Annotated in this window: 368 protein-coding genes and 2 pseudogenes (2 of these 370 running past the window's edge); 178 read left to right on the top strand and 192 right to left on the bottom strand. The window is 70.3% G+C overall.

Annotated features, from left to right (window positions below):
- Positions 1-1,218, top strand: partial view of a M4 family metallopeptidase gene (locus JYJ93_RS10215; protein WP_206788783.1) — the 3' portion only. 1,041 nt of this gene lie to the left of the window's left edge; only the last 1,218 of its 2,259 coding nucleotides appear in the window; its start codon lies beyond the left edge, outside the window; it ends in the stop codon at positions 1,216-1,218.
- Positions 1,219-1,325: 107 nt separating this feature from the next.
- On the opposite strand, the gene JYJ93_RS10220 is transcribed toward JYJ93_RS10215, so the two are convergent.
- The 4 genes from JYJ93_RS10220 to JYJ93_RS10235 all read right to left on the bottom strand — a co-directional run bounded on the left by JYJ93_RS10220 (position 1,326) and on the right by JYJ93_RS10235 (position 5,327).
- A complete protein-coding gene (locus tag JYJ93_RS10220; RefSeq protein WP_206788785.1) occupies positions 1,326-2,603 on the bottom strand; it encodes a DUF418 domain-containing protein in 1,278 nt (425 codons plus the stop codon).
- Between the two features lie 70 nt (positions 2,604-2,673).
- On the bottom strand, positions 2,674-3,966 hold the full coding sequence (locus tag JYJ93_RS10225) for a DUF418 domain-containing protein (protein WP_206788787.1): 1,293 nt from the start codon (positions 3,964-3,966) through the stop codon (positions 2,674-2,676).
- 85 nt (positions 3,967-4,051) lie between these two features.
- A complete protein-coding gene (locus tag JYJ93_RS10230) occupies positions 4,052-4,888 on the bottom strand; it encodes a metallophosphoesterase (RefSeq protein WP_206788789.1) in 837 nt (278 codons plus the stop codon).
- 76 nt (positions 4,889-4,964) lie between these two features.
- Positions 4,965-5,327, bottom strand: coding sequence for a response regulator (locus JYJ93_RS10235; RefSeq protein WP_206788792.1), 363 nt, complete (start codon positions 5,325-5,327; stop codon positions 4,965-4,967).
- Between the two features lie 129 nt (positions 5,328-5,456).
- Between JYJ93_RS10235 and JYJ93_RS10240 the strand changes: the two genes are divergently transcribed.
- A complete protein-coding gene (locus JYJ93_RS10240; protein WP_014399416.1) occupies positions 5,457-5,822 on the top strand; it encodes a helix-turn-helix transcriptional regulator in 366 nt (121 codons plus the stop codon).
- Here the strand turns inward: JYJ93_RS10240 and JYJ93_RS10245 are convergent.
- Positions 5,806-7,011 (bottom strand): DUF790 family protein, encoded by a 1,206-nt coding sequence (locus JYJ93_RS10245; protein ID WP_206788794.1) that lies wholly within the window; start codon positions 7,009-7,011, stop codon positions 5,806-5,808. The two genes, JYJ93_RS10240 and JYJ93_RS10245, sit on opposite strands and share 17 nt — an antisense overlap.
- The gene (locus JYJ93_RS10250) at positions 6,998-8,356 is read right to left on the bottom strand and encodes a DEAD/DEAH box helicase family protein (RefSeq protein WP_269012807.1); all 1,359 of its coding nucleotides are present in this window, start codon (positions 8,354-8,356) and stop codon (positions 6,998-7,000) included. The genes JYJ93_RS10245 and JYJ93_RS10250 overlap by 14 nt, the downstream gene beginning before the upstream one ends.
- 219 nt (positions 8,357-8,575) lie before the next feature.
- On the opposite strand from JYJ93_RS10250, the gene JYJ93_RS10255 reads away from it, so the two are divergent.
- Positions 8,576-9,106 carry a response regulator gene (locus tag JYJ93_RS10255; RefSeq protein ID WP_242543751.1) on the top strand — a complete coding sequence of 177 codons (531 nt, stop codon included), beginning with the start codon at positions 8,576-8,578 and terminating at the stop codon, positions 9,104-9,106.
- A 15-nt stretch (positions 9,107-9,121) separates the two neighbouring features.
- Here the strand turns inward: JYJ93_RS10255 and JYJ93_RS10260 are convergent, their stop codons facing one another.
- Both JYJ93_RS10260 and JYJ93_RS10265 read right to left on the bottom strand, forming a co-directional pair.
- A complete protein-coding gene (locus tag JYJ93_RS10260; protein ID WP_206788796.1) occupies positions 9,122-9,727 on the bottom strand; it encodes an outer membrane beta-barrel protein in 606 nt (201 codons plus the stop codon).
- Positions 9,724-10,812, bottom strand: coding sequence for a hypothetical protein (locus JYJ93_RS10265; protein ID WP_206788798.1), 1,089 nt, complete (start codon positions 10,810-10,812; stop codon positions 9,724-9,726). Before JYJ93_RS10265 ends, JYJ93_RS10260 begins: the two co-directional genes overlap by 4 nt.
- A gap of 1,343 nt (positions 10,813-12,155) precedes the next feature.
- On the opposite strand from JYJ93_RS10265, the gene JYJ93_RS10270 reads away from it, so the two are divergent.
- The gene (locus JYJ93_RS10270) at positions 12,156-12,803 is read left to right on the top strand and encodes a hypothetical protein (RefSeq protein ID WP_206788800.1); all 648 of its coding nucleotides are present in this window, start codon (positions 12,156-12,158) and stop codon (positions 12,801-12,803) included.
- Here JYJ93_RS10270 and JYJ93_RS10275 read toward each other — a convergent pair whose 3' ends face one another.
- The 5 genes from JYJ93_RS10275 to JYJ93_RS10295 form a co-directional block, all read right to left on the bottom strand.
- Complete coding sequence (locus JYJ93_RS10275) at positions 12,804-13,778, bottom strand: hydrolase (RefSeq protein ID WP_206788809.1); 975 nt, start codon at positions 13,776-13,778, stop codon at positions 12,804-12,806.
- Positions 13,775-14,077: a zinc/iron-chelating domain-containing protein gene (locus JYJ93_RS10280; protein ID WP_014399408.1), complete on the bottom strand. Its 303-nt coding sequence runs from the start codon at positions 14,075-14,077 to the stop codon at positions 13,775-13,777. Before JYJ93_RS10280 ends, JYJ93_RS10275 begins: the two co-directional genes overlap by 4 nt.
- A gap of 24 nt (positions 14,078-14,101) precedes the next feature.
- On the bottom strand, positions 14,102-15,238 hold the full coding sequence (locus JYJ93_RS10285; protein ID WP_206788811.1) for a hypothetical protein: 1,137 nt from the start codon (positions 15,236-15,238) through the stop codon (positions 14,102-14,104).
- A gap of 112 nt (positions 15,239-15,350) precedes the next feature.
- Positions 15,351-16,307 (bottom strand): GNAT family N-acetyltransferase, encoded by a 957-nt coding sequence (locus JYJ93_RS10290; protein WP_206788813.1) that lies wholly within the window; start codon positions 16,305-16,307, stop codon positions 15,351-15,353.
- 43 nt (positions 16,308-16,350) lie between these two features.
- Positions 16,351-17,025, bottom strand: coding sequence for a hypothetical protein (locus JYJ93_RS10295; RefSeq protein ID WP_206788815.1), 675 nt, complete (start codon positions 17,023-17,025; stop codon positions 16,351-16,353).
- Positions 17,026-17,193: 168 nt separating this feature from the next.
- On the opposite strand from JYJ93_RS10295, the gene JYJ93_RS10300 reads away from it, so the two are divergent.
- Positions 17,194-18,243 carry a DUF481 domain-containing protein gene (locus JYJ93_RS10300; protein WP_206788817.1) on the top strand — a complete coding sequence of 350 codons (1,050 nt, stop codon included), beginning with the start codon at positions 17,194-17,196 and terminating at the stop codon, positions 18,241-18,243.
- 91 nt (positions 18,244-18,334) lie between these two features.
- On the opposite strand, the gene JYJ93_RS10305 is transcribed toward JYJ93_RS10300, so the two are convergent.
- The 16 genes from JYJ93_RS10305 to JYJ93_RS10380 all read right to left on the bottom strand — a co-directional run bounded on the left by JYJ93_RS10305 (position 18,335) and on the right by JYJ93_RS10380 (position 37,451).
- Positions 18,335-18,775, bottom strand: coding sequence for a cytochrome C oxidase subunit IV family protein (locus JYJ93_RS10305; RefSeq protein WP_206788819.1), 441 nt, complete (start codon positions 18,773-18,775; stop codon positions 18,335-18,337).
- A gap of 10 nt (positions 18,776-18,785) precedes the next feature.
- Positions 18,786-19,448: a cytochrome c oxidase subunit 3 family protein gene (locus JYJ93_RS10310; RefSeq protein ID WP_120622940.1), complete on the bottom strand. Its 663-nt coding sequence runs from the start codon at positions 19,446-19,448 to the stop codon at positions 18,786-18,788.
- Positions 19,441-21,117: a cytochrome c oxidase subunit I gene (locus JYJ93_RS10315; protein WP_206788821.1), complete on the bottom strand. Its 1,677-nt coding sequence runs from the start codon at positions 21,115-21,117 to the stop codon at positions 19,441-19,443. The genes JYJ93_RS10310 and JYJ93_RS10315 overlap by 8 nt, the downstream gene beginning before the upstream one ends.
- Entirely contained in the window at positions 21,101-22,147 is a 1,047-nt protein-coding gene (gene coxB / locus JYJ93_RS10320; protein WP_206788823.1) for a cytochrome c oxidase subunit II, read from the bottom strand. The genes JYJ93_RS10315 and coxB overlap by 17 nt, the downstream gene beginning before the upstream one ends.
- Positions 22,144-23,019 carry an SCO family protein gene (locus JYJ93_RS10325; protein WP_206788825.1) on the bottom strand — a complete coding sequence of 292 codons (876 nt, stop codon included), beginning with the start codon at positions 23,017-23,019 and terminating at the stop codon, positions 22,144-22,146. The genes coxB and JYJ93_RS10325 overlap by 4 nt, the downstream gene beginning before the upstream one ends.
- A 40-nt stretch (positions 23,020-23,059) precedes the next feature.
- Positions 23,060-23,551 carry a hypothetical protein gene (locus JYJ93_RS10330; RefSeq protein ID WP_206788827.1) on the bottom strand — a complete coding sequence of 164 codons (492 nt, stop codon included), beginning with the start codon at positions 23,549-23,551 and terminating at the stop codon, positions 23,060-23,062.
- Positions 23,548-24,747: a hypothetical protein gene (locus tag JYJ93_RS10335; RefSeq protein WP_206788829.1), complete on the bottom strand. Its 1,200-nt coding sequence runs from the start codon at positions 24,745-24,747 to the stop codon at positions 23,548-23,550. The genes JYJ93_RS10330 and JYJ93_RS10335 overlap by 4 nt, the downstream gene beginning before the upstream one ends.
- Positions 24,744-25,304 carry a cytochrome c gene (locus tag JYJ93_RS10340; RefSeq protein ID WP_014399396.1) on the bottom strand — a complete coding sequence of 187 codons (561 nt, stop codon included), beginning with the start codon at positions 25,302-25,304 and terminating at the stop codon, positions 24,744-24,746. The genes JYJ93_RS10335 and JYJ93_RS10340 overlap by 4 nt, the downstream gene beginning before the upstream one ends.
- Complete coding sequence (locus JYJ93_RS10345; RefSeq protein ID WP_206788838.1) at positions 25,301-25,846, bottom strand: DUF3341 domain-containing protein; 546 nt, start codon at positions 25,844-25,846, stop codon at positions 25,301-25,303. The genes JYJ93_RS10340 and JYJ93_RS10345 overlap by 4 nt, the downstream gene beginning before the upstream one ends.
- A gap of 4 nt (positions 25,847-25,850) precedes the next feature.
- On the bottom strand, positions 25,851-27,293 hold the full coding sequence (nrfD, locus tag JYJ93_RS10350) for an NrfD/PsrC family molybdoenzyme membrane anchor subunit (RefSeq protein ID WP_206788846.1): 1,443 nt from the start codon (positions 27,291-27,293) through the stop codon (positions 25,851-25,853).
- Positions 27,294-27,298: 5 nt separating this feature from the next.
- Positions 27,299-30,517 (bottom strand): TAT-variant-translocated molybdopterin oxidoreductase, encoded by a 3,219-nt coding sequence (locus tag JYJ93_RS10355; protein WP_206800219.1) that lies wholly within the window; start codon positions 30,515-30,517, stop codon positions 27,299-27,301.
- Positions 30,514-31,176 carry a cytochrome c3 family protein gene (locus tag JYJ93_RS10360; protein ID WP_206788849.1) on the bottom strand — a complete coding sequence of 221 codons (663 nt, stop codon included), beginning with the start codon at positions 31,174-31,176 and terminating at the stop codon, positions 30,514-30,516. The genes JYJ93_RS10355 and JYJ93_RS10360 overlap by 4 nt, the downstream gene beginning before the upstream one ends.
- A 482-nt stretch (positions 31,177-31,658) precedes the next feature.
- Positions 31,659-32,312 (bottom strand): ligase-associated DNA damage response endonuclease PdeM, encoded by a 654-nt coding sequence (gene pdeM, locus JYJ93_RS10365; RefSeq protein WP_206788851.1) that lies wholly within the window; start codon positions 32,310-32,312, stop codon positions 31,659-31,661.
- The gene (locus tag JYJ93_RS10370) at positions 32,282-34,705 is read right to left on the bottom strand and encodes a ligase-associated DNA damage response DEXH box helicase (protein ID WP_330166785.1); all 2,424 of its coding nucleotides are present in this window, start codon (positions 34,703-34,705) and stop codon (positions 32,282-32,284) included. The genes pdeM and JYJ93_RS10370 overlap by 31 nt, the downstream gene beginning before the upstream one ends.
- 121 nt (positions 34,706-34,826) lie before the next feature.
- Positions 34,827-36,425 carry an ATP-dependent DNA ligase gene (locus tag JYJ93_RS10375; protein ID WP_206788855.1) on the bottom strand — a complete coding sequence of 533 codons (1,599 nt, stop codon included), beginning with the start codon at positions 36,423-36,425 and terminating at the stop codon, positions 34,827-34,829.
- Positions 36,426-36,428: 3 nt separating this feature from the next.
- Positions 36,429-37,451 (bottom strand): ligase-associated DNA damage response exonuclease, encoded by a 1,023-nt coding sequence (locus JYJ93_RS10380; protein ID WP_206788858.1) that lies wholly within the window; start codon positions 37,449-37,451, stop codon positions 36,429-36,431.
- Between the two features lie 201 nt (positions 37,452-37,652).
- On the opposite strand from JYJ93_RS10380, the gene JYJ93_RS10385 reads away from it, so the two are divergent.
- From JYJ93_RS10385 to JYJ93_RS10395, 3 genes are all read left to right on the top strand, one after another.
- On the top strand, positions 37,653-38,567 hold the full coding sequence (locus JYJ93_RS10385) for an SH3 domain-containing protein (RefSeq protein WP_242543752.1): 915 nt from the start codon (positions 37,653-37,655) through the stop codon (positions 38,565-38,567).
- 71 nt (positions 38,568-38,638) lie between these two features.
- Positions 38,639-40,135, top strand: coding sequence for an anthranilate synthase component I family protein (locus tag JYJ93_RS10390; RefSeq protein WP_206788860.1), 1,497 nt, complete (start codon positions 38,639-38,641; stop codon positions 40,133-40,135).
- Positions 40,132-40,695 (top strand): aminodeoxychorismate/anthranilate synthase component II, encoded by a 564-nt coding sequence (locus tag JYJ93_RS10395; RefSeq protein WP_206788862.1) that lies wholly within the window; start codon positions 40,132-40,134, stop codon positions 40,693-40,695. Before JYJ93_RS10390 ends, JYJ93_RS10395 begins: the two co-directional genes overlap by 4 nt.
- A 7-nt stretch (positions 40,696-40,702) precedes the next feature.
- On the opposite strand, the gene JYJ93_RS10400 is transcribed toward JYJ93_RS10395, so the two are convergent.
- The 8 genes from JYJ93_RS10400 to aroF are packed head-to-tail and all read right to left on the bottom strand — an operon-like array spanning position 40,703 to position 47,408.
- Positions 40,703-41,299: a histidine phosphatase family protein gene (locus JYJ93_RS10400; RefSeq protein WP_206788864.1), complete on the bottom strand. Its 597-nt coding sequence runs from the start codon at positions 41,297-41,299 to the stop codon at positions 40,703-40,705.
- 14 nt (positions 41,300-41,313) lie between these two features.
- Complete coding sequence (locus tag JYJ93_RS10405; RefSeq protein ID WP_206788866.1) at positions 41,314-41,865, bottom strand: GNAT family N-acetyltransferase; 552 nt, start codon at positions 41,863-41,865, stop codon at positions 41,314-41,316.
- Positions 41,866-41,913: 48 nt separating this feature from the next.
- A complete protein-coding gene (gene trpA, locus JYJ93_RS10410) occupies positions 41,914-42,705 on the bottom strand; it encodes a tryptophan synthase subunit alpha (RefSeq protein WP_206788869.1) in 792 nt (263 codons plus the stop codon).
- Positions 42,702-43,907, bottom strand: a complete 1,206-nt coding sequence (gene trpB / locus JYJ93_RS10415) for a tryptophan synthase subunit beta (RefSeq protein ID WP_206788870.1) — start codon at positions 43,905-43,907, stop codon at positions 42,702-42,704. The genes trpA and trpB overlap by 4 nt, the downstream gene beginning before the upstream one ends.
- 11 nt (positions 43,908-43,918) lie before the next feature.
- Positions 43,919-44,551: a phosphoribosylanthranilate isomerase gene (locus JYJ93_RS10420; RefSeq protein WP_206788873.1), complete on the bottom strand. Its 633-nt coding sequence runs from the start codon at positions 44,549-44,551 to the stop codon at positions 43,919-43,921.
- Complete coding sequence (locus tag JYJ93_RS10425; protein WP_206788875.1) at positions 44,548-45,366, bottom strand: indole-3-glycerol phosphate synthase TrpC; 819 nt, start codon at positions 45,364-45,366, stop codon at positions 44,548-44,550. Before JYJ93_RS10425 ends, JYJ93_RS10420 begins: the two co-directional genes overlap by 4 nt.
- Complete coding sequence (trpD, locus tag JYJ93_RS10430) at positions 45,363-46,379, bottom strand: anthranilate phosphoribosyltransferase (RefSeq protein WP_206788877.1); 1,017 nt, start codon at positions 46,377-46,379, stop codon at positions 45,363-45,365. The genes JYJ93_RS10425 and trpD overlap by 4 nt, the downstream gene beginning before the upstream one ends.
- A gap of 3 nt (positions 46,380-46,382) precedes the next feature.
- Positions 46,383-47,408, bottom strand: coding sequence for a 3-deoxy-7-phosphoheptulonate synthase (gene aroF / locus JYJ93_RS10435; protein ID WP_206788879.1), 1,026 nt, complete (start codon positions 47,406-47,408; stop codon positions 46,383-46,385).
- A 184-nt stretch (positions 47,409-47,592) separates the two neighbouring features.
- On the opposite strand from aroF, the gene JYJ93_RS10440 reads away from it, so the two are divergent.
- The 5 genes from JYJ93_RS10440 to JYJ93_RS10460 all read left to right on the top strand — a co-directional run bounded on the left by JYJ93_RS10440 (position 47,593) and on the right by JYJ93_RS10460 (position 53,560).
- Positions 47,593-48,843 (top strand): NAD(P)/FAD-dependent oxidoreductase, encoded by a 1,251-nt coding sequence (locus JYJ93_RS10440; protein ID WP_206788887.1) that lies wholly within the window; start codon positions 47,593-47,595, stop codon positions 48,841-48,843.
- A gap of 114 nt (positions 48,844-48,957) precedes the next feature.
- Positions 48,958-49,197: an acyl carrier protein gene (locus JYJ93_RS10445; RefSeq protein ID WP_206788888.1), complete on the top strand. Its 240-nt coding sequence runs from the start codon at positions 48,958-48,960 to the stop codon at positions 49,195-49,197.
- A 97-nt stretch (positions 49,198-49,294) separates the two neighbouring features.
- Positions 49,295-51,769: a S8 family peptidase gene (locus JYJ93_RS10450; RefSeq protein WP_206788890.1), complete on the top strand. Its 2,475-nt coding sequence runs from the start codon at positions 49,295-49,297 to the stop codon at positions 51,767-51,769.
- A gap of 78 nt (positions 51,770-51,847) precedes the next feature.
- Complete coding sequence (locus JYJ93_RS10455; protein WP_242543753.1) at positions 51,848-52,501, top strand: type II CAAX endopeptidase family protein; 654 nt, start codon at positions 51,848-51,850, stop codon at positions 52,499-52,501.
- Between the two features lie 24 nt (positions 52,502-52,525).
- Positions 52,526-53,560 carry a 2-dehydropantoate 2-reductase gene (locus JYJ93_RS10460; protein WP_206788892.1) on the top strand — a complete coding sequence of 345 codons (1,035 nt, stop codon included), beginning with the start codon at positions 52,526-52,528 and terminating at the stop codon, positions 53,558-53,560.
- Positions 53,561-53,578: 18 nt separating this feature from the next.
- Here JYJ93_RS10460 and htpG read toward each other — a convergent pair whose 3' ends face one another.
- On the bottom strand, positions 53,579-55,531 hold the full coding sequence (gene htpG, locus JYJ93_RS10465; RefSeq protein ID WP_206788894.1) for a molecular chaperone HtpG: 1,953 nt from the start codon (positions 55,529-55,531) through the stop codon (positions 53,579-53,581).
- A gap of 132 nt (positions 55,532-55,663) precedes the next feature.
- On the opposite strand from htpG, the gene JYJ93_RS10470 reads away from it, so the two are divergent.
- From JYJ93_RS10470 to JYJ93_RS10485, 4 genes are read left to right on the top strand one after another with little or no spacing between them, the layout of a single operon-like run.
- Positions 55,664-57,370: a hypothetical protein gene (locus JYJ93_RS10470; protein ID WP_206788896.1), complete on the top strand. Its 1,707-nt coding sequence runs from the start codon at positions 55,664-55,666 to the stop codon at positions 57,368-57,370.
- A gap of 59 nt (positions 57,371-57,429) precedes the next feature.
- Positions 57,430-58,173 (top strand): fatty acid desaturase, encoded by a 744-nt coding sequence (locus tag JYJ93_RS10475; RefSeq protein WP_242543754.1) that lies wholly within the window; start codon positions 57,430-57,432, stop codon positions 58,171-58,173.
- Positions 58,174-58,207: 34 nt separating this feature from the next.
- The gene (gene msrP, locus JYJ93_RS10480; protein ID WP_206788907.1) at positions 58,208-59,197 is read left to right on the top strand and encodes a protein-methionine-sulfoxide reductase catalytic subunit MsrP; all 990 of its coding nucleotides are present in this window, start codon (positions 58,208-58,210) and stop codon (positions 59,195-59,197) included.
- Between the two features lie 3 nt (positions 59,198-59,200).
- Positions 59,201-59,818, top strand: a complete 618-nt coding sequence (locus JYJ93_RS10485; protein ID WP_206788908.1) for a protein-methionine-sulfoxide reductase heme-binding subunit MsrQ — start codon at positions 59,201-59,203, stop codon at positions 59,816-59,818.
- 6 nt (positions 59,819-59,824) lie between these two features.
- On the opposite strand, the gene JYJ93_RS10490 is transcribed toward JYJ93_RS10485, so the two are convergent.
- The 4 genes from JYJ93_RS10490 to JYJ93_RS10505 all read right to left on the bottom strand — a co-directional run bounded on the left by JYJ93_RS10490 (position 59,825) and on the right by JYJ93_RS10505 (position 65,763).
- A complete protein-coding gene (locus tag JYJ93_RS10490) occupies positions 59,825-60,307 on the bottom strand; it encodes a response regulator (RefSeq protein ID WP_206788910.1) in 483 nt (160 codons plus the stop codon).
- A 121-nt stretch (positions 60,308-60,428) separates the two neighbouring features.
- Positions 60,429-61,601, bottom strand: coding sequence for a hypothetical protein (locus tag JYJ93_RS10495; RefSeq protein ID WP_206788912.1), 1,173 nt, complete (start codon positions 61,599-61,601; stop codon positions 60,429-60,431).
- Positions 61,598-64,156, bottom strand: a complete 2,559-nt coding sequence (locus tag JYJ93_RS10500) for a TonB-dependent receptor (RefSeq protein ID WP_206788914.1) — start codon at positions 64,154-64,156, stop codon at positions 61,598-61,600. The genes JYJ93_RS10495 and JYJ93_RS10500 overlap by 4 nt, the downstream gene beginning before the upstream one ends.
- Positions 64,153-65,763 carry a serine/threonine-protein kinase gene (locus JYJ93_RS10505; RefSeq protein ID WP_206788916.1) on the bottom strand — a complete coding sequence of 537 codons (1,611 nt, stop codon included), beginning with the start codon at positions 65,761-65,763 and terminating at the stop codon, positions 64,153-64,155. Before JYJ93_RS10505 ends, JYJ93_RS10500 begins: the two co-directional genes overlap by 4 nt.
- 289 nt (positions 65,764-66,052) lie before the next feature.
- Here JYJ93_RS10505 and JYJ93_RS10510 point away from each other — a divergent pair, with 289 nt between their 5' ends.
- Both JYJ93_RS10510 and JYJ93_RS10515 read left to right on the top strand, forming a co-directional pair.
- A complete protein-coding gene (locus JYJ93_RS10510; RefSeq protein ID WP_206788918.1) occupies positions 66,053-66,922 on the top strand; it encodes an ABC transporter substrate-binding protein in 870 nt (289 codons plus the stop codon).
- Positions 66,923-66,964: 42 nt separating this feature from the next.
- The gene (locus JYJ93_RS10515) at positions 66,965-68,920 is read left to right on the top strand and encodes a BamA/TamA family outer membrane protein (RefSeq protein ID WP_206788927.1); all 1,956 of its coding nucleotides are present in this window, start codon (positions 66,965-66,967) and stop codon (positions 68,918-68,920) included.
- A gap of 6 nt (positions 68,921-68,926) precedes the next feature.
- Here JYJ93_RS10515 and JYJ93_RS10520 read toward each other — a convergent pair whose 3' ends face one another.
- Positions 68,927-69,706, bottom strand: a complete 780-nt coding sequence (locus tag JYJ93_RS10520) for a UPF0489 family protein (RefSeq protein WP_206788929.1) — start codon at positions 69,704-69,706, stop codon at positions 68,927-68,929.
- A 119-nt stretch (positions 69,707-69,825) separates the two neighbouring features.
- Here JYJ93_RS10520 and JYJ93_RS10525 point away from each other — a divergent pair, with 119 nt between their 5' ends.
- A complete protein-coding gene (locus JYJ93_RS10525) occupies positions 69,826-72,051 on the top strand; it encodes a S9 family peptidase (RefSeq protein ID WP_206788942.1) in 2,226 nt (741 codons plus the stop codon).
- A 104-nt stretch (positions 72,052-72,155) separates the two neighbouring features.
- Here JYJ93_RS10525 and JYJ93_RS10530 read toward each other — a convergent pair whose 3' ends face one another.
- The 3 genes from JYJ93_RS10530 to JYJ93_RS10540 form a co-directional block, all read right to left on the bottom strand.
- On the bottom strand, positions 72,156-72,359 hold the full coding sequence (locus tag JYJ93_RS10530) for a cold-shock protein (protein WP_014397260.1): 204 nt from the start codon (positions 72,357-72,359) through the stop codon (positions 72,156-72,158).
- Between the two features lie 163 nt (positions 72,360-72,522).
- A complete protein-coding gene (gene odhB / locus JYJ93_RS10535) occupies positions 72,523-73,737 on the bottom strand; it encodes a 2-oxoglutarate dehydrogenase complex dihydrolipoyllysine-residue succinyltransferase (RefSeq protein WP_206788944.1) in 1,215 nt (404 codons plus the stop codon).
- Positions 73,727-76,606, bottom strand: a complete 2,880-nt coding sequence (locus JYJ93_RS10540) for a 2-oxoglutarate dehydrogenase E1 component (protein ID WP_206788946.1) — start codon at positions 76,604-76,606, stop codon at positions 73,727-73,729. Before JYJ93_RS10540 ends, odhB begins: the two co-directional genes overlap by 11 nt.
- Before the next feature lie 314 nt (positions 76,607-76,920).
- Between JYJ93_RS10540 and fabI the strand changes: the two genes are divergently transcribed.
- The 8 genes from fabI to JYJ93_RS10580 all read left to right on the top strand — a co-directional run bounded on the left by fabI (position 76,921) and on the right by JYJ93_RS10580 (position 85,812).
- The gene (fabI, locus tag JYJ93_RS10545; RefSeq protein WP_206788949.1) at positions 76,921-77,754 is read left to right on the top strand and encodes an enoyl-ACP reductase FabI; all 834 of its coding nucleotides are present in this window, start codon (positions 76,921-76,923) and stop codon (positions 77,752-77,754) included.
- A 161-nt stretch (positions 77,755-77,915) separates the two neighbouring features.
- Positions 77,916-78,293 carry a response regulator gene (locus tag JYJ93_RS10550; protein ID WP_014399355.1) on the top strand — a complete coding sequence of 126 codons (378 nt, stop codon included), beginning with the start codon at positions 77,916-77,918 and terminating at the stop codon, positions 78,291-78,293.
- Between the two features lie 5 nt (positions 78,294-78,298).
- On the top strand, positions 78,299-79,165 hold the full coding sequence (locus tag JYJ93_RS10555; RefSeq protein ID WP_206788958.1) for a response regulator: 867 nt from the start codon (positions 78,299-78,301) through the stop codon (positions 79,163-79,165).
- The gene (locus tag JYJ93_RS10560; protein ID WP_206788960.1) at positions 79,162-80,394 is read left to right on the top strand and encodes a CheR family methyltransferase; all 1,233 of its coding nucleotides are present in this window, start codon (positions 79,162-79,164) and stop codon (positions 80,392-80,394) included. The genes JYJ93_RS10555 and JYJ93_RS10560 overlap by 4 nt, the downstream gene beginning before the upstream one ends.
- The gene (locus JYJ93_RS10565; RefSeq protein WP_206788969.1) at positions 80,391-80,936 is read left to right on the top strand and encodes a chemotaxis protein CheW; all 546 of its coding nucleotides are present in this window, start codon (positions 80,391-80,393) and stop codon (positions 80,934-80,936) included. Before JYJ93_RS10560 ends, JYJ93_RS10565 begins: the two co-directional genes overlap by 4 nt.
- Positions 80,926-83,085, top strand: a complete 2,160-nt coding sequence (locus JYJ93_RS10570; protein WP_206788972.1) for a response regulator — start codon at positions 80,926-80,928, stop codon at positions 83,083-83,085. The genes JYJ93_RS10565 and JYJ93_RS10570 overlap by 11 nt, the downstream gene beginning before the upstream one ends.
- Complete coding sequence (locus JYJ93_RS10575) at positions 83,082-84,149, top strand: chemotaxis protein CheB (protein WP_206788974.1); 1,068 nt, start codon at positions 83,082-83,084, stop codon at positions 84,147-84,149. The genes JYJ93_RS10570 and JYJ93_RS10575 overlap by 4 nt, the downstream gene beginning before the upstream one ends.
- Positions 84,150-84,192: 43 nt before the next feature.
- Entirely contained in the window at positions 84,193-85,812 is a 1,620-nt protein-coding gene (locus JYJ93_RS10580) for a methyl-accepting chemotaxis protein (protein ID WP_206788976.1), read from the top strand.
- 72 nt (positions 85,813-85,884) lie between these two features.
- On the opposite strand, the gene clpA is transcribed toward JYJ93_RS10580, so the two are convergent.
- The 4 genes from clpA to JYJ93_RS10600 form a co-directional block, all read right to left on the bottom strand.
- Positions 85,885-88,167: an ATP-dependent Clp protease ATP-binding subunit ClpA gene (clpA, locus tag JYJ93_RS10585; protein ID WP_206788979.1), complete on the bottom strand. Its 2,283-nt coding sequence runs from the start codon at positions 88,165-88,167 to the stop codon at positions 85,885-85,887.
- A 3-nt stretch (positions 88,168-88,170) separates the two neighbouring features.
- The gene (locus JYJ93_RS10590) at positions 88,171-88,497 is read right to left on the bottom strand and encodes an ATP-dependent Clp protease adaptor ClpS (RefSeq protein ID WP_171413745.1); all 327 of its coding nucleotides are present in this window, start codon (positions 88,495-88,497) and stop codon (positions 88,171-88,173) included.
- 61 nt (positions 88,498-88,558) lie between these two features.
- Positions 88,559-89,719, bottom strand: a complete 1,161-nt coding sequence (locus JYJ93_RS10595; protein WP_206788981.1) for a GNAT family N-acetyltransferase — start codon at positions 89,717-89,719, stop codon at positions 88,559-88,561.
- A 63-nt stretch (positions 89,720-89,782) separates the two neighbouring features.
- Positions 89,783-90,223, bottom strand: a complete 441-nt coding sequence (locus JYJ93_RS10600; RefSeq protein ID WP_206788983.1) for a hypothetical protein — start codon at positions 90,221-90,223, stop codon at positions 89,783-89,785.
- A 140-nt stretch (positions 90,224-90,363) separates the two neighbouring features.
- On the opposite strand from JYJ93_RS10600, the gene JYJ93_RS10605 reads away from it, so the two are divergent.
- The 3 genes from JYJ93_RS10605 to JYJ93_RS10615 all read left to right on the top strand — a co-directional run bounded on the left by JYJ93_RS10605 (position 90,364) and on the right by JYJ93_RS10615 (position 93,138).
- The gene (locus JYJ93_RS10605; RefSeq protein WP_120525032.1) at positions 90,364-90,924 is read left to right on the top strand and encodes a NifU family protein; all 561 of its coding nucleotides are present in this window, start codon (positions 90,364-90,366) and stop codon (positions 90,922-90,924) included.
- Positions 90,925-91,037: 113 nt separating this feature from the next.
- On the top strand, positions 91,038-91,859 hold the full coding sequence (locus tag JYJ93_RS10610) for an SAM-dependent methyltransferase (RefSeq protein WP_206800227.1): 822 nt from the start codon (positions 91,038-91,040) through the stop codon (positions 91,857-91,859).
- Positions 91,860-92,286: 427 nt separating this feature from the next.
- On the top strand, positions 92,287-93,138 hold the full coding sequence (locus tag JYJ93_RS10615) for an alpha/beta hydrolase (RefSeq protein ID WP_242543755.1): 852 nt from the start codon (positions 92,287-92,289) through the stop codon (positions 93,136-93,138).
- A 7-nt stretch (positions 93,139-93,145) separates the two neighbouring features.
- Here the strand turns inward: JYJ93_RS10615 and JYJ93_RS10620 are convergent, their stop codons facing one another.
- Positions 93,146-94,039, bottom strand: a complete 894-nt coding sequence (locus tag JYJ93_RS10620; protein ID WP_206788987.1) for an oxidoreductase — start codon at positions 94,037-94,039, stop codon at positions 93,146-93,148.
- Positions 94,040-94,179: 140 nt separating this feature from the next.
- On the opposite strand from JYJ93_RS10620, the gene JYJ93_RS10625 reads away from it, so the two are divergent.
- A complete protein-coding gene (locus JYJ93_RS10625; protein WP_206788989.1) occupies positions 94,180-94,929 on the top strand; it encodes a lysophospholipid acyltransferase family protein in 750 nt (249 codons plus the stop codon).
- 68 nt (positions 94,930-94,997) lie between these two features.
- Here the strand turns inward: JYJ93_RS10625 and JYJ93_RS10630 are convergent, their stop codons facing one another.
- Both JYJ93_RS10630 and JYJ93_RS10635 read right to left on the bottom strand, forming a co-directional pair.
- The gene (locus JYJ93_RS10630) at positions 94,998-97,163 is read right to left on the bottom strand and encodes a glycosyl hydrolase family 18 protein (protein ID WP_206788991.1); all 2,166 of its coding nucleotides are present in this window, start codon (positions 97,161-97,163) and stop codon (positions 94,998-95,000) included.
- 363 nt (positions 97,164-97,526) lie between these two features.
- Entirely contained in the window at positions 97,527-98,564 is a 1,038-nt protein-coding gene (locus tag JYJ93_RS10635; RefSeq protein ID WP_242543756.1) for a fatty acid desaturase family protein, read from the bottom strand.
- 402 nt (positions 98,565-98,966) lie between these two features.
- Here JYJ93_RS10635 and JYJ93_RS10640 point away from each other — a divergent pair, with 402 nt between their 5' ends.
- On the top strand, positions 98,967-101,564 hold the full coding sequence (locus JYJ93_RS10640) for a response regulator (protein WP_206789003.1): 2,598 nt from the start codon (positions 98,967-98,969) through the stop codon (positions 101,562-101,564).
- A 17-nt stretch (positions 101,565-101,581) separates the two neighbouring features.
- Positions 101,582-102,697 carry an RNA methyltransferase gene (locus tag JYJ93_RS10645; protein ID WP_206789005.1) on the top strand — a complete coding sequence of 372 codons (1,116 nt, stop codon included), beginning with the start codon at positions 101,582-101,584 and terminating at the stop codon, positions 102,695-102,697.
- A 39-nt stretch (positions 102,698-102,736) separates the two neighbouring features.
- On the opposite strand, the gene JYJ93_RS10650 is transcribed toward JYJ93_RS10645, so the two are convergent.
- The 3 genes from JYJ93_RS10650 to JYJ93_RS10660 all read right to left on the bottom strand — a co-directional run bounded on the left by JYJ93_RS10650 (position 102,737) and on the right by JYJ93_RS10660 (position 106,263).
- Positions 102,737-104,341: an ATP-binding protein gene (locus JYJ93_RS10650; RefSeq protein ID WP_206789007.1), complete on the bottom strand. Its 1,605-nt coding sequence runs from the start codon at positions 104,339-104,341 to the stop codon at positions 102,737-102,739.
- A gap of 241 nt (positions 104,342-104,582) precedes the next feature.
- A complete protein-coding gene (locus JYJ93_RS10655; protein WP_206789008.1) occupies positions 104,583-105,872 on the bottom strand; it encodes a TIGR02266 family protein in 1,290 nt (429 codons plus the stop codon).
- A 16-nt stretch (positions 105,873-105,888) separates the two neighbouring features.
- Entirely contained in the window at positions 105,889-106,263 is a 375-nt protein-coding gene (locus JYJ93_RS10660) for a response regulator (protein WP_014399331.1), read from the bottom strand.
- Between the two features lie 82 nt (positions 106,264-106,345).
- On the opposite strand from JYJ93_RS10660, the gene JYJ93_RS10665 reads away from it, so the two are divergent.
- Positions 106,346-107,743 carry a M20/M25/M40 family metallo-hydrolase gene (locus JYJ93_RS10665; RefSeq protein WP_206789009.1) on the top strand — a complete coding sequence of 466 codons (1,398 nt, stop codon included), beginning with the start codon at positions 106,346-106,348 and terminating at the stop codon, positions 107,741-107,743.
- A gap of 11 nt (positions 107,744-107,754) precedes the next feature.
- Here the strand turns inward: JYJ93_RS10665 and pip are convergent, their stop codons facing one another.
- Positions 107,755-108,720, bottom strand: coding sequence for a prolyl aminopeptidase (gene pip, locus JYJ93_RS10670; protein WP_206789010.1), 966 nt, complete (start codon positions 108,718-108,720; stop codon positions 107,755-107,757).
- A 112-nt stretch (positions 108,721-108,832) separates the two neighbouring features.
- Entirely contained in the window at positions 108,833-109,996 is a 1,164-nt protein-coding gene (locus tag JYJ93_RS10675; RefSeq protein WP_206789011.1) for a small ribosomal subunit Rsm22 family protein, read from the bottom strand.
- Between the two features lie 58 nt (positions 109,997-110,054).
- Here JYJ93_RS10675 and JYJ93_RS10680 point away from each other — a divergent pair, with 58 nt between their 5' ends.
- From JYJ93_RS10680 to JYJ93_RS10690, 3 genes are read left to right on the top strand one after another with little or no spacing between them, the layout of a single operon-like run.
- Positions 110,055-111,065, top strand: a complete 1,011-nt coding sequence (locus tag JYJ93_RS10680; RefSeq protein WP_206789012.1) for an ATP-binding cassette domain-containing protein — start codon at positions 110,055-110,057, stop codon at positions 111,063-111,065.
- The gene (locus JYJ93_RS10685) at positions 111,062-111,868 is read left to right on the top strand and encodes an ABC-2 family transporter protein (RefSeq protein ID WP_206789018.1); all 807 of its coding nucleotides are present in this window, start codon (positions 111,062-111,064) and stop codon (positions 111,866-111,868) included. The genes JYJ93_RS10680 and JYJ93_RS10685 overlap by 4 nt, the downstream gene beginning before the upstream one ends.
- 7 nt (positions 111,869-111,875) lie before the next feature.
- Positions 111,876-112,670 (top strand): ABC-2 family transporter protein, encoded by a 795-nt coding sequence (locus JYJ93_RS10690; protein WP_206800229.1) that lies wholly within the window; start codon positions 111,876-111,878, stop codon positions 112,668-112,670.
- Between the two features lies 1 nt (position 112,671).
- Here JYJ93_RS10690 and JYJ93_RS10695 read toward each other — a convergent pair whose 3' ends face one another.
- Positions 112,672-113,583 (bottom strand): MBL fold metallo-hydrolase, encoded by a 912-nt coding sequence (locus tag JYJ93_RS10695; protein WP_206789028.1) that lies wholly within the window; start codon positions 113,581-113,583, stop codon positions 112,672-112,674.
- Positions 113,584-113,720: 137 nt separating this feature from the next.
- On the opposite strand from JYJ93_RS10695, the gene JYJ93_RS10700 reads away from it, so the two are divergent.
- Positions 113,721-115,895 (top strand): kelch repeat-containing protein, encoded by a 2,175-nt coding sequence (locus JYJ93_RS10700; protein WP_242543757.1) that lies wholly within the window; start codon positions 113,721-113,723, stop codon positions 115,893-115,895.
- Between the two features lie 54 nt (positions 115,896-115,949).
- Here JYJ93_RS10700 and JYJ93_RS10705 read toward each other — a convergent pair whose 3' ends face one another.
- Entirely contained in the window at positions 115,950-116,855 is a 906-nt protein-coding gene (locus tag JYJ93_RS10705) for a helix-hairpin-helix domain-containing protein (protein WP_206789030.1), read from the bottom strand.
- Positions 116,856-117,008: 153 nt separating this feature from the next.
- On the opposite strand from JYJ93_RS10705, the gene JYJ93_RS10710 reads away from it, so the two are divergent.
- Positions 117,009-118,118: a hypothetical protein gene (locus JYJ93_RS10710; RefSeq protein WP_206789032.1), complete on the top strand. Its 1,110-nt coding sequence runs from the start codon at positions 117,009-117,011 to the stop codon at positions 118,116-118,118.
- A 4-nt stretch (positions 118,119-118,122) separates the two neighbouring features.
- On the opposite strand, the gene JYJ93_RS10715 is transcribed toward JYJ93_RS10710, so the two are convergent.
- Positions 118,123-118,521 (bottom strand): RidA family protein, encoded by a 399-nt coding sequence (locus JYJ93_RS10715; RefSeq protein ID WP_206789034.1) that lies wholly within the window; start codon positions 118,519-118,521, stop codon positions 118,123-118,125.
- A 122-nt stretch (positions 118,522-118,643) separates the two neighbouring features.
- Between JYJ93_RS10715 and JYJ93_RS10720 the strand changes: the two genes are divergently transcribed.
- Entirely contained in the window at positions 118,644-120,272 is a 1,629-nt protein-coding gene (locus JYJ93_RS10720) for a peptide chain release factor 3 (RefSeq protein ID WP_206789036.1), read from the top strand.
- Positions 120,273-120,279: 7 nt separating this feature from the next.
- Here the strand turns inward: JYJ93_RS10720 and JYJ93_RS10725 are convergent, their stop codons facing one another.
- Positions 120,280-120,822: a hypothetical protein gene (locus JYJ93_RS10725; RefSeq protein WP_014399318.1), complete on the bottom strand. Its 543-nt coding sequence runs from the start codon at positions 120,820-120,822 to the stop codon at positions 120,280-120,282.
- A gap of 44 nt (positions 120,823-120,866) precedes the next feature.
- On the opposite strand from JYJ93_RS10725, the gene JYJ93_RS10730 reads away from it, so the two are divergent.
- Positions 120,867-122,372, top strand: coding sequence for a carboxypeptidase M32 (locus tag JYJ93_RS10730; RefSeq protein WP_206789038.1), 1,506 nt, complete (start codon positions 120,867-120,869; stop codon positions 122,370-122,372).
- A 10-nt stretch (positions 122,373-122,382) separates the two neighbouring features.
- Here JYJ93_RS10730 and JYJ93_RS10735 read toward each other — a convergent pair whose 3' ends face one another.
- On the bottom strand, positions 122,383-122,649 hold the full coding sequence (locus tag JYJ93_RS10735) for a hypothetical protein (RefSeq protein ID WP_242543758.1): 267 nt from the start codon (positions 122,647-122,649) through the stop codon (positions 122,383-122,385).
- A gap of 282 nt (positions 122,650-122,931) precedes the next feature.
- Positions 122,932-124,101 carry a ribonuclease D gene (locus tag JYJ93_RS10740; protein WP_206789047.1) on the bottom strand — a complete coding sequence of 390 codons (1,170 nt, stop codon included), beginning with the start codon at positions 124,099-124,101 and terminating at the stop codon, positions 122,932-122,934.
- A 65-nt stretch (positions 124,102-124,166) separates the two neighbouring features.
- Between JYJ93_RS10740 and ttcA the strand changes: the two genes are divergently transcribed.
- Genes ttcA through JYJ93_RS10755 form a run of 3 tightly spaced genes read left to right on the top strand, consistent with a single transcriptional unit; the run spans position 124,167 to position 126,664 of the window.
- Positions 124,167-125,024: a tRNA 2-thiocytidine(32) synthetase TtcA gene (ttcA, locus tag JYJ93_RS10745; RefSeq protein ID WP_206789057.1), complete on the top strand. Its 858-nt coding sequence runs from the start codon at positions 124,167-124,169 to the stop codon at positions 125,022-125,024.
- Positions 125,003-125,827 (top strand): tellurite resistance TerB family protein, encoded by an 825-nt coding sequence (locus tag JYJ93_RS10750; protein WP_206789066.1) that lies wholly within the window; start codon positions 125,003-125,005, stop codon positions 125,825-125,827. The genes ttcA and JYJ93_RS10750 overlap by 22 nt, the downstream gene beginning before the upstream one ends.
- A 12-nt stretch (positions 125,828-125,839) precedes the next feature.
- On the top strand, positions 125,840-126,664 hold the full coding sequence (locus JYJ93_RS10755) for a phosphate/phosphite/phosphonate ABC transporter substrate-binding protein (RefSeq protein ID WP_206789068.1): 825 nt from the start codon (positions 125,840-125,842) through the stop codon (positions 126,662-126,664).
- A gap of 67 nt (positions 126,665-126,731) precedes the next feature.
- On the opposite strand, the gene JYJ93_RS40560 is transcribed toward JYJ93_RS10755, so the two are convergent.
- The 6 genes from JYJ93_RS40560 to JYJ93_RS10785 all read right to left on the bottom strand — a co-directional run bounded on the left by JYJ93_RS40560 (position 126,732) and on the right by JYJ93_RS10785 (position 136,375).
- Complete coding sequence (locus JYJ93_RS40560; protein WP_330166754.1) at positions 126,732-128,402, bottom strand: protein kinase; 1,671 nt, start codon at positions 128,400-128,402, stop codon at positions 126,732-126,734.
- 123 nt (positions 128,403-128,525) lie between these two features.
- Positions 128,526-131,522 (bottom strand): choice-of-anchor D domain-containing protein, encoded by a 2,997-nt coding sequence (locus tag JYJ93_RS10765; RefSeq protein ID WP_206789070.1) that lies wholly within the window; start codon positions 131,520-131,522, stop codon positions 128,526-128,528.
- 237 nt (positions 131,523-131,759) lie between these two features.
- Positions 131,760-132,659, bottom strand: a complete 900-nt coding sequence (locus JYJ93_RS10770) for an alpha/beta hydrolase (RefSeq protein ID WP_206789072.1) — start codon at positions 132,657-132,659, stop codon at positions 131,760-131,762.
- A gap of 54 nt (positions 132,660-132,713) precedes the next feature.
- The gene (locus JYJ93_RS10775) at positions 132,714-132,905 is read right to left on the bottom strand and encodes a hypothetical protein (RefSeq protein WP_120567378.1); all 192 of its coding nucleotides are present in this window, start codon (positions 132,903-132,905) and stop codon (positions 132,714-132,716) included.
- Between the two features lie 201 nt (positions 132,906-133,106).
- A complete protein-coding gene (locus JYJ93_RS10780) occupies positions 133,107-135,032 on the bottom strand; it encodes an AAA domain-containing protein (protein ID WP_206789074.1) in 1,926 nt (641 codons plus the stop codon).
- A gap of 59 nt (positions 135,033-135,091) precedes the next feature.
- Positions 135,092-136,375: a chitosanase gene (locus JYJ93_RS10785; RefSeq protein WP_206789076.1), complete on the bottom strand. Its 1,284-nt coding sequence runs from the start codon at positions 136,373-136,375 to the stop codon at positions 135,092-135,094.
- A 188-nt stretch (positions 136,376-136,563) separates the two neighbouring features.
- Between JYJ93_RS10785 and JYJ93_RS10790 the strand changes: the two genes are divergently transcribed.
- Entirely contained in the window at positions 136,564-138,522 is a 1,959-nt protein-coding gene (locus JYJ93_RS10790; protein ID WP_206789093.1) for a glycosyltransferase, read from the top strand.
- Here the strand turns inward: JYJ93_RS10790 and JYJ93_RS10795 are convergent.
- The 3 genes from JYJ93_RS10795 to JYJ93_RS10805 are packed head-to-tail and all read right to left on the bottom strand — an operon-like array spanning position 138,428 to position 142,413.
- Complete coding sequence (locus JYJ93_RS10795; RefSeq protein WP_206789095.1) at positions 138,428-139,300, bottom strand: hypothetical protein; 873 nt, start codon at positions 139,298-139,300, stop codon at positions 138,428-138,430. The two genes, JYJ93_RS10790 and JYJ93_RS10795, sit on opposite strands and share 95 nt — an antisense overlap.
- Positions 139,301-139,307: 7 nt before the next feature.
- The gene (locus tag JYJ93_RS10800; protein ID WP_206789103.1) at positions 139,308-139,850 is read right to left on the bottom strand and encodes a DUF350 domain-containing protein; all 543 of its coding nucleotides are present in this window, start codon (positions 139,848-139,850) and stop codon (positions 139,308-139,310) included.
- Positions 139,851-139,896: 46 nt separating this feature from the next.
- Positions 139,897-142,413: an HYR domain-containing protein gene (locus JYJ93_RS10805; RefSeq protein ID WP_206789112.1), complete on the bottom strand. Its 2,517-nt coding sequence runs from the start codon at positions 142,411-142,413 to the stop codon at positions 139,897-139,899.
- 317 nt (positions 142,414-142,730) lie between these two features.
- Between JYJ93_RS10805 and JYJ93_RS10810 the strand changes: the two genes are divergently transcribed.
- The 3 genes from JYJ93_RS10810 to JYJ93_RS10820 all read left to right on the top strand — a co-directional run bounded on the left by JYJ93_RS10810 (position 142,731) and on the right by JYJ93_RS10820 (position 144,458).
- Positions 142,731-143,234, top strand: a complete 504-nt coding sequence (locus tag JYJ93_RS10810; protein WP_206789114.1) for a hypothetical protein — start codon at positions 142,731-142,733, stop codon at positions 143,232-143,234.
- A 290-nt stretch (positions 143,235-143,524) separates the two neighbouring features.
- Positions 143,525-143,962 (top strand): hypothetical protein, encoded by a 438-nt coding sequence (locus JYJ93_RS10815; protein WP_242543759.1) that lies wholly within the window; start codon positions 143,525-143,527, stop codon positions 143,960-143,962.
- A gap of 10 nt (positions 143,963-143,972) precedes the next feature.
- Positions 143,973-144,458 carry an SMI1/KNR4 family protein gene (locus JYJ93_RS10820; protein ID WP_206789116.1) on the top strand — a complete coding sequence of 162 codons (486 nt, stop codon included), beginning with the start codon at positions 143,973-143,975 and terminating at the stop codon, positions 144,456-144,458.
- 43 nt (positions 144,459-144,501) lie between these two features.
- On the opposite strand, the gene JYJ93_RS10825 is transcribed toward JYJ93_RS10820, so the two are convergent.
- Positions 144,502-145,071 carry a hypothetical protein gene (locus JYJ93_RS10825; RefSeq protein WP_206789118.1) on the bottom strand — a complete coding sequence of 190 codons (570 nt, stop codon included), beginning with the start codon at positions 145,069-145,071 and terminating at the stop codon, positions 144,502-144,504.
- A gap of 134 nt (positions 145,072-145,205) precedes the next feature.
- Here JYJ93_RS10825 and JYJ93_RS10830 point away from each other — a divergent pair, with 134 nt between their 5' ends.
- Positions 145,206-149,486 (top strand): tetratricopeptide repeat protein, encoded by a 4,281-nt coding sequence (locus JYJ93_RS10830; RefSeq protein WP_206789120.1) that lies wholly within the window; start codon positions 145,206-145,208, stop codon positions 149,484-149,486.
- Between the two features lie 56 nt (positions 149,487-149,542).
- Here the strand turns inward: JYJ93_RS10830 and JYJ93_RS10835 are convergent, their stop codons facing one another.
- On the bottom strand, positions 149,543-150,913 hold the full coding sequence (locus JYJ93_RS10835; protein ID WP_269012805.1) for a glycosyltransferase family 39 protein: 1,371 nt from the start codon (positions 150,911-150,913) through the stop codon (positions 149,543-149,545).
- A 125-nt stretch (positions 150,914-151,038) separates the two neighbouring features.
- Here JYJ93_RS10835 and JYJ93_RS10840 point away from each other — a divergent pair, with 125 nt between their 5' ends.
- The gene (locus JYJ93_RS10840; protein ID WP_206789129.1) at positions 151,039-153,129 is read left to right on the top strand and encodes a thioredoxin domain-containing protein; all 2,091 of its coding nucleotides are present in this window, start codon (positions 151,039-151,041) and stop codon (positions 153,127-153,129) included.
- Positions 153,130-153,135: 6 nt separating this feature from the next.
- On the opposite strand, the gene JYJ93_RS10845 is transcribed toward JYJ93_RS10840, so the two are convergent.
- The 3 genes from JYJ93_RS10845 to JYJ93_RS10855 are packed head-to-tail and all read right to left on the bottom strand — an operon-like array spanning position 153,136 to position 156,180.
- Positions 153,136-154,671, bottom strand: a complete 1,536-nt coding sequence (locus JYJ93_RS10845; RefSeq protein WP_242543760.1) for a transglutaminase-like domain-containing protein — start codon at positions 154,669-154,671, stop codon at positions 153,136-153,138.
- A gap of 41 nt (positions 154,672-154,712) precedes the next feature.
- Positions 154,713-155,141: a GNAT family N-acetyltransferase gene (locus tag JYJ93_RS10850; RefSeq protein ID WP_242543761.1), complete on the bottom strand. Its 429-nt coding sequence runs from the start codon at positions 155,139-155,141 to the stop codon at positions 154,713-154,715.
- Entirely contained in the window at positions 155,080-156,180 is a 1,101-nt protein-coding gene (locus JYJ93_RS10855) for an ATP-grasp domain-containing protein (protein ID WP_206789142.1), read from the bottom strand. Before JYJ93_RS10855 ends, JYJ93_RS10850 begins: the two co-directional genes overlap by 62 nt.
- Positions 156,181-156,347: 167 nt before the next feature.
- Here JYJ93_RS10855 and JYJ93_RS10860 point away from each other — a divergent pair, with 167 nt between their 5' ends.
- The 3 genes from JYJ93_RS10860 to JYJ93_RS10870 are packed head-to-tail and all read left to right on the top strand — an operon-like array spanning position 156,348 to position 159,555.
- The gene (locus tag JYJ93_RS10860) at positions 156,348-157,646 is read left to right on the top strand and encodes an HD domain-containing protein (protein WP_206789144.1); all 1,299 of its coding nucleotides are present in this window, start codon (positions 156,348-156,350) and stop codon (positions 157,644-157,646) included.
- Between the two features lie 17 nt (positions 157,647-157,663).
- A complete protein-coding gene (locus JYJ93_RS10865; protein WP_206789153.1) occupies positions 157,664-159,190 on the top strand; it encodes an MBL fold metallo-hydrolase in 1,527 nt (508 codons plus the stop codon).
- Positions 159,191-159,192: 2 nt separating this feature from the next.
- Positions 159,193-159,555, top strand: a complete 363-nt coding sequence (locus tag JYJ93_RS10870) for a hypothetical protein (RefSeq protein ID WP_242543762.1) — start codon at positions 159,193-159,195, stop codon at positions 159,553-159,555.
- A gap of 12 nt (positions 159,556-159,567) precedes the next feature.
- On the opposite strand, the gene JYJ93_RS10875 is transcribed toward JYJ93_RS10870, so the two are convergent.
- The 6 genes from JYJ93_RS10875 to JYJ93_RS10900 all read right to left on the bottom strand — a co-directional run bounded on the left by JYJ93_RS10875 (position 159,568) and on the right by JYJ93_RS10900 (position 164,577).
- Complete coding sequence (locus JYJ93_RS10875; RefSeq protein WP_206789165.1) at positions 159,568-160,221, bottom strand: glutathione S-transferase family protein; 654 nt, start codon at positions 160,219-160,221, stop codon at positions 159,568-159,570.
- Positions 160,222-160,244: 23 nt separating this feature from the next.
- A complete protein-coding gene (locus JYJ93_RS10880) occupies positions 160,245-160,991 on the bottom strand; it encodes a GlsB/YeaQ/YmgE family stress response membrane protein (RefSeq protein WP_206789167.1) in 747 nt (248 codons plus the stop codon).
- A gap of 12 nt (positions 160,992-161,003) precedes the next feature.
- The gene (locus JYJ93_RS10885; protein ID WP_206789177.1) at positions 161,004-162,884 is read right to left on the bottom strand and encodes an FTR1 family protein; all 1,881 of its coding nucleotides are present in this window, start codon (positions 162,882-162,884) and stop codon (positions 161,004-161,006) included.
- A 122-nt stretch (positions 162,885-163,006) separates the two neighbouring features.
- Positions 163,007-163,234 carry a hypothetical protein gene (locus JYJ93_RS10890; protein WP_206789179.1) on the bottom strand — a complete coding sequence of 76 codons (228 nt, stop codon included), beginning with the start codon at positions 163,232-163,234 and terminating at the stop codon, positions 163,007-163,009.
- A 63-nt stretch (positions 163,235-163,297) separates the two neighbouring features.
- Positions 163,298-163,786, bottom strand: a complete 489-nt coding sequence (locus JYJ93_RS10895) for a dihydrofolate reductase (protein ID WP_206789180.1) — start codon at positions 163,784-163,786, stop codon at positions 163,298-163,300.
- Positions 163,783-164,577: a thymidylate synthase gene (locus JYJ93_RS10900; protein ID WP_206789182.1), complete on the bottom strand. Its 795-nt coding sequence runs from the start codon at positions 164,575-164,577 to the stop codon at positions 163,783-163,785. Before JYJ93_RS10900 ends, JYJ93_RS10895 begins: the two co-directional genes overlap by 4 nt.
- Positions 164,578-164,678: 101 nt before the next feature.
- Here JYJ93_RS10900 and JYJ93_RS10905 point away from each other — a divergent pair, with 101 nt between their 5' ends.
- The 4 genes from JYJ93_RS10905 to JYJ93_RS10920 are packed head-to-tail and all read left to right on the top strand — an operon-like array spanning position 164,679 to position 168,085.
- Positions 164,679-165,239 (top strand): cob(I)yrinic acid a,c-diamide adenosyltransferase, encoded by a 561-nt coding sequence (locus tag JYJ93_RS10905; RefSeq protein WP_206789191.1) that lies wholly within the window; start codon positions 164,679-164,681, stop codon positions 165,237-165,239.
- A 3-nt stretch (positions 165,240-165,242) separates the two neighbouring features.
- The gene (gene queG / locus JYJ93_RS10910) at positions 165,243-166,268 is read left to right on the top strand and encodes a tRNA epoxyqueuosine(34) reductase QueG (protein ID WP_206789199.1); all 1,026 of its coding nucleotides are present in this window, start codon (positions 165,243-165,245) and stop codon (positions 166,266-166,268) included.
- Positions 166,241-167,191 (top strand): DMT family transporter, encoded by a 951-nt coding sequence (locus JYJ93_RS10915; protein WP_206789201.1) that lies wholly within the window; start codon positions 166,241-166,243, stop codon positions 167,189-167,191. Before queG ends, JYJ93_RS10915 begins: the two co-directional genes overlap by 28 nt.
- Before the next feature lie 12 nt (positions 167,192-167,203).
- The gene (locus JYJ93_RS10920) at positions 167,204-168,085 is read left to right on the top strand and encodes an ATP-grasp domain-containing protein (protein WP_269012804.1); all 882 of its coding nucleotides are present in this window, start codon (positions 167,204-167,206) and stop codon (positions 168,083-168,085) included.
- Between the two features lie 70 nt (positions 168,086-168,155).
- Here JYJ93_RS10920 and JYJ93_RS10925 read toward each other — a convergent pair whose 3' ends face one another.
- Positions 168,156-168,947: a hypothetical protein gene (locus JYJ93_RS10925; RefSeq protein ID WP_206789203.1), complete on the bottom strand. Its 792-nt coding sequence runs from the start codon at positions 168,945-168,947 to the stop codon at positions 168,156-168,158.
- A gap of 95 nt (positions 168,948-169,042) precedes the next feature.
- On the opposite strand from JYJ93_RS10925, the gene JYJ93_RS10930 reads away from it, so the two are divergent.
- The gene (locus JYJ93_RS10930) at positions 169,043-169,945 is read left to right on the top strand and encodes an MTAP family purine nucleoside phosphorylase (protein WP_206789205.1); all 903 of its coding nucleotides are present in this window, start codon (positions 169,043-169,045) and stop codon (positions 169,943-169,945) included.
- Positions 169,946-170,062: 117 nt separating this feature from the next.
- Positions 170,063-171,112: a YihY/virulence factor BrkB family protein gene (locus JYJ93_RS10935; protein ID WP_206789208.1), complete on the top strand. Its 1,050-nt coding sequence runs from the start codon at positions 170,063-170,065 to the stop codon at positions 171,110-171,112.
- Positions 171,113-171,143: 31 nt separating this feature from the next.
- Here JYJ93_RS10935 and JYJ93_RS10940 read toward each other — a convergent pair whose 3' ends face one another.
- Positions 171,144-171,968, bottom strand: a complete 825-nt coding sequence (locus JYJ93_RS10940) for a M48 family metallopeptidase (protein WP_206789217.1) — start codon at positions 171,966-171,968, stop codon at positions 171,144-171,146.
- A 143-nt stretch (positions 171,969-172,111) separates the two neighbouring features.
- On the opposite strand from JYJ93_RS10940, the gene mutM reads away from it, so the two are divergent.
- The 9 genes from mutM to JYJ93_RS10985 all read left to right on the top strand — a co-directional run bounded on the left by mutM (position 172,112) and on the right by JYJ93_RS10985 (position 180,839).
- On the top strand, positions 172,112-173,014 hold the full coding sequence (mutM, locus tag JYJ93_RS10945) for a bifunctional DNA-formamidopyrimidine glycosylase/DNA-(apurinic or apyrimidinic site) lyase (RefSeq protein WP_206789225.1): 903 nt from the start codon (positions 172,112-172,114) through the stop codon (positions 173,012-173,014).
- 79 nt (positions 173,015-173,093) lie between these two features.
- On the top strand, positions 173,094-174,962 hold the full coding sequence (locus JYJ93_RS10950; RefSeq protein WP_242543763.1) for a TIGR04551 family protein: 1,869 nt from the start codon (positions 173,094-173,096) through the stop codon (positions 174,960-174,962).
- Between the two features lie 3 nt (positions 174,963-174,965).
- Positions 174,966-175,181, top strand: coding sequence for a hypothetical protein (locus JYJ93_RS10955; RefSeq protein ID WP_206789229.1), 216 nt, complete (start codon positions 174,966-174,968; stop codon positions 175,179-175,181).
- Positions 175,178-176,419, top strand: coding sequence for a diaminopimelate decarboxylase (gene lysA / locus JYJ93_RS10960; protein WP_206789231.1), 1,242 nt, complete (start codon positions 175,178-175,180; stop codon positions 176,417-176,419). Before JYJ93_RS10955 ends, lysA begins: the two co-directional genes overlap by 4 nt.
- Before the next feature lie 16 nt (positions 176,420-176,435).
- Positions 176,436-177,323 (top strand): 4-hydroxy-tetrahydrodipicolinate synthase, encoded by an 888-nt coding sequence (dapA, locus tag JYJ93_RS10965; RefSeq protein WP_206789232.1) that lies wholly within the window; start codon positions 176,436-176,438, stop codon positions 177,321-177,323.
- An 18-nt stretch (positions 177,324-177,341) separates the two neighbouring features.
- The gene (dapB, locus tag JYJ93_RS10970; RefSeq protein ID WP_206789234.1) at positions 177,342-178,160 is read left to right on the top strand and encodes a 4-hydroxy-tetrahydrodipicolinate reductase; all 819 of its coding nucleotides are present in this window, start codon (positions 177,342-177,344) and stop codon (positions 178,158-178,160) included.
- Positions 178,157-178,924: a fumarylacetoacetate hydrolase family protein gene (locus JYJ93_RS10975; RefSeq protein WP_206789235.1), complete on the top strand. Its 768-nt coding sequence runs from the start codon at positions 178,157-178,159 to the stop codon at positions 178,922-178,924. Before dapB ends, JYJ93_RS10975 begins: the two co-directional genes overlap by 4 nt.
- Positions 178,921-179,460, top strand: a complete 540-nt coding sequence (gene folK / locus JYJ93_RS10980) for a 2-amino-4-hydroxy-6-hydroxymethyldihydropteridine diphosphokinase (RefSeq protein ID WP_206789238.1) — start codon at positions 178,921-178,923, stop codon at positions 179,458-179,460. Before JYJ93_RS10975 ends, folK begins: the two co-directional genes overlap by 4 nt.
- The gene (locus tag JYJ93_RS10985) at positions 179,457-180,839 is read left to right on the top strand and encodes a hypothetical protein (protein ID WP_206789239.1); all 1,383 of its coding nucleotides are present in this window, start codon (positions 179,457-179,459) and stop codon (positions 180,837-180,839) included. The genes folK and JYJ93_RS10985 overlap by 4 nt, the downstream gene beginning before the upstream one ends.
- Here the strand turns inward: JYJ93_RS10985 and JYJ93_RS10990 are convergent, their stop codons facing one another.
- Entirely contained in the window at positions 180,840-181,907 is a 1,068-nt protein-coding gene (locus JYJ93_RS10990; RefSeq protein WP_206789241.1) for a KpsF/GutQ family sugar-phosphate isomerase, read from the bottom strand. It lies immediately after the preceding gene.
- Positions 181,908-182,025: 118 nt separating this feature from the next.
- Here JYJ93_RS10990 and fsa point away from each other — a divergent pair, with 118 nt between their 5' ends.
- The 4 genes from fsa to JYJ93_RS11010 all read left to right on the top strand — a co-directional run bounded on the left by fsa (position 182,026) and on the right by JYJ93_RS11010 (position 185,907).
- Positions 182,026-182,691 (top strand): fructose-6-phosphate aldolase, encoded by a 666-nt coding sequence (fsa, locus tag JYJ93_RS10995; RefSeq protein ID WP_014399257.1) that lies wholly within the window; start codon positions 182,026-182,028, stop codon positions 182,689-182,691.
- A gap of 140 nt (positions 182,692-182,831) precedes the next feature.
- Positions 182,832-183,968: an acyl-CoA dehydrogenase family protein gene (locus JYJ93_RS11000; RefSeq protein WP_120567641.1), complete on the top strand. Its 1,137-nt coding sequence runs from the start codon at positions 182,832-182,834 to the stop codon at positions 183,966-183,968.
- Positions 183,969-184,099: 131 nt separating this feature from the next.
- Entirely contained in the window at positions 184,100-184,897 is a 798-nt protein-coding gene (locus JYJ93_RS11005; RefSeq protein ID WP_014399255.1) for an electron transfer flavoprotein subunit beta/FixA family protein, read from the top strand.
- A gap of 44 nt (positions 184,898-184,941) precedes the next feature.
- Positions 184,942-185,907 carry an electron transfer flavoprotein subunit alpha/FixB family protein gene (locus JYJ93_RS11010; protein ID WP_206789243.1) on the top strand — a complete coding sequence of 322 codons (966 nt, stop codon included), beginning with the start codon at positions 184,942-184,944 and terminating at the stop codon, positions 185,905-185,907.
- A gap of 99 nt (positions 185,908-186,006) precedes the next feature.
- Here the strand turns inward: JYJ93_RS11010 and JYJ93_RS11015 are convergent, their stop codons facing one another.
- Positions 186,007-186,570 carry a cytochrome c oxidase assembly factor Coa1 family protein gene (locus JYJ93_RS11015; protein ID WP_206789245.1) on the bottom strand — a complete coding sequence of 188 codons (564 nt, stop codon included), beginning with the start codon at positions 186,568-186,570 and terminating at the stop codon, positions 186,007-186,009.
- Positions 186,571-186,683: 113 nt separating this feature from the next.
- Here JYJ93_RS11015 and JYJ93_RS11020 point away from each other — a divergent pair, with 113 nt between their 5' ends.
- The 4 genes from JYJ93_RS11020 (at position 186,684) to JYJ93_RS11035 (ending at position 190,366) form a co-directional block, all read left to right on the top strand.
- On the top strand, positions 186,684-187,661 hold the full coding sequence (locus JYJ93_RS11020) for a GNAT family N-acetyltransferase (protein ID WP_206789247.1): 978 nt from the start codon (positions 186,684-186,686) through the stop codon (positions 187,659-187,661).
- Positions 187,662-187,748: 87 nt separating this feature from the next.
- Positions 187,749-188,672, top strand: coding sequence for a DMT family transporter (locus tag JYJ93_RS11025; protein ID WP_330166753.1), 924 nt, complete (start codon positions 187,749-187,751; stop codon positions 188,670-188,672).
- Between the two features lie 65 nt (positions 188,673-188,737).
- Positions 188,738-189,712 carry an MBL fold metallo-hydrolase gene (locus JYJ93_RS11030; RefSeq protein WP_206789251.1) on the top strand — a complete coding sequence of 325 codons (975 nt, stop codon included), beginning with the start codon at positions 188,738-188,740 and terminating at the stop codon, positions 189,710-189,712.
- Between the two features lie 36 nt (positions 189,713-189,748).
- Positions 189,749-190,366 carry an MOSC domain-containing protein gene (locus tag JYJ93_RS11035; protein ID WP_206789254.1) on the top strand — a complete coding sequence of 206 codons (618 nt, stop codon included), beginning with the start codon at positions 189,749-189,751 and terminating at the stop codon, positions 190,364-190,366.
- 3 nt (positions 190,367-190,369) lie between these two features.
- Here JYJ93_RS11035 and JYJ93_RS11040 read toward each other — a convergent pair whose 3' ends face one another.
- The 3 genes from JYJ93_RS11040 to JYJ93_RS11050 all read right to left on the bottom strand — a co-directional run bounded on the left by JYJ93_RS11040 (position 190,370) and on the right by JYJ93_RS11050 (position 195,150).
- Positions 190,370-191,923: a DUF3943 domain-containing protein gene (locus JYJ93_RS11040; protein ID WP_206789256.1), complete on the bottom strand. Its 1,554-nt coding sequence runs from the start codon at positions 191,921-191,923 to the stop codon at positions 190,370-190,372.
- 70 nt (positions 191,924-191,993) lie between these two features.
- Positions 191,994-193,415: a DUF3943 domain-containing protein gene (locus JYJ93_RS11045; protein WP_269012802.1), complete on the bottom strand. Its 1,422-nt coding sequence runs from the start codon at positions 193,413-193,415 to the stop codon at positions 191,994-191,996.
- 259 nt (positions 193,416-193,674) lie between these two features.
- On the bottom strand, positions 193,675-195,150 hold the full coding sequence (locus tag JYJ93_RS11050) for a pentapeptide repeat-containing protein (protein ID WP_206789258.1): 1,476 nt from the start codon (positions 195,148-195,150) through the stop codon (positions 193,675-193,677).
- 44 nt (positions 195,151-195,194) lie between these two features.
- Between JYJ93_RS11050 and JYJ93_RS11055 the strand changes: the two genes are divergently transcribed.
- Entirely contained in the window at positions 195,195-196,157 is a 963-nt protein-coding gene (locus JYJ93_RS11055; protein WP_206789260.1) for an RluA family pseudouridine synthase, read from the top strand.
- Between the two features lie 30 nt (positions 196,158-196,187).
- Entirely contained in the window at positions 196,188-198,761 is a 2,574-nt protein-coding gene (locus JYJ93_RS11060) for a PBP1A family penicillin-binding protein (protein ID WP_206789262.1), read from the top strand.
- A gap of 31 nt (positions 198,762-198,792) precedes the next feature.
- On the opposite strand, the gene pyrF is transcribed toward JYJ93_RS11060, so the two are convergent.
- Both pyrF and JYJ93_RS11070 read right to left on the bottom strand, forming a co-directional pair.
- The gene (gene pyrF, locus JYJ93_RS11065; RefSeq protein WP_206789264.1) at positions 198,793-199,644 is read right to left on the bottom strand and encodes an orotidine-5'-phosphate decarboxylase; all 852 of its coding nucleotides are present in this window, start codon (positions 199,642-199,644) and stop codon (positions 198,793-198,795) included.
- 13 nt (positions 199,645-199,657) lie between these two features.
- Positions 199,658-200,419 carry an SDR family NAD(P)-dependent oxidoreductase gene (locus tag JYJ93_RS11070; protein ID WP_206789268.1) on the bottom strand — a complete coding sequence of 254 codons (762 nt, stop codon included), beginning with the start codon at positions 200,417-200,419 and terminating at the stop codon, positions 199,658-199,660.
- Positions 200,420-200,573: 154 nt separating this feature from the next.
- Here JYJ93_RS11070 and JYJ93_RS11075 point away from each other — a divergent pair, with 154 nt between their 5' ends.
- Complete coding sequence (locus tag JYJ93_RS11075; protein WP_206789276.1) at positions 200,574-200,972, top strand: response regulator; 399 nt, start codon at positions 200,574-200,576, stop codon at positions 200,970-200,972.
- Here the strand turns inward: JYJ93_RS11075 and JYJ93_RS11080 are convergent.
- Both JYJ93_RS11080 and JYJ93_RS11085 read right to left on the bottom strand, forming a co-directional pair.
- A complete protein-coding gene (locus JYJ93_RS11080) occupies positions 200,941-202,752 on the bottom strand; it encodes a hypothetical protein (RefSeq protein WP_206789279.1) in 1,812 nt (603 codons plus the stop codon). The genes JYJ93_RS11075 and JYJ93_RS11080 overlap by 32 nt on opposite strands.
- 94 nt (positions 202,753-202,846) lie before the next feature.
- Complete coding sequence (locus JYJ93_RS11085) at positions 202,847-204,346, bottom strand: arylsulfatase (RefSeq protein WP_206789281.1); 1,500 nt, start codon at positions 204,344-204,346, stop codon at positions 202,847-202,849.
- 173 nt (positions 204,347-204,519) lie between these two features.
- Here JYJ93_RS11085 and JYJ93_RS11090 point away from each other — a divergent pair, with 173 nt between their 5' ends.
- Together JYJ93_RS11090 and JYJ93_RS39925 are read left to right on the top strand one after the other, a co-directional pair.
- A complete protein-coding gene (locus JYJ93_RS11090) occupies positions 204,520-205,476 on the top strand; it encodes a hypothetical protein (RefSeq protein WP_206800238.1) in 957 nt (318 codons plus the stop codon).
- Positions 205,477-205,534: 58 nt separating this feature from the next.
- The gene (locus JYJ93_RS39925; protein ID WP_242543765.1) at positions 205,535-205,837 is read left to right on the top strand and encodes a hypothetical protein; all 303 of its coding nucleotides are present in this window, start codon (positions 205,535-205,537) and stop codon (positions 205,835-205,837) included.
- Between the two features lie 6 nt (positions 205,838-205,843).
- Here the strand turns inward: JYJ93_RS39925 and JYJ93_RS39930 are convergent, their stop codons facing one another.
- The gene (locus tag JYJ93_RS39930; RefSeq protein WP_242543766.1) at positions 205,844-206,032 is read right to left on the bottom strand and encodes a hypothetical protein; all 189 of its coding nucleotides are present in this window, start codon (positions 206,030-206,032) and stop codon (positions 205,844-205,846) included.
- 236 nt (positions 206,033-206,268) lie between these two features.
- On the opposite strand from JYJ93_RS39930, the gene JYJ93_RS39935 reads away from it, so the two are divergent.
- From JYJ93_RS39935 to JYJ93_RS11125, 7 genes are all read left to right on the top strand, one after another.
- Positions 206,269-206,613: a hypothetical protein gene (locus tag JYJ93_RS39935; RefSeq protein ID WP_242543767.1), complete on the top strand. Its 345-nt coding sequence runs from the start codon at positions 206,269-206,271 to the stop codon at positions 206,611-206,613.
- Positions 206,607-206,963 carry a DUF2019 domain-containing protein gene (locus tag JYJ93_RS11100; protein WP_330166752.1) on the top strand — a complete coding sequence of 119 codons (357 nt, stop codon included), beginning with the start codon at positions 206,607-206,609 and terminating at the stop codon, positions 206,961-206,963. Before JYJ93_RS39935 ends, JYJ93_RS11100 begins: the two co-directional genes overlap by 7 nt.
- A 350-nt stretch (positions 206,964-207,313) precedes the next feature.
- On the top strand, positions 207,314-208,309 hold the full coding sequence (locus tag JYJ93_RS11105; protein WP_269012801.1) for an HAD family hydrolase: 996 nt from the start codon (positions 207,314-207,316) through the stop codon (positions 208,307-208,309).
- Positions 208,309-209,211 (top strand): bile acid:sodium symporter, encoded by a 903-nt coding sequence (locus JYJ93_RS11110; RefSeq protein ID WP_206789283.1) that lies wholly within the window; start codon positions 208,309-208,311, stop codon positions 209,209-209,211. Before JYJ93_RS11105 ends, JYJ93_RS11110 begins: the two co-directional genes overlap by 1 nt.
- Positions 209,212-209,331: 120 nt before the next feature.
- Positions 209,332-211,089: a sulfate permease gene (gene sulP / locus JYJ93_RS11115; protein ID WP_206789291.1), complete on the top strand. Its 1,758-nt coding sequence runs from the start codon at positions 209,332-209,334 to the stop codon at positions 211,087-211,089.
- 4 nt (positions 211,090-211,093) lie between these two features.
- A complete protein-coding gene (locus JYJ93_RS11120) occupies positions 211,094-212,545 on the top strand; it encodes a hypothetical protein (protein WP_206789293.1) in 1,452 nt (483 codons plus the stop codon).
- Positions 212,542-213,813 carry a threonine/serine exporter family protein gene (locus tag JYJ93_RS11125; protein ID WP_206789295.1) on the top strand — a complete coding sequence of 424 codons (1,272 nt, stop codon included), beginning with the start codon at positions 212,542-212,544 and terminating at the stop codon, positions 213,811-213,813. The genes JYJ93_RS11120 and JYJ93_RS11125 overlap by 4 nt, the downstream gene beginning before the upstream one ends.
- Before the next feature lie 16 nt (positions 213,814-213,829).
- Here JYJ93_RS11125 and JYJ93_RS11130 read toward each other — a convergent pair whose 3' ends face one another.
- Together JYJ93_RS11130 and JYJ93_RS11135 are read right to left on the bottom strand one after the other, a co-directional pair.
- The gene (locus tag JYJ93_RS11130; RefSeq protein WP_206789297.1) at positions 213,830-215,215 is read right to left on the bottom strand and encodes a DUF2254 domain-containing protein; all 1,386 of its coding nucleotides are present in this window, start codon (positions 215,213-215,215) and stop codon (positions 213,830-213,832) included.
- A 3-nt stretch (positions 215,216-215,218) separates the two neighbouring features.
- A complete protein-coding gene (locus JYJ93_RS11135) occupies positions 215,219-216,220 on the bottom strand; it encodes a formylglycine-generating enzyme family protein (protein WP_206789299.1) in 1,002 nt (333 codons plus the stop codon).
- Between the two features lie 106 nt (positions 216,221-216,326).
- Between JYJ93_RS11135 and JYJ93_RS39940 the strand changes: the two genes are divergently transcribed.
- Both JYJ93_RS39940 and JYJ93_RS11145 read left to right on the top strand, forming a co-directional pair.
- Positions 216,327-216,830, top strand: a complete 504-nt coding sequence (locus JYJ93_RS39940; protein ID WP_242543768.1) for a hypothetical protein — start codon at positions 216,327-216,329, stop codon at positions 216,828-216,830.
- A gap of 22 nt (positions 216,831-216,852) precedes the next feature.
- Positions 216,853-217,233 carry a hypothetical protein gene (locus JYJ93_RS11145; protein WP_206789301.1) on the top strand — a complete coding sequence of 127 codons (381 nt, stop codon included), beginning with the start codon at positions 216,853-216,855 and terminating at the stop codon, positions 217,231-217,233.
- A gap of 57 nt (positions 217,234-217,290) precedes the next feature.
- Here JYJ93_RS11145 and JYJ93_RS11150 read toward each other — a convergent pair whose 3' ends face one another.
- The 3 genes from JYJ93_RS11150 to JYJ93_RS11160 all read right to left on the bottom strand — a co-directional run bounded on the left by JYJ93_RS11150 (position 217,291) and on the right by JYJ93_RS11160 (position 222,292).
- Positions 217,291-218,949: an arylsulfatase gene (locus tag JYJ93_RS11150; RefSeq protein ID WP_206789303.1), complete on the bottom strand. Its 1,659-nt coding sequence runs from the start codon at positions 218,947-218,949 to the stop codon at positions 217,291-217,293.
- An 87-nt stretch (positions 218,950-219,036) separates the two neighbouring features.
- Positions 219,037-220,872, bottom strand: a complete 1,836-nt coding sequence (locus JYJ93_RS11155) for a TrkA C-terminal domain-containing protein (RefSeq protein ID WP_206789306.1) — start codon at positions 220,870-220,872, stop codon at positions 219,037-219,039.
- 28 nt (positions 220,873-220,900) lie between these two features.
- Positions 220,901-222,292 carry a glutamate decarboxylase gene (locus JYJ93_RS11160; protein WP_206789308.1) on the bottom strand — a complete coding sequence of 464 codons (1,392 nt, stop codon included), beginning with the start codon at positions 222,290-222,292 and terminating at the stop codon, positions 220,901-220,903.
- Between the two features lie 180 nt (positions 222,293-222,472).
- Here JYJ93_RS11160 and glsA point away from each other — a divergent pair, with 180 nt between their 5' ends.
- The 5 genes from glsA (at position 222,473) to JYJ93_RS11185 (ending at position 227,921) form a co-directional block, all read left to right on the top strand.
- Entirely contained in the window at positions 222,473-223,609 is a 1,137-nt protein-coding gene (gene glsA / locus JYJ93_RS11165) for a glutaminase A (protein WP_206789309.1), read from the top strand.
- 88 nt (positions 223,610-223,697) lie between these two features.
- Positions 223,698-224,888: a porin gene (locus tag JYJ93_RS11170; RefSeq protein WP_206789316.1), complete on the top strand. Its 1,191-nt coding sequence runs from the start codon at positions 223,698-223,700 to the stop codon at positions 224,886-224,888.
- A 117-nt stretch (positions 224,889-225,005) separates the two neighbouring features.
- Complete coding sequence (locus tag JYJ93_RS11175) at positions 225,006-225,659, top strand: glutathione S-transferase family protein (protein ID WP_206789318.1); 654 nt, start codon at positions 225,006-225,008, stop codon at positions 225,657-225,659.
- Positions 225,660-225,705: 46 nt separating this feature from the next.
- Positions 225,706-226,329 (top strand): hypothetical protein, encoded by a 624-nt coding sequence (locus JYJ93_RS11180; RefSeq protein ID WP_206789320.1) that lies wholly within the window; start codon positions 225,706-225,708, stop codon positions 226,327-226,329.
- A gap of 44 nt (positions 226,330-226,373) precedes the next feature.
- Positions 226,374-227,921 (top strand): FAD-dependent oxidoreductase, encoded by a 1,548-nt coding sequence (locus tag JYJ93_RS11185; RefSeq protein ID WP_206789330.1) that lies wholly within the window; start codon positions 226,374-226,376, stop codon positions 227,919-227,921.
- Here JYJ93_RS11185 and JYJ93_RS11190 read toward each other — a convergent pair.
- Positions 227,893-228,939, bottom strand: a complete 1,047-nt coding sequence (locus tag JYJ93_RS11190) for a histone deacetylase (RefSeq protein ID WP_206789332.1) — start codon at positions 228,937-228,939, stop codon at positions 227,893-227,895. The two genes, JYJ93_RS11185 and JYJ93_RS11190, sit on opposite strands and share 29 nt — an antisense overlap.
- Before the next feature lie 91 nt (positions 228,940-229,030).
- On the opposite strand from JYJ93_RS11190, the gene JYJ93_RS11195 reads away from it, so the two are divergent.
- The 7 genes from JYJ93_RS11195 to JYJ93_RS11225 all read left to right on the top strand — a co-directional run bounded on the left by JYJ93_RS11195 (position 229,031) and on the right by JYJ93_RS11225 (position 237,132).
- Positions 229,031-231,091 (top strand): methyl-accepting chemotaxis protein, encoded by a 2,061-nt coding sequence (locus JYJ93_RS11195; protein WP_206789334.1) that lies wholly within the window; start codon positions 229,031-229,033, stop codon positions 231,089-231,091.
- A gap of 31 nt (positions 231,092-231,122) precedes the next feature.
- The gene (locus tag JYJ93_RS11200) at positions 231,123-232,424 is read left to right on the top strand and encodes an MFS transporter (protein WP_206789337.1); all 1,302 of its coding nucleotides are present in this window, start codon (positions 231,123-231,125) and stop codon (positions 232,422-232,424) included.
- A gap of 153 nt (positions 232,425-232,577) precedes the next feature.
- Positions 232,578-233,069 (top strand): Sec-independent protein translocase protein TatB, encoded by a 492-nt coding sequence (gene tatB / locus JYJ93_RS11205; protein ID WP_206789338.1) that lies wholly within the window; start codon positions 232,578-232,580, stop codon positions 233,067-233,069.
- Positions 233,070-233,108: 39 nt separating this feature from the next.
- Positions 233,109-234,314, top strand: a complete 1,206-nt coding sequence (locus JYJ93_RS11210; protein ID WP_206789340.1) for a twin-arginine translocase subunit TatC — start codon at positions 233,109-233,111, stop codon at positions 234,312-234,314.
- Positions 234,315-234,326: 12 nt separating this feature from the next.
- Positions 234,327-235,418, top strand: a complete 1,092-nt coding sequence (locus JYJ93_RS11215; RefSeq protein WP_206789350.1) for an NAD-binding protein — start codon at positions 234,327-234,329, stop codon at positions 235,416-235,418.
- A gap of 71 nt (positions 235,419-235,489) precedes the next feature.
- A complete protein-coding gene (locus JYJ93_RS11220) occupies positions 235,490-236,086 on the top strand; it encodes a hypothetical protein (protein WP_206789360.1) in 597 nt (198 codons plus the stop codon).
- Between the two features lie 200 nt (positions 236,087-236,286).
- Positions 236,287-237,132 (top strand): transglycosylase SLT domain-containing protein, encoded by an 846-nt coding sequence (locus tag JYJ93_RS11225; RefSeq protein ID WP_206789367.1) that lies wholly within the window; start codon positions 236,287-236,289, stop codon positions 237,130-237,132.
- A gap of 3 nt (positions 237,133-237,135) precedes the next feature.
- Here JYJ93_RS11225 and JYJ93_RS11230 read toward each other — a convergent pair whose 3' ends face one another.
- The 3 genes from JYJ93_RS11230 to JYJ93_RS11240 are packed head-to-tail and all read right to left on the bottom strand — an operon-like array spanning position 237,136 to position 242,289.
- Positions 237,136-239,649, bottom strand: coding sequence for a bifunctional aspartate kinase/homoserine dehydrogenase I (locus JYJ93_RS11230; protein WP_206789369.1), 2,514 nt, complete (start codon positions 239,647-239,649; stop codon positions 237,136-237,138).
- Positions 239,646-240,992: an alpha/beta fold hydrolase gene (locus JYJ93_RS11235; protein WP_206789379.1), complete on the bottom strand. Its 1,347-nt coding sequence runs from the start codon at positions 240,990-240,992 to the stop codon at positions 239,646-239,648. The genes JYJ93_RS11230 and JYJ93_RS11235 overlap by 4 nt, the downstream gene beginning before the upstream one ends.
- Before the next feature lie 4 nt (positions 240,993-240,996).
- Positions 240,997-242,289 carry an O-acetylhomoserine aminocarboxypropyltransferase/cysteine synthase family protein gene (locus JYJ93_RS11240; protein WP_206789381.1) on the bottom strand — a complete coding sequence of 431 codons (1,293 nt, stop codon included), beginning with the start codon at positions 242,287-242,289 and terminating at the stop codon, positions 240,997-240,999.
- A 485-nt stretch (positions 242,290-242,774) separates the two neighbouring features.
- Between JYJ93_RS11240 and JYJ93_RS11245 the strand changes: the two genes are divergently transcribed.
- The 3 genes from JYJ93_RS11245 to JYJ93_RS11255 all read left to right on the top strand — a co-directional run bounded on the left by JYJ93_RS11245 (position 242,775) and on the right by JYJ93_RS11255 (position 246,433).
- Positions 242,775-243,623 (top strand): alpha/beta fold hydrolase, encoded by an 849-nt coding sequence (locus JYJ93_RS11245; RefSeq protein ID WP_206789383.1) that lies wholly within the window; start codon positions 242,775-242,777, stop codon positions 243,621-243,623.
- Positions 243,624-243,791: 168 nt separating this feature from the next.
- The gene (locus tag JYJ93_RS11250) at positions 243,792-245,786 is read left to right on the top strand and encodes an AHH domain-containing protein (protein WP_206789385.1); all 1,995 of its coding nucleotides are present in this window, start codon (positions 243,792-243,794) and stop codon (positions 245,784-245,786) included.
- Complete coding sequence (locus JYJ93_RS11255) at positions 245,783-246,433, top strand: hypothetical protein (protein WP_206789387.1); 651 nt, start codon at positions 245,783-245,785, stop codon at positions 246,431-246,433. Before JYJ93_RS11250 ends, JYJ93_RS11255 begins: the two co-directional genes overlap by 4 nt.
- A gap of 87 nt (positions 246,434-246,520) precedes the next feature.
- Here the strand turns inward: JYJ93_RS11255 and JYJ93_RS11260 are convergent, their stop codons facing one another.
- Positions 246,521-247,144, bottom strand: a complete 624-nt coding sequence (locus JYJ93_RS11260; RefSeq protein WP_206789389.1) for a glutathione S-transferase family protein — start codon at positions 247,142-247,144, stop codon at positions 246,521-246,523.
- Between the two features lie 105 nt (positions 247,145-247,249).
- On the bottom strand, positions 247,250-248,224 hold the full coding sequence (locus JYJ93_RS40565) for a hypothetical protein (RefSeq protein ID WP_206800716.1): 975 nt from the start codon (positions 248,222-248,224) through the stop codon (positions 247,250-247,252).
- Between the two features lie 86 nt (positions 248,225-248,310).
- On the opposite strand from JYJ93_RS40565, the gene JYJ93_RS11270 reads away from it, so the two are divergent.
- Positions 248,311-249,498, top strand: coding sequence for a cytochrome P450 (locus JYJ93_RS11270; protein WP_206789391.1), 1,188 nt, complete (start codon positions 248,311-248,313; stop codon positions 249,496-249,498).
- An 8-nt stretch (positions 249,499-249,506) separates the two neighbouring features.
- Here JYJ93_RS11270 and JYJ93_RS11275 read toward each other — a convergent pair whose 3' ends face one another.
- The 5 genes from JYJ93_RS11275 to JYJ93_RS11295 all read right to left on the bottom strand — a co-directional run bounded on the left by JYJ93_RS11275 (position 249,507) and on the right by JYJ93_RS11295 (position 253,768).
- Entirely contained in the window at positions 249,507-250,355 is an 849-nt protein-coding gene (locus tag JYJ93_RS11275; protein WP_206789393.1) for an aldose epimerase, read from the bottom strand.
- Between the two features lie 4 nt (positions 250,356-250,359).
- Positions 250,360-252,015 (bottom strand): L-glutamate gamma-semialdehyde dehydrogenase, encoded by a 1,656-nt coding sequence (gene pruA / locus JYJ93_RS11280; RefSeq protein WP_206800243.1) that lies wholly within the window; start codon positions 252,013-252,015, stop codon positions 250,360-250,362.
- A gap of 132 nt (positions 252,016-252,147) precedes the next feature.
- Complete coding sequence (locus JYJ93_RS11285; RefSeq protein WP_206789395.1) at positions 252,148-252,546, bottom strand: response regulator; 399 nt, start codon at positions 252,544-252,546, stop codon at positions 252,148-252,150.
- 149 nt (positions 252,547-252,695) lie between these two features.
- Positions 252,696-252,980 (bottom strand): hypothetical protein, encoded by a 285-nt coding sequence (locus JYJ93_RS11290; protein ID WP_206789397.1) that lies wholly within the window; start codon positions 252,978-252,980, stop codon positions 252,696-252,698.
- Positions 252,981-253,102: 122 nt separating this feature from the next.
- The gene (locus JYJ93_RS11295; RefSeq protein ID WP_206789399.1) at positions 253,103-253,768 is read right to left on the bottom strand and encodes a serine protease; all 666 of its coding nucleotides are present in this window, start codon (positions 253,766-253,768) and stop codon (positions 253,103-253,105) included.
- A 351-nt stretch (positions 253,769-254,119) separates the two neighbouring features.
- Here JYJ93_RS11295 and JYJ93_RS11300 point away from each other — a divergent pair, with 351 nt between their 5' ends.
- The 7 genes from JYJ93_RS11300 (at position 254,120) to JYJ93_RS11330 (ending at position 261,920) form a co-directional block, all read left to right on the top strand.
- The gene (locus tag JYJ93_RS11300) at positions 254,120-257,773 is read left to right on the top strand and encodes a serine/threonine-protein kinase (protein WP_206789407.1); all 3,654 of its coding nucleotides are present in this window, start codon (positions 254,120-254,122) and stop codon (positions 257,771-257,773) included.
- 27 nt (positions 257,774-257,800) lie between these two features.
- Positions 257,801-258,478 carry a 2-hydroxychromene-2-carboxylate isomerase gene (locus JYJ93_RS11305; RefSeq protein WP_206789410.1) on the top strand — a complete coding sequence of 226 codons (678 nt, stop codon included), beginning with the start codon at positions 257,801-257,803 and terminating at the stop codon, positions 258,476-258,478.
- Entirely contained in the window at positions 258,475-259,125 is a 651-nt protein-coding gene (locus JYJ93_RS11310) for a hypothetical protein (RefSeq protein WP_206789412.1), read from the top strand. The genes JYJ93_RS11305 and JYJ93_RS11310 overlap by 4 nt, the downstream gene beginning before the upstream one ends.
- A gap of 74 nt (positions 259,126-259,199) precedes the next feature.
- Complete coding sequence (locus JYJ93_RS11315) at positions 259,200-260,396, top strand: acetyl-CoA C-acetyltransferase (RefSeq protein ID WP_206789414.1); 1,197 nt, start codon at positions 259,200-259,202, stop codon at positions 260,394-260,396.
- Positions 260,397-260,453: 57 nt separating this feature from the next.
- Positions 260,454-260,669: a hypothetical protein gene (locus JYJ93_RS11320; protein WP_014399195.1), complete on the top strand. Its 216-nt coding sequence runs from the start codon at positions 260,454-260,456 to the stop codon at positions 260,667-260,669.
- Between the two features lie 189 nt (positions 260,670-260,858).
- Positions 260,859-261,056 (top strand): hypothetical protein, encoded by a 198-nt coding sequence (locus tag JYJ93_RS11325; protein ID WP_128798968.1) that lies wholly within the window; start codon positions 260,859-260,861, stop codon positions 261,054-261,056.
- Between the two features lie 201 nt (positions 261,057-261,257).
- Positions 261,258-261,920 carry a rhomboid family intramembrane serine protease gene (locus JYJ93_RS11330; RefSeq protein WP_330166751.1) on the top strand — a complete coding sequence of 221 codons (663 nt, stop codon included), beginning with the start codon at positions 261,258-261,260 and terminating at the stop codon, positions 261,918-261,920.
- On the opposite strand, the gene JYJ93_RS11335 is transcribed toward JYJ93_RS11330, so the two are convergent.
- Positions 261,917-263,557: a sigma-54-dependent Fis family transcriptional regulator gene (locus tag JYJ93_RS11335; RefSeq protein ID WP_206789418.1), complete on the bottom strand. Its 1,641-nt coding sequence runs from the start codon at positions 263,555-263,557 to the stop codon at positions 261,917-261,919. The genes JYJ93_RS11330 and JYJ93_RS11335 overlap by 4 nt on opposite strands.
- 145 nt (positions 263,558-263,702) lie before the next feature.
- On the opposite strand from JYJ93_RS11335, the gene JYJ93_RS11340 reads away from it, so the two are divergent.
- Both JYJ93_RS11340 and JYJ93_RS11345 read left to right on the top strand, forming a co-directional pair.
- The gene (locus JYJ93_RS11340) at positions 263,703-264,578 is read left to right on the top strand and encodes a class III extradiol ring-cleavage dioxygenase (protein WP_206789420.1); all 876 of its coding nucleotides are present in this window, start codon (positions 263,703-263,705) and stop codon (positions 264,576-264,578) included.
- Between the two features lie 34 nt (positions 264,579-264,612).
- Complete coding sequence (locus tag JYJ93_RS11345; RefSeq protein ID WP_206789422.1) at positions 264,613-265,242, top strand: YceI family protein; 630 nt, start codon at positions 264,613-264,615, stop codon at positions 265,240-265,242.
- Positions 265,243-265,335: 93 nt separating this feature from the next.
- Here the strand turns inward: JYJ93_RS11345 and JYJ93_RS11350 are convergent, their stop codons facing one another.
- The 4 genes from JYJ93_RS11350 to JYJ93_RS11365 form a co-directional block, all read right to left on the bottom strand.
- Positions 265,336-270,798, bottom strand: coding sequence for a hypothetical protein (locus tag JYJ93_RS11350; protein ID WP_206789423.1), 5,463 nt, complete (start codon positions 270,796-270,798; stop codon positions 265,336-265,338).
- A 117-nt stretch (positions 270,799-270,915) separates the two neighbouring features.
- Positions 270,916-272,286: a tetratricopeptide repeat protein gene (locus JYJ93_RS11355; RefSeq protein ID WP_206789425.1), complete on the bottom strand. Its 1,371-nt coding sequence runs from the start codon at positions 272,284-272,286 to the stop codon at positions 270,916-270,918.
- Between the two features lie 52 nt (positions 272,287-272,338).
- The gene (locus JYJ93_RS11360; protein WP_206800246.1) at positions 272,339-273,556 is read right to left on the bottom strand and encodes a threonine ammonia-lyase; all 1,218 of its coding nucleotides are present in this window, start codon (positions 273,554-273,556) and stop codon (positions 272,339-272,341) included.
- Positions 273,557-273,643: 87 nt separating this feature from the next.
- Positions 273,644-274,873 (bottom strand): Glu/Leu/Phe/Val dehydrogenase dimerization domain-containing protein, encoded by a 1,230-nt coding sequence (locus JYJ93_RS11365; RefSeq protein WP_206789427.1) that lies wholly within the window; start codon positions 274,871-274,873, stop codon positions 273,644-273,646.
- A 68-nt stretch (positions 274,874-274,941) separates the two neighbouring features.
- Between JYJ93_RS11365 and JYJ93_RS11370 the strand changes: the two genes are divergently transcribed.
- A complete protein-coding gene (locus JYJ93_RS11370) occupies positions 274,942-275,436 on the top strand; it encodes a helix-turn-helix domain-containing protein (protein WP_206789429.1) in 495 nt (164 codons plus the stop codon).
- Between the two features lie 25 nt (positions 275,437-275,461).
- Here JYJ93_RS11370 and JYJ93_RS11375 read toward each other — a convergent pair whose 3' ends face one another.
- Positions 275,462-277,879 (bottom strand): DEAD/DEAH box helicase, encoded by a 2,418-nt coding sequence (locus tag JYJ93_RS11375; protein WP_206789438.1) that lies wholly within the window; start codon positions 277,877-277,879, stop codon positions 275,462-275,464.
- 68 nt (positions 277,880-277,947) lie between these two features.
- Here JYJ93_RS11375 and JYJ93_RS11380 point away from each other — a divergent pair, with 68 nt between their 5' ends.
- Both JYJ93_RS11380 and JYJ93_RS11385 read left to right on the top strand, forming a co-directional pair.
- Positions 277,948-279,081: an RNA polymerase factor sigma-32 gene (locus JYJ93_RS11380; protein ID WP_206789446.1), complete on the top strand. Its 1,134-nt coding sequence runs from the start codon at positions 277,948-277,950 to the stop codon at positions 279,079-279,081.
- A gap of 96 nt (positions 279,082-279,177) precedes the next feature.
- On the top strand, positions 279,178-279,741 hold the full coding sequence (locus JYJ93_RS11385) for a hypothetical protein (protein WP_206789448.1): 564 nt from the start codon (positions 279,178-279,180) through the stop codon (positions 279,739-279,741).
- A gap of 35 nt (positions 279,742-279,776) precedes the next feature.
- On the opposite strand, the gene JYJ93_RS11390 is transcribed toward JYJ93_RS11385, so the two are convergent.
- The 4 genes from JYJ93_RS11390 to JYJ93_RS11405 form a co-directional block, all read right to left on the bottom strand.
- Entirely contained in the window at positions 279,777-281,342 is a 1,566-nt protein-coding gene (locus JYJ93_RS11390) for a beta-ketoacyl synthase N-terminal-like domain-containing protein (RefSeq protein ID WP_206789451.1), read from the bottom strand.
- Between the two features lie 29 nt (positions 281,343-281,371).
- A complete protein-coding gene (locus JYJ93_RS11395) occupies positions 281,372-282,847 on the bottom strand; it encodes a hypothetical protein (protein WP_206789453.1) in 1,476 nt (491 codons plus the stop codon).
- Between the two features lie 82 nt (positions 282,848-282,929).
- Entirely contained in the window at positions 282,930-283,637 is a 708-nt protein-coding gene (locus JYJ93_RS11400) for a hypothetical protein (RefSeq protein WP_206789455.1), read from the bottom strand.
- Positions 283,638-283,664: 27 nt separating this feature from the next.
- Complete coding sequence (locus JYJ93_RS11405) at positions 283,665-283,928, bottom strand: molecular chaperone DnaJ (RefSeq protein WP_206789457.1); 264 nt, start codon at positions 283,926-283,928, stop codon at positions 283,665-283,667.
- 56 nt (positions 283,929-283,984) lie between these two features.
- Here JYJ93_RS11405 and JYJ93_RS11410 point away from each other — a divergent pair, with 56 nt between their 5' ends.
- The 4 genes from JYJ93_RS11410 to JYJ93_RS11425 are packed head-to-tail and all read left to right on the top strand — an operon-like array spanning position 283,985 to position 288,179.
- Complete coding sequence (locus JYJ93_RS11410) at positions 283,985-284,743, top strand: DUF4159 domain-containing protein (protein ID WP_206789459.1); 759 nt, start codon at positions 283,985-283,987, stop codon at positions 284,741-284,743.
- A 28-nt stretch (positions 284,744-284,771) separates the two neighbouring features.
- On the top strand, positions 284,772-287,051 hold the full coding sequence (locus JYJ93_RS11415; protein ID WP_206789461.1) for a glutamine amidotransferase: 2,280 nt from the start codon (positions 284,772-284,774) through the stop codon (positions 287,049-287,051).
- Between the two features lie 37 nt (positions 287,052-287,088).
- Positions 287,089-287,565: a hypothetical protein gene (locus tag JYJ93_RS11420; RefSeq protein WP_206789466.1), complete on the top strand. Its 477-nt coding sequence runs from the start codon at positions 287,089-287,091 to the stop codon at positions 287,563-287,565.
- Positions 287,562-288,179: a PIN domain-containing protein gene (locus JYJ93_RS11425; protein WP_206789471.1), complete on the top strand. Its 618-nt coding sequence runs from the start codon at positions 287,562-287,564 to the stop codon at positions 288,177-288,179. The genes JYJ93_RS11420 and JYJ93_RS11425 overlap by 4 nt, the downstream gene beginning before the upstream one ends.
- A 48-nt stretch (positions 288,180-288,227) precedes the next feature.
- Here JYJ93_RS11425 and JYJ93_RS11430 read toward each other — a convergent pair whose 3' ends face one another.
- The 3 genes from JYJ93_RS11430 to JYJ93_RS11440 all read right to left on the bottom strand — a co-directional run bounded on the left by JYJ93_RS11430 (position 288,228) and on the right by JYJ93_RS11440 (position 291,350).
- Positions 288,228-288,785 (bottom strand): superoxide dismutase family protein, encoded by a 558-nt coding sequence (locus JYJ93_RS11430; protein WP_206789473.1) that lies wholly within the window; start codon positions 288,783-288,785, stop codon positions 288,228-288,230.
- Between the two features lie 111 nt (positions 288,786-288,896).
- Positions 288,897-290,474: an N-6 DNA methylase gene (locus tag JYJ93_RS11435; RefSeq protein ID WP_206789494.1), complete on the bottom strand. Its 1,578-nt coding sequence runs from the start codon at positions 290,472-290,474 to the stop codon at positions 288,897-288,899.
- A gap of 21 nt (positions 290,475-290,495) precedes the next feature.
- On the bottom strand, positions 290,496-291,350 hold the full coding sequence (locus JYJ93_RS11440; RefSeq protein ID WP_206789496.1) for an ion transporter: 855 nt from the start codon (positions 291,348-291,350) through the stop codon (positions 290,496-290,498).
- A gap of 141 nt (positions 291,351-291,491) precedes the next feature.
- On the opposite strand from JYJ93_RS11440, the gene JYJ93_RS11445 reads away from it, so the two are divergent.
- Both JYJ93_RS11445 and JYJ93_RS11450 read left to right on the top strand, forming a co-directional pair.
- Positions 291,492-292,256 carry a hypothetical protein gene (locus JYJ93_RS11445; RefSeq protein WP_206789498.1) on the top strand — a complete coding sequence of 255 codons (765 nt, stop codon included), beginning with the start codon at positions 291,492-291,494 and terminating at the stop codon, positions 292,254-292,256.
- Positions 292,257-292,300: 44 nt separating this feature from the next.
- A complete protein-coding gene (locus JYJ93_RS11450; RefSeq protein ID WP_206789499.1) occupies positions 292,301-293,395 on the top strand; it encodes an alpha/beta hydrolase in 1,095 nt (364 codons plus the stop codon).
- Positions 293,396-293,500: 105 nt separating this feature from the next.
- Here the strand turns inward: JYJ93_RS11450 and JYJ93_RS11455 are convergent.
- From JYJ93_RS11455 to JYJ93_RS11495, 9 genes and pseudogenes are all read right to left on the bottom strand, one after another.
- Positions 293,501-295,087, bottom strand: a pseudogene (locus JYJ93_RS11455) (sodium/solute symporter); the annotation flags it as partial.
- A 31-nt stretch (positions 295,088-295,118) separates the two neighbouring features.
- The gene (locus JYJ93_RS11460; protein WP_206789509.1) at positions 295,119-295,397 is read right to left on the bottom strand and encodes a DUF485 domain-containing protein; all 279 of its coding nucleotides are present in this window, start codon (positions 295,395-295,397) and stop codon (positions 295,119-295,121) included.
- Positions 295,398-295,430: 33 nt separating this feature from the next.
- On the bottom strand, positions 295,431-297,395 hold the full coding sequence (gene acs, locus JYJ93_RS11465; RefSeq protein WP_206789511.1) for an acetate--CoA ligase: 1,965 nt from the start codon (positions 297,393-297,395) through the stop codon (positions 295,431-295,433).
- 11 nt (positions 297,396-297,406) lie between these two features.
- Complete coding sequence (locus tag JYJ93_RS11470; RefSeq protein ID WP_206789513.1) at positions 297,407-298,510, bottom strand: porin; 1,104 nt, start codon at positions 298,508-298,510, stop codon at positions 297,407-297,409.
- A gap of 160 nt (positions 298,511-298,670) precedes the next feature.
- On the bottom strand, positions 298,671-299,777 hold the full coding sequence (locus JYJ93_RS11475) for a serine hydrolase (protein WP_206789516.1): 1,107 nt from the start codon (positions 299,775-299,777) through the stop codon (positions 298,671-298,673).
- 44 nt (positions 299,778-299,821) lie between these two features.
- Positions 299,822-300,298 (bottom strand): hypothetical protein, encoded by a 477-nt coding sequence (locus JYJ93_RS11480; protein WP_206789517.1) that lies wholly within the window; start codon positions 300,296-300,298, stop codon positions 299,822-299,824.
- A gap of 149 nt (positions 300,299-300,447) precedes the next feature.
- On the bottom strand, positions 300,448-301,833 hold the full coding sequence (locus tag JYJ93_RS11485) for a sigma-54 dependent transcriptional regulator (RefSeq protein WP_206789519.1): 1,386 nt from the start codon (positions 301,831-301,833) through the stop codon (positions 300,448-300,450).
- Positions 301,830-304,784, bottom strand: coding sequence for an ATP-binding protein (locus tag JYJ93_RS11490; protein WP_206789527.1), 2,955 nt, complete (start codon positions 304,782-304,784; stop codon positions 301,830-301,832). The genes JYJ93_RS11485 and JYJ93_RS11490 overlap by 4 nt, the downstream gene beginning before the upstream one ends.
- Positions 304,781-304,972 carry a hypothetical protein gene (locus JYJ93_RS11495; protein WP_206800717.1) on the bottom strand — a complete coding sequence of 64 codons (192 nt, stop codon included), beginning with the start codon at positions 304,970-304,972 and terminating at the stop codon, positions 304,781-304,783. Before JYJ93_RS11495 ends, JYJ93_RS11490 begins: the two co-directional genes overlap by 4 nt.
- 59 nt (positions 304,973-305,031) lie before the next feature.
- On the opposite strand from JYJ93_RS11495, the gene JYJ93_RS11500 reads away from it, so the two are divergent.
- Positions 305,032-306,594, top strand: a complete 1,563-nt coding sequence (locus JYJ93_RS11500; RefSeq protein WP_242543770.1) for a GspE/PulE family protein — start codon at positions 305,032-305,034, stop codon at positions 306,592-306,594.
- Here JYJ93_RS11500 and JYJ93_RS11505 read toward each other — a convergent pair.
- Both JYJ93_RS11505 and JYJ93_RS11510 read right to left on the bottom strand, forming a co-directional pair.
- Positions 306,536-308,161: a PAS domain-containing sensor histidine kinase gene (locus JYJ93_RS11505; RefSeq protein ID WP_206789531.1), complete on the bottom strand. Its 1,626-nt coding sequence runs from the start codon at positions 308,159-308,161 to the stop codon at positions 306,536-306,538. The genes JYJ93_RS11500 and JYJ93_RS11505 overlap by 59 nt on opposite strands.
- 206 nt (positions 308,162-308,367) lie before the next feature.
- The gene (locus JYJ93_RS11510; protein WP_206789539.1) at positions 308,368-308,940 is read right to left on the bottom strand and encodes a dihydrofolate reductase family protein; all 573 of its coding nucleotides are present in this window, start codon (positions 308,938-308,940) and stop codon (positions 308,368-308,370) included.
- Positions 308,941-309,046: 106 nt separating this feature from the next.
- Between JYJ93_RS11510 and JYJ93_RS11515 the strand changes: the two genes are divergently transcribed.
- From JYJ93_RS11515 to JYJ93_RS11545, 7 genes are all read left to right on the top strand, one after another.
- Positions 309,047-309,415 (top strand): hypothetical protein, encoded by a 369-nt coding sequence (locus JYJ93_RS11515; RefSeq protein WP_206789541.1) that lies wholly within the window; start codon positions 309,047-309,049, stop codon positions 309,413-309,415.
- A gap of 14 nt (positions 309,416-309,429) precedes the next feature.
- Positions 309,430-310,662: an AHH domain-containing protein gene (locus JYJ93_RS11520; RefSeq protein WP_206789544.1), complete on the top strand. Its 1,233-nt coding sequence runs from the start codon at positions 309,430-309,432 to the stop codon at positions 310,660-310,662.
- Positions 310,655-311,239, top strand: coding sequence for a DUF1629 domain-containing protein (locus tag JYJ93_RS11525; RefSeq protein WP_206789545.1), 585 nt, complete (start codon positions 310,655-310,657; stop codon positions 311,237-311,239). Before JYJ93_RS11520 ends, JYJ93_RS11525 begins: the two co-directional genes overlap by 8 nt.
- Before the next feature lie 11 nt (positions 311,240-311,250).
- Positions 311,251-312,456 carry a P1 family peptidase gene (locus JYJ93_RS11530; protein ID WP_206789553.1) on the top strand — a complete coding sequence of 402 codons (1,206 nt, stop codon included), beginning with the start codon at positions 311,251-311,253 and terminating at the stop codon, positions 312,454-312,456.
- Positions 312,457-312,536: 80 nt separating this feature from the next.
- Positions 312,537-313,724, top strand: a complete 1,188-nt coding sequence (locus tag JYJ93_RS11535) for a GNAT family N-acetyltransferase (protein ID WP_206789555.1) — start codon at positions 312,537-312,539, stop codon at positions 313,722-313,724.
- A 74-nt stretch (positions 313,725-313,798) separates the two neighbouring features.
- Entirely contained in the window at positions 313,799-314,773 is a 975-nt protein-coding gene (locus JYJ93_RS11540; protein ID WP_206789566.1) for an NAD-dependent epimerase/dehydratase family protein, read from the top strand.
- Positions 314,774-314,784: 11 nt separating this feature from the next.
- Complete coding sequence (locus tag JYJ93_RS11545; RefSeq protein ID WP_206789568.1) at positions 314,785-315,642, top strand: WGR domain-containing protein; 858 nt, start codon at positions 314,785-314,787, stop codon at positions 315,640-315,642.
- 29 nt (positions 315,643-315,671) lie between these two features.
- On the opposite strand, the gene JYJ93_RS11550 is transcribed toward JYJ93_RS11545, so the two are convergent.
- Positions 315,672-316,508 carry a hypothetical protein gene (locus JYJ93_RS11550; RefSeq protein WP_242543771.1) on the bottom strand — a complete coding sequence of 279 codons (837 nt, stop codon included), beginning with the start codon at positions 316,506-316,508 and terminating at the stop codon, positions 315,672-315,674.
- Positions 316,509-316,659: 151 nt separating this feature from the next.
- Between JYJ93_RS11550 and JYJ93_RS11555 the strand changes: the two genes are divergently transcribed.
- On the top strand, positions 316,660-317,853 hold the full coding sequence (locus JYJ93_RS11555; RefSeq protein WP_206789572.1) for a substrate-binding domain-containing protein: 1,194 nt from the start codon (positions 316,660-316,662) through the stop codon (positions 317,851-317,853).
- Between the two features lie 54 nt (positions 317,854-317,907).
- Positions 317,908-318,570: an Isoquinoline 1-oxidoreductase subunit gene (locus JYJ93_RS11560; protein ID WP_242543772.1), complete on the top strand. Its 663-nt coding sequence runs from the start codon at positions 317,908-317,910 to the stop codon at positions 318,568-318,570.
- On the opposite strand, the gene JYJ93_RS11565 is transcribed toward JYJ93_RS11560, so the two are convergent.
- The 6 genes from JYJ93_RS11565 to JYJ93_RS11590 form a co-directional block, all read right to left on the bottom strand.
- Positions 318,567-320,774 (bottom strand): molybdopterin cofactor-binding domain-containing protein, encoded by a 2,208-nt coding sequence (locus tag JYJ93_RS11565; protein WP_206789574.1) that lies wholly within the window; start codon positions 320,772-320,774, stop codon positions 318,567-318,569. The genes JYJ93_RS11560 and JYJ93_RS11565 overlap by 4 nt on opposite strands.
- Complete coding sequence (locus JYJ93_RS11570) at positions 320,771-321,238, bottom strand: (2Fe-2S)-binding protein (RefSeq protein WP_206789576.1); 468 nt, start codon at positions 321,236-321,238, stop codon at positions 320,771-320,773. The genes JYJ93_RS11565 and JYJ93_RS11570 overlap by 4 nt, the downstream gene beginning before the upstream one ends.
- Before the next feature lie 96 nt (positions 321,239-321,334).
- The gene (locus tag JYJ93_RS11575; protein WP_206789578.1) at positions 321,335-321,634 is read right to left on the bottom strand and encodes a FruA-associating protein, FapA; all 300 of its coding nucleotides are present in this window, start codon (positions 321,632-321,634) and stop codon (positions 321,335-321,337) included.
- Positions 321,635-321,745: 111 nt separating this feature from the next.
- Complete coding sequence (locus tag JYJ93_RS11580) at positions 321,746-322,627, bottom strand: aldo/keto reductase (RefSeq protein ID WP_206789581.1); 882 nt, start codon at positions 322,625-322,627, stop codon at positions 321,746-321,748.
- Positions 322,624-323,433 (bottom strand): hypothetical protein, encoded by an 810-nt coding sequence (locus JYJ93_RS11585; protein WP_206789582.1) that lies wholly within the window; start codon positions 323,431-323,433, stop codon positions 322,624-322,626. Before JYJ93_RS11585 ends, JYJ93_RS11580 begins: the two co-directional genes overlap by 4 nt.
- Positions 323,434-323,535: 102 nt before the next feature.
- Positions 323,536-323,982, bottom strand: a complete 447-nt coding sequence (locus JYJ93_RS11590) for a periplasmic heavy metal sensor (protein ID WP_206789601.1) — start codon at positions 323,980-323,982, stop codon at positions 323,536-323,538.
- Positions 323,983-324,132: 150 nt separating this feature from the next.
- Here JYJ93_RS11590 and JYJ93_RS11595 point away from each other — a divergent pair, with 150 nt between their 5' ends.
- A complete protein-coding gene (locus tag JYJ93_RS11595; RefSeq protein ID WP_206789603.1) occupies positions 324,133-325,029 on the top strand; it encodes a CPBP family intramembrane glutamic endopeptidase in 897 nt (298 codons plus the stop codon).
- Between the two features lie 2 nt (positions 325,030-325,031).
- Here JYJ93_RS11595 and JYJ93_RS11600 read toward each other — a convergent pair whose 3' ends face one another.
- Positions 325,032-326,210, bottom strand: a complete 1,179-nt coding sequence (locus tag JYJ93_RS11600; protein ID WP_206789605.1) for a serine hydrolase domain-containing protein — start codon at positions 326,208-326,210, stop codon at positions 325,032-325,034.
- 507 nt (positions 326,211-326,717) lie between these two features.
- Here JYJ93_RS11600 and JYJ93_RS11605 point away from each other — a divergent pair.
- Positions 326,718-327,356 carry a DUF6310 domain-containing protein gene (locus JYJ93_RS11605; RefSeq protein ID WP_330166750.1) on the top strand — a complete coding sequence of 213 codons (639 nt, stop codon included), beginning with the start codon at positions 326,718-326,720 and terminating at the stop codon, positions 327,354-327,356.
- On the top strand, positions 327,353-328,108 hold the full coding sequence (locus tag JYJ93_RS11610) for a DUF5953 family protein (protein WP_206789607.1): 756 nt from the start codon (positions 327,353-327,355) through the stop codon (positions 328,106-328,108). Before JYJ93_RS11605 ends, JYJ93_RS11610 begins: the two co-directional genes overlap by 4 nt.
- Here the strand turns inward: JYJ93_RS11610 and JYJ93_RS11615 are convergent.
- From JYJ93_RS11615 to JYJ93_RS11625, 3 genes are all read right to left on the bottom strand, one after another.
- A complete protein-coding gene (locus JYJ93_RS11615; RefSeq protein ID WP_206789609.1) occupies positions 328,066-330,051 on the bottom strand; it encodes a glycoside hydrolase family 15 protein in 1,986 nt (661 codons plus the stop codon). The genes JYJ93_RS11610 and JYJ93_RS11615 overlap by 43 nt on opposite strands.
- A 133-nt stretch (positions 330,052-330,184) precedes the next feature.
- Complete coding sequence (locus tag JYJ93_RS11620; protein ID WP_242543773.1) at positions 330,185-331,468, bottom strand: S8 family peptidase; 1,284 nt, start codon at positions 331,466-331,468, stop codon at positions 330,185-330,187.
- Between the two features lie 95 nt (positions 331,469-331,563).
- Entirely contained in the window at positions 331,564-332,490 is a 927-nt protein-coding gene (locus tag JYJ93_RS11625) for an MBL fold metallo-hydrolase (RefSeq protein ID WP_206789619.1), read from the bottom strand.
- 184 nt (positions 332,491-332,674) lie between these two features.
- On the opposite strand from JYJ93_RS11625, the gene JYJ93_RS11630 reads away from it, so the two are divergent.
- The 3 genes from JYJ93_RS11630 to JYJ93_RS40785 all read left to right on the top strand — a co-directional run bounded on the left by JYJ93_RS11630 (position 332,675) and on the right by JYJ93_RS40785 (position 335,090).
- Positions 332,675-333,301 (top strand): hypothetical protein, encoded by a 627-nt coding sequence (locus JYJ93_RS11630; protein ID WP_206789622.1) that lies wholly within the window; start codon positions 332,675-332,677, stop codon positions 333,299-333,301.
- Positions 333,302-333,599: 298 nt separating this feature from the next.
- Positions 333,600-334,070, top strand: coding sequence for an NUDIX hydrolase (locus JYJ93_RS11635; RefSeq protein WP_206789625.1), 471 nt, complete (start codon positions 333,600-333,602; stop codon positions 334,068-334,070).
- Positions 334,071-334,235: 165 nt separating this feature from the next.
- On the top strand, positions 334,236-335,090 hold the full coding sequence (locus tag JYJ93_RS40785) for a CPBP family intramembrane glutamic endopeptidase (protein ID WP_206789627.1): 855 nt from the start codon (positions 334,236-334,238) through the stop codon (positions 335,088-335,090).
- Between the two features lie 7 nt (positions 335,091-335,097).
- Here JYJ93_RS40785 and JYJ93_RS11645 read toward each other — a convergent pair whose 3' ends face one another.
- A complete protein-coding gene (locus JYJ93_RS11645) occupies positions 335,098-337,200 on the bottom strand; it encodes a sulfatase (protein ID WP_206789629.1) in 2,103 nt (700 codons plus the stop codon).
- A gap of 235 nt (positions 337,201-337,435) precedes the next feature.
- Between JYJ93_RS11645 and dnaE the strand changes: the two genes are divergently transcribed.
- The 5 genes from dnaE to JYJ93_RS11670 all read left to right on the top strand — a co-directional run bounded on the left by dnaE (position 337,436) and on the right by JYJ93_RS11670 (position 352,903).
- The gene (gene dnaE / locus JYJ93_RS11650) at positions 337,436-340,981 is read left to right on the top strand and encodes a DNA polymerase III subunit alpha (RefSeq protein ID WP_206789631.1); all 3,546 of its coding nucleotides are present in this window, start codon (positions 337,436-337,438) and stop codon (positions 340,979-340,981) included.
- A gap of 20 nt (positions 340,982-341,001) precedes the next feature.
- Positions 341,002-341,805: an SDR family oxidoreductase gene (locus tag JYJ93_RS11655; RefSeq protein ID WP_206789633.1), complete on the top strand. Its 804-nt coding sequence runs from the start codon at positions 341,002-341,004 to the stop codon at positions 341,803-341,805.
- 125 nt (positions 341,806-341,930) lie between these two features.
- On the top strand, positions 341,931-346,250 hold the full coding sequence (locus JYJ93_RS11660) for a lamin tail domain-containing protein (RefSeq protein WP_206789642.1): 4,320 nt from the start codon (positions 341,931-341,933) through the stop codon (positions 346,248-346,250).
- 146 nt (positions 346,251-346,396) lie between these two features.
- Positions 346,397-350,713 carry a lamin tail domain-containing protein gene (locus JYJ93_RS11665; RefSeq protein WP_206789652.1) on the top strand — a complete coding sequence of 1,439 codons (4,317 nt, stop codon included), beginning with the start codon at positions 346,397-346,399 and terminating at the stop codon, positions 350,711-350,713.
- A 237-nt stretch (positions 350,714-350,950) separates the two neighbouring features.
- Positions 350,951-352,903, top strand: coding sequence for a M3 family metallopeptidase (locus tag JYJ93_RS11670; RefSeq protein ID WP_206789654.1), 1,953 nt, complete (start codon positions 350,951-350,953; stop codon positions 352,901-352,903).
- 52 nt (positions 352,904-352,955) lie between these two features.
- Here the strand turns inward: JYJ93_RS11670 and JYJ93_RS11675 are convergent, their stop codons facing one another.
- Positions 352,956-355,463, bottom strand: a complete 2,508-nt coding sequence (locus tag JYJ93_RS11675) for a glycogen/starch/alpha-glucan phosphorylase (RefSeq protein WP_206789656.1) — start codon at positions 355,461-355,463, stop codon at positions 352,956-352,958.
- Positions 355,464-355,739: 276 nt separating this feature from the next.
- Between JYJ93_RS11675 and JYJ93_RS11680 the strand changes: the two genes are divergently transcribed.
- A complete protein-coding gene (locus JYJ93_RS11680; RefSeq protein ID WP_206800252.1) occupies positions 355,740-356,327 on the top strand; it encodes a DUF2378 family protein in 588 nt (195 codons plus the stop codon).
- Between the two features lie 85 nt (positions 356,328-356,412).
- Here the strand turns inward: JYJ93_RS11680 and JYJ93_RS11685 are convergent, their stop codons facing one another.
- The 4 genes from JYJ93_RS11685 to JYJ93_RS11700 all read right to left on the bottom strand — a co-directional run bounded on the left by JYJ93_RS11685 (position 356,413) and on the right by JYJ93_RS11700 (position 362,443).
- Positions 356,413-357,603, bottom strand: coding sequence for a peptidoglycan DD-metalloendopeptidase family protein (locus JYJ93_RS11685; protein ID WP_206789658.1), 1,191 nt, complete (start codon positions 357,601-357,603; stop codon positions 356,413-356,415).
- Positions 357,604-357,697: 94 nt separating this feature from the next.
- Complete coding sequence (locus JYJ93_RS11690; RefSeq protein WP_120575834.1) at positions 357,698-359,191, bottom strand: SpoVR family protein; 1,494 nt, start codon at positions 359,189-359,191, stop codon at positions 357,698-357,700.
- A gap of 42 nt (positions 359,192-359,233) precedes the next feature.
- The gene (locus JYJ93_RS11695; protein WP_120549429.1) at positions 359,234-360,343 is read right to left on the bottom strand and encodes a DUF444 family protein; all 1,110 of its coding nucleotides are present in this window, start codon (positions 360,341-360,343) and stop codon (positions 359,234-359,236) included.
- 36 nt (positions 360,344-360,379) lie between these two features.
- On the bottom strand, positions 360,380-362,443 hold the full coding sequence (locus JYJ93_RS11700) for a serine protein kinase (protein ID WP_206789660.1): 2,064 nt from the start codon (positions 362,441-362,443) through the stop codon (positions 360,380-360,382).
- 572 nt (positions 362,444-363,015) lie between these two features.
- Between JYJ93_RS11700 and JYJ93_RS11705 the strand changes: the two genes are divergently transcribed.
- Positions 363,016-364,605 (top strand): glycosyltransferase family 39 protein, encoded by a 1,590-nt coding sequence (locus JYJ93_RS11705; RefSeq protein WP_206789662.1) that lies wholly within the window; start codon positions 363,016-363,018, stop codon positions 364,603-364,605.
- Positions 364,606-364,632: 27 nt separating this feature from the next.
- Here the strand turns inward: JYJ93_RS11705 and ruvX are convergent, their stop codons facing one another.
- Positions 364,633-365,097: a Holliday junction resolvase RuvX gene (ruvX, locus tag JYJ93_RS11710; protein WP_206789664.1), complete on the bottom strand. Its 465-nt coding sequence runs from the start codon at positions 365,095-365,097 to the stop codon at positions 364,633-364,635.
- A 211-nt stretch (positions 365,098-365,308) separates the two neighbouring features.
- On the opposite strand from ruvX, the gene JYJ93_RS11715 reads away from it, so the two are divergent.
- Both JYJ93_RS11715 and JYJ93_RS11720 read left to right on the top strand, forming a co-directional pair.
- Positions 365,309-366,850, top strand: a complete 1,542-nt coding sequence (locus tag JYJ93_RS11715; protein WP_206789666.1) for a hypothetical protein — start codon at positions 365,309-365,311, stop codon at positions 366,848-366,850.
- A gap of 8 nt (positions 366,851-366,858) precedes the next feature.
- The gene (locus JYJ93_RS11720) at positions 366,859-367,383 is read left to right on the top strand and encodes a tetratricopeptide repeat protein (RefSeq protein ID WP_206789669.1); all 525 of its coding nucleotides are present in this window, start codon (positions 366,859-366,861) and stop codon (positions 367,381-367,383) included.
- Between the two features lie 144 nt (positions 367,384-367,527).
- Here JYJ93_RS11720 and JYJ93_RS11725 read toward each other — a convergent pair whose 3' ends face one another.
- From JYJ93_RS11725 to JYJ93_RS11740, 4 genes are all read right to left on the bottom strand, one after another.
- Positions 367,528-368,724, bottom strand: coding sequence for a M48 family metalloprotease (locus tag JYJ93_RS11725; protein ID WP_206789680.1), 1,197 nt, complete (start codon positions 368,722-368,724; stop codon positions 367,528-367,530).
- Positions 368,725-368,739: 15 nt separating this feature from the next.
- Positions 368,740-369,924, bottom strand: a complete 1,185-nt coding sequence (locus JYJ93_RS11730; protein ID WP_206789682.1) for a tetratricopeptide repeat protein — start codon at positions 369,922-369,924, stop codon at positions 368,740-368,742.
- 212 nt (positions 369,925-370,136) lie between these two features.
- Positions 370,137-371,249 (bottom strand): ArsA family ATPase, encoded by a 1,113-nt coding sequence (locus JYJ93_RS11735; RefSeq protein ID WP_206789684.1) that lies wholly within the window; start codon positions 371,247-371,249, stop codon positions 370,137-370,139.
- A complete protein-coding gene (locus JYJ93_RS11740; protein ID WP_206789686.1) occupies positions 371,246-372,166 on the bottom strand; it encodes an ArsA family ATPase in 921 nt (306 codons plus the stop codon). The genes JYJ93_RS11735 and JYJ93_RS11740 overlap by 4 nt, the downstream gene beginning before the upstream one ends.
- A gap of 196 nt (positions 372,167-372,362) precedes the next feature.
- On the opposite strand from JYJ93_RS11740, the gene JYJ93_RS11745 reads away from it, so the two are divergent.
- Together JYJ93_RS11745 and JYJ93_RS11750 are read left to right on the top strand one after the other, a co-directional pair.
- Positions 372,363-372,674 carry a hypothetical protein gene (locus JYJ93_RS11745; RefSeq protein WP_206789688.1) on the top strand — a complete coding sequence of 104 codons (312 nt, stop codon included), beginning with the start codon at positions 372,363-372,365 and terminating at the stop codon, positions 372,672-372,674.
- A 25-nt stretch (positions 372,675-372,699) separates the two neighbouring features.
- Positions 372,700-373,506: a ParA family protein gene (locus JYJ93_RS11750; RefSeq protein WP_206789690.1), complete on the top strand. Its 807-nt coding sequence runs from the start codon at positions 372,700-372,702 to the stop codon at positions 373,504-373,506.
- A gap of 53 nt (positions 373,507-373,559) precedes the next feature.
- Here JYJ93_RS11750 and JYJ93_RS11755 read toward each other — a convergent pair whose 3' ends face one another.
- Positions 373,560-374,240 carry a polyhydroxyalkanoate synthesis regulator DNA-binding domain-containing protein gene (locus JYJ93_RS11755; protein ID WP_206789699.1) on the bottom strand — a complete coding sequence of 227 codons (681 nt, stop codon included), beginning with the start codon at positions 374,238-374,240 and terminating at the stop codon, positions 373,560-373,562.
- A gap of 1,248 nt (positions 374,241-375,488) precedes the next feature.
- On the opposite strand from JYJ93_RS11755, the gene JYJ93_RS39960 reads away from it, so the two are divergent.
- Positions 375,489-376,679 carry a hypothetical protein gene (locus JYJ93_RS39960; protein WP_242543775.1) on the top strand — a complete coding sequence of 397 codons (1,191 nt, stop codon included), beginning with the start codon at positions 375,489-375,491 and terminating at the stop codon, positions 376,677-376,679.
- Between the two features lie 6 nt (positions 376,680-376,685).
- The gene (locus JYJ93_RS11765; RefSeq protein ID WP_206789704.1) at positions 376,686-377,477 is read left to right on the top strand and encodes a hypothetical protein; all 792 of its coding nucleotides are present in this window, start codon (positions 376,686-376,688) and stop codon (positions 377,475-377,477) included.
- On the opposite strand, the gene JYJ93_RS11770 is transcribed toward JYJ93_RS11765, so the two are convergent.
- Positions 377,474-377,698 (bottom strand): twin-arginine translocase TatA/TatE family subunit, encoded by a 225-nt coding sequence (locus JYJ93_RS11770; RefSeq protein WP_206789713.1) that lies wholly within the window; start codon positions 377,696-377,698, stop codon positions 377,474-377,476. The two genes, JYJ93_RS11765 and JYJ93_RS11770, sit on opposite strands and share 4 nt — an antisense overlap.
- Positions 377,699-377,817: 119 nt before the next feature.
- Here JYJ93_RS11770 and JYJ93_RS11775 point away from each other — a divergent pair, with 119 nt between their 5' ends.
- On the top strand, positions 377,818-378,534 hold the full coding sequence (locus JYJ93_RS11775; protein ID WP_206789715.1) for a glycerophosphodiester phosphodiesterase family protein: 717 nt from the start codon (positions 377,818-377,820) through the stop codon (positions 378,532-378,534).
- Here the strand turns inward: JYJ93_RS11775 and JYJ93_RS11780 are convergent, their stop codons facing one another.
- From JYJ93_RS11780 to JYJ93_RS11790, 3 genes are all read right to left on the bottom strand, one after another.
- On the bottom strand, positions 378,535-379,443 hold the full coding sequence (locus tag JYJ93_RS11780) for a hypothetical protein (RefSeq protein ID WP_206789717.1): 909 nt from the start codon (positions 379,441-379,443) through the stop codon (positions 378,535-378,537).
- Between the two features lie 195 nt (positions 379,444-379,638).
- A complete protein-coding gene (locus tag JYJ93_RS11785; protein WP_206789728.1) occupies positions 379,639-382,884 on the bottom strand; it encodes an MXAN_5808 family serine peptidase in 3,246 nt (1,081 codons plus the stop codon).
- 217 nt (positions 382,885-383,101) lie between these two features.
- Complete coding sequence (locus JYJ93_RS11790; RefSeq protein ID WP_206789738.1) at positions 383,102-383,911, bottom strand: EI24 domain-containing protein; 810 nt, start codon at positions 383,909-383,911, stop codon at positions 383,102-383,104.
- A 59-nt stretch (positions 383,912-383,970) separates the two neighbouring features.
- Between JYJ93_RS11790 and JYJ93_RS11795 the strand changes: the two genes are divergently transcribed.
- A complete protein-coding gene (locus JYJ93_RS11795; protein ID WP_206789740.1) occupies positions 383,971-385,320 on the top strand; it encodes a glutamate-cysteine ligase family protein in 1,350 nt (449 codons plus the stop codon).
- 49 nt (positions 385,321-385,369) lie between these two features.
- Here JYJ93_RS11795 and JYJ93_RS11800 read toward each other — a convergent pair whose 3' ends face one another.
- Complete coding sequence (locus JYJ93_RS11800) at positions 385,370-385,993, bottom strand: outer membrane beta-barrel protein (protein ID WP_206789742.1); 624 nt, start codon at positions 385,991-385,993, stop codon at positions 385,370-385,372.
- Positions 385,994-386,098: 105 nt separating this feature from the next.
- Complete coding sequence (locus JYJ93_RS39965; protein ID WP_269013142.1) at positions 386,099-387,700, bottom strand: Hsp70 family protein; 1,602 nt, start codon at positions 387,698-387,700, stop codon at positions 386,099-386,101.
- 118 nt (positions 387,701-387,818) lie between these two features.
- Between JYJ93_RS39965 and JYJ93_RS39970 the strand changes: the two genes are divergently transcribed.
- Entirely contained in the window at positions 387,819-389,834 is a 2,016-nt protein-coding gene (locus JYJ93_RS39970; protein WP_242544965.1) for a hypothetical protein, read from the top strand.
- Positions 389,835-391,057: 1,223 nt separating this feature from the next.
- On the opposite strand, the pseudogene JYJ93_RS11810 reads toward JYJ93_RS39970, so the two are convergent.
- The 4 genes and pseudogenes from JYJ93_RS11810 to JYJ93_RS11825 all read right to left on the bottom strand — a co-directional run.
- Positions 391,058-391,345: pseudogene (locus JYJ93_RS11810) on the bottom strand (TIGR02266 family protein); the annotation flags it as partial.
- Complete coding sequence (locus JYJ93_RS11815) at positions 391,342-392,007, bottom strand: hypothetical protein (protein WP_206789743.1); 666 nt, start codon at positions 392,005-392,007, stop codon at positions 391,342-391,344. The pseudogene JYJ93_RS11810 and the gene JYJ93_RS11815, both read right to left, overlap by 4 nt.
- Positions 392,004-394,697: an alanine--tRNA ligase gene (gene alaS / locus JYJ93_RS11820; RefSeq protein WP_206789745.1), complete on the bottom strand. Its 2,694-nt coding sequence runs from the start codon at positions 394,695-394,697 to the stop codon at positions 392,004-392,006. Before alaS ends, JYJ93_RS11815 begins: the two co-directional genes overlap by 4 nt.
- Before the next feature lie 137 nt (positions 394,698-394,834).
- Complete coding sequence (locus tag JYJ93_RS11825) at positions 394,835-396,205, bottom strand: MEDS domain-containing protein (protein WP_206789755.1); 1,371 nt, start codon at positions 396,203-396,205, stop codon at positions 394,835-394,837.
- Between the two features lie 243 nt (positions 396,206-396,448).
- Here JYJ93_RS11825 and JYJ93_RS11830 point away from each other — a divergent pair, with 243 nt between their 5' ends.
- The gene (locus JYJ93_RS11830; protein ID WP_206789763.1) at positions 396,449-397,507 is read left to right on the top strand and encodes an alpha/beta fold hydrolase; all 1,059 of its coding nucleotides are present in this window, start codon (positions 396,449-396,451) and stop codon (positions 397,505-397,507) included.
- Between the two features lie 4 nt (positions 397,508-397,511).
- On the opposite strand, the gene JYJ93_RS11835 is transcribed toward JYJ93_RS11830, so the two are convergent.
- The 9 genes from JYJ93_RS11835 to JYJ93_RS11875 form a co-directional block, all read right to left on the bottom strand.
- Positions 397,512-397,949 (bottom strand): DapH/DapD/GlmU-related protein, encoded by a 438-nt coding sequence (locus JYJ93_RS11835; RefSeq protein ID WP_206789765.1) that lies wholly within the window; start codon positions 397,947-397,949, stop codon positions 397,512-397,514.
- On the bottom strand, positions 397,931-399,124 hold the full coding sequence (locus tag JYJ93_RS11840; RefSeq protein ID WP_206789767.1) for a GNAT family N-acetyltransferase: 1,194 nt from the start codon (positions 399,122-399,124) through the stop codon (positions 397,931-397,933). The genes JYJ93_RS11835 and JYJ93_RS11840 overlap by 19 nt, the downstream gene beginning before the upstream one ends.
- 35 nt (positions 399,125-399,159) lie before the next feature.
- Complete coding sequence (locus JYJ93_RS11845; protein WP_206789769.1) at positions 399,160-403,761, bottom strand: hypothetical protein; 4,602 nt, start codon at positions 403,759-403,761, stop codon at positions 399,160-399,162.
- Between the two features lie 62 nt (positions 403,762-403,823).
- Positions 403,824-408,818 (bottom strand): hypothetical protein, encoded by a 4,995-nt coding sequence (locus JYJ93_RS11850; RefSeq protein ID WP_206789772.1) that lies wholly within the window; start codon positions 408,816-408,818, stop codon positions 403,824-403,826.
- Positions 408,819-408,824: 6 nt separating this feature from the next.
- Positions 408,825-409,841, bottom strand: a complete 1,017-nt coding sequence (locus JYJ93_RS11855; protein ID WP_206789773.1) for a hypothetical protein — start codon at positions 409,839-409,841, stop codon at positions 408,825-408,827.
- Between the two features lie 35 nt (positions 409,842-409,876).
- The gene (locus tag JYJ93_RS11860; protein WP_206789776.1) at positions 409,877-412,513 is read right to left on the bottom strand and encodes a hypothetical protein; all 2,637 of its coding nucleotides are present in this window, start codon (positions 412,511-412,513) and stop codon (positions 409,877-409,879) included.
- Positions 412,510-415,698, bottom strand: a complete 3,189-nt coding sequence (locus JYJ93_RS11865) for a poly-gamma-glutamate biosynthesis protein PgsC/CapC (protein ID WP_206789778.1) — start codon at positions 415,696-415,698, stop codon at positions 412,510-412,512. Before JYJ93_RS11865 ends, JYJ93_RS11860 begins: the two co-directional genes overlap by 4 nt.
- 220 nt (positions 415,699-415,918) lie before the next feature.
- Complete coding sequence (locus JYJ93_RS11870; protein ID WP_206789780.1) at positions 415,919-417,178, bottom strand: hypothetical protein; 1,260 nt, start codon at positions 417,176-417,178, stop codon at positions 415,919-415,921.
- 108 nt (positions 417,179-417,286) lie between these two features.
- Positions 417,287-419,053: a S53 family serine peptidase gene (locus JYJ93_RS11875; RefSeq protein ID WP_206789782.1), complete on the bottom strand. Its 1,767-nt coding sequence runs from the start codon at positions 419,051-419,053 to the stop codon at positions 417,287-417,289.
- 171 nt (positions 419,054-419,224) lie between these two features.
- Here JYJ93_RS11875 and JYJ93_RS11880 point away from each other — a divergent pair, with 171 nt between their 5' ends.
- A complete protein-coding gene (locus JYJ93_RS11880; RefSeq protein ID WP_206789784.1) occupies positions 419,225-419,974 on the top strand; it encodes a HEAT repeat domain-containing protein in 750 nt (249 codons plus the stop codon).
- Positions 419,971-420,708 carry a signal protein gene (locus tag JYJ93_RS11885; RefSeq protein ID WP_206789787.1) on the top strand — a complete coding sequence of 246 codons (738 nt, stop codon included), beginning with the start codon at positions 419,971-419,973 and terminating at the stop codon, positions 420,706-420,708. The genes JYJ93_RS11880 and JYJ93_RS11885 overlap by 4 nt, the downstream gene beginning before the upstream one ends.
- A 100-nt stretch (positions 420,709-420,808) precedes the next feature.
- Here the strand turns inward: JYJ93_RS11885 and JYJ93_RS11890 are convergent, their stop codons facing one another.
- The 7 genes from JYJ93_RS11890 to JYJ93_RS11920 form a co-directional block, all read right to left on the bottom strand.
- Positions 420,809-423,739, bottom strand: a complete 2,931-nt coding sequence (locus JYJ93_RS11890) for a helicase C-terminal domain-containing protein (protein WP_206789789.1) — start codon at positions 423,737-423,739, stop codon at positions 420,809-420,811.
- 72 nt (positions 423,740-423,811) lie between these two features.
- Positions 423,812-424,477 (bottom strand): hypothetical protein, encoded by a 666-nt coding sequence (locus tag JYJ93_RS11895; protein ID WP_206789791.1) that lies wholly within the window; start codon positions 424,475-424,477, stop codon positions 423,812-423,814.
- Positions 424,478-424,548: 71 nt separating this feature from the next.
- Positions 424,549-424,971: a cupredoxin domain-containing protein gene (locus JYJ93_RS11900; protein WP_206789792.1), complete on the bottom strand. Its 423-nt coding sequence runs from the start codon at positions 424,969-424,971 to the stop codon at positions 424,549-424,551.
- A gap of 88 nt (positions 424,972-425,059) precedes the next feature.
- Positions 425,060-426,334 (bottom strand): hypothetical protein, encoded by a 1,275-nt coding sequence (locus tag JYJ93_RS11905; RefSeq protein ID WP_242543776.1) that lies wholly within the window; start codon positions 426,332-426,334, stop codon positions 425,060-425,062.
- A 67-nt stretch (positions 426,335-426,401) separates the two neighbouring features.
- Positions 426,402-426,815, bottom strand: a complete 414-nt coding sequence (locus JYJ93_RS11910) for a hypothetical protein (protein ID WP_206789796.1) — start codon at positions 426,813-426,815, stop codon at positions 426,402-426,404.
- Positions 426,816-426,865: 50 nt separating this feature from the next.
- Positions 426,866-427,909 carry a diguanylate cyclase gene (locus tag JYJ93_RS11915; protein WP_206789807.1) on the bottom strand — a complete coding sequence of 348 codons (1,044 nt, stop codon included), beginning with the start codon at positions 427,907-427,909 and terminating at the stop codon, positions 426,866-426,868.
- Between the two features lie 174 nt (positions 427,910-428,083).
- Entirely contained in the window at positions 428,084-428,704 is a 621-nt protein-coding gene (locus JYJ93_RS11920; RefSeq protein WP_206789809.1) for a tRNA (guanine-N7)-methyltransferase, read from the bottom strand.
- 81 nt (positions 428,705-428,785) lie between these two features.
- Between JYJ93_RS11920 and JYJ93_RS11925 the strand changes: the two genes are divergently transcribed.
- From JYJ93_RS11925 to JYJ93_RS11950, 6 genes are all read left to right on the top strand, one after another.
- Complete coding sequence (locus JYJ93_RS11925) at positions 428,786-429,712, top strand: bifunctional riboflavin kinase/FAD synthetase (RefSeq protein WP_206789811.1); 927 nt, start codon at positions 428,786-428,788, stop codon at positions 429,710-429,712.
- Positions 429,713-429,934: 222 nt separating this feature from the next.
- Positions 429,935-431,635: a type IV-A pilus assembly ATPase PilB gene (pilB, locus tag JYJ93_RS11930; RefSeq protein WP_120589090.1), complete on the top strand. Its 1,701-nt coding sequence runs from the start codon at positions 429,935-429,937 to the stop codon at positions 431,633-431,635.
- Between the two features lie 45 nt (positions 431,636-431,680).
- Positions 431,681-432,793, top strand: coding sequence for a type IV pilus twitching motility protein PilT (locus JYJ93_RS11935; RefSeq protein WP_206789813.1), 1,113 nt, complete (start codon positions 431,681-431,683; stop codon positions 432,791-432,793).
- 55 nt (positions 432,794-432,848) lie between these two features.
- Positions 432,849-434,105, top strand: coding sequence for a type II secretion system F family protein (locus JYJ93_RS11940; protein ID WP_206789815.1), 1,257 nt, complete (start codon positions 432,849-432,851; stop codon positions 434,103-434,105).
- Between the two features lie 28 nt (positions 434,106-434,133).
- Positions 434,134-435,702, top strand: a complete 1,569-nt coding sequence (locus JYJ93_RS11945; protein ID WP_269012797.1) for an ATP-binding protein — start codon at positions 434,134-434,136, stop codon at positions 435,700-435,702.
- 44 nt (positions 435,703-435,746) lie between these two features.
- Entirely contained in the window at positions 435,747-437,135 is a 1,389-nt protein-coding gene (locus JYJ93_RS11950; RefSeq protein WP_206800258.1) for a sigma-54 dependent transcriptional regulator, read from the top strand.
- On the opposite strand, the gene JYJ93_RS11955 is transcribed toward JYJ93_RS11950, so the two are convergent.
- Positions 437,098-438,105, bottom strand: a complete 1,008-nt coding sequence (locus JYJ93_RS11955; RefSeq protein WP_206789816.1) for a glycosyltransferase — start codon at positions 438,103-438,105, stop codon at positions 437,098-437,100. The genes JYJ93_RS11950 and JYJ93_RS11955 overlap by 38 nt on opposite strands.
- A gap of 92 nt (positions 438,106-438,197) precedes the next feature.
- Between JYJ93_RS11955 and JYJ93_RS11960 the strand changes: the two genes are divergently transcribed.
- Positions 438,198-440,030 carry a hypothetical protein gene (locus JYJ93_RS11960; protein ID WP_206789826.1) on the top strand — a complete coding sequence of 611 codons (1,833 nt, stop codon included), beginning with the start codon at positions 438,198-438,200 and terminating at the stop codon, positions 440,028-440,030.
- Between the two features lie 13 nt (positions 440,031-440,043).
- On the opposite strand, the gene JYJ93_RS11965 is transcribed toward JYJ93_RS11960, so the two are convergent.
- On the bottom strand, positions 440,044-441,153 hold the full coding sequence (locus tag JYJ93_RS11965) for a glycosyltransferase family 4 protein (protein WP_206789828.1): 1,110 nt from the start codon (positions 441,151-441,153) through the stop codon (positions 440,044-440,046).
- A 134-nt stretch (positions 441,154-441,287) separates the two neighbouring features.
- Entirely contained in the window at positions 441,288-443,105 is a 1,818-nt protein-coding gene (locus tag JYJ93_RS40790) for a tetratricopeptide repeat protein (protein WP_206789837.1), read from the bottom strand.
- Between the two features lie 177 nt (positions 443,106-443,282).
- Between JYJ93_RS40790 and JYJ93_RS11975 the strand changes: the two genes are divergently transcribed.
- A complete protein-coding gene (locus JYJ93_RS11975) occupies positions 443,283-445,043 on the top strand; it encodes a tetratricopeptide repeat protein (protein ID WP_206789839.1) in 1,761 nt (586 codons plus the stop codon).
- 4 nt (positions 445,044-445,047) lie between these two features.
- On the opposite strand, the gene JYJ93_RS11980 is transcribed toward JYJ93_RS11975, so the two are convergent.
- The 4 genes from JYJ93_RS11980 to JYJ93_RS11995 form a co-directional block, all read right to left on the bottom strand.
- On the bottom strand, positions 445,048-445,815 hold the full coding sequence (locus JYJ93_RS11980) for an ABC transporter permease (protein WP_206789842.1): 768 nt from the start codon (positions 445,813-445,815) through the stop codon (positions 445,048-445,050).
- Positions 445,812-446,792 (bottom strand): ABC transporter ATP-binding protein, encoded by a 981-nt coding sequence (locus JYJ93_RS11985; RefSeq protein ID WP_206789843.1) that lies wholly within the window; start codon positions 446,790-446,792, stop codon positions 445,812-445,814. The genes JYJ93_RS11980 and JYJ93_RS11985 overlap by 4 nt, the downstream gene beginning before the upstream one ends.
- The gene (locus tag JYJ93_RS11990; protein WP_206789845.1) at positions 446,773-447,699 is read right to left on the bottom strand and encodes a pilus assembly protein PilG; all 927 of its coding nucleotides are present in this window, start codon (positions 447,697-447,699) and stop codon (positions 446,773-446,775) included. The genes JYJ93_RS11985 and JYJ93_RS11990 overlap by 20 nt, the downstream gene beginning before the upstream one ends.
- Positions 447,700-447,791: 92 nt before the next feature.
- A complete protein-coding gene (locus JYJ93_RS11995) occupies positions 447,792-448,385 on the bottom strand; it encodes a prepilin-type N-terminal cleavage/methylation domain-containing protein (RefSeq protein ID WP_277989463.1) in 594 nt (197 codons plus the stop codon).
- Positions 448,386-448,615: 230 nt separating this feature from the next.
- Between JYJ93_RS11995 and JYJ93_RS12000 the strand changes: the two genes are divergently transcribed.
- The 10 genes from JYJ93_RS12000 to JYJ93_RS12045 all read left to right on the top strand — a co-directional run.
- Complete coding sequence (locus tag JYJ93_RS12000) at positions 448,616-449,686, top strand: A24 family peptidase (protein ID WP_206789847.1); 1,071 nt, start codon at positions 448,616-448,618, stop codon at positions 449,684-449,686.
- 22 nt (positions 449,687-449,708) lie between these two features.
- The gene (locus JYJ93_RS12005) at positions 449,709-450,827 is read left to right on the top strand and encodes an ATP-binding protein (protein ID WP_206789849.1); all 1,119 of its coding nucleotides are present in this window, start codon (positions 449,709-449,711) and stop codon (positions 450,825-450,827) included.
- Between the two features lie 35 nt (positions 450,828-450,862).
- Positions 450,863-452,275, top strand: coding sequence for a sigma-54 dependent transcriptional regulator (locus JYJ93_RS12010; RefSeq protein WP_206789851.1), 1,413 nt, complete (start codon positions 450,863-450,865; stop codon positions 452,273-452,275).
- A gap of 228 nt (positions 452,276-452,503) precedes the next feature.
- Positions 452,504-453,586 (top strand): type IV pilus assembly protein PilM, encoded by a 1,083-nt coding sequence (pilM, locus tag JYJ93_RS12015; RefSeq protein WP_014399064.1) that lies wholly within the window; start codon positions 452,504-452,506, stop codon positions 453,584-453,586.
- A gap of 30 nt (positions 453,587-453,616) precedes the next feature.
- Positions 453,617-454,300 carry a PilN domain-containing protein gene (locus JYJ93_RS12020; RefSeq protein WP_206789854.1) on the top strand — a complete coding sequence of 228 codons (684 nt, stop codon included), beginning with the start codon at positions 453,617-453,619 and terminating at the stop codon, positions 454,298-454,300.
- A 22-nt stretch (positions 454,301-454,322) separates the two neighbouring features.
- Complete coding sequence (locus JYJ93_RS12025; protein WP_206789855.1) at positions 454,323-454,937, top strand: type 4a pilus biogenesis protein PilO; 615 nt, start codon at positions 454,323-454,325, stop codon at positions 454,935-454,937.
- Positions 454,938-454,981: 44 nt separating this feature from the next.
- A complete protein-coding gene (locus tag JYJ93_RS12030) occupies positions 454,982-455,542 on the top strand; it encodes a pilus assembly protein PilP (RefSeq protein WP_206789857.1) in 561 nt (186 codons plus the stop codon).
- Between the two features lie 58 nt (positions 455,543-455,600).
- Positions 455,601-458,378, top strand: a complete 2,778-nt coding sequence (gene pilQ / locus JYJ93_RS12035) for a type IV pilus secretin PilQ (RefSeq protein WP_206789860.1) — start codon at positions 455,601-455,603, stop codon at positions 458,376-458,378.
- A 33-nt stretch (positions 458,379-458,411) separates the two neighbouring features.
- A complete protein-coding gene (locus JYJ93_RS12040; protein ID WP_206789862.1) occupies positions 458,412-459,101 on the top strand; it encodes a hypothetical protein in 690 nt (229 codons plus the stop codon).
- Positions 459,102-459,225, top strand: partial view of a hypothetical protein gene (locus JYJ93_RS12045; protein WP_206789863.1) — the 5' portion only. Its footprint extends 239 nt past the window's final position; only the first 124 of its 363 coding nucleotides appear in the window; it begins with the start codon at positions 459,102-459,104; the stop codon falls past the right edge of the window. It abuts the gene before it with no gap.

Consider the following 459,225-nt stretch of genomic DNA (forward strand, 5'->3'; position numbering starts at 1 on the left):
GCCGTGACCGAGCACGAGTCCAACCTCACCTACTCCGGTGAGTCCGGCGGCCTGAACGAGTCCTTCTCGGACATCTTCGGCGCGGTGTGCGAGTGGTACGGCAAGGGCAAGGTCATCGACGACAACACCTGGATCGTCGGCGACGACGTCTGGACCCCGAGCATCCCGGGTGACGGCCTGCGCTACATGAAGAACCCCACGCAGGACGGGGACTCGCTCGACTACTACCCGGACTACGGCTCGGGCGTGGACGTGCACTACAGCTCGGGTATCTCCAACCTGGCGTTCTACCTGATGTCCCAGGGTGGCACGCACCCGCGCGCCAAGACGACCCAGGTCGTCAACGGCATTGGCTTCGAGAAGGCCGCTCGCGTCTTCTACAAGATCAACGCCGACATCCTGACCGCGTCCTCCAACTTCGAGGCGGCGAAGACCGCGTCGGAGCAGGCCGCGACGCAGCTGGGCTTCACCGCGGCGGAGATCGCCGACGTGGGCAACGCCTGGAAGGCCGTGGGCGTGGGCGTGCCCGTGCCTCCTCCGGTGACCACGCCGATCGAGAAGGGCGTGCCCGTGACGGGCATCTCCGGCACCTCCGGCAGCAAGGTGTACTACTCGGTGACCATCCCCGAGGGCGCCACGGACGTGACCTTCACGATGTCCGGTGGCACGGGTGACGCGGACCTCTACGTCCGCAAGAACAACGCCCCGACGGACTCCCTGTACGACTGCCGTCCGTACAAGTCCGGCAATGCGGAGACCTGCACCTTCGCCACCTCCGGCGCGAAGGGCATCTGGTACGTGATGATCAAGGGCTTCACGTCCTACTCGAACACCAGCCTGTCCGTGACCTGGAAGGGTGGCTTCGAGGACATCGGCAACGAGACCCGCATCGAGGGCCTCTCGGGCGTGCCGGGCTCCAGCCGCACCTTCATCATCGACATGCCTGAGTTCAAGAAGGACTCCGGCATCAACACCCTGTCCATCGCGCTGGGCGAGGGCGAGGGCAACGCCGACGTCTACGTGCAGGCCGCCGCCGCTCCGACGTTCACGTCCTACCTGGGCCGTGGCGTGAAGGAGAGCGCGACGGAGAGCGTCATCCTGCGCAACATCCCGGCGGGCAAGTACTACATCACCATCGTCGGTGTGCCGAGCCTGGTCGACCGCGAGGTGGACGGCTACATCAACACCGTGTTCGCGGCCTCCTACAAGGTCCCGTAGTACCTGAAGGCTCGGGGCGCGGCGAAGCCGCCGCGCTCCGCTCCTGAAGACCCCGGGCTCCCGCTTCCTCGCGGGACCCGGGGTTCTTTTTTTGTCCCGCGCCGCCTTCAGTTCACCGCGTGCGCCGCGGTGGGGGCCACGCGCATGGGCTGGGCGCGGCCGTAGGTGAGCGAGCGCCACAGCCACTCCACCGGGCCGAAGCGGAACCTCGCCAGCCACCAGTGGCTGAGGGCCACCTGTCCCGCGAACAGGGCCAGGGTCAGCAGCAACGTGAGCGACGGCGGCGCCCTGCCCACCAGCCCCAGGCCCCAGCCGTCATACACGCACAGGCTCAGCACGGACTGCATGAGGTAGAGCGTCAGGGCCATGCGGCCCGCGGGCGTGAAGACGCCCAGCACCTTGCCCCAGCGCGCCTTCTGGAACAGCAGCGCGAAGGCCGCCGCGTAGCCCACGCCCAGGAAGAGGATGCCCACGTCCTTCAGGATGCGCATCCACACCAGCCACCCCGGCGCGCTCGTCGAGCCCCGGAGCGAGAGGTTGAGGGCCAGGATTCCGAGCCCGATGACGCCGCCCACCCCCAGCCCCCAGGCCGCCAGCTTCCGCAGCAGCGGCCGGTGACGCTCCACGTCCTGCAGGAGCCCCCGGCGCCCGGCCCACAGGCCCAGGAGGAAGCGGCCCAGGATGATGGACAGCAGCATGGGGCGGTTGGGGTTGGGCAGGCTGGCCAGGCCGTAGTCCACGTTGGCCTGCTGGGTGGTCACCACCGAGTCGCTGGACAGTCCGGCGAGGAACGCCGCGCGGCGCTCCGCCTCCGCCTCCCGCGTGGCCTTCTGGGCGCGCTCCGCCTCCGCCGCGCCGTCCAGCATCGCCGGGAGCACCCGCTGCCCGACGGAGAAGACGATGGGCACCACGAACAGGAGCAGCGCCGCCCAGACGAGCACCGTCTTCTCGGAGCACTGGCGGAACGACAGCAGCAGGAAGCCCACCAGCGCGTAGGTGGTGAGGATGTCGCCGAACCAGATGGCGAACATGTGCACCAGCCCGATGCCCAGCAGCACCAGCAGGCGGCGCCGGTACACCGGCACGATGGAGGTGCCCCGCCCCTCCGCGCGCGTCATCTGCAGCGCGAAGCCCAGGCCGAAGAGCAGGGTGAAGAGGGTGACGAACTTCTGCTCGACGAGCAGCGCGAAGAGCGAATTGACCGTGAGCTCCAGCGGCGGCGCGGCCAGCGTCAGGGCCTGTTCCTTCGGCAGGAGCAGCCGGCCGTTGAACCAGTTCAGGCTGTTGGAGATGAAGACGCCCAGGAGCGCGAAGCCGCGCAGGGCGTCCAGGGCGTGGACGCGCTGCGCGCTGTCAATGGGACCGGCGGGGGGGGACTCGGACATGCCGGGCACTACATGCTGGCGCCCTTGGCAGCGTCAAATCACGCGCCCCGCTTGATACACCGATACATTTTCAGTGCGCCGGGCGCGCCTCGCTGGCGGGGGCCACGCGCATGGGCTGGGCGCGGCCGTAGGTGAGCGAGCGCCACAGCCACTCCACCGGACCGAAGCGGAACCTCGCCAGCCACCAGTGGCTGAAGGCCACCTGCGCCGCGAAGACCCCCAGGCACAGGAGCACCGTGCGCGAGGGCGGCGTCCTGGCCACCAGCCCCAGGCCCCAGCCGTCATACAGCCAGAGGCTGATGACCGACTGCATGAGGTAGAGCGTCAGGGCCATGCGGCCCGCGGGCGTGAGCACGCCCAGCACCTTCCTCCAGCGCGCCTTCTGGAAGAGCAGCGCGAAGGCCGCCGCGTAGCCGCAGCCCATGAAGAGGTAGCCCACCTCCCGCAGGGTGCGCATGCCCACCATCCACGCGGGAGGGGTGACCTGCGCGCCGGGGACGCCCTGTTTCCTCAGGTAGAGCACCAACGACAGGGTGGCGATGGCGCTGCCCACGCCCAGCCCCCACGCCATCACCCGGACGAGCAGCCCGCGGTGGCGCTCCACGTCCTCCAGCAGCTTCTTGCGGCCCATCCACAGGCCCAGGAGGAAGCGGCCTAGGATGATGCTCAGCCAGATGGGGCGTCCCGGGTTGGGCAGGTTCTGCCAGGCGTAGAGGGCGTTGGCCTTCTGTGACGTGAGCACGGACTCGCTGGACAGGCCGGTGAGGAACTCCGTGCGGTGCGCGGCGTCCTCCTCGCGCGTGGCCCTGGCGGCGGCTTCCGCGGCCTCTTGGCCGTGCAGCAGCTCCGGGCCGAAGCGCTGCGCGACGGACAGCGTGAGCGGCAGGACGACGAAGAGCACCGCCACCCAGGTGAGCACCGTCCGGTCCGAGCGCTGGCGGAACAACAGCAGCACGAAGCCCACCAGCGCGTAGGTGCTGAGGATGTCGCCCACCCAGATGGCGAACATGTGGACCAACCCGATGCCCAGCAGTGCGAGCAGCCGGCGCCGGTACACCGGCACGATGGACGTGCCCCGCCCCTCCGCGCGCGTCATCTGGAGCGCGAAGCCCAGGCCGAAGAGCAGGGAGAAGAGGGTGACGAACTTCTGGTCCACGAAGAAGGCGTAGAGCTGGCGGACCACCGTCTCCAGCAGGGGCGCGGCCAGCGCCTGGGACTGCTCCTGCGGCAGGAGCTGCCGGCCGCTGAACCAGCTCAGGCTGTTGGAGACGAAGACGCCCAGCAGCGCGAAGCCGCGCAGGGCGTCCAGCAGGTGCACGCGCTCGGAGAGTTCGACAGGGCCAGCGGTGGAGGGCTCGGGCATGGCGCGCGACTACACGCCCGCGGGCCGCACACCGTCAAACGCACGGCGGGGTGACGCGGCCCGCACCGGGCGATGACTCACGCCGTCACGGCTGGGGGACGGGCTGGGGACCGGGGAGCACCTCGCGCAGGCAGCGCTCCAGGCCGCCCCGGTGACGCCACTGCATGGGGTAGCCCAGGGAGACCTCCTCGAAGCGCACGCCGTCTCGCCACAGCGTGGAGGGCATGTGCAGGTGCCCTGTCACCACCACCTCCGCGCGGTAGCGCGTGTGCCAGTCCTCGGTGAGGCGCGTGCCGCACCAGATGGAGAAGCGCGGGATGCGCGGCAGCCGCACGTGCTCGTAGCGCAGCGGGTAGTGGTTGATGAGGATGGTGGAGCACTCCGGCGGCAGCCGCTCCAGCCGCGCGCGGGTGCGCTCCACGCGCGCGTGACACCAGGCCTGACGGGTGGGGTAGGGCTCCGGATGCAGGAGCACCTCGTCCGTGCACATCAGGTCGTCCTCCCAGGCCCACTCCAGCGCCTTGTCCGCGGGCACGGTGTCCGGGCGGAAGGTGTAGTCGTAGCCCAGGAACATGGGGACGATGACGCGGGGCGGGCCTTCTCCGGGCCAGCGCGGGTACGGGTCCTCCGGCGTGAGCGCGCCGTAGCGGTGGCACAGGTCCACCATGCGCAGGTAGCGCGCCTCGCCCTTCAGCGGAGGCTGCTCGGAGGGCATGGTCCACAGCTCGTGGTTGCCCGGCACCCAGACGACCTGGCGGAAGCGCGCGGTGAGCGTGCGCAGCATCAGCTCCATGTCCGCGAGCGTTTCGCCCACGTCACCGCCGACGATGAGCCAGTCCTCCGGACGCGGCGCGAGTGCCGCCAGCGCCTCGTGGTTTTCCTTGTGCCGCAGGTGCAGGTCGCTGATGGCGTAGAGCTTCATGGTGTGCGCGCGGGAGGCACTACCTTAACGCTCCCCGCCGCGCACGCCATGGGAACGCCCGGCCGGCAGCCCGCCGTCAGCTCAACGACTCCAGGAGCGCCAGCACCTGCTGCGGCGGCGCGGCGCGGTCCATCCAGGTGATGCCCTTCTCCCGCAGCCCGCGGGACGGGGGATGCGTGGTGTGCAGCGCGCACGCGGCGCGCGGATGCCGGGCGCGCACGCACGTGAGCAGGCACAGCCCGTCACCATCCGGCAGGCCCTGGCCGCACACCACCACGGACGGCGCCGCTTCCCCCATCAGCCGCTCCGCTTCGCGCACGCCCAGGGCGAAGCGCTTGTCTCCGGGCAGATACCGGGAGAGCCGCCGCAGCGCGGCCAGCGCACGCGGATCCGCGTCCACGAAGAGGAAGCTGGGAGAGGGGTCGGAGGTCTCTCGCATGAAGGCGGTGGGTGGTGCGGACGGGCTTGACGCAAGAGGTTGTGTCGCGAAAAGCCTACCCCGGAAGTTCTTGGAAGCCAACCTCTCAAGTCATATCGACATGGGCGAACCCGGTAGGTTAACGACCCCATGGAAAAGACCCTCGCATCCCGGCTCGGAGGCGCGGCTCGCGTCGCCCGCACCCGCCTGAACCTGACCCAGGCGGACGTGGCGGAACGCATCGGCATCGCCAGTGAGGTCTACGGGCGCCTGGAGCGCGGCCACATGCTGCCCAGCATCCAGACCTTCCGCCGGTTGTGCGTGGTGCTGTCCATCTCCGCGGACGAGGCGCTGGGGCTCAAGCCGTCCCAGGACGTGAAGTGGGCCGCGGAGCCTCCGTCCGACTACGGCGAGTCCGCGGAGTTGCGCCGGCTCCTGCGCCGCGCGAAGCAACTGGACCGGGGCTCCGTGCGCATCCTCAGCGTGCTGGCCTCGCAGTTCAAACCCCGGAGCTGAAGCCACCCAGGCGCTCGCGCAGCTTGCGGACGGAGGGGAAGCCGTTGAAGAGCACCACCTGCGGGTGATCCTCCAGCGCCTGCCGCTCCGCGGTCTCCTTCGCCAGCGCGCGGTCCACGCCCAGGAGCAGTCCTGTGTCCGGACGCGCGCGCAGCTCCGCCAGCCGGCGTGACAGCGGCGCCGCGTGCCACGGGTGGAAGAGCTCCAGCGCGACCTCCTGCCCCGTCGTCCGGTGGCGGAAGGTGAGGTCGGGCACGCACAGGCCGGCGGCGCCGGTGTGGCGGGGCAGGGGCGTCAGGTCCAGCTCCCAGGCGGCATCCTCGAAGCCCTCCGCCAGCGCGGCCACCTCCGGCGGCACGTGACCCAGCGCGGCGGGCAGCGGGGACACCAGCGGATCCTCATGGGAGAGCTGGAGCGTGGAGCGCTTGCGCGCGTCCTCCAGCACCGCGGAGAGCTCCCAGCGCTCCAGGACGGGGACCACGGAGAGGAAGCTCGCGAGCTGCAAGCCGTACTTCTTCTGCAGGGCCAGCATGGCGCCGGGGCCCTCCACCTCCAGGGACCAGTCCTCGCCGTCGCGGCGCACCTCCGCGACCAGCCGGCAGAACTTCAACCACCGCAAGAGCTTGCGCACGCGCAACAGCTCCGGCGACCGCGCGCGCAGGGTGAGGCGCCGGGCGTTGAGCAGCGGCCCCTGCGCGAGCGCCAGGTTGTAGCGGTCCAGCAGCCCCTGCGGCGTGAGCGCTTCTCCGTCCCACCCGAGCAGCTTCCGGTTGCCGGGCAGGTCCGAGTAGAGCGCCTCGCGCGTGTCCGCCAGCGGCGCGTCCAGGGCCTCCGTGAGGCGCGCTTCGTAGGCCTCCAGCGTGGTGTCTGGAGGAAGGGTCCGCAGCACCTTCGCGGCCACGAGCAGCGTGCGCCATCTCGCCTCCGAGGCGCCCTCGCCGGCCTCGTCGAAGAGGAGCCGGTCGAGCAGCAGCTTCACCAACCCGCGCGCGACCTTGGGGCGGCTGAACGCGCCGGCCTTGAGGCTGAAGGCCTCCTCCACGTCGTCGCGGCTCTGGCCCCGGAAGGCCTCCGCGTCCGCGAGCAGCTCCTTCGCGAGCGCCTGGAGGGACGGGTCGTGCGTCTTCACGAACGACGGACGCAGGATGCCTTCGCGAACGCGCGAGGCGAGCAGCTCACGTGTCAGCATTCCGCGGGCCCTCCGGCTCCTGGTAGGCGCGGTGCTGCCGGCGTCTCTCGCTGATGCCGCTCTCCGCCGTCTGCGCGGAGCACACCTCGTACAGGAGGGCGCGCTTGCCGGGGCGCTTTCGCAGGATGCGGCCCAGGCGCTGGACGTGTTCGCGCACGCTGCCGCTGCCGCTGAGCACCACGCCCACGCGCGCCTCCGGCACGTCCACGCCTTCATTGAGCACCCGCGAGGTGAGCAGCACCGGCAGCTCCGCGCTGGCGAACGCGGCCAGCAGCGCCTTGCGCTCCGGCAGCGGCGTGTGGTGCGTGAGCGCGGGCAGGAGCAGCTTGCGCGCCAGCGTGTAGACCGTCTCGTTGTCGTCCGTGAAGACGATGACGCGGTCCTCGCGGTGCTCCAGCAATATCTTCCAGAGCGCGTCCAGCTTGCCGCTGGAGGTGAGCGCGATGCGGCGCTGCTCCCGATAGCCCCGGTACGCCGCGCGTCCCTCGTCGCTGCGCTGGCTCTGCGCCAGGAAGCGCGCCCAGCCCTCGGGTGACGCGAGCGGCACGCCCAGCTTGCGCACGAACGTGAGGTAGCGGCCCCGCGCCTCGTCGTAGCGCGCCTTCTCGTCAGGGGTGAGCGGCACCTCGATGCGGCGGACTTCATAGGGGGCCAGGTACTGGCCCTGGAGCTCATCGATGCCGGTGCGGTGCACCAGCGGGCCCAGGAGTTCCTCGCACACGCGCTCGCCGCCGTCCGCGCGCTCCAGCGTCGCCGTGAGCCCCAGCCGGTAGGGTGCGAGCGTCCCCTCCGCGATGAAGCGGTAGCTGGGCGCGGGCAGGTGGTGGCACTCGTCGCAGATGAGCAGGCCGAAGCGGTTGCCCGTGAACTCCATCTGCATCGCCGCCGAGTCGTACGTCGTCACGGTGAGCGTCTGACGGTCGTTGACGCCGCCGCCCACCATGCCCACCGGGGTGGCGAAGTGCTTCGCCAGCACGCCCTGCCACTGCGCCATCAAATCCAGCGTGGGCACCACCACCAACGTGGGCCGCTTCACCCAGGCGATGGCCAGCACCGCCAGCAGTGTCTTGCCCGCGCCGGTGGGCAGCTCCACCAGCCCCCGGCCTCCCGCGCGCGTCCAGGCGTCCAGCGCCGCGCGCTGATGCGGAAACGGCTCGATGGGCACCGCGAGGGGCAACTCCGCCGGCTCGAAGCGCTTCGCGCGGTCCTCGTAGGGCAGCCCGCATTCGCGCAGGCGCAGCACGACGTCGCGGTAGTGCCGCGCGGGCGCGCGGAAGACGCCCGTGCGCCCGTCCTTCTGGAAGAGCGCGTGCAGCCGCTCGTCGTCCGGCAGCGTCGGCGCCACCAGCGTGCCGCTGTCGTAGTGCAGCTCGGTAAGGGGGGAGGACTGGGGCTCGATGGCGGACGCTCGGGACTTCGGGGAGCCGACGTGGGGGGAGGCTCGCGCGGGATGGGAAGTAGCGGGTTGGACGGCGCTCCGCCACTCTGGCCCGCACGGCCGGAAGAAGCCATGGGCGCGGACGATTGGCCGCCTGGCGGTACGGCGGGCGCACCTGGACGCGGGATGGATTGCTTCGAGGGGGCCCCGGGCGTTACCTGCTCACCTCATGTCCTGGACCTGCCCCGCCGCTGCTCGCTGTGTTCCGCCCGTCGGCTGGAGGCCCGTGTCCTTCCGGGCATCACGCTGATGCGGGTCCTGGTCGTCAGCCCGCATGCGGCGTCTCGCGCGCTGCTCAGCCGCTTCCTGGACGCGGAGCCGGACGTGGAGGTGTCCGCCACGGGCGAGCCCGATGACGCCTTCGCCTCCATCAAGGAGAACAAGCCCGCGCTGGTGGTGGTGGACCTGCGCCGCCCGGACGAGGACCACCCGCTGTTCCTGGGGCTCTTGCGCAAGCGGCACCCGTCGCTGCCGGTCATCTCGCTGGTGCCCGGCCGGCTGCGCATCTTCGACGGCCGCTCCGAACGCGTGCGCGAAGCCCACGGCGACACCGCGGAGGCGCTGCATCACCTGATGGGCTCGGTGCTCCAGGCCACGCGCGACCTGCTGGCCCAGCACCTGCTGCGGATGTTGCGCCCGCCGGTGGGGCGGGCCTGAGCGGGCTCGCGGCGATTACAGCCGCAGCCGGTAGCCCAGGGCCGCGAGCACCGCGCCCGCGTTCACGTCGCCGGTGGTGAGGAAGCCCACCGTGGAGAAGTGGTACTTCGCCTCCAGGAAGACGCCGCCCGGCCCCAGCGGCAGCTCCGCGCCCGCGAGCGCCTGGAAGCCCAGCCCGCCGCTGCTCTCCGACGCGGTGCTGTCGAACGACTCCACCGTCGCGCGGTGCAGGTACAGGCCGGGGCCCGCGCCCACGTAGGGCGTGAGCGGCCCGAGCGCGCGGGGGAAGCGGAACACGGCGGACAACTGGATGGCCACCTCGCGCTCGGCGAGCGTGTACGGCGCTTCGATGGGCTGGCCCAGGTTGTCCAACTGGGGCCCGCGCAGCGTCCCCGACGTGGAGGGCCGGTGGTAGTTCACCTCCAGCACCAGCGCGAGGCGCCGCTGGAGGAGGGGCGTGAGGTAGCCCACCTCGCCGCCCAGGAAGAGGTCGCCGCCGAGCGACGTGACGGGCTTGATGAAGCCCACCTTGGGCGCGATGAAGAGGGGGCCTCCGTTGTCCTTCTTGGAGGAGGGGGCGGCGGCCAGCGCCGCGGCCGCGAGCAGGGCGAGGGCGTTCATGGGGAGACGGTGAAGCCGGAGGACGCGGGGAGGGTTCCGTAGGCACCGCTGGGGTCCGCGACGATGAACCCGTAGGTGCCGGGCACGATGCCGCCGGGACACGCCGGATCCGTGACGGGCCGCGAGTCGAAGCCCGAGCAGCCGGGCACGGTGGCGCGGAGCTGCGACGCGGAGAGGTACTTCACGTCGTACAGCGGGATGTTCACCGGCTGGCCGGGGTCCGTCTTCACGGGCGCGACGAGGTACACGTCGTGGGTGCCGGGCGTGAAGGGCTTCGCCGCGCCGGACGCGGTGTTGGTGAGGGTGATGACCGTGTCGCTCTTGGAGGGGCCGCTCGCGGGCGACACGGAGAGGTTGCCCAGCCGCGGATAGGTGATGGTGAGCGCCTGGGGCCGGGTGACGGAGCAGCCCTCGGGGTTGGTGAGGGTGAGGGCGTAGGTGCCCTCCGGCGTCGCGGGGGGCACTTCGGTTTCGATGCGCGTGTCGGAGACGACGGTGAGGGTGAAGAGGGGCTGGTCCTCTTCGCCCTGGCGCTGGAGGACGATGAGCGGCAGCGCGTCCGAGCGGAAGCCGCTGCCTTCGATGATGAGGGGGCTGGCGGCGTTGTAGCGGAAGCCCTCGGGCGCGGTGAGGTTCGTGATGTCCGGCGGCGGCACGACGCGCAGGGCGTCCTCGAGCTCGGAGGTGCCGCCGAGGGGGTTCGTCACGGCGACGGTATAGGTGCCGGGCGGGAGTGTGTTCGACGGCGTGCTGTCGCGGGTGGGCAGGTCCATCCGCATGAGCTCGGTGCGCGCGAAGAAGAGGTGGTCCTCGGGGAGCGTGTAGTCGGCGGGGCCGCGCAGCGAGACCTGGGGCAGCGCCACGGACGGCGAGTCGGTGAGCGCGTCGCGAGGCACGGGGGTGAAGCGGCTGCCGATGAGCTCCAGGCGCCATCCCTTCGCGTCGCCACCGGCGTTGCAGACGCGCGCGGGGGTGATGAGCCGCTGCCGCGGATTGATGAGGCCCTCGAGCTTCGGGGTGGTGCCTTCGGTCGATTCGGAGCAAGCGACCAGGCTGAGCAGTGCGGCGGCGACCGGAAGGCGCACGGGTTCCTCCATCATCCCGTCAACAAGGCTGTCACACGTTAGGCCGGGGCCCCGGAGGGTCAGGAGTTTTTTCCGGCTCCGAGCCCACAGCCCGGACTGCCCTGCGGGGTGGGATGACTCAAGACCTGGATATCACAGGGGAATATACCGTGAAGGAGCGTCGGCACGGCGAATGCTTAGGCACCCCGGCAGCAGGAACGGGCAGCACGGTGGGGGGGACGGAGTCGGTGGGGGGGAAGCCGCACTGCTTCGGGGGGAACAGGGCGGGACGGGGCAGCACGCAGGACGGGGCAGCACGCAGGACGGGGTAGGGCGGGTCGGGGCAGCAAAGGCAGCACGGGGCAGGACGGGCGGGTCGGGGCAGCACGCAGGACGGGGTAGGGCGGGTCGGGGCAGCAAAGGCAGGACGGGGTAGGGCGGGTCGGGGCAGCAAAGGCAGGACGGGGTAGGGCGGGTCGGGGCAGCAAGGGCAGGACGGGGCAGCACGGTGGAACGGGGCAGGACGGGCGGGTCGGGGCAGCAAAGGCGGTACGGGGCAGCACGGGGCAGCAAAGGCAGGACGGGGTTGGGCGGGTTGGGGCAGCACGGGGCAGGACGGGCGGGTCGGGGCGGCACGCAGGACGGGGTAGGGCGGGTCGGGGCAGCAAAGGCGGTACGGGGTTGGGCGGGACGGGGCGGCACGCAGGACGGGGTAGGGCGGGTCGGGGCAGCAAAGGCGGTACGGGGTTGGGCGGGACGGGGCAGCACGCAGGACGGGGTAGGGCGGGTCGGGGCAGCAAAGGCAGTACGGGGTTGGGCGGGACGGGGCAGCAAAGGCGGTACGGGGTAGGGCGGGTCGGGGCAGCAAAGGCAGCACGGGGCAGGACGGGCGGGTCGGGGCAGCACGCAGCACGGTGGAACGGGGCAGGACGGGCGGGTCGGGGCAGCACGCAGCACGGTGGATCAGGGGCAGTGCGCATCACCTCGCATCGCGTGGCACCGGGGGGCAGCAGGTCGCGCGGTCGAGCAAGGCAGCAGGCAGGTCGCAGGACGGGGCTGGGCGGCGGGACGGAGCAGTGCGCAGTTTGGGGGAGTCCGGCAAAGACAGTCGCGGTCGCCGGATGGGAGACGTGAAGGGCCGTGAATCAAAGACGTGGCGGTGCGAGAGCTTCGCGATCCAGCCGGAGGCGGCATCGAGGCGACGCGACAGTCAGCACCGGACGTGTGGCAGTGGCGGGAGTGGTGTGGCGGGTCGGGGGGAGCAACACGCAGCCGGGTCTCGGAGAGTGGGTGCTCCCAGGGGCCGGCGTACCTCGCAAATCTCATCGCGCGTGGCCGCGATGTCTGGAACGGGGAGAAGCCTCATGGGAGCGGTGTCCATCGTCACCGCGGCGGTAGCGGTCCTGGCGGCCCACACGGCCATTGCCCAGAGCGCACCGCAGGTGCAGTTGCCGCAGGCTCAGGCACAGCAGGGCGAAGGCCGGCGCCGCATGAATGATCCGGAGCGGCTGGCGCCCTTCGGTCTGATGCTCGACGCGGGCATGCCCGAAGGCGCGGGACTCTCCGGCGTCCTCCGGCCCTCGCAGCACCTGCGAATCCACCTCGGTGGCGCGCACAACGGTCTGCGAGGCGCCCTGCGCGCGGGCCTCACGCTGCTCCCTCTCAAGGGCAAGGTCTCTCCCTCGTTCTCATGGGAGTTCGGACACGCGCAGGCCGCGAGCACGAAGACGCTGAACCGGAGGCTCGCGGATCGCACGCAGCTGCCCACGTCCTCCATGGAGCGCGTGGGCTACACGTACATCAGCACGCACGTGGGCCTGGAGTTCAACGCCACCCGCCGCCTCAGCTTCTTCGTGCGCGGCGGCATGAGCTTCATGGAGATGGACGTCCCCAGCCTCCAGAAGCTGGACGAGCCCTTCCGCGACTCGCTGTCTCCCGTGGAGACGCAGTCGTGGATGATGCGCAAGGTTCAGCCGTCCGGAAAACTCGGCCTCACCTTCTTCTTCGGCTGATCAGCCGGCGAGCACCCGCTCGAAGAACGTGAGCGCCTGCGCCTCCGCCCAGAAGTAGGGACGGAGCACGCTGCCCGCGACGAAGCCCACGTGGCCGCCCTGCTCGGTCAGCACCACGCTGAGGAGCGGGTTGTCCCGCGCGGAAGGCGGAATCACCGGCGCCTCCAGCATCGGATCATCCGCAGAGCTCAAGAGCAGCGTGGGCCGGCGGATGTCCGCGAGCCTGGGCCCCGAGGACGCCTCCCGGTAGTAGTGCTCCGCGTCCCGGAAGCCATGCAGCGGCCCGGTGACCACGTCGTCGTAGCCCCGGATGGTGCGCGCCGCCTCCATGCGGGTCCCGTCGAACGCGCCCGGGAAGCGCTGCAACTTCGCGCGGGCCTTGCTCTTGAGCGTGCGCAGGAACCGCTCGCGGTAGAGCCAGTGGTAGCCGCTGCCGCCATCCAGCTTGCGGCAGCACGCGTCCAGGTCGTACGGCGCGCTGATGGACGCGGCGGCCACGACCGGCGCCTGATCGCCCGTCTCCTCCAGCAGCCGGCACAGCACGTTGGCGCCCAGGGAGAAGCCCACCGCGAGCATCGGTCCGGTGATGCGCTCGCGCACGTCCGCCATCACCAGCAGCGTGTCCGCCGTGTCCCCGGAGTGGTACGCCCGGGCCAGCCGGTTCGGCTCCCCGCTGCACGAGCGGAAGTTGATCGCCGTGGCGCCCCAGCCGCGCTTCGCCGCGCCCCGCAGCACCTCCGTGACGTAGCCCGCCTGCGAGGACCCCTCCAGGCCGTGCAGCACCACCACGTGCGGCGCGCCCTTGGGCCCGTCGAAGGTGTCCAGGTCGACGAAGTCCCCGTCCGGCAGGTCCTTCCGCTCCCGGCGCAGCGGCGGCACGCGCGTGGGGCGCACGAGCGACGCGTAGATGGTCTGCGCGTGCGCGCCGCGAATGCCTGGCGCGGGGACGAACGGCTCGGTGGGTTGGAAGGTCACTTCCGCTCCCGGAGGGCGCGCGCCATCCGCATGGAGGCGCAGCCGGATTCGCGCACGGCCTCCGCCTCCGCGGTGAGCTGGAACAGCGCCAGGTAGTTGTTCACGCGTTCCTCCAGCGTGGGGGCCTCGATGCGGCGGCACACCTCATCCGCCGCGTAGTCCCGGCACACCTGGGGCCTCCGCTCGTACACGGTGCACAGGTTGTCCGCGCCCAGGTGCGGGCACCGCAGCCCCAGCGGCTTGTCCAGCGCGGCGATGTCCGGCGCCACGCAGCAGGCGCCACAGCAGGTGCACTCCATGAGACTCCTCGAGCGGTGCTGCTCTCAGCGGCGGACGGCCTGCTCCACCTTGCCCAGGTTCGTCACGGTGAGCGTGACGCCCTGGCCCTTCTTCCACGCGACGAACTCGTCCTCGCGCGTGGGCTTCACCTCGTGCTGCTTCACGCCGTCGTCGTCGTAGCGCACGAGCACGGTGTAGTCCTCCTCGCGCCGCAACCGCTCGTTCGGCCCGGCGGTGAGCTCCGGCCAGCGCGGCGGCCCCTCCGTGCCCTTGAGCTCGCGCGTGTCCACCGGCTTCCACACGTACGTGTCGTAGGCGCACTGCTGCGCGTAGACGGGCTCGTTGCGGTAGCGCGTCTCCGTGTCGCAGTCCTCGTAGGACTCGTTGCAGTACTTCGTCACGTCGTGGCAGACCTCCTCGGCGAAGCCGTTGCCCTTGTCGCGACGGGTGCACTTCTCCTCGGTGCCGCAGGCCACCTTGCGCGTCTTCGTCCGGCAAACGCGCTGGGTGCCGTCCGCCACCCGGCGGGTGCCGCGCTGGCGGGAAGCGCAGTCGCGGATGTTCGTCACGCCCGCGACCTCGCCCGCGCCGTTCACCGGCATGCGCGGCGAGGTGGTGCTCAGCTCGTCCCGCCAGCCCGTGCGCGTCTCCGGGACGAAGCGCTCTTGCACCAGGGCGCGGCGCCAGTTCGTGGCCACCACCTCGCCCTTGATTTCATGCTTCATGTTGCCCCAGATGCCCACCGCGCAGGTGCCCAGGCAGCACGAGCTCAAGACGCCCACGATGATGAGCGCCACCTTCCCGAAGCGGGGCTTGGGCGCGGGCTTCGGCGGCACCTTGGGGCCCAGGTCCGCGAGCGGCGCGGCCTTCGCATCCGAGCCCCGTTCGGCGGAGCACTGGCGGCAGCGCTTGCCGTCGCCCCGGTTGGCCGCGCCGCAGTAAGCGCAGAACCAGTCCTCGCCAGCGCCGGCCATGTCCAGGGCCTGTTCGTCGGTGACGCCCTCGCGGGTGGACTTGCCGGAGGCCGCGTCCACGTCACCGAAGTCGAACTCGGACTCCTTGCCGGTGAGCTCCCGCGGGTTGTTGCAGGAGGGGCAGTTCTTGTGACGGGCAGGGATGTTCTTGGCGCCGCAGGACGTGCAGTTCCAGGAGCCCTCGATGATGCGCCTTCGCTCGGCCATGGGGCGCATCCTAGGGGACCTGTCGCCGCCTGACACATCCGGGTTGGGGCGGGTGCCTCCGTTCCCACCAGGCCGGCGGTGGGAAGCCAGACCGCCGCCCTGGCCGCGAAGCTCACACCCACAGGGCGCGAGGGAAGGGGACCTCCGGCGCTGGAGGCAGCCCCGGGCGCAGAGGCCGCAGCATGGGCAGCGACCCGTCCCGCTCCACGCGGACCGCGCCGGGGACTCCGCCGAGCAGTGGCGCCGTCGTGGGCTCCTCCCACCACACCACGCGCTCGAGTCCCGCATGGTGTGCCACGCGGCGCGCCTCCGTGAGCAGTGCTTCCGCCGCGGAGGCGTCCCGCGCGTCCAGCATCAGCACCACCAACTGGCCGTAGCGCGCGTTCATCGTCCACAGCGCGGTGGACTCACCCACCACCGCGCCGCACGTCCGCGGCCGGGGCCGCGCGAGCAGGTCCGCGTAGATGCGCTCCCGCTCCAGGTGCCAGTCCACCTGCGCGGCGCCAGGCCACAGGAAGAAGGGCACGTCCGGCCGGCGCATCCGCGCGAGCGCCCCCGCCACGTCCGTCTCCTGGAGCCCCCCATCCACGGGCCGTCCCCCCGGCGCATCCGCCGCGTCCAGGTGCCAGTCCCACGCGGGCACCTCCACGTAGCCCGACCGGCGATACAGCGGCGCCCCGACGTCGGAGAACAGGACCACCGAGTGCGGCCGCGGCGCCACCCGCTCCAGCTCCGCGGCGACGGCGTCCATCATCCGCGTGGCGTGTCCCCGGCCGCGCAGGTGCTCCTCCGTGTACACGCTGGCGATGGCGTAGCTGTCCCCCTGCGTCAGCTGTCCGTCCGCGCCCCGCAGGAAGCTGTCCGTGTGGAAGGTCTCGCACGACGCCAGCACCTGGCCGTCATCCGCCAGCCACAGCCACGTGTTCATGCCTTCGCGGCTCCACGGGTGCGCGCGCAGCCGCGCTTCGCGCTCCTGGTACTGCGGCACGCTCAGGGGCGAACCCCACGCGGCATGGGTGACGGCATCGCGCTGCGCCTTCTGCGCGTCGGTGGCGAGGACGAGGGACATGGTGCCGGGCACGCTAGCCACGGGCGCCGCCCTCGCGCGAGCCCTACAGCGTCGTGGTGTATGGGAACCGGAAATGCAGCTGCAGGTACGCCTGCCCCACGTGGAAGATGCCGTCCCCCAGTGAGTCCGGCAGCCCCAGCCCGCCCAGCTCCTGCGGCACGTAGAACGTGGACTCCCAGCCCACGCTGACGAGGAAGCTCTTCGCCAACTGGAACTCCAGGTCCGCGCCCAGGCTCGCCCCGGGCCGCAGGAAGTGCGTGTCCGGCAGCGTGTCGGAGAAGATGTACGCGTACGTCAACACCAGCCCCACGCCCAGCTTGAAGCGCACCGGACTGGACGACAGCGGCACCCCCAGCCCCAGCGGCTTGAACGTCACGCCGTACATCCCCGTGTCGCGGTACTTCGGCGAGATGATGAACGAGTCCGGGATGAAGATGGACGGCGAGATCCGGATCTCGTCCATCTGCTTCGCCTGCTTCCGGTAGCGCGCGGGAATCGCGCGCTGGTTCTTGCGCAGCCACTCCTTGTCCAGCACCGCGTCCACCGACAGCTTCAGCCCCGTGTGCAGGAGCTGGTCGTCCGCGATGGGGCCGGAGAACACGAACACCGCCGGCCCCACGCCCACGTCCACCGGAACGGTGACCTTCTGTGCCGCGAGGGCGACGGCGGGCCAGGACGACAGCGCGAACAGCAGCGGAAGCAGGGGAGTGGGCCTCAAGGGCGGGTCCTCACGTACCGGGTCCAGGAAGGGACCGCATTTCGAGCCTAGAAGGTGAAGACGCTCCCTGTCCCACGGCGCTAAGAAGTTCGCGCCGGAAAGGGAGCCGGCCCTTCCACGCTCCCTTGCAGGTCCGCTGCCGCACCTGCCTCACCCCAAGGAACCTCGATGCTCCCCGTTGCGCTGCTGCTCGCCTCGTCACTGCAATCCCAGACGCCGCCGGCCCCGCGTCCCGCCGCCCCGCCGCCCCCGTCCGCCGTCCGCGCTCCGGCGCCGCCCGCCCCGCCCGCCCTCCCCGAGGACGCCCCCGCCGCCGAGCGCGCGGCCGCCGCCGCCGAGCGCGCCGCCCTCGCCGCGGAGCGCGCCGCCGAGGCCAGCGCCCGGCTCGCCGAGGCCATCGAGAAGCTGGCCGAGGTGACCGCGCGCGGGCCCATCGCCCCGCCTCCCGCGCCCGTCCCCGAGGCCGCCGCCGCGACCGCCCCCGCGAAGCCCAGCACCTGGGACGTCAGCGTGGGCCTGAGCCTCATCTCCCTCACCGGCAACGCGTCCACGCTGACCGTCAGCGGCCTGGCCAGCGCGCTGCGCAAGACGGAAAAGTGGATCTACTCCGTGAAGGCCTACGGCGCGTACGGCCGCAGCCGCCCGCCCGAGGTGGAAGGGGAGGTGGAGTCCCTGTCCCAGGTGGTGGCCCTCAACGCCGGCGTCGAGCTGCGTGGGGACCGCCGCTTCACGCAGGAGATCAGCGGCTACCTGCTGGCCGGCGCGGACACGGACCACATCAAGAGCATCGAGGCGCGGCCCTACGGTGAAGCCGGTGCCGGCATCCTCTGGTTCGACACCAAGAAGGACACGAAGACCGGCACGAACGAGGCCATCCTGCGCACCGACTTCGCCTTCCGCTACGCGCGCGAACTGCGCTTCCAGTACTACCCGACGCGCGTGGACCTGGCCGACGTGGACCTGGGCGGCCCGCGCTTCGGCGCCATGTTCCGCTACGGCCTCTCCAAGGACATCACCTTCCAGGAGGACGCGGAGATCCTGGTCAGCGTCATCTCCGACTCGCGCGTCCTCTTCAGCAGCCAGACGCAAGTGATGGCGAGCCTCACGGACGCGCTGGCCCTGGGCGTGGGCTTCCTCGTGAAGTCCGACAGCGCTCCGCCCCCGGGCAAGGTGTCCACCGACACGGCGCTCTCCTTCAACCTGACCGTCGCCCTGTAGTCCGGTAGCCCCGCCCGCCAAAAGCGACGCGGCGCCAGGGAAGAATCCCGGGCGCCGCGTTCGTGCTTCAGGGGACCGCGAGGGACGCGGGCTACTCGTGCGTCTCGTGGTTCTGCTTCTGCAGCTGCTGGTGGCCACCCGTGCGGCCTTCCACCGGGTTCGCGCCGATGTCCACCGCCTGCAGGTCGCTGTACTGCGACCCCGGCGGGTTGGCCAGACGGAAGCGGGTGCCGAGGTCCATCAGCGAGAAGCCGATGAGCAGCACCACGAACAGGATGGACACGCCGAACACCAGGCGGTTGGCGCCCTGGTGCTCCGACAGGTGCATGAAGTACAGCGCCACCAGCGTGCCCTTCACGCTGGCGATGATGAGCGCGAGCACCAGACCGAAGTCAGGCAGGTGCATGCGGCCGGTGAAAACGGTGACGAGCGTCAGCACGAGCAGGGCAATCCAGATGACCACGTAGCGCCCGGCGCCGTGGTGCTCCTGCATGTTGTGCTCTTCCTGACGCGATTCGTTGGCGATGGCCATGTCGTAACCCTCAGACCAGGTACAGCATCGGGAAGAGGAAGATCCACACCAGGTCGACGAGGTGCCAGTACATGGAGCCCAGCTCGACCTGCGTGTAGTTGTTCGCGTTGAAGTCCCCGACGCGGTACGCGCGCACCGTGGCGAACGCCAGCACCGTCATGCCGATGACGACGTGCAGCGCGTGCAGCGCCGTGGAGGCGAAGTACACGGTGAAGTACAGCGGCGCGCCCGGCAGCTGGATGCCTTCGTAGAAGTAGTAGCGGCCCGGCAGCGTCCCGATGTGGAACTTGTGCTTGTACTCGAAGAACTTGATGACGAGGAAGCCCACCGCCATCAGGAGGGTGAGCACGTTCATGTGCCCCACCATCGCGTTCTTCCCCTCCTTGGCGTAGTGCACCGCCATGGCGGCGGTGAACGAGGAGGTGATGAGCACCACCGTGTTGATGGTGCCCATCGTCAGGTCCAGGCTGCGGCTGGCCGCCGCCCACGCTTCCGGGAACAGGAAGCGGTAGGCCGCGTAGCACGCGAACAGACCCGCGAAGAGCAGGATTTCCGTGGCGAGGAACAGCCACATGCCCAACCGCGCCGCGTGCTTCTGGACCTCCAGCGACGCGAAGTGGGCAGCCAGCTTGGGACCGGGCACCGAGCCCGGCGTCACGTGAGCGCTAGACATCCGACACCTCGCCCTCGGCCTTCTTCGGATCCACGTAGAAGTGTGGCTCTTCAGGGTAGGTCGGCTGGGGCCCGATGAAGTTGTGCGTGGGCGGCGGGGAGTGGGTCAGCCACTCGTAGCCCTTGCTGTTCCACGGGTTGTCCACGCGCTCGCCGTAGATGAGCGCGTAGGTCAGGTAGATGGCGATGATGATGAAGCCGAACGCGAGCAGCGACGCACCGGCGGTGGACGCCACGTTCAGCGCCTGGAAGCGCTCCGGGTACTCGTAGTAGCGGCGCGGCATGCCCGCGTTGCCCACGAGGAACTGGGGGATGAACGTCGCGTTGAAGCCCAGGATGATGAGGGCCGCGGAAACCAGGCCCCACCCCTCGTGGTACATCTTCCCGAACATCTTCGGGAACCAGTAGTGGAGCGCGGCCAGGAAGGCCATGATCGTCGCGCCCACCATGATGAAGTGGAAGTGCGCCACGACGAAGTAGGTGTCGTGCCACGCCACGTCCAGCGACACCGTCGCCACCGCGATGCCCGTCATGCCGCCGAACACGGTGAAGAACAGGAAGCCGCAGAAGTAGGCGAACGGGGTGCTGAACTCCACCGCGCCCTTGTAGACCGTGCCCACCCAGTTGAAGACCTTGATGGCCGTGAACACGCCCACCAGCATCGACAGCACGCCGAACACGCCGGCGTTGAAGGTCGACTGGCCGGACACGAACATGTGGTGGCCCCAGGCGAAGAAGCCCACGAACGCGATGCCCACGCTGGAGTACGCCACCGCGCGGTAGCCGAAGATGTTCTTGCGGCTGAACGTGGAGACGACCTCGCTCATCACGCCAAACGCCGGCAGCACCATGATGTACACGGCCGGGTGGCTGTAGAACCAGAACAGGTGCTGGAAGAGCACCGGGTCACCGCCGCGGGCCACGTCGAACATGCCCAGGCTGAACAGGTTCTCCGCCGTCACCAGCAGGAGCAGCAGGCCAATCACCGGCGTCGCCAGCACCTGGATGCAGCTGGTGGCGTAGAGCGCCCACACCATCAGCGGCATCTTGAACCAGGTGATGCCCGGCGCGCGCATGGTGTGCGTGGTGACGATGAAGTTCATGCCCGTGAGGATGGAGCTGAACCCGATGATGAACGCGCCGAAGAGGACCGGCGCCACCGTGGTCGTCGTGTGCGCGCTGTACGGCGTGTAGAAGGTCCAGCCGGTGTCCAGGCCGCCGTTGAGCATGCCCCAGAGCGCGAAGCCCGCGCCCGCCAGGTACACGTAGAGCGACAGCAGGTTCAGCCGGGGGAAGGCCACGTCCTTGGCGCCCAGCATCAAGGGCAGCATGAAGTTGCCGAAGATGCCCGGGATGGCGGGGATCATGAACAGGAAGATCATGACCACGCCATGCAGCGTGAAGACGCGGTTGTACGTCATCGCGTCCATGATGGTCGGGCCCGGCGTGAGCAGCTCGATCCGGATGAGCAGCGCGAAGATGCCGCCCACCAGGAAGAAGAGCAGGATCCACGCCATGTACATGATGCCGATGCGCTTGTGGTCCACCGTCAGCAGCCACGACTTCACCGTGGTGCCGTCCGTCAGGTAGCTCGGGTGGTGGCCGTGGTCGTCGTGCGCCTCATGGCCGGGGACGGCCCCCGGCGCGGCGATGCTACTGGATGGGGTCATAGGCGGGGCCCTCGGAAGCGGTCTCGCGCACGTTCGCGGTGCGCAGCGTCTTGATGTACTCGACGATGGCGGCCGACTCGGGGCCCTGCAGCTTGCCCTGGTAGGTCGGCATCACGTTCTGGTAGCCGGCGACGATGTGCGCGCCCGGGTCCATCATCGACTGGGTGATGTAGGCTTCATCCACGCGGATGCTCTGGCCATCGTCGAGCTTCTCTTCACGCTCGTACATGCCCAGGAAGGTGGGGCCGATGTGCTTCGAGCCGTCCACCGAGTGGCACTTGAGGCAGCCCTGCGTGCCCACCAGCTTCTGGCCCTGCTCGGCCATGCGGGCGACGGGCGGCACGAGCGACGTGTCCGCCAGCGCGTCCTGCCGGTCCTGCAGGCGGCCACGCTGCTGCTCCTTCAGCCAGTTCTCGTAGTCCTCCGGCGAGAGCACGACGACCTCCGCCAGCATCTTCGAGTGCGACAGGCCGCAGTACTCGGTGCAGAGCACCTGGTACGTGCCGGGCTTCGTCGCCTCGAACCAGGCCTGCGTGTAGCGGCCCGGCAGCGCGTCCATCTTGATGCGGAAGGACGGGACGTAGAAGGAGTGGATGACGTCGCGGGACGTGATGAGCAGGCGCACCGGGCGGTTGGCCGGCACGTGCAGCACGTTCACGCCGTTGGGGCCCTCCGGGTAGGAGAACTTCCACATCCACTGCTTGCCCATGACGTAGACATCCATCGAGTCCTTGGGCGGAGTGGTGTACCAGGTGAAGTCCCGGAACCCGATGGCGAACCACGCCAGGAAGAACACCAGCGGGACGGAGACGAAGAGGAACTCCGTCTTCAGGTCCGGCACCACGTATTCCGTGTGCTGGTGGGTCTCCCGCCGGCGGTAGCGGAAGAACATGAAGAGCGCCGCGAGGCCGACGCCCGCGGACATCACCATCGTCGTACCGACGACGAAGTAGTGCAGGAAGTCGACCCGTTCCGCGAACGTGGACGCGCGCTCCGGGAGGAACAGGAATTGGTTGGCCAGGTCGCTCATGTAGTCGCGCCTTTCTTCAGCTCGCGCCTCCAGAAATAGATCAGCATCGTGGCCAGGGCGCCGAAGACAGCCAGGGAGCCCAGGCGGATGAACCCGAAGATGTAGAAACCGTACCGCCGCGTGGCGGTGTCATACTTGAAACAGGACATGACGATGCGATCGACGCTCGTCCCGACCCGACCGCCCGCTGCTTCCAGCAGCGAAAGCTTCACGTCCTTGCGGTCGAACGACGTGCCGTAGAGGTAGCGGGAGATGCTCCCCTCCGGCGTGAGCACGGTGACCACCGCGGGGTGGGCGTACTGCTTCGTGCTCGGTTCATACGTGTACTTGAAGCCCACGGCGTCGGCGAGCTTGTGGATGTTCTCGTCGGTGCCGGTGAGGAAGTGCCACGGAGCCGTCTCCGGCTTGCCCATGGACTGGAGGTACTTGCGCCGCCGCTCCGCGCTCTGCGCCGGGGTGTCCTTGGGGTCGATGCTGACGGTGACGGCCTCGTAGTCCTTGCCCAGCTCCAGGCCCAGCTCGCGCATCACGCGGACCTGCTCGTTGATGACGAGGTTACAGAGCATGGGGCACTCGTAATAGACGAGCGTGAGCAGGGTGGGGCGCGTCTTGGACAGCAGCGTGCCCAGCCGGACCTCTTCCCCGGTGGAGTCCAGGAAGCGGGTCTCCAGGGGGAGCGGCTCCCCCAGGTGTTCCTCCACGTCCACCCCCGTCACCGGCGGGGGCAGGTCGGAGTCCGCCTCCACGATGGCGCGGGGCGTCTTGCCTCCGCCCGGCAGGGCGAACGCGGGCGTGGCGCTGGTGAGCACCAGCGCGAGCGCCGCGAGGAGCCCGGCGGCGCGGGCGGAGCAGAGCGGGAGAAGGGACGGCATGGCGGGGGACGGCTCGGGGGCAGGAGGAGCGGGTGGGAGCCTACTTCTTCGGGGCCGGGGCCGGGGGCGCCGTGTGCGGCGCGGACTCCTGAGCCGGGGCGGGAGCCGGGGCCGGCGCGGGGGCGGGCTCGCGGGCCTTCTGGGCCTCGGTCGTGATGACCTGGCCCATGGCCTGCTCCAGCGGCTTGTGGGCGGCGACGCCCGGCTGGTCACCCCAGCCGTTCTTCAGCGCCTGGTGCTGGCCGCCCAGCTTCTCCGCTGCGCGCCAGTCCTGCTCGAACAGGCGCTGGTTCACGATGCCGACCTCGTACTGGCCCACCGCGGCGGGACGCGGAGGCGGGCCGTTGGGCTGGGCCTCCTGCATGGTGACGACCTGGATGCGCCAGGCCCACACCGCGCCCACGAAGAAGAGGACCATGGCGCCCACACCGACGCCGATGATCTTCCCCATGACGAGGTGGTCTTCCTCGGCCGCCACGCCATGCGCGCCGACGATGACCCGCGATTCGACTTCGGACTGGGTCTTCTTCATGGCTGCACGTACCTCAGGGACTCCGCGATGTAGGGGTCCTTCACCGGGAAGGTGTACCGACCGCGCGCCCGGAACAGGGCGTAGCCCACAGCGACACCGCCCACGCCCACGAAGGCCGTGAGAATGGTCCAGTGGAACGTCGGACCGGCCTCACCGGAGAACGCCGGCCAGATGAGCCAATACAGGTCCACGGCGTGCATGAGAAGCATGTAGGTGGCGGCCACCGCCAGGGTGCCGGGCTTCTCCTTCAGCTTGCGTGACAGCAGCGTGAAGAACGGCAGCACGAAGTGACCGAAGAAGATGACGTAGGAGACGCCGCGCCACGGGCCGTACATGCGCAGGCCGTACCAGGGGGCCTCTTCCGGGATGTTGGCGATCCACACCAGCAGGAACTGGGAGAAGCCGATGTAGGCCCAGAACGCAGTGAAGGCGAAGATGAGCTTGCCCAGGTTGTGCAGGTGGGACGTCTTCACCAGGCTGCCGAACAGGTCCTTGCCCTGGGCGCGCACCGTGGCCAGCGTGAGGACGCAGAAGGCGGCCAGGAAGCTGCCGGCGAAGTAGTAGGCGCCGAAGATGGTGGACTGCCACAGCGGGGTGAGGCTCATTAGCCAGTCGAAGGCCGCGAACGTGATGGTCAGCGCCAGGAAGGGCAGGGCGCCCGGGGCGAACTTGCGCTGCTTGACGGTGAGCTCCAGCCCGCCGACGTCGTCCTGCTGGGTGCTCCAGGCGTACATCCGGTGCGACACGAAGATCCACACCGCGAAGTAGATGACCTGACGGATGGCGAAGAAGCCCAGGTTCAAGTAGTGGGCCTTCTTGTGGGCCAGGTGCTCCACCTCGATGCCGTGGATGTGGGCCGCCAGCGGCGAGCCGTCCACCCAGGGGTAGAGGTACTTCATCATCGGGATGAGGGCGAGGATGAGCACCGCGAACACGGGCACCGCGATGGAGATGGTCTCCATGGCGCGGCGCAGGACGATGGGCCACTTCGCCTTCGCCGTGTGGAAGATGCACAGCATGATGAGGGCGGCCACGCTGATGCCCACCCAGTAGGTGAAGCCCATGAGGAAGCTGAAGCTGGTCGCCTGGGGGTTCATGAAGAAGCCCACAGCGGTGAGCACGAGGCCCACCACGCCCAGGCCGAACGCGGGCACCATCAGCTTGGGCGTGCCGGTGTAGCGCTCCATGGCAGTCATCGGTTCTCCTGCGGGACGGGCTGCGTCCCGGCGGTGCTGCGGGCGGCCTGCAGCGCGCGCACGTAGGCGACGACGGCCCAGCGCTCACGCGTGTCGAGCTCACCCGAGAAGGACGGCATGATGCCGTAGCCCTCGTTGATGGCGGTGTAGAAGTGGCCGGCCGGCTTGTCCGCGAGCTCCAGCAGGGACGGCGGCAGACGCAGCGCCATGTTCTCCGCGACGACGCTGTTGCCGTCGCCGAGCACGCCATGACACTGCGAGCACACGATGTTGTACTTCTTCTGGCCCAGCTCCAGCAGGTGCTTGTCCACCGGCAGGGGGATGGCGTTCACGGCCACGCCGTTGGCGCGGCCCGTGGAGATGCCCGGGTTGCCCACCGGCCGCTCGCGCGGGACGGTGCCGGCGGGGGGCACGCGCATGGCGCGCCCGTCCGGCCAGAACTCGGACGTCTCGTAGTACTCGTACTTGGCCTGGGTCTCCATGCGCTGGAGGAACTCCGAGCTGACGTTGCAGCCCGTGAGCGCGGCGAGCCCGGCGGCGGGGATGAGCCACCTCATTCGTTCTCTCCCGAGACGACGGTCACGTGGGTCGCGCCCAGGGCCGTCAGCTGGTTCTTGACGTCCGCGGCGTCCGTCCCCGTGGGGTGCGGGATGCTCAGCCAGTAGCCGTGCGTGGACGCGCTGCGGAACTCTTCCGACTCGAAGGCCGGGTGGTAGGGCTGCGGCAGCTTGCTCAGGCCGAGCAGGCCGAAAAAGATGCCGAACGCGGCGAACAGCACGCTCAATTCGAACGTGATGGGCACCCAGGCCGGGAGGCTCAGGAGCGGACGGCCGCCGACGTTGAGCGGGTAGTCGATGGTGTTCATCCACGTCTGCATCGTGAGGGCGGTCACCATGCCGGTGAGGCCGCCACCCAGGGCGATGAAGGGCACGCGAGAGGGCGGCAGACCCAGCGCCTCCGACCCGCCGTGCAGCGGGTAGGGGGAGTAGGTGTCCATCCCCTGGAAGCCCTTCTCCCGCATCTGCTGCGTGGCGGAGACGAGGGCTTCCGGAGTGGCGAACTCGGCCAACACCCAGGAATCAAGGACCTTGGCTTCCATGATGCTAGTGCGCTCCGTGGGTGAGGGTACCCGCGCCGGCGGTGTCCGCGCCGTGACCGTGGGCCGCGTGGGCGGCGTGCTTGAGCTCCAACTGGAGCTCCTTCACCTCGCTCACCGCGACGGCCGGGACGAACTTGAGGAACAGCAGGAACAGGGTGCCGAACAGGCCCAGCGTGCCGATGTAGATGCACCAGTCCACCCAGGTCGGCGTGTAGATGTCCCACGACGAGGGCAGGAAGTCCTGCGACAGCGACGTCACGATGATGATGAAGCGCTCGCACCACATGCCGATGTTCACCGCGATGGACGCCACCCACATGATGGGGATGCTGGTGCGCGCCTTCTTGAACCAGAAGATGTTCGGGGTGATGACGTTGCAGGCGATCATCAGCCAGTACACGCCGGCGTAGGGGCCCGTGGCGCGGTTCACGTAGAAGGTCCAGAACTCGTACTGGTTCATGGAGTACCAGGCGATGAAGTGCTCCATCAGGTAGCCGTAGGACACCAGCAGGCCCGTCGCCAGGATGACCTTGTTCATGTTCTCCAGGTGGCGGTCGGTGATGACGTCCCGGAGGCCCAGGTACTTGCGGGCGGGCACGATGAGGGTGATCACCATCGCGAAGCCGCTGAACACGGCGCCGGCCACGAAGTAGGGCGGGAAGATGGTCGCGTGCCAGCCCGGAATCTGGGAGACGGCGAAGTCGAACGACACGATGGTGTGCACGGACACCACGAGCGGCGTCGAGAGGCCGGCCAGGAGCAGGTAGGCGATCTTGTAGTTGTGCCAGTGACGGCCGGAGCCGCGCCAGCCCAGCGCGAACAGGCCGTAGATGGTGCGCTGCAGCTTCGTCTTGGACGAGTCACGCAGGGCGGCCAGGTCCGGGATGAGGCCCACGAACCAGAAGAGGGCGGACACCGTGAGGTACGTGGAGATGGCGAACACGTCCCACACGAGCGGCGAGCGGAACTGCGCCCAGGCGCCCAGGGTGCTGGGGTAGGGGAACAGCCAGAACGCGAACCAGGGACGGCCCGTGTGGAGCAGCGGGAACAGGCCGGCGCACATGACCGCGAACAGCGTCATGGCCTCCGCGAAGCGGTTGATGCTCGTGCGCCACTTCTGCTGGAAGAGCAGGAGGATGGCGGAGATGAGCGTACCGGCGTGGCCGATACCGACCCACCAGACGAAGTTGATGATGTCGAACGCCCAGCCCACCGGCTGGTTGTTGCCCCACACGCCGATGCCGCGCGCGAGGGTGTACGTGACACCAATGACCAGCAGGCCCAGCGCCGCGGACGTGATGCCCAGCAGCATGAACCAGCCCTTGCCGGGCTTGCGCCAGACATGGTCGAGCAGGGTTTCATTGAGGGACTTGTCGTCGTGGTGCGGCGCGACGAGGTCCCGGGGCTCGAGGGGGTCGAGCGGGAGTGCGTGTGCGGTCTCGGCCATGACGGTCAGTGACCTCCTTCGTGCGCCGGGGCGGCTTCAGCAGGGGCAGCGGGCACGAGGGCGGGGTTGGGGTTGCGCAGGCGGATGAGGTGGGCGGTGCGGGGGCGGGTGCCCAGCTCGTGCAAGAGCCGGTAGGCACGCTCGTCCTCGTGGAGCTGGGTGACGCGCTGGGCGGGGTCCGCCAGGGAGCCGAAGGCGATGGCCTGCGTGGGGCAGGTCTGCTGGCACGCCGTCTGGAGCTCCTTCTCCTGGATGAGGCGCTTCTCGACGCGGGCGTTGATGCGGACCCGCTCGATGCGCTGCACGCAGTAGGTGCACTTCTCCATGACGCCGCGGTTGCGCACCGTGACGTCCGGGTTCATCAGCATCTTCTCGGTCGGCGTCTTGCCCTGCGTGTAGTGCAGGTAGTTGAAGCGGCGGACCTTGTACGGGCAGTTGTTGGAGCAGTACCGCGTGCCGATGCAGCGGTTGTACACCATGTCGTTGAGGCCCTCGTCCGAGTGCACGGTGGCGTTCACCGGGCAGACGTACTCGCAGGGGGCCTTCTCGCAGTGCACGCACGCGACGGGCTGCATGACCATGGCGGGGTCGTTCTCATCGCCCTGGAAGTAGCGGTCGATGCGCAGCCAGTTCATCTCACGGCCGCGGCCCACCTGCTCCTTGCCGACGACGGGGATGTTGTTCTCCGCCTGGCACGCCACGACGCACGCGTTGCAGCCCGTGCAGCGCGACAGGTCGATGGACATGCCCCACTTGTAGCCCTCCTGCGGCGTCTTCGCGTAGTCGAAGTCCGGCAGGTTGTTCTGCTTGCCCAGCTCGTACTTGGCCTGGACGCGCTCCAGCGTGTGCTCCGTCTCCTTGGACGGGTGCGCAAGCTCGCTGACGGACATGTCGAGCGCCAGCGGGCGGCCCTCCATGCGCCAGTGGTACTGGGTGCGGGCGAACTTGTGGCTGCCGCGGACCTTGGTCAGCTTGGCGCCGCCGTCGAACCAGGGGGCGTTCACGCTGCGCAGCAGGTTGGCGTTGAAGCCGATGTCCTTGGCCACGACCTCGTGGAGGCCGGTGCGGCCGTAGCCCAGCGCCACGGTGACGGTGTCGTCCGCGTTGCCGGGGAGGATGGTGACGGGGACCTGCAGCTTGCGCCCGCCGTACTCCAGCTCCGCGACGTGGTTGTTCTCCAGGCCCAGCTTCTTGGCCGTGGCCGGGCTGAGGATGGCGGCGTTCTCCCAGACGATCTTCGTGATGGGGTCCGGCGTCTCCTGGAGCCACGCGTTGTTGCCGAACCGGCCGTCCAGGACGCGGTAGTCGTGGACGAAGTTGATCTCCAGCTCACCGGCCGCGGGCGGCTGGTAGGCGGCGACCAGCTGCGAGGCGGCGCCCGTGTCCGGGGTGGCCGTGGTCAGCGCGGTGGCGGTGCTGCCGGGGACGACGCCCTCGGAGACCCAGGTCTCCCAGCGGGTCTCGAAGTCGGCGCGGCCGGCCTCGCCACCCTGCGCGGCCCAGTAGTCGCGCACCATCTGGTAGGCGGGGCGGAAGGGCTCGTCGAGGAACAGCGCGAACAGCTCCATCTCCGGCACGCCGTTGAAGAGCGGCTGGATGAGGGGCTGCGCGATGCTGACGGTGCCGTCGGCGGCGCGGCCGTCGCTCCAGGTCTCCAGCTGGTGCGCCAGGGGCACGAACCAGTCGGCGAACTTGGAGGTCTCGTCCTCGTAGTGACCCGCGTACAGGACGGACAGCGCCTTGCGGTTGGCGTTCTGCTTGGGGTCCAGCACCTCCGCCAGGCCCGCGTCCACCGGCAGGGCGTAGACGGGGTTGGTGGCGGTGATGACCAGCGTGTCCACCTTGCCGGCCTTGATGTCCGCGACCAGCGCGCTGATCTCCGACAGGCCCGAGGCCTCCGGGGCGGCGGCCGGGACGAGCTTCACGGTGGTGCCCACGTTGCCCAGCGCGGCGTTGATGGCCTGCGCCAGCGCGTGCACGGCGGCGGGCTGGCGCTCACCGGCGAGCACCACGGAGCGGCCGGCCTTGGACTTGAGGTCCTGGGCCACGGCCTGCACCCACGACTGGGTCTCCGGGCTCAGCGAGCCGGCCTTGCCGGACGCGGAGGCGCCCAGGCTGGCGGCGGGGCCACCCACGGCCTGCGCCAGCGCGGCGGCGATGGCGAAGACCTCGGCGGACTTCACGCGCTTGCGGTGGTCCGCCATGCCGCCCGTGATGGACATGCGGGATTCGGCCACGTACAGGCGGTTGAGCTCGCCGTTCTTCGGGTCGCGGCGGTCCGCGAACTGGCGGTTGAGGGCCAGGTTCTCCGGGCGGCTCTCCAGGAAGTCCGCGTCCAGGGAGACGATGACGTCCGCGCGGGTCAGGTCGTAGACGGCCTGGACCGGCTGGCCGAACAGCGCGCGGTTCGCCTGCGCGGCGGCGGAGTCCGTGAGGGACGAGAACGCGTGGAAGCGCGCGTTGGGCAGCTTCTTCTGGATGCGGCCCGTCACGTCGCGCAGCGTCGGCGAGCTGATGGGCTCCGTGAGGAAGCGCAGGCGGCTGCCGCCGTCCGCCGCGGCCTTCTGGCCGACGAGGGTGGAGATGTCCTCGGCCAGCACGCGCAGCGAGCGGGGGTTGTTGCCCTGGCGCAGCACGCGGGCGCGCTGCGGGTCATAGAGCGAGAGCAGGAACGCCTGCTCGAAGACGCCGGCAGCGCCCTGGTTCACGGGGTGCTGGGGGTTGCCTTCGATCTTCACCGGGCGGCCTTCACGCGCGGTGATGAGCAGACCGGAGGTGTGGCCTCCGAGCGTCATGCCGGACGCGTAGTGCAGCGGGTTGCCCGGCGTCACTTCCGGCGGCGTCTTCGTGTACGCCACCATCCGCTCATCCTGCGGACGGGTGCTGCACGCGGTGGCGCCAGCCAGGGCGAGCGACGCGCCCAGCAGCTGCATGAACTCGCGGCGGACGAAGCCGGTGGGGGGAAGGTCCGCGCCCACGGGGAATTCCGGGCGGGTCTCCTCCAGGAACTCCGGCGTGGCGAGCTTCTCCTCCAGGCCGAGCCAGTACGTCTTGCCGTACGCGCCTTCCGCCGAGACGGCGCGGGTGGAGGCGTGCTCGAGCGCTTCGGTCACGACGTCGTCGTGGGCGTGCGCGGGGGTGGCCTCGTTGCGGCCCGAGACGACCGGGAGCGCGAAGGACGAGGGGGTTTCCTGCGCGGGCGCGCTGTCAGGCTTGGTGTTCATCGGTGGCATGTGGAGCAGCTCGTGCGCGAGTGAACGTCGTATTCCTTGGTGAGCGTCTCGGCGAGGGCCGAGGCTTCCGCCTTATCCGTCGGGGGCGCCCAGGTCATGCTGGTGATGAACTCCTGGGGCCGGAGGTTGGGGCCGGGGTTGCGGTGGCAATCCAGGCACCAGCTCATCGTCAGCGGCGCGGACTGCTCGATGGCGCCCATCTGGTCCACGCGGCCGTGGCAGGTGGCGCAGCCGACGCCCTTGCCCACGTGGATGGAGTGGTTGAAGTAGACGAAGTCCGGCAGGTTGTGGACGCGAACCCAGGGGATGGGCTGGTCGGCGAAGAACGCCTTGCGGACCTCGGTGAGGTACGGGCTCTTGTTCCACACCTGCGCGTGGCAGGACATGCACACGGTGGTGGAGGGGATGCCCGCCGACGGGGACTTCTCCACCGTCCAGTGGCAGTAGCGACAGTCGATCTGCTCGTCACCGGCGTGGTGCCGGTGGTCGAACTCGATGGGCTGTTCCACCGGGCGGGCCTGATTGGTCACGAGCGGGCTGCGCACGTAGGCCAGGAGGCCGCCGATGGCGATGGCGGGCACGGCGAGGAGCATCGCGGCCGACAGGCGCGACACCGTATTCGTCCAGCGTGGGAAGAGAGGGCCGCTCATACCAGGACCAGGGGCAAGGGGACTGAAGGCGACATGAAAGCAGGGGTGGACGCGGGAAAACCGTTCGGCGCGGAAGTCAGGGGGGCCGTCCCGGTCCCGGTGGACCGGGCGGGGGGTGGCTCCTGGCGCTCAGACGGCAAGGCAGTCACGTCCAACGAACCTCTAGGATGGTGCCGTGGGCGCGGGTCCCTCATGAACTTCCCGACCCAATGCGGCGCGGGACCATCATTCATGAGCACGGCAGTGTCAACCATTCTGTGGGGAGTGGGAATAAGGAGCGCTTAGCACCTTCCGGGGCGGTTGCGACAAGTTGTCCGCGCGCGGTGATGAATCCCGCTTCTGGCGATCGGAAGGGAGCTTTGCGCGAGGGCGCGCTTCCCTCTGGGATCAATCCCTCTCAGGGGGCGCGCTACAGGGTGCGACGGTGCGCGCCACGCATGAATCGCGGCGACTCGGAGTCCGGGTCGCCGGAGCTCATGGCGCTAGAGTTCCACCACCGCGGTGCCGGCGATGGCGTAGACGCGGTCCTTCTTGCCCCGCCGCATGTCCATTCCCCCCGTGAAGGCGCTGAACGCGGGCAGGACACCCACGCCGGGACCCAGGTGGAAGCAGGGCAGCCGCAGCCGGTCCGCCCCGCCCGACAGCCGCACCATGGGGTGCAGATGCCCGGCCCAGACATAGCGCCCGGCGGCCGGCTCCGGGTGGTGGGCGAAGCGGAACGGGCCTTCGTCCAATCCCTCCGCGCGATCCTCCATCCTCCAGGAGGGCGGGAGGGTCCGCACGTGGCGGTCATGGTTGCCGCGTATCAGCACGACTTCTAGTGAAGCATGTGTTTCACGCCAGGTATTCACGCGGCTGATGACGTCCGGGGTGAGCCCCTGGCGCGAGTGCACCAGGTCCCCCACTAGGAGGAGGCGCCGGGCACCGGTGGCGGTGAGGGCGGAGGAGAGGCGGGCGAGGTCGTCATCCAGGACCCCCACGGGGAGGGGGATGCCGTGCTGCTGGAAGGACTCCGTCTTGCCCCAGTGCAGGTCCGCCACCGCGAGCACGCCGGCTTCAGGCCAGTGCAAGGCTCGTTCCGGGAGCAGCTCCACGTCCGCGTCCGCTACGCGGGTCTGGCATCGGCCTGGGACCATCGCTCCTTGAGGCGCTGCACGCGCTCCAGCAGGGACTCGTTGGACACGCTGGCGCTGATGCGCTCGACGACGAGCGGGAAGCCCAGCGGCGAGGGCCGGTGGACGTGGACGACCTCGACGGGGTGCGCCTCCAGCCGCTCCAGGGTGCGGGTGAGCCGGCCCTGTTCGAACTGGTGCTCCAGCACCTCGCGGCGCGCCTGGCGCAGGAGGAGGTTGTCCGGGTCGTATTTCACGAAGACGTCATAGAGGAGCGCGGCGCTGGCCTGGACCTGTCGGGTGGACTTGCGCGCTCCGGGCAGGCCCGGCATCACCAGCCCGGCCACGCGGGCGATGTCGCGGAACTGCCGGCGCGCGAGCTCGCTCAGGTTGACGCTCTCCAGGATGTCCTCCACCAGGTGCTCGCGGGTGAAGAGGGCCGGGCGCAGCGCTTCATCGAAGGGGAAGGGCGTGGGGGTGAGCAGCTCCAGGCCGTAGTCGTTCACGGACAGGCTGAAGGTGGCCTTCTGTAGACGCGTGAGGCGCAGGGCGAGCAGCGCCGCCAGGCCTTCGTGCACGAGCCTTCCTTCAAAGGGATACATGAAGAGGTGGTAGCCGTCCCGCGTGCGGCAGGTCTCCGCCAGGCAGCCACCGTCGCCGGGGATTCGGGACAGACGGGCCTGCGCGTCGAGGATGGGCCAGGCGGCGGCGACCTCGTCGCGGGTGACGTCGCCCTGGCGCGCGGACTCGAGCGTGCGGCGCATCGCGGACGCGAGCGACGTGGACAGGGGCAGGCGGCTGCCGCCCCAGCGCGGCGTCTGGGTGGCCTTGGCCTTCGCGGGCTTCACGTACGCCGTCATGTCCTTGAAGCGGCTGAACTCCAGCCGGCGGCCCGCGAAGAGGAAGGTGTCTCCGGGCTTCAGGCGGCTGACGTAGGACTCCTCCACCGTGCCCAGGGTGCCGCCGCTCCAGTAGCGCAGCTGCACGGACGCGTCCGACGTGATGGTGCCGATGTTGAGCCGGTGCAGCCGGGCGAGGCGCACGTCGGGCACGCGGAAGCGGCCGTTCACCTCCACCACGCGGCGGAACTCCGGATAGGCGCGCAGCGTGGGGCCTCCCTCGCGCACCAGGGCGAGGGCCCAGTCGAACTCCTCGTCGGTGAGGGAGGCGTAGCTCGTGGCGGTGCGGACCTCGTCGCGCAGGGCCTCGCGGGTGAAGCCTCCTCCCAGCGCGCACGTCACCAGGTGCTGGGCCAGCACGTCGAGCGGCTTGGACAGCGGTGTGCGCGGCTCCACCTCTCGCTGCGCGATGGCGTCCCGGGCAGCGGCCATCTCCACCAGTTCGAGCGCGTGCGTGGGGACGAAGAGGATGCGGCACGTGGCGCCGGGACGGTGCGCGCTGCGGCCCGCGCGTTGAAGCGTTCGGCCGATGCCCTTGGGACTTCCTATCTGGATGACCCGCTCCACCGGGCCGAAGTCCACGCCCAGGTCGAGTGAAGACGTGCAGACGACGAGGCGCAGGCTCCCGTCCTTGAGGCCTCCCTCCACGCGCTCGCGCTCCTCGCGGTCGATGGACCCGTGATGCAGCGCGAGCAGGTGTTCCCATTCGGGGCGCAGGAAGCGCAGGCCTTCGAACCAGCGCTCCGCTTGGGAGCGGGTGTTGGTGAAGAGGAGCGTGGACTGCGTGGGATCCAACCCGTCCGCCACGCGCGGCAACATGGAGAAGCCCAGGTGCCCGGCCCACGGGAAGGTGTCCACCTCCTCTGGCAGCAGCGTCTCCACGTCCACCGGGCGCTGAAGGTCCGCGCTCACCAGCGTGGGCTTTCGGTCCGTGCCCACGACGGTGCGCGCGGCCTCGTCCAGGTTGGCGAGCGTGGCGGACAGCGCCCAGATGCGCAGGCCCGGAGCGAAGTGGCGCAGGCGGGCCAGGGCCAGCTCCACCTGGGTGCCTCGCTTGGAGGCGAGGAGTTCGTGCCACTCGTCCACGATGACGGCGCGCAGTGAGGCGAAGTTCTCCGCGGCCTGCTCCTGCGTCAGGAGGAGTGACAGGGACTCCGGCGTGGTGATGAGGACCTGGGGCAGGCGTTCGCGCTGACGCTGGCGCACGGAGGAGGACGTGTCGCCCGTGCGGCTCTCCACCTCCAGGTCCGCGTCCAGTGCCATCAGCGGTTCGCGCAGGGCCTGCTCCACGTCACGCGACACGGCTCGCAGGGGCGTGAGGTAGAGGATTTGAAGGCCCTTCTGATTGCGCTCCGCCACGTCCGCGAGCGGGCCGATGTATGCCGCGTAGGTTTTTCCCGCGCCGGTGGGCACGTGGATGAGGCCGCTGTCTCCTCGCGTGTAGGCGGCCCAGGCTTCTTCCTGGAAGGCGTAGGGCGTCCATCCCTTGGAGGCGAACCACTGGCGGAGTTGCTCCATCGGCGCGCCCTTGTAGGGAGAAGGGGACCGGGGCGCGGGTTTCTTCGCTCGGGTTCGTACGGGCTTCTCGGCCTGCTTCTCCGGCGCGTGCTTGCCGCGCATGCGATTGCGGCGGCGCGGCTTAGTGGGCTGCATGGAGCAGCCCCTTCAACGAATCGAGCGTGTCCGCGTCCCTCGCCGTCTTGTCCGCGCGCCAGCGGGCGATGCGTGGGAAGCGCAGGGCGATGCCCGACTTGTGGCGCGGGGATGGGGCGATGGCTTCGAAGTGCAGCTCGAACACCTGCTCCGGATCCACCGAGCGCACCGGGCCGAACTTCTCCCGCGTGTGCGCGCGGATCCAGCGGTCGAGCCGGCCTATCTCCTCGTCGGTGAGGCCCGAGTAGGCCTTCGTCACCGGGAGCAGGTCCTCGCCGTTCCACACCGCGAAGGTGTAGTCCGTGTAGAGCGACGAGCGCCGGCCGTGGCCTGGATGTGCGTAGAGCAGCACCGCGTCCACGGTGTACGGGTCGATCTTCCACTTCCACCAATCGCCGCGCTTGCGCCCCGTCTGGTACACCGAGTCCAGCCGCTTGATCATCAGGCCCTCGACGTTGCGCGCGCGAGACTCCATGCGCAGCTCCGCCAGCGCCTCCCAAGAATCGGCTGTCACCGTGGGCGAGATGGGGAAGCGCGGGTGGTCCTTGAGCAGGGCCTCCAGCCTCGCGCGGCGCTCGCGCAGGGGCAGCTCTCGCATGTCCTTTCCGTCCTGCTCCAGCAGGTCGTAGACGACGAACGCGGCGGGGGCCTCCGCCAACACCTTGGGCGTGAGCTTCTGTCTGCCAATGCGGCGCTGGAGCCGGGCGAAGGGCAGGGGGACTCCGTCCTCGTAGGCCATCACCTCGCCGTCGAGCACCGTGCCTTCGGGCAGGGCCCGGGCGGCTTCGGTGATTTCGGGGAAGCGTTCGGTGATCAGCTCCTCGCCCCGGCTCCAGAGGAACACGTCGCCCTGGCGGCGGATGAGCTGGCCCCGGATGCCGTCCCACTTCCACTCGACGAGCCAGTCACTCAATTCGCCCAGCGACTCCGCCGGCTGCTCCAGCGGCGACGCGAGGTAATAGGGATACGGACGCGACACATGGCCGTCCGATACATCCGGCGCCACGAGCTGTTCGAAGAACGCCTTCGTCGGCGTCCAGGTGCCCATCAGCCGGTGCGCCACGCTGGGCGGCGGCAGGCCGGTGACCTGCGCGATGGCTCGCACCACCAGCGTGTTGGACACGCCCACGCGCAACTCGCCTGTGAGCATCTTGTTGAGGAGGAACAGCTCGCGGCGGGGCATGGACCTCCACCAGCCCACCACCCGCTCGCGCTGCTCCGCCGCGTCCAGGCCGCGCAGGGGCAACAGGCGCTCCTCCAACCAGCGTGAGAGAGGGAGCTCCTCGGCGTGCTCGGGCGGGAGGTTCGCTCCGTCGAGCAGCAGCGCAATCACCTCCGCCAGGTCTCCCACTGACGCGTAGACCTCGTCGAAGAGCCAATCCGGGATGCCGGTGAGCTCCTGCGTCCAGCCCACCAGCAGCTTCGACGTGAGCAGCCGCTTGAGCTTCTGACCCGTGAGGAAGAACAGGCCCCAGGCGGCATCCTCCGGCGGCGCCGTGCGGAAGTAGCGCGCCATCGCCTCCACCTTCGCGTTGGTGGAGGTCGTCTGGTCGAGCGTGTCGTAGAGGTCGGCCAGGGCTCGCACGCGTCAGTCCTCCGCTTCGCCCTCGAAGGGCGTGGCGAGCGGCGAGGCATCCACGCCCCGCTCCCGCAGGTAGTGCGACAAGGGATCGGTGTAGCCGTGCGTGACGAGCACCTTCTCCGCCTGCGTGTCCGCCACCGTGCGCAAGAGGTCCGGCCAATCCGCGTGGTCGGAGAGCACGAAGCCCCGGTCGTAGCCGCGACGGCGCCGGTTGCCGCGCACGCGCATCCACCCCGACGCGAAGCCCGTCTCCGCCTCACCGAAGCGGCGCATCCACGTGGAGCCGGCCGCGCTCGGAGGCGCCAGCACCAGCGCTCCCGCGAAGGACGTGCCCTTCTCTGTCTCCGACACCATCTGCGTGGGCAGCATCGCGATGCCCGCCTCGCGGTACGCGGTGACGAGCCCGTTCACCGCGCCGTGCACGTAGGCCGGCCGGTCCGTGAGCTTTCCCAGCTCCGCCAACAGGCGCTGCGCCTTGCCCAGCGCGTAGCAGAAGAGCACCGCGGAGCGGCCCGCCTCGCGGTTCGCGTCCCACCAGCGCAGGATGTCCTGGGCCACGAGGCCCGTATCATCCCAGCGGTAGATGGGCAGGCCGAACGTCGCCTCGGTGATGAAGGTGTGGCAGCGCACCACTTCGAAGGGCGCGCACGTGGGGTCCGGCGTTCGCTTGTAGTCGCCGGAGATGATCCACACCTCGCCCCGGTGCTCGACGCGGATCTGCGCGCTGCCCAGCACGTGGCCCGCGGGGTGGAAGCTCACGGTGGTGTCGCCCACCTTCAGCGTCTCGCCGTACTCCAGCGTGTCGATGACCGCGTCCGCTCCCAGGCGGCGCTGCAACAGGCCTCGTCCGGGAGCCGCCCCCAGGTAGCGTTTGCTTCCGCTCCGGGCGTGGTCGCCGTGCGCATGCGTGACGAGCGCCCGCTCCACGGGACGCCAGGGGTCGATGTAGAAGTTCCCCGCCTGGCAATACAGGCCCAGCGGCGTCACGGAAACCAGCGGCGTTCGTTCCTGGTGGGTCGCGGTGGCCACGGTCCTCTAGAGGTAACGAGGCCTTGGAGCAGGGGCCACCCACGGCTGGACCCTCCCGCGTGCTCCGCTGACAAGGGGGCGGGCGTCCGTCCTGACCTTGCTTGCGCTCCAAACGACGAAGGCAGGGACCGGAGGGCCCCTTGGATGGTGGGCGTGGACAGGGGATAAACCCGGGAACCCTCACTTCTGGACCCTTTCGTGATGCTGACGACGCCCGCGCTCCTCCTGTCCCTCACCCTGGCCCAGTCCTCACCGGCTTCGGATGTGGTGCTCGAATACAGCTCACCGCTGACGGAGGAGAGCGCGCCGGATCCAGAGGGCTTCTCGTTCACGGCCTTCACGGCGGGCCAGACGCTCTACCTGGGCGTGGACGAGGCGAACCTGCGCGCGAGCGCGGCGGCGGACGCGGGCGTGGTGCGGACGCTGATGCTGGGCACGCCCGTGCGTGTACTGAAGGCGGGGGCTCGCGCGACGGTCGGCGAGTACATCAACACCTGGTACCAGGTGGCCGTCGTGGACGCGAAGGCGGCTCCAGGCTCGGCTCCCGTCACGGGTTGGGTCTTCGGCAACACGCTCACGCCGTTCCGCTTCGAGGCCGACCTGGACGGGGACGGCGAGCTGGAAGTGGCCACGGTGGTGATGAGCAACGAGTTCAAGGCGCGCGTGCGCGTGCTGGAGCCGAACGTGAAGCCGCCTCGCCGGGTGAGCAGCGTGGACGTGGCGGTCGCGTCCACGGACTACGGCGGAGGGCGGGGCGGCCCGGTGACGGTGAAGCTGGTCCCCGCGAAGGAGGCGGGCGTCGCGCTGCTGCAACTGGACTCCGCGCCGGAGCGCTGTGGCGACTTCGTCACGTCCTACGTGAGCTACACCGGAGCGAATGGGAAGCCGGGTGTGCTCGGCAAGGCGAAGCTGGCGCTGGAGCTGGGCGGGCTGATGGATCCCCCGAACGAGAGCACGTTCAAGGTCTCCTTCCAGCCAGCCGCGAAGCGGGCGCTGGTGGTGCGCACGAGCGTTGAAGAAGAGGAAGAAGGCAAGCCCCAGACGGTTACGGAGCGCGAGGTCTATCAGTGGCAGGACGGCGTGTTCGCCCAGGCGAAGCCCGTCGCGAAGCCGTAGGTGCAGGGCCCGGAAGGCCGGGCACCCGGGCGCCCCTCCGGGTGAAGGAAGAGGGGCCAGGGCAATCGACCATGGATGCGCAGGAGCGGAAGGCAGCCTACCGGCAGCGCGCGGAAGCAGGTCAGGCGGTGCCGGTGTCGGTGGAGTTGCCGGCGGACCTGGATACACCGCTGTCGGCATACCTGAAGCTGGGCGGTGGAAGCCGCGGCTTCATCCTCGAGTCGTGCTACGGCGGCGAGCGCTTCGGGCGCTACAGCCACGTGGGCGCGAACCCGGCGGGCCGCGTGCGGCTGGACCGGGACGGGCTCACGTTGTGGCGTGGCTCGCATGAGGAGCGCCGCGAGGGACGGCCGCTGGACGTGCTGCGGACGCTGTGGCGCGAGCTGTCCGTGGCGACGCTGCCGGGCGAGGCGCCCTTCCTGGGCGGGCTCGTGGGCTACCTGGGCTACAACGCCACGTCGTGGTTCGAGCCGAGCGTGCCCGACCGCCACCCGCGCGACACGGGCTTCCCGGACTCCGAGTGGCTCATCGCGGAGGACTTCGTCACCCACGACACGCGCACCCAGACGCTCAAGGCCATCGCCATCGCGCGGCCCGCGCTGCACGGCAGCGTCGCGGCGGCGCTGAAGGACGCGGAGGCGCGCGCGGAGGCGATGGCGGAGAAGCTGCGCCGGCCGCTGCCGCCGGAGGCCTATGCCGCCGTCCCCGCGCAGAAGAACGCGCCGGCCCCCGTCGCGTGCTGGGACCGCGAGGGCTACGCCCGGGCGGTGGACAAGGTGAAGGAGTACGTGCGCGCGGGCGACTGCTTCCAGGCGGTGCTCGCGCGCAGGTTCGAGGCGAAGGGCGCCATTCCTCCACTGTCGCTCTACCGCGCGCTCAGGCGCGTGAACCCGTCGCCATACCTGTTCCTGGTGGACCTGGGCGAGGCGCGCGCGCTGGTGGGCGCGTCGCCGGAGCTGCTGGTGCAGGTGCGCGACGGGGACGTGGTGGTGCGGCCCATCGCGGGCACGCGCCGCCGGGGCGGCTCCGAGGCCGAGGATCAGGCGCTGGAGAAGGAGCTGCTCGCGGACGAGAAGGAGCGCGCCGAGCACATCATGCTGGTGGACCTGGGGCGCAACGACGTGGGCCGCGTGGCCGCGCCGGGCACGGTGCGCATCGAGGACCTGATGATCATCGAGCGCTACAGCCACGTGATGCACATCGTGTCCCAGGTGCGCGGCAAGCTGGACACCTCGCGGTTCGACGCGCTGGACGCGCTGGCGAGCACCTTCCCCGCGGGCACCGTGTCGGGCGCGCCGAAGATCCGCGCGATGCAGATCATCGACGAGCTGGAGCCCATGCGGCGCGGGCCCTATGCCGGCGCGGTGGGCTACCTGTCCTTCTGCGGCACGCTGGACGTGGCCATCGCGCTGCGCACCTTCTTCGTGGACGGCGACCGCACGATGTGGACCGCTGGCGCGGGGCTGGTGGCGGACTCGGACCCGATGAAGGAAGCGGACGAGACGGAGGCGAAGGCGGGCGCCATGGCCGCCGCGCTGCGGCTGGCTCGCGAAGGAGGTGGGCGGTGATCCTCGTCATCGACAACTACGACTCGTTCACCTTCAACCTGGTGCAGTTGCTCTACACGCTGGGCGCGGAGGTGAAGGTGGTGCGCAACGACGCGCTGGATGTCGCGGGCATCGCGGCGTCGGGCGCGTCCCACCTGGTGGTGTCCCCGGGGCCGTGCACGCCGCACGAGGCCGGGGTGAGCGTGGCGGCCATCTCCCAGTCCCGCGTGCCGGTGCTGGGCGTGTGCCTGGGGCACCAGTCCATTGGCGCGGCGTTCGGCGGGCAGGTGGTGCGCGCGCCGGAGCCCGTGCATGGCAAGGCGGCGCACATCCGGCATGACGGCACCGGCGTCTTCACCGGCGTGCGGCAGGGCTTCCAGGCGGCGCGCTACCACTCGCTGGTGGTGGCGGCGCAGTCCATGCCCGCGGAGCTGGAGGCCACGGCCTGGAGCCAGGACGGCTTGGTGATGGCGCTGCGTCACCGCGCGCGGCCGGTGGTGGGGTTGCAGTTCCATCCGGAGAGCGTGCTGACGCCGGAGGGCCCGTCGCTGGTGCGCAACTTCCTGGAGGGGAAGCTGTAGCGCTGCGTCAGTCCTTCAGGTGCGTGGTGTCGTTCCAGCTCACGAGGACCGGCTGTCTGCCGCCGGCCTCGGAGCCCAGCACGCTGATGGAGGCCGTGCCCAGGTGGAACAGCCTGCCTCCGTCCGGGGGCAGGCCCAGCCAGCGCGAGGCGAGGATGCGCAGCATGTGCCCGTGCGAGAAGAGGAGCACGTCGTCCTGGAGCGCGCGCGCCTCCGCGATGATGCGGTCGGCCCGGGCGCCCACTTCTTCCAGCGTCTCGCCGTTGGGCACGCCGTCCTTCCACAGCGTCCAGTCCGGGCGCGTGGTGCGGATGTCCGCGCCGGTGCGGCCTTCATAGTCGCCGTAGTTGAACTCCATCAGGTCGTTCTTCTTCTGGGCCACGTCGCCGTAGCCCGCGAGCACGCACGTCTCCAGCGCGCGCATCAGCGGGCTGGTCCACACCGCGGCGAAGCGCCACTTGTTCAGGGGCGCTCGGAGCCGCTCCGCCATCTGGCGGCCCTCTTCCAGCAGCGGCAGGTCCGTGCGGCCGGTGTGCTGGCTGCTGCGGCTCCACTCCGTCTCACCGTGACGGACGAGGACCACCTGGGGGGCACGTGTGTTCATGGCGCCAATCTGTACTACCGCTTGCGTGTCCGCCACTCCTCACGGCTCTGGCCCCAGATCTCCACCTCGTGGTCGTTGTAGGGCGCCGGCAGCATGCCCATGCGCAGGAAGCGCGAGCCCAGCCGGCGGGCCACCTGCTTGGAGGGCTCGTTCGGAGGGGAGATGGAGTGGATGACCTCCGTCCACCCGAGGTGCTCGAAGGCCCAGTCGATGGTGGCCGCCGCGCCTTCCGTCGCGTAGCCCTTGCCCCACGCGTCGCGCGACAGGCCCCAGCCGACCTCCGGGCCCGGCCACTCCGCGGGCTGCCAGGGCCCCAGCCGGCCCACCCACTTCCCGGTGGACTTCTCGAACACGGAGAACATGGCGAAGCCCTGGAGCACCCAGGAGCCGGCCATGGCGCAGACGGCGCGCCACACGTTGGAGCGGGGCTGGAGGCCGCCGATGTACCTCGCGCTCTCTTCGTCCGCCATCATCGCCACGAAGCCCTCCAGGTCCTGGAGCGTGGGCGGACGCAGGATGAGGCGCGGCGTTTCGAGGGTGGGCCCCAGCGTGGGCGGGGTGTGCATGTCCGGTCTCCAAAGCGCCGGCGGCGTGCCGGCGCGTGGAGAGGGACCTTAGCGCTTCAGGCCGCGCTTGATGTCCGCGCAGAGCTGCTTCGCCGCGGCCGGACCGTCCGAGTGGGCGGCCTTCACCAGCGCGCTGCCCACCACGACGCCGTCCGCGTGGGCCACCAGCGGCCGGGCCGTGTCCGCGTTGGAGATGCCGAAGCCCGCCACCACCGGCACGGACGCGGCGCGCTTCACCAGGTCCAGCCGCTGCGACAGGTCCGGCGGCAGCTCCGCGCGCATGCCGGTGACGCCCGCCACGGAGACGCAGTAGACGAAGCCTCGCGCGTCCTTCGCGATGGCCTCCGCGCGCGCGGGCGGCGTGGTGGGCGCGCACAGGGGCACCAGGGCCACGCCCTCCTTGTCGAACGCGGCGCGGATGCCCGCGCTCTCCTCCGGGGGCAGGTCCGGGAGGATGGTGCCGGCGATGCCCCGCTCGCGCGCGAGCTTCGCGTAGCGCTCCTCGCCCATGGCCATCACCACGTTGACGTAGGTCATGATGACCAGCGGCGTCTCCGGGCAGCGGCGGCGCACCTCCGGGACGACTTCATCCAGCACGCGGCGCAGGGTGGCGCCGGCCTTCAGCGCCCGCTCGGACGCGGCCTGGATGACGGGGCCGTCCGCGATGGGGTCGCTGAACGCCACGCCAATCTCCAGCACGTCCGCGCCGCCCTCCACCATGGCGGCGAAGACGTCCACGGACTTGGGCAGGTCCGGGTCGCCCGCCATCGCGTACGCCACCAGCGCGCCTTCGCCGCGGGCCTTCGCCTTCGCGAACGCCTTGCCCAGCTCCGTGCTCATGACTTCACCCCCGTGGCCGGCGGCACGCCGCGCGCCGAGATGGTCGCCACGTCCTTGTCACCCCGGCCCGAGCAGTTGATGACCAGGTGCTTGCCCTTGCCCATGTCGCGGGCCAGCGAGCGCGCCGCCGCGAACGCGTGCGAGGTCTCCAGCGCGGGGAGGATGCCCTCCGTGCGCGCGACCTCGTAGAAGGCGGAGAGCGCGTCGTCGTCCGTCGCGGTGCGCACCTCCATGCGCCCCGTCTTCGCCAGGTGCGCCAGCTCCGGCCCCACGCCCGGGTAGTCCAGGCCGGCGGAGATGCTGTGCGCCTCTTGAATCTGGCCGTTCTCGTCCTGGAGCACCAGCGAGCGCGAGCCGTGCAGCACGCCCTCCGTGCCCAGCGTCAGCGACGCGCCGTGCTGGCCGGAGTCCAGGCCGTGGCCCGCGGCCTCCACGCCGACGAGCCGCACCGCCGTGTCCGGGATGAAGGGGTGCAGCGCTCCGATGGCGTTCGAGCCGCCGCCCACGCACGCGATGATGGCGTCCGGCAGCCGGCCAATGGTGGCCAGCGTCTGGGCGCGGATCTCCCGGCCGATGACGGATTGGAAGTCGCGCACGATGGTGGGGTAGGGGTGCGGGCCCGCCGCGCTGCCGATGACGTAGTAGGTGTCCTGCACCTGCGACACCCAGACGCGCATGGCTTCGTTCATCGCGTCCTTGAGCGTGCGCGAGCCCGACTCCACCGGACGCACCACCGCGCCCAGCGCGCGCATGCGGAAGACGTTGAGCGCCTGGCGCTCCACGTCCAGCGTGCCCATGAACACCTCGCAGGGCAGGCCGAAGAGCGCGCACGCGGTGGCGGTGGCCACGCCGTGCTGGCCCGCGCCCGTCTCCGCGATGATGCGCTTCTTGCCCATGCGCCGGGCGAGCAGCACCTGGCCCACGGTGTTGTTGATTTTGTGCGCGCCCGTGTGCGCCAGGTCCTCGCGCTTGAGCCACACCTGCGCGCCACCCCATGACTCCGTGAGGCGGTGCGCGGGCGTCAGCGTGGTGGGGCGGCCCACGTACTCGCGCAGCACGCGGGTCACCTCCTCGTTGAAGGACGCGTCGGCTTGCGCCTTCGAGTAGGCCTCCTCCAGCTCCAGCAGCGCGGGGACCAGGGTCTCCGGCACATAGCGTCCGCCGTAACGGCCGAAGCGGCCCACGGCAGTGTCCGTCGTCATGGCACGACTCCTCAGGGGTTGAGGGACCGGACCGTGCGCACGAAGGCGCGCACCGCGTCCAGGTCCTTGATGCCAGGGGAGGATTCCACTCCGCTGGCCACGTCCACACCGTAGGGCCGGGTGGCCCTCACGGCCTCGGCCACGTTGGAAGGCTTGAGGCCGCCCGCCACCAGCACCGGCAGGCCACAGTCCGACAGCTGCTTCACCAGCGACCAGTCGAAGGTGACGCCGCCGCCGCCGTAGCCCGGGGCCGCGCCGTCCAGCAGCAGCCCCGCCACGTCGCCCACGCCCACGTAGCTTCGGCCCTTCGCCACGTCGTCTGGCCCGCGCACGCGCAGCGCCTTGATGACGGGCACGCCGTAGCCGGAGCAGGCCTCGGGGGGCTCGTCGCCGTGGAGCTGCACGGCGGTGAGGCCGCACTCGCGCACGCGCACGCGGATGTCCTCCGGCTTCGCGTTGACGAACACGCCCACCATCGCGGCCAGCGGGGGCCGCGTGCGGCCAAGCTCCGCCGCCGTGGCCAGGTCCACGAAGCGGGGGGAGCCGGGATGGAAGTTGAGCCCCATCGCGTCCGCGCCCGCGGCCCATACGCCCTTCGCGTCCGCGACGCGCGTCACGCCGCAGACCTTCACCAGGACGTTCATGTCCCGCCGCCTTCCAGGCCCAGCAGCCGGCGCAGGGCCCGGCCGGGGTCCGCGTCGCGCAGCAGGGATTCGCCCACGAGCACGGCGTTGGCGCCCGCGTCGCGCGCGGCGGTGAGGTCCGCCAGGCTCTTGAGGCCGCTCTCCGCCACCAGGGCGGTGGACCGGGAGCGCAGCGCGGGCATCACCCGGAGCGCCGTGCCGGTGTCCGTCTTCAGCGTGGCGAGGTCGCGGTTGTTGAGGCCGATGATGCTCGCGCCCGCGGCGAGCGCGCGTTCGGCGTGCGCCTCCGTGTGGGCTTCGACGAGCGCGGCCACGCGCACCCGCTTCGCGGTGGAGAGCATCTCCCGGAGCTCCGCGTCCGTGAGCGCGTCCGCGATGAGCAGCACCGCGTCCGCGCCCCAGGCCGCGCTCTCCTCCACCTCGCTGGCGGCGACGAGGAAGTCCTTGCGCAGCACGGGGATGGACACGGCGGCCCGGACCGCGACCAGGTCCTCCAGGCTGCCGCCGAAGTCCGGCCCGTCCGTGAGCACGCTGATGGCGCAGGCGCCCGCGGCTTCATAGGAGCGGGCCACCGCGACGACGTCCGCGTGCGGGAAGGCGCCGCCCGAGGGGCTCTTGCGCTTCACCTCCGCGATGACGTTGACCGGGTGCCCCAGCACACGCCGCACCAGCGCCTGGGCGAAGTCCCGCGTCGGGGGATGCGCGCCGTGCGTGGGAGGAGGGCGGGTGCCCAGCTCCCGGCGCTTGCGCGCCATGATGACGTCCAGCGTGCCCGGTGCTTCCGCGGCCTTCGCTGCCGAAGAGGAGGTCGTCATGCCGCGGCCTTCTGGATGAGCGCCGCGAGCTTGCGTTCGGCGGCCCCGGAGTCGATGGCGTGCTCGGCCCGCTTCACGCCCTCCTTCAGGGTGTCCACCAGCCCCACGATGAGCAGCGCGGCGGCCGCGTTGAGCAGCACCGCCGTGCGCACGCCGTCGCGCTCTCCCGCGAGCAGCGCGCGCAGGCGCTTCGCGTTCTCCTCCGCGTCGCCTCCCGCGATGGACTCCCGCGGCACCGTCGGCAGGCCCGCGTCCTCCGGCGTCACGGTGAAGCGGCGCACGGTGCCGTCCGCGCACAGCTCCGCGACCTCCGTGGGCGCGCACGGTGAAATCTCATCCAGCCCGTCGTGCCCGTGCACCACCCAGGCGCGCCGGCTGCCCAGCCGCCCCAGCACCCGCGCGGTCTGCTCCACGCGCTGCCGGTCGAACGTGCCCAGCAGCTGGTAGCGCGCGCCCGCGGGGTTCGTCAGCGGCCCCAGCAGGTTGAACACGCTGTGGAAGCCCAGGTCCCTGCGCGCCTGCGCCACGTGCCTCAGGGCGCTGTGGTGCGAGGGCGCGAAGAGGAAGCCCACCCCGTGCTCGTCGATGTCGCGCGCCACCTGCGCGTGCGCCCGCTCCATGGACACGCCCAGCGCCGCCAGCACGTCCGCGCTGCCGCAGCGGCTGGAGACCGCGCGGTTGCCGTGCTTGGCCACCGTCACCCCCGCCCCGGCGGCCACGAAGGCCACCGCGGTGGAGATGTTGAAGGTGTGCGCTCCATCACCCCCCGTACCGCAGGTGTCGAGCACCACCTCCGCCAGCGGAGCAATCCTCGCCGCGCAGGCCCGCATGGCCTCCGCCGCGCCGAGGATTTCGTCCTCGGTCTCTCCCTTCATGCGCAGCGCGGCCGCCAGCGCGCCAATCTGCGCGGCGGAGGCCTCGCCCGCGAGCATCTGGCCCATGACGGAGGCCATCTCCTCGCGGGAGAGGTCGCGCCGGCTCACCACCTTGCCCAGCGCTTCCTTGAGGGTCATGGCCTATCCCAGCCTGACCATTTCGCGTCCCATCGCCTGGGCGATGGCCCGCACTTCACCCATGGCCTTCTCGAACTCGGAGAAGTCCAGCGACTGGAAGCCGTCCGACCGGGCGCGCGGCGGATCCGGGTGCACCTCCACGATGAGGCCGTCCGCGCCCGCGGCGACCGCGGCCCGCATCATCGCGGGGACGGCCTTGCGCACGCCGATGCCGTGCGACGGGTCCACGAACACCGGCAGGTGCGTGAGCGCCTTGAGCATGGGCACCGCGTTCAAATCCAGCGTGTTGCGCGTCATGTTCTCGAACGTGCGGATGCCCCGCTCGCAGAGGATGACCTGGGTGTTGCCGCGCGCGACGATGTACTCGGCCGCCATCAACAGCTCCTTGATGGTGGCGCTGATGCCGCGCTTGAGCAGCACGGGCTTGCGCGTCTCGCCCACCGCCTCCAGCAGGCTGAAGTTCTGCATGTTGCGCGCGCCCACCTGGAGGATGTCGGTGTGCTCCGCGACGGCGGCCAGCGTCGCCGTGTCCTTCACCTCCGTCGTCACCAGCAGGCCCGTCTCCTTGCGCGCCTCCGCGAGCAGCGCCAGGCCGTCACCCTTGAGGCCCTGGAACTCATAGGGGCTGGTGCGCGGCTTGAACGCGCCGCCGCGCAGCATGGTGGCGCCCGCCTGCTTCACCGCCTGCGCGGTGGAGATGATCTGCTCGCGCGACTCCACGGAGCAGGGGCCCGCGATGACGTGGATGGCGGCGCCGCCGAGCGTGAGGTCGCCCACGCGCACCAGGCTGTCGTCCGGCTTCACCTCGCGGCTGACCAGCTTGAACGGCTGGGAGATGGGGATCGCGTCCGCGACGCCGGGGAGCACGCGGAAGGGCTCCGGCTCCACCGCGCCGGGGTTGCCGGTGATGCCGATGGCGGTGCGGGAGCCCCCAGGTATCGCGTGCGGATGCCAGCCGCGGCGGCGGATCTCATCGTTCACTCGCTCGATGTCCTGGGCCGTCGCGTCTGGGCGCATCACGATCAACATGGGGGACTCCTGCTCTTTCTCTCCGAAGGGCACGCAGGCGGATGCCTGCGTGGGTGTGCCTGGAGCACCGTGCACACGGCAACCTTTGCCGTAACTGTCGGATGCCCGCAACCGAACCAGAGTCTTGCTTGCACGTCTTGGCGTTATCAAGCCAGGGTCCGCACGCTCGGACGGGAGGCGGACCATGGCGAAGCGGCCCGGGGTCATCGTGGTGGGTGGGGGGCTCGCGGGCCTGGCGTGCGCGACGGCGCTGCTGGACGCGCGCGTGGACGCGCATGTCCTGGAGGCAGGGGACGCGCCGGGCGGCAGAGTGCGCACCGACTCGCACGAGGGGTTCCTGCTGGACCGGGGCTTCCAGGTGTACCTCACCGCCTACCCGGAGGGCCGGCGGGTGCTGGACCTGAAGGCCCTCTCCCTCCAGCGCTTCATCCCCGGCGCGAAGGTGTGGCGGGGTGGGCGGCTGCACACGCTGGCGGACCCGCTGCGGCATCCCGTCACGGCGGTGTCACACCTGTTCGACGCACCGGGGGGCCTGGCGGACAAGCTGCGCGTGTTGGAGCTGCGGCAGCACGCCATCTCCGGTGAGCTGGGAGACCTGTGGCAGCGGCCGCAGCAGGAGTCGCGGCGCTTCCTGATGGACCTGGGCTTCTCCGAGGAGATGCTCGAAGCGTTCTTCACGCCCTTCCTGGGCGGCATCTTCCTGGAGCGGGGGCTGACGACGTCCAGCCGGATGCTGGAGTTCGTGTTCCGGATGTTCGCGACGGGGTACGCGGCCGTCCCCGAGCAGGGGATGGGCGCCATCCCCGCGCAGCTGGCGGCGAAGCTGCCTTCGGGCGCGCTGCGGATGCGCGTGCGTGTGGAGGAGGTGTGGGGTCACCGGGTGCGCCTGCCGCGCGGAGAGCTGGTGCACGCGGACGCCGTCGTGGTGGCGACGGATCCAAACAGCGCGGCGTCGCTGCTCGTGGGAATGCCCGCGCCCCGGATGAACCGCGTGACGTGTCTGTACTTCGCGGCGCCGGAGCCACCGGTGGAGGGGCCGTGGCTCGTGCTGAATGGCGAGGGGCGCGGACCGGTGAACAACGTGGCGGTGATGAGCGAGGTGTCCGCCGCGTACGCGCCCCAAGGCCAGGCGCTGGTGGCGGTGTCCGTGGTGGACGACGCGGGCGGCGCGGACTCACTGGAGGCGCGCGTGCGTGCACAGCTCACGGAGTGGTTCGGCGCGGCGGTGTCCGCGTGGCGGCATCTGCGCACGTACACCCTCGCGGAGGCGCTTCCCGCGCAGCCTCCGTCCGCGCTGGTGGAGCCGCACCGGCCCGTGCGGCTGGCCCCGGGGCTCTACGTGTGCGGAGACCACCGGGAGAACGCCTCCATCGACGGTGCGCTCGTGTCGGGGCGCCGCGCGGCGGAGGCGGTGTTGCAGGACCTGGGGCGCTAGAACGCCGGGGATGGGAAGCCCGGTCCTCCGAACAGCTCGTGGCGGCTTTCACGCGGTTCCATGTTTCAGGTCGACGCGGCGGATGTGTCTGCCGGGTCCACGAGAGGAGCATGCATGACCGCGGATGAAATACTGGCGGGTCTCCGGGAGATCCTCGAGGAGCTTGCGGGTGTGTCGCCGGACGACGTCGAGCCTGGGAAGTCCTTCACGGACGACCTCGAGGTCGACAGTCTGAGCATGATCGAGGTCGTGGTGGCGGCCGAGGAGAAGTTCAGCGTCAAGATCCCCGATGAAGAGGTTCAGAACCTCAAGACCGTCCAGGACGCAGTGGACTACATCGAAAAGCACCACTGAACGGGCGAGGGGCCAGCCAGGCGAATGGTCGCTGGACGTGTCGCCCGCAGCGGACCTAGGGTCGTACGAGCACCCTCGTACTCCAAGGAATCCGTTCATGCTCCGCCGCCTTGCCCTCCTGGGATTGCTCGGTCTCGTGGCCTGTGGCGAAACCAGCGACGATGATGATGACGACACCGACACCTCCTCGACGAAGGGGACCGTGTCGGGCTCCCTGCAGCCGTTCCAGGCCGGCTCCGCCGCCGCGAACGGCGGGTCGTCGCTGGACGCGTTCTTCTCCCTGCCGGGCGCGAAGGACCTGTCCCAGAAGGTCTCCAAGGCCCTGGCGGCGCGGGGCGTGTGGCGCACGGGCATCCCGGCGAAGCCGCTGACGCACGAGGCGTCGCTGCTGCCGGGGGAGATCATCATCCGCTTCGACACGCCGGGCCTGTCCGCGGAGGAGGCCGTCGCGCAGGCGCGCGTCGCGGGCTACCACGTCGTGCACCAGGCGTTCCTGAGCGAGACGCAGCACCTGCTGCGCTACGAGGTGAGCCAGCCGCAGGCGATGTCCGGCGGCGCGCCCACCGTGCGCGCGCTCACCCAGGCGGAGCACGTGCGCGTGCTGTCCCAGGTGCTGGCCGTGCAGGGCGTGAAGAACGCGGAGAGCAACATGCGGGTGCGGGCGCTGGCCGTCCCGAATGATCCGCTCTATTCGCGGCAGTGGCACTACAAGAACATGAACCTGCCGGCGGCCTGGGACCTGGGCACGGGCAGCGAGTCCATCGTCGTGGCGGTGGTGGACACCGGCATCACGTCGCACCCGGACCTGAACACGCGCGTGCTGCCGGGCATGGACCTCATCTCCAGCCTCACCAACGCGGGTGACGGCGATGGCGTGGACTCGGACCCGACGGACAACGGCAGGGACCTGCCCAACGGCGGCTCGTCGTTCCACGGCACGCACGTGGCGGGGACCATTGGCGCGTCGTCCAACAACGGCGTGGGCGTGGCGGGCGTCACCTGGTCCGGCCGGAACATCCTGCCGGTGCGCGTGCTGGGCACGCAGGGCGGCTCGCTGGCGGACATCATCGCGGGCGTCACCTGGTCCAGCGGTGGCGCGGTCACCGGCGTGCGGGCGAACACCACGCCCGCGCGGGTCATCAACATGAGCCTGGGCGGCGAGGGTTCTCCGTCGACGGAGATGCAGACCGCCATCAACGCGGCCAACGCGCGCGGGGCCATCATCGTGGTGGCCGCGGGCAACGAGAACGTCAACACCTCCAACAGCTTCCCCTGCAACCAGCAGAACGTCATCTGCGTGGGCGCGACGCGCTTCAACGGCAAGCGCGCCGGCTACTCCAACTTCGGCGCGCAGGTGGACATCATGGCCACCGGCGGGCAGACGAGCGAGGACCGCAACGGCGACGGCTTCCCGGACGGCGTGCTGTCCACGCTGCCCAACAGCAGCAACCAGCCTTCGTATGACTGGTACCAGGGCACCAGCATGGCCACGCCGCACGTGGCGGGCATCGTGGCGCTGATGCTGGCGCAGGACCCGACGCTCACGACGTCGGACGTGGAGGAGATCCTGAAGTCCACCGCGGACACGACCAGCCAGTGCTCCGAGGGCTGCGGCGCGGGCCAGGTGGACGCGTACGCCGCCGTGCTGCGCGCCAAGGGCGGCGGTGACACGTCGCTGCCCCCGAAGCTGGCCATCACCACCACGCAGCTGTCCTTCACCGGCGCGTCGTCGCAGGCGCTGACGGTGCGCAACAACGGCGGTGGCACGCTGCAGGTGAGCGTGGCCGTCTCTGGCGCCAACGCCTCCGCGGTGTCCGTCTCCAGCAGCTCGCTGTCGGTCCCCGCGTACAAGTCCGCGCCGCTGAACGTCAGTGTCACCCCGGGCTCGCTGGCGCCGGGCAGCTACGTGGCGCAGATCGACCTGACCGGCGCGTCCGGTGCGGGCACCGCGCAGGTGCTGGTGAAGTTCCGCGTGGGCGCCACGGAGACGAAGGACGCGGTCATCGGGTTCGCGTACCTGGACGCGGCGGGCGAGGTGCAGGTCGACGACGACGGCATCTCCCTGGTGTCCGCGACCGGTGGGTACAACTACAGCCTGAAGATGACCCCGCGCGACTACCTGGTGCTGGCGTCCATCGACGACACCGGCGAAGGGGACTACTTCGACGATGGCGACCGCGTGGGCTTCTGGCGTGACACCACCCAGGTGGAGACCGTCACGGTGACGAAGGGCAAGACGACGAGCGGCATCAGCTTCACCCTGGTGCCGTACCAGTCCCCGGACGAGGGCGACGGGTCCGACTCGAAGATTGGCGAGGCCTGCACCCGCAACAGTGACTGCGGCACCAACGGGCAGTGTGCCACGGGCCAGTACTTCCCGGGGGGCTACTGCACCCAGGACTGCCTCACGTCGAGCTGCCCGGCGGGGTCCGCCTGCTACAGCAGCTCGAGCGGCACCAGCGCCTTCTGCTTCGCGTCGTGCACGCCGGGCGTGGCGGGAGAGTGCCGCACCGGCTCCGGTTACGTGTGCGGCGACGATGGCTCCGGCAACGGCGTGTGCCTCACGCCGTGACGTGACGCCTTCACCGGCGGGTGGGTGGATGAACGAGCCCGCCGGTGGCCATCGCGCCGGGGTACGCTGCCGCGCGCGATGACTGCTTCTCCCGTTGGACCGCCGTCAGCCGGTGACGCGGCCCTGCCACGCTGGCGGGTCGCGGCCGCTGGCGGCGTGCTGGCCTGGACGGCGCTGGTGCACGTGCATCCGCCGCGCTTCTTCGCTGTCGCCTCGGTCTTCTGCGCCGTGTGGCTCGCGGTGACGTGGCGGGCGATGGGCCCCTGGCACAGGCCGCTTCCCTCCCTGTCGCTTCCGGATGCCGCGTGGGGTGTCGCCCAGGCGGTGGTGCTGTACGCGGGCGCGAGGGCCTTCCTGTGGGCGTTCTGCGGCGGCTTCACCGACGCGCTCTGCGGGCCACTGCAATCCATCTACGCGACGTTCGGCACGGGCTCGCTGGGGACGGGGCTGGCCCTGGTGCTGCTGCTCGTCCCGGCGGAGGAGCTGTTCTGGCGCGGGTGGGTGCAGGGCGCGCTGCGTCCCCGGCTGGGCCGGTGGGGCGCGGTCGCTGGGTCGGCGGTGCTGTCGAGCGTCGTGCTGCTGGGCTTCGGAGAGCCGCTGCTGGCCCTGGCCGCGCTGCCCACGTCGCTCGCCTGGGGCGCGCTGGCCGAGTGGCGCCGGACGCCCGCCGCGGCCTGGGTGAGCCATGCCCTGTGGGACGTGCTCATCGTCGTGGTGTGGCCCGCGACGTGAGCGCGCGTGCCACAATGCGCGCCCATGGCTTCGACTCCTGAAGTGGTCGTCTTCGGCGCGGGCAGCATCGGCTGTTACGTGGGCGGGCGGCTCGCCGCGACGGGCGCGACGGTGCGCTTCATCGGCCGTGAGCGAATCGTGGCGGAGGTGCGTGCGCATGGCCTGCACCTGACGGACTGGCAGGGCGCGGACCTGAAGGTGCCCTCGGCGGACGTGCGCATCGACACGGGGCCGGAGGCGCTGTCCACGGCGGACCTGGTGCTCGTCACGGTGAAGTCCGCGGCGACGGAGGAGGCGGGACAGACGCTCGCGCCGCGGCTCAAGCCCGGGGCCATCGTCATCAGCTTCCAGAACGGCCTGCACAACGCGGCGGTGCTGCGGGGACTGCTGCCCGGCCTCACGGTGCTCACGGGCATGGTGCCCTTCAACGTCGCGGCGCAGGGGCAGGGGCACTTCCACGCGGGGTCGGAGGGCACGCTGGAGGTGGAGCGGCACGCGGTGCTCGCGCCGTTCGTGGAGGCCTTCACCCGCGCGGGGCTGGCGCTGAAGCAGCACGCGGACATCGTCGCGGTCCAGTGGGCGAAGCTGTTGTTCAACCTCAACAACGCGCTCAACGCGCTGGCGAACCTGCCGTTGAAGGAGGAGTTGTCACAGCGCGCGTGGCGGCGGTGCCTAGCGCTCGCGCAGGGCGAGGCGCTGGCGGTGCTGGAGCGTGCCGGGGTGAAGCCCGCGAAGCTGACGCCGCTGCCGCCGGGATGGATTCCGGTACTGCTGGGCTCACCGGACGCGGTGTTCGGAGTGCTGGCGAAGAAGATGCTGGCCATCGACCCGAAGGCGCGCTCGTCCATGTGGGACGACCTGCACGCGGGCCGCAAGACGGAGGTGGACTATCTCAACGGCGAGGTGGTCCGGCTGGCCCACCAACACAACCTCTCCGCGCCGGTGAACTCGCGGCTCGTGGAGCTCATCCGCGAGGCGGAAAGTGGGCAGCGCCGCCCGTGGACCGGGGAGGCGCTGCTCGCGGACCTGAAGCAGGCGGAGCTCGAGAACTGGGGATGAGCTCCGCCGTGCCCTGACTCAGGTGGACTGCGCCTGCGTCGCCGCCGGAGTGGCCGTGGGCGGCGGCATCTGGGTGGCCACCTGCGTGAGCAGCGCCGTCATGCGCCGGGCGAAGCGGTTCGGGTCGCTCAGCGGGCTTCCTTCCGTGAGCAGCGCCTGGTCGTGGAGCAGTTCAATCCACTCGCCCACCTGCGGCGCGGCCGGGTCGTTCGCGAGGAGCCCGCGCAGGTGCTCGATGACCGGGTGCTTGGGGTTGACCTCCAGGATGCGCTTGATGCGCGGCATCCCCTTGCCGCGCTCCTTGAGCAGGCGCTCCAGGTAGGCCGGCGTGCCGCCCTCCGACACCACCAGGCACACCGGAGAGTCCGTGAGGCGGTCCGACACGCGCACCTCGCGCACGTCCTCCTTCAGCACGTCCTTCATCTTGTCCGTCAGGCCCTTGAGCCCCTCGGACTGCTGCTCCTTCGCCTTCTTCTCCTCCTCCGTGGACTGGAGCTTCAGGTCCGCGTTGAGCGCGGAGACCAGCGCTTTGCCCTGGAACTCACGCAGGCCCTGCGCGGCCCACTCGTCCACCGGGTCGGTCATGAAGAGCACCTCGTAGCCGCGCTGCTTCAGCGCCTCCAGGTGCGGGCTGTCCGCCACCGCCTTCCGGCTCTCGCCGTAGACGTAATAGATGGCCTCCTGGCCCTCCTTCATGCGGCCCACGTAGTCCGCCAGCGACGTGAGCCCCTCCTCGCGCGAGGACTCGTAGCGCACCAGCGCGCCCAGCTTCTCGCGGTACTCCGTCTCCAGCGTCAGGCCCTCCTTCAGCACCGTGCCGAAGGACTCCCAGAACGCGCGGTAGTCGTCCGGCTTGTCCTTGGCCAGCTTCTCCAGGAGGTCCAGCGACTTCTTCACCACGTGCTTGCGGATGGCTCGTACCACCGCCGAGTCCTGCAACATCTCACGCGACACGTTGAGCGGCAGGTCGTCCGAGTCGATGACGCCGCGCACGAAGCGCAGCCACTGCGGCACCAGGTCCTCGCAGCGGTCCATGATGAACACGCGCTTGACGAACAGCCGCACGCCGCGCTGCTGCTGCGAGTTCATGTCGAACGGCGGGTGCCGGGGCACGAAGAGCAGGCCGGTGAACTGCTGCGTGCCGTCCGCCTTGAAGTGCGTCCACGCCAGCGGCTTGTCGTAGTCGTGCGTCAGGTGCTTGTAGAACTCCTGGTACTGCTCGTCCGTGATTTCGCTCTTCGGACGCTGCCAGAGGGCGCTGGCCTTGTTCACCACCTCCAGCGCCGTCTCCGTGGCCTGCGTGTCCCCGCTGCCCACGTGCTTCGTCACCTGGAGCTTGATGGGGTGGCCCACGTAGTCCGAGTACTGGGTGATGAGCTGCTTCAGCTTCCACTCGTCCAGGAACTCCTTCTGGTCCGCCTTCAGGTGCAGCGTGATGGCGGTGCCGCGCGTGGCCTTCTCCGCCGGCTCCACCGTGAACGTGCCGTGCGCCTCCGACGCCCACTTCCACGCGGATGTCTCACCGGCCGCGCGGCTCACCACCTCCACGCGGTCCGCGACGAGGTACGCGCTGTAGAAGCCCACGCCGAACTGGCCGATGAGCTGCACGTCGTTCTTGCCCTTCTGCGCCAGCGCCTGGAGGAACTCGCGCGAACCCGAGTGCGCGATGGTGCCCAGGTTCTTCACCAGCTCGTCGTGCGTCATGCCGATGCCGGTGTCCTCGATGGTGAGGATGCCCTTGTCGGCGTCCGGGATGATGCGCAGCTCCAGCGCGGGCTCGTCCTTGAGCAGCTCCGGCTCCGTGATGGAGCGGAAGCGCAGCTTGTCCAGCGCGTCGGACGCGTTGGACACCAGCTCACGCAGGAAGATCTCCTGGTGGCTGTAGAGCGAGTTGATGACCAGGCTCAGGAGCTGCTGGATCTCCGCCTGGAATGAATGGGTTTCCCGCTGGGGGTGGGTCTCTGCGGACATGAAGGCCTCCGGGCGCTGACGGAACGCGCCAATGCCCTTCCCCATAACCATGCCGGCGGACTTGTCGAGAAGAGGGAATCCACCCACATCCGTCGCTGGGAGGAGGGGGCGGGTTGGGGTAGGGAAGGGGGCATGCCCAAGTCCAGAACCCTGCTGCCCCTGCTCGGCGCGCTGCTCCTGTCGGGCGCCGCCCCCGCCCAGGAAGCCCCCGCCCGCCTGCCGGACGCCCCGACGCTGAAGCGGATGACCGCGCGCTTCGCCCCCGTGGACGTCAAGGTGGACGTGTCCAAGCTGCCGGACGCGGAGAAGCGCGCCCTGGCCAAGATCCTCCAGGCCGCCCGCATCATGGACCCCCTCTTCCTGAGCCAGGCGTGGGCGGGCAACCAGACCCTGCTGCTGGACCTGGTGAAGGACACCACGCCCCTGGGCAAGGAGCGGCTGCACGCGTTCCTGCTCAACAAGGGCCCCTGGTCGCGCCTGGACGAGGCGAAGCCGTTCATCCCTGGCGTACCGGCCAAGCCGGACGAGGGGAACTTCTACCCCGCCGGCGCCACCAAGGCGGAGGTGGAGGCGTGGGTGAAGAGCCTGCCGGAGGCGCAGCAGCACGCGGCCACGGGCTTCTTCACCACGCTGCGCAAGGGGCCGGACGGCAAGTTCGTGAGCGTGCCCTACAGCGTCGAGTACCAGGGCGAGCTGGGCATGGCCGCGCAGCTCTTGCGTGAGGCCGCGGCGCTCACCCAGCAGCCCACGCTGAAGCGCTTCCTGGAGGCGCGCGCGGCGGCGTTCCTGTCCAACGACTACTACGCGAGCGAGGTCGCGTGGATGGAGCTGGACGCGAGCGTGGAGCCCACCATCGGGCCCTATGAGGTCTACGAGGACGGCTGGTTCAACTACAAGGCCGCGTTCGAGGCCTTCATCGGCGTGCGCGACGACGCGGAGACGCAGAAGCTGGCGAAGTTCAGCGCGGAGCTCCAGGAGCTGGAGAACAACCTCCCGATTGACCAGGGTCTGCGCAACCCGAAGCTGGGCGCCCTGGCCCCCATCCGCGTCATCAACAGCATCTATTCGTCCGGTGACGGCAACCGGGGCGTGCAGACGGCGGCCTTCAACCTGCCCAACGACGAGCGCGTGGCGGCGGAGAAGGGCACCAAGCGCGTGATGCTCAAGAACATCCAGGAGGCCAAGTTCCAGCGGGTGCTGGTGCCCATCGCGAAGGTGGCGCTGCCCGCGAAGGACCGCAAGGACGTGTCCTTCGACGCCTTCTTCACGCACATCCTCATGCACGAGCTGATGCACGGCCTGGGGCCCCACAACGTCACCGTGGCCGGGAAGCAGACGACGGTGCGTCAGGCGCTGCAGGCGGCCTCCAGCGCGATTGAAGAGGCCAAGGCGGACATCTCCGGCCTGTGGGCGCTCCAGCGGCTGGTGGACAAGGGCACGCTGGACAAGGACCTGCAGCGGACCATGTACACGACGTTCCTCGCGTCCGCGTTCCGCTCCATCCGCTTCGGCATCGACGAGGCGCACGGCAAGGGCATCGCGCTCCAGCTCAACCACTTCCTGGACACCGGCGCGGTGAAGGTGAACGCGGACGACACGTTCGAAGTCGTGCCGGACAAGATGCATGCCGCCGTCACGTCGCTGACGAACCAGCTCATGACGCTCCAGGCCCAGGGTGACCGCGCCGCCGCGGAGGCGCTGCTCGCGAAGCAGGGCGTGGTGCGCCCCTCCGTGCAGAAGGTGCTGGAGCGGCTGAAGAACGTGCCGGTGGACATCGAGCCGCGCTACGTCACCGCCGACTCGCTGGTGAAGGACTTCGGTGCCCCCGCCGCGAAGTAGCGTCCCGGCCGCGCTTCCGCCCCTCCCGCGCGCGTTTCTTCGTGCGCGGGGGGCGGGGCATGGCCAGTAAGGAAGCCATGGCGCCCGAGCCCTCCATCCGTGCCGCCCCTCCCGACCCATGGGGCGTCGTGCTCGCGCTCGCGGTGGTGGGCGCGTGGGGCGGGCACCTGGCGTGGATGCTGGCGGGGCCCGGGCTGCCGTGGGCCTCGCCGCTCCCCTGGCTGCATGTCCTGCTGCAGATGTGGCTGTCCACCGGCCTCTTCATCACCGGGCATGACGCCATGCATGGGACGGTGTCCCTGGACCGCCGGGTGAACGCCGCGGTGGGGGGGCTGGCCTGCTTCCTCTTCGCGGGGCTGTCCTACCGCCGGCTGGTGGTGAACCACCGCGCGCACCACGCGGACCCCACCGGTGAGCACGACCCGGACTTCGCGGCGCGGGGCCTGTCGTTCTGGCCGTGGTTCGGGGCCTTCATGGTCCGCTACACCACGTGGCCGCAGATCGCGGTCATGGCGCTGAAGTTCAACGTGCTGCTGTGGCTGGGCGTCCCCCAGGCGCGCATCCTGGCCTTCTGGGTGCTGCCGTCGGTGCTGGCCACCGTGCAGCTGTTCTACTTCGGCACGTACCTGCCGCACCGGCGCCCGGAGGCGGAGGGCATGGCGCCGCACCACGCGCGCTCCCTGCCGCGCAACCACCTGTGGGCCCTGCTGTCGTGCTTCTTCTTCGGCTACCACTGGGAGCACCATCAGTCCCCCGGCACGCCCTGGTGGCGGCTGTGGCGGGTGAAGGACGCCCGGCGGTAACCGGAAAAGGCGCTGGGGCGTTATAGAGGGAGTCATGCGCGACAAGCTCCCTCCCGAGCCCCCTGGCTCCGAAGTCACGCCCGAGAAGCTCTACCTGCGCCGCCGCGAGTTCCTCAAGAACGCGGGCCTGTTCGCGGGCACCGCCGCGGTGGTGGGCGGAGGGCTGTACCTGCTGGGCATGAAGCGCACCCGGCCCATGGACGGCTTCGTGCCGGACGCGGGCACGGTGGACCAGCCGGTGGCGCCCGCGCAGGGCCTCTTCAGCACGGACGAGCCGCGCACGCCCTACGAGGACGTCACCACCTACAACAACTTCTACGAGCTGGGCCTGGACAAGAACGACCCGGCCCGCCGCGCGCACCTGCTGAAGACGCGGCCGTGGACGGTCGTCATCGACGGGGAGGTGCACAAGCCGTGGACCGTGGACGTGGATCAGCTCATCTCCGCCTTCCCGCTGGAGGAGCGCGTCTACCGGATGCGGTGCGTGGAGGCCTGGTCCATGGTGATTCCGTGGCTGGGCCTGCCCCTGGGCAAGCTCTTGGACCGCGTGCAGCCCACGTCCTTCGCGAAGTACGTGTCCTTCACCACGCTGGAGGACCCGGAGCAGCTGCCCGGCCAGAAGAGCCCGGTGCTGAACTGGCCCTACGTGGAGGGCCTGCGCATGGATGAAGCCATGCACCCGCTGACGCTGCTGGCCACGGGCCTGTACGGCAAGCAATTGCCCGCGCAGAACGGCGCCCCGCTGCGGCTGGTGGTGCCGTGGAAGTACGGCTTCAAGGGCATCAAATCCATTGTCCGCATCACGCTCACGCGCGAGCAGCCGCCCACGACGTGGAACATCGCCAACCGGCGCGAATACGGCTTCTACGCCAACGTGAACCCGGCGGTGGACCACCCGCGCTGGAGCCAGGCCACGGAGCGCCGCATCGGTGAGACGTCGCGCCGGCCCACGCTGCCCTTCAACGGTTACGCGGACGCCGTGGCCGGCCTCTACCGCGGCATGGACCTGAAGCGGGACTTCTGAACCATGGCCTCCTCCAAGCTCCCCTGGCTGAACCCCGCCATCGCCGTCGGAGGGCTCTCTCCGCTGCTGCTCCTCGCGATGCAGGGGGCGCAGGGACAGCTGGGGGCCAACGGCATCGAGTTCGCCCTCAACCAGACGGGCCTCTTCGCGCTGGCGGTGCTGGTGGGCTCCCTGGCGTGCACGCCGGTGCGGCTGGTGACGGGCTGGACGTGGCCCGCGCGCATCCGCCGCACGCTGGGCCTCCTGGCCTTCACCTACGCGGCGGCGCACTTCCTCACCTACGCCGTGTTGGATCAGGGCCTGGACGTGCGCGCCATGGGGAAGGACGTCTTCACGCGGCCCTTCATCACCGTGGGCTTCACCGCGCTGATGCTGCTGGTGCCGCTGGCCGTCACGTCCACCAACACGTGGGTGCGGAGGCTGGGCTTCCCCAAGTGGCAGCGCCTGCACCGGCTGGCCTACGTGGCCGCGGTGCTGGGCGTGGTGCACTTCGTGTGGCGGGTGAAGAAGGACGTCACGGAGCCTGTGCTCTACGGGGCCGTCCTGGCGCTGCTCTTCGCGGTGCGGGTGGGCGAGGCGCTGCGAAAGCGGCGGGCGCTCGCGCGGGAGCGCCCGGCCTGAAGCGGACTACTTCGCGGCGGCGCGGGGCAGCGGGAGGATGGTGTCCACCAGCGTCATCAACTGCGCGCAGCTCACCGGCTTGCGCACGAAGGCGCTGATGCCGGCCTTCTGACCCAGCGCGCGGACCTCCGCCACGTTCGGGTCGCCCGTCATCATCAGGATGGGGACCTTGGACAGCCTGGCGTTGCTGCTGGCGCGGATCTGCCCGGCGAAGTCCGCGCCGTTCATCCCGTCCATGTGGAAGTCGGTGAGGATGAGGTCCACGTGCTCCGCCTCGGCGACCTTGAGGCCCTCCTCGGCGGACTCCGCCTCCAGGAACTCGAAGCTGCGGGCCATGAGGTAGATCTTCAGCAGCGTGCGGATGGAGCGGCTGTCGTCCACCAGCAACACGCGCTGCGGACCGGTCCCCCCGGCCGGACGGACCGTGGGCGTGCTCCCCGTGGGACGGGCGGGCGCGTTTTCGGGGACGGAGAGAGGACCGGCCTTCATCGGAATCAAAACCTCGGGGAGGAAACGCCTCCAGCGGCTCCGCCCATGGTCGCGGAAGGGCCCTGCGAAGTCAAAGCAACCCAGGGCCACGCACCGCGATGGGGGGAGGGCGAAAACGACCTCAGCGGACCTCCAGCACGAAGGCCTGGGACTGCACGCCCGGCAGCCCCACGGCCTCCGCGAGCGCCGGGTCCAGCTCGTTGGGCAGCCGCCACGTCTGCCCCGTGGACTGCAGCAGGATGACGCTGTAGCGGCCCGGGGGCACGGCCGTGAGCGGCGTGGGCGCGGCGGGGTCGCGCGCGTCCAGCGCCTGGGCGCGGATGGCCACCACCAGCTGCGGAACGAAGACGGGCTGCGGGCGGGGCTTCCCCTGTTCATCGAGCAGCGCGGCGAGCAGCGGGTCGGGCACCAGCCCGGCCGCCAGCACCACCGCGTCCGGCTGGCCGTCGCGGTTGTGGTCGGTGTCGTCCGCGTAGCCCGTCACGCCCTCCGCCAGCTTGCGCACGATGACGCGCGGCCAGACGACGTCCGGCTTGCCGTCCGCGTTGGCGTCGTCCGGGATGCCGTCCTTGTTGGCGTCCCCCAGCTGCACCCAGAAGCCCGGAGGACGCTGGTCCACCGCGCCGGTGAGCGTCTGCGGCGTGAGCGTGAGCGTCTTCAGGGGCGTGGTCGCGGTGTTGAACTCGCGCGCGTCCGCGGTCTGGAACGCCGGCCGGTCGAAGGGCACGGTGGCCGAGTCCGCGAAGGACACGGAGACGCCGGTGAGCGGCTGGGGCCAGCCGTCCGCGTCCGTGGTGATTTCCAGGATGCGCGTGGCGCTGGTGGCGGGGTCCACCGCGCCGCCGCCCACGTCGCCCGCGTTGGGCTCGGAGGTGACGCCGTACCAGGGGTTGAAGTCAGACACGTGGCAGGGCTGCGTGCCGCTGCGGCAGGTGTCCGCGTCGATGAAGCCGCGCAGGAGATAGCGGCCCGGCTCCACGAGGCTCAGCGAGAACGGCGCGGTGAACGGGCCCGTGGAGTTGTCCCCCAGGGACGCGCCGAACAGCTCCGCCGCGGTGATGACGGTGAAGGCCAGCGGGCGGCCGGAGCCCGCGGGCGGCGGCGGGTTGGCCGCGTCGTAGAGGAACACGATGGCGTTGCCGCGGGCGCGCGACTGCACCACCAGGTTGCCCTCGATGCGGGCCGAGCGCGTGTGCTGGCGGCCGTCCGCCGTGGGCACCACGTCCGGGGCATCACAGCCGCCCGACAGGAGCGACGCGAGCGTGAACGCGAGGAAGGGAAGGGCGCGCTTCATGGGGTCACCGTGAGGTTGGCGAACACGCGCCGCTCGATGCGGTTGCCGAAGGGGTGCTCCGCGTGGCCGCCACCGAGCTGGCTGCCCTGCAGCGCCACGGAGACGAAGTCCTTCACCACGGTGTAGCCCACGCGGGCGTTGACGACGGTGTACGCGGGGAGGTTGTTGGCGATGAGGTCCACGCGCGTCGGGTCGGACGCGGAGGGCTCGCGCTCCACCCAGGTGGTGGAGGTGGTGAACGCCGCTTCGATGCCGAACTCCAGGTCCGTGCGCGTGCGGTAGGTGACGCCGCCGAAGAGCCGGAAGGCCGGCGTCTGGCTGCACGTGCCGCACTGGCCCTCGTCCGGCAGGTCGGAGCTGATGTGCTGGTACGCCGCGCTCGCCTTCACGCCCAGGCCGTCGATGGGGGACACGTTGATGCCCGCCTCCACGCCGCGCGCGGTGTAGATGGCGGCCTCGTTGGTGAACATGGAGCGGCCCAGCAGGTAGCTGCCGGTGCCGCTGTCGAAGGACTCACCGGCGGGCAGCGACTGCACGGGTGACAGGGCGATGAGGTCCTTCACCGTGTTCTGGTAGAGGGCCACGTCCCAGTCCAGACCCAGGCGCGGGGACTCACCGCGCCAGCCCAGCTCCAGCGCGTTGAGGCGCTCGGGGCGCAGCGTCCGGTTGCCGGTGGTCAGCAGGCTCACGCCGTTGACGCCCGGCACGGGCACGGGCAGCCGGGTGTAGCTCTCCAGGAACGTGGGCTCGCGGAAGGCGGTGGCCACGGACGCGCGGAAGGCGTGCCCTTCAATGGGCTGGAACACCGCGGACAGACGCGGCGACTGCGCGATGCCCGGGTTGCCCTTGTCGAGCAGCGGGTGGCGGTCCACGCGGTAGCTGACGATGAGCCGCAACGGCTGCACGATGCGCCAGTCGTCCTGGACGAAGGCCGCGGCGTGGAACTCCTCGCGCAGGTCGTCCAGGTACGTGAAGGCCACGCGCTTCAGGCGGCCCTCCACGCCGATGTTCACCTGGTGCTCACCGGCCAGTTCGAAGCCGCGCGCGTACAGCGCTTCACCGTTGAAGACGTTGGAGGCGACCTGGATGCCCAGCGAGCGCTGGCCGATGGCCTCGTACTGGGGGCCCGCGTCGCCGGACAGGTGGTTCCAGAACGCCTTGAGCTTCACCGCGCCCAACTCCACGTCCGCCTTGGCGTACGCGCCCAGGCCGTCGATGTAGTAGTTGCGCAAGAGGCCCAGCGGGTAGATCTCCGTCAGGTAGCGGTGCACGCCGCCGGAGACGCCAATCGCCTGGCCCTCCTGGAACGTGTAGACGGTGGACAGGTTGGCGCGGGCCCCGCGCTGCCCCAGGTCCGGATCCGCGGGCCCCTGAAGCGCGAAGTCCGGACGGCCGGACTCGTAATCGCGGCTCCACTTGTCCTGCTGCTGGTAGGCGGCGGACGCGCGGTAGCGCAGGCCCCCGTTCTGGCCGTGGCTGACGAAGGAGCCCTGCACGGTGTTGCCGCCGCCCGCCATGGCGCCGAAGCGCGCGCGGCGGCCGGTGCCGGGGGCCTGGGTGATGATGTTGATGACGCCCAGCATCGCGTTGGCGCCGTACAGCGCGCTGCCCGGACCGCGGATGACCTCGATGCGGTCGATTTCCTCCAGGCCGATGGGCAGCCCCGCCCACACCGTGAGGCCGAGGAAGTCCTGGTACTCCGTGCGGCCGTCCACCAGCACCAGCACCTTGTTGGCCAGGCGCTGGTTGAAGCCGCGCAGGCTGACGTTGGCGCTGCCCACGCCCATGGCCATCACGTCCGCGCCGGGCACGCGGCGCAGCAGCTCCGGCAGCGTGGTGGCGCCCGACAGGCGGATGTCCTCCGCGGTGATGACGGTGGTGGCGTTGGGCGCCTCCAGCGAGGACTGGGCGCGGCGGCTCGCCGTCACGACGCGCTCTTCATACGGCACCAGGCCCTGGTCGCCGGAGGTGTCGCCGGACTCGGCGCTGCCGCTGGAGCTGACGGTGGTGGGGCCGGGCGTGGCCGCGGGCTGCTGCGCGCCCTGGGGCTGGGCGGACATGGACTCCGCGCGGGCGACGGCCTTCTCCAGCCGCTCCATGAGCGAGGCCATCTGCTGCTGGGCCTGGATGCTCGTGGCGGGCGGCGGCGGCATGGGCAGGCCGGTGGTGCCCGTCGTGCCGGTCTCGGTGCCGGGGGCGGGCGCCTCCGCCTGGGCCGCCTTCTGCGTGGACTCCAGGCGCGTCACCTGGGCCTGCACGTTGGCGGCGTCCGGCGGGTTGGAGGCGAGGTAGCGCTTGTAGGCGTCCAGCGCTTCGTCCAGCCGGCCCGCGTCCTGGTACGCCCGGGCGATGTTGTAGAGGACGCTGGGGTGCGGCTTGATGGCATAGGCCGCTTCCAACTCGGCGATGCCTTCATCGAAGTTCTTCTGCTCGATGAGGCTCATGCCATTGCGGAAGTGGCGGCGCGCTTCGAGGCGCGCGTCCGCCAGGGCCTCGGTCGCGCAAAGACACAGCGCGAGGAGCGCCCCACGTCGGAAGGCTGTCGGGGGATTCACTGGTACGGATCGTCCTTGTACGAGGAGGCCGGCGCCTTGGGGGAAGGCTTCGGTCCCGGTTGCTTCTTGATGCGCGGAAGCTTGATGGAGACGCTGACGGTGGAGCCCGGCTCGCCCGCGTACTTCTTGCTGACGGTCTGGTAGCCGTCCATGGCGAACGAGACCTCCACGGACGCGAGGCCCGGGCCATCAGGGGTGTGGTTGATGACCAGGGGCGTCGTGCCACGCACCTTGCCGTCGAGCATGATCTCCGCGCCCTGGGGCTCACTGTCCAGGTCGAAGCGCACGGGCAGGGGGGCGGCGGGCGGCGGCGTGACGGCGGCGGTCTGCGTGGCGGGCTCGCGGGCGGGCGGCGGCGCGACGGGCGCGCGCGCCACGGGGGCGGACACGGCAGGCTCCACCGGGGGCTTCTGGGCCCCTTTCAGCACGAGGATGCCCGCCACGCCCAGCCCCACGACCAGGGACGCGCCGAACAGCGCGAGGCCCAGGCCCTTCCTGGACTTCTTCTCCGCGAGGCCGCCGGCCTCGTCCACGGAGATGTCCAGCGCCATGGTGTTGGGCGCGGGCGTGGGGCCGGAGCCCAGCGCCTGGTGGGGGCCGGTGTGGATGCCGCTGTGCGGACCGCTGTGGGGGCCGGAGCCCACCGCGTTGAGGCCGGTGCGCGTGGCGAAGACGCCGCTGACGCCGGACGCGGACGCGGCGGTGCGCATGCCCTGGAGCACCGCGTCCATGGACGCGTAGCGGTCCACGGGGCGCTTGGCCAGGCACTTCATCACCAGCGCCTCCACCTCCGCGGGCACGTTGTGGTCCGGCCACACGGTGTGGAAGGGAGGCGGCGGGTCGTTGATGTGCTTGACGATGACGTCGATGCTCTGCGCCGCCTGGAAGGGCGGCCGGCCCATCAGCACCTGGTAGAGCACCACGCCCAGGCTGTACACGTCGCTGCGCGGATCCGCGATGTTGCGCGCCTGCTCCGGCGCCATGTACTGCGGCGAGCCCAGGATGACGCCCGCCTGCGTGAGCGTGGTGTCCTCCTTCATGGCGGCGTCACCGGTGAAGGACTTCACCAGGCCGAAGTCCAGCACCTTCACCACGTCGTGATCCGCCTCCTGGTTGAGGATCATCACGTTGGCGGGCTTCAGGTCGCGGTGGATGAGGCCGACCTTGTGCGCCTCGCGCAGCGAGCGGGCCACCTGCTGCCCGATGGCGAGCGCGCGCTCCCACGGCAGCGGCCCTTCCTGGGTGAGCAGCTGCGACAGCGTCAGCCCCTCCAGGTACTCCATGGCGATGTAGTAGATGCCGTCTTCCGTCTTGCCGTAGTCGATGACGGTGACGGTGTTCGGATGGCGCAGCTTCGCGGTGACGCTGGCCTCCAGGAAGAAGCGCTTCTGGAAGCCCGGGTCCTTGCCCTCGCCGCTGTACTGCGGGTTGAGGACCTTGAGCGCCACCAGCCGGTCCAACGGGGCCTGCATCGCCTTGTAGACGCGGCCCATGCCTCCGGCGCCAAGCGTCTCCAGGATGCGGAAGCGCTCGTTGAGGATCCGCCCGAGCAGGGGATCCGGCACGTCGGCGGGCGCGCCCTGGCGGCGGGCGTCGCTTTCGATCATGTGTTCCCCCAAGGCGAAGAGAAGGACCGCATACGTCGTTTCGGACCCGGCGGATGCTAGCACCGCCTTTGAAAACCGCCCAAGAGACGTGCCGCTATCATCGCCACGCCCCGGCGCCGAGTTTCCGGCCCGCGCCGCGCGCTCGCACTCCCACACCTCCCGTGCGCATCGCGTCCCCGGTGGTGATTGGAAAACGGGGAAATCAGCGTCCGTTGCCGCACAGTCCGAGGCCGCTGGTGCGTCGCGTCATCCCCGGTGCCGGGGGCTGGGGCGGGTTAGGGTCTCCCGCATGAATGCCCTGCTGTCCGCGCTGTTGTCGTCCGCGCCGCGCTATCCGCGGCGGGTGGTGTGCCTGACGGAGGAGACGACGGAGGTGCTCTACCGCATTGGCGCGGGGGACCTCGTGGTGGGCGTGTCGGGGTTCACGGTGCGGCCTCCGGAGGCGCGCAAGAAGCCGCGGGTCAGCTCGTTCCTGGACGCGAACTTCGAGCGGATATTGGAGCTGAAGCCGGACCTGGTGCTGGGCTTCAGCGACCTGCAGGCGGACATCGGCCGGGAGCTGTGCAAGCGCGGGGTGCCCGTGTACCTGTTCAACCAGCGCTCGCTCGCGGAGATATTGCAGGCGGTGCGGCTCACCGGGGCGCTGGTGGGGCGCGCGGAAGCAGCGGAGGCGCTGGCGGTGGAGCTGGAGAAGAACCTGGAGCGCCACTCGGACGCGGCGCAGTCGCTGCCGAAGCGGCCGCGCATCTTCTTCGAGGAGTGGCACGAGCCGCTCATCTCCGGCATCCGCTGGTGTTCGGAGCTGGTGGAGGTGGTGGGTGGGGTGGACGTGTGCCAGGAGTCGCGCGCGTCGCAGGGGGCGAAGGGCCGCATCTTCGACCCGGAGGAGGTGGCCCGGCGCGACCCGGAGGGCGTCATCGCCAGCTGGTGCGGGCGCAAGGCGAAGCGGGAGAAGATTGCCTCCCGGCCGGGTTGGTCCGGCGTGCGGGCGGTGGTGGACGACCAGCTCTACGAAGTGAGGAGTTCCTACATCCTCCAGCCGGGGCCGGCGGCGCTGTCGGACGGGGTGGATCAGCTGGCGCGCATCGTGGCGGCCATCGCGAAGGGGGAGAAGCTGCCCATGGCCCGGCCGGGCGACCTGCGCACCGCGCTGGAGTGAGGGGAGGCTGGCGGCAGGCCCAGCGCATGACAGGATGCGCGCGTGCCGCTCCCACTGTCCGTCCTGCTGCTGACCGTGCTCGTCGCGACGGGACAGGCGTCGCCTTCCGATACGCCCACTCCGCCCGAGCCTGAAGGCGCCGGCAAACCCCAGGACGTCACGCCGCCGGATGCGCCGGATGCGCCGGTGCGCTCGCCGGACGTCGAGCCGTCGGGCGTGTCGAACACGGAGGTCGCGGCACCGCCCCGCTCGGAGCAGGTCCCGGTGGGGCCGGAGGGCACGCAGGCGCCCGTGGCCACCTCGGACGCGGAGCGCACGAAGAACTACGAGGAGGCGCTCATCGCCTGGGGCCTGGGCGAGGTCGAGCGTCAGGTGGAGCCTGAGCCCCAGGGCAAGATGCTGGAGGAGGTGCTCGTCACCGCGGAAGAGGTCGTCGCGCCGATGGATCCGTATCCATCGCTGCTCAACATCTTCCACGTCCGCACCCGCGATGAGGTCGTGCGTCAGGAGGTGTTGATTACGCCGGGGCAGCCGTACTCGGAGGCGCTCGTCGCGGAGTCGGTGCGCAACCTGCGCAAGCTGGGCCTGTTCTCCGTCGTGCGCGCGGTGCCGGTGAAGGGCAGCGCCCCGGACAAGGTCGCGCTGCTGCTGGTGACCAAGGACCTGTGGTCGCTGCGGCTCAACAACGAGTTCTCCGCCGTGGGCTCGCTGCTGCTCTACCTGCGCTTGCAGGGCACGGAGCAGAACTTCCTGGGGCGCGGCAAGAAGGTGGCGCTGGACTTCATCATGCGCCTGGACACGTTCAGCTTCGGCCAGAGCTACACGGACCGGCGTGTGCTCGGCAGCCGCTGGTCGCTGACGGAGTCCGCCGCGGTGCTGATCAATCGCGACACGGGCAAGGCGGAGGGCTCGCGCGGGAGCCTGGTCGTCAGCCGGCCGCTGTATTCGCTGGCCACGCCGTGGAGCCTGAGCACGTCCGTGGCGTGGAACATGGAGACCGCGCGGCAGTTCCGGGGCGCGGACATCTGGCAGCTCCCGTTCCCGGACGGCGAGCCCGTGCCGTACATCTACAACGCGCGCGAGGTGGCCGCGGGCGCCACGTACACGCGCTCCTACGGCCAGCGCTACAAGTGGAACGTGGGCATGGGCGCGGGGGCCTACCACTACGCCTACGCCGCGCCGGTGGCGTCCCAGCTCACCGGCGCGCAAGAGGACTGGTTCCGCCGCAACTACCTGCCGCGCGCGGAGGACGCGGGGTACGCGAACTTCTCCTTGAGCGCCTTCGAGGCCCGCTACGACGTGCTTCGCAACGTGGACTCATACACGCTGTCGGAGGACTTCCAGCTGGGGCACTCCGTGCTGGCCACGCTGCGCTACGCGCCGCCGGTGTTCCCCTCCGCCGCGCACTTCGCGGAAGGGGGCCTGTCCCTCCGCTACCGCGTGCACTGGGGGGACGCGCTCACCACCGCGTCCGCGGCCGCGTCCATCCGCCAGCAGTTCAGCGCCCAGCAGCCGGGCGTGAAGGAGGGCTGGACGAACCGCCGCTGGGCCGCGGAGCTGGTGCAGGTGTCGCCGCGCGTGCTCGGGGGGCGCTTCGTGGCGCGCGGCCTGCTGGACGTGAACATCGACGACCTGGCCGAGCGCGTGAGCCTCTTGGGCGGCAGCAACGGCCTGCGCGGCGCGGCGGTGGATGCGTACTCCGGCAGGCGGCTGTTGCTGGTGAACCTGGAGTACCGCACCGCGCCGCTCGTCGTGCGCACGGTGCACCTGGGCGGCGTGTTCTTCCTCGACTCGGGCAGCGCCTTCAACGAACGCCCGGAGATGGTGACCACCGTGGGCGTGGGCCTGCGGGTGCTGTTCCCCCAGTTCAACGTGTTCCCGTTCCGCATCGACTTCGGCTACGTGCTCAACGGAGACCGTCCCCCCGTGGGCAGCCGCCTGTCGCTCAGCAGCGGGCAGGTGACGGACTACCGGCCCAGCTTCCTCGACTCTCCTTGACGCGGCTCAGGGCGGTTCGACGCGGAGCAATTCGCGGAAGAGGACCTCCGCCACGTCGCGGAACAGCTCCCCGGACGCGAGCAGCCCGCCACAGTGATGCGGCTCGCGCGCGAGCGTCAGCGCCACCGCCTTGCCCAGCACCGCGTCCCAGAAGGGCTCCGAGTCAGAGGGCAGGAGGAACTCGCGGATGACGGCCTTTGGCCACGGGAGCACGGTGGTGGGGTCCGCGTCGCTCAGGCTGGTGAAGCAGTCCAGGTCCACGTCCAGCAGCACGGCGGACGCGGCCTCCAGCACGTCGCGCACCGCGTCCGTGGGGCCGGGGTGCACGTACGCCTCCGCCGCGCGGTCCACGGTCGTCACCGTCGCGATGCGGTGCGTGCGGCCACGCGTGTCCACGTAGGCGTCCCCGGCGAAGGAGCCCCGGGGCCGGGTGCGCGCGATGATGAGCGCGTCGCCCACGAGGTTCGCCTCCATGGCCGCGAGGATGTGGTCGTAGTTGCGCACGTCCAGCTTCCACCTCGCGTGCTCGTCCAGCGCGTGCAGGCCGGCGGAGCGGTCCGGCATGTCGGCGGGATGCTCGGGCACGACGATGTCCAGGTGCCGGTCCAGCGTGACGAGCAGGGCAGGGGGACCCGCGTCGCCCAGGGCGCACGCCCACGCGGGCAGCGCGAGCCGATGCGGGTCGAACACATAGGCGTCCGTCGGCCCCCGGCCTCCACCCAGGCCCAGCCGCACCACGCCCGCGAGGCGCAGGTGGCGCAGGGCGTCGTCATTTTTCGGGTTCATTGGGGGTGGGAATCCTCTCCTGGGCCGGACGTTGAGGGGGCCGCGCGGTGGCCGGAGTGTAGGCTTGCCCGCACCTTCCCGCGAAAGGAGCCCCGCCCCGCGCGGGGATTCAGCTACGCATGCGTCAGGTCCTTACCGCCGCCGCGCTTCTCCTCATGAGCAGCGCCCCCTCCATCGCCCAGGAGCGCAAACCCTCCGCCATGGCCCCTTCGCAAAAGCAGCCGGACACCTTCCTGCGTCAGTACGCCGAAACGCGCCGCTTCCAGAGCGGCCGCCCGGTGGGCACGCGCATCACTCCGGACGAGAAGTCCGTCCTCTTCCTGCGCACCTCCCCCACGTCCAACGTGCAGATGCTCTACGCGTTCGACGTGGCCGGCGGTCAGGCGCGTGAGCTGCTCACGCCGGAGGCCCTGCTCAAGGGCTCGGAAGAGACGCTGTCCCCCGAGGAGAAGGCCCGCCGCGAGCGCATGCGCGTGAGCGCCCGGGGCTTCACCTCCTACAGCCTCTCCGAGGACGGCACCCAGCTGCTGGTGCCCCTCTCCGGCCGGCTCTACGTGGTGGACCGCGCCACGGGGAAGTCCACGGAGCTGAAGACGGGCCCCGGCGTCATCGACCCGCGCCTGTCGCCGGACGGCAAGCAGGTAGCGTACGTCCGTGAGCACGACGTGTACCGGGTGGACCTGGCGGCCAACCGAGAGAAGCGCGTCACGCAGGGTGGGACGGCGCAGAAGACGCACGGCCTGGCGGAGTTCGTGGCGCAGGAGGAGATGAGCCGCTTCGCCGGCTACTGGTGGAGCCCGGATTCGAAGTCCATCGCGTACACGGAGTCCGACACGTCCGACGTGGAGAAGCTCACCATCGTGGACGTGATGCACCCGGAGAAGGGCGGGGAGATCTTCCCGTACCCCCGCCCCGGCAAGGCCAACGCGAAGGTGCGCCTGGGCGTCACGCCCGTCACCGGCGGCAAGACGGTGTGGGCGCAGTGGGACGCGCAGAAGTACCCGTACCTGGCCACCGTGAAGTGGGACAAGGGCGGGCCGCTCACCCTCGTGGTGCAGAACCGGCTCCAGACGGAGGAGCAGGTGCTGGCGGTGGACCCGGCCACGGGCAAGACGCGCGTGCTCCTCACGGAGAAGGACAACGCCTGGGTGGAGCTCGCGCAGGACTACCCGCTGTGGCTGGAGGATGGCTCCGGCTTCCTCTGGTACACCGAGCGCAACGGCGGCCCGGAGGTGGAGCTGCGCAAGGCGACGGGTGAGCTGGACCGCTCCGTGGTGAAGCCGGACGCGGGCTACCGCAACCTGTCGCGCTTCGTGCAGGCGGACAAGACGCTCTTCTTCACCGGCGACCCGAACCCCACGCAGAGCCACCTGTGGCGCGTGAAGATGGGCGGCGCCCCGGAGCAGGTGGCCACGGGCACCAGCGGCCCGGCGGTGGAGAACGGGCTCGTGTCCAAGAACGGGGGCCTCATCGTCCTCAACACGCAGGGCCCCAAGAGCATGCCGCGCACGGTGGTGCTCAAGGGTGACGGCACGAAGCTGGGCGAGCTGCCGGAGGTGGCGCAGGAGCCGTCCTTCACGCCGAACTTCGAGATCCGTCAGGTGGGCGCGAAGAAGTTCTGGACGTCCCTGGTGAAGCCGCGCGACTTCAAGCCCGGCCAGAAGCTGCCCGTCATCGTGGAGGTCTACGCGGGCCCCACCGTCACCGTGGTGCACCAGTCCATGGCCGCGCACCTGCTCAGCCAGTGGTTCGCGGACCACGGCTTCCTGGTGGTGAAGGTGGACGGCCGCGGCACGCCGCTGCGCACCTCCGAGTGGAACCGCGCGGTGAAGAACGACTTCGCCACCGTCACCCTGGATGACCAGATTGAAGCGGTGCAGGCGCTGGCCAAGGAGGTCCCGGAGATGGACCTCTCCCGCGTGGGCATCACCGGCTGGAGCTTCGGCGGCTACATGGCGGCGCTCGCCGCGCTGAAGCGCCCGGACTTCTTCAAGGCCGCGGTGTCCGGCGCCCCGGTGGTGGACTGGCGCGACTACGACACGCACTACACCGAGCGCTACCTGGGCCTGCCCGAGGAGACGCCCCAGGCCTACGAGGTCAGCAGCCTGCTGACGTACGCGAAGAAGGACAGCCCCATTGGCGCGCTGCTGCTCATCCACGGCACCGCGGATGACAACGTGTACTTCTTCCACACGCTGAAGCTGTCGGACGCGCTCTTCCGCGCGGGCAAGCCGCACCAGCTCCTGCCCCTGTCCGGCCTCACGCACATGGTGCCGGATCCGCTCATCACCGAGCGCCAGTACGAGCGCGTCATCGCCCACTTCGAGCAGAACCTGAAGAAGTAGGCCGCGCGGCGAAGACGCTGCAAAGGCAGAGGCCCGGCTCCCTTTCGGGGACCGGGCCTCTGTTGCTTCAACCAGTCCGTGAGGAATGGCTGAGACGCGTCACTTCACGCCGCGCGGACGTTCTGCGCCTGCAGGCCCTTCGGGCCCTTGGTGACTTCGAACTCCACCTTCTGGCCTTCGGCCAGCGTGCGGAACCCATCCATGTTGATGGCGGTGTGGTGGCAGAACACGTCCTCGCCGCCGCCGTCCTGGGTGATGAAGCCGAAGCCCTTCGCGTCGTTGAACCACTTCACGGTACCAGTTGCCATTGCGCTTCCTTGCGTTTGCAGGGCAGCCGTGGGGAAGGCCACCCGTTCTGCCCGACGACCGGGAGACAGAGCTATTTGTAGTGAAAGGGCCGACTGGAAGTCCAGCCGGCCCTCCGGGATTGCCCGACTTGCAACCCCGCACTGTCATGTGCGGGGGAGTAAGTCAGATGTCGAGCAGCAGGCGCTCGGGGTCCTCGATGCACTCCTTCACGCGCACCAGGAACTGCACCGCCTCCCGGCCGTCCACCAGGCGGTGGTCGTACGTCAGGGCGATGTACATGATGGGCCGGATGACCACCTGACCGTCGCGGGCCACGGGGCGCTCCACGATGTTGTGCATGCCCAGGATGCCCGTCTGCGGCGGGTTCAGGATGGGCGTGGACAGCATGGAGCCGAAGATGCCGCCGTTGGTGATGGTGAACGTGCCGCCCGTGAGGTCGGCCATCGTCAGCTTGTCGTTGCGCGCACGGCCGCCGTAGTCACCGACCGTCTTCTCCAGGTCCGCGAGCGACAGCTTGTCCGCGTCACGCACCACCGGCACCACCAGGCCACGGCTGCCGCTCACGGCCACGCCGATGTCGTAGTAGTGCTTGAAGATGACGTCCTCGCCGTCGATCTCCGCGTTGATCTGCGGGAACGCCTTGAGGGCCTCCACGGACGCACGGATGAAGAAGCTCATGAACCCGAGCTTCACGCCGTGCTTCGCCTGGAACTTGTCGTTGTACTTCTTGCGCAGCGCCATCACCTCGCCCATGTCCACCTCGTTGAAGGTGGTGAGCAGGGCGGCGTTGGACTGGGCCTGGAGGAGGCGCTCCGCCACGCGCTTGCGCAGCGGCGTCATGCGCACGCGCTCCTCGCGCGCGGCGTTGGGGCGGGGACCGGACGGCGCGGCCGGGGCCGGGGGCGCGGACGGGCGGTTCAACTGACCCTGCACGTCCTCCTTCATGATGCGGCCACCGGTGCCGGAGCCCTTCAGCTGGCCCACGTCCACCCGGTTCTCCTCCGCCATCTTCTTCGCGGTGGGGGTGATGCGCGCGTCGCTGCCGGCCTGGGCCGGAGCGGCGGGCGTGGACACGGGCGCCGCGGCCTGGGCGGGCGCGGGCGTGGCGGCGGCCACTGCGGGAGAGGCGGCAGCGCCGGCACCGGCCTCGATGGTGCCCAGCACGTCACCCACGCGGACCTTGTCGCCCTCCTTGAAGGCGATGGACGCGATGCTGCCCGCGGCGGGGGCCGGCACGTCGATGGTGACCTTGTCGGTCTCCAGCACGACGAGCGGCTCGTCCGCGGTGACAGCCTCACCCTGCTTCTTGTTCCACTTGCCGACGACGGCTTCGGTGATGGATTCGCCGAGCGGCGGGACTTTCAGTTCAACGGCCATTCTGGGGTCCTCGGAGGATGGCTTCTTCGATGATGAGCTGCTGCTCGTAGTCGTGCGTCTTCGTGAAACCGGTGGCGGGGCTGGCGGCCTCGGCGCGCCCGATGTAGCCCAGCTTCACCGTCTGCTGCTGCGAACGGCCGGAGAGGAGGTCGTGCAGGCGGGGGAACATGAAGTGCCAGCCGCCCGCGTTGCGCGGCTCCTCCTGCACCCAGTACAGCTCCTGGAGCGCCGGCAGCTTCGCCACCAGGTTGGACAGCTCGTCCTGCGGGAACGGGTAGAGCTGCTCCAAGCGCACGATGGCGATGGAGTCGTCCTTGCGCTCGTCCCGGGCCTTGGCCAGGTCGTAGTACACCTTGCCGCTGCACAGCAGCAGCCGCTTCACCTTCGCGGCGTCCGCCTTCGCGTCCGGAATCACTTCCTGGAACGCGCCCGTGGCCAGGTCGTCCATGCGGCTGGTCGCCTCCGGGCGGCGCAAGAGGCTCTTGGGAGACATGATGACCAGCGGCTTGCGCACGGGGCGCAGCACCTGGCGGCGCAGCAGGTGGAAGATCTGCGCGGGCGTGGTGGGGTAGCAGACCTGGAGGTTGTCCTCGGCGCACAGGTCCAGGAAGCGCTCCAGGCGCGCGCTGGAGTGCTCCGGGCCCTGGCCTTCGTAGCCGTGCGGGAGCAGCAGCGTGATACCGGACAGCCGGCGCCACTTGCTCTCCGCCGCGGCGATGAACTGGTCGATGATGATCTGCGCGCCGTTGGCGAAGTCACCGAACTGGGCCTCCCACAGGGTGAGGCCGTCCGGCACGTCCAGGCTATAGCCGTAGTCGAAGCCCAGCACGCCCATCTCCGACAGGGGGCTGTTGTAGACGTTGAAGGTCGCCTTGCCGGTGGCGAACTGGCGCAGCGGCGTGTACTCCGCGCCCGTCTGCGTGTCGTGCAGCACCGCGTGGCGGTGGCTGAACGTGCCGCGCTCGCTGTCCTGGCCGGACAGGCGGATGCCGTAGCCTTCCGACAGGAGCGTCGCGTACGCCAGCGACTCGCCCTCGCTCCACTGGAGCTCCTCGCTCTCCAGCATGCCCTGGCGCTTCTTGAGCACCGTGCGCTCCACGTCGCGGTGGACGTTGAAGCCCTCCGGCGCCGTGGCCAGCTTCTGGAGCGCGTCCCGCAGGGTGGGCTTGGCCACCGCCGTGGACACCTGGGGCGCGTTCTTCAAGAGGCCGCCCTTGTAGGGCTTCCACAGGCCCTCCAACGCGTTGGGCTCCTTGAACTGGCTCTCCTGGCGGGCGCGGGTGAGCGCCGCGTCGAAGTCCTGGAAGCAGCGCTGCTTGAGGGCGTCCGAGTCCTCCGCGCTGATGCGGCCCGCTTCCGCCAGCGCCTTCGCGTACAGCGCACGCACGGGCGGGTGCTTGCGGATGAGGTCGTACATCGCCGGCTGGGTGAAGGACGGGTCGTCACCCTCGTTGTGGCCGTAGCGGCGGTAGCAGATGAGGTCGATGACCACGTCGCTCTTGAACGTCTGGCGGTACTCCGCCGCCAGGCGCGCCGCGTGGACGCACGCCTCCGGGTCATCCCCGTTCACGTGGAACACCGGGATGTCCAGCATCTGCGCGATGGCGGTGGAGTAGATGCTGGTGCGCGAGTCCGACGGGTCGGTGGTGAAGCCCACCTGGTTGTTGATGACGATGTGGACCGTGCCGCCCGTGGTGTAGCCCTTGAGGCCGGAGAAGTTCAGCGTCTCCGACGTGATGCCCTGGCCGATGAAGGCCGCGTCGCCGTGGATGAGCAGCGGCATCACGCCGGTGCGCTCGGTGTCCCCTCCGCGGTCCTGCTTGGCGCGCACGCGGCCCTCCACCACGGGGCCCACGCACTCCAGGTGGCTGGGGTTGAAGGCCAGCGACAGGTGCACGTTCTTGCCGGCGCGCGTGGCGTGGTCCGACGAGAAGCCCATGTGGTACTTCACGTCGCCGCGGCCCAGGTACGCCTTGGGGTCCTTGGGGCCGTCGAACTCGCTGAAGATCTGATCCGGCTTCTTGCCCAGGATGTTGGTCAGCACGTTGAGGCGGCCGCGGTGGGCCATGCCGATGACCAGCTCCTTCAGGCCCATGCCGCTGCCCACTTCCAGCAGCGCGTCCAGCATGGGGATGAGCGCCTCGCCGCCATCCAGGCTGAAGCGCTTGGCGCCCACGTACTTCGTGTGCAGGAAGTTCTCGAAGCCCTCCGCGTACGACAGCTTCGTGAGGATGTGGCGCTGCTCCTCCACGGAGAACGGCGTGCGGTTGTCGCTGTGCTCCATGCGCTTCATGAGCCAGCGGCGACGCTCGCTGTCGAGCATCTGCATGAACTCCACGCCGATGTGGTCGGAGTACGTGCGGCGCAGCCGCGTGACCAGGTCCGCCAGGCGCACGCGCTGCTGCGGGAAGACGCCGTTGCACTCCACCGCCTGCTCCAGCTCCTTCGCGGAGAAGTGGTTCTCATCCATCAGCGCCACGTCCGCCACGTGGCCCAGCTGCGGGCGCGGACGCGCCAGCGGATCCAGCTTCGCGCGCAGGTGGCCGCGCAGGCGGAAGGCGGTGATGGCCTGATCCACCTTCGACTGCAGCCCGATGTCCTGCGCCGGAGCGGCCGGGGCCTGCGGCGCGGCGGCGGCCTGCACGGCGGCGCCGTTCGCCTTGCCCTTGCCCTTGCCCTCCGGTGCGGCGGGTGTCGGGGCCTCCAGAAGCTTCGTGTTGAAGATGGGGCGGCCCGTGCCGTCGTTGCGCTCGAACACCTCGCGCCAGCTCGCGTCCACGCTGCCCGGATCCTCGAGGAAGCGCGCGTAGAGCCCCTCGATGAAGTCGATGTTTCCACCCGAGAGGAAACTGTCCTGGAAATTCGCCATGGCGGGGGTCTTTTACTGGATGGGGGACGTGTTGGGGGGTTTTCGCCTCAGATTGTTGAACCGCGTCATGCCCGGCTGCCAGGCCTCATTTGGGGGAGCAGATGGAATCATGCGCCGCGTGAGCGCAGCTTCACCGAGCACGGGATTCCCCCACCTGGGAGGATCTCAAAAGAGCCGCCCGGGCCCCTGGCATGCTGAACGGACGTACATCCGAGGCGAACGGGACACGGGGTCCGGGGGCCCCCACGGCGGTTGGAGGAGTGGTAAGCACACGCCCCCGCTTTCCACTCACTTCTTTTCGAGAACGTACCGACATGCTCCTTCAGGGCAAGAAGCTGCTCATCACCGGTGTGCTCACTCCGCAGTCCCTGGCCTTTGGCGTCGCGGAGCACGCGATCGCGCAGGGGGCGGAGGTCATCCTCACCGGTTTTGGCCGGGCCAGGTCCCTCACCGAGCGCAGCGCGAAGCGGCTCAAGCCCGGCACGGAGGTGCTGGAGCTGGACGTGACGAACCCGGCGCACTTCCCGGCGCTGACGGAGTCGCTGCGGCAGAAGTGGGGCCGCGTGGACGGCGTGCTGCACGCCATCGCGTTCGCGCCCGAGGACGCGCTGGGCGGAAACTTCCTCAACACGCCGTGGGAGAGCGCGCAGACCGCGTTCCGCATCTCCACCTTCTCCGTGAAGGAGCTGGCGGTGGCGTGCGCGCCGCTGATGACCCAGGGCGGCTCCATCGTGGCGCTGGACTTCGACAACCGGCAGGCGTGGCCCATCTATGACTGGATGGGCGTGTGCAAGGCGGCCATGGAGGCCACCGTGCGCTACCTGGCGCGCGACCTGGGGCCCAAGGGCATCCGCGTCAACGCGCTCGCCGCGGGGCCGCTCGCCACCGTGGCGGCCAAGGGCATCCCGGGCTTCAAGGCGCTGGCCCAGTACTGGGGCAAGCAGGCGCCGCTGGGCTGGAGCGACAAGGACAGCCACGACCACGTGGCGAAGACGGCCTGTGCACTTCTGTCCGATTGGCTGTCCTCCACCACCGGCGAGATGATTCACGTCGACGGCGGCTATCACGCCGTGGGCGCACCCCCGGTGGAGACGGTGGAAGCACCGGCAGAAGGGGTCGTTGCGAACCCCACGCCCAAGGAAGGCTGAATCCATCCAACCTTCCTGGAAAGTCCAGACATCCGCCTGCCAGGCATCCCGGCGGACGGGAGCCCCCCGCTTCCGCCCGTTGGAGCGCTCACGGTAGGATCACTCATGCAGCGCAGGCGCATCCCGCACTCCGCGGAGCCTGCGCGAGGAGCCGTGGCACAGTGAGCACCAACGTCTTGCTGGTGGACGACAGCCCGACCGTCCGCAACATCCTCAAGATCTACCTGATGAACCTCAAGGTCAGCATCGTGGAGGCGGAGGACGCGCAGCGCGCGCTGCAGTTGTTGCGGCTGGTGCCGGTGAGCGTGGTGATCGCCGACATCAACATGCCGAACATGGATGGCATCACCTTCGTGAAGGAGGTTCGCGCCAGCGCCCAGGCGCAGGTGCAGAAGGTGCCGGTCATCCTGCTGACGGCGGAGAAGGGAGAGGACCTGCGCCAGCGCGGCTCGGCGGCGGGGGCCAACGCCTTCATCCAGAAGCCCGTGTCCCACGACGAGCTGACGAAGACGGTGCGTCAGTTCCTGGGCGGGGGCTGAAGACCGTGAGCCTGCCGACCCTGCTGCTGGTGGATGACAGCGACGCCATCCTGGCGCTGGAGCGGGCCATCCTCTCCGGGCACTACACCATCCACACGGCCAGCAACGGCCGTGAGGCGCTGGACAAGGTGGGGCGGCTACACCCGGCGGCGGTACTGCTGGACCTGTCCATGCCGGAGATGGACGGGGACGAGGTGCTCCAGCGGATGAAGGCGGACGCGGGCACGGCGGACATCCCGGTCATCATCATCTCCTCGGAGAAGCAGCGCGCGGAGGCGTGCCTGGCCTTCGGCGCGGAGGCGTTCCTGGCCAAGCCCTTCCGCGCGGACGAGCTGCTCCTGCGCGTGGGCGAGGCGCTGGAGAACGCGCGCCGGCGCTCGCGCAGCGGGGCCATGCTGGTGCTGCGGCTCAGCGTGGGCGAGCGCGAGTTCGCCGTGCCGCTGGACTCCGTGAAGGAGGTCCTCCTGCAGCCGCTGACGCGGCCGTTGCCCGCGGGGCCGTCGTACCTGCGCGAGTACGTGGAGCTGCGCGGCAGGGCGGTGTGCGTGCTGGACGTGGCGCTGCGGCTGGGCGTGAAGCACAAGGTGTCCATCGCGGAGCGGATGCTGGTGGTCATCGACGTGGAGGGCGTGTCGCTGGCGCTCACCGTGGACACGGTGAAGGACCCGGAGGAGTTCCAGGCGAGCGACATCGACCGGCGCGAGAAGGTGGGCGGCGCCGAGCACGGGCTGTTGCAGGAAGGGCTCGTGGGCATGCTGCGCACGGGCGGCCGCGCGCTGCCCATCCTGGATCCGAAGGTGTTCATCGCGCGGGGCCTCTTGCGTGACCTGCCCGCGCTGCTCGCGCCGGTGGAGGAAGAGCGGAGCGCATGAGTGCGGGGCTCGACCCGAGGCTTCTGGCCCGTGCCCGGGAAGTGGTGGCGGACACCACCGGCTTCCGGGACGACGCCATCGCCCAGGACGCGGTGGAGCGCGTGCTTCGGGCGGAGCTGGCCCGGGGGCGCGTGCCCACGGAGGTCCTGAGCGAACTGCAGCAGCTGGGCTCGCCCCTGGCCTACACGCTGGTGCGCGCGGTCCTGGTGGGGGAGACGTACTTCTTCCGCCAGCCGGAGCACTTCCGTTACATCACGAACGAGGGAATCCCGACCGCGCTGCGCCAGGGCGCCATGCACCTGCGCGGCTGGAGCGCCGGGTGCGCCACCGGCGAGGAGGCCTATTCGCTGGCCGCGTGCCTCCTGGCGTGCGCGCCCCCGGGGATGCCGGTGGAGGTGGTGGGCACGGACCTGCACGAGGCCAGCCTGGAGGCCGCGCGGCGCGGCACCTACGGCGCGTGGTCCCGCCGGGAGTCCGCCCCCGCGCTGCACCCCGTCTACGAGCTGCTCAACGGGCGGCAGGTGTCCATCCTCCCGGAGGTGCGCAAGGTGACGCGCTTCTCCGCGGCGAACCTGCTGGCGCCCCTGCCGGAGCGCTTCGGGCAGTTCGACTTCATCCTCTGCCGCAACGTGCTCACGTACTTCTCCCCGTCCGCGCGCGACGCGGCCATCGTCCACCTGGCGCGGGCGCTGGCGCCGGGGGGCCTGCTGTTCCTGGGCACGGTGGAGGTGGACCGCACGCCGCCGGGGCTCACGCGCGAGGGGCCCCCGGAGCTGCAGGCCTTCCGCAAGCCCCGCCCGGAGGAGCGCACCTTCGCGCAGCTGCCCGCGGCGCAGCCCGTGCCCGTGCCGCGCATGACGCCCGCCCCCCGGCGGCTGTCCGCGCCCACGCCGGTGTCGCCCACGCCGCCGCCGGCTCCTCCGCCCTCGCCCGCGCGGATGCACCTGCAGGCGCTGGAGCGCATTGAAGAGGGCAACGTGGCCGGGGCGACGGCGGTGCTGGAGCTGCTCGTGAAGCAGGCGCCGGACTACCTGCCGGGCCTGCTGGAGCTGGCGCTCCTGCGCGAGCGCGCGGGCGCCCGGGACGCGGCCTTCCCGCTGATGCGCGCCTTGCGCACGCGGGCAGGGCAACTGCCACCGGACGCGCTGGTGGATGGACCGGAGGCGCTGCCCGCGCGCTTCTATCTGGCGTCCGCTGACGCCTACCTGAATCTGGGGGCGCTGGAATGAAGGGGACGCCGCTGGTGGTGGACGAAACCCTGGAATCGGAGACGCGGGACCTGCTCGCACGCCGGGCCGCGCGCCTGCGCGAGCAGGGCGAGTCCACGGTGGAGGAGGCGGTCCACTGGATCGCCGAGTTCCCTCTGGGCGAGGAGCGCTACGCGCTGCCGCTGGAGTCGCTGCGCGCCGCGCTGCCCCTGCGCATGGTGACGCCGGTGCCGCTGTCCGCGCCCGCCGTGATTGGCGTGCTGCGCTTCCAGGGGCAGGTGCTGTCCGCGCTGAGCCTGGCGTCGCTCCTGGGCGGCCACGGGTGGCGGCAGGACCCCGCCGTGCTGCTGGTGGTGGACCGGGGCGACGGCGAGCTGTGCGCGCTCGACTGCGAGGCGATCCCGCGCCCCACGACGTTGCCACTCGCGTCCGTGGAGGCCGCGCGCGCCCGCGCGGAGGGCCCGGTGATGGAGGTCTTCACCCACGACCGGCAGCTCATCCACCTCATCGACCCGAAGCGCCTGTTCGGCCGGTCCGACGGGGGAGTGCGCCATGCCCGTTGATCCGATGCTGCAGCCGCTGGTGGCGGGCTTCGCCGTGGAGGCCCAGGAGGTCATCCAGAAGGTCACCATGGACCTGCTGGAGCTGGAGCGCGAGGGGCTGGAGAACGACGCGCTCGCGAAGATCTACACGCGGCTGGGCCGGCACCTGCACACGCTGAAGGGCAGCGCCGCGTCGCTGGGGCTCCAGGACCTGGGCGACATCGCCCACAAGCTGGAGGACGCGCTGGCGCCGCTCAAGGCGAACACGCAGAAGATGCCGCGCCCGGTGGTGGACGTGCTGCTGCACGGGCTGGACCTCTTCATGCTGCGCGCCCAGGCGCACGCGGACGGGCGCGGGGACGACCTGCCGAACCCCGCCGCCGCGCTGGCCCAACTGGTCGCCGCCGCGCCGCCCCCGGAGGAGGCCGCGGTGCTGCCGGGGGGCGCCTTCGCGCAGCCGCCGCCCGCCGCCCCGGCCGCGCCGGCCAGTGTCCCGCCGGAAGCGCCCGCCGCGCTGGAGCCCGCGGGGGAGTCCTCCGACGCCGGGTGGCGCGTGAGCGCGACCCAGGTGACGTCGCTGATGCGCGAGGTGGAGCGCCTGCGCGAGGTGCGCCTGCGGGTGGAGGAGCGCAGCCGGGAGCTGGAGCGCGTGTCCGCGCTGCTCGCGAAGCAGGGCCTGCTGGCGGAGACGGCGGAGGCACGCACGCTCTTGTCCGGCACGGGCCGCTCGCTGCGCACCGACGGCGAGGAGACGAGCGACGTCGTGGACGCGCTGGAGGAGGGCCTCAAGGCCATCACCACGCGCCCCACGCGCACCATCCTGGATCCGCTGCAGCGCATGGTGCGCGACCTGTCGCGCCAGCTGGGGAAGGAAGCGCGCCTGTCGGTGGTGGGCGCGGAGGTGTCGCTGGACCGGCGCCTGCTGGAGAAGCTCCAGGGCGCGCTGGTGCACATCCTGCGCAACGCGGTGGACCACGGCCTGGAGATGCCCGCCGAGCGCGAGAAGGCCGGCAAGCACCACGAGGGCGCGCTCACCTTGCGCGTGGAGCAGCAGGGCAACCTCCTGTACCTGGAGGCGAGCGACGACGGGCGCGGCATCGACCTGGCGCAGGTGCGCAAGGCCGCGGAGAAGCGCGGGCTCGTCACGGCGGAGGAGGCGGCGCGCCTCAACGACAACCAGGTGCGCGAGCTCATCTTCCGCGAGGGCTTCAGCACGCGCACGGACGTGACGGACACCTCCGGGCGCGGCGTGGGCCTGGACGCGGTGCGCGCCACGGTGGAGTCGCTCCAGGGCCGCATCGAGGTGTCGAGCACGCGCGGGCAGGGCACGCGCTTCGTGTTGACCCTGCCGGTGGACCTGGGCAGCTCCCCGGTGCTGATGGTGCGCGCGCTGGAGCAGTTCGTGGGCCTGCCCATGCTGGCGGTGGAGTCCACGCAGCTGGCGCGCCCGGACATGCTGCGCGTGGGCAAGCGCCGCACGCACCTGGAACACCAGGGGCAGCTGTTGCCGGTGGTGGACCTGGGCGCGCGGCTGGGGCTGCGCGCGTCGTCTCCGCCCACGGAGGGGCAGCCGCTGCTGATCGTCCAGAGCGGCGGCAAGCGCGTGGCGCTCGGCGTGGACTCGGTGGTGGGGGACCGGGACCTGGTCATCCGCCCGCTGCCGTCGGAGGTGCGCGAGGTGGCGGCCTGGCAGGGCGCGGCGACGCTCAGCCGGGGTGAGCTGCTGCTCATCCTCCGGCCGGACTGGGTGGTGTCGGATTCGGAGAAGGTGACGGTGTCCGCGGTGAGCCGGCGGGCGCTGGTGGTGGATGACTCGCTCACCGCGCGCGCGCTGCACCGGGCGATGCTGGAGGCCGGCGGCTTCCAGGTGCACCTGGCGGCCAGCGGGGCGCGGGCGCTGGAGCGGCTGCAGGCGGACACCTACGACGTCGTCATCTGTGACCTGGACATGGAAGAGATGGACGGCATCGAGCTCATTGCCCGGCTGCGCGAGCGCAAGGACACGCGCACGCTGCCCGTCATCCTGGTCTCCGCGCACGACAGCGCCGTGGCGCGTGAGCGCGGCCTGTCGTCCGGGGCGGACGGCTTCCTCAGCAAACGCGAGTGCGCCGCGGGCCGCCTGCTCGCGGAGGTGCTGGACGTGATGAGCCGCCGGGGGAGCCGCGAGTGAGCTCGAAAAAGCCCATTCGCGTGCTCGTGGTGGATGACTCGCCCACCATGGCCAACACCCTCACCGCGCTGCTCACGGAGGAGCCGCGCATCGAAGTGGTGGGCCGGGCGGGGGACGGCAACCGCGCCGTGCAGCTGGCGCGCCTGCTGCGCCCGGACGTCATCACCATGGACCTGCTCCTGCCCGGCCTGGATGGCCCGGCGGCCATCGGGCACATCATGTCGCAGGCCCCCGCGCGCATCCTGGTGGTGAGCGCGGTGGCGGAGCAGCGCGGCGTGGACCTGGGCTTCCAGGCCATGAGCGCCGGAGCGCTGGAGCTCATCGGCAAGCCCAACGTCACCAACGCGGAGGAGCTGCGCCGCTGGGGCCGGGAGCTGGCCCACTCGGTGTGCCTGATGGCGGAGGTGCCCGTCATCTCCCGCCGTCCGCGCGCCGTGGCGCCGCCGCCCGTGCCCAGCGGGGCGCGGGTGGACGTGTTCGGCCTGGTCGCCTCCACCGGTGGGCCGCCCGCGCTGGCGGAGGTGCTGTCCAAGCTGCCCCGCGACCTGCCGGTGCCCATGCTCGTGGCGCAGCACATCACCGTGGGCTTCACGCAGGGCATGGTGCGCTGGCTGTCCCAGGTGTGCGAGCTCCAGGTGGGCGTGGCGCGGGACGGCGAGCGGCTGGAGCCGGGCCGCGTGTACTTCCCGCTGGATGGCCATGACCTGCTGGTGGACAGCGTGGGCCTGGCGCGCCTGCAGCGCAGCACCGGCGGGCCGTGCCCCAACGGGGACGTGCTCTTGAGCTCGCTGGCCATGGCGTACGGCCGGCGCAGCGGCGGCGGCGTGCTCACTGGCATGGGCGAGGACGGCGCGCGGGGCCTCCTGGCCATCCGTCAGGCCGGGGGCGTCACCCTGGCCCAGGACGAGGCGTCCAGCGTCGTCTACGGCATGCCTCGCGCCGCCGTGGAGCTGAAGGCCACCGACGGGGGCACGCCGCTCGCGCTGGTGGCGGAGCTCATCCTGCAGAGCTGTCAGCGTCCGTCGTTCCGTCCATCCCGGGGCCCTGAGGGGGGGGCCCGGTGAGCCGTTTCCCTGCAACACACCGAAGTCGCCCGGGAGTGTTCTCTTGAAGCCCTCCGCCGCGCTCCCTGTCTCCTTCCTGCGCGGGCTCGGGCTCGCGCCGAAGTTCGTGCTCGTCACGGCCGTCATCAGCGCCTCCGTGGCCCTGCTGCTGACCATCATCGCCACCCGCCAGCTGGAGTCCAACCTGGAGGAGCGCCACGCCAGCGAGGGCGAGGCCGTGGCGCTGAGCCTGGCCATCGCTGCGGAGCAGGGCGTGTCCGCGGGCATGGGCTCGCTCCAGCCGCTGCTGGAGACGTTCCGCGAGCGCGAGGACCTGGCCTACATCTTCATCCAGGACCCCACGGGCTTCGTGCTGGTGCACTCCTTCCAGGGCCCCTTCCCGGAGAACCTGAAGGCCGCGCTCGACGCGCAGCCGGGCGTGGGCACGGGCCGCACGCGCGTGGTGCCGGAGGTGCGCATCCTGCGCGGCGGCAAGACGCTGCGCGCCCTGGACGTGTCCGCGGCCGTGGCGGAGAAGGGGCGGCTGGGCACCGTGCACGTGGGCATGGCGCGCGAGTTCATCGACGCGAGGGTGGATGCGCTGCGCTGGGAGATGCTGGGGTTCGCGCTCCTGCTGGTGACGGGCGGCGTGGTGCTGGCGGCGCTGTTCGGCCGGAGCATCGTGCGGCCGCTGGCGGAACTCACGTCCGTGGCGGGCCACATCGTGTCGTCCGGCGACCTCACCCGCCCCATCAAGACGCGCGGCAACGACGAGGTGGGGAAGCTGGCCAATTCCTTCTCCCAGATGGTGGGCAAGCTGCGCGAGGTGACGGTCAACCTCCAGCACGCCGCCACCGCGCTCACCCAGTCCACGGACCACCTCAACGCGTCCTCCACCGAGCAGGCGCAGACCATCTCCCGCCAGGCCGCCGCGCTCCAGGAGACGCAGGTGACGGCGCAGGAGATCAAGCAGACGTCCACGCTGGCCGCGCAGAAGGCGGAGAGCGTGCTCAGCGTCGCCGAGCGCGCGGACTCCCTGGCCAGGGCGGGCGAGGCCTCCATCGAGCAGACGATGGCGGGCCTCAACGACATCCGCGCGCAGGTGGGCGAAATCGCGGAGAAGATCCTCGAGCTGGGCGAGCGCACGCGCCAGATTGGCGGCATCACCCAGACGGTGAAGGACCTGGCGGACCAGTCCAACATGCTCGCGCTCAACGCGGCCATCGAAGCGGTGCGCTCCGGTGAGCACGGCAAGGGCTTCAGCGTGGTGGCGCGCGAAATCCGCGCCCTGGCGGACCAGTCCATCCAGGCGACCACGCGGGTGCGGGAGCTCTTGGACGACATCGCCAACTCCGTCACCGCCGCGGTGCGCATCACCGAGCGCGGCGCGGAGCGGATGGAGGCGGGCCTGGCGCAGGTGCGCGACAGCGGGCAGAACCTGCGCGAGCTGTCCTCCATCGTCCAGGACAACGCCGCCGCCGTCCGGCAGATCGCCGCCGCGGTGAATCAGCAGAACGTGGGCATCAACCAAATCACCCTGGCGGTGAATGACCTGTCCAGGATGATGGACGACACCGTGGCCCGCATCGGGTCCACCGGTGAGGCGGCCACCACGCTGCAGATCATCTCCGAGCAGCTCTCCAACGCCGTGGGCGCCTACAAGGTCGAGTCCAAGCCGGAGTAGGGAAACACGAAGGCCCCGAGTCCCCATGTGAAGGGGGCCCGGGGCCTCGGTGCTTCAAGCCTCAGCCGTGCTTCAAGCCGGCACGGCCTCCGTGGCTTCCGCCTGGAGCTTCACCGCGTCGTCCACGACGTCGAAGCGGGCCACGCCACCGCTCTTGAGGGAGCCGAACAGCAGCGCCTCCGCGAGCGGCTTCTTGAGGGTGTTGTCCACGAGCCGCGCCATGGGGCGCGCACCGAAGGCCGGGTCGTAGCCGTGCTCCGCCAGCCACGCGCGGGCGGCGGGCGTGAGCTCCAGCTTGACCTTCTTCTCGTCGAGCACCTTCTGGAGCAGGCGCACTTCCTTGTCCACGACCTTGAGGATGACCTCGGGGGGCAGGCCGGAGAAGAGGATCCAGCCGTCCAGCCGGTTGCGGAACTCCGGCGTGAAGGTGCGCTCGATGGCCTTCTTCGCCCGCGAGCCGTCCACCACCACGCTGGTGTCCCCGAAGCCCATGGCCTTGGTGCTCATCTCCTGCGCACCCGCGTTGGTGGTCAGGATGAGGATGATGTTGCGGAAGTCCGCCTTGCGGCCGTTGTTGTCCGTGAGCGTCGCGTGGTCCATCACCTGGAGCAGGATGTTGAAGAGGTCCGGGTGGGCCTTCTCAATCTCATCCAGCACCAGCACCGCGTACGGGTGCTTGCGCACGGCGTCCGTGAGCAGGCCGCCCTGGTCGAAGCCCACGTAGCCCGGAGGCGCGCCGATGAGCCGGCTCACCGTGTGCTTCTCGGAGTACTCGCTCATGTCGAAGCGCAGGAACTCCACGCCCAGGCTCTGCGCCAGTTGCTTCGCCAGCTCCGTCTTGCCCACGCCCGTGGGGCCGGAGAAGAGGAAGCTGCCAATGGGCTTCTCCGGCGCGCGCAGGCCGGAGCGCGACAGCTTGATGGCGCCCACCATCTCTTCAATGGCCTTGTCCTGCCCGTAGATGACGCCCTTGAGCTCCTTGTCCAGGTTCTGGATCTGGACGCCTTCGCTCGCGGACACGCTCTTGGCCGGAATCTTGGCCATCTTGGAGACGACCTGCTCCACGTCGTGCGCGGAGACGACGCCCGTGCGTACGCCCTCCGGCTTGAGCCGCTCCGCGGCGCCGGCCTCGTCGATGACGTCGATGGCCTTGTCCGGCAGGAACCGGTCGTTGATGTGCTTGGCCGCCAGCTCCGCCGCCGCCTGGAGCGCACCCTCGCCGTACTTCACGTGGTGGTGCTCCTCGTAGCGGCTGCGCAGGCCCTCCAGCACCTTGACGGTGTCCTCCACGCTGGGCTCGTCCACTTCAATCTTCTGGAAGCGGCGGGACAGCGCCCGGTCGCGCTCGAACGACGCCTTGAACTCCTGGAACGTCGTGGAGCCGATGCAGCGCAGCCGGCCCGACGCCAGCGCCGGCTTGAGCAGGTTGGACGCGTCCATGGACCCGCCGCTCGTGGCGCCGGCACCGACGATGGTGTGGATTTCGTCGATGAAGAGGATGGCGTCCGGCAGCTCCTGGAGCGCCTTGAGCACGCCCTTCAGCCGCTCCTCGAACTGGCCGCGGAACTTGGTGCCCGCGAGCAGCGCGCCCATGTCCAGCGAGTAGACGACCGCGTCCTTGAGCGCGGCCGGCACGCGGCCCTCCGTGATGTGGAGCGCCAGGCCTTCAGCGATGGCCGTCTTGCCCACGCCGGCCTCACCCACGTAAAGCGGGTTGTTCTTGCGGCGGCGGCAGAGCACCTGGATGGTGCGCTCCAGCTCCTTGTCGCGGCCGATGAGCGGGTCGATGCGGCCCGCCTTCGCCTCCACGTTGAGCTGCACGGCGTACGCTTCCAGCGGGCTCTTCTTCTGGGACTCGCCGTCCTCGTCATCCCCGGCGGGCGTGGCGCGCGGCTCGCCCTCGGACTCGCCGTCCTTGGTGGTGCCGTGGGAGATGAAGTTGAGCAGGTCCAGGCGCGTGACGCCCTCCTGCTGCAACAGGTAGAGCGCGTGGCTCTCCTCTTCACGGAACATGGCGACCAGCACGTCGCCCCCGTCGATGTACTTCTGCTCCGCGGACAGCGCGTGCATGGCGGCGCGGTGGAGCACGCGCTCCACGCCGATGGTCTGCTGCGGCTCGGCGTCCACGTCGTCGGGCAGGCGCTCGACCGTCTCCTCCAGGAAGGAGGTCAGGTTCTCCTGCAGGCGCTTGACGTTCGCGCCGCAGCCCTTGAGCACCTCGCGGGTGCGCGACTCACGGGTGAGGGCCAGGAGCAGGTGCTCCAGGGTCAGGTACTCGTGACGCATCTTCCGCGCCTCGTCGAGCGCGGTGCGGAAGCTGGCCTGCAATTCTTTGGCAATCGATGGTCCCGCCACGGTTCAGCCTTCCTCGGGTTCCATGGACAGCCGCAGGGGGAACCCGTTGTCCCTCGCCGCGGCCTCCACTGTCTTGAGCTTCGTCTCGGCGACGTCGTAGGTATAAACGCCCGCCACACCGATGCCGTTGTAATGAACGTGCATCATGATCTGCACGGCATCCGTCTCCGACTTGTGGAAGATCTCCTTGAGCACGGCCACCACGAACTCACGCGTGGTGTAGTTGTCGTTGTGCAGGAGGACCTTGTAGAGCGTCGGCCTCTTCAGCTTCTGCTTGGGGACGGTCTCCGTGACGACCTGGCCGTCATCGTGTTGGTGCTTCTGAGCCATGGGCTTGCGGACTCCCTTGCCTTCGCTTCGCTTTGCCTCTGGCGGGCCTGCTTGAAACCGCTCAGACCCGCTCCTTGAAACCCGTCTCCGCCCACCACAGCGGCAGGCCGCTTTCGACGGCTGCCCGCTCGTGCGCCAGGAAGCCGCGCACCGCCCGGTCCAGGCCGGGGTGAAGGAACAGATGCGCACTGTACGTGAGGTGCGGCTCGAAACCCCGGGTGAGCTTGTGCTCGCCGCCTGCCCCGGGCTCGAAGCGCTCACGGCCCCGGGCGATGCAGTCCTCCACCGGGTGGTAGAGGCACACGTTGAAGTGCAGGAACGGATGTTCCTCGAACGCACCCCAATAACGGCCGTACAGCGTGCTCGGCCCGGTGAAGTTGAACGCGCCCGCCACCCTGCGGCCTTCCCGCCGGGCCTCCACGAACTCGCACCGGTGCTTGAAGCCGGCGAGCAGGCGGGCGAAGAAGTCCTCGGTCAGCGACCGAACGCCCCACGGATAGCGGTCCACCGTGGACACGTAGAGCTGGTGGGCGCAGGCCGCGTCCACCTCCTCCAGTGCGTCGCCCCGGAGCGTGCGCAGGGTGATGCCCCGGTCCTCTACGTCGCGCCGCTCCCGCTGGAGCTGGTGGCGCCGCTTGGAGCGGAAGCGGGCGAGGAAGTCCTCGAACGTCCGGTAGCCCGCGTTGCGCCACAGGTACTGCACGCCCAGGCGCAGCGCGTAGCCCTGCGCCTCCAGCACCGGCAGCTCCGCCGGGGTGGGGAAGAGGACGTGGACGCTGGAGAGCCCCTCCGCGCGTGCGTACTCCAGCGCGGCGTTGTACAGCTCCGCCTCGCGGGACGGGGCATCCTCACCCGGGGCCACCAGCACGCGGCGGCCGGTGGCGGGCGTGAAGGGCACGCCCAGGACGAGCTTGGGGTAGTAGCGGATGCCGGCGCGCTCGGCGGTGGTGGCCCAGGCGGCGTCGAAGACGAACTCGCCGTGGCTGTCGTCCTTCAGGTACGCGGGCGCGGCGGCGACCAGGCGCGAGCCCCGCCACAGGGTGAGGTGGCGCGGGTGCCAGCCCCGCTCGGGCACCACGCTGCCGCTCTCCTCCAGCGCGGCGAGGAAGCCCCACTCCAGGAACGGCACCGACCCCGGGTCCACGAGCGCGTCCCAGGCCGACGCGGGGACGTCGGTGATGGACGTGAGCAGGCGCAGGGTGGTGGGGAGCGAAGCGGACATGGACGTGGCGAGCGCCAGCCTATAACGGCGGGTGACGGCTGCCGCCACGACCGGCCAGCCGCCCTATCTGCCGCGCGTGAGCTCCTGGGCGAGAAATCCGGCGACCTCCTTGATGCCCGCGGCGGCGCGCTTGCGCCCCTCGTCCGACTCCATGACCCGGCGGGCGGCGTCGCTGGCGGTGCCCACCTCCAGGTCCACCAGGATGAGGAAGGCGCTCCACCCGGCCGTGACGGTGGCGACCTTGCCCGGCCGCTGCGGCCGGTCGGCCAGGGTGGTGGCCACCTTCTCCAGGAGGCCCTCTTCCTTGAGACGTTTCGTGCTCCCGAGCATCTGCGTCCAGGTGGCCTCCAGCAGGGAGGTCAGCAGGGGGCCCTTGAGGGCGGTGGAGAGGCGCTGGGCGGCCTCCTCGGGGTCCACGCGGTGGGCATCCGCGTAGGTGGGGCCCAGCTTGGCCACCACCACGGCCTTGGTGGCGAGGTGGGCGAGACGTGGCGGGAAGGGCATGGGGCCCTGTCTTACATCGGCGGCGGCCCGGGCTCCATCCGGAGTGAAAGGTCGGCGCGGGGCGTTTGCCTGACAGCCGGACAGGTTGCTATGGGGCCCGGCGCCCTTTAGAGGAAGCGGACTTTCGTAGGGAGAACAGCATGTCAGTGAACATCCAGCTCGAGTGGACCCCCAACCCCAGCACGCTGAAGTACGTGGTGGACCGCAAGCTGCTGGGCGGTGGCGCGGTGAACTTCACCAACCGGGACGAAGCGCAGGCGAAGTCGCCCCTGGCGCTGCGGCTCATGGACATCCAGGGCGTGACGGCGGTGATGCTGGGCACGAACTTCGTCACGGTGACGAAGGGCGAGTCCGGTGAGTGGGACGAGCTCAACGACTCCGTGATGTCCACGCTGGACACGCACCTGTCGGAGGGCCTGCCGGTGGTGGACGAGGCGGCGGTGGCGGCGGCGCGTCAGGCGACGAGCGCGGACGGCACGGTGGAGCAGCGCATCCAGTTCATCCTGGACGAGGAGATCCGCCCGGCGGTGGCGCAGGACGGCGGTGACATCACGCTGGACCGCTTCGAGGACGGCATCGTGTACCTGCACATGAAGGGCTCGTGCGCGGGCTGCCCGTCGTCCACGGCGACGCTGAAGATGGGCATCGAGGGCCGGCTCCGGGAGATGATCCCGGAGGTCACCGAAGTGGTGTCCGTCTGAGACGCAACGTCAAGGCGCCACAGGTCCGCAAGGAGCTGCTCCCGGACCAGTCCCCCGCGCTCCTGCGTGAGCTGCACCTGCTCACGCGCGAGGGGAACCTCAACGCGGACGCGCTGCGCAAGTTGAAGCAGGTCAACCACCTGGTGGGCCTGCTCCGGCCCGCCATGGAGGACGTGCAGCAGCGCCACGCGACCCCCCTGGTGGTGGACGCGGGCAGCGGCAACGCGTACCTGGGCTTCGTCGTCTACGAGCTGTTCCTGAAGGACGCGGCCGGCGGCGAGCTGCTGTCCATTGAAGGGCGGCCGGAGCTGACGGAGCGCGCGAAGGGCCGCGCCGAGCGGCTGCACTTCGACCGGATGCGCTTCCAGACGGCGCACATCGACCAGGCGGAGTACCCGGAGCGCATCCACGTGCTGATGGCGCTGCACGCGTGCGACACGGCCACGGACGACGCGCTGGTGGCGGCCATCAAGCACGGCGCGGACCACGTGGCGGTGGTGCCGTGCTGCCAGGCGGAGGTGGCCGCGCAGCTCAAGGAGAAGAAGGCGAGGCCGGCCGGCTCCATGTCGCTGCTCTTCCAGCACCCGTGGCACCGGCGCGAGTTCGGCTCGCACCTGACGAACGTCATCCGCGCGCTGACGCTGGAGGCGTTCGGCTACCAGGTGACGGTGACGGAGCTGACCGGGTGGGAGCACTCGCTGAAGAACGAGCTCATCCTCGGGCGGCGCGTGCACCGGGACAACCGGCGCGCGCGGCTGCAGCTCCAGGCGCTGCTCGCGGAGACGGGCGTGCAGCCCCGGTTGACGCGGCTGTTGGGCATCACGCCCGCGGGCGCGGCGCAGGAGCCCACGGAGGCGTCGGAGCCGGCCCCGGAGCTCCCGCCGGAGGTGGAGCCCACGCCGGACGCGGCGCCCCCGTCGCAGTCCGAATCCTGAACGCAAGCGGACCCCACCTGGACCGTAGGGTGGGGCAGGTGACCTCACGGGAGGGGGCGGCGTGTGCCCCCGCGCCGGGACGGCCGCCTTCCCCGGCCGTGCGAGGCGGCCGGGCAGCCGTTACATGCCCTCCGTCCGGGCGTTGCGCACGGGACGACATTCCAGGGGGCCGGGTTCCTTGAGGAAACCTCCGGGAGGATGTCGGAGGACGTGGGCACGTCAGGGGTCCCGGGCAGGATGGCGTCGATGCGGGAGGTCGGGCTCGGCGGCAGGACCCAGGGCGGCGTTCGCGGTGTCTGAATGTCGGGGTACGCAGTCTCGTCCCGGGATGGGGCCGGCCGGTGTCCATCAGGGCGCCGGAGACGTGTGGGGCGAGCTGTGAAGTCCCTCCGCCGTGACGCGGGGGAGGGTGTCGATGGGAAGGGGCATGGCCTTGGAGCTGGATGACTGGGGTGGGAGCGGGCCGCTCCTGCACTTCGCCTGCGCGAACGGTTTCCCTCCGGAGACGTACCGGAAGCTCTTCGCGCGGCTCGCGACCCGCTACCACGTGGTGTCGCTGCGCATGCGGCCGCTGGTGCCCGGCCAGGACCCGAAGTCGCTCACGACGTGGAAGGAGCTGGGCGAGGACCTCGCGCGCGAGCTGAAGGCGCGCGGGCGCTCCGGCGTGCTGGGCGTGGGACACAGCGTGGGCGGCACGAGCACGCTGATGGCCTCCGCCGCGAACCCGGGGCTGTTCCGCGCGGTGGTGGCGCTGGACCCCGTGCTCATCACCGGCTCACGCCTGTGGGCGCTGCGCCTGATGAAGCTGTTGGGCCGCATGGACCGCGGCGCCATCGTGCAGGGCGCGCTGCGGCGGCGCGACCGCTGGGCGACGCGCGAGGAGGCGGCCACCGCGTACCGCCAGCGCAAGCTGTTCAAGGACTGGGACGCGGACTGCTTCAGCGACTACATCACGCACGGGCTGGTGCCCACGGAGGCGGGTGACTTCCGCTTGCGCTTCCCTCGCGAGTGGGAGGCCCGCATCTTCGAGACCTTCCCCGCGGACCCCTGGTCGCTCATCCGCGCCAACGCGGCGCCCACGCTGGTGCTGCGCGGCGAGCGCTCCGACACGCTGTTGCCGGACGCGCTGGCGCGGGCGGAGCGGGAGATGAAGCGCACGCGGGCGGACACGCTGCCGCTCGCCTCGCACCTGTTCCCCATGGAGAAGCCCCGCGAGACGGCCGAGCACGTGCTGAACTTCCTGGACCAACTGCCTCCGGTGGACGTCACCACGCACTGAGGCCCGGTCAGCCGTAGGCCTCGCGCTTGATGCGCTTGTCCGGGATGCCCAGCTCGTGCAGGTGGCCCAGCACCGCCTCCATGAAGCGCGGCGTGGCGGGCGTGCGCGTCTCCAGCGCCTTGCGCCGGTCCCACGGGGTGATGGCGGGCCCGCACACGTACACGAGGCAGGTGTCGGGCGCGGGAATCAGCTCGCGCAGGAGCGCCTCCGCGACGCGGCCCTTGCGCACCTGGGCGCCGTACTTCGTCTCATCCAGTTCACGCGTGAGCGTGTGCACCACCCGCACGCGGTCCGGCGCCGAGCGCTCCAGCGCGGCCAGTTCCTCGCGGTAGAGGATGTCCGCCCACGTCTTGTTGGACGCGAGGAACGTGTGCCGCAGCTTCAGCCCGCGGTGCAGCGCGTCTTTCACGATGGCGAAGTTCGGCACCGCGCCGGAGCCCGCCACCACGTGCAGCACGTGGTCCGCCTTCTCCGTCACGTCGTCCGGCAGCACGTACGGCCCCATGAAGCCCGTCACCTTCAGCTTCGCGCCCACCAGCCGCCCGTGCACCAGCAGGGGCGACAAGAGCGGCGGGTAGCGCGTGACGCCGGGGATGAACTCCTCGTCCTTCACCGTGATGGCCACGTGCCGCTCGTGCGGCGCGGAGGCGAGCGAATACGAGCGCGGCGGCTCCTTGCGCCCCTTCTGCTCCTGCAGGTACGCGCACTGCTGCGCGAGCGACCGGAACTGGTGCGGGTCGATGTTGATGAACTGGCCTGCCTTGTAGTCGAGCGGCCCCGCGCTCGCGTCCAGCTCCAGCCACAGCGTCGCCGTGTCATGGGTCTCCATGCGCAGGTCAGTGACGGTGGCCTCGTACTCGACGGGCCGCTTCGCTCGGGAGGGCGTGGCTTCGGCGCTCATGGGGTTTCCCATAACACGCAGGGGCGGCCATTCGTTGGCTGGATGACGGTTGGGCAGGCGGGCGGACCCGCGCTCCCGGAGGACCGCTGACCCACCCCACCGGGCAGGACTACATCTTCCAGGAGGAGGTGGGCCGGCCTGTGCTTCGACTTCTCTTCGCCTTGATGTCGCTGCTCCCCTACGGACTGCGCCGCCATGTCGTGCGCGGCCTGATGCACGGCGTGTGGGGCCGGCTGTCCCACGCGAAGGTGTACGGACTCAAGGACCTGCCCGCCGGCCCCTGCCTCTTCATCTGCAACCACCTGTCCAACGCGGACGGCTTCACGCTCTACCGGGCGCTGCGTCCCCGGCGCGTCGTCTTCCTGGCGGGCGTGAAGCTGCACGGCACCGTGATGACCCGGCTGGCGGCGGAGACGATGGACACCATCGACATCACGCCCAACTCGCCGGACATCGAGGCGCTGCGCCGCTGCGTGGAACTGCTCAAGGGCGGCCAGTCCGTCCTCATCTTCCCGGAAGGGGGCCGCAGCCGCTCCGCGGGCCTGCTCCAGGCGAAGAAGGGCGTGGGGCTCATCGCCAAGCGCGCGGGCGTGCCCATCGTCCCGGTGGCGCTCACGGGCACGGAGAAGCTGATGCCCATCAACGACTCCGACATGGGCGGCGAGCGGCTCTTCCACGCGGACGTCACCGTGACCTTCGGGCCCGCCTTCCGCATGGAGGACCTGGAGCCGGAGGTGGCCGGCGCCTCCGACGCGCGCCAGGCGCTGGTGGACGCGATGATGCGCCGGGTGGCCGCGCTGCTGCCGCCCGCGTACCAGGGCGTCTACGCGGGAGGCCCGGAGCCGGTCGCCCCCACGGCTCCGCCCTCCGCCGTGCCGCCCTCCGCCTAGGGCCGCTCGAACGCGAACGGCCGCGCGGGCGGGTGCCCACGCGGCCGTCGTGCTTCAAGCCGTCCCGGTTACTGGAGGAACGCCTTCTTGACCTCGGTGAGCAGCGGGTTGGTGCCCGTCGCGGGGTCGGTGCAGCCCTGGTTGATGGTCCAGATGATGGTGCCGCCGTAGCCGTTGGCCTTGGCGTACTGACCCTTGGCCTGGATGGCCTCCGGACCGTCATAGGTAATCCAGCGCACCGTGCCGTCCTCCACCGGCGTGTCGAACGTGACGTAGTTGGCCTGCGCCGCCGCGTCCCACTGGAGCTTGCCCGTCTTGGAGAGCGCCAAAATCTTCTTGTACGTGAAGGAGTTGTCCCCGCCCACGTAGTCGGACCAGTTGGTGAAGGGCTGGCGCGGGCCGGTGATGTGCCGCCACGCGAGGCCGTAGAACGGGATGCCCATGCCCAGCTTCTCCTTGGGGATGCCCGCGGCCACCCAGGCCTTGAGGCTGGACTCCACGGAGGTCGGGTGGGTGCCGGACTCGCCCTTGAGCGCGGACGTGAACCACGAATCCCAGCCGTCCCAGACGCCAATCATCTCGTAGGACATGACGTTCACCTGGTCCAGGTACTGGGCCAGCTGCGGGTACCACTTGAGCGACGCGTCCGTGGCGAAGTTGTTGTTGATCCACCCGATGGGGAACGTCAGCAGCATGTTGGGGCGCGCCTGACGCAGCCGCTGCACCAGCGCGAGCAGGTTCGGCTTGTCCACCTCCTCCACCGGCTCCCAGTCGATGTCGAGCCCGTCGTAGCCGTGGTCGTCCATCGCCTTGAGCAGGCTCTGCACGAACTTCTCCCGGTTGGCGGCAGAGGCCGCGCCCACCCAGTTGTCGTGCTCGCCCGCGCCGCCCACCATGATGATGGCCTTGCGCCCCGCGGCGTGCGCGCGGGAGGAGAGCGTCTTCGCGATGGCGGAGCCGTTCGAGTTGTCGAAGATGGCGTCCACCGTGCCGTCCGTGTTCGGCGTCACGCGGCCCACGATGATGTGCGTCATCGCGCTGAAGTCCACCTTCTCCGGCGGGTACTCGTCCGCGTTCCAGCCCGTGTAGTAGCCGGACACCCACTTGTTGGTGGTGCCCACCGGGCCCGTCACCACCACGTCCGCCGTGGCCTTCTTCGTCGTGTCCGCGCTGCTCGTGGCCACGACGTGGTAGGTGCCCGCCGTTCGCGGCGCGGTGTACGTGCCGCTGGAGGTGACGGTGCCGCCCGTGGAGCCTTCCAGCACGCTCCAGGTCACGGCCGTGTTGGTGCTGCCCGTCACCGTCGCGGTGAAGGTCTGCACGCCGCCCAGCGACAGCGTTGCGGTGGTGGGGCTGACGCTGACGCTCACGCCCGTGGTGGACGTCCGCTTGCCGGACACCGCCGTGGACTTCGCGCTCTCACCGGCCGCGTTCAGCGCGGTGACGGCGTACCAGTACGTCGTGCCCACGGCCGCGCTGGTGTCCTTGTAGGACGCGGCGGTGAGCGCCGAGGACGTCAGCCGCGCGTACGTGCCCGTCTGCGACGTGGAGCGGTAGACGTGGTAGCCCGTGGCGCCCGTCACCGTGCCCCAGGTGAGGGCCACGTCCGTGGTGGAGCCCGTGGCCTTCAGGGCCGTGGGCGCGGAAGGGGCGGTGGTGCTCGCCGCCAGGCGCACGTTGTCGAAGTACACCGTGGCCAGCTTGCGGCCCGCGTTCTCCATCACCACCAGGCCATCCAGGCTGGTGTTGGCCGCGCCCAGCGTGGACAGCGGCATGCGGCACAGCGTCCACGCGTTGGCCTTGAGGGTGCCGCCCGCGCAGGTGGGGTTGAGCGCCACGGGCGGCTTCGCCACGCCGCCCACGCTCGCGTAGAGCGCGATGGCGGGGTTGGCCGTCGCGCCGGGGTTCACCTGCAACTCCACGAAGCCATAGCCCGTGGTGGGCACGCCCGCGTGGTGGAAGTACAGGCCCGTCCACGGACCGAACGTCGCGGAGATGGAACGGGTGCCCGCGTACACGGGCCGGGTCGCGCTGAGGCTGTGCGTCGCCCAGGACCAGTCCTGCCAGCCTGAACCGAGCGCGTCGTCGAACAGCGTGGTCGCGCTCGCGAGCGCGTCCCCGGACATCCCCAGCGAGTCGTCGTCGCCCGCGGTGGACGTGAAGTCCGGCGCGCCACCGCAGCCGGTGTGCATGGCGCCCAACGCCACGAGGAACCCAATGAGCTGCCTTCTCAAGTTCTCTCCTGCGGCCAGGTGAAAGGGGCGGGGCCGGGGGAACCGCATCCCCCTGCCCGCGGCGCGTGGCAGGAGTCCCCCGGTCGCCCTGTCGCGCGCCGGAATTGGCGGGCGGGGGAGGGGGGACCTGGCGAATCGCAGGCAGAGAAACACCGCGATTCTTCGTCTGTGTTCAAGCCACGGGGTGGGCTATTTCGGCACGTCACGAGGACGCCAGGCCGCTGTATCAGCAGGGCGGCGAGCGTCTGTCTTCAGAGCGGAACGCGCCTGGTGACGACAGGGGCCGGCGGGGGCTTCCCACGCCTGGAGGCACCACGTTGGTGCCTCCAGGGGAAAGCCAGCCAGGCCGGGATGGATGCGGCTTCAATCCTTCACAGGCAATGTATCACGGCTTTTATTCCGGCCCAAAGACGTGAGGAAGCTCCACGCGCTCTGTTCGCCGCCCAGGTACGTCTGGAAATGGTTCTCCCCGGGGCGGTAGAGGTCCGTCTGCTTGAGCCGCTCGTGCAGCGCGGGCAGGTGGTAGTAGGGCACGGACGGGAAGAGGTGATGGGACAGGTGGTAGCTGGCGTTGAAGGGCGCGATGAAGAAGCGCTCGAAGAGGGTGGCGGCCTCCACGTCCCGCGTCTCGTGCGTCTCATCCGGGGTGGCGGGGGTGAAGGGGTGCTCCACCACCGCGCGGATGCGGAAGGCCACCATCATCAGCGTCAGGGACGGGATGGACCACAGGAGCAGGTAGTGGAGCCAGCCGCCCGTGAGCGTGAGGAAGGTGATGAAGCCCACGAGCCACAGCGCGTAGCGCACGTGCTCCGCGCGGGACGGCGGCGAGCCGCCCTTGCCCAGCGCGCGGCCCGTATAGGACCAGGGAATCATGATGCGCACGTGGGACGGGGTGAAGAAGCCCACCAGGTCCCCCAGGAGCACCAGCGCCATGCCCCCGCGCGTGCGCGGGAACATCCACGCGGAGTCACGCTGCGCCGTGCGCCAGTACGGGTCCCGCTCCGTGTTGATGTAGCGGTGATGCTCCGCGTGCTCCTTGCGGTAGCCCTCCGTGGTGATGTTCATGGGGAACGCGCACAAGAGGTCCGCCAGGATGTCGTTGGCCTTGCGGTTCGTGAGCAGGTGGTAGTGCGAGGCTTCGTGCACCAGGCTGAGCAGCGCGTGCTGCCGCGAGGAGATGACCACCGCGGCCAGGACCCACGCCCACCACCGGTCCACCTGCACCACGAACGCCACCGACAGCGCGATGACGAGCCATTGGCGCGCCACCGCCCACAGGCCGCGCGCGTTGGCCACCACCGACAGCTCCCGCACCGACGCCGTCAGGGCGCGACGGTCGAACACACGGGAGGTGACCGCTTCCGAGTCATCCAGCGACAACGGTTCTGGAACGGCGAGCATCTGGGGACAGACCTCCTGCCGGGCGCGAGCGCTCTGGCGGAAGGCCGGGAGGTCGTTTCCTCCCCCGTCCAAGGCGACCCCCTGCCGCGCACCCCGGTTCATGTGGGATTGCACCGCCTTGGCGGTAATAATCTCATATCATAGGAATGCAGAGGTCTGAAAGACCCGCTCAGTCTTACAGCCTGGACGGACGTGGCGGGTCCAAGGGGTGGCTGGGAAGGGCTTGTGTTGAGTGGTGTCCAGAAGGACGCCCCTGGGGAGAGCAGGCGTCCGGAAGGCTTGGGCCCCGGGCCTTTTGGCCGGTGAGATGGAGGGGATGTCCGTACACTGGACAGGAACCCCTTTCCGCGTTCGCGGCGGCCCAGGAAAGGCGGGGAGGTTGCTGGAACTCCCCGTGAGTGGATGCAGGCACCCTTCGACTTCCAGAAGCTCTTCGAGCTGTCGCCCAATCCCTACATGCTGGTGGACCGGGAGCTGCGTTACGTCACGGCGAACGCCGCCTACCTGCGGGTGACCGCCAGCCGGCTGGAGAACCTGGTCGGGCGCACCATCTTCGAGGCGTTCCCGCATGACCCGGACGACCCGAACAACGCCAGCGCACGGATGCTGCGCGACTCGTTCTTCCGCGTGTTGACGGAGCGGACGCTGGACACGCTGGCGTTCATTCCCTACCGGGTGCCCCGCCAGACGGACGCCGGCGTGGTGCTGGAGGACCGCTACTGGAGCGCCACGCACACGCCCCTGTTCGACGGGAAGGGCGAGGTGGCCTTCATCCTCCAGCACACGATGGACGTGACGGAGCTGCACCAGCTCAAGCAGGCCATGCGCGGCGCGGAGACGTCGCTGGACGCAGGCGGGCCGCGGACGCAGTTGATGAGCGGGGTGCTCGCGCGTGCCCAGGCGGTGCAGGAGGCCAACCGGGTGCTGGACGACGAGCGCCGGCACCTGCGGCGCCTGTTCGAACAGGCGCCGGGCTTCATGTGTTCGCTGAAGGGGCCCGAGCACGTGTTCGAGCTGGCCAACCGCGCCTACCTCCAGCTCGTGGGGCACCGGGACCTGTTGGGCAAGACGGTGCGGGCGGCGCTGCCAGAGGTGGCGGGGCAGGGCTTCTTCGAACTGCTGGACCGGGTGTTCACGACCGGCGAGCCCTTCGTCGGGCACAACATGGGGCTGTACCTGCAGCGCGAGCCCGGGGGGCCGCTGGTGGAGGCCTTCCTGGACTTCGTCTACCAGCCCGTCATCGAGGCGGACGGCCGCGTCTCCGGCATCTTCGTCCAGGGCCACGACATGACGGCGCAGAAGCGGGCGGAGGACGAACTCGCGCGCCACCGCGACCACCTGGAGGAGCTGGTGCGCGAGCGCACGCGCGCGTTGGAAGAGAGCGAGGCGGAGCGCCGCCAGGCGGAGGCCGCGCTGCTCCAGGCGCAGAAGATGGAGGCCGTGGGCAAGCTCACCGGCGGCGTGGCGCATGACTTCAACAACCTGCTCCAGGTGGTGAGCGGGAATCTCCAGTTGCTCCAGCGCGACGCGGTGGGCGACACGCGCGCGCAGCGGCGCCTGGAGACGGCGCTGGGCGCGGTGGAGCGCGGGGCGCGGCTGGCGTCGCAGTTGCTCGCGTTCGCGCGCAGGCAGCCCCTGGCGCCCACGGCGCTCAACCTGGGCCGGCTGGTGCGCGACATGGACGACCTGTTGCGCCGCGCCCTGGGAGAGGACGTGGAGGTGGAGACGGTCATCGCGGGCGGGCTCTGGAACACGTCCGTGGACCGCAACCAGTTGGAGAACGTCATCCTCAACCTGGCCATCAACGCGCGCGACGCCATGGACGGCCGGGGCAAGCTGACCATCGAAGCCGGCAACGCGATGCTGGATGACCACTACGCGATGCTGCACCCGGAGGTGACGGCGGGGCAGTACGTGCTGCTGGCCATCTCCGACACGGGCTCCGGCATGACGCCGGAGGTGATGCAGCGCGCGTTCGAGCCGTTCTTCACCACGAAGCCGGAGGGGCGCGGCACGGGCCTGGGGCTGAGCATGGTGTATGGCTTCGTGAAGCAGTCCGGCGGCCACGTCAAAATCTACAGCGAGCTGGGCCACGGCACGTCCATCAAGATCTACCTGCCGCGCACCTTCCAGGCGGCGGTGCAGCCGGCGGAGACGGGGCCGGGGCAGGTGGAGGGCGGCACGGAGACCATCCTCGTGGTGGAGGACGACGCGGCGGTGCGCGCCACGGTGGTGGAGGTGCTGACGGAGCTGGGCTACCGCGTGCTCAAGGCGCACGATGGCCAGAGCGCGCTCGCGGTCATCCAGAGCGGCCTGCCGGTGGACCTGCTCTTCACGGACGTGGTGATGCCGGGGCCGGTGCGCAGCCCGGAGCTGGCGCGGCAGGCGAAGGCGCACCTGCCGGACCTCGAGGTGCTCTTCACGTCCGGCTACACGGAGAACGCCATCGTGCACGGCGGCCGGTTGGACCCCGGCGTGAGCCTCCTGTCCAAGCCGTACCGGCGCGAGGACCTGGCGCGGAAGATCCGCGCGCTGTTGCGCGGACGCGAGCAGCGGCTGGCGGCGAAGCCGTACCGCGCGCCCGCGCCCGTGGAGCCACCGTCGAAGGGTTTGCTGCGCATCCTCCTGGTGGAGGATGACGCGGACATCCGCGAGTCCGCGTCCGAGCTGATGTCGGACCTGGGGCACACCGTGCTCGCGGTGGAGAGCGCGGAGGCGGCGGGCGAGGCGCTGGCGAAGGAGCCCTTCGACCTGCTCTTCACGGACGTGACGCTGCCGGGCAGGTCCGGCGTGGAGCTGGCGCGCGAGGCCGTGAAGCGCTATCCGTCCCTGCGAATCATCATCGCGTCCGGCGATTCGCGCGCGGTGTCGGCGGAAGACGGCAAGGCGCTGGAGCGCGTGGTGCTGCTGCCCAAGCCGTATGACCTGAACCAGATGGAGCGCGCGTTGGAGCAGGCGGCGATGGACGCGGGGACCTCCGCTCGGGCGCGGCCGGCGTGACGGAGGCCTGGGCCCGGATGGGTGAAACAATCTACGTGTCCACGCTGCCGGGGCTGGAGCCCGCGCTGGAGGCGGAGGCGCGCGAGCTGGGGCTGTCCTTCCGGCGCGCGGAGGGCGGCATCGAGTGCGAGGGCCCGTCCGGCCTGCACCAGACGGCGAACCTGCGCCTGCGCACCGCGAGCCGCGTGCTCCTGCGGCTGGGCACCTTCACGGCGCCCACCGCGGATGCGCTGGTGGAGGGGCTGCGAGCGCTGCCCATGGCGGGCGTCTGGGACGGCAAGGTGCCACTGCGGCTGTCCGTGACGCTGCACCGCTCGGTGGCCCCGGGGCCGGCGGTGGTGCTGGAGTCCGCGGCCGTGGCCTGGGCGCCGGGCGAGGTGACGGCCGCGGGACACCTGGACGAAGAGGGCGGGGGGCCGGAGCTCACGCTCTTGGTGCGCGGCGAAGGATCGCGCTGGACGGTGAGCGTGGACACGTCTGGAGCGCCCCTGTACCAGCGCGGCTACCGGCAGGAGGTGGGGCGCGCGCCCCTGCGCGAGACGCTGGCCGCGGGCATCCTCCGGCTCGCGGGCTACGCGGGGGACGTGCCGCTGGTGGATCCGATGTGCGGCTCGGGCACGTTCCTGGTGGAGGGCGCGTGGATGTCCCAGCGCCGCGCACCGGGCATGCTGCGCACGTTCGCGTTCCAGTCCTTCCCGTCCTTCGACAAGGCCGCCTGGGTACAGCGCCGCGCGGAGGCGGAAGCCGAGGGGCTGGCGGAGCCTCGCGCGCCGATGCGCGGGTTTGATCTCAACGCGGGCGCGCTGGGCACGGCGCGGCGCAACGCGAAGCGCGCGGGCGTGACGCTGACGCTGGAGCGGCACGACCTGCGCACGCTGAAGGCCCCGCCGGACGCACCCGGGCTGGTGGTGGCCAATCCGCCCTACGGCAAGCGCGTGGGAGATGTGGAGGACCTGCCGGACCTCTACCGCGCGCTGGGCGCGACGTTGAACGGAGCGTTCGCCGAATGGCGCAAGGCGCTCATCGTCCCCGAGGAGCCGAAGCTCGTTGCGGCGTTGGGGCTGAAGGGAGCGCGGCAGCTCCCCGTGAAGAACGGCGGCCTGCGCTGTCTGTTGGTGCTGGCGGGCGCTTGAGTTGAAGCGGCAGCACCCGCCCGAAGCAATGGCACGTCGCTAGAGCGGCAGCACCAGCTCGAAGCGTGCGCCGCCCTCGGGACGCGCGCCCGCGCGCACCTTGCCTCCGTGTGCGAGCACCACGCGCCGCACGATGGCCAGGCCCAGGCCGCGGCCGTTGGCGCGGGTGAGGAAGAAGGGCTCGAAGACGCGCTGCGGATCCAATCCGGCGATGCCCGGGCCCTCGTCCTCCACGCTCAGCGAGACCCCGTCCGGCACGCGGCGCACCTCCACGCGCACCGTGCCTCCCTGGGGCGAGGCCTGGATGGCGTTGCGCATCAGGTGCGTGACCGCCAGCTGCAACAGCGTCTCGTCTCCGGACAGCTCCGGCACGTCCGGCGCCTCGTCGAACGCCACGCGCGGCTTGGGCAGCTCCTCCCGGCCGTGGAGCAGCTGCGCGAGCGCGCGGTGCACCAGCTCGCCCAGCGAGACGGGGCGCGGCCTTGGCTCCAGCGGGCGCACCGCGTCCAGCAGGTCGCGCACGATGTCCTCCAGCCGGATGGCCTCCTCCTCCAGCATCTCCACCGCGGAGGCGCCCGCGGGCCCCAGGCGGGGCTCACGCTTGAGCACCGCCACCGTGTTGAGGATGGCGCCCAGGGGATTGCGGACTTCATGGGCCACGACGCCCGCCGCCTCGCCCAGCACCGTCAGCCGCTCGCTGGCGATGAGCTCGTTCTGCAGCCGGGACACCTCCGCGAGCCGCGCCTCCGCCGCGCGGTGGTGCCGCACGTTCTCCAGCGCGCCGCCAATCAACTGCGCGAACAGCTCCAGCGCCCCCGCGTTCGCGGGCGTCAGCGTGGTGGACTGCACCGCCAGCACGCCAAAGGGCTCGTCCCCCACGAAGATGGGCGCGTCCAGCGCGCGTGAGCCCGGCGGGTAGATGCGCTGGATGTTGTCCGCCACCTCCGGCGAATGCAGCCGCCGCGCCATGCTGAACGCGTCCGGATGGAAGGCCGCCCGGCGGCTCGTGAGCACCTCTTCCAGGTGCGGCATCCCCGAGCGGGGAAAGCGCACCGCGTGCACGTCCTGTCCGTACAGCCGCGCCGCCGCCGCCAGGCTCTCCGCTTCCTGGCGCATGGGCCCGTGGCGCAGGAAGTCCCCCTCCAGCAGCATCACGGAGACGTAGAAGCCCTGCCGGTGCAGGGACTCCACCGCCAGCTCCAGCACCGCGCCCTCGTCGCGGCAGCGCAGGAGCTCCGCCGCGGTGGCCACCAGCATGGTGGACAGCGTGCGCACCGCGTCGCCGCCGTCCGCGTCCAGCAGCAGCACGAGCTGCTCCTCCGGCACGCGGCCCGGCGCGGTGACAGGGGAGAGCATGTGCTGGCGGCCGTCCGCGCCGCGCACGCGCACCCAGGCGGGCCGCACCGGCGTGGGCTGCTCGCCGCGCATCAGCGCTTCGCTCAGGGGCTCCACCCAGGCGCGCTCCTCCGGCCCGAAGCGCGCGGCGAGCTCCAGCAGCGACGGCAGCTCGTCCTCTCGCAGGCCCAGCAACGTGCGCAGCGCGGCGTTGGTGAACACCACCCGGTCGCCGCGAATCACGAACAGCGGCACCGGCAGCGCGGGCAGCAGGCCATCCAGCGTGCCGGGCGGAACGGAGGTGCTCATCGCCGCGCCTTCGTTCCAGGGGGACGGAGGCCCAGAGGCAATCGCCGCGCGGGTGCTCCGTAGGAAGGGATGAAGACGTTGAGCACTGGAGGAGACACCATGAACTTCGCGAACGAGTTGGACCGCCGGGACCTGGAATTGAAGTCCGTCATGGCCGTGTGGGTCGCCTTCGTGGCGATGAGCGCGGTCTTCCTGGGCCAGTTGTTCTAGTCCCGAGCGGAATCACCCGCCCGGGAACCTGTCACGGCTTCTTGGTGCGGCGGACGTACTGCTGGATGAAGTCCCGCTCCTCGGCGCGCAGCGAGCTCAGGCGCAGCCCGTAGCCCTTGGGGTTCTTGCCGTCGTCCAGGGAGTTCTCCCAGATGACGGAGCTGCGCAGGGTCATCACGCGCTCCGGATCCTCGAAGCGCAGGGTCAGCTCCACCTGCGTCCCCAACCGCAGCGGCCGGTCCGTGCCGATGAACAGGCCGCCCGACGACAGGTTGATGATGCGGTGGTCGGTGAAGATGCCCGTGTTCTTCATCGACACCTTCACGTCCGCGTGGAGCCGGTCGTCCGACCGGCGCTCCAGGCCCACGAACTCGGCGCTCGAATACGAGGGCGCGGGGGCGGCCATGGGGCGCCGGACGGGAGCGGGTGGCGGCGGCGCGGGAGCGGGCGGAGGCGGCGTCACCGGACGCGTCGTGGGCGTCATCACCGGCGGAGGCCGGGGCGGCGCGGCCGGAACCCCCGGACGCGTCATGCTGCCCGGCGCGGGCGTGGGCGGAATGGATGCGGCCACCGGACGCGTGAGGGAGCCCGGAGCAGGCGTCGGCTGAATCGTGGCGGCCTGCGGACGCGTGAGGGAGCCCGGAGCAGGCGTCGGAGGAATGGACGCGGCCACCGGACGCGTGAGCGAACCTGGAACAGGCGTCGGCGGAATGGACGCGGCTACTGGACGCGCGGCCTGCGGCGTCATCACCGGCGGCGGACGCGCGGGCACCGCGGTTCCGCTCAGCGGGAGCGGCGCGGCGGGCTGCGCGCCAGCCATGTCCAACCGGGGCGGCGGAGGCGCGGGCGGATGCAGCGCGCCCTGGAGGAAGAGCGTCTCCGCCTCGCGGATCCGCCGCGAGAGGAAGTCGAAGATCTCCACGGAGACCTTGCGCAGCTCCGGATGCAGATCCGGCGACAGGTGCTCCGGCGAGAAGCGCTTCGCCATGCGGAAGAAGGCGAGCCGGAACTCATCGAGCGACGCCTGCGGCTTGAGCCCGAACACCTCGTGCGGCGGCAGGTGCAGCAGGCCGCGCAGCTGGTTGCGCAGGCGCTCGGCCTGCTGGGTCTCGAGGGAGGGCGTGGGCGCCGCGGTGGCGAACAGGTCGCGCACCTCCGGGAGGTCCTGGAGCGCGATCCAGTTCGTCCCGTCGCGCGACGCGCGCACCGCCGTCTTCAGGCGACCGGAGGAGATGAGGTCGCGGAAGGCTTGCAGTTGCAGCGGGCCCAGCACGCGGCCGAGCGAGTCTCCGACCCAGTAACCGACAACGGATGACGACACGGGGACCTCGGCGGAATCAGGACGCGAGCGCCTGGCGTACGGCGGCGGCGATCTCCAGGGGATGGAAGGGCTTGCCCACGAAGCCCATCGCCCCCGCGGCGATGGCCTGCTCCACCACCGGCTCCGCGTCCATGCTGCTGATGACCAGGACGCGCGTCTCCGGTGAAACACTCTTGATGGCGCCCAGCACCTCCAGCCCGCTCTTCTTCGGCATGAAGAGGTCCAGGAACATCACCGCCGGCTGCTCCTTCTCCGCCAGCGCCAGCCCTTCCTCCCCGTCCGCCGCCTCCAGCAGCCGCAGGTCGATCCCCGTGTCCGCGATGACGTCCTTGAGGATGCGACGCACGAAGCTGTCGTCATCCACCAACAGCAGGGTAGGTAGTCCAGGCATGGGCGGCAGGATACATAAGACGCGCGACGTTTGGGCGCGCGCATCCCACGTGCCTGCTCGGCTTTTGGGTTAAGGGGTGGGCATGTCCACCGACCCCGCGCTGTCCCATTTCGAATCCCACAAGGCCGCGTACCTGGAGGACCTCAAGGCCCTCGTACGCATACCCAGTGTGTCCTTTCCCGGCTTCGACGCCGGCCTCGTGCGCAAGAGCGCGGAGGCCACCGCGGCCCTGTTGAAGGACCGTGGTTTTGAAAACGTGCAGCTGCTCGAAATCGAGGGCGCGCATCCGTATGTCTATGGCGAGGTGCTCAAGGCGCCGGGCCGTCCCACGCTCCTCCTCTACGCGCACCACGACGTGCAGCCTGCGGGAGACGAAGCGGCCTGGAAGAGCCCGCCCTTCGAGCCCGAGGAGCGCGACGGCCGCCTGTACGGCCGCGGCGCGGCGGACGACAAGGCCGGCATCGTCGTGCACACCTCCGCCGTGGACGCCTGGCTCAAGAGCACCGGCCAACTCCCACTCAACGTGAAGGTCATCATCGAGGGCGAGGAGGAGGCGGGCAGTGACCACCTGGGTGCATTTCTCCAGAAGCACGCGAAGCTGGTGGCGGCGGACGCCATCGTGTTGACGGACACGACGAACTTCGACACGGGCCTGCCGTCCATCACCACGGCGCTGCGCGGGCTGGTGACGGTGGACGTGGAGGTGCGGGGGCTGCACCAGGCGGTGCACTCCGGCATGTGGGGCGGGCCCATTCCGGATCCGGCGATGGCGCTGTGCCGGATGCTGGCGTCGCTGACGCACGCGGACGGCACCATCGCGATTGAAGGCGTGATGGAGCAGGTGAAGCCGCTGACGGACGCGGAGCGCCAGAGCATCCAGGCGCTGCCCGGTGACGACGCGACCTTCCGCGAACAGGCGGGGCTGCGGCAGGGCGTGCAGTTGCTGGGCGGCGGGCGGCACCCCTGGGAGACGAACTGGCGTCAGCCGAGCCTGGCCATCAACGCCATCCAGGCCAGCAGCCGCAAGGACGCGCGCAACATCGTCGTGGAGTCCGCGTGGGCGCGCGTGGGCATCCGCGTGGTGCCGGACATGAACCCGGAGGACGTGCAGCGCCGGCTGGTGGAGCACCTGAAGAAGGTGTGCCCGTGGGGTCTGGAGCTGGAGATCCGCGAGGACCAGGCGTCCGGCTGGTGGTACACGGATTCGTCGCACCCGGCGTTCCAGGCGGCGTTCCGCGCGCTGGAGAAGGGCTACGCGAAGAAGCCGGTCACCATCGGATGCGGGGGTTCCATCCCGTTCGTGGAGCCGTTCGCGAAGGAGCTGGGCGGTGTGCCCGCGCTGCTCATCGGCGTGGAGGACCCGTACACGTACGCCCACTCGGAGAACGAGAGCCTGCACCTGGGCGACTGGGAGAAGGCCATCCGCTCCGCCATCCACCTCTACGAGGAGCTGGCGAAGTCGCTGACCCCTCGCGGCTGAAGCGCGGTCCGCTAGAGGCCGCGGAAGCGGTCCGTGGCCTCGATGAGGGCGGAGGTGTTGCCGGGCTCGTTGGCGGAGTGGCCCGCGTCCGGCACCATCACGAACTGGGCCTCCGGCCACGCGCGGTGCAGCGCCCACGCGCTCTCCGGCGGACACACGACGTCGTAGCGGCCCTGCACGATGACGGTGGGGATGTGACGGATGCGGTGCACGTCGTCCAGGAGCTGCGTGTCCGTGCGCAGGAAGCCCCGGTTGACGAAGTAGTGGCACTCGATGCGCGCGAAGGCGATGGCGAAGTCGTCGCCCGCGTTGCGCGCGATGAGCTCCGCGTTGGGGTACAGGCAGCTGGTGCGGCCCTCCCACACGCTCCACGCCTTCGCGGCCTCCTGCTGCGAGTGCCTGTCGTCGCCCATCAGCCGCCTCGCGTAGGCCTGGAGCAGGTCGCCGCGCTCGTCCTCGGGGATGGGCGCGAGGAAGTGCTCCCACGCGTCCGGGAACATCGCGCTCGCGCCGCGCTGGTAGAACCAGTCGATCTCCTGCTTGCGCAACAGGAAGATGCCGCGCAGCACCAGCTCCGTGACGCGCTCCGGGTGGGTCTCCGCGTACGCGAGCGACAGGGTGCTGCCCCACGAGCCGCCGAAGAGCATCCAGCGCTCCAGGTCCAGGTGCTCGCGCAGCCGCTCCATGTCCGCCACCAGGTCCCAGGTGGTGTTCTCCACCAGGCTGGCGTGCGGCGTGCTGCGGCCACAGCCGCGCTGATCAAACAGGATGATGCGGTAGACGGCCGGGTCGAAGAAGCGGCGCTGCTTCGGGTCGGTGCCGCCGCCCGGACCGCCGTGCACGAACACCACGGGCTTGCCCTTCGGGTTGCCGCTCTCCTCGAAGTACAGCGCGTGGCCCCCGGTGACCTTCAACTGTCCGGTGCGGTAGGGCTCGATGGAGGGATAGAGCGTTCGCAGCGGCGTGGGAGCGGGCACGGGGTTCCTTCCTTGAGAACGGGATTCCACGCAACCTAACAACAGACGGCGCCCCTGGGGCGAGCCGTTCGGAAATACCGCGTCCGCCCCCGAACGACTCCCCCGCGCCCGCTCAGGGCTTGGGCGCGGGCGGCACGCCGCGACCGGCCTGGGCCACCATGCGCACCTCGGCGTTCTCCCCGAGCGCGAAGCCGTCGCCCTTCGTCTCCAGGTCCGTCGCCTCGATGACATCGCCGCGCTGCAGGTGGAAGAACTTCTCGTTCTTCTCCGCGCGGTGGCGCTCCTGCATGGCCAGGCCCACGCGCCCCTCCGGACCGCAGCCGATGTAGCGCTGGCGGCCCTTGCCCTCCAGCGACTCGCTGACGATGCGGAACAGCCGGCCCGGCGGCGGCTCCGGCCAGGCCTCGCCCTTGGGCGCCAGCACCAGGTAGCTCATCTTGAGCGATTCCTTGTGGAAGCCCGCCGCGCGCGCCAGCTCCTCCACCACGCGGGGCATGGGCCACGGGCGCTCGGCGTGGCACCAGTCCGTCTCCTTCACCAGCGCGGGGCACGCGCCGCGATACATGCACGGCGCGCGGATGGCGTAGCCGCGCTCCACCATCAGGTCGCGCACCTTGAGCAGGTTGCGGCTCGTCTCGCGCAGCGCGGGCTCCATCACCAGCAGGCTGCCGCCCTTCTTCACCTTCGCGAGCACCGACTCCAGCAGCGCCGCGCGCGGCTTCAGCGCTTCGTCCGTCGCGCCGTAGAGCTCGTTCACGACGTGTCCCATCGTGATGAGGTCGTACTGGCCCTCCGGCAGCGTGGCGTTCTTCTTCAGCGGATCCCACTCGCGCGTGGCCAGGGCCTCGCCGGCCTCCGTGGCCAGCTTGCGCGCCAGCTCCAGCGCGGGCTTGCTGCGGTCCGCGGCCGTGACTTCGCTGGCGCCCGCGTCCATGGCCGCGAAGGCCACCGGGCCCGGGCCGCTGCCCAGGTCCAGCACCTGCCGGGGGCGGTTCGGCAGCTCGCCCAGCACCTGGCGCGCCTGGGCGTAGGACACCGGCCAGTAGAAGAGGAGGTAGGCGCCGAGCAGGCGCGGGTCGTCCATGTACCGGGCGCCGGCCAGCTGACGCTCGCGGGTGAGGCCGTGCGACAGCTGCTTCACGCCCGCGCCCACCTCCTTGACCTCCTGCGGCGTGAGGCGGGTCTCCGGCCCCTCGCCCCGGCCCCGGGACGCGCGCCACACGGAGATGAGCCGGGGCAGCCATCGCTCCAGGTCCTTGCTGTATGCGTTGCTCATCGTTGCCTTCACATCAGGGGTCGCCACCCGGAGGCGACCGCGTTAAACCCATCCCGCCATGATTTCCGTCCGCGGACTGCGCAAGCACTATCAGGTCCACAAGCGCCCGCCTGGCCTGAAGGCGGCCCTGCGCTCGCTCGTCCACCGCAGCTACACGACCGTCAAGGCCGTGGACGGTATCTCCTTCGATATCAAGCCCGGAGAGCGCGTGGGCTTCCTGGGCCCCAACGGCGCGGGCAAGACGACGACGCTCAAGGTGCTCGCCGGCCTGCTCCACCCGTCCGAGGGGGAGGTCACCGTGGATGGCCACGTGCCCCGCTTTCGCGAGGAGGCGTTCCTCAAGAAGATCATGCTGGTGATGGGGCAGAAGCAGCAGTTGCTGTGGGATTTGCCGCCGTCGGAGACGTTCGAACTCAACCGCGCCATCTACGACGTGCCCCGCCTCCAGTACAAGCAGACGCTGGAGGAGCTGGTGTCGCTGCTGGAGCTGGGGGACCTCATCGGCAAGCCCACGCGGCAGCTCAGCCTGGGGGAGCGGATGAAGTGTGAGCTGGCCGCGGCCCTCATCCACCGGCCCCGGGTGCTCTTCCTGGACGAGCCCACCATCGGCCTGGACGTGTCCATGCAGGTGACGATGCGCGCGTTCATCAAGGCCTACAACGAGCAGACGGGCGCCACGCTCATCCTGACCAGCCACTACATGGACGACGTGGCGGCGCTTTGCCCGCGCGTCATCGTCATCGACAAGGGGCAGCTGTCCTACGACGGCAGCCTGGACGCGCTGGTGCAGCGCGTGCGCCCGGAGAAGCGCGTGGTGCTGCGGCTGGGCCAGCCGGTGGACCCGGGCCTGCTGGCGCCGCTGGGCAAGGTGGTGTCGCACGAGCCGGGCTCGGCGGTGTTGCAGGTCCAGCAGGACGCGGTGAACGCCACGGTGGGCCGCGCGCTGTCCACACTGCCGGTGACGGACCTGACGGTGGAGAACGCGCCCCTGGAAGAGGTGATGAGCGAGCTGTTCCAGGAGGGCAAGGCGCGCCGGGCGGAGGCCGCCCGGGAGGAGGTGTCCGCGTGAGCCTGCGCACGGCCCTCAAGGCGCTGCCCACGATGCTGCGCATCGGCTTCTCCGAGGCGGTGGCCTACCGCGCGGAGATGATCATCTGGGTGCTGGCCACCACCATGCCGCTCATCATGCTGGCCCTGTGGTCGGCGGTGGCGCGCGGCGGTGACGTGGGGCGCTTTGGCCAGGCGGAGTTCACGGGCTACTTCCTCGCGGCCTTCTGCGTGCGGCAGATGACCAGCTCCTGGGTGGCGTGGCTGGTCAGCTACGAGGTGAAGCAGGGCACGCTGGCGATGCGGCTGCTCAGGCCCGTCTCCCCGCTGCTCGCGTACGCGACGGAGGTGCTGGCGGGCATCCCGCTGCGCGTCGCCATCGTCGTCCCCGTGCTGGGCATCAGCGCGTGGGCGGCGGGCGCCGGGCGGGCGGTGCCCACGTCGTTGGGAGGCTGGGGGCTGTTCGCGCTGGGCATCACGGGCGCGTGGCTCATCACGTTCTACCTGAACGTGCTCCTGGGCACGCTGAGCCTGTACCTGGAGAGCAGCCAGAAGCTGATGGAAGTCTACATGGTGCTGTTCTTCGTCTGCTCCGGGTACATGTTCCCGGTGGAGTTCTTCCCGCCCGGCGTGCGCACCGTCATGGAGTGGCTGCCGTTCCGCTACCAGATGGGGCTGCCGGTGGAGCTCATGACGGGGGCGCACGCGGCGAAGGAGGCGTGGGAGCTGCTCGGCGCGCAGTGGGCGTGGGTGCTGGGGCTGGGCGTGGTGTCCTTGACGGTCTGGCGGCGGGGCCTGGCGCGCTTCGCGGCGTTCGGAGGGTAGGGCGGTGGTGAACGCGAAGCGCTACCTGCGCCTGTTGGGCGTGCAGCTGAAGGCCTCCGGCCTGCTGGCGTTGCAGTACCGCGCGGACTTCCTGGCGGAGGGGCTGACGTCACTGGCGTGGACGTTCACCGCGCTGGCGCCGCTGTTCGTCGTCTTCGGCGCGCGGCCCAGCATCGAGGGCTGGACGTTCCAGGAGGCCCTGCTGGTGGTGGGCTGGTTCACGCTCTTGCAGGGCGTGCTGGAGGGCGCCATCAGCCCCAGCCTCACGGGCATGGTGGAGCACATCCGCAAGGGCACGCTGGACTTCGTGCTGCTCAAGCCCGCGGACGCGCAGTTCCTGGTGTCCACGCAGCGCTTCCTGCCGTGGAGGGCGGTGAACGTGCTGTCCGGCGTGGGGCTGTTCGTCTACGCGTTCGTGTCGCTGGGGCGCTGGCCGTCGCTGCCGGGTGTGTTCGCGTCGCTGGTGTTGCTCGGGACGAGCATGCTCATCCTCTATTCGATGTGGATCCTCGTGGTGAGCGCGGCCTTCTTCGTGGTGAAGGTGGACAACCTCACGTACCTGTTCACGTCCATCTTCGACGCGGCCCGCTGGCCGTCCTCGGTGTTCCGGGGCTCGCTGGCGTGGGTGTTCACCTTCATCATCCCGCTGGCGCTGATGACCACCTTCCCGGCGCTTGCGCTGCTGGGCCGGCTGCCGTGGACCTGGCTCGTGGGCGCGGTGGTGGGCTCGGTGGCGTTCGCCGCGGTGGCGCGGTGGGTGTGGCGGATGTCCATCCGCCACTACACGTCCGCGAGCAGCTGACTCACGGCCGGCGTGCCTGCCGGGCCCACTCCGCGCGCACCACGTGGGGCAGGAGCTTCGCGTGGGCATGGCCGGGGTAGCGCTCCTTCAGCTTCGCCTCCACCGCCGCGAGCGGATCCGCGCTGGGGTGCTCCGAGTTCCGTTCACGGGTCACCTCCTCGCGCACGGCCTGGACGTAGGCGGTCTGTGCGTCCAGCAGCTCCGGACCGCCGGGCAGGCCGCGCCCCGGGTGGATCCACTTCGACTTCAACGCGCGCAGCTCCTCCAGGCGCTGGAGCCACTCGGTGGTGTCGCCGCCTTCGAACCAGGTGTGCGTGTCCCGCGCGACGAGGTCGCCGGTGAAGAGGTGGCCCTCCCATTCCACGACGACATGGGCCGCGCTGGAGCCCGCGCCCAGGACATGGGCCTTCAGCGTGACACCCGCCGCGCTCAGCTCGCGAGTGCTGTCACCGAAGCTGTCCGCCAGCGCGAGCTCCCGGGGGTAGCGGCCGTTCCAGTACTGCTTGAAGAGCGAGGGCGCCCACTTCTCGTGGACCGCGGGGATGCGCTCGCGCACCGGGCCGGAGGTGACGACCGGGACTCCCAGCTCCTTGAGGAGGGCCGTGCCGCTGAAGCTCTCCGGGTTCGGGTGGAGCACGATGGCGAGCTTCGGCTCCTTGCCGGTGACGTCCTTCGCGAACACCAGCTCCTTGCGCAGCGCGGAGGGCAGCAATTGCGTGTCGATGAGGACCAGGCCCTCCGGACCTTCAATCCAGTACGACGCGGTCTGAAGTGACCACTGGGAGGAGATGTATTCGCCGACCCGGAGGTCGCCCTGCTCCTGGAGGGAACGGGAGCGGTAGTGGGTCTCGACGATAGGCTGGGTCGCGCCGCAACCCCACAGGACGGACGCCAGCGCGGCCGCGAGAATCATTCTCATGAATCCCGATGATACGCGCCGGTGCTGGTTGATAGGAATTCCGCTGTTGTCTTTCCTTCGTCTGGGTTAAGGGGCCGCCCCCCGTGCGGCGAAAGCCGCGTCCCCCCATGAAGTGAAGGACTTCCCCCTCGATGACTCGTATCCGTTTTCACGGCCTGCTGGCCGCGCTCGCGCTTGCGTGCGTGACAGCCTGTGCCCCCGAAGCACCGTCTTTCATTGACGCCCCCTCCACCTCCACCTCGCGCCTGGACACGTCCTCGTGGGGCAGCGCCGGCACCATGGCCTCCGTGCGCGTGGACGCCACGGCCACGCTGCTGCGCAGTGGTTACGTGCTCGTCGCGGGCGGAGGCACGTCCGCCGCGGAGCTTCATGATCCGCGCACCGGCCGCTGGTTCTCGCTGGGCGCCATGGCCACGAGCCGCCAGCGCCACACGGCCACGCTGCTGGCCTCCGGCAAGGTGCTGGTGGTGGGCGGAGGCACCTCCGTGCTGGCCTCGGCGGGCGCGGAGCTCTTCGACCCGGAGACCAACAGCTGGTCCGCCGCGACGGGGCTGGACCTGCCCCGCACGCAGCACACCGCGACGCTGCTCCCCGACGGCCGGGTGCTGGTGACGGGCGGTGACAGCGGCTTTGGCAACGCGCTGTCCAGCGCGATGCTCTACTCCCCCGCGACCCACTCCTGGTCCGTCACGGGCCCGATGAGCGCGGCCCGGCTGGGCCATGCGGCGACGCTGCTGCCGGATGGGCAGGTGCTGGTGACGGGCGGCCGGGACAGCGCCAACGGGAACGTGCTCGCGACGGCGGAGCGCTATGACCCAGTGACGGGCGCATGGACGGCGGTGGGCAGCATGGTCACGCAGCGCATGGGGCACACGGCGACGCTGCTCACCTCCGGGCAGGTGCTGGTGGCGGGCGGCTTCGCGGGCAGCCTGGCCACGAACACGTCCGAGTTGTTCGACCCGGGCACCGGCACCTGGACGTCCCAGGGCGCGCTGCCGTCCCAGTCCGTCTTCCACACCGCGACGCTGCTCACCTCCGGGCAGGTGCTGGTGGCGGGCGGCTCCACGGGCGGCCAGCCCTACCTGGACAGCGCCGCGCTCTACACGCCGGCCACCGGCGTCTGGACGGCGACGGCGACGATGTCCTCGCGCCGCATCAGCCACGCCGCCGCGCTGCTCCCGTCGGGCGAGGTCCTCGTGCTGGGCGGCGTGCCCCAGGTGGGGGCGCGCAGTGCGTCCGCGGAGCGCTACCGCCCGTCCAGCCTGCCGTGGAGCCCGGCCACGAGCCTGGGCTCCGCGCGCTCGCAGCTCAGCGCCACGCGGCTGAACACGGGCGACGTGCTGGTGGCGGGCGGGGCGTCCTCGTCGGGCGCCGCGCTCGTGAGCGCCGTGCTGTACAACGAGGCGACGAACAGCTGGCAGGACACCGGCTCGCTGGGCACCGCGCGCTTCCTGCACTCCGCCACGCCCCTGAATGACGGCCGCGTGCTGGTGAGCGGCGGGCAGCGGGATGCCTCCACCTGGCTGTCCGCCACGGAGGTGTACGCGCCCGCCACGGGGACGTGGACGCCGGTGGGAAACCTGGGGACGGGACGGGCCCGTCACACCGCGACGCTGCTACCGGGCTCCGGTCAGGTGCTGGTGGCGGGCGGAGCTTCGGGCGCGAACACCTCCTCCACGCTCGCCAGCGCGGAGCTGTTCAATCCGGCCACGGGCACCTGGAGCCCCACGGGCGCCATGGGACACACGCGCACGTACCACGCGGCCGTGCCGCTTCCTTCGGGCGAGGTGCTGGTGATGGGCGGCAGCTCCACCGGGGCGGACGCCATCACCGCGAGCGCGGAGCTGTTCAACCCGGTCACGGGCACGTGGCGGAACACGGCGTCCATGGCGGTGGCGCGCTATGGCCACATCGCGGTGCCGCTGGGCAATGGCAGCCAGGTGCTGGTGGCGGGCGGCTGGGGCGTGGATGGACCGCTGCGCTCGGCGGAGCTGTACGACGTGGCGCAAGGCACCTGGAGGACCGTGGCGTCGATGAACGTGCCGCGCTATCTGCCGCACGCCACGGCGCTGTCCGCGGGGCGCGTGCTGGTGGTGACGGGGGAGGGCGGCTCGGGGTTGGGCGTGCTCGACTCGGCGGAGGTGTATGACGTCGCGATGAACGCGTGGACGCCCGCGGGCACCCTGTCCACGCGCAACACGCACCACGGCCTGGCCCTGCTGCCCTCCGGCCGCGTGCTGGTCGTGGGCGGAAGTGGAAGCGGCGGCGCGCGCGCGGGCGTCGACCTGTACTCACCGGCGCCTTGAGCTGGGGGGCACGGGGCGGGCGCATGCACGGCCTGCCCCGGGTCACGTTGGGAATCAGGCTCCCGCGTGCGGGGCTTCGTGCGCCGCATCCCTGCGCGCGTAGTACGCGAGGCATTCGTCCTCACGCCCGCGCACCACGCGTCTGCCATTGAGCGGGCCGACGTGGGAGGTCACCACGGTGACCTGGCCCTCCACGTCGTCCTGGTCGTAGTAGAGGACCACCCAGTCATCCGTGGCGTTCTGCTGGTGCGCCAGCGCCGTGTTGGAGAACAGCGCGCGGAAGTTCCAGTCGTCCACGTGCTCGCGCATCACCGGCAGCCAGGCCTCGCCGGAGGGATTGAAGCGCTTGGGCGCGATGCGGCGCAGCTCGCCGGCCTCCGCCCTGCGCCGGTAGTCCGCGTCCACGCGCAGCAGCAGCGCCACCGATGGACGCGGCCCGTCCTCACCTCCGTGGGAGCGAGCCCGCTCGCGCTCGCGCCGGTTTCGCCCCAGCCGCGCCGCCAGCACTTCACGCACCTGCTCCGCGCGCCGGGGGCCAAAGCCCTCCACCCGCTCCAGACGCCCGTCGTGCGCGGCCAGCTCCAGCGCCTCCAGCGTGGTGATGTCCAAGGCCTCATGGATGCGCTTCGCCAGCTCCGGGCCAATGCCGGGCACGCTGGCGAGCAGGGACTCGGGGGAGGCTTCGCCCTCCAGCCGTTCGAGCAACCCCACGTGTCCCGTGCGCACCAGCTCCGCGACCGTCGCCGCGATGCTCTTGCCCACGCCGGGCAATGCCTTCAGGCCTGCCTCTCCCTCCGCGGCCAGCACCTGCGCCACGGAGTCCGGCCAGTTCGCGATGGTCGCCGCCGCCTTGCGGTAGGCGCCTATCCGGAAGGGCATCGCGTCCTGCGTCTCCAGCAGGTCCGCCACCCGCTCCAGTGCGTCCGCGATGTCGATGTTGCTCTTCCATTCGACGCCCATGGTCCCTGAAAGGTAGGGGCTCCCCGGGAGGGCGGCCACCCCGCGGGCCGACACCCGCGCACATGCGGGAAAAATTCCCCGCCCCGCAACCGCGCCGTGTCGCCTGGGTTGAAATGGGCAGCAGGTGGTCACGCGAACCTTTCGATTCGGAGAATGACGATGCGCTGGAACAAGACGTTGGCGGTGGGTGCGGCCCTGGTGCTTTCGACGGCGTGCGGCGGGGTGGATGATCAGGAGGCGGTGGAGTCCCTGCCGGACTTCGCGGGCACGTCGCTGGAGATCAACACGGACGCGCTCGCGCAGGACGGCGCCGCGCTCGTGGCCCAGGACCTGATGCAGGTGGAGGCCTCGCTGGACGGGCAGGGCGCCGCGATGCTGGAGGGCGCCCGCATGGAGGTGAAGGCGCTCAACGACACGCTCCGGCAGGCGCTGGTGCCCATCGCGGAGCTGGCGAAGCAGGCCGCCGACGCGCAGCCCGGTGACGTGCTGGTGTACGGCCCCACCGACCGCACCAACGCCACCTTCAAGCTCGCCATCCGCAAAGGCGCGGGCGGGCGCTACCAGTGGAAGCTGGAGGCCCGTCCGCTGAACAGCGCGGACGACGTCGCCTACAAGCTCATCGCCGCGGGCGCGCTCAAGCGCGGGGATGCGGCGCACCGGGGCCGGGGCACGCTGGCCATCTCCCTGGACAACCTCAAGGCGGTGGCCCCGTCCTACGCGGGCCAGGGCAAGCTGATGATGTCGTTCGCCCACTTCGGCAAGGGCAGCAAGTCGCTGGCGTACCGGCTGGCCAACTTCACCCCGAACCCCGCCACGCACGACGCCGTCACCGGCGCCTTCGTGGGCCACAAGATTGAGGTCACCGGCGTCACCCGCGTGCGCGTGCTCGGCCCGTACAACCTGCCCGGCACCGCCACCTCCGCGAAGGAGAAGGTGCTCTCCTCCGTGCGCCACATCCCCGGCACCGGCGGCCGCGTGGACGTGCGCGCCTGGGGCGGCGACATCGCGGCGAACACCTACTACGTGGGCAGCGCCTGCTGGGATGCACAGGAGAAGGAGGTCTACCGCGTCCTCCTGCAGTGCGCGGACTCCGGCTGCACGGAGGTGCCCGGGAGCCGCGTGGGCACCTTCCAGGCCTGCCCCGCGGTGGAGCTGCGCGGCGACGTGACGCCTCCGGAGGGCACCGGCGACGCCGTGACGCCCGAGCCCGGCAACCCCGGCGCCCCGGACGACGTGCCGGGCGACGTCACCGCCGACTTCTAGGCCGTCAGGGCAGGGCGGACGCCACCACCGCGTCCGCTTCGATTTCCACCAGCATCCGCGGGTCGATGAGCGCCTTCACCTCCACCATGGAGGTGGCCGGGCGGATGGCCGCGAACACCTCGCCGTGGGCGCGGCCCACCTCCTCCCAGCGCGAGATGTCGGTGACGTACATGCGCGTGCGCACCACGTCCTCCAGCCGGGCGCCCACCGCCTCCAGCGCGGCGCGGATGTTGGACAGCGCCTGGGCCGCCTGCCGGTACGCGTCCCCTTCACCCACGAGCTGGCCGTCCGCGCCCGTGGCGGTGGTGCCGGACACGGACACGAAGGGGCCCGTGCGCACCGCCCGCGAGTAGCCCACCCGGGGCTCCCAGGGGGTGCCGGTGGCATGGAGGATGCGCTGCATGGCGTGGCTCCGATGTGGGGGCTTGGGGAGGGCTGCCCCGGAGGGCCGGAGCCCGGCCGGACCTCCAGGCGCTGCTTGCACAGCTGCAAGGAACGACCGCCCGTGATAGTTGCCCTCGGATCATGGCCAACGAGCTCGAGAGGGAGGTCGCCCGGCGACGGACCTTCGCCATCATCTCCCACCCCGACGCGGGAAAGACAACCCTGACGGAGAAGCTGCTGCTCTACGGCGGCGCCATCCACCTGGCCGGAAGCGTGAAGGCCAAGCGGGCGCGTCGCCACGCGACCAGCGACTGGATGGAGCTGGAGAAGGAGCGCGGCATCTCCGTTACGTCGTCCGTGCTCCAGTTCAGCTACCGCGACCACGCGGTGAACCTGCTGGACACCCCGGGCCACCAGGACTTCTCCGAGGACACCTACCGCACGCTCTCCGCCGCCGACGCGGCGGTGATGCTCATCGACGCGGCGAAGGGCGTGGAGCCGCAGACGAAGAAGCTCTTCAAGGTGTGCCGCATGCGCGGCATCCCCATCTTCACCTTCGTCAACAAGCTGGACCGCTACGGCCGCGAACCGCTGGAGCTGATGAACGAGTTGGAGCAGGTGCTCGGCATCCGCTCGTACCCCATGAACTGGCCCATCGGCATGGGGCCGGAGTTCCGGGGCGTCTACGACCGGCAGGCTCGCGTGGTGCACGTGTTCTCCGCGGAGGGCTCGCACGGCGAGTCGGAAGTGGCGGAGCGCTCGGTGTCCATCGACTCGGAGGAAATCAAGTCGGTGCTCACCGAGACGGAGCTGGCGAAGCTCCAGGAGGACATCGAGCTCCTCGACATCGGCGGGGACGAGTTCACGCGCGAGAAGTCGGACGCGGGCCAGCTGTCGCCCATGTTCTTCGGCAGCGCGATGACCAACTTCGGCGTGCGGCCCTTCCTGGACGCGTTCCTGGACCTGGCGCCCGCGCCCACGTCGCGCCCCACCACGCAGGGGCCTCGCGAGCCCACGAACCCGAAGTTCGCGGGCTTCGTCTTCAAGATTCAAGCGAACATGGACCCCGCGCACCGCGACCGCATCGCGTTCATGCGCGTGGTGTCCGGCCGCTACGTGAAGGGCATGAACGCCTTCCACTCGCGCCTGGGCAAGGAGGTGCGGCTCGCCAAGCCCAGCCAGTTCCTCGCCGCCGAGCGCACGTCCATTGAAGACGCGTGGCCGGGGGACGTCATCGGCCTGTTCGACCCGGGGCAGTACCGCATCGGCGACTCGCTGGCGGAGGGCTCGCACGACGTGCTCTTCGAGGGCGTGCCGCGCTTCAGCCCGGAGTTCTTCGCGGTGGTGCGCTCCAAGGATCCGCTGCGCCGCAAGCAGATGGAGAAGGGCCTGGAGCAGCTGTCCGAAGAGGGCACGGTGCAGATCTTCCAGCAGCTCGCGATGGGCATGAAGGACCCCATCGTCGGCGTGGTGGGCGCGCTCCAGTTCGAAGTGCTCCAGTACCGCCTGGAGCACGAGTACGGCGCGAAGATCGCCCTGGACCGGCTGCCCTTCAGCCACGCCCGCTGGGTGGTGGGGCAGAACTTCGACCCGAAGTCGTTCGACTGGGAAGGCAACCGCCAGACGGTGCAGGACCGCGACGGGCTGCCCCTGGTGCTCTTCCGCGACGACTGGGCGCTCCAGCACGCCGAGGAGAAGCACCCGGAGCTGAAGTTCCTCTCCGAGGCCCCGCTCCTGCGCCAGTCCGCGTCGGCAGCGACCGGCAGCTAGAAGACGCCTACTTGTGCGGCACCACGGTGCCGCCCCGGAAGGCCGAGTCGCGCAGCACCAGCCCCTCCTTGAAGAGGCGCGCGGCGCGGTTGCCCACGAAGAAGTCCTTCGGGTCACCCCGGCGGAAGGTCTTCTTCACGAACTCCTCCACCTCCATGTAGAGGCGGCGGAACTTGTCCGGGGCCGCGTCGCGGCGGCCCGTCTGGGACGTCACCTCCAGCTCCACCCACATCTTCCCGCTGAGCAGCTCGCCCTCCTCGTTGCGGCGCGAGCGCTCGATGAAGATGACGGGCGAGCGCACCTCGTCGATGCGCCAGAAGCCCTTGTCCGGGCCGCGCTTCACCTTGTCCACCATGGCGGGGCCAATCTCGCTGGCCACCAGGTAGAGGTCCTCCTCCGGCAGGCGCGGGATGTTGTCCGGAGTGGCCCGGAAGGGCACCCAGTCCGGCGGCACGCGCCGGGGGTAGACCTCCAGGACGTGCCGCTCGAGGTGACGGAAGAAGGCGACCTCGTCGTCGGGTGCCATGAAGAATTGGAGGATGTTGGCCATCGCGGGCGTCCTCATACCCTGGAAGCGCGCTAGAAACACAGGCCATGGACTCCTGGCTGCGCGCGCGGATGCATGAGCTGAACGACCTGAACAGCGTCATCAACCTGGCTTCCTGGGACCGGGAGGTCTACCTGCCCTCCAAGGCGGCCTCCGCGCGGGCCCAGCAGCTGGCCACCGTCCAGGCCCTCCACCACGAGCGGCTGGTGGATCCGCGCCTGGGAGAAGCCCTGGCCCGCGCCGGGGAAGGGGGCCCGGACTCCGAGGCCCTCACGCCCGACGAGCGCGCCATGGTGCGCGTCCTCACCCGGGAGCGCGACCGCGCGGTGCGCCTGCCCGCCCGCCTGGTGACCGCGCTGGCGGAGGCGCAGGGCGAGGGCCTCCAGGCCTGGCGCGAGGCGCGCACGACGAAGCGCTTCGAGCGTTTCCAGCCCGCGCTGGCCGCGCTCCTGGCCTTGCGCCGCGAGCAGGCGGACGCGCAGGGCCACGACGGCGAGCGCTACGACGCGCTGCTGGAGGGCTTCGAGCCCGGCATGCGCGTGAAGCGCCTGACGCCGGTGCTCACCGCGCTGCGAGACGCGCTCATCCCCATGGTGGCCGCGCTGGGCGAGCAGAAGCGGGCCTTCCCCGCGTTCCTCTCCGGCCGCACCTACGACACCGGGCAGCAGTGGCAGTTCACGATGCGGCTGCTCAAGGCCGTGGGCTTCGACCTGGAGTCGGGCCGCCAGGACGTGAGCATCCACCCCTTCACCAACAGCGTGCACGCGCAGGACGTGCGCCTCACCACGCGCCTGGACCCCACCTGGCCGCCGGCCGCGCTCTTCGGCACGCTCCACGAGGCGGGCCACGGCCTGTACGAGCAGGGCTTCTCGCAGGAGCACCACCGCACGCCGCTGGCGTCCGTGCCCTCCATGGGCCTGCACGAGTCCCAGTCCCGCCTGTGGGAGAACCTGGTGGGCCGGGGCCGCGCCTTCTGGGTGCCGCACTTCCCCGCGCTGAAGGAGGCCTTCCCGGAGGCGCTGGCGGACGTGGACCTGGACGGCTTCCACGCGGGCATCAACCACGTGGTGCCGTCGCTCATCCGCGTGGAGGCGGATGAAGTCACCTACAACCTGCACATCGCCCTGCGCTACGAGCTGGAGCTGGCGATGCTGCGCGACGAGCTGCCCGTGTCGGAGCTGCCGTCCGCGTGGAACGAGCGCATGCGGCGCTACCTGGGGATGACTCCGCCGGACGACACGCAGGGCGTGCTCCAGGACATCCACTGGGCCTGGGGAGAGCTGGGCTACTTCCCCACGTACTCGCTGGGCAACCTGTACGCGGCCTCGCTGTACGCCGCCGCGAACCGGGCGCTGCCGTCGCTGGAGGCGGACCTCGCCAGCGGCGACACGTCGTCACTCCTGGGGTGGCTGCGCACGAACCTGCACTCCCACGGCTTCCGGCTGCCCGCGGAGGAGCGCGTGCGCGCCATCACCGGCGAGGGGCTCACGGACCGGGACTTCCTCCAGTACCTGCGCGCGAAGTACGGCGCGCTGTACGGCATCAAGCTCTAGAGACCTCTCGCTAGGCCGCGAACACCAGCGGGCGGCACGCGCGCGCCAGGTGCAGCGCGTCCCTCGCGAGCGCGTGCGCGTCCGGGTCCTGCGCCTCCAGCCACGCGGCGCGGGCCACCTGGCTGCCCAGCTCGAAGCACAGGCTGGCGGTGCGGCGCGACAGGCGGCTCTCCTTCTGGAGCGCGCGCACGTTGAGCTCGCACAGCTCCGCGCACTGGCGCAGCAGCCGCACCGCGTCGTCATCCGCCGCGATTCCCTGGGCCGTCAGGCGTGCCATGCCGGCCTCACAGGCCGACTGACACTTCAGGCTCGCGGCGATGCACCGGGAGACCTCTGTCCGCGCCCCGCCTGTCCTGGCTCCCAGCATGACCACGCCCTCCCTTTGTGCGGCGTCAAAGGTACGCACGCACGCGGTTCTCGCAACCGGCACCGGAGCCGCAGATGGGGCTTCAACATCTGCGTTCCAGGGCCATGGACAGCGAGCCGGCAAGGGATGCACAAGCCCCGCGAGCGATTCAGCCGGATCGTACAGCACTTGCCTCTTCGTCGCGGGCGAACGTCAGCTGCCGGGCAACGGAAAGGGCTTGAGCAGCGCGACCAGCTTGTCGCCGTACAGCTTGATCCGCTTTTCCCCGAGGTACGGCAGCTGGGAGAGCTCCGCCACGTCCGCGGGCGGCTTCGACGCGAGCGCGTCCATGAGCGGGTTGGTGAGCACCACGCTGGGCGTCACCTTGCGCAGCGTGGCCTGCTCGACACGGAAGGCCTTGAGCGCGTCCTCGCGCTTGCGCCGGTGGGGGTCGCGCGGACCCTTGGGTTCCTTGTCCAGGTCCAGCTCGCCCCGGGTGGCCTTCTGCTGCTGCTCGCGGATGAGGGCGAGGATGGCGTCGCCGTGCGCGCGCACCACCGCGCCCCGCACGCCGGCCGCGCGCGCCAGGTCCTTGTGCGTGTCCGGCTGCTTCAGCGCCAGGTCGGTGATGGCCATGTTGGACAGCATCCGGCCCATGGGCACGTTGTCCTTCTCCGCCCACTCCAGCCGCAGCTTGTGCAGCCCCTGCGCGATGGCGTGCGCGAGCGCGTACTGCGCCGTGGAGAGGCCGCTCTTGGACAGCTTGGGCTTGTACTCGGCGCCCACCTCCGGCCGGGCCTCGGCCTCCGCGCACATGCGCTCGCAGTCCAGCAGCACCTCCTCCAGGATGTCCGCCTCGCGGCATGCGTCGCGCACCTGGCGGCCCAGCTCGCAGAGGTAGCGCACGTCGTTGGCGATGTAGTCGCGCATGCCCGGGGGCAGGGGACGCAAGGAGAAGTCGGACTGCTGGTGCTCCTTCGGCAGCTCGACACCCAGCCGCTCGCGCGCCAGGTCCGCCAGGCCCACCTTGGGCCACCCCAGGAGCGTCACCGCGCGGTGCGTGTCGAAGAGGCCGCGCACGCGCACGCCCGCCTCCGCCAGGAACTGCAGGTCGCCCTGGGCGGCGTGGAAGTACTTGGTGCGCCCGGGGTCCTCCATCATGGGGCAGAGCAGGCGCGGATCCACGCCCGGCTGGAGCGTGTCGAAGAGGAAGATGTCCGTGTCGGTGCCCAACTGGAGGAAGCACAGGCGGGCGCGGAAGGCGTGCATGGCGTCCGCCTCCAGGTCCACCGCCACTTCCGGCGCGGCCTCCAGCACCCGCGTGGCGGCTTCCTCGCCCGCGCGGTCCACCACATCCAAGGCACCCTGAGGGAAGGTCGGCATCGCGGGGAGCAGGCTAGCGGACCGGCCCGCCCCTTTGACGTGTTTTTTCCCGAACCGCCGCTAGGATGGCCCCGCCGATGAACGACGCCCAACGTCTTGAAAAAAGCCTGCTTGGCCACATGGGCCGGGCCATCGCGGACTTCCGCCTCATCGAGGCCGGAGACCGCATCATGGTGGGCGTGTCGGGAGGCAAGGACTCCTACACGATGCTCCACCTGCTGCGCGAGCTGCAGCGGCGGGCCCCCGTGAAGTTCGACTTGCTGGCCGTGAACCTGGACCAGGGCCACCCCGGCTTCCCCGGCCACATCCTGGAGGGCTACTTCCAGAAGGAAGGCTACGCCTACAAGATGCTGAAGGAGGACACCTACAGCATCGTCCTGGAGAAGACCCCGCCCGGGAAGACGCAGTGCTCGGTGTGCTCACGCCTGCGCCGGGGCATCCTCTACAACGCCGCCGTGCACCTGGGCTGCAACAAGATCGCCCTGGGCCACCACCGCGACGACCTCATCCACACGATGCTCCTGAACATGTTCTTCGCCGGGAGCCTCAAGGCGATGCCGCCGCTCCTGAAGAGCGACGACGGCCGCAACGTGGTCATCCGGCCGCTGTGCTACGCGCCGGAGAAGGAGATCATCCAGTTCGCGCAAGAGAAGCAGTTCCCCATCATCCCCTGCGACCTGTGCGGGTCGCAGGAGAACCTGCAGCGCAAGCGGATGCAGAAGCTGGTGGAGGACCTGGGCAAGGAGATCCCCAACGTCCGCCAGAGCCTGCTCAACGCGATGTCGAACGTGCGGCCCACGCACCTCTTGGACAAGACGCTGAACCCGGACCCGCTCAACGCGACGGAAGACGGGCCCGTGGCCACCCCCCCCACCACCGAGACGCAAGGGAGCGCCAGTCCATGGCTCGAGAGCAGGCAGTAAAGGCGCGCAATGAGCGCAACGCGGCGCTGGTGGAAGCCATGCTGCTGGCCGCGATGGCGGACGGCAGCGTGTCCCAGCGCGAGATGCAGACGCTGCTGGCGCGCGTGCTGGAGCGCCCGGAGTTCGAGGGCACGCAGTCCGGTGAGCTGAACCTGCTGGTGGAGACCAGCGCGGTGCGGCTGGCCGAGGCCCGCAACCTGGAGGAGGTCCTCGCCTCGCTGCGCCGGAGGCTGCCGGACCACAAGAACCGGATGCTGGCCTTCGGCCTGGCGGCGGCGGTGGCGCTGGCGGATCAGCGGGCCACCCGCTCCGAGCTGGGGCTGCTCAAGACGTTCCAGGCGGCGCTGGGCATCTCCGAGGACGAGGTCGCGCAGATCATCGACGTCATCGAGCAGGGCGGCAGCCTGTCCGAGGCGCTGGGCGAGCCCCTGGAGCGGCTGTTCGCGGAGGTGATGGTCCTGGTGCTGGCGGCGGACGGCCAGCTGAAGGAGGCGGAGGCGCGCGCGATGGTGGAGAGCTTCGCGGCGGATCCGCTCTTCCAGAACGTGAGCCCGGAGCGGGCGCAGGGCTTCGTGAGCGAGTCCGTGGCCGCGCTGGCCACGGACGGCCTGCCCCAGCGGCTCCACGTCCTGGCGCACGGGCTGGCCACGCACTCCCAGCGGGTGAAGGCGTACCAACTGGCCACCAAGATCGCCCACGCGTCGGGCCGGACGAGCTCCGCGGAGCAGCGAATCCTGGATCTGCTCCAGGCGACGTTCGGTCTGGCGGACGATGAAGTGGCGCGGTTGGACCAGCAAGGGTAAACCGGGAGTCGTATGACCCCGCACGTCCCCTCCGGTTCGCGGCACTCCTTCCGTTTCGGCCTGCCGCCGTCCCTGGGCAGTGAGACGGCGCGCGAGCGCGCGGAACGGCTCGCGTCCTTCCTGCAGCGCGCGTTGGGCAAGCTGGTGGAGGTGAGCGTCGCCACCAGCTACGAGACGCTGGCCAAGGACCTCCTGTCCGGGCGAGCGGATGCCGCCTGGGCGCCGCCCTTCGTGTGCGCGCGCATGGAGGCCATGGGCGTCCGGGTGCTGGCCCGTGGTGTTCGCCGGGGCATGTCCAGCTACCGCTCCGCGCTGGTGGGGCGGGCGGGCTCCGGGCTGACCCTGGAGAAGCTCAAGGGCGCCACGGCGGCGTGGGTGGACCGCGATTCGGTGGCGGGCTACCTGCTGCCCAGCGCGTTCCTCAAGACGCAGGGGCTGGAGCCGTCGCGCGCGTTCGTGTCGCAGCAGTTCACGGGCTCGTACCAGGGCGCGCTGGAGGCGGTGCTGGAGCGCAGGGCGGACGTGACGAGCGTCTTCTGTCCGCCGGCCTCCACGGGGCTCACGTTCACCACGGGCGTGGAGGACGTGCTGGGGCCGGGCATGGGCGCGAAGTTCGAGCTGCTCGCGTACACGGACGAGGCCCCCAACGACGGCGTGCCGGTGGCCATGGGGCTGCCCGCGCCGCTGGTGGCGGCGCTGGAGACGGCGCTCCTGGGGTTGCCGTCCACGCCGGACGGGCAGGCGCTCATGCGCGACATCTTCAACGCGGACCGCTTCGAAGTGGCCCCGCGCATGGGCTACCGCGCGCTGTACCGCGTGGCCCTGGCGAGCCTGTAACCGGCCGCGCCGCGAGGCCTGTACGCAGGCCCTTCGCCAGGCGCCCTGTCGCGGCGGAGGCTGAGGCCTACTTGTCGGAATCGGGTCCGTTGCCGCGCACGGGACGGCGGGCGGAGGAGACGGAGCCTTCGGTGCGGGCCGTCTTCGCAGGCGCCTTGGTCCCGACGGAGTCCTCCGACGCTCGCACGGCCTTCGCGGCGGAGCGGCTTCCCGTCGCGTCCCCGGTGGCCTTCACGGCCTTCGCCGCGGAACGGCTCGCCGTGGAGCCCTCGGCCGGACGGGATGGCTTCGAGCCCTCCGCGCGCACCGCGCCGAACTGGGCGGTGGAGGACCGGCCGGTCTCCGCGCGCACGGCTTCGTGCTTCGCGGTGGATGCACGACCCGCGTCCTCGCCGCGCACGGCATCGAACTTCCCGGTGGAGGCACGCGCGTCGCCGCGCATGGCCTCGTGCTTCGCGGTGGGACGGCCCGCATCCTCATCGTGCAACGGCCGCGTGTCCGCGAGGCTCACGCCGGTGTTCTCCCGCGTCCTCACGGGCCGGGCCTCCGGGCGGCTCAGGCCCGAGTTCTCCTTCGTGCGCGAGGTCCGCTCCGCGGCGGGGCTCACGGCGGAGTCCTCCGGCGACGCGGCGGCCTTCGTCGACGACTGACTCGTCTCCGGCGCGCGCGGCGGCGTCTTCGCCGGGGCCTGCGCCCTGGCCGCGGACGGCGTCGTCCCGGCGGGGGCCGGGGCCTTCGCGGGCGCGGGGCTGCCCGGCCGGGCCATCAGGCGCGGGTCGAAGTAGATCATCGTCGGCTCGGCCGCGAAGCGCTCCTCCTCCAGCTCGTCCGCGTACACGTCCCGCATGAACGCGGCCAGGTGCGCGCTGGTGCCGGACAGCTTCTCCTGCTGGAGGAACTCCTCCAGCGCCAGCTGCAGCTCGCCCGCGGTGGAGAACCGGTCGTCGCGCTTGCGCGCCAGCGCCTTGAAGACGATGGGGTCCAACGACTTCGGAATCCCGGGCACGGCCTCCGACGGAGGGACGATTTTATGCCCCACGACGGCCTTGAGCGTGGCCATCTCCGTCTCGCGCTTGAACAGGCGGCCGCCCGTCAACAGCTCGTAGAACACCGTCCCCAGGCCGAACACGTCCGAGCGCGCATCCAGCGGCTCTCCCCGCGCCTGCTCCGGGGACATGTACGCGTGCTTGCCCTTGATGGTGCCCACCACCGTCTGCGACAGCTTGCCCTGCGCCTTCGCCACGCCGAAGTCGATGAGCTTCACGCCGCCGTTGAAGCCCACCAGCACGTTCTGCGGCGACACGTCCCGATGGATGAGCGACAGCTTCCGGCCGGACGGGCTGCGCGCGTTGTGAGCCGCGTCCAGGCCCGCCGCCGCCTCCGCGATGATCCGGCACCGCAGGCCCAGGGGAAAGCCGCCCGGGTGCGCCGACGCGCGCGGCACCAGCGAACCCAGCGGCTCGCCGTGCACGTACTCCATCGCGATGTAGTACTGCCCGTCCACGTCCCCCATCTCGTAGATCTGCGCGATGTTGGGGTGGTTGAGCAGCGCCGCGATGCGCGCCTCGTCCAGGAACATCTGAAGGAACTCGTCGTCCTCCGACAGGTGGGGCAACAGCCGCTTCACCACCAGCAGCTTCTGGAAGCCCACCGGCCCCTTCTGCCGTGCAAGGTAGACAGCCCCCATGCCGCCGGTGGCCAGCTTGCGCAGCAATTCATAGCGGCCGAACGTTTCCACTCCGGCCGTGACGATAGCCGCGTCAGCGCGGATCTCAAAAGCCCGGGCTTCCGCAAAAACGCGAACCGGGCCGGCCCCCCTTCAGGGACCGGCCCGGCCGCGCTGCGTCACGAACCCGTCACCCTACGGCGTGGCGGCGCAGACGCTGCGGTAGCGGATCTCCACGGCCTGTCCCGGGGTGGGCACGGAGCCCGCCGCGAAGATGACCGCGTTGCGGCCCGCGTCGTAGGTCCACTGGTCCGCACCCAGGGTGCGGCCGTTCACGCGCACGCTCATCTCCGCGGTGCCGTCCGGCGTCGCGGTGAGGTGGAAGTCCGCCTGCGGCTCACCGGCCTGCTGGATGATGGGGTCCAGGAACCCTCGGTAGTCCCCCTCGCAGATGGAGCCCACGGAGCCGCCCGTGCCCTTCGCGACGGAGGCGAAGCGGTCCGCGCTGTTGCTCGCGGTGGAGCAGGCGCCGTTGGGGATGAGGGCGTGCAGGTTGCTGCGCTGGGACATGCCCGTGCCCTTCAGCGTCTGGAGGAACTGGATGTAGCTGTCGGGCTCGAAGCCGGAGTGGTCGTCCTCGTCCGCCAGCACCACCACCGCCATGCGGGCCGCGGCGCGGGTGAAGCCCAGGTTGCCGTCGTTGGGCTGCGGGGTGCGGACGTCGTCGGCCTGCTCGGACAGCGGGGCGGACAGGCCCTGGCGCATCGTCTCCAGGCCCTGCACCAGGTTGTGGCACAGGCCCACCTCGATGTTGGACTGGATGGTGGCCGCCGCGTTGGCGCTGTTGCCGGACACCACGCGGGCGCGGCTGCCGTCCACCGGGAAGAGCCGGCCGGCCTCACCGCCGTTGGCGCCGCCGCCGCACAGCCCCTGGCGCTGCACCAGGCCCGTGCTGGTGACGCCCACGCGCACGTCCACGTTCAGCTCCTTCGCGCGGGTGAGCCACCCGGGAATCGCGTTGCGCAGGCGCTGCTGGTAGGGCTCCATGGTGGTGGTGTTGGAGACCACGAAGAGCACGTCCAGCTGGCTGTCGGTGCCCTGCGTGAAGCGGTCCACCTGGATGCCCTCGTGGTTGGTCTCCGCCAGCAGCGGGACGAGGAAGCGGTTCGCCTCCGTGTCCATCTTGAAGTACAGCGGGCTGTAGTGCTGGCCCAGCACGTTGCGGGCGTAGTCCACCTCCATCTCGAAGCCCTCGCCGGGCTGGAGCGTGATGGGCGCCGTCACCGGCGTGCGCAGGGAGAACTGCTTGGACGTGCCGTTGCCGATGATGGCGTCCCCCACGGTGAGCGGCTCGCTGCAGCGGTTGGACAGGAACGTCTTGCGCGGCTTGGCCGGGCAGTCGTAGCGGATGGGCCCGAAGTCCACGAAGGACGGCGTGGCCACCAGGCACGACGGGTTGGACACCGCGTGGATGGGCAGCGTCACCGTGGGGTGGGCCGGGTTGTTGACGGTGAGCATCAGCTCGCCGTTGAACTCGCCGCCCGTGGTGGGCGCGCGGAAGGCAATCATGGAGCTGAAGGCCGTGTCGTAGAGCACCACGCCGCCCGTGATGGGGCCGCCCGGCATGCTGAAGACGCCGCCGCCGTCATTGGACAGGTGCACGTTCTTGATGGCGCACTCGGCCCGGCCCGGGTTGCGGAAGTAGAAGCCCAGCACCGCGCCGCGGCCCGGCACCACGTTGGCGAACTCCAGCGACGGCTGCGGCAAGAGCTCGTACACGCAGGGACCGGACGTGCGGGCGCGGCCCGTCAGGGTGATGGCGCGCTCGGGCGTGAACAGGTCGTTGGACTGCACGTAGAGCGTGGCGGTGAAGGTGCCCTCGTTCCGGGGCTCGAAGTAGACCTTCAGCTCCAGCGCGTCGTCGCCCGGTTGAATCTGGAGGCCGTTGGCCTCCAGCGCGGGCCAGGTGCCGCCCTTCCAGGGGTAGTTCTGCGTGCCGCGGGTGGGCGTGGCCACGTCGAACTGCACCGCGTCGCCGTCCGCGCGCACGCCGGTGAAGGTGAGGGGGCCGTTGCTGCCCGCGTTGGTGATGCGGATGACCTGCTCCACCTTGCCGCCCACCGGCAGCTCGCCGAAGTCCAGCGCCACCGGGGCCACGGCCAGCGTGGGCCGGCCACCGCGCGCGTCCAGCATCACGCGCGACTCACGCGCCTTGTCGGACGCGTACGCCACGGTGAGGTTGCCCACGTTGGGGCCGGAGAAGCGCGCGGCGAACTCCATGCGCATCTCCACCACCTCGCCCGGCTGCACCGTGCTGCCCTCCGGCTTGGACAGCGGAGAGAAGGCCCGGTCGCTCGTCGCCAGCGCGGAGATGGTCACCGGGCGCCAGGTGATGTTGCGCGCGCGGGTGAAGGACTCGGTGCGCTCGTGCACCGGAATCTCGTCGAAGGGCACGGGCGCCGGGTCGAACACGAAGGCGCTCGCCACGGAGTTGCCCTTCAGGTCCACCACGGACGGAGTGCACGTCTCGCAGGAGACGACCTCCAGCCGCGCGCCCATCTGCCCCAGCGCGCGGGGCAGGTACTGGGTCTTCACCACCTGCGTGCTGTTGGGCGGCACGGTGATGGTGTCCGCGGTGAACGGATCCGCGTTCTCACCCGCGACCTTCAGCGTCAGCGGCAGGTCCACCGGGTTGGTGACGGTGACCTCCAGCGTGCGGTCGCTGTCCACCTCCAGCGTCTCGTAGTCCAGCACCGGCGGGTTGACGCCGATGCGCGTGGGCGTGCCCAGGCCCTGCACGGGCAACTGCTGCAGGGCGCCCACGTTGGCGTCCGTCGTCACGCGCAGCGTCTCCTCCACCGGCCCTTCGGCCAGCGGGTGGAAGCGCACCTTGACGACGTGCGACTCGCCTGGCGGCACGCGGCCGCCGCCGTCCGTCAACTCCACCTGGTAGGACGGGTTGTTGCCCAGCCCCAACGCCTCCAGCGCGGAGAAGGGCACGTAGCCGACGTTGCGGATGCGCACCTCCTTCTCACGCCACTCGCCCACCGGCACCTCGCCGAAGTCGAGCGCGTCCACGTCCAGCACCGCCGTGGCCTGCACCCCGCGCGTCTGGTCCTCCTCGTGACACGCCATCGTCCCCGCCACCAATGACGCCAGCAGGACGAACCGACCCCTCCACCCCATCACCATTGTCCGCTCCCCACCCTTCCCCACCACACGCACACGGATGCCCGGGACACGTGATCCATCTCGGGCTTCCCCTAATCAAGACCCGTGCCGGGCAGGAGCGTTGCTCCGCCTCCCCCTGAAATCAGGGACTTGGCGTTCACTCCAGCGGCCAAGTGAGCGCTGGAGGGAACCGGGGTGCCCTGGAGGGTGAAAGGTTTTTCCCGACCTTTTGCCAACCTGCACCCCCAACTTTTCAGGTCATGAACTTGACGCTTCCGTCGCCGGGGCGCCGGCGGTGCCCGCGATGAAGGCCGCGATCGCGGCGGCGATGGCGGCGGGCTGCTCCAGGTGCACGTGGTGGCCGCCTTCGAAGAAGCGGGGCGGGGCGGCCAGCGTCCGCAGGGTGGCCAGCCGCGCCTCCAGCAGCTCCGGGGCGGGGGACAGGCCTTCGGTGCCGCGCAAGAGCTGCACGGGGCAGGTGACGGCGGCCTCCAGCGCCAGCCACTGGGCCTCGTCGAAACTCTGGCCGAAGCGGCGGCGGTGGCGCGGATCGAAGGTGAAGGCGAAGTCGCCCTCCGGCGTGCGCCGGGTGCCATGACGCGCGAAGAGCCGCGCCGCGTCCGGGGAGAGGGTGGGGTTCGCCTGACGCAGGCGCTCCGCGGCGGCCTCCACGGTGGGGTAGCGCTTGCGGTGGGGCGGCCGGCGCGAGTCGTCCAGGAAGCCGCGCAGCCGCTGCACGGCGCCCGTGGGCGGGCCTCCGGAGGGCCCCAGGCTTTCGATGAGGCTCAGGCTCTGGACGCGCTCCGGGCGCGCGGCGGCGTACGCGAGCGCGACGATGCCGCCCAGCGAGTGTCCCACCAGGTGCACCCGCGGCAGGGCCAGCCCGTCCAGGGTGGCCTCCACGTCCAGCAGGTGGTCGCTGACGTGGTACGCGGCGCCGGGGCCCGCGTGGCCGCTCTCGCCCATGCCGCGAAAGTCGAGCAGCACCGTGTGCCAGGCTTCGGGCAGGTGCTCGCAGAGCGGATCAAAGCCGTGGGAGTGGTCCAGCCACCCGTGAAGCATCAGCACGGCGGGGGCGCCGTGGGGGCCTCGCTGCCGCACGTGCAGCGGCAGCCCTTCTGCGTCGACGGTGAGGGATTCGAATGCGGCGGCGGGCACGGGGGCCTCCTCGTGCCTTCACGCCTTACTCCGTCCCCCCGGGTGTTGGCGACCCTACGCGACGGTGCTGGACGACGCAGCCGCCGGGCGCGGCGGACCGCCGGTGTCCGGCTTGCCGAGCACCATGGCCAGCTGCCGGGCCTGGCTCTCCGTGGCGCAGCGGTACTCCTGGGTCTTGCCGTTGGGCCGGTCGATCCGAATCACCCAGACGTCATTCTCCTTGGTCACCACAGGCGCTTGAGACATGCATTCCCTCCGTGTTCAGAAAGGAAAGCAGTCTTCGTGCCGACCCCTTGGAAGGGGCCAAATGCCTGATTTCCGGCCGTCTCCCACGCCCGGCGGCCGAGCAGGTGACAAAATTCGTTCAGCGATGCGACAAATTTCGCGCGCCCGGGTCGCACTCCTTGCGTAGTCCCCCGGGGCAGCCCCGGGTCCTTGGGATGACAATCATTGCCCGGTGGGGTCCGGCCACTCCCAGGCGGAGCGGTAGCCGCCGTCCGTCTGGGTGCCTTCGATGAAGCGCGCGTAGAAGGGGTGGCTGCTGAGGGTGGCGGAGTCGCCCACGACGAACAGGTGCCGGCGGGCGCGGGTGAGGGCCACGTTCATGCGGCGCAGGTCGTTGAGGAAGCCCAGCTGCCCCTCACTGTTGGAGCGGGTCATGCTCACCAGGACGGCGTCCTTCTCCCGCCCCTGGAACGCGTCCACGGTGTCCACCTCCACCTCCGGGTGCACGGCCTCCAGGGCCTCGCGCAGGTGGCGGGCCTGGGCGCTGTAGGGGGCGATGACGGCGATCTCTCGCGGCGACAGGCCCCGCTCCAAAAGCTCGCGCACGCGGGCGATGACGTAGGTGGCCTCGCCCGGGTTGAGGAGCGAGTGCGTGGTGGGCTCCACCTCTTCGTCGAAGCCCTTGCCGGCGGTGTCCAGGTAGAGCACGGGCGGCGCGTCCACCTCCGCGCCCGAGCCGGAGTCGAGCACCCCGGACAGCGTGCGGTCCGCCACGGACGGGTGGGCGCGCAGCTCGCCGCCGTACATCTCCTTCGAGGGGAAGGCCATGATGGCGGCGTTCATCCGGTACTGCTCGCGCAGCATGCGCTTCACGTCGTCGCCGTGGTCCTTCAGCAGGCGCTCGAAGAGGCTCGTGCCCAGGCCCGCCTTGGCGGCCTCCTGGGACAGCACGGTGGGCGGCAGCTGCTGCGGGTCTCCGGCGAGCACCACCTTGGGGGCGCGCAGGAAGCCCAGCAGGGCCAGCGGCTCGGTGGCCTGGGTGGCCTCGTCCAACAGGGCGCGGTCGAACTCCTCGCCCGCGAGCACGCCGGATCCCAGGCTCGCGAGCGTCACGCACACCACGTCCGCGCGGGCGAGCACGGCCTTCACGGCCTTCTTCTCCAGCTTGCGCGCCTCGTCCATCAGGTCCTTGGCCTCCGCCGTGGACGAGCGGGCGTTGGAGAAGCGCTCGCGGCTGCGGCCCTGGCTGCGCTGCCTGCGCGCGTAGCCGAAGAGGTCGAAGGCCTCGTCGAACAGGTCGCGGCTGACGACGCGGTCCGGGTGCTCCTCCACCACGATGTCCAGCGTGTGCTCCTGCAGACGGGCGGCGACGCGCGCGGGGTGGCCCACGCGGATGGCGCGCAGGCCCTGCTCCAGGCACAGCTCCAAGAGGTGGTCCACCGCGGCGTTGCTGGCCGCCGTGCACAGCAGGCGCTCGCCTCGCGCGACGGCCTGGGCCGCCACCTCCGCCAGCACGGTGGACTTGCCGGTGCCGGGCGGGCCGTGGACCAGGAAGAAGTCCTCCGCGGCCAGCGCGCGCTTCGCGGCGTCCTGCTGCTCCGGGTTGAGCGGGCGGGTGGGGGTGAAGTCCTTCGCGTTGTCGAAGCGCGGGGGCTCGTTGCCCAGGAGCACCTCGCGCTTGTGCCGCTCCTGGCCCTTGTCCATCGCCTTCACGCGTTGGAGCCCCGCGCGCACGCGCTCGTAGGTGACGTCGTTGGGGACGACGTCCAGGCGCAACAGGCCTTCGGACAGGTAGGCGGGCGGCTCGCGGTCGAAGGCCAGCTGGATGCGCGTGGAGGTGGCGCGCGACACGAGCGCCTTCGCCGGGTCCTTCACCTCCGCGCGGCGGGGCAGCACCGCCACCAGGTCGCCGTTGGACACGCGCGTGGGCAGCTTCCCCCGGTCCGCGCGGGCGAGCGTGAGGAGGATGCGGCCACCCAGGCCCACCTCCTCCTCGACGGTCTCCAGGTCCAGCACGGACAGGCCCTGCTCCTCGCGCTCGCGCAGGGTGAGCCCCTGCGCGAGCGAGGTCATCCGGGCCTTCTCGGCCTCACGCTCCTGGGCGAGCAGCGAGCCGAGCCTGTCGAAGAACGAAACGTCACGGGCCATGCCCCGGTCATGCCATCCCGGGGCGCCCGCCGTCACGGCCCGTGTGCCAGACCGTCCTGCTACTGGCAGGAATAGGTGTACGAGGACGGCGTGCTCCAGGTGCCGTCCGGGTTGATGTTGCGCACGGTGTAGCCGCTCGCCGGGTAGGCCGTCGTCCAGCAGTCGCGGGCGCGCACGTCGTTGCGCAGGGCGACTCCCAGGTCCCAGTTGCCGCGGCGGCGCTGCTTCTCGTACGCGGCCACGCGGTCCACCGCCTCCACCCAGGTGGAGTCCGCCGCCAGCACGTCGCGGCGCTTCTCCAGGAACTTCTGGAGCCAGGCGCCTTCCGTGATGCCGTTGTAGCCAATCACCGGCGCCACCTGGCCGCTGTTGCCCAGGGCCGTGTTGGCCTTGCGGATGAGGTCCTTCATGCCGTCGAAGCCGTGGTTGATGGATGCGTCGTAGAGCGCGGCCTTGGTGAGCGCCTGGGTGAGGCCCCACTTCGCGGCTTCATTGATAGTGGGCGTGTAATAGAGTGCGTCGCTCACCTGGTCCTGGCACTGCTTGAAGTCCGCCTTCGTGGCGGCGGTGTTGAAGCTGGCCGCCCAGTCCGCGGTCCAGTTGCCCACGGCGTCCAGCTCCGCCGTGGACGCCTGGGATTGGCCGGTGGACAGGAAGCGGTTGTTGATGACGGTGAGCGCGTTCCAGTACTTCGCCAGGCGGTTGCCATTGGCTTCCGTGCGCAGGGCCCGGTAGCACTGCACGACCTGGATGGCGTCGCCCGTGCCGGTGCAGAAGCCCGCGCGCCCGTTGGTGTAGCCGCGCCCGTCCTGGATGTTCTCCGAATAGGCGTAGTCCAGCGTGGGCGTGTCGTTCTCCCAGATGCTCGTGAGCCCTTCGGCGACCTTCTTCTGGTTCGCGGTGAGGCCCGTGCCGCCGGGGGACGTGCCGCCGCAGCTGTCGGACTGGACCTTCACGTTGGCCGCGGTGAAGGACACGTTGGAGTTGGTGGAGTAGTTGAACGTGTAGGACGTGTTCACCGCCACCGTCAGCGACGACGTGCGCGTGAAGGTGCACGTGCGGCCCGACTGCGTGTGGGTCCAGCCGGGCTGGTCATCGTCACACGTTACGCCCGAGGGCACGTCGAGCGCGATGACCGGATTGGCGATGGCCACCGTCCCCGTGTTCTTGAAGACGAGCGTGCCCCAGTAGTCCGGCCCGTCGTACGTGTTCGTCGTCACCGAGTGCGTGCACGCGCCCAGCGCCTGTTCGACCGCGGCCGGCATCCTCGCTTCGTCCTGTGCGCCACAGCCGCTGGCCAGCGCCACCAGCCCCACCGTCATCCACATCCGTGAATCCGCCATGGTCCCGCCCCCGCTTGGAAGGGATGCCGCTCTCGTGCGCGCATCCCGGATAGAGCAGAAATAGAAGAATTACGCGTGAATCTCCAGCGCCGTCCCGTGGGGTGGGATGTCTGAGTCCGTGGCGCGGTGTGCCCGTGAGAGCGCCGGAGCCATTTCCCCTGGACGCGGGGTCCTGACGCGGGAGGGGAATGATGGGAATCGGGTGGTCGGTGGTGGAGGCGAGGCCCACGGTGTGCTTCGCCGTGGTGATGCAGGTGGCCCTGCTGGGGCTGTTCGGCTGGAACCTGCGGCATGGCGTGGAGGCGCGCCGCTGGAGCGGGGCGGTGCTGGTGGGGCTCTACGCGGCCGCTGCGCTGGTGACGTCCGCGCTGACGGGCGGCGTGGCGGGCGTGTTGCCGGTGCTCGGGTTCTCCCTGCTCGTCGCGGTGCCGTTGTGCGTGGCCATGAAGCATGACTCGGTGGCGAGGCCGCTGTTCTTCACCCACCGGCTGGTGTTCTTCCTGCTCGGCGCCTGGCTCATGGGCCGGTGGTTCCGCGACGCGTTCCCGCCCTCCGCGGAGCTTGCCCGGCTGCTGCTGTTCATCCCCTGGGTCCTCACCCTGGCCCTGGTGGCCTCGCAGCTCATCTACGGGCTCCTGGTGGAGACCGCCGACCTCCAACCGCTGACGCGCCGGACGTACCTGCGCCCCACGCACGCGCTGCCACCGAGGGTCGAGGCGCCGTTCCCCCGGGTGACGGTGCACATCCCGTGTCACGCGGAGCCTCCGGAGGTGGTCATCGCCACGCTGGACGCGGTGGCCCGGCAGGACTACCCGGCCTTCGACGTCATCGTGGTGGACAACAACACGGCGGACCCGGCGCTCTGGCGCCCGGTGGAGGCGCACTGCGCGCGGCTGGGGGAGCGCTTCCGCTTCGTGCACGTGGAGTCCCTGCCCGGAGCGAAGGCCGGGGCGCTGAACCTGGCGCTGCGGCTGACGCCGCCCGGGACGCGGCTGGTGGCGCTGCTGGACGCGGACTACGTCTGCGAGCCGGACTTCCTGTCGCGGCTGGTGGGCTTCTTCGATGATCCGTCCATCGACTACGTGCAGACGCCGCATGACTACCGCGACTGGGAGGACCGCTGGTTCCTCCGGGCCTGCTACTGGGAGGAGCGCCAGGGCAACCTCCTGCAACTGCCGGCCTTGAGCGAGTGGGGCTTCACCATCCTCATCGGGACCACGTGCCTCATCCGGCGGCACGCGCTGGAGTCGGTGGGGGGCTGGTCGGAGAAGAGCCTGACGGAGGACTCGGAGCTGGCGTTCCGCCTGTCCGCCAGGGGCGGCCAGGGCCTCTTCCTCAAGCAGACCTTGGGCCGGGGCCTGCTGCCGCAGTCCTTCCGGGAGCTCCAGAAGCAGCGCTTCCGCTGGTGGACGGGCCCCATCCAACAGTTCCAGATGCACTGGCGGGAGCTGTTGCCCGGGCGCAGCCAGCGGATGCGCGCCACGCAGCGCAGGGCCTGGACCTTCCATGGCCTGGACCTCGTGTCCGCGCTGATGACCCAACTGCTGGGGATGGTCTCGATGCTGGGCGTGGTGAAGCTGGTGGTGGACCGGCAGCCTGTCGCCGTGCCCCTGGGGCTGCTCGTCCTGGCGGGGATGGACGCGGTCACCCGCTGGGTGCGGCTCTGGCTGCGCGCCCGGATGGTGCGCTGCTCATTCCGGGACATGCTGTCCTCGGCGGTCCTCATCGCGGCGTTGGAGCAGACGCGGCGGCGCGCGGTGACGGCCGCGTTCTTCTCCAAGGAGCCGCTGGCGTGGGAGCGGACCGACAAGTTCCAGCCGGCGCACGAGCGCTGGAGGGCCGCGCTGGCCGCCACCCGCGTGGAGCTGATGTGGGGGCTGGGGCTGCTGGGATTGGGTGGTCTGTCCCTGGCCCAGACGGACCTGTCCCGCCCGGACCTGTTCCTGCTGGGAGGGGTGGGCATGCTTTCAGAGGCGTTCCGGCTGCTCTGCGCGCCCTACGTCGCGCTGCGGGCGAGCGCGGAGCTGGGCCGGAAGCGGCAGCCCGCCGCGCTCAGCCCTGCACGTCTGGAAGCGGCAGCACCCGCCACAGCAGCGGCTTGTCGTACTGCGGTGGAATCATCCCCAGCGGCCAGCCCTCCGCCGTGAGCTCCGCGTACTGGTACCCGCGCCCCCCGAAGGGGATGCGGGTGCCGGTGCCGGGCAGCCCCACGCCGATGGCCGCGTGCGCGAGCGCGTCCGAATAGAGCATCACCGCGTCCACGCCCACCTGCCGGAGCAACATCAGCGCGAGCACCGCCTTGGAATCGCAGTCGCCCCGGTCCTGCGCGGGCACCAGCCCCGGCGGGACGATGCCGAAGGGCTCGTCGCCGGGCAGCTCGTAGCGGATGCGGCGCACGAAGCCGAGGATGAGCTCGGTGGCCTGCGCCGCGTCCAGGTCGCGCTCGCGGATGGAGGTGGCGAAGCGCTCGCCCAGCACGCGCACCGGCTCCGCGTTGCTCTTCATCAGCTCCGCGTAGATGCAGCGCATGTCCGTGCCGCAGCCCGGCGGCGCCACGTAGGTGAAGCGCTCCGGGCCCATGGCGCGGTAGCGCAGCCGCACGCTGTAGTCGCGGTGCGCCTCTTCCAGCCCGCGCTCCATCGCCTCGCCCAGGCCGTAGGCCAGCTGCTGACGGGCGGGCTCCATGCCCTCCACGCGCCAGTCATAGGACTTCGCGCGCTCCGGTGGCGTGTCCTCCGGCACCAGCACCACGCCCAGGTCCCGCATCGCCTCCCGCGGGTCCGCGGCGGGGACCTCCGTCTTCGGCTGGGGCGGATCCGGGAGCCGGCCCGCCTTGCGGCCCGCCACGAGCTCCCAGGTGGCGAAGGCCATGAGCGCGCCCATCAGCACCAGCGACAACAGCGTCTTCCACGAGCGCGCGACCATGGTGGCCTCAGGCGGGCGCGCGCAGCATCCCGGTGGGCAGCTGCGGGAAGGGGATGAGCCCGTTGAGCGCGGCCTGGAGGCCCGGCGCGGTGAGCAGCGCGATGACCAGCAGGAACGCGCACAGCAGGAGCGCGGCGGCGATGTTGCCCTTGCGCACCTCCGCCAGTTCCTCGATGCCCGGCGTCATCTTGTCGAACAGCCGCACGCCCAGGGCGAGCACCGCCACGCCCACCGCCAGCGACAGCGCCACGTGCACCAGCGCCAGCCCCAGCAACTGCACCACCGAAGTCGCGGACACGGGCGGGTTCTGCACCGCCAGGTCCACCGCGTCGCCCGTGGCCTTCAGCGCGTGCTGCACGAGCAGCCCCAGCGACACGAGGCTCGTCGCGTGCACCAGCCCGGAGGCGACGTTGCCCTGGCGCAGCTCCTCCACGGGGTGGCTGTCCAGGAGGCGGCTCAGGCCGCGCATGCTCAGGCCAATGCCGAGCGCGGCCACGAGGCCTCCGAGGACGACCTTCACGAGTCCGACGACGAAGAGGGTGAGATCCATGGGGCGCGAAGGGGACTGTAGCGGAAGTCCCCCGCGCCGCCATGGCTCACGCGCGCGGCTTGCCGTCCTTCAGACGGCGGCTGAGCGTCCAGGCGAGGGCGACGAGCGCGGCCCAGCCCACCGCCGACTCCGGACCGCTGCCCACCGAGCAGCCCATGCCCTGCCGCATGTCGCTCGTCGGGTCGTACTGCACGGTCAGGTGGAAGTCGCAGAGCGCCGCGTTGCCGGCCTTGTCGATGGCGGTGACCTGCACCGCGTGCAGGCCCGGCGCGAGCGGGGTGCCCACGACGGGGCTGTAGAGGAGCTCCACTTCGGAGACGCTGTCCTTGGCGGTGGCGGCCGGGTACTCCGCGCGGGTGCCGGACATCACCGCGGTGGTCAGCGTCTGGTCCTCCGGGCAGGTGAGCACGGGCGGGCGCGAGTCGCGCACCCGGACCTGGATTTCACACGTGCTGCTGTTGCCCGCCTCGTCGGTGCTGACGACCTGCACGCGGGTGAGGCCCAGCGGGAACAGGTCCCCGGACGCGTGCGTGCCGGTGACGGTGACCTTGCTGGAGAGGCTGTCGGTGGGCGTGAGGTCCGGCCAGAACGCGTGCGCGCCGTCAGGCCCTTCCGCCTCCACGCGGACCTCGTTCACCTTGCAGGCCTGCCCCGGCGCCTGGTTGTCGCGCACGGTGACGGCGAAGGCACAGGTGCTCTCGTTGCCGGAGGCGTCGCGCGCCGTCACGTTCATCTGGGTGGTGCCCAGGGGCAGCACGCTGCCGTTCGTCGGGCTGTAGGTGATGATGACGTCCCGGCTCGTCTCATCCCCGATGCCCAGGTGCGGATAATAGAAGGTCGTGCCCCGGGGCGACTGCGCGTTCAGGGTGAGTGACGTCGGGCAGGCGTTGATGGCCGGCGCCGTCAGGTCCCGCGACGTCAGCACCGTGGTGCAGTACGTGAGGCGGCCCTGCGCATCCCCGGCCTGGTAGGTGATGGCGATGGGCTGGTTGAGCGCAAGCAACTGGCCGTCGATGAAGGGCGTGCGGATCCACGCCTGCTCCGCTCCGGTGCGCAGCTCGGGCCGGTAGTGGATGAGGTCCGTGCCCTCCGGACGGTTGGAGGGCATGTCCTGGGTGGCCGGGCACAGGAAGGTCGGCGCCGCTTCATCCCGCTCCATGCGCCACAGCGCATGGGGCGTCCACGGGTCTCCGGCCGTCGTCAGCAGCGCGCCCTGGAACGGCACCAGCCCCGTGGGTAGCGCGAAGTCCGTTCCCGACGGCAGCCGCGTCAGCCGGGACGTGCCCGCGTTGGTGCCGTCCGTGCGCCACAGCTCGCTCGCCCCCGCTTGCGTGGTCACGATGAAGGCGAGCCCGTCCTCCCACGGCGTCACGCCGCGCACGGACTCCCGCGCGGATGCGGCGGGGCTCGGAAGGCGCAGCGTGCCCGCGGCCGTTCCGTCCGTCACCCACATCGAGTCCCCGAGCGTGGCCCCCTGGGCCACCAGGTAGGCGCGGTCGCCCGACGGGACGAAGGAGGTGCTCGCGTTGATCATCGCGCTGGGCAGGTGCGCCAGGAGCTGGGTGCCCGCGTCGGTGCCGTCCGTGCGCCACAGCTGGGAGGACTCCTCCGCGCTCCTCACCAGGAAGACGAGCGTGCCGTTCACGGCGGTCAGCAGGGTGGGCATGCGGCCCGTGACGACGGTGTTGAAGCCCTTGACGCGCACCGTCCCCTCGGCGGTGCCGTCCGACTTCCAGACGGCGCGGTCCCCCGTGTCGTCCACCGCCGTGAAGTAGAGCGTGCCGGCCACGTCCGTGAGCTGTTCGGGATACGAGTCGCCGACGCCGGTCTTGATGTCTCGCACGAGCGTGGTGCCCGCCTCGGTGCCATCCGTCCGCCACAGCTCGAAGCCCCGCTCGTTCTCCGCGGCGAAGTAGACCGTGTCCCCCACGCGCGTGAAGCCGTGCACGTTCGCCGTGGCGAAGCCCGGGTAGATGTCCTTGAGGGGCACGGTGCCCGCCTCCGTGCCGTCCGTCCTCCAGAGGTCGAACTCCGTCTGCGCCGAGTGCGTCGGCGCGAAGAGCAGCGTGTCCCCGAAGACGAAGGTAGGCGCCGCATTCCCGACGCCGTGGCCCATGCCGGGGGCGAGTTCGCGCGTGACGTGCGTGCCCTCGCGGGTGCCGTCGCTCGTCCACAATTCGCGCCCGCTCCCCTCGGAGACCGCGGTGAAGAACAGGCGGCGCGGCGTGGCGCGCAACGAGCCCCGGTCGATGGACGTGCCCGCGGGCAGCAGCTCCTGCTGGACGGAGCGGGTCCCCTCGGGCGTCCCGTCGGTCACCCAGAGTTCCTGAAGCGACGTGCCGCTCAAGGTGGCGAGGAAGTAGAGCCGCCCGTTCAGCTCGGCGGTGGGCCGGGAGCCCGTCCCGGCGAAGTCATGCTCCAGGCGGGGCTCGACGGTGACGTCCATCACCCGGCGCACCGTCATCGGATCCATCTGGACGGAGGAGCCCTGCGCGAACACCGGGGCCGCGCTCATCACCAACGACAACGCCGAAAGCCACGCACGACCGCCGACCATCCCCATGCCCGCCTCCCTCGCCCGCCTGCCCGCCACCTGTCCTGCTGGGGGCGCACCGTCATCACGCCCCCGCCGGGCTACAACCCGCGCCCGGTCCGACTGTCCGACAGCTTGCGCACCGCCGCGGTCACACCCGGGTTCAAGTGTTCACCACCGGCCGCCCTCGGGAACCTTCACCGACATCGCCCGCTTCTGTCACACGCCTCCCGCCATCGCGGCCGTGCGGTTGATGCAGGGGGGCGTATGTCTTCGGTGCCGAGACTCCATCTTCAAGGAGTACCCGTGCGCGCGGGGGGGCAGGACTTCGCGTCCACGGAGCGCCGGTGTTCGGTTGCCCGTCCGGATACACCATCCTCAATCAATACTGCTCGGCGTACTGCACGACGTTTGGGTTTCCGTGTACGCCCTGGGGCTACAATGAGACCCTCTGTTACAAGCCGGATCCCATCACGGGGACCCTCAGCGCGACGCCCACGAACGTGCGCATCAACCTGGGTGTGACGCAGACGGGGGCGACGAACGTCTGCTTCGAAGTCAGCGGCATCTCCGAGGGCGAGGTCTGGCTGAGCGTGAACAACCAGTCCGAGGTGCTCTTCGCCCGGGGCGACAACTTCTGCCAGGCCGCGCCCTGGATCACCGCGGGCAACACCTTCGCGTTCAAGCTCTACTCGGGCCGGGCGCACACCACGCTGCTCGCCACCGCGACCGTGACGGGTGAGGGCTACCACGGTGGCACCAACCCGCCGCAGTGCGGCCCCTGCCAGTCGGGCTACTCCTGCTTCTGCGGCGACCGCGTGTGCCGCCGCGAAGGCACGCTCTGCCCGTGACATGAGCCACGAAGCCGGGGGCGGACGCTGCACCCCGGCTTCGTGCCGGAATGGATTCTCCATTGAGCGCGGTAGGGTGCGCGCTCATGACAGCAAAGGAAAATGCTCCCACTCAGCGTTCAACGGTCCTCCTGCTTGGGACGTTGCTTCTGTCAGCTTGCGCTGAAGGTCCAACGCCCACGACCCCTGCCTCGGCTCGGAAGTGGGTAGGGCCTCTGGTGGCCGTGCCAGGTGGAGGCCAGTTCCGCACGGTCATCCACTATGGTCCCTGGCAGTGCAGCTCGCAGCTCATGGCCTACTGCCGAGAGAAGTGCGCGGGCAGCGGCCACGCCCTTCAGGGATGCATGTGGCTCGCGGACGTGAAGATGGACTTTGAAGGAACGGTCGTCCGTGCCGGGAGCCGGTTCGGCATGACGAACTGTTGTTGCAACTACGCAACGCTCGGCGCCGCTCAGAACAAGGCAGCCCGAGGTAAGTGGGATGACAGCCGCCCTGAGTTCCGGGAGCAGTGGGCAAAGCGTTTTGGCGCATGGCCCTCGGAGAACGGGAATCCCTACGAGGGGCACCACATCCGGGACCTCTGGCATGGCGGCAATCCCACGGACTGGGACAACATCCTGCCGTTTCCCAAGGACATCCATCAGACGCTCTTCAGGCTCTACAACCAGTGTTACGCGAACTCGCCCCCGTGGACGAGCGTCGGCACGGACTATCCCTATGGAGAATAGGCACCAGGCGATGGAGGAGCTGCTTGAGGAGGTCTCGCGCCTTCACGTTCCCAATCCACCGGCGACACCGGAGCAGTTGGACGCGTTCGAGCAGCGTGTGGGCTGGCGCCTGGAACCAGACCTGCGTGCGTTCTACCTGCATTGTGACGGAGCCCGGCTGTTTGCCCAGCGGGATCCCACGTTCGGCTTCGTCGATCCTGCCTTCACGTTCCTGCCGCTGTCACGGATTGCCCGCGCGCGAGTGATCATGCGCGATGAGGATACGGAGCAGGCTGGACCGCCGTCCTGGTATGCCATCTGCGAGGTAAGGGATAGCAACTACATCCTTCTCGACGTGAGCCGCCAGGAGGAGGGACGCTATCCCATTCGCGATGGCTACAACGAAGCGTTCCCTGACCCTGAGTACTGCGCGCTGATCGCCAGTTCGTTTCGGGAGTTCCTCGAGGGAGCACTTCGGTCCAAGGGCCGTTGGTTCTGGCTCCGCAGTGAAGAGTGACAAGCCTGCGTCGTACCAGTGGCTCAGGACTGATGAGGACACACTATGGCTGTACGGCGGAGTTCAACGTCCGCATCCGCCACACGGTGAACGTATGCAGCCTTCGCCCCCGGAAGACCCCCGTGAGCTTCACGGGCCCTTCCACGGAACCAAAGCGTTGCACCAGTTCCTCCGGCGGCGCCGCGCCGTTCTCCGAACACCACAGCACGTCCTGCCCGGGCTTCAATTCCAGCTCAGGCCACAGGTCGTACTGGCTCTTGCGCCGTGACGGGCCCACCGTGTCCGTCTCCACGCCCGCCGTGTACGCGACCTGCGAAGCCAACTGGTACGTGGGCGCGTAGACCGCCGTAGGGCCAGGCGCCATGCCCGGGAACAGCTGCTCCGGCGTCCTCAGCCGCTCCAGCACGCCCCATCCGTGCGTCCGCGCCAGCACCACGTCGCGCTCGAACGTCAGCACCGGGAACAACAGGTGCGACGTCACCGCCAGCACCACCGCCATCTCGGTCCACGCCGCCGCCCGCTGCCACACCGGCCGCATCCCCGCGACCCCAACGCACGCCGTCACGTACGCCGCCGCCGGCCACTTCGCCTCGCCCCGCGTCTGCGCCGCCACTACTGCCTCATCTTCTCGTGCATCGACATCGAATACCCCTCCATTGCATCGGGAACGCGGGAGGAGTGGGCCATCAACCGCACCTCTTGACCTGCTAGGATCCAGCTGGCACGGTCTAAGCCCTTTGGGGATCTATGGCACGAATCGTTCTGATTACGAACGCTTGGGGGCCGAAGCATGGCGGCATCAATTCGTTCAACACCGACTTATCAAAGGCGCTCGGCCCAGTAGTAGCTCCCCAAACACGTGTCATCTGCGTGGTGATGAATGCTGCTTCCAACGAGGTTGAGGATGCAGCGAAGCACGGCGTGAAGCTTCTTTCTCTCAACGTCCAAGATGGAGAGCGGGTCGATGAGAGCCGCACGCTCAGTGTGCTGGCTGTGGTGCAGGCAGAGGGAGCAGACGAAGTTCTTTGGTGGATCGGCCACGATGTGATCAGCGGGGCTGTGGCTGCTGCTCTTCCTAAATGCTCAGGGCAGGGCAAGTCCGCATTGATCCATCATATGAATTACGTCGCCTATTCTAGTTACAAGCATGGGGAAGCGCTGGCAGCCAAGAGAAAAGAGGATGCTCAGCGGAATCTTTTTCGCCAAGCCGATGAAGTATTCGCTGTGGGGCCACTTCTGCGGGATAGCCTAAGCGACTTACTGGATGGCGTAAGACAGCCGAAGATGATTGTCCCTGGGCTTGCAGAGATTGTTCCAGTGCAACTCGGGGTAAAGTTTAGTGGGATAACTTTTGGGCGCTTTGATCCAGCGAATGACCGAATCAAGCAAGGGCGCCTTGCGGTAGCAGGATTTGCCGTGGCCTGCAGGGAAGCGAATGCGAAGCCTCGTGAGCCGAAGTCTTTGCGAGATGAACCGTTGTTGCGAGTTATTGGGGTGTCTCCGCTCAGCGAGGAAGAAAAATCTCTTCGGATCTTTGCGCGTGAGAAGGCGGGGCGCGTACTCAACCTCCTGCCTCTTCCGTATGAAGAAGATCGCAATCAGTTGTTTGATGAACTGAGACGTTCAAGCTTTGCCATGATGTTGTCGTGGCACGAGGGGTTCGGTCTCACGGGCTGGGAAGCTATTGCGGCGGAAGTTCCGCTCATCGTCAGTAGAAATAGCGGTTTGTATAAATTGATTGACGACAGGCTTGGTGCGCCTGGATTGGCATGTCTCACTGTCGTCGAGGTGCGTGGCGGGCTTGGTGAGCTGTCTGATTTTGGGGAGGAGAACTTCGACCCTGCAGACGAGCAGGGGGTAAGTCAGGCTATACTTAATTTGGCGCATGATATTGAACGCAAGAAACAGTATGCCAAGACACTTCGAACTTTGTTGTCAGAGCGAAGTGATGGATATACCTGGGCAAACTGTGCTCGCAGTTTGGCAGATGCGCTTGGCTTGTCCAGGCAGTCCGAAGTCCCGTCGAGCACTGCGAGCCCAGATTTGTTGCAAGCAACCGCTGGCATATCTGCTGGTGGCGCGACCGAAGCTCCAGTAGCCATTGCCTCATTGGTGGGGCCCTCGATCCTCGAAATTAAGGAGCCAAGTTGGGATCCTGCATGGGGGAATGCGGAAAGCCAACTTCTGAGGGCGGAAGAGGCCTGTGTTCCGTTTCATGAATCCCGAAAAGATTTGCTTGATGCAGTGTTGGCTTGGGCTGAAGAGCCGGATGGGTTGCCGGCAGCGATTCAGTTCCGGATTGGTTCTGCAGGAGCAGGCAAGACTAGGCTGATGATTGAGGCTTGCAGGGAGTTGCGCATCAAGGGGTGGAGTGGAGGGTTTCTCACGAGTGGCGCTGGTCAGGTGTCGGAGTATGAGATCAGAAGATTTGTCGAACGGTGCGCTCGCGTATTTGTTGTTGTTGATTATGCCGAGACTCGCCAGCGTGAGGTTGTTGACTTAATTCGAGTGGCCTTTTCGAAGAATCGTGGGGGGGCCGAGCGGATTCGGATAATGCTGCTTGCGCGAGATGCGGGCGAATGGTGGAGCCGGCTTGCTATAGATTATCCTTCAATCGAGAGTTTTTTGCTGGGTCGTGCGGTAACGGGGCCGCTCAGGATTCCAGAAGTTCCCGGAGAGCGGCAAGGTAGGGAGGTAATATTCCAAGAGGCGTTGTCGGCTTTTGCGAAAAGGCTCGGCAAAGCTCGGGACGGTGTTATTGCACCAGACCTGTCGGCGCCCCATTTTGCAAATGTGTTGTTTATTCACTTGGCGGCCATGGCTGCGTTGTCTGGGGAGCGTCCAGAAACAGCGACAAGTTTGTTGGAAGCGACCTTGCGGCGGGAGCGTCGATATTGGCACGAAGCTGCGAAGGCTCAGGGGTTGCAGCCTTCCTTTTATCAAGGATTGGAGCAGGCAGTTGCTATACTGACGCTGCGTGCTGGGGTAAAGGATGGAAGGGACGCGCGGCAAATTATTTCATCGATTCCCAGTCTTCAGGGAGTGGGAATCGATGTCGTTAATAAGATTTTGGGGGTGCTTCGTACATTTTATGCTTTGTCGGGGCGTATTGACGCGCTTCGCCCAGATATTCTGGGTGAGAGGCTCGTTTCTCAGGAGCTTTCTAAAGATGGCTCTTTGTTGGATGTAGTGCTTGATAAGGCAATTGATGAGCCGATCCAACGAAGCGCATTGGTGGTCTTGAATCGGCTTGCCCGACAAAGCCCTACGGATGTTGTATGGCTGCAAAGGGGTTTGAGTGGCAATCTGTCGTTGCGTACGGCCGTCGCAGCTAGCGCTGTTGCGATTGAGTCGGGAGATCCGATTGGCAAGATGCTTGCTGAAGTTCTTGAGAAGGCTTCGTCTGAGGAGACATATGATTTGATTGAGCCGTTGTGGAAAAAGATGCCTGCGGCAACAACTGCGCTTCGTGAGTGTGCTCTTGTTGTTGCGCGGCTTAGGCTTGAGCGGCTCGAAAGGAGATTGGATGGTAAGCCGATTGGTAATGAGAAAAAATCGAAATTGGCAATTGCTTATAGTGCGCTGGCTGGCCGGCTTTCGGCTTTAGAGAAGCATAGAGAAGCGCTGGAGGTGAATGAGAAGGCGCTGCCACTTTTCAAGGCGCTCGCTAAGTTGGGGGCTCAGCATCTTGCGAATTATGCACTTTGTTTGATGCATAGTTCGAATGCGTTGATGGCGCTAGGGCAATATGTTGAGGCGTTGGATAAAAACCAGGAGGCTGTCTCTTATTTTCGTTCGCTTGTTGAAGCGAATCCTGGTTCCTATCGAGATGATCTTGCTACGGTGTTGCACAATCGTGCCGCTGTTCAACAGCGGCTTGGTGACTTTGAAGGTGCGTACCAAGCTGTGAAGGAGGCATTGGACGTCTACTCGTCAATGAGGTCGGGGGGCGATCGGCATCAGTTGGCTGAGTATTATTATGCTTTTGCTCTTGCTCTTTCTCATGTGGGCAGGACGGAAGATGCTATGCAATATGCGCAAAATTCATTTGCGATATTGGTGGAGCTTGCTGATGCTAATCCTGATGCTTTCCAGCCTAAGCTTGCAGTTACGTTGAGGGCTCTTGCCTCGTTTTGGCTTGATGTTGGTCGCTATGAGCAGGGTCGCGTTTTGGCTGAGCAGTCGGTTGTGATTTTTCGCGGATTGTCGAGTGCGAGGCCTGAAGTTTTTCGTGAGGAGTTAAGTGCCTCGCTCAGTGGGCTTTCGAGTGCGTTTGCTTATTTGGGATTATTGGAAAGAGCTCTTGAAGTTGCTTTGGAGAGCTTGGCGCTGCAGAAAGTGCATGTGGGGGGAGATGCCGGTTCTGGTTTGATGAGGATCGCCATAAGACATTTGAAAGTGGCTTATGCTAAGGCGAGTCTCGGTCAGCGTGATGATGCGTTGAGTCATGTGGATGAGTGCTTGGGAGTGCTTGGGGAGCTTGCGGCTGAGCGACCTGGGGTGGTGCGGTATTTTCTAGTCGAGGCGTATGCTCTAAAGGCAAGGCTGTTTGTCTTGAGCGGTGACGCTGTTTTAGCTCGGGAGTTGCTGAGGTTGGCTCAGCCTGCTTTTGAGCGCTTGGAGGCAGGGCGTGGGGCTCGGACCATGCGTGTTAGTCGCGCTAACTTTCTTGTTGTTTCTGCGCAGGTTCAGTATTTGCTTCGCTCGTATCAGGATGCATTGGGGCTCGCGGATACGGCGACTGGCATTTGGGACGAGCTTAATAGAGAGCATCCACTTGCGCACCGAGAGGACGCTAGTGAGGCCCTCTGTGTGCTTGCGTTGATAGAACGCGAACTCGGACTGTTGGGTCGTGCAAGGGAGTTAGCTGTGCGAGGGCTGGACTTGCTTCAGGCGGACCTTGTGCGAACACCGAGGCGATTGGTTCCTTGGATGCTGATTGCGGCAAAAAAGCTTCTCGATTTGGTGGGAATTGATGCAGATAGTGGCGGCTATAGTGCGGTGTGGAGGGCAGTTCGAGATGGATGAGTTGCTGTGTCTGTTTGTGGTGTTGTGAGCTAGCGGGAGGGCTATTCTTATGAAGTTCAGTCTGGTGTGGGTTTAAGGGAGGGCAACCGCCACACCGTGAACGTATGCAGCCGCCGACCCCGGAAGACCCCCGTGAGCTTCACGGGCCCTTCCACGGAGCCAAAGCGTTGCACCAGCTCCTCCGGCGGCGCCACGCCGTTCTCCGAACACCACAGCACGTCCTGCCCGGGCTTCAATTCCAGCTCAGGCCACAGGTCGTACTGGCTCTTGCGCCGTGACGGGCCCACCGTGTCCGTCTCCACGCCCGCCGTGTACGCCACCTGCGAAGCCAGCTGGTACGTGGGCGCGTAGACCGCCGTAGGGCCAGGCGCCATGCCCGGGAACAGCTGCTCCGGCGTCCTCAGCCGCTCCAGCACGCCCCAGCCGTGCGTCCTCGCCAGCACCACGTCGCGCTCGAACGTCAGCACCGGGAACAACAGGTGCGACGTCACCGCCAGCACCACCGCCATCCCGCTCCACGCCGCCGCCCGCTGCCACGCCGGCCGCATCCCCGCGACGCCAATGCTCGCCGCCACGTACGCCGCCGCCGGCCAGTTCGCCTCGCCCCGCGTCTTCGCCGCCGCGTAGCCGAAGAACAGCAGCGGAATCACCGCCGCCATGCGCAGCAGGAACTGCTCCTTCGGCCCGCGCACCGCGTACACCAGCGCCAGCGGCAACAGCACCGGCCCGCCCATCGCGAGCTGCCCCGCCAGGTACTCGCCGAACGTCGCCCATCCTCCGCGCCCGCCCAGGCCGTGGTTCAGCTGGAACTTGAAGCCCACCCAGTCATGGCTCGCGTTCCACAACACCACCGGCAGGAAGCACAGCAATCCGAGCCCCGCCGTGAGCCACGCCCCCGCTGGCAGCCGCCGCGCCTTCAACGCCGCGACCATGAACGCCAGGCCCAGCAGCACGGACGGATACTTCGACAGCAGCGCCAGGCCACACGTCAGCCCCGCCAGCACCCATTTCTCGCGGTACAGCGCCCAGAGCCCCAGCGCCCAGAACAGCAGCATGGGCGAATCCGGCGTGGCCCAGACCCCGGAGAGGATTCCCACCGGCACCGCGCTCCACAGCGCCAGCGCCCTCCAGGCCGCGTCCCTGGACCGGTACACGTCCAGCGCCAGCCCCCACACCGCCACGCCCGTCCCCAGCCCGCACACGAGCGCCGTCCCCCGGATGCCCAGCGCGGCGATGAGCCACGCCACCATCGGCGGATGGTCGAAATATCCCCATGCGAGATGCCGGGCCCATTGCCAGTAATAGGTCTCGTCGAAGTAGACGTCCGTTCCCAGCGCCAGCGCGAGCCGCACCCCCACGCCCATCCCCACCAGGACGAGACACGCCTTCATTCCCGGGCCGGGGCTGGAGGGGGCGGACGCACGCACGCCCCCTGACAAATCTCACCGGAGGGCCGTTGGCCAGCGGGGAGTGAGGCCATTTCAGCTTGCCCCCGCGAACCCAGGCTCACAATGTGAAGGGCCGCGAAGCCGCTGCACACCGGGAGTACCCCATGGACGACCATCCCCCCTCTGGACATACCAACCGTCTGGCCCAGGAGCCGTCGCCGTACCTGCGCCAGCACGCCACGAATCCCGTGGACTGGTACCCCTGGGGGGACGAAGCCCTGGCCCGCGCCCGCGCGGAGAACAAGCCCATCCTGCTCTCCGTGGGCTACTCCGCGTGCCACTGGTGCCACGTCATGGCCCACGAGTCCTTCGAGCACCCGGACATCGCGCGCCTGATGAACGAGGGCTTCATCAACATCAAGGTCGACCGCGAGGAGCGCCCCGACCTCGATCAAATCTACCAGGGCGTCGTGCAGCTCATGGGGCAGGGCGGTGGCTGGCCCCTCACCGTGTTCCTCACCCCGGACCTGCGCCCGTTCTACGGCGGCACCTACTTTCCGCCCTCGGACCGCTACGGCCGGCCCGGCTTCCCGCGCCTGCTCTCCGCGCTGCGCGACGCGTGGGAGAACAAGGCGGACGACATCGAGGAGCAGGCCCAACGCTTCCAGGAGGGCCTCGGGGAGCTGTCCACCCATGGCCTGGACGCCGCGCCCGCGCACCTGTCCGCGGAGGACATCGTCGCCATGGGCCAGTCCATGCTCAAGCGCATGGACCCCGTGAACGGCGGCTTCGGCGGCGCCCCCAAGTTCCCCAACCCCATGAACGTGGCGCTGCTCCTGCGCGCGTGGCGGCGCGGCGGCGGTGAGCCCCTGAAGGCCGCGGTGTTCCGCACGCTGGAGCGCATGGCGCTGGGCGGCATCTACGACCAGCTGGGCGGCGGCTTCCACCGCTACTCCGTGGACGAGCGCTGGCTGGTGCCCCACTTCGAGAAGATGCTCTACGACAACGCCCAGCTGCTGCACCTGTACTCGGAAGCAGAGCAGGTGGAGTCACGGCCGCTCTGGCGCAAGGTCGTGGAGGAGACCGTCGAGTACGTCCGTCGCGAGATGACCGACCCGGCCGGCGGCTTCTACGCCACGCAGGACGCGGACAGCGAAGGCGAGGAGGGGAAGTTCTTCGTCTGGCGCCCCGAGGAGGTCCGCGCGGCCCTGGCCATGGGCCCGCAGGCGGACACCGTGCTGCGCCACTTCGGCATCAAGCCCGGAGGCAACTTCGAGCACGGCGCCACGGTGCTGGAAGTTGTGGTCCCCGTGGAGCAGCTCGCGAAGGAGCAGGGCCGCCCCGTGGAGGCGGTGGAGAAGGAGCTGGCGGAAGCGCGCCGCGTCCTCTTCCTCTTGCGCGAGCAGCGCGTGAAGCCGGGCCGCGACGACAAGATTCTCGCGGGCTGGAACGGGCTGATGATCCGCGGGCTCGCGCTGGCCTCGCGCGTGTTCGACCGGCCGGACTGGGCGAAGCTCGCTTCGGACGCGGCGGACTTCGTGCTCACGAAGATGTGGGACGGCAAGCGGCTCTTGCGCTCGTACCAGCACGGCCAGGGCCGCATCGACGGCTTCCTGGAGGACTACGGCGACTTCGCCTCCGGCCTCACCGCGCTCTACCAGGCCACGTTCGACGCGAAGTACCTGGACGCGGCGGACGCGCTCGCGCACCGCGCGGTGGAGCTGTTCTGGGACGAGGAGAAGCAGGCGTACCTCTCCGCGCCCCGGGGACAGAAGGACCTGGTGGTGGCGGCCTTCTCCCTCTTCGACAATGCCTTCCCGTCCGGCGCGTCCACGCTGACGGAGGCGCAGGTGACGCTCTCCGCGCTCACCGGCGACGTGTGCCATCTGGACCAGCCGGAGCACTACGTCGCCAAGCTGCACGACCAACTGGTGCGCAACCCCATGGGCTACGGCCACTTGGGGCTCGCGGCGGACTCTCTGGTGGACGGCGCGTCCGGCGTCACCTTCGCGGGGACCCGCGAGGCCGTGGCCCCGCTGCTGGCCGCCGCGAACCGCACCTACGCGCCGGTGTTCTCCTTCGGCTGGCACGACACGGGCGCCACTCCGCCCGCGCGCCTCCAGGAGCTCTTCGCGGGACGCGACCCGGTGGAAGGGAAGGGCGCCGCGTACCTCTGCCGCGGCTTCGTGTGCGAGCGGCCCATCACGGAAGAGGGCCTGCTCGCGGAGCGGCTGGTCGCCGCTCCGGGCCACTGACGCGGACTACTTCACGTCCGTGACCTGCAACGAACCGATGAGGGGCGTGATCTCCGCGTTCCCCTCGTAGCCCACATAGAAGTGGGTGGCGTCCGCGACGGGCTGGTTGAAGGTGGGATCCAACTGGGTCCACTCGCCCACGTAGGCCTCCACCCACTCGTGCCAGTACAGCGCGGGCACGCCGTCGGAGTTCACCATGTAGATGACGCCGTCCACGCGGCGCGCGGGGATGCCGGACGCGCGCAGCATGGCCACCGTGAGCAGCGAGTGCTCCGTGCAGTCGCCCTTCTTCTGGCGCAGCACGTCCGTGGCCCGGTCCGCGCTGGCGCCGTAGTCCTTCTGCAGGTTGCTGTACACCCACGCGGACAGCATCCGCGCCGCCGTGTACGCGTCCTTCTCCTCTCGGATGATGCTCTTGGCCTGCGCCTTGATGGCCGGCGCGTCCGCCTCCACCGCGAGCGTGGACTTGAGGTTCTCCCCACCGTCCGGGTCCGCCACCGGCCGGCCCACGCGCCCCTTGGGCGAAGGCGGCGCCGCGAGCAGCGTCACCTCCACGCGGCCGTCCGGCAGCCGCTGGTACTTCTGCCGGTACGTGTCCTGCTGGAACTTCTCCGGCAGGTTCTTCATCACCAGCTTCAGCTGGCCGGGAACCTCGCGCGCCTTCGCGGGCAGCGGCTTGGGCAGCACCACGCGCGTGAGGCCAAACACCTCCACCAGGTCCATCCGCTTCGCCACCGACTCGGACTCGGCCCGCGCCTGCATCGTCTGGCCGAAGTCCACCCGCACCATCTTGCCGTCCGTCGTCAGGAAGGCCGCCACCGGCACCTTCTCCTTGTCCGACAGCGTGCTCACCCGCGACAGCTTCACCTTCACGCCGCCCAGCACCTGCTCCTCCGGAGCCTCCACCGTCGTGACGGTGCGGTAGCCCTCCAGGTCCGTGCCGTCCAGCGCCACGCCCTCCACCTTCTGGCCGCGAAGCAGCGCCACGCGCGCCTGATCCGCGTCTTCAATCGTCTCCTTGGGCAGCGGCATGGGCTTGAGCACCTCATCCGGCTGTCCCGGGCGCTTGCGCACCACGCGCAGGGCGTCACCCGTCACCGTGCCCACCAGCTCGTTGTCCCCGCCGTCGCCCTTCTGCGTGACGGTGAAGGACAGGAGCTTGCCGCCCGGCTTCGCTTCGTAGACGCGCACCTCGCGGTGCACGCGCTCCGACACGCGCGTGCCCACCTGCGCCTTGAAGATGAGCTCGTTGATGCTCTGGGCCTTGTTGCCCGGCAGCACCGTCAGGTCGGTGAAGAACCAACCCACCTTCTTGTCCATCAGGTACAGGCCAAAGTACTCGCCGCCCTTGGGGCGCGGGGCCTTCAGCGCGTCGGAGAGCTGCTCCTGGGCCTGCGGGGCCTGGGAGGTCTTCGCCTGGGCCTTGGCCGCCGCGGCCTTCGCCTGGTTCTTCAGCGCGGCGGGGGCCTGGGCCCAGGCCGGGGAGGGTGCCCCTGTCAGCAGGGCGAGCAGGCTCAACAATCCCAGACGGGTGCGTCGCATCGGTCGGTTCATGGAAGGCATCTGCCCGCTCCTGATGGGAATTACAGGCGCTTGGTCAGGATGATGAGGTCATCACCCTGCTTGTAGAAGTCGCGCAGGCGCGCCTCCTCGCCGTACTTCATGGACGCGTAGAAGCCGCGCGTGGGGCCGTAGGCCTCCGTGGCGCTCGTCTCCACGCGGATGATCCGCGCCTTGCGGCGGCGCAGGTCGGCCTCCATGGCGGAGATGAGCCCCGCTCCGATGCCCTGGCCACGGACCTCCTGCGCGGAGGCGATCCAGTACAGGTCGAAGGTGTTCTCCGTCATCGGCGTGGGGCCGTAGCAGCAGTAGCCCACCAGACCGCCGCCGTCCTGCCCGCGGTCCGCCACCAGGATGGTGTAGTCCCGGTTGCCCGCCGTGAGCGCGGTGTCAACCAGCTCGATGGCGCAGTCCTGCTCCTCCTGCGAGAAGGTTTCGATTCGCCGGATCAACGCGGCGAGCGGTTCCCGGTCCTTTCTTTCGAGCGTGCGGATTTCCATGGGTCCTTTCAAGCGCGACCTCCACGATGCGGGAGGCCAGGGCCGCGTAGTCCATGCCGGCGGCCTGCGCCGCCTTCGCGAACCCCGCGCCCGGGTGCAGGTCACAGTTGGGGTTGATGTCGATGACGTACGGCACACCCTCGGGCGACACCCGAAGGTCCACGCGTCCATAGTCCTGGCAATCCAGCGCTGCAAATGCTTCCAGCGCCGTCTGGATGCAACGCGCTTCCTGCACTGCGTCGAGCCGGCAGGGTCCCGTGGGCGAGTCCCGGTACTCCGGTGACTCCGCCTCCCACTTGGCCCGGTACGACACGATGTTCGGCCGGTCGTCGAACGCGCGACCGAAGTGGATCTCCGTGAGCGGCAGCGCCTGGCGCGGGCTGTTGCCGAGCAGCGGAACATAGACCTCACGCCCCGGGATGAACTGCTCCACGAGCGCGGGCTGATGGAAGGTGCGCAGCACGGACTCGCACGCCCGCACGAGCGCCGAGCGCTCCGTCACGACCGAGTCGAAGTCCATGCCCACGCTGGCGTCCTCGCGCGCGGGCTTCACGATGAGGGGCCACGGCAGGTCTACCGCCAACGCGTCCTCGCGCTTCTTCACCACGCAGGAGGCAGGGGTGGAGACGCCGTGGGCGCGCAGCACGTCCTTGGCCTTGGGCTTGTGCAGCGCCAGGCCCAGCGACAGGGCGGACGAGCCGGTGTACGGCAGGCCCAGCGCGTCCAGGAGGCAGGGGACGGCCATCTCCCCGCGGCTGTCGGCGGCCAGCGACTCGCAGAGGTTCACCACGAGGTCGGGCTGGAGGAAGCGCAGGGCCTCCACGAAGTCCAGCTTGTCTCCTTCGATGGCGAGCGGCTCGGCGGCCACGCCGTCCCGGCTGAGCGCGTGGGCCAGGCTCTCGGCCACCCGGACCACGTCCTCGCGGGCTTCGCGCCCGGGGTCGTCCTCGAGGAGGTCGTGGTCACGATTGTGCAGCAGGATGATGTGCATTCGGAGTGTCCCGAGGGTTAGCACGTCCCCACGGACCTTCCCAGCCTGTGGCGTGGTGGCCGGTCGGTCCCTCACAGGGCTACCGCCTGCCGGGGTATGCGCTACGGTGGGTGACCCGTTGGAGCGGAAACCGGCCACCCCCGGCTTCAGGTCCCGACAAGGACGACATGCGGATTCGCGACCCCATCCACGGCGTCATCCCGGTGAGCGACCCGGAGAAGGCCGTCATCGACAGTCGCTACTACCAGCGCCTGCGCTACGTGCGGCAACTGGGCTTCGGGGACATGGCCTTCCCCGGCGCCACCCACACCCGCCATGCCCACTGCCTGGGCGCCATGTACGTCGCCTCACGCGTCTTCAACGCCGTGGCCAGCCGCTCCGAGCTGCCGGACGATGTGCGTGAACATTTCTGCACCGCCGTACGCCTGGCGGTGCTCTGTCATGACCTGGGGCACATGCCCCTGTCGCACGCGTCCGAGCGCATCGCGCCCCGGCGGTCGCTGCTGCGGTTGCCTGGCTGGCTGGACGCCGTGGCGGAAGGGGAGCAGGCGACCCACGAGGACTACACGGCGAAGCTGCTCCTGGACAGCTCGCTGACGGACATCATCCAGAAGGAGTTCGGTCCGCGCGGCATCACCGCCATGGCGGCGGTGGCGCTCATCACGGGCGCGAAGCCGCCCAAGGACCCGGGCTTCACGTACAAGGGCGTGGACTGGTCGCCGCTGCTTCGCGCCATCGTGTCCGGGGAGCTGGACGCGGACCGGATGGACTACCTGCTGCGCGACTCGTTCTACACGGGCGTGAACTACGGCCGGTACGACATGGATTGGATCGTCTCCAACCTGAACCCGGCGGTGAAGGACGGGCGCGCGGTGCTGGCCCTGTCGCGCGCGGCGGCGTTCGCGTTCGAGGACTTCCTGCTCAGCCGCTACCACATGTTCGTGTCGGTGTACCTGCACCACACGTCGGTGAACTTCGACCACATGCTGCGCCGGTACTACGAGGAGACGCCCGGCGAGTTCGAGATTCCCCACGACCCGGAGTCCTTCCTCCTCTGCGACGACGCGGCGCTCTGGTACACGCTGCGCCGCTCGAAGAACCGGTGGGCGGAGCGCATCAGCCGCCGGCAGGGCTTCAAGCTGCTGGCGCAGTTCACGGAGCGCGACACGGGCTACGACCTGGAGGTGCTCAACAGCGCGCTCACCAGCGGCGGCTTCGAGCACTACACGGTGCTGTCCAAGGGGGCGCTCAGCAAGTACGTGGGGGCCTCCGGGGGCGGCGGCAACCCGGGGCTGTTCATCCTGGACGTGTCCACGGGAAGGCTGACGGAGGTGGCGCGCTACACGCCGCTCTACCAGCGCTACAGTGGCGCGGTGCGACTGACGCGGCTCTATGTCCGGCCGGACCAGGCGGAGCGGGCGCGCGAGATGATGGGCCGGCTGCTCGGCCAGACGACGCAATCCTGAAGGACGACGGTGCAACCATGAGCGAGCCCCTTCCCGGCATGGGCCTCTTCGCGCCCCACACCCCCGTGGAGCCCCGGCCCTCCTCGGTGGTCATCCTCTATCGCCGCGCGCACTCCGGCGTGGAGGTGTTCTGGGTGAAGCGCGAGCGCGCGCTCACCTTCGCGGGCGGCTTCCAGGCCTTCCCCGGCGGCAAGCTGGACAAGGACGACCACGAAGTGCCCGTGCAGGGCGCCCAGGAAGAAGAAGCCGCGCTGCGCTCCGCGGCGGCGCGCGAGCTGTTCGAGGAGGCGGGCGTGCTGGTGGCGGAAGGCGCGCGAGCGCTGTCTCCCGAGGCGCTGGAGGAGGGGCGGGCGGCGCTGCTCGCGGGCACGGTGAAGTGGAGCGAGTGGCTGGTCCGCCACACGCTGTCCCTGCGCGCGGAGGACCTCAAGCCCGCGGGGCGCTGGGTGACGCCGCCGTCCGTCCCGGTGCGCTTCGACACGCGCTTCTACCTGGTGGAGCTGCCGGAGGGTGCGGCGGCGAGCATCATCCCGGGCGAGCTGACGGAAGGCGCGTGGATTCGCCCGGAGGACGCGCTGTCCCGCTGGAGCGACGGCACGGCGCTGCTCCATCCGCCCGCGCAGCACGCGTTGCAGGTGCTGTCCGAGTTCACGGACGAAGCGGACGCGCGCGCGAAGCTGAGCACGCCGCCGTACTGCCCGGGCTACGTGGCCCAGCGCATCGAGTTCCAGCGCGGCGTGCGCGTGGTGGCGCTGGAGACGCCCACGCTGCCTCCGGCGACGCACACGAACGCGTACGTGCTGGGCACGGGCGACCTGCTCATCGTGGACCCCGGCTCGTCGGACGTGAAGCAGTACGCGAAGCTCCTGTCGCTGGTGGCGGGGCTGAAGGCGGAGGGCGCCCGTCCGGTGGCGGTGGTGCTCACGCATCACCACGGCGACCACGTGGGCGGGGCGTTCGCGGTGAAGGAGCGGCTGGGCATTCCGCTCTGGTGTCATGCGAGCACGGCGGACCGGCTGGACTTCCCGGTGGAGCGGCTCCTGGAGGACGGCGAGGTGCTGAACCTGGACGGGCCGATGGTGCAGCGCTGGCACGTGCTGCACACGCCGGGGCACGCGCGAGGGCACCTGTGCCTGGTGGATTCGCGCAGCAAGGCGGCCATCGTGGGGGACATGGTGGCGAGCGTGGGCTCCATCGTCATCGACCCGCCCGAGGGCAACATGGTGGAGTACCTCACGCAGTTGAAGCGGCTGCGCGACTGGCCCGTGACGACGCTGTACCCCGCGCACGGCTCACCGGTGCCGGACGGCCCGGGCAAGCTGAACGAGTACCTGCGCCACCGCGCCCAGCGCGAGGCCCTCATCCTGGAGGCGGTGCCCGCGACGGGCGCGACGCTCGCGGAGGTGGTGGCCACGGCCTACGCGGACACGCCGCCCCTCTTGCACCCGGTGGCGGAGCGCAGCGCCCTGGCGTCCCTGGAGAAGCTGGTGGCCGAAGGGCGCGTGCGCGAGGAGTCCTTCACCTGGTTCCGCGTCGGAGCATGAGCATGGACGGCACCTATCTGGCGGTCTTCCTCAGCAACAAGATGGGTCCTCGCTGGCGCGCCTGGAATGCGATGTCCGAGGAGGAACGGCGCGCGAAGGCCGAGGCCGGCGTCGCCGCCGTGAAGGCCTGGGACGAGAAGCACCGGGACGTCATCGTCTACGGGGGCGGCCCGCTCGGCACGACCAAGCGGACGTCGCTGGCGGGCGTGGCGGACGTCGTGAACGAGCTGACCGTCTTCGTCGTCGTGCGCGCGCCGTCGCACGAAGCCGCGGCGAAGCTGTTCGAGAATCACCCGCACATGACGATCTTCCCGTGCGACGCGGTGGACGTGATGCCGTTGCTGTCGCCTCCGCCCGAGTCGTAGGCCCGCGCGCCGTCACCCGGTGGCAGGGGCGGCGGTGAACACCGCCAGCTGCGCGGCGAACGCGCGCTGGTAGGCCGGGCGCGCTTCGGCGCGGGCGATATAGGCGGCGAGGCCCGGATACGCCTCGAGGATGCCCATCGCCTGCGCTCTGCGCAGGACCGTCACCATGAGGATGTCGGCCGCGCTGAAGGCGCCGTCGAGCCAGTCGGCGTCGCCGAGGCGCGCGGAGAGGTCGTCCAGCCGCTTCCGGATGAGGTCGTCCAGCGCGCGCAGGCGATGCTCGTACCAGGGCTGGTCGCGCTCCAGAATCGTCACCAGGCTGCGGTCGAAGATGGGCGGCTCGACCGTGTTGAGCGCCGCGAACATCCACGCAATCGCACGGGCGCGGCCATGCGCGTCCTCCGGCAGCAGGCCGGCATGGCGCTCCGCGATGTGGAAGACGATCGCGCCAGACTCGAACAGGGCGAGCCCGTCCTCTTCATAGGTCGGGATCTGCCCGAACGGATGCAGCGCCTTGTGCGCGGGCTGCTTCATCGCTTCGAACGACACCAGGCGGACGTCGTAGGGCTGGCCCACCTCTTCCAGCGCCCAGCGCACCCGCATGTCCCGCGCCAGACCCCTGCCTCGGTCGGGCGAGCGCTCGAAGGCGGTGAGGGTGATCGTCATGTCCTGCTCCTTGAAGGCTCGACCTAGAAGCTGCCCATCAGTCCCAGGTGCGGGCCCTTGGAACTGTAGGTGGCCACGGGCATCAGGCGCACGGCCGGGCCCGGGGGAGGCTCCTGCACCGCGGCCTCCTTGCGCAGGGCGTTGGCGTGGGACAACTCGAAGCCCGCGCTCGCGCCCACCACGGGGAGGATGAAGAGGGCGGCGTTGAGGGCCGGCGGCGCCTCCGTGCCTCCGCTGTTCACCAGCGTGAGGGCCAGGAACGTCGCGCCCCAGCCCACCATGCTCCCGGCCACCGTCGCGCCCACCCGGCCGCGTCCGCCCATGAACCGGCCGCCCGCGTAGGTGCCCACCGGGATGCCGATGATGCTTCCGGCCGCGGCGCCCGCGACGGCCATCACCAGGCACTCGTCACAGCCCACCGTGGCGGACCCCAGCAGGTACCCCACCGAGCCCAGCACCGTCGCGCCCACGACGCCGCCCGCCGTGCCGCCCAGCACCTCCAGCGCCACGCGCGGCACCGGGTCCTTCGCGGCAGGCGCGGCCTTCACGGAAGGCAGCGCCTCCGGGGTGACGGAGGTGCGCGTGGGGACCTCGTCACCGGAGGTGACGTCCGGCGGGGGAGGCACGTCCTGGTCCGGCGCGCCCACCAGCGGTGGGGGCGTGAGGCTCCCGGCGGGAACCTGTGCCGGCTCGGCGGGGGCCTCCTGGGCGGAGGCCAGGCCCGACACGAGCAGCAGGGCGAGGAGTAGGGACGGCCGTGTGTGCTTCACCAGGACGGAAGGCTACCGCAACGGCTGCGTCGGCGTCGCGCTGTCACCGGAGGCGGGGGTCTCCTCGCGGGGACGGCGCCGCAGGGCCCGGTAGACGAGCGGCGCCACGGCCAGCAGCGCCTGCGGCACCAGGGACAGCGCGTCCGGATACAGGCCCAGCATGTCCACGGAGATGAAGCGCACCGGCACCAGCGGCAGCGCGCCCACCTCCTGCAGCGAGTGGATGCCCTTGCCCAGCAGCATCACCGCCGTCACCACCATCACCACCGTGGAGAGGTTGAAGAGCGTCTTCATGGGCAGCCGGTAGCCCATGCGGTTGACGAAGAGCACCAGCACCGCCAGCGCCACGACGCCCGCCACCACGCCCCAGACGACGCCCGCCGCGGAGTCCACCGCCAGGCCCTGGAGGAAGATGGCCGTCTCGAAGCTCTCACGCAGCACGGACGTGAACGCGATGACGAACAGGCCCACCGTGCTGCCCCGGCCCAGCGCGCCCTGCATCTTCTGGCGCAATTCGCCCATGAAGTGGCTCACGTTGGCGCGCGCGTTGAGCCACAGCGCCGCGTACAGCAGCATGCCCACGGCGACGAGCGCGGTGACGCCCTCCAGCCACTCGCGCTGCGCGCCCGCCAGCAGCTTGCGGCCGATGATGTACGCGACGGCGCCCGCGATGAGCGCGGACACCCAGCCCGCGTGCACCACGCGCACCTGGTCCATGGCCTTCATCTTCTTCAGCGCGGCCAGGAGCGCCGTGACGATGATGGTCGCCTCGAAGCCCTCACGCAGCAGGATGAGCAGCGTGAGCCACGCCACGGACAGCACGTCCGTGGTGCTGCCGGTCGTCTTGCGCGCCTGGTCCAACAGCGACAGCAGCTCGCGCCCCTCGTCCTGCAGGTGCGGGCTCTTGCGCTCGGCGGCGAGCCGCGCCTGCATGAAGGCCTCCTCCAGCTTCTGGGTGAGCGCCGGGTCGCGCCCGCGCAGCTTGGGCTCCACCGGCTCCAGGCCGTTCAGGTACGCGTCCAGGAGCGCGTTCTTCGCGCCCACGTAGTCGCCCTCCGCGCCCATGCGCATCGCGTGGCCCACCGCCGCGCGCGCGTTGAGCAGGACCTTCTCCTCGTCCGCGTCCGGCATGTTCCGGCGCAGGCACGCCACCTTGTCCGCGCCGAACGCCTTGGCCAGCTCCGCGTCCGTGGACGTGGCCAGCCGCTCCAGCGACGCGTTGGGCGGCTCGCCCTGGCACGGCGGCTGGCGCAGGGTGAAGACGAAGAAGGCCAGCGACCAGCGGTCCTCCTCGGAGAGCGTGGGGAAGGCCGGCATCGCCGTGCCGGGCACGCCGAAGCTGGTGGTGTTGAACGCCTTGTAAGGCGTGAGCCCGTCCTCCATCAGCTCCGGGTCGTGGAAGTTCGCCGGCTGAGGCTCCATGTTGGCCGCGATGGCCACGTCCGCCTTGCCCTCCGTGCCGTGGCACGCGGTGCAGTTGGCCTGGAAGAGCTTCTTGCCGTGCTCCAGGTCCGGCGCCACGCGAGGGCTGCGCGCCAGGCCGCCCGCGAGCACCAGGCTCTCCACCAGCTCCCCGCAGTCGCGGCTCACGCCCTCCGGGTCCTTCGCTTCATCGACGCGCGCCTGGATGGCCTCCACGCGGGGCACGAACGTGGCCGCCGCCGGGCCCAGGTCCTTCGCCGCCGCCAGCGCCTCCGCCGCGAAGCTCTTCTGCTCCGTCAGCTCGAACTCCGACTGGGACGACACCGCCGCCGGGTAGTCCGCCTGGAGGTACTGGAGGATGCCCACCAACCGGTGCCAGGTGCGCCCCTCGTCGGTCGCCGGAGCCTCGGCCCGGGCAGAAGAGGACAGCGCGAGCAGCAGGCACAACGTGAGGGCGGCGGCGTGTTTCACGGCCGTCTTCTACCAACCACGTCACGCGCGTTCAATTCTGCGAATCAAGATCAATTAATGAGCCCCCCTCGGGAAACAAGGGGGGCTCGCGGGTCAACACCCGGGGTGCTCCCGGGGATGACTCAGGGCAGCTCGCAGTACTGCGGGTACGTCCGGCACGGATAGCAGGGGCCGCCCGGGCCGTAGTAGCAGGACTCGCCCGCAGGACAGACGCCGCTGTCCGGGCAGATCCGCAGCTCCTGCTCCTGGGTGCCCGGCTCCGCGGCCGTGCCTTCCTCGATGGGCCCGCCACAGGCAGCCAGGCCCAGCACCGCGAACAGACCCAGCCCACGAATCAGGTGACGACGCATGCACGCTCCTTCGGTGAGAGGAGCCCGCACGGTAAGTCACCCAGGAAACGCCAGGAATAAGGGCTAGCCCTGACGCTCGTAGGTGAAGAAACCGAAGGGCAGGTCGCCCTCGGGGTGCCGTTCCTCCTCCACCAACCTCCATCCAGTCGGGTCCACGGAGGGGAAGAAGGCGTCGCCGGGGAAGTCCCGCTCGATGCGGGTGAGGTAGAGCCGCTGCCACAGCGCTTGCGTCTGCGCGTAGACGTCCGCGCCGCCCGCGATGAAGACCTCGCTGTCGCCGCTCGCCAGCGCCAGCGCCTCGTCCACGGTGTGGGCCACGCGGACACCTTGGGGCGCGGCCCAGTCTCGCTGGTGGGTGAGGACCACCGTGGTGCGGCCGGGCAGGGGGCGGCCGATGGAGTCGTACGTCTTGCGACCCATGACCAGGGTGTGGCCCAGGGTGAGGCGCTTGAAGCGCGCCAGGTCCTGCGGCAGGCGCCAGGGCAGGGTGTTGCCCTGGCCGATGACGTGGTTCGCCGCCATGGCGACGATGGCGGACACGCGCGGGCTCATACGGCCACGGGCGCCTTGATGGCGGGGTGCGGGTCGTAGCCTTCCAGCGTGAAGTCCTCGTAGCGGAAGGCGAACAGGTCCTTCACGTCCGGGTTCAGGCGCATGCGCGGCAGGGGGCGAGGTTCGCGCGTCAGCTGCTCCCGGGCCTGCTCCACGTGGTTCAGGTACAGGTGCGCGTCGCCAATCGTGTGGATGAACTCGTGCGCGGTGAGGCCCGTGGCCTGCGCCACCATCATCGTGAGCAGCGAGTACGACGCGATGTTGAAGGGCAGCCCCAGGAAGATGTCCGCGCTGCGCTGATAGAGCTGGCAGGAGAGCTTTCCGTCGGCCACGTAGAACTGGAACATCACGTGGCAGGGCGGCAGCTTCATGGCGGGCACGTCCGCCACGTTCCACGCGCTCACCAGGTGCCGGCGCGAGTCCGGGTTCTTCTTCAGCCCGTCCACCAGTTGCCGCATCTGGTCCACGTGGCCGCCGTCCGGCGTGTTCCAGGAGCGCCACTGGTGGCCGTACACGGGGCCCAGGCTGCCGTCCGCGTTGGCCCACTCGTCCCAGATGGTGACCCCCACCTCCTGGAGCGAGCGCACGTTCGAGTCGCCCCGGAGCATCCACAAGAGTTCATGGATGATGGACTTCAGGTGGAGCTTCTTCGTCGTCACCAGGGGGAAGCCCTGGGTGAGGTCGAAGCGGAGCTGATGGCCGAAGAGGCTCAGCGTCCCCGTGCCGGTCCGGTCGCCCTTCTTCGTCCCGTGCTCCAGGACGTGCTCCATCAGACTCAGGTATGGCCGCATGGGGCCTTTTTCCTAGGCGGGGCCGAGGGGCCAAGCAATATATCCGTCGCTGATCATCCCCACACGGACTCGCCGTGTCGCATCGTTAAACAAGGGCTGCCATGAAGATCTATACGAAGACCGGCGATGCGGGAGAGACGGGCCTCTTCGGCGGTGGCCGCGTGGCGAAGGACGACGCGCTCGTGGAGGCCTACGGCGAGGTGGACGAGCTCAACGCCACGCTGGGCCTTGCGCGCACGTTCCCGCTGCCGGCGGACCTGGAGCACTTCCTCCAGCGCATCCAGGACCAGCTCTTCACGGTGGGCGCGGTGCTGGCCACGCCGCCGCACACCAAGGCGGCGGCCCACATCCCGGAGCTGCGCCCGGAGTGGGTGGAGGAGATGGAGCGCCACATCGACCGCTACGAGGAGGAGCTGCCGAAGATGACGCACTTCATCCTCCCGGGCGGCTCGCCCGCGGCCGCGGCGCTGCACCTGTCCCGCACGGTGTGCCGCCGCGCCGAGCGCCGGGTGGTGACGCTGCTTCGCGAGGACAAGGCCCCGCCCGCGGTGGCCATGTACTTGAACCGCCTGTCGGACCTGCTCTTCGTGGTGGCCCGGCTGGTGAACTTCCGCGCCGGCCTGCCGGACGTGAAGTGGATCCCCGAGAAGCCGACGAAGTAGCCCGTGTACGCGACGCAATTGCCCACTGCCCGGCTGAGGCAGCTCGCCCAGGACGTGGGCTTCGACCTCATCGGCTTCGCGCGCGCGGAGCCCATTCCGCCGTCGTCGCTGATGTCGTGGCTGGAGGCCGGCTACGACGCGGACATGGACTGGATGGGGTCGCGCGCGGAGGAGCGGCTCGACGTGTCGGTGCTGCTGCCGGGCGCGCGCACGGTGCTGTCCCTCGCGAACAACTACTGGCGGGATGACGCGCCGTCGCAGGGCTCGCCCATCGCAAGGTACGCGCGGGGCCGCGACTACCACTCCACGCTGCGCGACCGGATGAAGGCGTTCCGAAAAACCATCAACGCCTGGTACCCGGGGCTGGGCACCTACGGCGGCGTGGACAGCGGGCCCATGATGGAGAAGGTCTGGGCCGCTCGCGGGGGCCTGGGCTACGTGGGCAAGAACGGCTGCCTCATCACGGAGTCGCACGGTTCGTGGGTGCTCCTGGCCACGCTCATCCTGGACGCGGAGGTGGACGCGTACCCGGACGGGCCGGTGGCGGACCGGTGCGGCTCCTGCCGGCGGTGTCTCATGGCGTGTCCCACGGGCGCGCTGGTGGGCAACCGGCAGGTGGATGCGCGGGCGTGCCTGTCGTACCAGACGATTGAGAACCGGGACCGCGACGTGCCGGAGGCGTTCCGGCTCAAGTTCGACAACCTCATCTTCGGCTGCGACATCTGCCAGACGGTGTGCCCGCTGAACCGCAAGCCGGTGTTCGCGGACGACGAGCGCTTCATGCCCCGCGCGGTGGCGTCGCTGGGCACGCTGGAGCTGGCGGCGCTCACCCCCGAGCAATACAAGGAACTCATCCCCGGCACGGCGCTGGCGCGCGCGCGGTACGACGGTTTGAGGCGCAACGCTGTGTATGCACTCGGTGTCGCACGGCAGGCGCACGCCCGGCCGCTGCTCGAAAAACTCAGCGGCGACGACAGCGAGCTGGTACGCAGCGCCGCACGATGGGCGCTTCTGCAACTGGAGCCGTGACGCCGTCCGCCGCGCCGCCGCCGCTCGGGCGGGTGTACGCGGCGCTGACGGTGCAGGTGCTGATCAGCGCGGGCACGTACCTGGCCGCCAAGCGGGCGATGACGGAGCTGTCGCCGTTCACGGTGGTGCTGTGGCGCTTCCTCGTCTGCGGCGCCGCGTTCGTGACGCTGCTCGCGGTGACGCCGGGGCCCAAGCTGCCGCCGCGCCATGCGTGGCCGCGCATCGCGCTGCTGGGGCTGATGGGCGGGCCGGTGAACCAGACGCTGTTCTTCTCCGGCCTGTCGCGCTCCACGGCGGCGCACGCGGCGCTGTTCTACGCGCTCACGCCGCTGGGCGTGTACGTGGCCAGCCTGGTGCTGGGCCGGGAGCGGATGTCCACGCGGACGACGGCGGGCATCCTCACGGCGCTGGTGGGCGTGGTGGTGCTGCTCTTGGGCCGGGGGCTCGCGAGCGCGCGGGGCACGCTTGGGGGCGACCTGCTCATCCTCGCGGCGGTGGTGGCGTGGGTGGTCTACACGACGGAAGGCAAGCCCCTGGCCACCGAGCATGGACCGCTGCGCGCGACGGCGTGGACGATGACGGTCGCCACGCTGTTGCAGCTGCCGCTCGCCCCGTTCGTGCTGGAGCCCGAGGCGGTGTGGGCCTCCAGCGCCGCGGCGAAGGCCTCCATCGTGTACGTGGGGCTGATGACGTCGGTGGTGGCGTACCTGCTCTGGTCCTACGCGCTGTCGAAGGTGACCGCGTCGCGCGTGGCCATCTTCTCCAACCTGCAACCGGCGGTGACGGCGCTCGTCGCGTGGCTCTTCCTGGACGAAGCGCTGCACTGGGAGCTGGCGCTGGGGGGCGTGCTGGTGCTCGTGGGCGTGCGGCTGACGCAGAGCGCGCCGGTGAAGACCGCGCCGGTGGTGGTGCGCGCGGGCTGAGGGCGTTGACCCGTGAAGGCCCGCGGACGCACGCTGCCGTCCATGCTGCGTCCCGGAGAGGACTTGCTGAAGGTCGAGGACCGCCTGTGGCTGCTCACCGCGGCGACGGGGAAGGGCGTCTATGACTTCGCCTTCGACCGGTTCTTCGCGTGCCGCCGGCCGTACGTGCTGCCCGATGAGCCCATCGAAGTCGTCGCGCGCGCGGGCGCGTGGCCCGACTATGCGGAGCGCTACCGCGAGCTGGAGGCGCAGGGCGTGCGGTTGGTGCATTCACCGGAGCAGCACCTGCTCGCGACGGAGCTGCCGCACTGGTATCCGCTGCTGGAGGACCTGACGCCCCGGAGCCGCTGGTTCGACACGCCTCCGGATGCGCGCACGGTGGAGGCGCAGCTGGGCTGGCCGGTGTTCCTCAAGGGCGCGCGGCAGACCAGCCGCCATCGCAAGTCCCTCTCCATCATCGAGGGACCGGAGGCCTTCCGTCAGGCGATGGAGGCCTACGCCCAGGACGACATCCTGCACTGGCAGCAGGTGGTGTGCCGCGAGCTGCGGCCCCTGCGGCGCGTGGACGACACGCAGGGCGCGGACGCGCTGCCTCGCTCGTTCGAGTTCCGCACCTTCTGGTGGCGGCAGCAGTTGGTGGGCTTCGGGCCCTACTGGTGGCAGGGGACGCCGTACGCGCTGACGCCCCAGGAAGAGCGGGACGCGCTGGCGCTCGCGGGCGAGGCGGCGCGCCGGGTCGCGCTCCCGTTCCTCGTCGTCGACGTGGCCCAGGAGGTGTCCGGCCGGTGGATCGTCATCGAGTGCAATGACGGCCAGGAGAGCGGCTACGTCGGAGTGTCGCCCTTCGCGCTCTGGCAGCGCGTCCTGGACGTGGAGCGCGAGCGCGCGGGCTGAACAGCAAAGCCCTCCGAAGGCATGCAGCCTCGCGGAGGGCTTGGCGCTGTGGGCCAGATGGGAGCCCGCGTCAGTCTCCGTTGGGGTCCCACTCGGAGATGTCCTTCCGGGGGGGCTCCGCGGGAATGGTGGGACGCGGCGATTCGATGATGCGGGGCGGCGGCTCCTTCTTCGCCACCGGCGGCGGGGGCGGCAGGTCCTCGTCGTCCGAGCGGCTCGGCCGCGCGGGCTCGGCCACCACCGGCTTCGGCTCGGGCTTGCGCGCGGGCGGCTCCGCGAACGCATCGATGTCCGGCGTCTCCGCGCGACGGGGCTCCGGCTCGGGCGCCACGGCGGGGGAGGGCGGGGGCGGCGTGCGCTCCGGCTCCCGGGCCTTCACCGGGACGGCCGCCTGCTGCCGGCCGTTGTTCCTCGCGGGCTTCTCGTCCGACGCGCGGTAGCCCGTGCGCTCCGGGGGCGGCTCCGGCGGATCATCGTAGGAGTCGCGCACCGGCCTCGCGCGCGGCTGCTTGTTCTCCTCGTCGCCGAAGGGGTCGTCCTCGCGGCGGCGGTCCTTCTCCTTGATTTCGCGCAGCTTGGCCGCTTCCGTCTTGCTCGTCCGGCGCTCGGGCGCGGCCTCCGGTGCGTCCGGCGCCCGGTTGTTCACCGCGTTGAACCGGCGGGTGCACTGGTTGCGCGTCTCCAGGCAGCCGTCGAAACAGCGCGTCAGCTTCTTGAGGGCGGCGCCGTTGCCGCCGTACTCGATGGTGCAGTCCTCCTTGCACGTGGTGGCGTCCTCCTCGCAGCCGGGCGGGACGGGACCGGCCAGGGCAGGGGTTCCAAACAGGACGCTGAGGACGACGAGGCGCGGAAGAAGACGCATGGCAAATGTGAAAGCTACCAGTCTTCCGCGCTTCCTGGGCGAGCCCCCCGCGATATCGTCAGGCCCACGCCCGGCGACCGGGCGAGAGGAGACGCATGGCGGCGGTCAAGGTGGGCATCATCGGGGGCCAGGCCCTCTACCAGGCCCTGGGACTCCAGGGGCGCGGCGAACACCTCTCCGTGGAGACGCCCTTCGGGCCCCACAGCGCCCCACTCATCGCCACGGAATTGGACGGCGTCCCCATCATCTTCGTCTTCCGCCACGGCCAGGGGCACGTCCACAACGCCACCCGCGCCCCCTACCGCGCCAACCTCTTCGCCCTGAAGTCGCTCGGCGTCACCCACGTGGTCGCCACCGGCACCGTGGGCAGCCTGCGTGACGCCATCCAGCCGCTGCACCTGGCCCTGCCGGATCAGGTCATCGACCGGACCTACCGCCGTCCCTGCACCTTCTACGACGACGTCGCCGTGCACGTGGAGCTGGCCCAGCCCTTCTGCGCCACCCTGCGACAGACGCTCACCGACGCGGCCCCCAAGCTCGAAACGACGAGCGACACCGTGGTCCACGCCTCCGCCACCTACGTCTGCATCGAGGGCCCTTCCCTGAGCACCCAGGCGGAGAGCCAGCTGTACCGCACGTGGGGCGGGGACCTGGTGGGGCTCACCGCCATGCCGGAGGCGCGGCTCGCCCGCGAGGCGGAGCTGCACTACGCCCTCATCGCGCTGCCCACCGACCATGACTCCTGGCGCTCGCAGCCCGTGGGCCAGGAGCCCGAGGCGCTCCTGCCGCAGTTCACCCAGCGGCTGGACGCTGTCACCGCCCACGGCGCCGCGCTCCTGCGCCGCGCGCTGCCCCGCATCGCGGGCACGCCCGCCACCTGCCGCTGCGACAGCGCGCTCGCGCTGGCCATCTTCACCGACCGCACCCGCATCCCCGCGGAGGTGAAGAGCCGCCTGCGTCCGCTCCTGGGCCGCTACCTGCCCTCCGGGCTCGTCTAGCGTTCAACACCCGGCACGCCGCCAGTACCTCCGGCCGCGAGCGCTCGGCCGGCTGCCTGCTGCCGAATGGCCGGGCCGTTCACACATTGGCTCCCCACAGACCCGAGGGGGAACCACATGGGGCTGCCACGGCTCAAGTACCTGACGTGGAGGGAGTTCGCGCGTCGCTTCTGGAAGGAGATTGAGGAGGACACCGTCACCGACGTGGCGGCGCAGCTGTCCTACTACTTCATCTTCTCCCTGTTCCCCTTCCTGTTCTTCCTGGTCACGCTGGTGGCGTACATGCCGTTCGCGCCCGGCGCCGTGGACGCGATGATGGACCGCATCCGCCCGCTGGTGCCCGGCGACGCGCTGGGCGTGGTGAGCCAGCACCTGACGTCCATCGTCGGGGAGACGCGCCCCAAGCTGCTCACCGTGGGTCTCATCGTGGCGCTGTGGACGGCGTCGCGCGGCGTGGACGCCCTGCGCAAGGCGCTCAACCTGGCCTACGACGTGTCGGAGTCCCGGCCGTACTGGAAGACGCAGGGCCTGGCGCTGCTGGTGACGCTGCTGGGCGGCCTGCTCATCCCCCTGTCCTTCGCCATCCTGCTGCTGGGCGGGCGCGTGGGGGCGTGGGTGGCGGACAAGTTGGCGCTCATCGACGAGTTCCACCTCGTCTGGTCCTGGCTGCGCTGGCCCTTCACCGCGGCGCTGGTGATGCTGATGCTGTCGCTCTGCTACTACCTGCTGCCGGACGTGAAGCAGCGCTTCAAGTACATCACCCCGGGCTCCGTCATTGGCACCCTGTCGTGGCTGGGCAGCACCTGGGGCTTCACCCAGTACGTGGAGCACTTCGGCAAGTACGACGTCACCTACGGCTCCATCGGTGGCGTGGTGGTGTTGCTCTTGTGGCTCTACATCTCCGGGCTCATCTTCATCCTCGGAGGGGAGCTCAACGCCATCCTGGAGCACGCCTCCGCGGAGGGGAAGGCGAAGGGCGCGCGCGACTTCGGCCAGCCCGCGCCCCTGGAGCCGCCCCTCAAGACGCCCGGCGCGGCCAAGAGCGCCGCCAGCGCCCGGAAGACGCGGCTCGCGCTGTTCAAGCGCAAGCGCCGCGTGGCGGAGGGCAAGGACCCGGAGCCCCCGGGCCTGATGCCGGACGGGAGCGACAACCCGCCCGTGCACTGAGAGGCGCCGGGGACCGGCAGGCGAATGACGGCTACTGCTTGGGCAGCTTCGCCTGGATGGCCGTCAGCCCGCCCGGGGCGTTGCGGTCGCCCTTGAGGCCCTGCTGCGCGATGATCTTCCGCAGGTGCGCGATGCGGTCCTCGTTGGTGGGGTGCGTGGACAGCCACTTGAGCACGCCCGGCGTGGAGCCCTGCTCCTTCTGCAGCTTCTGGAAGAAGGTGATGAGGCCGTTGGGGTCGAAGCCCGCGGCGGAGGCGTACTTCGCGCCGTACTCGTCCGCTTCCGTCTCCTCGCTGCGGCCGTGCGCCAGCTGAAGTCCGCCGCCCGCCAGCTGCGCGGCGATCTGCGCGGCGGTGCCCGGGTTCTGGCCCAGCGCCACCTGGGTGATGGCCTGCAGGCCGTAGGCGTTCACCATGGCGCGCGCCGAGTGCCGGCCCACCACGTGGCCCGCCTCGTGCGCCATCACGCCCGCCAGCTCCGCCTCCGTGTCCGCCGCGAGCAGCAGGCCCGTGTACACGTAGAGGAAGCCGCCGGGCGTGGCGAAGGCGTTGACCGTCTTCGGGTCGTTGATGACGTTGACCTTCCACTTCACCCCGGAGCGGTCCTTGTTGGCCTGCGCGAGGATGGGCTGGGAGATGTTCCGGACGTACGCCAGCACCTCCGGGTCCTCCACGTATTTGACGTTCTCCTTCGTCTCCAGCTCCTTCTTCACCTGGAGGCCGAGCTGGTTCTCCTGCTCGTCGGAGATGAGGACACTGGCAATCGCCTTCTCCGCGCCCACGCGCTGCTTGGCGCAGCCCGTGGAGAGGCCCGAGGCCAGGGTGAGGGTCAGGAGTGCGGTGACCATCCGTTGCATGGGCGAGTCGTCCTTCGCTGGGGGTTGGAGGCTTTCGCGTCCGTCGTAACCGCGCCTCCGGGTCCCGGCAAGCACCTTCCCGGAGCGCCATCCACCGGGGGACATGCACCGGAAACAGTCCGGTGGTATGCCCCGGCGCCTGGATGCCTGAACTACCGGAAGTGGAGATCGCCCGGCGCAACCTGGAGCGCTGGTTCAAGGGCCACCGCATCGTGCGCGCGGAAGCGGACGCGACCCGCGTCTTCCGGGGCGCGGAGCTGCCCCACTTCACCCGGCTCACCGGGCGCGTCACCGCCCTGGAGCGCAAGGGGAAGTACCTGCTCATCACCCTGGAGGGCGGCCACGGCCTGATGGCCCACCTGGGCATGACGGGCAAGTTCGTGCGCCGCAAGGAAGGCGAGCCCGTCCCCTACAGCCGCGCCCGCTTCCACCTGGAGGACGGCCACGTGGTCCACTTCAGTGATCCACGCCTCTTCGGCCGCATGGAGCCGGTGCCCGCGAAGCAACTGTGGGAGCTGCCCGCGGTGAAGGCCCTGGGGCGGGACCCTTTGACGGAAGGGCTCACCGGCCCCCAGCTCCAGGAGGCGGTGGGGGACTCCAAGCAGGACCTGAAGGTGGCGCTGATGGACCAGGGCCGCGTCGCGGGCCTGGGCAACATCCACGCCGCGGAGGCGCTCTTCCGCGCGGGGCTGCACCCGGCGCGCAAGCCCGGCACCCTCACGCCGGACGACTGGAAGCACCTGGCGAAGGCCATCCACGCCGCCTTCGACTTCGCCTTCAAGGAGCAGGAGGGCGAGGACATCACCTATCTGGAGGAGCCAGGGTCCGTGAACCGCTTCCGCGTCTACGGGCGGGCCGAAGGGCCGTGCTCGAAGTGCGGAACGACGGTGGAGGCCTTCACCCAGGGTGGGCGCACCACGCATTTCTGTCCGAAATGTCAGCCGCTCTCCACGGTTGCTGTCCGCGCGTCCCGGAAGGGGACGGCGGCGCCAAAGGGGACGTCCCCCGCCGTCGGCGGCCCGAAACCCCGATCCCGTAGACGTTGACACCCCAGGGGGGCATGGCTTGAATCGCCCGCCCTTTACACCCGGCCGCGTCATGTCGCGGCCCCGGAGACCGTTGACCATGCCTCACGTCCTGCTGGCGGCGCTGCTCGTCGCCTCGTCCACGGCCACCGCCCAGACGCCGGTGCCCGATGGTGGCACGCCCGCGGCAGCCCCCCAGGAGTCGGCCCCCGCCGCGGCTCCCGCGGCCCCGGCCGCCGCTTCCCCCGCCCCCACCTCCGAAGGTTCCGTCAGCCGCGAGGAGCTGGAGCAACGCCTGGAGGCCACGCGGCAGGAGCTGCGCGAGGACATCCGCGCGCAGACGGCCACCCAGGCCGTGGCCAACAACGACTGGCAGGAGGAGTGGACGGAGGAGAAGCGCAAGCTGGAGCTGTTCACGCTGGACGGCTACCTGCGCGTGCGCCCCACGCTCTTCTACAAGTTCGACCTGGGCAAGCCCGCGCTGCCCACCGGCACGCCCCTGGGCCGCCAGCTGTGGACGCGCTCGCCGCGCTCCGCCGCCGAGCAGACCCAGGCGGGCGCCAACATGCGCTTCCGGCTGGAGCCGTCCTTCAATGTCTCCGAGGACGTGCGCATCAAGGCGCAGGTGGACGCGCTGGACAACGTCCTGTTGGGCTCCAACCCGGACAGCGCCTACAGCGGGGATGGGCGCAACAACTTCACGCTCTTCTCTGAGAACCAGTCCCCGTCCAACTCCGCCGTCAACGCGTTCAAGGACTCCGTCATCGTGCGGCGCGCGTACGGTGAGGTGACGACGCCGGTGGGCATCCTGCGCTTCGGCCGCATGGGCAGCCACTGGGGCCTGGGCATGCTGCGCAACGACGGCAACTGCCTGGACTGCGACTACGGCGACACGGTGGACCGCATCCAGTTCGTCACGGAGCCGTTCGCCGGCTGGTACGTGACGCCCATGCTGGACTTCAACTCCGAGGGGCTGTCCACGGAGAAGGCCAACGCCCTGGGCGAGCCGGTGGACCTCACCCAGTCCGACGACGCGCACAGTCTGGTGCTGGCCATCGCGCGGCGCGACACCGACCAGCAGCAGAAGGCCAAGCTGGACAACAACCAGGGCGTCCTCAACTACGGCCTGTACTTCACCTACCGCACGCAGCGGTACGCGACCACGACGGAGACGGGCGTCCCCTTCGATGACGCCAACCCCTCCATCCCCGTCAACGTCACCACGCCCACGTTCGTCCCGCGCGGCGGCACGCTCTACATCCCGGACCTGTGGTTCAAGTACGAGGAGAAGAAGTTCCGCATCGAGGCGGAGTTCGCCGCGCAGCTGGGCACCATCGACGGGCGCGCCACCACGGCGAACGAGCCCACCACCCAGTCGCTGCGCGTGGCGCAGTTCGGCGGCGTGCTCCAGACGGAGTTCCACGTCATCGAGAACAAGCTGCACCTGGGCATCGAGATGGGCTTCGCCTCTGGTGACAAGGCGCCGGGCTTCGGCAACTACCCGGGCCGCCAGGGCTCGGGCTCGGACGGCAACACCGCGCCGGGTGACGTGGAGGGCCGTCAGTACAGCTGCGACAACGGCGGCTGCAGCGACAACGCCATCCGCAACTTCCGCTTCAACCGCGACTACCGCGTGGACGTCATCCTGTGGCGCTCCATCCTCAATGGCGTCACGGACGCGTTCTACGTGAAGCCGGGCCTCAAGTACTCCATCGCGGAGGGCTTCGACGTCTTCGGCAGCGTCATCTACTCGCAGGCGTTCTACGCGGAGTCCACGCCGTCCTACGCCAGCAAGGCCCTGGGCCTGGAGGCGGACATCGGCGCGCGCTACGTCACGGAGGACGGCTTCGTGGCGGGCATCGACTACGGCATCCTCTTCCCGCTGGACGGCCTGAAGGACCTGAACCTGCCGGGCCAGGAGCTGAGCACCGCGCACGCCATCCGCGGCACGCTGGCCATCCGGTTCTAGCCCATGCGCACCTTCCTCCCGCGGCTGTGCGCCGCCACCAGCCTGACGCTCGCGCTGGTGGCGTGCGGCATCAAGGGCAGCCCCCGCGCGCCCCGTCCGGCGCCGCTGCCCGCGCCCACGGCGGAGACGGTGCCCGCGCAGCAGTCGCCTCGTGGACCCGTGGAGCCCTCGGGCCCCACGGTGCCTCCGTCCACCTCGGACGCCGGGCTGCCCGAGTGAGCGTCTTCCACCACCACAAGGGCGTGCTGCACGCTGAGCAGGTGCCGCTGCCCGCCATCGCGGACGCGGTAGGCACCCCCACGTACGTCTACTCCACCGCCGCGCTCACGGAGCGCTTCCAGGCGGTGACGGAGGCGTTCCAGGGCCAGAAGCACCTCATCTGCTACTCGGTGAAGGCCAACTCCAACCTGGCCATCCTGGGGCTCTTCGCGAAGCTGGGCAGCGGCTTCGACATCGTGTCCGGCGGCGAGCTGGCGCGCGTGAAGCAGGCCGGCGGCGAACCGGGCAGGACGGTGTTCGCGGGCGTGGGCAAGACGCCGGACGAGATGGCCCAGGCGCTGTCCCAGGGCCTGTTGCTCTTCAACGTGGAGAGCGCGGAGGAGCTGGAGGCGCTGGATGCCGTGGGGCGCAGGCTGGGCAAGCGCGCGCCGTTCGCCCTGCGCGTGAACCCGGACGTGGACGCGAGGACGCACCGCTACATCTCCACCGGCCTGAAGACGTCCAAGTTCGGCGTGCCCTTCGAGGAGGCGGTCGCCCTCTACGCGAAGGCGAAGAAGCTGAAGGGGCTCCAGGCGCTGGGGCTGGACTGCCACATCGGCTCGCAGCTCACTCGCACCGCCCCCATGAAGGCCGCCCTCACCAAGGTGGCGGACCTCTACGTCACGCTCAAGGCCCGGGGCCACGCGCTGGAGTACCTGGACGTGGGCGGCGGGCTGGGCATCACCTATTCGGACGAGACGCCGCCCAGCCCCCAGGAGTACGCGCGCACGGTGCTCAACGCGACGGAAGGCACCGGGGCCACGCTGCTGCTGGAGCCCGGCCGGGCGCTCGTGGGCAACGCGGGCGTGCTGCTCACGCGCGTGCTGTACCGCAAGCCCACCGAAGCGCGCACCTTCGTGGTGGTGGACGCGGGCATGAACGACCTGATGCGCCCGGCCCTCTACGAGGCGCACCACGACCTGCGGCCGGTGGTGAAGCGCCGCGGCCGGGACGTGGAGGTGGACGTCGTGGGGCCGGTGTGTGAGTCCACGGACGTGCTCGCGAGAGCGCGCCCCCTGGTGCTGCCCCGCCAGGACGACCTGTACGCCTTCATGAGCGCCGGGGCTTACGGGATGAGCATGGCTTCCACCTACAACTCGCGGCCCCGGCCGGCGGAGGTGCTGGTGGACGGAGCGGCCTGGCGTGTCGTGCGGGAGCGCGAGCGCGTCGAGGACCTCTGGCGCGGCGAGCGGGCCTGAACGTATAAGCGCCGGCATGAAGACCTTCGAAGGCTCCATGACGGCGCTGGCCACTCCGTTCCGTGAAGGGGTGCTGGACGAAGGGGCCTTCCGGGCCCTGGTGCGCTACCAGTTGGACGGCGGCACGAACGTGCTGCTGCCCATGGGCACCACCGGCGAAGCCGTCACCATGGACGCCGACGAGCGCGCGCGCGCCATCGCCGTGGTGGTGGACGAGGTGAAGGGCCGCGTGCCGGTGGTGGCGGGCGCGGGCAGCAACAGCACGCGCGAGACGATTGAGTCCGTGCGCCGCGCGCGCGAGGTGGGCGCCGACGGAGCGCTCATCGTCACGCCCTATTACAACAAGCCCACGCAGGCGGGCTTGGTGGAGCACTACCGCGCCATCGCGAAGGCGCATCCGGGCTTCCCGCTCATCGCCTACAACGTGCCGGGCCGCACGGGCGTGGACCTGCTGCCGGAGACGGTGCTCCAGCTGTGCGACATTCCGGAGGTCGTGGCGCTGAAGGAGGCCACGGGCAACCTCATCCGCGCGGTGGACCTGGTGGAGAAGTGCGGCGACCGGATGACGCTCTTGTCCGGCGACGACTTCACGGTGCTGCCCTTCATCGCGTGCGGCGGCAAGGGCGTCATCTCCGTGTCCTCCAACGTCGCGCCCCGCATGATGGCGGACCTGGTAGCGGCGGCGCGGAGCAACGACATCGCGAAGGCGCGCGGGCTCCAGGTGCGGATGAACGCGCTGCACCGGCTGCTCTTCGTGGAGTCCAACCCCATCCCGGTGAAGTGGGCGCTGCACCTGATGGGCATGTTCGGCCCGGAAATCCGCCTGCCGCTCGTGCCCATGGGCGAGGCGAACGCCGCGAAGCTCAAGGCCGAGCTGTCCGGGCTGGGCTTGCTGAAGGCCTGAAGAAGGGGACCGAGCGCCATGACCCGCACCGTCATCACCGGCATCTCCGGCCGCATGGGCAGCACGCTGGTCCGCCTGGCGAAGGCCGCCAGCGACCTGCCGGTGGTGGGCGCCACGGTGCGCCCGGGCAGCCCCCTCGCGGGGCAGGACGCGGGGCTCGTGGCCAGGCTGGGTTCACCGCTGGACGTGGTGGCGCACGACGACCTGGGCCGCGCGCTGGACGGCGCGAAGGCGGACGTCGTCGTGGACTTCACCGGCCCGGAGGCCACGCTGCACCACGCGAAGGTCTGCGCCGAGCGCGGCGTGGCGCTGGTGGTGGGCACCACGGGCTTCACGCCGGAAGGCCGTGCACAGCTCCAGGAGCACGCGAAGGTGATTCCCATCGTCGCGGCGCCCAACATGTCCGTGGGCGTGAACCTGGTCATCCGCATGGCCGCGGAGCTGGCGCGCGTGCTGGGCCCTTCGTTCGACGTGGAGGTGCTGGAGGCGCACCACCGCATGAAGAAGGACGCGCCCAGCGGCACCGCGCTCAAGCTGGCGGAGGTGCTGGTGGACGCGCTGGGCCGCTCGAAGGACGACCTCACCTTCGCTCGCGAGGGGCAGACGGGCGCCCGCCCGCCGGGTGAGATTGGCGTGCAGGCGCTGCGCGGCGGAGACGTCGTGGGCGAGCACACGGTCTACTTTTTCGGCGAGGGCGAGCGCATCGAGCTCACCCACCGCGCGACGAACCGTGATCAGTTCGCCACAGGGGCGCTGAGGGCCGCGCGCTGGGTGGCGGGCCGCGCGCCGGGACTCTATGACATGGCCGACGTGCTCGGCCTCCAGGGGAAGACATGACCGCCCGTTACTGCCGCTTCCAGGTCGAGGGCCGCGCCAGCTACGGCCGCGTCGACGGCAACGAGGTGGTGGTGCTCACCGCCGCGCCGTGGGCCGGCGGCAAGGAGACCGGCCTGCGCCGCTCGCTCCAGGGGCTCATGCTGCTCACGCCCTCGGACGCGTCCAAGGTCGTCTGCATCGGCCAGAACTACCGCAAGCACGCGGAGGAGATGGGCAAGCCCATCCCCACGGAGCCGCTCATCTTCACCAAGCCCTCCACCGCGCTCAACGGCCCGGGCGCTCCCATCCGCATCCCCAAGGCGAGCCAGGAGGTCCACCACGAGGCGGAGCTGGCGCTCGTCATCAGTGAGCGCCTGAAGAACGCCGACGAGGCCACCGCCGCGCGCGCCATCTGGGGCCTCACCTGCTTCAACGACGTCACCGCGCGCGACATCCAGCGCAAGGAGATCCAGCACACCCGCGCCAAGGGCTACGACACCTTCGCCTGTGCGGGCCCCTGGGCCGTGACGGGCCTGTCCCCCGCGGACCTGCGGGTGGTGTGCCGGGTGAACGGACAGGTACGCCAGGATGGCCGCACGTCCGACATGGTGTTCAGCCCCGCCCGCCTGGTCTCCTTCATCTCCCACATCATGACGCTGCTGCCCGGCGACCTGGTGAGCACGGGCACCCCGTCCGGCGTGGGCGCGCTGAAGGCCGGGGACACGGTGGAGGTGGAGCTGGAGGGAATCGGAACCCTGGTGAACCCGGTTGAGATGGAGCCTTGAGCGCTACCGTCTATGTAGGACTGGGTTCCAACGAGGGCGACCGCGAGTCCCACCTCGTGGCCGCCCTCGCCGCGATGTCGTGCATCGACGCGGTGTCGGTGCTGGGCTGTTCCTCCCTCTATGACTCGGCCCCGGTGGGGCCCGCGCAGCCGCGCTTCCTCAACGCCGTGGTGGCGCTGGAGTGCGACCTGACGCCGCAGCGCCTGCTGTGCATCCTCCAGCGGATTGAGCAGGACCTGGGCCGCCGCCGGATGCAGCGCTGGGGCCCGCGCACCATCGACCTGGACATCCTCCTGTGGGACGAGGAGGACCACTGCGTCGTCGCGGACGCGAACCTCCAGGTGCCCCACCTCGAACTGCACAAGCGCCGCTTCGCGCTGGAGCCCCTGGCGGAGCTGGCCCCCGACGCCCGCCACCCGGTGCTGGGCATGACGGTGCAGGAGCTGCTCGCGAAGCTCGCCCCCCAGGACGTCCGCAAGCGCGAGGCCCTCTACTGGCCCGACATGGGCGCCCGTTTCCCCGTCCACGAACTATGAGCCTGTCCCTCGTCCTGGCCACGACCGCGCTGCTCGCGGCCGAGCCCACCTCCCTGCCTCCCGGCCACCCCACGATTCCCCCTGGCACCCAGGCCTCTCCGGCGATGGGCACGGGCATGGGCGCTGGCGCCAACGCCGCCCCCGGCGCGCTGCCCCCCGGCCACCCCACGATGCCCGCGGGCTCCCCCGTGGCGCCGGGCACGCCGCTGCCGTCGGGCCACCCCACGGTGGACACGAACAAGCTGCCGCCCTCCGCCGAGGAGCTGATGAAGCAGCTCGACTCGTCCGAGGGCCTGCGCGAGCGGGAGAAGACCTTCGAGATCGCCTCGTCGCTGGGCAAGCTCTACTACACGAACGGCCGCAACGCGGAGGCGCTGGCCTACCTGGGCCAGGCGCAGGCCAAGGCGGACGGCGTGCGCTCGCTGTTCCTCGCGTCCAGGAAGAAGCTGGGCAAGGCCGCCATCCCCACCCCGGAGGCCGCGAACTGCGGCTTCACGCCGGGCCAGGCGCTGGACTCCATGGAGGCCGTGGCGCAGGCCCGCGCGAAGTCCGGTGACGCCGCGGGCGCCGCCTCGTGCGCGCTGGCCGCGCTGGTGCCCGCGCTGGACGTGGACGTGCTGCGCGGCAACGCGCTGTACCTGAGCGGTGACAGCGCCAACGCGCTGAAGGCGTACGCGCGCGTGCTGGAGATCGCGCCCCGCCACGAAGAAGCGCTCTACGCCCACTCCGCGCTGCTCTTCGAGACGCAGGGCGAGGACCTCCAGGCGCTGGGGGCCGCGCGCCAGGGCTTCGACGCGGTGGTGACGGCGAACCCGGAGTCCCAGCGCGCGCCCATGGCCCGCGAGCTGAGCGGGCGCATCGCGGAGATTGTGAAGGCGGGCGGTCGCAAGAAGTGGCTCGCCTCGCGCGCCGCGGACCGCAAGGTGCGCCTGTCCCAGTCCCCCGCGCAGGCCGCCGCGCTGCCTTCGGACGCGCCGCGCCCGCTGACGCCGGAGATGGTGGACGCGGTGAAGAACACCGAGCGCACGCCGGAGCTGGAGGCGGGCCTCACGAAGCTGGTGGAGGAGGGTGAGGAGCACCTGGCGCGAGGCCGCTACCAGGAGGCCCTGGCCAACTACACCCGCGTGGTGCCCTTCCAGCCGGAGAACGGCCGCGCGAAGGCGGGCATGGCCTGGGCGCTCGTCGGCCTGGGCCGTCCCATGGGCGCGCGCGTGTGGGGCGTGGCGCTGGAGTCCGACGCGGGCGCGGTGGAGAAGCTGGGCGACACGCTGCTCGCCAAGGGCGACGCGAAGGGCGCCAGGGCGCTCTGGGAGAAGCTGGCCCAGGACGTGCCCAACTACCCGAACAAGGCCGCGCTCCAGGCGAAGCTGTCGCAGTAGCTACACGAACTTCGCCGCCAGCAGGTCCTGGACGTCGAGCAGGCCCACCGCCCGGCCCTCGACGTCCACCACGGGCAGCTGGTCCACCCGCAGCTCGCGCATCTGCGCGGCGGCGGTGAGCACCAGCGTGTCCGGGGTGATGCAGCGCGGGCGCTTGCCCATCACCTCGCGCACCGGCACCTCGAAGTCGGTGTGGCCCCGCTCCACCAGCCGGCGCAGGTCGCCGTCCGTGAAGATGCCCTCCAGCTTCCCGTCGCGGTCCACCACGCACGCGGCGCCCGGCCGGCCCGGCGTGTTGGTCATCACCACCACCGCCAGGGACAGCCTCGCGGTGTCCAGCACCAGCGGGTTCGCGGGGCCCGTGCGCATCAACTCGAAGACGCGCAGCACGGAGCGCCCCAGCTTCCCGCCCGGGTGCAACAGCGCGTAGTCGTCCCTCCCGAAGGGGCGGCTTCGCAGCAGCGTCATCGCCAGCGCGTCGCCCACGGCGTGCAGCGCGGCGGTGGACGCGGTGGGGACCAGGCCCATGGGGCAGGCCTCTTCGATGCGGCCGATGTCCAGCACCACCTCCGCGCCCTTCGCGAGCGCGCTGTCCGCGTCTCCCGTGAGCGCCACCACCGGCGTGCCCATGCGCTTGAAGAGGGGCAACAGGCGCAACAGCTCCTCCGTGCTGCCGCTGTTGGACAAGGCGAGGATGACGTCGCCTACGCCCACGCGGCCCAGGTCGCCGTGCACCGCCTCCGCGGGGTGGAGGAACACGGAGCGGACGCCGGTGGACGCCAGCGTGGAGGACAGCTTCTGGCCGATGTGGCCCGCCTTCCCCATGCCCGTCACCACCACCTGTCCCGGGCAGTCGCGCACGAGCTTCAGCGCGCGCAGGAACGCGTCCCCCAGCCGGTCCGTGACGCCGAGAATCGCGCGGGCCTCCGCCTCCAGCACGCCGCGCGCGTAGGTGAGCGCGGCCTCGTCGTCCTCGTCGCGACGGGTGGGGGCGGGGGGGGACGCGCGGCCGGGGAGGGCGCGCAGGCGGGGCTGCTTCTTCGCGGTGGAGCGGGGGGCGCGGGCCATGGCTGGGCGCTACCTCTACTCCAGCCATCGCGTGGGCGGCCATCCTTGACGCATGGGGGGGCCTGGGCTACGGCCTGCCCGCCCGGCCGCCCGTGGCCGGAAAACCCAAGGGGACGGCATGAAGTTCTTCATCGACAGCGCGGACGTCGGCGAAATCCGCAAGGCCCATGAGATGGGCTGCGTGGACGGCGTCACCACCAACCCGTCACTGCTGGCCAAGGTCGGCCGCAACCTGGAGGAGACCATCCGGGAGATCTGCTCCATCGTGGACGGTCCCATCAGCGCCGAGTGCGTGTCGCTGACGGCCCCGGAGCTCATCAAGGAAGGCCAGGGCCTGGCGAAGATCCACGACAACGTCGTGGTGAAGATCCCCATGGGCGTGGAGGGCATGAAGGCCGTCAAGGCGCTGACCGCCGACGGCATCCGCACCAACGTCACCCTCTGCTTCTCCGCCAACCAGGCCCTGCTGTGCGCCAAGGCCGGCGCCACGTACGTGTCGCCCTTCGTGGGCCGGCTGGACGACATCTCCCAGGACGGCATGGAGCTCATCGCCCACATCCTGGAGATCTACCAGAACTACGACTTCACCACGCAGGTGCTGGTGGCCAGCGTGCGCAACCCCGTCCACGTCCTCCAGGCCGCGCGCCTGGGCGCGGACGTGGCCACGCTGCCCTACAACGTCATCACCCAGCTGGCGAACCACCCCCTCACCGACGCGGGCATCCAGAAGTTCCTCGCGGATTGGGAGAAGGTCCCCAAGCAGGGCAAGCCCGCCGGGAAGTAGACGTCCGGCCGTCTCCCCCGCCGTTCCGGTGTCCCTGGAACGACGGGGGGGCCCTCTCGGGGGCTGGCGCCAGGACGGCGGGAGCGGTATGGCAGGGGAAGCGGATTGATATTTGAATCAACCTCCCCGGAGCCCCGCCCATGGATTTCCAGCTCAGCGAAAACCAGCGCGCCTTGCAGGACGCCGCGCGCAAGTACGCCCGTGACGTGGTGCGCCCCAAGGCCCCGCACTACGACGAGACCTCCGACTTCCCCAAGGACCTCATCTCCGCGGCCTTCGAGCTGGGCCTGCTGAACATGGCCATCCCGTCCGAGTACAACGGCGTGGGCCTGACGCACCTGGAGCAGGTCATCGTGTGCGAGGAGCTGGCGTGGGGCTGCGCGGGCGTGGCCACCTCCCTCATCGCCAACGACCTGGCCAACCTGCCCATCATCCTCCACGGCACGGACGACCAGAAGAAGCGCCTGCTGGCCCCGTTCGGGGAGAAGCTCAAGCTCAGCTGCTTCTGCCTCACGGAGCCCGCCGCGGGCTCGGACGTGGCGGCCATGGGCACCACCGCGCGCCGCGAGGGTGACGAGTACGTCCTCAACGGCAGCAAGTGCTTCATCACCAACGCCGGCTACGCGGATCAGTTCACCGTGTTCGCCACGCTGGACAAGGGCAAGAAGCACAAGGGCATCACCTGCTTCGTCGTGGAGGGCCGTCCGCAGGGGCTCACCACCGGCAAGCACGAGAACAAGATGGGCCAGCGCGCCAGCAACACCACCACCGTCACGTTCGACGAGGTGCGTGTCCCTGTCGCCAACCGCATCGGTGAAGAGGGCGAGGGCTTCAAGATCGCCATGGCCACGCTGGACAACAGCCGCCCGCTGACGGCGAGCATCTCCATTGGCATCGCCCGCGCGGCGCTGGAGCACTCGCTGGAGTACTCCGCGCAGCGCCAGACGATGGGCAAGCCCATCCGCGAGCACCAGGCCGTCCAGTTCATGCTGGCGGAGATGGCCATGAACACCCACGCCGCGCGCCTGCTCACCTACGAGAGCGCGCAGGTGCTGGATGAGGGACAGCGCAACACCCTCCAGTCCAGCTACGCGAAGTGCTTCGCCGCGGACATGGCCATGAAGGTCGCCACGGACGCGGTGCAGGTGTTCGGCGGCTACGGCTACATGAAGGAATACCCCGTGGAGAAGCTGATGCGCGACGCCAAGCTCATCCAGGTCTACGAGGGCACGAGCCAGGTGCAGCGCCTGGTCATCGCGAAGGAACTGTTCAGGTAGAAAAGCAAAACTGTGCCCGGCGGGGCTTTCCCGTTGCCGCCGCCGTGTGCGGATGTCTATTACTCCGGCCCTGATGCGCGACGCGTCAAGCGCCCGATTTCCAAACACTCCCCACTGAGGAGAAGCCCGCCGTGAAGATTCTCGTCACCGCCAAGCGCGTGGAAGATCCCGAGTCGAAGATCAAGGTGAAGCCGGACGGCTCGGACATCGTGAAGGAGGGGTTGAAGTACAAGATCAACCCCTTCGATGAAATCGGCGTGGAAGAGGGCCTGCGCCTCGCGGCGAAGCACACCGGCGAGGTGGTGGTGGTCTCCATTGGCGGCAAGGAGGTGCAGGAGCAGCTGCGCCACGCGCTGGCCATGGGCGCCAACCGCGCCATCTGGGTGAACCACACGGGCCCGCTGGATCAGCTGGGCATCGCGGGGCTGCTCCAGAAGGTCGCGGAGAAGGAGAAGCCGGACATCGTCCTCTTGGGCAAGCAGTCCATCGACGATGACCAGAACCAGGTGGGCCAGTACCTGGCCGAGTTCCTGGGCTGGGGCCAGGCCACGTTCGCCTCCAAGGTGGAGTCGCTGGAGAGCGACCAGGAGAAGAACAAGGTCCCGGCGGTGGTGCTGTCCGCGGACAAGAAGAGCGTCCAGGTGGTGCGTGAAGTGGACAACGGGCTGGCGACCCTGGAGGTCCAGCTGCCCGCCATCGTCACCACGGACCTGCGCCTGAACCAGCCGCGCTACGCCAGCCTCCCGGGCATCATGAAGGCGAAGAGCAAGCCCATCGAGGAGCTGACCCCGGCGGGCCTGGGCGTGGACGTGGCCCCCAAGATTCAGGTGCTCAAGCTGGCGTCGCCCCCGGCGCGCAAGGCGGGCATCAAGGTGCCGGACGTGGCCACCCTGGTGGAGAAGCTGCACAACGAGGCGAAGGTCGTCTGACCCGCGCTGCCAACCCTTCCAACGATTCCGGAGACAGACACACCATGTCCATCGTCCTCATCGTCGCCGAGCAGCAGCCGGACGGGAACCTGCGCAAGGCCTCCCTGAACGCCATCGCCGCGGGCAAGCAGCTGGCCGACAAGGCCGGCGCCGAGCTGCACCTCGTCCTTCTTTCCAAGGACCCGTCCAAGCTGGCGGAGGAGCTCAAGGGCTCCGGCGCCAAGGTCATCCACACCGCCGCCGCTCCCGAGTTCGAGCACTATCTGGCCGAGACCTACGCCCCCGTCGTCGCGGGCCTGGCGCAGGAGCTGAAGGCCACCTTCGTGGGCGCGGCCTCCACGGCCCAGGGCAAGGACCTGCTGCCGCGCGTCGCCGCCCGGTTGAAGGCCGCCATGGCCACCGACATCACCGCCATCAACGGCGGTGGCGCGGACATCACGTTCACCCGTCCCATGTGGGCCGGCAACGTGTTCGCCGAGGTGAAGCTCTCCACGCCGGTGCAGGTCATCAGCATCCGCGCCACGGAGTTCAGCCCGGTCGCGGGCGCCGGCGCGTCCGCGGAGGTGAAGTCCTTCCAGCCGACGCTGGAGGCCTCCAAGACGAAGTTCGTGTCGTTCAACGAGGTGAAGAGCGCCCGTCCGGAGCTCACCGAGGCCAGCGTGGTGGTCTCCGGTGGCCGCGGCACCAAGGGCGACTTCAAGGAAGTGGAAGCGCTGGCGGACCTGCTGGGCGCCGCGGTGGGCGCGTCCCGCGCGGTGTGCGACGCGGGTTGGGTTCCCAACGACCTGCAGGTCGGTCAGACGGGCAAGGTCGTCGCGCCGAAGCTGTACATCGCCGCGGGCATCAGCGGCGCCATCCAGCACCTGGCCGGCATGAAGTCCTCGAAGACCATCGTCGCCATCAACAAGGACCCGGAGGCGCCCATCTTCCAGGTGGCCGACTACGGCCTCGTGGACGACCTCTTCAAGGTCCTGCCCGCGCTGCGCGAGGGCATCCAGAAGCTGAAGTAGTCACACGCCCGCCGTCCTCACGGCGGACCGTGACATCCGAGGGGCGCGTCGCCGGGACCTCTCCCGGAGACGCGCCCTTCGTCATTTCCGGAAAGGGCCCTACAGCTCGATGTCGGTGTCGCCGCCGGGCTTCTTCCGCGCGGGCGGCTCCGGGGGCTCGGCGTCGTCCGGCTCCAGCTCGTGGGGCACCTCCGGCTCGTCCAGCTCCCCCGGCTCCGGAGCCTCGCCCGTGTCGAGCAGGTCGATGCGCTGTCCGTCGTCCACCTGGACGTAGAGGGAGCTGAAGGTCCACGACTCGCCCTGCTTGTCCGCCACGGCGTGGAGGTCGCCGTCCGCCTTGGGGCCGTCCAGCGGGACGGTGAACTCCGCGTGGGTGCGGCCGTTGCGGGTGCTCACCTGGGTGTTGCTGGGGAAGCCCGGCTTGAAGCTGCCGCCCAGGGCCTGCTGCACGTGCGGATCCTCCTGGGCCTCCGCGATGGCGTCCGTGTACGCGCCCATGTCCTTGAACGACGAGTAGCCCCAGCCCACGGCGATGGCCGCGAAGCAGAAGCACGAGCCCAGCATCCCCAGGCAGCCCAGGGGCACCGCCCACTTCCAGTTGCGGTTCCACCATCCCTGGCGGGGCACGGGTGCGTAGTCACCCTCGGGCATTGTCGGCGGCATGGGGCCCTCCTGGCCTGGACCTGGGGCCGTGTCATACCCGGTTCCGGACGAAGCGGGGTGGGGCCTGCACCGGGGGCGGGTTTCGGGGGCGCCTTCATGACAGAGTGGGTGTCATGCCCTCTGGTGGCGTCTCGACGGCCGAGCTCGCGGACCTGCTTGCGGCGCTGCCCTTCGGCCACCGGCTGTGGGTGCGCGGCATGGGGCGGTGTCTCTATCCGCTCCTGCGCAGCGGGGACGCGGTGCGGCTGTTGCGCTGCGGGCCGGAGCGGCTGGCGCGCGGGGACGTGGCGCTGGTGCGGCACGGGCCCCGGCTGGCCGCGCAGGTGGTGCTGTCCACACAGCCCTGGGTGACGGAGTCGCTGCTGGGCGGCACGGACGTGGCGGGCGGGGAGCTGGTGGGGCGCATCATCGCGCTCAAGCGCGGGCGGTGGGTGATGCGGCTGCCCCGGCCCACGCGGCCGGCGCTGTTCCTGTTGCAGCGCACCCTGTCCGGCGTGTGGACGAAGCCCGGTTCCCGCGCGGTGTTCCGCCACCTGCGCGACCTGTTCTCTGGGTGGACGAAGCCGCTGCGCCGCCAGTTCGTGGGTCCGCTCGAAATCCGGCTGGTGCGCCCGGATGACCTGGACGCGCTGCTCGCCTTCGCCACGGAGCGGCTGGTGGTGTCCGGGACGTTCTTGCGCCGGCAGCTGCGTGACCGCTGGGGCCTGCCCGCGGACCGGCGCGTGGGCGCGGCGGCGGGCGCGTTCGACGCGCAGGGGCACCTGCTCGGCTTCGCCTGGGCGGACGACTACCACCAGGAGGGGCTGTCCCTGGATGGCTTCTGGGTGCGCTCGCTGGTGGTGTCCCCCAGGGTGCGGCGCATGGGCGTGGCCACCGCGCTGGTGCGGTGCCTGGTGGAGGAGATCCACCGGCAGGGCGCGGACCGGCTCCACGCGGACATCGACGAGGACAACACCGCGTCCCTGCGGACCTTCTCCGGCCTGGGGTTCCATCCCGCGCCGGACGCGCTGACCGTCGCCACGAACCAGCAGTGGGACGCGGCCGGGGGGAGCAAGCGACTGGTCGTGCTGGTGCGCCGGCTTCCCTCCTGACACCGGATGGGGGTTGCGCTCTTCCGGTGGCTGGGCCAAACGGCAGGGCGTCCTGCTTCGTGCCGTGGGCAGGGAAGGGTGGATCCGGTGTCTGAAGGGCGTGAGGGTGCGCAGTGGAAGGCGGACGGGGCGCTGGTGCTCCTCACCGTCTTCTGGGGACTGACGTTCGTGGTGGTGAAGGACGCGCTCGCGTTCGCGGATCCGTTCACCTTCCTCACCCTGCGCTTCATCGTGGGCGCGGCGGTGCTGGCCGTCATCGCGCGGAGGCGGATGTTCGCGCCCGGCATCGTCCCCAAGGGGCTGCTGCTGGCGGGGGTGCTGTTCCTGTGCTTCGCGCTCCAGACCGTGGGCCTGACGGACACCACGCCGTCGCGCGCGGCGTTCCTCACCGGCTTGAACGTCCTCTTCGTCCCGCTGCTGTCCATGGTGCTGCTCCGGCGCCTGCCCCGGTGGGGCACCGCCGTGGGCGTGGTGCTGGCGGCGGTGGGGCTGTACTGGCTGACGCGGCCCACCCCGAACGACGCGATGGCCGGGGGCGTGGGGGGCTTCCGCCTGGGGGACTGGCTGTCCATCGGGTGCGCGCTGGCGTACGCGGGGCACATCCTGCTCACGGAGCGCTTCGCGTCGAAGGACAACGCCGTGGGCCTGGTGGCGGTGCAGCTCATTGGCGTGGCGGTGCTGTCCGCGCTGTGCCTGCCCTTCGTGGAGCGCAAGCTGGTGTGGAGCCAGCCGCTGGTGGTGGCGGTGCTCGCGTGCGGCGTGCTCGCGAGCGCGGTGGCCATCCTGGTGCAGACCTGGGGACAGGCGCGCACCAGCGCGGTGCGCGCGGCGCTCATCTTCGCGCTGGAGCCGGTGTTCGCCTCGGCCTACTCCGTGGCGGTGGGCCGCGAGGTGCTGGGGCCGAAGGAGTGGCTGGGCGGCGCGCTCATTGTCGTAGGCGTCTTCGCGTCGGAGCTGGGCACGGTGGTGTGGGACGGATGGCGGGCACGGGGCCGCACGCCCGCCGCCTGAGCACCCGGCGCGGCTCCGGCCGTGAGCGCGAGCCGCCGGGCCGCGCTATAGACAGCGCCCATCCCATGAGCGTGGAGCTGAGACGCAACGGCCTGCACCTGACGGGCACGCCCCTGTCGCTGGACGCGAAGCGCAAGTCGCCGCTGTCCTTCGTCAGCCACGGGCACTCGGACCACATCGCCCGCCACGAGAGCACCATCGCCACGGCCGCCACGCTGCGCTTCATGGCCCACCGGCTGGGGCCGGTGGCGGCGCCGCTGTCCGTGCCGTTCCGCCGCCCGTTCGAACTGGGCTCGCTGCTGCTGGAGCTCCTGCCCGCGGGCCACATCCTGGGCAGCGCGCAGCTGCGCGTCACGCGCGCGGATGGCAGGCGCATCGTCTACACGGGCGACCTCAACACCGCGCCGTCGCTCACCGCGGAGGCCACGGAGGTCGCGACCTGCGACACGCTGGTCATCGAGTCCACCTTCGGGCACCCGCGCTACCGCTTCCCGCCGCGCCCGGAGGTGCTGGGGCAGGTGGAGACGTGGCTGCGCGCGCAGCTGAACCGGGGCGCGACGCCGGTGCTGCTGGGCTATCCGCTGGGCAAGAGCCAGGAGGCGATGAAGCAGCTGGCCCTGCGCGGCTTCCACCTGGTGGCGCATCCGTCCATCTTCGAGGTCGCGGAGCTGTACGCGGAGCTGGGCGTCCCCATCGAGAACCTGCGCCGCTACGACGGCCGCGTGGAGCCGGGCGAGGTCCTCTTCTTCCCGCCGCACCTGGCGCGCGGTGGGGCCCTGGCGCCGCACTGGCCCCGGGCGACGGCGGTGCTCACCGGCTGGGCCATGGACCCGGGCGGCGCGCGTCGCTACGGCGCGGACGTGGCCTTCCCGCTGTCGGACCACGCGGACTTCCCGTCCCTCCTGCGCTACGTGAAGGACACCGGCGCGCGGGACGTCATCACCTGCCACGGCTTCGCGGAGGAGCTGGCCCAGGCGCTGCGCGACGCGGGCACGGACGCTCGCCCGCTGGGCAAGCCGCAGCAGATGACCCTGTTTTGATTTCGCCGCGCTGGCGTGTTGGAACGGGCGCCCGATATGCCCACTCCCGCTCCCTCGCTGACCGGACACCTGGCCAACGTGCTGCTGTGCACGGACGCTGAACCCAAGCGCTTCGTCACCCGGGAGGTCCCGGAGGTGACGGTCGACTTCGCGGGCATCGTGGGGGACCGGCACGCGGGCCTCACGCGCAAGGCGGACGTGCGGGTGCCGTGGTTCCCCAAGGGCACCGTCATCCGCAACACCCGGCAGCTCTCCATCGTGTCGCGCGAGGAGCTGGTGGAGGTGGCGCGCACGCTGGGCGTGCCGCACGTGCTGGCGTCGTGGCTGGGCGCGAACCTGGAGCTCGTGGGCGTGCCCCGGCTGACGCACCTGCCGCCGGGGACGCGGCTGTTCTTCCCGGAGGACGCCACGCTGGTGATGGAAGGGGAGAACCACCCCTGCGTGCAGCCCGGCCGCGTGATTGAAGCGCACCACCCGGACATGAAGGGGCTGGCGGGCCGCTTCGTGAAGGCCGCGTGGCAGAAGCGCGGGCTGGTGGGCTGGGTGGAGCGCCCGGGCCTCATCCGCGCGGGCGACGAGGTGCGCGTGATGCTGCCGCCGCCGGTGACGTACTCGCTGCCCTCCGCGCCTTCCGAGTCGAAAGCGGTGGGCTGAGTCTCAGTGCAGGGAGACGAAGATGCGCAGCTGCCAGGTGTCCTTCGTCACGGCCGGGAAGGAATCGAAGCGGCTGTGGCGCCGGAAGAAGTTCAGCTGCCCGCCCATCCCCAGGTGCTTGTACACGGGGAGGTCCACCTGCAGCTGGGCCTGGTGCACCCGGTGCGCGCCGCCCGAGCCGTCCACCACCACCACGTGCTCGGCGCCCGCCTCCAGCGTGAGGATCTCCCAGTCCTCGCGCAGGTACGCCATGTGGAACTGGAAGCCCAGGCCGGGGCCGTAGTCGTAGTCGCGGCCCTCGTTGCCCTCGCTGTCGGTGTGCTCGGAGGTGACGCCGGTGAGGAGGCTGCCGTCCACGAGCAGCGCGGTCCTCAGCCGGGAGCGGTTGAGGAAGCGGTGCTCGTGCAGCAGGCCCACGTCCAGGGACTGGCCGCCCACCTCGTAGGCGAGCGTGTCCGTGTAGTCGAGCTGCTGGAGCAGGCCCAGGCGCAGCTCGTCGCGCTCGGCGCTCCAGAGCGTGGACTTCGCGAGCAGGCCCTGCAGCCGCGCGTTGCTGATGAGGCTGTTCTCTCGCGTGGTGAACTGGACGCGCGCGTCGAAGGAGTCGAAGGGGCGGTGGTGCGCGCCCCGGTACATGTCGCCGTAGCGCAGGGCGCCCTGGATGAAGAACTGATCCTCGCCCCAGGCCAGGGACCTGCCGTCCCCCAGCTTGAGGTAGCCCAGCGAGGCCCAGCCCGCGATGTCGTCCGGCCACCACTCCGTCGGAGACGGGCCATGGTGTGAGACGTCGCCGCGCACCACGCGGTTGATGCCGCGCACGGGGCTGATGACGCCGGCGGTCAGCTCGCGGAGGAAGCGCTGGCGGCCCCGGGCCTCCGTGTCCAGCACCAGCGAGGACAGCCGGTAGAGCGCCTCGCCCATGGCCACGCCGCCCACGGTCGTGTTGATGAGGTCATTGGCGGACGGCGGCTCGTTCTCCGCGAACAGCTCCCACTGCAGGCTGCCCAGGAAGGTGAGCGGCACCGCGGCTTCATACGGCAGGCCGTTGTCGCGCGCGGCCGTGTAGTAGAGGCCGCCGTGATACGGGTGCGCGAACTGGTTGGTGGAGAAGCCGTCCTGGTCCCAGACGAAGCCCGTGCGGAAGTTCTCCTTCCAGACGGACGGGGAGATGTACGCCCAGTCCTTCTTCGCGATGTAGCGGTCATACGTCCAGACGACCACGTTGATGGCCGTGACCTCCCCCACCGCGATCCACGGGTGGGGCCCGGGGTTTTTCCGGAGCTCGTCCTCCCTCACGGGCGCATCCGCCGGCAATGCGGCGTACGCCTCGGCCACGGGAGGGCAGGGCTCCCACCGGGTCTCCTGGCCGGGCGAAAGCCGCGCCGCGCAGAGGGCCATGACGTTGGACGGAACGGAGCGCACCATGTCCTGTGGCGAACCATCCGCGAACGCGGCGCCGGCGCGCAGGGCGCACGCCAGCGCCACGCCTCGCGGCAGCCATGGCCCCCACCCACCGTGCCCCATCCGGTCCGCCCACGCCTCCGCGCACGGCTGCATGCCGCGCTCGCGGAAGGTAAGCAGTCCCGTGTTGGAAAGCGCCCCCGGCGCTCATCCTTTCGGGTGACTTCTAGTAGTGCACGGAGAAGAAGACGCGCAGTTGGTATGCGTCCTTCTCCACGTCCGGGTAGGACTCGAAGCGGCTGTGGCGGTGGAACCAGTTCAGCTCCGTGCCCAGCCCCAGGCGCTTGTACACGGGGATGTCCGCCTGGAGCTGGCCGGTGAAGACCTGGTGCGAGCCGCCGGAGCCGTCCAGCACCACGATGTGGGAGGTGCCCGCCTCCAGTGTGATGACCTCCCAGGCGCCGCGCATGTACGCGACCTGGAGGTTCAGGCCCAGGCCGGGACCGTAGTCGTAGTTGCGGCCCTTGACGCCGCTGTGCTCGGAGGAGATGCCGGTGAGGATGCTCCCGTCCACCAGCAGCGCGGTCCGCAGCTTCGAGCGCGCGTCGAGCTGGCGCTCATGCAGCAGGCCCGCCTCCACGGACTGGCCGCCCAGCTCGTACGCTTCCGTGTCCACGACGCTGAGCTGCTGGAGCAGGCCAAAGCGCAGCTCGTCCTTCTGCGTGCTCCAGAGGGACGCCTTCAGCAGCATCCCCTGGATGCGCGCATGGCTGATGAAGCTGCTCTCCTTCGAGGTGAACTGGACGCGCGCGTCGAAGGCGTCGAAGGGGCGGCGGATGTCGCCCTGGTACATGTCGCCGTAGCGCATGGCCGCGTGGAGGAAGAACTGGTCCTCGCCCCAGGCCAGGGGCCGGCCGTCACCCAGCTTGAGGTAGCCCAGGTTGCCCCAGATGGACAGGTCGCTGGGGCGCCAGTCCGGGGGCGTGGGTCCGTGGCGCGTCACGTCGCCGCGCACCACGCGGTTGAAGCCGCGCACGGGGCTCATGGCGGCGGCGGTGAGCTCGCGCACGAAGCGCTCGCCGCCCCGGGCCTCCGTGTCCAGCACCAGCGAGGACAGCCGGTAGAGCCCCTCGCCAATGGCCATGCCGCCCACGGACGTGTTGATGAGGTCGTTGGCGGACGGCAGCTCGTTCTCCGCGAACAGCTCCCACTGCGCGCTGCCAAACAGCGTGAAGGCCAGGGCGGCCGCGTAGGGCACGCCGTTGTCGCGCGCGGCCGTGTAGTAGAGGCTGCCGTGGTACGGGTGCGCGAACTGGTTGGTGAGGAAGCCGTCCGCGTCCCAGACGAAGCCCGTGCTCAGGTTCTTCGCCCACGTGGACGGGCTCACCTTCGCCCAGTCCTTGTTCGCGAGCACCCGGTCCCACGTCCAGACGAACAGGTTGATGGCGGTGATCTCCCCCACCGCGAGCCACGGGTGCGCCTTCTGCCGGAGCGAGCCCTCGCGGGCCGTCTCCTCGTTCAGCGGGGCATCCGCTGGCGGCGACCGCGGCCCGGCCCGCGCGGGAGCCTCCGGCGCGGGAGCGTCCTCGCACGGCGCCTCCTGGGCGAAGGCGGGCGCGCCCACCAGCAGCGCGCAGGCCAGCCGCACGCCCCCCGGGGACCACGGACCTCCGCCTCCGCCGTGCCCCCCTCGCCCCATATCCCGTCCGCCGCACCCTCGCTCGCGGTGCCACGCCGCGCGCCTTGAAGGTAGGGGGCGGGGCGCCGGATGAAATCCTCCTCCTGGAAGGAGGGAGAAACGGCTTCCAGCGCACAGGCGCCGGTGGACATGACAAGGCCCGGCGGGATGCGCCTGGGGGGCGTTCCGGCCGGGCCGTGTCGTCACGTCACCCGCGTGACGGAAGGCCTCAAGCCTCCGGCGACTGGACGATGAGCTTCTCCTTGCCGCACACGTCGCACCGCACGTGCACGAACAGGTCGTCGTCGCTCTCCTCGGGCACCTCGCCCTCGGGCACGCCCAGCTCCGCCTTGGCCAGCGCCGGCACCTTGGCCGGGATGTCCTGGGCCTTGAGCGACTGCACGTAGGTCATCTCGCGCTCGTGGCACTCGCGCACCTCCGGGCCGGACAGCCACTGCGGCTCCATGCCCTCCGGCAGCCGGCTGAGCAGCTCCAGGTTGGACACGGACTCCGCCAGGTACGCCAGGCGGCGCAGCCGCGCCTCCTCCGGCAGGGCCGCGAACACCTGGAAGCCCTCCAGCAGCGCCTGCCGGTCCTCGCCCGTGGCCGCGTTCGCCAGCTCCAGCGACGCGTCCGCCGACTCCAGCGCCTCGTCCCAGTTGTTCTCCGGGTTGAAGCCCGCCTCCAAGAGCGACGTGTACAGCTGCGCGGCGGCCAGCCGGCGCCGCACCTCGTGCACGTGCTCCACCACCTCGTGCGTCAGGCGCAGCTCCAGGAGCGCCCCGGTGGTGCGCGGATCCACGGAGCCCGTGAGGTCGTCCACCTCCACCTCGGTGCGCAGCTCCGCCTTGAGCTGCTTCGCCGCGGCGAAGCGGAACAGGGGCAGCACGCCCACCTCGCGCAGGTACACCGCCGCGACGTTGGCCTCCTTGCCGCCCATGCGCAGCGCCTTCTGCGCGCGCTCCACCGCGCCGGGGTCCGCCGCGGGCTTCTTGTTCTCCAGCCGCGTCTTCACCGCCTCGCGGTAGAGCGTCTCCAGGGAGCTGCCCGGCGGCAGCCGCTGCGGCAGGAGCGGACGCAGGCCCGGCACGTCCAGCACCCAGAGCGGCGGTGCGCCCACGCGCTTCAGCGCCCGGAAGAAGAGCGAGCCCGGCGGATCCTGCGGCCGGAACGGGGGCAATTCGTCCGGGTGCGGGGAGGCCGCGCCGTCCATGGCGCCGCCCGCGTGCGTCTGGCCGAGCATCTTCTCGCGCTGCTCACGGGTGAACGCCGTGATGCCCTGCACCGGCGGGGGCGGGGGCGGCGGGGCTTCCTCGCCGTCCAGGCCCGTCACGCGGTCCATGTCCACGTCGTCCATCTCCAGGTCGTCCAGACCCTTGGCGCCCGTGAAGTCACAGCGCAGGAGCTTGAGCTTCTCGAAGACACAGCCTTCCAGGTTGGCGCCGCGGAAGTCGCAGTCCTGGAGGCGGCCCCCGTGGAAGTAGGCGTTGGTGAGGTCCGTGTCCCGGAAGTTCATCTTCGACAGGTCACAGCGCTCCCACTCGGAGCCCACCAGCTCCAGTCCGGAGAGGTCGGCGTTGGCGGAGAACAGCTGCGTGAACGTGGCGCCCGTCTGGCCGGTGGGCGCCTGACCGGACTTGCGCAGCTTGTTCCATTCGGCGGAACCGTTCTGGAGCAGCTTCTCGATAGTTGGGGCTTTCGGCATGGACCGCGAATTATTCGTGTGGTCTGGTCCAGGCGCCAGCACAAATGATCGAGTACCGAATCGAAGCCGACACCGTCGGGATGCGGCTGGACAAGCACCTGCGCAAGCGGATGCCCAACGTCCCCGTCAGCCACCTCTTCAAGATGATCCGCACCAAGAAGGTGCGGGTGAATGGCAAGCGCGCGCAGCCAGAGCAGTTGCTTGTCGAAGGAGACGTGCTCACCATCCGCGGCACCGAAGAGCAACTCACCCTCGCGGAGCGTCCGAAATCGGACCGTCCGCCCCCCCCGCCGCCACCGGTAGACCCCTCCCGGCTGGTCATCCTGTTGGAAGACGACTGGCTCATGGCCGTGGACAAGCCCAGCGGAATGGCCGTCCATACCGGCAGCGGCATCACCGGGGGCACCCTGGTGGATTACGTGCGGGCCTACCTGGGCCCCAAGGCCACCCGCAACGACTTCACCGCCTCACCCGCCCACCGCCTGGACCGGGAGACCTCCGGCGTCATCCTGGTGGCCAAGCGCCGCCCGGCGATGGTGCATTTCACGGAAATCTTCACCCACGGCCACCCGAAGAAGCGCTACCTGACCCTGGTGAAGGGGAAGATGCCGAAGGATTCCGGCGTCATCGACCTGCCGCTCGCCGAGCACCAGCAGACGGCCGAATCCAAGGCCCGTCGGGGAGTGAACATGCAGGAGGCCGTCACCCGCTGGAAGGTCGTGCGGCAGTCGAGCGAGGCAGCCCTCCTCTCCTGCACCATCGAGACCGGGCGCACGCATCAGATAAGAAGGCACTTGGTCGCCGTGGGCCACCCGGTGGCGGGTGACAAGAAGTACGGAGACTTCGCCTTCAACCGCGACGTGCGGGCGCGCTGGGGGCTCAAACGTCTGTTCCTGCACGCCGAGCGCATCGAATTTCCGCATCCCGAGGATGACAGGAAGGTCGTCGTGGAGACCCCCATGCCATCTGAATTGAAGGACGTGCTGAAGCGGGCGGCGCTCCTCTAAGCCTTGAGCCCAGGACTCGACACAACACGCATGGCCGACCCGAAGATTGACCGCAGCCGCTCCAAGCTGGTGCTCGACGGCGTTCCGCCCAAGCGCAACATCCTCGTGCGCTTGATGAAGCTCGTGGCCGTGCTGGGCCTCATGGGCGCCACCGCGGGCGTGCTCGCCGTCGTGGGCGCCTACTACGTCTTCTCCGACGGGCTGCCCGCCATCCCGAAGGTGGACGAGTACTGGCCGCCCATCGTCACGGAGGTCTACACCGACGACGCCGTGCTCGCGGGCGAGTTCTACAACGAGCGGCGCAAGGTGGTGCCCTACGAGCGCATCCCCAAGCGGCTCGTCCAGGCGTTCATCGCCAGCGAGGACTCCAGCTTCTTCGACCACTTCGGCGTGGACGTGCTGGGCACCACGCGCGCCGTCACCAAGACGGTGCTGACGAAGCTGGGCCTGCGCGGCGGCGGCGTGCAGGGCGGCTCCACGCTCACGCAGCAGACCGCGAAGGCGGTGCTCATCTCCGCGGAGGGCTACAAGGAGGCCACCGCGAAGACACCCAAGCGCAAGATTCGCGAGGCCATCCTCGCCTTCCGCCTGGAGCAGGCGCTGACCAAGGAGGAGATCCTCTACCTCTACCTGAACAACGTCTTCCTCGGGCACCACAGCTACGGCGTGCAGAGCGCGGCGGAGAACTACTACCGCAAGGACGTGCGCGACCTGACGCTGGGGGAGATGACCCTCATCGCGGGCCTGCCCCAGGCGCCCAGCCGCTACTCGCCCTTCCTGCGTCCGGACGCCGCGAAGAAGCGCCGCTCGTACGTGCTGGGCCGCATGCTGACGGAGGGCATGATTTCGAAGGAGGAGCACGACCAGGCCAACGCGGAGCCGGTGAAGGTGTACCCGGTGGAGGACGTCTTCCACGAGTTCGCCCCGTACTTCGTGGAGCAGGTGCGCAAGGACGTGGTGGACCGCTACGGCAACCCCGTGCTCCTCAAGGAAGGCCTCAAGGTCTTCACCACCATGGACAGCGAGCGCCAGCGCGCGGCGCAGGACTCCGTGCTGGACGGCCTGATGTCCGTGGACAAGCGCCAGGGCTGGCGCGGCCCGGTGATGCAGCTGGCCACCGAGGGTGAGCGCGGCGCCTTCATCGCCAAGGCGAAGAAGGCCATGGGCAAGGAGGAACTCGTCGAGAACCGCCTCTACGTGGGCGTCGTCACCCGCATCGACGACGACGGCAAGGGCGCGGACGTGCAGGTGGGGCCGCACCAGGGCCGGCTGCCGCTGTTGGGCATGCGCTGGGCGCGCAAGGTGAACCCGGAGAGCTACTACCCGGCCAGCATGATCACCTCCGTCAAGAAGGCCGTGGCGGTGGGTGATGTGGTGGTGCTGCGCCACGTGGTGAAGAAGGAGCTCACGGACGACAAGGAGCAGTGGGACAAGAAGCTGGCGGAGGACATCCCCGACGAGGGCGTGAAGCTCTTCCGGCTGGAGCAGACGCCGGAGGCGCAGAGCGCGCTCGTGTCCATCGACCCGCATCGCCAGTACCTCACCGCGATGGTGGGCGGTTACGACTTCGACGACAACGAGTTCAACCGCGCCTTCCAGGCGTGCCGCCAGCCGGGGTCGTCCTTCAAGCCGTTCGTGTACTCGGCGGCGCTGGAGCAGCTGGACTGGACGGAGGCCACCATCATCGTGGACTCGCCCATCGTGGAGCACGACCCGGACAACAAGGTGTCGTGGAAGCCGGCCAACTACAGCGAGGAGTTCGTGGGTGATGTGCTCCTGCGCACGGCGCTGGTGAACTCCATGAACATCCCCGCGGTGAAGACGTTCGGCGCGGTGGGCGTGCACAACATGGCGGAGTGGTCCAAGAAGCTGGGCCTGACGACGCCCATGAACATGGACTTCTCCGCGGCGCTGGGCTCCTCCTGCGTGTACCCGTTCGACCTGGCCAGCGCGTACGCGACCTTCAACCGCTACGGCCGCAAGAAGCCCACGTACTTCATCCGCAAGGTGGAGGACCGCTTCGGCCGCACGCTAGAGGACCACACGGCGTTCGACGACGCGTGGGCCCCGCTCCAGGACCGCGTGGCCGCGGGCTACGCGCGCCTCTTCGAGCCGGGCGAGCAGGTGATGAGCGCGGAGACGGGCTTCATCCTCACGCACCTGCTTCGCGGCGTGGTGCTCCAGGGCACCGGCGGTCCCGCGCAGAAGCTGGGCAAGCCGGCTGCGGGCAAGACGGGCACGACGAACGACTCCTTCGACGCGTGGTTCGCGGCCTACACCAAGGACCTGGTGACGGTGGCGTGGGTGGGCTACGACCTGAACCCGCACCCGCTGGGCCGCTACGAGACGGGTGGCCGCGCGGCGCTGCCCATCTGGCTCAACTACATGAAGCGCGCGCTGGAGGGCCGGCCCCAGTCGGAGTTCTACCCCTGGCAGTCCATGCAGCTGGCGCGGCTCTACATCGACAAGAAGACGGGCAAGGTGTCCAGCCCCGGCGCGAAGGGTGCCGAGCTGATGTTCTTCAAGAAGGGCACGGAGCCGAAGGAGGCCGTGCCCGACAAGAACCAGGTCGGCGTGGATCAGTTCATGATGGGCGCGCAGTAGCCCGCGCGCCGCATCTCAGACGCAGTGCCCTTCAGGCGCCTTCGCGGAACGCACGCGAGGGCGCCTGATGTGCTTCCAGGGCCTTCCTCAGCGCGGCCACGTCCGGCCCGGCCTCCAGCACGGAGCGCGCGGCGGTGGGAATCACCTGTCGCTCGCGGCCGGAGAAGAGCTTGGGCAAGTCATTGAAGCCCGCGCCCTGCGAGCCGATGCCCGGCGTGAGCAGCAGCGCGCTTCCCAGCCGCTCCACCACGTCGCGGTCGGCCGGGGGCAGCGTGGCGCCCATCACCGCGCCCGCGGGCAGCACGCCGGGGCCGGCCTTCTCGTTCAGCTCACGCAGGCCGTCCGCCACGGCCTGGGCCACGGTGCGGCCGTCGCTGGCCACGGCGTTCTGCACGGGCACGCCTTCCGGGTTGGACGAGCGCACCACCACGAAGGCGCAGGCCCCGTGGGCCCGCGCGCGCTCCACCGTCTTCGCCAGCGCGCCCAGGCCCAGGTACGCGGTGAACGTGGCGGCGTCCACGTCGTACGCGCTGCCCTGGCCGAACAGCGATTCCGCGTAGGCGTCCATGGTGGACCCGATGTCGCCGCGCTTCACGTCCAGCAGCGTGAGGGTGCCCGCGGCGGAAAAGCGCTTGAGCACGCGCTGGAGCACGACGAGCCCTTCTGGGCCGTGGCGCTCGAAGAAGGCGCTCTGGGGCTTCACCACCGCGAGCGTCCCGCCGGCCGCGTCCGCCATCCGGTCGCAGAAGTCGGACAGGCCCTGCGCCGTGTCCGGCAGGTTCCAGCGGGCGAGCACGTCGCGCGACGGGTCCAGGCCCAGGCAGAAGGGGGAGCGCTCGTCGGCGAGCTGCTGGAAGCGCTGTGCGAAGGACGGGGTCGTCATGGAGGGCCTCTTCTCACTTCAACCGGCGCGCGGTGGCGTCGAACAGTGGATTGGGCATGACCTTCAGCACGCGCATGGGCGTGGACAGCTGCCAGGGGAAGCTCACCTCCGCGGCGCCCGCGAAGATGGCGCGGCCCATGCGCTCCACCGCGTCCTCGGTCTCCATGAGGAAGGGCATGGGGAAGGTGTTCTTCGCGGTGAGCTCGCTCTTCACGAAGCCCGGGTAGACGCACGTCACCTGGACGCCGGTGCCCTTCAGGTCCACGCGCAGGCTCTCCAGGAAGGTGGCGAGGAAGGCCTTGGACGCCGAGTAGGCGGCGTGGCCGGCGAGCCCCCGCATCCCCGCGAGGCTGGACACGCCGACGATGTGGCCCCGGCGGCGCTCCACCATCTGGGGCAGCACCGCGCACAGCGTGGCGGCGGCGCCGGTGACGTTGGTGTCGATGATGGAGCGCGCGCGCTCCCAGTCCATGCGCTTGCCGTGCGTGGGGCCGCCGATGCCGGCGTTGGCCACCACCAGGTCCAACCCGCCACACTCCGCGTCGATGGCGCGGATGCGCTCCTGGGAGGGCTCCACGGCGCTGACGTCCATGACGACGGGCTCCACCACGGCGCCCGCGGCCTGCGCCTCCGCGGCGAGGGCCTGCAGGTGCGAAAGCCGCCGGCCCGTCGCGAAGACGCGCACGCCTTGCTTCGCCAACCACAGGGCCAGTCCACGTCCCAGGCCGCTCGAGGCGCCAGTCACCAGCGCCGTCCGGTAGGTCATCTCCGCCATGTCGTCCTCCGAAGGGGGTCGCAGCGGCCCGCCTTGTCGCACGGTTGTGCGTCCGAGGGCACGCAAAACACCTTCCCCCCACCGCAGGACGAGGTGGTGCCGCCAACGCGTTGACACCCTGGAGGGAAAGGGACCCTTCGGGAGTGTGCGGCGCATGCGCTGGTGGAACTGCATCCTGGTGGTGGATGACGACCTGGACCTGCTCCGGGCCTACAAGGAAGCGCTGGAGCTGGACGGGCACGAGGTGGCGCTGGCGCGCAACGGCTTCGAGGCGCTGCGCCTGCTGCATCAGGGCCTGCGCCCGGCGCTCATCCTGCTGGATTTGATGATGCCGGGGATGAACGCCTGGTCCTTCCGCTTGAGGCAGCTGGAGGACCCGGCGCTCGCCTCCATCCCGGTCATCGTCCTGTACTCGCAGGACGCGGGCGCCCGGGCGATGAACGCGCTGGGCGTGGACGGCTTCCTGGAGAAGCCCGTGGACCTGGACGTGCTGCTGGGCGCGGTGTCGGCCTACGTGAGACCTACCGGAACGGGGGCACCGGCTGGCGCTTGAACCAGTCCGTCGCCTTCAGCAGGTGCAGGTCGTGCTTGCCGCCGGGCCGCAGTTCGATGCCGCCCGTCACCGCGCCCAGCGACGTCAGCAGGGCGCCCGTGATGTTGCCCTGCACCAGGTCCAGGTGGCCTTCCATCGAGAAGCCCTCGCCCTTCGCCTTCAGCTCGCGCAGCTGGAGCCCGCGCTCGTCGATCTGCACCTGCCCCGTCACCTCCACCTTCGGGATGTTGAGCAGGGACGTGAGGAAGCCGGGCAGCTTCTTGGACGAGGTGATCAGCGCGACGATGGGCTGCGTGTCGGTGAGCTGGCTGGTGAAGCGCGCCTTCAGCACCGTGGGGGACAGGGAGAGGCTGGCGCGCGGCAGGGTGAAGTTCCCGCTCCAGGCGCGGATGGGCACGTTGCCGTTGGAGGACACGTCCCGCAGCCGCAGCGTCGTCCCGCTCAGGCCCAGCTCCGTCATGTCCCAGGACAGGTGCCGCGCATCCACCTCCACCTCCGCGCGCAGGAGGACCTTGTTGGGCCCCATGGTCCCGGAGACGAGGTCCGTGTCCATGCGCAGCTCCAGGGCGTTGCGCGCCTTCGCGCCCTTCTTGGAGGGCTCCTCGCTGCGCACCGTCACGTGGCCGGAGTCGATCTCCAGCGTCTTTCCCAGCCACGGATTGAGCACGCGCAGGTCCAGGGGCTTGCTCTTCGCCACGCGCAGCTCGGGCTCCAGCTCCAGGCCCGGCTGACCTTCCCGCCGCCGGGCCTGCACGCCGAGGGCGATCTCCGGGATGTCCAGGTCGTAGCCCTTGGGGCCCGCCAGGTGCACGGGCGCGAAGGCCAGCCGCAGCGAGCCTGACGGCTGTCCCTCCGTCTCCGGGGCCATGGACGCCTGGAGGCTCCACGGCGCCTGGGCGCGCATGGGGCCCGCGCGCAGGTCCAGCGCCTCACCGGAGGCCTTGAGCTGGCTGCCCGGCTCCAGCGTGTTGCGCTCCATGCGCACGTCCAGGTCCACCCGTCCCGCGCCGCCGCGCAGCGACACGGGGGCGCTCGCGCCCAGCAGGTCGTTGATCCAATCCAGGGGCAGCACGTCGATGCGCGTCTTCACCTGGCCGCCCAGGGCCTTGGACAGGTCGTAGCCCTTGTCGGCCTGGAAGGGCGCGTCCAGCCGGGCGCGCGAGTCGAGCGACTCCAGCCGCGCCACGCGTTTGCCGTCCACTTCGATGAAGCCCTCGGCCACGCGCACCGACGGCAGGTCCACCTGGATGCGTTCGCGGGACTGGAGGTTGAGCATGCCGGTGACGTCCAGCGCGCCCGTGAAGCGCACGCGGCTGAAGTCCAGCTCGCGCACCTCGTGCAGCGTGACGTCCTGGAGGTGGATGACCCAGGGCTTGCTGTCCGGGCTGGACGGCTCTTCGGGGGCGCTGGACGGCTCCAGGTGGAAGCGGGCGCCGTGCCCGTCGATGCCGTCCACGTCCACGCGCTTGCGCAGCAGGCCCGTGAGCGACATGCCCGCCTCCAGCTCTTCCACCTCCACCTTCCACCAGACGTCCGAGTCCTGCTGGGTGAGGGTGAAGCCCTTCAGGTGGAGCCGGCCCACGGGGTACAGCCACCACGCGCGCTGCCACGTGAGGTGTGTGCGGTCCGTCCCTCGGCCCATGATGGCCTGGGTGACGCCCGTGTTGAGCGCGACGTTGATGGCGACCTCCAGCACCGCCACCGCCACCAGGGCCCACAGGGCGACGCGGCGCCAGCGTCTGCTGCGAGGGGCGGCGTCAGGGGACGGGGTGTCGGTCATGTCGCGAGGTTCCGGGAAGAGGCCCTGGATGCCTCATGCTCCCGGCACGCACAAGGCGTGTTTGCTCGCGACGATGGATGGGAGACACCGCCCTTCAGTGGACGGGGGCGGCGCCGTTCTCCATCTTCGCCATCACCTGGTCGATGGAGAAGCTGGCCGGGTGCTGGCGCGAGGGGAACTCCTGGAAGGTGGCCAGGAACCGGCCCACCAGGGCCTGCGCGGGCACCAGGACGAAGGCGCGGTCCAGCATCCAGGCGGAGTAGCCGACGGAATCCATGGAGCGCTCCAGCGGATCCGCGCGCAGGTCGATGATGAGCGGGACGCGGCGGCTGCTGAAGGGATGCGCCCACACCTCGATGCCCCTGGCGGTCTGCTCCTCGAAGACGAGCTTGAAGCGCCTGTAGCGCATGGCGACCAGCTCGCCGTCGTCGCCGAAGTAGAAGAACTCCTCGCGCTTGGACTCCCGGGACTGGCCGGACAGCAGCGCCGTCTGCTCATAGCCGTCCAGGTGGACCTTGAAGTGCTTGTCGCCCGCGTCATGGCCGTCGAGCAGCTTCCGCACGATGTCCGGCTCGCCCGCGGCGGCGACCAGCGTGGGCAGCCAGTCCTCGGAGGAGAACAGCTCGTTGATCTGCGTGCCGGGCTTCACCACGCCGGGCCAGCGCACGAGGCAGGGGGCCCGGAACGCGCCCTCCCAGTTGGTGTCCTTCTCGCCGCGGAAGGGCGTCATGCCGCCATCCGGCCACATGCTGGTCATCGCGCCGTTGTCCGTGCTGTAGACGACGAGGGTGTCGTCCGCGATGCCCAATTGGTCCAGCTTGTCGAGCAGCCGCCCCACGTGTCCGTCGTGCTCCACCATGCCGTCCGGGAAGAGCCCGAAGCCCGTCTTGCCCTGGGACTCCTTCCTCAAGTGCGTGTGGATGTGCATGCGGGTGGTGTTGAACCAGATGAAGAAGGGCTTCTGCTCCTGCTGCGTGCGGTCGATGAAGTCCAGGGTCGCGTCCAGGAACTCCTCGTCCACGGTCTCCATGCGCTTCTTGTTGAGCGGGCCGGTGTCCTGCACCGTCTGTCCGCCCTGGCCGTCCGCCTTGCTCCTGAGCACGCCGCGCGGACCGAAGCGCTGCCGGAACGCGGGGTCCTTGGGGTAGTCCACGTTCTCCGGCTCCTCCTCCGCGTTGAGGTGGTAGAGGTTGCCGAAGAACTCGTCGAAGCCGTGCACGGTGGGCAGGTATTCGTCGCGGTCCCCGAGGTGGTTCTTGCCGAACTGGCCGGTGCGGTAGCCCAGGGGCTTCAGCAGGTCCGCGATGGTCGGGTCCTCGGCCTGGAGCCCCACCTTCGCGCCCGGCATGCCGACCTTGGTGAGGCCGGTGCGGAAGGGGCACTGGCCGGTGATGAAGGCCGCGCGGCCGGCGGTGCAGCTCTGCTGGGCGTAGTAGTCGGTGAAGAGCGCGCCCTCCTTCGCCAGCCGGTCGATGTTCGGCGTGCGGTAGCCCATGACGCCCAGGTTGTAGGCGCTGAGGTTCCAGTAGCCGATGTCGTCTCCGAAGATGACCAGGATGTTGGGCTGCTTCTTCTTCGCGGGCTTCGTCGCCATGCGGGCACGCTCCGGTGTTTGTCTTTGCGCGTAAGGGTTGGGGACGCGGCGGGCGACGGACAACCGGAGGGCGAGCGGCCTGTCGTGCGGAGGGCGTGGCGGGAGGTCGTTGCCCGGGCGCACCGGGGTTCTCATCCTCAAGGGGAACCTCCTGTGGAAGGACGGGTGTGCCGATGGGAGTCACGGGCCGCACGGGACCCATCGAGGCGCTGCGCAACCTGACCGTGTCGCTGCAGCGCGTGATGGCGGCCGAGATCGCGACCGGTGTGGTGCGCGGCACAGCCGACGGAATCCGCGAGGAGGTCCCCGGCGCGGACGGTCAGTTGAACACCTTGCTCCAGGACCTGCTCACGGTGCTGAGCCGCATGGTGCACGAAGCCGCCGAGCGAGAACCGGGAGCGCCGGCGGAAGCGACCGAGGTTCTGGCAGGGGCGGCCATGGAGGGGGCTCTAAAGGCGTTGGAGAAGGAGTGGAACGACGGGGGCCTGCCGCTCCACGGCTTCGTGGTGAGGCTCAACCACCTCTTCGATGAAGTGGTGTCATTCGCCCATTCCCGCACGGATGAGATCCGCACACCGGGCGAGCGCGCCCAGGCGATGGCTCGGGGCGTGGTGAAGGCGGCCACGGAGCAGTTGCACGACTCCCTGCCAGCCATCCTGGAGGACGCGCGCGGCGTGGTGCCGTTGGGGGAGGAAGTGGCCGCGAAGGTGGGCCGGGGGCTGGTGCTGGGAGTCGAGTCCAAGCTGCGCGAGGACTCCGGCGTGTTGGTCGAACTGGTGGAGCGAGCGGGGCAGGGGCTGGTGCGGGGATTGGCGGCGGGCCTTCACGAGGAGCTGGTGACGAATCCCAAGGCCTCCGCGGAAGCGCTGGGCGCATCCCTGGCGGCCCTGGCCGAGCGCACCGCTGCGGCGACCGTCCGGGGCGCGGGGAGCGCGCTCGCGCAGGATGCGCTCCGCTGGCGGGAGTCGCCACGCAACCAGGACCTGGTGCGGCGCACGAGCCGGGAGATCACGGCCGGAGCACTGGAGGCGCTGGGCGCGCGGCTGCGCCGGCCCCTGATGGCGCTCGCGGGAGCGGGCAGTGCGCTCGTGGCGCTGACGGTGCTGTCTTCGCGCTGGCGCCACGCGTAAGAGGACACGCATTCCGCCCTTGTCTGGTTCAGGCTAAGCATCCGGGAGAGGGCTCCGAATGCTTGCTCGTGGGTGGTGGGTCTTTCTGCTGGTCGTGCTGTCCGGATGTGGCGGTGTCCGGCCGGTGGTGACGTTGGACATGGGCGCGGGCCGGAAGGCCACCTTCGTTCCTCGCCAGGACGCCCGCGTGGTGGCGTTGGACGAAGTCGGGGCCTCACTCAAGGACAGCGCCCGGCGCGTCCGGCCTTCTTCCCGTCCGCAGCAAGCCGCGCGTGAGTTGTTCCAGATGGAAGCTCGCAGTGGCACCTACCGCTTCGAGCCACGCGAGCGGCGCATCACGCCGTTGGGGGCTGGATGGTGACGGCCGCTACGTGCTCGCCATGGCGCTGGCCCGGGGAGTGGTCCTCACGGAGATGATGGATGCCTTCAAGGGCATGGCCGACCCTGAAGCCATGATGGCCGCGGTGCTGTGGACGTGGACCACGTACATGGTCCTGCTCGCGGTGCCGGAGCCCATCTCCAAGGGAATCGCGGCGGTGATGACCGCCACGCTCATCGCCTACGTGGGCATCGACACGTTCTGGGGGCTCATCGTCGGCTTCAGACAACTGGTGGAGGCCTCGGACAGGGCCCTCACGTTCAATGAACTGCGTCAGGCGGGGGAGCGGTACGGCAAGGTCATGGGGCGCAACGCGGCACGTGCCTTCGTGATGCTGGCCACGGCGGCGATGGGGAACACCGCGGCGGGGCTGGCGGAGCGTGCCCGCACTACCAGGAGCTGCGCAGGCTTCCGTGCAGGCCGGGTCCCAGTTGGGAGTCCGGCTCACGGCGGTAGGCGAAGTGCGGTCGGTCGCGGTGGGCGCGGGCACCGTCACGCTCTCCCTGGCGCCGGGCGCGGTCGCGATGACGGCTCAAGGACCGGGAGGAGGAGGTCCTCCGCCGACTCCCGGTGTCAGGTCCTGGGGCTCGTTCAGCGGCTTCAAGCAGGCCATGGGGCCCGCGGGCGCTGGCAAGCAGTGGCATCACATCGTCGAGCAGACGCCCGGGAACGTGGAATGGCTGAGCCCCCAGCCTTTCGAGGAGCAACGCCGCTTTGGGACGTTCGTCTTGGAGCAGGTCTCGAAGGGAGCATGGTGATGGAGTTGAAGGAACTCGTTGAACAGTTCGCGCACCATGTCGCCGCGCAGGGCGACTGCATCCGGGAGGGTGACTCCAGGAAGGGCAACAAGCATGCTCGGAAGTACGGAGCTGCCTTGGACGCGCTGCTCGCGCAGGGCGATGCCGGCCGGGAGGCGCTCTCCACCTTGCTGAAGCATCCCCGCGCGGACGTGCGAGGCATGGCGGCATCATTCCTCCTGCGATATCGCACGGAGGAGTCGAAGGCGGTGTTGGAGGCCATCGCGGCGGAAGGAGGCCTGGCGGCCATTGGCGCCACCTTGAACCTTCAACGCTGGGCCGAAGGCACCTGGGAGCTCGACCCGGAGTGAGCGGGCGCCTGGATGCGTGCACGCGCGTCCGAAGGCAGGCACCGGGCCGCTTCAGCGGACATCCCCGTGCGACCCACGTTCCGTGGCGACCGCCTCCACTTCCTCACCAGCTTCATCCCCGGGCGCGGCACAGGCAGGGGAGGACGTGATGGCGGGAGCCCGAACGCGTTGCTTGCTGCTCGGACTCATGGGGGGCCTGTGCTGCGCCGTTTCCCCCTCCGCCAGACGCCGCCTCCTCACTGGCGGCCGGGCACGGCGGGCGCTCCTCCCGCGCCCTCCACGCCGCGTTGTGGAGTGACCTCCGCGTTCCCAACCTCATGTCTGGGATTGCACCGGGACAGGAGGCGACCGTGAGGCGACGCACAGGGATGGGCCCGGCCTGCCTGCCGTGGGCGCTGGCGCTGTGGCTCGCCATCCCCCTCCAGGCGCTGGCGGCGGATCCGCTGCCGTCCTGGAATGACGGCCCGGTGAAGCAGTCCATCATCGACTTCGTCACCCGCGCCACCACCGAGGGCAGCCCTGGCTACATCCCCCCGGAGGAGCGCATCGCCACCTTCGACAACGACGGCACGCTCTGGCAGGAGCAGCCCGTCGTCCAGGGCGCCTTCCTGCTGGAGCAGGTCAAGGCGGCCGTGAAGCAGGACGCGTCGCTCGCGAAGCGGCAGCCCTTCAAGGCCGTGCTGGAAGGGGACGTGGCCCTGCTGTCCTCCATGGACGAGCCCCAGTTGATGGAGCTGTTCGCCGCCACCTACAAAGGCAAGACGCAGGACGAGTTCGCCCGCGAGGCCCGCGCCTTCTTCCAGACCGCGCGCCACCCGAAGCTCGGCGTGCCCTACACGCAGCTCGCCTACGCACCCATGCTGGAGCTGCTCCAGTACCTGCGCGCCAACGGCTTCCAGACGTGGATCTCCTCGGGCGGTGGCACGGACTTCATGCGCGTCGTCTCCGAGGACACCTACGGCATCCCGCCCCAGCAGGTCATCGGCAGCGACCTCCAGGAGAAGTTCGACGACGGCAACGGCCACCCGGTGCTGCGGCGCGAGGCCCGCCTGGACCACCTCAACGACAAGGCCGGCAAGCCGGTGGGAATCGAGCGGCGCATCGGGCGGCGGCCGGTGTTCGCCGCGGGCAACGTCCGCTCGGGCGGTGACATCCAGATGCTCCAGTACACGAAGGAGCAGCCGCGCCCCGGCTTCGCGTTGCTCATCCACCACGACGACGCGGAGCGTGAGTTCGCCTACCAGGAGAAGAACGACGCGTCCCTGAAGGCCGCGCGCGAGGGCGGCTGGACCGTGGTCAGCATGCGCGACGACTGGAAGCGCATCTTCCCGGCGGAGGTTCGGTGATGGACGCCTTGCATGCCCTCATCAAGCTGATGATTTCGACCTTCATCATCGCGCTCGGGCTGTCGCAGGGCCTGTCGTGGCACCTGGCGAACCTGGGCCAGGGCGTGCGGCAGCCGGCGTTCGCGCGAGGGCTGGGCGTATGTCTCATCGGCGTGCCCTTGCTGTCCCTCGTCGTGGTGAAGGTGCTGCCGGTGCCGCCTGTCGCGGCGGGCGTCATCGCGCTGATGGCGTTCTGCCCCGGGCTGCCCATGGCGCTCAACGTCGTGTCCCAGCAGAAGGGCAACCTGTCGCTGACCCTGGCGCTGTCCATCACCCTGTCGCTCGTCGCCGTCGTGCTGATGCCGCTGTCCCTGAACCTGCTGGAGCGGCTGTTCCCCGTGGCCATCCAGGCGCCGCCGTACGGCGTGCTCCTGGGCAGGGTCATCCTCCCGTTCCTCGTGCCCTTCGCGCTCGGCATCGGCCTCCAGAAGGTGGCGCCCGTCTGGGCGCACCGGCTGCGCAAGCCGGTGAAGCTCTACTTCAACGTCGCCCTGGGCGTGGCCGCGCTGGCGTTGATCGCCGCCAGCTTCCCGCTGTTGAAGCGCCTCCACCCCTGGGCGTTCGTCGCCATGGTGGTGGTGACGCTGGGGGCCGCGGCCCTGGGACACGTGGCCGGCCGGCCCCGGCCCGGGGACCGCACGGCGCTGGCCATCTCCGCGGTCTTCGGCAACCCCGCCTTCGCCTTCTGCCTGGGTGGCAGCACCTATCCCATGAAGAGCCTGCTGGGTGTCATGGGGTTGTACCTCCTCATCCGCACCGTGGCCCTGGTGCCGTACCTGCTCTGGAACCAGCGCCACCAGGCGTCCGAGCGCGGCGGCGGGCCGTCACTGCCATCCGGCAGGCGGACCTCCACGGGCACGTGAGCCCCTTCCTGTCCTGAAACCGATGCGCGCAACGCACCCCGGTGGGTGATGCCGCGGGGCCCGGGGGCCTCCACCCTTCCTTGCGTCCAGGAGGCCAGGCGCACGGGGGGGAGAAGGGCCATGAAGCACACCGCGGCCACGGCCGCTCATGTCCTGGGCCGCTTCCTCCCGGGTGTCGAGCAGGCGCGGACCTATGAGCGGCGGTGGCTGCGCGCGGACGTCCTGTCCGCGCTCACCGTGGGCGCGATGCTCATCCCCCAGGGACTGGCCTACGCGCAGATTGTCGGCGTGCGCCCCGCGGCGGGGCTGTACGCGGGCGTCTTCGCGATGCTGGCGTACGCGCTGTTCGGGCCGTCGCGCCACCTGCTGCTGGGGCCGGAGGCGGGCGCGGCCATCCTCACCGCGACGGCGCTGGGGCCGATGGTGGCGGGCGGAGGGCCGGAGCGGCTCGCGTCCCTGGCGGCGCTCCTGGCGTTGATGGTGGGCGTCGTGAGCCTCCTGGGCGGGCTGTTCCGGGCGGGGGCGCTGGCGGACTTCCTGTCGCGGCCCATCCTCATCGGCTACATCAACGGCGCGGCGCTCATCATCATCGGCAGCCAGTTGGCGCGGATGTTCGGGCTGGAGCGCAGGTCGAACGCGTTCGCGGGGCAGTTGCACGAGGTCGCGGCGAACGTGGGCCGCACGCACGTGCCCACGCTGGTGTTGGGGCTGGCCATCGTCGCGGCGCTGGTGGCCATGCGCCGCTTCCTGCCGCGCTGGCCCGCGCCGCTGGTGATGGTGGCGCTCACCACGCTGGCGACCTGGGCGTTCCAACTGGAGCACGGCGGCGTGAAGGTGGTGGGGCCCATCGCCGCGGCGCCGCCCTCCTTCGGCCTGCCCTCCCTGCGCTTCGACGACGTGCGCACGCTGCTGCCCGCGGCCTTCAGCCTCGCGCTGGTGAACTACGCCGGCTCCGTGCTCACGGGCCGCATCTACGCGGACCGCTTCGGCTACCGGCTGAACGCCGACCAGGAGTTCTTCGGCCAGGCGGCGGCCAACCTGCTCACCGGCCTCACGCAGGGCTTCCCGGTGACTGGCAGCGACTCGCGCACGGCGGTCAACGCGTCCATGAAGGGGCGCACGCAGCTCGTCGGCGTGGGCGCGGCCGGGGTGGTGCTCCTGTTCTCGCTGTTCCTCACGCCGCTCCTGTCGAAGCTGCCGCTGGTGACGCTGGGGGCCATCGTCATCGTCGCGGCGGTGTACCTGCTGGAGGTGAAGCCCGTCCTCCGGCTCTGGCGCGTGCGGCCGGTGGAGGCGGTGCTCGCGGTGGTGACGATGCTGGGCGTGCTCTTCCTGGGCATCCTCCAGGGCATCCTCATCGCGGTGGCGCTGGCGCTGGTGGACCTCATCCGCCGCGCGGCGCACCCGCACGACGCCGTGCTGGGCGAGCGCGAGGGCATGCCCGGCTGGCACGACGTGGAGGGCCACGCGGACGCGGAGACGATTCCCGGCCTCGTCGTCTACCGCTTCGACGCGCCCCTCTTCTTCGCCAACGCCCGCTTCCTGCGCGAACAGGTGCGCCGGCTGGTGGCCGAGTCGCGCCACCCGGTGCGGTGGTTCGTGCTGGACGCGTCCTCCGTGTTCGACCTGGACATCACCGCCGCCGAGAGCCTGGAGAAGGTGCGCCACGAGCTCACGGACGAAGGCCTCGTCTTCGCCGTGGCCCAGGCGCGCGCGCCCATGCGCCGGATGCTGAAGCGCTCGGGGCTGGCCGCGCGGATTGGCGAGGACCGGCTCTTTCCCACCGTGGGCGCGGCCGTACGCGCCTACCTCGAATCGCGAGACGACGCGCGGACCGCCGGGAGCGGCGAGCCCGCCGCCTCACCACGGGTGCACTGACGCCATGACGCCAATCCAATCCAGGGTCCGAGGGAGCGCGGTGACGGGCGCGGTGCTGGTCCTGCTGCTGTCCGTGCCGGCGCTGGCGCAGGACGCGCACTACACCACGCGGCAGTTCGGCAACCGGGCGTGGCTCTTGGGCGGCGCCTTCGTGGGCAACCCGAACGACATCAGCGCCGTCTATTACAACCCCGGCGCGCTCGCGCTCCTGGGCGCGCCGGAGCTGGAGCTCACCGGCAGCGTCTATGAGTACACGCACGTGAACGTGAAGGACGGGCAGGGCCAGGGCAGGGGCCTGTCCGACTCCAACGTGGACGTGCTGCCGTCGCTCATCGCCGGCTCGCTGCGCTTCGGGTTCCTGGGGAAGTCCCGGATGGCCTACTCGCTGCTCACGCGCCAGGGCTTCGCCTACAGCCTGCAGTCGCGCGGCACGCGGCTGGGCACGGACCTGGCCGGCGTGCAGGGCCTGGACCTGCTGTCCACGAACGTGCGCCTGGACCAGACCGTGAGCGAGTTCTGGACGGGCCTCTCCTGGGCCTACCCCGTCACGGAGCACCTGGGCCTGGGCCTGACGCCGTTCATCGCGTCCCGGCATCACGAGCTGAGCTTCCAGACGCTGGCGCAGGGCTCCGGCGCCGCCGGCCAGCAACTGCTGGCGACCCTGGGCCGCGACCTGGAGTTCGACCACGTCCGGGTGTTGTTGAAGGTGGGCGCCAGCTACCAGCGCGGCCCCTGGGCCGTGGGACTCGCGGTGACGACGCCGAGCGTGGCGCTCTGGGGCCGGGGCTCGGTGGGGTACGAGCGCGCCGTCCAGTCCCAGGGGCTGGACACGAACGCGCCCGCCCCCGTGTTCAACTATCAGGAGGACCTGCCGGCGCACTTCCGCAACTCCTGGTCCGCGGCGCTCGGCGTCAGCCGGAACTTCGGCGCGTCGACCGCGGTGTACGCGTCCCTGGAGGGCTACGCGCGTGTCACGACCATCACCCTGGTGGACGCGGAGCCCATCGTGCCGCGCGGCGCCTCCGAGCCCATCGACGGGGACTACGCCTTCGCGCTCAAGCCGCTGCTCAACGGGGCGCTGGGCGTGGAGCAGGCGCTGGGGGACCGGGTGCGGGTGTACCTGAGCGGGCACACGGACTTCAGCGCGTTGGACCAGACGCCCGGGACGAACGCCCTGCTCGGCGGCTGGGACCTGTACCACGTCGCCTCGGGCATCCACTTCGTGCTGGGCCGCTCGCGCTTCACGCTGGGCGGCGACCTGGCGTGGGGCAGCAAGCAGACCAGCCGCTTCTCGGAGTCGCTCCAGCAACTGGGCCTGTCCTCCTCCATGCGGACCCAGGACGTCCGCTTCTTCCAGGCCACGCTGCTGGTGGGCGCCAGCTTCTCCTTCAAGGACACGCGGAGCACGAGCGGCAAGGGCGCGGTGGAAGAGGTCCCCAAGGCGGACGCGCCATGACGCCGAAGCACGACGACACGGTGGACGAGGCCGCGGCCACCGTCTTCCTGCTGGACCTGGCGAAGGCGTTGCACCTGGCCTACCAGCCGGCGCCGCTGGTGGAGGAGCGCGTGCGCCGGGCCGCGAAGGCGTGGGGATGGGACGTGGAGGTCTTCACGCTCCAGAGCCTGGCGATGACGGAGGTGGCGTCACCGCGGCGCCCGCACGTGACCTTCGCGAGGCTGCCCTTCAATCCGCACTGGAACCTGGGCCGGGCCGCCGCGCTCCTGCGGCTGGCGGACGCCATCGCCGACGGGCGCGTGCGGCTGCCCGAGGCCCGCGCGGAGCTGGAGCGCATCCTGGCCTCCGCCGCGCCGTATCCCAAGTGGCTCGTGTTCGTGGCCTACGGCGTCTACGGCGCGGCGGTGGCGGCGCGGGTGGGCGGGGCGTGGTGGGAGATGCTCGCGGCCTTCTTCGTGGGCCTCCTCGCGGGCTTCATCCACTTCGGCACGCTGAAGTCGCATCGGGTGGACCTGCAGAAGAGCTTCCTCGCCGCGTTCCTGGGGTCGCTGGTGGCGCTCGGGCTCACGCTCCTCCTGCCGCCCTTCAACGCCGTGCGGGCGCTGTTCGGCGGGGTGGTGCTGCTGGTGCCCGCGATGGTGGTGACGCTGGGCTCGCTGGAGCTGGCCATGGAGTCGGTGGAGGCGGGCCTGCCCCGGCTCATGTACGGCCTCTTGCGCTTCCTGATGCTGGGCGTGGGCATCGCGGCGGCGGGGACGTTGTGGCGCTTCGCCTGGCTGCTGCCACCGCACGTCGAGTCGCACGCGCTGCCGCCGCTCCTGACGTTCCTGCTGATGGCGGTGGGCGGCGTGGCGCTGTCGGTGTGCATGTCGGGGCGGCCGCGCGACGCGGTGTGGATTGTCGGCGGCGTGCTGCTCGCCTACGGGACGCAAGTGGTGGCGAAGCTGCTGCTCGGGGACCGGGGCAGCCCGCTGCTGGCGGCGTTCGTGCTGGGCGTGGCGGGGCTGCTCTACGGGCGCGGGAGGGGCCGGATGTCCATGACGGTCATCCTGCCGGGGATGTTGCAGCTGGCGCCGGGCTTCATCGGCACGGAGGCCATCGTCGCGCTGCTCGGCTCGGGCACCGCGGGCGCGGAGGACGCCCGGCTGTTCAACGTGATGCTGGTGGCGCTCCAGCTGGTGCTGGGGCTGGTGTTCGCGACGGTGGTGGTGCCGCCTCGCATCCCCGTGGACGGCGGCGCTTCCGCGTCCCCACCCGCCAGCGGGTGAGGGCCATGGACGGCGCTCAGAAGCCAATCGCCGGGAGTGGCGGCCACGGCCCTCCGTCCAGGGCCTGCTCCAGCGCTTCCGCGTAGTGGCGTGGGAGTGACGGCTCCGGGATGCTCCGCTCCGAAATGGCCAGGATGGCGTGGAGCCGCTCCCGCGCCGCGCGCCGGTCTTCGTCCTCCCGTGCGCGCTGGGCCACGGAGGCCGCCAGCCGCAGGAGCCGGAGCACCACCGCGGGCTCGGCGGCGCCGTAGCGGAGGATCTGATCCGTGGCCAGCGCCAGGTAGTCCCGCAGCGTGGGGCCGTGCAGGAACACGCGAGGCGTTCCCGCGGCATCCGCCAGCACGCGGGGCCCCAGGCGCATCCGGCTGAGCCCGCACAAGAGGAACGTCAGCTGGTCCACCGCCTCCACCGCGGTGTACGGATCATTGATCCCCGGCGAGAGCGCCTTGATGGCCACATCCACCAGCTGACGCACCCCCAGCGCGAGGTCCCGGTCCGCGTCCCGCCAGCGGTCCAGGTGGATGGCGCGGCACACGCGCGACTCGCTGGACTCGTGCCCCGCGGAAGCACGCGCCTCCAGCTCCATCCAGCCCATCTGCTCGCCGTGAATCACCGGCTCCCCCACGGCTCGCTCCAGGTGGACGGTGAGCTGATGCGCCGTCGCCACCTCCAGGAGGGCCCCCGCGTCGACGGAGGCGATGAAGCCGTCCGCCCGGGCGCGAAGCGGCCAGACCGTCCCCGGGGAGTCCCCGCGGGCGCGGACCGGGACCGCCGCGTCGAGGTCCGCTGCCCGGAACCGCTCGAGCGTCCGGGCCGCGCCCAGCGTGTCCTGTCGCACCCGCCGGACCAGGTTCTCCACGCGCATGAGCTGGAGCGTCTGGAGCACCTGGAAGATGAGCGCGCCCTCGCAGACGATGAGCAGCAGCATGGCCAGCGCGAGCGCCGGGCGGGGCGCGCGCTCGAGCCCCGAGACGAAGCCGAACGCGTGCGTCGCCGCCAGGCAGAACACGCTCGTGGCGACGAACACCGGGATGACCACGCGGATGCCCGCGCTGTTGAGATACAGCCGCAAGAGGCGCGGCGAGTACTGCCCCGCGGCGTTCTGCACCACGAGCATGGACAGGGACAGCACGATGCTCAACGAGGTGAGGGCGATGCCCAGCACCGTGGAGAGCATGCTCCGCGCCTCGGTGGCCGTGGCCCGCCAGGCCACGCCTGCCAGCACCCCCGCCACCGGGAGCGTTTGCTTCACGGTGAGGATGCCCAGCAGGGCTCCCAGCAGGGCTCCCAGCACGGGCGGAATCCACAGTTGGTGCCGGAGCCACCAACGGAAGGCAGGGGTCTCGCGGGGCCGTCGGGTGCTGGCTCGGGGAGGTCCCTGTGCGTCCGCCACGCGCGTCACCTCCTAGGGGCGCACGATGCAGCGGAAGCCGATGTGGCTGGCGCCGCTGTCCACGGCCTGGGGCGAGCGCGCGGCGGGGCGGTAGCGGCGGCAGTAGTTGGGCGCGCACAGGTGGCTGCCGCCCTTGAGGACGCGGCGAGGGATGGTGATGGCGGGCGTCGAGGGGGCCTGGCTGTCCCGCGCGGTGGCGGGGCCGCGCGGGTTGACGGGGATGCAGCACGCCTTGCCTTTGTTGCCCTGGTGGCGCTCCTGGTACCAGTCGGTGGTCCATTCCCAGACGTTGCCGGCCATCTCATGCAGGCCGTAGCCATTGGGCGGGAAGGCGCCGACGGGGCAGGTGCCTTCGTGGCCGTCCTCGCGGAGGTTCTGCCACGGGAAGTAGCCCTGCCAGGTGTTGGCCAGGTGCTCGCCGTTCGGGGTGAAGTCATTGCCCCAGCAGAACTCGTTGCGGTCCAGTCCGCCGCGAGCGGCGCGTTCCCACTCCGCTTCGGTGGGGAGCGTCTTGCCGGCCCAGGTGGCGTAGGCCTCCGCGTCCTCGAAGGCGATGTGGACGACGGGGTGGTCGCGGCGGTGTTTCACGGAGGAGCGGCGGCCTTCGGGGTGCTTCCAGCAGGCCTCGGGGACATAGCTCCACCAGTTGGCCACGTTGCCCAGGTCCACGGGCCCCCGGGCCTTCTGAAAGACGAGCGAGCCGGGGACGAGCGTCTCCGGTGTGGCGCCGGGATAGTCCGCGGGGTTGAGCGGGCGCTGGGCGACGGTGACGTAGCCGGTGGCTTCGACGAAGCGGGCGAACTGTTCGTTCGTCACGGTGAAGCGGTCCATCCAGAAGCCGGAGACGGTCACCTGATGCGCGGGGGCTTCTTCCGGATAGTGATGGTCGGAGCCCATCCAGTACGTGCCGCCGGGAATCCACACCATGTCCGGGAACGGAGCCCGGCCGGGGCGCGCGGCGGTGTCGGTGGGCTCCACGTCGGGTGTGGCGTCGCGGCTGTCATTCCGGTGCATGGTGGAAAATCCTCCAACGGAGAACATCCGGCCCGGCGCGGGGAATGACACTCGCACCGGGGGCCGGGTAGGGTGTCCGCACGTTGACGCGCGTGTTGGGGCATGAATGGCCAGCAACATTCGAGACCGGAAGCCATCCCTGCTTGGAGCTCTTGGAGCATGGGGCCTGCTGCTCGCCGCCGCTGCCACTGGCGGATGCTCCCATGTCCAGAAGCCAGAGCGGCGTGTCTATCTCATCGCGGAAGACGCAGCTGGAGTCGGCGGCGCCGGCGGACGCGACTGTGATGCCGAGCATGTCGCGTGCTTCGATCGATGCTGGAACACCGCTCCGCCGCTGACGAGCATCAAGTGGGGCTCTGGCAAGCACCATGAGTACTGCACGGAGGAGTGTCGCGCACGCTACATGGATTGCATCGAGGACGTAGAGCGGGCGTCCCGGAAGGGGGACGCCCAGGAGCTTCGGTTCTCGAATCTCGACGGTGCGCTGAATTGGTTGAGGACGCACCGGACGGAGTTGGTGATTGGAACGGTCGTCATCATCGCGGGCGTGGCGTTCGTCGTCGCCACTGGCGGCTCAGGGGCGTTGATTCTCGCACCACTTGCGCTCTAGTGGCCGCGGACAGGAGGCCGCCATGGCCGCATCCAAAGAGTTCGAGATGGAAGCGACGCTGAGGACGCTGGATGCCGTGAGCAAGAGCCATCCGCCCGGTTCCAAGGAAGAGGCCGCGGTCCAACTGGCGGCTGTCGCGTTGCTTTATCTCCGACGCATCAAGAAGTTGGACGGGTTCCTCGAGTACCACCGGGAGTTCTCCGACTCCTCGGCGCATGTTCCCATCGCGAGGGACTTCGTGACCCAGGCGGACGCCGATGCTTGGTTGGCCAGTGGAGCCGCTGTCGATGGTGCGCTCGTCAGGATCGACGGCCGGGGCTTCCAGGTCATCCAATTGCCCAAGGGGCTGAAGTTCCTCCGGACGCCCCTGCCGGATGAGCTGGGACCTCCAGAGCCCAGGTAGCGGAGCCGCACCGCCACCGCCGTTGATGCTCCAGTCGGCAGTGGCGGTGGGGTTGGGCTAATGGTGCGACTGCTGGAAGCGGTGGATGAACTGCTCCACCTCGTTGGCCAGCGACATGACCTGGTCTCCGACGCTGGGCTCCTCATGCTGCTTGCGCGCCTGTGCCATCTTCTGTTTCACGCGCTCCTTCAGCGGCCCGATGCTCAGGCTGCCCGGAGCCTGGCTGGGCAGGAACTCGATGAGGCTCTCCGCGAACTGCTTCACCAGCATCTGCGCCGGGACGAACGTGAACATGCGCTCGCCGTACCACTGGGTGTACAGGCCGGAGTGCGGCCCGTATTCGAACGGGTCCGAACGCAGGTTGATGAGGTAGGGCCACGCCGGGCTGAAGCGCTTGCCGCTGAACCACATGTCCGGGCCTTCACCGTCCTGGTAGCTGAAGATGATCTTCCAGTCCTTGTACCGGACCGCCGCCAGGTCGCCGCTGTCGAGCACGTAGATGAACTCGTTGCGGCGGCCCTCCTCCGTGCCCGCCAGCAGCCCCGTCTGGTCGTACCCGTCCAGGTGGACCCGGAAGGTCTTGTGGCCCACCTTGTAGCCACCCTTGCACTTCTCCACCAGGTCCGCGGGGCCGCCCGCCGCCGCCACCAGCGTGGGCATCCAGTCCTCGTGCGCGAAGATGTCGTTGATGACGCGCCCCGGCTCCACCACGCCCGGCCAGCGCACCACGCACGGCACCCGCACGCCGCCCTCCCACGTCGAGCCCTTCTCCCCGCGGAACGGGCTGTTGCCTCCATCCGGCCAGCCCATCTTCTCCACGCCGTTGTCGGTGGAGAAGACCACCAGGGTGTTGTCCGCGATGCCCAGCTCGTCCAGCTTGTCCAGCAGCGCCCCGACGATGTCGTCCAGCTCCCGCATCGCGTCCGCGTAGAGGCCGTAGCCCGTGGCGTTGCGGTACTTCTCCTGGAGGAACGTCCAGACGTGCGTGCGCGTGGTGTTGTGCCAGAGGAAGAAGGGCTTGCCCTCCTCCACGGCGCGCTCCATGAAGCCCAGCGCGCCCTCCAGGAACTCGCCGTCCACGGTCTCCATGCGCTTCTTGGTGAGCGGGCCGGTGTCCTCGATGCGCTGGCCGCCCACCAGACCCCAGCGCGGATCCTCGGTGACGTCCTTGCGGCTCGTGGCCCAACTGTGGAGCACGCCGCGCGGGCCGAAGCGCGCCTTGAAGGACGGGTCCTTGGGGTAGTCCGGGCACTCCGGCTCGTTCTCCGCGTTGAGGTGGTAGAGGTTGCCGAAGAACTCGTCGAAGCCGTGGTGGGTGGGCAGGTAGGGATTGGAGTCGCCCAGGTGGTTCTTGCCGAACTGGCCGCAGGTGTAGCCCAGCGGCTTGAGCATCTCCGCGATGGTGGGGTCGGAGTCCTGCAGGCCGTACTTCGCGCCCGGCATGCCAATGGTGGTGAGCCCCGTGCGAAGCGGGTTCATGCCGGTGATGAACGCCGCGCGGCCCGCGGTGCAGCTCTGCTGGCCATAGCAGTCCGTCATCATCGCGCCCTGCTTCGCGATGCGGTCGATGTTGGGCGTGCGGTAGCCCATCATCCCCTGGTTGTAGGCGCTGATGTTCCAGAAGCCGATGTCATCTCCCCAGATGACCAGGATGTTGGGCTTCTGCTTCGCCTGCTTGCCATGTCCGTTGCCCGAGGTTTTCGCCTTGCTTGTCATGGAGGCCTCCTGGGCATGAGGTGCCCACGCGAGCCGACGTGGGCCTCGTCCCGCGGGGCAGGTCCGGGGCCTTCCGCGCGGGGGGCGTCAGCCCATCAGCGCGAAGAGGTAGCAGATGAGCGTGAGCAGCAGGTTCGACACGGCGAACGTCACCGGATAGCCGATGGCCGGCACGATGCTGTTCGTGGCCTCCTGCGACGCGCGCATGCCGGCGCTGTTGCACCGCGCCCCCGCGACGGCGCCCATCAGCACCGCGGTGTTCATCTTCATCAGGTACTGGCCCACCGCCCACGCGATGATGGGCGGCACCAGCGCCGCGATGGTGCCCACCACCAGGATGGGCATCAGCGTGCCCCCGGCGACGGCGCTCGCCACGCCCGCGCCCGCGTTGATGCCCAGGATGGCGATGAAGACGTTGAGGCCCAGGTCCTCCAGCAGCTCGCGCGAGGCCTCCGGGAAGGGGCCTCCGAACGCCGGGTTGTGCGTGCGCAGGATGCTCAGCCCGATGCTCACGATGAGCAGCCCCACCGCGGAGCCCAGGCTGAACTTCACCCCGCCCACCGGCACGGTGATGGCGCCCAGGAAGGCGCCCAGCGACAGGCCCAGGGCCAGGGTGATGATGTCCGTCACCAGGCTGGGCCGCACCAGGTGGCCCACGCGCTTCTGGAGCGCCTCCAGGCGCCGGCGGCTGCCCGTCACGCGCAGCACGTCACCCCGGCGGATGACCTCGTCCGGGTCGATGGGCAGCGCGTCCCCGGCGCGGAACATCGCGTTGAGGTAGAGGCCGTGGCCCTCCTCGCGGGCCAGCTCCCCCAGTGTGTGCCCGACGAGGTCCGCCTTGTGCGCGACGATCTCCACCGTCTCCACGCGCACGTCTCCCAGCGGTGAGTTCACCTCCGGCCCGATGCGCGTGGGCCCCTGCAGCAGCAGCCCCACCGGGCCCGCCACGGCGACCTCGTCCCCCCGGTGCAGGACGAGCCCCTCCTCCGGCAGGTAGACGCGGCCCGCGTGCAGCACCCGCTCGATGCCCGCGCGCGGCGCCAGGTGCGCAAGCTGCGCCAGCGAGTGCCCGTCCACCTCCGGACTCTCCACGCGGAACACCCGCACGTGCACGGACGCGTTGCCCCGGAGGAAGGACTCGGCGGTGCCGGGCAGGGGAGCCTGCTGCTCGCCCGCGAGCGCCTTCTCCATCGCCTTCGCATCCGCCGCCGCGTCCCGGCCGAAGGCCTTCGGCAACACCTTCACCATCACCGTGAAGATGACCATGCTGACGGAGTAGAGCAGCGCGTAGGACGTGGTCAGGTTCGCGCGGGCCTGCTCCAGCGTCGTGCCCGGGGGCAGCTTCACCGCGCCGCCGCCCAGCGCCGCCTGCGCCGCGCCGAAGCCCGGCGTGGCGGTGTTCGCGCCGGACAGGATGCCGGCCATGAGCCCCGGCCCCAGGTGGAAGACGAACCTCGCCAGGTACACCAGCAGCGCGGACGCCAGCGGCACCAGCAGCGACAGCACCAGCAGGTGGCGGCCCTCGCGCTGGAGGCCGCCAATGAACTGCGGCCCCACCTTCATGCCGATGGCGAAGATGAAGAGGTTGAAGAACACCGTGCTGGTGAACTCCGGGATGGCGTAGGTGACGTGGAAGGACTGGAAGGCCCAGAGGCTCACCACCATTCCCAGCAGCAGCGTGGCCGCGGTGGCGCCCAGGCCCACGCCCTTCACCTGCACCTTGCCCAGCGCGTAGCCCCCCGCGACGACGAGGAACAGCAGGATGAAGGGCTGGTGGCCCAGCGCCCCGAGCAGCCTGCCGAAGACGCCGTGTGGGGCCGGGGACGCGCCGGGCGCGGACGTGCCCTGGGCCAGCGCGGCGGCCGCCAGCCCCAGGGCCGCGGCCCCCACGACGAGCACGGTGTGACGGGTGATGACTCGCATGGGGAACGCTCCCTCTTCGTCGTGGGGCTCAGTGGTGGTAGCCGGACGCCTCTTGCTTCGACATGGGCGTGCCCACCGGGTGGCGGCGGAAGTGCTCGATGCTGGCCACCAGGTCGTGCACCAGCAGCGTGGCCAGGTCCCGGCTGACGCCGTGGCGCACCAGCACACGCTGCACGACCAGGTCCTGGAGGTTGGCGGGCATGGGGTAGGCGGGTACCTGCCAGCCGCGCTCGCGCATCCGGTCCGCCAGGTCATAGAGCGTGAAGCCGGGGTTCACGCCGTCCTTCATCTTCCAGCACACGCCGGGCACGCCGCCCCGGCCGTCGTAGAGGATGTCGAAGAGGCCGATCTGCTCGATGGCCTTCGCCATGAAGTTCGCGGTGTCCGAGCACGCCTGCTGCACGCGCCGGTAGCCCTCCTTCCCCAGGCGCAGGAAGTTGTAGTACTGGATGACGATCTGCCCGCCCGGCCGCGAGAAGTTCAGCGCGAACGTCGGCATGTCCCCGCCCAGGTAGTCCACGCGGAACACCAGCTCGTCCGGCAGGTCGTTCTTGTCGCGCCACACCACCCAGCCGCAGCCCAGCGGCGTCAGGCCGAACTTGTGGCCGGAGGCGTTGATGGACTTCACCCGTTCGAGGCGGAAGTCCCACACCACGTCCTTGTGGATGAACGGCGCGAGGAAGCCGCCGCTCGCCGCGTCCACGTGGATGGGGATGTCCAGGCCCGTGCGGCGCTGGAGGTCGTCCAGCGCCTCCGAGATGGCCTGCACCGGCTCGTAGACGAGGTTGAAGGTGACGCCCAGCGTGGGCACCACGCCGATGGTGTTCTCGTCGCAATACTTGAGCACCTCCTGCGGCGTCAGCGTCATCCGTCCGGGCGCGAGCGGCACCTGCCGCAGCTCCACGTCGAAGTAGCGCGCGAACTTGTGCCAGCAGATCTGCACCGGTCCGCAGATGAGGTTGGGCTTGTCCGTGGGCTTGCCTTCGGCCTCGCGCCGCTTGCGCCAGCGCCACTTCAGGGCCAGGCCGCCCAGCATCGCCGCCTCGCTGGAGCCGGTGGTGGAGGTGCCAATGGAGTTGTTCACGTCCGGCGCGTGCCAGAGGTCGGCGAGCATGTTCACGCAGCGCGTTTCAATCTCCGCGGTCTGCGGGTACTCGTCCTTGTCGATCATGTTCTTGTCCAGGCACTCGTCCATCAGCCGGTGCACCTGGGGCTCGGCCCACGTCTGGCAGAAGGTGGCCAGGTTCTGCCGCGAGTTGCCGTCCAGCAGCAGTTCGTCGTGCACCACCGCGTAGGCGTGCTCCGCGCTGTGCTCGTCGTCCGGGATGCGGAACTTGGGCATTGGGATGGACAGGTCCGGTGAGGCGTAGACGTCGTCGTTGATGCGGTCGCGGACTTCGTCCCTTCCATGCAGCGGCATGCGCGCTCCTTGGTGGTGGGTGGGCTTCCCCACTGGAAATGGGGTGCGCGCGCGCGAAGGGCGTCGACCTTCAGGGAGGGACGGCCAGCGGCACGGCCTCCCATTGCACCCGCCGGGCGTGCCTTGTGCGACAGGGGCCTGCGTCTCCAGGGTGAACCCACACACGAGGGAGGACGGTCCATGGCGAAGGGAATCTGGAGCAGGAAGGGGCGGGCGGCCGTGGGGCTCGTCTGCGCGGTGGGGCTCTGGGGGGCGCCAGGGGTGGGGCTGGCCGCGCAGGCGCCCGCCACCGCGCAGCGGACGCAGCGCACGCCCGACACCGCGGCGGTGTCCGCGACGGAGGCGAAGGACGCGCTGCAGCGGGCACACGCGCGCTTCAAGGGGGTGAAGGCCGGCAAGAACGCGGATTACATCCCGTCGCTGGCGAAGGTGGACCCGAACCTCTTCGGCATCGTGCTGGTGACCGTGGACGGGCGTGTCTACTCGGTGGGTGACTCGGAGCATCCCTTCGCCATCGAGTCCGTGTCCAAGCCCTTCACGCTGGCGCGCATCCTCGAGGACGTGGGGGCGGATCAGGTGGAGAAGAAGATCGGCGCCAACGCCACCGGCGAGCCCTTCAACTCCATCACCGCCATCGAGCAGAACGAGGAGGCGAAACGGCCGCCCGCGGGCAACCCGCTGGTGAACGCGGGCGCCATCACCGCGGTGAGCATGGTGCCGGCGAAGGACGCGGACGAGCGGTGGTCCCGCATCCAGGGCACGTTCGAAGACTTCGCCGGGCGGCAGCTCAGCGTGAACGAGGACGTCTACCGCTCCGAGTCCGCCACCAATACGCGCAACCGCGCCATCTCCTGGCTGCTCAAGTCCTACGACGCGCTGCCCGGCGACCCGATGGAGGCGCTGGACCTCTACACGCGCCAGTGCTCGGTGAACGTCACCGCGAAGGACCTGGCCATCATGGGGGCCACGCTGGCCAACAGCGGCACCAACCCCGTCACCGGCAAGCGCGTGGTGGACGCCGACAACGCGCAGAAGGTGCTGTCGCTGATGCTCACCACGGGCCTCTATGAGAACTCCGGGGACTGGTCCTTCACCGCGGGCCTGCCGGCCAAGAGCGGCGTGGGCGGCGGCATCGTGGCGGTGGTGCCCGGCCGCTTCGCGGTGGCGACGTTCTCCCCGCCGCTGGACAAGGCGGGCAACAGCGTGCGCGGCCAGAAGGCGGTGGAGGCCATCGTCACGGAGCTGGGCGGGGATGTCTTCTCGGGCGGCCCCAAGCAGGCGGCCCGTTCAGGTGGGGGCGTGTCCGGCCAGCGATAGGCGCAAGGCACCGCGGGCGGTGATGTCATCCGGGCCCTCGCCTCCCACCATGCTCCGGTCCCCGTGAGAGGGGGCCGGGGGCCTGGGCATGCGCAAGGGGCGGGGCTGGGCGGGGATTCTGGGCGTGCTCGCGGCGCTGGGCGCGGAGGCCGGGGCGCCGGCGAAGGACGGCGGGGGTCCTCCGAAGGTGGAGACGCCCCCCAAGGACAAGGGCTTCGCCGTCACGTCGGAGGACGGGAACTACAAACTGGGGGTGGGCCTCCAGAGCGGCTACAAGCTGGAGCCCGTGTGGGACGACGGCCAGTCCAAGGCCCGCACGGCGTTCCCGTTCCTGCGTCCGCGCCTCTACGGCAACATGTTCCGGCCGTGGATCTCCTTCTGGACGTCGCTGGAGCTGGCGTCGCCGGGGGCGCCGTACCTGCTGGACTCGTTCGTGGACCTGCAGCCCTGGAAGGCCCTGGGGGTGAGGGCCGGGCAGTTCTACACGCCCATCAGCCGGCACGAGTCCCTGGGGCCGCAGCAGATCCTCTTTCCGGAGTTCGCCGCGGTGGCGAACTACTTCTGGACCGGCCGCGACAAGGGCGTGACGTTGATGGGGACCACGAAGACGCTGGAGTACTACGCGGGCATCTTCGGCGGCTCGCCCCTGCGCTCCATCACGTCCGACCCCGGCCGGTGGGTGTCCAACGTGCGGCTCACGGTGAGCCCCATGGGCCCCATGGGCTACGGCGAACTGCCGTACATCATGTCGGATGACAAGGGCTCGCCCTTCCGCGTGTCCTTCACGGTGCAGGGCGCGGGCGGCAAGGTGGAGCGGCGCGACGAGAACTTCAACGTGGAGACGGGCGGGTTCGACGTCACCGACGAGGGCCTGCGCAAGTTCGCCACCGGCGGCGTGGACTTCATGCTCCAGGCCCAGCGCTTCACCTTCTACGCGGAGGGCTGGCTGGAGCGCACCCAGCCGGAAGACCCCGCGGGGCCGAACTACACCAGCGTGGGGGCGTGGGGGCAGGCGGACTGGGTCTTCTACAAGAAGGTGCTGGACGCCGGGGTGCGGCTGTCCTGGCTGAACGCGAGCCTCGATCTGGACGACGACACGCTCTACATCGTGGAGGGGCAGCTCGCGTGGTTCGTGGACGCGCCCTTCCTGGCCTTCAAGCTGCGCTACCAGTTCGCGCATCAGGATGCTCCAAACCCCGCGCAGCAGGGAGCGGTGCAGTTGGCCCGCGAACCGGGCTCGTCCAACCTGGTGACGCTCCAACTCAACCTGGCGTTCTGACCGCGGCCCCGTCCGCCCCCCGCGGGTCGCCATCCACGCTCCAAGCCCGTCACTCCGGCGACATGCGCCACGGATGACGCTGGTCATGCCTGACGGAGCGGCGCGAGGCTGCCGGGCATGATCACCATCAGTGCATTCAAGTGGGTGCCGCCGTTCGCGCAGGGCGTGGTCCGTGACCTCCGGGTGAGGTGGGCGCTGGAGGAGGCGGGCCTGCCGTACGAGGCGCGGCTCATCGACCCGCAGGTGCAGAAGTCCGCGGACTACCGCGCGCAGCAGCCCTTCGGTCAGGTGCCGGTGTTCCAGGAGGACGGCCTGACGCTCTTCGAATCCGGCGCCATCGTGGTCCACCTCGCGTCGCGGAGCGAGGTGCTCTTCCCCAGGGACGAGGCGGGCCGGGCGCGCGCGCTCACGTGGGTGTTCGCGGCGCTGAACTCGCTGGAGATCTACGTCCAGCAGCTCGCGGAGATCGACCTGTTCGTGCCGGATGCCCAGTGGGCGAAGCTCCACCGGCCCGACGTGGTGGCGCGGCTCGACCACCGCCTGGGCGAGCTGGCCACCTGGCTGGGAGACCGCGAGTACCTGGAGGACCGCTTCACCGCGGGCGACCTGATGATGACCACGGTGCTGCGCATCCTCAGGCACACCGACATGCTCGACGCCCACCCCACGCTCAAGGCCTACAAGGAACGCTGTGAGGCCCGGCCCGCGTTCCAGCGCGCGCTGACCGCGCAGTTGGAGGCCTTCCAGCAGCACGAGCGGCGCGGCGCCTGAAGCAGGCCCCTGGCTCCGCGCGCCGCTTCGCGCTAGGGAGGGAGTCATGTCCACCGCCCTCCAGACCCGTCCCCGGAGTGAGCTTGCCTCCGGGCGCTTCGGCCAGACCCGCTTCATGCTCCGCCGCAAGTTCTTCAAGCTGTTCGGCGGCGCGTTCCACATCTACGACGCGGCGGGCAACGTCGCCTTCTACTCGAAGATGAAGGCCTTCAAGCTGAAGGAGGACCTGCGCGTCTACAGCGGCGAGGACATGCAGGAGGAGCTCATCACCATCCAGGCCCGCAGCATCCTGGACTTCGGCGCCACCTACGACGTCACGGACGCGGCGACGGGAGAGCGCGTGGGCGCGCTGCGCCGCAAGGCCCTGAGCTCCATCCTGCGCGACACCTGGCTCATCCTGGACGCGGACGGGCAGGAGGTGGGCAAGGTGGAGGAGGACAGCATGCTGCTGGCGCTCGTGCGGCGCTTCCTCACCAACCTGATTCCCCAGACCTTCACCGGCACGCTGGGCAGCGAGCAGGTGTTCAGCTTCCGGCAGCACTTCAACCCGTTCATCCAGAAGATCGACCTGGACTTCTCCGTGGACACGCAGCGCCGGTTGGATCGGCGTCTGGGCATCGCCGCGGCGGTGCTCCTGTGCGCGATTGAAGGCCGCCAGTCCGGCGGGTGAAGACGCCTGGACACGGTGCTCGGCCCGGTCCTATGTGTCCGGGCATGCAAGCCCGATCCTCGCAGATGCAGGTGCTCATCGTCGGAGGGGGCCTCGTGGGCCTCTCGACGGCGCTGTTCCTCGCCCACCAGGGCGTGCGCTCTCTGGTCATCGAGAAGCACGCGGGCACCTCGCTCCATCCCCGCGCCCGGGGCTTCCATGCGCGCACCGTGGAGTTGTTGCGGTCCACGTGCGCGCGGGAGCAGGTGGAGCGGGCCGGGTCGGTTCCCGCGGGCACGGTCGTGGGGGAGTTGGTGGCCGCCACGCTCGCGGGGCCGGTGCACTCGTGGAAGACGCGGACGGTGTCCACGCAGCGGTCGGAGGTCAGCCCGTGCCCGTACGTCTTCCTGGGACAGGACCGGCTGGAGCCCATCCTCCTGGATGCCGCGCGGAGCCAGGGCGTAGAGGTGCGCTTCCGGCAGGAGTTGACGGGCTTCACGCAGGATGCGCAGGGCGTAAGGGCCACGGTGCTCGACCGCGAGACGGGCGAAGTATCCACCGTGGAGGCGGCGTATCTCATTGGCGCGGATGGCGTGCGCAGTCCGGTGCGTGAGGCGCTGGGCATCGCGCCGCGCGGCCGGGGCTCCTTTGGCCACAATATCTCCACACTCTTCGACGCGGACCTCTCCGCCGTGCAGCGAGAGGTGCCGCTGGCCTTCGCGGTGATCACGCATCCGGAGGTGGGTGGCGTCATCGCGGCCACGGACGTGAAGGACCGGTGGATCCACGCGACGCGCATCGACGTGTCCCGGGAGAAGGCCGAGGACTTCACGGAGGCCCGGTGGACGGAGCGCCTGCGCACCGTCACCGGCATCGCGGACTTGAAGCCCACGTTGCACGGGACCTTCGTGTGGGAGGCCGCGGAGCGCGTCGCGGAGCGTTTCGGTTCAGGCCGTGTCTTCCTGGCTGGAGACGCGGCGCACCAGATGCCGCCCACGGGAGGCTTTGGCGCCAACACCGGCATCCACGACGCGGCGAACCTGGCGTGGAAGCTGGCCGCGGTGTTGAACGGCCACGCGGGCCCCGCGCTGCTGGAGACCTACGACGCCGAGCGGAGGCCCGTGGCCGCCGCCACCGCGAACCAGGCCGGGCTGCTCGCGCTGCGGATGGCGAAGCAGCCGCTTCCAGCGGACGCGGAGTTCGTCGACGAAGACGCCATCACCCTGGGCTACCGCTACGGAGAAGGGCCGCCGCTGCCGAAGACGTTCGTCCCCACGGGCGAACCCGGCACGCGCGCTCCGCACGTGTGGCTGGAGGGCAGCAAGTCGACGCTGGACCTCTTCGGCAACGGCTTCGTCCTGCTCGCGGGAGGTGAGGCGTGGGGCCGTGCGGGCCAGAGCCTCACGGAGCGCATGCCCCTGCGCGTTCACGAGGCCCACGGCTGGCAGCAGGCGTATGGGGTAGGGGATGAAGGCGCCTGCCTCGTGCGCCCGGACGGCATGGTGGCCGCACGGTGGAGTGGGCCCGTCCAGGACGCGGAGCAGGTGCTCAAGGCCGAGCTGGAGACGGTCCTGAGCGGTCGCTTCAGCGCACGCTGGCCCAGAACGGCTTGAGCGCTTCACGGCTCGCCGCCAGCGCGGCCCGTGCATCCGCGTTGATGGTGCCGGGCGCGAAGCTGTCATCGCGCCCCGCCAGCACTTCGATGCAGGCGTGCACGGAGTTCGACAGCCCCTCCAGCGAATAGCCACCCTCCAGCACCAGCGCCAGCTTCCCTCCGGAGACCTCCTCCGCCAGCTTGCGCACGGCGGTGCACATCGCCGCGAAGCCGCGCTCGGTGAGGTCCATGCCGCCAATCGGATCCGCGCGGTGCGGGTCGAACCCCGCGGACACCAGCACCAGGTCCGGCCGGTACGCCTGCGCCACGGGGAGCAGCAGCTCCTCGAAGATCATCCCGTAGTCCGCGTCCGTGTTGCCGCCCGGCAGCCCGCAGTTGACCGTGTAGCCCTGGCCCTCGCCACGCCCCACCTCCGGCGCGGCGCCGCTGCCCGGGTAGTAGGGGAACTGGTGCACCGACTGGTAGAGCACGTCCCTGCGCCCCCAGAAGGCCGCCTGCGTGCCGTTGCCGTGGTGCACGTCCCAGTCCAGCACCAGCACGCGCTCGGCGCCCAGCCGCCGTCCCGCCTCCGCCGCGATGGCGACGTTGTTGTAGAGGCAGAAGCCCATCGCCCGGTCCGGCTCCGCGTGGTGGCCGGGCGGACGCACCAGCGCGAACGCGTTCCTCACGTGCCCCGCCATCACCTGCTCCACGGCCTGCACCGCCGCGCCCGCCGCGACCCGCGCCGCGTCGATGCTGTCCGGCGACACCGCCGTGTCCTCGTCGATGCGCTCGAAGCGGCCGCCCAGCTTCTCCATCGCGTCCAGGTGCGCCGGGGTGTGCACCGCCAGCAGCTCCGCGTCCGTGGCGGAGCGCGGATGCGTCATCACCGTGCCCGCGATGGGGTTTCGCGCCAGCATCTGGAGGATGCGCCGCAAGCGGGCGGGCGACTCGGGGTGGCCCTCGCCGGCGTCGTGCTGGAGGAAGAGCGGGTCGGTGAGCAGCAGCGTCGCGGTCATCCCCTGGACCTTACGCATCCTGCTCCCGGGAACCCAGCGTCCGTCCCTGGCAGGCGGGGAAGTCCGTTCCTTGCCCTGGGCAGGCCACCCTCCCTACAGTGCGCGGGCCTTGCAACGTCGCCTCAAGAAACCCGGTCTCCGGGGCATCCTCCTGGGTTCGTTCGGCCTCGCGCTGGCCGTCATCCTCGGGACGCTCTACTTCGTCGTTCCCCGCCAGGTGGGCAACCACCTGAGGGAGCGCATGGTCCTGCACGCCCAGAACAAGGCCGAGGAGGTGGTCGCGCTGGTCGAAAAGCAGGCGGACACCCAGCCCGTCCCCAACCTGGGAGAGCGCCTGCGCGACGACGACTTCAGCGTCGTGGCGGTGCTCGACGCCCAGGGCGTGCCCCGCGCCACCTCCCCGGCGACCGCGCCCTCCTGGTTCACCCAGGACCTGGAGAAGCGCCTCCAGCAGCGCCCGCTCCCGCCGTTGGATCAGATGGACTTCGAAGGCGGCAACTGGGCGGTGACCCGGCCGGTGACGCTCGCGGGCGGGGTGCCCGGCGAGGTCGTCGTGGTGGTGGACGCGGCCCGGCTGGAGGGAGTGCTCACGGCCCTGCGCCACACGGTGCTGCTGGCCTTCCTCGTGGGCCTGGTGCTCTTCCTCCTGGTGGCGTTCCTCATCTCGCGCGCGTTCATCCTCCACCCGCTGGACGCGATGATGTCCATGGCGCGCAAGCTGGCGGAGGCCGACCTCACCGGCCGCGCGGAGGTGCGCAACAGCAAGGACGAGCTGGGCCAACTGGCGGAGGCGCTCAACCGCATGGCCCAGTCCTGGCGCGACACGCTGGGCCGCGTGCGCGGCGTGTCCGACGTGGTGGCCGGCGTCATCGAGCAGATCCACCGCACCGGCACCACCGTGTCCTCCGGCGCGGGCACCGTGCAGTCGCGCGTGGAGGAGACGTCCTCCTCCATGGTGGAGATGATGGCCTCCTTGCGCGGCATCGCGGAGAACGTGGAGGTCCTCTACCAGAGCGCGGAGGAGAGCAGCTCCTCCATCATGGAGATGGCCGCCACCAACGACGAGGTGGCGGAGAACGTCCAGGCCATGGCCGCCAGCGTGGAGGAGACCACCAGCGCCATCGAGCAGATGACGTACTCCATCAAGGAGGTCGCCAAGAACATCGAGGACCTCTCCGCGTCCACGGAGGACACCTCCTCCGCCATCAGCCAGATGGACGCCGCCATCGGTCAGGTCGACGCCAACGCCAACGAGACGGCCCGCCTGTCCGAGCAGGTCTTCGAGGACGCGCAGACGGGCGTGGAGGCCCTGCGCAAGACGCTCTCCGGCATCGACCGCATCAAGGACACCAGCCGCACCGCCGCGGGCGTCATCGACAGCCTGGGCCGGCGCATCAGCGAGATTGGCAACATCCTCAACGTCATCGACGACGTGGCGGAGCAGACGAACCTCCTGGCCCTCAACGCCGCCATCATCGCCGCGCAGGCGGGTGAGCACGGCAAGGGCTTCGCGGTGGTCGCGGAGGAGATCAAGGACCTGGCCGAGCGCACCGGCGCGTCCACCAAGGAGATCGCCGAGCTCATCCGCGGCGTGCAGGAGGAGAGCCGCAACGCCGTGGTGGTGATGAACCAGGGCGTCAAGAGCGTGGAGGAGGGCGTGCAACTGGGCCGCGAGGCGGAGGGCGCCCTCAGGAAGATCAACGACAGCACCCAGAAGTCCACGCAGATGGTGAAGGCCATTGCCCGCGCCACCGTGGAGCAGGCGCGCGGCAGCAAGCAGGTCACGGCCGCCATCCACCGCATCTCCGCCACCGTGTCGATGATTAGCCAGGCCTCCAACGAGCAGGCCCGGGGCGGCGAGCAGATCATGAAGAGCGCGGAGCGGATGAAGACGCTCACCCAGCACGTGCAGCGCTCCAGCCAGGAGCAGGCGCACGGCAGCAAGCAGATCACCCGCTCCATCGAAAGCATCAACGAGATGGTCACCCACCTGAACCGCGCCCAGAAGGAGCAGACCAAGGGCAGCGAGCAGGTGCTCAAGGCCGTGGAGACCATCAAGGGCGTGTCCGAGCACCAGACGCGCTCGGTGCGCCAGTTGGAAGAGGCCATCGACAACCTCACGCGCCAGGCGGAGATCCTGCGCGCCGAGGTGCGCCGCTTCCGCGTCTGACGCGCTGGCCGTTCCCCTTTCGAAGGCCTCCATGCCCGAGTCGTCCGAGTCCGCCACCTCCCGTCCCGTGTCCGAGCGCGCCGTGGTGCTGCTCATCGGGGCGGTGCAGTTCGTCAACATCCTCGACTTCGTGATGGTGATGCCGCTGGGCCCGGACTTCGCGAAGGGGCTGGGCATCGAGTCCTCGCACATCGGGACCATTGGCGGCAGCTACACCGCCGCCGCGAGCGTGGCGGGGCTTTTGGGCGGCTACTTCCTGGACCGCTTCGACCGGCGCAAGGCGCTGGCCGTGTGCATGCTGGGGCTCGTCGCGGCCACCGCGGCGGGGGGCCTGGCGGTGGGGCTGTCCACGCTGCTGCTGGCGCGGGTGTGCGCGGGGCTCTTCGGCGGGCCGGCGACGGCGCTGTCCCTGTCCATCATCGCGGACCTCATCCCGGTGGAGCGCCGGGGCCGGGCGCTGGGCGCGGTGATGGCGTCCTTCTCCGTGGCCTCCGTGCTGGGCGTGCCCCTGGCGCTGAAGGTCGCGGAGCTGGGCACCTGGCGCACGCCCTTCTTCGTGGTGGCGGCGCTGGGGCTGGTGCTGGTGCTGGCCGCGCTGTGGCTCCTGCCGCCCGTGCGCGGGCACCTCAAGCCCGGCGGCAGCGCCTCCCGGGCCCCGGGCGTGGCGGAGCTTCTGGGCAACACCGACGTCCAGCTGTCCTACCTGATGACGGCGCTGGTGATGATGAGCGGCTTCATCGTCATCCCCAACATCTCCGCCTACCTCCAGCAGAACCTGGGCTACCCGCGCGGGAGCCTGTGGATCATCTACGCCGCGGGCGGCGTGGTGAGCTTCTTCACGCTGCGGATGACGGGGCCGCTGGTGGACCGCTTCGGCTCCTTCCGCGTGGGCACGGTGGGCGTGGTGCTGGCGGCCCTCACCACGTACGTGGGCTTCATCCACTACCCGGCGTGGCTGCCCATCCCCGTGCTGTTCATGGCCTTCATGCTGGCCATGGGCGTGCGCAACGTGGCGTACAACACGCTCACCTCGCGCGTGCCGGACAACCCGGTGCGCGCCCGCTTCATGTCGTTGCAGTCCGCCACCCAGCACATGGCCTCCGCGCTGGGGGCCTTCCTGTCGTCGCGCCTGCTGGTGGACCTGCCGGACGGGACGCTCGGCGGCATGGACACCATCGCCTGGGTGTCCATCGGGCTGGCGGTGGGGGTCCCCGTCATGTTGCGGGTGGTGGAGGGGCGGGTGCGCTCGCGTGAGCAGGCCCGGGCCCTGGCGGTCCCCCCGGCGCAGGGGCTGGCCGCGCCGCTGTCACCGGAGGCCCACTCCCACGGCTGATGGGGCAATGTGCCCCAGCGGGCGGGAGGAGCCCGGCCGCCCGCCTCCCTGACACGAGGCCGGACGGACGCTGGACGGTCGCTGACGGTTGCGCGGGCCGCCTCCGGGCGCGATAACCCCGGGACGCTCCCTCCAAGGGGAAGACGACCACCCATGTTCAACATCGGCGCAGGCGAAATGGTGTTCATCCTGGTGGCCGCGCTGATCGTGCTCGGCCCCCAGCGGCTGCCTGAGCTGGCGCGGGCCATCGGCAAGTTCATGCGCGAGTTCCGCCGGCAGACGGACGACGTGCGCAACGTGGTGGAGCGCGAGTTCTACGCCATGGACGAGGACTTCAACCGCATGCCCCCGACGCGCCCGGGCACGCGCGTGCCGTCCCCGCCGCCGGAGCTCGCCCCGTCCTCCATCCCCGGGGCCGCCCCCGCCAACGTGCTCGCCGAGCCCGCCCCCGAGCTCGCCGCGACGGTGGACCCCGCGAACGTGCCCGCGCCCTCGGAGGCCGCCGGGGCCGTGGACGCCGCTCCCGCCGCCGGTCCGCAGGCCGTGGCGGAGGCCGGCGCGGCGCCGGCGCAGGACGAGAACGGCCTCCCGCAACTCGCCCCCATCCCGGGCACGGTGGCGCGCAACGCGCCGAAACGGAGCTGAGCCCTGAATCGCCAAGGGGTTGACCTGTCGGATTTCCGGATGAGCCTGGCGGAGCACCTCACGGAGCTGCGCTCGCGGCTCGTGAAGTGTTCGCTCGCGGTGCTCGTGCTGGGCGCCGTGTCGCTCATCTTCGCCAAGCCCATCTTCGGCGTGTTGATGCGGCCGGTGCTGGACGCGCTGCCCCCGGAGGGGCGCTCGCTCGTCTACACATCCGGCATCGAAGAAATCAACGTGCTGATGAAGGTGGGCGTGTACTGCGGCATCTTCCTCACCACGCCCGTCATCCTCTGGCAGATCTGGGGCTTCGTGGCGCCCGGGCTCTACCCGGAGGAGCGCAAGTACGCGTCGCCCTTCGTGGTGCTCGGCTCCGTCGCGTTCATCGTGGGCTCGCTGTTCTGCTACTTCCTGGTGCTGCCCTCCATGTTCAAGTTCCTCCTCAACGAGGAGGAGACGCTCGCCCTGGAGCAGCGCATGGACACCGCGCGCATGGGCGGCGAGGACGCGCTGCGCTTCCTGCGCATTGGAGAGGTGGAGCGCGCCGGCCACGTGGCCAAGGAGACCAGCGCCGCGCTGACGGCCGCCGGTGAAGGCCAGGTGAAGGACCCGGAGGTGGCGACCGCGAAGAGCGTGGAGCTCACCGCGCGCCTCAAGGGCCTGGGCGAGCTCCTGGACGCGGCCGCGGACGGGCTGGGTGTGCCCGCGCGCGGCGTGCTGCGCCAGGCGGTGGAGAAGCGCGTGGAGGCGGTGACGGCCTTCGGCAAGCAGGACTACGTCGCGTCGGAGGCCGCCATGGACCAGGCGGCCAGCCTGCTCGCGGGCGTGGCGCCCACGCGCGCCGAGGAGATGTCCGGCCTGTGGCGGCTGCAGAAGGAGCTGGCCAGGGGCTACGCCGAGGCGGAGGCCGCGCGCTGGACGCGGCCCATGCTGACGATGAACGAGCAGCTGTCGCTGGTGCTGCTGCTCATCCTCGCCTTCGGCGTCATCTTCGAGCTGCCGCTGGTGATGGCGCTGTTGGGCATCGTCGGGGTGGTGAAGTCGGGCTTCCTCATCCGCTACCAGCGCCACGCGTTCGTGGTGTGCCTCATCGCGGCGGCGGTGCTGACGCCCACGGGGGACGTGGTGAACCTGTCGCTCATGGCCGGCCCCATGCTGCTCTGCTACGAGCTGGGCGTGCTGGCGGTGTGGCTCATCGAGAAGCGCCGTGCGAAGGCGGAAGCCTCCACGGACATCACCCCAGCGGCGTAGACTCCCGCGCGCATGAAGAGCCCTGCCGCGCGCCTGATGATGGACCTGCGGTACCTGCGCGCGCTGTCGCGGAGGTTCCGCAGCACGTTGCTGCTCGCGGCGGTCATCTTCGGGGTGGGGCCGGCGCTGTACCACTGGCGCTACGTGGGGCCGGGCGGGGACCGCATCTCCTACGGAGAGGCGCTGCACCACGTCTACTTCCTGCTCTTCGGCCAACCGTCGCTGCCCTACGTGAGCGACTGGTTCGTGGAGACGCTCAACATCCTCATCCCGCCGGTCAGCATCGCGCTGGTGGTGGATGGCGTGGTGCGCTTCGCGTACCTCTTCTTCGCGCGGCACAAGAACGACAAGGAGTGGGTCTCCGTGGTGTCCGAAACGATGAAGGGCCACGTCGTGGTGTGCGGCGCGGGACGCGTGGGCTACCGCGTGGTGACGCAGCTGCGGGAGATGGGCAAGGACGTCGTCGTGGTGGAGAAGCGCGAGGACGCGACGTTCGTGTCCGCGCTGCGCGACGAGAACATCCCGCTGCTCATCGACGACACGCGCAGCCCGCTGTGCCTGCCGCGCACGCACGTGAAGAAGGCGTCCGCCATCGTCTGCGCCACGGACGACGACCTGGCGAACCTGAACATCGCGCTGGACGCGCGGCGGCTGAACCCCGGCATCCGCGTGGTCATCCGCCTGTTCGACGACGATCTGGGCGCGAAGGTGCGCGACACGTTCAAGGCGGAGGCCCTGTCCAGCTCCTCGCTGGCCGCGCCCGCCATGGCGCTGGCGGCGTTGGATCCTCGGCTCGTCCACTCGTTCCGCATCGGCAAGCATCTGATGGTGGTGTCGCTGTTCGTGGTGCGGGAGGGGCTGCCAGGGATGAACATCTCCCAGGTGCGCGACCGCTTCGGCGGGCTGGCCCTGTCGCTCATCCGGGGCGAAGAGGAGACGCTGCACCCGAACGGTGACGTGGTCCTCCAGGTGGGGGATCAGATCACCGTCCAGGCGTCCTATCCGGAGTACTGCGCCCTGCGCGTCTTCACCGGTGAGGCGGACGCGCCGGCGTACGCGGACCACGACAACTTCCTCATGCCAGGCTACCGCCCCACGGGGTGAGCTTCAGCAGCCAGTATCCAGGGGCGTCTATGTCGACAGGTCTGACTTTGGACGGTGGTTATCAGGCAGGGGTGCGGCGCTCGTTCGCGGTGGGCTCGGAGATGGCCTGGGCCGCGTGGGGCGAGGCGCCGGGATGGGTCCGCTGGGTGGGCTCCTGCGCCCAGGCGCTGACGGAGGGTGCGCGGGTCGCGCTCGCGGATGGGACGCGCGTCACGGTCGTGCGTCAGGTGCCACCCAAGCAGCTGCGCCTGCGCCTGGAGCGCGACGAGTGGCCGCGTGCTCGCACCGTGCAGCTTCGCGTGCTGCCGTCGGTGCATGGCGTCACCGTGGCGTTGCACGCGGAGGGGCTGCCGGACGCACGCACTCGTGAAGAGATGCTGGCGCGCTGGACGCGTGCATTGGAGAGCTGGAGCGCCTTCTCCGGGAGGACCGTGGAGGTGACCCGCGAAGGGGCTCCGAAGCGCGAGCCCCCGGGGGAGAAGGGCGCGAAGAAGCCTCCCGAGCTGGAGAAGGGGCTCGCGAAGCGGGGCGCGGCGTCGCTGAAGAAGCAGGGGCCCGCGCGAGGCACGAAGAAGGCCGTGGCCGCGAAGCAGCCCCGGGTCGTGAAGAAGGCCGCGCCGGTGAAGAAGAAGGCCGTGGCCGCGAAGAAGGCCCGGCGCGCGAAGTAGGGCCCCTCACGGCTGGTGACCGCTGTTGGCGGGCGGTGACTCCAGTCACCAGGGACGGGCCCCGGTTCGTCCCACCGCGCCTCGCGCGTTTCCAAGGACATCAAGCACTTGGCCTGACGCAGGTGTCGGCTCATGGGCTGGCATGTCCCGTGCTGTAGGTGTTCCTCGTCAGCAGTACTCAAGCTCCCGAGGAAATCCCCATGGTCCCCGCGCCCGGTTCCGCCCGCCTCTCCTCCTTCCGCCTCCCCTCGCAGGACTTCGCTTCCCGTCCGGATGCCGTGTCCGGTGGCCGCGTGCAGGGCGCCCACTGCCCGAAGCCGGGCGCGGGCTCGGTGTCCCCGTTCCAGCAGGACGGCTTCAGCGCGGGCCCCGCGAAGGGCGCGCAGTGGAAGCAGTTCTCGGAGGGGCTCGAGGACGTGGTGAAGCAGCTGCAGCAGCTCGTCCAGCTGCTCCAGGCCCAGATGGGCGGCGCCGCTGCCTCCGCGGGCGGCGTGGATGGAGCCCAGGCGCCGTCGGACGTGTCCGGTGCGCCCAGCAGGTGTGGCGTTCCCAGCACCAGCGGTGCGTCCAGCACGGGCGGCGCGCAGGGCGCGGGTGATTCGTTCCAGGCCGGCTCCACCCAGTCGGCGGACTCCACCCAGTCGGCGGGCTCCACCCAGTCGGCCGGCGCCACGGGCGACATGCCGAAGGGCGAGGTGGGCGATTGGATCAAGCAGGCCATGGACATCCTCAAGGCCGCGGGCGTCCCGGTGGACAAGATGAACCCGCAGGACATCGCGAAGATCATCCAGCACGAGTCCAGCGGCGACCCGAACGCCATCAACCTCTGGGACCAGAACGCCAAGGATGGCCACCCGTCCATCGGCCTGATGCAGACCATCCAGCCGACGTTCGACGCGTACAAGCTCCCGGGCCACGACAACATCCGCAACCCGGTGGACAACATCATCGCGGCCGTCCGCTACTCGGTGGAGCGCTACGGCTCCGTGTCCAACACGCCGGGCATCCAGGCGATGAACAGCGGCAGCGGCTACGTCGGCTACTGAGCCTCACCGCCCCCGCAGGTTCTGGGCGATCTTCAGGATATCCGCCAGGACGCCCGCCGCCGTGACAGGGCCGCCTGCCCCCGCTCCCTGGACCAGCAGCGGAGAGTCCGCGTAGCGCTCCGTGGAGAAGGCCACGAACGCCTCCGAGCCGCGCAGCCGCGTGGCCGGATGCTCCGTCGGCACGGCCACTGGCCCCACCCGCAGCACCGGCCCGTCCTTCGCCGCCGGGTCGATGCGCGCCAGGTAGCGCAGCACCTTGCCCTCCGCGCGCAGCCCCTCGATGCGCGAGGTGAACGTCCGGTCCAGCTTCTCCAGCCCCGTGAGGAAGCGCTCCACGTCCGCCTCTTCCAGGTACTCGCGAGGCACGAACGGCTCCACCTCCACGTCCTCCAGCGACAGGTTCAAACCCTGCTCACGCGCGAGGATGAGCGCCTTGCGCGCGGCGTCCGTGCCCGCCAGGTCCTCGCGAGGGTGCGGCTCCGTGAAGCCCTTCTCGCGCGCGGTGCGCACCGCCTTCGACAGCGGCACGCCCTCCATCAACTGCTGGCTCAGGTAGCCGAGCGTCCCGGAGAACGAGCCCTCCACGCCGTGCACCCGGTCTCCCGTGCGCACCAGGTCCTTCAGCGTCTGGATGACCGGCAGCCCCGCGCCCACCGTCGTCTCGTAGTGGTACGCGCGGTGGTTCAGGTGCGCCGTGCTCCGCAGCTGCTCCCAGACGTCGAGCGCTTGGGTCAGCGGCTTCTTGTTCGCCGCCACCACGTGGATGCCGCTCTTGAGCGCCTCCAGGTACAGCGCCTCCATGCCCTCCGCCGCCGTGCAGTCCACCAGCACCGGCACGGGCAGGCGGCGCAGCGGCTCCAGCAGCGCGCGCACCACGGGGGGTGACGCTCCTTCGGGCACGGACCCGATGCGCTCGCGCCACTGCTTCAGCGGGATGCCCTCCGGGGAGAAGAGCACCCGCCGGCTGTCCGCGAGCCCCACCAGGTTGAGCTGGATGCCGTGCTCCTGCGCCAGCGTCTCCTGCAACGTGCGCAGTTGCTCCAGCAGCTGGCTGCCCACCACGCCATGGCCCAGCACCAGCAGGCTCACCTCTTCATGCGCGAAGTGGAAGGCCGCGTGCACCGTGCGCACCGTCAGCGCCGTCTCCGCCCCGTCCACGATGAACGAGATGGAGCGGGCGCTCGCCGTCTGTGCGATGGCGCGCACGTTGACGCCCAGCGCGCCCAGCGGCTGGAACAGCCGTCCCGCCACGTTGGCGCCCTGGCCCATGGCCTCCGCCACCAGCGCCACCTGCGTCACCGGCGCGCGCACCTGGGGAGGCTGCAACGCGCCACGCTCCAGCTCTGGCGCCAGCTCCCGCCGCAGCACTGCTTCCGCTCGGGCCGCGTGCTCCCGGCGCAACACCACCGCCACCGAGCGCCCCGGTGACGACTGCGCCGCCATCCACGCGTCGATGCCCGCGGCCTCCAGCGCCTGCAACGCGCGAGGCCCCACCGGCCGCGCCGCTTCCTCCGTGCCTCCCTCCAGGCCCAGCAGCGCGAGGTCCTCCAGGGACACCACGCACGTGGGCACGCTGCCGTTGCCCGCGCCGCGCACGTCGATGAGCGTGCCGGGCTCGTCGGGCTGTTGCAGGTGGCGTACGCGCAGCGGAAGGTCCGCGTCGCGCAGCGTGGACAGCGCGCGAGGGTGCAGCGTGGGCAGGCCCAGGTACACCAGCTCCAGCGCCTCCGTGTAGCTCAGGTGCGGCACCGGCCGCGCATCCGCGACGTGCAGCGGATCCGCGGTCATCACCCCGGGCACGTCCGTCCACAGCGTCAGCGGCGTGCCCAGCAGCACGGACAGCACCGCCGCCGTCTCATCCGCACCCGCCACGCCCAGCGTCGTGGAGCGGCCATCCAAGGCGGTGCCCCGGCCACCCGCGTGCAACGTCAGCCGGCCCTCCCACGAAGGACGCAGCGTGGCCACCCGGGCGCGGGTGTGCTCGCGGTTCACGCGCGCCTGTCCGGGCCCGCCCTCCGTCACCGTCCAGTCCGCCGCGTCCACCTCCAGCGAAGGGATGCCGCGCGCACCCAGCAGCTTCGCCAGCAGCGCCGCCGTCAGCCGCTCGCCGGTGCCGCGCACCACGTCCTCCAGCGCGGGCCGCCGTTCACGCACCAGGCTCGCGCCATCCAGCGCGCGGCGCGCGGGCTCCAGCAGGGACGCCAGCGTGCGCGTGCCGTCCGCCTCCACCGACGTGGAGCCCGGGGGCGCACCCAGCCGGCGCTCGGCGTCCTCCAGCATCAACAATCCCCGCGCGAGCAGGCCGTCCAGCTCCTGCCGGGCCCGCGTGGAGTCGCCCTTCAGCGCGATGGAGAGCGCCGACTCCAGTCCCTCCACGAGCCAGGGCGGTGAGGACACGATGGCGGCGCGCGTGCTGCCCGCGTCGCGGCGAGACAGGTGCCTGGCCACGGACGCGAGTCCCTGGGCGGTGTCGAGCAGGAATGGAGCGTAGCGGGTGATGCTCACAGGGGCGGTCATGAGGTCTTCCGGGCGCGGACGCCGGCAGGGGAGGAGAGGCGGGCGTCGCGGTCCACGCCCGGAGGCAGGGCCAGCGCGCGGACCAACAGGGGCGCGAGCGCGTCCCATTCGATGAGGAAGCCGTCGTGGCCGTGCACGCTGCACAGGGCCGCGTACTCGGCATGCAGTCCCTGCGCGCGCAGGCGGCGGGACAGGTTCTTCATGTGCTCGGGCGGAAAGAGCGCGTCCCGGTCGATGCCGATGGTGAGCGTGCTCGCGCGGATGCGGTCCACGCCGGGGCCGCCGTTCGGCGTGGGCACGCGCGCGAGGTCGTGGTGGTCCATGGCGCCCAGCAGCGCCAGGTAGGACCGCGCGTCGAAGCGCGCCTCCAGCTTCGCGCCCTGGTGCTCCAGGTAGCTCTCCACCGGGTACAGCGCGCGTGATGACCACGCCTGTGGACGCGGCTGAAGCGCCTCCAGTCCGGCCTCCGCGCGATAGGTGAGCGTCGCCAGTTGGCGCGCCAGCTCCAGGCCTCGCCGGGGGGATTCGGGGTACTCGGGGTCGAGCAGGATGGCCTGACGGGCCACGTGGTTCCAGCCCACCGCCCACGCGGACGCGGCCTCCGCCGTCGCGATGGGCACCATGCGCTGGAAGCGCTCCGGCGCGAGCGCCGCCAGGCACAGCACCACCATGCCGCCCAGCGAGCCGCCGGTGACGAGCGCCACCTCGTCCACGCCCAGCGCGTCCAGCGCCGCGAGGATGGAGCGCGCCAGGTCCCACGGCGTGAGGGTGGCGGGCAGGCTGCGCTCATCCAGGCGCAGGTCGCCCTTGGGCAGCACCGGCGCGGGGCCGAAGCGGGTGTCGTCGGTGCGCTGCGGGAAGCCCTCGTCCGCGGGGCCGGAGGTTCCGTAGCAGGAGCCCAGGTTGTTGAAGCACAACAGCCGCACGCGCGAAGGGTCCAGCGGCCGGCCATGCCCGATGACGGGCGCCCACCAGCCGCCTTCTCCTCCGGCGTTCATGTCCCCGGTGAGCGCGTGCACCAGCAGCACGGTGGGCACCGCGTCCGGCGTGCGGCGGGGACCGATGCGGCGTGCGTCGCGCAGCTCGGAAGCCGCGTCGCGCAGCTCGGAGGCGGACCTGCGCACCACGCGCAGCCGGCCTTCGCGCGCCGCGTCCTCGGAAAGCACGCGGGCGCGGGACTGCAACCACGCGAGGTCCTCCGGGGGCCCCCACCACCAGCCGCGCACGAGGTGGGGCGCCACGCGGGCGCCGGCCTCCAGCGGCAGGTCCGGCAGCGACAAATCAAAGACGCGCGGGGTCTCCGCGCGCGGGGGGACTTCCTGGCCAGGCCTCACGGGTCGCATGGCGTCAGACCGCGCTCAGGGCCTGGTCGAGGTCGGCCACGATGTCGTCCAGGTGCTCGATGCCCACGGACAGGCGCACCAGGTCGTCGGTGACGCCCGTGCTGGCGCGCTCCGCCGGGGTGAGCTGCTCGTGCGTGGTGGACGCGGGGTGGATGATGAGCGAGCGCGTGTCGCCGATGTTCGCGAGCAGGCTCCACAGCTTCACGCCGTCAATCACCTTGCGCCCGGCGGACAGCCCGCCCTTCACGCCGAAGGTGACGAGCCCGCCGAAGCCGCCGTGGAGGTACTTCTTCGCGTTGGGGAACGAGGGGTCGTCCTCCAGGCCCGGGTAGCGCACCCACTCCACCTTCTTGTGCTGCTGGAGCCACTTCGCCACCGCGAGCGCGTTCTGCGAGTGGCGCTCCAGCCGCAGCCGCAGCGTCTCCAGGCCCAGGATGAACGCGTGCGCGTTGAAGGGGCTGAGCGCGGGGCCGAGGTCGCGCAGGCCTTCCAGACGGGCCTTGAGGATGAAGGCCGCGGGCCCGAAGGCCTCACGCAGGCGCAGTCCGTGGTAGCCGGGGTTGGGCTCGGTCAGCTCCGGGAACCTGCCGTTCTCCCAGGGGAAGTTGCCGCCGTCCACGATGACGCCGCCAATGGAGGTGCCGTGGCCGCCGATGTACTTCGTCGCGCTGTGCAGCACGATGTTCGCGCCGTGGCGCAGCGGGTTGAAGAGGGCAGGAGACAGCGCGGTGTTGTCCACGAAGAGGGGCAGACCCGCTTCGCGCGCCACGGCGCCAATGGCGTCGAAGTCCGGCACGTCCAGGCGCGGGTTGCCCAGCGACTCCAGGTAGAGCGCCTTCGTCCTGGGGCCAATGGCCTGGCGGAACGCGTCCGGGTTGCCCGCGTCCACGAACTTCGTGGTGATGCCCAGGCGCGCGAGCGTCACCTTGAAGAGGTTGTACGTGCCGCCATAGAGGCTGGCGCCGGAGACGATTTCATCCCCCGTCTTGAGGATGTTGAGGATGCCGAGCGTCTGCGCGGCCTGGCCGGACGCGACCGCGAGCGCGCCCACGCCGCCTTCGAGCGCGGCGATGCGCTTCTCGAAGACGTCCGTCGTGGGGTTCATGATGCGCGTGTAGATGTTGCCGAACTCCTTGAGGCCGAAGAGGGCGGCGGCGTGGTCCGCGTCGCGGAAGCGGTAGCTGGTGGTCTGGTAGATGGGCACCGCGCGAGCGCCCGTGGTGGGGTCGGGCGAATAGCCGGCGTGCAGCGCGAGCGTGTCGGGGTGCAACGGGCGTTCGTTGTGGGGCGTGCTCATGGCAAGGGACTCCTGTTCGCGTCGCTCCGGAAGGAGCGCGCGTGCGTGAGGGCGGACGGGTGGTGGGGACGTCAGGGCACTGCGGGCGGCGGGGAGGGCTTCAGGACTCGGTGGGCGCTGCGACGCTCTTCGGCAGGGGTGCGAGAGCGGAGGCCCGGAACGACGAAGCCCACCGACCCTCGCGGGTGGGTGGGCTCCGGTTGGCTCGCCAGGGGCAGGCTGTGCGTCAGCCGGCCGCGGCGGGCTTGGGCCCACCCGGAACAGGCATCGAACACATGCACATGGCGGAGGTGACGAACATTCTGGGAGAAGAAGTAGACGCGATGGCGCGAGCTGTCAAGCCACCCTCCGGAACACCGCCGCATGTGTCGCGGACCCGTGACATGGATTCACCGCGTATTCCCAGAATGATGTCCTCCCGCTCTGTTCTCCTGTTCGCCTGTCTGTTTCTCGCCGCGTGCTCCAAGCCCGCGCCGCCCACATCCGTGAATCTTCGAAAGAGCTTCCGCACGCAGTTGAAGGTGGAGCCCGCGCAGCGCGCTCCCGCCCCCACGCCGCCGAAGGAACTCTTCGAGTTGGTGCGCTATCCCGCGCCGCTGGGTTTGAACGCGGCCTACGTCACGCCCGTGCGCGAAGGCGCGAAGCGGCCGGCGGTGGTGTGGATCCACGGCGGCATGGACTTCGGGATTGGCGGCCTCGCCTGGGCGCCTGCGCGGCGGAGCAATGATCAGAGCGCGCGGGCCTTCCGCGAAGCGGGGCTCGTGTTGATGCTGCCGTCACTGCGCGGGGCAGACGACAGCCCGGGCGCGCGCGAGTACTTCCTGGGCGAGGTGGACGACGTGGTCGCCGCCATCGACTTCGTGGCGCAGCGTCCGGACGTGGACCCCGCGCGCATCTACGTAGCGGGGCACAGCACGGGCGGCACGGTGGCGTTGATGGCGGCGGTGCTGTCACCCCGGTTGAAGGGCGCCTACGTGTTCGGTCCGACGCACGACGTGTCTGAGTACGCGCACTATGTCCCGCTGCTGGGGCAGGCCCGGGGACCGGAGCTGTGGATGCGCAACCCGGTGAGCTACGTGGAGCACCTGCGCGTGCCCACGCAGGTCATCGAAGGCTCGGACCACGGGAACATGGACGCGTTCGAACCGCTGCGCGTGGCGGCGAGGGGCGCGCCGCTGTCATTCCTCGCGGTGCCCGGAGCTACGCACTTCAGCGTGCTCGCGCCGGTGACGGAGGTGCTGGCGAAGCGGCTCAGGGAAGCAAAGGCGGACGCGCCCACGGTGCGGCTCACGGACGCGGAGGTCCGCGAAGCTGTCGCCGCCGAGCAGGAGTAGTTAGCGCACGCGCGCGTGCGCGGAGTAGGGCTGTGCCTTCAAGCAGCCCTCTCCGGTGAGCGGTGACCCGCCGCACAGCGGCTGTAAGTCATTGTCATTCCCATCCGGACGGTCCTTCACTCCCAGCCCAGGCGGCTGAATCCTCTCAGCCTTCAGTCGGGAGGGGACATGACGATTCAGCTCGGGTTCATCGACCACGGGGATGGCGCCAACCTGAGGACGCTCCCCGCGGAGATGAAGGGCTCCGCCTGCCTGACTCCAGCGCCCCTGCCTCCGGGAACGCGAGTGAGCGTCATCCGGGACCATGCCCAGGCGCCCGGCTGGTCCTATGTCTCCACCGTGGTGGGGGGATACCTGCTGCAAGGTTTCATGCAGACGTTGCGCATCACGACCCAGCTGCCGGAGCCCGCCGCGACGCTCTATCCAGTGCGTCCGGGGGACCGCCTGGAGCCCATCGCCGCGCGCATCTACCGGCAGGCCATCCAGCCGGGGCGGGACCTGCGCTTCTACGAGAATGTCATTCATCACGTGAACGTGAAGAGTGGCCGCAAGGGGGCCCAGCGCGTCGACGGTGACGTCCGGCTGGTCGCGGGCGAGCGCATCTGGCTGGTGAGCATCGCCTTCGCCAACCAGCTCCAGGGAATCGTGTCGAGCGGCTCCATCACCCACGAGGCGATGGTCCAGGCGCGCAAGGCCGCCCGGCATCTGGAGGACGTCCTCACCTCCGTGAGGCAGGCGGACCAGTTCTTCGGAGAGGTCACCGGCCAGTATGGCAAGGCCATCCTGGACAACTGGCTGGAGATCTCCGCGATGGTGGTGGGCTTCATCGCCGCGGAGGCGCTGTCCACCTTCCTGGCGGCGACGCCCACCGGCGTGGGCCAGCTCGCGGCGGCGCTCATCCAACTGGGCCTGGCGGCGTTCGGAGCCTACGGCCTCATCGAGGCCGGAGGGGAGGCCCTGAAGCACGCGCAGCTGTGGCTCACCCAGGCCTGGGAGGCCAATGGCTCCGCGGAGAAGTTGAAGGAGGCCAGCAAGTCCTTCCTCCGGATGCTGGTGAGCATCGCGATGGCGGCGCTGGCGCTGTTGGGCGTGAAGACCAACGCGGGACGTGGGCTCAAGCTGATGACGTCCGTGCGAATCACCCCGCCCCGCATCTACATGATGGCGGCGGCAGGCCCTGGCGGCGCCTACGCGGGTGTCCCCGTGTTCCAGCCGGGCTCCATCACCGCGGCCCCGTCTGTCCCGCTGCCCTTCAATCCCTGGGGCTCCGGCACGCCGTTGCTGTCAAAGGCTGTCAAAGAGGGCGGCTCCTCCACGCCGGAGCCCGAGCCCACCCTGACTGAGCGCGTGCTCAGTGATGCCGAGTTGGAGAAGCTGCTGGAGAAGCTCCCCAACTGGGACAAGCTCAAGGATTTCGTCGGACGCCGCATCCCGCAGGAGGGGACGCCAGAGTTCGACGCCTTCAAGCGGGAGCTCCAGGCCGCGGGCTACCGCCTGGAGAAGTTGAGCTCGGACTCCCAGCCCTTCCGTCTACGCCGTCCGGACGGAAAGGCCTTGGGCGAGGAGTACGGGGCGCTCACGGTGACCGAGGACGGATTGGTGGTGCTCAAGGTCGGCAAGGGGACGCCCCGCCTGAGTGTCTTCACCCGCTACCGGAAGAACTACCTGGATTGGGTGGAGAAGACCCAGGGCCCGGCGGCGCGGGCGGCGGCGGAGGTCCGGCTCTCCGCGGGCCATCCCATGCACCACCTCATCCCAGACGAGATTGCCCAGACCCACCCGCTGATCCGCACGGCCATGGAGCGGCTCAAGGGCTACACGATTGACCGGGGGTCGAACATTCTCGACATGCACTCCGGGATCAACGTGGAAGGCCAGCTCATCCACTCGGGCAGCCATCCCATCTACAGCAGATTCGTGCGTGCCCAGCTTGAGGCCGCCTGGAAGGATCTGTCCAGAAAGGGCTCCTCCAGTTGGAAACCCAAGATCATCGAAGAGGCCATCCTCAAGGTCGAGAGCGAATTGCGCCGGGCCATCGAATCCGGAAGCCTGAAGGAGCCGGTCATCAAGGTGATCCAGGACCAGCGCGGCGGTAGGGTGCTCACGGGGAAGAAGCTGGCCTTGCTGGAGCTGTCCTCCCACGGAGAGTCACACACCACATGATGTATGCATTGGCGACGGATGCCTCCCACATCACGGAGGGGGCGGATCTCTACGACGCTCATCTCATCGAGTTCGACGGCTTCGAGTCCGTGACGTTCTTCGAACCTGGTATCGACTATCAGCGCCAGCAGGGAGCGCCTGGGGTCATGGAGTACTACGGCGACCTGGAGCGGATTGCCGGGCTCGATCACCTGTTCACCTCGCCCATGGGGTGGTTGCTCCTCTCCCGGCGCATGGTGCGCGTACTCGAGTTAGTGGGCCCGTTCCGCCACCGCCTCATCCCCACCGTCATCTATTCGGAACGCATCAGGCACCTCGTGAGCAAAGGGTACCCTCGGAGGCGGACCTGGCATTCGGTGACGGACCCCGCGCTGAAGAACGAGGACTTCGTCATCCTCCAGTTGCTGGAGCAGACAGACTGCCTCGACCGGGAGCGCACTCTCGTGAAGGGCGTGCCCTTCCATCGGTGCGGAGAAGAATTCCTGGGCGAGGATGCCGCCGAGCCGCTCGTGCTCCGTCCGCCCCCCGGAGGCTTCCCGCCCGTGTTCTTCGTCCCCGAGTTGCTCTACTACTGCTACACCGAGGAAGCGCGGCAGGCGTGTGAGCAGGCGGGGTTGAAGGGCCTGTGGTGGCGCCCCCAACCGTGAGCCCGGGAGCGCCCGGTTCCAGGGCTTCGGCCACGCCGCCTGACGCACGCGAGGGTCCGTGAGGCCGTCGCCGCCGAGCAGGAGTCGTCAGCGCACGCGCGCGTTCGCGGAGTAGGGCGGCAGGGGGCCCAGGAAGTCGGGTTGGGCCTTCACGCGCTCCAGCCACGCATGCACGGACGGGTAGGGCGCCAGATCCACACCTGCCTCCGGCGCCAGGTGCACGTACGCGAAGAGGCAGACGTCAGCGACGGTGTAGCGCTCCTCCACGAGGAACGCGTGCCGGCCCAGGTGCCGCTCCATCGCGGACATCGCTCGCTCACCGTTCTGCACGCGGTTGCGGAGGACTTCGGACTCCGGCGGTTGCCGGCCCGTGAGCAGCCAGAAGCGCGCGGTGCCGAGGTTCGGCTCCACGGTGTTCTGTTCGAAGAACATCCACTGGTGCACCTGCGCGCGAGCGAAGCGGTCCTCGGGCAAGAAGCGTGTGCCCTCCGCCAGGAACAACAGGATGGCGTTGGACTCCGCGAGGAACCGCCCCGGCTCCGGTTCCAGCACCGGGATGCGGCCGTCCGGGTTCTTCGCGTGGAAGTCCGCCGTGTGGCTCTCCCCCGCGAAGATGTCCACCGGCACCAGCTCGTACTTGCGTCCCAGCTGCGCGAGCAACGTGCGGACCTTGTAGCCATTCGCGGAAGGCAGATAGTCGTAGAGGCGCATCCAGGCTCCAGCAAAAGGATGCGCGCGACGCTACGGACTTCACTTCACCCGCGCACTCCGCTTCTTGCGATGGAATCACCCAAGAAGCGGAGCCGGGGACCACGGTTACTGCGCGGTGGCCTCGTTCCACACTTCCGTGACGCGGCCCACCTGGTCGAACGCGCAGTGCGCCGCACCCGCGATGACCTTGTCGTTCACCGGGAACTGGAGGTTGCCGAAGTACGCCTTCGCGTCCTGGATGTCCTGGTAGAGGAAGTCCTGGTCGCCGTAGGTGAACCAGAACTTCGTGTCGCCGCGAAGCGCCGCGTTGGACGCGTCCCAGTCCATCTGGCCCGACCAGGGCTTCTCACCGCCGCAGCTCAGCGCGTAGATGCCCGGGTAGCGGTCGCCGTAGCGCGGCAGGAAGCTGGCCGTCAGCTCGATGGATCCGCCCGACGAACCGCCGAAGAGGATGGGGCCATCCTGGATGTCCCAACCCTTGCGCAGCGCCTCGATGAGCGACACCAGCTCCGCCGCGTTCTTGCCCTCCAGGTCGCGATCCGCATCCGTCCCATCCGTGGAGCAGTCCGTGCGCGAAGGCACCGTCCACCACGCGCACTTGTTGGGCGCGAGCGCCGTCACGTAGAGCGTGTTGTGCCCGTACGTCCAACCGCCGTGCGTGAACAGCGAGCGCGGGTTGCTGCCGTTGTACGTAGCCGCGCCGTCGCCATGCAGGTAGATGGCCAGCCGCATGGGCGCGGGCGCGATGCCCTGCTTCGGCTCGATGTACTTCACCTCCGTCGCGCCCACCTGCGCCACGCAGTACGTCAGCGTGCCCGCGTCCGTGTTCACCGTGCCCGTCCTGCTGCACGCGAGCTTCCCGGAGCCGCCCGAGCTGCCCGGGCCCGCGTCCGTGCCCGCATCGATGTCGGTGCCCGCATCCGTCCCCGCGTCCACGTCCGTCCCGGCGTCCGTGCCCGAGTCGATGTCGGTGCCCGCGTCGGTGATGGGCGTGCCGGAGTCAGGCGTGACTTCATCAGGGTCGTCGGAACACGCGGACAGACCCAGGGCGAGAACGGCGGCGAGGACGAAGCGGGACATGGTGACTCGAGGGAGGGGAGGCGGCGCCTCTGTTCAGCAGCCAGTATACCGGGTATAGATTTCCAGCCGGGAAAGGAAATTCTTTCATGACTGGACGCGTGAACCTGATGGCGCCGGAAGTCCGGGCCAATCCCTACCCCGTCTACGAGGAGCTGCGCCGCACCGCGCCAGTGTGTCAGGTGGAACCCGGCGGGCTCTGGGCCATCACCCGCTTCGAGGACGTGGCCGCGGCCTTCAAGAACCCTCAGGTGTTCTCCTCGGCCGGGGTGCGCACGACCACCGCGCCGCCGTGGCTGGGGCACAACCCCTTCTCCGAGTCGATGATCGTCATGGATCCGCCGCACCACATGCGGCTGCGCACGCTGGTGAGCCGCGCGTGGACGCCCGCGGCGGTGAACCGGCTGGAGCCGCGCATCCGGAGCTTCGCGCAGATACTCGCGGAGCGGCTGTCCCCCGGGCGCGAGGTGGACTTCGTGGACGCCTTCGCCATGCCGCTGCCCGCGAGCGTGATTGGCGAACTCTTCGCCTTGGACCCCACCATGACCGCCCGCTACAAGCGCTGGTCGGTGGACCTGTCCAGCGTGTCCGGCACGACGGAGAAGGACACCCACCGGCACGAATCCATCAAGGCCACCGTGCGCGAGATGGAGGACTACCTGTCCAACGTCGTCGCCGAGCGCCGCCGTCACCCGCAGGACGACATGGTGTCGGACCTGGTGAAGTCGCGCGTGGACGGCGAGGAGCTCAGCGACGCGGAGCTGATGAGCTTCCTGTTCCTGCTGGTGGTGGCGGGCCTGGAGACCACCGTGCAGCTCGTCAGCCACTGCGTGCGCATGCTGATGGAGCAGCCGCGGTTGGTGACGCGGCTGCGTGAGAACCCGTCGCAGGTGGGGCGCTTCGTGGAGGAGGTGCTGCGCTACGAGCCCTCCGTGCACGGCCTGGTGCGCGTCACCACGAAGGAGACGCAGGTCGCGGGCGTGACGATTCCGGAGGGCGCGCGCGTGGCGCTGATGATCGGCTCCGCGTGCCGCGACGGCGAGCGCTTCAAGGACCCGGACACCTTCGACATGGACCGCGAGGGCGTGAACAACATGCCCTTCGGCCACGGCATCCACTTCTGCCTGGGCGCGCCGCTGGCCCGGCTGGAGGCGCGCGTGGGGCTGGAGGTGCTCTTGTCCCGCTTCACGCGCTTCACGCCCACGGGCCCGGTGAAGTGGAACACCTCCCTCACCGTGCGCGGCCCGCTGAGCCTGCCCCTCATCCCGCACGCCTGAGGCGCGCGCTACGCCTCGATGTCGAACGCGAGCGACACGCGCTCGCCCGGGTCCACGTGCAACAGGCCCTCGCCGGTGGCCAGCGCCCCGGCGGCGGCCGTCCACGGCTCCACGCAGACGAAGTCCTTGCCCTGCAGCGTCCACACGACGAGCAGGCGGAACTCCTGGCTCCACGACAGCTTCACGGGCGACAGGCCTGGGCCCCGCTCCAGCACCGTGCCCGGCGCGGAGTGGTCACGCAGGTGCATGTCCACCTCCTGCGCCGTGAGGTCCAGGCCGGTGAAGGGCACCTCGTGCTTCGCGCGGTTGTCCCACGCGTGCGTGGCGTCCGTCTCCACGCGCGCCTGCGCCTTCTGGCCCTGCGGCACGCGGAAGTACGGGTGGTAGCCCAGGTGCAGCGGCAGGGGCCGCGTGTCCCGGTTCTCCACGTCGAAGTCCACCGTGAGCCTGCGGCCCGCCAGCGAGAACGCCAGCTGCGCGTCGAAGGCCCATGGGTACTGGCGCAGCGTCTCTTCTGAAGACGTCAGCCCCAGCACCAGCAGCGACCCTTCCGCCTGGCGCACCGTCCACGGCAGCTTCCGCGCGAAGCCGTGCTGCGGCAGCGTGTACGCCTTGCGGTCCGCCGGATACGTGTCCCCGGGCAGGGGGCCGGCGTTGGGAAAGAGCACGGGGATGCCCCCGCGCACGTTCTTCGTGAGGTCGGCGACGGTGCTCTCGTCCAGATAGAGCACGTCCTCGCCGTCCACCACCATGCGGCTGACGAGCGCGCCGCGCGTGGGAATGATCTCCACGCGGCAGCCGCCGTCCTCCAGCGCATACGTCTCCAACCCCGCGATGCCCGGGAACGGTCCGCTCATGGGACTAGATGGCCCCTTCCTTCGGGTCGCTGTCCATGAACGGGTAGGGGACCTTCACCGGCGGCGCGAAGTTCTCCTTGATGGTGCGCGGGCTGGACCAGCGGAACAGGTTGATCATCGACCCGGACTTGTCGTTGGTGCCCGAAGCCCGGCTGCCGCCGAACGGCTGCTGGCCCACCACCGCGCCCGTGGGCTTGTCGTTGATGTAGAAGTTGCCCGCCGCGTTGCGCAGGCTGCTCATCATCTGCTCGATGGCCTTGCGGTCGCGCGCGAAGATGGCTCCCGTCAGCGCGTACGCCGCGGACTGGTCGCACTCCTTCAGCGTCTCCTCGAACTTCGCGTCCGGGTAGACGTACACGCCGACCAGCGGCGCGAAGATCTCCTCCGTCATGATGCGGTGGCGCGGGTTCGTGCACTGCACCAGCGTGGGCTGCACGAAGTACCCCTCGCTCTTGTCCGTGCCGCCGCCCGCGACGATGGTCGCGTCACCGCCGGACTTCGCCAGCTCGATGTACGAGGACACCTTCTTGAACGAGCGCTCGTCGATGACGGCGCCCATGAAGTTCCGGAAGTCCGCCACGTCGCCCATCTTGATTTCGCCGATGAGCGCCTGGAGGCGGGGCTTCAGCTTGGGCCACAGGGACTCCGGCACGTAGACGCGGCTGGCCGCGCTGCACTTCTGGCCCTGGTACTCGTAGCCACCGCGCACGATGGCGACGGCGAGCGCCTCCAGGTCGTCCGCCGCGGACGGGTGCGCGAAGATGAAGTCCTTGCCGCCCGTCTCACCCACCAGCCGCGGGTACTGCTTGTAGCGGCCGATGTTCTCTCCCACCGTCTTCCACAGGTGATTGAACGTGGGCGTGGAGCCGGTGAAGTGGATGCCGCCCAGGTGGGGGCTCGCCAGCACCGGGTTGCCCACCGTGGGGCCGTCGCCGGGCAGCATGTTGATGACGCCGTCGGGCAGGCCCGCCTCGCGCAACAGCTCCAGGCCGTACCACGCGCTCAGGGCCTGCGTGGAGGACGGCTTCCACAGGACGACGTTGCCCATCAGCGCGGGCGATACGCAGAGGTTCAGCGCGATGGAGGTGAAGTTGAACGGCGCGATGGCGAAGACGAACCCGTCCAGCGGCCGGTAGTCCGTCATGTTCCACGTCTGCGCGGAGTTCTCCGGCTGGAGGGACAAGATCTGCTGCGCGAAGTGGACGTTGTAGCGAAGGAAGTCGATGAGCTCGCAGGCCGCGTCGATCTCCGCCTGGTGCGCCGTCTTCGACTGGCCCAGCATGGAGGACGCGTTGAGCAGCGGGCGGTAGCGCGTGGTGAGCAGCTCCGCGGCGCGCAGGAAGATGGCCGCTCTCGCGTGGAACGGCATCCGCGCCCAGTCCTCCTTCACGGACATGGCGTTCTGGATGGCCTGCTCCACGTGGCCCGCCTCGGCCTCGTGCAGGGTGGCCAGCACGTGCTGGTGCCGGTGCGGCATGCGCACGGTGTCCGTCTTGCCGGACTTCACGTGCTTGCCCCCGATGACGACGGGGATGTCGATGCGCTCCCCGCTCATGCGCTTGAGGGTGGACTGGAGCTCCGCGCGCTCCGGGGTGCCGGGTGCGTAGGAGAGGACGGGCTCGTTCTTGGGAGCCGGGACGCGGGGGAAGGCGTTGAGCACGCGAGGACCTCGGGTCGAGAGGAAGGCAGGTTCGGGCAAGGTATAGCCCTCCCCGTGTCCCAGGTCAGTGACAGAAGCGTGGGGCGTCCGCGCCGCGACACCCGGCCCCCGCGCGCCCGGCGTCCGTCCGGTTCAGCCCTCGCCCGCGGCCTTGGCGGTGGCGCCCCTCGCGCGCTGCAGCACGGCGTGCAGCTGCGCGATGAGGTACGGCGGCTTCACCGGCTTGACCAGGTACGCGTCCGGCTGGGGCTGCCCGGGCTCCAGGTCCGTGCGCGGCGGGTAGCCGCTGACGAACATCACCGGCAGGTGCGACAGGGAGGGCTCCGCGCGCACGCGGCGGCACAACTCGTAGCCGTCGATGCCCTCCATGTTCACGTCCGACAGGAGCACGTCCGGCGGCTGCGCCAGCGCGTGCGCGAGCCCCGTCTCTCCATCCGCGGCCACCGTGCAGTCGAACTCACCCGACAGGAGCAGCCGCAGCGTCTCGCGCATGGTCCAGGAGTTCTCCACGATGAGGACCTTGGGCTTCACGGTGCATCGACTCCCGGGGAGGCAACTGCGCACGGCTTGGGGGAACGGCGTGCACAGCATCCCCCCGCTGTGCGCACCGGGCAAGAGGTCCCCCTTTACCCGTGAGAATTCATGAAAGCCTCCACCTCACGGGTTTGCCGCCAACGCCCTCAACCCTCGGGCGGTGGGTTCACGAGCCCGCGCCGGGAAACCTCTGAGTCCGGCTCCTCGTCGCCGCGCGCCTCGCGCTCGGGCACCTCTTCGTCCTGCCACTCCGCGCCGCGCTCCACCTCCGCCTCCCAGCGCGTCTCCTCCAGCGGGCCCGGGTTCTCGTCCTCGCGGGCCGCGGCCTGGGAGCGCTCGCGGGCCAGCTCGGCGGCGCCGCGGTCCAGCGCGTCCTCCATCTGTCCCCGGTTGCGCGGTTGGAAGTTCTTCGAGTCCTTGTCCGAAGCCATGGGGTGTCACCTCCGACGGGAAGGTGGGACGCACCGGGCCTGCCGGGCAATGACGGCGCGTGCGCGCGCCGCCTGCCTGGCCGTCCAGGTGCGGGAAGGGCGATGTGCGCCGTCCCGCCGCGTCAGCGCGGCGCGGAGGCCGGGCGACGGGCCAGCGGCTGCGCGTCCTCCCGCGACAGGCGTTGGACCTCCGGCGCCACGTCCCCGGTGGGCGCGGCGATGCTGCACCGCGCGCCGCCATGCACCAGGCCCACCACGCGCAGTTGCTCGTCCACCAGCGGCGCGCCGGAGTCTCCTGGTTCGCCGTGCATCGTGGTGAAGAGCGCGTTGGGCACGTCCGGCAGCGACGGGCAGCGGCCCCAGCGCTCCACCATCACCCGCTGCGGTTCACCGGGCCGGTCATGGCGTCCGGTGAAGACGAGCATCGCGCCGGGGATGGGCAGCCCCTGGGCCACCTCCAGCGGCGCCACCGGCGCCTTCGCCTCCAGCTCCAGCACCGCCATGTCCCGGCCGCGATCCACGAACACGTAGCGGCCCTTCAGCTGCCGTCCGTCCTCGAAGTTCGTGCGCTCCTCGCCCGCGTCCGGTGCGACGCAGTGGGCCGCGGTGAGCACGTGGCGGCCCTGGCCCACCACCACGCCCGCGCAGTGGCCGTCGCCCAGCGTCACCGTCGCGGCTTCCGCCTTCTCCACGCCCGTGGCCTCGCCCGGGCCGGACTGGCCGCAGGCCATCCAGGCGCTCACGGCCGCGAGTGCCACCGTGGCGCCGCCCCACTTCCATGCACGCATGCCGCTTCCCCCTCCTCCCCCAGGCGAAGGACCCGGGGGCTCGCGGGAACGGTGTGCATGCATGCGGATGGGTCGTGGGAGCGGGTGTGGAAGTGGCTCCCCAGCAGGCGGCCGGACGCAGCACCCCGCCTGCTTCCAGCAAGACGGTGAAACAGAGAATGGCAGCAGAGCGTGCACCTGCTCGGATGTCCCGGAGGCGGTGTCACTGAAACGTGCTATTCCTCGCTACGTCTGGATTCTGGAATCCAGACCCTGGCCCGGAAGCGGCCAGCCCTTTGGCTCGTGAGCGACGACGAGAAGACAACGGTATTGGATGAACGCACCCGCCCTCCGAGCACCTGGGGGGAGCGGATGCGTACGCCCATCACGTTGCCGGGCTCGGGCATCGGCGAGCGGCGCTCGCTGATTCCGGGCGTCATCGTCAACGGGCGCTACCGCGTGGAGTCGCTGCTGGGCGAAGGCGGCATGGGCCGCATCTGGCTGGCGGACGACCTGCAGGAGCGCCGCCGCGTGGCGCTCAAGGAGATGCACGTCCCCGCGGAGCTGTCCGCGGCGAAGGTGGAGGAGCTGGTGCTGCTGTTCCGGCACGAGTTCTTCGCCATGAAGAAGCTCCAGCACCCGTCGACGCTCAAGGTCTTCGACTGGGGCATGACGGAGGCCGGCAACCGCTTCATCACCATGGAGGTGGTGGGCGGCATGGACCTGAGCACGCTGGTGCGGGACGCGCCGCTGGACACGCGCACGCTGTACCGCGTGTTGATTCAGATGGCGCAGGTGCTGGCGTTCATCCACTCGCGCCTGTACGTGCACTGCGACATCAAGGCCAGCAACGTGCGCATCACCGAGTCCGGCGCGGTGAAGCTGATGGACTTCGGCGTGATGCACCAGCTGGGCACGCCCAGCCCCGGCAAGCTCAAGGGCACGCTGGAGTACCTGGCGCCGGAGTGGCAGCGCGGCGCGAGCATCGACGGGCGCGCGGACCTGTACTCGCTGGGCGTGATGGCCTGGTACCTGGCCACCCGCAAGCTGCCCTTCAAGCGCAACAGCCCCGCGGTGCTGCTCGCGGATCACCTGACGCGTCCGGCGCCGCGCCCGTCCACCATCTGCCCGGTGGATCCGCAGCTGGAGGAGATCATCCTCCTGTTGATGGCGAAGGATCCGCGCGAGCGCTTCCAGGACGCGGGTGAGCTCTTGGAGGCGCTCTGCCACGCCAGTGGCGAGCCCGTCCCCGAGGAGCCGCTGTCCGCGCGCGCCAGCTACCTGCACGTGCCGGAGGTGGTGGGGCGCGAGGGCGAGCTGGAAGGGCTGATGAACGGCCTGGCGGAGGCGGACTGGGGCCAGTCGCGCGCGATGCTGGTGGGCGGCCCCGCGGGCGTGGGCAAGACGCGGCTGCTCCAGGAGTTCGAGCTCCAGGCGAAGCTGGCGGAGCTGCCCTTCGGCCGGGGCCAGTGCCGCGCGGAGGGGTTGTCCCCGCTGGCGCCGGTGGCGCAGGCCCTGCGCTGCCTGGTGCCGCAGACGCCCTCGGATTTGATGGAGCGGGTGAAGGCCCCGCTCGCGCGCCTCTTGTCACCGGAGGTGCTGGAGGGCGACCAGGACGAGCAGTTGCCGCGCGACGGCTCCGACGAGAGGGCCGCCTTCTTCGAGGCGCTGACGGAGTGGACGCACACGCTCGGCGGGCGGCAGTCCTTCGTGCTGTGCTTCGAGGATCTGCAGTGGGCGGACAGCGCGTCGCTGGAGGCGCTCAACGTTGTCATCCGCGCGTTGCACGGCACGCGCGGCATGGTGGTGGGCACGTTCCGTTCGCAGGAGCTGTCGCGCCTGAGCCTCGCGTTCCAGACGGTGGACGAGAAGCTCACGTCCCGCATGGACCTGGAGCCCCTGTCCTCCGAGCACGTGGCCAAGCTGGTGGAGCTGGTGCTGCCGGGGTTGGACGTGCCGGAGGGCTTCGTGCAGCGGCTGCACGAGACGACCGGCGGCAACGCCTTCTTCGCCACGGAGTGCCTGCGCATGCTGGTGGAGGCGGGCGCGCTCAAGCGCGTGGGCGGGCGCTGGGAGGCGGAGGAGGGGCTGGGCACGCGGCGGCTTCCGGCGAGCATCCAGGAGGCGGTGCTGGTACGCTTGGCCAACGCGCCGCCGGAGCAGGTGTCGCTCCTGCGCAAGCTGGCGCCCGCGGGCCGCATGCTGGACCTGCCGCTGTTGCGCGCGCTGTCCGGCCTGCCGGAGTCGGAGCTGTTCGCGGTGCTGGACGGCATCGTGGAGCGGCAGTTCCTCCAGGACGTGGAGGGCCGCTACGTCTTCACGCACGACACCGTGCACCAGGCCGTCTACGACAGCACGCCGGAGTCCGCGCGCCGGGCGTACCACGGCCAGGTGGCGCGGGCGCTCCAGGCGCTGCCCTCGGGGCGCTCGGGCGTGGTGCGCGCGGTGGGGTGGCACTTCGCGCGCTCGGACGCGCCCGCGGAGGCCATCCAGCCGCTCCTGGAGGCGGGCCAGGCCGCCATCGAGGCGGAGGCGCTCCTGGAAGCCACGCTGCTCCTGAAGGAAGTGGCGGGGCTCCTGGAGTCCGCGCCGGACTACCCGGGCCGCTCGGAGCAGCTCCTGCGCACGTGGGTGTCGCTGGTGGAGGTGGGCTACTCCAGCGACCCGCCGACGTCGGTGGCGTACGCGGAGCGGCTCTTCGCGCACTGGGCGGCCACGGTGGACGTGGAGGCCGGCCGGCGCGAGGCGCTCTCGCGGCTCGAGTCCGCCCGCGCGGCCACGCCCGCGGAGCGCGAGGAACTGCTCATCCCGCTCTTCCGCGAGGTGTCGGCGGACGGGCGGATGACGCCGGTGGACGTCTTCTGGAAGCGCTCGGAGCTGCAGATCCTCCAGGGCATGGCGCTGGCCATCCTGGGGCGCACGGAGGAGTTGGAGGCGCTCATCGCGCGCGTGGCCGCCGAGCACCCGGAGGACTCGCCGTACCGGGCGGGGCTGTCCGTGGCGCGCTCGACGCTGTGCGCGTACACCGGCCACTGGGCGGGCGGGGTGTCCGAGCAGCGCAAGCAGGTGCAGCGGCTGCGCGAGTTCCGCGACGCGGTGGGGCGTCCACCCCGGCGGCTGGCGTGGGCGCTGGGCATGGGCGGCTACCTGCTCAACGTGAACCTGGCGCTGCGCGGCGAGCCGCTGGATGAAGAGCAGCTGAAGGACGGGCTGCACCTGGCGGAAGCGCAGGGCTTCACCGACGTGCGCGCCTACCACCTCTTCGCGCAGGTGGCGCGCGCGGCCTTCACCGGCGACGGCGCCGCGTTCGCGTCCGCGCTCGCGCAGAAGACGGAGCTCATCCGGCGGCTGGGCAGCCCCCGGTTGATGGAGCGCAACCTGGCCCTCTTCACGCCGCCGTACTACCTGGAGCGCGGCGAGCACGAGCTCGTGGCCGCGGTGGTGTCGCGCGGCGAGGCGCTGTCGCGCGTGCTGCCGGAGGACCGCTGGCTGCGCGCGCACGTGCAGGTGTACCAGGCGTGCCGCGACGTGCTCTTCGAGGACGCCGCCGCCGCGCGCGAGTCGCTGCCCCGCGCCCTGGAGGCCGCTCAGAAGGGCGGCCTGCGCATGGAGACGCTGGTCCTCGTGTACCAGTCGCGCTTCGAACGCGACCAGGGCCGGCTGCCCGCCGCGCTCGCCGCCGCGCAAGGCGCGCTGGAGCGCGCCCTGGACCCGCGCTTCGCCAACCCCTGGGACGAAATCCTGGCCCGCCGCGCCCTGGCGCCGCTGGTGTCCCAGGAGGAGGGGGACGCGCACCTTCGCCACGCGCGCCTCTTGGCGGAGTCCACCGGCAACGTGCTGCAGATGGGCCTCGTGTACATGCAGCACGCGGAGCGGCACGGAACGCCGGAAGAGGCGATGCGGGAGCTGGAGATCGCCGAGCGGGCCTTCGCCTCCGCCCGGGCCACGCATCTGCAACAGCTGGCCCAGTCGCTGCGCGGCCCGCTGTCGCGCCAGCAGGACGAGGACGTGAAGCAGAGCGCCTGACGGCCGGGTCGTGCTTAGGATGGGCCCATGGCCTCCTCGCCCCTGCGCTTCTGCCTGGACTACCTGTCCCCGTACGCCTACCTCGCCTGGCTGCGCATGCCCGCCATCGCCGAGCGCCACGGCCGGGAGCTGGAGCCCGTGCCGGTGCTGCTCGCGGGGCTGCTCAACGCCGTGGGCTCCATTGGCCCGGCGGAGATTCCCGCCAAGCGCGTCTACGTCTTCAAGCAGACGTTCCGCATCGCGCACGAGCAGGGCGCGCCCTTCACCCTGCCGCCCTCGCACCCGTTCAACCCGCTGTTGTCCCTGCGCGTGACGGCGGCGGTGGAGGACGTGGCGGAGCGCACGCGACTCGTCACCGCGCTCTACTCGGCCGCGTGGGGGCAGGGCCGGGGCATCGAGACGCCGGAGCAGGTGGGCGCGGTGCTGACGGACGCGGGCTTCGACGCGCGGGCGCTGCTGGAGCGCTCGCAACTGCCGGAGGTGAAGGACCGCGTGCGCAAGAACACGGAAGCGGCGCTCGCCCAGGGCGCCTTCGGCGTGCCGTCCGTGCTGGTGGACGACGAGATGTTCTGGGGCGTGGACTCGCTGGGCCACCTGGAGCGCTTCCTGGAGGGCCGCGACCCGCTCACCCCCGCGGACCTGGAGCGCTGGAGGGACCTGCCCGCCACGGCCGCCCGGCGCCAGGACGGAAAGCCCCGCCCGTGAACGTGCTCGGGCAGCTGGGGGTCGCCGTCGCCGGGCTGGTGCTGGCCGGCGTGCTCCTGTTCCTCAACTTCTGGCGCGCGCTGCTCTACCTCTTCCCCCACACCGTCCGGGTGGAGCCGGAGGCCCCCGCGGACCAGATGGACCTGCCGGAGGGCCTGTCCCCCCTGGCGGGCCAGCTCCAGGCGCTGGGCTTCACGCCGCTGGGCAGCCACGAGGAGAAGCCGCTCCTCCAGAAGGCCACCCGCTCCTACGACTGGGCGCACCCGGGCGAGCGCGTCTTCGCCACCCTCCACGAGGGGGGCGACCTGCTGCCCCGGCTCTACCTGCTCACCCCCCTGGCCTCCGGGGGCTTCGTGGTGACGGCCAGCTACCGCCGCCCCGCGCTGGACGTGCCTGGCTACCGCTCCGGGTCGCTGGAGGACGCCGCACCGGAGCGCCTGTTGCGCGCGCATGTGCGACGCCTGGAGGGGGTGGAGCCGGCGGGCCCGGAGGGCTTCACCTGGGAGGGGCGCGTCCAGGCGGCCCGGGCCTGGTACGCCGGTTTGGGGCGCAAGGAAATCCGCCGCCAGAACCTCCAGGGACTGTTGTGGACGGCCATCGCGCTTGCCATCGTCGCCAGCGCCTTCCTGGGACGGCGCGCGGGCTGACGGCCCCCTGGACGCTTTTCGGCGTCACGTCGTGCGTGCACCGCGCGCCCCGGAAGAGTAGGGAGACGAGCACCATGAAGAGCGTGTCCAAGAACGAGGAAATCTACTTCCTGTCCGGCAAGCGCACCCCGTTTGGTACCTACGGCGGCAGCCTCAAGGACCTGAGCGCCACCGACCTGGCCGTGGAGTCCGCGAAGGCGGCCCTGGCCCAGGCGGGCGTCTCCCCGGAGCTCATCGAGCACGTGGTCTACGGCAACGTCGTCCAGACGAGCTCGGACGCCATCTACCTGCCGCGCCATGTGGGATTGCGCACGGGCGTCCCGGTGCCGGTGCCCGCGCTGGGCGTCAACCGGCTGTGCGGCTCCGGCTTCCAGGCCTTCGTCACGGCCGCGGAGATGATGCTGACGGGCGGCGCGGAGGCCGTCCTCGCGGGCGGCACGGAGTCCATGAGCCAGGCGCCCCACGTCATCCGCGGCGCGCGCTGGGGCCTGCCGCTGGGCAAGGGCGGCCTGGAGGACATGCTCTGGACGGCCCTCACGGACAGCTACACGGGCAACGCCATGGCGCTCACCGCCGAGCAACTGGCGGTGGACTACAGCATCAGCCAGGACGACGTGGACCAGTACGCCGTCCTCACCCAGAAGCGCTTCGCCGCGGCGCAGGAGGCGGGCCGGCTGGCGGATGAAATCGCGCCGGTGACGCTCAAGGGCAAGAAGGGCGACACGGTGGTGTCCAAGGACGAGCACAACCGCCCGGAGACCACGGTGGAGGGGCTGCGCAAGCTGCCCAAGGTGTTCAAGAAGGACGGCGTGGTGCACGCGGGCGCGGCCAGCGGCATCTGCGACGGCGCGGGCTCCATGGTCATGGCCACCCGCAGCTTCGTGGAGAAGCACGGCCTGAAGCCCGTGGCGCGGCTCGTCAACTGGGGCATCGCCGGCTGCGACCCGCGCATCATGGGCATTGGCCCCGCGCCGGCCATCCGCAACCTGCTCAAGCGCGCGGACGCGAAGCTCTCCGACGTGGACCTCTTCGAGGTCAACGAGGCCTTCGCGCCCCAGTACCTGGCGGTGGAGAAGGACCTGGGCCTGCCACGCGACGCCACCAACGTCAACGGCGGCGCCATCGCCGTGGGCCACCCGCTGGGCGCCTCCGGGGCCCGCATCACCATGACGCTGGCGTACGAGCTGAAGCGCCGGGGCGGCCGCTATGGTATCGGGTCCGCCTGCATTGGTGGCGGCCAGGGCATCGCCGTGCTGGTCGAGGCGCTCTAGGAGCGCTCCGTGGCGTTGGGGTACGGGGCAGAGGACTTCCTGACGGGACGTGGTGAGATGAGCAACGAGGTGGACGCGAAGACGGCCCGCGAGCGGGCCAAGGCCATCGCCGAGCAGCGCCGTGCCGAGCGCCGCAACCGCAAGCGCCGCTGTGTGGTGTGCGGCGTGGAGGAGAGCGACAAGACGCCCCTGACGGCCCACCCGGAGGGCATCGGTCCCGCCTGCAAGGATGAAGTCACTTGTCAGGCCCGGCGCGCCGCCGCCGGACGCTGAAACGCCAGGGCCGTGCGCCCATGCCCCCCGCCGCACTGTCGGCGGGTGGACGATGGGCGGGCCCCCGCCTCCCGGTGGGCTCCCCGAGGGGCGGGAAGCGGCTCCCGGGCCGGATTGTCGGGCCCGTTTCTTGATGGCGCTCCCGACTCGGGGTAAACATTTGTAATCTCTGGTGACACGAGGGTTGGAATGGGCGTTATCAGCTTCACGGGCGTCAAGGTGTTCTCCACCACGCTCGCGCGCGATCGCGAGAACATGGGCGAGAACATCACCAAGTGGCTGAAGGAGAACTCCGCCGTGGAGGTCGTGGACAAGATCGTCACGCAGTCCTCGGACAAGGAGTTTCACTGTCTGACCATCACGCTCTTCTACCGCCACAAGGCTTGAAGCCCCGGTAGGGCGGCGGAAGGCGTGGGATGCGAGGGCGCTTCTCCCTGGTGACACCAGGGTGGGGCGCCCTTCATCGTTTCTGGATTTGGGGTTGCGGACCGGGCGGGCTTCCACCACCTTTGGGCCTCTATGCGACCCATGCGGGGCTACAATCGAGGCGGCGGCGGTTTCGGCGACATGTTCCCGAGCCTGGATTCGATGGCCGCCAAGCTTGCCATCGCGTTCGTGGGCATCTCCGCCCTGTTCCTGGCGACCTCCCGAGGGCAGGGGGCGCTGCTGCTGCTCAACCCGGCGGACGTGATTCTGCGCTTCCGCGTCTGGGAGCTCATCACCTACGCCTTCGTGGCCACCGGCCCGCTGGGCATCCTCTTCGGCGGCCTCATCATCTGGTCCATCGGTGGCTTCCTGGAGTCCACCTGGGGCGGCAAGCGGCTGTTGCTGGTGGCGGTGGGCATCCCGTTCGTCGCGGGCCTCATCACCACGGCGCTGGCCCTGGTGATGCCCATGAGCGTCTACGCGGGCGGCTCCGTGATGACGGCGGTGATGTGGGTGGCCTACGGCCTGGTCATCGGCAAGGGGCAGGCGAACTTCTGGGGCATTCCGCTGACGGGCAACTGGTTCGCGGCCATTGGCGCGGGCTTCACGCTGTTGAACGCGCTGACCGCGGGCTCCTGGCGCGCGGTGGCGCCGGAGATGTTCGGCCTGGTGCTGGTGTTCGTGTACGTGCGCGGCGCGAGCCCCAAGCGGCTGATGCTCCAGCTTCAGCACTGGCGCCTGCAGCGGCAGCTGCGCGACCGCTCCAAGCACCTGCGTGTGGTGGACCGCAATCGCCCGCCGGACCGCGACCAGTACCTCAACTAGTGCGCCGCCTCCGGGTGGCCGTACTGCTTGAGCTTCCGGTAGAGCGTGGCCACCCCGATGTCCAACTGCTCCGCGGTGCGTGAGCGGTTGCCGCCGTTCTGCGCCAGCACCGCGAGGATGTACTCCTTCTCCATGTCCTCCAGCCGGCGCGGGTTGCCGGTGGGCACCAGGCTGGGCGGCGCGGCGCGCACCTCCTCCGGCAGGTCGTCCCGCTCCAGGCGCGGGCCTTCGCTCAGCGCCACCGCGCGCTCGACGGCGTTGCCCAACTCGCGCACATTGCCCGGCCAGGGGTAGCGCAGCAGTTGATCCGCCGCGTCCGGGGACAGGCCATTCACGCGGCGGCCCAGCCGCTCGCCGGTCTCCGCCAGCAGCAGCCGCGCCAGGGGGAGGATGTCCTCGCGGCGCTCGCGCAGGGGCGGGATGCGCAGCTCGATGACGCGCAGCCGGTAGAAGAGGTCCTGGCGGAAGCGGCCCAGGCGGACCTCCTCGGACAGCTCGCGGTTGGTGGCGGCGACCACGCGCACGTCCACCTTGCGGCTGGTGTTCTCCCCCACGCGGCGCACCTCGCGCTCCTGGAGAGCGCGCAGGAGCTTCGCCTGCATGGCGGGAGGCACCTCGCCCACTTCATCCAGGAAGAGGGTGCCGCCGTGCGCCGCTTCGAAGAGGCCGGGCCGGTCGTGCGTGGCGCCGGTGAAGGCGCCCTTCGCGTGGCCGAACAGCTCGCTCTCCAGGAGGCTCTCCGTCACCGCGGCGCAGTTCACGGCGATGAAGGCCTTGTGCGAGCGGCCGGACTCGTCGTGGATGAGCCGGGCGATTCTCTCCTTGCCCACGCCGCTCTCGCCGGTGACGAGCACCGTGGTGTCCACCTTGGCGGAGCGGCGCGCCAGGTTGAGCACGCGCTGCATGGCCTCGGAACGGGCCACCATGCCCGTGGGGTCCTCCGTCACGCCGGACACGCGCGCCAGCGACTGGCGCTTCGCGCGCAGCTTGCGCTCCGCCTGCCGCAGCGCCTCCGTCACCTGCCCGAGCACGCCCTCCATGCACTGCGTTTCATAGAAGCGCAGGAACTCCGTGCACTCGGTGCTCCACTCCGCCTCCGGGCGGCCCACGATGTGGCAGAAGGCGTCGCCCTTGCCCACGCACTTGAGCTCCGCGCAGTAGATGGGCTTGCCGTTGCAGTAGCTGAGGTAGCCGGACGCGAAGCCGGTGAGGCTCCAGCACACGGGCTCCTCCGCCTGGCCCAGGTGGAGCAGGTGCTGCTCGGCCTCATAGGAGTCGCTCCACTGCGCTTCCGCGAAGGGCTCCGGGCCGTCCTGGGCCGTGCGCTCGATGCGCTCCACGCGCACCTGGCCCATCAGCGTGTGCAGCCGGCCGCCCGAGCGGCGCCACTCCGCTTCATCCTTCCACGGCACCGCGGTCTTCATCGCCTCCGCCGTGCGCCAGCCGTGCGCGTAGCCCAGCCGCGTGAAGATGCCGCGCGCGGCCGTCATCCCCAGCATCCCGATGAGCTCCTTGCGCAAAAGCCCCAGCGTCACCGGGTCCATCAACAGCGCCCGCTGGCCGGCGAAGCGGATGACTCCGCCCTTCGGCTCGAACGCCAGGAGTTCCTTCAAGTCCAAACCTTCCAGACCCACCACGGCGTCTCTCCCAGGTATCTCAGTCTGACGTGTCTCTCTATCAATCTGAGAGATGTTTCACAGCGCTGGAATAGGATGGTGAGCAATTCTAAGTGGTTAGCATGTCCGCTGCATTGGTCCTGGGGTTGCAGTACAAGCCGCCACGATGCCAACCGGGGTGGACAGACGCGAGGTGCTGCAGGGCGTGGCGGCCGCCGGGGTGGCGGGGGTGATGGGGCCTGGGCCCTCGGCTGCCCGGCAGGTGGCGCCGGCGCTGTTCGTGTCGCACGGCTCGCCCATGACGGCGCTGGACGCGGACGAATATCCCCAGGCGCTCCAGCGCTTCGGTGAGGGCGCGGGCACGCTGAAGGCGCTGGTGGTGGTGTCGGCGCACTGGGAGACGGACGCGCGCGTGCACGTCACGGCGATGGCCGCGCCGCCGCTCGTCTACGACTTCTACGGCTTCCCTGAAGCGATGTACCGGCTGCGGTACGCGCCACCGGGGGCGCCTTCGCTGGCCGAGGACGTGGTGGCGCGGCTGTCCTCGGCGGGCGTGCCCGCGGTGGCGGACGGCGAGCGCGGCCTGGACCACGGCGTCTGGGTGCCCTTGCGACATGCGTTCCCGGAGGCGCGCGTGCCCGTGTTGCAGGTGGCGCTGCCGGCGGACGCGACGCCCGCGCAGGTGGCGCGCATGGGCGAGGCGCTGCGTCCTCTGCGCTCCGAGGGTGTGCTGCTCATGGGCAGCGGCGGGGTGGTGCACAACCTTCGCCGCGTGAATTTCCGAAACAAGCTGGCGTCCGCGGAGCCATGGGCCGCCGAGTTCGACGCGTGGGTCGCCGGAAAACTTGCCGCACGAGACTTCCTCGGGCTTCAGTCATGGATGGACGCACCGAATGCGCGGGTCGCGCATCCATCCGCCGAGCATTGGTTGCCGATTTATTTCGTCCTCGGAGCCGCCCTCCCCGAGGACCGCGTCACCCCCGTGTTCGAGGGCTTCCATCACGGGACCTTGTCCATGCGCAGCTTCGCGCTGCGCGCCTGAACCTCGCAGTCCGCAAACTCAAGGAGTCCACACCATGAAGATGTCTCTCAAGTCCGCCATCACGCTGCTCGCCGTCGCCGCCCCGTCGTTTGCCTTCGCGTCCGCGTGGGAGATCGACTCGTCGCACTCCAGCGCGCAGTTCGCCGTGAAGCACATGATGGTGTCCAACGTGCGCGGCACGTTCAGCAACGTGAAGGGCAACATCAACCTGGATGACAAGGACATCACCAAGTCCACCATCGAGGCGACCCTCGACGCGACCACCATCAACACCAACGAGCCCAAGCGCGACGAGCACCTGAAGAGCCCGGACTTCTTCGACGTGGCGAAGTTCCCGACCATCACCTTCAAGTCCACGAAGGTGGCGAAGGCCGGCAAGGACAAGCTGAACGTCACGGGCGACCTGACGATGCACGGCGTGACGAAGCCCGTGACGCTGGCCGTGGAAGGCCCGACGCCGGAGACGAAGGACGCCTGGGGCAACGTGCGCCGCGGCGCCGTGGCGACCACGAAGATCAAGCGCAGCGACTTCGGCCTGACCTGGAACAAGGCGCTGGAGGCCGGCGGCGTGGCGGTGGGTGACGAGGTGACCATCACCCTGGACCTGGAGACCACGAAGAAGCCGGACGCGGCGGCGGCCCCGACGGCCACGGACAAGAAGTAGTCCTCGTCCCAGCCTTGAAATGAAGAGAGGGGCCTCGGGTGACCGGGGCCCCTCTTTTTCGTGCCCCGGCGGACCGGGGGGCTACGGGATGGTTTAGCCCTCGGCGACGGCCTGCACGCTGGCGCGGTAGATGAAGATGCGCGCGGTGTTGGTGCGGGTGTCGGCGGGGACGACGAAGAAGCCCGGGGTGGGGCCCTTGAAGTCCTGGGAGAAGCCGGCCACCTGGCGGCCGTCGTTGAAGGTGACGCGGATCTTCGAGCCCTCCGCCTGCGGCTGACGCGCGCCCGCGGCGAGCATGAAGAAGATGGCCTTCACGCGCTTGCCGGGGATGCGCTCCGGGGCGAAGCCGCTCTGCTGCTCCAGGGAGATGGTGTCCTCCAGGAGGTCCGCGTCGCGGATGGTGCCGCGCTTCACCTGTCCTTCGACGGTGTGGATGATGACGCGGTGTTCGCCTTCCACGAAGGAGTTGGCGGCGGACGCGAAGCCGGCCCCCGGCACTTCGAAGAACGCGTCGTCCGTGGGGCGCAGGTGGTTGGCGGCCACGACGGGGCTGGCGGGGGCCACGGGCGCCGGGCTCCGGAGGGCTGCCGGGCTCGTGGGGGCGGCGGGCGTCAGCCGGGCCACGGGCAGGGAGGGCGCGGCGGAGAGGGACAGGGCCGGCGTGGGAGGCGGAGGCGGAGGGATGGCCGCGACGGGCAGGGCGGGGACCTCCTCGACGAGCTCGATGTCGGCGACGGGCTCGGACTCCACCTCCTCGACGTCGAGGGCGGGGGTGGCGTCGATTTCCGCGTCCACGTCGACGGCGGGCTCTTCCCAGCCGGCGGACGGGGTGGGGGCGGTGATGTCGGTGAGGGAGACCTCTTCCTCGGCGACGGGCTCGCTCCACTCGGCGGCGGGGGCCGGGGAGGCCTGCCAGGTGGACGCGGCTGGCGTGGCGTCGGCCATCCACTCGGGCTGGGCCTCCTGGGGCGCGCCCCAGGAGGAGCGCGCGGCGGGGGCTTCAGGGGCGCCCCACGCAGGGGCGGCTTCCTCGACAGGAGCCTCCCAGGGCTGCTGGGCGCTGGTGGACGGCTGGTCCCACGCGGAGCCTGCGGAGGAGTCCTCGGTGGAGGCCCACTCCGACTGCGCGGCGGCGTCCGTGGCGGCCCACGGCTGATCCGCGCCCGGGGTCACGGCTTCCGTCGAGGCCCACTCGGGCTGCGCTTCGATGGGCGCCTCCTCCGCGGCGGCCCATTCGGGCTGCGCGGCGACAGGCGCGGAGGCTTCCGTCGTGGCCCATTCTGGCTGCGCTTCGATGGGGGCTTCTTCGGGGGCCCATTCCGGCTGCACTGCGACGGGCGCGGAGGCCTCCGCCGTGGCCCATTCGGGCTGTGCCTCGATCGGAGCTTCTTCGGCGGCCCACTCCGGCTGTGCGGCGACAGGCGCGGAGGCGTCCGTCGTGGCCCACTCCGGCTGTGCTTCGATCGGAGCTTCTTCGGCGGCCCACTCCGGCTGCGCGGCGACGGGCGCGGAGGCGTCCGTCGTGGCCCACTCCGGCTGTGCTTCGATGGGCGCCTCTTCAGCAGCGGTCCATTCCGGCTGTGCGGCGACGGGGGCAGCTTCCTCGGTGGCCCACTCCGGCTGTGCTTCGATGGGCGCCTCTTCAGCAGCGGCCCACTCCGGCTGCGCGGCGACGGGCGTAGCGGCTTCCGTCGTGGCCCATTCCGGCTGAGCCTCAATGGGGGCTTCTTCAGCAGCGGCCCACTCCGGCTGTGCGGCGACGGGGGCAGCTTCCTCGGTGGCCCACTCCGGCTGAGCCTCAATGGGGGCTTCTTCAGCGGCGGCCCATTCAGGTTGCGCGGAGACAGGCGCGGCCTCTTCCGTGGTTGCCCACTCCGGCTGCGCAGCAACAGGCGCGGCTTCCTCGGCGGCCCACTCGGGCTGTGTGGCGACGGGGGCGGCTTCCTCGGTGGCCCACTCGGGCTGGGCTTCGATGGGCGCGGCTTCTTCCGTGGCCCATTCCGGCTGTGCGGCGACGGGCGTGGCGGCTTCTGTAGAGGCCCATTCCTGCTGTGCTTCGATGGGCGCGGCTTCTTCCGTGGCCCACTCGGGCTGCGCTTCGATGGGCGCCTCTTCGGCGGCCCACTCAGGCTGTGCGGCGACAGGCGCGACAGCTTCTTCCGTGGACCATTCAGGCTGTGCGGCGACGGGCGCGGCAGCTTCTTCCGTGGACCATTCCGGCTGCGCGGCGACGGGCGTGCCTTCCTCGGTGGACCATTCGGGCTGCGCTTCGATGGGCGCGGCTTCCTCGGTGGCCCACTCGGGCTGCGGAGCAGTGGGCGCGGCAGCTTCCGTGGTCGCCCACTCGGACTGCGCTGAATCAGGCGCGGCTTCCTCGGTGGCCCACTCGGGCTGCGTTTCGATGGGCGCAGCTTCGCCCGTCGACCACTCGGGCTGCGCGGCGACCGGAGCGGCCTCTTCGGTGGTCCACTCGGGCTGCGCGGCGACGACGGGCGCAGTCTCTTCAGTCGCGGCCCACTCGGGCTGCGCTTCGATGGGCGCTTCTTCAGCCGCGGCCCATTCGGACTGGGCCTCAATGGGGGCTGATTCCTCGGCGGCCCACTCGGGCTGCGCTTCGGTGGGCGCGGCCTCCGCGGTTCCCCACTGGGGCTGCGTGGGAACGGTCGCGGTGCCTTCGGCGGTGGTCGCCCATTCGGGCTGCGCTTCGATGGGCGCGGCTTCTTCCGTGGCCCACTCCGGCTGCGCTTCGATGGGCGCCTCTTCAGCGGCGGCCCACTCCGGCTGCGCGGCGACGGGGGCGGCTTCTTCCGTGGCCCATTCGGGCTGGGCCTCGATGGGGGCGGCTTCTTCCGTGGCGTTCCAGTCGGACGCCTGCGCCGGCTGCGCGGCGTTGGCCTCCGGCGTGGTCCATTCGGCCCGGGCCTCGATCAGCGGAGCCTCTTCGGACGGGGCGGCGGCCGTCGTCGTGGAGGCGACCCAGGCGGATTCGGTGGCCGGGGCATCCCACGCGGGCGCGGCGTTCGCGGCGGGCTGCTCGGACGACTCGGTGCCGGACCCGGTCGGCGTCGAAGCGGTGGCCTCCGCCGTGTCCGCGGTGGCGGCCCACTCGGGCTGGAGCTCGATGGGGGCGGCGGGCTCCATGGCATCGGCGGCCCACTCGGGCTGCAGCTCGATGGCGGCGGACGTGTCCTGCAAGCCCACGGTGGAGGTGGCGTCCGAGGGCTCGCCCTCGGCGGACCAGGACTGCACATCCTGATCCGAGGAGGTCCACGCCGAAGGCTCGGTGGACTGCGCTTCGGCGAGCGACTCGGCGGCGGTGGCCAGCGGCACGGCGTCGTCGGCACTGCCGCTCAGCTCGCTCCACTGCTCCGATGCCGGGGCCACTTCAGCCGAGGGCTCGACATCGTCCGAGCCGAGCTCCAGCGTGTCGGCTTCGATGTCCGGGCCGACCGGGATGCTGCGGATCCGCAGCGACGGAATGCCCGACTCATTCGCGAACGGGGAGGGCGGCGGAGTGAGCTGCTGCTCCTCTTCGGCTCCCAGGTCGGCGACGTCGAAGGTCTGCGCCTCCACACCGGCCGCGACCGCGCCGCTGTCGGAGCCAGCCGCGGCGCCTTCGTGGGCGACATCGTTTGCGTCGAGTGCGATCTCCTCGGCGGGAGCTTCGCCGGACTGCCAGTCCGTCGAGACATCGCTCGCGTCGAGCGCGATCTCCTCGGCGGGAGCTTCCGTCGCGACATCATCCGTGCCGAGCGTGATCTCCTCGGCGGAGGTCTGCACTGGCGCCGTGGTGTCGGCCTGCCAGTCCGTCGCGACATCGCTCGTGCTGAGTGGGTGTTCCTCGGCAGGAGCCTCCGTCGCGCCGGCCTGCCAATCCGTGGCGACATCCTCGGCGCCGAGGGCGATCTCCCCCGCGCCTTCCGGGGATGCACTCGAATCGGCCTGCCAGTCCGTGGCGACGTCGCTCGTGCTCAGGGCAGTCGCATCGGCCGCCGGAGCCTCACCCTCCGCCTGCCAGTCCGTGGCGACATCGTTCGTGCCGAGCGCAATCGCATCCGCCGCCGGAGCCTCACCCTCCGACTGCCAGTCCGTGGCGACGTCGTTCGTGCCGAGCGCAATCGCATCCGCCGCCGGAGCCTCGCCCGCCGCCTGCCAATCCGTGGCGACATCGCTCGTGCTGAGCGGAATCTCCTCTGCCTCCGCGGTCGCCTGCCACGCAGCCTCGACCTCGGTGCCGGTCGCCGTGGCTTCCGCGCCGGACTGCCAGGTCCCCGCGCTGGCCGTCTCCGGCTGCCACTCCGTGGCGACGTCGCCCGCGTCCAGGGCGATCTCCTCCGCGGGCACTTCCGTGGCAGCGGCGCCGTCGGTCCACGCCTCCGCGATGTCACCCGCGTCCAGCGCGATCTCTCCACCTTGCTCCGGCGCTCCAGCGACAGGGGCCGCATCCGTCCCCCACGCTTCCGCCGTCTCCGTGGCGACCGCCTGCGCCTCCTGCACGGCTTCCACCGGCGCGGCGGGCTCCGCCGTCGCGACGTCGCTCCAGTCCCAATCCGAAGCCGTGCCTTCAGCCGGCGTTGTCGGCTCCACCGCGAGCGGCGCCGTATCGAGCGCGCTGGCCCGCGACTCCTCGGACTCCACCGCGAGCGGCGCCGCGTCCCACGCCGCGTCCACGGGCGACAGGTCCTCGGCCATCACCGCCTCGGGGACGGGCTCGGCCTCCAGCAGCTCCGCCTCTCCGACCGCGTGCTCCGCGGAGGCCAGCGCCTCCGCCATCGGATCCAGACCGGACTCCGCCGGGGCCTGGGCCTCCGACTCGACCTCCGTCGACAGGTCCGCGAACGAATCCTCCAGCGAAGGCTCCGGCGCGGCGGCCTCCACCGGGGGCGGCGTCTCCACCGACAGCCCGGAGAAGTCCTCCTCGGCGCTCGTGCCCCACGGCTCCGCCGCGGCGGCGGGCGAGGTCGCCACGGGCGCCTGCGGCATCCACGGCGCGGGTTCACTCAGCGAGGGGATGTCGATGTCGTCCGTGCTGAGGCTCAGGCTGTCCGGCTCGGAGGGCGCCTGCGGGGCATAGGCCTGCGGATCCACCGGGGCCGCGTAACCCGCCGCGTTCGGATCATAGGCCGCCGCGTTCGGGTCGTATCCCTGCTGCGCCCAGGCCGCCGCAGCGTTCGAATCATAGGCCGCCGCGTTCGGGTCGTAGCCGGCGGGGTAGGCGTACCACTGGCCATCCTCGCCGTAGTAGCCTTGGGCGTTCGGGTCGTAGCCGGCGGGGTAGGCGTACCACTGGCCATCCTCGCCGTAGTACCCCTGGGCGTTCGGGTCGTAGCCAGCGGGGTAGGCGTACCACTGGCCATCCTCGCCGTAGTACCCCTGGGGCTGCTGCTCGGGCTGGGCCCACGCCTGGGCCGCCGCCGCGGTGTCCGCCGCGTCCTGGATGCCCAAAAGGCCGCGCAACTCGACCCAGCGAGCCTCCTCGACAGCGGACAGGCTTCCCAGCTTCCGCTTCTCATCCAGGAAGCGGAACTCTCTCATCGCGGCGCGCGTATCGGACATCCGTCACCTTGCTGCGCCAGCGTCTTGGGGGGACCGCCGCAGCGAAAATCTTGGAGGCCCGCGAGTGTAGGGGACTCCCGCCAGGGGGTAAACCAATCCGCCACGCCCGACCGGCCGCTACCTCCCCGAGAGGGCGGCACGCACCGCCTGGTCCAGGCCGGCGAAGTCCTTCTCATAGGTGGCCTTCAGGGCCTCCTGGAAGGAGTCGGCCTGACCCGCCTTCTGGATGAAGTCCAGGAGCTTCTCCTGGCCCCCCAGCCGCACCAGCTCCCGCACCGCCATGGCGGATGTTCCGTAGGCGACTTCCGGCTGGGACATGGAGATGGGCGCCTGCTGGTCCATGTCCGACAGCTTGGGCAGCCGCCCCTGCTTCGCCTGGACCTTCATCACGTCGCGCAGGTAGCGCGGGGGGCCATCCAGCCCCAGGTAGCGCCATTCGATGTACTCGGCCAGGCCCTCGTTGAACCAGCGGGGCAGGGCGCCGCCGCCGCGCGGGGAGATTTCGTCCAGCGCCGCGTGCACGTACTCATGGACGAGCGTGGCCTTCGTCGCCTGCGTCAGCTCCGCCGCGTCGTTCATGCGGATGGCGTCCTCGGAGTACAGGCCGGCCACCGCGTTCGCGTACCGGGCGCCCATGTGCGTGGCGAACTCGTCGCGCGTGTAGAGCACCACGTTCAGCTGCCGCTCGCGGGCCTTCCCCAGGGTCCGCTGGGTGAAGTCATAGGCCTCGTCGAGCGCGGACACGACCTTGCCCTCGTACTCCGCGCGCTGGCCGAAGTCCCGGTCGCTGTTGAAGTAGCGGATGGCGAAGCGGCTGTTCTGGCGCACGCGCATGCCGTCCTTGCCCACGCCGGACTCGTAGCTCAGGCTCGCGCTCTGGACGTTCCCGCCCCCCGAGCCCTTCGCCTGGCGCGTGTCCCCAGGGCCCGGCTCGCCGTTCATCCGTTGCTCCAGGCGCTCCGCCTCGCGCCGCGCGGCCCCTTCCTCGGACACCTGCGCGCGCGCCTGCTGCATCAGCTTCTTCGCCTCCGCGGCCTCCTTTGACTTCGCGGGCACCTGCTGCAGCGTGGCCAGCGCCCCCGCCGAGTCCTTGTCCTGCAACTGCAACCTGCCCAGCTCCAGCGCGAACGCGCCGTCCTTGGGGAAGGTGGCCAGGCCCTTCTTCAGCGCCTCCTCCGCGGCGGCCCGCTGATCCGTCTTCAGCGCGGACTTCGCCAGGCAGCGCAGGCCGCCCGCCGTCTCCTGGAACGCCACGGCGCGCTCGCCCAGCGAGTACGCCATCACCGCGTCCTCCGCGAGCAGCGCCTCGCAGCCCTTGAGCAGCGGGGCCGCCACGGACGGCCGCTGCGCCTCCGGGTACGAGCCCGGATCCGCGGCGGCGAACGCGAGGTACAGCTCCTCCCACTCCTTGTGGGCGGCCAGCTCCTTCGCCTTCTGCGCGGGAGGAGCGGCGGCGAGGAGCAGCAGGGCGATGAGGGGCGTGTTCATGGGTTTCCGGAGTATCGCCGAAGCCCCGAGCGCCCGCGCAAGCCTCCCCGCCCTACGTCCGGGCGACCTGCCAGCCCTGGGACTCCAGCGCGGACATCAGCTCCTGGATGTGCGCGTGCCCGGTGGTCTCCAGCATCACCTCCACCGTGGCCTCGCCCAGGCCCGCCTTGGAGAAGGCGCGGTCGTGGTGCAGGTCCACCACGTTGGCGCGCATCTCCGCGATCTGCGTGGTGAGCCGCGCGAGCATGCCGGGCCGGTCCGGCAGCCGCACCTCCAACTGCACCAGGCGGCCCGCCTTCACGAGGCCCCGCTCGATGATGCGGCTGATGACGTTCATGTCGATGTTGCCGCCGCCCACGATGATGGCGATGCGCTTGCCCTTCGCCTGGGGAATCCGGCCGTTGACGAGCGCCGCCAGCCCCGCCGCGCCCGCGCCCTCCGCCACCGACTTCTCCTGCTCCAGCATCATCAGGATGGCGGCGGCGATCTCCTCCTCGTCCACCGTCACCATCGCGTCCACGTACTTGCGCACGTGCTCGAAGGTGAGCTCCCCCGGCACCTTCACCGCGATGCCGTCCGCGATGGTGGTGCCCGCGTTGGTGAGCTCCGTGCGCTTCCCCGCATCCAGCGACGCCTTCATGCTGGCGATGGTGGAGGCCTGCACGCCCACCACCTGGATGCGCGGGTTCGTTGCCTTCAGCGCCACGGCGATGCCGGAGATGAGCCCGCCGCCGCCCACCGGCACCACCACCAGCTCCAGGTCCGGGCACTGCTCCAACAGCTCCAGCGCGATGGTGCCCTGGCCCGCGATGACGTGCGGGTCGTTGAAGGGGTGCACGAAGACCAGGTTCTCCGCGGCCTGGATGCGCAGGGCCTCCGCGTAGGCCTCGTCGTAGTTGGCGCCCTTGAGCACCACGCGCGCGCCGTAGTCATCCCGCGTGCGAGTCACCTTGATCAGCGGCGTGCGCTCCGGCATCACGATGGTGGCGCGGATGCCCAGCCGGCGCGCGTGGTACGCCACGCCCTGCGCGTGGTTGCCGGCGGAGGCCGCGATGACGCCGCGGCGCTTCTCCTCTTCCGTCAGCGTCAGCAGCTTGTTGAGCGCGCCGCGCTCCTTGAAGGCGCCGGTGCGCTGGAGGTTCTCCAGCTTGAAGTACACCACCGCGCAGTCGGTCTTCTCCGTGAAGTAGTCCGACGCGGGGCACGGCGTGGGGCGCAGCGCGGTGCGGATCCGTTCGCGCGCCGCCTGGATGTCCTGCAAGGTGACCATCATGGGCGGCCGTGTAGCGGAAGCGCGGCCCGCACGGAAGCGGCCCGGAGCCCCACGCCTGCCTGCCCGCGTGCGCGGCGGGGTGCGTCAGATGCCGCGCAGCACCGTGGCCTTGCCCACCCGGCCAATGGCCAGGATGTAAGCGGCCGTCCGCATGGAAACCTTACGGGACCGTGCAATCTGCGCCACCCGGTCGTAGGCCTCCTTCATCGTCTTCTCCAGCTCCGCGTTGACGCGGTCCTCTTCCCAGGAGACGTGCTGGAGGTTCTGCACCCACTCCAGGTAGCTCACCGTCACGCCGCCCGCGCTGGCCAGGATGTCCGGCACCACGAAGATGCCGCGCTTCTCCAGGATGTCGTCCGCCTCCGGCTGGGTGGGGCCGTTGGCGCCCTCCACCACCAGGCGCGCGCGCACGCTGTTGGCGTTGTCGCGGGTGAGCACGTGGCCCAGGGCCGCGGGGATGAGCACTTCACAGTCCGCCGCGAGCACGTCCTCGTTCCTGCACGGCGTGCCGCCGCTGAAGCCCGTCACGGTGCCGGTGCGCTTCACGTGCTCGAAGAGGGACGGCACGTCCAGGCCCATGGGGTTGTACATGCCGCCCAGCACATCGGACGCGGCCACCACCACGCCGCCGTCGCCCCAGATGAGCTGCGCGATGTGGCTGCCCACGTTGCCGAAGCCCTGGATGGCGAAGCGCGTGCCCTTCACCGGCATGCCCAGGTCGCGCAGGATTTCACGGCACACGTACAAGAGCCCGCGCCCGGTGGCGGCCTCGCGGCCCTTGGAGCCGTACAGCTCCAGGGGCTTGCCCGTCACCACCGCCGGGGAGTGCCCGTGGTAGCGCGAGTACTGGTCCATCACCCAGGCCATCACCTGGGGGTTGGTGTTGACGTCCGGCGCGGGGATGTCCCGCGTGGGCCCGATGACGTCCTGGATCTGATCCACGAACTTGCGCGTGAGCCGCTCCACTTCCTTGAGGCTCATCTGCGCGGGGTCGCACGCCACGCCGCCCTTGGCGCCGCCGTAGGGCACGTTCACCACGGCGGTCTTCCACGTCATCAGCGACGCGAGCGACACGCACTCGTCCTGGTCCAGGGCGGGGTGGTAGCGCAGGCCGCCCTTCATGGGGCCTCGGCTGTTGTCGTGCTGGATGCGGTAGCCCAGGAACGTGCGGATCTCACCGGAGTCCATCTCGATGGACACCTGCACCTTCACCTCGCGCAGGGGCGTGGCCAGGAGCGTCTCGATGGGCGTGCCCACGTCCATGACCCGCGCGGCCTTGCGGAAGTAGTAGTTGGTGCCGTCGACGGCGTTCATGGTGGGCTTCACTCCTGGGGACAGACGGAAAACCTTAACAGAAGCGGTGCGCTACGATGGGTGCGTCCATGCGCCCCCACTCCCCGGACGACAGCGACGCCGGTTCGTCCCTGCAGGGACTGGCGCGGCGGATCCGCACGTTGCGCGAGCGCCGGGGCCTCACCCAGGAGGACTTCGCCGCCCGGTGCGACATCTCCGTGAGCTTCGTGTCCCTGCTGGAGCGCGGCGAGCGCAACCCCAGCTACGACACGCTCCTCCAGGTCGCGGCCGCGCTGGAGCTGCCGCTGGGGGAGCTGTTCCGGCTGGAGGACGCGGAGGACGCGGGGGCTCATCGGCTGGTGGAGTGGGTGCGGCTGAAGAAGCTGGGGCGGGACGACGTGGACCGCCTGCTGGCCGTGGCGGAGGCGATGTTCAGCGGCGGGCCGGGCGCTCCGGCGCCTCCGGCGAAGGAGGCCAGCGCGGCCTGCGCTTCACCGGAGTGCGGCCGGCCCGTGCTGGCCCGGGGGCTGTGCGTGGCGCACTACCACCGGGCCCGCAGGAAGAAGACGGCTCCGGAGCCTTGAGCAGCACCCCGGAGGTACGGAAGCGCTACTTGCGCTTGGCGCGCTCCACCTTGAGCGTCTTGCCCTCGCCGTGGGGCTTGCCGTGGGTGGCCTCGAAGCCCGCCACGTCCTCCTCCGCGACGAAGACGTACGCGTACGTGGGGCGCAGGTCGGTTCTCAGCACCTTGCCCGCCGGAGCGCCCGCGGCCTCCAGCGCGGCGGCGACGCCCGCCTCGTCCAGGCCCTCCTGACGGCCCAGGCCCACCCACAGGCGCGCCTGGCCAGGGAGGTCCGGCAGCGCCTCGTGACGGGGGCGGCGCTCTTCACGCTGGCCGCGCGGACGGTGCCGCTCCAGCTTCAGCGGCTTCTCGTTGTGCGCCTTGCCGTTGAGCGACTCGAAGCCCGCGGCGTCACCTTCCGGCACGTAGACGTAGCCGTAGGTGGGGCGGGTGAGGGCCTTGATGACCTTGCCGGCCGGGGCACCCAGGGACTCCAGCGTGGCGGGCAGCTTCGCCTCGTCCATGCCGTCATCCGAGCCCAGGTTCACCCAGAGCTTCACCTCGCCGGGGCCCGCGTCCGGGGACGGGGGCGGGCGGGTGCTGGTGGTGTCGCGCTCGCTGCGCGGCTTGCTCTTCTCCACGCGCAGCGTCTTGCCGCCGTGCTGCTTGCCGTTGAGCGCCTCGAAGCCCGCGGAGTCGTCCTCCGCCACGAAGACGTACGCGAACGTGGGGCGCAGCTCCGCGCGCACCAGCTTGCCCACCGGCGCGCCCGCCTCCTCCATGGCCGTGGCGATGCTGCCCGGCCCCAGGCCGTCCGCGGTGCCCAGGTTCACCCAGAGCTTCGTCTCGCCCGGGCCCGCCTCCAGCGCGGCGGAGCCGGCACCCCGGCGCTCGCCCCGGTCCTCACGGCGCTCGTCGCGGCGCGGACGGCGCTCGCGGTCCGGGTGCTCGTCGCGGCGCGGGCGCTCGGCGCGCTCGCCCCGGTCCTCGCGGCGGGGACGCTCCCGGTCGCGCTCGCGGTCCTTGCCCCGGCGCTCCATGGGCTTGCGCTCCGGCGCCGGCTCGCGCTTCTCCGTCTCACCGGCGGCCTGGGCCTTCTCCATGCGCAGGCGGCTGAAGTAGTACTTGATGAGGAAGGCGATGAGGTCGTCCGCGTCCGGGCGCTGCTTGAGCTGCGAGGCCAGGGGCAGGAAGCCCTCGAAGATGCTGGAGCCCATGCCCTCGCGCAGCTCGCGCACGTGGCGCTCGGTCCACAGGTGCATCGCCTCTTCGGGGGCGGGCATCTCGCGCATCTCGAACTTGATGCCGAACTTCTTCTCCAGCACGGTGAACGTCGCCAGCTCGCGCCCGGAGAAGAGGTTGATGGCCGTGCCCTTGTTGCCGATGCGGCCCGTGCGGCCCACGCGGTGCAGGTAGACGGCGGGGTCCTCCGGCAGGGAGTAGTTGATGACGTACTCCAGCCCGGAGATGTCGATGCCGCGCGCCGCGATGTCCGTGGCGACCATGAAGGCCACCTCGCCGCGCTTCACCTTGCCCATCACCCGCTCGCGCTCCTTCTGCGGCAGGTCTCCGTTGAGCAGCTCCGCGTCGAAGCCGTTGCGGTTGAGCACCGCGGTCACCAGCGCCGTGTCATCCCGCGTGTTGCAGAAGATGATGGCGTTGGAGGGCTCCTCCTTCTCCAGGATGTAGATGAGGTTGCGCGGCTTGGGGAACTGGTCCGACACGTCGTAGCGGATGTGGTGGATGTGCTCCACCGTGAAGACGTCGCCGGACAACAGCAGCGTCTCCGCGTTCGTCGTGTAGCGCGCGATGAGGTTCTGGATGTCCGTGGGGACGGTGGCGCTGAAGAGCAGCACCTGGCGCGTCTTCGGAAGGCGGTCGAGGATGCGCGTCACCTCCTCGTAGAAGCCCTGGTTCAACATCTCGTCGGCTTCGTCCAGCACGGCGTGGTCGCAGCCGTCCAGCTTGAGGTTGCCGCGGTTGATGTGGTCGAAGACGCGGCCCGGGGTGCCCACGATGATGGGCGTGCCCTCTTCCAGCGCGTCCTCCTGCTGCTTCATGGAGGCGCCGCCGTAGATGGCCGCCACCTTCACGCCCTTGTACTTGGCCAGGGTGGTGAGCTCCTCCGCCACCTGGAGCGCCAACTCGCGCGTGGGGCAGAGGATGAGGGCGCGCACGCGCTTCTCGTCCGCGGGGATCTTCTCCAGCAGGGGCAGGCCGAAGGCGGCCGTCTTGCCCGTGCCCGTCTTGCTGCGGACGATGAGGTCCTTGCCCGCCATCGCGGGACCGAAGGCCTTGGCCTGGACGGGGGTGGGACTGGTGTAGCCGCGCTCCGCCAGTGCACGGCGGAGGGGCTCGGAGAGGTTCATTTCGTCGAAGCTGACGTCCGCGATGTATTCGGCGGGACGCGTCGAGGCTTCGTCAGGCGCCGGGGCTCCCGGCGTGGGCTCTTGGATGTCGCTCATCGGGCATGGGCATAGCCCCTGCATTACCCTCTGGCAACAATCGCGGCACTTTGGGGTATGGAGCGCGCATGGCGAATGGGAGGAAGAGAACCAATGGTCCGGCCGCCCCCCGGCCCCGCGCGAAGCGCCCCGCGGCCTCCGCCCGCCCGGGGACCGCCCGGGAGACCGCCCCGGAGACCCCGGAGGAAGAAGTCGAGGAGACCGCCCAGGACCCGGACGCCCTGGAGCCGGACCTGGCGGAATTGAACGAAGCGGAGGCGGAAATCGAGGAATCCCCCGCTCCGGCCCGGGCCGTCCGGCCCGCCGCCCTGGTGCGCGCGGAGAGCGGCAGCGCCCTCACCAACCGGGACCCGCTCCAGGCCTACATGGCCGAGGTGACGAAGCACCCCCTGCTCACCCGGGAGGAGGAGCACCGGCTGGCCAAGGAGTACCAGGCCACGGGGGACGTGCGGGCGGCCTACCGCCTGGTGGCCTCCAACCTGAGACTCGTGGTGAAGCTGGCCCACGAGTACCACCGCAACCCCCTGTCCCTGCTGGACCTGGTGCAGGAGGGCAACATCGGGCTGATGCAGGCGGTGAAGAAGTACGACCCGGACCGGGGCGTGAAGCTCAGCTCCTACGCCGCCTGGTGGATCCGCGCGTACATCCTCCGCTACATCATGGACAACTGGAAGATGGTGAAGCTGGGGACCACCGAGGCCCAGCGGAAGCTCTTCTTCAAGCTGCGCCAGGAGCAGGAGAAGCTCGTCGCCCAGGGCTTCGAGGCCAGCCCGCGTCTCTTGGCGGAGCGGCTCAACGTCACCGAGCAGGACGTGGTGGAGATGGACCAGCGGCTGGGGCACGACGAGGTGTCCATCGACGCGCCGCTGGGCAACGACGAGGACAGCCGCGCCACCCGGGCGGACCGCTACCTGCCGTCCGGCGCGGTGCCCGCCGACGAGCGCCTGGGCACCGAGGAGCTCAAGGCCCTCTTCCGGGAGAACCTCAACGCCTTCGCCCAGACGCTGGAGGGCAAGGAGCGCTACATCTTCGAGCACCGCCTCACCGCGGACGAGCCGCTCACGCTCCAGGACATCGGCGACAAGTACGGCGTCAGCCGCGAGCGCGCCCGGCAGATTGAAGCGGCCCTCATCAACCGGATGCGTGAGTTCATGCGTGAACGCATCCCGGACTTCGACATGGTGGCGGTGCCCAAGGGTTGACGCGGTGGGGAAGGGTGGGGGCGCGGGGGCGAAGGGGCCGCGCTAGACTGGGCGGCCTCCACACCCCGCTGCTTCCCGTCCGGGAGGTCGTCCCCCATGCGCCACCTGCTTCGCGCGGCCCCGTTGTGGGCCCTGACCCTGTCCGCCGTCCTCTTCTCCGGTTGCTCCGGCCACCAGCGCGACAACTACATCCGCGACCGCGCGGCCACCGTCGCCTACGAGCAGCCGCTCGCGCAGCTGTGGCCGGAGGTGAAGGCCATCATGGATGAGCGCGGCTATTCGTGGCGCGAGCTGCCCCATCAGTTCGTGCTGGAGACGGAGTGGCTGGACTCCGGCGGCGGCACGCTGGGGCCCACGTCCTCCACGCGCTACCTCATCGAAGGCGTGACGCTGGCGGATGGCCGGGCCGTGCTGCGCGCGCTGCGCACCGACCGCGTGCAGCAGTCCGTGGGCGTCAGCTACGCCACCGACAAGGGCACCGGCAGCGCGGCCACCGGCGGCCTGGCGGACCCCAACGGCGTGGGCCGCAGCGCCAGCGGCATGGCCCCGGAGCAGAAGGCCAGCTACCGCGACCTGGAGCTGGAGCTGGAGTTCTTCCGCAAGCTCAACCCGAAGGGCGCCACGGCGCTGGAGGCCGAGGCGTCCGCGAAGTACCCATAAGGCCCTTCGCGGAAGGCCGCCGCGCCTGCCCGGCGCTACTTCCAGGGCCGGGAGATGATGCAGGCGTTGATGCCGCCCACGCCCATGGACAGTTTGCCCGAGCACCCCTCGGGCGCCGCCACCTCTTCATTGAAGACGAAGCGGCCGTGCACCTTGGCGATCTGCTTGTTGAGCTCCGGGGCGGAGAGCGGCGTGGGGTACACCTTGCCGGCTTGCGCGCCCAGGTACTGCGCGGTGAGCTCCCAGCCGCCGCCCGCGGACATGCCGTGGCCGAAGGTGCCCTTGCGCGCCGTGATCAAGACGGACTCCGGCAGCACGTCGCGCAGGTTCTGCACCTCCAGGAAGTCGCCCGGGGTGGCGGTGGCGTGCAGGTCCCAACTGCCCACGTCCTGGGGCTGGCAGCCGGCGGCGCCCAGCGCCTCGCGGATGGCCAGGGTGGGGCCTTCCTTGGACGGGGTGATGATGTGGTCCGCGTCCGCGGTGACGCCCACGGCCACGGGCTCCAGGCCCAGCGCCTTGAAGCCCTTCTGCGTGAAGTGCTCGTAGTCGCCCACCACCCACACCACCGCGCCTCCGGCGATGTGCGTGCCGCGCAGCGCGGTGAGGGGCTTGGAGACGGCGGCGTCCGCGGAGATGACGCGCGCGTTGTAGAAGCCGCCCACCACCAGCGGGTTGGGCGCCGCGTCCGTCATGCCCAGGACGACGGCCTTGGCCTCGCCCAGGCGGATGGCGTTCATGGCCAGCTTCAGGCCGTAGCCGAAGGACGAGCACGCGGCCACCGGCGCGAACGTCATGCCCGTAATCTGCCCCAGCATGGACACCTGGGACGCGGGCGTGTTGTGGATGTTCCACAGCACGTTGGAGGACACGGCGTTCCACGGCGGCTCGGGCGCGTTCCACTTCTTCTGCAGGCGCCCGTTGCGCGTGCGCTTCTCCTTGATGACGGCCAGCTTGGCGGACTCCACGTCGCCCTCGTCGGGCACGCCAATGGCTTCAATCTCGCGCAGCTCCTCCAGGTACTCGCGCAGCTCCGGCGAGCGGCCGGCCCAGAAGTGCCACCAGTCGTCCTCCGCCTTGTCGCGCTCCACCTCCTCGATGGTGGAGGGCTCCGGGGGCAGGCCGGGCAGCGGCTCGCGCGTCTCACGCCACTGGCGCAGGGCGCCGTTGCGCTCCGGGGAGGCCCAGAAGCGGTCCCACCGGCGCTGGGCGCGGTAGAGGTCCAGGGAGATGTGCTGGATGGTGGGCAGGTCGCCCAGGCCGGTGCCCACGTAGACGTGGGCCTTGGTGCCCAGCTCCTGGAGCTCCTTCTCGATGCCCGGGTTCTGCGCCAGCGACTGGATGAACGCGCCGATGGCGTACTGCGTGGGCTGCCCCATCTTCCGCTCCAGCTGGGAGAAGCGGTTGGCGGGGAATCGCGCGTCGATCCACGGCTTGTAGGCCGCCAGGTCGAACTCGGGCGTGCCGACGAGGAAGTTGTCCGGACCGAAGCCGTTGAAGGGGGTCAGCCAGGTCTCGGACGACTCGAGGTTCTTCGCGAAGGCCTCGATGTTGGGGGAACGCGGGGCGACCACGCCCCAGCCGAAGATTCCGACTCTGCGCACGGGTGTTTCCTCCGCCGCCCGGGGGAAGGCTACAGCGGCTGGATCTTGAGGTTGTCGAAGTGGACGCGCGTCTGCCAGCCGGAGAACCCGAAGTACTGGTTCCGGGGGCCGTAGAGCGGGGACGCGTCCTGGAGGGTGAGGAAGGGCTTGCCGTCCACTTCCCACGACAGGAGTCCGTCCCGCCGGGTGATTCGGAAGTGGTAGCGCTGGCCGGGCACCACCGCGGCGCCGTCGCGCACGGCGCGGTCGTTGGTGTGCTCGTGCTGGCGCGCGATGATGGACTGGGTGTTCTTCCAGCCGCCGAAGATGAAGACGTAGCCGGTGGCGGTGTACTGCAGGCGCGGGTCGCCCGCGTAGAAGGAGCGGCCGTCGCCCCACGCCTCCACCTTCATGTCGCCGTCCGGGCTGTCACCCCAGGCGTCGAACTCGATGACGGCGTTCTCCGGGATGGGCTTCTTCAGCCACACCGGGCGGTTGCCCACGTTCTGGACCACCAGCGCCCCGTCCTCCAGCTTCACTGCGGCGGGGTTCGTCACGTTCCACGCGTCACCCAGGGTGTCGCGGTTGAAGTCGTCCTCGGAGGGGCCCGGAGGCAGGGTGGGCTCCTGCTTCGCCACCATGGTGGCGGGCATGGAGTCCGGCGTGCCCACGCGCAGGTTGTCGAAGAACAGCTGCGACTCCCAGCCGGACAGGCCCATCCGGTCCTGGCCCCTGCCCTTCAGGGGGAACGGGTCGTCCAGCTCCGCGACCAGCTGTCCGTCGATGGCCCACTTGAGCACGTTGCCGCGCCGCTCGATGCGCCAGTGGTAGGTGCGGCCGGACTGGATGGGGGCGCCCACGCGGGACTCCACGCGCACCCGGGTGTCCTTCTTGAAGACGCCGGTGGCCACGAGGTCCGCGCCCTGGCCGCCGCCCTTCTCCGCGATGCGCGCGGCCTTGCGCTGGAGCACGTCCAGGGCGGGGGCGTTGATGTCCTTCCGGGCGAGGACGGACAGGCTGTTGTTCCACCCGCCCTGCACCAGCACGTAGCCGGAGGCCGGGTCGCGCCCGTTGCCGAACAGCTCCACGCGGATGTCGCCCTCGGGGTACTCGGGGCGCACGTCGAACTCCACCGCCACGTCGTCCGGCAGCGCGGCCTGGAGCCACAGCGGGTTGTTCTTGGGCGCGGGGCCCAGGAGCTCCCCGTTCGTCACGCGCCAGTAGGCGCCGGTGGAGAAGAAGTCGCGCGAGACGACGGCCGGGTCGTTGAAGGCCTGCTGGTAGGGCACCGTCGCGGTGACGTCCGCCTGGCCCCGGAAGAGCGCGTAGTGGATGAGCGGGAGCTGGATGAAGGCGACGGCGCCCGCGAGGATGGCCCACCCCTTGCGGCTCATGCCGGCGGGCTTGCGCCACCCCTCATGCGGCACGGCGGGCTGGGCGGCGTCCGGGGAAGACGGGACGGAGGCCGCCGGGGGCGACCCTTCCTGCTTCTGCGTGTCCTTGTCCTTGCGGCTGGCCTGGCCCATCGATGCTCGAGGAAGGGGAGGGGGAAAGCCGGCGGAATCTACGCCCCGGCCCCCCCGGCGTAAAGGATTGCCGGGACAGGGGTCACTTGACCCCCCAGCGCTTCTCGAGCGCCTGCTGCTCCGCCAGCCGCTGCTTCAGCCGCTGCTTCTCCGCCTTCTGTTGATCCGACTCCTCCGGCGTGGGGCGCACGGCCAGCTGGTAGACGCTGCCCGCCAGGGCGAAGAGGAGCGCGGCGATGATGACGCCCCAGGGGCGGCTGGCCACGGCCTCCACCACGCCGCCGAACTGGTGCAGCGCCGCGAGCGCGCCAATCACCAGGATCCACGCGCCCACCACCGACGCGACGATGCCGCTCACCTGCCGGTGGAGGAAGGCGCCCACCAGACCGCCAATGATGAAGCCCGGCCCGAAGCCGAGCAGGAAGTCGCTGGGGCCGGCAATCTGGCCCGCCAGCAGCCCCAGCGGCACGCCCACGCCCACGAAGGTGACGGCGGGCGGGAAGAGGAAGCCCAGCGCCATCAGCGCCGCGGCCACCAGGGTGGGCAGGCGCGGATCCAGGTCCCCCATGCCGAGCCGCTGGGTGACGGCGCCCGTCCACACCAGGCCCAGCACCGCGCCCACCGGGCCCGCCACGGCGCGGAACAGCTTGCCGCCGCCCGCGAGCAGCAGCACCAGCCCCACGAGCGCGACGACGACGCCCACCCACATGGGCAGCAGCCGGTAGATGCCCACCCAGCCGGAGGGGTTGAAGGTCTGGTACGACTTGAGCGCCTGGAGGAAACCTTCCATGGCGCGCCATCCTAGCGGCTGTGGCCGTCAGGAATAGCGGGTCAGGGCGAGCCCCAGCAGCACCGCCAGGATGACGGCGCCCAGGAGCGCGTATCCGTAGAGGGCGCGGGGCGTCTGGGTGGCCCGCAGCAGGTCTTCCGCGCGTTCGCGGTCTTCCGGGGAAGGGCTGTCCGCGAGGATGCGCTGCGCGTCCCGCCGGGCGCCGGACACGTCACCGGCGTCCTTGCGGGCCCAGGCGGCGCGCACGTGTTCAGAGCCGGGCTCCGGGGGCGTCTGTCCGCCTTTCGCCATGGGGCGCGTCTATACCAGGGAATGCAGGCACCCGCCGACGGTATAAGCAGGTCCCCATGCCTGTGCGGTCCCTCTCCCGTCGAAACCTCCTGCTCGCCACGTCCGCGCTCGTCCCGCTGCTGTCCCGGCGTGCGGCCGCCTTCGGTGAGAAGAGCCGCTTCATCCCCGCCGTGGCCCGGCATGGAGGCCGCTGGGACGGCCGGCTGTCGGGGCTGCGCCGGCTGGCGTGGGAGCTTCAGCGGCGCACGTCCGTGGAGGTGGTGCCGGACGCGCGCCCGTTCGCGCTGAGCAGCCCGGACCTTTTCGAGTACCCGTTCCTCTACTTCGGCGGGGACGGGGCCTTCCCAGCGCTGAGTGACGCGGAGGTGTCCAACCTGCGCCGCTACCTGACGTACGGCGGCTTCGTGTTCGGGGACGCCAACGACGGCAGCGACGGGGACGGCTTCGACGCCAGCTTCCGCCGGGAGATGGCGCGCGTGCTGCCGCAGAGCCCGCTGAAGGAGGCGCCGGGGACGCACGTCGTCTTCAAGTCCTTCTTCCTCCTGGACGCGGCGCCGGGGCGCCTGTTGCACAAGCCGCTGCCGCTGGTGGCGAGCGTGGGCAAGCGCGCGGCGGTCATCTATTCGCAGAACGACGTGGCGGGCGCGTGGAGCCGCAGCGAGTCCGGCGACTACGAGTTCGACGTGTCCCCGGGCGGCGAGCCGCAGCGCGAGCTGGCCATCCGCCTGGGCATCAACCTGTGCATGTACGCGCTCTGTCTGGACTACAAGGACGACGCGGTGCACCTGCCCCTCATCCTCAACAAGCGGCGCTGAGCGAGCGTTTCCTCGCGCGAACCCTCGAATGAACTCCCCGTCCTTCAACGCGTGGAAGCTCGTCAGCCTGTCGCCGCTGCCCGTCTGGGCGCTGGTGCTGCTGGGCGTGGGGCTGGTGCTCGGCATCGCGCTGGCGGCATGGGGCGTGCGCCGCGAGCCGTCCCGGGGCCGCAAGCTGCTCCTGTGGGGCCTGCGCCTGGGCGCGGGCGTGGCGGCGTTCTTCTTCCTGTTGGAGCCCGGCATCCGGCACCTGCAGGTGGCGCGGATGAAGAACCGGGTGGCGGTGCTGGTGGACCGCTCGGCGTCCATGAACTTCCCGTCGGAGCCCGGCGGGCCCACGCGCAGCGCGCAGGTGGCGGCGTTCCTGGAGAAGGCGGCGCCCACGTTCGCGTCCTGGCAGGACCGCTTCACGGTGGAGGTGTACGGCGTCGACCCGGAGCTCTCTCCGGTGACGGCCGCGCAGCTGGCCCAGGAGCCGGCGCGGGCGGGCACGACGGACCTGCTCGCGGCGCTGCGGTCCGCGGCGTCCGGAGGGCAGGGGTCGCGCAAGCTGTCCGGCGTGCTCTTGTTCAGCGACGGCGCGGACAACGCGGAGCTGAAGGCCGGGGCGGTGGGCCGGGCGCGCGCGGCGCTGACGGACCTGGGCGTGCCGGTGTCCACGTTCCTGGTGGGGCAGGAGGCGCTGAAGGACTTGTCGGTGGAGGGGCTGAAGGTGGATGACTTCGCCTTCGTGCGCAACTCGCTGACGGTGGAGGTGGAGATCCACGGGCGCGGGTTCTCCGGGCAGGACATCCCCGTCGTCTTGAGCCAGGAGGGCAAGACGGTGGCGAGCAAGCTGGTGAAGATGACCACCGGCGACGACGTGAAGCCGGTGTCCTTCACCTTCACGCCGGACCAGACGGGGCGGTTCGTCTACACGGTGACGGTGCCCACGTTCCCGGATGAAGCGGTGAGCGACAACAACAGCCGCTCGTTCACGTTGAAAGTCATTCGCGACCGCGTGCGCGTGCTGCTGGTGGTGGGGCGGCCGTCGTGGGACGAGCGCTTCCTGCGCGGGCTGCTCAAGCAGGACGCGAACGTGGACCTGGTGTCGTTCTACATCCTGCGCACGCTGTCGGATGACCCGGGCGTGTCGAACGAGCGGGAGCTGTCGCTCATCCCGTTCCCCATGGAGGAGATCTTCGACACGAAGCTGCACACGTTCGACGTCGTCATCTTCCAGAACTTCGGTTACTCGGACCCTTCGCTGTCCATCGCGGAGTACGAGCGCAACCTGGAGCGCTACATCCACGAGGGCGGCGCGTTCGTGATGATTGGCGGCGACAGCGTGCTGGGTGAAGGGCGCGCGTCGATGCCCACGCTGATGGAGGCGCTGCCGGTGGAGGCGGCGGGCCCCGCGAACGCGGATCCGTTCAAGCCGCGCCTCACGCCGGAGGGCCTGCGGCATCCGGTGACGTCCATTGGAACGGGCGCGGCGAGCACGGAGGGCGCGTGGGGGGAGCTGTTGCCCATTCCGGGCGCGAACCTGACGCGGGCGCGGCCGGGGGCGACGGTGCTGATGGACCACCCGTTCATGACGGTGGACGGGAAGAACGCGCCGCTCGTGTCGGTGTGGGACTACGGGCGGGGCCGGGCGATGGTGGTGGCGACGGACGCGACGTGGTCGTGGGCGTTCACGGCGCACCGGGACGGTTCTCCGAGCCGGGCGTATGACCGCTTCTGGGGCAATGCGCTGCGTTGGCTGGTGCGGGATCCGGACCTGACGACGCTGAAGGTGACGGCGGATCCGCCTTCGGTGGAGCCGGGGCGGCCGGTGGGCGTGGTGGTGCAGGCGCGGATGGCGGACTACCAGCCGGCGGAGGGCGCGCAGGTGCGGGTGGAGTTGTTCTCCGTGGCGACGCGGAAGCCGGTGGCGGTGCAGACGGGCACCGCGGGGGCGGACGGCGTGGTGCGGCTGGAGTTCGCGCCGCCGGCGCCGGGGCCGTACAAGCTGCTCGCGTCCGCGAAGAAGGGCGAGACGGACCTGGGCAAGGGCGAGGACGCGGTGGCGGTGCGCGCGGTGGGCCCGGAGCTGTCGGACGCGTCGGTGCGGCCAACGCTGATGGAGCAGATCGCCAGCGTCACGGAGGGCAAGGCGTACAAGCTGCCGCAGGACGGGATGCCAGACGTGCCGCTGTTGGATCCGCCGGTGGTGGAGGTGGGGCGCGCGAAGGACCAGCCGCTGTGGGACCGCTGGTACTACCTGGTGGCGCTCATCGCGCTCCTGGGCGCGGAGTGGTTCGCGCGGCGGCGGTTCGGGTACGTGTGACCCGCTGGGTTGTCAGACCGCTGCCTATGATGGGGGTATGATGGAATCGCATTCCGGACCGCATTCTCATCCCCCATCGAACTTCGACTTCACGGTCTATGACCGGTCGGGACAGGCGAAGGTCCAGGCCGATGTCAAAGCCCGCCTGGGCACGACCCGCGAATGGGCGGCGGGTTACTGGCTCAACCTGGAGTCCGTCGACCTGCGGCCTCGTGGCGAGTTCTTCCTGCTGGTCACACCCGACAAGCTCTATGTCTGGGCGCCATCCAAGGTGAAGGGGCGGGGCATGCCTACGTGGGTGCTTGATGCCACGCACATCCTTGGGCCCTATTACGAGCGCGTCGGGACTGGCCCCAAGGACATCCGGCCCCTGGCTTTCGGCATGCTGGTGTCGTGGTGGCTTATTGAGCTGACCTCCGCGGACGATAGAGCGGACAAGCGTACTCCCCTGATGCGCACAGGACTGCCACGAGCCATGGCCCAGGGAGAGGTGGTGCGAGGTGCACACGCTTGAGGGTCTTCGTCGAGACGAACTTCATCCTGGAACTGGCCTTCAGGCAGGAGCAGTCCCTGGCATGTGAACAACTGCTCCATCTCGCGGAGTCGAAGGCCCTCCAGCTTTGCATTCCTGCTTTTTGCTTCATCGAGCCCGCGGAGAAGCTCCGGCGCGAAATCCCCGACGCCGAGGCCCTTCAGAGCCGATTGGCGAAGGAGTTGGAAAAGCGAAAGCGGAGCGAGGGTTTCTCCGAGCCCCAGCAGCATGCGTGGAATGAGGTGATTGCCTCTCTCGTGAAGGACACCTCCGACGCGGAGCAGCGACTGGAGTCCATCCGGGCGCGGGTGCTCCAATGCTCGGACGTGTTTCCTGTCGACGCGGACGTCATCGCTCGAGCCGCGCGCCTTGAGGCGGAAGACATCCGGCTCCAGTTCCCGGATGCGGTGGTGCTTGCGTCCGTCATGGCTCGACTGGAAGAGGAGGCGGGGCCATCGCTTTTCCTGAACCGGAACTCGAATGACTTCGATGTGTCCAGCGTCAAGCTGGCGCTGCGGCAGTTGCACTGCAAGCTCATCACGCGCTTCGACGATGGACTGGGCGCCGTTCAAGCCGGGCTTCGAGCCAGGTCCTGATGAAACGGGCCGATGCCTGATGCGCAGGCATCGGCCTTGGAGCGGTGACTACTCCGCCTTCTCCACCACGCCGCAGGCGATGCGGCCACCGGCGTCGCCGGTCGGGTCGGTGCGGTAGTCGTCCAGCTTGGCGTGGACCATGACGGCGGAGCCGTCCTTGTCGAGCAGCGACTTCAGCTTCAGGTCGGCGAGGAAGACGTCGAACTGCACCTTGCCGTCCTGCGGGACGTAGAGGTTCGGCAGGTCACCCGCGTGCTGGCCCTTGGGCGACAGCGCGCCGTGCTGCTTCTTCGTCGGGTTGAAGTGGCCACCCGCCGTCTTGAACTCCGGCGCCTCGCACTTGCCCGTCTCGTGGATGTGGAAGGCGTGCTCGCCCGCGGGCAGGTTCATCAGCATGCCCTTCACCAGCACGCCCTTGGGCGCCTGCTCCATCGTCACCTCGCCCACGTCCTTGCCCTGGGCGTCCTTCAGCATCGCCTTCACCGTCTCGCCCTTCTTGATGGCGGGCTTCGTGCCCGCGTCAGCGGGGGCCGGCGTCCCGGCGTCCTGGGCCAGGGCGGGCGTGGAGAGGAGGGCGGTGGCAACCAGCAGGGAACGGATCGTCATGTCTTGGAGACTCCAGGAATGGGGATTACCCAGCGCGGGCCACACTACCCGCCGCACACCCCTCTCGCTGGAGAATGTCCACCCCCGCATGCGTCCGGTGATGGGGAGTCATCACTCCGGCAGCGGGCCCTCCAGCGGCACCGGCACCACGCGAGAAGCCCCGAACGCGGGCGCCCAGACGCGCTGCACCTGCGTCCCGTTCAGGAAGCGCATCACCGCGCGGAACGCCGCCTCCGGCCCGCCCAGGCCTTCCGCCCAGACGCTCCCCCGGGGCGACAGGTTCGGCACCAGCGGGCCCAGCGACTCGCGGGACCTGGCGCCCCGGGTGATTCCCAGGCCCTCGTCGCGGATCCGCTGGGGCACGTACAGCGGCGCGAACCGCGCGTGGCGGTGGTCGTGCACGCAGCCGGGCTCCTCCAGCAGCGCCGCGGACAGGGGCAACTCGCGCACGTTGAACAGCAGCTTCACCGCCTCCTCGTGCGGATCATACGGGCCGCGCAGCCGGTGGTCTCCGCGCGGAATCAGCCGCCGGTCCAGGTAGCAGAATGCCTTCGCCTCTGGAGGCACCGCGCCCCGGTGCCTCGCGCCGCCGTAGCGGAAGAACGGACGCACGTGGCTTGCGTCCACCTCCAGCGCCGGCCCCTGCTTCAGCGCGCGCAGCTTGGGCAACAGCGCGGGCTCCAATCCGTGCTCCCTCGCGAAGTCCTCCAGTGAGTCCTGGGGCGCGGCACAGAAGGCCCGGAGGCGCGCGAGCAGCCGCTCCCGGTCCGCGTCCACCAGCAGCTCATCGAAGCGCGTCTTCACCCCGGGCAGGCTCACCGGGATGAGCGTGGTGAGCAGCTCGCCCCGCGCCCGCCAGTCCGCGTCCAGCGCGGCGGCCTCCTGTGCGATGGGGGAGAGCCGCCACTCGGGCGCCTCGGGCGTGAAGCACTGGCCCTTTCCCTTGTGCTCGTAGCGGGGCGCGGAGGCGTTGGCGTCCGCGCGCGACGTCCACACCGTGATGCACGTGCGCACCTGCGTGCCCGTGAAGATGCCCGGGCCCAGGTCCACGACCTCGCGCAGGTGGAGCGCTTGCAGCAGCGCGTGGCGCAGCGGCGCGTAGATGAACGACTCCAGCAGGCTCGCGGGCGTGATGAAGGCCAGCACTCCCGGCCGGGTCGTCAGCCGCTTCATGGCCACCAGGAGGAAGAACGCGAAGTCGTCCCGGAGGCTCGTGCCCGGTGGCATCGCCAGCGGCACCAGGGCGCGCAGCCTCGCGTAGCAGGCCGCGTCCTTCAGCACCGCGGACGTGCCGTTGTAGGGCGGGTTGCCCACCCATAGCTCCGCGTGCCCCTCCGGCGTCTGTTCGAGCAGGGGCTCCAACCCACCCCGGAGCGCGTCCCCCACGCGCACGTCCGCGCCAGGTACCCGGGCCTGGCACAGGCGGGCGACGCCTTCATCCAGCTCCAGGCCGCACAGCCTCGCGTCCGGGCGGTGCCGTGCGGCGGCGGCGAGGAAGGCCCCCGCGCCACAGGCCGGATCCACCACCGTGAGCGGCCTGTCGCCCACGTGCGCCAGCGCGAGCGCGAGCGTGCGCTCCACGATGGGCGCGGGCGTGTAGAACGCGCCCACCGCCTTGCGGTTGATGTCGGGGAACTGGTGGACCAGCAGCTCCTCATCCAGTTCGGGCGTGTCGATGGCGCGGGCCATGCCGGGCCATCCTAGACAGATTCACCCGGTGGGCCGCGAGGGGCCCCAGTCCAATGCCGTGCCGCAGCGTTTGCAATAACGCGCATCCAGGTCATGACCCTGTGCGCCACAGCCCGGGCACGCCTGGGTATCCACCTGCTGACGCGTGGCGGCGGCGAGCTCCACCGACACGATGCCCGTGGGCACCGCGATGATGCCGTAGCCCATCACCATCAGGATGGACGCGAGGAACTGCCCCGTCACCGTCTTGGGCGTGATGTCCCCGAAGCCCACCGTCGTCATCGTCACGATGGCCCAGTACATGGAGCGGGGGATGCTGTCGAAGCCGTGCTCCTCGCCTTCCACCATGTACATGACCGCGCCCATGATGACGTCGATGCTCAGCACGGTGCCCAGGAAGACGATGATCTTCGGGCGGCTCGCGCGCAGCGCCGTGAGCAGCACCTCCGCCTGACCCAGGAGGTGCCCCAGCTTGAGGATGCGGAAGACGCGCAACAGGCGCAGCACGCGGATGACCAGCAGCGTCTGCGCGCCGGGGAACAGCACGCTCAGGAACGACGGCAGCAGCGCCATCATGTCCACGATGCCGAAGAAGCTGCGCGCGTAGTGCAGCGGCTGGCGCACCGCGATGAGCCGCAGCACGTACTCCAGCGCGAAGAGGATGGTGAAGACCCACTCCGCGACGTGCAGCGCGTGGGCATGCTCCGCGCGCACCTCCGCGACGCTCTCCAGCATCACCGCCGCCACGCTGAACACGATGGCCCAGAGCAGGGCGATGTCGAACGCCCTCCCCGCCGAGGTGTCCGCTTCGAAGATGATCGTGTGCAGGCGGGCGCGAAAGCCGCTCGGGGGGCTCTGTTCGGAGGGACGGTCCACGGGCCGCGCAGCTTAGGCGCAATCCCCCTGGGAACGTTCAACAGCGTCCCTGAGCCCTGGACCGGAGGCCGCGTTGCCAGGGGCGCGTGCCGGTCCGACGTTCCTCGCGGCCCTGTCCATGGCGCGGAGCGGCTCCGGCGAATGATGCGAATCCTCGACGGCATCCCCGTGCGGCTGCTCGCCCTGATGGTGATGGGCCTGCTCTTCCTGTGCCTGGAGACTGGCCACCGGCTCAGTCACCGGAAGCCGGGGCTCGGCGACGTGTCGGCGCTCCAGGCGTCGGTGCTCGGCCTGGTGGCGCTGCTGCTGGCCTTCTCCTTCTCCATGGCCGCGGACCGGTACTCGCTGCGCCGCGCACTCGTGGTGAAGGAGTCGAACGCCATCGGCACGCTCTACCTGCGCGTCGGCTATCTCCCCGAGCCCTCTCGCGGCGAGCTGCGCGCCTGGCTGCGCCGCTACACCGACCTTCGCCTGGAGGGGCACGAAGCCGCGAACGAGCCGGCCGTCTTCGCGAAGAAGCTCCAGGAGTCGGAGTCGCTCCAGACGGAGCTCTGGGCCCGGCTGGAGACGCTGGCGCCCCGCATCGAGGCCCCCGTGCTCATCCTCGTCACCCAGGCGATGAACGACGTGTTCGACGTCGGCGAGGAGCGCCTCGCGGCGGCCCACAACCTCATCCCGCGCACCATCTTCGTCCTGCTGATCATCGGGATGCTCGGCTCCGGCGTTCTCCTGGGATACCGGCCGGAGGCGCATGTCCGCGGGCTCCTCTCCTGGAGCCTGTTCGTGGTCATCCTGACCGCCGTGATGTTCACCCTGCTGGACCTGGACTTCCCCACGCGAGGACGCATCCGCGTGGACCAGGCGCCGCTGCGGTCGCTCCAGGAACACCTGCGCGCCCATCCCTGACCCGCGTCCAGGCAATGGACGCGAGGGCCGTCCGTTCAGGGGACATGCGGACCCTGAAAGACACCGTCTCCCTCTGCCTGCTCGGCCTGTCGCTCACGGCCCTCCCGGCCGCCGCGGGCGAAGCGCCCACGCCCCAGGAGGTCATGCGGGAAGCCCGCCGCAGCGTGCTCTCGGATGGCATCGAGAAGGCGGAGGCCGTGCGCATCGGCGGCATCGACCAGTGGATTTCCGTGCGCGGGCGCCACAAGGACAACCCGCTCTTGCTCTTCCTGCACGGCGGGCCGGGCTTCACCGCGCTGCCCACCGCGTACTTCTACCAGGGCGAATGGGAGGAGTACTTCACCGTGGCGCACTGGGACCAGCGCGGCGCGGGGAAGACATATGCCCTCAATCCTCCAGACAAGGTGAAGCCCACCCTGACCGTGGACCGCATGGTGGCGGACGCGGAGGAGGTGGCCGCGTACCTGCGCAAGACGTACGGCAAGAAGCGCATCGTGCTCGTGGGCCACAGCTGGGGCACGGTGCTGGGCGTGAAGCTGGCCCAGAAGCACCCGGACTGGTTCGACGCGTACGTGGGCATCGGCCAGGGCGTGGACATGCCGAGGAACGAGGCCCTGGGCTACGCGGCCACGCTCGCCGCGGCGAAGGCGGACGGCAACAAGAAGGCCCTCGCGGACCTGGAGTCCATCGCCCCGTTCCCGGACCCGAAGGACCCTGCGCGCACGCTGGCCAACCTGCACAAGGAGCGCCGCTGGCTCATGCACTATGAGACCCACGGCTGGCGCGCGCCGGACTGGCACGGCGCGCAGGTGTGGCGCTACAGCCCGGACGTCACCGGCAAGGACATGGACGCGCGCGACGAGGGCCTGGATTTGAGCCTCGCCGCCTTCTGGGCGCCCATCACCCAGCTGAACCTCACGAAGGAGAACCGCTTCGCGCTGCCCGTCGTCTTCTTCCACGGCCGGCACGACCGCACCACGTCCGCGCAGCTGCTGGACGCGTGGTTCGCCACCGTCCAGGCCCCGTCGAAGAAGCTCGTCTGGTTCGAGGACTCCGCGCACATGGTGCACGAGGAGGAGCCCGGCAAGGTGCTCGTGCACCTGGTGAACGACGTACTCCCGCTCACGCGCGGGAAGTAGTCACGGGGAAAAAGAAAGGCGGAACCCGAGCCCCTTTGGAAACTCCCGGGTTCCGCCCTGTCCTTCACGCCGAGGAAGATGCCGTGAAGGACCGCCGAGCAGCTTTCAAACCTTCTGGGGCAGCGTGCCCGCCACGCCCGTGGGCACCGTCACCGGAGGCGGCGTCACCGCCGCGCCCACGTGCATGCGGTGCTCCACCTCCGCGAACCGCGCCGCCGCCTCCGTCTCCGGCGCCAGCAGCGACACCACCCAGCCCACGATGAAGGACAGCGGGATGGTGACGATGCCCGGGTTCTTCAGCGGGAAGAGGGCGGACGCGTTGCCGAGCAGCTCCACCTGCACCGTGGGCGACAGGAAGATGAGCAGCACCGCGCTGATGGAGCCGGTGAGCATGCTGGCCACCGCGCCCTGGGTGGTGAAGCCCCTCCACAGCATGGACAAGAGCAGCGCGGGGAAGTTCGCGCTCGCCGCGATGGCGAACGCCAGGCCCACCATGAAGGCCACGTTCTGGTTCTTGAAGACGACGCCCAGGATGATGGCCAGGATGCCCAGCGCCAGGCTGGCGATGCGCGCCACCTTGAGTTGCTCCGACTCCGGGGCGTGCCCCTTGCGCACCACGCTGGACCACAGGTCATGGGACAGCGCCGCCGCGCCCGACAGCGTCAGGCCCGCCACCACCGCGAGGATGGTGGCGAAGGACACCGCGGAGATGAAGCCCAAGAAGCCCGTGCCGCCCACCACCTCCGCCAGCATGGGCGCCGCCATGTTGCCGCCCTTGTCCACGCTCACGATGGCCTGACGGCCCACCAGCACGGACGCGCCGAAGCCCAGGATGAACGTCACCAGGTAGAAGAAGCCGATGAGGCCCGTGGCGTAGAAGACGCTGGTGCGCGCCGCCTTCGCGTTGGGCACCGTGTAGAAGCGCATCAGGATGTGCGGCAGGCCCGCCGTGCCGAACATCAGCGCCAGGCCCAGGGAGAGGGTCTCCAGCGGGTTGGACACCAGCTTGCCCGGCGCCAGCGCCTCCGGCCCGTAGCGGTTCGCCGCCTCGCTGAAGAGCGCCGCCGGGCTGAAGCCGAATCGCCACAGCACCGAGATGGCCAGCGCCGTCGCGCCGCCCAGGAGCAGCACCGCCTTCACGATCTGCACCCACGTGGTGGCGATCATCCCGCCGAAGAGCACGTAGAGGATCATCACCGCGCCCACGATGACGACGGCCGTCTCATAGGAGAGGCCGAAGAGCAGGCGGATGAGGTTGCCCGCGCCCACCATCTGGGCAATCAGATAGAAGACGACGACGGTGAGCGTGCCCACCGCGGCGGACAGCCGCACCGGGGTCTGCTTCAGGCGGTAGGCCACCACGTCCGCGAACGTGTACTTGCCCAGGTTGCGCAGGGGCTCCGCGATGAGGAAGGTCACCACGGGCCAGCCCACCAGCCAGCCCACGGAGTAGATGAGCCCGTCGAAGCCGGACGTGGCCACGAGCCCCGCGATGCCCAGGAAGCTGGCGGCGCTCATGAAATCGCCGGCGAGCGCGAAGCCGTTCTGCCCCGCGCTGATGCCGCCACCGGCGGCGAAGAACTCCGACGTCGTCTTCGTCTTGCGCGCCGCCCAGTACGTGATGGCCAGCGTGATGCTGACGAAGAGAAGGAAGAAGACGATGGCCGTGGTGTTGGGCTGGCCAAGCTGCGTGCCCGCGGTCGTGGGATTCATGGTTGGCCTCTCAGCGGCGCAGCTCGTCGAGCGCGCTGTCGTACTTCTTGTTGGCCCAGCTCATGTAGACGCCCGTCAGCACCCAGGCGAAGAGGATGGTGAGCGCCCCCAGCACGATGCCGACGGACAGCCCCGGCACGAGCTGGTGCCCCATCAGCGGCCGGTTGAAGGCCACCAGCAGGATGAAGCCCAGGTAGGCCACCATCATCGCCACCGTCAGCGCGCCGGCCACGCGCCAGCGCCTGGCGGCGAGCGCCTTCAACGCCTCGTCCTTGGAATTGCCGTGCATCGGTTTTCCTCCTTGCGAAGCGTGAAAGGGACTTCAGCGGCGCGGGCCCGGAGGCAGGCCCTTGGTGAGCAGCTCATCCAGCACGGCGGGGTCCGCGAGCGTGCTCGCGTCACCCAGGTTCTCCGTCTCGCCACCGGCGATCTTCCGGAGCATGCGGCGAAGAATCTTCCCGGAGCGCGTCTTGGGCAGGCCCGACACCAGCACCACCCGGTCCGGCGTGGCGATGGGGCCAATCACGTGCCGCACCTGTTCGCGCAGGCTGCCCACCATCTTCTCGTCCGGCGTGCGCACGAAGTCCGGCTTCACCGTGACGAAGGCGCACACGCCCGTGCCCTTCAGGTCGTGCGGGAAGCCCACCACGGCGGCCTCGGCGACGGCCTCGTGGGCGACGAGCGCGCTCTCCACCTCCGCGGTGCCCAGGCGGTGGCCGGACACATTGAGCACGTCGTCCACGCGGCCGGTGATCCAGTAGTAGCCGTCCTCGTCGCGGCGGCAGCCGTCGCCGGTGAAGTACAGCGGCAGGAAGCGCGCGTAGTACGTCTCCACGAAGCGCGAGTGGTGCCCGTACAGCGTGCGCGCCTGGCCCGGCCACGAGCGCGCGAGGCACAGGTTGCCGCTGACGCCGTTGCCTTCCAGCTTCCGGCCCTCTTCATCCACCAGCACCGGCTCCACGCCGAAGAAGGGCAGGGTGGCGCTGCCGGGCTTGGCGGGCGTCGCGCCGGGCAGCGGCGCGATGAGGATGCCGCCCGTCTCCGTCTGCCACCAGGTGTCCACCACGGGGCAGCGGCCCTCGCCCACCACGTCGTGGAACCAGCGCCAGACCTCCGGGTTGATGGGCTCGCCCACGCTGCCCAACAGGCGCAGCGACTTGCGCGAGGACTTCTTCACGAACGCGTCGCCTTCTTTGATCAGCGAACGCAGCGCGGTGGGCGCGGTGTAGAGCGTGGTGGCCTTCAGGTCGTCCACCACCTGCCAGAGGCGGCTCGCGTCCGGCCACGTCGGCGTGGACTCGAAGAGGACGGTGGTGGTGCCGGTGGAGAGCGGGCCGTACACGAGATACGAGTGGCCCGTCACCCAGCCCACGTCCGCGGTGCAGAAGTGCACGTCGTCCGGCTGCGTGTCGAAGATGTAGCGGAACGTCGTGTTCGCGTAGACGAGGTAGCCGCCCGTCGTATGCAGCACGCCCTTGGGCTTCCCGGTGGAGCCGGAGGTGTAGAGGATGAAGAGCGGATCCTCCGCGTCCATCCACTCCGCGGGGCAGACGCCGCGCTGCTTCTGGACCTCCACGTCCAGCCAGTGGTCGCGCCCCTCGCGCATGGGCACGTCCCTGGGCGTGCGGCGCGCGACGAGCACGGACGTCACCTGGGACAGCCCCTCCAGGGCCTCGTCGGTGATGGCCTTGGTGGCCACGCTCTTGGGGCCGCGCGGGCCTTCATTGGCGGTGATGACGACCTTCGCGCCGGAGTCCAGCACGCGCTCGCGCAGCGAGTCCGCGGAGAAGCCCGCGAACACCACCGAGTGCACCGCGCCGATGCGCGCGCACGCCAGCAGCGAGGACACCAGCTCCGGAATCATGGGCAGGTAGACGATGACGCGGTCGCCCTTCCGCACGCCGTGCGCCTTGAGCACGTTGGCCAGGCGGTTCACGTGGTGCGCGAGGTCGCGGAAGGTGACGGTCTCGTACTCGCCGGGCGTGTTCTTCGCCCAGAGGATGGCGGCCTTGTCCGGGTGCGCCTTCGCGTGGCGGTCCACGCAGTTGACCGTCACGTTGAGCTTGCCGCCCACGAACCAGGCGAAGTCGGCGGCCTGTTCGTTCACCTCGCGGATGGACTCCGGCGGGTGGAACCAGGTGAGCTGCTTCGCCTGCTCGCCCCAGAAGGCGTCCGGGGCGTCCAGGCTCTGGCGGTAGAGGCGCTGGTACTCCTCCAGGCTCTTCACGTGCGCGGTGCGGCGGAAGGCTTCCTTGGGCTGGAAGAGCGAATCCGTGTCGGTGGCCATGGCGGGAGTCCTCAGTAGAAGAGCTGGAGCTGGGCGGTGCCGGTGATGCCCGTGGTCGCGTGGGCGATGTCTCCCGCGCGTGACACAGCCAGCTCCGTCTTCAGGTTGAAGGTGTGCTTCTGGAACCAGAGGTTGAGGCCGGGCTTGAACGTGAGCAGGTCCGTCTGGGCCACGCGCCCGTTGAAGTACTCGCTGGAGAAGACGGGCTCGACGATGCCGATGCGGTAGCCCAGCTCCACGAAGAACCCGGTGCCGCTGCGCGCGTTGTCGAAGCCCTGCTGCCAGGAGAAGACGTTGCTCTGGAAGACGAACTCCTGGTTGTCCCCGATGGGGAGGTCCAGGAACACGTCCGCCGCCAGGGCCACCGCGTCGTGGATGCCGGAGGCGGTGGCGATGGCGCCGTACTGGTAGTCCGCGCCCACGCCGAAGGACAGCAGCGGCTGTTCCGTGAAGTAGATGCCGCGCAGGAACTGGTCGTATTCGTGGCCCCAGACGTTGTAGCGGGCGTGGCCCACGACGCGCGGCAGGTCGTCCGCGTTGACCGTCTGGCCGTTCTCCAGCTTCGCGCCCTCCACGCCGTTGAGGATGGCGGCGCGGTACGTCCACGGGCCCGCGAAGCCGCGCACCTGCACGCCCATGTCGCGCCACACCTTGCCCACGCCTGGCGGGTAGCGGATGAGGTCGGAGTGGTAGTCCACCGTCTGGAGCGCGATGGCGCCCTGCAGCGCGTGGTGCGACAGCGGCGCGAGGATGAAGCCCGCCTCCACCCACGTCTTGTCGGCGAACTCGTACGCGACCGTGGCGTCCTGGATGAAGAAGGCGACGCTGTAGTCGCCGTTCTTGCCGAAGTTCGGCTGGTCCGTGTCGATGAAGAACGACAGCTTCTTCGTGATGTTGCCGAAGAGGAGCAGCCGCACGCGGCGCAGGAAGAAGTCCGTCCCCACGCCGCCCGTGGGCGCGCCGTCCTTGATGAGCTGCATCTGCGGATGCAGCAGCACGTCCACGTTGAGGACCGCGTCCTCGCCCAATTGAATCTTCCCCGCCGCCGCCGGCAACGCGGTCAGCAGGGCCGTGAGCACCAACAACCGCGACAGGAGAGGGGGGAGGGGCCGCATGGGTCCCCATCCCCTGAGCAACGCCCGTTCCACCCGCGTGCGCTCCGGGTTTCAGGACCTTGGGGGTTGGCTCGCCGCGTCAGGATGTGGCGGAAGGTGACAGGGCGTTACCCCCCGTAACGATTCGTGCAGCGCGTCGTAACACCGGAGTCACACCGGCTCAGGCTTCCGCGCCGTCGTCGGGGGCGATGCCCGCGTCCGCGTCGCCCTCCGCGTCCGGTGGAGGGATGGGCGCTTTGAGCCCCGCGGCCTCCAGGAGGATGCGCCGGCCCATGGCGGGCAGCTTGACGCCCGTGGTCGGGTGGCCGTTGGTGAGTAGCACCACCGCCGCGGCGTGTCCGGGCAGGAAGCCCACCCACGCCACGAAGCCGCCATTGCCGCCGGCCTTGCTCAGCACCTTCACGCCGCCGCCCGCGTCGGTGATGTACCAGCCCAGGCCAATGGACTGACGCGCGGAGATTTCGAAGTGCGGCGTGTGCGCGAGCTTCATCGCGCGGTAGGTGAGCAGCGGCATGGTGGGCACGCGGAAGAGGTTGCCCTCCAGGAAGCGCAGCATGTCCGACGCGGTGGAGTTGAAGCCCACGCCCCGGTAGCCCAGTGGCTTGCCCTTGGGGGTGTAGCCCTGGGCGATGCGTTCGGGGGGGATGCCGGTGAGGTCCACGCGCGTGTCACGCATGGCGAACGGCTCCTGGAGGTCCGTGGCGAACAGCTCCGGGTAGCCGCGCCGCGCGGCCAGGGTGGTGGTGAAGCCCTGCGTCACCTCGCTCACGTTGGAGTAGCTGTAGTGCGTGCCCACGCGCGTCTCCGGGTTGAAGCGCGTCCAGAAGTCGAACATCTCCGGAGGTGGCACCTCTCCCCGGTACAGCGCGCCCGCCGGCTGGCCCGGCACGTTGGCGCCGGGCATGCCCGCCGTCATGGTGCCCAGCGCCTGGGGCGTCACCTGCCGGATGACGGTGCCCTGCTGGCGGACCTCTCCCGGGAGGAAGCGGGTGATCTGATCCGTCAGCGCCATCTTCCCCTCCACGATGCGCGCGGCGGCGAGCGTGTTGGTGAAGACCTTCTGCACGGAGCAGATGAGGAACAGCGTGTCCTCGGACACCGGCCGCCGGGCGGCGCGGTCCGACAGGCCCGCGACGTAGCTGGCGCGCACGTCGCCGACGGACACCGCCGCCGACACGCCAATCTCCGTCTGCGAGCCCAGGTAGTCCTTCATGGCCGCCGCGACGAGCTGCTTCAGTCGCGCGGGGTCCTGCGCTGGAAGAGTCATGGAATGGATCCAGAGGAAGGGATGGCGGCGGTGCCTTAGGGCCGCTAGTCCGACAGGACCGTGTCGCAGCCGCCGCTGATCATCTGGATCTGCAGCTCCTCGGAGGACCCGTTGACGAAGAAGTAGACGGTGGTGTTCGCGTCGGAGGACGTCAGCGTGCAGTAGAAGTTCTGCTTGCACGACCAGATCTTCCCGTTGTCATCCTCGAACTGGATCCACCAGTAGTCGTGGCCCGTGGCGCCGGTCCAGTAGATGGCCTGGAACGACGAGCTGGTGGCGTTCTCCGCGAGCGAGGGCCAGTTGCCCTCCTGCTGGTAGCTGGGGTTGTTGCTGTAGCGGTGGCGCAGCACCACGTTGGTGATGGTCCCGCCCCACTGGTTGACGACGCAGCAGTTGGCGGTCCGCTCCGTCGACATGGGCGCGGCACTCTTCGCGGCGCTGCGGGTCAGGTCGGGGTTCAGGCGGGTGTCGTAACCCGACTTGGGCTGGCCATCCGGTCCGAGGCTGTTGTGGTTGCACATGGGCGTGTTCTCCTGGGCCACCGGGGGTTTGCGTCCGGTGGATGCCAGGACCCATGAGCAACCGCCGTGCCCAGGGCTCTTCCCTCTGGAGCGCGGCGGGAGCCGGGGCTTTCGACGGGTTTCGACGCGTCGACGACGTGTCGAAGCCTTCAGGCGCGGGTGCGAGGGATGCCCAACCGCTGGCGCTTCTCCCAGAGCGTCTTGCGGCTGATGCCCAGCCGGCGCGCCAGCTCCGTCTCGCCCATGCGCTCCTGGTGCTCCAGCACGAAGCGGCGGAAGTACTCCTCCATGGAGTCCGGCGAGCGCGGGTCCTCGCTGGCCGGGACGGGCGGGAAGTCCGTCTCCTCCAGCGCGGGGGGATGGCCGTCCGCGCCCGGCCCGCCCGGCGGCTCCAGCGCCAGCAGGTCGGCGGTGATGAGCGGCCCGTCCGCGAGGATGACCGCGCGCTCGATGGCGTTCTCCAGCTCGCGCACGTTGCCCGGCCACGGGTGCTGCGCGATGGCGGCCAGCGCGTCAGGAGACAGCGACGCGGGCGGGCGCCCGATGCGGCGGCTGGCCCGCTCCAGCAGGTGCCTGGCCAGCGCGGGGACATCTTCGCCGCGCTCGCGCAGGGGCGGCAGGCGGATCTCCACGACGCGCAGGCGGAAGTAGAGGTCCTGGCGGAACAGCCCCTCCTGCACGCGGCGGGGCAGGTCGCGGTGCGTGGCCGCGAGGATGCGCACGTCCACCTTGCGCGAGCGCGTGGCGCCCACCCGCCGCACCTCGCCGTCCTGGAGCATGCGCAGCAGGCGGGCCTGCGCGGGCGCGGGCAACTCCCCAATCTCATCCAGGAAGAGGGTGCCACCGTGCGCGGCCTCCACGAGCCCCGCGTGCGCGGCCTGCGCGCCGGTGAAGGCGCCCTTCTCGTGGCCGAACAGCTCGCTCTCCAGCAGGCCCTCGGGGATGGCGGCGCAGTTGACCGCGATGAGGGGCCCCTCCGCGCGCGGGCTCTGCGCGTGGACGGCGCGGGCGACCAACTCCTTGCCGGTGCCGGACTCGCCCAGCACCAGCACGGTGGCGGCGGAGGGGGCCACCTTGCGCACGCGCTCGAACACGTCGCGCATGGCGGGGGCGTTGCCCACCATGCCGCCGGGGGACCAGGTCTGCTCCACCTCGCGCTTGAGGGCGGCGTTCTGGCGGGTGAGGCGGCCTTCGCGCAGCACGCGCTCCACCTGGAGCAGCAGCTCGTCGTGGTCGAAGGGCTTCGCGATGTAGTCCACCGCGCCCAGCTTCATCGCGTCCACGGCGGACTTCACCGTGGCGAAGCTGGTCATGATGAGCACCGGCACGCCCGGACACAGCGCGATGATGTCCGTGCCCGGCGGCCCGGGCAGGCGCAAATCGGAGATGACCAGGTCGAAGGCGTCCAGCGCGTGCTCGGCCGCGGCCTCTGGCACGGCGCCCGCTTCCGCCACGTCATGTCCCGCGCGGGTGAGCAGCCGTCGCAGCTCCGTGCGGATGATGGGTTCGTCCTCGATGACCAGGATGCGGCTCAAGCGGAGGCCTCCTGCTTCAGCGTGTCCGCGCGGGGCAGGCGCAGCGTCACGCGGGTGCCGCCGTCCTGGCGGGGCTCGATGCGCAGCGTGCCGCCGTGCTCGCGCACGATGCCCTCCACCAGCGGGAGGCCCAGGCCGGTGCCTTCGCCGGGCTGCTTGGTGGTGAAGAACGGCTCGAAGATGCGTTGCGACAGCTCCGGGGCGATGCCGTGCCCCCGGTCCTCCACCTGGATGCGCACCTGGTCTCCCGAGGCTTCCGCCAACAGCTCCACGCGCGAGCCCGCGGGCGACGCGTCGATGGCGTTGGTCAAGAGGTTCACCAGCACCTGCTCCAGCCGCTGCGCGTCGCCGAGCACGTCCAGCCCGTCCGGGCTCTGGTGCGTGCACGCGACGTCACGCGCCTTGCGCGACAGCCGGGCCAGCTGCGCGGCCTCCGCGAGCAGCGGGCCCACCGCCACGCGCGTGAAGGGCCGGGACTCGCCGCCCACCGTGCCCGAGTGGCCGAAGCCCACGAGCGCCCGGACGATGGCGTCGATGCGGCGGCACTGCTGGAGGATGAGCCCCACCCGCTCGCGCACGGCCTCCGGGTCCTCCAGCTCGTACTTGAGGTTCTGGCTGATGCTGGCGATGGCGGTCAGTGGATTGCCAATCTCATGCGCCACGCCCGCGGCCACCCGGCCCAGCGACGCGAGCCGGTCCTGGTGCGCGAGCCGCGCGTCCACCGCCTTGCGCTCCGTCCAGTCCTCCACCAGGAACGTGATGCCCGTCTCCTGACCGCTGGCGTCGTCCGAGGGCGCGAGCCGCGAGCGGTGCAGGCGCAGCGAGCGCTGCTTGCCATTCACCGTCACGCGCGCCTCGTCGTCGCCGCCAGGGGCCCGCGCGAGCTCCGCGAACAGCGACCCCCAGGGCTCCGGCAGGCGCGCGAGCGGCACGCCCCGCGCGGAGTCCATGGGCACGCCCGACAGCGCCTCCAGCGCGGCGTTCCAGAGGACGACCTCGCCGTCCGGGCCCATGGCGCAGACACCCAGGGGCAGGTCCTCCAGGATGCGGTAGAGGTAGCGGCGCACGACCTCCAGTTCGCGCAAGGGGCCGCGCATGTCGCGTGCGTCGCGCAGCCGCTCCTCCACGAAGCGCAGTTGATCCGCCAGGGCCGTGCGCGCGCTGGGGTCCAACCGCAGCGCTTCGCCCACCGCGAGCCGCGCCAGCACCGGACCGATGAGCCCGGAGAGGTTTCGCTCCACGCCGTCGCGCAGGCGGCGCAGCTCCGCGGGGCGGCGCTCGTCGGGGGACAGCGCCAGCGCCTCGCGCGCGCGGTCCACCTCCGCGGCGGCCACCTGCGCGCCCAGCACGGGCTCCAGCTGCCGGCGGAACTCGTCCGGGGAGCTGGCCGCCACGCTGCCCGTCGCGAGCCCCGGCGCCTGACGCGTGCACACCCGCGCGGCCTCCTTCTCCTCCACGGACTGGCGCGTGAGGAGCGACACCGCCACGAAGCACAGCGCGTTGAGGGCCAGCGAGGTGAAGGTGGCGAAGCCCCAGGGCTCCTCCGCGCCGAAGCCCAGCTTCACGGAGAGCTGGTTGGTCCACGCCACCAGCGAGGGCGGCTCCCACAGCGGGGCCAGCAGCGTGAGGGCCCACGTCGTGCCGCCCGCGAGGAGCCCCGCGAGCAGCCCCGCGCGCGTGGCCTTGGGCCACGTCAGGAGCCCCAGCACGCCCGGCGCGAACTGCGCGGTGGCCACGAAGGACACGAGCCCCAGGTCCACGAGCCCCGTCGTCCGCGTGTCCAGCAGCCGGTAGAAGCCGTAGCCCGCGAGGATGATGGCGGCGATGAGCACGCGCCGGGCCCACAGCAGCCATCCGTAGAGGTCCTCCCGGCCGCGCGCGGTGCCCAGGGGCAGCACCAGGTGCGTCAGGCACATGGGCGCGAGCGCGAGCGTGGTGACGATGACCATGGCGCTCGCCGCGGACACGCCGCCCAGGAAGGCGATGAGCGCCAGCATCGGGGCGCCCTTCGAGATGGGCACGGAGAGGACGTGGAAGTCCGCGGGCCAGGGCAGGCCCAGCGCCTCTCCGGACCACAGCAGCACGGGCACCGCCACGTTGATGAGCAGCATCAACAGCGGGAAGGCCCACGCGACGGTGGCCAGCCCGTCGCGCTCGGGCGCCTCCGTGAAGGCCACGTGGTACTGCCGGGGCGTGAGGAACGCGGCGATGGTGGAGAGCACCAGGAGCGGCGCCCAGGACGCGTCGCGCGCGGGGCGCTGGAGCGCCTCCACCGCCTCGGGGTGGAGGGTGAGCCAGTCATTGAGCCCGCCCAGGCCGCCGAAGACGGACACCACGCACCAGCCCGCGACGATGAGCAGCGCCAGCAGCTTCACGCCAGACTCGAAGGCGATGGCCAGCATCAGCCCTTCGTGCCGCTCGCGCGGGGCGGGGTGGCGGGCGCCGAAGAGGAGCGAGAAGACGATGAGCACGCCGCAGAAGCCGGGGCCCACCAGCGCCGGGGCCGCCGCGGGGCTCAACAGGCGCGCGGACTCCACGACGGCGCGAATCTGGAGCGCCAAGTAGGGCAGGCTGCCCGCCAGCGCGAACAGCGTCACCGCCGTGCCCGTCACCTGGCCGGGGTAGCGGAAGGCGAGCAGGTCCGCGAGCGAGGTGAGCTGCAACTCGCGCGTCAGCCGCAGGAGCGGGCGCCACAGCACCGGGGCGAGCAGACACGCGAGCGTGAGGCCCAGGTAGATGCCCAGGTAGCGGAAGCCATGGCGGGCCGCGTAGCCCACGCTGCCGAAGTAGGACCAGGACGTGGCATACACGCCCAGGGCCAGCGCGTACGTCAGCGGGTGCTGGGTGATGCGCGGGGAGATGCGGCCTTTCTCCGCCGCGTAGGCCACCAGGAACAGCGCGCCCAGGTAGGCCACGGAGGCGATGACGAGCGGGCCTGGCCCCAGCGTCATGGGCGCAGGCTCCGGTGCGCCACCCACCCGCCCAGGGCGATGACGCCCAGCCACACGAGGAAGGGGAGCGCGGCGGGGGCCCCTTCGGCCAGCCACAGCCGGCGCAGCGGCGAGCCGAACAGCAGCACCGCCACGGCGAACACCAGCAGCGACGGCATGGCGGGAGGGTCCGCGGGAGGCCGCGACATGCCGGGGAGGATAGCAGCCCCGGCCGGGCGCGAGGGGGGCCGTGATAAGCCGGCGGGCCATGGCTCCCCCGGATGTTCCTCCGTTCTCCGAACTGCCCCAGTTCACGCTCGACCGCGAATCGCTGCGCCTGCTCCCCGAGTCCTTCTGCCGCCGCCTGGGCGTCGCGGTGATGGGCCGGGTGGACACGGCCCAGGACACGGAGCCCGTGACGGTGGCGATGCTGGACCCGGAGGATGAGTCCGTGCGCTACCGCATCGCGGACTTCCTGCGCCGGCCGGTGCGCCCGGTGCGGCTCAACCGCTACGAAATCGACTCGGCCCTGGAGGTGGGCTTCGGCGCGGGGGAGCACGCGACGGTGGACGTGGTGCTGAAGGCCGGCGCGGCGCTGTCCCCACGGCCCACGGCGGTGGAGCTGGTGAACCACGTGCTCGCGGTGGCGGTGACGCAGAACGCGTCCGACATCCACCTGGAGAGCTACACGGACGACGTGGACCTGCGCTACCGCGTCGACGGCATCCTCCACCAGACGTACACGGACATCTCCCCGGACTCGCTGCCGGAGGTGGTGAGCCGCATCAAGGTGCTGGCGGGGCTGGACATCGCGGAGAAGCGGCGGCCCCAGGACGGCCGCCTGCGGGCGCTCTACGAAGGGGCGGCGGGGCGGAAGTTCGTGGACTTCCGCGTGAGCGTGGTGCCCTCGCCCGCGGGCGAGGACGTGGTCATCCGCCTGCTCGACGCCACGGTGGGCCTGGTGCCGGTGGAGAAGTTGGGGATGACGCCGGAGCTGCAGGCCACGGTGCTGCGGCTCTTGGGCAACCCGGAGGGGCTGGTGCTGGTGACGGGCCCCACCGGCAGCGGGAAGACGACGACGCTGTACGCGGCGCTGGCGCGGCTCAACGACGGGCGCAAGAAGATCATCACGGCGGAGGACCCGATCGAGTACGTGGTCCCCAAGGTGAACCAGAAGCAGGTGTCGCCGCAGATGCCGCACCTGACGCTGCTGCGCGCGCTGCTGCGGCAGGACCCCAACGTGATGCTGGTGGGGGAGATTCGCGACCTGGAGACGGGCAGCACCGCGCTGATGGCGGCGTCCACCGGGCACGTGGTGCTGGGCACGCTGCACACGGCGGATGCCATTGGCGCGGTGAGCCGCCTGCGCGGGTTGAAGCTGGAGGACGGCGACATCGCGGAGGCGCTGCTCGCGGTGCTGGCGCAGCGGCTGGTGCGGCGCATCTGCCCGGAGTGCTCCGCGCCCACCACGCCCACGGCGGATCAGCTGGCGCTGCTGGGGCCGCTCCTGGAGGGCGTGCAGCCCCGGGCGGGGCAGGGCTGCGAGGCGTGCCGCCACACCGGCTTCAAGGGGCGCGTGGGCCTCTTCGAGCTCCTGGTGGTGGACCCGGAGCTGCAACTGCTCATCGCCACCGGGGCGCCGGGCGTCCAGCTGCGCCGGCACGCCCGGGCGCGAGGCTTCCGCACGCTGGTGGAGGACGCGCTGGCGAAGGTCGCGGCCGGGGTCACCACGCTGCACGAGCTGACGCGCGTGGTGCCCTACCGCTACATCCTCATGGCTCGGGAGGAGCGCCAGCTCCCGGCTCGGGAGGAGCGTCAGGCTCCGGGGTGATGTCCGGCCCCGGGGGCAGCATCACGGTGAAGGTCGAGCCTTCGCCGAGGGTGCTGCGCACCTGCACGATGCCGCCGTGGGCCTCGACGATCTGCTGCGTGATGAAGAGCCCCAGCCCCAGGCCGCCGTAGTTGCGCTCGGAGACGGCGCGCACGAAACGGTCGAAGACACGAGGCTGATCTTCCAGCCGGATGCCGATGCCTTCGTCCTTCACGTTCAGCACGGCCAGCCCGGCGTCCATGCGGACCCGGACGTGGATGGGCTTTCCCGCGCCGTACTTGAGCGCGTTGGTGAGCAGGTTGGTGATGACCTGATCCATCCGGGCCCGGTCCCAGTGGCCCTCGATGGGCGTGGCGGCCTCCAGCGTGACGACGCAGCCGACCTGCGCGGACTGGGGCGCGTAGCGGGCCACCACCTCCCGCACGAGCGAGGCCAGGTCCATGGGCGCCCGGTCCAGCCGCAGCTGGCCCATGCTGATGCGCGACACGTCCAGCAGGTCCTCGATGAGGTCCGACAGCTTGCGCACCTGCCGGCGGGCCACCTCCAGGTCGCGGGCGATGCGCTCCACGGGCAGGGTGACGGAGGGGTTGTTCTCCACGGTGCGCAGCAGGGACGTGAGCTTGAGCTGGAGCGGGGTGAGCGGCGTCTTCAGCTCATGCGAGGCGACGGAGAGGAACTCATCGCGGGCGCGCACGGCGTCGCGGAGCATCTCCAGCTCGCGCCGCTCCTGGTTCTGCTTCCGCTGGGTGATGTCGCGCGTCACCTTGGCGAAGCCCCGGAGCTTTCCTGTCGGGTCGTGCAGCGCGGTGATGACGACGCTGGCCCAGAAGAGGCTGCCGTCCTTGCGGATGCGCCACGCCTCCTCCTCGAAGTGGCCTTCCCGGGTGGCCACCTGGAGGGCGTACCAGGGCTTGCCCCGGGCCACGTCCTCCGGCGGGAAGAAGCGGCTGAAGTGCTGGCCGATGATCTCCTCGGCCTTGTACTGCTTGAAGCGCTCGGCGCCGGCATTCCAGGTGGAGACGCGGCCGTCCGCGTCGAGCATGTAGATGGCGTAGTCCTGGATGTGCTCGACGAGCAGGCGGAAGCGCTCCTCGCTCTGCAGCAGCTGCTCCTGGGCGAGCTTTCGCTCGGTGAAGTCGCGCGTCACCTGGCCGTAGCCCACGAGCTGGTCCTGGGAGTCGCGCATCGCGGTGATGACGACGTTGGCCCAGAAGAGGCTGTGGTCCTTGCGGACGCGCCAGCCTTCCTCCTCGAGGCGGCCCTCGCGGTTGACGGTGTCCAGGTCCTGCTGGGGCTTGCCCTGGTCGATGTCCTCGGGCGTGTAGAAGCGGCTGAGGTGCTGGCCGAGGATCTCCTCGGGCCGGTAGCCCTTGATGCGTTCGGCGCCGGTGTTCCAGCTCATGATGTTGCCCGCCGGATCCAACGTCAGGATGGCGTAGTCCTTCACGCTGTCGATGAACAGGCGCAGCTGCGCGCCCATGTCTCGGGCCGCGCTGGGAGTCGCGTAGGCGATGTCGCCACCGCTGGCGGACGAGGGCGGCTGGCTGTCGTCCAGGGGACTTCTCATAGACACTCCAGCGTAACGCACGGTGCGGGAACAGCGGTGAGGAACGACAGGGTGGATCCATCCACCATCCAACCCTGCTGGCACACCATGCCTCCGAGCGGAACGGAAGCTCACACCCCGTGTGGAGAACGGCCGGTTTTCCGGGTCCGCATTGGCCCCAGGTCCAATGAGGCCCCGGGTGCCCGCGTGGGGCGCGACGGAGCGGACTAGGGCTTGAGGTGGTCGTAGCTCAGGAAGACGACGCCGCAGTCGAGCGTGCGCGTCCCCGTGAGGCGCAGGCGGTGGGGCGCATAGCCCGCGTCGAGGAGGCGGATGCCCTGGCCCACGATGACGGGGTTGAGCTTGATGATCAGCGCATCGATTTCAGGAAGCAGCTCGGCCGCGAGCGCGCCGCCGCCGCACAGCCAGATGCCCAGTCCGTCACGCGCCTTGAGTTCGCGCACGGTGGCGAGCGGCGTGCTGGAGAGCTTGACGCCGGGGTCGGGGCTCTTCGTGAGGGTGCGGGAGAAGACGTAGTGCTCCAGGTGCGGGTACGCGTTGGTGACGCCCGCGTCCAGGCCGACCTGATAGGTGTTGCGGCCCTCCAGCACGGTGTCGAAGTGCTTGCCCGGGCCGGTGATGCCCTTGAAGGCGCGGTAGCCGCCGGGGAGCGTCTCCGGGTACTCGGCGGCGATGGCGTCGAAGTAGTCCTGCTCCGTGCTGAAGTAGTCGTACGCGCCGGTGGGCGAGGCGATGAAGCCATCGAGCGAGGTGGCGACGTAATAGGTCAGTTTCCGCATGGGCGTGCTTCCTCCTGTTGTCAGGGCTTAGCACCGGGTGGGCGGACGCACCTGTTAGAAAGGCAGCGCCGGTTGTCTGCACGGCAATCACGGAAGAGGGAGTGCCATGCGGATCCTGTGGATGCTGGGGGGAATGGTGCTGGGCTCGGCCCTGACGCTCATCGCCGGGGTCGCGCTGTGGTTGCACGACACGGGGCCCGCGCGAGCGGGGATTGAAGTGCGCGTGGAGAACCGCACCGGCCAGGCCGTGCGCGAGGTGCGCATCGAGCACGACCACGGCCAGGTCCTCTACCGCGCCATGGGCAAGGGGGACACCGTGGCCCTGACCTATCCCGTCCGGGGTGAGTCGTCGTATCGCCTCATCGCCGTGCTGGAGGACGGCCGGGAGTTGAAAGGCGGTGCGGGCTACATCGAGCGTGGGGCGCGGACGCGGGAGGTGCTGGAGCCGGAGCGGGTGGTCTCGTCGGATCCGTGAGCCGTGGAGGGCACATGAAGCTCTGGGCAGTGTTCGTGCTGCTGTGGTTGACAGCGGGCTGCGCGACGACGCGGGTGGTGAACCTCGACACGGGGCGGGGCCGGCCCATCGCCTATACGCCGGTAGAAACGAAGCCGGTCCGGATTGACGAAGAGGCGTTCAAGAACGCGGTCACTCAACTCGTGCTTGAGCTGAAGCTGGACGTCGCGGTCCGGGATTCCGACCGGCGCTCCTTGCTTGCGTCGGTGGGAGGCATCGTCGCGGGTGCTCAAGGCCGGCAGGTGCTCCGCTTGAGCGGCGACTTTCCCCTGGACCCGATGGCGCGGCGGCGCATGGCGCTCTCCTTCGCGCTCGATACGGTCTGGGAAGGCGTGGCGGACGCAGTGGAGGAGTTGATGGACCCTGTCGCGCTGCGGACCATGGTCACGGCGATGATTGGCACCGCGATGGTGATGCTTGTCGCGCCGGAGCCCATCACCAAGCTGGTCGCGGTGGTACTGACGGCATCGCTCATCGCGTACCTGGGCACGGGGCCCGTGTGGAACCTGGGACAGGCGTTCTTGCGGCTCATGGACGAGTCACGGGACGCCAGGGATGAGGCTGCGCTGAAGGAGGCGGGGCATCGCTTCGGGCGCGTGCTGGGGGCCAACGGGGCCCGGGTGCTGGTCATCGTCGCGATGACAGCGCTCGGTGGCAGGAACGCGATGGCGGCGCAGGGGCCTCGGATGCCGGGCTTCCCGCAGGCGGCGCTGAGGGCGGAGGTGGAGGGTGGGTTCCAACTGTCGCGCGCACTGGCCGGGGAGGTGCGGTCCATCTCCGTGTCGTCAGCGGGAGTGCTCAACGTCACGTTGGCGCCCACCGCAGTGGCGGCCGTCGCCATGGGGCCTGGAGGCGGCGGAATCCAGGGCGACCCGGAGGGAGATGTTCATCACATCTGCACGGACAAGAACGAGGTGTCGGCGCAGTCGGGTGGCCCCTGGACGCCCCTCTTCGAACTGTTTTTCGAGCAGGCGGGGATGAGCCTCAACGACAGCGCGAACCTGGTGCGAATCAACGGACATCGAGGGCCGCATCCTGCGGAGTATCATCAAGAGGTGCTCGCCCGGCTCAACGATGCCATGTCGAAATGCAGAGGCGTCGCGCAGTGCCGGGTTGCGCTGGTGGACGTCCTGTCAGCCATCGCGAAAGAACTGACGACCGCTGGAACCCGCATGCGAAAGCTCATCACCAGGGATCCCGATGCCTGACGTGAAGGAACGACGGTTCTTCGACCTGCTCATCGACGTGTATGTACCGGGACGCTGGTATTTCAAGACGCCGACCCATGCTGACGGTCAGCCATTGGATGACCCCTGGGTATTCAGTGATGGGGTGGCCATTCCCGACCCGGGGCTCTTGCGTATTCCGATTTCCCGTCCTGGGAAGCCCCTGGACTTCACGTCCGCGGGTCTAGGGCTCACGCCTGTGCTCAACGCCAGGACGGCCGAGGTGTTTCGGATGCTTGCTCCCAACGACGTGCAGCTCTTTCCGGTGCAGGTCGAGGGCCAGAGCGAGCCCTATTTCCTTCTGGTCGCGGCGCGCACGGTCCGCTGCGTTGATGAAGTGGCGACTGAAGAAGTCCAGTTCTGGCGACCTGAAGACGGTCAGCCCGCGAAGGTAGGACAGTATCGGGCTATCGGCGGATTGCGCATCGACAAGTCGAAAGTGGCTGACGAACGCGTGTTCCGTCTCTGGGGATGGCGCTCCGCGCTCATCGTCGATGGAGAACTCAAGGCCGCCCTGGAACAGACCGGCATCGTGGGAGGACAGTTCGTCGAAGTGTAGAACCCCTGCCCATGGAACTTCGTCCCGCTGTCCTCCTGGGCCTGCTGTGCCTCCTGCCCATCACGAGCACCGCGCGTCCCCGGTCCAGTGACCTGGGCATCCCCTTCGGCGGACAGCCGGGTGCGCTCAATGCCATCACCGACGTGAAGGGCGTTGAAGTGGGCCACGTCACGCTGAACACCGGCGCGCAGGTGCGGACGGGCGTCACCGCCGTGCTGCCCCGGGGCCGCGAGGCCGTGGCTCGGCCTGTCTTCGCGGCCACCCATGCTCTCAACGGCAGCGGTGAGATGACCGGCACCCATTGGGTGAAGGAGTCCGGCCTGCTCTCCGGCCCCGTGATGATCAGCGACACCCACGCCGTGGGCGCCGTGCACGAGGGCGTCATCTCCTGGGCCCAGAAGCGCGACCTCACCTGGGAGCTGGGCCTGCCCGTCGTCGCGGAGACCTGGGACGGCTTCCTGCACGACATCGATGGCTTCCACGTCCAGCCCCAGCACGCGATGCAGGCGCTCGACGCCGCACGCCCGGGCCCCGTCACCGAGGGCTCCGTGGGCGGCGGCACGGGCATGATCTGCCATGGCTTCAAGGGCGGCATCGGCACGGCCTCCCGCAAGCTCCAGGCGGAGCAGGGCGGCTACACCCTCGGCGTGCTCGTGCAGTGCAACTACGGCAGCCGCCGCCTCTTCTCCGTCGCGGGCGCTCCCGTGGGGGAAGAGATTCCCGACCTGCGCTCCTGCTACTTCGGAGACGCCCCGCCCAAGGGCCCCTATCGCGCCCACCTTCCCCCATGTTCGAAGCGCGCCAGCGCCGGTCCGCCGCCCCCGGAAGGCATGGGCTCCATCATCATCGTCGTGGCCACCGACGCGCCGCTCCTGCCGCACCAGCTCGACCGCGTGGCCCGGCGCGTGCCGCTCGCGATGGGGAAGATGGGCGGCCTGGGGGAGAACGCCTCCGGCGACATCTTCCTCGCGTTCTCCACGCAGCCCGTGAGCGCCACGGCGGTCGCTCCGGTCTCCATGCTCGACAACGAGCGGATGACCCCTCTCTTCGAAGCCACCGTGCAGGCCACCCAGGAGGCCATCCTCAACTCCATGCTCGCCTCCGACACGATGACCGGCTTCCAGAGCGTCCGCGTCCATGGCCTGCCACCCGACCGCCTGGTGAAGGCCCTGCGGAAGTACGGCCGCCTGACGCCCGCCCCGAAGCCCACGAAGTGACAGCGGATCCGTCCGGCCTTCCCCGCGCTCCATCCGCTGCGCCATGCTGCGCCGCCTGACGCAACGCAAGGGGATGCGGGATGGAGACGGACGACTACGGACCGCCGAGGAATGAGCAGGAACTGGCCGCCATCGCGGACATCACCACGCAGGCGTTCGCCATGCCGCTCGCGGACTCCGAGACCGTGGTGCGCAAGAACTTCTCCGAGTCCTCGCTGCGCATCCTTCGCGTGAGCGGTGACGTGGCCGCCACGCTCACCCTCATCCGGATGGGGCAGTTCCTGGGCGGACGCTCGGTGCCCCTCATCGGCGTGGGCGGCGTGGGCGTCGCTCCCGCGCACCGGGGCGCCGGCGCCGCCACGCGCCTCTTCCATCACTTCCTGCGCGAGATGCGCGACGAAGGCGCCCCCCTCTCTGTCCTCTACCCCGCGACCCAGCCGCTCTACCGGCGCGTGGGCTACGAGGTCTCCGGCGCTCGCTACGAAATCCACGTCGAAGCGGCCTCGCTGGAGCTGGGGGAACGCTCGCTGTCCCTGCGCCCCATGCGCCCGTCCGACGACGCGGCGGTGGAGGCGTGCTACCGGCGCTTCGCCGCCCGGCACCACGGCTGGCTGGACCGGGGCGACTACATCTGGCGGCGCGTGCGCACGCCCCGCAACGACACCGCCTACGGCTACGTCGTGGAGGGCGCATCCGGCGTGGAGGGCTACGTGTACCTCGTGCGGAGCCTCTCGCCCCAGGGCGCCGTGCCCACGCAGGTCGTCAAGCTCACGGACCTCGTCGCCACCACGCCCGCCGCCGCGCGACGGCTCCTGCGCTTCCTGGGTGACCACCGCTCGCTGGCGCGGGACGTGATGTGGTTCGGCGGCGCGGACGAGCCGCTCCTCGCGCTGCTGCGCGAACAGACCTACCAGGTGAAGCTCTCCATGCACTGGATGACGCGCCTGTTGGACGTCCCCCGCGCCCTGGAGGCGCGCGGCTTCGCTCCCGGCCTGTCCGGCGCGCTCCACCTGGACGTGGAGGACGACCTCCTGCCGGAGAACACCGGGCGCTTCGTGCTGGAGGTGGAGGGCGGCACCGCCCGCGTCCGGCCCGGCGGCGAGGGCCGTCTCAAGCTGCACGTGCGCGCTCTGGCGCCGCTCTACACCGGCTTCCTCTCGCCCCGCGCGCTCCAGCTCGCCGGCATGTTGGAGGGAGACGACGCGTCGCTCGACACCGCCAGCGCCCTGTTCTCGGGCCCCGCCCCCTCGCTGCGCGACATGTTCTGATGGACCGGCGTGGGCTACCCGGCCCGCGCCGGGAGTGGTAGGAGCGGCGTCCTCGGACGGAGGAGGCTTCACACGTGCGCGCGTTCGTCACCGGTGGCTCGGGGTTCGTCGGAAAGCACCTGCTCGCGGCGCTCGCGAAGCGCGGGGAACCGGCGCGCGCGCTGGCCCGCTCCCCGGAGGCCGCGCAGGCCATCCAGGCCGCGGGCGGCGAGCCGTGGGAGGGCGACCTCGTCGATCCGGAGCGCCTGCGCCTGGGCATGGAGGGCTGCGACACCGTCTTCCACGCCGCGGCGCACGTGAAGATGTCCGGCCCCCGCGCGGCCTTCTATGAGGCCAACGTGCGCGGCACGGAGGCCGTGCTGGAGGCGGCGCGCGCGGCCGGCGTGAAGCGCTTCGTGCACGTGAGCACGGAGGCCGTGCTGGTGGACGGTGGCCCCATGGCGAACCTCCACGAAACGCACCCGCTGCCCGAGCGCCCCGTGGGCCCGTACCCGTCCACCAAGGGCCAGGCCGAACGGCTCGTGCTCCAGGTCAACTCGCCGGAGTTCACCACCGTCGCCGTGCGGCCCCGCATGGTCTGGGGGCCGGGGGACACCACCCTGCTGCCCACGCTGGTCGCCGCGGTGAAGTCCAGGCGCTTCCGCTGGATTGGCGGCGGGCACTACCTGACGTCCACCTGCCACGTGGCCAACGTGGTGGAGGGTCTGCTGCTGGCCGCGGAGAAGGGGCAGGGCGGTCAGTCGTACTTCCTCACCGACGGCCCGCCCGTGGAGTTCCGCGCCTTCGTCACCGCGCTCTTGAAGACGCAGGGCGTGGAGCCCGGCGACAGGTCCATGCCCACCGCGCTGGCCGCGACGGTGGCCGTGGTCAGCGACTTCGTCTGGGATCTGCTGGGCCTCAAGAGCACGCCGCCCCTGTCCCGCACGGAGCTGCTGCTCGCGGGCCAGGAGGTGACGGTGAGCGACGAGAAGGCCCGGCTGGAGCTGGGCTACACCGGCGGCGTGTCTCGCGACGAGGGATTGCGCTCACTGGCCGCGAAGGTGGAGTAACCTCCGCGTCCATGCGCAGGTTCGAATTCGTCGACGGCAACAGCTCCAAGTTCTGGATGCCAGAGCTCCAGGGCGCCACCTTCATTGTCACCTACGGCCGCATCGGCACCGCGGGGCAGCGCAAGGAGAAGGCCTTCCCGGACGAGGAAGCCGCCCTGCGTGAGTACAACAAGAAGGTCGCGGAGAAGGTCCGCGAGGGCTACGCCGAGGTGAGCAGCGGCGAGGCCCCGCCCGCGCCGCCCCCGAAGGCCGCCGCCCCGCCGCCTCCCGCGCTCGTGCTGCCGCGCCGCGTGGCCCCCGCCACGCCCGGCCCCGAGGCGGTGAGCGCCGCCGCGTCCGCGCTGGCGCTGCTCCAGTCGAAGCTCAAGGGGCCCAGCTGGAAGGTGACGCGGCTGTCTCGCAAGGCCCGCCACGCGCTGCGCGCCCTGGGCGGCGTGGACCCCGCGGCGCACCCGGCCCTGGCCGCGCCCTTCGCCGCGCTGATGGCGCACGTGGTGGGCCCCAAGGCGGAAGGACGGCTGCCGCTGCGCCACGCGTTGGGGCTCCTGTCCCAGGTGGACGTGGCGGCCTTCCAGCGCGCGGCGGAGATGTGGAAGGCCGCGCCCGCGGGCTCGGTGCCGCCGGGCGTGGCCGCCGCGCGGACGCTCAACGACCCGGAGCTGGCGCTGCGCGTGACGGCGCTCCTCTCCGAGCGCCCCGACCTGCGCGACGGCTCCGAGGACGCCTGGACGAAGCGCTGGACCGCGCTCAAGCCGCACATGGAGGCCCACCTGTCCGGCGTGGGCCAGTCCCTGGCCGCCTTCGTGGGCGGCGTGGACGCGGGCGGCGACGCGCACCTGTCCAAGCGGCTCGCCCGGCTGGGGGCGTGACGGCGGAGGCCCGCGCGCCACGCCCTGGTCTACGGGGCGCTTCCCGCCGCGCTGCCACCGCCGGACGCGGCGGCCTTCTGGAGGGTGGCGGCCGTGGGCTGACGGTCCACCTCCTCCGGGGGATAGGACTGCGCCGCGTCCAGGTACTTCTTCGCCTGCACCCGGCGGCGCTCCCACTTCGACAGTCCCTCGGGGCTCAGCAGCGTGGGCTCCGCGTCGGCGGACTTCTCCACGACGTGGCCGTCGCAGAAGAAGTATTCGGTGCGCCCGCCTTCCGGCGACTGCCGCGCGAAGTAGAGGTCCGGCTGGCCCACCTTGGCGGGCTTCGGGCACCACGTGTCGCGCGCCTTGGCCTCGCGCTCCGGGCCCTGCTCGTGCCACTGCTTCTGCGCCTCGCGCAGCGCTGCCGCCGCTTGAATCCTGGGCCCCAGCGCCATCCGCTCCCGCGTCTCCGTCAGCAGTTCGTCGCCGCGCCGGGCCAGCTCGGGGAACGCGCCCGTGCTCCGGAAGCCGCAGGCCTTCAGCGCCCGGAGGTTGTTCTCGTGCACCTTGAGCACCGGAGGCAGCGTGCGCAGGCCCTCCTCCAGCAGCCCCAGGTGCTTCGCGTGCTCCAGCGCCTTCGGGTCCAGGGCCTGGTCCGTCTCCTTGACGAAGCGGGCCATCAGGCCGTTCACCGCGGTCAGCTCGTCCTGGAACCAGCGCGGCTCCGCGTCGCAGGGGCTCGCTTTCGCCCCCGTGTAATCCCGATACTCCGCCCGCGACATGCCCAGCGCGTAGTGCTGGATGGGCGGGGCCTGCTTCGCCGCGCAGCCCCCGAACACCGCTCCCAGTCCCAGGAGCGCGATGCTTCGTGCCAGTGTCATCATCCGGCCCATTCTGCCAGTCCTATGAGGACAAACAAACTGACGGGTGGGTCCCTGGACGGGGAGCGGGCGGGGGAGAGGCCGTGAGTGACAGGGTTGTGACAAAAGCACCAGGGGGCTTTCCGGGACCGCGACCCGGGGTACGAGGGGGAGCATGAAGCCCCGGGTCCTCCTCCTCATTGGCCTGCTGGCCGCCCTGCTGGGGGTGTTCTACCTGCTGGCGGCCCCGGTGGCGGAGCCTCGCCAGGGGCTGCCGGAGCCGGAGTCCACCGTCCTGCCGTCGCGGCGGCGGGTGACGGACATCACGTTCCTCTACAGCACGGAGAAGCGCGCGTGGGTGGAGGCGGCGCTCGCGGAGTTCGAGCGGACGCATCCGCGGGTGCGGGTGACGCTGGTGGGGCTGGGGTCGCTGGAGGCGGCGCAGGCCATCCTGGAAGGGCGGGAGAAGCCCACGGTGTGGAGCCCGGCGGACAGCGCGCAGTTGCGCATGCTCGCGGCGGATTGGGCGACGGATGACTCGCACGGGCCGCTGTTCGCCACGCAGGGCGACGCCGCGCCGCAGCCGCTGGTGATCACGCCGCTCGTCTTCGTGGGCTGGCAGGACCGGATGGAGGTGTTGCGCAAGGCGGGCGGGGGCGCGGCCCTGTCGTGGAAGACGCTCCAGCGCGCGGTGGCGAGCGACCGGGGCTGGCCCGCGGTGGGCGGCCCGCCGGAGTGGGGCTTCGTGAAGCTGGGCCACACGGACCCCCGGAAGTCCAACTCCGGCCTGCAGGCGCTCCTGTCCGCGACGTTGGAGTACCTGGGCCGGCGCGAGGGCGTGAAGGAAGGGGACCTGTTGGACCCCGGCTATCAGGCGTGGCTGCAGGGACTGGAGCGGGGCGTGACGCGCTTCGAGCCGTCCACGGGCACGTTCATGACGGACCTGGTGCGCTACGGGCCGTCCCGCTACGACCTGGCGCTGGTGTACGAGAGCCTGGCCATCGCGCAGTTGGACCACGCGCAGGGCCGGTGGGGGCCGCTGCGGGTGGACTATCCTCCGGTGACGCTGTGGAGCGACCATCCGGCGGCGGTGCTCCAGGCGGACTGGGTGACGCCCGAGCAGCGCGAGGCGGCGCTGGAGTGGGTGGCCTTCCTGCGCAGCCCGGAGGTGCAGGCCCGGGCGCTGGCGTTCGGCTTCCGGCCGGCGGATCCGTCCGTGCCGCTGAAGACGACGGACGCGAACAACCCCTTCACGCGGCTGGCGGCGCACGGCATCCGCGTGGACGTGCCACCCGCGGCGGACGTGCCTGACGCGTCCGTGTTGCGCACGCTGTTGGACCTGTGGACGCGCATGGGCGTGGGGCGCTGAGGGCCGCAAGGTGGACACTCGACGAGGGCCGGAATGGCTGGCCCCTGTCGTCCCATGTCACGCTCCCGCGTGATGCGAAGCCACCGCGCCGTCCTCCTGCTGTCGTGTGCCGTCGCCGCGCTCACGGGCTGCCGGAGCGCGACGCGGACGCCTGAGTCCGAAGCGCCTGTTGCTCCGAATGCACTGCGCCCCGTGGCGTCCTTCGCGCGCATCGAGGACACGCAGGCGCGCTCCGTGGCGCTCTTCGTGGAGGCGGGGCGGGTGATTGCCCATCCGCGCTGCACGAATTGCCACCCGCCGGACGGCAGGCCCCGGCAGGGCATGTCTCAGCAAGCGCATGTCCCGGCGGTGGTGGGCGGCGAGGAGGGCCACGGCGTGCCCGGGTTGCCCTGCACGGCCTGTCATCAGGCGGCGAACACGCCCACGGTGGGCGCCACGGTGGCCAGCATCCCGGGCAATCCCAAGTGGGCCCTGGCCCCCGTGGAGATGGCGTGGATCGGCCGCTCGCTGGGCGAAATCTGCGAGCAGCTCAAGGACCCGAAGCGCAACGGTGGCAAGGACCTGGCGGCCATCCAGCACCACATGGCGGAGGACGTGCTCGTGGGCTGGGGCTGGAACCCGGGCCCCGGACGCGAGCCGGTTCCGGGGACGCAGGCGGAGTTCGGCGCGCTCATCCAGGCCTGGGTGGACACCGGCGCCCACTGCCCGAAGCCCTAACCGCGCAGGGCCTTCAGCCGCTCCGCGGTGATGGGCAGGTCCCGCGCGCGCAGGCCCGTGGCGTCGAACACGGCGTTGGCGAGCGCCGCCGCCAAGGGGCCCTGGCTCGCTTCCCCCGCGCCGAGGAACGGCTCCTCCGGCCGGTCGATGAGCTGCACGTCCACGGTCGGCGCTTCGGAGAAGGTGAGGATGGGATAGCCCTCCCAGTCGCGAGACAAAATGCGCCGCGAGTCGAAGCGCACGGCCTCCTTCAGGCTCCAGCTCAGGGACTGGATGAGCCCGCCCTCCAACTGGTTGGCGAGCCCATCCGGGTTGACCACCTCGCCCGCGTCGGCGGCGAGGACGGCGCGCACCACGCGCGGCACCAGCGTGTCCGGAGGCACGAAGACCTCCATGCACACCGCGCAGTACGCGGCCAGGTTCTTGTACCGGGCGAAGGCGAGCCCGCGTCCGTGGTGCGGCCTGCGCTGGAAGCGCTCCCAGCCGAACCGCTCCGTCGCGCGGACGATGACTGCCTTTGCCCGGTCATCGCGAAGCTGCCGGAGCCGGAAGGCCGCGGGGTCCACCTTCGCGGCGTGCGCCAGCTCATCCATGAACGACTCGATGGTGAAGACGTTCGCGTAGGCGCCCAGGCCGCGCATGGACGACACGCGCACGGGCATCGCCGTCACGAAGTGCGTCGTCACGGCCTGCCCCGGAAAGGCATACAGCGGGATGGCGTTGCGGTCGGCGGAGTAGTTGGGCGGCCCGCCGTTCCTCGGCGTGGGCTGGGCGAAGGGCTTCGCCAGGGACCGGCCCGCGAGCAGGTTTCCGGGCTGCCCCCCGGGCCGCGTCCCGTGCGACGTGGACCACAAGGCGTAATCCCAATCGAGCACGTCCCCATTCGCGTCCACGCCCGCGCGCACCCGCGTCACCATGGCGGAGCCGTAGGGCTCGTTCGTGTGTTCGTCCTCGCGCGACCACTGCACGCGCACCGCGCGGCCGGGCAGGGCGCGGGCCAGCAGCGCCGCATCCGCCGCCACGTCGTCCGCGCCGTTGTGCCCGTAGCAGCCGGAGCCCTCCTGGTGCCGGCAGTGCACCTGCTCCTTCGTCAATCCCAGCAGCCTGGCCACGGCCTCGCCCGTCTCGAAGACGCTCTGGCTGTGGGTGTGCACGGTCATCGTGGAACCGTCCCACTCCGCCACCGCGCAGGACGGACCGATGGACCCATGCATCTGGTACGGCCGGCGGTAGGTGGCCTCCAGCGTGCGCGCGGGCGCGACGTCGGTGGGGCGCTCCACGGAGTGGATGACCGTGTCCTGCGTAGGCTGCGCCAGCAACCACGCATGCGGATCCTCGGGAAGCGGCGCGCCGTCCTTCCAGCGCGCCGCGGCGGCCAGCGCGGTGGCGGCCTTCACCGCCTGCCATTCACGCGAGGCGATGACGCCCAGGAAGCTTCCGTCCCGCACCACCTTGAGCACACCGGGCATCGCGGCCACCGGCGCGGAGTCCACCGATACCAGTGACGCACCCGGCGTGGGCGCGCGCACCACGCGGCCGTGCACCAGCGAGTCGGCTCTCAGGTCCTGGACGAAGCGCGCTTCGCCCACCACCTTCGCGGGCAGGTCCATCCGGGGAAGAGACCGGCCCACCTGCTTGCGTTGGGCGGCGGGCTTGGGCGCGACGGTTCCGGTGGCCTCGCGCTGAAGACGCTTTCCTCCCACGAGCTCCCAGTAGGTGATGCGCGCGCGCCCGCCCGTGTCCCGCAGCGTGCCGTCCCGGACGGTGAGCCGCGCCGCCGGGACGCGCAGCTTCTTCGCGGCCATGTCCACCAGCAGCGCGCGCACCTCCGCGGAGGCCTGCCGCACCGCCGCGCCGCCATTGGGAATGGACATGCTCCCGGCCGTGGGACCTTCCGGAGGACAGACGCGCGTGTCACCGGACACGACGCGCAGCCGCGACGGTTCGACGTCCAGTTCCTCCGCGCACAACTGCCCCAGCGCGGTGAGGATGCCCTGGCCCAGCTCCACCTTGCCCGTCATGAGCGTGACGACGCCGTCCTCGCCGATGCGGATCCACGCATCCAGCGCGGGCGTGCGCGCCAGGTCCTGGGGCAGGCCGTTCTTCTGCCCGGGCGCGGCCCACGTGACGTCCGGCCCCGCGAGCGCGAAGGCCAGCACCAGCGAGCCCTTCAACACCGAGCGACGGGAGACCGGAGCGCTCATCCCGCCAACTCCGCCGCCGCGCGCTGGATGGCGCGCACGATGCGGTTGTGCGAGCCACACCGGCACAGGTTCGCATCCAGCGCGGTGCGGATGTCCGCCTCGGTGGGAGAGGGCTTCCGGCGCAGGAGTCCCGCCGCGGAGAGGATCATCCCCGGGATGCAGTACGCGCACTGTCCGGCCTGCTCCGCGAGGAACGCGCGCTGGAGCGCGTGCAGGGTGCCATCCGGAGCGCGCAGGCCCTCCAGCGTGGTGACCTCGCGTCCTTGAAGCGACACGGCGGGCACGACACATGAGCGCACCGGCACCCCATCACGCAGCACGGTGCACGCGCCGCACTGGCCCACGCCGCAGCCGTACTTCGCGCCGTTGAGCCGCAGCGTGTCGCGCAGCACGTAGAGAAGGGGAATGTCCTCCTCCTCGTCGATGACGTGGGATGCTCCGTTGACGTTCAGCGTGAAGGCCATCCGCGGGCTCCTCCGGGGGGAGGGGAGGCTAGCAGCCCCGCTCAGGCGCTCCGTCGGAGGTGGACACCGAACGTCCGCCTCCCATCAACACCGCGCCTACCGCACGTGCGCCACGAACTCGGCGACGCGCAGGGCCCAGGCCTCCGCGGAGTCCAGCTCGGACCGTGCTTCGGCGTAGCGGTCGAACGACTCCTCCGAACCATCCCGCGCGAAGAGGGCCGTGTTGAAGTCCCTCTGCGCCGTGGTGAGCCACTGGCTCGCGCGCATGCGCAGCCAGTTGGCCACCTGCGGGGTGGGCTCGACCTGATTCAAATCCAACGAGGTGGGGTGCAACTCCACCATCTCTCCATCCTTCTCAGACTCTGGCATCACGTTCATGGACCGGATGGTTGCCATGGCCCCCAGGCCTAGCACCCGACCCGGATGGACGAGGCAAATGTCGGTAGTGAGCAGTTGCCGACGCTGAAATCTTCGCTGGAGGACGGAACGTCAGACTGGCGGGCTGCGTCAGATGACGCCATCCCACCCGGTGTCATGGCGACGGAAGGCGTCGCGGATGGCCTGAATGGTGGGCTCGGGGAAGGGGCCCTGCTCCAGGGTGCGTGCGTTGGCGCGCAGGTTGTCCAGCCGCGTGGTGCCCACGATGCAGGTGGCCACGCCGGGCGCGAACGCGGTGAAGCGCAGCGCCAGCTCCGGCCAGTCCAGGCCGTCCGTCTGGAGGGCCATGCGCTGCATCCGCTCCCAGTACTCGCCCACGTCGTGCGCGTAGGGGCGCCCCGGGAAGCGCCACGGCGCGTTGGCCAGGGGCCGCTTGGCGATGACGCCCACGCCGCGCTCGCGAGCCTTGGCCACGCCATGGTCCAGCGAGCGCTGGTCGAAGAGGTTCACGGACGTCTGCACCACGGCGAACGCGCCCGTCTCTAGCGCGGCGTCCAGTCCGGCGTTGTCGCCCGAATAGGCGGCGGCGCGGACCTTGCCCGCCTCCACCGCGCGGGTGAGCGCCTCGATGAGCCCCGGGCGGTGGAGCACGTCCGGTGGACACGAGTGGAAGTGCAGCACGTCCAGCACGTCCGTGCGCAGCCGCTGGAGGGCCAGCTCCACGCCGCGCGTGATGCACTCGGGCGTCCAGTCCTCCACGCCGGGCACGCCGTAGCCGCACTTGGTGGACAGCACGAACTCGCGGCGGCGCGAGCCGAGGAACCGGCCGATGCGCTCCTCGGACACGCCATAGCTGGGCGCGGTGTCGATGAGCGTGATGCCCGCGTCCAGCACGCCGTGCAGGAGCGCCTCCGCGTCGGCGTCGCTCAGCGCTTCACTGCCCACGGGCCCCGCGCCGAAGCCGAGCGCGGACACCGTGAGACCGCTCTTCCCCAGGGGACGTTGAATCATCGGGTCGGACCTTCTCCACGCGCCGCCAGGTCGATGAAGCCGCGGATCCAGATGAGGTTCACGGCGTCGCACGCGTCCTGCGACGTGGGCGTGGTGGTCTCCAGCGCGGCGGCGTAGGGCACGCCCTGGCGCATGTACCAGTCGGTGACGCTGCCGTCGTGGAAGACGATGAGGCCGTGCTCGTCGGCGTAGGCGTTGTCATCCACCTTGCGGCTCTTCACCACGGTGGCGTGCGCGGCGGCGGCCTCCTGCAGCGGGTGGTAGGCGGCCTTGTCCCCGAAGACGTATGCGTACGTCGCGACGCCCCCCAGGTAGTTGTCCTGGTGGATGTCGAGCGCCGCGTCCGGGGCGGGGAAGCGCGCCAGGTCCGTGCGCACCGCGCGCGTCTCCTTGGGGCCGCCGTCGTACAGGGCCCAGCGGAGGATGGGCGGGTCGCCCACGAGCTCACCGCGCCACTCGCCGGGGGCGATTTCGTAGCGCATGAAGTCGTTGTTGGGCTTCTCGCCGCTGCGGTTGTAGCGGGTGCCGTCCTCGAAGCCGGAGGGGTTGATGCACGGGTAGACGCGCAGGCCCACGCCCCTGGACTTCGCGTACGTGACGATGTCCGGCAGGTGCTTCGCGAGCGTCAGCGGGCCGGCGGGCTCCTCCCCATGGAAGCCGGACGTGATGACGAGCCAGCGGTCGCCCGGAACGATGAGGCGGAAGAGGGGATAGTCGCGCCCCCCTTCGTGTACCAGGCCGTATTCGGAGAGCTCCCCCAGGGCCGCGTGGGAGCGGATGCGTCGAGCGTAATCGGTGTAATCCACCGACCGACAATAACCGCGCGCGTCATCCCTGCGCACGAGGGTTCAGGGTGAATCACGGAATGTGTCATGCCGAGCGCACCCGGCGCGGGCCCCGGGGTGGGTCTACTTCGCTCCGGTGTGCTCGCGGAAGTCGCTGGCGAGCGTCTGGCGCTGGGCGGGGGTGAGCGTGCGGTGGACCTCGAGCACGGCGTCCACGGCCTTGTGGGCGAAGGCGCGAGCGGCGTCGATGCGCGCGTCCACCAGCGAGTGGAGCTTCGCGGCGTCGGGCGTGTCGGACGTCAGCTGGGTGACGGCCTCGGCGCGGGCGGCCTGCTGGCCCTCCATGAGGGACTGGCCCTCGTTGAGGAGGCGGTCCTTCACGGCGTGGATGGAGGAGCGCTGGGCCTCGGTGGCGTTGAGGTCATCCAGCTTGTCGTCCAGCTTCCAGGTGACCATTTGGTGGATGCGCTCCGGGTCGGGCGTGCCGCGGTGATGGCGGCCCCAGCCGAAACCGGTGAGCAGGGTGACGGCGACGACGGCGGTACCGGCGATGACGAGCGTCTTCTTCATGGCGTGTGGCTCCAGGCGTGGGGTGCTGTTTCCCGCTGCTTGACTGGACCCAATATGGAAGCCGCCAGTTGCGGTGATTTGAGCAGGGCGTGAAGAAGTATGAAGCCCTGGGCCGGCGGCTAATCTTCCGCCGCCATGGATTCCCCTTCAGTGTCATCCGCGTCCATCCCGGTGTCACGGCCGCGAGTGTGGACGGTGTTCGTCGCGTTCATGGTCCTGCTGGTGACGCTCGTCGCCGTGAGCGCCCTCGTGACGAACATCGCGCTGGGCATCGAGGCGGCCAGGGCCGGTGTGGATCCAAGCGACAGCGGCGTCCACGCGAGCCTGATGGAGAAGGTCGAGGCCCTGCCGTGGCCCCCCGTGTTGACGGTGATGTTGGCCGGCACCCTGGCGCTTGGCCTCTCGCTCGCGGGCGGCTGGCTGTCTCCGCGGCCCCTGCGCGACCGGCTGCGCTTGGGGGGTGGGGTGCCGCTGCCGGCATGGGCCTGGGTGGCGGCGGCGGTGGGCTGCTTCTCGGTGGGACAGTCCCTGGAGAGCCTGGCGGTGCTCACGGGGGCCTGGGGCTGGACGGCATCGTTGAAGGGGCTGCTGGCGGCGGGGCAGGGCCCATTGGGGACCTTCGCGCTGCTGTTGTTCTTCGGCTCGCCGGTGGCGGGCACGGCGGAGGAGCTCTTCTTCCGGGGCTACGCGCAGACGCGGCTCGTGGAGAGATGGGGACGCACGGCGGGCATCGTGGGATCCGCCACGCTCTTCGGCCTCCTGCACCTGGATCCCATTCACGGCCCCATCGCCCTGCTGATGGGCGTGTATCTGGGATGGCTCGCGGCGCACACGGGCAGCGTGCGGCTGCCCATCTTCGTCCACATGCTCAACAACGGGACGTCGTTCCTGCTCACCCGCTACGCGCCGCCGGCCGAGGAGTACCCGGCTTCATTGCACGCGGCGCTGCTCGTCGTGTGCACCTTCCTGGCGGTGGGGGCCGTGGTGTCGCTGAGACGCATCACCGAAGCCCCGAAGCAGGAGCCCGTGATGCTCGCGGGCGCGTGAGCTCAGCGGCCGTCCCAGAACGCCATGTCGCCGTACTCCCAATCCCAGGGCACACCTGCTTCACCCAACACGAAGCGAACCAGGTGGGGATAGGCGGGCTCGGCGCGGACGTCGTTGCTCAGGATGAGCACGCAGCGGCGTCCGCGAGGAAGGCACACGAGGGTGTTGCCGGTGCTGTCATTGTGGCCGTTCTTGAAGAACCCGCGTCCCTGGGGACCGTCGAACACCACGACGCCCAGGCCCGCCGCCAGGTCCTTGCGCCGTGACTCCGGCGGCAGTTCGTCCTGAAGGGTGGGGAACTGGCTCCGGGTGGTGATGGGCAATTGCGGAGAGGTCATCCGGGCGAAGGCCTCGGGTGACAGACCCTCACCGCTCACCAGCGCGGCGGCGAAGCGAGACAGGTCATCCAGCGTGGTGTCCATGGAGCCGGCCGCGCGCACCCTGCTGCGTTCGTCATGCGGTTCCACGCTGCCGTCGAGCTTCCATCCGTCGGCCAGGTTCTGTGCGAAGTCCGGCCGCCACATCATGTGGGTCGTGCGCATGCCGAAGCGGTCGAACACGCGCCGTTGCATCTCCGCGCCCACGTCCAGCCCGAGCCCGCGTTCGAGCACGAACTGCATCAGGATGATGCCGTCGCCGGAGTACGCGAAGCGGCTGCCCGGAGCGAAGTGGATGCGCAGCCGCTCGTCCGGTTCGAGGAACCCGAAGTTGGCGAAGCCCGCGCTGTGGGTGAGCAGCACGCGAGGCGTGATGTCCCGCCAGCGTTCGTCGCCGGCCAGATGGGACCAGGTCGAATAGCGGTCCTCGTCCGGGTATTCCGGCAGCGGCTTGTCCAGGTACTTCGAGATGGACGTGTCGAGGTCAATGCGCTTCTCGTCCGCCAGTTGCATCACGACGTAGGCGAAGACCGTCTTGGTGATGGACGCGCCATACATCACCGTGTCGGTGCGGAGCGGTTCGCCCTTCGCGTTGCGGGCGCCATAGGCCCGGGTCGCGACCACACGCCCGTTGTCGATGACCGCGATGGCCAGCCCCTTCGCACCGGTCGCGGACATCGCACGAGCCGCTTCCGCATCCAACGCGGCCACGTCGGGAACGGGCGGCGACTCACGAACCGCCGAAGTCGTGGCACAGCCGCTGGCAAGCAACACACACAGGCTCCAGGCGCGCAGCCTCTTCATGCAATGGGCTCCCATCCGCGAGACATGAAGCAGACCCTATCGTCCGTACAACGAGCGCGGCCACGGCCGATTGCTCCACGCGGCGGATTCGCGACCTGGTCCGCAGGGGCGCTACCCTCGTCCGACTTGGTCGGCGTCCGCCCGGTCCTGGCGACGAGCTTCTCCGGGCGCTCCTGCCGGACGAGTCTTGACCCCCGGTATCTCGCTTGATTGAAGGACGTGGCCATGATGCGTCTCCGAGCTTGCATCGCACTTCTGCTCGTTCTCTCGGCCTGCGCTGCATCGGCGCCAGACCGAAATGAACCAGGGGGGTGGAACCCGAGGCGCGCCAACCTCCAGCGAGCGGCGAAGCTGCCGTGGACTGACAGGGGACAGTGCGTCGTCCGTGAGGCTTCCCAGCCTTGGCCCGTGCTGGTGGAGAAGTGCTATCGGGCCCTCGACCATGACCGGCTTGAGTTCCACGACACTACGGGCAGATGCTCAATCGCTTCAGCGGATGCCGCAGCCGTGGGCATCGGGCTCTGTGTGCTGGCGGCTCCTGAGATTGCCGTGGGGGCTGTGATCGTGCTTGGCGTGGTGGTGGTCGGCGTCGCAATCAAAGAAGCGCTGGAGGCATACGAATTCCGCCATGCCTACCCCGAGGAATCAGGAGCCTCACGAGGAACGAAGGTGGCATCCCGGGAGGCGGAGGCCCAACGCAAGCCCAAGCTGAAGCCCGAACCCGCAGGGCAAGACTGGCAGCCCCCGGTGCCGCCTGCGCCCGTGGACCAGACGGGACGCGCAAGTTGCGAACCTGTTCCAGTGCCCCACGCGGGCGAGGACGACCCACATAATGAATGTGCCGACAAGTTCCCACCCAACCGCTATCCGGGAATGGATGTGCTCGTTGGCGGTGTGCGCTTCGACGCGTTGCAAGTCGGAGCGCGCAAGCTATGGGAGATCAAGACCCATCAATTCGATACGTACAGTGCTTTTCTCCAACGTCAGGTGATCAGTGAGCAGGTGGCCAGGATGCGGGAAGAGAAGGACATCGCGGAGTCTTGTGGATATGCCTTCGTCGTTGGCGTGAGCAGTGCCGCGCACAAAATAGCGCTGGAACGCGCGGCACCCGAACTGAATATCGTTGTCACGGGGTGCAAGCGGTGACCACTCAAGGCACCCTCGACGTCATCGTCTACGCGTCCGCTCTCGCCGATAAGGACGCTCGGACACTCGCTGTCGTCCACGGGATGGAACGTGGGCTCCCTGGAGTGCGCCTGCAGTGGAGAGTCGCCGACGACGGACTCCTCATCGCATTGCCACAGCGCGACGCGTGGCTCACAGAAGGAACGAAAGACGGGAGATTCCCTCTGGTGTGCAATGGTGATGAGAGCTACCCCGTTACGATTTTTGGGTTGCAGGTTCCCGCGCGCCAATCACCGGGCGGGCTGCCGTTGCTCGACGTCCATGCAGAGTTGCCTCTGGACGAGGCCGTCATCGCGGCAGCAGCGGATGTGCTTGGAGCCGTGGCAGAGGGGGCCCATGCGTTTTGGGGACATGCAACGCCATCGGGTGCAGGTGTCGAGATCGCACGGCAGACACGCGATCCGGTCCGCAAACCAGGAGTTCCTCCCCGAGGTCTGCCAGCACTCAAGCTGCCAGAAAAAATCCACGCGCCTGAGATTCCGCATCGCCTCGGGTGGTTGAACTACTGGTCTGCTCCGGCCGCGCAGGCCATCGGATTCCCGGACCCGAACCGTGACGCCGAGCTGCTTTCACGGGCACGGCGTACGGCGACGGGAGGGTGGGTCGTGCAGCTCACCGACGCACCGCTCGACCTGGACAATCCCGGCCACCTGGACGCGCTCCTGCGGGCCTATGAGCGGTTCCCGGAGATCGGCGGACGTGCAGTGACTTGAGAAGGCCACTCGATGGAGGGCGGCTCGGGCTCCAGGAGGTGCGGGGGCTCCGACTGCCCTTCGTCCCGGAGCCTGAGCGCGCGGTCGATGCGCGCGGCTGCGCTGATGAGGCCGAGGTGGCTGAACGCCTGTGGGAAGTTTCCCAACTGCTCGCGCGTCAGCGGGTGGATCTCCTCCGCCAACAATCCCAGATGGTTCGACGCCTCCGCGTGCGCGACGAAGACGTCCTCGGCCTCTTGGATGCGATTGGCCAACGCCAGCGCCTCCGCCAGCCAGAAGCCGCAGAGGATGAAGCCTCCCTCCGGCCCCGCGACCCCGTCATCCATCCGGTACCGGCGCAGGAACGGGCCCGCGCCCAGCTCCGCGCGCAGCCAGTCGAGCGTCCTCAGGATGAACGGATCCGTCCCCCGGAAGCAGCCCACGATGGGCAACTGCAGCAGCGCGGCGTCTGGCTCATTGCCTCCGTAGACCCCGACGAAGTGCTTGCGCTTCGGATCCACGCCGTTGCGCAGGATGTCCGCCCGGATGACGTCCGCCAGGGCGGCACTGGACTGCTCCAGCGCCGTCTCCCCGAAGAGCCGTGACAGGTGCTGCCCCCGGCGCAGGGCCAGCCATCCCATGAGCTTCGAGTGGACGTTGTGCCGCATCTCCCGGCGCGGCTCCCAGATGCCGTGGTCGGGCTCGCTCCAGCGGCGGGCGGTGGCCTGGATGACGGAACGCAGCAGCCTCCAGGTGCGCAGCGGCAGCCGCCCGCCGGAGCGCTCGTAGAGGTACGCCGCGTCGAGCAGCGCGCCCGCGGTGTCGAACTGGAACTGGTCCCTCGCGTCGTTCCCCAGCCGCACCGGCCGCGAGCCCTGGAAGCCTCCCAGGAGGTCCAGCTCCCGCTCCGGCGGTACGGAGGCGCCGTCCAGCGTGTACATCACCTGAAGCGTGTCTCCGCGCTGCAACGTGTCGCGCATGAAGTAGAAGAATTCGCGCGACTCATGCTGGAAGCCGAGCAGGTTGGTGGCGCGCACCGCCATCGCGGAGTCGCGGACCCAGCTGAAGCGGTAGTCCCAGTTGCGAGGCCCTCCAATCCACTCCGGGAGCGAGGTGGTGGGCGCGGCCACCATCGCGCCCGTGGGGCCGTACATCAGCAGCTTCAGTGCCAGCGCGGAGCGCAGCACGTGGTGCCGCCACGGCCCTTCGTAGTGGAGCTGTTGCGCCCACTCGCGCCAGGCCTGGCGCGTGTCCCGCAGGTGGTCGAAGGGCCGGTACGCGGCCAGCGGCTCCGGCCGGTCGGAATCCCACGACAGAATCATCCAGCGCCGCTCGCCCGGCCCCATCCGGATGCGCGTCTGGAGGCCCGTGTCGCCCCGGCAGGGGTGGCCGCGCATGTCCTCGCAGGGCCGCCACTCCGCCTCCCCGCTGAGCACGGCGACCAGCCGCTCCCCTGCCGACCCGCGGGCGACCAGGCCGTGCTCCTCCCGCTCCACCCGCGTCCGCGACGTCCCGTAACCGAAGCGCGGGTCGAAGACGATGTTCAGCTCCACCGGGCCTTCCAGACACTCGATGCTCCGGTGCACCTCGTGGACGTTGGAGCGCGGGTCGTTGGTCCACGGCATGTAATCGATGATGCGGATGGCCCCCTTACGCTCGAAGCGGAACAGCGTCTCCAGGACGTTGGTGTCCGGGTCGTAGCGCTGCAGGCTCTCGAAGGGCCACACGACGGGGGTGATGCCGGTGATGCCACCCTTCGCGTCATCGAGGATGCCCGCGAAGACGCTCGGGCTGTCGAAGCGGGGGAAGCAGAGCCAGTCGATGACGCCATCCGGCCGGACGAGCGCGCAGGAACTCCCATCGCCAATCACCCCACGGGCGGCCAGGGAGATCTCCCGGTAGGACGCCGGGTTGGTGAACCGGAAGGGGCGGGCCATCCGCTTGGCGGCGCTGTAGAGGTCCATGGGCAGGCGTGTCGCGGGGCAGGAGCGCGACCTCCCGCCCTCAAAGTAGCGACCCCCGCGAGACGACCGCACCCGGCGACCCACCCACGCAGGGTGCCCTCGCTCCGCCGTGAGCGCGGACTCGGGGCCGTGCCTACTCCCCGCCGTTCCGGACGGTGGGGGCCCGCAGCGGCGCGATGAAGCCCGAGTAGGCCATCCGGTTCGGTGAGCAGCGCCCGGGGTTGGTCACCTTGTCCGGTGTGGCGTTGCCCGTCATGGCGGCGCTGACCTCCTGCGGCGCGGAGGAGGGATGGGCCTCCAGGAAGAGCGCGACGATGCCGGTGACATGGGGTGCGGCCATGGACGTGCCGCTCAGCGTTCGGGTCGCCGTGTCATCGCTGGCCCAGGCCGAGAAGATCTCCTCGCCGGGCGCGAAGACGTCCACGCAGTCGCCATGGTTGGAGAAGGACGCCCGCCGGTCCACGGTGGTGGTGGCCCCCACGGTAATGGCCTCGGCGGTGCGCGCGGGGGAGCGCTTGCACGCGTCCTGGTTCTCATTGCCCGCCGCCAGCACATACGTCACGCCCAACGTGATGGAGCGGCGCACGGCATCGTCGAGCGCCGCGTCCTCCCCTCCGCCCAGGCTCATGTTGGCCACCGCCGGGGACTGGTGGTGTTCGGTCACCCAGTCCACGCCCGCCAGCACGCCCGCCGTCGTCCCCGAGCCTGCGCAGTCCAGCACGCGCACGGCGTGCAGCGACGCGCTCTTGGCGATGCCATACAGGGTGCCGCCCACCGTGGCGGACACGTGGGTGCCATGGCCGTTGCAGTCCACGCCGTTGCGACCGTCGCCGACGGCATCGAAGGCGATGTCCGCCCGCCCGGCGAACTCCTGGTGCGTGGGGCGCAGGCCCGTGTCGAGGACGTACACGTGCACGCCCCGGCCCTGCGTCTGGTACTGGTAGAGCTGATTGAGCGGCAGGTCGCGCTGGTCGATGCGGTCAATCCCCCACGTCGCATCGGGCTGACTCTCGTCGAGCGTCACCACGCCATTCTGCTGCACGTACGCCACCTCGGGCGCGGCGGACATGGCGCGGGCCTGCTTCTCGCTCATGCGCGCGGCGAAGCCCCGCAGCGCGTGCGTGTACACGTGGAAGGTCTTGCCGCCGAAGCGCTCGGTCAGGCGCCGCGCGACCACCACCGGCGCCTGCGCGGCATTCCCTTCCTGGGGTTCATTGAGCACGACGACGTATTCACCGGAGACCGGCTTCGCGACCGTGAGGAACTTCTCACGCACCGGGGTCTGCACGGACGCGGTGCCACGGCAGGGCGTGTCATCGGGCGGCGGCGGTATGGGATTGCCCGTGCTCTGGCACGCTGGCAGCAGGAACAGCACGCAGGCGGACGCGACGGTCCGCGACAGGAGCTTCAGCGACATGGGTCCCCCCGGGGGTGACACTTCCCAGGGAAATAACGCATGCCGAATCAAAGCAGTTGCTGCCCCGCGGGGCCGCGAAACGTCCGTTCAAGGGCTCAGAGCAGCCCGTCCAGGATGAGCCCACGGCGCTGGGAGTCCTGCATCTGCGCGCCGTCGTGGGCCACCACCAGGTGCAGCTCGGGCGCGGTGCGCTGCAGGTCGTGCAGCCACCGCAGTTGGTGTGCCATCGCCTGTGCATCCTCGCCGCCCAGCCAATTGGTGAGTCGCGGGTGCATCCTCGGGAGCCGGATGTTGTCCTGGTGCCAGGCCACATCGCCGACGAGCAGGAACTCGCGCCCATCGACGAGCCGCACGTACACCAGCTGGGTGCCGGGCGTGTGGCCCGGGGCCTTGATGAGGACCACGCCGGGACGCAGCAGGTACATTCGCTCGTACTGGAGCGGAGTGAGTTTCGCGCGCAGCTCCGGGGTGAAGCCGGCTTCCTTCGCGAGCGGGCTTCGCAGTTGTTCGTCCGTGAGGTGGACCTTGCTCGCCACCTCGTCCAGGTATGGCGAATGCGCGATGCCCGCGCAGTGGTCGAAGTGCTCGTGGGTGACGACCGTCGCATCCGCGCGGCGCAGCGCCTCCTGGACGCGGGTGTAGGACGCGGCGTCGAACTCCGAGCCGGGGAACTGGTCCTGCTGCGTCTTCTCGTCGCTCACGACGTCCACCATCACCGTGCGGCCGTCGGCATAGACGACCTGGTACGCGTAGAAGTCGAAGGTGGCCTCTGCGAATCCGCTGCCGGCCACCACGAGCGCGTGGGGCACTCCGGAGGCCCGGCTCACGTGCTGGCTGCGCAATGCGGTGGGGAGCGGCGCGCCGGTGGAGACGGCCAGGGCCCGGATGGCGCCCAGGTCGGCGTCGAAGCGCGAGGTCTCCGGGACGTTCACGTCGCTCAGTCCCACGGCCGCGACGACGACCAGCACCAGCAACAGGGCCGCGACAACCAGGCCCACGCGACGCCACAGGGTTCTCTTCATGGCCGGCATCTTGCCGACTCCGGCCGTCGCCCTGCGTGAAATTCCGGCGGTGTGCGCGCCTGCTCGCGGAAGCTTCTTCCAGGGACCCTGAATGCGCCATCCCCCGGGAGAGGTAAAGACAGCCAACGTTCATCTGGACATCCTGCGCCCCGAACACGGACCTCTTTGGGGGCGTCACACAGGCATGAAGATTCATCGGATTTTGGCAGTGGTCGCGGGACTGTTCCTGGCGGGTTGCGGCGGCGGTGACGACCCGGGGGAGGACAACACGCCTCCGGTGACGTGCTCCGCGGCGAACTGCACGGGCTGCTGTTTCAACAACGTCTGCCAGACCGGAAACACCGCTTCCGCGTGTGGCAAGGCCGGGGCCGCGTGCAAGGCGTGCGACGCGGCCCAGGTCTGCAAGACAGAACAGACGTGTGGAGCGGATCCGGCGGGTGTCTGGTTCGTCCAGCCCACGTCCGCTCAAATCACGGCCAGCAACAATGGCACGGCCTGGGATGCGGATGGCTCCGCGCCAGATGTCTTCGTGGAGATGCAATGCCCGGGGGCGACGGTGACCTCCGTCACACCGGAAGTGGAGAGCTATACGCCCGCGTGGACTTCGGGTGGTTGTACCGCCACGGCGGGTCGCCTGCTCGCGGAGCCCTGGGCCTTCCGTGTCTGGGACAGTGATCTCAGCGTCAACGACACCATCACCGGTGTCCTCCTGTATCAGTTCAAGGAAGAGGACCTCACCGCGGGCCGTGTCACGCTCCAACCTTCGGGAGGAATGATGTCCATCACCCTCGGCGTGCGGAAGCAACCGTAGGGGCGCGAACCGAAACATGCCCGGGGCCACCGTCGATGTCGCCGTGGAAGACATCCCTCGGGCCGGAGCCCTGACTGAGGCCGTCAGGGCTCCGGCGCTTCTTTCCGGCACTTCAGCGGCTACGGGCTGACCATGGCGGTGAGCACGCTGGGGCGGCCTCGGGGCAGCGAGCGCTTGCGCGGGCTCGTCGCGAGGCACGAGCCGGCCGGACGTTGACGAGGGATGCCATCCTGAAGCTCGTCGCGAAGCACATGAAGGACTATAGAATCCCAATGAACTTCGCCTCCTGGAGGGGTCCATGACTGCCCGGCATCCGTGGGATGGCGACGTGAGAGCCCGCTTGTACGAACGGGTACGCAAGCGTGGATACGAGTCGCTCACCGCCTTTGCTGCGGCGCGCCCTGCCGTTCCATTGCATGGACTGGCCGACGAGCTTGGTGAAGATGATGTCGCCGCGGTGCAGGTGTTCAGCGGCCTGCTCGCCGAGGCAGAGCAGCGCAGGCGAGTCACACGCCTTGTGCGCGATGTGCTCGTGCGCGAGCTGTCCGACGAGTTCCCCAAGGGCTGGCCGACCGTAATGAACGATAAAGCTCGTATGGACATTGCCATCGCGCTCGGTCGATGGAGTGGCTACACGCCGGAAACCCATCAGGGGCGCGTGGAGCAGGCCAGCAATGCGCTCCTTGCCAGTCCGCCGCCGCCCGGTTGGCGTCCACTTGGTCCTGACGACGAACTGCTCCAGTCGCTTCTTCCCGACGAGGAAGCCTGATGACGGGCCGACGGGCACGACCGTCGTCGCGTCCCGGATGTGGCCGTCGCGGACCATGGCCTGTCTCGTCTTGCTCGAACTTGGGCGCTACCATCGCCCGCCATGGATTCCCCTTCCGACCCGTTGTCCACTGTCAATTCGCCGGTTCCCACATCGAAGCCACGCGTGTGGACGGTCCTGGTTGCGTTCGCGCTCCTGGCGACGGCAATCGTCGTCGGAGGTGTCATTGCCGCCAGCATCGCGATGGCGATGGAGATGTTCCGCACGGGAGTGAAACCCCAGGACACGGCAGCCATCCAGGCCCTCACGGAGGGACTCAGGTCGATGCCCTGGCTGATGGTCGCGGCCGTGATGACGTCCAGCCTCTTGGCGCTGGTCGCCGCGCTCATGGGCGGGTTCTTGTCTCCCACGCCGTTGATGCAGCGGCTGCGCCTGGGCGCGGGAACACCGTTCCCGGCATGGGCCTGGGTGGCCGCGCTGGTGGGCTGCTTCACGATGGGACAGGCGATGGAGAGCCTGTCGGTGCTCGTGGGTGTATGGAATTACGGGGCGTCGCTCAAGGGATTGCAGACCGCGAGCCAGGGCTCTGTCGCGACCTTCGCGGCGTTTCTGTTCTTTGGCGCGCTGGTCGCGGGCACGGCGGAGGAGCTCTTCTTCCGCGGCTATGTGCAGACGCGACTCGTGGAACGCTGGGGACGCACCGCGGGAATCGTGGGAGCCGCGACGCTCTTTGGCATCCTGCACTTCGACCCCATCCACAGTCCCATGGCCCTGCTGATGGGCCTGTTCCTGGGCTGGCTCGCGGAGCGCACGGGGAGCCTGCGGCTGCCCATCTTCGTCCATGTCTTCAACAACCTGACCTCGTTCCTGCTGACCCGCTATGCGCCCTCCACCACGGGGCTGCCGACGTCCGTTCACGTGACGTTGCTGGCGGCGTGCTCGCTGGCGTTCGTGGGAGTTTTGATGGCGCTTCGGCGGGTGGGGGCCCGGCCGTCAGAGCCCGTGCTCGCAGGGCCCTGAACGCAGCTCAAGGCCCCACGGCACCACGAGCTTCGCCCGCCGCATCCGGCAGCTCCGCCGCGAGCTTCGCCCTCAGCGTGGCCACGATGTCCGGATGGTCTCCCGCCACGTCACGCACCTCCGACGGATCCGACACCGTGTCGAAGAGCTGCACGCGCACCCCATCCGGAGTGGGCAGCTCCAACAACTTCCACCGGCCCAGATAGAGCCCCCGGTGCCGCGCCCGGCGGACCGGGCCCTCCCACTCCGGCTTGAGCGCGATCTCCCCCGTATCGCCCTCCACCATCGCGATCTCATAAAGCCACGGATACGGCATGCGCACTGTCTGGTATGCCTGCCCGTCGCGGTCGCTGAACCACACATCCGTCTCAATCAGCGCGGGCACATCCGGCAGTGCCCTGGGCTCCGGCCCCGGCCGCGCGAGCGGCGCCAACGAGCGCCCCCGGAACGACTCCGGCGCGGGCACGCCCAGCAAATCCAACACCGTCGGCGCCACATCCAGCGACCGCGCCCGCTGCGTCACCTGCCGCCCCGAAGCCACCTGCCCGGGCAGCCGCACCACGAATGGAATCCGCAGCCCCGCACTGCCCCACAAGTGGTCGCCGTGGCCCTGGCCCAGCCCCTCGTCCTCCAGGTGCTCACCGTGGTCCGACACCAGCACCACCAGCGTGTCCTCCCACCGGCCCCGCCGCTCCAGGTCCTCGCGCACGTTCCCCACCAGCCCATCAAAAGTGCGCACCCCCGCGTCGTAGTTCGCTCCCAGCGCCGCGACGTCCTCCGGCGTTGCCCCGGGCGCATCCGGATCCACCTCCATCCGAGGCGTCGCTCCGAACCGCCACGGCCCGCGATACCCACGCTCCACGTACTTGCCCTCCAGCGGCCACGGCGCGGCGTAGGGGAAGTGCGTGGACGACGCGAACACCACCAGTGCGAACGGCGCGTCCCGCGGCATCCCGTCCAGCACCTGCCGCACCCGCGTGCGCAGCGGGGCAGGGTCCGTCAGCTCCGGGAACTCGCCCCGTTCCTTGAACAGCTCCGGCGCCAGCGCCGTCCACGGGAGCAGCGCCACGTGGGTGATCAACATCCGCTGCCGCACCAGGTCCGGGAAGCGGAAGTCCGGCGCAGACACCTTATGGAAGCCATACGGGAACCGCGAGAAGTGGTCCCCCGCGTAGTCCGCCACCACCGCCGTGCGATACCCCTGCGCCTCCAGCGCGGTCGCCAGCGTGGTGAGCTTCGTCTCACGCGCCTCGCGCCCCACCAGCGTGTGCACCACCGGGTGCTCGCCCGCGTACTGCGACGTCAGCAGCGTCGTCCACGACGGCGCCGTGCGCGGCACCTGCACCACCGTGTCGTCGAAGCGCGTGCCCTCCGCCATCAACCGGTCGATGTTCGGCGACGTGGACCGTGAATAGCCATTGCCCGACAGGTGGTCCGGCCTGAGCCCGTCCGACGCCAGGATGAGCAGGTTCGGCTTCGTGTGCCCGCCGGACTCCGCCCCAGGGCCCTCCAGCGTCAGCCCCAGCCCCGTGAAGCCCGCCACCGCCGCCGCGGCCGTCACGCCGCCCAGCACGCCGCGCCAGCGGGGTGACTCCGCGAGCCCCCGTCCCACCACCGCCAGCACGCTCAACACCGGCAGCACCAGCGCCGCCATGACCCAACCCGAGGGCTGCGTGCCGCTCAACCCCCGCAGCACCGCGGCCGTCACCTCCGAGCGCTCGTACAACGTCGCCGCGTACAGGTGCGGATGCCGCGCCATGTCCGCCGCCACCAGGAAGCCCTCCACCACCAGGCACCCCAGGCCGCTCAGCCAGAACACCGCGCGCCGGCTCCGCTCCGCCGCCCACAGCCCGGCCCCCAGCAGCGCCCCGAGCAACAGCCCCACCACGCAGTACGCGCCAATGAGCCGCGCCACCTGCCAAAGCACCACGCTGCGCCACTCGTTCCAGACGTACTCCGTGACGACGCCGCTCTCGTTCCCCTGGTAACCCAGTTGCATGTTCAGCAGGGCACAGAGCGTGTAGAGCACCAGGAAGACGAGCAGGCCTGCCCGGCAGCCCAGCAGGAGGGCGCGAGCGAGCGTCGGCGGTGTACGGGCGAAGGCGGGCATCCTGGGGCAGCGTGGTCACGAATCCCACGGTGGCCACCCCATGCCCGGAGGGAGTGCCCACGCCCGGACGGACGGGGGGCCGGAATTCCGCTCCGGGTGTCTCCCAGGCCGGTTTTAAGGGCCCCGCACGCGCCCGTCCCGGTTCTTTCCTCCGGCCCCGTCACTGGACTGGCGAGCAGGGGTTGCGGGCTCTAGTGTTCAGGCGCCTCTTTCTTCACCGGGAGCCGGAACGCCCATGTCCTTTACCCACCTTCACCTCCACACCCTCTATTCGCTGCTGGATGGGGCCATCCGGATGAAGGACCTCATCAAGACGGTGAAGGAGAAGGGCATGTCCAGCGTGGCCGTGACGGACCACGGCAACATGTTCGGCACCATCGACTTCTACAAGAAGGCGAAGGACGCCGGCATCAAGCCCATCCTCGGCCTGGAGGCCTACGTCGCCGGCCCCAAGGGGCGCGAGGACCGTTCGGAGAAGGTGGCCCACCACCTCATCCTCCTGGCCAAGAACGCGGAGGGCTACGCGAACCTGCGCTACCTGTCCTCCACCGCGTACATGAACGGGTTCTACTACCACCCGCGCATCGACAAGCAGGTGCTCGCGGAGCACAGCAAAGGCCTCGTCGGCCTCACCGCGTGCCTGGGCGGTGAAGTCACCAGCGCGTGCTTCCGCGGCGACATGGACCACGCCCGCCGCGTGGCCGCCGAATACAAGGGCATCTTCGAGCCGGACAGCTTCTACCTGGAGGTCCAGTCCAACGGCATGGTCGAGCAGGACAAGGCCAACGAGAACCTGAAGCAGCTGTCTCGTGACCTGGACATCCCGCTCGTCGCCACCGCGGACGCGCACTACATCAAGCGAGAGGACGCCAAGGCGCACGAACTGCTCATGTGCATCGCCAGCGGCAAGACGCTCGCGGACAACAAGCGCCTGCGCCACTCCACCGACAAGCTCTACGTCACGAGCCCGGAGGAGATGCTCGGCTTCTTCGCCGACTCGCCGGAGGCCGTGCACAACTCCATGCGCATCGCGGAGATGTGCAACGTGGAGCTGAAGCTGGGCAAGCCCATGCTCCCCACGTTCAAGGTGCCGGACGGCCACACCCCGGACACCTTCATGTCGGAGCTGGCCTACGAGGGCCTGCGCCAGCGCTTCAAGGAGCTGGAGGGCCAGTACCCCATCGACCGCGAGCAGTACCAAGCGCGCCTCACGCTGGAGCTGGGCGTCATCCAGCGCATGGGCTTCTCCGGCTACTTCCTCATCGTCCAGGACTTCATCAACTGGGCCAAGGACCACAACATCCCGGTGGGCCCGGGCCGTGGCTCCGGCGCAGGGTCGCTGGTGGCCTACGCGCTGCGCATCACTGACCTGGACCCCATCCCGTACAACCTCCTCTTCGAGCGCTTCCTCAACCCGGAGCGCGTGTCGATGCCGGACTTCGATATCGACTTCTGCCAGGACCGGCGCGACGAGGTCATCAAGTACGTGGGCCGCAAGTACGGCGAGATGAACGTGGGGCAGATCATCACGTTCGGCTCGCTCAAGGCCAAGAGCGTGCTGCGCGACGTGTGCCGCGTCTTCGGCCTGCCCTTCAGCGAAGGCGACCGCATCGCCAAGCTGGTGCCCGAGGTCCTCAACATCACCTTGAAGGAGGCCATCGAGATGGAGCCTCGCCTCAAGGAGATGATCGAAAAGCCCCAGAACATCGGTGAGGTGGAGGGCAACCCCGTCACCACCAAGGACGTGCTCGAAATCGCGCTCGCGCTGGAGGGCCTGCACCGCCAGCCCGGCATGCACGCCGCGGGCGTGGTCATCGCGGACAAGCCGCTCTGGGAGTTCGTGCCCGTCTACCAGCCGCCCGGCGAAAAGATCCTCATCACCCAGTTCGCCAAGGACGAGGTGGAGGCCGCGGGCCTGGTGAAGTTCGACTTCCTCGGCCTGAAGACGCTCACGGTCATCCAGCACGCGCTGGACCTGGTGAACCGCAACCACGGCAAGGACATCAAGCGGCACGAGATTCCGCTGGATGACGAGGCCATGTGGAAGCTGATGGCGGAGGGCGACACCGCCGGCGTCTTCCAGATGGAGTCCAGCGGCTTCACCGAAATGGTGATGAAGCTCAAGCCGACCTGCTTCGAAGACGTCATCGCCGCGGGCGCGCTCTACCGCCCGGGTCCGCTGGACTCCGGCATGGTGGACGTCTTCATCAACCGCAAGCACGGCCGGGAGAAGGTGGCCTACCCGCACCCCAACCTGGAGCCGGTGCTCAAGGACACCTACGGCGTCATCGTCTACCAGGAACAGGTGATGCAGATCTCCCAGGTGCTGGGAGGCTACACCCTGGGCCGCGCCGACCTTCTTCGCCGCGCCATGGGCAAGAAGAAGGCGGAGGTCATGCAGGCCGAGCGCGCCGGCTTCCTGGAGGGCTGCAAGACCAACAACGTGGACCTGAAGGTCGCGGGCGAAATCTTCGACCTGATGGAGAAGTTCGCCGAGTACGGCTTCAACAAGAGCCACTCCGCGGCGTACGGCCTGGTCACCATCCACACGGCGTGGCTCAAGGCCCACTACCCGTGTGAATTCATGGCCGCCCTTCTCACCAGCGAGAAGGACAACACCGACAAGGTGGTGAAGCACATCGGCGAGGCCCGCGAGTCGGGCACGCAGGTGCTGCCCCCGGACGTGAACCAGTCCGACATGGCCTTCGGCGCGGTGGAGGGGAAGATCCGCTTCGGCCTGGGTGCCATCAAGGGCGTGGGCGAGGGCGCCATCGAGTCCATCCTGGAGGCGCGCAAGGAGGGCCCCTTCAAGAGCCTCTTCGACTTCTGCGAGCGCGTGGACGGCCGCCGCGTCAACCGCAAGGTGCTGGAAGCCCTGGTGAAGGCCGGCGCCTTCGACTTCGAGAAGCGCCCCCGCGCGCAGCTCTTCGACACCATCGAGCGCGCGATGAACCGCGGCTCCGCCAGCCAGAAGGACAAGGCCGCCGGCCAGAGCTCGCTGTTCGGCATGCTCGCGGGCCCCGCGTCCTCCGGCACCGGCCTCAAGGACGACTACGCGGCGGTGGAGGAGTGGCCGGAGAAGGAGCGCCTGGCCTTCGAGAAGGAGGCCATCGGCTTCTACGTGTCCGGCCACCCGCTGTACCAGTACGAGAAGGAGCTCAAGCGCTACGCGCGGCCCATTACCGCCGTGCAGCGCGCGCGCCGCGACGAGAAGCTCACCGTGGCGGGCATCATCACCGTGCTGCGCGAGCGCCCCACCAAGACGGGCAAGCGCATGGCGTGGGTCACCATCGAAGACCTGTCCGGCTCCACGGAGCTGGTGTGCTTCCCGGGCAAGGACGGCACGCGCAACGTGATGGGCAAGGACGGCAAGTGGTCCAAGCAGGGCCCCAAGCCGGGATACGAGCACTGGGAGCACCTGCTCAAGTCGGACGACCCCATCCTCGTCACCGGCACCGTGCAGATTTCCCAGCGCGACGAGAACACGCCCACCGCGGAGCTCATCGTCGAGGACATCCAGAGCCTCAAGGCCGTGCGTGAGAAGCGCACCAAGCGCCTGGAGCTGCGGCTGCCCGCGGAGATCGTCACCGAGGAGCGGCTGGCCAAGCTCAACGAGCTGGCGAAGAAGTACGCGGGCGCGACCCCGGTGGCGGTGAGCGTGCTGTTCCCCGGGGAGGCGGAGGCGCACATCTCCGGCACCACCCTCAAGGTGCAGGTGAACGACGATTTGCTCCTCGCGGTGGACCGCCTCTTCGGGCAGAAGGTCGTGGAGTTCGGCTGATTTCGAAAGGAAGCGACTCCATGGCGGACAGCGTGTTCAAGGACGGGCTGCTCAAGGGCAAGACGGCGTTTGTCTCCGGCGGCAGCAGCGGCATCAACCTCGGCATCGCCACCGCGTTCGTGCAGGCGGGCGCGAAGGTGGCCATCAACGGCCGCAACGTGGAGAAGCTGGAGGGCGCGGTGAAGGGCCTCCAGGCCCACGGCACCGCCATGGGCGTGGCCGCGGACGTGCGCGACTACGCCTCCGTGGAGAAGGCGCTCCAGCAGGTGAAGGACGCGTACGGGGAGATCGACATCCTGGTGTGCGGCGCGGCCGGCAACTTCCCCGCGCCCGCGCTGGGCATGTCCTCCAACGGCTTCAAGGCGGTGATGGACATCGACGTGCTGGGCACCTTCAACGTGTCCCGCGCCGCCTTCGAGCACCTGCGCAAGCCGGGCGCAGCCGTCATCAACATCTCCGCGCCCCAGGCCTACCTGCCCATGGCCATGCAGGCCCACGTGTGCGCCGCCAAGGCCGGCGTGGACATGCTCACCCGCGTGCTCGCCATCGAGTGGGGCGGCACGGGCGTGCGCGTCAACGCCATCACCCCGGGCCCCATCGAAGGCACGGAGGGCATGAGCCGCCTGGCCCCGTCGGAGGGCGCCCGGCAGAAGCTCGCGGAGGCCCTGCCGCTCCAGCGCTTCGGAAAGCCGGACGACATCGCCCGGCTGGCCCTGTTCCTGTCTTCGGACGCAGCGTCGTACATCACCGGCGCCATCATGGTCTGCGACGGTGGCCAGTCGCTCCTGGGCGGTGCCGCGGTGCTCCAGGCCATCAACGGCTGATTGCAGTGGATGTGCGGTGTCCCGGCCCTGCGTCGCGGTGGCCGGGGGATGTCTGCTAGAAGGCATTGCAACCCCGCGTGTTGCGCACGCCGCCGCGCGGGGCTGCTTGCTGGACGGAGACCTCCATGGCCCCAAGGATTGCTGTGCTCGTCCGCTGTCTGGGATTGGCCGTGTTGTGTCTGGGGCTGTCGCTGGGCTGCACGGACCCCGGAATCTCCCCGCAGCCTCCGCCAGAGGGCGTGGTGGACGTGGCGGCCTCCACGGTGGTGGTGGACCCACCCAGGGGCGTGCTCGCGAACGGTCGGGACACGGCGGGCATCATCGTGACGGCGTTGCGCAAGACGGACGGCTCCCCGTTGTCCGGGCTCGCGGTGTCGCTGACGGTGGACGGGGAGGGCGCCTCTGTCCTGGAATCGGCGGTCATCACTGACATCAACGGCGAGGCCCGGGCGCGGATGACGTCCACGGTGCCGGGCGTGAAGACGGTGAGGGCGTCGGTGACGGATGACCTCGGCAGGAGGGTGCCGCTCACCGCGACGGCCTCGGTGGACTTCGCGGACGTCAACACCGTGAAGACGCTGGCGTTCCGCTCTGCGCTCCCGGACGGGGTGGCGGGTGTGCCGCTCCAGGGTCTGGTCGTGGAGGTGCGCAACGGCGCCGGCGCGGTGGTGACGGGCAGCACGGTGGAGGTGACGCTGGCACCAGGCGCTGGCGGCAGCTCGCCTCCGGAGGGCCTGCTGAGGGTGGCCGCGGTGAATGGCGTGGCGACCTTCCCGGACGTGGTGCTGAAGAAGGCGGGCGGGGGCTACCACTTCAGCGCGAATGCCCCAGGCTTCGAGCCCGTGGCCAGCACCGTCTTCACGGTGGCGCCGGGGGCGGTGGTGGGGGTGGGGCTGGACCGCTTCCTGGACACCGCCACCGTGGGCGTGGCGGAGGCCCAGGAGGTCACGCTGGAGGACCTCTACGGCAACGCGGCGACGAATTACACGGGCACGGTGACGCTGACGTCCACGGACGCGGCCGCGACGCTGCCCTCCCACACGTTCACCCCCGCGGACGCGGGCAGGTTCAAGTTCGAGGGCATCACCTTCCGCACGGCCGGGCCCCAGTTCCTGACCCTCGCGGACAGCGCGGGCGCCTTCTCCTTCGAGTTCAGGGTGATGGTGTCCGCCGCGGCGCTCTCGGAGCTGGCGTTCACGCAGCAGCCTTCGAACGGGACCGCGGGCTCGGCGCTCGCGGACGTGAAGGTGTCGCTGCTGGACTCGAGCGGTAACGTCGTCTCCACGGCCACCACGGCGGTGACGCTGACCCTCACCGGCCAGCCCGGCTTCCAGGCCGTGACCGTGGCGGCGGTGGACGGCGTGGCGACCTTCTCCGGCCTGCGCGTGGACACGGCGGGCACGTTCACGTTCACCGCCACGGCGGGTTCGCTGACGAAGGAGAGCCAGTCCTTCACGGTGGGCGCCGGTGCCGCGGCGAAGCTTGTGCTCGCGGCCTTCGCGGATCCGGTGGACGCAGGCGACTCGAACGACGTGGCGGTGTCCGTGACGGATGCCTTTGGCAACCGCCTCCTGGCCTACGCAGGCACGGTGCGCTTCACGTCCTCTGACGCGCAGGCGGTGCTGCCTCCGGACGTCGTCTTCGCCCCGGTGGACCAGGGCGAGAAGACGGTCTCCGGCTTCGTCTTCAAGACGGCGGGCACGCAGTCGCTCACGGCCACGGACACGGCCACCCCGGCGCTCACCGCGACGGTGAACGCGGAGGTGCGCGCCGGCACGGCCGCCTCCCTGGAGGTCATCGCGAGCGCGGGCCCCTTCGGCGCGGGCCAGTCGCTGAGCTACGAGTTGGTGGCGCGTGACGCCTGGGGCAACGTGGCGAAGGACTCCGCGTCCACGGTGGCGTTCTCCTCGTCGGATGCGCAGGCGGTGCTTCCCGGCGCGTATACGTTCACCCTGTTGGATGAGGGCAGGCACACCTTCAACGTGGAGCTGCGCACCGCCGGGGAGCAGGAGGTCTCCGTGGAGGACGTGGCGGACCCTTCACTCACGGCCTCGCACACCTATTCCATCGCTCCGGCGGCCATCGACACGCTGGTGTTCGTCTCCGCGCCCACGACGGGCTCGGTGCGGCAGGAATTGGCGGACGTGAAGGTCGCCCTGCGGGATGCGTATGGCAACACGGTCAGCGACACCCTGACGGACGTGACGCTGGCGCTCGCGGGTGGAAGCTTCTCCCTGGCCAACCCCACGCGCACGACCGTGGAGGGCGTGGCGACCTTCGCCGGGCTCGTCGTGAATGACGAAGGCACGTATCGGTTCGAAGCTGGCGCGGACACCCTGGCGGTCGCTGCGTCCGGGGACCTGATCATCACCGACGCGGTGGCCCCTGCCGTCGCGCAGGGCTTCAGCGCGACGGCAGTGTCCGGCACCAGCATCCGGTTGGACTGGCAGGCTCCCGGAGACGACGGCGTGCTGGGCATGGCCGCTCGCTACGAACTGCGCTACGCCACGTCCGCCATCACCGAGGCGACGTTCGACGTGGCCACGCTCGTGACGGGTGTGCCCGCGCCCAAGGCTCCAGGCACGGCGGAGGCCTTCACCGTCTCCGCCCTGGAGGTGGAGACGACCTACTTCTTCGCGCTGAAGACCTTCGACGGCGCGGGGAACGCCAGCGCGCTCGCCACCGCGAGCGCCAGCACCCCCAGCCCTTGCGACGGTTACGTGTGCACGCCGGAGGCTCCGAGGTGCGCGGATGATGCGAAGACACGGGAGGTGCCCACGTCGGTATGCGTGGTGCAAAACGGCCTGCCGGCCTGCGAGGACGGCGCGGTGGAGCGCCAGGTCTGCGCTGGCGTGGACGCGGTCTGCCACGCGGGCGCGTGCACCCTGGCGTCGTCGTTCGTGCGCGTGGGTGAGTTGGTCATCTCCGAGGTGATGCACTCGCCGTCCGCCGGGACGACGGAATACCTGGAGCTGACCAACACCAGCACGAAGCTGATGAACCTGAGTGGCATGCAGGTGCACTTCACGAGCAGTCAGGGGTCGTACTCGGGGTTCACGGTGCTGCATGGCAATCCGCTGTTGGTTGAACCGGGCGGACGGTTGGTGCTCGCGCAGGACGCGAACCTGGCGACCAACGGTGGGGTGCCCGCGAGCTATGCGTATGGCACGAACTTTCGCATGGACAGCACGGGCGCCGTCGACATCCGGGGGCTGTTTGGCCCACCGGGGGGGCCGCCGGTGGACTTCCTCGAGTACAGGGAAAACTTCCCGAAGACGCCCGGCCGCGCGATGAGCCTTGCGTCCAGCATCATCGGCACGGCGGCCAGCGCACGGTCACGGTCCTGGTACTGGTGTGACTCCACCGGCAGCCTGTCCGGCGGTGACCGGGGCACGCCGGGCCAGCCAAATGACGACTGCGGCATGAACGTCCAACCGCCGGTGGACTTCTGCAACATCCAGCGCCCGAAGACGTTCCCGGAGGATATCTACCCGGCCACCATCACCACCACCGCGACCTACGCCATCACCAGCACGTTCTCCGACTTCGACGTCACCACCCGGAACCCGACCGGCAATGACTTCCATCCGCGCATCGAGGCGCAGCTGGGGTACGGCACGGACGCGGCCCAGCCGGCGGGCTGGACGTGGATCCCGGCCGACTTCAACGTGAACTACGGCGTGTCCGGGGGAAGCGTGAACGACCAGATGCGAGCCTGGATGAACATCCCCACGGCCGGCACGTACCGCTATGGCTTCCGCTACCGGTTCAGGGACGCGGGCGCGCCGTGGGTGTACTGCGATCGGAACGGCATCACCGTTCCGCCCGCGGGCACCTACGGCTCGGTGACGGTCGTGGCGGACGTGAAGCCGCCGCTGACAGACCATGTCGTCATCAGCGAGTTCAGTGCGGGGAAGCCCTACGTCAGCGAGGATGAATTCATTGAGCTCTACAACCCGACGCACGCGGACGTGGACCTGTCGGGCTGGGAGGTGGGCTACATGCCCGGCGATGGGAGCAGCTACACGACCTTCGTCCTCCCAGCCGGAAGCCGGATTCGCGCCCACGGCTTCTTCCTCCTGGGCGGCGCGACCTACACGGGAACGGTCGCCGCGGACGTCGCGTACTCTGCTTTCGACGCATCGGACTTCTGGCCCGGTGGCCATATCCGCCTCCAGCGCCCGTCCGGGTCGACCTTCACCGAAGTGGACAGGCTCGGGTACGGCTCCGCCAGTCATCCCGAGGGGTCCGCCGCCCCGAACCCCTCGAGCGGAAGCCTGATCCGCAAGGCCGTATCCACCGCCATCCTCTCTGAGCAGGTGTCCCTGATTGGCAGGGATTACTGGCGGGGGAACGGTTACGACACCGACAACAACGCGGCGAACTTCTGGAACATCCCGAACCGGGAACCCCAGAACTCCGCGAGCCCACTCGAGTTCTACTGACCGCTCCCACGTGGGAGCGATTTCAGTTGATGTGCAAATCTCCGGTGCCGCTTCGCGGTGACCGGGGGATGTCTGCTAGAAAGCAATGCAACTCCGCGTGAAGCGCATGCCGCCGCGCGGGGTCTGCTCGCTGGACGGAGACATTCATGTCCCCACGGATCGCTGTGCTCGCCCGCTGTCTGGGGTTGAGCGTGCTGTGTCTGGGCCTGTCGCTGGGCTGCAAGGATTCTGGAACCCCGCCGCAGCCTCCGCCGGAGGTGGAGGGCGTGGTGGACGCCGCAGCCTCCACGGTGGTGGTGGACCGGCCCACGGGGGTGCTGGCGAACGGCAGCGACTTCGCGGTCGTCACGGTGACGGCGCTGCGCAAGGCGGACGGCTCGCGGTTGTCCGGGCGCACGGTGTCGCTGACGTTGGAGGGGGAGGGCGCCTCCGTCCTGGAGTCCGCGCTCGTCACCAACATCCAGGGTGAGGCCCAGGCGCACGTGTCGTCCACGGTGCCGGGCGTGAAGACGGTGAAGGCGTCCGTGAAGGACGACACGGGCAAGATGGTGCCGCTCACCGCGACGGCCACGGTGGACTTCGCGGACGTCGACACCGTGAGGGTGCTGGCGTTCCGCTCGGCGCTGCCGGAGGCCGTGGCGGGCGAGCCGCTCAAGCTCCTGGCGGTGGAGGTGCGCAACGGCGCCGGCGAGGTGGCGACGGACAGCACGGCGGAGGTGACGCTGTCGCTGGGCTCCGGCGGCATCGTGTTCCCGGAGGGCCAGCTGACGGTGGCGGCGGTGAACGGCGTCGCGACCTTCCCGGACGTGGTGCTGAAGAAGGCGGGCGGGGGCTACCACTTCATCGCGAACGCGCAGGGCTTCGAGCCCGTGGCCAGCACCGTCTTCACGGTGGCGCCGGGGGCGGTGGTGGGGGTGGGGCTGGACCGCTTCCTGGACACCGCCACCGTGGGCGTGGCGGAGGCCCAGGAGGTCACGCTGGAGGACCTCTACGGCAACGCGGCGACGAATTACACGGGCACGGTGACGCTGACGTCCACGGACGCGGCCGCGACGCTGCCCTCCCACACGTTCACCGCCGCAGACGCGGGCAGGTTCAAGTTCGAGGGCATCACCTTCCGCACGGCCGGGCCCCAGTTCCTGACCCTCGCGGACAGCGCGGGCGCCTTCTCCTTCGAGTTCAGGGTGATGGTGTCCGCCGCGGCGCCCTCGGAGCTGGCGTTCACGCAGCAGCCTTCGAACGGGACCGCGGGCTCGGCGCTCGCGGACGTGAAGGTGTCGCTGCTGGACTCGAGCGGTAACGTCGTCTCCACGGCCACCACGGCGGTGACGCTGACCCTCACCGGCCAGCCCGGCTTCCAGGCCGTGACCGTGGCGGCGGTGGACGGCGTGGCGACCTTCTCCGGCCTGCGCGTGGACACGGCGGGCACGTTCACGTTCACCGCCACGGCGGGTTCGCTGACGAAGGAGAGCCAGTCCTTCACGGTGGGCGCCGGTGCCGCGGCGAAGCTCGTGCTCGCGGCCTTCGCGGATCCGGTGGACGCAGGCGACTCGAACGACGTGACCGTGTCCGTGACGGATGCCTTTGGCAACCGCATCCAGGGCTACACCGGCACGGTGCGCTTCACGTCCTCGGACGCGCAGGCGGTGCTCCCCGCGGATGCCGCGTTCGTCCCGGCGGACCAGGGCGAGAAGACCGTCTCCGGCCTCGTGTTCAAGACGGCGGGCACGCAGTCGCTCACGGCCACGGACACGGCCACCCCGGCGCTCACCGCGACGGTGAACGCGGAGGTGCGCGCCGGCACGGCCGCCTCCCTGGAGGTCATCGCGAGCGCGGGCCCCTTCGGCGCGGGCCAGTCACTGAGCTACGAGTTGGTGGCGCATGACGCCTGGGGCAACGTGGCGAAGGACTACGCCTCCACGGTGACCTTCACTTCTTCAGCTGCGCAGGCGGTGCTGCCCGGCGCGTATACGTTCACCCTGCTGGACGAGGGCCGGCACACCTTCAACGTGGAGCTGCGCACCGTCGGGGACCAGTCCGTCACCGCGGTGGACGTGGTGGAGCCGTCGCTCACGGCCTCGCACACCTACACCATCATTCCCGCCTCCGCGGCCCACCTGTCCTTCGCCTCCGCGCCCACGACGGGCTCGGTGCGGCAGGCGCTGGTGGACATCGAGGTCGCGGTGCAGGACGCATACGGCAACGCCGTCACGGACGCGTCGGTGGATGTGCAGCTGTCGCTGGTGGGGGGCACCTTCGCCCAGGGCATCCCCACGCGTACCCCCGTGGGGGGCGTGGCCGTCTTCGGTGAGCTCAGCGTCAATGACGAAGGCACCTACCAGTTCCAGGCGAGCGCGGACGGCCTCCAGGCCATCACTTCCGCAAACCTGATCATCTCCGACAAGGAGGCGCCGGCCGCCGCGACGGGCTTCAGCGCGACCGCGGTGGACGGTGCGCGCATCCGGCTGGACTGGCAGGCGCCGGGAGATGACGGCGTGCTGGGCACGGCCGCTCTCTACGAGCTGCGCTACGCCACGACCCCCCTCGACGACGGCTCCTTCGGCGGGGCCACGCTCGTGACGGGCGTGGGCGCGCCGAAGACGGCGGGTGCGGCGGAGTCCTTCACCGTCACCGGCCTGACGGAAGGGACGACGTACTACTTCGCGCTGAAGACGGTCGATGGCGCGGACAACGCGAGCGCGCTGGCCACCGCGAGCGCCGCCACCACCAACCCTTGCGAAGGCTACGTGTGCACGCCGCCCGCGCCCGAGTGCGCGGAGGACGGTTACTCGCGGGAGGTCCACGCGTCGGTGTGCGTGGTGCAGGACGGCGCGCCGGCCTGCGTGGCCGGCGACTCGACGCTGGAGGTCTGCACCGGCGCGGACGCGGTCTGCTACGCGGGCGCGTGCACCAGCGCGCCGCACCCGGGCGCGGGCGAGCTGGTCATCTCGGAGGTGATGCACTCGCCCTCCGCGGGCACCACCGAGTACCTGGAGCTGACCAACACCACGTCGCACCTGCTGGACGCGCAGGGCCTGACGGTGACCCTGGTGGACAGCGCGGGGACGCCGACGACCTTCACGGCGAGCCACCTCCCCATGCTGCTGGTGCCCCCTGGGGGGCGGACCGTGCTCGCGCAGAACGCGAACTACGCGAGCAACGGTGGTGTGGGGGCGAACGTCTTCTACGGCACCGACAAGTTCATGGACAGCACCGGCTCCATCACGCTCAAGCAGGGCTCGGTGACGGTGGACAGCCTCACGTACACGAGCGCGTTCCCCCAGACGACGGGCCGGGCCATGAGCCTCGCGTCCAGCATCATCGGGACGAAGGGCAGCGGCCACGCCTGGTACTGGTGTGACTCCACTGGCAGCCTGGAGGGCGGGGACCGGGGCACGCCGGGCAACGCCAACGACGACTGCGGCCTGAACGTGGAGAAGCCGCTGAACTACTGCGCCATCCAGTACCCGAAGACGTTCCCGTCGCCGGATGGCGTCTACCCGGCGACCATCAACCCCAACGTCGCCTACGACATCTTCAGCCAGTTCTACAGCTACGACGTCACGCAGCGGAACACGAAGGGCAACGACTTCTACCCGCTCATCGAGGCGCAGCTGGGCTACGGCACGGACGCCGCCAACCCGGCGGGCTGGACGTGGACGGCGGCGGACTTCAACGCGGGCTTCACCACGCCGAACTCCAACAACGACGAGATGAAGGGTGTCCTCCAGATTCCCACGGCCGGCACGTACAGCTACGGCTTCCGTTACCGGTTCAAGGGCGAGCCGTGGGTGTACTGCGACCAGTCCGGCAAGGTGGATCCGCCCGCGGGCACCTGGGGCACGGTGCAGGTGGTGGTGAAGGCGCCGCTGACGAACCACGTGCTCATCAGCGAGTTCAGCGGCGGCAACGGCTCGAGCACGGCCGCGACGGACGAGTTCATTGAACTCTACAACCCGACGAACTCGGACGTGGACCTGTCCAACTGGCAGGTGAGCTACAAGTCCGCCACCGGGACCACCTGGGGCTCCTCCGTCACCATCCCCTCCGGGAAGGTCATCCGCGCCCACGGCTACTTCCTCCTGGGCGGGGCGAACTACAGCGGCACTGCCACCAAGGACGTCGGCTACACCTTCGACGCCTCGGCCTCCACGACCGCCGGTGGCAACGTCCGCGTCCAGCGCCCCGTGAGCGGGCCCGGGGGCACGACGTACGCGGACGTGGACCTGCTGGGATGGGGCACCGGGAATTCCCCCGAGGGCACCGCGGCCCCTTCGCACCCGGCGGTGGGCGGAAGCCTGGAGCGCAAGGCCGTGTCTACCTCCACCTCCACCACCATGAGCACGACCGGCACGGACGCCCTTCGTGGCAATGGGCAGGACACGGACAACAACGGCCAGGACTTCGTGACCCGCGCCGTCCGGCAGCCGCAGAGCTCCCAGAGCCCGCTCGAGTTCTACTGACGCCTCCGTCTCACCCTTGAGCAGTCCCAGGGAGGCCGCCTCCGGCACGCACGCCGGGGCGGCCTTCCGCCGTTGGGGCACCGCCCGCCCGTCCGCCGCCCGACGGACGGGGCGGGGCAGGGCGTCCACTGCCCGGCAACCGCTCATGACGGGCCACTCGGATGCTGCCAGGGAGGACGGCGCGCATTAGCTTTGAGCCCTTTCCCGCACACCCACGGCTTGAGAGGAGCCCATCCCGTGTCCGAGCCCCTGGTCCCCGACGCCGCCCGCCACGTCACCTGCCCGCCCGAGGAGTTCCGCCGCGCGAGCGAGGAGGCCCTGTCCAAGGCCCGCGACGGCATCGCGCGACTGAAGACGCTGCCCGCCTCCACGCCCCCCAGGGAGGTCCTGGAGCTGTTCGACGAGTCCTCCGCCGCGCTGGATGACGCCGCCGCGCGCGCCAGCGTCGTGCGCCACACGCACCCGGAGGCCGCCCTGCGCGAGGCCGCGGAGGCCTCCGAGCAGGCCATCGAGAACCTGGCCAACGACATCCGCATGGACCGGGGCGTCTATGACGTCCTGTCGCGCGTGGACCTGTCCCAGGAGGACGCCGCCACGCGCAAGTGGATGGAGAAGGTGCTGCGCGACTTCCGCCGCGCCGGCGTGGACCGCGACGACGCCACCCGCGCCAGGGTGAAGGCGCTCCAGGAGGAGCTGGTCCGCATTGGCCAGGAGTTCAGCCGCAACATCAGCCAGGACACCCGCAAGGTGTCGCTGCCCCCGTCCGCGCTGGACGGCCTGCCGGAGGACTACGTGCGCGCGCACGCCCCCGGCGAGGACGGCCAGGTGCGCATCTCCACGGACTACCCGGACCTGGTGCCCTTCCTCACCTACGCGCGTGACGGCAAGGCCCGCGAGGAGCTCTGGCGCGCCAACCGCCAGCGCGGCTACCCCGCCAACGTGAACGTGCTCCAGAGCCTGGTGCAGAAGCGCCATGAGCTGGCCACGCTCCTGGGCTACCCGCACTGGGCCGCCTACGCCACCGAGGACAAGATGGTGCGCACCGCGGACGCCGCGGGCACCTTCATCCGGAAGATCGCGGACGCGTCGGAAGAGCGCATGAAGCGCGACTACGCGGTGCTCCTGGAGCGCAAGCGCAAGGACGACCCGGCCGCCGACAAGGTGAACCCGTGGGACTCCGGCTACCTGGATGACCGCGTGAAGGCGGAGCAGTACGCTTTCGACTCGCAGACGGTGCGCCCGTACTTCGAATACACGCGCGTGAAGCAGGGCGTGCTGGACCTCACCGCGCGCCTCTTCGGCGTCACCTACCGCCCGGTGAAGGACGTGCCCGTGTGGCACCCGGACGTGGAGGCCTACGACGTCTATGAAGGCACCACGCTCAAGGGCCGCTTCTTCCTGGACATGCACCCGCGCGCGGACAAGTACAAGCACGCGGCCCAGTTCACGCTGACGAGCGGCAAGTCCGGCCGGCGGCTCCCGGAAGGCGCGCTCATCTGCAACTTCCCCAAGCCCGGCACGGAGCCCGCGCTCATGCAGCACGGCGACGTGGAGACCTTCTTCCACGAGTTCGGCCACCTGCTGCACCACATCTTCGGCGGCCACACGAAGTGGGCGGGCCTGTCCGGCGTGCGCACGGAGTGGGACTTCGTGGAGGCCCCGTCGCAGATGCTGGAGGAGTGGGCGCGCGACGTGACGTGCCTGCAGACCTTCGCGAAGCACTACCAGACGGGAGAGGCGCTGCCCGCGGAGCTGGTGGAGCGCATGCTCGCCGCGGACGAGTTCGGCAAGGGGCTCTTCGTGCGCCAGCAGATGTTCTACGCGGCGCTCAGCCTGGAGCTCTACCGGCGCGACCCGAAGGGCCTGGACGCCACCGCGCTCGTGCGCGAGCTGCAGGGCCAGTACATCCCCTTCCCGTACCTGGAGGGCACGTACTTCCACCTCACCTTCGGGCACCTGGATGGGTACTCGTCCAACTACTACACGTACATGTGGTCGTTGGTCATCGCGAAGGACCTCTTCACGGTGTTCCAGAAGAAGGGCCTGCTCAACCCGGAGCCCGCGCAGGACTACCGCCGCGCGGTGCTGGAGCCGGGCGGCTCCGACGACGCCGCCCGCCTCGTGCATCACTTCCTCGGCCGCGACTACGACTTCCGCGCGTACGAGGCGTGGCTCAACAAGGCCGCGTGAGTGACAACCTGGGGGCCCCGGTCATGCCACCGGGGCCGCCCGTGGCCTCACGTCACTCCACGTTCGTCTGCTGCACGCGCCAGATCTCCTCCGCGTACTGCTTGATGGTGCGGTCGGAGGAGAAGATGCCCGCGCGGGCGACGTTGATGATGCACTTCTTCGTCCAGGACTCGGTGTCCTTGTAGGCGCGCGCCACGTCCTCCTGCTTCGCCGCGTAGGACGCGAAGTCCGCCAGCACCAGGTAGCGGTCCTCGTTGAGCAGGCTGTCCACCAGCGGCTGGAAGAGGTTGCGGTCCTCCGGCGAGAAGAAGCCGGAGCGGATGAGGTCCAACGCCTCGCGCAGCTCCGTGTTGGACTCGTACACCTCGCGCGGCCGGTAGCCGGCCTTCTTGCGCGCGATGACCTCATCCGCCGTGAGGCCGAAGAGGAAGAAGTTCTCGTCGCCCACCGCGTCGCGGATCTCCACGTTGGCGCCGTCCAGCGTGCCCAGCGTCAGCGCGCCGTTGAGCATCAGCTTCATGTTGCCCGTGCCGGAGGCCTCCCAGCCCGCCGTCGAGATCTGCTCGGACACGTCCGCCGCGGGGATGATGCGCTCCGCCAGGCTCACCCGGTAGTTGGGCAGGAACACCACCTGCAACCCCGTGGCGCCCGCATCGCTGTTCACCACCTCCGCGATGCCGTTGATGAGCCGGATGGTCAGCTTCGCCAGGTGGTAGCCCGGGGCCGCCTTCGCGCCGAAGAGGAACGCGCGCGGCGCGATGACGCTGGACGGGTCGCGCCGCGCCTTCATCCAGAGCGCCACGATGTGGACGGCGTCCAGGAGCTGCCGCTTGTACTCGTGCAGGCGCTTGATCTGCACGTCAAAGATGGCGTCCGGATTGAGCTGCACCCAGCGCAAATCCCTCACGTGCTGGGCCAGCTCCTCCTTGTTGGCGCGCTTCACCTCGCGGAAGGCCTTGCGGAACTCCGGGTCCTCCGCGTGCGGCTCCAGCTTCTGGAGCAGGTCCAGGTCCGTGGCCCAGCCCTCACCGATGCGGCTCGTAATCAACTTGGACAGGCGCGGGTTGCACCACGCCAGCCACCGGCGCGGCGTCACGCCGTTGGTCTTGTTGTTGAAGCGCTCCGGGTACATCTGCGCGAAGTCCGGGAGCACGTCGCGGCGCAGCAGGTCCGTGTGCAGCGCGGCCACGCCGTTGATGCTGTGGCTGCCCACCACGGCCAGGTGGGCCATGCGGATCTTCTTCTCCGGGCCCTCCTCCACCAGGCTCATCCGCTGCTGCTTCTCCACGTCGAACGGGTAGCGGATCTGCACCTGGCGCATGAAGCGCTGGTTGATCTCGAAGATGATTTCGAGGTGGCGGGGCAGGAGCCGCTCGAACAGCGACACCGGCCAGCGCTCCATGGCCTCCGCCAGCAGCGTGTGGTTGGTGTAGCCGAACGTCTCCTGGGTGATGGACCAGGCCTCGTCCCAGAGCAGGCGCTTCTCGTCCACCAGCACGCGCATCAGCTCCGCCACGCCAATGGCCGGGTGCGTGTCATTGAGCTGGATGGCGCACTTGCGGGAGAAGTCCCGGAAGTCGTTGTGGTTCTTCAGGTAGCGCCGGACGATGTCCGCGATGGAGCACGCCACGAAGAAGTACTGCTGCTTGAGCCGCAGCTCCTTGCCGGCCTGGAACGCGTCGTTGGGGTAGAGGACCTTGGAGATGACCTCCGAGTCGTTCTTCTCCACCACCGAGCGCTCGTAGTCACCGGCGTTGAACAGGAGCAGGTCGAACTCCGCGCTCGCGCGCGCCTGCCACAGCCGCAGCGTGTTGACGGTGTTGTTGCCGTAGCCCGCGATGGGTGTGTCGTACGGCACGCCAATCACAGTCTTGCCGCCCACCCAGCGCGCCACCGGCCGGCCATCCGGACCCTGGTGGTGCTCCACGCGCCCGAAGAAGCGCACCGGCACCGCCTTCTCCGGCCGGACGATCTCCCACGGGTTGCCGAACTTCAGCCACTCGTCCGCGCGCTCCACCTGGTGTCCCTCCACCAGGTCCTGGGAGAAGATGCCGAACTCGTAGCGGATGCCGTAGCCCATGCCCGGGTAGCCCAGGGTGGCCAGCGAATCCAGGAAGCACGCCGCCAGCCGGCCCAGACCGCCGTTGCCCAGGCCCGCGTCCGGCTCCATCTCCAGCAGCTGGCTCAGGTCCACGCCGACTTCCTGCATGGCGGCGGCGGCGGCCTCGTACATGTTGAGGTTGAGCAGGTTGTTGCCCAGCGCGCGGCCCAGCAGGTACTCCGCGGACAGGTAATAGGCGCGCTTGACGTCCTGCTCGTAGTAGGTGCGCGCCGTCTTCACCCAGCGGTCCGTGAGGCGGTCGCGCACGGCCAGCGACAGCGCCATGAAGCGGTCGTGCGGAGTGGCCGTCTCCGGGTTCTTGCCGCGCGAATAGCGCACGTGTTCGAAGAAGCCGCGACGGACGCTGGCCGCGTCGAGCCCGGTGCGTCCGCTGTCTTCGGGGGTTCCCGAGGCGGAGGGCGGGGGCGATGCGGGGCGCGCGGAGGCGGGAGGAGCCATAAGTCGGTCGTCTCGAGGGTCGCGAAGGGGTTGATGGACTGCGCAAGCGCCCGCGCTTTTGACGCGGGACGCCCATGGCGGAAGGGTACCGTGTCACGCCAGCCCAGGGCAGGGGAAACCCACGTCCCCCACCCGGGGTCGGCCGCTTCCCCCGCCAGGGAGGGAAGGTGCCCGAGGACCCGCCGTGACGCGGCGCGGCCCCAGGGAATGGCAGACATCCGCGTCGCCTTCGTGAGAGGGGCGGAAACGCGCAAAACTGGAGTACAACGCTTGCGAATGTCCCTCCCCCTGGATGATCTGGAAGAGCGCATTGCCCTCACCCGGCCAGGGGACACCGTGCGAGGGTTGAGCTTCGCGGCGGTGCTGCGGCTCGTGCACCAGCGGCTGGGGCGTGACGCGGCGGAGCGCCTGCGCGCGCCGCTCATGCAGCGCAGCCCCGTGGACTTCTTCTCCTACCCGGCGGTGGACTTCCTGCGGCTGCTCGCCTTCGCGTCGGAGGCGCTCCAGCCGGAGTTCGGCACGCGTGACGCGGCCCTGCGGGCGTGCGGGGAGGCCATCGTCGGGACGTTCTTCGAGTCCACGGTGGGGCAGACGCTCCTGCGCCTCACCTCCGGCGGCGGGGACCCCAAGCGCCTCTACGGCAACGCGCCCGCGTCGTACTCCACCGCGGTGAGCTACGGGCAGCGCGAGTACCAGGCCCTGGGTGACAAGCGCGTGCGGCTCTTCTTCAAGGGCGACCTGCTGCCCGTGGCGGTCCACGAGGGCATCCTCGCGGGCCCCCTCACCGCGCTGCACCGCGAGGGCAGCGTGCGGGGCACCGAGCGGGGCCTGGGCGACTCCGAGTTCGTCATTGAATGGACCTGACGGTCCGGAGTGGACCCGGGAAAAGCGACGGGCCCCGCTCCACCGTGAAGGGGAGGGGGCCCGGGGGCTTTCAACGCGAAGGCGTCTACTTCGTGGCGGTGGGCGGCGGGCCCGCCTGGCCGGCGACGGCGGCCACGGACACGGCGTCAATCTGCTGGGCCATCTCGTGCGCCTTGGCGAGGAAGTCCGCCGTCAGCTCCTTGGGCAGCGGATCCGCGCGGGGGAACTTCTGGGTGAGCGGGTTGGCGTAGGTGCCGTTGCGCTTCAGGCCGAAGTGCAGGTGCGGGCCGGTAGAGCGGCCGGTGTTGCCGGAGTAGGCAATCACCTGCTTCTGCCGCACGCGCTGGCCGGTGCGCACGCCGTCGCCAAAGCGCGACAGGTGCATGTACTGCGTCTCCATGCCGTTGGCGTGGCGCAGCACCACCATGTTGCCCGCGGCGCCCGCGTTGCCCGCGGACACGACGGTGCCGTCCGCCACGGCCCACACCGGGGTGCCAATGGGCGTGCCGTAGTCCACGCCGTTGTGGTTCTTCACGTACTGGAGCACCGGGTGGAAGCGCGACCCGAAGCTGCTGGTGACGTGCGCGTACTTCAGCGGGCTCTTGAGGAACGTCTTCTTCGCGCTGGCGCCGTCCTCCTGGAAGAAGTTGGCCTCGCCGTTGGGCAGCACGTAGCGGAACACGCGCTTGTTGCCCACCAGGCCGCCCTCGTACGTGGCCGCCAGCACCTCGCCGTAGCGCAGCACGCGGCCCTTGGAGACGAACTTCTCCACCAGGGCCTTCGCCTTGTCGCCCTTGCGCACGTCCCGGTAGAAGTCGATGTCCCACGCGAACACGTCCGATAGCACCAGGCCGATGGACGGGTCCTCACCGGCCGCCAGCGTCGCCTCGTACAGGGACGAGTTGATCTCCAGCGACACCAGCGACACCTGCTTCTCCACCTCGATGGAGCGCTTGCTGCCGACGTACTTCTCTCCGTCGCGGCGGACCTGCCACTCGTCCACGGTGCTCTGGCGGTAGTCGAAGAAGTCCAGCTCGCCGTTCTTCATCACCAGCCGGAACTGGTCGCCCACGCGCGACTTGCGGAAGTCGAACACGCCCTCCAGCGCGGAGATGACCGCCGTCACCTGCTCGTCGGGCAGCTGCGCGTCGTGCAGCGCACCCGCCAGCGTCTGGCGCGGCTCGATGCGGCGGTTCTTGATTTCGAACTGGGTGGCGGCTTCGGACGTCGAAGCCACCCCGAGGGCGGCGAGGCAGAGGAGGGAAGCGGTCTTCATGGGGGGCGATACAGGAGTGTAGAGGACTGTTGGTCCTCCGCCCAAATCCTGACCGCACTTCCCAAGCCCGCCTGCCTGCTTGGGGCTTCCGGTCTTACAGCTCCACTTTCTTTTCCGAGTGGTGCTGCCCGTCGTAGCGCAGCAGGGCCCCCTTGCCGTCGTAGCGGGTGATGATGTTCACCGGCCGGCGCCAGAGGGACTGGAGGTTGCGCAGCGTCTCCCGCGCGTAGTCGCCCTTCAGGTCCTGCCCGTCGTGCTTGTGCGCGAGCAAGAGCTCCGAGCGGTTCTCGTAGTTGCCGTCCACCACCTCGATGATGGGCTGCCCGAAGTTGGTGAGCGACGTGAGCAGCTTGTTCTTCACCTTGCGGAACTCGCGGTCGAGGATCTCCCACGAGTTGCGTTTGTCGTTGAAGCCGTAGACGAAGAGCTTCTGCTGCTGGGCGAACTCGGCGGTGAGGAACGTGTCGATGAAGGTGATGTCGTTGTAGTGCTTGCGCACCTCGAAGATCTTCTCGCGCCCCGCGCCCAGCTTCTTGTCCCAGGCCTGGCGCGCGCGAAGGTCATCGCACTCGTCCCACTCCTTGCCGAACTTGCCCTTGTTCCACCGGTCTTCAATGTCCCGCCACAGCTCGATGCCCAGCTTGTACGGGTTGATGGCGCCGGGGCGCACGCCCATGGTGCCGGAGTGGTGGTCCGCGTAGTCGATGATCTCATCGTCCCGCAGCGCCCGGCGGGTCATGATGGTGGAGTGCCAGTAGCTGGCCCACCCCTCGTTCATGATCTTCGTCTGGCCCTGTGGCGCGAAGTAGTACGCCTCGTCGCGCAGGATGGAGAGGATGTCCACCTCCCAGGGCTCCAGCGGCGCGTGCTCCAGGAGGAAGTACAGCACGTCGCGCTGAGGGCGCTCCGGGAAGCGCTTGCGCTGCTGCTTCTCGTCCTCGGCGCGCTTGCGCTGGGAGTCCATGAACTCCGAAGGGTTGATGAAGCCGCGCATGTACTCGCGGTTCACCTTGAAGCCCTCCACGCGCTCGTTGGACTTGGCTTCCTCTTCCGCGCGCTGCGGGTCCGGGTTGCGCCGGATGTGCGGCGCGTGCTGGTCGATGAGGTTCTCCAGCGACAGCGTCCGGTCGATGAAGTCCTCCACCTTCTCCACGCCAATCTTGTCCACCCACCGCCGGACGCGGGTGGCGTGGTTGGCCATGTCGTCAATCATCCGGCGGTTGGTGTGTCGGAAGGAGAAGTTGTTCTTGAAGAAGTCGCAGTGACCGTAGACGTGGGCCATCACCAGCTTCTGGTCCACCTCCGGGTTGCTCTCCATCAAGTAGGCGTAGCAGGGGTCGTTGTTGATGACGAGCTCGTAGATTTTCGAAAGCCCGTACTCGTACCCCTTCGCCAGTTGCTCGTACTCCATGCCCCAGCGCCAGTGGGGATAGCGGGTGGGGAAGCCGCCGTAGGCGGCCACCATGTTCATCTCGTCGTAGGACACCATCTCGAAGACGGTGTCGAAGAAATCCAGGCCGAACTCCTTGGCGTAGCCGTGGATTTCATCCCGCAGCGCTGCGAGTCGCGGTGTGAGGCTCTTGGGCATGGGGCGGTGGCTCCGGTGGGGGATGAGACAGAAGCGCCTTTGTCAGCGCCCCTTGCCGAGGAAGTCCTTGATGGAGGCGTAGATGGCGTCCTTGTCCGCGATCTCGCTCAGCGCGACGTTGTTCGTGTCACCCACGGCTTCGCGCAGGTCCTTGATGAACTGCCCGCTGCCGTAGGGGGACTCCACCTGCCCGTAGGCGAACTGGTTCACCTGCGGGAGGATGTCGTTGCGGAGCATCTCGATGCACTGGCGCGTGTCGTCCGCGCTCCAGTTGTCCCCGTCGCTGAAGTGGAACGGGTAGATGTTCCACGCGCTCTTCGGGTAGTCCGCCTGGATGATGTCCCGGCACAGCTTGTACGCGCTGGAGATCATCGTCCCGCCGGACTCGCGGGTGTGGAAGAACGTGTCGCGGTCCACTTCGCGGGCCACCGCGTCGTGGATGATGTAGCGCGACTCCAAGCCCTTGTACTGGTGCTTGAGCCACGTATCGAGCCAGAAGCTCTCGATGCGGACGATCTCCTTCTGCTCGTCCCCCATCGAGCCGGACACGTCCATCATGTAGATGATGACCGCGTTCGTCTCCGGCAGCTCCTGCAGCTTGTAGCTGCGGTAGCGCCGGTCCTCGCGCGTGGGGATGATGACCGGCATCTTCGGGTCGTAGGTGCCGGTGGCGATCTGCCGCTTCAGGGCCTGCTTGAAGGTGCGCTTGAAGTGGCGCAGGGACTCCGGGCCCGTGGTGTTCACGCCCGTGTACTTCACCTTCTGCGTGACGATGCGCTCGTTCTGCCGCCGTTCAATCCGCGGCAGCTGGAGCTCTTCGCCCAATATCTGCGCCAGCTCCTCCAGCGTGACGTCCACCTCCAGGGCGTGGTCGCCTTCGCCCTGGCCGGCCTGATGCCCGTCCCCGGGCTCCACCGCCCCGGGGCCGAGCTGCTGGCCTACGTCACCGTCACCCTGTCCGACGCCGCCCTGCTCCTTGTGGCCGTACTTGAAGCGCGGGATGTCGATGAAGGGGATGGGGATGCTGATGGCATCCTTGCCCTTCTTTCCCAGCATCTCGCCCTTCTGCACGTACTTGCGCAGGTTGGCTTTGATCTTCCCGCGGACGATCTGTTTGAAGCGGGAGTGGTCCTGGTGGATCTTCAAGGTCACGGTGTCACGTCCCTCTTGGAGTCAAGGCGCCAGGCATTACTCCTTGGCGTCACCGCGGGCGAAGATGCTGGCCACGAAGTTCAGCACGTCCGTGGAGCAGATCTCGCAGTACCCGTAGTTCTTCATCATCCGGTCCTTCACCAGGTCGATCTTCTCCTGGGTCTCCTTGTCCACGACGGACGACACCAGGTTCTTGAGCTTGATGCTGTCCTTCTGGTCCTCGAACAGCTTCAGCTCCAGCGCCTTGTGCAGCCGCTCGTTGGTCCGGTAGTTGAAGGTCTTGCCCTCCACGGCGAGCGCGCCGATGTAGTTCATGATCTCCCCGCGGAAGTCGTCCTTGCGGCTCTCCGGGATGTCGATCTTCTCTTCAATCGACCGCATCAAGCGCTCGTCCGGCACCTCGTAGATGCCGGTGTACTTGTTGCGGACCTTCTCCTTCTGGGTGAAGGCCTTGATGTTGTCGATGTAGTTGCCGCACAGCTTGCCGATGGCGTCCTCGTCGGCGCTGATGGCGCGCTGGACCTCGTTCTTGACGATGTCCTCGTACTCCTGCTTCACCGTGGTGAGCAGCTCCTTCATCCGCTTGCGCGCGTCCTCGGTGTTGATGAGGGAGTGCGTCTTCAAGCCGGCTTCCAACTCGTTGAGCACCATGAAGGGGTTGATGCAGCCCTCGCCCTTGTCGCTCACCAGGGCGTTGGAGATTTTATCCTGGATGTAGCGGGCGCTGATGCCCTCCAGGCCCTCGCGCACGGACTCCTTGCGCAGCTCCTTGATGTTGTCCTCGGTGAAGTTGGGGAGCGTCTTGCCGTTGTAGAGCTTGAGCTTCTGCAGGAGCGACAGGTTGTGCTTCTTGGGCTCCTCCAGGCGCGTGAGGACGGCCCACATGGCGGCCATCTCCAGCGTGTGCGGGGCGATGTGCTTGCCCTTGATGGCGCGGGAGTTGAAGTCCTTCTCGTAGATCTTCACCTCCTCCGCGAGCTTGGTGATGTACGGGATGTCAATCTTCACCGTACGGTCGCGCAAGGCCTCCATGAACTCGTTGTTCTCGAGCTTCTTGTACTCGGGCTCGTTGGTGTGCCCGATGATGACCTCGTCGATGTCCGTCTGAGGGAACTTCTTCGGCTTGATCTTGTGCTCCTGCGACGCGCCGAGCAGGTCGTAGAGGAACGCGACGTCCAGCTTGAGCACTTCCACGAATTCAATGACGCCGCGGTTGGCGATGTTGAACTCGCCGTCGAAGTTGAAGGCGCGCGGGTCGGAGTCCGAGCCGTACTCGGCGATCTTCCGGTAGTTGATGTCGCCGGTGAGCTCCGTGGAGTCCTGGTTCTTTTCGTCCTTGGGCTGGAAGGTGCCAATGCCCACGCGGTCCTTCTCACTGAAGATGAGCCGGTTGACGTGGACGTGGCCCATGACCTGGGCGAAGTCACCGCCGTACTGGGTCATCAGCTCCTTGAAGACGAAGCGGCAGGCGGGGCACAGCTCGCAGCCGCCGGGAATCGTGTAGCCGGACTCCGGCGGGGACAGCTCGGAGAAGACCTTGTCACGCCACTCGCGCGGGATGAGGTTGAGGGGCTCCTCGTTCATCGGGCACTTCATCTTCTCCTTCGTCACCGTGCCGTCTGGCTGCTTCTTGTCGGTGAGCCAGGAGAAGGTGTACGCGGCGCCCTCCGGCGTCTTGGAGTACTCCTCCATGCCCTTCTTGAGCAGGCGGGCGATGGTGGACTTGGACGAGCCCACGGGGCCGTGCAGGAGGATGACGCGCTTCTCCGTGCCGTAGCCTTGCGCCGCGGACTTGAAGACGTTGACCAGCTTCATCAGCGGCACGTCCAGGCCGAAGATGGCGTCCCGGCCGCCGAAGCGCTCGTCACTGAAGAAGTGGTAGCGGGTGAGCTTCTTCTTGTTGTCGATGTACTCCGACTTCCCGTGGCTGAGGATCATGTCGTAGATCCTCTGGAAGGCGGTGCGGGTGACCTTGGGGTTCTTGCGGACGATTTCGAGGTAGTCCTCGAAAGAGCCCTCCCAGTTGAGTTCCGCGTAGGTCTTCACGTCCTGGAACGCGGCGATTCTGGAGACCCACGAGCCCTTCTCAGCGTCCTTCATGTCTCTCCCTCGTAGCCTCACAGGAGGACGCGAGGACTCGCGTGCTTCCGGGGGGCCAACATGGTGAACCTGGAGGGCTGGAAGGCCATTCCACACCCACTCCGAAGAGGTCCCAGGCGACGACAATCGCGATGCTTCAGCCCCTTCGGGACCCCGCCGCGGAGTGGGACCGCGCGTTCGGCTCGTGTCGGAGGGGAGCCGCCCTCCTCCACGGGGTGAAAAGGCACTTCGATTATAAGGACCGGGACGCGCGCTGGGAGGAGCCCCCCCGGTGCGATGTGTCCGGTCCCACCTCACCCAAGCGCGTACTTCCCGACGCTTGGGCTTTCGCTGGAGGACATCCCGTCCGGGCAGGCCCTCACTGTGGGGCGGCGTCCGTGTCCGCTCCACATGTCGGCGTGACAGCCGGCGCACCGGTTCCATCCCGCCCAGAAGGGTGCGTAACGGCGCGAATCCCACGCTGCCCGGCGAAGTGATTCCCGAGGAGAGACAGGGCAGGCGGGCGGGCACCGGGCAGGTGGGTGGGGCGCTGACTTGGCTTTGGGTCCTGCCTGCGTATCCTCGCGCCCTCCATGGTTCCCGTTTCGAGTCCCGCCGCCCCTGCTTCCCCTCCCACCGCCGTGCCCGGTCTGTCCGCGGTGCCCGCACCCCAGCCCGAGCCGTCCACCCGGTGGTTGGTGGGCCTGCTGCTCCTGGCGGCGCTGCTGCCCCGGTTGGGGGTGTTCTTCATCAACGAGAACCTCTTCGGGGACGCGGTGGTGCGCACGGAGCTGGCGGAGCGGTGGTTGGCCGACCCCCACGTCATCACGTCCTACAAGGACGGCACGTTCCAGTTCGGGCCCCTGCACGTGTACCTGGTGGGCGCGGTGCTGTCGGTGTTCGAGCGCGACGTCGCGGGCCGGCTGGTGAGCCTGCTGTTCGGGGTGGCGTCGGTGGTGCCGCTGTTCGCGCTGACGCGGCGGCTGTTCGGCTGGCGCGCGGGCGTGGCCGCGGGGTTGGCCTTCAGCGCGTGGGGCATGCACCTGCAGTTCTCCACCACCGCGGGCAGCGAGGCGGTGTCGCTCTTCTTCATGCTGGCGGTGTTCGCGCTGGTGGCGGAAGGCGTGGAGGAGAACCGCTTCCAGCCGCTCTTCTGGGGCGCGGTGCTGCTCAACTTCGCGTGCGCGCTCCGCTACGACGCGTGGATGTACATCCCGCTGATCACCGTGGCGCTGGTGTTCAGCAGCGAGGACCGGGTGGCGTCCCTGACGCGCGCGGTGGGCTTTGGCCTGGTGTGCCTGCCGTTCCCGCTGTTGTGGATGCAGGGCAACGAGCTGGCGCACGGCGATCCGTTCTTCCCCATCAAGGCGGTGGAGGACTTCCACAAGCAGTGGGTGGCCGACTCCGGTGGGGCGGGGGGCGCGCTGGGCTGGCGGCTGCAGCAGCTGGGGTTCTGGCCCGCGGTGGCGCTCTTCACGCTGACGCCCGGCGTGGCGCTGCTGGGGGGCGTGGGCATGGTGCGCGCGTGGAAGAAGCACCCGGAGACGCGCTGGCTGGTGGTGATGGCGGTGCTGCCTTCGCTGTACTTCACCCTGCGCGCGGCGGTGCTCCTGAACTTCGTGCCCCTGGCGCGCTTCACGGTGACGCAGCTGGTGCTGCTGCCGGTGTTCATGGCGCCGGGCCTGGCGGCGCTGGTGGGCCACAAGGGGGCCTTCGCGCGCCGCGCGGTGGTGGGCGTGAGCGCGGTGCTGGCGGTGGTGATGCCGGTGGCGCTGGGCATCTACACCTTCCGCACCGAGGGCGGGCTTCATGACTCGCTGCGCCCGGTGAGCCCCACGTCCACGAACCCCGTGGCGGTGATGCAGGTGGCGCGCTACCTCAAGGAGGAGCTGGCGGCGAAGGGCGGCGCGGCGGCCATCGACGATGATCCGAGCTACATGGACCTGCAGGTGGCCTTCTTCTCCACGCTGCCGGAGATGCGCATGGCGCGCGTGCGCTGGGACACCTTCCGCCAGCGCATGGCGGACGCGCGGCCGGAGGTGCTGGTGCGCTTCGACGGCGGCAAGCTGGTGAAGGACCCGGGCGTGAAGCTGGACGGGCGCACGCTGACGCTCGACGGCGTGGCGTACCAGGAGCAGGACGGCTTCTCCGCGCCGTTGCACGTGTACCGGCGCCAGCCGTAGTCCGTCAGGGCCTCCCGGAGGTGCTGCTCAGCCCTCCGGGTCGTAGTCGTCGTCGTAGCCGTCTTCGTAGCCCTGGTCCTTGGGGCGGTGCGCGTCCAGCCAGCCCTGCAGGATGAACTGCGCGGCGAGCTGGTCGATGACCTCCCGCCGCTTCTCCCGGCGCACGTCCGCCTCCAGCAGGGTGCGCTGGGCGGCCACGGTGGACAGCCGCTCGTCCCAGAGTTCCACGGGCAGTCCCAGGGCGCTCTCCAGCACCTGCGCGAACTTGCGCGAGGCCTCCGCGCGGGGCCCCTCCGTGCCGTTCATGTTGAGGGGCAGCCCCAGGACGAAGCGCGTCACCTCGTGTTCCTTCACGAGCCGGGACAGCTCCGCCAGGTCCCCCTTGAGCGACGTGCGCCGCACGGTGGTGACCGTCTGGGCGGTGAGCCCCAGTCCATCCGAGACGGCCACCCCGATGGTCTTGGTGCCGTAGTCGAGCCCGAAGGTGCGCATGGGCGCGGGACTCTAGCCGCAATCCTCCGGGACGGACCGACCCGTCCGTGGGTGGGGACGCGGACGGCGGGCCCCGTGGGCCAACCCCGCGTTTCGACTCGCCCCGAGCGCCCGGCCGCCCGGCACCGCCGCTGCAATGCCTGTCCGCGTCCGAAGAGACGGCGCGCGGCACCTGGCAGCACCCACTTCAACCCGTCGCGCGGGAGTGCTGATGCTCGACATCCTGAAAGGCGTGGCGAACCTGCTGGGCGGTCCCATGGCCGCCGTGACCGACCTGGCGGGGGACGCCCTGGGGCTTCCCCCCGTCCTCACGAACTCCATCAAGACGGCCGTGGGGGTGATGAGCGGCAACGTGATGATGGCGGCCAGCGGCGCGCTGGGCGTGGCGGATGAGCTGAAAAAGAACCCTGCCGCGAAGACGGAGTACTGCGCGCCCCAGGACGCGGCGAAGGCGGGCGCGGGCTACGCGAGCTCCGGGGCGTCGGGCGCTTCGCAGGCGGGGGGCGCGTCCGGAAGCCGCAGCCCGCTGGACCCCAAGCTGCTGGACTACGCGGACTCGCTGCGCACGCTGGAGGCGAACTTCGGCTACCTGGACCTGCTGGACGGCAAGAAGGACGGCTCGCTGTCGCACGCGGACCTCCAGCGCGTCTCGCAGGACAAGAACGTGTCGCCGTCTCTCCGGGACGCGGCCAGGTTCCTCGTCGAGAACCGGCCCTTCTTCGAACAGGTGGACACGGCGAAGAAGAACCTCCTGATGCTGAAGGTGCCGGGCCTGAACGATGACCGCATCGAGCTGGTGGGCCTCCAGCAGGAGTCCAAGCGGGTGGCCGCGGAGTTCGCGAAGTACGGACGTCCGGAGCGGCCGGGCCGTCCTGCTCCTTCGCCGTCGGACTGCGCGCCCCCGCCGTCGGACTGCGCGCCGCCCAAGACCGGTGGGGGTTCAGGGCCGGGGCCGGGAAGCGGGGCAGGGCGGCCGGGCACCGGCGGCACGGGGCGGCCGGGGACGGGCACGGGGAGCACGGACGGGGGCGTGTCGGGCCGGCCGGGTCATGGCGGCGGAAGCACCGGGGGCACGGGGCGGCCGGGGGGCAGCGGCGGCGCGGGGGCGGCGGATCCGGACCTCCAGGAGTACGCCGACGCGCTCCAGGTGCTGGACGAGAACTGGGACACCTTCGACACGGCGAAGGGGACGAAGGACGGCAAGCTGACGATGGCGGACCTGGAGGCGGTGCTGGACAGCCCGGCGGCGTCCTCCACGCTCAAGCGCGCCGCGCAGTTCTTCACGGACCACCCGGAGTACTGGCACCGCCTGGAGATGGCGGCGGGCGGCGGCCGGGACGGCGTCACCAGCTGGCAGGACCTGGACGCGGCGCTGGACTCGGTGCCGAAGCCGTCGAGCGGCGGCGGCCGGAGCACGGGCGGCTCGCGGGCCCGGGACATCGTGGACAACCCGAACCTGAGCATCGAGCAGAAGGTGCAGGCCCTGCTCATGGGCATCACGAACGACACGGACGACGAGCTGCTGGACGTGATGAACGAGATGGCCAGCGCCCGCGAGGAGCGCGCCACGCTGGGCACCAGCGACGCGGACAAGGCGCGCGGCGCGAAGCTGGACACCGGCATGCAGGAGCTGGAGCTGCGGCTTCAGACGCTGATGGAGAAGCGCAAGGCCATGTTCGACCTGATGAGCAACATGTCTTCGAAGTTCAACGAGATGGCGAAGACGGCCATCTCCAACCTGCGCAGCGCGTGAGGGCCGCCATGGGACGCATCATCAAGCACGAAGGCGGCGAGGGACGGACGATGGAGACCGGAACGGCGCGCAGGCTGAAGGCGTTCGCGCGGGGGGAGACGACCTGGGCGGAGGTGGAGGGGATGACCTTCGAGGAGGCGAAGGCCATCGCGCAGGTGGGCTGCGACCTGGCGGCGGCGGGCCGGCTGGAGGAGGCGCGCATCCTCTTCGAGGGGCTCGTGGAGGGGAACCCGAAGGACTCCGCGGCGCACGCGGCGCTGGGCACCGTGTACCAGAAGCTCGGGAGGGTGGAGGACGCGCTCACCGAGTACACGCACGCGCTCACCGGAGACCCGCGCAACCCCGTGGCGCTGACGGGCCGGGGCGAGCTGCACCTGCGCCGGGGCGAGCGTCAGGGCTTCACGGACATCGCGAACGCGGTGGAGGTGGATCCGCATGGCGAGACGTCCGCGGGGCGCCGCGCGAAGGCCCTGGTGAAGGCCATCACCCTGGTGGCGGTGGAGAAGCTGAAGGAGGGCGCCCCGCCGACGTGAGCGGTTGAAGGGGGAGACGTTTCAAGACGGATGTGCCGCCGGACAGTTGGGGAGCGGTCCGGGGGCGGCCGGCCGGAGGGTGGGCCTGGATGGCGAGGGGGAATGGTGTGGAGGCCCATCCACCGGCGGCTTCTTGAAACAGGTTCAGGGCGTGTCGAGCGCGACGAGCCGTTCCCCGATGGGGGGATGGCTCATGCCCTTGAGCACGACCCAGCGGGGAGGCTCGGGGTCCATCTTGTTCACCCGGGCGGCCTTCACCAGCATGCGGCGGAAGGCGCCGGGGTCGCCGGTGAGGTTCAGGCCGTAGCGGTCCGCCTCGCGCTCGCGCTCGCGGGAGAGCGCCCCGGAGACGGGGGCCGCGAACGTGATGAGCAGGAACACCACCAGGGAAACCAGCGGCAGGGTGCGGATGTCGCCCAGGCGCTGGACGCCCCACCAGCCCCTGCGGGCGGACAGGCGCAGCAACTGGTCGATGAGGAAGAGCAGGGCCAGCACCGCGAGCGAGGACGCGATGCGGCCGGGCCAGCGGGGCTCGTTCACGTGGCCCGCCTCGTGCGCCACCGCGGCCAGGATTTCGTCCTCCGCGAGCTCCTTCAGGATGACGTCGTTGAGGACGATGGTGCGCGTGGGGCCCTGGCCGGCGAAGTACGCCTGGATGCGCCTGGACGCCACGGACGTCTTCTCCACCACCACGTCGGAGAAGGTGATGTCCGCCTTGCGCATCAGCCCGGTGATGCGCGAGCGCAGCGGCCCCTCAGGGAGGGGCGTCTGGTCGAAGTAGAGGCGGGCGCGGTACGGGTCCAGGGCGGAGGACACCAGCATCAGCAGGGCCACGGGCACGCCCAGCACCAGCCACCACCGGCGCACGCGGCGGGCCAGGCCATACAGGCCCACCACGAGCGCCGTCAGCGCGATGGCGCCCACCAGGGTGCCCTTGAACCACATCCACGCGAAGGTCGCGGGCGTGTCGTTGGACAGGCCGTGCCGGTGCTCCAGCACGTAGAAGAAGTACACGTTCGCGGGGGCGTAGAGTAGCTGCGTGGCCAGGTCGATGAAGAGCGCGAAGAGCAGCGCGGCCCCCCAGCCGGGCTCGCCCCACAGCCGGTCCATGGCGCTGAAGAAGGCGCGGCTCACCGGAGCCTTGCGCAGCTTCGCGCCAAGCCCGCGCTCCAGCGACGCCGCCGCGGCCGTCGCCCCCCGGTACACGGGCCGCACGAGCACGGCCAGGATGAGCGCGGACAGGGCCAGCCGCACCAGCGGGTCCACCGCCGCCCGGATGTAATAGGGCTGGTGGTAGGCGTGGATGTCGGCGAGCTGCTCCGGGGTGAAGAGCGGTTCCATGGCCGGCGGAGGGCGCTAGCGGTGCTTCGCGCCCGCGTTGGAGGCGGGCATGGGCACGGAGACCTCGTCCGGCCCTGTGTCGGCATCCGCGTCCGCGAGCAGCAGCGACTTCACCTTCTCCAGGCTCTGGCGGGTGCGGTCCACGAAGGCGTTCTGGGAGCCGATGCGCTCGGCGGCCTCCAGCGTGCGCTCGTAGATGTTGATGGACTTGGTGAGCAGCACGCGGATCTTCTTGCGCAGCTCCTGGCGGTAGACCTCCGCCTCCTCGGCGTTGAGCTCCGGGGGCGTGGGCGAGTTCACCATGTGCTCGTGGAGGTTCTCGTACAGGGCGCCAATCTGCGCGCCCGCGGCGGTGGCCCAGTAGCCGTTGCCCACGCGGATGGCGCGCAGGTAGTGGCCCTGCGCGGACAACAGCAGCTCCGCCTTGTAGTTGAGGTCCTGCGCCAGCCCGTCGCTGCCCCGGCTGGCCTCCAGCTTCACGGCCTCGTAGTGCAGCCGGTAGATCTCCCCCACGAAGAAGTGCGCCTGCGCGGGGAAGTAGTCCTCCACCTCCGCCTTGTCCGGCAGGGCGTCATACGCGGCCAGCGCCTTGCGCAGCGTCCCTTCCGCGTCGTCGGTGCGGCCTGCCTCCACCTGGCAGATGCCCTGCTGTACCTGCGCCTCGATGCGGCGGCCCGCGGGCAGGTCCGCGCGCGAGGCCAGCGTCGTCAAGAGCTTCACCGCCTCCTCGTAGCGCTCCAGGTGGTAGAGCGTCTCCGCCACGCGGAAGGACGCGTCCAGCGCGTCGCCCTGGCCCTTCTCCGGCTCCGCCAGGTCGGAGAAGCGCCCGTAGGCGTCGTCCCACTCCTTGAGGCGCTGGTGCGCGAGGCCCGCGTTGTAGAGGGCCTGCCGGCGGTGCGGGCTGTTGGGGTGGAAGTCCGCGAGCCGGCCGAAGTAGCGCGCCGCCTGCTTGAAGTCGTTGGCGGCGAAGGCGGAGGTGCCGCCCGCGAAGAGCTCCTCGTCGTTGAGCTTGTCCAGCTCCAGGTCCGCCGTCACCGTGACGGGGTCGAACTCCACGACCTGCTTGTTCGCCGTGGCGTCCGGCTTCGCCGCCGCGCCCGTGGTGCGGCAGCCCGTGAGCGTCAGGCCCAGGCCCAACACGCCCACCCACAGCCACCGCCGGGCGACTCCGGCCGACTCCATCCGCTTCCTGCCGTGCATGCAGCTCACTCCCATCCGGTGCGGCCCCGGACATCGACACCCCGGAGACCCGCCAGGTTCCCGGAGCGCTCTTCCGCGGTGCTTCCAGCGCCCGCCAGTCTAATGCGGGAGCGCCCCGGGTGCCCTGCCGCCTGGCGTGAACGCCCGCATGCGCCGGAAATGCCCGGCGGCTCCGGGCCTCCGGCCTTGTCACGCGGGGTGGGGGAGGGCGCTCAGGCGAGGACGTCGTCGCCCAGGAGGTAGCGGCCGGTGCCCCACAGCGCGGTGAGGTCGTGCACGTCCAGCCCGAAGCGCGGCACCTGGATGAGGGGCGTGCCCGGACAGGCCTCGCGCAGCTGCGCCATGCCCTCCAGGTCCTGCTGCGCCAGCACCTGGAGCTCGCGCAGCGTCTCCTCCACCTTCGCGCGCCGGGTGGGCGTCAGCGTGGCCGCGTCCTCCCACTGCGCCTGGGTGGGCAGCGGGTGCACGCGGTTCACCACGATGGCCGTCATCTCCATGCGGTTCTGCTTGAGCAGCTTGTGGAAGTGGATGGCCTCGTCCAGCCGCTCCGGGTTGGGGCTCGTCACCAGCACGAAGCCCGTCGTCTTGTCCTCCAGGAGCTCGCGCACGCCCCGGGCGCGCTCGCGGAAGCCCTCGTTCATGGAGGAGAGCGTCAGCATGAAGGAGGACAGCTCCTGGAGCATCTCCGTGCCGGTGAAGCGCGACAGCGCGCGCGTCACGTAGCTGCCGCCCAGGTTGAAGAGGGACAGGCCCACCTTGCCCGCCTTCAGCGCGGGCGTGAGCAGCCACTTGGCCGCTTCGTTGTCCAGGAAGTCCAGCACCCGGTTGGGCGCGTCCAGGAAGTCCAGCGCGTGCGCGGTGGGCGGCGTGTCCAGCACCACCAGCTCGTAGTCCGTGCTGCGGCGCAGGTCCCAGACCTTCTCCATGGCGATGTACTCCTGGCTGCCCGCCAGGGCCGTGGAGAGGGACTGATAGAAGCGGTTGGCGAAGATGCGCTCGCGCTGCTCCGGCGGGGCCACGCGGGTGATGAGGTCGTCCCAGGTGGCCTTCATGTCCAGCATCATCGCGTGCAAGGCCGCCCGGGGCTTCACGCCCATGCCCTCCAGCACGGACGCGGGAACCTCCGCCTCCTCGTTGCCCAGACCGGACAGGCCCAGGGAGTTGGCCAGGCGCTTCGCCGGGTCGATGGTGCACACGATGCTGGGCCGGCCATCCACCGCCGCGCGCAGCGCGAGCGTCGCCGCCACCGTCGTCTTGCCCACGCCGCCAGAGCCCACGCAGATGAGCACGCGCTTGTTCGCGAGCGCCGCTTGCAGCGCCGTCATGCTCCCGTGCCTCCGGTCACCATCGCGTTCAGGTGCCCCATCACCGTCTCCACCGCGTCCCGTCCGAAGCGCGGCACGAACAATCTGGGCACCGTGTACACCGGCGCGTGGAGGTTGCGCTCCAGCTTCGTGCCCGCGAGCACCGCCTGCGACGCGCGGTCATGGTGCGCCTGGGCCACGCGCATGAGCTCCGGGTGGCCCGCGAGCGCCTCCAAATCCGCCTCCGTGAAGCGCTGGGGGAAGGCCTGGTTGAGCACCGCCGCGTGCGTGCGGATGTGCACCCGGTCCCTCAGCGCGCTGTGCAGCTCCAGCGCCTCGTTCACCGGCATCTCCTCCGGCAGCGCCACCAGCACCGCGGCGGTGACGGACGGGTCCACCAGGAGGTCGCGCATCTTCAACGCCTCGCGCGTCATGGGCCCCGGCGGCACCGTCTGCAGGAGCACCTGCGGCACGCTCAAGAACGAGATGGCGTGGCCGGTGGCGGGCGCGTCCAGCACCAGCGTGTCGTACTTCCAGCGGCCGTCCGGCAGCTTCTCCTGGAGGTGGAAGAGAATCTTGCCCAGCAGCACCAGCTCCTGGAGCGACGGGATGAAGCGCAGGAAGTAGCGCACCAGCCGGTTCTCGAAGACCGTCTTGTAGAGGGTCTCGAAGCGCAGGACCATCAGGCCGTACTCGCGCATGGCCTCCTGGGGGCGCACGTCCACCGCCCAGAGGTTCTCCTCCAGCAGCTTCACCTCCGGGCCCGCTTCGGGCAGCTCCAGGATGCGGCTGACGCGCTCCTGCGTGTTCACTTCACACACCAGGGTGCGCCGTCCGGCGCGCACCGAGGCCAGGGCCAGGGCGGCGGCGATGGTCGTCTTCCCCACGCCCCCCTTGCCAGAGACGATCCACAGGCGTTTGTCGAGCAGTCCGGCCATAGAGGGCGCGCGAACCGTAGGGATGGGCTCCCGGAGAGTCAACGAGAGTCCACGAGCGGAAATCCCCAATGTTGCCCTGCTTGACACGTCGCGTTGGCCCCTCCCAGAGTGCGGCGTCCTCTTCCTGACGTCCCGCCTGTCCCGACGGCCGAGCCGCCGTATCCCCGGGGGGCCGGACCTGAACGGTTCCAAGACCATGCTGAAGAACAACCCGGTGATGAAGAAGCTCGTGGAGACGGGCGAGGAGCGCGTGGGCAAGCTCGCGCAGCAGCTGCTCTCCAACGAGAAGTTCGTGGCGGCGGTGCAGACGCTGGTGTCCCGCTCGCTCGCGGCGAAGGGGACGCTGGACTCGGCGCTGCGCACGGCGCTGTCCGCCATGAACCTGCCGTCCACGGCGGACCTGGAGCAGCTGCGCTCGAAGGTGGACGACCTGGAGAAGCTGCTCGCGTCCGTCGAGGGCAAGCTGGACACGCTGGTGTCGAACACGTCCTCGAAGAAGAAGGGGTAGGGCGCGGCACACGCCCCCAAAGGCCATGCGGCGCATCGCGTTCATCAACGAGAAGGGCGGCACCTGCAAGACGACGCTCGCGGTGAACACCGCCGCGTGGCTCGCGCTGGAGCAGCGCCGCCGCGTGCTGCTGGTGGACCTGGACACGCAGGGCCACGCGGGCAAGTCACTGGGCCTGGACGTGCGCACGCTGCCGAAGAACGTCTTCCACCTGCTCACCGACCCGGAGGTGCCCCTGTCCTCCGTGGTGCGCCCCACGGGGGTGAGCGGGCTGGACGTGGTGCCCGCGTACAAGGAGATGGCGGACTTCCCGGTGGTGGTGGCGCAGGACCCGCGGCGCGCGCACCGGCTGGCGGACCGCATGCGGGAGGCGCAAGACGCGGGCTACGACCTGGTGCTGTTCGACGCGCCTCCGTCCATGGGGCTCACCACGCGCAACATCCTGGTGGCGGCCTCGGAGGTGGTGGTGCCGGTGGCGCTGACATACCTGGCGCTGGACGGGTGCGCGGAGCTGGCGGAGACGGTGCGCCAGGTGGGCGAGGCGGAAGGGCGCACGGATCTACGCGTCACCCGGGTGGTACCCACGCTGTACCGCAAGACGGCGCTGGCCACGGCCATCCTGGAGCGCCTGCGGGCGTACTTCCCGGACGCGCTCGCCGCCACGCCGCTGGGCTACAGCGTCAAGGTGGACGAGGCGCAGAGCCACGGGAAGACCATCTGGGAGTACGCACCCCGGAGCCCGGGGGCGCGGATGCTCGCGGCCATCGCGGCGGAGATTGACGGCGGGGCCCCTCCCGCGAAGCGGAAGCGGGCCCGGACGAAGGTGGCCTGAAGCGCCCCGCGCCCGCTTCCTCACGGGCGCCACGGCGTTCAGGCTCGGGTGCTTCAGGACGCGCTCGGGTCCTTCTTGTCGCCCTTCTCCACGGCGTCGAGCTTCTTCTCCAGCTCCTCCAGCCGCTGCGCGAGCGCCTGCATGTCGCGGCCCAGGGCGGGGAGGTTGCCGGTGAGGTTCTCCACGACCTGCTTCACGCGCTCGTCGATGCGGCGCTGGAAGTCCTCGAAGGCGCGCTGGCTGGCCTTGAGCAGCTCCGCCGGGTTGAGGCTCGCGGCGTTGCCTTCGGAGGCCTGCGGCGCGGGCGCGGCCGTGGTGGCCTCCGCGGGGGGGGCCTCCTGCAGGCTGCCGTCCTCGCGGCGCAGCAGCTTGTCCAGCCGCTGCTCGGCCTCCTCGCGGATGGAGGCCACGCGCGGCGAGACCTCCTTCTGGATGAACCCGGAGATGGACTCGCCGGGGTGGCGGATGATCTCCCGCAGCACCGACAGCGGCATCTGGTTCTTCTTCTTCTCCTCTTCGAAGATGATCTGCGCGAGGGTGACCGAGGTCAGGTCTTCCTTCGTGCGGTTGTCGACAATCCGCACCTCGGTGCCCTCCTTGATCATCGCGGCGATCTCATCGAGCGTGACGTACCGGCTCTCCACGGTGTCGTAGAGCTTCCGGTTCGTGTAGCGCTTGATGATCTTCGGCTCCTTGGTGTTGCTGGGAGCGTTTGCTTGCTCGGCCTCGCTCATGTCTGTCGTCTCCGACCCCGGCTGCGCCTTGGCATTTACTGGTTTACTTCTTGATTTCCAAAGGGGCGAACCTCGTATCAAAGGGGTTGGAAGCGAGCAAGTTACCCGGGTCCGACTCGCCGTGGTTGCCGGGTGGGCCTATGCTCTGAGTCCCCCCGACCCGACCCCATGATCGTCCAGTGCGAACAGTGCCAGACGCGGTTCAAGATCCCCGACGAGAAGGTGACGGAAAAAGGGGTCAAGGTCCGCTGCACCAAATGTCAGAACACTTTTCGGGTCGCGCGTGAGCCCGCACAGGCCACGAGCGCCCCCGCGCCCGCTGGCCCTCCGGCCGGGCAGGCGGACCCGTTCCAGGCGTTCGGAGCCGCCCCGGAGCCCACCGGTGAGGTCACCCGGCCGGGTGCCGCGTACTACGCGCCCGGCGCCCCCGCGGTGAAGTCCCAGGTCCAGTCCTGGGGTGACGTGGATGTGGACATCGACGTGGACGCGTCGCAAGCGGCCCCCGCCGGGGCGATGATGCCGTTCGACCCGCCCACGCCGGTTCCGGGCGTCGCGTCCCGGCGACAGGCTGCCCCGCCGCCACCACCCCCGAATCCGGTCGTGCCGGACCTGGAGGACCCGTTCGCGGACTTCATGCTGGACGGGCCCTCGCCAGGTGCTCCGGTGGCCGCTCCCCCGCCGGCCGTGATGGCTTCTCCAGCTGCGGCGCCCCGCCCGGTGCCTCCGGGGGCCTTCGCGCCTCCCGCCGCCCGGGCCGCGCCTCCCGGTGCGTTCGCGGTGGGGAACGCGGGTGCGCCGCGTCCGGCGGCCGTGGCTCCGAGCGGACCGGGTGCGTTCGCTGCGGAGGGCGCGCCTCCGGGTGGACCTCCGAAGCCGGTGGCGCCCAGGGGGCCGGTGGCTCCTCCGCCTCCTGGCGCCGCTCCCGCACGTACCGCCACGCCTCCTGGGGCCGTGGCCGCTCCGCCTCCTGGCGCCGCTCCGGGGCGCTCCGCCATGCCTGCTGGGGCCATGGGGGCTCCGCCTCCTGGCGCCGCTCCGGCGCGTGCCTCCATGCCTGCTGGGGCCGTGGCTCCTCCGCCTCCTGGCGCTGCTCCGGGGCGGGCCGCCATGCCTCCGGGGCCGGGTGCCTTCCCGGGCGGGAGCCCGGCACCGTCAGGCGCTGCTCCCGCGCGGGCCGCCATGCCTCCGGCGGGCGCTCCCGTCGCGCGCATGCCCCTGGCGTCGGTCCCTGCCGGGGCGTCGCGTCCCGTGGCTTCTCCGGCCCTGGCCGCCGGCTCGACGGACCTCGCGCCGGACCCGCTCTTCGACTTCTCCCTCGATGCTCCGGCGGTCCCGGACGCGGCGGCCCTGCGCCATGCCGCGAACGTCGCCGCGGCGCCCTCGCCAAGTGGCGCCACTGCGGTGGGCCCGGAGGTGTCCGCGCAGGGCTTCGAGAGCGAGGATCCGTTCGCGTCCATCGACGTGGCGGCTCCGTCCCCGGGCTTGTCCGCTGGCCCCGAGGACACCCACGTCGGTCCGGACCCGTACGCCGCGCCCGGGGATGCCCCTGGCGAGGACACTCACGCCGGTCCAGAGCCGATGGGCGACCTGTTCGACTTCTCCGGCGCCGGGGCCTCCGGCGAGGAGGGGCTGGCCGCCTCCGACACCGGCCGCGCCGCGCTGCTGGGGGACGTGCCCTCGGAAGCGGGCGTGGAGGAGCCCGGCGGCATCTCGCTCCTGAGCGACGTGCCCGCGTATGACGACGGCGACCCGTTCAAGATCACCACGCCCCGCCGCGAGGTGGTGGACCTGGCCAGCATGCGCTCCGGGCCGGCCGTCACCGTGGCCAAGCCCTCCGCCCGCATCGAGGACGTGGGCATGCCCCAGCGGCGGATGCCCGGCCGCGCGAGGAAGCTGACGGGGCTGGTCCTCAACCTCACCATCGCCACCGCGCTGGTGGTGGCCCTGGGCGCGCTGGGCACCCTGTACCTGCGCGACGGCAAGGTGGACGCCTCCACGCTGTCCCCGGACCGCCTGCGCACGCTGGTGATGCCCGCGTCCCGCCCGTTCATCGCGAGCGACGTGTCCAACGGCCTTTATGAGACGCGCGATGGCCGCATGCTCTTCGTCGTGCGCGGAGAGGCGGAGAACCGCACTGGCGCCGCCGCGGCCGTGCGCGTGCGCGCCGCCCTCTTCGACGGCGACCAGCGGGTGCGCTCCACGGAAGGGCTCGCGGGCGCGCTGGCCACGCCGGAGGAGCTGCACGCCATCACCACCCGCGAGGCCGCCACCGCGCTCCGCCAGCGCATGGACGCGGCGTCCCCGCCGGTGCCGCCGGGCGGCAAGGTGCCCTTCCTGGTGCTGTTCCAGGAGTTCCCCGCGGACCTCACCGGCCACCGGCTGGAGGTGACGCTGGAGCCCATCCCCTCCGAACCCACCGCGGACCGCACGGGAGGCTGAAGCGTCATGTCCACGCTGGAGGAGGCCCGCGCGCTCGCGCGCAACCTGCACGCCCTGGGAGGAGGCGCCACCGTGCGCCGCAAGGCCGCCGCGCGCGAGCTGGCCCGGCGTGAGCCGTTCGACACGAACGAGCTCATCGGCCACCTGCTGGCGCTGTCCCGCGCCGGGCAGGCCCCCGCCACCTGCGTGCTGTCGGACTTCCTGGCCGCGCTGGACCAGGAGGCCGAGCACATCCCCCATGTTGAGGCGCTCCGGCGCATGGCCCACGTGCAGTCGCTGGAGGCGGTGGCGGACCTCTTCGCCCAGGGCCCCGCGCGCAAGGAGCTGGACGCGGACGCCGCCGCCCGCGCGGACGCGCAGGCCGCCAACCAGTCGCTGGGCCACCTGAAGCAGCAGGCCCGCCTCACGCGCGACCCGGACGTGCTGTCGCGCCTGGCCACCGTGAGCAACCCGGCCGTGCTGCGCAACGTGCTCATCAACCCGCGCCTCACCGAGGACCTGGTGGTGCGCATCGCGGCGCGCAGGCCCGCGCGTCCGGAGCCGCTCGTCGAAATCTGGAAGTCGCCGCGCTGGTCCGTGCGCCCCAAGGTGCGCCGCGCGCTCGTCTTCAACCCGTACCTGCCGCCGGAGGTGGGCGCCAAGCTGGTGCCGCTGCTCGGCACCGCGGACCTGCGCGAGCTGGTGGAGGACACCGGGCTTCTGCCCGCGCTGCGTCAGCAGGCCGCGCGCCTGCTGCTCTCGCCAGCGCCCGGCAGCCCGCCCGGCCCGCTGGTGCTGCCGACAGGGGAGGAGTTCTAGGAGCGGCGGTCCTTGGAGGAGCCGTCGGTGTAGTCCGCGTCGGTGGTGCCCCGGCGCGAGTGGGGCAGGTGCTTCACGTCCACCAGGTCGTCGCCGCGCGACGCCTTGCGGAACGAGTAGACGAACTTGCCCACCGCGTTGCCCAACTGCCCCATCCGGGCGGCCGAGAAGACCACCAGCAGGATGAAGCCGAGGATGAGGAACTCTCCGAGGCCCAGCATGCGTCGGACACTGCAATAAACCCACCCGCGAGGCAAGTCGCGCCGCCGCGTCCGCCCCTGGACGCCCTCGCCACGCCGGCGCTGCGCGCGAAGAGCGTTTGAGCGCACACTGCGCGCCCATGCTCCTGCTCGCTCACCGTGGTGCCAGCGCCGACGCTCCCGAGAACACCCTGGAGGCCTTCGCGGAGGCCGTGCGCCAGGGCGCGGACGGCGTGGAGCTGGACGCCATGGTGTGCGGCTCCGGCGAGGTGGTGGTGTGCCACGACAAGCGCCTGGACCGCCTGGCCCATCAGCCCTGGGAGGTGCGCACCACGCCCTGGTGGAAGCTCTCCCGCGCGGACGTGGGCACGCCCCTGGGCTTCGCCCCCGCGCGCATCCCGCTGTTGGAGGAGGTGCTGGACGCGCTGCCGGGGCACTTCCTGGTCAACATCGAGCTGAAGTGCGACCGCTTCGACGACGGCGGCCTGGCGGCGGGCGTGGCGCGGCTGTTGCGCGAGCGCGACCTGGAGGGCCGCGTGGTGGTGTCCAGCTTCAACCCGCTGTGCCTCTTCCGGCTGGCGGCGGTGGCGCCCACGCTGCGCCGGGGCTTCCTCATCGACCCGGACAAGCCCTGGGCGCTGCAGGCGTACGCGCTGAGCCCGCTGGTGTCCTCGCACTCGGTGCACCCCTTCCACGAGGCGTGCACACCGGAGCGCGTGGCGGCGTGGAACGACGCGGGCCTGCGCGTGGCGGCGTGGACGGTGGACGACCCCCGGCGCGCCCGCGAGCTGCGGGACCTGGGGGTATCCTACCTCATCACCAACCGCCCGGGCCGCGTGCGCGAGGCCCTGCGCTGACTAGAAGTCCAGGCCCAGCGTGGTGTTGAAGGCGAAGACGGAGGGCAGGTCGCGGCTGCCGGCGCCCTCCTGGTCGAAGCTGCCCAGGTTGGTAAGCGAAATCTCCGCGCCCAGCTGCAGCACGCCGCCAATGAAGCGCGCGCCCGCATAGAAGCGCGGGGTGAGGTTGTCCCCCGCGTTCACCCGCGAGTACGGCGCGGTGTTGGTCAGCGCGTCGCGCGAGTCGTTGCCCGCCGTGCTCGCCGGGGGGCGGCTCGGGTCGAAGTCCAGCGTGCGCGTGGTGGCGCTGACGAAGTTCAGGTCCAGGCCGCCGTAGGGCGTGAGCGTCACCATGCCGCCCAGGGGGAACTGCTTGCCCACGCCGATGTCCAGGCCCGTGGTGGTCAGGTCCAGGTTGTGCGCGCCGAACAGCTTCGTCACGTGCAGGCGCAGGCCCACGTCCGGCAGGTAGGTGAAGCCCTCGTTGACGGCCCACTTCAGCTCGCCCGTGGCCGTCACCATGCTGCTCTTCTCGATCCAGCCCACGCGCCCGCCCAGCTCCAGCGAGAAGGGCAGGCCCTTGCGCACGTGGAGGGACGGCACCAGCACGGAGCCCGGCTGCTCGGCCTCCGTGGGCAGCTGCACGTCCTCCGGGAGCGACACGACGGACAGCTCCGCGTTGAACGCGAAGCCCGAGTGCCCCGTGGTGCGCGGGGGCATCAGGTTCGCGGACGTCATCACCGCGCCGAACGTGCGCGCGAAGGCGCGGAAGTCCGCGCTGGCTTCGGCGAACTCGGTGTTGGTGATGACGGAAGAGGAGCCCCGGCGTTCAACGCCGAAACGGGAAAGAACCAGGTCGTTGTCGTCCGCATGGGCCGCGGCCCCTGACAGCGCCGTCGCAAGCACCAGCCACCGACTGAACGTCCGCATGGGGGAATCACGCCTCCGGGACGCATGCCGGCCAAGCGGGCGCCCACCTCCGGCGGACCCTAAATCGGCCCTCGATGAAGCGTCAACAAAACGGGCGGCCCTCCCCCAGGGAAACGCTCCCCGGTGCGAGGGGAGCGTCCGCTGGAAGCGAGCCGCCCGTGGGTCAGGCGCTCCGGGGCGGGCCCCGGAGGAGGATTACTGCTGGCGCGGCTTCACCGGCGTGGTGGCCGCGGCGGCGGGCGTCGCCACCTTCTGGGCCACCTCCGCCGGACGGCGGCGGATGACCAGCGTGCGGCGGCTGGCGAACTCGGTGCTCTCACGAGCCACCACCAGCACGTTGTTGTTGCCCTCCTTGAGCGCGAAGTCGGAGGTGAACTTCAGCGTGTGGGGCTCGCCGCCCTTGGGGTCCACGGCCTTGAAGTAGACCTTCTGGTCGTTGACCAGCACGTAGACGTCCAGGAGGCCGTTGGGGTCCTTCACCGCGCCGGTGAGGGTGAACTTGTCGCCGTTCACCACCACGCCGCCGTGGGACGGATCCACGTCCAGCTTGATGTCCGGCGGCTGGTGCGTCGTCGTGTACGCCACCGTCTTGGGCGCCTGGGCCTTGCCGCTCTTCACTTCCTTCGCGTCCTGGGTGCGCACGAAGGCGAAGCGGTCCTTCTCCAGCGCGACCTTGTAGAAGCCCTTGGTGGTGGCCTCCAGGGCCAGCGTGGCGCCCTGCGGCAGCTTCGCCACCGGACGCGCGTCCGCGGTGGGCGAGGCGAACAGCTCCGCCTTGTCGTTGAGCTTCACCAGGCCCTTCTTCGCCTCCAGCGGGGCCACGGGGCCGTCCTTCACGGGCAGCTGGAGCTTCTCCAGGACGAACTCCTCCAGGGGCTCATCCAGGATGGCCAGCTTCAGCGGGAAGGTGTCGCCCTTGAAGCCCTTCTTCAGGGACACCTGGAAGCGCGCCGTCTTGGTCTCACCGGGCTTGATCTCCCCCAGTTTGAAGCGGCCCTTCTCGATGAAGATGTTCGCGTCGCCGCCGTTCTTGATCTGCGCGAACGAGTCCAGCGCCGGGCCCACGCCCGTGTTGGTGACGTCCATCACCACCGTGACGTCCTCGCCGCGCTGCACGACGCCGTCGCCGTTGCACTCGGCGCAGTCATCCACCACCTGCCAGTTGAAGGCGAACGTGGGGCGGGGCAGCTCCACGAAGGACAGCTCCGACACCAGGGTGTCGCGCAGCGCGCCGTTGTCGTCGAACAGCTTCACCTTCACGTCGTCGCGGCGGCTGGTGAGGTCCTTGGGCAGGCGCACCTGCACCTTCCAGGACTTCTTCTCACCCGGGGCGATGGCGCCGAAGAGGAACTCGCGGCGGTCGAGGAACGCGTTGTCGCTCTCCGTCCAGCCACGCACGCGCTTGAGCGGCTCGGTGCCCTTGTTCTCCACGTGGATGACCATGTCCAGCTGCTCGCCGGCGGCGATCTTCGCGTCGGCGCCCGGGGAGAAGCTGGCGTCCAGCTGCACGTTCTTGGGCGTGGGACCGGGGCTCCAGTCCAGGCCGAGCGCGGCGATGGCGTTGTTGATGCGCTGCTCCTCCTCGTTGCGCTTCTGCTCCACGAACGCCTTGCCCTTGGCGATCTGCTCGTTGCGCTTCACCGCCGGGACCTTCAGGACGAAGTCGCGGGCGAACTGGACCTCGAAGTCCTCCTTGATCTCCTCCTGGGACTCCGCGTCCAGCTGGTCATCCAGGTCCTCGCCCTGGCCGGCCACGTCCACGTCCAGGAGCGGATCATTCTGGCCGTGCTCCTTCTTGTCCTTGGCGCCGGGCTTGGCGGCGACCTTCTCCTTGGGCTCTTCCTTCTTGGCGGCGGCCTGGGCGGCCTTCTCGTCCACCTTCAGGTACTTGAGGCTGGTGCCCGGCTTCTCGCGGTCCAGCACCTCTTCGCGCTTCTTGGCGACGGTGGAGGACTCCGGGTTGCCGAAGTGCTGATCCAGGTCCGCTTCACCCATGGACTTGCGCGGCGCGAACACGTCCACCCGGTCCGCGGTGACGCGCGTGGGGACCAGCTGGATGTCCGGCACGATGCCCACTTCCTGGATGGAGACGTCACCCGGGGTGAGGTACTTGGCGATGGTCAGCTTGAGCGCGCTGTCGTCCGGGAAGTCGTAGAGCACCTGCACGCTGCCCTTGCCGAACGTCTGGCGCCCGATGATGACCGCGCGGTCCAGGTTCTTGAGCGCGCCCGCGACGATTTCAGACGCGGAGGCGCTGCCCGCGTTCACCAGCACCGCGATGGGGTAGTTCTCCTCGCCGTCCGTCATGCGCGCGCGCTTCTCCTCGCGCAGCTTGTCGCTGAAGCCCACCGTCGCGACGATGGTGCCCTTGGACAGGAACGTGTCCGACACCTGGATGGCCTGCTCCAGGAGGCCGCCCGGGTTGCCGCGCAGGTCGAGCACCAGGCCCTTGAAGCCGCCCTTGGCGTCCGCCTGCTTGCGGATGTCCGTCAGCGCGGCCTCCAGGTCGCGCGTGGTGTTGCCCTGGAAGTTCTTCAGGCGCACGTAGCCCACGCCGCCCGCGAGCAGCTTGTGCTGCACGGACTCAATCGAAATCATGGCGCGCGCCACCGTCATGTTGCGCGGCTTGTCCCAGCCGTCGCGCTCCACGGTGATGGTGATGCGGCTGTCCACCGGACCGCGCAGCTTGGACACGGCCTCGTTGAGGTCCATGTTGACGGTGGACTCCTCGCCAATCTTCTTGATGCGGTCGTCCTTCTGGATGCCGGCGCGCGACGCGGGCGTCTTGGGCAGCACCTTCACCACGGTGAGGTTGCCCTCCTTCATCTGGATGACGAAGCCCAGGCCGCCGAACTCGCCCTTGGTGGACAGCTTCATCTCCCGGTACAGCTCCGGGCGCAGCAGCACCGAGTGGGGGTCGAGCGTGGAGAGCATGCCGTTGACGGCCGCGTACTCGATGTCCCGCGTCTCCTCGATGGGACGCATGTTCTTGGACAGGAAGTCGAACACGTCCTTCAGCGCGAAGGACATCTTCCACAGGGAGTCCACGTGGGAGATGTCGAACTCCTTCTGCTTGCCGTTGACGTTGACGTTGAGCTTGCCCGTCTCCGGGTTGCCGTCCACGAGCACGTCCGGAACGCTCTTCTCCACGTACTCCAGGGAGGCGATCATCATCTCCTTGGGCTTCACCCGCTTCGGGTCGACGTAGTTCTCCTTCACGTAGAGGATGACCTTCGTGAGGACGCGGAGGCTGTTGAGGTCGTGAGGAGCCTTCTCGCCCTTGTTGGCGGAAGGCAGCGCGCCGTCCCAGGAGTCCTGCCCCGCCTCCGCCGCTCCCACGGTGAGCGGGAGGGGCGCACGGTCACTGCCTGCGAATGCCCAGGCCCCCAACAGAACGGCGACGGCGGTGATGCGGCGGAAGATACGCGGCATGCGGTTCATCCCAGCTGGGGCGCGAGAGGCGCCCCGGGTGATGCGTGAAAAGCCCTGTGAATCCGAACGGTTCAGCGTGAGCCAAGGGACCTGGCGGCGGCCGGGCAAGCCTAATCACGGCTTCCTGGTGCTTCAAGGCATGGCCTTGTCACTAGCGACCGAGAACGTCTGCCGCAGGCAATGCGTTCCCGATCGGCCCGGACGTACGGACAGCCGGCGTCCCCCTTTATTTCGCGTCCGCCCGGGCATCGGGTGGCGGGGGCAGGTCCCCGGCCTGCCTCAGGGCCCGGTAGAGCAGGGTGCCCCCGACGATGGCCACCGGGAGGAAGAGGGTGTTGAGGATGGGCACCCACAGGAGCAGGTAGACGCCCGCGCCGAAGCCCAGGCAGAGGGCCCGGCGCTCGCGCAGCATGCGGCGCACCTCGGCGAAGGGGTACAGGTGGCGCGTCATGGGCGTGGCCAGGTGCTCCGCCGCCATCCAGAGCATGGTCCACAGGCTGGCCAGCACGGTGAACGCCACGCTGCCCAGGCCCGGGACGAAGTTCAGCGGCAGGAGCACCGCCAGCCCCAGGAGGAGCAGCGCCATGCGGGCGAGCGTGTGCAACAGCCCGGTCGTCAGGCCCCGCAGGAAGGATGCGGGGGAGAGCACGGCGTCCGCCCCCGCACACTCGGCCTCGGTGGCCTCCGACATCGGGTCCTGTAGCGGGGTGAGCAAGAGGGGCGGCACGACGTTGGCGCCCACCACCCAGGCGACCAGCGCGCCCAGCACCAGCGCGGTGTACCAGGCGGCCTGCCCGTACCAGGAGTCGGGCCGGGTCCACATGGACGCCAGGAGCCCGGGGGCGTAGCGGTAGAGGAGGACGGCCAGTCCCACCAGGGTGATGGCGGTGAGGACGGCGCACAGGCTGGAGAGCAGGAAGAGGCGGCGCGAGCGGAAGATGAGCTTGAAGGCCCGGCCGAGCACCCCCACGCCCTGGAGGAAATCCGACAGACGGGGCCGGGGAGACAGGGTGGGGACGGGGGATGCAGGACGCATGGGGTCGGGGTGCTCAAATGAGGGCAAGGCCAACGGGCCCCGTTATATAGGGCGCCCTCATGTCCCTCGACCTCAAGCGCGTGGCCTCCGAGCCCCTCACTTCCGCCGCCCCCCTGGTGGATGAGCTTCGCAAGGCGGAGAAGCCCCGGACCGAGCATCGGCTCGGGCTGGAGCACGAGAAGTTCATCTACCCCGTGGGGTCCGCCCAACCCCCGACCTACGAGGGACCGCACGGGATTGGCGCCCTCCTGGAGCGCATCGCCCCGGGAGGCTACGAGCGCTTCCGGGAGACGCCCCAGTCGCCGGTCATCGCCCTGCAGCGCGGGATGGCGGCCATCTCCCTGGAGCCGGGCGGGCAGTTCGAATTGTCCGGCAGCCCGTTCCGCACGGCGCGCGAGGCGCACCAGGAGAACCTGGAGCACCTGAAGGAGACGAAGGCGGCGGCCTCCAGCCTGGGGCTGCGGCTGGTGGCGCTGGGCTACCGGCCGGTGGGCGCGCCCGGGGCGGGTGGGGTGGAGATGCCCTGGATGCCCAAGACGCGCTACCAGGTGATGCGCCGCACGCTGCCGGAGCGCGGCCGGCTGGCGCTGAACATGATGCTGATGACGTCCACCGGGCAGGTGTCGCTGGACTGGGCGGACGAGGCGGACTGTGTGCGCAAGACGGTGGTGGTGGCGCGCCTGACGCCGCTGCTGGTGGCGCTGTACGCCAACAGCCCGCTCGTGGAGGGCAAGCCGTCCGGGTACATGTCCTTCCGCAGCCGCGTCTGGGAAGAGGTGGACCCCACGCGCTGCGGCTACCTGCCGTCCTGGTTCGACGGCTCGTTCTCCTATCAGGCGTATGTGGACTGGGCGCTGGACGCGCCGCTCCTGTTCCTGCGCCGCGAGGGCGAGTACCGCCACCCGAAGCTCACCTTCCGCCAGTTGATGAAGGAGGGCTACGAGGGCAAGCCGCCGGACATGGGGGACTGGACGGACCACCTGTCCACGCTCTTCCCGGAGGTGCGGCTCAAGAAGGTGCTGGAGGTGCGCGGCGCGGACTGCGCCAGCGCGGCGATGACGGGGGCCCTGGGGGCACTCTGGCGCGGCATCCTTTATGACGCGCAGGCGCTGGCGGAGGCGGAGCTGCTCCTGCCTCGGCTCACCTTCACGGAGCACCTGGCCTTCCACGACACCGCGCGCCGCGAGGGACTGGCCGGGAAGCTGGGGCCGCACGCGCTGCACCAGCTGGCCAGGGAGATGGTGGCCATCGCGAAGCGGGGGTTGCAGCGGTTGGACCCCGAGGACGCGCCGCTGCTCGCGCCGCTGGAGGCGGTGGCGACTTCGGGCCAGTCTCCGGCGCAGGCGGTGCTGGACGCGTGGAAAGAAGATCCGCGTCCGGAAGTGCTGATGACGCGCTTCGAGCTGTGAGGCCGTGACGCGTCCGCGGGGGCGTTGAGTCCCGCGGACGCGGTGGTGGCTAGAAGCGGCCGCCCACGGTGAGGTTGCCGTTGAAGAGGCTGCCCTTGGCGTCCTCGTCGGTGCCGGGAATCTGGGTCAGCTCCTCGCCACCGACAAAGCGGTAGGTGGCGCGCACGCCGGCGGACAGGTGGCCCAGGCGGTACTCGATGCCCGCGGCCAGCGGCATCTCCGTCTGCCAGTCGTTGTTGTAGACGTCCTTGGAGCCCGAGGACGCGTGCAGGTAGCTCAGGCCCACGCCCAGACCCACGAAGGGGTGCCACTTGTGGTCGACGACGGGCCCCAGCTTGCCCATGAACGTGCCGTTGTTGCGGAAGATGTGATTGCCGCCGAGCACGCGGGCATCGTCGATGGGGATGTTCTGGCCTTCGTAGCCGACCTCCACGCCGATGTACTTCCAGGGCTGGGCGTTGGCGGTGATGTTGAAGAGCCCGCCCACGCCCGTCTCGTCACCCAGCTTGCCGGTGTAGCCACCCAGGCCCACGCCCACGTCCAGGCCGGCCGTGGCGTCCTGTTCGCTGAAGCTGAGCTTGCGCGACACCTCGCTCGCGTCCATCGCGAAGGCCGGCCCCGCCACGCATGTTCCGGCCACCACGAGTCCTGCCACCATCGAAGTCCGTCTCATGACCAGGTTCCTCCCGCTTTGAAGTGTGGGACCTGGAATGGAAGCTGGGACGACAGGGCCTGACAGCGTACCTGCCCGGGGGACGGAGGCAGGAGGCCGAGGGCCTCAGCGCCGGCCGAAGAGCTTCTTCAAGCCGGAAAGCAGGCCGCTCGGCCGGGCTTCCGGTTCGGTGTGGAAGGGCGAGCGGGCGATGAGTGCATCGCGCGAGGCGTCGTCCAGCTCCTCCGTCGCGAGCGTCACCGGCTGCCGCTTCGCGCCGGGCAGGGTGGCGCTGAAGGCGAGCGTCCCGTCGGTGGACAGCGCCAGGTGCACCTCCACCTCGCCGGGCCGCTCCACGGTAAGGGTGAGGGCGCCGAGCCATTCGTTCTCCGTGGCGGTGGCGGCGGTGCCCTGGAAGAAGGCGAGCGCCAGCGGCCCGGGCACGGTGATGGGGATGACGAGCGTCTTCGCGGTGGGCAGGCGGGTGTTGCGCTCCAGCACGCGGCGGAAGGTGCCGGCGTCCTCGGCGACGCCGATGGGGGAGGTGAGGACCTCCGAGACGCTGGCGGCGGGCTTGCCGGTCTCCGACAAGAGGAGCGCGTGACCGAGCAGCGCGGCCCCGCGCACCACGGCGGTGCGTGCATCCACGTCGTCTTCGCGCACGGGCACGCCCAGGCTCTCCTCCAGGCGGCGGCGCACGAGCGGCGCGCGGGACTGGCCTCCCACGAGGAGCACGGCGTCCAGGCCTTGAGGGGACAGGGCGTTGGACTCCAGCACCTCGCGGGTGACGGAGACGACGCGCTGGGCGAGGTCCGCGGTGAGGGCCTCCACGCGCTCGCGGTCGAGCTTGGGCCCGGGGCCGGTGGGCAGGGTGACGTCCACGCTGTCCCGGGTGGAGAGGGTCTGCTTGGTGGACTCCGCGAGGGTGCGCAGGGGGCCCCAGTCGAGCAGGTGCTCGGGGCGGGGGTGGCCCTGTTCCGCGAGGTCGCTGACGAGCGCCTCGGCGATGCGGCCGTCGAAGTCCATGCCGCCGAGGGTGGGGTCGCCGCCGGTGGTGACGACCTCCAGGTCGTCGCCGGTGACCTGCACGACGCAGACCTCCAGGCCGCCGCCGCCCAGGTCCACGACGAGGACGCGCTTGCGGGCGAGGCCCCGGCCGTACGCGTAGGCGAGCGCCGCGGCGGCGCTGTTGGTGAGCACGCGGGGCACGTCCAGGCCGGCCATGGTGGCGGCTTCGCGAAGGGCGGCGCGCTGGCGTTCGGTGAAGTGCGAAGGCGCGCAGAGCACGGCGCGCGTCACCTTGCGGCCCAGGTGTGTGGTGGCCGCCTGGTGCAGTTCGCGCAGCAGCATCGCGGTGAGCAGGGTGGGCGCCACGTGGCGGCCATCGAGCTCCACGCCCGCGTCTCCCTGCCGGTCGGTGGCGATGGGGAAGGTGAGCTGCGGGGAGAGCCAGCGCAGGTGGGGGGAGCGGGCGCGCACGCCGAGCAGGCGCTTGAGGCCGGTCGCGGCGCGGCGGGGAGCGCTGGCGGCTTCGACGAGGGCGGCGGTGCCGACGAGGACCTCTCCGGAGCTGTTCACCGCGATGACGGAGGGAAGACCCACGCCGTCCGTGCCGGGGAGGGGGATGGGCGTGGCGACGCCGTCGATGAACGCGGCGACGCGAGCGTGCGAAGTGCCCACGTCGATGCCGAGCACGACCTCCGCGGGCGCGGGCGCGGTGACGGGCACGGCGGGAGTCAGGTCGAAGAACGTGCGGCGGCGGCTGCGCGCGGTGACCTGTGTGTCAGCGGAAGGTGGAGGCGCGGCTTCGTCGGTGCGCGGGGACTGGGGCGGCTGTGCCGCGGCCGTGCTGGCTTCGCTGGAGCGCGGAGGCTCTGCCGCAGCGGATGTTTGGGGAAGCGGTTGTCCCGACGTCGCGCCGGTGGACGCGGTGGATTCGCTGGAGCGTGAGGAGTCTGTCGCGGCCGATGCTTGCGGAGACGGTTGTTCCGATGTCGCGCTGCTGGGCGCGGTGGATTCGCTGGAGCGTGAGGGGTCTGTCGCGGCCGATGCTTGCGGAAGCAGTTGTCCCGACGTCGCGCTGGTGGACTCGCTGGCGCGTGAGGAGTCTGTCGCGGCCGACGCTTGCGGAGACGGTTGTCCCCACGTCGCGGTGGATTCGCTGGAGCGTGAGGAGTCTGTCGCGGCCGATGTTTGCGGAGACGGTTGTTCCAAAGCCGAGCTGGTGGGCGCGGTGGATTCGTTGGTGCGCGGAGACTCTGCGGCAGTTGATGGCTGTCCTGACGCCGCGCTGATTGACGCGGTGGAGCGCGATGACTCCGCCGCAGCCGATATTTGCCCCACGGCTGCGCTGATGAGCGCGGCGGCTTCGCTGGTGCGTTGGGACTCTGTCGTGGCCGATGCTTCCGGACTCGGTTGTTCCGAAGCCGCGTTGATGGGGCCGGTTGCTTCGCTGGAACGCGGAGTCTCGGTCGCGGCTGATGCGTGTGGCTGCGGCTGTACCGAAGCCGCGTTGATCACCGCGGTGGATTCGCTTGGGAGCGCAGACTCTGTGGTGATCGATGCTCGGAGACTCGGCTGGTCCGACGCCGCGCTGACGGGCGTAGTGGCTTCGCTGGGTAGCGCAGACTCTGTGGTGGTCGATGCTTCAGGACTCGGTTGCTCCGAAGCCGCGCTGACGGGCGCGGTGGATTCGCTGGAACCAAGCGGCTGCTCGGTGGCGGATGCCTGCCGCGAAGGCGTACTGGCGAGGGCGAGCTGTGGCTCAGCGGAGGTCGGCGCAGGCGGCTGTTCCGAAGTCGAGCCATCCGCACCGGAAGCTTCGTCGACGCGTGAGGTCCGCGCCGCGGCGGACTCTCGCGACAGTTGCTCGTCGGCCGCACTGTCCAGTGCGGCAGCTTCATTGCTGCTGGGAGCACCCGCCGCGGTGTGCTGTGTGACTTCGCCCGAAGCGACCGGTGACGCTGAGGTGCCGGTGGATACCTGGAGGGGCGTCGATTCCTCGACGGGCGGCTTCGTGTCGGAAGCGAGCGCATTCGAGGCGTCCAGGACCGCCGGGGTGGACACCGTCGGAGCCAAAGTCTCTTCGGGTGTCACCGTGGCGGGGGCTACCGGCGATGCGGACCGCGTCTCTTCGCGGGACTCCGCGGCCAGCACCGAAGCGAGTGCCTCATCGTGCTCTGGCGCTTGGACCGAGGCCGATTCGAGTTCGGGCGAAGCGCCCTCCGCGGACGCGGCCACTGCCGGGGTCGTGTCTTCGGATGCGGAGGACCCGACGAGCGCCGTCCATGCATCCTCGGTCGGCAGTTCGACCATGACGACCGTCGATGCGTCCTCCTCTTCCGTTGGAGGCACGGAGATGGGGTCGCCCGCCGTAGGCGCATCCGCTGAAGTCGTAACGGCCTGCGTGTCGCGCTCGGGCTCCGTGGTCGGCTCGTCGGTGCCCGTGCCCCCGACAGCTTGTTCAAGCGCCGCGCTGAACGGATCCACGTCCTCCGGGTCCGTGCTGAGCGCGCGCGGAAGGGCGTCCGGGTCGATACCCCATGCGCGAAGGCGCTCGGTCTCCCGTTGGCTCGGCGTCGCTTCCGTCGGAGCATCCGCCGCATGGAACTCCACGGGCTGCGATGTCGTCTGGGAAGAGTCTTCTACTGCGTCGGAGTCCGTGACCGCCGAGGAGGTCTCGGCTGGAGGGAGGGGCTCCTCTGACAAGCCCGCGGAGGCTTCGAAGTCCGGAGCGGTCGGGAACTGCTCCGGGGGTGGAAGCGCTGCTTCGGTATCGGCGGAGTCCGATACAGCCCGAGCATCGTGCTCCTCCGAAGGCAGCGTTGCCGCGAAAGAGGGGCCCTCGGTGTCGGAGCCTTGAGCCGTCCAGTCACTGCTCGCCTCCGGATGGACCGGCTCGTAGGCGCTGACGGCGTCGGAGTCCGAGGGAGCCCAGGAGCGCCCCTCGTCCGGTGGGAGCATCGCCTCCGCGGGGGCGGGGGCCTCCTCCTGCTCCATGCTGAGGTCGACGTCGAAGTCGAACGACGGGTCGGAGCCCGCCTGCGTCTCGGTGGATACGGCTGCCGGTTTCTCTTCGCCTGTCGTGCCCGCGAACGCGGAGGCCGTGTCGCCAGTCTCTTCCGTTGCGTATTCAGTGCTCCACCCGGAATGCTCGGGAGCGTGCGCGGCCCCGAGCACGGCGTTCGGATCAAACGCATCCACTGACGCGGGAGTGAAGTGGTGCGCGGAGGCGTCGTCAGCGTCAGGAGCGCCAGTTGCCTCTGGTTCCGGCGGATGCGCTTCGTCTTCGCGTGCCTCAGGAACGGAGGCGTCCCCATCAGACACCGTGGACTGCGCTTCCACGTGACCGTCATCGGTCGCTGGCGCAGGCGGGACGTGAGCCGAATCCCATGCAGAGGTTTCGGCGCTGGCGTGCTCCCCCGTGGCGGCCGCATCCCAAGTCGGTGCGTCCGCAGTGCTCGGGGGCGAATCCCATGCAGCGGCATCCGCGGGGATGTTCTCGGTCCTGGCGGGCGTCTCCCAAGCCGAAGCTTCCACACGCGCTGCATCGGCGGCGGCTGAGTCCGCCGGCGCGTTCGGCGCCGCCTCGACCTGCGGTGGAGCCGCGGGAGGCTCCGGCGCCCTCACTGCCGCGAAGGTGCCAGAGAGCGCGGGTGTCCGTTCCCCGGCCTGGACTCCGCTGGACGCGGGAGTCCTCGGCTGGACCGTGAACATCTCCTGGGTTGCCCGTTGTGGATCGAGGCCGGCCGGACGCTTCCGCGGCGTCCTCGGGAAGTCCACCGGCGGCAGGAGTGGGGCCAGCTCCTCTTCCTCTTCGGCCGCGTGCTCCGGAAACAGCGACACCGGCTCATCCGGTTCCGCCAGGTCCGGCGGCGGCTCGGCAGCGACGGGCAGCTTCACGGCCGGCAACGTCATGGACGCCTTTGGCGGCGCGGCGCGCGTCCTCGGTTCCTCCTGCGCCACCTTCGCCGGAGGCTCCACCGGTGCCGGCGCCTCGCTGCCTGCCGCGGGCCGTGCCGGAGTCCGTCGCACCAGCCCCGGCGGCGCCACCTCCGTCCCGCTCCGCTTCGCGACGATGCGATCGATGAGCGCCTTGCTCGCCGCGTCCAGCTTGGTGAAGCGCACCGTCATCCCGGTGCGTGCGCTCCCCGCGTCCGCCTTCAGCACCACGCCTTCGCCGCGCAAGAGCCGCGTGCCGTCCGCGAGGACGAATTCGAACGCCAGCCCCGTCCCTTCAGGCTTGAGCGCTCGCGTGGCCACGAACACTCCACCGCGCCCCACGTTCGAGCCATACCGCTCGATGAACTCCTCCTCCCCCGTGTACGGGAGTCGGATGCGCAGGGGGAGGAGCTTGGGGGCCGGCCCGGTCATCGCAAGGGGATCCGCACGTCCCCGCCGGAGCCCTGCACCACGAGCGCCAGCCCATCGTCTTGCACGGCGTCTGGCGGCACCTCGAACAGCAGCGCCACTTCCGCGCGCTGCGAGGGCTCCCACGTGGTGGGCAGGGGCTTCGTGCCGGCCACCGCCTGCGCGTCACGCGCCAGCGGATACGTCTGCCCCTTCGCGTCCGTGATGCTCACGCCCTCCAGCGACAGCGGCGCGGGCATCCCGCCCACGTTCTGGGTGATGAGCTCCACGCGCAGGAACAGGTCCTCCGTCGTGAGGCTCAGCCCCGCCTTGCCGGAGCCCTTCACCGAGTGCGACGCCTCCAGCCCCGTCACCTTCATCGCCACCGTGTCCACGTGCACGGTGTCGTTGCGCTCGGGCAGCCGCAGCTTGCGCGGGCCGCTGTCGCCCATTCCCGCGGCCAGGCCCGCCAGCTTGGACTCCTCCGGCTCGCGCTGGGGCGGCTGTGGACGCGTGGCCACGGCGCCGCCCTGCTTCACCCGGTCCGCCTCCGCGCGCAGCTTCTGGAGCGTGCGCGCGTCGGCTTCCTGGCCCTCTTCGGACGTGGAGGCCTCCTTCGTGCAGCCCCCCACGAGGAGGGCCGCCGTCAGGAACGCCAGGGTGCGGGATGAGGCGCGGGGACTCACGCCGGGCTCGCGCCCTTCACCAGTTCGTAGAGCTTCTCGAGCGCCACGGGCAGCTTGTCCGCGTCCGGGCCACCGGCCTGCGCCATGTCCGGCTTGCCGCCGCCCTTGCCGCCCACTTCCTTGGCCATCTCGCGGACCAGGTTGCCCGCGCTGATGCCCTTGGCGACGAGGTCCTTCGTGGCCGCCACCAGGATGACGGCGCGGCCGTCCTTCTCACCGCCAATGGCGATGATGCCGGAGCCGATGCGGTCGCGCAGCTGATCCGCCATGCCGCGGAACACCTTGTCGTCCGCGGGGTCCACGCGCGTGGCCAGCACCTTCATGCCGTTGACCTCGCGCGCCTGGTCCATGAGGTCCTTCTGCGAGGCCGACTGGGCCTTCACCGAGACCTCCTCCACCTTGCGCTCCAGCTCCTTCACGCGCTTCTGGGTGGCCTCCACGCGGGTGGCGACCTCCTTGGGGTTCGTGCGCAACAGCGCCGCGACCTTCTTGAGCTCGTGCTCCTGCTCGCGCACGAACTGGAGCGCGCCCACGCCCGTCACGGCCACGATGCGCCGCACACCGGACGCGACGCCGCTCTCGCTCGTCACCTTGAACAGGCCGATGTCGCCGCTGCGCTTCACGTGCGTGCCGCCGCAGAGCTCCGTGGACTCCGGGTGCACGGTGACGACGCGCACGGTCTCGCCGTACTTCTCGCCGAACATGGCGACCGCGCCGGACTTCTTCGCGTCGTCGATGTTCATGACGCGCGTCTGGGCATCCGCGTTGTCGCGCACCCAGGTGTTCACCAGGTCCTCCACCTGCTCCAGTTGCTCCTGGGTGGCGGGGGAGAAGTGCGAGAAGTCGAAGCGCAGGAAGTCCGGCGCGACGACGGAGCCCGCCTGCTTCACGTGCTCGCCGAGCACGCGCTTGAGCGCCTTGTGGAGCAGGTGCGTGGCGGAGTGGTTCGCGCGGATGGACTTGCGGCGCTCCACGTCCACGGACGTCTGCACCATGTCGCCGACCTTCAGCGTGCCTTCCTTCACCTCCACGGTGTGGACGATGAGCCCCTGTACCGGGCGCTGAGCGTCCTTCACCTGCGCCACGGTCTTGCCGCCGTGCGCGACGATGCGGCCCGTGTCGCCCAACTGGCCACCGGACTCGCCATAGAAGGGCGTGCGGTCCAGCACCACGTCCACCGTGGCGCCCGCGGAGACCTGCGGCACCTCCACGCCGTCCTGCACGAGCGCGATGACGCTGCCTTCGCCCTCGTGGCCCTCGCCGTCGTAGCCCAGGAACTGGGTGGGGGCGGTGCGCGAGAGGACGGTCTGGAAGACCTCCGTGGTGGACTTCTTCTCGCCGTGGAAGTCCTGGCTGGCGGCCTCCTTCTCCTGGAGCTGCTTGAAGCCCTCCAGGTCCACGTCGTAGCCGCGCTCGCGCGCGATGATCTGCGTGAGGTCCCACGGGAAGCCGTAGGTGCCGTGAAGCAGGTAGACGACCTCGCCGGAGATCATCTTGCCGCCGGAGGCCTGGAGCTTGGAGAGCTCCTCGTCCATCAGCTTGAGGCCGCGGTCGAGCGTGCGGCGGAAGCCCTCCTCCTCGTGCTTGGCGACTTCGAGGATGAAGGTGCGGCCATCGCGCAGCTCGGGGAACGCGTCGCCCATGAGCTCGATGACGCGGTCCACGACCTTGAAGAAGAAGGGCTCCTTGATGCCCAGCTGCTGATCACCGTGGCGGATGGCCCGGCGCATGATGCGGCGCAGGACGTAGCCGCGCGCCACGTTGGAGGGCTGGACGCCGTCGGCCACGAGGAACGCGGTGGCGCGGGCGTGGTCGGCGACGACGCGCTGGGACGCACCGGTCTCCTGCGTGTAGGGCTTGCCGCACAGTTGGCTGACGGTGGCGAGGATGCCCTGGAAGAGGTCGGTGTCGTAGTTGGAGCGCTTGCCCTGGACGACGGACGCGATGCGCTCCAGGCCGGCGCCGGTGTCGATGGACGGCTTGGGCAGCGGGATGAGCGGGGCGTCCTTCTCCTTGCGCTCGAACTGCATGAACACGAGGTTCCAGATTTCGAGCCACCGGTCGCAATCACACGCGACGCCCTGGCACTTACGGCCCGCGGCCTCTTCCACACAGGGGATGTCGTCGCCCTGGTGGTAGTGGATTTCGGAGCAGGGGCCGCACGGGCCGGTGTCGCCCATGGCCCAGAAGTTGTCCTTGTAGCCGAGCTTCAGGATGCGGTCGCGAGACACGCCCTGCTTCGCCCACAGCTCGAAGGCCTCTTCGTCCCAGGGGATGTTGTTCTCGCCGTTGAACACGGTGACGGCGAGCCGGTCGATGGCCAGGCCCAGGCGCTTCGTCACGAACTCCCAGGCGAACGCGATGGCGTCGGCCTTGAAGTAGTCGCCGAAGGAGAAGTTGCCGAGCATCTCGAAGAACGTGTGGTGGCGCGCGGTGTAGCCCACGTTGTCGAGGTCGTTGTGCTTGCCGCCGGCGCGCACGCACTTCTGCGAGGTGGTGGCGCGGCGGTAGTCCCGCTGCTCGCGGCCGGTGAAGACGTCCTTGAACTGGACCATGCCGGCGTTGGTGAACAGCAGGGTCTGGTCGCCAACGGGCACCAGCGAAGAGGAGGCCACACGGCGGTGGGCGCGCTCCTCGAAGAACTGGAGGAACGCCTCGCGGATCTGGGAGGCGGTGAGGGCGGAAGGCATGGTGTGGGTATATGCCACAAGAGGGCCGGGCGCAGCAGTTCCTGGACGGGTCATCCCCCTGGGGACGACCCATGTAGGCAAGGCTGACGACAGGAGGGCAGGGGAGCGGCCAGGGCCCCTGTGGGTGGCCTGGCGGCCTAGGCGCTCCGCCGGGACGGAAGCTCGACCGTGAAGGTCGTTCCCTCGCCCGGCCTGCTCGCCAGGTGGATGCTTCCGCCGTGTGAGTCCACGATGCTGCGGACAATCCACAGCCCCAGCCCGAAACCCCCGGCGTGGGACTTGGGGGAGAGCTGGACGAACCGCTCGAAGACGCGCTGCTGGGCTTCCTCGGGGATGCCGGACCCGCCGTCGCGGACCACCAGCGTCGCGCGGTCTCCGCTGGCGTGCACCGCCAGCTCCACGGGGGCTCCCGGCGCGTACTTGATGGCGTTGGACAGCAGGTTCGTCACCACCTGCTCCAGGCGCATCCGGTCCCAGTGGCCGACAGCCGGGTGGTCCGCCCGCAGGCGCAGCTCACAGCCGGCGCGCTGGAGCCCTTCGACGAAGACCTCGCCCACGCTCCTCGCCACCTCCGCGAGGTCCACCTCCTCGGGCTCGATGGGCAGCGGCTCCTCCGATGCGGAGGCCCGCGAGACGTCGAGCATCTTGTTGATGAGGTTCTCCAGGCGCCGGCACTGCTCCTGGGCCTTGAGGAGCTTGGGTGTCGCCTTGTCGGGCGTCAGGGAGCCTCGCTGGTTGGCCCGAAGCAGGTTCTCCATGTAGAGCTGGAGCGAGGTGATGGGCGTCTTCAGCTCATGCGACGCGACGGAGAGGAACTCCTCGCGCATCTGGAGCGCGAGCTGGAGCTCCGCCGTCCGCTCCCGCACGCGCTGCTCGAGCTCGGCGTTGAGCTTGTGCAGCTCCGCCTTCGCGCTCTTCATCGACGCGCTCTCGATGAGCCCCCATTCGCCGGCCTGCCGGATGAGCGCGAACTGGTGGTTGCGGACCACGTCGAGCACGTCCATCGGGACGCACCGGTCCAGGCAGTAGCTGCACATCCCGATGATGTTGTGACTCTTGAAGGTGTCGGTGACGCGGGCTTCGTAATCGACGAAGCCGGACCAGTCCTGGCGCTCCAGCCAGTAGGTGTTCCCCGTCAGGCGCAGCCCCGCGTATCCCTGCGAAAGCGCCCGTCCGTGCCGGTCCACCCAGCCCTGGAGCACCTCGTCGGCGCTCTTGCTCCCGGCCTGCATGTACCAGTCGCGATGGTCGATGATCTCGATCTGCCCCCGGGCCATGCGCTGCTCCAGGTCGGGCACGGCGTCGCGCAGCATCGTCCGGGCATCCGAAGCGCCGAACGGCTCGGAGGTGACCCACAGGCAGTGCTCGTTGTTCTCCAGGCCCGCCTTGAAATAGGGGACCAGCGAGTCCACGAGGTCATCCCGGTCGCCGTAGAACTGACAGAAGTGGGAGCCCCAGGGCAGGTCCCCCACCGCGGGAATGCCACTCGGACGCAGGGGGAGGTTCATGGGGCTTGGTACCTTTGATGGGGACACAACAACACCGTGGCGGCCTGAAGCCGTTCAGCGCTGAACGCATGCCTGCGAGGACGCCGCTCATCCCGCGTCATGCGGGCGCCGCACCGCGCCACGCGCCCAGAGTCTTGGCTTCTCACGGACTTGGAACGGGCACGCAACTCCCGGCGCCATTGACCGACAATGTAGGCAAGCCTCCCTGCTGCTCAACTCGGCTCCCCCTTCCGAGGTCCCCTCATGGTCCAGGTCACGCGTCCTTCCAGCCTCACGCCGTCCACGCAGACGCGGGTCGCTCCGGAGTCTCCTGCCCGGGCCAAGGGCGCGCAGGGCTTCAACGCCATCGTGAAGGGCGACAGCTTCACTTCGGGTGCTCCGGCGGGGTTGCAGCAGGCCAATGCCCTGCGCCTTCCCATCCCCTGGCCCGGCAAGGGCGAGGCGGACAAGATCGGCTGGATCCAGAAGGCGTATCCGCCGGCGAAGGACTCCACCGCGGAGTTCATGAAGCTCAACCAGGCCGTGCGCGCGGGCCAGAACGTGATGCCCCCCGAGGCCAAGGACTGCGTGTTCCTGGCGGTGGGCGGGCTGCTCTCCGAGGCCGCGCCCAAGCAGCTCTACTTCGACAAGAACCTGGACGCGCTCGAAGCGCAGGGCCTCCAGGTCGGCCGCGTGCCCGTGGACACGGACATGGGCGTGGAGCACAACGCCGCCATCGTCCGTCAGGCCGTGCTCGAGGCCTCCAAGAACGGCAAGCAGGTGGTGCTCATCGGCCACAGCAAGGGCGGCCTGGACTCCGCGGCGGCGCTGTCCATGTACCCGGAGCTCCAGGAGCACGTTCGCGCGCTGGTCACCATCCAGTCGCCCTACGGCGGCTCGCCCATGGCGCAGGACCTGCTGGACAACCCGCTCGTGCGCTACGGCGTGGGCGGCGCGGTCGAGGCGCTCGGTGGCAGCATCCAGGCCGGTGAGGACCTGACGTACGACGCGCGCAAGGAGTTCCTGGCCAAGCACCCGATGCCGCCGGGCATCCCCACCGTGTCCATGGCCTCCACCACCGCGAACCCCACGTCGCCGCTCTTCCTCATGGAGGAGTACATGCAGCAGCGCTACGGCGTGAAGTCCGACGGCCTGGTGCTCCCGCAGGACGCGTTCATCCCCGGCTCCAAGTCCGTGACCCTGTCCGGCCTGGATCACCTGGACTCGACCGGAACGACGCTCAACCCCTTCAAGCCCTACCAGCCCGAGGACCTGACCCTCTCGCTGGTCGCGATGGCGCTGAAGATGCCCAAGGGCGAGTGACGCCTCACGTCCCCGTGGGCGGCGCCTTCTGCTTCAATTCCTTCGCCGGAATCCCCGCCACGGTGGCTCCGGGCGCCACGTCCTCCAGCACGATGGCGTTGGCGCCCACCTTGGCGCCGTCGCCAATCACCACCGGGCCCAGAATCTGGGCGCCCACGCCGATGAAGACGTCGCGGCCCACGCGGGGCACGCCGACACGGCCGGGCAGGGGCTCCAGGCTCACGTTCTGGGAGATGAAGCTCCTCTCTCCAATCTCCACGCCCGGCGCGATGATGACGCCGATGCCTCCGTAGCCCAGCTCCACCGTGGGGTGCAGCACGGCCTTCCTGTCCACGTGGCTGTTGTGGAGGCGGTCGCCCACCGTGGCCACCATGCTCGCGAGCTTCGGGAGCGCCTGGAGCCGCTTCGCGGCCCGGTAGAACGTCAGCGCCGTCGGACCCATCTGCCCACCATCCTTTTCGCCACCGGGGCCCAACGGAACTTCGAGCGCTGCAACGTCTGCCCCATCCATGTGTCCCGGTAGATGAACAGCCAGTGGTGCCGCCGGACCTGCTCCGTCCACTCGCGCTTGTAGGGAGCATCATCTCCCAACAGGTCCAGCTCACCCAGGCCTCTTCCAATGCAATCCTGGATCAGGTTCTCCGTCAGCAGGTGCCCCGGGCTGACCTCCGCCAACGACTCGTCGTAGCCCGGCTTCATCGCCAGGTAGCGACCGCCGTATTCCAGCCCGTACTGGAACGCGATGGGACGTGAGTCCAATCGCAGGAAGTACAACCCCAGCCAGCCGCGCTCCGCCGCCACGCGCGCGAGCCCCGTGTAGAAGCCGCGCCGGTGCTCCGCCTGCGCGATGGCCGTTCCCTCCCGCGCCTTCCAGCCGCTCTGTTCCAGTGCGAAGGCCTCCTCCAACTTCGACCCCAGGCCCTCCACTTCGGCCACGCGCTCCACCTCCACGCGGCCCTTCTCCTCCAGGCGCCTGCGCCTTCGCCGCAGCGGCTTCGCGTTGCTCCGGCCCTTCGTCCACGCCGCCACCGTGGAGGGCAACACCAGGTATGGCGAGCGCGAGCTCGGCCATGCGCCGCACGGCATCCCCGCGCCCTTCGCCGCGTCGAGCAGCTCCCACGCCGCGCCGCCCTCCGGCACGTCCGACAGCCGGAGCACCTGCCAGCTCGGGTCGCCCATCAGATGCGACAGGAAGGCCACCGCGGCGCGCCGGGGCTCGTCCGCCACCAGGTCGAAGCGGCACGAGTGCTTGTTCGTCAGCGACGACAACTGCCGCACCGGCACGCCGTACTGGTGGCCCTGCTCCTCCTGGAGCCCCAGCACCCCCACCAGCACGCCCAACGCGTTCCTCGCCGTGAGGACGCGCAGTGTGGCCCCTGGCGCGAAGTGCTCCATCCAGCAGCGCATGAACTCGTGCCGGTAGAACACCTGGTCGTCCACGCGCTTCACCAGCGCGTTCCACTCCGCCTCCAAGGCATCGAAGGCCGCGAGACTCCGGACCTCCTCCACGCACAGGGGCTCCACGCGCCCGTGCGGCAACGGCTCCACCGCCTTGAGGCGGGGGAGGGAAGGGACGCGCTCCCCGAGCATCGCGTCCGTGATGGGACTCTCCTCCATGAACATCGCTCCTCGGGTCTCTGTCTCGGGGGGACTCAGGACAAGGGCTCGCCGGCGTCATCCGCCGCTTCGGACCCCAGCACGTCCGGTCCCTGCTTCTTCATCGGCTCGTCGCGCAGCAACACGGGGCCCTCGGCCTTCGTCAGTGCGTGGGTGTCCATGGGGACGTGGTGCACCTGCACCGGGACCTTGGTGTTGGGCAGCTCCACCGTCGTCTTGAACACCGCCTCCGCGGGGGCCGGCATGACGGGCGTGGGCGCCTCCACCACCGGCGCCAGCTTCGGCTGCTTCTTGAGGCCGCGGAAGAGCCAGCCGCCCTTCTGGCGCTCGTACAGCTTGCGCGTCTCCACCGCCGCGCGCGCGTGCGAAACGCGGCCGGCCTCCAGGTCCTCCAGCAACATCTCGCTCAGCCGGCGGCGCGTCACGCTGTCCAGGTAGTCGAAGACCTTCTCCAGCTTGCGCACCACCACCTGCGTCGCGCCGCCCGCCGCGGTGTGCGTCAGCGCCGAAATCTTCAGCTCGTGCCGCGCCCTCGCGCGCTCCGCCAGCTTGCGCAGCCGGTCCGCTTCGTCGGGCGACGCGGCCTTGCTGACGAGCCCCGGCAGCACCGTGCGCGCCAGGCCCGCGTCCACGAAGCCCGAGTCGTCGAACGTCTCCAGTGACTCCAGCGCCCGCCGCCGCGCCTCCACCGACGTGCCCTCCAGCGCCTTCAGCGCCGTCGTCACCCGGTCCAGCGCCATCCAGCGGTACACCCAGTCCAGGCCCGTGCCCTTGATGTTCTGCGCGCCCATGATGCTCACCTGCATCCCGGGCGCCACCGCGCGGGCGCACGCGTCCACCACCTGGTCGCCCGTCGCCTGCGAGTCGGCCACCGGGACCAACTGCTCCAGCATCATGGCCTTGTACGCGTCGCGGAACTTCGCGTGGAACGCCTTCACGCGGCCCTGCGCGTCCGCCTCACCCCGGGGCAGGAGCGCCTTCAGCCGCGCGTGCACCGCCATGCGCGCCAGGAGGTACAGCGCGTGCTCGCGCACCTCGTCCTTCGTCGCGGCCGTGAGGACCTCGGGCAGCGCCTGCGGCAGCGCGCGCGCCGCGGGAGACAGCGCCTCGTCGATGAGCGGGCCCACCTCGCGCTCCAGCGCGCGGCGCACCTTCTCCACGCCCACGTCGTCGTCTCCGCCCTCCAGCGCCTTCGCCACCGCGGACGTCAGCGCCAGCGTGGCGGTCGCCTGGAGCCCCGCGCCGGCCGCGTACCGCTCCAGCCGGTCCATGAACGTGACCGTCGTGGGACGTGGCACCTTCAGCTTCGCCAGCTCCTTCGCGAGCCGTGCCTCCGCGCGGGCCTGGCCCTCGGGGCTCGAGACCTCCTCCGCCGCGACGACCTCCGTGCTCAGGAGGTGCCGGTCCAACGCGCCGCGCACGTACTTCTGGAGGCCCTCCAGGTTCGTGCCGATGAGCACGTGCCGGTCCGCGGGCGCGTCCTCCACCATGATGCGCGCGAAGACCTCCGAGCGCGACACGCGGTCCCAGCGGTTGTTGATGACCGTGATGACCGCGCGCTCCGGGTTCGCCTCCGGATCCACGTCCCCCAGGCCCGTGCGGATCCAGTTGTTCATGAAGCCCGTGCGCTCGTTCGCCGAGTGCCCGTTGATGAACTGGAGCTGCCGCCCGCGCACCTTCGCCGGCGGGAAGACCTTCAACACGCCGATTTCAGGCTGCACGTGCTCGGCCATCAGCGCCAGCGCGTACGTCCGCGACACGCCGAGCTGCTCCGCCAGCGTCGCCACCAGCGCCATGTTGCGCGGATGCTCGCGGTAGGGGAACAGGGCGAGGAACTCCTCCGGAATCAGCTCCGCCTCCCACCACGCGCTGTGCAGGAGCGTGGTGTCCTTCTCCTTCGCCGCCTGCTTGAAGAGCGGGAGGAAGTGGTCCTCCGTCGTCACCACCTTGCCGCCGTTGGGCATGAAGTTGGTGATGACGGACGCGACGTTGATGCCCGCCGGGCCCTGGATGTCCTCATGGTCCGGATAGGCGTTGGTCAGCGTGGCGAAGTCGTCCTTCATCCAGTCGTTCTGGAGCAGCTCGACGAAGTTGGGCTGGAGCGCCATGCACTCCCAGAGGAACACCTCCGTGCCCAGGCGCGCGCCCAGCTCCACCATGTCCTTCTGTTCCCAGATGGTGGCCTTGTCGTAGGGGCGGAAGATGAAGAACTCGGACGGCCCGGCGCCCGGGGCGCTGTGCACGAACATCGCCTCCGAGCCCGTCGTCTTCGCGAACACCTCGAAGCCCATGCCGGAGAAGAGCGCCGCCTTCAGGCGCTCCGTGCCGGACTTGCCGCGCGTGCCCCAGCCGCCGATGACGAGCGGGATCTTCTCCCGAGACTTCCGCACGCTCTGGCGCTTCACGTACGTGTCGCCCAGGAAGATGGAGAAGAGCGCCGCGGTGAAGAGGCCCAGCGCCGCGATGCCGTTGCCTCCCATCCCCAGGAAGTAGCCCTCGTTCTCCATGATGCGCTCGGTGAGGAGCGCCAGGAATCCGCTCTGCAGGCCCAGCACCGCGGGCGTGTGCAGCGTGGACGTGGGCTTCGGCGCCGGCTCCGGCTCGTGGAAGAGCGTGGCGAGCGGAGGAGGGACCTGCTTGTGCTGACCGTAGGGCGTGAATCGCACCTGGACGCCCAGCTCGCGCTCCACCTGCTCCACGAAGCGGCGGCGCTCGCGGGGCTCCTCTCCTCCCAGCGAGTCCAGCCGCAGCGATGCGAGCCGGCGGTAGTCCTTCGACACCTTCAGGCGGTTCGTCAGCCGGCGCAGGCGCGAGGCGGGCGGCACCAGCACCGTCTCACCGTGGCTGCTGAACAGGTGCACCTTGCCGTCCTTCGACAGCGGCATGTCCAGCAGGTCGTCCACCGTGGGCAGGTGACGGCCCCAGCTGCCCTGGCTCGCCACGTGGACGCGCTCGCCGGGGACCAGCGTCTCCGTGATTTCGTCCAGGTGGCCCGGGTGCGCGCGCAGCGTGCCGGACATGACGCGGCCGGTGGTGTGCAGGAACGCCTGGCGCTTGTTCGGCGCGGGGCGGCCCAGCTCGTGCCACACGCGCCACAGGCGGCGCTCCTGCCGGTCGCCGTGCCACAGCGTCAGCGTCTTGTCCGTGCGCTCCGCGTACAGGCCGTGCCCGTCCTGCGACAGGTCAGCGAGGATGGCGCCCAGCCACGCGGGGCCCTCCGGCATCGGCGGCAGGTTCTCCGGCGCGGGCTGGAGCGGGATGCGCGTGCGGCTTCCCGGGCGGAGCTTGGAGACGCGGCCCTGGAGGAACACCGTCCACGCCTGGCGCACGGGGTCCTTCACCCGGCGCAGCACCTGCGCGGCGGCGGCGGCGGCCTCCACCACCGGCCCCGAGGCGCCCGGCTGCGTCGCCAGGGACTCCACCGCGTCCAGCAGCGCCGCGTGCGCGGGGCCCAGGCCCGCGGCGCCCAGCGCTTCCGCCAGCGCGGCGGCGCGCTCGCACGACACGCGCAGCACGAGCGGGTCGGTGTCACGGCCGAGCACGTCCACCAGCACCTGGAGGGCAGGGCCCTTCACCTTCGGGGCCGCGAGCGCCGCGTCCACCGCGGCCAGCACGGCGGCGGTGCGCACGCGCGGGCTCGGCTCCGACAGCGTCTGTCCCGCGACGGCCGGCACCTGCTCCAGGCCCGCCAGACGGCGCAAGAGCGGCTGTCCGTCCGGGCGCTGCGCGATGAGGGCGCACAGGCCCATGCGCACGTACTCGCTCGGGTCGTGGTGCGCGACCTCGGTGAGCAGCGGCATTCGCTGCTCTTCGGACAGGAGCGGCGCGCACTGCTCCAGCACCTGACGGCGGAAGAGGAAGTCCTTCTCCGACGGGGCCTTCGCGCGCAGACGCTGGCGCAGCAGGGCCAGTCCCGTGAGCGAGTCCACCGTGAGCAGCGCGCGCAGGGCCTCCGCCTGGAAGAACGGGCTCACGTCCTCCTGGCCCGCGAGGCTCGTCAGCGTGGGGCCCACTTCGGGCAGCGACGCGGCGACGCCCGGCACCGTCCGCGCGAGCTGCCGGAAGGACTCCAGCGCGGCGGCGCGGTTCTGCGCCCGGGGCGCGTCCACGGCGCGGTCCAACAGCTGCCTCGCCAGCGGCACGGCGGCGGGCTGCAGCTCCTGCGCGTGGGTGTTGCCCAGCACGCCCGTCAGCGCGCGGAGCGCCGTCTCTTCTTCGATCAGCAGCTTGTGGCGGCGCTTCTCCAGCCGCTCGCGCAGGGCGTCGAAGCCCATCCACCGGTCCAGGGCGCGCAGGTCCTCCTTGCGGTCCTTGCGGTCCTTCACCGTGGCCTTGATGTGCTCCACCAGCACCTGGCGGCGCGCGGCGTCATCCAGCGCCTCGTTGTGCTGACGGGTGAACTGGACGATCTCCGCGTGGACCGCGGACAGCTCCGTCTCCAGGGCCTCCAGCGCGACGCCCAGCCACGGGGCCAGCCCGTCCAGGCCCGCGGGGCGGGGGCACGACTCCACCAGCCGCTGGGCCAGGACTTCGACCTGGGCCCCGCGCACGCGGCGGTGCAGCGGGGGCAGGGCTTCCAGCAGTTGGGATTCGAGAGGTTCGTTCGCCAGGTGCATGTCGCGGCCAGAGCTATTCATTGCTTGAGAAACCTGCCCGGCCCCCCCAGGCACGCGTTCGGATCAGGACAGCTCACGCCCGCTCAGGGCTGCAAACGTCGTTCATCGAGCAGCTCCTCGAACTCCTCCTCGGTGGGCGTGACGTCCTGCAACCCACGTCCACCCGTCCAATCCCACCGCGCTCCGAGTGAAAACATGTTCTGCATCCCGTACGGGCCGGAGAGGAAGGCGCGGTCCTCGGCGAAGAGCATCAGCCGGTTGCCGCCCTTGCCCATCCACACGTTCCAATCCAGGCGGCCCGACACGCGGTGGCGCAGGTAGGCCGTGGAGCGGTGCTCATCCTGGAAGCGCTGCGACGCGCCGTAGCCCAGCTCCACGCGCGTGCCCTGGAGCTTGCCGCCCAGCAGCGCCGCCCAGCTCGCGTAGGCGCCCGCGTTGTCCACCGTGTAGATGTTCGCGTTGCTCACGGCGGACATGCCCAGCGTGGCCACGTGGTCCTGGAAGGGCTGCCAGCGCAGTGACAGCCGGGGCGACAGGCGCCGCGGGTGGTCCTTGCCGTAGAGCCAGTAGACGTTCTGGTCGTAGCGCGTGGCGTCCACCGCGCTGCCGCCCTGCATGGACTCCAGCGTCAGGCCCAGGCCGGGGATGAGGCCCACGTCCGGGGACAGGCGCACGTAGCGGTCCGCCGCCACGCGGCCTCGCGCGCTCCAGCGCATGGCGCCGTCAATCGACTGCGAGAACACGGAGCCCTGCATGGACAGGCGCAGGTCGCCGGGCAGTTGGTTCACGTAGCCCGCCACGGTGCCGCCGAACACGGCGGACCGGTTCAGCGGGTAGCGCGCCTCGGGCGTGAAGCGCAGCCACGCGCGGCCCGGGGACAGCTCGCGGCGCAGGGACAGGCGGACCTCCAGGCCCGTCTGGAGCGGGCGGTTGAGCAGCTCGCCTTCCTGCACGTCCTCGCTGCGGTAGCCCATCTCCGCGGACACCATGCCCAGGCCGCCGGTGCGCGCTTCGGGCGGCATGCCCTCCGGCAACAGCGACAGGCTGGGCGGCAGCGCGGGCCAGGGCAGCGGCTCCAGGCCCGTGGTGCCCTGGGCCCACGACGGGGCCGCGAGCGCGCTCGGATCCGAGGCGACACCCAGTTGCACCTGCACCAGGGCTTCACCGGCGGGAGACTCCAGGCTCACGCGGTGCGGACCGCGCGAGGGCAAGAGCAGCCAGGTCTCGCCCATGCGGCCCAGCGGCTGGGACGCGCCCTGGAGGCCGGGGTCGGCGTCCTCGGGCAGGCCCAGGTGCATGAGCGGGCCGTCCTCCGCGCTGGAGCCGCCGCTGCCGTCACCCGAGGGCAGCGGCGTGCTGCGCAGGAGCAGTTCGCGGCCCGCGGTGGGGGCCAGGGCGGTGGCGCGCACGCGCAGCGCGGTGGGGCCCAGCACGGTCATCACCACCGGCGCGCCCGGACGGCTGCGCAAGAGGGAGAGGGGCTGCGGGGCGGCCACGACGCGGGCGGTGGCGCTGGCTTCCTCGGACTCCACGAAGCGCACCAGGCCGGTCTGCTGCGTGTCGGCGCGCGCCATCACCACTTCCACCTGGTGGCGGCCGGGGACGTCCAGGCGCGTGCCCAGGATGGCGGTCTCGCCCTCGGCGACCTGGAGCTCGCGGACCACGCGGCCGTCCACGCGGAGCGCGAACGAGCAGGTGCCGGTGGCGTCCACGCCCGGACGCGGGGTGGTGCCGCAGAGGACCTCCGCGCCCAGGGGCCGGGGCTGCTTCACCACCAAGCTCATCACGCGCGAGGCCCCGGCGGGCAGCAGCTTCGCCTCCGACAGCTTCCACGGGGGCGCGAGCAGCGCCTTGCGCACGGACATGGCGACGTCCTCGTCGTCCGTTCCGGCCTCGGAGGTGGCGACGAGCGAGCCCGCCGTCTCCTCCGCGTCGCGCAGGCCTTCCCAGCGCGTCCAGCGGCCCGCGGTGAAGCGCATGCGGCGGACATCCGGATGATCCGCCCAGGCCTGGAGCTGGCTCGCGAGCGCCGCGCCCAGGGGCGCACCGCCGTCCTTCCACGCCTGCGGCGAGTCCTGCAGCCGCTCCAGCATGCCGAGCGCTTCCAGGCCCACCTGCGGCAGGCCCGTCTCGCGGTACAGCGCCGCCATGGCCAGCGCGCCCGCCGCGTCCTCACCGGAGGCCGACAGCAACCGGGCCCGGAGGTAGCGGCCCGCGAGGCTCTTGTCTCCCGACACCGCCGCGAGCGCCGCGTCCGTGTGGCCTTCGCGGGCCTGGGCGCTGGTGGCCGCGAGCTTCGCTCCGTCCGTGTCCAACGCCGGGAAGGCAGGGGACACGAGCGTGGGCTGGGTGATGGCCTGCGTGAAGCGCACCGTGCGCGGGGCCGCCTGCGACAGGCGGTCCATCAGCGCGAGCAGGCGCCGCTGCTGCTCCGGCGTCAGCTTCGCCTGCGCGTCCAGCAGCCGACCCACGTCCGCGCGGGCGAAGCCGTCTTCCTGAAGAGATGAAAGCAGCTCGGCGCGCGCGAGGCGCGGCTCCACGTCATCGGGCCCCTTGCGCAGCTCGCGCGAGAGCGCCTGGAGCGTCTCGTATGCCGTGCCCGCCTGCGGCTGCTGTGGCAGGGCAGGGGACTCGTCGGACGTGGCCACCTCCGCGCGGCGCACCGACAGCGAGACGGCGAGCTGGGCCTTGGGGTCCTCGGGCTCGAACCACACCTCGCGCGCCTGCGCGGGCAGCGTCACCACCGCGGACACCGGCGCGGACGACGTTCCCTGGGCTCCTTCCAGCGCGACGTGGCGCGCGCTGGCGGCGGAGGGCATCAGCACCAGCCGGCGCGGATGGCCCACGTCCGTGTTCATGCGCACCACGAGCGGCTTGCCCGCGGTGGCATTCAACGGACGCAGCTGCACGCGCACCGGGGAGGGCAGCTTCGCGTCCGGCACCCGGAAGCGCACTGCCTTCTTCTCCACCTTCACCGGCCACTGCGTGCGCACGTAGCCGACTTCGCCCGGCGTCCCTGCCGCCTTCGCGGGCGCGAGCGACAGGAACGCGCGCGTGCCTTCCACGCCCTCCAGCTTCAGCGCGTGTTCGCCCGGCGGCAGGGCAATCTCCACCGGCTCCACCGCGGACAGCGGCAGCAGCGGGAAGGCGTTGCTCCCCACGCGCAGCACCGGGTTCGCCTTCGCGCCCGGCGGCGTCATCACGTAGGCGCGCAGCAGGGTGGGGGCCTCAGCGAGCCCCGTGGCCTGCACGTGCGTGGTGCCTCCCGCGGCGAGCGGCCACAGCGCGCTGCCCGTCATCGATGCATCGGCCTCCATGCCCTGGAGGTCCAGCCAGTGCGAGGCCTTCAGCTCGGTCCCGTCTTCGCGGGGCGCGGGCGTCACCTGCGACCAGCGGCTCGCGCGCCACCACGCGGTGCGGTAGCCGCGGCGGATGTCCTCCGACAGCGGATCCGCGCGCCACGCCAGCTCCAGCGCGGCCAGCTCGCGGCTGCGCAGCGGGTCGCCCAGCGGCAGGCGGGCCACCAGCTCCGACGCCTCGGCGGTGAGGAAGCCCGCGTCCGGCAGCGCGGGCGCGGAGCCCAGCAGCGCGTGCGCCACATCCGGCTTGTTCGCGTCCAGGAGCTTCTTCGCGGTGAGCAGCCGCAGGTGCCACGCGAGCGGCGACGCGTCCGCGCCCTTCAGCGCCTCCACGGCCACGTCCGTGTCGCCATCCACCAGGGCCGCCATCACGGTCAGCAGCGGCGACAGGCCCTCCGTCTTGATGCGTCCGTAGGTGCCGCGCGCCAGGTCCGGCATCAGCGCCACCAGCCGCTGACGCAGCAGCGACGGGCGGGCGGTGGGGTCCTGCTTCACCACCTCCCACGCCTTCTCCGCCATCTCCGTCCAGTGCGTCTGGTGCGACAGCGCCTCGGACAGCGTGGGCCGGCGCGTGGCGACGCGCGCACGCATCAGCGGCGCGGGGCCCTTCCAGCTCACGCGGTAGTTGTGCTTGCCCGGAGGCAGCGCCACGCGCATCTCCTCCGCGATGCCCACGCGCTCACCCGACGCGAGCACCCGCGCGATGCGCCCGTCCGGCAGCGCCGCGCCCTCGGCGGCCTCCGCCCACGCGGGCTGCGGCGTGAGCTGCGCCTGCGCGAGCACCCCGCCCACGCCGTACACCTCCACCGTCGGCGCCTCCGCGGGCGAGCCGTCGCCCAGCACGGCGCGCGCCTCCAGCGACAGCACGCCCGGGCCTTCCATCTCCAAGGCCCAGACCGAGCCCTTGCCCTCCGGGCGGACCCAGGGCGCGTCCATGCCGTCCAGCACCACCTCCGTGCCAGCGGGACGCGGGCGCTCCACGCGCACCGCCCGGCCGTAGAGCGGCGACACCAGCGCCCACTCGCGCAGCGCGGAGGCCTTGCGCCAGTCGCGCACCGCGGTCCGGAAGGGCGAGGACCCGGGCTCGTCCTTCACGAGCTCCGCCTCCAGCGCCGCGTCCACGTCCAGCCGCGCGCGCGTGGCCGCGTCGAACGCCAGCGCCGGGCGCGGCCCCTTGCCGTCCACCCACTTGAGGAGCGCGTCCCGCATCCGCTCCTCGGTGCGCGCCGTGGACGTGTGCGTGGGCCGCTCCACCGCGATGCGGGCGTTCTTCGTCGCGGTGATCCACCAGATGCTGCCGGCGCCCATGGGCTCCGCCAGGTACCAGCGGCCCGGACGCTCCGACACGCCCTCTTCCTCCACGCGCAGCTCGGGCGCTTCGCCGCCCTCCGACAGCGGCACGCGGGTGAAGCGCAGCGCCCCGGCGGGGCCGGTGACGCGCACCACGTCCAGCGGGCCCAGCCACACGGCCGCGCCCTTCTGGGAAGAGACTTCCATCGCGCCCGTCACCTGCGGCACGCCGCCCGGCACGTAGGGCGCCTGGCCCCGGAGGTCGTCCAGGGCCACCGGGCCCCGGATGGCGCGCGGCTGCCAGGTCATGCCCTCTTCGCTGCGGGCGATGACGGACGGCTGGGAAACGGTGGGCTGCGCGATGACGGGCAGCGCCGCGAGCGCTCCCACGAGCAGGGTGTAACGGGCGCGGCGTCGAACAGGAAACATCGGCGCTCAGTCCTCCAAGGGTGCGAACAGAATCTGGGCCAGCCGGTCCAGACGCGCCGGGGCCGCCAGCGCTTTGCGCGTACGGGATGACATTTCCAGGTGCAGGAAGCGGGCTTGCGGGTAGGCCTGGAGCAGGCGGGCCTGCGCGTTCTGTGTCCCACCGAGCACCTGCACGCCGGTCGGGAACAGCTTCACTCCAGGGCCGAGCGCCTCCTCCAGCGGTGTGGCCACCCGCCGGGCCCACGCCCCGGGCCTGCGCGTCCCATCGCTCACCACCGCGGCCAGCTTCTCCGTGCGGCCCTTCTGGATCTTGGACTCGCCGAAGCCGTGCAGCTGCACCACGCGCGGCGCGACGAGCTGGCGCGCGGCCAGGTCCGTCACGGTCTGGAAGAGGTGCTCCGGGTTGTGCGCGACGTCCGCGGCGTGCTCCGGGTCCTCGGGCGTCTCACCGGGCGTGCCCTTGTAGCGGTGCGCGGTGGCGGTCATGAACAGGCGCGGCGCGTGGCCCTCGGGCGGGCAGACGAAGAGGGAGGAGCCGATGTCCTCCGTCCCGATGTCGAAGTAGGGGTGCGGCACCTGCACGACGTCGTTCGTCGCTTCGCCGGTGCGGATCACATACGCGCCCGCGCCGTGGTAGCGGTCCGGCCGCTCGCGCAGCACCCAGAAGGTGTCGCGCGGCGTGGTCCACGTCTCCAGGAAGAAGCCCACGGACGCGGCCACGTTCGTCAGCTCTGCGGGCACGTCCTTCTGCTTGGGCGCGGCGGCCAGCAGCGCGGGGATGAGCTTCGAGAACGCGGTCCGCTCCTCCAGCGTGGTGGGGTGGAACGTCACGGCGTCCACGCGAGGCCACAGCCCGGAGAAGCGCGCGTCCACGCGGCACCCCGACTGCTCGGGCAGGTTCACGGATGGATCCTCCTGGGGCACGCGCTCCGGCGCGGACCGAGTGGCCGCCTTCGCGCCCGGAGCCGTCTGGGCCCGGGCGCTCACTCCCGCGCCCAGCACGGACACGACTCCCGCGGCCACGAGCGGGCGCCACGACCCGGTCCTCCGGCGCAACCTCACAACATGTCCTCGTCGGGCTGCCAGCCGCCCCGGTTCCACATGCGCGGCGCGGTGTTCTCCACCGCCTGGCCGAACATGAAGAACCGCGCCCACAGGGGCCCCGTGCCCAGCGACTGGATGCGCACGGTGTGCACGCCCGGCGCGATGTCCTCGCCCAGCGTCACCGGCACGGTGCGCGCGTACCACTTCACGCCCGGGCGGCCCACCGGCATGGCCGGCTCGCGCTCGGAGGCCGGCAGCACCACCGTGCGCTCGGCGCGCGTGACGTGCGGCACCAGCACGCTGGCGCGGCGCACGGGGTTGCCGCCATCCACCGTCACGGACAACTGGGGCTCCGTCGCGCCCTCCGCCACCGGCGTGTAGACGACCACGTTGAGGGTGATGGCGCCGGGACCCGTCTTGCGCACCGGCACGCGCAGGCCTCCCTGGCCCACCGGATACACCGTGCGCGAGCGCAGCCCGCTGCCTGCCGCAGGAGGCCGGTTGAGCAGCGCCGTCAGCCCCGGCGCCGTGGAGCGCAGCAGCACCTCATGCTCACCCGGCGGCAGCGGCGGCAGCAGCTCCCGGGCCCGCGTGGAGCGCACGGTGAAGCGGTGCAGCGGCTCGCCGTCGAGCAGCACCTCCACCTCGTTGCCCAGCGCCGCCGCGTCCTTCAGCGACAGGCGGACCTCCGGACGGGTGGGCGTGCGCGCATCGAAGCGCGCCCGCACCGCGCGGCCCGGCTCCAGCACCGTGGACAGCGCCTTCACCATGTCCACCGTGTCCGCCGGCCCGGACTCCAGCACCTCCACCACCGGGGGCGTGCCATACGGGCGCACCACCACCGCGTCACCCGACGGCGGAGGCGTCTCCTCCTCGGGACCCACGGGCTCCAGGCGCACCTGGCTGATCAGCTCCATCCGCGCGCCACCCTGAAGCAGCGCGGTCAGGTTCGCCGGACGCATCGGGTGCCACGCGCGCTGGTCCACGGGCGCGTTGCGCCAGCGCACGCCGGTGAGCGCGTCGTTCGTGTACGGCGCGGACGCGGCCATGGGCTGACCGCTGGAGAGGAAGCTGTAGAGCTGCACGATGGTCGTGCGCGGCGCCTCCACGCGCAGCTTGCGAGCCCCCATCGGCAGGAACACCCGGGCGCTCGCCGCGCCCGACACCCACGCCGGCAGGTCCGTCACTTCTCCAGAGCCCGCGGAGCCCGCGTCCTGGGGCGCCGTCGCCACGGGCGTGCAGGGCAGCGCGCCGCCCGGCAGCGGCACCAGGGCCGCGCTCTCGAACGGCGCGGGCTCCGGCGTCGCGTCCAGCGAAGCCTGTCCCAAAGGCTGCCCCTGGGCATCCAGCACCGTGAGGCTCAGGTGCAGCGGCTCGCGCGAGGGCGCGCGGTCCAGCGAGCGCGCGTCGATGCGCACCAGCCGCCCCACCGCGTCCATGCGCGGGTCGATGTCCAGCTCCAGCACCGGGCACGCCGGGCCGGTGGCGAACGCCTCCGTGCGGCGCGTGTCCGGCAGGAAGGCCACGCGGCCCTCCGCCGCGACGCCCGGCTGGGGGCGCGACTCGGCGGGCAGGAGCCACGACTCGAAGGGGCCCTCCACCGTGTAGCGCAGGTCCTCCTGGCCGTCGTTGCGCACCATCACCGTGTGCACGCCCGCCGGCAGCTCCAGCGGATGCGACATGGGCGAACCCGCCACGGGGCCCGGCAGCTCCAGCGTGTGGGCCGTGCCGTCCGCGGACAGCGTCTGCACCGTCACGGGGCCGTGCGGCTGCGCCTTCGCGTCCGTCGCGTCGCTCCACAGCCACAGCACCGGCTTCGCGGGCCCGGTGACGTTGAGGGCCACGGCGCGGCCCGCGCCCAGGCGCTCCTGCACGGACTCGGTGGCCTCCACCAGCGGCAGCCGGTACGGGGTTCGGTAGACGGGCTCGATCTGGTAGTCGGTGCCCGCCTCGCCCTCCGCGTTGAGGCGCTCCCAGTGCTCCTCCGCCAGCCAGCGGCGCGTGTCGGAGGAGAGCTTCTCGAAGGGCTCGAAGGTGGCACGCCCCGCGCGCACCTCCGCGCGGGCCTGGGCCAGCTTCTGCGACGCGAGCAGCGGCAGCGTGCGGTGCGCGCGGACGTAGACGCGCGCCAGCAGCGTGTCGTTCGCGCCCGCGGCGCGCAGGTACAGCACGGAGTAGTCCGGCCGCTCCTTGGGCAGGCGCAGCACGAACTCGCGCTCGTCCGTCACCTGCTGGTCGGCGTGCGTGGTGAAGGCGCTCTCCTGCAGGAACGTGCCGTCCTCCTGCGGCTGGCCCTTGCTCTGGCGCGTGCGCGTGAAGATGGAGCGCTCCAGCAGGACGCCGTCCGGCCCGCGCAGGATGGCCTTGAGGCCGTACTGGTACTGCTTCTCCGGCGCGTAGGGCGTGCCGTCCGGGAGCAGCTCGTGCGTGACGATGAGCAGCTCCTCGGCCTCGGCGGGGACGCGCACGCGCATCTCCCGGCCCGGCTCCAGGCGGTAGAAGATGAGGCGCTCGGCGTTGACGAACTTCGCGTCGCGCCGCGCGGTGGGCGTGTCGGTGTTGCCCAGCACGGCGAGGCTCGCGCCCCAGATGAGGGCCAGGCCCACCATCAGTCCAAGGAGCGCCACGAGGGCGCGGCTGCGGGTCTTCATCGACGGGCCTCTTGGCGGGAGACTTCCCCGGTCAGCACCACCGGACGGCGGTGCCGCAGCGCCAGGTCCACCGTGCTCGCGAGCTCCGCGTCACCCGCGGTCAGCTCCGCGCGCTTCGCCGGCGACGGGTGCTGCTGAAGGAAATAGACGGCGCGCAGCACCTGCTTGCCCTGCCGCGCTTCCACCAGGAGGAAGGGCAGGCCGTATTCGGCGCTGAAGCCGGACTTCACCTGACGCGTCACATTGCCCACGCGCTTCGTCTGCGCCAGCGCGCGGAGGTCATGCACGTTCTGCTGCGCGACGTAGCGCTCCGCGCTCGCGGTCAGCTCCGCGAAGTGCTCCTTCAGCGCGGCGGACACCGGCTGCGTCGGCGCCACCAGCCGGTCCGCCAGGAGCGCGCGCTCGGGAGACTCGCGCGGCTCCTCGGGCAACAGGCCCGTGAGGGCCAGCTCCTCCGCCACCAGCCGCGGGCCCACGAAGGCGCCGCGCAGCGGCTCGGACAGCCACAGCGTGGCCAGCCGCGCCCCGCCGAAGGTGCGGGAGAAGACCTGCTGCGGGCTCGCGTCGTTGAGGCCCGTCAGCTCCGGAGAGCCGTCGTGGTAGCGCACGCGCTGCCCCAGCCAGCCCAGCGGGCCCTCCTGGGACAACAGCCGCTCCAGGTCCGCCGGCCGCTGCGCTTCCGTGAGCACCGGGCTGCCCACGTCCACCAGCACGTCCGCTTCCACGGAGGGCCGGCCGGAGAAGCCGCGCAGGTGCAGCACCCAGCCCTGCTCCTTCGGCAGCGCGCGGTGCGCCGCCTGGTGGAACGCCTGGAAGCTGGTGCGCAGCTCGCCGAAGGTGGCGGGGTGGGGCATGTCGCCGGACGCGGTGGCGAACACCAGCGCGGTGGCGCGCGACTCGTGCCACAGCTCCGCGGCCACCGGCAGCGTGCCCGCCTCGCGGGCCGGCGACGGCACCTCCAGCGCGAGCGGCGAGCCGCCCGGACGCACCATCAATCCCGCGCCCAGCCGGCCCGGCGTGTCCTGCGCGTCCGTCACCCACCAGCATCCGGTGGCCGCGCCCGCGCACTCCGTCACCGGGTGCACCCGCAGGCCCATCAGCGCCGCCATGGACCCGGCCCACCGCGCGCGCAGCTCCTTGGGCACGTCCGCCGTCCCACCGCCCAACAGCGGCGAGGCCACTTGCTGCTCCAGCACCAGCAGCTCCGCGTCGGACGGCCGCACCGCCGGGACGCGCGCCACCTCCGGCGTCACCATCAGCGTGCCCAGCGCGTCGCGCTCCGTCATCGGCGCGGCCAGTTCCTGGGCGTGCGCAATCACCAGCGAGGCCAGGTCGAAGGCGCCCGCGCGCAGCACGCTCACCCGCGCCTCACCCCAGTTGCCACCGGGCTCCGGCGGAGGATTGGCGGTCACCGTCGCGCCCGGCCACAGCAGGTCCAGGCCCTGGGGCGCCTTGCCGTCCGGCGTGTGCAGCACCGCCTGGCCCGGCTTCAGCGAGGGATCCACGCGCAGCTGCACCCGCTCGCGAGAGGACAGCGCGTCGTGCGCGTGGCGCAGCGGCGTCTCCGACTGCGCCAGCGCGTCGCCCAGCACCAGGCCCGCGCGGTGGGAATCCATGCCGCTCACGATGATGGCGCGGCAGCTCACGCGCTCGCACAGGAGCGCGGCGGCCTCGGCGCTCGGCGCCTCCGTCAGGGGACGCGGCACCTCCAGCACCGGCCCGTGCGCGCCGGGGATGAGCAGCGACGTGTCCCAGCCCGCCTTGCCGGCGCCCTCCACGCGCTCCACCAGCGCGAAGCGCGCGGGCACGCCGTCCTGCTTCGGCAGCTCGCGAAGCTCCAGCCCCAGCGCCACCGCCTTCGCGCGCAGCGCGTTCAGGCCCTCCCCGCGGCCCGACTCCAGCCACGCATCCAGCCCGTTCCACAGCCCGCTGTACTCACGCAGGTCGCCGTGCTTCAGCCGCAGCGACTGCCCGCCCACGTCGCTCTCACGAGCGGTGGCGCGGCCCAGCACCATCAGGCCCAGCGGGGAGCGGTCCAGCCCCAGCCCGGGCACGTGGTCGTGCGGTGCCTCCGCGGTGAGCGCGGTGGCCGGACGCGGTTCGATGAGCGACAGCCCGAAGCCCGCGAGGCTGCCGATGAGGAAGCCCGCCAGCGACGTGTGCAGCGTGGGCAAGAGCACGCGCGCAATCACCTGCTTCTGCAGCATCTTCACCGCCAGCAGCGTGGGCACCAGGTAGCCGAAGCCGAACAGGTCCGTGACCTTGAGGCCCGGGATGCGGCCGCCCATGGCCCAGCCGACGCCCCACTTCACGAGGAAGCCCAGACAGAAGACGAGCACCGTCTTGCGCGGGCCTTCGAGGTTGAGCGTGCGCAGCCCCGGCACGGACAGCACCGCCTTCGCGGCCACGACCAGCAGCAGCACCTCCGCCAGCGTGGCCACGAGCTTCAGCGGCTCCAGCCACGTGAGCGCCAGCAGCGCGGGCACGAGGATGCCGTTGAAGTCCCAGCCGTACTTGAGGTTGAAGCGCGCGGCGAGGAACGCCGTCGTCAGCAGGATGATGTAGGCCTTGGGGCTGGACAGGAAGTCCTGCGCCACGTCCTCGTACATCAGCTCCAGGCTGGAGAAGGACAGGTTGGTGCCGGGCAGCAGCACGAAGCGGAGGATGACGTAGGTGAGCGCCACCGGCACCGCCACCTGCCACAGGCCGCGGCGCAGCTTCAGCTTCCAGAAGGCGTTCGCGGTGAGCGGCACCAGCACCAGGCCGATGCTGTGCAGGCTGCGGTCGACGATGAAGGACGTGCCCCACCGCTCGTCCATCCAGTGCCCCAGCACCGGGAGCAGCCACGTCTCGCTGACCGCGCGCACCACGACGCTCGCGAGCACCACCGCGAAGAAGCGGTCGCGGCCGAAGAACTCGCTCCAGGCCCCCGTGCGGGACAGTCCGCTGGAGAACGCCAGCGCCAGGCCGTACGTGAGCAGCGATTCGGCGACGACGGTGCAACCCGCCTCCGGGTGGATGACGAACACCGAGGCCAGGTAGCCGGGAACCACGAGGCCCACGAAGACCCACCCGAGCGTCTCCGTGAGGAGCGCCAGGATGAGCACGCCCACGAGCACCGCCACCAGGATGGAGGTGTCGAGGGAGTAGGCCGGAAAAAGTGTCAGGGTCGAAAGGAGCGCCATGGTGGCCGCTCGAATCTAGGGAGGCTCCCGGACCCGACCAGGGTTGCCCCTCTCGGCCGCTGAGAAGCGTCGGCTGTCCAACCGAAAATTCGGGCCTCCAGTGTCACTGAATGCCCAACCCCGGACACTGGTAGCGGACCCTCGTACGGATCAGCCCGCCTGCTTCACACGACGAGAAGCCGGTTGGCACGCCAGGTGAGGACGTCACCCGCGTGACACTTCACGGACAGTCCTGCGCGACCACGGCCGGGCAGCCCTGACCGGAGCCGCCGAGCGTGCAGGGGACGGTGTCCGCGAGCGCCTGGATGACGGCCTTGGACGACGCGCCGGTGCCGCGCAGCGTGGCGGACTGCTCCAGGTGGATGAAGCGGTCGGTGGCGGCGGCGGCCTCCGCGAAGCAGGCGTCGGAGGCGCCATTGTCGATGCGGCCCTGCACGTTGCTGGTGCCGCACAGCGTGCGGTGCTTGCCCGAGTCATCCGTCGCGTTGCAGGAGAAGGCCTTCTTCGTCCCCACCAGGTGGGTGTTGAGCGCGTCGCGCAGGCGGTTGGAGAGCGCGTCCGGCCGCAGGGTGCTGGTGCCGTCGCTCACCACGGCGGCCTCGGGGCCGTTGCCCGCGTCCATGCCGTGGATGCTGGCGGCGATGGCGTCCGGGTACGTGTCGCGCAGCGCGCGGTGCGCGGCGGTGAAGAAGTTGTTGCCGTAGTGCGCGGCGTCGGAGATGCGCAGGCCCTTCGTGCCGCACACGCTGGTGGTGCCGCTGCACGGGCTGGCGGTGGTGACGGCGCAGCGGTTGCTGCCGGTGATGAGCAGCGCGCGAGCGCCCAGCGTCACCAGCTGCGTGGCCGTCTGACGCAGCGTGCCCTCATCAGAGTCCGCGTGCGGCGCCTCCAGCCACAGGTCGCGCGCGGGGAACAGGTTGATGATGAAGGTGCCGCCGCCGCGAGACAGCAGGCCCTGCTCGCGCACCACCAGCCACCCGCCGCCCGTTTCATTGCGGAAGGTGGACACGCCGTAGCCCATCCCCGCCAGGTCCTGCACCACCTGCGGCGTGGGGCCTTCGGTGAGCAGCGTGCGGAACGCGCCCTCGAACGCGGCGAGCTCCGTGCCGCCCGGCTCCTTGAAGCCGCCGCTGTTGGCCGCGGCGATGGGCGCCGTCAGCAGCCACGACGTCAGGTTGCCCGTCAGGGTGGACAGCGAGCCGAGCGGCGAGCACACGCCCGCCGTGGGAGCAGGCGCGCTGACGACCGGCGTCTCGGTCGCGGGCGTCTCCTCCGGCGTCACTGTGTCGGTGGGCGTCGGCGTGGTGGGCACCTGGCCCACGTCTTCCACGGGCGCGGTAGGCGCCTGGACGCTGGTCCCCGGCGCGGACGTGGACGGGCTCTCCGCCACGGCGTCACTCGGTCCAGCGACGGCATTGCTGCAAGCGGCTGCGAGGAGCAGGAGGCAGGACAGGGATGCGCGCAGGGGGGGCAGGGACATGGTCCTGTCCCGAACAGCATGCCTTGCGCATGCATTCGCATCCCGTCAATCCGGGATGACAACCGGAGCGGGGCTCGGTTGCCCGTCCGCCCTATGTCACCCGCCCGCTCAGGGCAGGGTCCGCAGCAGGCCCTCCGCGTCGGGTGCACCCCAGCCGGTGGGGATGTCCCAGCCCGGCCCGGCTTCGTACTGCTTGTCGGTGACGCCCACGGTGATGTCGCGGAACGTCTGCTGCACGGCCGGCAGCGTGTAGAGCTGCGAGTTGAGCCAGCCCACCCGCGGCTTCTGCGCGTCCGCGCGCGCGCCGTTCACCACCGTCATGATCCCCGCGAAGATGGGCGAGGAGAACGACGTGCCGGTGTTGGGCGTGGTGACGCCCAGCCACGTGTACCAGTAGCCGGTGTCCGCGTTCAGCGCGACGTCCACCACCGCGCGCTTGGCGGGCATCGGGAAGAGGCCCTTCTGCCACTCCGGCGTGGCGAAGGTGCGGGTGATGCCGGAGCCCGAGTAGTACCAGGCCGTCTCGCCCGTCACCGTCATGCCGTTCATCTTCAACTGCGTGCCGCCCACGGCGGTGACGTAGGGGCTGTTGCCCGGCACGTCCACGCCCGCGGAGTCACCGCTCGCCGCGGCGACGGTGATGCCCAGCGCGGCGGCCATGGTGCTGGCGTGGCTGTAGGCCTCGTGCACCGCCTTGGGTTCGGAGTCCTCGCGGTGGGCGAAGGACGTGGTGATGACGCTCACCTCGCCCCGGCCAATGGCCTCGTTGTAGGTGTAGAGCATGGACGTGTTGCGCGCGTCCGGGCCCATGTAGACGAGCACCTCCGCCTTGGGCGCCATCGCCGCGGCCCACTCCACGTCCAGCGTGCCCTCGCGGTAGCGCGTGACGGGCGGCTCCATGGTCTGGATGACCTTGGGGTCCTCTCGCTCGATGCCCCACATCTTCCAGAAGGCGCGCAGGTCCTTCCACCGGAAGCCGGCGCCAATCACCACGCCCAGCTTCATGCCCTGGCCCTGGTGCCCCTGCTCATAGAGCGAGTCCACGTTGTACGCGCGCGCCACCTGCTGGGGCGTGAGGCCCCGGCTGACGGGGTTGGGTGGCTCCGTGGACGGCTGGCCGAACTCGCCGGGCATGGTGCCCGTCTCCGCCGGCAGGTCCAGCGCGACGACGGCGTGGATGCGCTGCTGCACGAACGTGGGGGCCTTGACGGACTCCACGAGGCCATAGACGTCGTGCGGATCATTTCCGCCCTGGGGCGACTTGCGCTCCAGCACGCGCAGCGTGACGCCGAACGCCTTGTTGAACTGGGCCACCGTGCCCACGAACTGCACCAGCAGCCGGTTGGTGGCGACGTAGGGCACCTGCATGCCCTCGGACTTCAGCCAGTCCGTGACGATGGTGACGTCCTTCTCCAGCGGGGCGTGCTTCGACATCCACTCGGCCGGCGTCATGTACTGGCGGAAGCGGGAGCCGCCCGGCTTGTAGATGTCCGCGATGCGCTCCTCGAGCGCCGCCGCGTCGCGGATGGGGAAGGACACGAGCCCGCGGATGAGGTCCGTCACCGGCGCCTCGCCCTTGTCCGTGTAGACGCCCGGCAGGGGGCCGGGGACGCCGTCCGTCGTCGGGATGGGCGTGGGATCCAACACCTCCGCCTCCGGGTCGGGCGGCGGCGGGTCCACCACCTCCGGCTCCGGCGGTGGCTTGCCGGGAGGAGGCTGTGCGTTCTCGGAGTCGGGAAGGGTGGGCGTGGACTCCACCGGCGTCGGCCCGGGAGGTCGCGGCTTTCCCACCGACGTCAGGCGGTCCGAGTCACGGCAGCCACCCATCCACCCCGCCAGCAGAAGAACACCCGTCAGGATGACTCCGCGCTTCATTGCTCCCCCAGCCCGCGGTGACCCGCCTCGGGTCCGCCGCACCCCAGCCGTCCTCCTCCCTGGAGGACGTCGCCCACTGTGCGCATCCAACCTGGGCGCGATTGCCCTCAGAGGCAACTGTCGTGGACAGGTAAATCGCGGCTACACTGTTGGCACTTCTTTGCCCATCCCATGCGGCTGCCGACAGCACTCCTGCTCATCTTCTTCCTGCCGTCGAGCGCTGCGCTGGCGCAGGGAGACACGCGCATCACCTTCCTGGGTCGTCAGTTGGAGAAGGGAAGGGATCCGCGTGCTCGCTCACAGGCCGCGCTGGTGTTGGGCCAGACGGAAGACCCCGAAGCGGTGACCCCGCTGTGCGGTGGCCTCAAGGACCCGAGCGAGCTGGTGCGCGCGGCGGTGGCCAAGGGGCTGGGCGCGCTCCTGGAACCGAAGGGGCTCGACTGCCTCCAGGCGGTGCAGGGGGAGGCGGACGCCACGGTGCAGGCGGCGGTGGCGGAGTCCATCAAGGCCATCAAGGCGTACCAGGCGCGCCGGCCGCGCTTCTACCTGTCGCTGGACGCGCTGAAGGACAAGACGGGCAGCGTGCCCGCGGAGCTGGTGAAGGTGACGGAGGCGCGGCTTCGTTCCAAGCTGGTGCGCCGGGGCGCGCAGATGGCGCCGGAGAAGGAGTCGAAGGCCGCGGCGAAGGGCGCGCTCAAGAAGCTGGGCGTGCACGGCTACCGCATCACGGCGGAGATCCAGAAGACGGACAGTGGAGGCCTGCGCCTGGCCCTGTTGTGCATGACGTACCCGGAGCAGTCCCTGATGGGACAGGTGGAAGTGAACGCCGCGGGAGCTCCGCCCGCGGACCTGTTGAAGGCCCTGATCCCCCGAGCCATCGAGGAAGCCGCCGCGACCTTCGACTGGAGCAGCGAGACATGACGACGACCACGGCCCAGGCCCCGACGACGAAGCGCCGCTGGCGCAACTTCCTGCTCGACGCGCCCTTCCAGCTGAAGCTCACCGCGTACATCGTCGGCGTGTCGCTGGTGATGGCGGCGCTCCTGGGCATCTTCCTGGTGCGCGCGGCGAACTCGCTGATGCACGAGACGGCGACGGCGGTGGACGCCCGCTCGGCCGCGGCGGAGGTGAGCCGGGACCTGTCCGGGGCCACGCTCTCCAATGAGCTGATGGCCCACATGAACGACCCGGCGTTCGAGAAGCAGTTCCGGGAGCAGGCGCAGGCCATCGACGCGAAGTACGAGGCGGAGCGCTCGGCCATCGTCGCGCAGCGCGCGGAGCTGGAGCGCCATCAGCAACTGACGTGGTGGGTGCTGGGCGGCTGCCTGCTGACGTTCATCGCGGTGGTGGCGCTGGCGACCATCGTGGTGACGCACCGGATGGCGGGCCCGCTCTTCCGCATCAAGCGGATGATGCGCGAGGTGGCGGAAGGTCACCTGAACCCGCCGCAGCACGGCCTGCGCGAAGGCGACGAGTTGCAGGACGTCTTCGAGGCCGCGCGGGACATGACCCAGCGGCTGCGCGCGCAGCAGACCGAGGACGCGAGAGCGCTGTCGGAGGCCCTGGCGCAGGCGAAGACGAGCGGCGCCACGGGCCCCTGGGTGGACGAGCTGTCCGCCCTGGAGGCGCGCTACCGCGAGCGGCTGGCGCGGTAGGGAAGGGCGGGCGCCCCGCTTCGACGCGTGAGGCGTCGCTGCGCTACGCCTGAGCGCGCGGTGGAGCAGGGCAGCGCCTGGCTTCAGCGCGCGAGGCGCCTCACACCCGCGCGGTGTCCGCGGTGAGCCCCATCTGGAGCAGCTCCGAGTGCAAGAGCAGCCGCGCCTGCGCCCACGGCAGCGCGACCACTCGGTAGCCCGCGAGCGCCTGGAGCAGCAGGGGCCGGTAGCTCGCGTGTCCGGGGTCCGCCACCACGACGATGCCCCGGTCCGTGGTGGAGCGGATGAGCCGCCCGACGCCCTGGCGCAGGAGCAGCAGCGCCCGCGGCAGCCGGTACTGGAGGAAACCCAGGTACTCGTTGCCCGCCTTCGCCAGCGGCTCCTCGCGCGCGGCCACCAGCGGCCGTGACGCCGGCTCCAGGGGCAGCTTGTCGATGAAGACACACCCCACGCCGCGCCCGGGGATGTCCACGCCCTGCCAGAAGCTCTTGGTGCCCAGCAGCACCGTGCCCGTGTCGCGCTCCTGCCGCGCCGCCAGCGAACGGCCGTGGCCACGCGACTGGCGCAGCACCTCGATGCCGTGCGGCTCCAGCCGCGCCTGCACCTCGCGCGACACGCGCTCCAGCCGCCGCGTGGAGGCGAACAGGCCCAGCACCCGGCCGCCCATCACCTGCGCCAGGCCGGAGATGCGCCCAGAGGCCCAGTCGATGAACGGCTCCTCGTGCGCGCGCGGCGCGTCCGTGACGAGCACCACCAGCGCCTGCTGTCCCAGGTGGAACGGCGAGGGCGCGCGCAGGATGGGCGGCCTCAGCCCCAGCCGCTTCAGCACGAAGGGCACACCGTCACCCGTGCCCAGCGTGGCGGACGCCATCACCAGCGCGCGCTTGTTCGCGGCGAAGTCCTTCGCCACGGACTCGGACACGTCCACCGGCTGCGCGCCCACGCTCCAGCGCTGCTTCCGAGGCTCCGCCCGCGCCGCATAGCAGCGCTTCGCGTCCGGCTCTCCGGCCAGCTCGCCCGCGAGCACCGACAGCTCGCCCAGCTCCGTGGTGGCGCCGGCCAGCTCGCGCTCCAACGAAGGCTGCTTCACCGCCAGCTCCGGCAGCGCCGCCAGCACCCGCACCGACAAGAGCGTGTGCACCCGTTGCAGTGCCGTGCGCACCGCCACCAGCCCCTCGCGCACGGGCTCCCAGGCGGGCAGGGCGCGCACCGCGTCCGTCACCCGCAGCTCGGGCGCATAGGCCGCGTCGTCCGCGTCCTCGCCGGGCATCGCCGCCGCGGGCTCGCACAGGGCTGTCACCTGCTCGCCCAACAGGCGCGCCTCCTGGAGCAGCGTGCGCAGGGAGTCGTCCACCTCGGACATCAGCACGCGGGACTCGTCCCGGCGCGTGGCCGCGAGCGCGCGGCGCAGCTCCGCGAAGAGGCCCCGGCGCCCGTCGCGGCCGTGCAGCCGCTCCGTGAGGCGCAGGAAGGCCAGGTCGGACAGCTCCACCGTGAGCGCGGTGGTGGCCACGTCCTCCAACTCGTGCGCCTCGTCCAGCACCAGGTGGTCCAGGCGCCCGTAGCGCGCGGGCCACGCGAACGCGAGCGACTGGTTGATGACCAGCACGTCCGCCTCGCGCGCCTGCGCTACCGCCGAGTGGTAGAAGCACTTGTTGTGATGCGGGCACCGCTCGCCCAGCGTCGTCGCCGCCTCGGAGCGCACCGCCGGCACCAGCCCGTGCATGCCCGGGAAGCGCTCGCGGAACCAGTGGCTCAGCCGGTCCAGGTCCCCGTCCACGCTGCGGCGCAGGTACGCGCGTACGTAGGCCCGGGGCGCCCGCGCCGTGTGGTTCATCCCCGGCTCCACGCGCGTGGCCTCCAGCGCGCGGCGGCGGCACAGGTAGTTCGTCTGGCCCTTGAGCAACGCGTAGCCGAACGCGCCGCCCGTGGCCTGGTGCAGCCGGGGCAGGTCCTTCTCCAGGAGCTGGTCCTGGAGCGTCTTCGTGTGCGGCGCCACGCCCACCTTCAGGCCGTTGCGCGCGGCGAACAGCGCCGCGGGCGTGAGGTACGCCAGCGACTTGCCCGTGCCCGTGCCGGCCTCCACCGCCACCTGCCCGCCGTCCGACAGCGTGCGCGCCACCGCCTGCGCCATCTCCAGTTGCGCGGGCCGCGACAGGAACCCGCCGCCCCGCTCCAGCGCGCCGCCGGGCCCCAGCACCTGGGCCACCTCCTCCGGCCGCACCGGCAGCGGCGTCGCGTCCAGCTCGGGCTCCGGGGGAGGCCTGCCGCCATTCGCGCGCTTGCGCTCCGGCCGCGCGCGCAAGAAGCCGCCCGTCGTCTCCAGACTCAGCGGCACCGGCGTGGCCCGGCACGCCTCCCACAGCCGCGTGAGCAGCTCCAGGAGCGGGCGCGCCTCCGCGTCCATCGCCAGGTCGCGAGCGTCCTCCGCCGAGAGGGAATCCAGGAGCGGCGTGGGCCCCAGCGCCGCGCGGGCCCTGGGGTCCATGGTGGCCAGCAGGTCCGCCACGTCCTCCGCGCGCCCGTCGCGCACGCAGCCATCCAGCGCGTGCACCAGCACCGCGTGTACCGCCACGCAGTCATGCAGCGCCCGGTGCGGCTGCTGCGAGCCCAGCTTCGCCCACCGCATCAGCGACTCCAGCGAGTGGCTGGGCAGCTCCGGGTGCAGGTAGTGCATGAGCTCGCACGAGTCGAGCACCGGCACGCCGCCGAGCACGTCCGGCAGGAAGCCCTTCTCGAAGGGGGCGTTGTGCGCCACCACCGTCCAGCCCTGGAGCCGCTCCCGCAATTGGGCGCGCTCCGCGTCGAAGCGGGGCTGTCCGGACAGCTGCGCGTCGGAGAGGCCGGTGAGCCGGCGGATGGTGAGGTTCAGCGGGCGGGACGCCGAATACAGCTGGGAGAAGCGGTCCACCTCCCGGCCGTGCTCGAAGAAGAGGCACCCGACTTCGATGACCTCGTCCACGCGGGGGTCGAGCCCCGTCGTTTCGAGGTCCAGGAAGACGTGCCGGGTGAAGAGCTCCGAGCTGCCCATGCAGGCGCGTGAGCCTACCCGCCCGGGCGGACATCGCCAGTTAACGGGCAGGCCCGGGCGGGACGCGCCTTCCTACAGGCCCTCGAACGTGTCGACGAAGAGCGCCTCGTTGGGGAAGCTCAGCAGGTACATGCTGATGTCCCAGATGATGAGGCTGGCCCAGCGGCCATTCCCGTTCAGCATCGTCTGGAGCGACAGCACCCAGTTCGAGGGATAGAACGTGGTGGAGTTCACCATCACCGCCAGCCGCGCCAGGCTGCCCACGTCCTCCACGAAGACCCACTGCACGCCCGGCGGCGGGTTGGCGGCGATCCAGTTGGAGATGTGGTTCACCGCGTAGTTGAAGAGCGTCAGCCGGAAGAGCGCGGGGTTGGACCGGAGCAGCGCCTGGTTCGCGGCGTACTGCTGGATCATCGCCTGATACAGCGTGTAGGCGTAGCTCTGGACGTTGTTCTCGTAGACCTGGTTCTGGAACGGCGGCAGCACTCCGTCCACCAGCTGGTAGCTGGCCACGTAGATGTTCACGGTGCCGTAGGCCCCGGACAGCCGCGCCATGAAGGCGTTCTTCGCGTTGACGGTGGCCGCGTCCGGCTTGTTGAACGCCGCCTGGATTTCACTCTCGATGGCCTGCGCCACCGTCATGGGCGCGGGCTGCTGCGCCAGCGCGGGGCCGGCGGTGAGGACCGCCAGGCAGAGGACGACGAGCTTCAGGGGAAGGGGGACGGACGGAGGACGCATCGTGTGGATTCCCTGTCTTGAGGAGACTGCGGTGAAGCCAGGGATTGTACGAGGCCGTCTGACGTCCGGCTTCAGTCCACCACGAACGTGCCGGCGATCATCTTCCCCATCGCGCAGCCGTACTTCAGCGTCCCGGACTGGCTGGGCGTGAAGGCGATCTCCACCGGGGTGTTCAGCGGCAGCTTCGTGTCGATCTTGTACTCGTCCATCACGAGCTCGGTGGCGCACGTCAGGTCCGTCTTGCGCGTCACCACCAGCTTCACCGGCTCGCCCTTCTTGAGCTGCACCGGCGAAGGCTCATAGCCCTTCTCCGTGACGGCCAGCTCCACCACGTGCACGCCGTTCTCCCGCCGTCCCACCTCCTGCGCGGCGGGCGCGCCCGGCTCCTTCGCGGAGGACTCCTTCGTGCACGCCTGCTGCGACGCCCCCGCGAGGACCGCCGCCGCGGTGAGCGCGAGCCAGGGCTTGATGATGCGGGAGAAGAAGACGCGCATGGATGAAGTCTCCAGGGTGAGGAAGGAAGAAGGGCGGCCCGCCAGTGAAGGCAGGGCCGCCCGGAGGTAACGCCACCGCGAGCCGCTTTCAGCCCTCGGCGTCGGGCTTGGAACCGGCTTCGTCGTCGGAGTCATCCTCGGCCGGGGCCGGGGGCGCCTCGAAGCGCAGGAGCGCGTGCAGCGGGACGAACAGCTCGTGCCCGGGCTCACCCAGCAGCACGTCGAAGCGGCCCACGCGCAGGAGCGGCGCCTCCACCGTGATGCCGTTGCGCAGCACCAGCTTCACCGTCTGCCCGATGTGCGGCAGGAACGGCCGGGGGTCCGAGTAGGGGCGCTTGTCCGGCTGCCGCGCCACCTGCGCCGGCTTCTGCGTGAGCTTCGCGTCGCGCTCCAGGGTCGGCATCAGCCGCTCCCAGTCACCCCTGCGCGCGATGAGCACCACCTGGAGCTTCTCCAGACGGCCCGTGCGCTCGAAGGTGAAGGCGATGGCCTCCTCCGCCAGCAGCGTGTCCAGGAGCGACCGCTCCGCCAGCACCACGGACAGCTCGGTCTTCTGCTCGATGAAGGCGCCCAGGAAGTCCGCGACGAGCGCGTTGTCCACCTGGCCGCGCGCCTGCTTGATGGCCGCCTTGCGCTGGCTGCGCTCCTTGCGCGCCATGAACTCCTGCACCGTGAGGCCGCTCTGCAGGATGCCGAACGCGTCGCCCAGCGACAGGCCCGGCGTCTGGCCCATCAGCTCGTAGACCTGGTCGAAGCGCTTCGCCTCCTCGGCGTGCAGCTTGCGCCAGATGCGCGCCTTCATCTTCCCTTCCAGCTCACCCTTGGCGATGCGCGCCGGCACGTGCTCGCGCGTGGCCAGCGCCAGGATCTGCTCCGGCGTGGGCGGCGGACGCGGGGTGCTGGGGCGCGGCGCGAAGCGGCCCGGAGGCCCCCCCGCGCGCGGCGGCCCACCCATCCCGGGGCCCCGGGGAGGCGGACGGGACGAGGCCCCCGGCGTGAAGCCCGGAGCCGGCGCACCGGCCGGCCGGGGCGGCACGGAGGAGGCCGCCGGCGCCGTGCCCACCGGGCCCGGAGCCGGGCGGGGCGGGGGAGCGGACGGGGCCACGGACGGGGTCGGCCGGGGCGTGGGGGCAAGGCCGCTCGGCCGGGGCGCGGGCGCCACGCCCGGGGTGGGGCGGGGGGCCGGCGTCGCGCGCGGAGCGCCTTCCGCGCTGGGGGGGGCCACCGGGGCGGAGGGCGCCACCGGCGTGGGCCGGGGCGTGGGCCTCGGCGTGGGGGAGGGGGTGGGGGCAGTCGAGGACGGCGTCACCGGGCCGCCGGGCGTGGAGCCCGGTCTCCGGATGACTTCGACTGCGGGGAGCACCCGCCGTGTCTTCCTGTCGTTCACGGTTGTACGTTACCTGATGCGCGGGGCCCGGGCATGCCCGGGCTCACGGCTGGGGGGATGCTGAAAAGTCCACCTTCCACCCGGACGGCTCCTTCACCATCCGGACTTCGCCCGACCTTCCCGCCGAGCGCACCACCAAGGTCGCCACGTCGCCCTCCTGCCGGAGCAGCGAAACCTCCTGAACATCCGGCGGCACCGGGACATTCGCGAAGAACAGCGGGAGCGGCTCTGGCTTCACCATGCCCCCGGACGCGTCGCTCACCTGCTGGGCCCGCGTCTTCAGCACTTGCTGGGTCTGTTGTGACAGCCCGGCGTACGCCTTGGGCAGCTCTCCGCGCTGCACGTGTTTGTGGAACGTCTGGTAGGCCCCCACGGGGGTGTCCGGCTGGAGCCGGCTGCAGCCGCCCAGGGAGAGGAGGGCGAACAGCAGCCAGGTCGTCATCGCGAGCGGGCGCATGGGTCCTCCGATTTAGGTCAAACCGCCGCCGTGGGGAAGCGGGAGGTGCGTCACGCCGCGTGCTGGTGGACGCGGTTGCGGCCCGTCCCCTTGGCGGAATACAGGCTCGCGTCCGCCGCGCGCAGCAGCGCCTCCGTGCCCGGCAGGTCGTCCGCGGGCACCGTCGCCACGCCCAGCGACGCGGTCAGCTTCACCTCCTGGGACATTCCATCCGGGCCCGTCCACGTCAGCTCCAGCCGCTCGATCGCCTCGCGCACCCGCTCGCACGCCCGCAGCGCGTCCTGGGGGGCCGCCTCCGGTAACAGGGCGATGAACTCCTCGCCGCCATAGCGGGCCAGGAGGTCCACCTCCCGCAGCGTCGCGCGCGCCGTGTGCGCCACCGCGCGCAGGACCTCGTCCCCGAAGGGGTGGCCGAACGTGTCGTTGATGCGCTTGAAGTGGTCGATGTCCAGCATCACCAGCGACAGGGGGGAGCGGTAGCGGCGCGAGCGCATGAACTCCTCGCTCAGCCGCTCCTCGAAGTAGCGCCGGTTGAACAGGCCCGTGAGCGCGTCCGTGCGGCTGAGCGCGAGCAGCTCCTGCCGGCGGCGGTCCAGCTCGCGGTTGGCCCACTCCAATTCGCGGTTCTTCTCCAGGAGCGCGTCCTGCAACGCCTTGAGCCGCAGCATGGACTTCACGCGCGCGCCCAGCTCCAGCATGTCGAAGGGCTTCACCAGGTAGTCGTCCGCGCCCAGCTCCAGCCCCTCCACCTTGCCCGCCGCCTGCCGGGCCGTCATCAGGATGACGGGGATGAAGCCGAAGCCGCCCTCGCCCGCGTTCGCCTTGACGATGCGGCACACCTCCACGCCGCCCAGGCCCGGCATCTCCACGTCCATCACGATGAGGTCGGGCCTCCCCGCGCGGATGGCGGACAGCGCCTGCGCACCGTCCAGCGCTTCCTTGAACACGTAGCCGTGCGGGGCCAGGCCCTCGCGCACGTGCTTCACCTGCGCCGGATCATCGTCCACGATGAGCACGGTGCGCCCGGAGAAGTCGTTGGCGGGTCCGCTCCTGCGCACGCCCTCCGGCATCCGTTTCCTTTCGGCTTCCGGCATGAGGCGCCCACCCCCCAACAGGATGCGGTCGTGGCCAACGTCGCGAGTGCTCCCCGGAGCGGGAACCCCCTGGGTGGATTCTCCACCGGGGGGCGGGCGCTGCCAAGGGCCCTCGCGGGCACCCACGGTCACCGGGGACGCCGGGCGTCCAGGGCCTGACAGCGCCGGCGAAGGCTACAGCGCGGGCTTCACCAGGCGTGCGCGGTACACGGGTTCTCCGGACGCCAGGTAGCGCCGCTCGCGGGTGGAGGGCACCTCCTCCGGGTCGTACGGGTGGAACACCCCGGCGCCCAGCGGGTTGTGGAAGCCCGCCGCCTCCAGGATTTCCAGCATGGCCTCCGCGCGGTCCTGCACGTCGGTGCGCATGTCGAAGCGGCCGCCGGGCTTGAGCAGCCCCAGCATCACCTTGGCGAACTCCGGCTGCACGACCGCCCGCTTGGCGTGCGAGCGCTTCCACCACGGGTCGGGGAACTGCAGGTGGATGACGTCCAGCGACCCGGGCGCGAAGATGCGCGGCACCACGAAGCGCGCGTCGGATTCGATGACGCGCAGGTTCTTCATGCCCGCCTTCTCCGCGCGCATCTGCGTGTCGCGCGCGTACTTCTTGCGCCACTCGAAGGCCACGAAGCGCACGCCGGGGTTCCTGCGGCAGTACTCCAGCGCGTGCCCGCCCGCCCCGGAGCCGATCTCCAGCTCCAGCGGCCCGGTGAAGCCGAACTCCGCGTCCCAGTCCGGGGGCGCTTCCAGGGGGACGAACTTGAGGCCGACCGGATCAGGGAGCAGGGCAGGGCGCATGGCGGGGACGGGGGGCCTCTAACCATGGAGCCGCGTGGGTTGGCCAGGGCAAAAGCGCGCGGGGTGCTATAGGGAAGGGCCATGAAGGTCTTCCAGTCCGTGTCCGAGGCGGGCCGCCAGCTTCAGGGGCAGGCCCTCGCGCTGGGCAACTTCGACGGCGTGCACGTGGGCCACCAGGCCCTCTTCGCGGAGGCGCTGCGCCACGCCCCCGCGAACGCGCTCACCTTCCAGCCCCACCCGGGCAAGGTGCTCCAGCCGGACCTGGCGCCCAAGCTGATCACGCTCCTGCCGCGCAAGCTGGAGCTGCTCGCGGCGTGCGGCCTGTCCCACGTGGTGGTGCAGCCCTTCACCCGCGACTACGCGCGCAACACGCCCCAGGACTTCGAGTCCGCCCTCTTCGACGGCCTGGGCGTGGGCCACGTCGTGGTGGGCAGCGACTACACCTATGGCGCCCAGCGCGCCGGCACCGTCGCCACGCTGCGTGACGCCGCGGCGAAGCGGGGCGCCCAGGTGCACGTCGTCCAGCCGGTGAACGTGGACGGCGTCGTCGCGTCCTCGTCGCGGATCCGCGAGTACATCCTGGAGGGCAGGGTGGGCGCGGCCAGGCGGCTGCTCGGCCGCCCGTTCGACCTGGATGGCACGGTGGTGTCCGGCGCGGGCCGGGGGCGCACCATCGGCTTTCCCACCGCCAACGTGGACACGCAGAACGAGCTGCGGCCGGCGCCCGGCGTGTACGCCATCCGGGTGCGCCTGCTCGCGGAGGCGGACGGGCCGTGGCGGCCGGGGGCGGCCAACATCGGCGTGAAGCCCACCTTTGGCGGTACGGAGGTCACCATCGAGGCGCACCTGCTGGACTTCAGCGGCGACCTCTATGGCAAGGAACTGCGGGTGCAGTTCCTGGAGCGGCTGCGGCCCGAGCAGCGCTTCGGCTCCGCCGCCGAGTTGGTGGGTCAAATCAAACGCGACGTGGAGGCCGCGCGCACCGTGGTGGCCCGCGGCGACGGGTAGGGGCTCCAGCGCCGAGGGGCGCGCCCTTCCAGGAGGGGCGCCGGACAGCAAGGGAGCACGCCAGGGCGCCTTGACAGGCCGCGCATCGGTTTCCTCTAATCCGGGAGGATCCGTGCCAGGGCTTCAGGCCCCTGCCGCACGGATTGGATTTCCCCCCGCGGGTCCCGCTGACAGCCGGGGCTCTGGCTGTTCCCTCCTCACGCTCAAAGAGGCATCCCAGAAATGTCCGGTCGACTCGGTGAATTGCTGGTGCGCGAGAACCTCATCTCCGTCCAGCAACTCCGCAAGGCGCAGGAGGAGCAGCAGAAGAGTGGCGCGCGCATCGGCACGGCGCTCATCAAGACGGGCGCCATCGAGGAGTCGAAGCTCACCGACTTCCTGTCGAAGCAGTACGGCGTCCCGGCCATCAACCTGAAGGACTTCGACATTGATCCGGACATCATCAAGCTCGTGCCCAAGGAAGTGGCCGAGAAGCACCTGGTGATCCCGGTCAACCGCGCAGGGCCCTCCCTCATCGTGGCCATGTGCGACCCGTCCAACATCTTCGCGGTGGACGACCTGAAGTTCCTCACCGGCTACAACATCGAAGCCGTCGTCGCGTCCGAAATCTCCATCCGCGAATCGATTGAGCGCTACTACGCGGAGAAGGGCCCCTCGCTGGAGGACATCGTCGGCGACGTGGGCGACGACATCGAGGTCGCCAAGGAGGAGCAGGAGAACGTGGATGAGATGGCCAAGGCCGCGGATGACGCGCCCGTGGTCAAGCTGGTGAACCTCATCCTGATGGACGCCATCAAGAAGCGCGCGTCCGACATCCACATCGAGCCGTACGAGAAGGACTTCCGGGTCCGCTTCCGCATCGACGGCGTGATGTACGAGGTGATGCGCCCGCCCATGAAGCTGCGCAACGCCATCACCAGCCGTCTGAAGATCATGGCGTCGCTGGACATCTCCGAACGGCGCCTGCCGCAGGACGGCCGCATCAAGATCAAGATCGGCGGCGGCAAGGAGATGGACTTCCGCGTGAGCGTGTGCCCCACGCTCTTCGGCGAGAAGGTCGTGATGCGCTTGCTCGACAAGAGCAACCTGCAACTGGACATGACGAAGCTGGGCTTCGACGCGCAGCCCCTGGCCTGGTTCAAGGAGGCCATCGACCGGCCCTACGGCATGGTGCTGGTGACGGGCCCCACGGGCTCCGGCAAGACGACGACGCTCTACTCCGCGCTCTCCAGCCTCAACGACGTGGGCACCAACATCTGCACCGCGGAGGACCCCGTCGAATTCAACTTCGCCGGCATCAACCAGGTGCAGATGCACGAAGACATCGGCCTGAACTTCGCGGCCGGCCTGCGCTCCTTCCTCCGCCAGGACCCCGACATCATCATGATCGGTGAGATCCGCGACTTCGAGACGGCGGAAATCGGCGTGAAGGCGGCGCTCACGGGCCACCTGGTGCTCTCCACGCTGCACACCAACGACGCCCCGGGCACGGTGAGCCGTCTGCTCAACATGGGCATCGAGCCGTTCCTCGTGACGGCGTCGCTCAACCTCATCCTCGCCCAGCGTCTGGCCCGCCGCCTGTGCCCGGCCTGCAAGCGCCCCGCGGAGAAGGTGGACGAGCAGGCCCTCATCGACGCGGGCATCCCCCCGGACAAGATGGGCACCTTCACCATGTACGAGAAGGTCGGCTGCCGCGAGTGCAACGACCGCGGCTACCGGGGCCGCGTGGCCATCTACGAGGTCATGCCCTTCTGGGACGGCCTCAAGGAGCTGGTCATCAACGGCGCCTCCGCCGCGGAGCTCAAGCAGGAGGCCATCCGTCTGGGCATGAGCAGCCTGCGCATGAGCGCGCTCAAGAAGCTCATGGACGGCATGACCACCCTGGAAGAGGTCGTGGGCAACACCGCGCCGGACCGCTTCTAATCACCCACTTCCTCCCCCCACTTTCCTCCGACAGGACACGCATCCGTGGCCAACCTGCACCAGCTTCTCAAGGCGATGGTCGAGAAGGGCTCTTCCGACCTCCACATCACCACCGGCTCGCCGCCGCAGCTCCGCGTGGACGGTGAGCTCGTCCCGCTCAAGACGGCGCCGCTCACGCCCGTGGAGACCAAGCAGCTCTGCTACTCCATCCTCACGGACGCCCAGAAGCACAAGTTCGAGGAGGAGAACGAACTGGACCTGTCGTTCGGCGTGAAGGGCCTGTCACGCTTCCGCGCGAACATCTTCATGCAGCGCGGCGCCGTCGCCGGTGCGTTCCGCACGATTCCGTTCAAGATTCTGACGTTCCAGGAGCTGGGCCTGCCGCCGGTGGTGGCGGAGCTGGTGAAGAAGCCGCGCGGCCTCATCCTGGTGACGGGCCCCACGGGCTCCGGCAAGTCCACCACGCTGGCCTCGATGATCGACAAGATCAACACCGAGCGTCATGAGCACATCATGACCATCGAGGACCCCATCGAGTACCTGCACCCGCACAAGAACTGCCTGGTCAACCAGCGCGAGGTCGGTGCGGACACGCGCAACTTCAAGACGGCCCTCAAGTACATCCTCCGCCAGGATCCGGACGTGGTGCTCGTCGGCGAGCTCCGAGACCTGGAGACCATCGAAGCGGCGCTCACCATCGCGGAGACGGGCCACATCTGCTACGCGACGCTGCACACCAACAGCGCGGTGCAGACCATCAACCGCGTGCTGGACGTCTTTCCCCCGTACCAGCAGCCCCAGGTGCGCGCCCAGCTGTCCTTCGTGCTGGAGGGCGTGATGAGCCAGGCGCTCGTCTCCAAGGTGGGCGGGCCGGGCCGCGTGCTGGCCCTGGAGGTCATGGTGCCCAACCCCGCCATCCGGAACCTCATCCGCGAGGACAAGGTCCACCAGATCTACTCGTCCATGCAGGTGGGCCAGGCGAAGTACGGCATGCAGACGTTCAACCAGGCGCTGGCCGCCCTTCTGGCGCGCCGGGTCATCTCCCAGGACGAGGCCTTCGGCCGTTCCTCCGACCCGGAGGAGCTGCGCAACATCCTCGCCACGGGTGGCGGGACGGGCGGAGCCCAGCGGCCGGCCGGGGGAGCGGGTGCCCGTTAGTTTTGGGGCATGAAAATCACAGGTTAGACTCCTCGCCCTCCCCGGAGGTCCAGTTATGGCAGCACCAGCAGTGCAGCAGAAGGCGACAGCGTCCAAGAAGAACAGTGCCCAGTTCCTCTGGGAGGCGAAGACCAAGAGCGGGGAGAGCAAAAAGGGCGAGATGGAGGCCCCGGACGCCGAGGCCGTCAACGCGCGCCTGAAGTCCCTGGGTCTCAACCCGACGAAGGTGCGCAAGAAGGGCGCCCTCGACGGGGAAATCACCCTGCCCGGCATGGGCGGCGTGACGGGCAAGGACATCCTCATCTTCACCCGCCAGTTCGCGACGATGATCGACGCGGGCCTGCCGCTGGTGCAGTGCCTGGACATCCTCGCCAGCCAGATGGACAACCCCGCCTTCAAGAAGGTGGTGTTCGCCATCAAGGGCAAGGTGGAGCAGGGCAGCACCTTCGCGGACGCGCTGAAGGAGCACCCGAAAATCTTCGACGAGCTCTACGTGCAGCTGTGCGCCGCGGGCGAGGTGGGCGGTATCCTCGACACCATCCTCAACCGGCTCGCCGCCTACCGTGAGAAGAGCGAGAAGCTGAAGGCCAAGGTCAAGAGCGCCATGACCTACCCGTCGGTGGTCGTCCTGGTGGCCATCGGCGTGACGGCGCTGCTGCTGCTCAAGGTGACGCCCGTCTTCGAGAAGATGTTCGCGGACTTCAACTCCAAGCTGCCCGCGCCCACCCAGGTGGTCGTGGACATGTCGAAGTTCGCCCAGGCGTACTTCCTCCACACCATCATCGGCATCGCGGTGGTCGTGTTCTCCTTCTCCTGGAGCTACAAGCAGCCCAAGGGCCGCAAGTTCTGGGACAAGGTCTTCCTCAAGATGCCCCTGTTCGGCGACGTCTTGCGCAAGGTGGCCGTGGCGCGCTTCACGCGCACGCTGGGCACGATGATCTCCTCGGGCGTGCCGATCCTGGACGCGCTGGACGTGACGGCGAAGACGGCTGGCAACCGCACGGTGGAAGAGGCCATCTACTACGTGCGCGGGAAGATCGCCGAGGGCAAGAACATCGCGGGCCCGCTGCTGGAGACGAAGGTGTTCCCCTCCATGGTGGTGCAGATGATTGGCGTCGGCGAGGCGACGGGCGCCATGGACACCATGCTCAACAAGATCGCCGACTTCTACGACGACGAGGTGGACACGGCGGTCAGCGCCCTCACCTCGATGATCGAACCGCTCCTCATGGTGTTCCTGGGCGGCGTGGTCGGCGGCTTCCTCATCGCCATGTACCTGCCCATCTTCTCGCTTGCCGGCGCGATCAAGTAGCGCGGACGGTGGAAGGCTGACGCGAGGCGTGGCCCCGGGGCTGCGCTCGCGTCTGGTGTGGCTGGTGTTGTTCCGCACCGTCGCGGCGAGCCTGTCGCTCGTCGTGACGGTGGTCCGGTTGGCGACCCAGCCCGCGCAGGAGCCCAGCCGCGCGGACTCGCTGTCGTTCGGCGTCATCGCGGCCGCCTACGTCCTCACGGTGGTGACGGGCCTGCGCCTGCGCCGGGGCACCGCGGGGCGCCTGGACGCCGTGGTGCAGGTGGTGGGCGACGTCATCATCGCCACCGGCCTGGTGTTCCTGAGCGGCGGCGCGGAATCGCCGCTGACGTTCCTCTACAGCCTGGCCGTCATCGGCGCGGCGGTGGTGCTGGATCAGCGCGGCGCGCTGTGGGCCGCGGTCGTGTCCTCGCTGGCCTTCACCGGGCTCTTGCTCATCATGCGGCTCACCCAGCCGGCGGACGTGCCGGGGATGGCGCCCTCGCGGGTGCTCTTCGTGCTGGGCAGCAACGTGCTGGCGCTGGGCCTCATCGCCGTGCTGTCCGGCTACCTGTCGCGCCAGTTGTCCGCCACGGGCGGCGCGCTGTCCCAGAGCGAGGCGGACCTGCGCCGGCTGGGGCGGCTGCAGCAGCTCATCCTGTCCTCCATGCCGTCCGGACTGGTCACCTGCGACGCCGCGCGGCGCGTCACCTTCCTCAACACCGCGGGCGGCGTCATCCTCCAGGAGGAGGACAGCGCGTGCGTAGGCCAGCCGCTGGAGAAGCTCCTGCCGGGCGTGTCCGCGCTGGCGCCGCGCGCCACCCGGGGCGAGCTGCGGGTGAAGACGCCCGGCGGGCCGCGGGTGCTGGGGCTGTCCGTGTCGCCCCTGGAGGGCGAGGCGGGCTCGCTGCTCATCGTCTTCCAGGACCTCACGGAGCTGCGGCGCATGGAGGAGGACCTCAAGCGCACGGACCGGCTGGCCAGCCTGGGCGCGCTGTCCGCGCAGCTGGCGCATGAAATCCGCAACCCGCTGGCCGCCATGCGCGGCTCCGCCCAGTTGCTGGCCCAGGAGCAGTCCGGCGACGTGGTGGTGACGAAGCTCACCGGCATCCTCACGCGCGAGGCGGACCGGCTGGCGCGGCTGGTGGAGGACTTCCTGCGCTTCGCGCGCCCGCCCGAGCCGCAGCGCCGGCCGGTGGCCCTGGACACCCTCCTGTCGGAGACGGTGGACATGCTCCGCGCGGATCCGCTTTCACGCGAGGTCCAACTGGAGGTGCGCCCCCTGGACGCGCTGACGGCGCAGGTGGATCCGGACCAGCTGCGCCAGGTGTTGCTCAACCTGCTGCGCAACGGCATCCAGGCGGCGGGGCCGAAGGGAACGGTGCGGGTGGCCCTGGCGCGCGCGGAAAAGGAAGCGCAGATTCGCGTGTGGGACTCGGCGGGCAGCATCACGGAGGAGATGATGGGACACCTGTTCGAGCCGTTCTTCACGACCCGCAACGGTGGCACCGGGCTGGGCCTGTCCACCGCGCACTCCATCATCCACGCGCACGGAGGCACCATCCGCGTGATGTCCAATCCCGCTGAAGGCACCGAGTTCCTCGTGGGGCTGCCCCTGTGACGGCGCCGCTCCCTCATGACGGTGGCGCGCGCGGCCACGTGCTGGTGGTGGACGACGAGCTGTCCATGCGCGAGTACCTGGAGATCCTCCTGGTGCGGGAGGGCTACGCCGTGACGAGCGTGCCCTCCGTGGAGACCGCGCGCGCCATGCTGGAGAAGGACCAGGTGGACCTGGTCATCTCCGACATGAAGCTGGGCCAGGGCAGCGGCCTGGACGTGCTGCGCTGCGCGCGCTCGCGCAAGGAGCCGCCGGAGGTGGTGCTCATCACCGCCTTCGGCACGCCGTCCTCCGCGGTGGAGGCCATGCGCGAGGGGGCCTACGACTACATCTGCAAGCCCTTCGACAACGAGGAGCTGCGGCTCCTGGTGCACAAGGCGCTGGAGAAGCGCGCGCTGCGCCAGGAGAACCTCACGCTCAAGTCGCGGCTGTTGCCCGGCCTGGGCGGGCTGCTGGTGGGGACGAGCCCCCGCATGCGCGCCCTGTGGCAGCTGGTGGAGAAGGTGGCCCCCGGCCGCAGCACGGTGCTGGTGACGGGGGAGAGCGGCACCGGCAAGGAGCTGGTGGCGCGCGCCATCCACCTGCGCGGCCAGCGCGCCGCCCAGCCCTTCCTGCCCTTCAACTGCGGCGCCCTCAACGAAGGCGTGCTGGAGAGCGAGCTGTTCGGCCACATGAAGGGGTCCTTCACGGGCGCCACGCATGAGCGGCCGGGCCTGCTCGTGTCCGCGGCCGAGGGCACGGTGATGCTGGACGAGGTGGGCGAGATGCCGCTCGCCACCCAGGTGAAGCTCTTGCGCGTGCTGCAGGAGCGCAAGGTGAAGCCGGTGGGCAGCGCGGCGGAGATTCCCTTCCAGGCGCGCGTCATCGCGGCCACCAACCGCCGACTGGAGGCGGAGGTGAAGGCGGGCCGCTTCCGCGAGGACCTCTTCTACCGGCTCAACGTCATCACGCTGGAGCTGCCCCCGCTGCGCGAGCGGCCGGACGACATCGCGCCGCTCGCGTCGCACTTCCTCGCGCGGCTGTCGGAGGAGCTGGGCCGGCCGGGCCTGCGCTTCGCGCCGGAGACGTTGGCGCTGATGGAGCGCTATGCGTTCCCGGGCAACGTGCGCCAGCTGCAGAACATGGTGGAGCGCGCGGCCACGCTGTCGGACTCGGAGCTCCTGGGGCCCGGCACGCTGCCGCCCGCGGTGCGCGGTGAGTCAGAGCCCCTGAACCGCCCGGGGGACAGCGGCGAGCCCTCGCTGGGCTCGGGCTTCAACCTGGAGCGTCACCTGGACGAGAGCGAGCGGCGGCACCTGCTGGCCGCGCTCAAGCAGTCCCAGGGCGTGAAGACGCGCGCCGCGGAGTTGCTGGGCCTGTCCTTCCGCTCCTTCCGCTACCGGCTGGCGAAGCACGGCCTCACGGATGAGCTGGACGAGCCCGCTCCCCGCTCGTGAGGGGCTCCCGGGCGCCTTCGGTCTCCGGCACCGTGAGCGCGGGCTCGGCCAGGTAGCTCAGCCGCTTGGTCTCCAGCGACAGCTGGCTCACGCCCTCGAGCACCAGGCCCACGAGGCCTGACAGCGAGCCCAGCAGCACCAGGCCCGTGCACAGGATGGCGGTGGGGAAGCGCAGCACCTGGCCCGTCTCGAAGAACTGGAGGAAGACGGGGATGGACAGGAGCAGCGCCACGGCGATGAGCACCGCGCCGATGGTGCCGAAGAACTTCCGTGGCCGCAGAAGCCGCTGCAGCCGCAGGATGTGGCCCAGGATGCGCAGGCCGTCGCGCCAGGTGTTCAGCTTGCTGTGCGAGCCCTCCATCCGCTTCGCGTAGGCCGTGGGCACCTCGCGCACGGGCATGCGCAACTGGAGCGCGTGGATGCTCATCTCCGACTCGATTTCGAACCCCTCCGAGGCGCAGGGGAACGACTTGATGAAGCGTCGCGACATCACCCGGTAGCCGGAGAAGATGTCCGACAGCCCCTTGTCGAAGAGGCCCGCCACCACCTGGTTGAAGAGCCAGTTGCCGGCCACGTGGCCCGCCCGGTAGGCCTCGTTCTCGGTGTGCACCCGGGTGCCCACGACCATGTCCAGGCACTCGTCCTGGAGCAGGCGGGTCATCCCTTCCGCCGCGCGGGCGTCGTAGGTGCCGTCACCGTCCGCCACGACGTAGATGTCGGCGTCCACGTCCGCGAAGGCCCGCCGCAGGACGTTGCCCTTGCCGCGCCGGGGCTCGGCGCGCACCAGGGCGCCCGCCTCCCGCGCCGCCCGGGCCGTCTCGTCCGTGGAGGCGTTGTCGTAGACGTAGACCGTCGCCGTGGGCAGGGCCTGGCGGAAGGCCCGCACCGTGTGCGCGATGGCCAGCGCCTCGTTGAAGCAGGGGAGGATGACCGCGATGCGGGGGGGCGTCGCGAGGCTCGGGCGGCTCATTCGGAAGGTCGAAAAAAGGGGGCCACGTCCTCGTGGCGTGCGGCGCCACTCTACACGCTCCTTCCGCTGATCTACGCTGCCGGCCCCCACCCATGGCTCCTCCCCCTGGCAGGTCTCCCGTCCCCCCGCTCGTGCTGGCCGCCGTGCTGTTGCTGGCCCACGCGGCGCTCTGGCTGTCGTACTTCAAGGGCTTCCGCCTGGACCTGGGGAGCATCGACCTGCCGACGCCTCGCTACCTCCTGCTCGCGGCGATGATGGGCTTTCTGGGCGTGCCCGTGGTGGTGTGCCTGGCGCTCGCGGGAGGCCGGGGCCTGCGGGCGGAGACGCTCCAGCGCTGGCGCTCCGGTTGGCGCGACTATCCGGACCGCAGGAGCCTCGTGCTGTTGGGGCTGATGGGCGTGCTCATCCCGCTGGCCATCCAGTCGCTGCTTTTGGGACACGCGCCCCTCACGGACGACGAGGCCTCGTACCAGTTCGCCGCGCGCCTACTGGCCTCCTTCCGGCTGTGGGTGCCCTCGCCGCCCCTGAAGCTCTTCTTCGACAACGGCTTCCTCGTGAACGACGGGAAGCTGTACAGCCAGTACTTCCTCGGGTGGCCGTTCCTCCTGGCGTTCGGCATGAAGGCGGGCGTGCCCTGGCTCATCAACCCGCTGCTCGCGGGAGCGACGACGGTGGCCGTCTTCCTGGTGGCGCGCGAGTGGTTCGGCCCGGCGTGGGCGCGCGTCGCGGGGCTCCTGTGCCTCGTGTCGCCGCTGCTGATGACGGGCGCGGCCACGATGATGTCGCACACCACGGTGCTCTTCGCGCTGGCGTGGCTGCTGTACTGCGTGCAGCGCTCGCGCGCGGGGGCCGGTGCCCTGGCGAGCGCGGGCGTGGCGTTCTTCTTCTGCCTGGCGTTCTGGACGCGGCCCGCGACCGCGGTGGGCCTGGGCGTACCGCTGCTCGTGTGGTGGGCCCTGGGGCTCTGGCGGGGCGAGCGCCGTGGGGTGCCCGCGCGCGTGGGCGCCTTCCTCGCGGTGGCGGTGCCGCTCGCGGCGCTGTTCCTCGCGGCCAATGCCGCCCAGACGGGCTCGCCGTGGATGACGGGCTACCACGCGGGCCTCTTCTACGCGCGCGCCAACGCCTTCCGCTTCGCCACCTTCGCCCCGGAGTCCGCGAGCGGGGAGGGCTTCTGGTACTTCTTCGTGGACCGCTCCCCGTGGCTCGCGGTGGGCCGCGGCGTGGTGGCGCTCTTCCGGCTGAGCGTGGATGGCTTCGGGTGGCCGCTGGGGCTGGGGCTCGCGTGTCTGGCGCGCGGGCCGTACGCGCGCTGGATGGCGGCGAGCATGGCCGGGCTCTGGGTGTTGCACATCCCCGTGGCGGACGCGGGCATCGACTCGTTCGGGCCGGTGCACTACTCGGAGGCCATGCTGCCGCTGGTGCTGCTGACCACGGACGGGCTGCGCACGCTGTGGCGCTGGGCCTGGGCGCAGGGGCGGCCGGGGATGGTGCCGGGAACGGTGGCGGGGCTGCTGCTGGTGTGCGCGGCCATGTACCTGCCCCCGCGCTGGACGACGCTGGCCCTGCTGGCGCGGGACATCCGCGCGCCGTTGGAGTTCGTGGAGCGAGAGGCGCCGGTGCCGTCCATCGTCTTCACGCAGCACCCCATCGCGCCGCCATGCCAGTCGGCCCCGGCGCGCCACTTCGTCTTCACCCGGCCCAACAACGGGCCGGACCTGGACGACCCCGTGCTCTGGGCCAACCACCTGGGCGTGGAGCGGGACCGGGAGCTGCTGAAGCGCTTCCCGGGACGCGAGGGCTACCTGCTCGTCGTGTCGCGCAAGGACTGCCAGCACCGGCTCGTCCCGCTGGACCAGGCCTCCCCCGAGCGCTACCCCTCACCGGTGAAGGAGCTGCCCTCGGATTTCCCCCCGCCGTCGCCCTGACGGCCGGCCTCTCTCAGCCCTCGCGCACGAGCCGCGCGAGCGTCTGCTCGTAGTCGGTGATGAAGCGCTCCAGGCCCCAGCGCTCGCGTCCCCAGCGCGCGACCTCCTCGCGCGGCGGAGGGGAGGCCAGCAGGCCGCGCACGGCCGCCGCCAGCGCGTCCGCGCCCTCCACGCGCAGCACGCCGGGCGCGTCCGCGACGTTGGCGGTGAAGGAGGGATCCGTGGACACCACGGCGGGCAGCCCCGTGAGCATGCCCTCCTGGAGCGTCAGGGGCAGGCCCTCGCCCCGCGAGGGCAGCAGCAGCACGTCCGCGCACGCGTAGAGCTCGTGCATGCGCGCGTGGTCCACCTGGCGCAGGTGGTCGGTCCCCGGCAGCCCCTCCAGCTCCGAGGCGAGCGGGCCGTCCCCGGCCACCACCAGCCGGATGCCCTCCGGGCCCAGCCTCCGCTGCACCTCGGCCACCAGCGACACGCCCTTCTTCGGCACCAGGCGCGCGGCGAAGAGGACGAGCGGCGCCGACTCGGAGAGGCCAAAGGCGGCGCGGGCCCGGCGACGTGCGTCCGGTGGGAGCGGCTGGAAGCGCGGTGAGAACCCCAGGGGAATCAGGTGCAGGGGACGCTTCAGCCCCACGCGGGAGAAGTAGGCCTGCACGTGGGGGCTGTACGTCACCACCTCGGTGGCGGACATCAGCACCGCGCGCCCGAGCGTCCGGTAGGCCACGTCCTGCACGGTGTCCAGCACGCCGCCGTAGGGGACCTCGCCCACGTGCTGGGTGATGAGCAGCGGCTTGCGGTGGCGCCGGCAGAGCGCGGCCGTCATCGCGGAGGACAGGTAGAGGCAGTCGTGCGCGTGCACCACGTCCACCTCGCGCACGAGCGCGTCCAGCTGTTGCCAGCCCGACGGGGCCCACACCGGCATGGGCACGTGGAGGTTGCGCTCCAGCCAGTTCCACGCGCCCACCCGCACGCGCCCGCCGGAGACACCCGGCGGCTCGGGCGTGGCGCCGGCAATCCACCGCACGTCGTGGCCCCGCTCGCGCAGTCCCTGGAACAGCGTTTCCACCATGATTTCGATGCCGCCGGGGTGGGGCGGCATGAAGTTGGAGACCTCGAGGATGCGCATGGCGAATGGGCCCTGCGCACGGCGGTCCGGTCCGTCTCTCGTGACGGGTGGGAGCCGGCGCGGGCGGTCCCACCATCGCACGGGCCGCCGGGCCACCGGGAGCGGCATGTGAGGCGCGGGCACGGGCTCCCTGCTCAGGGAGCGGACCCTCCGGCGCGGGCCGCCGCCGCCTCGTGCTCGCGCGCCTGCGCCTCGTGCCCCAGCGCGCGGTGGACGCGGGCCAGCACTTCGAGCACCGCGGGGGCCTCCGGTGCCAGCCTCCGGGCCTCCTCCAACGGGGCCAGGGCCTCCTGTGCGTTGCCCGTGCGCAGCAGCGACTCCCCCAGGGCGACCCGGGCCTCGGCGCTCGCGGGCGCGAGCCGGACCGCCTCCTGGAAGGCCCGCGTGGCCGCCGCGTCGTCCCGCAGCGCGTGCAGGGCCTCGCCCAGCCGGTAATGGAGGCCGAAGTTTTCCGGCATCCCGACGAGCGCGGCCTCCAGCAGCTCCCGGGCCCGGGCGGGCTGCCCCGACTTGATCAGGGCCTGGGCCAGGGCATTCACGGTGGAGGGATGGGTGGGCCGCAGCCTCACCGCGTGCTCCAGCGCTGGCAGGGCCTCGTCCACGCGTCCCTCGCGCAGCAGGGCATCCCCCAACTGGTAGTGCGGCGTGGGCGCCTCCGGGCTGACCTCCACGGCGTTCGCCCACAGGCTCACTTCGTCCTGCCAGACGCCCACCTGGGTCGCGGCGCGCGCGGTGGCCGCCAGCAGCACCGCGCCCGCGACGGCCGTGGGCAAGAGGGCCCATGAGGACGTGGTTTCGCGGCGTGCCCGGGCGTTCCAGGCGCCCCAGGCCGCGGCGACGACCAGGCAGAACCCGACCGATGGCAGGTAGTCGTAGCGCTCGGAGACCGCGCTTTCCCCGAGCGCGCGCAGGTGCAGTGCCGGCAGCAGCGGCAGCACCAGCCACGCCAGGCCCAGCCATGCCCCTGGAGCCCGCCGCCGCAGCACCACCAGCCCCGCCACCAAGCCCAGCGCGACCCCCAGGCCCACCCACGCCCGGCCTGACGCGAGCGAGGTCACGGGCTCGAAGGGGTGCAGCACGCTCAGGCCAGAGGGCAGCACGAGCAGCCGCGCGTGCTCCGCGAGCAGCGGCAGCGCGTTGAACAGCGCGAGCCCGGGCGGCAACGAGGCCCACCCCGAGTTCACCGTGGAGAAACCCACGGCGTGCAGCCGCAGCGCCAGGTAGACGGCGCCAGTGAGCACCAGCGGCCCGTAGCGCCAGGCCCACTCGCGCCTGCGCTCGGCGGAAGGCGGGGCGCGATCCATCAGCTCCCAGGTGAGCAGCATGCCGGGCAGCACCGCGGACACCTCCTTGAAGAGGAGCGCCACGAGCCACAAGCCCGCTCCCGCCACCGCGCGTCCGGGACGCAGCGGCCGGAGGGCCAGGCACGCCAGCATGCCCAGGCCCGCCGTTGTGGCGGCCACGTCCATGACCGCGCTCACCCACGCCACCGCCTCCACGTGCACCGGATGGACGGCGAAGAGCAGCCCCGCGACCAGGCCGGCCCCGGGACGCTGTCCATCCAGCACGCGCCGGGCCAGGACCCAGACGAGCAGCGACGCGACCGTGTGCAGCACCAGGGACACGAGGTGGTACGCCCAGGGCGAAGTGCCCGCCACGCCGTGCACGGCCAGCAGCAACACGTGGGTCAGCGGCCGGTAGAACGCGGCGCTCGCGGAGGCGCCGGGGACGAACCCGAAGAGCTGCTGGGTGAAGACGTCCCCCAGCGTCGTCGCCGAGCGGATCCACGGGTTGGCCTCCACGAGCACGTAGTCGTCGTAGACCAGCCCGCCCGTCAACGACGGCGCGTACACGGCGAGCGCCGCGAGCACCACGGCTACGGCCTGGAGGACTCCGCGCGACGGCCCGGCGGCGTGGAAGAAGGGAGGGGCGGAAGGCACGGAAGGGGTCACGAAGGGGGCTCCCACGGAGGCTGGGGGACGATATCCGATGCCCCGGATCCCCGAGGGGATACGCACCTGGCAGGCCAGCAGGCGTGGGGCGCGGGTGCCCGGAGGATGACCCACCGGCCCCGCGGCCAGGGGCGGGAGCGGAGTGGGGCGGTGGTAGGGTCCACGCCCATTCGACCCATGGCCTCCACTCCCTTCCACGGTCCGCCGCCGCGCGCCTCCCTCCAGCTTCTCTGGGTGGTCCTCGCGGCGTTGCTCGTCCACGCCCCGGCGCTCGCGAACGGCTTCGTCTACGACGACGTCCCCCTGCTCCTGGAGAACCCCTGGCTGCGCTCCGTGGACGGGCTGCGCGCCGCGTTCAGTCACTCCCTCTTTGGCTTCGTCGACGACGGCGCGGACGCGGGGCTGGGCTCGGGCTACTACCGGCCGCTCGCGCACGTGACGTTCTGGCTCCTGCGGGCCGCCTTCGGGACCGCTCCCTGGGGCTACCACCTGCTGTCGCTCCTGGCGCACGCGGCTGCGTCCGTCCTGGTGTGGCGGCTGCTGCGGACCTGCCTGCGCGGCGAGGGCCGGGAGGATGTGTCCGGGTGGGCGGCCCTCGCGGGAGCGCTCCTCTTCGCGCTGCATCCGGTCCACACGGAGGCGGTGGTGTGGGTGAGCGGCTGGATGGACCTGAGCGCCTGCCTCGCGCTGCTGTTCACGGCGCGGTTGCTGGTGCCCGGACCGGTGTCGTCCCCGCGCGCGTGGCTGGCCGCGCTGACGTGGCTGGGGGGACTGCTCCTCAAGGAGACGGCCATCGTGCTGCCGGTGCTGCTCGTCGTCCTCGAGTGGGGCACGGGCATGGCCCCGGTGGGGTTCCGGGAGCGGCTGCGGCGTCATGGCCCCCTGGCCGTGGCGCTGGCGGTGTACGCCGCCCTCCGGCTGAGCGCGCTGGGGCTGGCCGCGCCCGCGGATCCGCGCCGGCTGTCGAATGGCGGCGCGAGCCTGGCGGACGCGCTGGCGCTGGTGACGCGATTGGGCGGCAAGCTGCTCTGGCCGCACCCGCTGGTGGCGGCGCCTCCCGCGTCATGGGTGCGCTCACCCTGGGAGCCCGCGGTGCTTCTGGGGGGAGTGTGCGTCGTGGGCTTCCTGGGGTTGCTGGGATGGGCGGTGCGAAGGCGCCAGGGCGCGGTCGTGACGGGGCTGTCCTGGCTGGCCGTACCCCTGCTGCCCGTTCTGGCCCTCCAGGCGCGCGGCGTGGAGGCCTACGCGGAGCGCTACCTCTACCTGCCCTCGGTGGGGTTCGTGCTGCTCGTGGCGGTGGGGATCCGGGCCCTGCTCGAGCGCTGGCCCACGAGCGCCCGCGCGCTGACGCTCGCTTCCGGTGGGGTGCTGGCGGCCTTCGCCCTGCTGACGGTCCTGCGCATCCCCGTGTGGCACGACGAGGTGTCCCTGTGGGAGACGACGGTGGAGCAGGTCCCCGAACGTCCATCCGCCCATGCGTGGCTGGGGGCCGCGTACCTGAACGTGCGGCGCGTGCCCGAGGCCGTGCCCCACCTGGAGACCGCCGCGGCGGCGCTGCCCGGCAACTACCGCGTACGCAGCGACCTGGCCGTCGCCTACGCGATGACGGGGCGCTTCGAGGACGCCGTGCGCCAGCTGGAGGTGGCCATCCGGCTCAAGCCCGGGAGCGCCACCCCGCGCCACAACCTGGGCCTGACGCTGCGCCGGGCCCAACGGCTCGAGGCGGCGGTGGCGAGCTTCCGGGAGGCCCTCCAACTGGAGCCCGGCCGCGCGGACTCACACCTGGAGCTGGGCCGCACGCTGTTGCAGCTGGGCCGGGCCCGCGAGGCCGAGGCCTCCCTAACGGAAGCGCTCCGCCTCAAGCCGGACCTGGAGGCCGCGCGCCGCGCGCTGGCGGCGGCCCGGTCCGCGCCGTCCACCGCGCAGCCCGGGCCGTGAGCCTTTAGCGGAAGTCGCGCCGCTCGAAGATGAACATGGCCAGCGCGGTGAAGAGCCCGGCCCAGGCCACCCCGTAGCCCATCGAGGACAGCAGGGTGGTCGCGTCGACGGGCAGCGCGTACGTGGCCTGGGGCTTGAAGTTCATCCGCTCCAGGTTGGGCAGCATGTAGAAGATGGCGCGGCCCATCCAGCGGACCATCTGGCTCTCCGAGTAGCTGGAGATCTCATACAGGTCCCCCGCCAGGTGCCCGGCGAAATACAGGCCCGTCGTGCAGATGGAGGACACCGCGGGGCCGCAGAAGCTGGAGAAGAGGATGCCCGCGCTGCTGAGCACGAGCAGCTCGAACCACATCGCCCCGGCCGCCACCAGGTGCGTGGAGTGGATGGGGGTGCGGAACAGGACGAGCTGGCTCAGGAAGATGAGCGTCATCGCCACCAGCACCACGCCCAGCGTCAGCATGGTGCCCGCCAGGCGCGCCAGCAGGAACTGCGTGCGCGACACCGGCTTGCTCACCATGAGGAAGATGGTGCGCCGCTCGATCTCCCGGCTCAGCAGGCCACACGACAGGAAGATGGCGAGGAAGGCCAGGATGAGGCTCATCATCCCCAGGCCGAAGTCGGTCAACACGCGGTCGAAGGTGTTGACCGTCACCTCCGTCACCAGAGTGGAGGACAACAGGACGATGACCGCGAACACGCCCACCACCACCGTCACGCGGTTGCGGCGCGCCTCGCGAAAACCGTTCCACATCATCGCGGTGAACGCGCTCACGTGTTGATCTCCCCGCCCACGCTCGTCGTGCGGCCCGAGTGCTTCAATGCGTCCAGGAACAGCTGCTCCAGCGAGAACCGCGCCGGCTGGATGCGGTTCACCCGCCCGCCCGCGCCCAGCACGCCGCCCAGGAGCCGCTGGCTGTCCGCGTCCGACACCTGCAGGAGCACGCGCCCGTCCAGGGCCTGCGCGGACTCCAGCACCACGCCCAGCGCCTTCACCTGCTCCAGGGGCAGGTTCTCCACCACCATCTCCACGGTGGGCACCTGCGCGGACACCAGCTCCTGCACGCTGCCCTCGCGCACGCGCCGCCCGCCCACCAGCACCGCCAGCCGGTCACACAGGGCCTCCACGTCCGGGATGATGTGGCTGCAGAACAGCACCGTCGTGCCCTGGTCCCGCTCGGCGAGGATGAGGTCGCGCATCTGCCGGCGGCCCAGGGGGTCCAGGCCGCTCGTCGGCTCGTCCAGGATGAGCAGCTTCGGCCGGCCCACCAGCGCCTGCGCCAGCGCCACGCGCTGCACCATGCCCTTGGAGTAGCGGCGGATCTGAAGCTTCTCCGCGCCCGCCATCTCCACCGCGCCCAGCACCTCCGTCACCCGCCGGTCCAGGTCCTGGCCGCTCAGGCCGGACAGCTGCCCCGCCAGCGTCACGAACTCCCGCCCGGTGAGGTACTCGTAGGGCGCCGGGTTCTCCGGCAGGAAGCCCACCAGCCGCCGCGTGGCCGCACGGTCCACCGGCTGTCCATACAGGAGCGCGGTGCCGCCGCTGGGCCGCACCAGGTTCATCAGGATCTTGATGGTGGTGGACTTGCCCGCGCCGTTGGGGCCGAGCAGGCCGTAGATCTGTCCGGGGCCCACCTGGAGATCCAGGCCCTGGAGTGCCCGCACGGTGCGGTTGAGCCAGAAGCCGACCTTGTACGTCTTGGACAGCCCCTGGGCCTGGATGGGAAGGGCTTCAGGGTGTGGTGTCTGCATTGGGACTCGTGCCCTCCGGGCGGGCGTTGGGACGGATGCGTTTTCCGTCGGGCGTGCGCTCATCGTAGATGACCTGCAAGCGGAACTCGGAGGCGGAGGAGTACACCCGGCCGCCGTCGCCCATGAAGAAGCGGCCACCCAACGGATCCGCTGGCAGCCGGGTCATTCCCCCATCCTCCACCAACGCTTCCACGGTGGCGGGCGCGCGGCCATGCCGTTCGCGGTAGCGCGCCACCTCCGCATCCAACTGCTGGAGCACGCGCTCCTGGAGGATCTCCCGGACGCGGCGGTCGTAGGTCTGGCGTGTCTCTTCGTCCTCGGCGCCGTCGCGCATCATCACCGCCAGCGACAGGCCCGTGTCGAAATCGCCGGCCTGGGCATACAGCCGCGTGGCCAGCGCCGAGTACCAGTCCGGCGCATCCCTCCGGTGTGACAGCTTCATGATGATGTCCGCCGCTTCCTTGTACTCGCGGTGGAAGAACATCAGGTTGTAGGCAAGCTGGAACCACGTGCGCGAGTCCTCCGGCACGTTCCGGGTCCCCTTGCGCAGCAGCTTCGTGGACTCCTCCACGTTGGCGTACTTCTCACGTCCCAGGTGGATGGGGATGGTCGTCCCAGCGAACCAGTAGACCGTCGCGAACTTGGGATCCAGCTCCGTCGCCAGGTCCGCGTAGTCGTAGACGTCCCGGTAGTCCGTGGGGGTCCTGGATCTGCCGATGCGGTTGAGCGTGAGGATCCAGAAGTAGTCGGTCACCAGCCCCAACTGTCCCCGGAAGACGGCGCGCAGCAGCCCGGGGCGCGGCAGGAGCGGCCGGTCGTTCACCCGGAGGGTCGGGACAGGGGGGGCCGCCAGCAACACGACGCAGAGCAGGGCGGCGGGAAACAGCAGGGCAGGCAGCTTGCGCATGGGCCTCGAAAAAACGAACGGGACCTCCGGAATCCTCCCGGAGGCCCCGCGTGCTGAATCATGCCTCCTCGTTCAGACAGAGGCCAGTGACATCACGGGCAGCTGACGTCGTTGTACGCGTTGCCGGGCTCGCCACCGGAGACGGCGTCCTGATCGTTGCCGCAGGTACCAGTCAGGGTGACGGTGGTCGCCGCGGAGGTGATGCCCCACGTGTCGGCCTCGTCGTCGTTGTCGACGTTGCCGATGGCCGTCGCGTTGAAATCGCAGGAGGGGCAGTCCGTAATCTGCGGCTTCACGCCAGCTGGCACCGCCATGGTGGCCGTCCCCGGCGGGTTCTTGAAGCGGGCCTCGTCCTGACCGATGCAGCCGGTCGTGTACGTGCGGGCGGCGACGGCCACCGCCTCGTTGCAGTCGGCCGCCAGGCCGTAGCTGTAGCGGTTGCCGGCCTCAGGCGTGAAACCCAGCTTCTTGAAGTCGATGAGGTACGTGTCCTTCTCGCCGAAATAGGCCTTCTGGGCGGTGTAGAGGGCCTTGAGGTTCGTCTTGGCCTCCGACTGCTTCGACTTCGCCTGGAAGCGCATGAAGTTCGGGATGGCGATGGCGGCCAGGATGCCGATGATGGCGACCACGATCATCAGCTCGATGAGGGTGAAGCCACCCTTCTTCCGGAAGAGACGGTTCATCATGATTGGGGACTCCGCAGTGGGCAGAGGGGGGTTGAACGACGTGCGAACTCTTAGCACGAAGAGTGCCACGCCGAACATTCCGCCCAACCCCCGGGATTCCCAGGGCAGGCGAGCCGGGCAGGGGATGGATCACCCGGAGGCCTGCCAATTTTTGTCACTGACGCTGACGGTTTTCGTCCCCCCATCGCGCAGTCGCCAGCTTCGGAAGCGGCGGGTAGGATTCCGGCTCCGTGACGTTCACCTACGCGCCGGGCTGGGCCGAGCCCCTGTTCATCCTCTTCCTGTTCATCCTCGGCCTGTGTTTCGGCTCCTTCCTCAATGTCGTCATCGCGCGGGTGCCGGAGGGGCTGAGCATCGTGCGGCCCGGCTCCCGCTGCCCGAAGTGCGGGCACGTGCTCGCCTGGTACGAGAACATCCCCGTCCTGTCGTGGCTGGGGCTGCGCGGGAAGTGCCGCGGCTGCGGCATGCCCATCTCCCCGCGCTACGTCCTGGTGGAGCTGCTCACGGGGCTGTTGTTCCTCGCGTGCCTCAAGCGCTTCGACTGGACCTATGAGCTGGTGCCCGCGCTGGTGCTGGTGTTCCTGCTGGTGCCGCTCACCTTCATCGACCTGGAACATTGGATCCTCCCGTTCTCGCTGACGCTGCCGGGCATCGCCGCCGGGGTGCTGCTGGCCATTCCCCAGGGCGAGGGCGCGGTGGCGCAGGCGGTGCTGGGCGCGGCGGTGGGCTTCCTCTCCTTCCGACTGATGGAGTACGTGGGCTGGCGCGCGTTCAAGCGCGAGGCCTTGGGCGGCGGGGACAAGTTCCTCGTCGCGCTGCTGGGCGCGTTCCTGGGCTGGAAGGCCTTGCTGGGCATCCTCTTCTTCTCGTCGCTGCAGGGCTCCATCGTGGGCGTGGCGCTCCTGGCCCTCACGGGACGGGCGGGCCCGCGAGGCGCGCCGGAAGCGGAAGCCACGCCTCCGCCCCCACAGGACCCCCAGGCGGACGTGCCCCTCACGCCGGCCGCGGAGGCTCCAAAGGAGGAGGAGGAGCCCGAGCCCACGATGACGTGGGACTTCACGAAGCCCGGCCTTCCCCTGTGGAAGCGGGTCGTGCTCGTCCCCTATTGCCTGCTCTTCCAGCCCATCCCGGACGCGCCGCTGGATGAAGCGGGTGAGGAGGAGGAGTGGGTCCCCGGTCCCACCAACATCCCCTTCGGCCCGTGGCTGGCGCTGGCGGGCCTGGAGGTGATGCTCCTGGGGCCGTGGCTCGCGCGCGTGCTGCCCCTGGACGTGGCGCTGATGCTCGGGGGGACGCGGTGATGAACCCCGCGCCGGTGCGCGGATGAAGTGGCGCATCGCCAGCGTGGCGTTCCTCCTGGGCTCGCTGTCCACGGGCCTGTCGTGGCTGACCCTGCAGCCGGTGCTCATCCGTCTGCTGGACACGGCGCGCCGGCTGGCGCTGCCGGGGTCGCTGGACATGGAGGGCCTGACGCGGATCCGCGCCTTCCTTCCGCTGGCGCTGGGGCTGGACCTGCTGGTGCTGACGCTCCTGGCCTATGGCGTGCTGGACCTGGCGGTGGGCCGTCCGCTTCGCGCCATGGAGAAGTCCGTGGCGCAGCTGGGCCGGCTGCAACTGGACGTGCCGCTCCCCGAGCAGGGCGGGCCATTCCTGTCGCGCATCCAGCGCGAGCTGCGGCGCATGGCGGAGGCGCTGCGCCAGGAGCAGGCCCTCACCCGCGCGCAACTGGAGGCGCTGCGCGAGGCCAACGCCCGGCTCGCGAGGGCGCAGACGGAGCTCGTCGCCTCCGAGCGGCTGGCCACGGTGGGAAAGCTGGCCGCGGGCGTGGCGCACGAGGTGGGCAATCCGCTGGCGGGCATCCTGGGCTACCTCTCCCTGGCGCGCTCCCGGGCGCAGGGGCCGGAGCTGAAGGACTTCCTGGAGCGCATCGACCACGAGGTGCTGCGCATCGACCGGATTGTCCGGGGGCTCCTGGACCTGGGCCGTCCGGCCAGCACCCAGCCCGGGCCGGTGGACGTGGGACAGGTGGTGGAGACGTGCGTGCGGCTGGTGCGTGCCGGGCCGGAGCTGGACCGGGTGGAGGTCTCGCTGGACGTGACGCCCGGCCTGCTGGCCCGCGCGGATCCAGGCCCTCTGTCGCAGATCCTCATCAACCTGCTGCTCAACGCGGCCCAGGCCATGGGGGGCGAGGGGCGCGTGCGCGTCTCCACCCGCCGCGAGGACGCGCTCCTCCTGGTGGAGGTGGAGGACAGCGGCCCGGGCCTGTCGCCGGAGGTGAGGGCGCACCTCTTCGAGCCGTTCTTCACCACCAAGGGCCGGCAGGGCACGGGCCTGGGACTCGCGGTGTCCCTGAACCTGGCCCAGGGCATGGGCGGCCGGCTGGACGCGCGCGACGGGGCGGGCGGCGGCGCGTGCTTCCGGTTGTCGCTGCCAGCGGCCTGACGGCGGGGCCGGACAGCATATGATGGGCATCCCCCATGCCCCTCTTCCGCACCGTCCTCGTCGCCGATGACGAGCCGTCCATCCGCCACATCCTCACCCTGGTGCTCACCGACAAGGGCTATGACGTGCGCGCCGTCGCCGACGGGGACGAGGCCCTGCGCGAGCTGTCCACGCGCGCCTATGACGTCCTGGTGACGGACGTGCGCATGCCCAAGCGCGACGGGCTGTCGGTGCTCCGGGCGGCGCTCGCGGAGCATCCGGGGCTCACCGTGGTGGTGATGAGCGCGTACGGCTCCCAGGAGCAGGCGCTGGAGGCGGTGCAGGCGGGCGCCTACGACTACGTCCAGAAGCCCTTCAAGCCGGAGGAGATCGTCCTCGTCCTGCGCAAGGCGGAGGAGCGCGAGCGGCTGGTCCGCGAGAACCGCCGGCTGCACGAGGCCCGGCTCCCCGGCGCCTCCGGGGACCACATCCTGGGGAAGAGCGCCGCGCTCCAGGCGGTGCTCAAGCAGGTGGCGCGCGTGGCGCCCGTGGACACCACGGTGCTCATCTCCGGGGAGAGCGGCACGGGCAAGGAGCTCATCGCGCGCGAGCTGCACGGCAAGAGCCGCCGCGCCGCCATGCCCTTCGTCGCCGTCAACTGCGGCGCCATCCCCCACGGCCTGCTGGAGAGCGAGCTGTTCGGCCACGCGAAGGGAGCCTTCACCGACGCGCGCACCGCCCGCCGGGGCCTGTTCGCGGAGGCCGACGGCGGCACGCTCTTCCTGGACGAAGTGGGCGAGCTGCCCCTGGGCGCGCAGGTGAAGCTGCTGCGCGTGCTGCAGGAGGGGGAGATCCGCCCGGTGGGCGAAAGCCGCGTGGAGCGCGTGGACGTGCGCGTGGTGGCCGCCACGCTGCGCGACCTGGGCAAGCTGGTGACCCAGGGCGACTTCCGCGAGGACCTCTACTACCGCCTCAACGTGGTGAACCTCACCCTGCCGCCCCTGCGCGAGCGCCGCGAGGACATCCCGCTGCTCGCCCACGCCTTCCTCCACCGCTTCAACCGCGACCTCAACCGCGAGCCTCCGGTGGAGGGCTTCACCCCGGAGGCCGAGGCCCTGATGACGGCCTACGCCTGGCCGGGCAACGTGCGCGAGCTGGAGAACGCCATGGAGCGCGCGGTGCTGCTCGCGGAGGGCACCCACATCGCGCCCAACAGCCTGCCGGAAAAGCTGTGGGCGGCTTCCGCACCCGCCCCGGCCGGGACGGCGGCGCCGCTACAGGCCGGCAGCGACCTGTCGCTCAAGCGCGCCATCCGGGAGCTGGAGGAGTCCTACATCCGGGCGGCGCTGCGGCGCACGAAGGGCAACCGCACCCGGGCGGCGGAGGTGTTGGACATCAGCCACCGGGCGCTGCTCTACAAGATCAAGGAGTACGGCATCGACCCGGACGCGGAGGGCTCCCGGACCTGAGGGCAGGGGAGACGCCCGCCTGGCGACCTTGGAGGAATCCTCCAGCGCCATTTGACGGAACGCCGCCGGGGCCGGAAAATCGGGCCTCCGCGATGGTGGGCCCGGGGGCGCGGTCGTGGCTGGCTTTTCACGGCGCTCCCCCGTCCGCAGGGCGGCCGGGCGCCAAGCACTTTTTAGGAGGGGTATCAAGCCGGTGCTACGCTGGCGCCCTCTCCGATGGAGTTACGCATGGCGAAGGGCAAACTGGCACTCGGGCTGGATATCGGGTCGACGTCGATCAAGATGATCATGCTCAAGGAGCAGCGCAAGCGCGGTGAAGTCGGCTACGCGCTCCAGAGCTTCGGAATGAAGCCGCTGCCTCCCGAGGCCATCGTGGACGGCGCGTTGATGAACTCCACGGCCATCGTGCAGGCCGTCCAGGAGCTGATGTCCGAGCTGAAGGTCAAGGGCAAGGACGTCGCCATCGGCGTGTCCGGCCACTCGGTCATCATCAAGAAGATCCAGATGCCCCGCATGAGCCAGGAAGAGCTCGAGGAGAGCATCCAGTGGGAGGCGGAGCAGTACATCCCCTTCGACGTGAAGGACGTGAACATCGACACGCAGATCCTTGACGGCGGCGGCAACGACGCCACCGGCCAGATGGACGTGCTGCTCGTCGCCGCCAAGAAGGACATGATCAACGACTACACCACCGTGGTCTCCGAGGCGGGACTCGCCCCGGTGGTGGTGGACGTGGACGCGTTCGCCGTCCAGAACATGTTCTCCACGAACTACGAGCTGCCGGACAAGGAGACCGTCGTCCTCATCAACGCCGGCGCCTCCGTGGTGAACATCAACATCATCGCCAACGGTGTCACCGTCTTCACCCGTGACGTGACCATCGGCGGCAACCAGTTCACCGAGGAGATCCAGAAGCAGCTCAACGTCTCCTACGAGGAGGCGGAGGCGCTGAAGATCGGCGGCAACCGCGCGGACGCGGACGCCGTGGTGCCCCAGGACGTGGAGCGCGTGCTCTCCAGCGTGGCGGAGCAGGTGGCGGGTGAAATCCAGCGCTCGCTGGACTTCTACGCGGGCACCGCCGCGGACTCGAACTTCACCAAGGTCTACCTGTCCGGCGGCACCGCGAAGATCCCCGCCCTGTTCAAGACCATCGAGGCGCGGACCGGCGTGCCGGTGGAGATCCTCAACCCGTTCCGGAAGATCGAAGTGGACAACCGCAAGTTCGACCCCGCGTTCATCATGGACGTGGCGCCCATGGCCGCGGTGGCGGTGGGACTGGCGCTCCGGCGCCCGGGCGACAAGCTGGGTTGATACCGCTCTGGCCACGAGGAACTCACGCACATGATGATCCGAATCAACCTGCTGCCCGTCCGGGCGGTGAAGAAGCGCGAGATGGGCCGGCAGATCCTGGCCCTCTACGCCGCGGTGCTGATCGCCGCGGTGGTGGGGAATTACTTCTGGTACGCGGACCGCGACGGTGAGCTGCAGCGGGCCAACCAGGGCATCACCCAGACGCGCGCGAAGATCGCGGAGCTGGAGAAGGTCATCGGCGAGGTGACCAACATCAACGCCCGCAAGACGGAAGTGGAGAAGAAGCTCGCGGTGCTGGACACGCTGCGCAGGGGCCGCAACGGGCCGGTGCGCATGCTGGACGCGCTGTCCTCGGCCATCCCCAAGAAGGTCTGGCTCAAGAACTTCGTGGAGACCTCCAACAAGGTCACCATCGACGGCTCGGCCGTCAGCCACGACGAGGTCGCGGAGCTGATGCGCGGCCTGGGCAGCATGGTGTGGACGCCCAGGGGCATGGGGCGCCTCGTGGATCAGGGCCGCACCGCCAGCAAGACGTCGCGCGTGGAGCTCTTCAACACGGAGACCGCCAGCGTGGAGGAGTTCTCCGCGACGGAGATCAAGCCCTTCTTCGGCAACGTCGAGCTGACCAACGCCGTGCAGACCAAGCCCACGGCGGCCGGTGCGGCGACGTTCGTCGACTTCAAGCTCACCCTCACCGCCAACTACGCCATCTGATTGGCGGCGAAGGACCCCTGTCATGGAAAAATACCTGGATCAACTGGCGAAGGCCCCCCCCGCGGCGAAGTTCGGCGGGCTCGCGGCCATCGTCGTCGTCTTGACCGTGGCCAACTTCTTCTCCTTCATCCAGCCCACGGAGGAGAACATCGCCCGCCGCGCGACGGAGCGCCGGAAGCTCGACCTGGAGCTCGCGGAGAAGAGCGAGATCGCCCAGAACCTCAACGAGCGCCGCCGTGAGATGGACGTGCTCGAGCAGAAGCTGGCGGAGGCCCTCACGGAGCTGCCGGAGCGGCGCGACATGGAAGAGCTGCTCGCGCAGATCAACGACATCGGCAAGAAGTCCGGCCTGGAGATCGCCCGCGTGGAGCCCGGCAAGGAGTACGTCGAGGGCAACGAGTTCTTCGCGCGCATCCCCATCCGGATGACGGTGAGCGGCAACTACCATGAGATCGCCATGTTCCTGCAGGAGATGGCGAACATGCGCCGCATCGTGAACGTCAACAACATCAAGCTCGATGGCGCGGCCCTGAAGAACGAGAAGGTCGTTCTCCAGAGCAGCTTCCTGGCCACGACCTTCCGGTTCGTCGAAGCGAAGGCCGCCGCGAAGAGCAGCGACAAGAAGAAGAGCAACTAGAAACTTGATCCGCCCGGCAACAAGGGCGACAAGGGATGACGCGGATGAAGACGTTCAAGTCCACGATGACCGTTGCGGTGATGGCGCTGACCCTGTCCGCTTGTGAGGACACGCCCAAGGCCCCACCACCTGCTCCTCCCAAGGCCGCCGCCCCCGCGCCGGCCCCCGTGGCGGAGAAGACCGAGGCGTCGGCGGCGCCAACGTTCGTCTACACCTACAGTCCGGTGGGCAAGCGGGATCCGTTCCGCAGCCCGCTGGAGGAGCTCGGGCCGGTGGCGCGTGACGCACCGGAACGGGCCTGCAACGAACCCCTGTGCGTGTTCGACCTCGACCAGCTCAAGCTGGTGGCGGTCGTCACCGGGGACGCCAGCCCGCTGGCGATGGTCGAGGACCCCCTGGGTCGCGGCCACATCGTCCGGCGCAACACCCGGGTGGGGCGCCAGGGCGGCAAGGTCACACAGATTCTCCGGGACTCGGTCACCGTCACCGAGGTCTTCACCGGCGCCAAGGGCGAGCTCATCAGCAATCCGGTGAGTCTGCAGCTCAAGGCGGATGGCGTGAAGGACCCCGCCTACAACCTGATGACGGGCAAGAACTGGGAGTAGCGCCCCACGGCGCGCCTGCGGGCAGTCGTCGCCCGCTTCCAACTTGTTGAGGGGACGCATGCTCGAGCAGAGCGCTGTGACGAGGGGCAAGTGGATCATGGCGGCCGCATGGGCGGTCGTCCTGGCAAGCGCCAAGGTGTACGGCGCGGATCTCAATACGCTGAGGGACCTGCAGGTGTCCCGGACGGGAGCCGGTGCGCAGGTCGTGGTGACCGGGACCCGGCCGCCCACCTTCACCGTCTTCCGGCTCAGTGGGCCGGAGCGGCTGGTGGTGGACCTGTCGTCCGCGGACGCCACCGGCATCAAGGGGCACCATGACGGCACCGGTCCGGTGTCCGGCGTGGTGGCCGCCCAGTTCTCCGACGCGCGCGCCAGCGTGGGCCGCGTGCTGGTGGCGCTCGACCAGGCCTCCCAGTACGACGTCCGCGCGGAAGGCAACCGCGTGGTCATCTCCGTGGACGGCTCGCCGGTGGCCCCCGCCGCCGCGACCGCCCAGGCTCAGGCCGAAGCGAAGCCGGCGCCGGTGAAGGCCGAGCCCGCTCCGGCGGTCGCCGCCGCGCCGGTGAAGGCCGCGCCCGCGCCGGTGGTGGAGGCGATGGTGGCGGTGGTGCCGGAGGAGGGGACCTCTTCGAAGGCCGCCCCGTCCCAGGCGCCGGGCCGTGAGAACGTCGTCGCCACGGAGGCGGATGAGCGCGAGGTGGCCCACCCGGCCCAGCGCATCACCCGGCTGTCCCTGGACGGCGAGTCGCTGCGCGTCGCCGCCGACGGCGACATCGCCCGCTTCGAGGTCCTGGAGCTGGTGGACCCGCCGCGCCTGGCCGTGGACGTGTACGGCGTGGGCCTGAGCGCGAAGGCGCCCAAGGTGAAGGGCAACCTGCTCAAGGACGTGCGCGTGGGCGCCCACGAGGACAAGGTGCGCCTGGTGCTCGTGGCCAAGGGCGACATGCCCGCCTACCGCGTGGACCGCGCCGAGCGCGGCCTGGAGGTGGTGCTGGGCGGCGCGGTGGCGCGCAAGTCCAAGCCCGCCCAGCCCCGCGACGCGGTGGCGGAGACCGAGCCCCTGCGCCCGCACCCCCTGCCCGTGCAGGAGACGGCGAAGCCGCAGCCCGCGGTGGCGCAGGCCGCGTCGCAGCCGGCGGTGGTGGAGGTCAAGGACCTGTCCTTCGACGAGAGCCCCTCGGGGGGCCGCGTGCAGCTGAAGCTGTCCGGCGCGACGGCGTGGAAGGTGGACCGGCCGGACCCGCGCAGCGCGGTGCTGACGCTGGAGAACGCGCGTCTGCCCAAGAAGCTGGAGCGCAGCCTGGACACCAGCGCGCTGGACACGCCGGTGAAGATGATCAGCGCCTTCAGCGTGCCGGGTGAGGGCCGCAAGGTGCGCCTGGTGGTCGCCGCGGACGGCGCCATCGAGGAGAACGTCACGCAGGGCGCCAACAGCCTGAGCTGGCGGCTGGACGTGCAGGGCGTGAAGACGGAGGAGGTGGCCGTCGCCCAGCGCACCGCCGGCTTCACTGCGGAGGCCCCGGCGTACGCGGCGGAGGGCGCGCCCCAGCAGGCGCGCTACCGCGGCAAGCGCGTGTCCTTCGAGTTCAAGGACATCGACATCCAGAACCTGCTGCGCGTCATCGCGGAGATCTCCAAGCGCAACATCGTCGTGGCCGACGACGTGTCGGGCCGCGTGACCATCCGCCTGCGCAACGTGCCCTGGGACCAGGCGCTGGACCTCATCCTGCGCACCAAGCAGTTGGGCCAGGAGCAGGTGGGCAACATCATCCGCATCGCGCCGCTGAAGACGCTGGAAGAGGAGGCGCGGCTGCGCCAGGAGCGCAAGAAGTCGCTGCAGCAGCAGGAGGACCTGCTGGTCAGCCTGGTGCCGGTGAACTACGCGGTGGCCGGTGACATGTCGGCGCGCGTGAAGGACGTGCTCAGCGACCGTGGCACGGTGACGGTGGACACGCGCACCAACGTGCTCATCATCAAGGACATCCGCTCCAACACGGAGAAGGCGCGCGCCCTGGTGCGCAGCCTGGACACGCAGACGCCGCAGGTCCTCATCGAGAGCCGCATCGTGGAGGCGAGCACCACCTTCAGCCGCGACCTGGGCGTGCAGTGGGGTGGCCAGACGCGTCTGTCGGCCGCGTCCGGCAATCCGACCGGTCTCATCTTCCCCAGCACCGTCGGCGTCACGGGCGGCATCGCCGGCACGGCGGCGGGCGTCCCGGCCCAGCCCAACTTCGCGGTGAACCTGCCGGCGGCGGTGGGTGAAGGCCTCGGTGGCGCCATGGGCTTCGCCTTCGGCTCCGCGGGCGGCGCCGTGCAGCTCAACCTGCGCCTGTCCGCGGCGGAGACGGAGGGCACCGTGAAGACCATCTCGTCGCCCAAGGTCACCACGCTGGACAACAACACGGCCCGCATCAGCCAGGGTCTGTCCATCCCGTTCAGCCAGACGTCGGCCGGCGGCGTGAACACGACCTTCGTGGAAGCGCGCCTGTCGCTGGAAGTCACGCCGCACATCACCCAGGACGGCAGCATCCTCATGTCCATCCAGGCGCAGAACAACCAGCCGGACCCGTCCAACACCGGCGCCAACGGTCAGCCCTCCATCCAGCGCAAGGAGGCCAACACCCAGGTCCTGGTGAAGGACGGCGAAACGACGGTCATCGGCGGCATCTACGTGCGCCGGGGCAGCACGCGGACGGACTCGGTGCCCTTCCTGGCCAAGATCCCCGTGCTCGGCTTCTTCTTCAAGACGACCTTCGAGACGGACGACCGGCAGGAATTGCTCATCTTCATCACGCCCCGCATCCTCAACCGGCAGACCATCGCGCAGAGCCTCTAACGGCACCGCGCCCTGATTGGGAGAGACATTCCAATGAAGCCTTTCTTCATCGCGGCGGCCCTGTCGCTCGGGCTCTGCTCGTGCTCTGAAAGCACCCCCGTCGTCCAGATCCTCCAGACCATCCAGCCGGACGAGGAGTGCAGCTTCGGCGTCGGCGATGTCGGCATCGCGAACGGTTCGCTCAACTTGGCCTACCGGGGCGGCTACCTCCTGGGGCTCGTCGTCAAGTCGAGCTACAACGCCACGCCCATCGACGTGAATGGCGTTCCGCTGGAGCCGGAGTCCGACGTCGGCGGCTCGGCCACCGTCTTCGTGGACACGCTGAAGCTGTCCTACACCTCGACGCCGAGCATCCGCATCCCCGACGCGGAGGTTCCCTACACGGGGGTCCTCAACCCCGGGTCTGACGAGAACCGGTTCGTGGTCAACCTGATGACCGCGGAGGCCGCGGACGCCCTGCGGGCCGCCCTGTCCGGGACCACCACGGCCACGGTGCGGGTCACCGTGCAGTTCGCGGGCAAGTTGGCGGCGGGCGGCAAGAAGGTCGAGTCGAACGAGATCGTCTACGGCATCGACGTCGCCAATACGGCCGTCACGCTTCCGACCTGCCCCGAGGGGCAGGATCCCGAGGTCCCCGTGGGCCCGTGTGGCTCGGGTGTCGGCCAGGACGGCATCTATCCCTCGTGCCAGCCCGGGCCGGCGGCCCCGGGCGTCGGGGGCTAGATGGCCTTCCGCACGCACCTAGAAGCGGTGGTGAACCAGGTGGACGGAGCCCTCGCGTGCAGCGTGATGGGCTTCGACGGCATCTCCGTGGACACGTTCCAGAAGGACGAAGCCACGGAGCTGG

The organism is Corallococcus sp. NCSPR001 (assembly GCF_017309135.1).
In the GTDB taxonomy this organism is placed as follows: domain Bacteria; phylum Myxococcota; class Myxococcia; order Myxococcales; family Myxococcaceae; genus Corallococcus.

Excerpts from the sequence above, each read along its gene's own strand:
- JYJ93_RS10220 (WP_206788785.1), bottom strand. The coding sequence starts at position 2,603 with ATGTCCGAGTCCCCCCCCGCCGGTCCCATTGACAGCGCGCAGCGCGTC.
- JYJ93_RS10225 (WP_206788787.1), bottom strand. The coding sequence starts at position 3,966 with ATGCCCGAGCCCTCCACCGCTGGCCCTGTCGAACTCTCCGAGCGCGTG.
- JYJ93_RS10230 (WP_206788789.1), bottom strand. The coding sequence starts at position 4,888 with ATGAAGCTCTACGCCATCAGCGACCTGCACCTGCGGCACAAGGAAAAC.
- JYJ93_RS10235 (WP_206788792.1), bottom strand. The coding sequence starts at position 5,327 with ATGCGAGAGACCTCCGACCCCTCTCCCAGCTTCCTCTTCGTGGACGCG.
- JYJ93_RS10240 (WP_014399416.1), top strand. The coding sequence starts at position 5,457 with ATGGAAAAGACCCTCGCATCCCGGCTCGGAGGCGCGGCTCGCGTCGCC.
- JYJ93_RS10245 (WP_206788794.1), bottom strand. The coding sequence starts at position 7,011 with ATGCTGACACGTGAGCTGCTCGCCTCGCGCGTTCGCGAAGGCATCCTG.
- JYJ93_RS10255 (WP_242543751.1), top strand. The coding sequence starts at position 8,576 with ATGGATTGCTTCGAGGGGGCCCCGGGCGTTACCTGCTCACCTCATGTC.
- JYJ93_RS10260 (WP_206788796.1), bottom strand. The coding sequence starts at position 9,727 with ATGAACGCCCTCGCCCTGCTCGCGGCCGCGGCGCTGGCCGCCGCCCCC.
- JYJ93_RS10270 (WP_206788800.1), top strand. The coding sequence starts at position 12,156 with ATGGGAGCGGTGTCCATCGTCACCGCGGCGGTAGCGGTCCTGGCGGCC.
- JYJ93_RS10280 (WP_014399408.1), bottom strand. The coding sequence starts at position 14,077 with ATGGAGTGCACCTGCTGTGGCGCCTGCTGCGTGGCGCCGGACATCGCC.
- JYJ93_RS10285 (WP_206788811.1), bottom strand. The coding sequence starts at position 15,238 with ATGGCCGAGCGAAGGCGCATCATCGAGGGCTCCTGGAACTGCACGTCC.
- JYJ93_RS10290 (WP_206788813.1), bottom strand. The coding sequence starts at position 16,307 with ATGTCCCTCGTCCTCGCCACCGACGCGCAGAAGGCGCAGCGCGATGCC.
- JYJ93_RS10300 (WP_206788817.1), top strand. The coding sequence starts at position 17,194 with ATGCTCCCCGTTGCGCTGCTGCTCGCCTCGTCACTGCAATCCCAGACG.
- JYJ93_RS10305 (WP_206788819.1), bottom strand. The coding sequence starts at position 18,775 with ATGGCCATCGCCAACGAATCGCGTCAGGAAGAGCACAACATGCAGGAG.
- JYJ93_RS10310 (WP_120622940.1), bottom strand. The coding sequence starts at position 19,448 with ATGTCTAGCGCTCACGTGACGCCGGGCTCGGTGCCCGGTCCCAAGCTG.
- JYJ93_RS10315 (WP_206788821.1), bottom strand. The coding sequence starts at position 21,117 with ATGACCCCATCCAGTAGCATCGCCGCGCCGGGGGCCGTCCCCGGCCAT.
- coxB (WP_206788823.1), bottom strand. The coding sequence starts at position 22,147 with ATGAGCGACCTGGCCAACCAATTCCTGTTCCTCCCGGAGCGCGCGTCC.
- JYJ93_RS10325 (WP_206788825.1), bottom strand. The coding sequence starts at position 23,019 with ATGCCGTCCCTTCTCCCGCTCTGCTCCGCCCGCGCCGCCGGGCTCCTC.
- JYJ93_RS10330 (WP_206788827.1), bottom strand. The coding sequence starts at position 23,551 with ATGAAGAAGACCCAGTCCGAAGTCGAATCGCGGGTCATCGTCGGCGCG.
- JYJ93_RS10335 (WP_206788829.1), bottom strand. The coding sequence starts at position 24,747 with ATGACTGCCATGGAGCGCTACACCGGCACGCCCAAGCTGATGGTGCCC.
- JYJ93_RS10340 (WP_014399396.1), bottom strand. The coding sequence starts at position 25,304 with ATGAGGTGGCTCATCCCCGCCGCCGGGCTCGCCGCGCTCACGGGCTGC.
- JYJ93_RS10345 (WP_206788838.1), bottom strand. The coding sequence starts at position 25,846 with ATGGAAGCCAAGGTCCTTGATTCCTGGGTGTTGGCCGAGTTCGCCACT.
- nrfD (WP_206788846.1), bottom strand. The coding sequence starts at position 27,293 with ATGGCCGAGACCGCACACGCACTCCCGCTCGACCCCCTCGAGCCCCGG.
- JYJ93_RS10355 (WP_206800219.1), bottom strand. The coding sequence starts at position 30,517 with ATGAACACCAAGCCTGACAGCGCGCCCGCGCAGGAAACCCCCTCGTCC.
- JYJ93_RS10360 (WP_206788849.1), bottom strand. The coding sequence starts at position 31,176 with ATGAGCGGCCCTCTCTTCCCACGCTGGACGAATACGGTGTCGCGCCTG.
- pdeM (WP_206788851.1), bottom strand. The coding sequence starts at position 32,312 with ATGGTCCCAGGCCGATGCCAGACCCGCGTAGCGGACGCGGACGTGGAG.
- JYJ93_RS10370 (WP_330166785.1), bottom strand. The coding sequence starts at position 34,705 with ATGGAGCAACTCCGCCAGTGGTTCGCCTCCAAGGGATGGACGCCCTAC.
- JYJ93_RS10385 (WP_242543752.1), top strand. The coding sequence starts at position 37,653 with ATGCTGACGACGCCCGCGCTCCTCCTGTCCCTCACCCTGGCCCAGTCC.
- JYJ93_RS10390 (WP_206788860.1), top strand. The coding sequence starts at position 38,639 with ATGGATGCGCAGGAGCGGAAGGCAGCCTACCGGCAGCGCGCGGAAGCA.
- JYJ93_RS10400 (WP_206788864.1), bottom strand. The coding sequence starts at position 41,299 with ATGAACACACGTGCCCCCCAGGTGGTCCTCGTCCGTCACGGTGAGACG.
- JYJ93_RS10405 (WP_206788866.1), bottom strand. The coding sequence starts at position 41,865 with ATGCACACCCCGCCCACGCTGGGGCCCACCCTCGAAACGCCGCGCCTC.
- trpA (WP_206788869.1), bottom strand. The coding sequence starts at position 42,705 with ATGAGCACGGAGCTGGGCAAGGCGTTCGCGAAGGCGAAGGCCCGCGGC.
- trpB (WP_206788870.1), bottom strand. The coding sequence starts at position 43,907 with ATGACGACGGACACTGCCGTGGGCCGCTTCGGCCGTTACGGCGGACGC.
- JYJ93_RS10420 (WP_206788873.1), bottom strand. The coding sequence starts at position 44,551 with ATGAACGTCCTGGTGAAGGTCTGCGGCGTGACGCGCGTCGCGGACGCG.
- JYJ93_RS10425 (WP_206788875.1), bottom strand. The coding sequence starts at position 45,366 with ATGACGACCTCCTCTTCGGCAGCGAAGGCCGCGGAAGCACCGGGCACG.
- trpD (WP_206788877.1), bottom strand. The coding sequence starts at position 46,379 with ATGACCCTCAAGGAAGCGCTGGGCAAGGTGGTGAGCCGGCGCGACCTC.
- aroF (WP_206788879.1), bottom strand. The coding sequence starts at position 47,408 with ATGTTGATCGTGATGCGCCCAGACGCGACGGCCCAGGACATCGAGCGA.
- JYJ93_RS10440 (WP_206788887.1), top strand. The coding sequence starts at position 47,593 with ATGGCGAAGCGGCCCGGGGTCATCGTGGTGGGTGGGGGGCTCGCGGGC.
- JYJ93_RS10445 (WP_206788888.1), top strand. The coding sequence starts at position 48,958 with ATGACCGCGGATGAAATACTGGCGGGTCTCCGGGAGATCCTCGAGGAG.
- JYJ93_RS10450 (WP_206788890.1), top strand. The coding sequence starts at position 49,295 with ATGCTCCGCCGCCTTGCCCTCCTGGGATTGCTCGGTCTCGTGGCCTGT.
- JYJ93_RS10455 (WP_242543753.1), top strand. The coding sequence starts at position 51,848 with ATGACTGCTTCTCCCGTTGGACCGCCGTCAGCCGGTGACGCGGCCCTG.
- JYJ93_RS10460 (WP_206788892.1), top strand. The coding sequence starts at position 52,526 with ATGGCTTCGACTCCTGAAGTGGTCGTCTTCGGCGCGGGCAGCATCGGC.
- htpG (WP_206788894.1), bottom strand. The coding sequence starts at position 55,531 with ATGTCCGCAGAGACCCACCCCCAGCGGGAAACCCATTCATTCCAGGCG.
- JYJ93_RS10470 (WP_206788896.1), top strand. The coding sequence starts at position 55,664 with ATGCCCAAGTCCAGAACCCTGCTGCCCCTGCTCGGCGCGCTGCTCCTG.
- JYJ93_RS10475 (WP_242543754.1), top strand. The coding sequence starts at position 57,430 with ATGGCCAGTAAGGAAGCCATGGCGCCCGAGCCCTCCATCCGTGCCGCC.
- msrP (WP_206788907.1), top strand. The coding sequence starts at position 58,208 with ATGCGCGACAAGCTCCCTCCCGAGCCCCCTGGCTCCGAAGTCACGCCC.
- JYJ93_RS10485 (WP_206788908.1), top strand. The coding sequence starts at position 59,201 with ATGGCCTCCTCCAAGCTCCCCTGGCTGAACCCCGCCATCGCCGTCGGA.
- JYJ93_RS10490 (WP_206788910.1), bottom strand. The coding sequence starts at position 60,307 with ATGAAGGCCGGTCCTCTCTCCGTCCCCGAAAACGCGCCCGCCCGTCCC.
- JYJ93_RS10495 (WP_206788912.1), bottom strand. The coding sequence starts at position 61,601 with ATGAAGCGCGCCCTTCCCTTCCTCGCGTTCACGCTCGCGTCGCTCCTG.
- JYJ93_RS10505 (WP_206788916.1), bottom strand. The coding sequence starts at position 65,763 with ATGATCGAAAGCGACGCCCGCCGCCAGGGCGCGCCCGCCGACGTGCCG.
- JYJ93_RS10510 (WP_206788918.1), top strand. The coding sequence starts at position 66,053 with ATGAATGCCCTGCTGTCCGCGCTGTTGTCGTCCGCGCCGCGCTATCCG.
- JYJ93_RS10520 (WP_206788929.1), bottom strand. The coding sequence starts at position 69,706 with ATGAACCCGAAAAATGACGACGCCCTGCGCCACCTGCGCCTCGCGGGC.
- JYJ93_RS10525 (WP_206788942.1), top strand. The coding sequence starts at position 69,826 with ATGCGTCAGGTCCTTACCGCCGCCGCGCTTCTCCTCATGAGCAGCGCC.
- JYJ93_RS10530 (WP_014397260.1), bottom strand. The coding sequence starts at position 72,359 with ATGGCAACTGGTACCGTGAAGTGGTTCAACGACGCGAAGGGCTTCGGC.
- odhB (WP_206788944.1), bottom strand. The coding sequence starts at position 73,737 with ATGGCCGTTGAACTGAAAGTCCCGCCGCTCGGCGAATCCATCACCGAA.
- JYJ93_RS10540 (WP_206788946.1), bottom strand. The coding sequence starts at position 76,606 with ATGGCGAATTTCCAGGACAGTTTCCTCTCGGGTGGAAACATCGACTTC.
- fabI (WP_206788949.1), top strand. The coding sequence starts at position 76,921 with ATGCTCCTTCAGGGCAAGAAGCTGCTCATCACCGGTGTGCTCACTCCG.
- JYJ93_RS10560 (WP_206788960.1), top strand. The coding sequence starts at position 79,162 with ATGAGTGCGGGGCTCGACCCGAGGCTTCTGGCCCGTGCCCGGGAAGTG.
- JYJ93_RS10565 (WP_206788969.1), top strand. The coding sequence starts at position 80,391 with ATGAAGGGGACGCCGCTGGTGGTGGACGAAACCCTGGAATCGGAGACG.
- JYJ93_RS10570 (WP_206788972.1), top strand. The coding sequence starts at position 80,926 with ATGCCCGTTGATCCGATGCTGCAGCCGCTGGTGGCGGGCTTCGCCGTG.
- JYJ93_RS10590 (WP_171413745.1), bottom strand. The coding sequence starts at position 88,497 with ATGGCTCAGAAGCACCAACACGATGACGGCCAGGTCGTCACGGAGACC.
- JYJ93_RS10595 (WP_206788981.1), bottom strand. The coding sequence starts at position 89,719 with ATGTCCGCTTCGCTCCCCACCACCCTGCGCCTGCTCACGTCCATCACC.
- JYJ93_RS10600 (WP_206788983.1), bottom strand. The coding sequence starts at position 90,223 with ATGCCCTTCCCGCCACGTCTCGCCCACCTCGCCACCAAGGCCGTGGTG.
- JYJ93_RS10605 (WP_120525032.1), top strand. The coding sequence starts at position 90,364 with ATGTCAGTGAACATCCAGCTCGAGTGGACCCCCAACCCCAGCACGCTG.
- JYJ93_RS10615 (WP_242543755.1), top strand. The coding sequence starts at position 92,287 with ATGGCCTTGGAGCTGGATGACTGGGGTGGGAGCGGGCCGCTCCTGCAC.
- JYJ93_RS10620 (WP_206788987.1), bottom strand. The coding sequence starts at position 94,039 with ATGAGCGCCGAAGCCACGCCCTCCCGAGCGAAGCGGCCCGTCGAGTAC.
- JYJ93_RS10635 (WP_242543756.1), bottom strand. The coding sequence starts at position 98,564 with ATGCTCGCCGTTCCAGAACCGTTGTCGCTGGATGACTCGGAAGCGGTC.
- JYJ93_RS10640 (WP_206789003.1), top strand. The coding sequence starts at position 98,967 with ATGCAGGCACCCTTCGACTTCCAGAAGCTCTTCGAGCTGTCGCCCAAT.
- JYJ93_RS10645 (WP_206789005.1), top strand. The coding sequence starts at position 101,582 with ATGGGTGAAACAATCTACGTGTCCACGCTGCCGGGGCTGGAGCCCGCG.
- JYJ93_RS10650 (WP_206789007.1), bottom strand. The coding sequence starts at position 104,341 with ATGAGCACCTCCGTTCCGCCCGGCACGCTGGATGGCCTGCTGCCCGCG.
- JYJ93_RS10660 (WP_014399331.1), bottom strand. The coding sequence starts at position 106,263 with ATGCCTGGACTACCTACCCTGCTGTTGGTGGATGACGACAGCTTCGTG.
- JYJ93_RS10665 (WP_206789009.1), top strand. The coding sequence starts at position 106,346 with ATGTCCACCGACCCCGCGCTGTCCCATTTCGAATCCCACAAGGCCGCG.
- JYJ93_RS10675 (WP_206789011.1), bottom strand. The coding sequence starts at position 109,996 with ATGAGCAACGCATACAGCAAGGACCTGGAGCGATGGCTGCCCCGGCTC.
- JYJ93_RS10680 (WP_206789012.1), top strand. The coding sequence starts at position 110,055 with ATGATTTCCGTCCGCGGACTGCGCAAGCACTATCAGGTCCACAAGCGC.
- JYJ93_RS10695 (WP_206789028.1), bottom strand. The coding sequence starts at position 113,583 with ATGATTCTCGCGGCCGCGCTGGCGTCCGTCCTGTGGGGTTGCGGCGCG.
- JYJ93_RS10700 (WP_242543757.1), top strand. The coding sequence starts at position 113,721 with ATGACTCGTATCCGTTTTCACGGCCTGCTGGCCGCGCTCGCGCTTGCG.
- JYJ93_RS10705 (WP_206789030.1), bottom strand. The coding sequence starts at position 116,855 with ATGGGCGTCGAATGGAAGAGCAACATCGACATCGCGGACGCACTGGAG.
- JYJ93_RS10710 (WP_206789032.1), top strand. The coding sequence starts at position 117,009 with ATGACGATGCGCTGGAACAAGACGTTGGCGGTGGGTGCGGCCCTGGTG.
- JYJ93_RS10715 (WP_206789034.1), bottom strand. The coding sequence starts at position 118,521 with ATGCAGCGCATCCTCCATGCCACCGGCACCCCCTGGGAGCCCCGGGTG.
- JYJ93_RS10720 (WP_206789036.1), top strand. The coding sequence starts at position 118,644 with ATGGCCAACGAGCTCGAGAGGGAGGTCGCCCGGCGACGGACCTTCGCC.
- JYJ93_RS10725 (WP_014399318.1), bottom strand. The coding sequence starts at position 120,822 with ATGGCCAACATCCTCCAATTCTTCATGGCACCCGACGACGAGGTCGCC.
- JYJ93_RS10730 (WP_206789038.1), top strand. The coding sequence starts at position 120,867 with ATGGACTCCTGGCTGCGCGCGCGGATGCATGAGCTGAACGACCTGAAC.
- JYJ93_RS10735 (WP_242543758.1), bottom strand. The coding sequence starts at position 122,649 with ATGGCACGCCTGACGGCCCAGGGAATCGCGGCGGATGACGACGCGGTG.
- JYJ93_RS10740 (WP_206789047.1), bottom strand. The coding sequence starts at position 124,101 with ATGCCGACCTTCCCTCAGGGTGCCTTGGATGTGGTGGACCGCGCGGGC.
- ttcA (WP_206789057.1), top strand. The coding sequence starts at position 124,167 with ATGGCCCCGCCGATGAACGACGCCCAACGTCTTGAAAAAAGCCTGCTT.
- JYJ93_RS10750 (WP_206789066.1), top strand. The coding sequence starts at position 125,003 with ATGGCTCGAGAGCAGGCAGTAAAGGCGCGCAATGAGCGCAACGCGGCG.
- JYJ93_RS10755 (WP_206789068.1), top strand. The coding sequence starts at position 125,840 with ATGACCCCGCACGTCCCCTCCGGTTCGCGGCACTCCTTCCGTTTCGGC.
- JYJ93_RS10765 (WP_206789070.1), bottom strand. The coding sequence starts at position 131,522 with ATGGTGATGGGGTGGAGGGGTCGGTTCGTCCTGCTGGCGTCATTGGTG.
- JYJ93_RS10775 (WP_120567378.1), bottom strand. The coding sequence starts at position 132,905 with ATGTCTCAAGCGCCTGTGGTGACCAAGGAGAATGACGTCTGGGTGATT.
- JYJ93_RS10780 (WP_206789074.1), bottom strand. The coding sequence starts at position 135,032 with ATGGCCCGTGACGTTTCGTTCTTCGACAGGCTCGGCTCGCTGCTCGCC.
- JYJ93_RS10785 (WP_206789076.1), bottom strand. The coding sequence starts at position 136,375 with ATGGCGGATTCACGGATGTGGATGACGGTGGGGCTGGTGGCGCTGGCC.
- JYJ93_RS10790 (WP_206789093.1), top strand. The coding sequence starts at position 136,564 with ATGATGGGAATCGGGTGGTCGGTGGTGGAGGCGAGGCCCACGGTGTGC.
- JYJ93_RS10795 (WP_206789095.1), bottom strand. The coding sequence starts at position 139,300 with ATGGTCGCGCGCTCGTGGAAGACGCTGTTGTCGCTGGTGCTGATGGGC.
- JYJ93_RS10800 (WP_206789103.1), bottom strand. The coding sequence starts at position 139,850 with ATGGATCTCACCCTCTTCGTCGTCGGACTCGTGAAGGTCGTCCTCGGA.
- JYJ93_RS10805 (WP_206789112.1), bottom strand. The coding sequence starts at position 142,413 with ATGGGGATGGTCGGCGGTCGTGCGTGGCTTTCGGCGTTGTCGTTGGTG.
- JYJ93_RS10815 (WP_242543759.1), top strand. The coding sequence starts at position 143,525 with ATGGCCTACTGCCGAGAGAAGTGCGCGGGCAGCGGCCACGCCCTTCAG.
- JYJ93_RS10820 (WP_206789116.1), top strand. The coding sequence starts at position 143,973 with ATGGAGGAGCTGCTTGAGGAGGTCTCGCGCCTTCACGTTCCCAATCCA.
- JYJ93_RS10830 (WP_206789120.1), top strand. The coding sequence starts at position 145,206 with ATGGCACGAATCGTTCTGATTACGAACGCTTGGGGGCCGAAGCATGGC.
- JYJ93_RS10840 (WP_206789129.1), top strand. The coding sequence starts at position 151,039 with ATGGACGACCATCCCCCCTCTGGACATACCAACCGTCTGGCCCAGGAG.
- JYJ93_RS10845 (WP_242543760.1), bottom strand. The coding sequence starts at position 154,671 with ATGCGACGCACCCGTCTGGGATTGTTGAGCCTGCTCGCCCTGCTGACA.
- JYJ93_RS10855 (WP_206789142.1), bottom strand. The coding sequence starts at position 156,180 with ATGCACATCATCCTGCTGCACAATCGTGACCACGACCTCCTCGAGGAC.
- JYJ93_RS10860 (WP_206789144.1), top strand. The coding sequence starts at position 156,348 with ATGCGGATTCGCGACCCCATCCACGGCGTCATCCCGGTGAGCGACCCG.
- JYJ93_RS10865 (WP_206789153.1), top strand. The coding sequence starts at position 157,664 with ATGAGCGAGCCCCTTCCCGGCATGGGCCTCTTCGCGCCCCACACCCCC.
- JYJ93_RS10870 (WP_242543762.1), top strand. The coding sequence starts at position 159,193 with ATGGACGGCACCTATCTGGCGGTCTTCCTCAGCAACAAGATGGGTCCT.
- JYJ93_RS10875 (WP_206789165.1), bottom strand. The coding sequence starts at position 160,221 with ATGACGATCACCCTCACCGCCTTCGAGCGCTCGCCCGACCGAGGCAGG.
- JYJ93_RS10890 (WP_206789179.1), bottom strand. The coding sequence starts at position 163,234 with ATGCGTCGTCACCTGATTCGTGGGCTGGGTCTGTTCGCGGTGCTGGGC.
- JYJ93_RS10895 (WP_206789180.1), bottom strand. The coding sequence starts at position 163,786 with ATGAGCCCGCGCGTGTCCGCCATCGTCGCCATGGCGGCGAACCACGTC.
- JYJ93_RS10900 (WP_206789182.1), bottom strand. The coding sequence starts at position 164,577 with ATGCGGCCATACCTGAGTCTGATGGAGCACGTCCTGGAGCACGGGACG.
- JYJ93_RS10905 (WP_206789191.1), top strand. The coding sequence starts at position 164,679 with ATGAAGATCTATACGAAGACCGGCGATGCGGGAGAGACGGGCCTCTTC.
- JYJ93_RS10915 (WP_206789201.1), top strand. The coding sequence starts at position 166,241 with ATGGGCGCTTCTGCAACTGGAGCCGTGACGCCGTCCGCCGCGCCGCCG.
- JYJ93_RS10925 (WP_206789203.1), bottom strand. The coding sequence starts at position 168,947 with ATGCGTCTTCTTCCGCGCCTCGTCGTCCTCAGCGTCCTGTTTGGAACC.
- JYJ93_RS10930 (WP_206789205.1), top strand. The coding sequence starts at position 169,043 with ATGGCGGCGGTCAAGGTGGGCATCATCGGGGGCCAGGCCCTCTACCAG.
- JYJ93_RS10935 (WP_206789208.1), top strand. The coding sequence starts at position 170,063 with ATGGGGCTGCCACGGCTCAAGTACCTGACGTGGAGGGAGTTCGCGCGT.
- JYJ93_RS10940 (WP_206789217.1), bottom strand. The coding sequence starts at position 171,968 with ATGCAACGGATGGTCACCGCACTCCTGACCCTCACCCTGGCCTCGGGC.
- mutM (WP_206789225.1), top strand. The coding sequence starts at position 172,112 with ATGCCTGAACTACCGGAAGTGGAGATCGCCCGGCGCAACCTGGAGCGC.
- JYJ93_RS10950 (WP_242543763.1), top strand. The coding sequence starts at position 173,094 with ATGCCTCACGTCCTGCTGGCGGCGCTGCTCGTCGCCTCGTCCACGGCC.
- JYJ93_RS10955 (WP_206789229.1), top strand. The coding sequence starts at position 174,966 with ATGCGCACCTTCCTCCCGCGGCTGTGCGCCGCCACCAGCCTGACGCTC.
- dapA (WP_206789232.1), top strand. The coding sequence starts at position 176,436 with ATGAAGACCTTCGAAGGCTCCATGACGGCGCTGGCCACTCCGTTCCGT.
- dapB (WP_206789234.1), top strand. The coding sequence starts at position 177,342 with ATGACCCGCACCGTCATCACCGGCATCTCCGGCCGCATGGGCAGCACG.
- JYJ93_RS10975 (WP_206789235.1), top strand. The coding sequence starts at position 178,157 with ATGACCGCCCGTTACTGCCGCTTCCAGGTCGAGGGCCGCGCCAGCTAC.
- JYJ93_RS10985 (WP_206789239.1), top strand. The coding sequence starts at position 179,457 with ATGAGCCTGTCCCTCGTCCTGGCCACGACCGCGCTGCTCGCGGCCGAG.
- JYJ93_RS10990 (WP_206789241.1), bottom strand. The coding sequence starts at position 181,907 with ATGGCCCGCGCCCCCCGCTCCACCGCGAAGAAGCAGCCCCGCCTGCGC.
- fsa (WP_014399257.1), top strand. The coding sequence starts at position 182,026 with ATGAAGTTCTTCATCGACAGCGCGGACGTCGGCGAAATCCGCAAGGCC.
- JYJ93_RS11000 (WP_120567641.1), top strand. The coding sequence starts at position 182,832 with ATGGATTTCCAGCTCAGCGAAAACCAGCGCGCCTTGCAGGACGCCGCG.
- JYJ93_RS11010 (WP_206789243.1), top strand. The coding sequence starts at position 184,942 with ATGTCCATCGTCCTCATCGTCGCCGAGCAGCAGCCGGACGGGAACCTG.
- JYJ93_RS11015 (WP_206789245.1), bottom strand. The coding sequence starts at position 186,570 with ATGCCGCCGACAATGCCCGAGGGTGACTACGCACCCGTGCCCCGCCAG.
- JYJ93_RS11020 (WP_206789247.1), top strand. The coding sequence starts at position 186,684 with ATGCCCTCTGGTGGCGTCTCGACGGCCGAGCTCGCGGACCTGCTTGCG.
- JYJ93_RS11030 (WP_206789251.1), top strand. The coding sequence starts at position 188,738 with ATGAGCGTGGAGCTGAGACGCAACGGCCTGCACCTGACGGGCACGCCC.
- JYJ93_RS11035 (WP_206789254.1), top strand. The coding sequence starts at position 189,749 with ATGCCCACTCCCGCTCCCTCGCTGACCGGACACCTGGCCAACGTGCTG.
- JYJ93_RS11040 (WP_206789256.1), bottom strand. The coding sequence starts at position 191,923 with ATGCAGCCGTGCGCGGAGGCGTGGGCGGACCGGATGGGGCACGGTGGG.
- JYJ93_RS11050 (WP_206789258.1), bottom strand. The coding sequence starts at position 195,150 with ATGCCGAAAGCCCCAACTATCGAGAAGCTGCTCCAGAACGGTTCCGCC.
- JYJ93_RS11055 (WP_206789260.1), top strand. The coding sequence starts at position 195,195 with ATGATCGAGTACCGAATCGAAGCCGACACCGTCGGGATGCGGCTGGAC.
- JYJ93_RS11060 (WP_206789262.1), top strand. The coding sequence starts at position 196,188 with ATGGCCGACCCGAAGATTGACCGCAGCCGCTCCAAGCTGGTGCTCGAC.
- pyrF (WP_206789264.1), bottom strand. The coding sequence starts at position 199,644 with ATGACGACCCCGTCCTTCGCACAGCGCTTCCAGCAGCTCGCCGACGAG.
- JYJ93_RS11070 (WP_206789268.1), bottom strand. The coding sequence starts at position 200,419 with ATGGCGGAGATGACCTACCGGACGGCGCTGGTGACTGGCGCCTCGAGC.
- JYJ93_RS11075 (WP_206789276.1), top strand. The coding sequence starts at position 200,574 with ATGCGCTGGTGGAACTGCATCCTGGTGGTGGATGACGACCTGGACCTG.
- JYJ93_RS11080 (WP_206789279.1), bottom strand. The coding sequence starts at position 202,752 with ATGACCGACACCCCGTCCCCTGACGCCGCCCCTCGCAGCAGACGCTGG.
- JYJ93_RS11085 (WP_206789281.1), bottom strand. The coding sequence starts at position 204,346 with ATGGCGACGAAGCCCGCGAAGAAGAAGCAGCCCAACATCCTGGTCATC.
- JYJ93_RS11090 (WP_206800238.1), top strand. The coding sequence starts at position 204,520 with ATGGGAGTCACGGGCCGCACGGGACCCATCGAGGCGCTGCGCAACCTG.
- JYJ93_RS39925 (WP_242543765.1), top strand. The coding sequence starts at position 205,535 with ATGCTTGCTCGTGGGTGGTGGGTCTTTCTGCTGGTCGTGCTGTCCGGA.
- JYJ93_RS39930 (WP_242543766.1), bottom strand. The coding sequence starts at position 206,032 with ATGAGCGTGGCGGTCATCACCGCCGCGATTCCCTTGGAGATGGGCTCC.
- JYJ93_RS11100 (WP_330166752.1), top strand. The coding sequence starts at position 206,607 with ATGGTGATGGAGTTGAAGGAACTCGTTGAACAGTTCGCGCACCATGTC.
- JYJ93_RS11110 (WP_206789283.1), top strand. The coding sequence starts at position 208,309 with ATGGACGCCTTGCATGCCCTCATCAAGCTGATGATTTCGACCTTCATC.
- sulP (WP_206789291.1), top strand. The coding sequence starts at position 209,332 with ATGAAGCACACCGCGGCCACGGCCGCTCATGTCCTGGGCCGCTTCCTC.
- JYJ93_RS11120 (WP_206789293.1), top strand. The coding sequence starts at position 211,094 with ATGACGCCAATCCAATCCAGGGTCCGAGGGAGCGCGGTGACGGGCGCG.
- JYJ93_RS11125 (WP_206789295.1), top strand. The coding sequence starts at position 212,542 with ATGACGCCGAAGCACGACGACACGGTGGACGAGGCCGCGGCCACCGTC.
- JYJ93_RS11135 (WP_206789299.1), bottom strand. The coding sequence starts at position 216,220 with ATGCACCGGAATGACAGCCGCGACGCCACACCCGACGTGGAGCCCACC.
- JYJ93_RS39940 (WP_242543768.1), top strand. The coding sequence starts at position 216,327 with ATGGCCAGCAACATTCGAGACCGGAAGCCATCCCTGCTTGGAGCTCTT.
- JYJ93_RS11145 (WP_206789301.1), top strand. The coding sequence starts at position 216,853 with ATGGCCGCATCCAAAGAGTTCGAGATGGAAGCGACGCTGAGGACGCTG.
- JYJ93_RS11150 (WP_206789303.1), bottom strand. The coding sequence starts at position 218,949 with ATGACAAGCAAGGCGAAAACCTCGGGCAACGGACATGGCAAGCAGGCG.
- JYJ93_RS11155 (WP_206789306.1), bottom strand. The coding sequence starts at position 220,872 with ATGCGAGTCATCACCCGTCACACCGTGCTCGTCGTGGGGGCCGCGGCC.
- JYJ93_RS11160 (WP_206789308.1), bottom strand. The coding sequence starts at position 222,292 with ATGCCGCTGCATGGAAGGGACGAAGTCCGCGACCGCATCAACGACGAC.
- glsA (WP_206789309.1), top strand. The coding sequence starts at position 222,473 with ATGGCGAAGGGAATCTGGAGCAGGAAGGGGCGGGCGGCCGTGGGGCTC.
- JYJ93_RS11170 (WP_206789316.1), top strand. The coding sequence starts at position 223,698 with ATGCGCAAGGGGCGGGGCTGGGCGGGGATTCTGGGCGTGCTCGCGGCG.
- JYJ93_RS11175 (WP_206789318.1), top strand. The coding sequence starts at position 225,006 with ATGATCACCATCAGTGCATTCAAGTGGGTGCCGCCGTTCGCGCAGGGC.
- JYJ93_RS11180 (WP_206789320.1), top strand. The coding sequence starts at position 225,706 with ATGTCCACCGCCCTCCAGACCCGTCCCCGGAGTGAGCTTGCCTCCGGG.
- JYJ93_RS11185 (WP_206789330.1), top strand. The coding sequence starts at position 226,374 with ATGCAAGCCCGATCCTCGCAGATGCAGGTGCTCATCGTCGGAGGGGGC.
- JYJ93_RS11190 (WP_206789332.1), bottom strand. The coding sequence starts at position 228,939 with ATGCGTAAGGTCCAGGGGATGACCGCGACGCTGCTGCTCACCGACCCG.
- JYJ93_RS11200 (WP_206789337.1), top strand. The coding sequence starts at position 231,123 with ATGCCCGAGTCGTCCGAGTCCGCCACCTCCCGTCCCGTGTCCGAGCGC.
- tatB (WP_206789338.1), top strand. The coding sequence starts at position 232,578 with ATGTTCAACATCGGCGCAGGCGAAATGGTGTTCATCCTGGTGGCCGCG.
- JYJ93_RS11210 (WP_206789340.1), top strand. The coding sequence starts at position 233,109 with ATGAGCCTGGCGGAGCACCTCACGGAGCTGCGCTCGCGGCTCGTGAAG.
- JYJ93_RS11215 (WP_206789350.1), top strand. The coding sequence starts at position 234,327 with ATGAAGAGCCCTGCCGCGCGCCTGATGATGGACCTGCGGTACCTGCGC.
- JYJ93_RS11225 (WP_206789367.1), top strand. The coding sequence starts at position 236,287 with ATGGTCCCCGCGCCCGGTTCCGCCCGCCTCTCCTCCTTCCGCCTCCCC.
- JYJ93_RS11230 (WP_206789369.1), bottom strand. The coding sequence starts at position 239,649 with ATGACCGCCCCTGTGAGCATCACCCGCTACGCTCCATTCCTGCTCGAC.
- JYJ93_RS11235 (WP_206789379.1), bottom strand. The coding sequence starts at position 240,992 with ATGCGACCCGTGAGGCCTGGCCAGGAAGTCCCCCCGCGCGCGGAGACC.
- JYJ93_RS11240 (WP_206789381.1), bottom strand. The coding sequence starts at position 242,289 with ATGAGCACGCCCCACAACGAACGCCCGTTGCACCCCGACACGCTCGCG.
- JYJ93_RS11250 (WP_206789385.1), top strand. The coding sequence starts at position 243,792 with ATGACGATTCAGCTCGGGTTCATCGACCACGGGGATGGCGCCAACCTG.
- JYJ93_RS11255 (WP_206789387.1), top strand. The coding sequence starts at position 245,783 with ATGATGTATGCATTGGCGACGGATGCCTCCCACATCACGGAGGGGGCG.
- JYJ93_RS11260 (WP_206789389.1), bottom strand. The coding sequence starts at position 247,144 with ATGCGCCTCTACGACTATCTGCCTTCCGCGAATGGCTACAAGGTCCGC.
- JYJ93_RS40565 (WP_206800716.1), bottom strand. The coding sequence starts at position 248,224 with ATGTCCCGCTTCGTCCTCGCCGCCGTTCTCGCCCTGGGTCTGTCCGCG.
- JYJ93_RS11270 (WP_206789391.1), top strand. The coding sequence starts at position 248,311 with ATGACTGGACGCGTGAACCTGATGGCGCCGGAAGTCCGGGCCAATCCC.
- JYJ93_RS11275 (WP_206789393.1), bottom strand. The coding sequence starts at position 250,355 with ATGAGCGGACCGTTCCCGGGCATCGCGGGGTTGGAGACGTATGCGCTG.
- JYJ93_RS11290 (WP_206789397.1), bottom strand. The coding sequence starts at position 252,980 with ATGGCTTCGGACAAGGACTCGAAGAACTTCCAACCGCGCAACCGGGGA.
- JYJ93_RS11295 (WP_206789399.1), bottom strand. The coding sequence starts at position 253,768 with ATGCGTGCATGGAAGTGGGGCGGCGCCACGGTGGCACTCGCGGCCGTG.
- JYJ93_RS11300 (WP_206789407.1), top strand. The coding sequence starts at position 254,120 with ATGCGTACGCCCATCACGTTGCCGGGCTCGGGCATCGGCGAGCGGCGC.
- JYJ93_RS11305 (WP_206789410.1), top strand. The coding sequence starts at position 257,801 with ATGGCCTCCTCGCCCCTGCGCTTCTGCCTGGACTACCTGTCCCCGTAC.
- JYJ93_RS11315 (WP_206789414.1), top strand. The coding sequence starts at position 259,200 with ATGAAGAGCGTGTCCAAGAACGAGGAAATCTACTTCCTGTCCGGCAAG.
- JYJ93_RS11320 (WP_014399195.1), top strand. The coding sequence starts at position 260,454 with ATGAGCAACGAGGTGGACGCGAAGACGGCCCGCGAGCGGGCCAAGGCC.
- JYJ93_RS11325 (WP_128798968.1), top strand. The coding sequence starts at position 260,859 with ATGGGCGTTATCAGCTTCACGGGCGTCAAGGTGTTCTCCACCACGCTC.
- JYJ93_RS11330 (WP_330166751.1), top strand. The coding sequence starts at position 261,258 with ATGGCCGCCAAGCTTGCCATCGCGTTCGTGGGCATCTCCGCCCTGTTC.
- JYJ93_RS11340 (WP_206789420.1), top strand. The coding sequence starts at position 263,703 with ATGCCAACCGGGGTGGACAGACGCGAGGTGCTGCAGGGCGTGGCGGCC.
- JYJ93_RS11345 (WP_206789422.1), top strand. The coding sequence starts at position 264,613 with ATGAAGATGTCTCTCAAGTCCGCCATCACGCTGCTCGCCGTCGCCGCC.
- JYJ93_RS11350 (WP_206789423.1), bottom strand. The coding sequence starts at position 270,798 with ATGTCCGATACGCGCGCCGCGATGAGAGAGTTCCGCTTCCTGGATGAG.
- JYJ93_RS11355 (WP_206789425.1), bottom strand. The coding sequence starts at position 272,286 with ATGAACACGCCCCTCATCGCCCTGCTGCTCCTCGCCGCCGCTCCTCCC.
- JYJ93_RS11360 (WP_206800246.1), bottom strand. The coding sequence starts at position 273,556 with ATGGTCACCTTGCAGGACATCCAGGCGGCGCGCGAACGGATCCGCACC.
- JYJ93_RS11365 (WP_206789427.1), bottom strand. The coding sequence starts at position 274,873 with ATGAACGCCGTCGACGGCACCAACTACTACTTCCGCAAGGCCGCGCGG.
- JYJ93_RS11370 (WP_206789429.1), top strand. The coding sequence starts at position 274,942 with ATGCGCCCCCACTCCCCGGACGACAGCGACGCCGGTTCGTCCCTGCAG.
- JYJ93_RS11375 (WP_206789438.1), bottom strand. The coding sequence starts at position 277,879 with ATGAGCGACATCCAAGAGCCCACGCCGGGAGCCCCGGCGCCTGACGAA.
- JYJ93_RS11380 (WP_206789446.1), top strand. The coding sequence starts at position 277,948 with ATGGCGAATGGGAGGAAGAGAACCAATGGTCCGGCCGCCCCCCGGCCC.
- JYJ93_RS11385 (WP_206789448.1), top strand. The coding sequence starts at position 279,178 with ATGCGCCACCTGCTTCGCGCGGCCCCGTTGTGGGCCCTGACCCTGTCC.
- JYJ93_RS11395 (WP_206789453.1), bottom strand. The coding sequence starts at position 282,847 with ATGGGCCAGGCCAGCCGCAAGGACAAGGACACGCAGAAGCAGGAAGGG.
- JYJ93_RS11400 (WP_206789455.1), bottom strand. The coding sequence starts at position 283,637 with ATGGAAGGTTTCCTCCAGGCGCTCAAGTCGTACCAGACCTTCAACCCC.
- JYJ93_RS11405 (WP_206789457.1), bottom strand. The coding sequence starts at position 283,928 with ATGGCGAAAGGCGGACAGACGCCCCCGGAGCCCGGCTCTGAACACGTG.
- JYJ93_RS11410 (WP_206789459.1), top strand. The coding sequence starts at position 283,985 with ATGCCTGTGCGGTCCCTCTCCCGTCGAAACCTCCTGCTCGCCACGTCC.
- JYJ93_RS11415 (WP_206789461.1), top strand. The coding sequence starts at position 284,772 with ATGAACTCCCCGTCCTTCAACGCGTGGAAGCTCGTCAGCCTGTCGCCG.
- JYJ93_RS11420 (WP_206789466.1), top strand. The coding sequence starts at position 287,089 with ATGATGGAATCGCATTCCGGACCGCATTCTCATCCCCCATCGAACTTC.
- JYJ93_RS11430 (WP_206789473.1), bottom strand. The coding sequence starts at position 288,785 with ATGACGATCCGTTCCCTGCTGGTTGCCACCGCCCTCCTCTCCACGCCC.
- JYJ93_RS11435 (WP_206789494.1), bottom strand. The coding sequence starts at position 290,474 with ATGGCCCGCGCCATCGACACGCCCGAACTGGATGAGGAGCTGCTGGTC.
- JYJ93_RS11445 (WP_206789498.1), top strand. The coding sequence starts at position 291,492 with ATGATGCGAATCCTCGACGGCATCCCCGTGCGGCTGCTCGCCCTGATG.
- JYJ93_RS11450 (WP_206789499.1), top strand. The coding sequence starts at position 292,301 with ATGCGGACCCTGAAAGACACCGTCTCCCTCTGCCTGCTCGGCCTGTCG.
- JYJ93_RS11460 (WP_206789509.1), bottom strand. The coding sequence starts at position 295,397 with ATGCACGGCAATTCCAAGGACGAGGCGTTGAAGGCGCTCGCCGCCAGG.
- acs (WP_206789511.1), bottom strand. The coding sequence starts at position 297,395 with ATGGCCACCGACACGGATTCGCTCTTCCAGCCCAAGGAAGCCTTCCGC.
- JYJ93_RS11470 (WP_206789513.1), bottom strand. The coding sequence starts at position 298,510 with ATGCGGCCCCTCCCCCCTCTCCTGTCGCGGTTGTTGGTGCTCACGGCC.
- JYJ93_RS11475 (WP_206789516.1), bottom strand. The coding sequence starts at position 299,777 with ATGACTCTTCCAGCGCAGGACCCCGCGCGACTGAAGCAGCTCGTCGCG.
- JYJ93_RS11480 (WP_206789517.1), bottom strand. The coding sequence starts at position 300,298 with ATGTGCAACCACAACAGCCTCGGACCGGATGGCCAGCCCAAGTCGGGT.
- JYJ93_RS11490 (WP_206789527.1), bottom strand. The coding sequence starts at position 304,784 with ATGACGCTGGGGCCAGGCCCGCTCGTCATCGCCTCCGTGGCCTACCTG.
- JYJ93_RS11495 (WP_206800717.1), bottom strand. The coding sequence starts at position 304,972 with ATGTCGCGGCCTCCCGCGGACCCTCCCGCCATGCCGTCGCTGCTGGTG.
- JYJ93_RS11500 (WP_242543770.1), top strand. The coding sequence starts at position 305,032 with ATGGCTCCCCCGGATGTTCCTCCGTTCTCCGAACTGCCCCAGTTCACG.
- JYJ93_RS11505 (WP_206789531.1), bottom strand. The coding sequence starts at position 308,161 with ATGAGAAGTCCCCTGGACGACAGCCAGCCGCCCTCGTCCGCCAGCGGT.
- JYJ93_RS11510 (WP_206789539.1), bottom strand. The coding sequence starts at position 308,940 with ATGCGGAAACTGACCTATTACGTCGCCACCTCGCTCGATGGCTTCATC.
- JYJ93_RS11515 (WP_206789541.1), top strand. The coding sequence starts at position 309,047 with ATGCGGATCCTGTGGATGCTGGGGGGAATGGTGCTGGGCTCGGCCCTG.
- JYJ93_RS11520 (WP_206789544.1), top strand. The coding sequence starts at position 309,430 with ATGAAGCTCTGGGCAGTGTTCGTGCTGCTGTGGTTGACAGCGGGCTGC.
- JYJ93_RS11525 (WP_206789545.1), top strand. The coding sequence starts at position 310,655 with ATGCCTGACGTGAAGGAACGACGGTTCTTCGACCTGCTCATCGACGTG.
- JYJ93_RS11530 (WP_206789553.1), top strand. The coding sequence starts at position 311,251 with ATGGAACTTCGTCCCGCTGTCCTCCTGGGCCTGCTGTGCCTCCTGCCC.
- JYJ93_RS11535 (WP_206789555.1), top strand. The coding sequence starts at position 312,537 with ATGGAGACGGACGACTACGGACCGCCGAGGAATGAGCAGGAACTGGCC.
- JYJ93_RS11545 (WP_206789568.1), top strand. The coding sequence starts at position 314,785 with ATGCGCAGGTTCGAATTCGTCGACGGCAACAGCTCCAAGTTCTGGATG.
- JYJ93_RS11550 (WP_242543771.1), bottom strand. The coding sequence starts at position 316,508 with ATGATGACACTGGCACGAAGCATCGCGCTCCTGGGACTGGGAGCGGTG.
- JYJ93_RS11555 (WP_206789572.1), top strand. The coding sequence starts at position 316,660 with ATGAAGCCCCGGGTCCTCCTCCTCATTGGCCTGCTGGCCGCCCTGCTG.
- JYJ93_RS11560 (WP_242543772.1), top strand. The coding sequence starts at position 317,908 with ATGTCACGCTCCCGCGTGATGCGAAGCCACCGCGCCGTCCTCCTGCTG.
- JYJ93_RS11565 (WP_206789574.1), bottom strand. The coding sequence starts at position 320,774 with ATGAGCGCTCCGGTCTCCCGTCGCTCGGTGTTGAAGGGCTCGCTGGTG.
- JYJ93_RS11570 (WP_206789576.1), bottom strand. The coding sequence starts at position 321,238 with ATGGCCTTCACGCTGAACGTCAACGGAGCATCCCACGTCATCGACGAG.
- JYJ93_RS11575 (WP_206789578.1), bottom strand. The coding sequence starts at position 321,634 with ATGGCAACCATCCGGTCCATGAACGTGATGCCAGAGTCTGAGAAGGAT.
- JYJ93_RS11580 (WP_206789581.1), bottom strand. The coding sequence starts at position 322,627 with ATGATTCAACGTCCCCTGGGGAAGAGCGGTCTCACGGTGTCCGCGCTC.
- JYJ93_RS11590 (WP_206789601.1), bottom strand. The coding sequence starts at position 323,982 with ATGAAGAAGACGCTCGTCATCGCCGGTACCGCCGTCGTCGCCGTCACC.
- JYJ93_RS11600 (WP_206789605.1), bottom strand. The coding sequence starts at position 326,210 with ATGAAGAGGCTGCGCGCCTGGAGCCTGTGTGTGTTGCTTGCCAGCGGC.
- JYJ93_RS11615 (WP_206789609.1), bottom strand. The coding sequence starts at position 330,051 with ATGGACCTCTACAGCGCCGCCAAGCGGATGGCCCGCCCCTTCCGGTTC.
- JYJ93_RS11620 (WP_242543773.1), bottom strand. The coding sequence starts at position 331,468 with ATGTCGCTGAAGCTCCTGTCGCGGACCGTCGCGTCCGCCTGCGTGCTG.
- JYJ93_RS11625 (WP_206789619.1), bottom strand. The coding sequence starts at position 332,490 with ATGAAGAGAACCCTGTGGCGTCGCGTGGGCCTGGTTGTCGCGGCCCTG.
- JYJ93_RS11630 (WP_206789622.1), top strand. The coding sequence starts at position 332,675 with ATGAAGATTCATCGGATTTTGGCAGTGGTCGCGGGACTGTTCCTGGCG.
- JYJ93_RS11635 (WP_206789625.1), top strand. The coding sequence starts at position 333,600 with ATGACTGCCCGGCATCCGTGGGATGGCGACGTGAGAGCCCGCTTGTAC.
- JYJ93_RS11645 (WP_206789629.1), bottom strand. The coding sequence starts at position 337,200 with ATGCCCGCCTTCGCCCGTACACCGCCGACGCTCGCTCGCGCCCTCCTG.
- dnaE (WP_206789631.1), top strand. The coding sequence starts at position 337,436 with ATGTCCTTTACCCACCTTCACCTCCACACCCTCTATTCGCTGCTGGAT.
- JYJ93_RS11655 (WP_206789633.1), top strand. The coding sequence starts at position 341,002 with ATGGCGGACAGCGTGTTCAAGGACGGGCTGCTCAAGGGCAAGACGGCG.
- JYJ93_RS11660 (WP_206789642.1), top strand. The coding sequence starts at position 341,931 with ATGGCCCCAAGGATTGCTGTGCTCGTCCGCTGTCTGGGATTGGCCGTG.
- JYJ93_RS11665 (WP_206789652.1), top strand. The coding sequence starts at position 346,397 with ATGTCCCCACGGATCGCTGTGCTCGCCCGCTGTCTGGGGTTGAGCGTG.
- JYJ93_RS11675 (WP_206789656.1), bottom strand. The coding sequence starts at position 355,463 with ATGGCTCCTCCCGCCTCCGCGCGCCCCGCATCGCCCCCGCCCTCCGCC.
- JYJ93_RS11680 (WP_206800252.1), top strand. The coding sequence starts at position 355,740 with ATGTCCCTCCCCCTGGATGATCTGGAAGAGCGCATTGCCCTCACCCGG.
- JYJ93_RS11685 (WP_206789658.1), bottom strand. The coding sequence starts at position 357,603 with ATGAAGACCGCTTCCCTCCTCTGCCTCGCCGCCCTCGGGGTGGCTTCG.
- JYJ93_RS11690 (WP_120575834.1), bottom strand. The coding sequence starts at position 359,191 with ATGCCCAAGAGCCTCACACCGCGACTCGCAGCGCTGCGGGATGAAATC.
- JYJ93_RS11700 (WP_206789660.1), bottom strand. The coding sequence starts at position 362,443 with ATGAAGGACGCTGAGAAGGGCTCGTGGGTCTCCAGAATCGCCGCGTTC.
- JYJ93_RS11705 (WP_206789662.1), top strand. The coding sequence starts at position 363,016 with ATGGTTCCCGTTTCGAGTCCCGCCGCCCCTGCTTCCCCTCCCACCGCC.
- ruvX (WP_206789664.1), bottom strand. The coding sequence starts at position 365,097 with ATGCGCACCTTCGGGCTCGACTACGGCACCAAGACCATCGGGGTGGCC.
- JYJ93_RS11715 (WP_206789666.1), top strand. The coding sequence starts at position 365,309 with ATGCTCGACATCCTGAAAGGCGTGGCGAACCTGCTGGGCGGTCCCATG.
- JYJ93_RS11720 (WP_206789669.1), top strand. The coding sequence starts at position 366,859 with ATGGGACGCATCATCAAGCACGAAGGCGGCGAGGGACGGACGATGGAG.
- JYJ93_RS11725 (WP_206789680.1), bottom strand. The coding sequence starts at position 368,724 with ATGGAACCGCTCTTCACCCCGGAGCAGCTCGCCGACATCCACGCCTAC.
- JYJ93_RS11730 (WP_206789682.1), bottom strand. The coding sequence starts at position 369,924 with ATGCACGGCAGGAAGCGGATGGAGTCGGCCGGAGTCGCCCGGCGGTGG.
- JYJ93_RS11735 (WP_206789684.1), bottom strand. The coding sequence starts at position 371,249 with ATGACGGCGCTGCAAGCGGCGCTCGCGAACAAGCGCGTGCTCATCTGC.
- JYJ93_RS11740 (WP_206789686.1), bottom strand. The coding sequence starts at position 372,166 with ATGGCCGGACTGCTCGACAAACGCCTGTGGATCGTCTCTGGCAAGGGG.
- JYJ93_RS11745 (WP_206789688.1), top strand. The coding sequence starts at position 372,363 with ATGCTGAAGAACAACCCGGTGATGAAGAAGCTCGTGGAGACGGGCGAG.
- JYJ93_RS11750 (WP_206789690.1), top strand. The coding sequence starts at position 372,700 with ATGCGGCGCATCGCGTTCATCAACGAGAAGGGCGGCACCTGCAAGACG.
- JYJ93_RS11755 (WP_206789699.1), bottom strand. The coding sequence starts at position 374,240 with ATGAGCGAGGCCGAGCAAGCAAACGCTCCCAGCAACACCAAGGAGCCG.
- JYJ93_RS11765 (WP_206789704.1), top strand. The coding sequence starts at position 376,686 with ATGTCCACGCTGGAGGAGGCCCGCGCGCTCGCGCGCAACCTGCACGCC.
- JYJ93_RS11770 (WP_206789713.1), bottom strand. The coding sequence starts at position 377,698 with ATGCTGGGCCTCGGAGAGTTCCTCATCCTCGGCTTCATCCTGCTGGTG.
- JYJ93_RS11775 (WP_206789715.1), top strand. The coding sequence starts at position 377,818 with ATGCTCCTGCTCGCTCACCGTGGTGCCAGCGCCGACGCTCCCGAGAAC.
- JYJ93_RS11780 (WP_206789717.1), bottom strand. The coding sequence starts at position 379,443 with ATGCGGACGTTCAGTCGGTGGCTGGTGCTTGCGACGGCGCTGTCAGGG.
- JYJ93_RS11785 (WP_206789728.1), bottom strand. The coding sequence starts at position 382,884 with ATGAACCGCATGCCGCGTATCTTCCGCCGCATCACCGCCGTCGCCGTT.
- JYJ93_RS11790 (WP_206789738.1), bottom strand. The coding sequence starts at position 383,911 with ATGCGTCCTGCATCCCCCGTCCCCACCCTGTCTCCCCGGCCCCGTCTG.
- JYJ93_RS11795 (WP_206789740.1), top strand. The coding sequence starts at position 383,971 with ATGTCCCTCGACCTCAAGCGCGTGGCCTCCGAGCCCCTCACTTCCGCC.
- JYJ93_RS11800 (WP_206789742.1), bottom strand. The coding sequence starts at position 385,993 with ATGAGACGGACTTCGATGGTGGCAGGACTCGTGGTGGCCGGAACATGC.
- alaS (WP_206789745.1), bottom strand. The coding sequence starts at position 394,697 with ATGCCTTCCGCCCTCACCGCCTCCCAGATCCGCGAGGCGTTCCTCCAG.
- JYJ93_RS11825 (WP_206789755.1), bottom strand. The coding sequence starts at position 396,205 with ATGAACCTCCCCCTGCGTCCGAGTGGCATTCCCGCGGTGGGGGACCTG.
- JYJ93_RS11830 (WP_206789763.1), top strand. The coding sequence starts at position 396,449 with ATGGTCCAGGTCACGCGTCCTTCCAGCCTCACGCCGTCCACGCAGACG.
- JYJ93_RS11835 (WP_206789765.1), bottom strand. The coding sequence starts at position 397,949 with ATGGGTCCGACGGCGCTGACGTTCTACCGGGCCGCGAAGCGGCTCCAG.
- JYJ93_RS11840 (WP_206789767.1), bottom strand. The coding sequence starts at position 399,124 with ATGGAGGAGAGTCCCATCACGGACGCGATGCTCGGGGAGCGCGTCCCT.
- JYJ93_RS11845 (WP_206789769.1), bottom strand. The coding sequence starts at position 403,761 with ATGAATAGCTCTGGCCGCGACATGCACCTGGCGAACGAACCTCTCGAA.
- JYJ93_RS11850 (WP_206789772.1), bottom strand. The coding sequence starts at position 408,818 with ATGTTTCCTGTTCGACGCCGCGCCCGTTACACCCTGCTCGTGGGAGCG.
- JYJ93_RS11860 (WP_206789776.1), bottom strand. The coding sequence starts at position 412,513 with ATGAAGACCCGCAGCCGCGCCCTCGTGGCGCTCCTTGGACTGATGGTG.
- JYJ93_RS11865 (WP_206789778.1), bottom strand. The coding sequence starts at position 415,698 with ATGGCGCTCCTTTCGACCCTGACACTTTTTCCGGCCTACTCCCTCGAC.
- JYJ93_RS11870 (WP_206789780.1), bottom strand. The coding sequence starts at position 417,178 with ATGTCCCTGCCCCCCCTGCGCGCATCCCTGTCCTGCCTCCTGCTCCTC.
- JYJ93_RS11875 (WP_206789782.1), bottom strand. The coding sequence starts at position 419,053 with ATGAAGCGCGGAGTCATCCTGACGGGTGTTCTTCTGCTGGCGGGGTGG.
- JYJ93_RS11880 (WP_206789784.1), top strand. The coding sequence starts at position 419,225 with ATGCGGCTGCCGACAGCACTCCTGCTCATCTTCTTCCTGCCGTCGAGC.
- JYJ93_RS11885 (WP_206789787.1), top strand. The coding sequence starts at position 419,971 with ATGACGACGACCACGGCCCAGGCCCCGACGACGAAGCGCCGCTGGCGC.
- JYJ93_RS11890 (WP_206789789.1), bottom strand. The coding sequence starts at position 423,739 with ATGGGCAGCTCGGAGCTCTTCACCCGGCACGTCTTCCTGGACCTCGAA.
- JYJ93_RS11895 (WP_206789791.1), bottom strand. The coding sequence starts at position 424,477 with ATGCGTCCTCCGTCCGTCCCCCTTCCCCTGAAGCTCGTCGTCCTCTGC.
- JYJ93_RS11900 (WP_206789792.1), bottom strand. The coding sequence starts at position 424,971 with ATGCGCGTCTTCTTCTCCCGCATCATCAAGCCCTGGCTCGCGCTCACC.
- JYJ93_RS11910 (WP_206789796.1), bottom strand. The coding sequence starts at position 426,815 with ATGCGCCCGCTCGCGATGACGACCTGGCTGCTGTTCGCCCTCCTCTCC.
- JYJ93_RS11915 (WP_206789807.1), bottom strand. The coding sequence starts at position 427,909 with ATGCCGGAAGCCGAAAGGAAACGGATGCCGGAGGGCGTGCGCAGGAGC.
- JYJ93_RS11920 (WP_206789809.1), bottom strand. The coding sequence starts at position 428,704 with ATGCGCCCTGCCCTGCTCCCTGATCCGGTCGGCCTCAAGTTCGTCCCC.
- JYJ93_RS11925 (WP_206789811.1), top strand. The coding sequence starts at position 428,786 with ATGAAGGTCTTCCAGTCCGTGTCCGAGGCGGGCCGCCAGCTTCAGGGG.
- pilB (WP_120589090.1), top strand. The coding sequence starts at position 429,935 with ATGTCCGGTCGACTCGGTGAATTGCTGGTGCGCGAGAACCTCATCTCC.
- JYJ93_RS11940 (WP_206789815.1), top strand. The coding sequence starts at position 432,849 with ATGGCAGCACCAGCAGTGCAGCAGAAGGCGACAGCGTCCAAGAAGAAC.
- JYJ93_RS11955 (WP_206789816.1), bottom strand. The coding sequence starts at position 438,105 with ATGAGCCGCCCGAGCCTCGCGACGCCCCCCCGCATCGCGGTCATCCTC.
- JYJ93_RS11960 (WP_206789826.1), top strand. The coding sequence starts at position 438,198 with ATGGCTCCTCCCCCTGGCAGGTCTCCCGTCCCCCCGCTCGTGCTGGCC.
- JYJ93_RS11965 (WP_206789828.1), bottom strand. The coding sequence starts at position 441,153 with ATGCGCATCCTCGAGGTCTCCAACTTCATGCCGCCCCACCCCGGCGGC.
- JYJ93_RS11975 (WP_206789839.1), top strand. The coding sequence starts at position 443,283 with ATGGCCTCCACTCCCTTCCACGGTCCGCCGCCGCGCGCCTCCCTCCAG.
- JYJ93_RS11985 (WP_206789843.1), bottom strand. The coding sequence starts at position 446,792 with ATGCAGACACCACACCCTGAAGCCCTTCCCATCCAGGCCCAGGGGCTG.
- JYJ93_RS11990 (WP_206789845.1), bottom strand. The coding sequence starts at position 447,699 with ATGCGCAAGCTGCCTGCCCTGCTGTTTCCCGCCGCCCTGCTCTGCGTC.
- JYJ93_RS11995 (WP_277989463.1), bottom strand. The coding sequence starts at position 448,385 with ATGATGAACCGTCTCTTCCGGAAGAAGGGTGGCTTCACCCTCATCGAG.
- JYJ93_RS12005 (WP_206789849.1), top strand. The coding sequence starts at position 449,709 with ATGAAGTGGCGCATCGCCAGCGTGGCGTTCCTCCTGGGCTCGCTGTCC.
- JYJ93_RS12010 (WP_206789851.1), top strand. The coding sequence starts at position 450,863 with ATGCCCCTCTTCCGCACCGTCCTCGTCGCCGATGACGAGCCGTCCATC.
- pilM (WP_014399064.1), top strand. The coding sequence starts at position 452,504 with ATGGCGAAGGGCAAACTGGCACTCGGGCTGGATATCGGGTCGACGTCG.
- JYJ93_RS12020 (WP_206789854.1), top strand. The coding sequence starts at position 453,617 with ATGATGATCCGAATCAACCTGCTGCCCGTCCGGGCGGTGAAGAAGCGC.
- JYJ93_RS12025 (WP_206789855.1), top strand. The coding sequence starts at position 454,323 with ATGGAAAAATACCTGGATCAACTGGCGAAGGCCCCCCCCGCGGCGAAG.
- JYJ93_RS12030 (WP_206789857.1), top strand. The coding sequence starts at position 454,982 with ATGAAGACGTTCAAGTCCACGATGACCGTTGCGGTGATGGCGCTGACC.
- pilQ (WP_206789860.1), top strand. The coding sequence starts at position 455,601 with ATGCTCGAGCAGAGCGCTGTGACGAGGGGCAAGTGGATCATGGCGGCC.
- JYJ93_RS12040 (WP_206789862.1), top strand. The coding sequence starts at position 458,412 with ATGAAGCCTTTCTTCATCGCGGCGGCCCTGTCGCTCGGGCTCTGCTCG.